General features: G+C 65.0%; 367 protein-coding genes, 4 tRNA genes, 1 other RNA gene, 8 pseudogenes and 1 riboswitch (2 of these 381 only partly in view). Of the genes and pseudogenes, 231 read left to right on the top strand and 149 right to left on the bottom strand.

Annotated features, from left to right (window positions below):
* Together JOE66_RS16385 and JOE66_RS16380 are read left to right on the top strand one after the other, a co-directional pair.
* Positions 1 to 757 carry the 3' portion of an LLM class flavin-dependent oxidoreductase gene (locus tag JOE66_RS16385; RefSeq protein ID WP_205111236.1) on the top strand. Its footprint begins 386 nt before the window's first position, so 757 of the gene's 1,143 nt are visible here — the last part of the coding sequence; its start codon lies off the left edge, out of view; it ends in the stop codon at positions 755 to 757.
* On the top strand, positions 754 to 1,614 hold the full coding sequence (locus JOE66_RS16380; protein WP_239518344.1) for an alpha/beta fold hydrolase: 861 nt from the start codon (positions 754 to 756) through the stop codon (positions 1,612 to 1,614). Before JOE66_RS16385 ends, JOE66_RS16380 begins: the two co-directional genes overlap by 4 nt.
* A gap of 18 nt (positions 1,615 to 1,632) precedes the next feature.
* On the opposite strand, the gene JOE66_RS16375 is transcribed toward JOE66_RS16380, so the two are convergent.
* From JOE66_RS16375 to JOE66_RS16335, 9 genes are all read right to left on the bottom strand, one after another.
* Entirely contained in the window at positions 1,633 to 2,268 is a 636-nt protein-coding gene (locus JOE66_RS16375; RefSeq protein ID WP_205111234.1) for a 3-oxoacid CoA-transferase subunit B, read from the bottom strand.
* Complete coding sequence (locus JOE66_RS16370; RefSeq protein ID WP_205112148.1) at positions 2,265 to 3,005, bottom strand: 3-oxoacid CoA-transferase subunit A; 741 nt, start codon at positions 3,003 to 3,005, stop codon at positions 2,265 to 2,267. The genes JOE66_RS16375 and JOE66_RS16370 overlap by 4 nt, the downstream gene beginning before the upstream one ends.
* A 7-nt stretch (positions 3,006 to 3,012) precedes the next feature.
* Complete coding sequence (locus tag JOE66_RS16365; RefSeq protein WP_205111232.1) at positions 3,013 to 4,005, bottom strand: VOC family protein; 993 nt, start codon at positions 4,003 to 4,005, stop codon at positions 3,013 to 3,015.
* On the bottom strand, positions 4,002 to 5,123 hold the full coding sequence (locus tag JOE66_RS16360) for an LLM class flavin-dependent oxidoreductase (RefSeq protein WP_205111230.1): 1,122 nt from the start codon (positions 5,121 to 5,123) through the stop codon (positions 4,002 to 4,004). Before JOE66_RS16360 ends, JOE66_RS16365 begins: the two co-directional genes overlap by 4 nt.
* Positions 5,124 to 5,245: 122 nt before the next feature.
* Positions 5,246 to 7,021 carry an FAD-dependent monooxygenase gene (locus tag JOE66_RS16355; RefSeq protein WP_205111228.1) on the bottom strand — a complete coding sequence of 592 codons (1,776 nt, stop codon included), beginning with the start codon at positions 7,019 to 7,021 and terminating at the stop codon, positions 5,246 to 5,248.
* 190 nt (positions 7,022 to 7,211) lie between these two features.
* Positions 7,212 to 8,084: a 3-hydroxyacyl-CoA dehydrogenase family protein gene (locus JOE66_RS16350; RefSeq protein WP_205111226.1), complete on the bottom strand. Its 873-nt coding sequence runs from the start codon at positions 8,082 to 8,084 to the stop codon at positions 7,212 to 7,214.
* On the bottom strand, positions 8,081 to 8,941 hold the full coding sequence (locus JOE66_RS16345) for an enoyl-CoA hydratase/isomerase family protein (RefSeq protein WP_205111224.1): 861 nt from the start codon (positions 8,939 to 8,941) through the stop codon (positions 8,081 to 8,083). Before JOE66_RS16345 ends, JOE66_RS16350 begins: the two co-directional genes overlap by 4 nt.
* Positions 8,941 to 10,155: a thiolase family protein gene (locus JOE66_RS16340; RefSeq protein WP_205111222.1), complete on the bottom strand. Its 1,215-nt coding sequence runs from the start codon at positions 10,153 to 10,155 to the stop codon at positions 8,941 to 8,943. Before JOE66_RS16340 ends, JOE66_RS16345 begins: the two co-directional genes overlap by 1 nt.
* 140 nt (positions 10,156 to 10,295) lie before the next feature.
* Entirely contained in the window at positions 10,296 to 11,198 is a 903-nt protein-coding gene (locus JOE66_RS16335; protein WP_239518343.1) for a LysR family transcriptional regulator, read from the bottom strand.
* 95 nt (positions 11,199 to 11,293) lie between these two features.
* Between JOE66_RS16335 and JOE66_RS16330 the strand changes: the two genes are divergently transcribed.
* Entirely contained in the window at positions 11,294 to 12,526 is a 1,233-nt protein-coding gene (locus JOE66_RS16330; protein WP_239518342.1) for an acyl-CoA dehydrogenase family protein, read from the top strand.
* On the opposite strand, the gene dmpG is transcribed toward JOE66_RS16330, so the two are convergent.
* The 3 genes from dmpG to JOE66_RS16315 are packed head-to-tail and all read right to left on the bottom strand — an operon-like array spanning position 12,504 to position 15,264.
* A complete protein-coding gene (gene dmpG / locus JOE66_RS16325; RefSeq protein ID WP_205111220.1) occupies positions 12,504 to 13,520 on the bottom strand; it encodes a 4-hydroxy-2-oxovalerate aldolase in 1,017 nt (338 codons plus the stop codon). The genes JOE66_RS16330 and dmpG overlap by 23 nt on opposite strands.
* Entirely contained in the window at positions 13,517 to 14,464 is a 948-nt protein-coding gene (locus JOE66_RS16320; protein WP_205111218.1) for an acetaldehyde dehydrogenase (acetylating), read from the bottom strand. The genes dmpG and JOE66_RS16320 overlap by 4 nt, the downstream gene beginning before the upstream one ends.
* Before the next feature lie 11 nt (positions 14,465 to 14,475).
* Positions 14,476 to 15,264 carry a 2-keto-4-pentenoate hydratase gene (locus JOE66_RS16315; protein WP_239518341.1) on the bottom strand — a complete coding sequence of 263 codons (789 nt, stop codon included), beginning with the start codon at positions 15,262 to 15,264 and terminating at the stop codon, positions 14,476 to 14,478.
* A 66-nt stretch (positions 15,265 to 15,330) separates the two neighbouring features.
* On the opposite strand from JOE66_RS16315, the gene JOE66_RS16310 reads away from it, so the two are divergent.
* From JOE66_RS16310 to JOE66_RS17400, 3 genes and pseudogenes are all read left to right on the top strand, one after another.
* On the top strand, positions 15,331 to 16,107 hold the full coding sequence (locus JOE66_RS16310) for an IclR family transcriptional regulator (RefSeq protein ID WP_205111216.1): 777 nt from the start codon (positions 15,331 to 15,333) through the stop codon (positions 16,105 to 16,107).
* A pseudogene (locus JOE66_RS17875) lies at positions 16,101 to 16,454 on the top strand (SDR family NAD(P)-dependent oxidoreductase); the annotation flags it as partial. The gene JOE66_RS16310 and the pseudogene JOE66_RS17875, both read left to right, overlap by 7 nt.
* Before the next feature lie 13 nt (positions 16,455 to 16,467).
* Entirely contained in the window at positions 16,468 to 16,614 is a 147-nt protein-coding gene (locus tag JOE66_RS17400; RefSeq protein WP_275576825.1) for an SDR family oxidoreductase, read from the top strand.
* Between the two features lie 61 nt (positions 16,615 to 16,675).
* Here the strand turns inward: JOE66_RS17400 and JOE66_RS16300 are convergent, their stop codons facing one another.
* Positions 16,676 to 17,071: a helix-turn-helix domain-containing protein gene (locus JOE66_RS16300; protein WP_205111214.1), complete on the bottom strand. Its 396-nt coding sequence runs from the start codon at positions 17,069 to 17,071 to the stop codon at positions 16,676 to 16,678.
* Positions 17,072 to 17,278: 207 nt separating this feature from the next.
* On the opposite strand from JOE66_RS16300, the gene JOE66_RS16295 reads away from it, so the two are divergent.
* Positions 17,279 to 18,520 (top strand): MFS transporter, encoded by a 1,242-nt coding sequence (locus JOE66_RS16295; protein ID WP_239518339.1) that lies wholly within the window; start codon positions 17,279 to 17,281, stop codon positions 18,518 to 18,520.
* Between the two features lie 46 nt (positions 18,521 to 18,566).
* Here JOE66_RS16295 and JOE66_RS16290 read toward each other — a convergent pair whose 3' ends face one another.
* Positions 18,567 to 19,562 carry a LysR family transcriptional regulator gene (locus JOE66_RS16290; protein WP_205111212.1) on the bottom strand — a complete coding sequence of 332 codons (996 nt, stop codon included), beginning with the start codon at positions 19,560 to 19,562 and terminating at the stop codon, positions 18,567 to 18,569.
* A 92-nt stretch (positions 19,563 to 19,654) separates the two neighbouring features.
* Here JOE66_RS16290 and JOE66_RS16285 point away from each other — a divergent pair, with 92 nt between their 5' ends.
* From JOE66_RS16285 to JOE66_RS16260, 6 genes are all read left to right on the top strand, one after another.
* Positions 19,655 to 20,674: a VOC family protein gene (locus JOE66_RS16285; RefSeq protein ID WP_205111210.1), complete on the top strand. Its 1,020-nt coding sequence runs from the start codon at positions 19,655 to 19,657 to the stop codon at positions 20,672 to 20,674.
* A gap of 3 nt (positions 20,675 to 20,677) precedes the next feature.
* Positions 20,678 to 21,652 (top strand): fumarylacetoacetate hydrolase family protein, encoded by a 975-nt coding sequence (locus JOE66_RS16280; RefSeq protein WP_205111208.1) that lies wholly within the window; start codon positions 20,678 to 20,680, stop codon positions 21,650 to 21,652.
* Positions 21,649 to 22,647 (top strand): cyclase family protein, encoded by a 999-nt coding sequence (locus JOE66_RS16275; protein WP_205111206.1) that lies wholly within the window; start codon positions 21,649 to 21,651, stop codon positions 22,645 to 22,647. The genes JOE66_RS16280 and JOE66_RS16275 overlap by 4 nt, the downstream gene beginning before the upstream one ends.
* A 79-nt stretch (positions 22,648 to 22,726) precedes the next feature.
* Positions 22,727 to 23,866 carry an FAD-dependent monooxygenase gene (locus tag JOE66_RS16270; RefSeq protein WP_205111204.1) on the top strand — a complete coding sequence of 380 codons (1,140 nt, stop codon included), beginning with the start codon at positions 22,727 to 22,729 and terminating at the stop codon, positions 23,864 to 23,866.
* Positions 23,863 to 24,894, top strand: coding sequence for an amidohydrolase family protein (locus JOE66_RS16265; RefSeq protein WP_205111202.1), 1,032 nt, complete (start codon positions 23,863 to 23,865; stop codon positions 24,892 to 24,894). The genes JOE66_RS16270 and JOE66_RS16265 overlap by 4 nt, the downstream gene beginning before the upstream one ends.
* Positions 24,891 to 25,901: a fumarylacetoacetate hydrolase family protein gene (locus JOE66_RS16260; protein WP_372435498.1), complete on the top strand. Its 1,011-nt coding sequence runs from the start codon at positions 24,891 to 24,893 to the stop codon at positions 25,899 to 25,901. Before JOE66_RS16265 ends, JOE66_RS16260 begins: the two co-directional genes overlap by 4 nt.
* A gap of 105 nt (positions 25,902 to 26,006) precedes the next feature.
* Here the strand turns inward: JOE66_RS16260 and JOE66_RS16255 are convergent, their stop codons facing one another.
* A complete protein-coding gene (locus JOE66_RS16255; protein WP_205111201.1) occupies positions 26,007 to 27,029 on the bottom strand; it encodes a PDDEXK nuclease domain-containing protein in 1,023 nt (340 codons plus the stop codon).
* Between the two features lie 267 nt (positions 27,030 to 27,296).
* Between JOE66_RS16255 and JOE66_RS16250 the strand changes: the two genes are divergently transcribed.
* Positions 27,297 to 27,370, top strand: a tRNA-Gly gene (locus tag JOE66_RS16250).
* Positions 27,371 to 27,393: 23 nt separating this feature from the next.
* Here the strand turns inward: JOE66_RS16250 and JOE66_RS16245 are convergent.
* Positions 27,394 to 28,137, bottom strand: a complete 744-nt coding sequence (locus tag JOE66_RS16245; RefSeq protein WP_205111200.1) for a FadR/GntR family transcriptional regulator — start codon at positions 28,135 to 28,137, stop codon at positions 27,394 to 27,396.
* A gap of 157 nt (positions 28,138 to 28,294) precedes the next feature.
* On the opposite strand from JOE66_RS16245, the gene JOE66_RS16240 reads away from it, so the two are divergent.
* From JOE66_RS16240 to JOE66_RS16215, 6 genes are all read left to right on the top strand, one after another.
* Positions 28,295 to 30,040 carry a dihydroxyacetone kinase family protein gene (locus tag JOE66_RS16240; RefSeq protein ID WP_205111199.1) on the top strand — a complete coding sequence of 582 codons (1,746 nt, stop codon included), beginning with the start codon at positions 28,295 to 28,297 and terminating at the stop codon, positions 30,038 to 30,040.
* Positions 30,033 to 30,503 (top strand): ribose-5-phosphate isomerase, encoded by a 471-nt coding sequence (locus tag JOE66_RS16235; RefSeq protein ID WP_205111198.1) that lies wholly within the window; start codon positions 30,033 to 30,035, stop codon positions 30,501 to 30,503. Before JOE66_RS16240 ends, JOE66_RS16235 begins: the two co-directional genes overlap by 8 nt.
* A 49-nt stretch (positions 30,504 to 30,552) precedes the next feature.
* A complete protein-coding gene (locus JOE66_RS16230) occupies positions 30,553 to 31,344 on the top strand; it encodes a sugar phosphate isomerase/epimerase family protein (protein ID WP_307827254.1) in 792 nt (263 codons plus the stop codon).
* A 2-nt stretch (positions 31,345 to 31,346) separates the two neighbouring features.
* Positions 31,347 to 32,210, top strand: coding sequence for a phosphogluconate dehydrogenase C-terminal domain-containing protein (locus tag JOE66_RS16225; protein WP_205111197.1), 864 nt, complete (start codon positions 31,347 to 31,349; stop codon positions 32,208 to 32,210).
* A 257-nt stretch (positions 32,211 to 32,467) separates the two neighbouring features.
* Positions 32,468 to 33,856, top strand: coding sequence for an MFS transporter (locus tag JOE66_RS16220; protein WP_307827253.1), 1,389 nt, complete (start codon positions 32,468 to 32,470; stop codon positions 33,854 to 33,856).
* Positions 33,857 to 33,892: 36 nt separating this feature from the next.
* Positions 33,893 to 34,660, top strand: coding sequence for a triose-phosphate isomerase family protein (locus JOE66_RS16215; RefSeq protein ID WP_205111195.1), 768 nt, complete (start codon positions 33,893 to 33,895; stop codon positions 34,658 to 34,660).
* On the opposite strand, the gene JOE66_RS16210 is transcribed toward JOE66_RS16215, so the two are convergent.
* Positions 34,657 to 35,079, bottom strand: a complete 423-nt coding sequence (locus JOE66_RS16210) for a PPOX class F420-dependent oxidoreductase (protein WP_205111193.1) — start codon at positions 35,077 to 35,079, stop codon at positions 34,657 to 34,659. The two genes, JOE66_RS16215 and JOE66_RS16210, sit on opposite strands and share 4 nt — an antisense overlap.
* Before the next feature lie 49 nt (positions 35,080 to 35,128).
* On the opposite strand from JOE66_RS16210, the gene JOE66_RS16205 reads away from it, so the two are divergent.
* The 5 genes from JOE66_RS16205 (at position 35,129) to JOE66_RS16185 (ending at position 40,458) form a co-directional block, all read left to right on the top strand.
* On the top strand, positions 35,129 to 36,694 hold the full coding sequence (locus tag JOE66_RS16205; protein WP_205111191.1) for an FAD-binding oxidoreductase: 1,566 nt from the start codon (positions 35,129 to 35,131) through the stop codon (positions 36,692 to 36,694).
* Between the two features lie 266 nt (positions 36,695 to 36,960).
* Positions 36,961 to 37,551: a dCTP deaminase gene (dcd, locus tag JOE66_RS16200; RefSeq protein ID WP_205111189.1), complete on the top strand. Its 591-nt coding sequence runs from the start codon at positions 36,961 to 36,963 to the stop codon at positions 37,549 to 37,551.
* A gap of 43 nt (positions 37,552 to 37,594) precedes the next feature.
* The gene (locus tag JOE66_RS16195) at positions 37,595 to 38,500 is read left to right on the top strand and encodes a hypothetical protein (RefSeq protein WP_205111187.1); all 906 of its coding nucleotides are present in this window, start codon (positions 37,595 to 37,597) and stop codon (positions 38,498 to 38,500) included.
* A gap of 162 nt (positions 38,501 to 38,662) precedes the next feature.
* Positions 38,663 to 39,355 carry an HAD-IA family hydrolase gene (locus JOE66_RS16190; protein ID WP_307827251.1) on the top strand — a complete coding sequence of 231 codons (693 nt, stop codon included), beginning with the start codon at positions 38,663 to 38,665 and terminating at the stop codon, positions 39,353 to 39,355.
* 158 nt (positions 39,356 to 39,513) lie between these two features.
* Positions 39,514 to 40,458 (top strand): endonuclease domain-containing protein, encoded by a 945-nt coding sequence (locus tag JOE66_RS16185; RefSeq protein WP_205111185.1) that lies wholly within the window; start codon positions 39,514 to 39,516, stop codon positions 40,456 to 40,458.
* Positions 40,459 to 40,768: 310 nt separating this feature from the next.
* On the opposite strand, the gene idi is transcribed toward JOE66_RS16185, so the two are convergent.
* Positions 40,769 to 41,320, bottom strand: coding sequence for an isopentenyl-diphosphate Delta-isomerase (gene idi, locus JOE66_RS16180; RefSeq protein WP_205111183.1), 552 nt, complete (start codon positions 41,318 to 41,320; stop codon positions 40,769 to 40,771).
* A 37-nt stretch (positions 41,321 to 41,357) separates the two neighbouring features.
* Between idi and JOE66_RS16175 the strand changes: the two genes are divergently transcribed.
* From JOE66_RS16175 to JOE66_RS16150, 6 genes are read left to right on the top strand one after another with little or no spacing between them, the layout of a single operon-like run.
* Positions 41,358 to 42,428, top strand: coding sequence for a polyprenyl synthetase family protein (locus tag JOE66_RS16175; RefSeq protein WP_307827248.1), 1,071 nt, complete (start codon positions 41,358 to 41,360; stop codon positions 42,426 to 42,428).
* 2 nt (positions 42,429 to 42,430) lie between these two features.
* Positions 42,431 to 43,432, top strand: a complete 1,002-nt coding sequence (locus JOE66_RS16170) for a phytoene/squalene synthase family protein (protein WP_205111179.1) — start codon at positions 42,431 to 42,433, stop codon at positions 43,430 to 43,432.
* Complete coding sequence (crtI, locus tag JOE66_RS17395) at positions 43,429 to 45,309, top strand: phytoene desaturase family protein (protein ID WP_307827246.1); 1,881 nt, start codon at positions 43,429 to 43,431, stop codon at positions 45,307 to 45,309. The genes JOE66_RS16170 and crtI overlap by 4 nt, the downstream gene beginning before the upstream one ends.
* Before the next feature lie 2 nt (positions 45,310 to 45,311).
* On the top strand, positions 45,312 to 45,692 hold the full coding sequence (locus JOE66_RS16160; RefSeq protein WP_205111177.1) for a lycopene cyclase domain-containing protein: 381 nt from the start codon (positions 45,312 to 45,314) through the stop codon (positions 45,690 to 45,692).
* Positions 45,689 to 46,069: a lycopene cyclase domain-containing protein gene (locus tag JOE66_RS16155; protein ID WP_205111175.1), complete on the top strand. Its 381-nt coding sequence runs from the start codon at positions 45,689 to 45,691 to the stop codon at positions 46,067 to 46,069. The genes JOE66_RS16160 and JOE66_RS16155 overlap by 4 nt, the downstream gene beginning before the upstream one ends.
* Entirely contained in the window at positions 46,066 to 46,941 is an 876-nt protein-coding gene (locus JOE66_RS16150) for a prenyltransferase (RefSeq protein WP_205111173.1), read from the top strand. The genes JOE66_RS16155 and JOE66_RS16150 overlap by 4 nt, the downstream gene beginning before the upstream one ends.
* A 98-nt stretch (positions 46,942 to 47,039) precedes the next feature.
* Here the strand turns inward: JOE66_RS16150 and JOE66_RS16145 are convergent, their stop codons facing one another.
* Entirely contained in the window at positions 47,040 to 48,341 is a 1,302-nt protein-coding gene (locus JOE66_RS16145; protein WP_205111171.1) for an MFS transporter, read from the bottom strand.
* A gap of 189 nt (positions 48,342 to 48,530) precedes the next feature.
* Between JOE66_RS16145 and dnaK the strand changes: the two genes are divergently transcribed.
* The 5 genes from dnaK (at position 48,531) to JOE66_RS16120 (ending at position 53,542) form a co-directional block, all read left to right on the top strand.
* Complete coding sequence (gene dnaK / locus JOE66_RS16140; protein ID WP_205111169.1) at positions 48,531 to 50,402, top strand: molecular chaperone DnaK; 1,872 nt, start codon at positions 48,531 to 48,533, stop codon at positions 50,400 to 50,402.
* Between the two features lie 2 nt (positions 50,403 to 50,404).
* Positions 50,405 to 51,142 carry a nucleotide exchange factor GrpE gene (locus tag JOE66_RS16135; RefSeq protein ID WP_205111167.1) on the top strand — a complete coding sequence of 246 codons (738 nt, stop codon included), beginning with the start codon at positions 50,405 to 50,407 and terminating at the stop codon, positions 51,140 to 51,142.
* Complete coding sequence (locus JOE66_RS16130; protein ID WP_205111165.1) at positions 51,135 to 52,136, top strand: DnaJ C-terminal domain-containing protein; 1,002 nt, start codon at positions 51,135 to 51,137, stop codon at positions 52,134 to 52,136. Before JOE66_RS16135 ends, JOE66_RS16130 begins: the two co-directional genes overlap by 8 nt.
* Before the next feature lie 64 nt (positions 52,137 to 52,200).
* Positions 52,201 to 52,617, top strand: coding sequence for a heat shock protein transcriptional repressor HspR (locus JOE66_RS16125; protein WP_205111163.1), 417 nt, complete (start codon positions 52,201 to 52,203; stop codon positions 52,615 to 52,617).
* Positions 52,618 to 52,663: 46 nt separating this feature from the next.
* Entirely contained in the window at positions 52,664 to 53,542 is an 879-nt protein-coding gene (locus JOE66_RS16120; protein ID WP_205111161.1) for a Cof-type HAD-IIB family hydrolase, read from the top strand.
* 23 nt (positions 53,543 to 53,565) lie between these two features.
* On the opposite strand, the gene mptB is transcribed toward JOE66_RS16120, so the two are convergent.
* Entirely contained in the window at positions 53,566 to 55,140 is a 1,575-nt protein-coding gene (gene mptB / locus JOE66_RS16115) for a polyprenol phosphomannose-dependent alpha 1,6 mannosyltransferase MptB (RefSeq protein WP_205111159.1), read from the bottom strand.
* 140 nt (positions 55,141 to 55,280) lie between these two features.
* Here mptB and JOE66_RS16110 point away from each other — a divergent pair, with 140 nt between their 5' ends.
* Positions 55,281 to 57,470, top strand: a complete 2,190-nt coding sequence (locus JOE66_RS16110; RefSeq protein WP_205111157.1) for an ATP-dependent Clp protease ATP-binding subunit — start codon at positions 55,281 to 55,283, stop codon at positions 57,468 to 57,470.
* A 199-nt stretch (positions 57,471 to 57,669) separates the two neighbouring features.
* Here JOE66_RS16110 and acs (JOE66_RS16105) read toward each other — a convergent pair whose 3' ends face one another.
* From acs (JOE66_RS16105) to JOE66_RS16085, 5 genes are all read right to left on the bottom strand, one after another.
* Positions 57,670 to 59,808, bottom strand: coding sequence for an acetate--CoA ligase (gene acs / locus JOE66_RS16105; protein ID WP_205111155.1), 2,139 nt, complete (start codon positions 59,806 to 59,808; stop codon positions 57,670 to 57,672).
* 184 nt (positions 59,809 to 59,992) lie between these two features.
* On the bottom strand, positions 59,993 to 60,589 hold the full coding sequence (locus JOE66_RS16100; RefSeq protein WP_205111153.1) for a nitroreductase family protein: 597 nt from the start codon (positions 60,587 to 60,589) through the stop codon (positions 59,993 to 59,995).
* A gap of 216 nt (positions 60,590 to 60,805) precedes the next feature.
* Positions 60,806 to 61,846, bottom strand: coding sequence for a threonine aldolase family protein (locus JOE66_RS16095; protein ID WP_205112129.1), 1,041 nt, complete (start codon positions 61,844 to 61,846; stop codon positions 60,806 to 60,808).
* Between the two features lie 458 nt (positions 61,847 to 62,304).
* Entirely contained in the window at positions 62,305 to 63,831 is a 1,527-nt protein-coding gene (locus JOE66_RS16090; RefSeq protein ID WP_372435497.1) for a DUF6421 family protein, read from the bottom strand.
* Between the two features lie 183 nt (positions 63,832 to 64,014).
* On the bottom strand, positions 64,015 to 64,461 hold the full coding sequence (locus JOE66_RS16085) for a YdeI/OmpD-associated family protein (RefSeq protein WP_205111151.1): 447 nt from the start codon (positions 64,459 to 64,461) through the stop codon (positions 64,015 to 64,017).
* A 128-nt stretch (positions 64,462 to 64,589) separates the two neighbouring features.
* Here JOE66_RS16085 and JOE66_RS16080 point away from each other — a divergent pair, with 128 nt between their 5' ends.
* Together JOE66_RS16080 and JOE66_RS16075 are read left to right on the top strand one after the other, a co-directional pair.
* Complete coding sequence (locus tag JOE66_RS16080) at positions 64,590 to 66,950, top strand: acyltransferase family protein (protein WP_205111149.1); 2,361 nt, start codon at positions 64,590 to 64,592, stop codon at positions 66,948 to 66,950.
* A 158-nt stretch (positions 66,951 to 67,108) separates the two neighbouring features.
* Positions 67,109 to 68,035, top strand: a complete 927-nt coding sequence (locus JOE66_RS16075; protein ID WP_205111147.1) for an AEC family transporter — start codon at positions 67,109 to 67,111, stop codon at positions 68,033 to 68,035.
* A gap of 42 nt (positions 68,036 to 68,077) precedes the next feature.
* Here JOE66_RS16075 and JOE66_RS16070 read toward each other — a convergent pair whose 3' ends face one another.
* Complete coding sequence (locus JOE66_RS16070) at positions 68,078 to 68,914, bottom strand: exodeoxyribonuclease III (protein ID WP_205111145.1); 837 nt, start codon at positions 68,912 to 68,914, stop codon at positions 68,078 to 68,080.
* A gap of 143 nt (positions 68,915 to 69,057) precedes the next feature.
* On the opposite strand from JOE66_RS16070, the gene pyrE reads away from it, so the two are divergent.
* From pyrE to JOE66_RS16045, 5 genes are all read left to right on the top strand, one after another.
* Positions 69,058 to 69,606, top strand: coding sequence for an orotate phosphoribosyltransferase (gene pyrE, locus JOE66_RS16065; protein WP_205111143.1), 549 nt, complete (start codon positions 69,058 to 69,060; stop codon positions 69,604 to 69,606).
* Between the two features lie 213 nt (positions 69,607 to 69,819).
* The gene (locus JOE66_RS16060; RefSeq protein ID WP_205111141.1) at positions 69,820 to 70,419 is read left to right on the top strand and encodes a septum formation family protein; all 600 of its coding nucleotides are present in this window, start codon (positions 69,820 to 69,822) and stop codon (positions 70,417 to 70,419) included.
* A 39-nt stretch (positions 70,420 to 70,458) separates the two neighbouring features.
* Positions 70,459 to 72,399 (top strand): DUF2207 domain-containing protein, encoded by a 1,941-nt coding sequence (locus JOE66_RS16055; protein ID WP_205111139.1) that lies wholly within the window; start codon positions 70,459 to 70,461, stop codon positions 72,397 to 72,399.
* A gap of 47 nt (positions 72,400 to 72,446) precedes the next feature.
* Entirely contained in the window at positions 72,447 to 72,932 is a 486-nt protein-coding gene (locus tag JOE66_RS16050; RefSeq protein WP_205111137.1) for a nucleotidyltransferase family protein, read from the top strand.
* Positions 72,929 to 73,240, top strand: coding sequence for a HepT-like ribonuclease domain-containing protein (locus tag JOE66_RS16045; protein ID WP_205111135.1), 312 nt, complete (start codon positions 72,929 to 72,931; stop codon positions 73,238 to 73,240). Before JOE66_RS16050 ends, JOE66_RS16045 begins: the two co-directional genes overlap by 4 nt.
* A gap of 13 nt (positions 73,241 to 73,253) precedes the next feature.
* Here JOE66_RS16045 and JOE66_RS16040 read toward each other — a convergent pair whose 3' ends face one another.
* From JOE66_RS16040 to JOE66_RS16030, 3 genes are all read right to left on the bottom strand, one after another.
* Positions 73,254 to 74,054, bottom strand: a complete 801-nt coding sequence (locus JOE66_RS16040; protein ID WP_205111133.1) for an HAD-IIA family hydrolase — start codon at positions 74,052 to 74,054, stop codon at positions 73,254 to 73,256.
* A gap of 187 nt (positions 74,055 to 74,241) precedes the next feature.
* Positions 74,242 to 75,132, bottom strand: a complete 891-nt coding sequence (gene ypfJ / locus JOE66_RS16035; protein WP_205111131.1) for a KPN_02809 family neutral zinc metallopeptidase — start codon at positions 75,130 to 75,132, stop codon at positions 74,242 to 74,244.
* Between the two features lie 121 nt (positions 75,133 to 75,253).
* Positions 75,254 to 75,589: a hypothetical protein gene (locus JOE66_RS16030; protein ID WP_205111129.1), complete on the bottom strand. Its 336-nt coding sequence runs from the start codon at positions 75,587 to 75,589 to the stop codon at positions 75,254 to 75,256.
* A gap of 111 nt (positions 75,590 to 75,700) precedes the next feature.
* On the opposite strand from JOE66_RS16030, the gene JOE66_RS16025 reads away from it, so the two are divergent.
* Positions 75,701 to 76,435, top strand: a complete 735-nt coding sequence (locus JOE66_RS16025; protein WP_205111127.1) for a metal-dependent transcriptional regulator — start codon at positions 75,701 to 75,703, stop codon at positions 76,433 to 76,435.
* A gap of 37 nt (positions 76,436 to 76,472) precedes the next feature.
* Here JOE66_RS16025 and JOE66_RS16020 read toward each other — a convergent pair whose 3' ends face one another.
* The gene (locus tag JOE66_RS16020) at positions 76,473 to 77,813 is read right to left on the bottom strand and encodes an Nramp family divalent metal transporter (RefSeq protein ID WP_205111125.1); all 1,341 of its coding nucleotides are present in this window, start codon (positions 77,811 to 77,813) and stop codon (positions 76,473 to 76,475) included.
* A 245-nt stretch (positions 77,814 to 78,058) separates the two neighbouring features.
* Between JOE66_RS16020 and JOE66_RS16015 the strand changes: the two genes are divergently transcribed.
* Genes JOE66_RS16015 through JOE66_RS16005 form a run of 3 tightly spaced genes read left to right on the top strand, consistent with a single transcriptional unit; the run spans position 78,059 to position 80,574 of the window.
* Entirely contained in the window at positions 78,059 to 78,697 is a 639-nt protein-coding gene (locus JOE66_RS16015) for a TrmH family RNA methyltransferase (protein WP_307827245.1), read from the top strand.
* 30 nt (positions 78,698 to 78,727) lie between these two features.
* The gene (locus tag JOE66_RS16010; RefSeq protein ID WP_205111121.1) at positions 78,728 to 79,066 is read left to right on the top strand and encodes a DMT family transporter; all 339 of its coding nucleotides are present in this window, start codon (positions 78,728 to 78,730) and stop codon (positions 79,064 to 79,066) included.
* Complete coding sequence (locus JOE66_RS16005; RefSeq protein ID WP_205111119.1) at positions 79,066 to 80,574, top strand: MFS transporter; 1,509 nt, start codon at positions 79,066 to 79,068, stop codon at positions 80,572 to 80,574. Before JOE66_RS16010 ends, JOE66_RS16005 begins: the two co-directional genes overlap by 1 nt.
* 88 nt (positions 80,575 to 80,662) lie before the next feature.
* Here JOE66_RS16005 and JOE66_RS16000 read toward each other — a convergent pair whose 3' ends face one another.
* Entirely contained in the window at positions 80,663 to 81,955 is a 1,293-nt protein-coding gene (locus tag JOE66_RS16000) for a type II toxin-antitoxin system HipA family toxin (protein ID WP_205111117.1), read from the bottom strand.
* The gene (locus JOE66_RS15995; RefSeq protein WP_205111115.1) at positions 81,936 to 82,208 is read right to left on the bottom strand and encodes a helix-turn-helix domain-containing protein; all 273 of its coding nucleotides are present in this window, start codon (positions 82,206 to 82,208) and stop codon (positions 81,936 to 81,938) included. Before JOE66_RS15995 ends, JOE66_RS16000 begins: the two co-directional genes overlap by 20 nt.
* Before the next feature lie 143 nt (positions 82,209 to 82,351).
* On the opposite strand from JOE66_RS15995, the gene JOE66_RS15990 reads away from it, so the two are divergent.
* The 4 genes from JOE66_RS15990 to JOE66_RS15975 all read left to right on the top strand — a co-directional run bounded on the left by JOE66_RS15990 (position 82,352) and on the right by JOE66_RS15975 (position 87,055).
* Entirely contained in the window at positions 82,352 to 83,299 is a 948-nt protein-coding gene (locus JOE66_RS15990; RefSeq protein ID WP_205112125.1) for an ABC transporter ATP-binding protein, read from the top strand.
* Positions 83,296 to 84,084: an ABC transporter permease gene (locus JOE66_RS15985; protein ID WP_205111113.1), complete on the top strand. Its 789-nt coding sequence runs from the start codon at positions 83,296 to 83,298 to the stop codon at positions 84,082 to 84,084. Before JOE66_RS15990 ends, JOE66_RS15985 begins: the two co-directional genes overlap by 4 nt.
* 133 nt (positions 84,085 to 84,217) lie before the next feature.
* Entirely contained in the window at positions 84,218 to 85,333 is a 1,116-nt protein-coding gene (locus tag JOE66_RS15980) for an ABC transporter substrate-binding protein (RefSeq protein WP_205111112.1), read from the top strand.
* 54 nt (positions 85,334 to 85,387) lie between these two features.
* Positions 85,388 to 87,055 (top strand): molybdopterin-dependent oxidoreductase, encoded by a 1,668-nt coding sequence (locus JOE66_RS15975; RefSeq protein WP_205111111.1) that lies wholly within the window; start codon positions 85,388 to 85,390, stop codon positions 87,053 to 87,055.
* Between the two features lie 112 nt (positions 87,056 to 87,167).
* Here JOE66_RS15975 and JOE66_RS15970 read toward each other — a convergent pair.
* A pseudogene (locus tag JOE66_RS15970) lies at positions 87,168 to 87,407 on the bottom strand (YhgE/Pip domain-containing protein); the annotation flags it as partial.
* 170 nt (positions 87,408 to 87,577) lie between these two features.
* Between JOE66_RS15970 and JOE66_RS15965 the strand changes: the two are divergent.
* Positions 87,578 to 88,741, top strand: a complete 1,164-nt coding sequence (locus JOE66_RS15965; protein WP_205111109.1) for a hypothetical protein — start codon at positions 87,578 to 87,580, stop codon at positions 88,739 to 88,741.
* 50 nt (positions 88,742 to 88,791) lie between these two features.
* Here JOE66_RS15965 and JOE66_RS15960 read toward each other — a convergent pair whose 3' ends face one another.
* The 3 genes from JOE66_RS15960 to JOE66_RS15950 are packed head-to-tail and all read right to left on the bottom strand — an operon-like array spanning position 88,792 to position 92,317.
* Positions 88,792 to 90,933 carry a YhgE/Pip domain-containing protein gene (locus JOE66_RS15960; RefSeq protein ID WP_205111108.1) on the bottom strand — a complete coding sequence of 714 codons (2,142 nt, stop codon included), beginning with the start codon at positions 90,931 to 90,933 and terminating at the stop codon, positions 88,792 to 88,794.
* Positions 90,930 to 91,670 carry a hypothetical protein gene (locus tag JOE66_RS15955; RefSeq protein WP_205111107.1) on the bottom strand — a complete coding sequence of 247 codons (741 nt, stop codon included), beginning with the start codon at positions 91,668 to 91,670 and terminating at the stop codon, positions 90,930 to 90,932. The genes JOE66_RS15960 and JOE66_RS15955 overlap by 4 nt, the downstream gene beginning before the upstream one ends.
* A complete protein-coding gene (locus JOE66_RS15950) occupies positions 91,667 to 92,317 on the bottom strand; it encodes a TetR/AcrR family transcriptional regulator (protein ID WP_205111106.1) in 651 nt (216 codons plus the stop codon). The genes JOE66_RS15955 and JOE66_RS15950 overlap by 4 nt, the downstream gene beginning before the upstream one ends.
* 171 nt (positions 92,318 to 92,488) lie before the next feature.
* On the opposite strand from JOE66_RS15950, the pseudogene JOE66_RS15945 reads away from it, so the two are divergent.
* The 6 genes and pseudogenes from JOE66_RS15945 to JOE66_RS15920 form a co-directional block, all read left to right on the top strand.
* A pseudogene (locus tag JOE66_RS15945) lies at positions 92,489 to 92,917 on the top strand (DUF3151 domain-containing protein); the annotation flags it as partial.
* Between the two features lie 119 nt (positions 92,918 to 93,036).
* Complete coding sequence (locus tag JOE66_RS15940; RefSeq protein WP_205111104.1) at positions 93,037 to 94,326, top strand: adenylosuccinate synthase; 1,290 nt, start codon at positions 93,037 to 93,039, stop codon at positions 94,324 to 94,326.
* 119 nt (positions 94,327 to 94,445) lie between these two features.
* Complete coding sequence (locus JOE66_RS15935; RefSeq protein ID WP_205111102.1) at positions 94,446 to 95,636, top strand: DUF8462 domain-containing protein; 1,191 nt, start codon at positions 94,446 to 94,448, stop codon at positions 95,634 to 95,636.
* Between the two features lie 18 nt (positions 95,637 to 95,654).
* Positions 95,655 to 96,596: a linear amide C-N hydrolase gene (locus JOE66_RS15930; protein ID WP_205111100.1), complete on the top strand. Its 942-nt coding sequence runs from the start codon at positions 95,655 to 95,657 to the stop codon at positions 96,594 to 96,596.
* A 63-nt stretch (positions 96,597 to 96,659) separates the two neighbouring features.
* A complete protein-coding gene (locus tag JOE66_RS15925) occupies positions 96,660 to 97,223 on the top strand; it encodes a hypothetical protein (RefSeq protein WP_205111098.1) in 564 nt (187 codons plus the stop codon).
* A gap of 107 nt (positions 97,224 to 97,330) precedes the next feature.
* Positions 97,331 to 98,866, top strand: coding sequence for an alkaline phosphatase (locus JOE66_RS15920; RefSeq protein WP_307827243.1), 1,536 nt, complete (start codon positions 97,331 to 97,333; stop codon positions 98,864 to 98,866).
* On the opposite strand, the gene JOE66_RS15915 is transcribed toward JOE66_RS15920, so the two are convergent.
* Both JOE66_RS15915 and JOE66_RS15910 read right to left on the bottom strand, forming a co-directional pair.
* Positions 98,832 to 99,428, bottom strand: a complete 597-nt coding sequence (locus tag JOE66_RS15915; RefSeq protein WP_205111094.1) for a hypothetical protein — start codon at positions 99,426 to 99,428, stop codon at positions 98,832 to 98,834. The genes JOE66_RS15920 and JOE66_RS15915 overlap by 35 nt on opposite strands.
* A 30-nt stretch (positions 99,429 to 99,458) precedes the next feature.
* The gene (locus JOE66_RS15910; protein WP_205111091.1) at positions 99,459 to 100,067 is read right to left on the bottom strand and encodes a maleylpyruvate isomerase N-terminal domain-containing protein; all 609 of its coding nucleotides are present in this window, start codon (positions 100,065 to 100,067) and stop codon (positions 99,459 to 99,461) included.
* Positions 100,068 to 100,152: 85 nt separating this feature from the next.
* Here JOE66_RS15910 and JOE66_RS15905 point away from each other — a divergent pair, with 85 nt between their 5' ends.
* The 3 genes from JOE66_RS15905 (at position 100,153) to JOE66_RS15895 (ending at position 102,004) form a co-directional block, all read left to right on the top strand.
* Complete coding sequence (locus JOE66_RS15905; protein WP_205112123.1) at positions 100,153 to 100,572, top strand: organic hydroperoxide resistance protein; 420 nt, start codon at positions 100,153 to 100,155, stop codon at positions 100,570 to 100,572.
* A 22-nt stretch (positions 100,573 to 100,594) separates the two neighbouring features.
* Positions 100,595 to 101,563, top strand: coding sequence for a DMT family transporter (locus JOE66_RS15900; RefSeq protein WP_307827242.1), 969 nt, complete (start codon positions 100,595 to 100,597; stop codon positions 101,561 to 101,563).
* 102 nt (positions 101,564 to 101,665) lie between these two features.
* Positions 101,666 to 102,004 (top strand): chorismate mutase, encoded by a 339-nt coding sequence (locus tag JOE66_RS15895; protein ID WP_205111089.1) that lies wholly within the window; start codon positions 101,666 to 101,668, stop codon positions 102,002 to 102,004.
* Positions 102,005 to 102,124: 120 nt separating this feature from the next.
* On the opposite strand, the gene purL is transcribed toward JOE66_RS15895, so the two are convergent.
* The gene (gene purL, locus JOE66_RS15890; protein WP_307827304.1) at positions 102,125 to 104,404 is read right to left on the bottom strand and encodes a phosphoribosylformylglycinamidine synthase subunit PurL; all 2,280 of its coding nucleotides are present in this window, start codon (positions 104,402 to 104,404) and stop codon (positions 102,125 to 102,127) included.
* A 474-nt stretch (positions 104,405 to 104,878) separates the two neighbouring features.
* Between purL and JOE66_RS15885 the strand changes: the two genes are divergently transcribed.
* Positions 104,879 to 105,499: a hypothetical protein gene (locus JOE66_RS15885; RefSeq protein ID WP_307827241.1), complete on the top strand. Its 621-nt coding sequence runs from the start codon at positions 104,879 to 104,881 to the stop codon at positions 105,497 to 105,499.
* Positions 105,500 to 105,567: 68 nt separating this feature from the next.
* Here JOE66_RS15885 and JOE66_RS15880 read toward each other — a convergent pair whose 3' ends face one another.
* From JOE66_RS15880 to purS, 3 genes and pseudogenes are all read right to left on the bottom strand, one after another.
* On the bottom strand, positions 105,568 to 106,161 hold the full coding sequence (locus tag JOE66_RS15880) for a DUF559 domain-containing protein (RefSeq protein ID WP_205111087.1): 594 nt from the start codon (positions 106,159 to 106,161) through the stop codon (positions 105,568 to 105,570).
* Positions 106,162 to 106,330: 169 nt separating this feature from the next.
* Complete coding sequence (purQ, locus tag JOE66_RS15875; protein ID WP_205111085.1) at positions 106,331 to 107,098, bottom strand: phosphoribosylformylglycinamidine synthase subunit PurQ; 768 nt, start codon at positions 107,096 to 107,098, stop codon at positions 106,331 to 106,333.
* 134 nt (positions 107,099 to 107,232) lie between these two features.
* Positions 107,233 to 107,466: pseudogene (purS, locus tag JOE66_RS17390) on the bottom strand (phosphoribosylformylglycinamidine synthase subunit PurS); the annotation flags it as partial.
* A gap of 110 nt (positions 107,467 to 107,576) precedes the next feature.
* Between purS and JOE66_RS15865 the strand changes: the two are divergent.
* The 3 genes from JOE66_RS15865 to JOE66_RS15855 all read left to right on the top strand — a co-directional run bounded on the left by JOE66_RS15865 (position 107,577) and on the right by JOE66_RS15855 (position 111,253).
* Positions 107,577 to 108,029 (top strand): Fur family transcriptional regulator, encoded by a 453-nt coding sequence (locus JOE66_RS15865; RefSeq protein ID WP_205111081.1) that lies wholly within the window; start codon positions 107,577 to 107,579, stop codon positions 108,027 to 108,029.
* 90 nt (positions 108,030 to 108,119) lie between these two features.
* Complete coding sequence (locus JOE66_RS15860) at positions 108,120 to 109,694, top strand: catalase (RefSeq protein WP_205111079.1); 1,575 nt, start codon at positions 108,120 to 108,122, stop codon at positions 109,692 to 109,694.
* 284 nt (positions 109,695 to 109,978) lie between these two features.
* Positions 109,979 to 111,253 (top strand): mechanosensitive ion channel family protein, encoded by a 1,275-nt coding sequence (locus tag JOE66_RS15855; RefSeq protein ID WP_205111077.1) that lies wholly within the window; start codon positions 109,979 to 109,981, stop codon positions 111,251 to 111,253.
* Positions 111,254 to 111,366: 113 nt separating this feature from the next.
* Here the strand turns inward: JOE66_RS15855 and JOE66_RS15850 are convergent, their stop codons facing one another.
* Positions 111,367 to 112,275, bottom strand: a complete 909-nt coding sequence (locus JOE66_RS15850; RefSeq protein ID WP_239518338.1) for a VOC family protein — start codon at positions 112,273 to 112,275, stop codon at positions 111,367 to 111,369.
* Positions 112,276 to 112,401: 126 nt separating this feature from the next.
* On the opposite strand from JOE66_RS15850, the gene JOE66_RS15845 reads away from it, so the two are divergent.
* On the top strand, positions 112,402 to 113,445 hold the full coding sequence (locus tag JOE66_RS15845; RefSeq protein WP_205111075.1) for an LLM class flavin-dependent oxidoreductase: 1,044 nt from the start codon (positions 112,402 to 112,404) through the stop codon (positions 113,443 to 113,445).
* A 160-nt stretch (positions 113,446 to 113,605) separates the two neighbouring features.
* Here the strand turns inward: JOE66_RS15845 and purF are convergent, their stop codons facing one another.
* Positions 113,606 to 115,063: an amidophosphoribosyltransferase gene (gene purF, locus JOE66_RS15840; protein WP_205111073.1), complete on the bottom strand. Its 1,458-nt coding sequence runs from the start codon at positions 115,061 to 115,063 to the stop codon at positions 113,606 to 113,608.
* Positions 115,064 to 115,268: 205 nt separating this feature from the next.
* Between purF and purM the strand changes: the two genes are divergently transcribed.
* Positions 115,269 to 116,417, top strand: a complete 1,149-nt coding sequence (purM, locus tag JOE66_RS15835; protein WP_205111071.1) for a phosphoribosylformylglycinamidine cyclo-ligase — start codon at positions 115,269 to 115,271, stop codon at positions 116,415 to 116,417.
* An 86-nt stretch (positions 116,418 to 116,503) separates the two neighbouring features.
* On the opposite strand, the gene purD is transcribed toward purM, so the two are convergent.
* Positions 116,504 to 118,867, bottom strand: a complete 2,364-nt coding sequence (gene purD, locus JOE66_RS15830) for a phosphoribosylamine--glycine ligase (RefSeq protein ID WP_205111069.1) — start codon at positions 118,865 to 118,867, stop codon at positions 116,504 to 116,506.
* A 557-nt stretch (positions 118,868 to 119,424) separates the two neighbouring features.
* Between purD and JOE66_RS15825 the strand changes: the two genes are divergently transcribed.
* A complete protein-coding gene (locus JOE66_RS15825; RefSeq protein ID WP_205112113.1) occupies positions 119,425 to 119,787 on the top strand; it encodes a sterol carrier family protein in 363 nt (120 codons plus the stop codon).
* Positions 119,788 to 119,843: 56 nt separating this feature from the next.
* On the top strand, positions 119,844 to 120,158 hold the full coding sequence (locus JOE66_RS15820; protein WP_239518336.1) for a hypothetical protein: 315 nt from the start codon (positions 119,844 to 119,846) through the stop codon (positions 120,156 to 120,158).
* A gap of 306 nt (positions 120,159 to 120,464) precedes the next feature.
* Here the strand turns inward: JOE66_RS15820 and JOE66_RS17385 are convergent.
* The 4 genes and pseudogenes from JOE66_RS17385 to JOE66_RS15800 all read right to left on the bottom strand — a co-directional run.
* Positions 120,465 to 120,632, bottom strand: a pseudogene (locus JOE66_RS17385) (DUF3073 domain-containing protein); the annotation flags it as partial.
* 111 nt (positions 120,633 to 120,743) lie between these two features.
* A complete protein-coding gene (locus tag JOE66_RS15810; protein ID WP_205111065.1) occupies positions 120,744 to 122,777 on the bottom strand; it encodes an APC family permease in 2,034 nt (677 codons plus the stop codon).
* Positions 122,778 to 122,819: 42 nt separating this feature from the next.
* Entirely contained in the window at positions 122,820 to 124,025 is a 1,206-nt protein-coding gene (locus JOE66_RS15805; RefSeq protein ID WP_205111063.1) for a hypothetical protein, read from the bottom strand.
* 110 nt (positions 124,026 to 124,135) lie between these two features.
* A complete protein-coding gene (locus JOE66_RS15800) occupies positions 124,136 to 127,564 on the bottom strand; it encodes an efflux RND transporter permease subunit (protein ID WP_205111061.1) in 3,429 nt (1,142 codons plus the stop codon).
* A 248-nt stretch (positions 127,565 to 127,812) separates the two neighbouring features.
* Between JOE66_RS15800 and JOE66_RS15795 the strand changes: the two genes are divergently transcribed.
* Complete coding sequence (locus JOE66_RS15795; RefSeq protein ID WP_205111059.1) at positions 127,813 to 128,763, top strand: aldo/keto reductase; 951 nt, start codon at positions 127,813 to 127,815, stop codon at positions 128,761 to 128,763.
* 119 nt (positions 128,764 to 128,882) lie between these two features.
* Here the strand turns inward: JOE66_RS15795 and JOE66_RS15790 are convergent, their stop codons facing one another.
* Positions 128,883 to 129,860 (bottom strand): sugar-binding transcriptional regulator, encoded by a 978-nt coding sequence (locus JOE66_RS15790; RefSeq protein WP_205111057.1) that lies wholly within the window; start codon positions 129,858 to 129,860, stop codon positions 128,883 to 128,885.
* A gap of 231 nt (positions 129,861 to 130,091) precedes the next feature.
* Here JOE66_RS15790 and JOE66_RS15785 point away from each other — a divergent pair, with 231 nt between their 5' ends.
* From JOE66_RS15785 to glpK, 3 genes are all read left to right on the top strand, one after another.
* The gene (locus JOE66_RS15785; protein ID WP_205111054.1) at positions 130,092 to 131,873 is read left to right on the top strand and encodes a glycerol-3-phosphate dehydrogenase/oxidase; all 1,782 of its coding nucleotides are present in this window, start codon (positions 130,092 to 130,094) and stop codon (positions 131,871 to 131,873) included.
* A 159-nt stretch (positions 131,874 to 132,032) separates the two neighbouring features.
* Complete coding sequence (locus JOE66_RS15780) at positions 132,033 to 132,803, top strand: MIP/aquaporin family protein (protein ID WP_205111052.1); 771 nt, start codon at positions 132,033 to 132,035, stop codon at positions 132,801 to 132,803.
* A gap of 67 nt (positions 132,804 to 132,870) precedes the next feature.
* Positions 132,871 to 134,388, top strand: coding sequence for a glycerol kinase GlpK (gene glpK, locus JOE66_RS15775; protein WP_205111050.1), 1,518 nt, complete (start codon positions 132,871 to 132,873; stop codon positions 134,386 to 134,388).
* Between the two features lie 966 nt (positions 134,389 to 135,354).
* Here glpK and JOE66_RS15770 read toward each other — a convergent pair.
* On the bottom strand, positions 135,355 to 135,852 hold the full coding sequence (locus tag JOE66_RS15770) for a hypothetical protein (protein WP_205111048.1): 498 nt from the start codon (positions 135,850 to 135,852) through the stop codon (positions 135,355 to 135,357).
* A 31-nt stretch (positions 135,853 to 135,883) separates the two neighbouring features.
* On the bottom strand, positions 135,884 to 136,297 hold the full coding sequence (locus JOE66_RS15765; protein ID WP_205111046.1) for a hypothetical protein: 414 nt from the start codon (positions 136,295 to 136,297) through the stop codon (positions 135,884 to 135,886).
* Positions 136,298 to 136,397: 100 nt separating this feature from the next.
* On the opposite strand from JOE66_RS15765, the gene JOE66_RS15760 reads away from it, so the two are divergent.
* The 7 genes from JOE66_RS15760 (at position 136,398) to JOE66_RS15730 (ending at position 152,241) form a co-directional block, all read left to right on the top strand.
* The gene (locus tag JOE66_RS15760) at positions 136,398 to 140,465 is read left to right on the top strand and encodes an SGNH/GDSL hydrolase family protein (RefSeq protein WP_205111044.1); all 4,068 of its coding nucleotides are present in this window, start codon (positions 136,398 to 136,400) and stop codon (positions 140,463 to 140,465) included.
* A gap of 186 nt (positions 140,466 to 140,651) precedes the next feature.
* On the top strand, positions 140,652 to 141,185 hold the full coding sequence (locus JOE66_RS15755; RefSeq protein WP_205111042.1) for a hypothetical protein: 534 nt from the start codon (positions 140,652 to 140,654) through the stop codon (positions 141,183 to 141,185).
* Between the two features lie 35 nt (positions 141,186 to 141,220).
* Complete coding sequence (locus tag JOE66_RS15750; protein WP_205111040.1) at positions 141,221 to 143,620, top strand: transglycosylase domain-containing protein; 2,400 nt, start codon at positions 141,221 to 141,223, stop codon at positions 143,618 to 143,620.
* Positions 143,621 to 143,702: 82 nt separating this feature from the next.
* Positions 143,703 to 144,299: a TetR/AcrR family transcriptional regulator gene (locus JOE66_RS15745; protein WP_205111039.1), complete on the top strand. Its 597-nt coding sequence runs from the start codon at positions 143,703 to 143,705 to the stop codon at positions 144,297 to 144,299.
* 11 nt (positions 144,300 to 144,310) lie between these two features.
* Entirely contained in the window at positions 144,311 to 147,430 is a 3,120-nt protein-coding gene (locus JOE66_RS15740; RefSeq protein ID WP_205111038.1) for an MMPL family transporter, read from the top strand.
* Positions 147,427 to 149,496 carry a YhgE/Pip family protein gene (locus tag JOE66_RS15735; RefSeq protein WP_205111037.1) on the top strand — a complete coding sequence of 690 codons (2,070 nt, stop codon included), beginning with the start codon at positions 147,427 to 147,429 and terminating at the stop codon, positions 149,494 to 149,496. Before JOE66_RS15740 ends, JOE66_RS15735 begins: the two co-directional genes overlap by 4 nt.
* 312 nt (positions 149,497 to 149,808) lie before the next feature.
* Positions 149,809 to 152,241: a DEAD/DEAH box helicase gene (locus JOE66_RS15730; RefSeq protein WP_205111036.1), complete on the top strand. Its 2,433-nt coding sequence runs from the start codon at positions 149,809 to 149,811 to the stop codon at positions 152,239 to 152,241.
* 221 nt (positions 152,242 to 152,462) lie between these two features.
* Here JOE66_RS15730 and JOE66_RS15725 read toward each other — a convergent pair whose 3' ends face one another.
* The gene (locus JOE66_RS15725) at positions 152,463 to 153,116 is read right to left on the bottom strand and encodes a TMEM175 family protein (RefSeq protein ID WP_205111035.1); all 654 of its coding nucleotides are present in this window, start codon (positions 153,114 to 153,116) and stop codon (positions 152,463 to 152,465) included.
* A 42-nt stretch (positions 153,117 to 153,158) separates the two neighbouring features.
* Positions 153,159 to 154,439, bottom strand: coding sequence for an MFS transporter (locus JOE66_RS15720; protein ID WP_205111034.1), 1,281 nt, complete (start codon positions 154,437 to 154,439; stop codon positions 153,159 to 153,161).
* 92 nt (positions 154,440 to 154,531) lie between these two features.
* Between JOE66_RS15720 and JOE66_RS15715 the strand changes: the two genes are divergently transcribed.
* From JOE66_RS15715 to nrdF, 7 genes are all read left to right on the top strand, one after another.
* The gene (locus JOE66_RS15715; protein WP_205111033.1) at positions 154,532 to 155,446 is read left to right on the top strand and encodes a LysR family transcriptional regulator; all 915 of its coding nucleotides are present in this window, start codon (positions 154,532 to 154,534) and stop codon (positions 155,444 to 155,446) included.
* A gap of 132 nt (positions 155,447 to 155,578) precedes the next feature.
* Positions 155,579 to 156,307 carry a cyclase family protein gene (locus JOE66_RS15710; protein ID WP_205111031.1) on the top strand — a complete coding sequence of 243 codons (729 nt, stop codon included), beginning with the start codon at positions 155,579 to 155,581 and terminating at the stop codon, positions 156,305 to 156,307.
* 207 nt (positions 156,308 to 156,514) lie between these two features.
* The gene (locus JOE66_RS15705; RefSeq protein ID WP_307827240.1) at positions 156,515 to 157,846 is read left to right on the top strand and encodes an MFS transporter; all 1,332 of its coding nucleotides are present in this window, start codon (positions 156,515 to 156,517) and stop codon (positions 157,844 to 157,846) included.
* A 306-nt stretch (positions 157,847 to 158,152) separates the two neighbouring features.
* Positions 158,153 to 158,386 carry a glutaredoxin-like protein NrdH gene (nrdH, locus tag JOE66_RS15700; protein WP_188672494.1) on the top strand — a complete coding sequence of 78 codons (234 nt, stop codon included), beginning with the start codon at positions 158,153 to 158,155 and terminating at the stop codon, positions 158,384 to 158,386.
* A 70-nt stretch (positions 158,387 to 158,456) separates the two neighbouring features.
* Positions 158,457 to 158,858 (top strand): class Ib ribonucleoside-diphosphate reductase assembly flavoprotein NrdI, encoded by a 402-nt coding sequence (gene nrdI / locus JOE66_RS15695; RefSeq protein WP_205112107.1) that lies wholly within the window; start codon positions 158,457 to 158,459, stop codon positions 158,856 to 158,858.
* Entirely contained in the window at positions 158,843 to 160,990 is a 2,148-nt protein-coding gene (gene nrdE / locus JOE66_RS15690) for a class 1b ribonucleoside-diphosphate reductase subunit alpha (protein WP_275576824.1), read from the top strand. The genes nrdI and nrdE overlap by 16 nt, the downstream gene beginning before the upstream one ends.
* 134 nt (positions 160,991 to 161,124) lie before the next feature.
* On the top strand, positions 161,125 to 162,099 hold the full coding sequence (gene nrdF / locus JOE66_RS15685; RefSeq protein WP_205111029.1) for a class 1b ribonucleoside-diphosphate reductase subunit beta: 975 nt from the start codon (positions 161,125 to 161,127) through the stop codon (positions 162,097 to 162,099).
* 202 nt (positions 162,100 to 162,301) lie between these two features.
* Here the strand turns inward: nrdF and JOE66_RS15680 are convergent, their stop codons facing one another.
* Positions 162,302 to 163,468: a M73 family metallopeptidase gene (locus JOE66_RS15680; protein ID WP_205111027.1), complete on the bottom strand. Its 1,167-nt coding sequence runs from the start codon at positions 163,466 to 163,468 to the stop codon at positions 162,302 to 162,304.
* 151 nt (positions 163,469 to 163,619) lie between these two features.
* Here JOE66_RS15680 and JOE66_RS15675 point away from each other — a divergent pair, with 151 nt between their 5' ends.
* From JOE66_RS15675 to JOE66_RS15640, 8 genes are all read left to right on the top strand, one after another.
* Positions 163,620 to 164,783, top strand: coding sequence for a glycerate kinase (locus JOE66_RS15675; protein WP_205111025.1), 1,164 nt, complete (start codon positions 163,620 to 163,622; stop codon positions 164,781 to 164,783).
* Between the two features lie 10 nt (positions 164,784 to 164,793).
* Positions 164,794 to 165,885, top strand: a complete 1,092-nt coding sequence (locus JOE66_RS15670; protein ID WP_205111023.1) for a ketopantoate reductase family protein — start codon at positions 164,794 to 164,796, stop codon at positions 165,883 to 165,885.
* 242 nt (positions 165,886 to 166,127) lie between these two features.
* Positions 166,128 to 167,141, top strand: coding sequence for a LacI family DNA-binding transcriptional regulator (locus JOE66_RS15665; RefSeq protein WP_205112103.1), 1,014 nt, complete (start codon positions 166,128 to 166,130; stop codon positions 167,139 to 167,141).
* A 351-nt stretch (positions 167,142 to 167,492) separates the two neighbouring features.
* Positions 167,493 to 168,200: an L-ribulose-5-phosphate 4-epimerase gene (locus JOE66_RS15660; RefSeq protein WP_205111021.1), complete on the top strand. Its 708-nt coding sequence runs from the start codon at positions 167,493 to 167,495 to the stop codon at positions 168,198 to 168,200.
* A 271-nt stretch (positions 168,201 to 168,471) separates the two neighbouring features.
* Positions 168,472 to 169,563, top strand: a complete 1,092-nt coding sequence (gene chvE, locus JOE66_RS15655) for a multiple monosaccharide ABC transporter substrate-binding protein (RefSeq protein ID WP_205112101.1) — start codon at positions 168,472 to 168,474, stop codon at positions 169,561 to 169,563.
* A 176-nt stretch (positions 169,564 to 169,739) separates the two neighbouring features.
* Entirely contained in the window at positions 169,740 to 171,251 is a 1,512-nt protein-coding gene (gene mmsA, locus JOE66_RS15650; protein WP_239518335.1) for a multiple monosaccharide ABC transporter ATP-binding protein, read from the top strand.
* Positions 171,251 to 172,492, top strand: a complete 1,242-nt coding sequence (gene mmsB, locus JOE66_RS15645) for a multiple monosaccharide ABC transporter permease (protein WP_205111017.1) — start codon at positions 171,251 to 171,253, stop codon at positions 172,490 to 172,492. The genes mmsA and mmsB overlap by 1 nt, the downstream gene beginning before the upstream one ends.
* 101 nt (positions 172,493 to 172,593) lie before the next feature.
* Entirely contained in the window at positions 172,594 to 174,246 is a 1,653-nt protein-coding gene (locus JOE66_RS15640; RefSeq protein WP_205111015.1) for an ATP-binding cassette domain-containing protein, read from the top strand.
* A 162-nt stretch (positions 174,247 to 174,408) separates the two neighbouring features.
* Here the strand turns inward: JOE66_RS15640 and JOE66_RS15635 are convergent, their stop codons facing one another.
* The 4 genes from JOE66_RS15635 to xylA all read right to left on the bottom strand — a co-directional run bounded on the left by JOE66_RS15635 (position 174,409) and on the right by xylA (position 180,050).
* On the bottom strand, positions 174,409 to 174,786 hold the full coding sequence (locus tag JOE66_RS15635; protein WP_205111013.1) for a VOC family protein: 378 nt from the start codon (positions 174,784 to 174,786) through the stop codon (positions 174,409 to 174,411).
* Between the two features lie 177 nt (positions 174,787 to 174,963).
* Positions 174,964 to 176,931 carry a hypothetical protein gene (locus tag JOE66_RS15630; protein ID WP_205111011.1) on the bottom strand — a complete coding sequence of 656 codons (1,968 nt, stop codon included), beginning with the start codon at positions 176,929 to 176,931 and terminating at the stop codon, positions 174,964 to 174,966.
* A gap of 79 nt (positions 176,932 to 177,010) precedes the next feature.
* Positions 177,011 to 178,687, bottom strand: a complete 1,677-nt coding sequence (locus JOE66_RS15625; RefSeq protein ID WP_205111009.1) for an FGGY family carbohydrate kinase — start codon at positions 178,685 to 178,687, stop codon at positions 177,011 to 177,013.
* 172 nt (positions 178,688 to 178,859) lie between these two features.
* Positions 178,860 to 180,050: a xylose isomerase gene (gene xylA, locus JOE66_RS15620; RefSeq protein ID WP_205111007.1), complete on the bottom strand. Its 1,191-nt coding sequence runs from the start codon at positions 180,048 to 180,050 to the stop codon at positions 178,860 to 178,862.
* A 237-nt stretch (positions 180,051 to 180,287) separates the two neighbouring features.
* Here xylA and JOE66_RS15615 point away from each other — a divergent pair, with 237 nt between their 5' ends.
* Positions 180,288 to 181,499 carry an ROK family protein gene (locus tag JOE66_RS15615; RefSeq protein ID WP_307827239.1) on the top strand — a complete coding sequence of 404 codons (1,212 nt, stop codon included), beginning with the start codon at positions 180,288 to 180,290 and terminating at the stop codon, positions 181,497 to 181,499.
* Between the two features lie 116 nt (positions 181,500 to 181,615).
* A complete protein-coding gene (locus tag JOE66_RS15610) occupies positions 181,616 to 182,890 on the top strand; it encodes a saccharopine dehydrogenase family protein (protein WP_205111005.1) in 1,275 nt (424 codons plus the stop codon).
* A 146-nt stretch (positions 182,891 to 183,036) separates the two neighbouring features.
* Here JOE66_RS15610 and JOE66_RS15605 read toward each other — a convergent pair whose 3' ends face one another.
* Positions 183,037 to 183,666: a hypothetical protein gene (locus tag JOE66_RS15605; RefSeq protein ID WP_205111003.1), complete on the bottom strand. Its 630-nt coding sequence runs from the start codon at positions 183,664 to 183,666 to the stop codon at positions 183,037 to 183,039.
* A 194-nt stretch (positions 183,667 to 183,860) separates the two neighbouring features.
* The gene (locus JOE66_RS15600; RefSeq protein WP_205111001.1) at positions 183,861 to 184,595 is read right to left on the bottom strand and encodes a potassium channel family protein; all 735 of its coding nucleotides are present in this window, start codon (positions 184,593 to 184,595) and stop codon (positions 183,861 to 183,863) included.
* A gap of 320 nt (positions 184,596 to 184,915) precedes the next feature.
* Here JOE66_RS15600 and JOE66_RS15595 point away from each other — a divergent pair, with 320 nt between their 5' ends.
* The gene (locus tag JOE66_RS15595) at positions 184,916 to 185,125 is read left to right on the top strand and encodes a hypothetical protein (protein ID WP_205110999.1); all 210 of its coding nucleotides are present in this window, start codon (positions 184,916 to 184,918) and stop codon (positions 185,123 to 185,125) included.
* 165 nt (positions 185,126 to 185,290) lie between these two features.
* Here JOE66_RS15595 and JOE66_RS15590 read toward each other — a convergent pair whose 3' ends face one another.
* The 3 genes from JOE66_RS15590 to JOE66_RS15580 form a co-directional block, all read right to left on the bottom strand.
* The gene (locus JOE66_RS15590) at positions 185,291 to 185,851 is read right to left on the bottom strand and encodes a flavin reductase family protein (RefSeq protein WP_205110997.1); all 561 of its coding nucleotides are present in this window, start codon (positions 185,849 to 185,851) and stop codon (positions 185,291 to 185,293) included.
* A 29-nt stretch (positions 185,852 to 185,880) separates the two neighbouring features.
* Positions 185,881 to 186,423: an NADPH-dependent FMN reductase gene (locus tag JOE66_RS15585; protein ID WP_205110995.1), complete on the bottom strand. Its 543-nt coding sequence runs from the start codon at positions 186,421 to 186,423 to the stop codon at positions 185,881 to 185,883.
* Between the two features lie 240 nt (positions 186,424 to 186,663).
* Complete coding sequence (locus JOE66_RS15580) at positions 186,664 to 187,989, bottom strand: LLM class flavin-dependent oxidoreductase (RefSeq protein WP_205110993.1); 1,326 nt, start codon at positions 187,987 to 187,989, stop codon at positions 186,664 to 186,666.
* A 99-nt stretch (positions 187,990 to 188,088) separates the two neighbouring features.
* Between JOE66_RS15580 and JOE66_RS15575 the strand changes: the two genes are divergently transcribed.
* Positions 188,089 to 189,474, top strand: coding sequence for an O-acetylhomoserine aminocarboxypropyltransferase/cysteine synthase family protein (locus JOE66_RS15575; RefSeq protein ID WP_205110991.1), 1,386 nt, complete (start codon positions 188,089 to 188,091; stop codon positions 189,472 to 189,474).
* A gap of 107 nt (positions 189,475 to 189,581) precedes the next feature.
* Here JOE66_RS15575 and JOE66_RS15570 read toward each other — a convergent pair whose 3' ends face one another.
* The 4 genes from JOE66_RS15570 to JOE66_RS15555 are packed head-to-tail and all read right to left on the bottom strand — an operon-like array spanning position 189,582 to position 193,657.
* Positions 189,582 to 190,190: a UbiX family flavin prenyltransferase gene (locus tag JOE66_RS15570; RefSeq protein ID WP_205110989.1), complete on the bottom strand. Its 609-nt coding sequence runs from the start codon at positions 190,188 to 190,190 to the stop codon at positions 189,582 to 189,584.
* Positions 190,187 to 191,443, bottom strand: coding sequence for a M20 family metallo-hydrolase (locus tag JOE66_RS15565; RefSeq protein WP_307827238.1), 1,257 nt, complete (start codon positions 191,441 to 191,443; stop codon positions 190,187 to 190,189). The genes JOE66_RS15570 and JOE66_RS15565 overlap by 4 nt, the downstream gene beginning before the upstream one ends.
* Positions 191,444 to 191,447: 4 nt before the next feature.
* Positions 191,448 to 192,269 (bottom strand): IclR family transcriptional regulator, encoded by an 822-nt coding sequence (locus JOE66_RS15560; protein ID WP_205110987.1) that lies wholly within the window; start codon positions 192,267 to 192,269, stop codon positions 191,448 to 191,450.
* The gene (locus JOE66_RS15555) at positions 192,266 to 193,657 is read right to left on the bottom strand and encodes a UbiD family decarboxylase (RefSeq protein WP_205110985.1); all 1,392 of its coding nucleotides are present in this window, start codon (positions 193,655 to 193,657) and stop codon (positions 192,266 to 192,268) included. Before JOE66_RS15555 ends, JOE66_RS15560 begins: the two co-directional genes overlap by 4 nt.
* Positions 193,658 to 194,043: 386 nt before the next feature.
* Here JOE66_RS15555 and JOE66_RS15550 point away from each other — a divergent pair, with 386 nt between their 5' ends.
* The 9 genes from JOE66_RS15550 to JOE66_RS15510 all read left to right on the top strand — a co-directional run bounded on the left by JOE66_RS15550 (position 194,044) and on the right by JOE66_RS15510 (position 206,659).
* Entirely contained in the window at positions 194,044 to 195,351 is a 1,308-nt protein-coding gene (locus JOE66_RS15550; protein WP_205110983.1) for an NtaA/DmoA family FMN-dependent monooxygenase, read from the top strand.
* Positions 195,352 to 195,424: 73 nt separating this feature from the next.
* Positions 195,425 to 197,071, top strand: a complete 1,647-nt coding sequence (locus JOE66_RS15545; RefSeq protein ID WP_205110981.1) for an aromatic amino acid ammonia-lyase — start codon at positions 195,425 to 195,427, stop codon at positions 197,069 to 197,071.
* Positions 197,043 to 198,638 (top strand): ABC transporter substrate-binding protein, encoded by a 1,596-nt coding sequence (locus JOE66_RS15540; RefSeq protein WP_205110979.1) that lies wholly within the window; start codon positions 197,043 to 197,045, stop codon positions 198,636 to 198,638. Before JOE66_RS15545 ends, JOE66_RS15540 begins: the two co-directional genes overlap by 29 nt.
* A gap of 1 nt (position 198,639) precedes the next feature.
* Positions 198,640 to 199,605, top strand: coding sequence for an ABC transporter permease (locus JOE66_RS15535; RefSeq protein ID WP_205110977.1), 966 nt, complete (start codon positions 198,640 to 198,642; stop codon positions 199,603 to 199,605).
* Entirely contained in the window at positions 199,602 to 200,489 is an 888-nt protein-coding gene (locus JOE66_RS15530; RefSeq protein WP_205110975.1) for an ABC transporter permease, read from the top strand. Before JOE66_RS15535 ends, JOE66_RS15530 begins: the two co-directional genes overlap by 4 nt.
* Entirely contained in the window at positions 200,486 to 202,195 is a 1,710-nt protein-coding gene (locus JOE66_RS15525; RefSeq protein ID WP_205110973.1) for a dipeptide ABC transporter ATP-binding protein, read from the top strand. Before JOE66_RS15530 ends, JOE66_RS15525 begins: the two co-directional genes overlap by 4 nt.
* Before the next feature lie 183 nt (positions 202,196 to 202,378).
* Complete coding sequence (locus JOE66_RS15520) at positions 202,379 to 204,232, top strand: ABC transporter permease (protein WP_205110971.1); 1,854 nt, start codon at positions 202,379 to 202,381, stop codon at positions 204,230 to 204,232.
* 17 nt (positions 204,233 to 204,249) lie between these two features.
* A complete protein-coding gene (locus JOE66_RS15515) occupies positions 204,250 to 205,371 on the top strand; it encodes an ABC transporter ATP-binding protein (protein WP_205110969.1) in 1,122 nt (373 codons plus the stop codon).
* A gap of 175 nt (positions 205,372 to 205,546) precedes the next feature.
* Positions 205,547 to 206,659: an ABC transporter substrate-binding protein gene (locus tag JOE66_RS15510; RefSeq protein WP_205110967.1), complete on the top strand. Its 1,113-nt coding sequence runs from the start codon at positions 205,547 to 205,549 to the stop codon at positions 206,657 to 206,659.
* 102 nt (positions 206,660 to 206,761) lie between these two features.
* Here the strand turns inward: JOE66_RS15510 and JOE66_RS15505 are convergent, their stop codons facing one another.
* Entirely contained in the window at positions 206,762 to 207,184 is a 423-nt protein-coding gene (locus JOE66_RS15505; RefSeq protein WP_205110965.1) for a rhodanese-like domain-containing protein, read from the bottom strand.
* A gap of 106 nt (positions 207,185 to 207,290) precedes the next feature.
* Complete coding sequence (locus tag JOE66_RS15500; protein WP_205110963.1) at positions 207,291 to 208,688, bottom strand: MFS transporter; 1,398 nt, start codon at positions 208,686 to 208,688, stop codon at positions 207,291 to 207,293.
* A 302-nt stretch (positions 208,689 to 208,990) separates the two neighbouring features.
* On the opposite strand from JOE66_RS15500, the gene JOE66_RS15495 reads away from it, so the two are divergent.
* Entirely contained in the window at positions 208,991 to 210,394 is a 1,404-nt protein-coding gene (locus tag JOE66_RS15495) for a dihydroorotase (RefSeq protein ID WP_205110961.1), read from the top strand.
* Positions 210,395 to 210,490: 96 nt separating this feature from the next.
* On the opposite strand, the gene JOE66_RS15490 is transcribed toward JOE66_RS15495, so the two are convergent.
* Positions 210,491 to 210,578: transfer RNA gene (locus JOE66_RS15490), tRNA-Ser, on the bottom strand.
* A 204-nt stretch (positions 210,579 to 210,782) separates the two neighbouring features.
* Positions 210,783 to 211,436 carry an SDR family oxidoreductase gene (locus tag JOE66_RS15485; RefSeq protein ID WP_205110959.1) on the bottom strand — a complete coding sequence of 218 codons (654 nt, stop codon included), beginning with the start codon at positions 211,434 to 211,436 and terminating at the stop codon, positions 210,783 to 210,785.
* 132 nt (positions 211,437 to 211,568) lie between these two features.
* Here JOE66_RS15485 and ffs point away from each other — a divergent pair.
* The 3 genes from ffs to JOE66_RS15470 all read left to right on the top strand — a co-directional run bounded on the left by ffs (position 211,569) and on the right by JOE66_RS15470 (position 215,358).
* Positions 211,569 to 211,665: signal recognition particle sRNA small type (ffs, locus tag JOE66_RS15480), an RNA gene on the top strand.
* Between the two features lie 262 nt (positions 211,666 to 211,927).
* A complete protein-coding gene (pta, locus tag JOE66_RS15475) occupies positions 211,928 to 214,177 on the top strand; it encodes a phosphate acetyltransferase (RefSeq protein WP_205110957.1) in 2,250 nt (749 codons plus the stop codon).
* Positions 214,174 to 215,358: an acetate/propionate family kinase gene (locus tag JOE66_RS15470; RefSeq protein ID WP_205110955.1), complete on the top strand. Its 1,185-nt coding sequence runs from the start codon at positions 214,174 to 214,176 to the stop codon at positions 215,356 to 215,358. Before pta ends, JOE66_RS15470 begins: the two co-directional genes overlap by 4 nt.
* On the opposite strand, the gene JOE66_RS15465 is transcribed toward JOE66_RS15470, so the two are convergent.
* Together JOE66_RS15465 and JOE66_RS15460 are read right to left on the bottom strand one after the other, a co-directional pair.
* Positions 215,337 to 215,603: a hypothetical protein gene (locus JOE66_RS15465; protein ID WP_205110953.1), complete on the bottom strand. Its 267-nt coding sequence runs from the start codon at positions 215,601 to 215,603 to the stop codon at positions 215,337 to 215,339. The genes JOE66_RS15470 and JOE66_RS15465 overlap by 22 nt on opposite strands.
* A gap of 97 nt (positions 215,604 to 215,700) precedes the next feature.
* A complete protein-coding gene (locus JOE66_RS15460; RefSeq protein WP_205110951.1) occupies positions 215,701 to 216,159 on the bottom strand; it encodes an Lrp/AsnC family transcriptional regulator in 459 nt (152 codons plus the stop codon).
* A 102-nt stretch (positions 216,160 to 216,261) separates the two neighbouring features.
* Here JOE66_RS15460 and JOE66_RS15455 point away from each other — a divergent pair, with 102 nt between their 5' ends.
* The 5 genes from JOE66_RS15455 (at position 216,262) to JOE66_RS15435 (ending at position 226,009) form a co-directional block, all read left to right on the top strand.
* Complete coding sequence (locus tag JOE66_RS15455) at positions 216,262 to 218,196, top strand: alpha-keto acid decarboxylase family protein (RefSeq protein WP_205110949.1); 1,935 nt, start codon at positions 216,262 to 216,264, stop codon at positions 218,194 to 218,196.
* Positions 218,197 to 218,669: 473 nt separating this feature from the next.
* Positions 218,670 to 221,597 (top strand): DNA polymerase III subunit gamma and tau, encoded by a 2,928-nt coding sequence (locus JOE66_RS15450; protein WP_205110947.1) that lies wholly within the window; start codon positions 218,670 to 218,672, stop codon positions 221,595 to 221,597.
* A gap of 12 nt (positions 221,598 to 221,609) precedes the next feature.
* Positions 221,610 to 222,209, top strand: coding sequence for a recombination mediator RecR (gene recR / locus JOE66_RS15445; RefSeq protein WP_205110945.1), 600 nt, complete (start codon positions 221,610 to 221,612; stop codon positions 222,207 to 222,209).
* Positions 222,210 to 222,236: 27 nt separating this feature from the next.
* Positions 222,237 to 224,165 (top strand): AtzH-like domain-containing protein, encoded by a 1,929-nt coding sequence (locus JOE66_RS15440; protein ID WP_205110943.1) that lies wholly within the window; start codon positions 222,237 to 222,239, stop codon positions 224,163 to 224,165.
* A 488-nt stretch (positions 224,166 to 224,653) separates the two neighbouring features.
* Positions 224,654 to 226,009 (top strand): aspartate kinase, encoded by a 1,356-nt coding sequence (locus tag JOE66_RS15435; protein WP_205110941.1) that lies wholly within the window; start codon positions 224,654 to 224,656, stop codon positions 226,007 to 226,009.
* Positions 226,010 to 226,019: 10 nt separating this feature from the next.
* Here the strand turns inward: JOE66_RS15435 and JOE66_RS15430 are convergent, their stop codons facing one another.
* Positions 226,020 to 227,012, bottom strand: a complete 993-nt coding sequence (locus JOE66_RS15430; protein ID WP_205110939.1) for a putative endonuclease domain-containing protein — start codon at positions 227,010 to 227,012, stop codon at positions 226,020 to 226,022.
* 209 nt (positions 227,013 to 227,221) lie between these two features.
* On the opposite strand from JOE66_RS15430, the gene JOE66_RS15425 reads away from it, so the two are divergent.
* The 4 genes from JOE66_RS15425 to JOE66_RS15410 all read left to right on the top strand — a co-directional run bounded on the left by JOE66_RS15425 (position 227,222) and on the right by JOE66_RS15410 (position 232,467).
* Positions 227,222 to 228,382: an aspartate-semialdehyde dehydrogenase gene (locus JOE66_RS15425; protein ID WP_372435496.1), complete on the top strand. Its 1,161-nt coding sequence runs from the start codon at positions 227,222 to 227,224 to the stop codon at positions 228,380 to 228,382.
* A gap of 69 nt (positions 228,383 to 228,451) precedes the next feature.
* On the top strand, positions 228,452 to 228,841 hold the full coding sequence (locus JOE66_RS15420) for a hypothetical protein (RefSeq protein ID WP_205110937.1): 390 nt from the start codon (positions 228,452 to 228,454) through the stop codon (positions 228,839 to 228,841).
* A gap of 57 nt (positions 228,842 to 228,898) precedes the next feature.
* A complete protein-coding gene (locus JOE66_RS15415) occupies positions 228,899 to 231,598 on the top strand; it encodes an EAL domain-containing protein (protein ID WP_205110935.1) in 2,700 nt (899 codons plus the stop codon).
* Positions 231,599 to 231,708: 110 nt separating this feature from the next.
* Positions 231,709 to 232,467 (top strand): DNA-binding response regulator, encoded by a 759-nt coding sequence (locus tag JOE66_RS15410; protein WP_205110933.1) that lies wholly within the window; start codon positions 231,709 to 231,711, stop codon positions 232,465 to 232,467.
* Positions 232,468 to 232,502: 35 nt separating this feature from the next.
* Here the strand turns inward: JOE66_RS15410 and JOE66_RS15405 are convergent, their stop codons facing one another.
* A complete protein-coding gene (locus JOE66_RS15405) occupies positions 232,503 to 233,228 on the bottom strand; it encodes a hypothetical protein (RefSeq protein ID WP_205110932.1) in 726 nt (241 codons plus the stop codon).
* A gap of 262 nt (positions 233,229 to 233,490) precedes the next feature.
* Complete coding sequence (locus JOE66_RS15400) at positions 233,491 to 234,594, bottom strand: NosD domain-containing protein (RefSeq protein ID WP_205110931.1); 1,104 nt, start codon at positions 234,592 to 234,594, stop codon at positions 233,491 to 233,493.
* Between the two features lie 198 nt (positions 234,595 to 234,792).
* Between JOE66_RS15400 and JOE66_RS15395 the strand changes: the two genes are divergently transcribed.
* From JOE66_RS15395 to JOE66_RS17725, 4 genes are all read left to right on the top strand, one after another.
* A complete protein-coding gene (locus JOE66_RS15395) occupies positions 234,793 to 236,190 on the top strand; it encodes a glycosyltransferase (RefSeq protein WP_239518871.1) in 1,398 nt (465 codons plus the stop codon).
* Complete coding sequence (locus tag JOE66_RS15390; protein ID WP_205110930.1) at positions 236,190 to 239,363, top strand: right-handed parallel beta-helix repeat-containing protein; 3,174 nt, start codon at positions 236,190 to 236,192, stop codon at positions 239,361 to 239,363. Before JOE66_RS15395 ends, JOE66_RS15390 begins: the two co-directional genes overlap by 1 nt.
* Positions 239,364 to 239,582: 219 nt before the next feature.
* Entirely contained in the window at positions 239,583 to 240,560 is a 978-nt protein-coding gene (locus tag JOE66_RS15385; protein ID WP_205110929.1) for a glycoside hydrolase family 6 protein, read from the top strand.
* The gene (locus JOE66_RS17725; RefSeq protein ID WP_307827237.1) at positions 240,512 to 242,443 is read left to right on the top strand and encodes a response regulator transcription factor; all 1,932 of its coding nucleotides are present in this window, start codon (positions 240,512 to 240,514) and stop codon (positions 242,441 to 242,443) included. The genes JOE66_RS15385 and JOE66_RS17725 overlap by 49 nt, the downstream gene beginning before the upstream one ends.
* Before the next feature lie 241 nt (positions 242,444 to 242,684).
* Here JOE66_RS17725 and JOE66_RS15375 read toward each other — a convergent pair whose 3' ends face one another.
* Both JOE66_RS15375 and JOE66_RS15370 read right to left on the bottom strand, forming a co-directional pair.
* Complete coding sequence (locus JOE66_RS15375; protein ID WP_205110926.1) at positions 242,685 to 243,056, bottom strand: hypothetical protein; 372 nt, start codon at positions 243,054 to 243,056, stop codon at positions 242,685 to 242,687.
* A gap of 64 nt (positions 243,057 to 243,120) precedes the next feature.
* Positions 243,121 to 244,488, bottom strand: a complete 1,368-nt coding sequence (locus tag JOE66_RS15370; RefSeq protein ID WP_372435520.1) for a glycosyltransferase family 2 protein — start codon at positions 244,486 to 244,488, stop codon at positions 243,121 to 243,123.
* A 272-nt stretch (positions 244,489 to 244,760) separates the two neighbouring features.
* Here JOE66_RS15370 and JOE66_RS15365 point away from each other — a divergent pair, with 272 nt between their 5' ends.
* Positions 244,761 to 245,381 carry a hypothetical protein gene (locus tag JOE66_RS15365; RefSeq protein ID WP_205110921.1) on the top strand — a complete coding sequence of 207 codons (621 nt, stop codon included), beginning with the start codon at positions 244,761 to 244,763 and terminating at the stop codon, positions 245,379 to 245,381.
* Between the two features lie 82 nt (positions 245,382 to 245,463).
* On the opposite strand, the gene JOE66_RS15360 is transcribed toward JOE66_RS15365, so the two are convergent.
* The 3 genes from JOE66_RS15360 to JOE66_RS15350 all read right to left on the bottom strand — a co-directional run bounded on the left by JOE66_RS15360 (position 245,464) and on the right by JOE66_RS15350 (position 249,917).
* Positions 245,464 to 246,636 carry a GGDEF domain-containing protein gene (locus JOE66_RS15360; RefSeq protein WP_205110918.1) on the bottom strand — a complete coding sequence of 391 codons (1,173 nt, stop codon included), beginning with the start codon at positions 246,634 to 246,636 and terminating at the stop codon, positions 245,464 to 245,466.
* An 89-nt stretch (positions 246,637 to 246,725) separates the two neighbouring features.
* Complete coding sequence (locus JOE66_RS15355) at positions 246,726 to 248,567, bottom strand: sensor histidine kinase (protein WP_205110915.1); 1,842 nt, start codon at positions 248,565 to 248,567, stop codon at positions 246,726 to 246,728.
* Between the two features lie 429 nt (positions 248,568 to 248,996).
* Complete coding sequence (locus JOE66_RS15350; protein ID WP_205110912.1) at positions 248,997 to 249,917, bottom strand: universal stress protein; 921 nt, start codon at positions 249,915 to 249,917, stop codon at positions 248,997 to 248,999.
* A 392-nt stretch (positions 249,918 to 250,309) separates the two neighbouring features.
* On the opposite strand from JOE66_RS15350, the gene JOE66_RS15345 reads away from it, so the two are divergent.
* From JOE66_RS15345 to JOE66_RS15300, 10 genes are all read left to right on the top strand, one after another.
* Positions 250,310 to 251,512, top strand: coding sequence for a sensor histidine kinase (locus JOE66_RS15345; protein ID WP_205110910.1), 1,203 nt, complete (start codon positions 250,310 to 250,312; stop codon positions 251,510 to 251,512).
* The gene (locus JOE66_RS15340; RefSeq protein ID WP_205110908.1) at positions 251,509 to 252,606 is read left to right on the top strand and encodes a hypothetical protein; all 1,098 of its coding nucleotides are present in this window, start codon (positions 251,509 to 251,511) and stop codon (positions 252,604 to 252,606) included. The genes JOE66_RS15345 and JOE66_RS15340 overlap by 4 nt, the downstream gene beginning before the upstream one ends.
* A gap of 121 nt (positions 252,607 to 252,727) precedes the next feature.
* Entirely contained in the window at positions 252,728 to 253,285 is a 558-nt protein-coding gene (locus JOE66_RS15335; RefSeq protein WP_205110906.1) for a transposase, read from the top strand.
* Between the two features lie 223 nt (positions 253,286 to 253,508).
* Positions 253,509 to 254,942 (top strand): tyrosine-protein kinase domain-containing protein, encoded by a 1,434-nt coding sequence (locus tag JOE66_RS15330; RefSeq protein WP_205110904.1) that lies wholly within the window; start codon positions 253,509 to 253,511, stop codon positions 254,940 to 254,942.
* A 36-nt stretch (positions 254,943 to 254,978) separates the two neighbouring features.
* A complete protein-coding gene (locus tag JOE66_RS15325) occupies positions 254,979 to 256,058 on the top strand; it encodes a glycosyltransferase (protein WP_205110902.1) in 1,080 nt (359 codons plus the stop codon).
* A gap of 62 nt (positions 256,059 to 256,120) precedes the next feature.
* On the top strand, positions 256,121 to 257,128 hold the full coding sequence (locus tag JOE66_RS15320) for a glycosyltransferase family 2 protein (RefSeq protein ID WP_205110900.1): 1,008 nt from the start codon (positions 256,121 to 256,123) through the stop codon (positions 257,126 to 257,128).
* The gene (locus JOE66_RS15315; protein WP_205110898.1) at positions 257,121 to 258,455 is read left to right on the top strand and encodes an oligosaccharide flippase family protein; all 1,335 of its coding nucleotides are present in this window, start codon (positions 257,121 to 257,123) and stop codon (positions 258,453 to 258,455) included. The genes JOE66_RS15320 and JOE66_RS15315 overlap by 8 nt, the downstream gene beginning before the upstream one ends.
* A 37-nt stretch (positions 258,456 to 258,492) precedes the next feature.
* On the top strand, positions 258,493 to 259,371 hold the full coding sequence (locus tag JOE66_RS15310) for a glycosyltransferase family 2 protein (protein WP_205110896.1): 879 nt from the start codon (positions 258,493 to 258,495) through the stop codon (positions 259,369 to 259,371).
* Positions 259,372 to 259,409: 38 nt separating this feature from the next.
* A complete protein-coding gene (locus JOE66_RS15305) occupies positions 259,410 to 260,708 on the top strand; it encodes a hypothetical protein (RefSeq protein WP_205110894.1) in 1,299 nt (432 codons plus the stop codon).
* A 192-nt stretch (positions 260,709 to 260,900) separates the two neighbouring features.
* A complete protein-coding gene (locus JOE66_RS15300; RefSeq protein ID WP_205110892.1) occupies positions 260,901 to 263,033 on the top strand; it encodes an acyltransferase family protein in 2,133 nt (710 codons plus the stop codon).
* Between the two features lie 196 nt (positions 263,034 to 263,229).
* On the opposite strand, the gene JOE66_RS17915 is transcribed toward JOE66_RS15300, so the two are convergent.
* Positions 263,230 to 269,088: a CBM96 family carbohydrate-binding protein gene (locus tag JOE66_RS17915; protein ID WP_504739133.1), complete on the bottom strand. Its 5,859-nt coding sequence runs from the start codon at positions 269,086 to 269,088 to the stop codon at positions 263,230 to 263,232.
* Positions 269,089 to 270,781: 1,693 nt separating this feature from the next.
* On the opposite strand from JOE66_RS17915, the gene JOE66_RS15290 reads away from it, so the two are divergent.
* Both JOE66_RS15290 and JOE66_RS15285 read left to right on the top strand, forming a co-directional pair.
* Entirely contained in the window at positions 270,782 to 271,174 is a 393-nt protein-coding gene (locus JOE66_RS15290; protein ID WP_205110888.1) for an IS110 family transposase, read from the top strand.
* Positions 271,175 to 271,262: 88 nt separating this feature from the next.
* The gene (locus JOE66_RS15285; RefSeq protein WP_205110887.1) at positions 271,263 to 271,649 is read left to right on the top strand and encodes a hypothetical protein; all 387 of its coding nucleotides are present in this window, start codon (positions 271,263 to 271,265) and stop codon (positions 271,647 to 271,649) included.
* 490 nt (positions 271,650 to 272,139) lie between these two features.
* Here the strand turns inward: JOE66_RS15285 and JOE66_RS15280 are convergent, their stop codons facing one another.
* Positions 272,140 to 273,060 carry an NAD-dependent epimerase/dehydratase family protein gene (locus JOE66_RS15280; RefSeq protein WP_205110885.1) on the bottom strand — a complete coding sequence of 307 codons (921 nt, stop codon included), beginning with the start codon at positions 273,058 to 273,060 and terminating at the stop codon, positions 272,140 to 272,142.
* The gene (locus JOE66_RS15275; protein WP_205110883.1) at positions 273,060 to 274,229 is read right to left on the bottom strand and encodes a glycosyltransferase; all 1,170 of its coding nucleotides are present in this window, start codon (positions 274,227 to 274,229) and stop codon (positions 273,060 to 273,062) included. The genes JOE66_RS15280 and JOE66_RS15275 overlap by 1 nt, the downstream gene beginning before the upstream one ends.
* Positions 274,230 to 274,543: 314 nt before the next feature.
* Here JOE66_RS15275 and JOE66_RS15270 point away from each other — a divergent pair, with 314 nt between their 5' ends.
* Positions 274,544 to 275,857, top strand: coding sequence for a UDP-glucose dehydrogenase family protein (locus tag JOE66_RS15270; RefSeq protein ID WP_205112088.1), 1,314 nt, complete (start codon positions 274,544 to 274,546; stop codon positions 275,855 to 275,857).
* Between the two features lie 101 nt (positions 275,858 to 275,958).
* Positions 275,959 to 277,446, top strand: a complete 1,488-nt coding sequence (locus JOE66_RS15265; RefSeq protein ID WP_205110880.1) for a malate:quinone oxidoreductase — start codon at positions 275,959 to 275,961, stop codon at positions 277,444 to 277,446.
* Here the strand turns inward: JOE66_RS15265 and JOE66_RS15260 are convergent, their stop codons facing one another.
* Positions 277,447 to 277,860, bottom strand: coding sequence for a hypothetical protein (locus tag JOE66_RS15260; RefSeq protein WP_205110878.1), 414 nt, complete (start codon positions 277,858 to 277,860; stop codon positions 277,447 to 277,449).
* A gap of 575 nt (positions 277,861 to 278,435) precedes the next feature.
* Here JOE66_RS15260 and rfbA point away from each other — a divergent pair.
* From rfbA to JOE66_RS15230, 6 genes are all read left to right on the top strand, one after another.
* Positions 278,436 to 279,305, top strand: a complete 870-nt coding sequence (gene rfbA, locus JOE66_RS15255; protein WP_205110875.1) for a glucose-1-phosphate thymidylyltransferase RfbA — start codon at positions 278,436 to 278,438, stop codon at positions 279,303 to 279,305.
* A gap of 4 nt (positions 279,306 to 279,309) precedes the next feature.
* On the top strand, positions 279,310 to 280,308 hold the full coding sequence (gene rfbB / locus JOE66_RS15250) for a dTDP-glucose 4,6-dehydratase (RefSeq protein WP_205110873.1): 999 nt from the start codon (positions 279,310 to 279,312) through the stop codon (positions 280,306 to 280,308).
* Between the two features lie 2 nt (positions 280,309 to 280,310).
* Complete coding sequence (locus tag JOE66_RS15245; protein ID WP_205110871.1) at positions 280,311 to 281,705, top strand: sugar nucleotide-binding protein; 1,395 nt, start codon at positions 280,311 to 280,313, stop codon at positions 281,703 to 281,705.
* 202 nt (positions 281,706 to 281,907) lie between these two features.
* Positions 281,908 to 283,380 carry a sugar transferase gene (locus JOE66_RS15240; protein ID WP_307827235.1) on the top strand — a complete coding sequence of 491 codons (1,473 nt, stop codon included), beginning with the start codon at positions 281,908 to 281,910 and terminating at the stop codon, positions 283,378 to 283,380.
* 295 nt (positions 283,381 to 283,675) lie between these two features.
* Positions 283,676 to 284,284 (top strand): class I SAM-dependent methyltransferase, encoded by a 609-nt coding sequence (locus tag JOE66_RS15235; protein ID WP_307827234.1) that lies wholly within the window; start codon positions 283,676 to 283,678, stop codon positions 284,282 to 284,284.
* Between the two features lie 106 nt (positions 284,285 to 284,390).
* A complete protein-coding gene (locus JOE66_RS15230) occupies positions 284,391 to 284,837 on the top strand; it encodes a GNAT family N-acetyltransferase (RefSeq protein ID WP_205112084.1) in 447 nt (148 codons plus the stop codon).
* 25 nt (positions 284,838 to 284,862) lie between these two features.
* On the opposite strand, the gene JOE66_RS15225 is transcribed toward JOE66_RS15230, so the two are convergent.
* The 3 genes from JOE66_RS15225 to istA all read right to left on the bottom strand — a co-directional run bounded on the left by JOE66_RS15225 (position 284,863) and on the right by istA (position 287,787).
* A complete protein-coding gene (locus JOE66_RS15225; RefSeq protein ID WP_205110866.1) occupies positions 284,863 to 285,192 on the bottom strand; it encodes a pyrophosphohydrolase domain-containing protein in 330 nt (109 codons plus the stop codon).
* Between the two features lie 115 nt (positions 285,193 to 285,307).
* Complete coding sequence (istB, locus tag JOE66_RS15220; protein WP_205110864.1) at positions 285,308 to 286,117, bottom strand: IS21-like element helper ATPase IstB; 810 nt, start codon at positions 286,115 to 286,117, stop codon at positions 285,308 to 285,310.
* A complete protein-coding gene (istA, locus tag JOE66_RS15215) occupies positions 286,114 to 287,787 on the bottom strand; it encodes an IS21 family transposase (protein ID WP_205110861.1) in 1,674 nt (557 codons plus the stop codon). Before istA ends, istB begins: the two co-directional genes overlap by 4 nt.
* Positions 287,788 to 287,949: 162 nt before the next feature.
* Between istA and JOE66_RS17865 the strand changes: the two genes are divergently transcribed.
* Positions 287,950 to 288,129, top strand: coding sequence for a transposase (locus JOE66_RS17865; RefSeq protein WP_205110859.1), 180 nt, complete (start codon positions 287,950 to 287,952; stop codon positions 288,127 to 288,129).
* Positions 288,130 to 288,157: 28 nt separating this feature from the next.
* Positions 288,158 to 288,589, top strand: coding sequence for a transposase (locus JOE66_RS15205; RefSeq protein WP_205110856.1), 432 nt, complete (start codon positions 288,158 to 288,160; stop codon positions 288,587 to 288,589).
* Positions 288,590 to 288,821: 232 nt separating this feature from the next.
* Here the strand turns inward: JOE66_RS15205 and JOE66_RS15200 are convergent, their stop codons facing one another.
* Positions 288,822 to 290,246 (bottom strand): tyrosine-protein kinase domain-containing protein, encoded by a 1,425-nt coding sequence (locus JOE66_RS15200; protein ID WP_205110853.1) that lies wholly within the window; start codon positions 290,244 to 290,246, stop codon positions 288,822 to 288,824.
* Positions 290,247 to 290,476: 230 nt separating this feature from the next.
* On the opposite strand from JOE66_RS15200, the gene JOE66_RS15195 reads away from it, so the two are divergent.
* Positions 290,477 to 291,583 carry a hypothetical protein gene (locus JOE66_RS15195; RefSeq protein ID WP_205110845.1) on the top strand — a complete coding sequence of 369 codons (1,107 nt, stop codon included), beginning with the start codon at positions 290,477 to 290,479 and terminating at the stop codon, positions 291,581 to 291,583.
* 48 nt (positions 291,584 to 291,631) lie between these two features.
* Here JOE66_RS15195 and JOE66_RS17720 read toward each other — a convergent pair whose 3' ends face one another.
* A complete protein-coding gene (locus JOE66_RS17720) occupies positions 291,632 to 295,180 on the bottom strand; it encodes a peptidoglycan DD-metalloendopeptidase family protein (RefSeq protein ID WP_205110841.1) in 3,549 nt (1,182 codons plus the stop codon).
* A 289-nt stretch (positions 295,181 to 295,469) separates the two neighbouring features.
* Here JOE66_RS17720 and JOE66_RS15185 point away from each other — a divergent pair, with 289 nt between their 5' ends.
* From JOE66_RS15185 to JOE66_RS15175, 3 genes are all read left to right on the top strand, one after another.
* Positions 295,470 to 297,086 carry an HNH endonuclease signature motif containing protein gene (locus JOE66_RS15185; protein WP_205110839.1) on the top strand — a complete coding sequence of 539 codons (1,617 nt, stop codon included), beginning with the start codon at positions 295,470 to 295,472 and terminating at the stop codon, positions 297,084 to 297,086.
* 126 nt (positions 297,087 to 297,212) lie between these two features.
* A complete protein-coding gene (locus JOE66_RS15180; protein WP_205110837.1) occupies positions 297,213 to 297,806 on the top strand; it encodes an arsenate reductase/protein-tyrosine-phosphatase family protein in 594 nt (197 codons plus the stop codon).
* Positions 297,807 to 297,954: 148 nt separating this feature from the next.
* Positions 297,955 to 299,097 (top strand): glycoside hydrolase family 26 protein, encoded by a 1,143-nt coding sequence (locus JOE66_RS15175; RefSeq protein ID WP_307827301.1) that lies wholly within the window; start codon positions 297,955 to 297,957, stop codon positions 299,095 to 299,097.
* Positions 299,098 to 299,398: 301 nt separating this feature from the next.
* Here the strand turns inward: JOE66_RS15175 and JOE66_RS15170 are convergent, their stop codons facing one another.
* Together JOE66_RS15170 and JOE66_RS17500 are read right to left on the bottom strand one after the other, a co-directional pair.
* Positions 299,399 to 299,554 (bottom strand): hypothetical protein, encoded by a 156-nt coding sequence (locus JOE66_RS15170; protein WP_205110831.1) that lies wholly within the window; start codon positions 299,552 to 299,554, stop codon positions 299,399 to 299,401.
* A gap of 263 nt (positions 299,555 to 299,817) precedes the next feature.
* Complete coding sequence (locus JOE66_RS17500; RefSeq protein ID WP_275576823.1) at positions 299,818 to 299,952, bottom strand: hypothetical protein; 135 nt, start codon at positions 299,950 to 299,952, stop codon at positions 299,818 to 299,820.
* Positions 299,953 to 300,920: 968 nt separating this feature from the next.
* Here JOE66_RS17500 and JOE66_RS15165 point away from each other — a divergent pair.
* Together JOE66_RS15165 and JOE66_RS15160 are read left to right on the top strand one after the other, a co-directional pair.
* Positions 300,921 to 302,078 (top strand): DUF4214 domain-containing protein, encoded by a 1,158-nt coding sequence (locus JOE66_RS15165; protein WP_205110828.1) that lies wholly within the window; start codon positions 300,921 to 300,923, stop codon positions 302,076 to 302,078.
* A 97-nt stretch (positions 302,079 to 302,175) separates the two neighbouring features.
* Positions 302,176 to 303,759: a hypothetical protein gene (locus JOE66_RS15160; RefSeq protein ID WP_205110825.1), complete on the top strand. Its 1,584-nt coding sequence runs from the start codon at positions 302,176 to 302,178 to the stop codon at positions 303,757 to 303,759.
* Positions 303,760 to 303,812: 53 nt separating this feature from the next.
* Here JOE66_RS15160 and JOE66_RS15155 read toward each other — a convergent pair whose 3' ends face one another.
* Both JOE66_RS15155 and JOE66_RS15150 read right to left on the bottom strand, forming a co-directional pair.
* Positions 303,813 to 304,286, bottom strand: a complete 474-nt coding sequence (locus JOE66_RS15155; protein WP_205110823.1) for a helix-turn-helix domain-containing protein — start codon at positions 304,284 to 304,286, stop codon at positions 303,813 to 303,815.
* Positions 304,283 to 304,978: a hypothetical protein gene (locus tag JOE66_RS15150; protein ID WP_205110820.1), complete on the bottom strand. Its 696-nt coding sequence runs from the start codon at positions 304,976 to 304,978 to the stop codon at positions 304,283 to 304,285. Before JOE66_RS15150 ends, JOE66_RS15155 begins: the two co-directional genes overlap by 4 nt.
* 166 nt (positions 304,979 to 305,144) lie before the next feature.
* Between JOE66_RS15150 and lepB the strand changes: the two genes are divergently transcribed.
* The gene (gene lepB, locus JOE66_RS15145) at positions 305,145 to 306,020 is read left to right on the top strand and encodes a signal peptidase I (protein ID WP_205110817.1); all 876 of its coding nucleotides are present in this window, start codon (positions 305,145 to 305,147) and stop codon (positions 306,018 to 306,020) included.
* A 44-nt stretch (positions 306,021 to 306,064) separates the two neighbouring features.
* On the opposite strand, the gene JOE66_RS15140 is transcribed toward lepB, so the two are convergent.
* Positions 306,065 to 306,343: a hypothetical protein gene (locus JOE66_RS15140; protein ID WP_205110814.1), complete on the bottom strand. Its 279-nt coding sequence runs from the start codon at positions 306,341 to 306,343 to the stop codon at positions 306,065 to 306,067.
* Between the two features lie 355 nt (positions 306,344 to 306,698).
* Between JOE66_RS15140 and JOE66_RS17715 the strand changes: the two genes are divergently transcribed.
* Positions 306,699 to 308,030: an alpha/beta hydrolase-fold protein gene (locus JOE66_RS17715; RefSeq protein ID WP_205110813.1), complete on the top strand. Its 1,332-nt coding sequence runs from the start codon at positions 306,699 to 306,701 to the stop codon at positions 308,028 to 308,030.
* A gap of 5 nt (positions 308,031 to 308,035) precedes the next feature.
* Here the strand turns inward: JOE66_RS17715 and JOE66_RS15130 are convergent, their stop codons facing one another.
* Together JOE66_RS15130 and JOE66_RS15125 are read right to left on the bottom strand one after the other, a co-directional pair.
* Positions 308,036 to 309,130, bottom strand: coding sequence for a glycosyltransferase (locus tag JOE66_RS15130; RefSeq protein ID WP_205110812.1), 1,095 nt, complete (start codon positions 309,128 to 309,130; stop codon positions 308,036 to 308,038).
* Positions 309,131 to 309,275: 145 nt separating this feature from the next.
* Positions 309,276 to 310,211, bottom strand: a complete 936-nt coding sequence (locus JOE66_RS15125; RefSeq protein WP_205110811.1) for an AraC-like ligand-binding domain-containing protein — start codon at positions 310,209 to 310,211, stop codon at positions 309,276 to 309,278.
* 363 nt (positions 310,212 to 310,574) lie between these two features.
* On the opposite strand from JOE66_RS15125, the gene JOE66_RS15120 reads away from it, so the two are divergent.
* Complete coding sequence (locus tag JOE66_RS15120; protein WP_205110810.1) at positions 310,575 to 311,519, top strand: AraC-like ligand-binding domain-containing protein; 945 nt, start codon at positions 310,575 to 310,577, stop codon at positions 311,517 to 311,519.
* Between the two features lie 43 nt (positions 311,520 to 311,562).
* Here JOE66_RS15120 and JOE66_RS15115 read toward each other — a convergent pair whose 3' ends face one another.
* Positions 311,563 to 312,750, bottom strand: coding sequence for a helix-turn-helix domain-containing protein (locus JOE66_RS15115; protein WP_205110808.1), 1,188 nt, complete (start codon positions 312,748 to 312,750; stop codon positions 311,563 to 311,565).
* 258 nt (positions 312,751 to 313,008) lie between these two features.
* Between JOE66_RS15115 and JOE66_RS15110 the strand changes: the two genes are divergently transcribed.
* The 10 genes from JOE66_RS15110 (at position 313,009) to JOE66_RS15065 (ending at position 325,443) form a co-directional block, all read left to right on the top strand.
* A complete protein-coding gene (locus JOE66_RS15110) occupies positions 313,009 to 314,256 on the top strand; it encodes a helix-turn-helix domain-containing protein (RefSeq protein ID WP_205110805.1) in 1,248 nt (415 codons plus the stop codon).
* Positions 314,257 to 314,365: 109 nt separating this feature from the next.
* Positions 314,366 to 314,755 carry a YveK family protein gene (locus JOE66_RS15105; protein ID WP_205110802.1) on the top strand — a complete coding sequence of 130 codons (390 nt, stop codon included), beginning with the start codon at positions 314,366 to 314,368 and terminating at the stop codon, positions 314,753 to 314,755.
* Between the two features lie 16 nt (positions 314,756 to 314,771).
* Entirely contained in the window at positions 314,772 to 316,037 is a 1,266-nt protein-coding gene (locus JOE66_RS15100) for a polysaccharide biosynthesis tyrosine autokinase (RefSeq protein WP_205110799.1), read from the top strand.
* Positions 316,038 to 316,098: 61 nt separating this feature from the next.
* A complete protein-coding gene (locus JOE66_RS15095; RefSeq protein ID WP_205110788.1) occupies positions 316,099 to 317,352 on the top strand; it encodes an ice-binding family protein in 1,254 nt (417 codons plus the stop codon).
* Between the two features lie 232 nt (positions 317,353 to 317,584).
* Positions 317,585 to 319,108, top strand: coding sequence for a glycoside hydrolase family 5 protein (locus JOE66_RS15090; RefSeq protein ID WP_307827233.1), 1,524 nt, complete (start codon positions 317,585 to 317,587; stop codon positions 319,106 to 319,108).
* A 73-nt stretch (positions 319,109 to 319,181) separates the two neighbouring features.
* A complete protein-coding gene (locus JOE66_RS15085; protein ID WP_239518331.1) occupies positions 319,182 to 319,880 on the top strand; it encodes a copper resistance CopC family protein in 699 nt (232 codons plus the stop codon).
* Positions 319,881 to 320,290: 410 nt separating this feature from the next.
* Complete coding sequence (locus JOE66_RS15080) at positions 320,291 to 320,701, top strand: hypothetical protein (protein WP_205110785.1); 411 nt, start codon at positions 320,291 to 320,293, stop codon at positions 320,699 to 320,701.
* A 140-nt stretch (positions 320,702 to 320,841) separates the two neighbouring features.
* On the top strand, positions 320,842 to 322,014 hold the full coding sequence (locus JOE66_RS15075) for an Rv2578c family radical SAM protein (RefSeq protein ID WP_205112078.1): 1,173 nt from the start codon (positions 320,842 to 320,844) through the stop codon (positions 322,012 to 322,014).
* A gap of 168 nt (positions 322,015 to 322,182) precedes the next feature.
* Positions 322,183 to 322,863 (top strand): thymidine kinase, encoded by a 681-nt coding sequence (locus JOE66_RS15070; RefSeq protein WP_205110782.1) that lies wholly within the window; start codon positions 322,183 to 322,185, stop codon positions 322,861 to 322,863.
* A 228-nt stretch (positions 322,864 to 323,091) separates the two neighbouring features.
* Positions 323,092 to 325,443 carry a transglycosylase domain-containing protein gene (locus JOE66_RS15065; protein WP_205110779.1) on the top strand — a complete coding sequence of 784 codons (2,352 nt, stop codon included), beginning with the start codon at positions 323,092 to 323,094 and terminating at the stop codon, positions 325,441 to 325,443.
* 598 nt (positions 325,444 to 326,041) lie between these two features.
* Here the strand turns inward: JOE66_RS15065 and JOE66_RS15060 are convergent.
* From JOE66_RS15060 to JOE66_RS15050, 3 genes are all read right to left on the bottom strand, one after another.
* Positions 326,042 to 326,115 (bottom strand) — tRNA-Pro (locus JOE66_RS15060).
* A gap of 141 nt (positions 326,116 to 326,256) precedes the next feature.
* Positions 326,257 to 327,222 (bottom strand): metallophosphoesterase, encoded by a 966-nt coding sequence (locus tag JOE66_RS15055; RefSeq protein WP_205110777.1) that lies wholly within the window; start codon positions 327,220 to 327,222, stop codon positions 326,257 to 326,259.
* A gap of 13 nt (positions 327,223 to 327,235) precedes the next feature.
* Positions 327,236 to 329,695, bottom strand: a complete 2,460-nt coding sequence (locus JOE66_RS15050; RefSeq protein WP_205110774.1) for a transglycosylase domain-containing protein — start codon at positions 329,693 to 329,695, stop codon at positions 327,236 to 327,238.
* Positions 329,696 to 329,798: 103 nt separating this feature from the next.
* Between JOE66_RS15050 and sp36 the strand changes: the two genes are divergently transcribed.
* Complete coding sequence (gene sp36, locus JOE66_RS15045; protein WP_205110763.1) at positions 329,799 to 330,038, top strand: Sp36 family protein; 240 nt, start codon at positions 329,799 to 329,801, stop codon at positions 330,036 to 330,038.
* Between the two features lie 14 nt (positions 330,039 to 330,052).
* Entirely contained in the window at positions 330,053 to 330,553 is a 501-nt protein-coding gene (locus JOE66_RS15040) for a RidA family protein (RefSeq protein ID WP_205112076.1), read from the top strand.
* Between the two features lie 46 nt (positions 330,554 to 330,599).
* On the opposite strand, the gene acs (JOE66_RS15035) is transcribed toward JOE66_RS15040, so the two are convergent.
* Positions 330,600 to 332,615: an acetate--CoA ligase gene (gene acs / locus JOE66_RS15035; RefSeq protein ID WP_205110761.1), complete on the bottom strand. Its 2,016-nt coding sequence runs from the start codon at positions 332,613 to 332,615 to the stop codon at positions 330,600 to 330,602.
* Positions 332,616 to 333,554: 939 nt separating this feature from the next.
* On the opposite strand from acs (JOE66_RS15035), the gene JOE66_RS15030 reads away from it, so the two are divergent.
* The 6 genes and pseudogenes from JOE66_RS15030 to JOE66_RS17860 all read left to right on the top strand — a co-directional run.
* Positions 333,555 to 334,688, top strand: a complete 1,134-nt coding sequence (locus tag JOE66_RS15030) for a TadA family conjugal transfer-associated ATPase (RefSeq protein WP_205110750.1) — start codon at positions 333,555 to 333,557, stop codon at positions 334,686 to 334,688.
* 32 nt (positions 334,689 to 334,720) lie between these two features.
* A complete protein-coding gene (locus JOE66_RS15025; RefSeq protein ID WP_205110746.1) occupies positions 334,721 to 334,891 on the top strand; it encodes a hypothetical protein in 171 nt (56 codons plus the stop codon).
* Between the two features lie 14 nt (positions 334,892 to 334,905).
* On the top strand, positions 334,906 to 335,799 hold the full coding sequence (locus tag JOE66_RS15020) for a pilus assembly protein TadB (RefSeq protein ID WP_205110744.1): 894 nt from the start codon (positions 334,906 to 334,908) through the stop codon (positions 335,797 to 335,799).
* Positions 335,800 to 336,028: 229 nt separating this feature from the next.
* Positions 336,029 to 336,196 (top strand): DUF4244 domain-containing protein, encoded by a 168-nt coding sequence (locus JOE66_RS15015; protein ID WP_239518853.1) that lies wholly within the window; start codon positions 336,029 to 336,031, stop codon positions 336,194 to 336,196.
* Positions 336,197 to 336,233: 37 nt separating this feature from the next.
* Complete coding sequence (locus JOE66_RS15010; protein WP_205110740.1) at positions 336,234 to 336,593, top strand: TadE family type IV pilus minor pilin; 360 nt, start codon at positions 336,234 to 336,236, stop codon at positions 336,591 to 336,593.
* Positions 336,590 to 336,907, top strand: a pseudogene (locus tag JOE66_RS17860) (Rv3654c family TadE-like protein); the annotation flags it as partial. The gene JOE66_RS15010 and the pseudogene JOE66_RS17860, both read left to right, overlap by 4 nt.
* 247 nt (positions 336,908 to 337,154) lie before the next feature.
* Here the strand turns inward: JOE66_RS17860 and JOE66_RS15000 are convergent.
* Entirely contained in the window at positions 337,155 to 337,400 is a 246-nt protein-coding gene (locus JOE66_RS15000) for a hypothetical protein (protein WP_205110738.1), read from the bottom strand.
* Positions 337,401 to 337,600: 200 nt separating this feature from the next.
* Between JOE66_RS15000 and topA the strand changes: the two genes are divergently transcribed.
* The 12 genes and pseudogenes from topA (at position 337,601) to folD (ending at position 351,755) form a co-directional block, all read left to right on the top strand.
* Positions 337,601 to 340,582 carry a type I DNA topoisomerase gene (topA, locus tag JOE66_RS14995; RefSeq protein ID WP_205110736.1) on the top strand — a complete coding sequence of 994 codons (2,982 nt, stop codon included), beginning with the start codon at positions 337,601 to 337,603 and terminating at the stop codon, positions 340,580 to 340,582.
* A gap of 11 nt (positions 340,583 to 340,593) precedes the next feature.
* Positions 340,594 to 341,265 carry a dTMP kinase gene (tmk, locus tag JOE66_RS14990; RefSeq protein ID WP_205112074.1) on the top strand — a complete coding sequence of 224 codons (672 nt, stop codon included), beginning with the start codon at positions 340,594 to 340,596 and terminating at the stop codon, positions 341,263 to 341,265.
* A gap of 72 nt (positions 341,266 to 341,337) precedes the next feature.
* A complete protein-coding gene (locus JOE66_RS14985) occupies positions 341,338 to 342,666 on the top strand; it encodes a DNA polymerase III subunit delta' (protein ID WP_205110733.1) in 1,329 nt (442 codons plus the stop codon).
* Positions 342,663 to 344,252 (top strand): alpha/beta hydrolase, encoded by a 1,590-nt coding sequence (locus JOE66_RS14980; RefSeq protein WP_307827232.1) that lies wholly within the window; start codon positions 342,663 to 342,665, stop codon positions 344,250 to 344,252. The genes JOE66_RS14985 and JOE66_RS14980 overlap by 4 nt, the downstream gene beginning before the upstream one ends.
* 192 nt (positions 344,253 to 344,444) lie before the next feature.
* Complete coding sequence (locus tag JOE66_RS14975) at positions 344,445 to 345,164, top strand: TetR family transcriptional regulator (protein ID WP_205112070.1); 720 nt, start codon at positions 344,445 to 344,447, stop codon at positions 345,162 to 345,164.
* Between the two features lie 36 nt (positions 345,165 to 345,200).
* Positions 345,201 to 345,276 (top strand) — tRNA-Thr (locus JOE66_RS14970).
* Positions 345,277 to 345,363: 87 nt separating this feature from the next.
* Positions 345,364 to 346,347, top strand: coding sequence for a Gfo/Idh/MocA family protein (locus JOE66_RS14965; RefSeq protein WP_205110731.1), 984 nt, complete (start codon positions 345,364 to 345,366; stop codon positions 346,345 to 346,347).
* Between the two features lie 106 nt (positions 346,348 to 346,453).
* Positions 346,454 to 347,893 (top strand): D-alanyl-D-alanine carboxypeptidase/D-alanyl-D-alanine endopeptidase, encoded by a 1,440-nt coding sequence (gene dacB, locus JOE66_RS14960; protein ID WP_205110729.1) that lies wholly within the window; start codon positions 346,454 to 346,456, stop codon positions 347,891 to 347,893.
* Positions 347,894 to 348,000: 107 nt separating this feature from the next.
* A pseudogene (locus JOE66_RS14955) lies at positions 348,001 to 348,570 on the top strand (isochorismatase family protein); the annotation flags it as partial.
* Positions 348,571 to 348,783: 213 nt separating this feature from the next.
* Positions 348,784 to 349,611, top strand: a complete 828-nt coding sequence (locus tag JOE66_RS14950) for a TrmH family RNA methyltransferase (RefSeq protein ID WP_205112068.1) — start codon at positions 348,784 to 348,786, stop codon at positions 349,609 to 349,611.
* A 230-nt stretch (positions 349,612 to 349,841) separates the two neighbouring features.
* Entirely contained in the window at positions 349,842 to 350,810 is a 969-nt protein-coding gene (purU, locus tag JOE66_RS14945; RefSeq protein WP_239518330.1) for a formyltetrahydrofolate deformylase, read from the top strand.
* Positions 350,811 to 350,879: 69 nt separating this feature from the next.
* On the top strand, positions 350,880 to 351,755 hold the full coding sequence (folD, locus tag JOE66_RS14940; RefSeq protein ID WP_205110725.1) for a bifunctional methylenetetrahydrofolate dehydrogenase/methenyltetrahydrofolate cyclohydrolase FolD: 876 nt from the start codon (positions 350,880 to 350,882) through the stop codon (positions 351,753 to 351,755).
* Positions 351,756 to 351,919: 164 nt separating this feature from the next.
* Here folD and JOE66_RS14935 read toward each other — a convergent pair whose 3' ends face one another.
* The 7 genes from JOE66_RS14935 to JOE66_RS14905 all read right to left on the bottom strand — a co-directional run bounded on the left by JOE66_RS14935 (position 351,920) and on the right by JOE66_RS14905 (position 361,246).
* Positions 351,920 to 354,145, bottom strand: coding sequence for an ABC transporter ATP-binding protein (locus tag JOE66_RS14935; RefSeq protein ID WP_205110723.1), 2,226 nt, complete (start codon positions 354,143 to 354,145; stop codon positions 351,920 to 351,922).
* A gap of 164 nt (positions 354,146 to 354,309) precedes the next feature.
* Positions 354,310 to 355,695, bottom strand: a complete 1,386-nt coding sequence (locus JOE66_RS14930; protein ID WP_205110721.1) for an MFS transporter — start codon at positions 355,693 to 355,695, stop codon at positions 354,310 to 354,312.
* A 256-nt stretch (positions 355,696 to 355,951) separates the two neighbouring features.
* Positions 355,952 to 356,434 carry a 6,7-dimethyl-8-ribityllumazine synthase gene (gene ribH, locus JOE66_RS14925; RefSeq protein WP_205110719.1) on the bottom strand — a complete coding sequence of 161 codons (483 nt, stop codon included), beginning with the start codon at positions 356,432 to 356,434 and terminating at the stop codon, positions 355,952 to 355,954.
* 86 nt (positions 356,435 to 356,520) lie between these two features.
* Positions 356,521 to 357,963 carry a GTP cyclohydrolase II gene (gene ribA, locus JOE66_RS17365; protein ID WP_239518329.1) on the bottom strand — a complete coding sequence of 481 codons (1,443 nt, stop codon included), beginning with the start codon at positions 357,961 to 357,963 and terminating at the stop codon, positions 356,521 to 356,523.
* A gap of 10 nt (positions 357,964 to 357,973) precedes the next feature.
* Complete coding sequence (locus JOE66_RS14915) at positions 357,974 to 358,678, bottom strand: riboflavin synthase (RefSeq protein ID WP_205110708.1); 705 nt, start codon at positions 358,676 to 358,678, stop codon at positions 357,974 to 357,976.
* Positions 358,659 to 359,828, bottom strand: a complete 1,170-nt coding sequence (gene ribD / locus JOE66_RS14910; protein ID WP_205112062.1) for a bifunctional diaminohydroxyphosphoribosylaminopyrimidine deaminase/5-amino-6-(5-phosphoribosylamino)uracil reductase RibD — start codon at positions 359,826 to 359,828, stop codon at positions 358,659 to 358,661. The genes JOE66_RS14915 and ribD overlap by 20 nt, the downstream gene beginning before the upstream one ends.
* Before the next feature lie 189 nt (positions 359,829 to 360,017).
* Positions 360,018 to 360,188, bottom strand: a riboswitch (FMN riboswitch).
* A gap of 314 nt (positions 360,189 to 360,502) precedes the next feature.
* Complete coding sequence (locus JOE66_RS14905; protein WP_205110706.1) at positions 360,503 to 361,246, bottom strand: polyprenol monophosphomannose synthase; 744 nt, start codon at positions 361,244 to 361,246, stop codon at positions 360,503 to 360,505.
* A gap of 173 nt (positions 361,247 to 361,419) precedes the next feature.
* Here JOE66_RS14905 and JOE66_RS14900 point away from each other — a divergent pair, with 173 nt between their 5' ends.
* Positions 361,420 to 362,631 (top strand): FUSC family protein, encoded by a 1,212-nt coding sequence (locus JOE66_RS14900; protein WP_307827230.1) that lies wholly within the window; start codon positions 361,420 to 361,422, stop codon positions 362,629 to 362,631.
* Positions 362,632 to 362,659: 28 nt separating this feature from the next.
* Here the strand turns inward: JOE66_RS14900 and JOE66_RS14895 are convergent, their stop codons facing one another.
* The 9 genes from JOE66_RS14895 to JOE66_RS14855 all read right to left on the bottom strand — a co-directional run bounded on the left by JOE66_RS14895 (position 362,660) and on the right by JOE66_RS14855 (position 372,498).
* A complete protein-coding gene (locus JOE66_RS14895) occupies positions 362,660 to 363,475 on the bottom strand; it encodes a cytochrome c oxidase assembly protein (RefSeq protein WP_205110704.1) in 816 nt (271 codons plus the stop codon).
* 512 nt (positions 363,476 to 363,987) lie between these two features.
* Entirely contained in the window at positions 363,988 to 365,013 is a 1,026-nt protein-coding gene (trpS, locus tag JOE66_RS14890; RefSeq protein WP_205110702.1) for a tryptophan--tRNA ligase, read from the bottom strand.
* A 319-nt stretch (positions 365,014 to 365,332) separates the two neighbouring features.
* Positions 365,333 to 366,187, bottom strand: a complete 855-nt coding sequence (locus tag JOE66_RS14885) for an exodeoxyribonuclease III (protein WP_205110700.1) — start codon at positions 366,185 to 366,187, stop codon at positions 365,333 to 365,335.
* 9 nt (positions 366,188 to 366,196) lie between these two features.
* Positions 366,197 to 367,411, bottom strand: a complete 1,215-nt coding sequence (locus JOE66_RS14880) for a YihY/virulence factor BrkB family protein (protein WP_205110698.1) — start codon at positions 367,409 to 367,411, stop codon at positions 366,197 to 366,199.
* A 207-nt stretch (positions 367,412 to 367,618) separates the two neighbouring features.
* A complete protein-coding gene (locus JOE66_RS14875) occupies positions 367,619 to 368,377 on the bottom strand; it encodes a succinate dehydrogenase iron-sulfur subunit (RefSeq protein ID WP_205110696.1) in 759 nt (252 codons plus the stop codon).
* A gap of 6 nt (positions 368,378 to 368,383) precedes the next feature.
* The gene (sdhA, locus tag JOE66_RS14870; protein ID WP_205110694.1) at positions 368,384 to 370,183 is read right to left on the bottom strand and encodes a succinate dehydrogenase flavoprotein subunit; all 1,800 of its coding nucleotides are present in this window, start codon (positions 370,181 to 370,183) and stop codon (positions 368,384 to 368,386) included.
* Positions 370,184 to 370,262: 79 nt separating this feature from the next.
* Positions 370,263 to 370,712, bottom strand: coding sequence for a succinate dehydrogenase hydrophobic membrane anchor subunit (locus JOE66_RS14865; protein WP_205110692.1), 450 nt, complete (start codon positions 370,710 to 370,712; stop codon positions 370,263 to 370,265).
* Positions 370,712 to 371,137, bottom strand: coding sequence for a succinate dehydrogenase, cytochrome b556 subunit (gene sdhC / locus JOE66_RS14860; RefSeq protein WP_256438729.1), 426 nt, complete (start codon positions 371,135 to 371,137; stop codon positions 370,712 to 370,714). Before sdhC ends, JOE66_RS14865 begins: the two co-directional genes overlap by 1 nt.
* A 170-nt stretch (positions 371,138 to 371,307) precedes the next feature.
* A complete protein-coding gene (locus JOE66_RS14855) occupies positions 371,308 to 372,498 on the bottom strand; it encodes a glycosyltransferase family 4 protein (RefSeq protein ID WP_205110690.1) in 1,191 nt (396 codons plus the stop codon).
* 106 nt (positions 372,499 to 372,604) lie between these two features.
* Here JOE66_RS14855 and JOE66_RS14850 point away from each other — a divergent pair, with 106 nt between their 5' ends.
* From JOE66_RS14850 to JOE66_RS14815, 8 genes are all read left to right on the top strand, one after another.
* Positions 372,605 to 373,726 carry a mannose-1-phosphate guanylyltransferase gene (locus JOE66_RS14850; protein WP_205110688.1) on the top strand — a complete coding sequence of 374 codons (1,122 nt, stop codon included), beginning with the start codon at positions 372,605 to 372,607 and terminating at the stop codon, positions 373,724 to 373,726.
* 127 nt (positions 373,727 to 373,853) lie between these two features.
* Positions 373,854 to 374,918 carry a BMP family lipoprotein gene (locus tag JOE66_RS14845; protein ID WP_205110686.1) on the top strand — a complete coding sequence of 355 codons (1,065 nt, stop codon included), beginning with the start codon at positions 373,854 to 373,856 and terminating at the stop codon, positions 374,916 to 374,918.
* 188 nt (positions 374,919 to 375,106) lie between these two features.
* Positions 375,107 to 376,216, top strand: coding sequence for a BMP family lipoprotein (locus JOE66_RS14840; protein WP_205110684.1), 1,110 nt, complete (start codon positions 375,107 to 375,109; stop codon positions 376,214 to 376,216).
* Positions 376,217 to 376,397: 181 nt separating this feature from the next.
* Entirely contained in the window at positions 376,398 to 377,939 is a 1,542-nt protein-coding gene (locus JOE66_RS14835) for an ABC transporter ATP-binding protein (protein WP_205110682.1), read from the top strand.
* The gene (locus JOE66_RS14830; protein WP_307827229.1) at positions 377,936 to 379,288 is read left to right on the top strand and encodes an ABC transporter permease; all 1,353 of its coding nucleotides are present in this window, start codon (positions 377,936 to 377,938) and stop codon (positions 379,286 to 379,288) included. Before JOE66_RS14835 ends, JOE66_RS14830 begins: the two co-directional genes overlap by 4 nt.
* Positions 379,285 to 380,688, top strand: a complete 1,404-nt coding sequence (locus JOE66_RS14825; protein WP_205110680.1) for an ABC transporter permease — start codon at positions 379,285 to 379,287, stop codon at positions 380,686 to 380,688. Before JOE66_RS14830 ends, JOE66_RS14825 begins: the two co-directional genes overlap by 4 nt.
* A gap of 60 nt (positions 380,689 to 380,748) precedes the next feature.
* Positions 380,749 to 381,321: a cytidine deaminase gene (locus JOE66_RS14820; RefSeq protein ID WP_307827228.1), complete on the top strand. Its 573-nt coding sequence runs from the start codon at positions 380,749 to 380,751 to the stop codon at positions 381,319 to 381,321.
* Positions 381,322 to 381,423: 102 nt separating this feature from the next.
* Positions 381,424 to 382,716 carry a thymidine phosphorylase gene (locus tag JOE66_RS14815; RefSeq protein ID WP_205110678.1) on the top strand — a complete coding sequence of 431 codons (1,293 nt, stop codon included), beginning with the start codon at positions 381,424 to 381,426 and terminating at the stop codon, positions 382,714 to 382,716.
* A gap of 214 nt (positions 382,717 to 382,930) precedes the next feature.
* Here JOE66_RS14815 and uriH read toward each other — a convergent pair whose 3' ends face one another.
* Positions 382,931 to 383,926: a uridine-preferring nucleoside hydrolase UriH gene (uriH, locus tag JOE66_RS14810; protein WP_205110677.1), complete on the bottom strand. Its 996-nt coding sequence runs from the start codon at positions 383,924 to 383,926 to the stop codon at positions 382,931 to 382,933.
* A gap of 115 nt (positions 383,927 to 384,041) precedes the next feature.
* Here uriH and JOE66_RS14805 point away from each other — a divergent pair, with 115 nt between their 5' ends.
* The 3 genes from JOE66_RS14805 to JOE66_RS14795 all read left to right on the top strand — a co-directional run bounded on the left by JOE66_RS14805 (position 384,042) and on the right by JOE66_RS14795 (position 385,981).
* Entirely contained in the window at positions 384,042 to 385,163 is a 1,122-nt protein-coding gene (locus tag JOE66_RS14805; protein ID WP_205110675.1) for an adenosine deaminase, read from the top strand.
* A gap of 28 nt (positions 385,164 to 385,191) precedes the next feature.
* Positions 385,192 to 385,632 (top strand): PTS sugar transporter subunit IIA, encoded by a 441-nt coding sequence (locus tag JOE66_RS14800; protein WP_205110673.1) that lies wholly within the window; start codon positions 385,192 to 385,194, stop codon positions 385,630 to 385,632.
* Between the two features lie 76 nt (positions 385,633 to 385,708).
* Entirely contained in the window at positions 385,709 to 385,981 is a 273-nt protein-coding gene (locus JOE66_RS14795; RefSeq protein ID WP_205110671.1) for a PTS sugar transporter subunit IIB, read from the top strand.
* Positions 385,982 to 386,041: 60 nt separating this feature from the next.
* On the opposite strand, the gene JOE66_RS14790 is transcribed toward JOE66_RS14795, so the two are convergent.
* From JOE66_RS14790 to JOE66_RS14780, 3 genes are read right to left on the bottom strand one after another with little or no spacing between them, the layout of a single operon-like run.
* Positions 386,042 to 386,860, bottom strand: coding sequence for an IclR family transcriptional regulator domain-containing protein (locus JOE66_RS14790; RefSeq protein WP_307827227.1), 819 nt, complete (start codon positions 386,858 to 386,860; stop codon positions 386,042 to 386,044).
* 31 nt (positions 386,861 to 386,891) lie between these two features.
* On the bottom strand, positions 386,892 to 388,712 hold the full coding sequence (locus JOE66_RS14785; RefSeq protein WP_205110669.1) for a phospho-sugar mutase: 1,821 nt from the start codon (positions 388,710 to 388,712) through the stop codon (positions 386,892 to 386,894).
* Positions 388,709 to 389,557, bottom strand: a complete 849-nt coding sequence (locus JOE66_RS14780) for a purine-nucleoside phosphorylase (protein WP_205110667.1) — start codon at positions 389,555 to 389,557, stop codon at positions 388,709 to 388,711. Before JOE66_RS14780 ends, JOE66_RS14785 begins: the two co-directional genes overlap by 4 nt.
* Before the next feature lie 96 nt (positions 389,558 to 389,653).
* On the opposite strand from JOE66_RS14780, the gene JOE66_RS14775 reads away from it, so the two are divergent.
* Both JOE66_RS14775 and JOE66_RS14770 read left to right on the top strand, forming a co-directional pair.
* Complete coding sequence (locus JOE66_RS14775; protein WP_205110665.1) at positions 389,654 to 391,090, top strand: NAD(P)H-quinone dehydrogenase; 1,437 nt, start codon at positions 389,654 to 389,656, stop codon at positions 391,088 to 391,090.
* A gap of 318 nt (positions 391,091 to 391,408) precedes the next feature.
* Positions 391,409 to 392,737, top strand: coding sequence for a putative Ig domain-containing protein (locus JOE66_RS14770; RefSeq protein WP_205110663.1), 1,329 nt, complete (start codon positions 391,409 to 391,411; stop codon positions 392,735 to 392,737).
* 222 nt (positions 392,738 to 392,959) lie between these two features.
* On the opposite strand, the gene JOE66_RS14765 is transcribed toward JOE66_RS14770, so the two are convergent.
* The 3 genes from JOE66_RS14765 to JOE66_RS14755 all read right to left on the bottom strand — a co-directional run bounded on the left by JOE66_RS14765 (position 392,960) and on the right by JOE66_RS14755 (position 400,024).
* The gene (locus JOE66_RS14765) at positions 392,960 to 397,036 is read right to left on the bottom strand and encodes a DEAD/DEAH box helicase (protein WP_205110660.1); all 4,077 of its coding nucleotides are present in this window, start codon (positions 397,034 to 397,036) and stop codon (positions 392,960 to 392,962) included.
* A 339-nt stretch (positions 397,037 to 397,375) separates the two neighbouring features.
* Positions 397,376 to 399,175 (bottom strand): ATP-binding protein, encoded by a 1,800-nt coding sequence (locus tag JOE66_RS14760; protein WP_205110658.1) that lies wholly within the window; start codon positions 399,173 to 399,175, stop codon positions 397,376 to 397,378.
* Positions 399,176 to 399,367: 192 nt separating this feature from the next.
* Positions 399,368 to 400,024 carry a Maf family protein gene (locus JOE66_RS14755; protein WP_205110655.1) on the bottom strand — a complete coding sequence of 219 codons (657 nt, stop codon included), beginning with the start codon at positions 400,022 to 400,024 and terminating at the stop codon, positions 399,368 to 399,370.
* 294 nt (positions 400,025 to 400,318) lie between these two features.
* On the opposite strand from JOE66_RS14755, the gene JOE66_RS14750 reads away from it, so the two are divergent.
* From JOE66_RS14750 to JOE66_RS14735, 4 genes are all read left to right on the top strand, one after another.
* The gene (locus tag JOE66_RS14750) at positions 400,319 to 401,857 is read left to right on the top strand and encodes a class I SAM-dependent RNA methyltransferase (RefSeq protein WP_239518327.1); all 1,539 of its coding nucleotides are present in this window, start codon (positions 400,319 to 400,321) and stop codon (positions 401,855 to 401,857) included.
* 231 nt (positions 401,858 to 402,088) lie between these two features.
* The gene (locus JOE66_RS14745) at positions 402,089 to 402,760 is read left to right on the top strand and encodes a response regulator (protein ID WP_307827226.1); all 672 of its coding nucleotides are present in this window, start codon (positions 402,089 to 402,091) and stop codon (positions 402,758 to 402,760) included.
* A 136-nt stretch (positions 402,761 to 402,896) separates the two neighbouring features.
* Positions 402,897 to 404,099: a sensor histidine kinase gene (locus JOE66_RS17710; RefSeq protein ID WP_205110653.1), complete on the top strand. Its 1,203-nt coding sequence runs from the start codon at positions 402,897 to 402,899 to the stop codon at positions 404,097 to 404,099.
* A complete protein-coding gene (locus JOE66_RS14735) occupies positions 404,096 to 405,121 on the top strand; it encodes a DUF8320 family protein (protein ID WP_205110651.1) in 1,026 nt (341 codons plus the stop codon). The genes JOE66_RS17710 and JOE66_RS14735 overlap by 4 nt, the downstream gene beginning before the upstream one ends.
* Positions 405,122 to 405,611: 490 nt before the next feature.
* Here the strand turns inward: JOE66_RS14735 and JOE66_RS14730 are convergent, their stop codons facing one another.
* Both JOE66_RS14730 and JOE66_RS14725 read right to left on the bottom strand, forming a co-directional pair.
* Positions 405,612 to 405,848 carry an acyl-CoA carboxylase subunit epsilon gene (locus tag JOE66_RS14730; protein ID WP_205110649.1) on the bottom strand — a complete coding sequence of 79 codons (237 nt, stop codon included), beginning with the start codon at positions 405,846 to 405,848 and terminating at the stop codon, positions 405,612 to 405,614.
* A 94-nt stretch (positions 405,849 to 405,942) separates the two neighbouring features.
* Positions 405,943 to 407,514 carry an acyl-CoA carboxylase subunit beta gene (locus JOE66_RS14725; protein ID WP_205112047.1) on the bottom strand — a complete coding sequence of 524 codons (1,572 nt, stop codon included), beginning with the start codon at positions 407,512 to 407,514 and terminating at the stop codon, positions 405,943 to 405,945.
* Positions 407,515 to 407,653: 139 nt separating this feature from the next.
* On the opposite strand from JOE66_RS14725, the gene JOE66_RS14720 reads away from it, so the two are divergent.
* Entirely contained in the window at positions 407,654 to 408,490 is an 837-nt protein-coding gene (locus JOE66_RS14720; protein ID WP_205110647.1) for a biotin--[acetyl-CoA-carboxylase] ligase, read from the top strand.
* A 6-nt stretch (positions 408,491 to 408,496) separates the two neighbouring features.
* A complete protein-coding gene (locus tag JOE66_RS14715) occupies positions 408,497 to 409,003 on the top strand; it encodes a PH domain-containing protein (protein WP_205110645.1) in 507 nt (168 codons plus the stop codon).
* 88 nt (positions 409,004 to 409,091) lie between these two features.
* Here JOE66_RS14715 and JOE66_RS14710 read toward each other — a convergent pair whose 3' ends face one another.
* Positions 409,092 to 409,613, bottom strand: a complete 522-nt coding sequence (locus JOE66_RS14710; protein ID WP_239518326.1) for a GtrA family protein — start codon at positions 409,611 to 409,613, stop codon at positions 409,092 to 409,094.
* Between the two features lie 151 nt (positions 409,614 to 409,764).
* On the opposite strand from JOE66_RS14710, the gene JOE66_RS14705 reads away from it, so the two are divergent.
* The gene (locus JOE66_RS14705; protein WP_205110643.1) at positions 409,765 to 410,919 is read left to right on the top strand and encodes a 5-(carboxyamino)imidazole ribonucleotide synthase; all 1,155 of its coding nucleotides are present in this window, start codon (positions 409,765 to 409,767) and stop codon (positions 410,917 to 410,919) included.
* Positions 410,916 to 411,416 (top strand): 5-(carboxyamino)imidazole ribonucleotide mutase, encoded by a 501-nt coding sequence (gene purE / locus JOE66_RS14700; protein ID WP_205110641.1) that lies wholly within the window; start codon positions 410,916 to 410,918, stop codon positions 411,414 to 411,416. The genes JOE66_RS14705 and purE overlap by 4 nt, the downstream gene beginning before the upstream one ends.
* Before the next feature lie 4 nt (positions 411,417 to 411,420).
* On the opposite strand, the gene JOE66_RS14695 is transcribed toward purE, so the two are convergent.
* The gene (locus tag JOE66_RS14695) at positions 411,421 to 412,560 is read right to left on the bottom strand and encodes a glycosyltransferase family 4 protein (protein WP_205110640.1); all 1,140 of its coding nucleotides are present in this window, start codon (positions 412,558 to 412,560) and stop codon (positions 411,421 to 411,423) included.
* A 275-nt stretch (positions 412,561 to 412,835) separates the two neighbouring features.
* Between JOE66_RS14695 and JOE66_RS14690 the strand changes: the two genes are divergently transcribed.
* Entirely contained in the window at positions 412,836 to 413,345 is a 510-nt protein-coding gene (locus JOE66_RS14690; RefSeq protein WP_205110638.1) for a phosphatase PAP2 family protein, read from the top strand.
* A gap of 34 nt (positions 413,346 to 413,379) precedes the next feature.
* Here the strand turns inward: JOE66_RS14690 and JOE66_RS14685 are convergent, their stop codons facing one another.
* From JOE66_RS14685 to JOE66_RS14675, 3 genes are read right to left on the bottom strand one after another with little or no spacing between them, the layout of a single operon-like run.
* Entirely contained in the window at positions 413,380 to 414,099 is a 720-nt protein-coding gene (locus JOE66_RS14685; RefSeq protein ID WP_205110636.1) for a glycosyltransferase family 2 protein, read from the bottom strand.
* Positions 414,096 to 415,037 carry an NAD-dependent epimerase/dehydratase family protein gene (locus tag JOE66_RS14680; protein ID WP_205110634.1) on the bottom strand — a complete coding sequence of 314 codons (942 nt, stop codon included), beginning with the start codon at positions 415,035 to 415,037 and terminating at the stop codon, positions 414,096 to 414,098. Before JOE66_RS14680 ends, JOE66_RS14685 begins: the two co-directional genes overlap by 4 nt.
* A 17-nt stretch (positions 415,038 to 415,054) precedes the next feature.
* Positions 415,055 to 415,930 carry a decaprenyl-phosphate phosphoribosyltransferase gene (locus tag JOE66_RS14675; RefSeq protein ID WP_307827225.1) on the bottom strand — a complete coding sequence of 292 codons (876 nt, stop codon included), beginning with the start codon at positions 415,928 to 415,930 and terminating at the stop codon, positions 415,055 to 415,057.
* An 88-nt stretch (positions 415,931 to 416,018) separates the two neighbouring features.
* Here JOE66_RS14675 and JOE66_RS14670 point away from each other — a divergent pair, with 88 nt between their 5' ends.
* From JOE66_RS14670 to JOE66_RS17705, 5 genes are all read left to right on the top strand, one after another.
* Entirely contained in the window at positions 416,019 to 417,281 is a 1,263-nt protein-coding gene (locus JOE66_RS14670) for a lipopolysaccharide biosynthesis protein (protein ID WP_205110632.1), read from the top strand.
* 43 nt (positions 417,282 to 417,324) lie between these two features.
* The gene (locus tag JOE66_RS14665; RefSeq protein WP_205110630.1) at positions 417,325 to 419,496 is read left to right on the top strand and encodes a hypothetical protein; all 2,172 of its coding nucleotides are present in this window, start codon (positions 417,325 to 417,327) and stop codon (positions 419,494 to 419,496) included.
* Positions 419,489 to 420,622, top strand: coding sequence for a glycosyltransferase family 4 protein (locus JOE66_RS14660; RefSeq protein WP_205110628.1), 1,134 nt, complete (start codon positions 419,489 to 419,491; stop codon positions 420,620 to 420,622). Before JOE66_RS14665 ends, JOE66_RS14660 begins: the two co-directional genes overlap by 8 nt.
* A gap of 83 nt (positions 420,623 to 420,705) precedes the next feature.
* On the top strand, positions 420,706 to 421,251 hold the full coding sequence (locus tag JOE66_RS14655) for a hypothetical protein (protein WP_205110626.1): 546 nt from the start codon (positions 420,706 to 420,708) through the stop codon (positions 421,249 to 421,251).
* A complete protein-coding gene (locus tag JOE66_RS17705; RefSeq protein ID WP_205110624.1) occupies positions 421,248 to 423,395 on the top strand; it encodes a carbohydrate binding domain-containing protein in 2,148 nt (715 codons plus the stop codon). Before JOE66_RS14655 ends, JOE66_RS17705 begins: the two co-directional genes overlap by 4 nt.
* Before the next feature lie 88 nt (positions 423,396 to 423,483).
* On the opposite strand, the gene JOE66_RS14645 is transcribed toward JOE66_RS17705, so the two are convergent.
* The 7 genes from JOE66_RS14645 to JOE66_RS14615 form a co-directional block, all read right to left on the bottom strand.
* Positions 423,484 to 424,944 carry a glycosyltransferase family 4 protein gene (locus JOE66_RS14645; RefSeq protein ID WP_205110622.1) on the bottom strand — a complete coding sequence of 487 codons (1,461 nt, stop codon included), beginning with the start codon at positions 424,942 to 424,944 and terminating at the stop codon, positions 423,484 to 423,486.
* The gene (locus tag JOE66_RS14640) at positions 424,941 to 426,674 is read right to left on the bottom strand and encodes a glycosyltransferase (RefSeq protein ID WP_205110620.1); all 1,734 of its coding nucleotides are present in this window, start codon (positions 426,672 to 426,674) and stop codon (positions 424,941 to 424,943) included. Before JOE66_RS14640 ends, JOE66_RS14645 begins: the two co-directional genes overlap by 4 nt.
* Positions 426,675 to 426,769: 95 nt before the next feature.
* A complete protein-coding gene (locus JOE66_RS14635) occupies positions 426,770 to 428,314 on the bottom strand; it encodes an ArnT family glycosyltransferase (protein WP_205110618.1) in 1,545 nt (514 codons plus the stop codon).
* A complete protein-coding gene (locus JOE66_RS14630) occupies positions 428,307 to 429,191 on the bottom strand; it encodes a glycosyltransferase family 2 protein (protein ID WP_205110616.1) in 885 nt (294 codons plus the stop codon). The genes JOE66_RS14635 and JOE66_RS14630 overlap by 8 nt, the downstream gene beginning before the upstream one ends.
* Positions 429,188 to 430,435 carry a glycosyltransferase family 4 protein gene (locus JOE66_RS14625; protein ID WP_239518325.1) on the bottom strand — a complete coding sequence of 416 codons (1,248 nt, stop codon included), beginning with the start codon at positions 430,433 to 430,435 and terminating at the stop codon, positions 429,188 to 429,190. Before JOE66_RS14625 ends, JOE66_RS14630 begins: the two co-directional genes overlap by 4 nt.
* The gene (locus JOE66_RS14620; protein ID WP_205110614.1) at positions 430,413 to 431,375 is read right to left on the bottom strand and encodes a GDP-mannose 4,6-dehydratase; all 963 of its coding nucleotides are present in this window, start codon (positions 431,373 to 431,375) and stop codon (positions 430,413 to 430,415) included. The genes JOE66_RS14625 and JOE66_RS14620 overlap by 23 nt, the downstream gene beginning before the upstream one ends.
* 76 nt (positions 431,376 to 431,451) lie before the next feature.
* Positions 431,452 to 432,438, bottom strand: a complete 987-nt coding sequence (locus tag JOE66_RS14615; protein WP_205110612.1) for a GDP-mannose 4,6-dehydratase — start codon at positions 432,436 to 432,438, stop codon at positions 431,452 to 431,454.
* A 127-nt stretch (positions 432,439 to 432,565) separates the two neighbouring features.
* On the opposite strand from JOE66_RS14615, the gene JOE66_RS17700 reads away from it, so the two are divergent.
* The 8 genes and pseudogenes from JOE66_RS17700 to JOE66_RS14575 form a co-directional block, all read left to right on the top strand.
* A complete protein-coding gene (locus JOE66_RS17700) occupies positions 432,566 to 434,503 on the top strand; it encodes a glycosyltransferase (RefSeq protein WP_205110610.1) in 1,938 nt (645 codons plus the stop codon).
* 210 nt (positions 434,504 to 434,713) lie between these two features.
* A complete protein-coding gene (locus tag JOE66_RS17695) occupies positions 434,714 to 436,609 on the top strand; it encodes a DUF4012 domain-containing protein (RefSeq protein WP_205110608.1) in 1,896 nt (631 codons plus the stop codon).
* Positions 436,606 to 437,193 (top strand): GtrA family protein, encoded by a 588-nt coding sequence (locus JOE66_RS14600; RefSeq protein WP_307827224.1) that lies wholly within the window; start codon positions 436,606 to 436,608, stop codon positions 437,191 to 437,193. Before JOE66_RS17695 ends, JOE66_RS14600 begins: the two co-directional genes overlap by 4 nt.
* A gap of 7 nt (positions 437,194 to 437,200) precedes the next feature.
* Entirely contained in the window at positions 437,201 to 437,461 is a 261-nt protein-coding gene (locus JOE66_RS14595) for a hypothetical protein (RefSeq protein WP_205110606.1), read from the top strand.
* Positions 437,458 to 439,029 (top strand): glycosyltransferase, encoded by a 1,572-nt coding sequence (locus tag JOE66_RS17690; RefSeq protein ID WP_205110604.1) that lies wholly within the window; start codon positions 437,458 to 437,460, stop codon positions 439,027 to 439,029. The genes JOE66_RS14595 and JOE66_RS17690 overlap by 4 nt, the downstream gene beginning before the upstream one ends.
* Positions 439,022 to 440,500 (top strand): glycosyltransferase, encoded by a 1,479-nt coding sequence (locus JOE66_RS14585; RefSeq protein ID WP_205110602.1) that lies wholly within the window; start codon positions 439,022 to 439,024, stop codon positions 440,498 to 440,500. The genes JOE66_RS17690 and JOE66_RS14585 overlap by 8 nt, the downstream gene beginning before the upstream one ends.
* Positions 440,501 to 440,580: 80 nt before the next feature.
* The gene (locus tag JOE66_RS14580) at positions 440,581 to 441,525 is read left to right on the top strand and encodes an ABC transporter permease (protein WP_205110600.1); all 945 of its coding nucleotides are present in this window, start codon (positions 440,581 to 440,583) and stop codon (positions 441,523 to 441,525) included.
* Positions 441,525 to 442,274 (top strand): annotated as a pseudogene (locus tag JOE66_RS14575) (ABC transporter ATP-binding protein); the annotation flags it as partial. The gene JOE66_RS14580 and the pseudogene JOE66_RS14575, both read left to right, overlap by 1 nt.
* Positions 442,275 to 442,364: 90 nt before the next feature.
* On the opposite strand, the gene JOE66_RS14570 reads toward JOE66_RS14575, so the two are convergent.
* The 3 genes from JOE66_RS14570 to JOE66_RS14560 form a co-directional block, all read right to left on the bottom strand.
* Positions 442,365 to 443,312: an FkbM family methyltransferase gene (locus JOE66_RS14570; protein ID WP_205110598.1), complete on the bottom strand. Its 948-nt coding sequence runs from the start codon at positions 443,310 to 443,312 to the stop codon at positions 442,365 to 442,367.
* A gap of 46 nt (positions 443,313 to 443,358) precedes the next feature.
* Entirely contained in the window at positions 443,359 to 444,750 is a 1,392-nt protein-coding gene (locus JOE66_RS14565) for an O-antigen ligase family protein (RefSeq protein ID WP_205110596.1), read from the bottom strand.
* 216 nt (positions 444,751 to 444,966) lie between these two features.
* Complete coding sequence (locus JOE66_RS14560) at positions 444,967 to 446,145, bottom strand: acyl-CoA dehydrogenase family protein (protein ID WP_205110594.1); 1,179 nt, start codon at positions 446,143 to 446,145, stop codon at positions 444,967 to 444,969.
* A gap of 148 nt (positions 446,146 to 446,293) precedes the next feature.
* On the opposite strand from JOE66_RS14560, the gene manA reads away from it, so the two are divergent.
* From manA to JOE66_RS14535, 5 genes are all read left to right on the top strand, one after another.
* The gene (gene manA, locus JOE66_RS14555) at positions 446,294 to 447,538 is read left to right on the top strand and encodes a mannose-6-phosphate isomerase, class I (RefSeq protein ID WP_205110592.1); all 1,245 of its coding nucleotides are present in this window, start codon (positions 446,294 to 446,296) and stop codon (positions 447,536 to 447,538) included.
* 73 nt (positions 447,539 to 447,611) lie between these two features.
* Entirely contained in the window at positions 447,612 to 449,723 is a 2,112-nt protein-coding gene (locus JOE66_RS14550; protein WP_205110590.1) for an acyltransferase family protein, read from the top strand.
* Positions 449,724 to 449,920: 197 nt separating this feature from the next.
* Complete coding sequence (locus tag JOE66_RS14545; RefSeq protein ID WP_205110588.1) at positions 449,921 to 450,238, top strand: WhiB family transcriptional regulator; 318 nt, start codon at positions 449,921 to 449,923, stop codon at positions 450,236 to 450,238.
* A gap of 122 nt (positions 450,239 to 450,360) precedes the next feature.
* On the top strand, positions 450,361 to 453,471 hold the full coding sequence (locus JOE66_RS14540) for a glycosyltransferase family 2 protein (RefSeq protein ID WP_205110586.1): 3,111 nt from the start codon (positions 450,361 to 450,363) through the stop codon (positions 453,469 to 453,471).
* Entirely contained in the window at positions 453,461 to 454,900 is a 1,440-nt protein-coding gene (locus JOE66_RS14535) for a DUF5719 family protein (protein WP_205110584.1), read from the top strand. The genes JOE66_RS14540 and JOE66_RS14535 overlap by 11 nt, the downstream gene beginning before the upstream one ends.
* Positions 454,901 to 455,026: 126 nt before the next feature.
* Here JOE66_RS14535 and JOE66_RS14530 read toward each other — a convergent pair whose 3' ends face one another.
* Positions 455,027 to 455,467 (bottom strand): metallopeptidase family protein, encoded by a 441-nt coding sequence (locus JOE66_RS14530; RefSeq protein WP_205110582.1) that lies wholly within the window; start codon positions 455,465 to 455,467, stop codon positions 455,027 to 455,029.
* 61 nt (positions 455,468 to 455,528) lie between these two features.
* Here JOE66_RS14530 and JOE66_RS14525 point away from each other — a divergent pair, with 61 nt between their 5' ends.
* Positions 455,529 to 455,741 (top strand): DUF3499 family protein, encoded by a 213-nt coding sequence (locus tag JOE66_RS14525; protein WP_205110580.1) that lies wholly within the window; start codon positions 455,529 to 455,531, stop codon positions 455,739 to 455,741.
* A 312-nt stretch (positions 455,742 to 456,053) separates the two neighbouring features.
* Here the strand turns inward: JOE66_RS14525 and JOE66_RS14520 are convergent, their stop codons facing one another.
* Entirely contained in the window at positions 456,054 to 457,550 is a 1,497-nt protein-coding gene (locus JOE66_RS14520) for a putative Ig domain-containing protein (RefSeq protein WP_205110578.1), read from the bottom strand.
* A 248-nt stretch (positions 457,551 to 457,798) separates the two neighbouring features.
* Positions 457,799 to 458,662, bottom strand: a complete 864-nt coding sequence (locus tag JOE66_RS14515) for an RDD family protein (RefSeq protein WP_205110576.1) — start codon at positions 458,660 to 458,662, stop codon at positions 457,799 to 457,801.
* A gap of 17 nt (positions 458,663 to 458,679) precedes the next feature.
* Between JOE66_RS14515 and JOE66_RS14510 the strand changes: the two genes are divergently transcribed.
* The gene (locus tag JOE66_RS14510; protein ID WP_205110574.1) at positions 458,680 to 459,675 is read left to right on the top strand and encodes a stage II sporulation protein M; all 996 of its coding nucleotides are present in this window, start codon (positions 458,680 to 458,682) and stop codon (positions 459,673 to 459,675) included.
* Between the two features lie 80 nt (positions 459,676 to 459,755).
* Here JOE66_RS14510 and JOE66_RS14505 read toward each other — a convergent pair whose 3' ends face one another.
* Positions 459,756 to 461,063, bottom strand: coding sequence for a DUF58 domain-containing protein (locus JOE66_RS14505; RefSeq protein WP_205110572.1), 1,308 nt, complete (start codon positions 461,061 to 461,063; stop codon positions 459,756 to 459,758).
* 84 nt (positions 461,064 to 461,147) lie between these two features.
* Positions 461,148 to 461,373, bottom strand: the 3' portion of a protein-coding gene (locus JOE66_RS14500) for an AAA family ATPase (RefSeq protein ID WP_239518831.1). Its footprint extends 776 nt past the window's final position; the window shows 226 of its 1,002 coding nt (coding positions 777-1,002); its start codon lies beyond the right edge, outside the window; the stop codon is at positions 461,148 to 461,150.

Below are 461,373 nucleotides of genomic sequence, written 5' to 3'. Positions count from 1 at the left end.
AGACCACCGTCGTATGGCGAGCGAGGGACTCGAGATCATGCGGAAGTACTGGACCGAGGAAGGCCCGTGGCGTTTCGAGGGAGAATTCTGGACGTGCAGCAAGGTCGCTTCGGATTCATTTCCGGCGGTACCCGGCACGCTCGGAGACCACCTCAAGCCCTACCAGCACCCGCACCCGCCGTTGGCCTCTGCCGGTCTGAGCGCTAACTCAGCGACGCTCAAATGGGCCGGTGAAGAGGGATTGCTGCCCATTTCACTGGCGATGAATACGCGTTTCATGGCCGGCCAGTGGGACACCTATGCTGCGGCGGCCGAGAGCCGAGGGCGCGTGCCGAACCGCAGCGACTGGAGGATCGCTCGCGAGGTGGTGGTGGCCGACACCGACGAGGAAGCCCTTGATCTCGCGCGCAGCGGGTACTTTGGGCAGTTCAACAATGGATTCCTTCTTCCTATCTTCAAGTTCCTAGGGTATGGAGAGAACTGGAAGCACGATGCATCGGTGCAGGATGCAGATCTCGACCTGGAGTACTTGCTCGAACACCAGTTCCTTGTCGGATCGGTCGAGACCGTCACCGAGAAGTTGATCGACATGCAGACGCAGACCGGGGGATTCGGCACGCTGCTGATGGAAGGAGTCGACTACGAGAGCCAAAAGGATGAGTGGTTCCACTCCATGCAGCTGATGGCCGAAGAGGTTGTTCCTGCGGTCAACGCGGCGCTCGGCGAACGGGTGCCCGCCTCGGCTGTCTCGGCATGATCGGGATGATCGGCACCTCTGAAACCGAGAGCGAACGTCTGATCTCCGTATCCTCGGGCAACATCCACTATCACGATGTCGGCAGTGGCCCCGCTGTCGTGCTTCTGCACGGCAGCGGGCCCGGGGCGACTGCCTGGAGCAACTTCGGAGCCAACATCGCCGCGCTCTCCGCTCGATTCCGCGTCGTGGCGATCGACATGCCGGGCTGGGGCCAATCCCACCCCGCTCGAGTGCGAGAACGCGATCACGTCGCGACCCTGATTGAAGTGCTCGACGCTCTGGAGATCGAGAGAACGGCAGTCGTCGGCAATTCGATGGGGGCAGTGACGTCCCTGGCATTTGCGGCACGCCATCCCGATCGGGTCACCCACGTGGTGACGATGGGTGCCGCCATGGTCGGTCAGCGCATGATGTTCAGTGCCGGAGACGGTCCATCAGAGGGTCTGAAGGTGCTCTTCGCGGCCTACCGTGACCCGTCGCCCGAGAACATGAAGCGCCTCGTCGACGTGATGACCTTCGATTCGAGCGGCGCGTCGGACGAGGTGGCCCGCGAGCGATCGAGGAACGCGCTGAGGTTTGCAACCCATCGGGAGAATTTCGTCGCCGACCTGGCTGAAGGCCTGCCCATCGTCAGTAAGCCGGCATCGTATGAAGAAATAGCGTCGATATCGGTGCCGGTCCTGCTCATTCACGGCAGAGACGATCGTGTGCTCAGCATGGAGAATTCGTTGCGCCTCGTGTCGGTCATCCAGGATTCTCGACTCGTCGTCATCAACAGGTGCGGTCACTGGGCCCAGCTTGAACATGCGGCAGAGTTCAACCGAATCGTCACATCCTTCATCGCGCACGACGAATAAGGAGTAGAACAGAACGACTCAGTCGAGGAGCTGGAGGCCGATCAGGGCCTCCAGCTCCTTCGTCGTGGCACCGAAGGTCTGCCGTACCCGGAGACCGCCATCAGTGACATCGAAGACCCCGTAGTCGGTGTACACCCTGCTCACGCACGCAGCGGCTGTCAGTGGATAGGAACATGCCGAGACCAGCTTCGACGCCCCCGTCTTGGTGAAGAGATCGGTCAGAACATAGACGCGCTTGGCGCCGCGGGCGAGGTCCATGGCTCCTCCGACGGCAGGAACGCTGTCAACTTCACCCGTCGACCAGTTCGCAAGGTCGCCGTGCTCGGAGACTTGGAAGGCACCAAGAACGCACAGATCGATGTGGCCGCCTCGCATCATCGCGAATGAATCGGCGTGGTGGAAAAACGAGGAACCGGGGCGTTCGGTCACCGGTTGTTTGCCCGCGTTCACCAGGTCCGGATCGATGCGATCAGGTGTGGGAGCTGGCCCCATGCCGAGGAGACCGTTCTCTGTGTGCAGAATGATCTCGAGGTCGGCGGGGATGTAGTCGGCGACGAGCGTCGGGGCTCCAATGCCGAGATTCACTACCGAACCCTCAGGGATGTCTCTCGCGATCAGTGCGGCAAGCTGCTCGCGGCTGGCGGGCCCCTTCATCGCCGGACCGAATCGTCGAGCGGGCGACCGGTGGCGTCGCTGCCGCCAACAAATACTCCGGCAGCCAACCATGCGCGTTCGCCCACCGGTACGACGTGATCGACATAGATTCCCGGTGTCACCACGGCCTCAGGATCGAGATCGCCCAGATCGAGGCAGGAGTCGACCTGGGCGATCGTCGTCGTCGCGGCGGTGGCCATGATCGGCCCGAAGTTGCGGCCAGTCTTGCGGTAGACCAGATTGCCGTGCCGGTCGCCGTGCAAGGCGCTGATGAGCGCTGCGTCGGCATGGATGGAGAACTCGAGAACATGTTCGCGGCCGTCGATGGTGCGGTGCTCTTTGCCCACCGCCAGAGCCGTGCCCACACCTGTGGGAGTGAAGAAGGCGCCGATCCCAGCGCCGGCGGCGCGAATTCTCTCGGCCAGGTTGCCTTGCGGAACGAGCTCGAGCTCGATTTTCCCCGCGCAGTAGAGCCTGTCGAAGACCCACGAGTCGCTCTGGCGCGGAAACGAACAGACCACCTTGCGCACCCTCCCGGCAGCGAGAAGAGCGGCGATCCCCGTGTCGCCGCTCCCCGCATTGTTACTGACGATGGTGAGCTCGCCGGCCCCATGCGCGACAAGGGCATCGATGAGTTCGACCGGTTGGCCCGCACGGCCGAAGCCGCTGATCATCACTGTCGCGCCATCGCCAATTCCTGCGACAGCCTCTCGGATGTCGCAGGTCACTTTCGAGATCACGGCATCAGACGGCGACTCGATCGCTGAACAGGGTGAACTCGCGATTCAGTGGCGAGCCGTACCAGATCAGGGACTTGTCGACATCTTTCTCCGTCCAGGTGAGCGGCTTCCAGGCTGGATCGAAGATCAGGTAACCCACATCGCCGAAGAGCTCAACGCGGTTTCCACCCGGCTCGAACACGTAGAGGAACTGAGCCTGGGTAGCACCGTGCTTGCCAGGTCCGATATCGATAGTGAGGCCGTAGTCAGTGAACATGTCTGCGGCGTCGAGCAGGTGCTGGGGAAATCCGTACCAGAAGGCGAGGTGGTGCAGCCCACCATTCCCGCCTGCCGACCGACCCGTGCGGTCGGCGAGGTTGGCGATTTCGTGCACGAGCGGGCTCACGCTCATCCATGCAGCGGCCTCGCGCTGCTGCACGACGATGTTCTCGCGCAGCCTGAACCCGAGGTTGTCCTGAAGGAATTCGCGGTTCGCTGTGACATCGTCGACGAGATGGTTGACGTGGTCGAGCCGACGAACCGGAACGCCTTTGAGCGGTCGTTTCTGGGGGCGACTGAGCAGGCGTGAACGCTCCGACTCGGGAGCCTCGTAGTAGTCGACCTCCCAGAGCATGGAGTGAGTGTGCCCCGACGGCGAAACGAAGTCCGCTGCGGGCCCCTGCCCCAGATCTCCGTCACGCCACGACACGGCTACCCCGTTGGCTTCCAGCGCCGAGCTCCGGCGCCCGAGGGCCTGAGGCGAGCTCGTGCGCCAGGTTGTGCGCCCGATGCCCGGCTCGTTGCGATAGGTGACCTTGAGGGAGTGGTGGTAGTAATCCTCGTACGCGCGCAGGTACACCGAATCACCGTCTCGACCTGACTCAGACATCCCCAAGAGCTCGGTGAAGAACCAGAGCGTCTCGTCGACTTTCGGCGAGAAGATCTCGACGCTGGCGAGCTGGGCGACATCGAAATTCGGTTCGACATAGGTCTCGTCGATCGGGAAAGGAACACTCATCGGTTCTCCGTCTCTGCGTTGACAGCAGGAAGAACCTCGTTCGCGAGAAGCTCGAGAGAGTGGAACCAGGCATCTTTGCGATCTTCGTAATCCATTGCCTCCACAAGCAGGGTGCCGAAGCCACCGGACTCCTTCTGCATCTGGATCAGCTTCCTGGTCACCGTCTCGACGGAGCCGACGACGAAGAGGTTCTCGATGAGGTACTCCAGCGTCAGGTCGTCATCGGTGACGGAGTCGTCGTGCTTCCAGTTGTTCGCGAACCCACCGAGGTTCTTGAACACAGGCAGTAGCTGCTCTGCGTAGAAGCGGCCATAGAAGCCGTTCCGCACGTTCTCGAGGGCCTCCTCATCGGTATCGGCCACGAAGACTTCGCGCGCGATGCGCCAGTCGTTACGATTCGCGGTCCGGCCCGTCTTCGCGGCGCCTCTCTCCACCGTCTCCCAGTGCCCAGCCATGAACCGGTTGTTCATGTTCAACGAGATCGGGATGAATCCCATCTCGCCCGCCCATTCGAGTGACGGGGAATTGGGGCTGAGGCCCGAGACCGCTATCGGCGGATGCGGACTCTGGTACGGGCGGAGGTGGTCGCCCAGCGTGCCGGGCACGATGGGGAAGGCATCGGCGGCGACCTTCTCGCACGTCCAGTACTTTCCTTCGTGGCGCCACGGGCCCGGCTCTGTCCAGTACTTGAGAATGACCTCGACCGCTTCGCGGTTCATGTCGCGGTGTTCGCCCGCCGCCATGTCGATATTGAACATCGTGAGGTCAGAGGGAACCGATCCTGCGCCGAAACCAACCAGGTAACGACCTTCGAGCAGCTGGTCCTGATACGAGATGCGCGCTGCGAGCTCAGCGGGGTGATGGAACGGCGGAAGGAAGGTGCCGGCACCGAGTTTGATGTTCTTGGTCTCGCGTGCGGCGGTCTGAAGAACCAGATCCGGCGACGGAACGGGCTCCCATTTGTGGGTGTAATGCTCGCCGTACCAGATCTCCTCGAACCCGAGTTCGTCGGCGTGCTTGATGACCGAGATGTCCCAGTCGAACATCCGCTTGTATCCGCCGATTTCTTGTGTTCGCTCCGGCGGGTGGGCCGGGGCGAAGAACATGCCGATTTTCACGTAATCTCCTTTGATTGGCACGCCATGACGGCGTGTGGATCGTGCGTCGAGCGCGCAATAATGCTCGCAGCGGCGCCTCAGCCCGACTAGTGGTCGAGTGGGTATCGCCCGATACGGATTGCCTATCTGCCGGCGGGCACGGGCTCGGTGACAGCCATGCAGAGAACGTCGTTCAGTGCTCGGGTCAGCACGTCAGCGGCATCGTCCGCGAAGTTTCCGGCACGCCATCCGACATGACGGTCGGGGCGTACCAGGACGCAACCGGTATCGGCGATCTCGCGTCGGTCGGCCCATTCGCCATAGAGGTCTTGCAGCCCGCCGGGTTCGCCGATCACATGGACATCGATGCCCACGCCTGTCGCCGCGGATACGGCCGCCGCGGCCGCTCGCCAACCCTCGCCACCCAGCCCCGTGATGAGAGCAAAACGCGCTCCGTCAACCAGGTCGAGGGTGGACAGTTCGCTTGTGCCGAGCCCCACGCGGGCATGCGGTAGGCGCGCACCGGGGCGTGTGGTTGGCCGGTAGTAGAGCACAGTGTCGTAGTCGGGATGTGGCTCTTCAGGAACGTCGTCGACGAGGGCGCCGACCGAGTAGCGATATCCCAATTCGATACCGTGCGCGTTGAATTGATGGTTCGTGCGACGCACCGCCGCACGGAGAAGATCCCGACGGTGTTCACCCGCCGCTCCCGGGGTGCTCAACTCGTCGAGCAACCGTCGGCCCTCCTCCGTGGATTGCCCTGGCTCGTAGCCGAGCGCGTCTGCCACTGCGGCAAACTCGCCACGGCTCGCGAGAGCCCGCGCCACACCTGCTGCTCCGATGGGTTGGCGTTCTGTGGAATAGCTCTCCAAAAGCTCGGGGCCCGCCTGGTCTTTGACGACGAGGGCCAGCTTCCAGGCCAGGTTGAATGCGTCCGCGACGGACATGTTGAGTCCGAGACCGTTCGCCGGCGGGTGACGATGTACGGCGTCTCCCATGCAGAAGACGCGGCCCGCGGAGTAGTGCGGAGCAACCAGGGCGTTGACGACCCAGGGCGATGTGCCCAGAATCTCGATGTCGACGCCGTCCTCCCCGATGACCGCGCGGATGCGTCTCTTGAGTTCGTCGTCATCGAACGAAGTGGGGTCTTCGTTCTCGGGATCGTAGTTGATGACGAGCACAAATTCCGTGAAGGGGCGGTGGCAGATCAGCGTGCCCAGACGCCCCGTAGGCAGCGGCCCGGGCGCGAGGTTCCAGGCGAGCACACCCGGGCGGTGCGCCAGGTACGGGGCGAGGTCGGCTCGGAACCAGATATTGAAAGCGTTCGCAATCGCGGTCTTTCCCTCAACCACCAGGCCAGCCAGAGGAAGTACGCGACCTGCTGCGCCGTCGGCCCCGACTACGAATTGGGAGCGCACCAGCAGCGACTCACCCGTGTCCCTGTCGATCACCGTACTGGTCACACCTGTGTCGTCCTGTTCGAACGATACGAGTTCGTGGCGCATCCTCACATCGCAACCAGTCTCCAGCAGCGCATCCAGGAGCAGGGGCTCGAAGACGGTCTGCGGGCAGTTCACCATCTGGCTCGGGCTTGCGGCGGCATAGTCACCCGACCGTTCGATTCCCGTTCCCCAGGCTTCGAGGCGAGCCACTTCGGGGTCAGCCAATGTCGTGATCCAGAGGTTGTTGCGCATGAGCTCAGAGGGAGTGGCAACCTCGCGGAGGCCTTCCTCGAGTCCGAGGTGTCGCATGATTTCAACGGTGCGCTGGTTGACGATGTGTGCTCGAGGCGTGTGTGCTGTTCCGCCGTACTTCTCGACGAGGAGGCACTCGACTCCGTATTGGCGCAGCGACAGTGCGGTCGTCAGGCCCGCCGGCCCAGCGCCGACGATCAGTACAGGGACATCGATCTGTTGCATGAACTTGCTCCTTGACGTCTTTGCGCCGTGATTCGGCGCCGGCTTTCGTGGCCGAACGGTGTCGGTGTGCCCACGATGCCGACCTCACCGTTCATGCCATCGCAAGCAAGGCTCCCACAGCGGATTTTGGCTCGGTAGTGAGCAAATCCGAATCACGACTGCACGCTCCTCGGGATCACCGACAAGAATCTCAGCTCGGGCTGCTCCAGTCGTAAAAGCCCTTGCCGGCCTTCCGACCGAGCTCACCCGCTGCAACCTTGTCCCGCAGTATCCGAGGTGGGGCGAAACGCTCACCGAGTGTCTGCTCGAGGTATTCCGCTATGCCCAGTCGAACGTCGAGCCCGACGATGTCGGTTGTCTTGAGCGGTCCAGAGGGGTGCTTGTAGCCGAGCTGCATGGCAAGGTCTATATCTTCAGCCGAGGCGACTCCGTCCTCGAGCATCCGCATCGCTTCGAGAGCAATCGCCACTCCGAGGCGACTCGAGGCGAAGCCCGGTGTGTCGCTGACGACAACGGGCGTCTTGTCGAGGCGGCGCACCCATTCCGCCGATGCCGTACGCAGAGGTCTACTCGTCTTCGGTGCAACGACGATCTCGACGAGCGCAGATGCAGGGACCGGATTGAAGAAGTGAAGTCCGATGAAACGATCCGGATGATCGAGACAAGAGGCCAGTGCGGTGATGCTCAGCGACGATGTATTGGTCGCGAGAGCCGCCCGCCGGTCGATGACGCTCTCGACTCGGCGGAGCGCATCCGTCTTCAGGTCGAACTGCTCCGGCACGGCTTCGACGACAAGCTGGCGATCGGTGAAAGCGCCGATATCGGTGGAGACCTGCACCTGGCCGCAGGTCTCCCACACGTCGACGGTCGACGGTGCACGCGTGGCCGATGACAGCACCATGGCGCGAACCCGTTCGAGAGCGGCCGTCGCGGTCTCGTCGTCGCGCTCGATGACCACGACGTCGCAGCCATGCAGGAGGAACGCATGCGCGATTCCGGCGCCCATGCGCCCTCCGCCGAGTACTCCTACACGGGCTGGGAGAGTGCTGGAGATGTCGATCATGGACCTTCCTTCGGTGGCACAGCATTGGTGTGGGTCGTCGGTTGTCGCTCGCCTCGCTCGCCGGTTGGATTCGGGGTGCTGGATCGCCGGGTGAGGAAAGCCTGCATCCGATCGAATTTGGCCGGCGACTCGAACAGGATCGCCTGAGCGAGTTCGTCGACAAGAGGGTGGGCGCTTCTCGGGGCGTGGAACGCGGCTTTCGTCAGCCGCACGGCGAGCGGATCGCTTCGTCCGATTCGGTCGGCGAGTTCGTGGGCCGCAGGCAGTAGAGCATCGGAAGCATGAATCGAGGTGACAAGGCCGGCGGCCTTCGCCTCTGTGGCATCGAGGACCCTTCCGGCCAGGAGGATCTCCTTCGCAAGAGGTTCTCCGACAAGTTCCCGGAGTCGCCAGGTCGCGCCGGCACCGGCGACGATACCGAGCGCGGGCTCCGGATTGCCGATTCTGAGGCTGGTGGCAGCGAGGCGGAAATCGGCAGCATAGGCGAGCTCCGCCCCGCCGCCGAGTGCGTATCCCTCCACCGCGGCGATGACCGGCATCGGTAGCCTGGCGATACGCTCGAACAGGGTGATGTTGATTCCCCGCAGTGCGTCGTCTCGACCACGTTGCCGCAGTTGAGCGATATCAGCACCCGACGCGAAGAGTCCATTCGCCCCGGCCAAGATCAGGATTCGCGGTTCGCTCTCGAGGACCGAGCAAACGGCATGCAACTCGGCGACCATCGTTTCGTCGATCGCGTTCCTGCTGAGCGCATTGTCCAGGGTGACGACAATGCGGTCGTCGGCCGCATCCTCGACGCGCAGCCTATTACAGTCCGATCTTCCGTCTGGCTGCGGGAGTCGAGCACCAGTTTTCATCAAGCTCGCTCCAGGACTAGAGACATACCCTGACCGACCCCGACGCACATGGTCGCCAGACCTCGATTCACCCCCTCGCGCTCCATTCGACCGAGCAATGTGATGAGGATTCGAGAGCCAGACGAGCCAAGGGGGTGTCCGAGTGCGATGGCTCCGCCGTCGCTGTTGACGATCGACGGGTCCATATCGAGCTGCCTGATCACGGCAAGCGATTGGGTGGCGAAGGCCTCATTGAGTTCGACCGCCCCGATGTCGGCCAGCCTCCACCCGGCCTTGTCGAGCACGCGACGAGTCGCAGGTACTGGCCCGATTCCCATGACCTCGGGCGCAACCCCGGCAGAGGCGCTTGCGACGACACGGGCGCGAGGCACGAGTCCGAATTCGTTCACCGCGCGCTCAGAAGCGACCACCACAGCCGAAGCGCCGTCGTTCAGGGTAGACGAATTTCCAGCCGTCACGACCCCACCCGCTCTGACTACCGGTCTCAATCCGGCCAGGACTTGGGCGGTGGTGCCGGCCCGCGGCCCTTCGTCGATGTCGACGATGGTCTGAGCGCCACGCCGATCGACGACCGGCACGGCCACGATCTCGGGTACGAATCGCCCGGCGTCGATCGCCGCGAGTGCACGCGAGTGGGATTCGACTGCGAACCTATCGGCGTCGTCTCTCGAGATTCCGAATCGATCGGCGACCTCCTCTGCCGTCTCGGGCATGGAATACGTCATCTTGCCTTCGCGCCCAAGATCGCCGGAAACGAATCTCGGATTGGAGAATCGCCAGCCGATGGACGAGTCGACGATTTCTCCCGGCTTGGCCCATGCTGTCGAAGGCTTGGCCATCACCCAGGGGGCACGGCTCATGGATTCGACGCCGCCCGCGACCACGATGTCCGCATCGCCGCTGCGCACCATGCTCGTCGCCAGGGCAACTGCAGACATGCCGGATGCGCACAGGCGGTTGACCGTGATGCCGGGGACGCCTTCGGGAAACCCGGCGAGGAGCCACGCCATGCGAGCTACGTTGCGGTTCTCCTCTCCGGCACCATTGGCATTGCCCAGGATGACTTCGTCCACACGTTCTGCCGGAACGCCGGCCCGGGCAACGGCCTCCCGCACGACGATGGCGGCGAGATCATCCGGACGCACCTGCGCGAGAGCGCCGCCATATCGCCCCACCGCCGTTCGCGCCCCGCCGATCAGAAATGCTTCGGGCATTCAGTGACTCCTTCGTTCGGTGCTCGACGCGATGGAGCCTAGCCAACGGCCGAGAGATCAGGACACCCGGACGGCCGCCTTGGTGAGACCGGCCTGCTATCAGCGGTGATCGATGCTGCGCGTGTGCACGTTCGCCTCTTTCACGATTGGGCAAGCTGGTCGATGAGGGCAACCACCGTCTGGGTCGCGGAATCCCGGGCATCCCCCCGCCACGCCATTCTGAGCTCGACGGGAGGAACAACGTTGAGCAGGCGCACCGACCTCACCTGCGGATCGGTGATTGTTTCGGCCACGGTCGACACCGTCAGCGAGCATCCGACTCCCGCGGACACGAGCGATATCGCGGTCCACGAATCCGGGGCGAGGTGAATGACAGCGATCTCGAATCCGCCGGAACGCTCCATCCGGCGCAACCGGTCGTCGAGCACAGCACCGGGATGTGGCGCCAACAGCACGAACGGGTCGGGCGCGAAGTCGCTCATTTGTGCGGAGCCGACGGTTGCTAGAACGTGTGAGCTCGGCACAATCACGATGAGCTCCTCCTGCGCAATCACGTGGCTGCTGATCGAGTTCGGAATCTCGTCCCAACGACCGATTGCAATGTCGACGTCATGCTGAAGGAGGAGTTCCAACGCTGGCTCGGCGAAACTCCGACCCGAGAATTCAATCTGGATGCCCGGCTCGAGTCGATTGATCGAACACGCGAGCCGCCCGATGAGACGCTGGGTCGATGCGCCGGAGTACGCAATGCGCACGGGGCGCTCCCTGTTTCGGGCAGCATCGCGAACGAGGGCACTCGCCTGCTTCGCGGAGGCGATGATCTCGCCCGCTGGCTTCACCAAGGCGTGCCCGGCCGTCGTGAGTCGAACTTCGCGCGAGGTACGTTCGAACAACGTCGCACCCAGGTCGCGCTCGAGCCGGCGCACTGCCCGGCTGACCGGCGGTTGTGCCATGTGCAGCCGTGCGGCGGCACGACCGAAATGCAATTCCTCTGCGACGGCGAGGAACACCCGCATCTGCTGAATGTCTATCGAATCGATCATGTCACTGGGCGCATCGAACGGATCGAAACGGGTATTGGACGTTTGATGCACAGAGTGCGAGGCTCGTCGACAGCCATCGAACCTGGAGTGACCTCATGCCGATCAACACGCAATCCGCTGCACACTCGACGACCTCCCCGGCCATGCCTCGGGCGGTCGATACCGACTTCTACGTTCTCGACGACTATCTCAACGATGCCGATCGGGCGATCGTCTCGACGGTGCGGGGTTTCGTCGATGCTCGGGTGACGCCCCTGATCAACGAGTACTGGGAACGGGCCGATTTCCCCTATGAGATTCTTCCTGACCTCGCTGCCACGGGTGGCGTCGGCACCGCCATCGAAGGCTACGGATGCCCGGGCCTGACCCGTCTCCAGACCGGGCTTGTGGCGATGGAACTTTCGCGCGGTGACGGGAGCGTCAATACTCTGAACGCCGTACAGTCCGGATTGGCTATGGGAACCATCAGCCTTCTCGGGAGCGAGGCTCAGAAGAAGCGGTGGCTTCCCGCGATGGCTCGGTTCGAGAAGTTGGGGGCCTTCGCCCTGACGGAACCCGAGCACGGCTCTGACTCCGTCAGGCTCGAGACCACCGCGAGCCGGGACGGAGAAAACTATGTCCTCAACGGGGAGAAACGCTGGATCGGTCTCGGCCACGTCGCCGACATCGTCGTTCTCTGGGCGCGGGACACGGCTGACGGAAAGGTCAAGGCGTTCGTGATCGAGAAGAATCTGGATGGAGCGTATCCCGAGGGCTATTCGGCGGTGGCGATCACCGGCAAGATCGCCAAGCGGGCCATCCAGCAGGCCCAGATCTCGATCTCGGGCCTGAGGGTGCCGGTTTCGAACCTGCTCGAAAAGTCGACGTCGTTCCGCGACGTCTCTGCTGTTCTCAACCGCACCCGCAGCACCGTTGCGTGGGAGGCCCTCGGCCACGCGGTCGCCGCCTACGAGATCGCCGTGCGCTACTCTCTGGAACGATCGCAGTTCGGCAGGCAGATCGCGGCGACTCAGCTCGTGCAGAACAAGCTCGCGAACATGCTCGCCGATCTCACGGCGATGCAGCTCCTGTGTTTCCGCACGGCGGCGCTGCAAGACCAGGGACGACTGACCAACGAACAGGCGTCGTTGGCGAAGCTCTTCACCTGTCAGAAGTCCCGTGCACTCTGCCGCGAGGCACGTGACATGCTCGGCGGGAATGGACTCCTGCTGGAGAATCATGTGGCACGGCATCTCACCGATATGGAGGTGGTCCATACGTACGAGGGAACCGATTCCATCCAGTCGCTCATCGTCGGGCGCGAGATCACTGGTCTCGCTGCCTTCTGAGGTCGAGGGCCACGTCGGCGATCACGTCTTCCTGCCCACCGATGAGTTTGCGTGCTCCGACCTCTACGAGAATGGCCCGAGTGTCGATTCCATACGTTTCGCTGGCTCGTTCTGCATGCCTGAGGAAGCTCGAATACACGCCGGCGTAGCCCAGCGTGAGTGTTTCACGGTCGACTTGCACCGGGCGGTCATGGAGGGGACGCACGAGGTCATCGGCCGCATCCTGCAGCGCGAAGACATCGGCAGCCACCTCCCAACCATTCAGTTTCGCGACAGCGACGAAGGGTTCGATGGGTGTGTTGCCGGCACCGGCGCCATGACCAGCAAGTGACGCATCGACACGCCAGGCGCCTGACTCGACGGCCACCACGGAGTTCGCAACGGCCAGCGAGAGATTCTGGTGGGCGTGGATGCCGATCTGGGTCTCTGGCTTCAATGCTGCCCGATAGGCGCGAACACGATCACGCACGCCGTCCATGGTGAGTCGGCCCGCCGAGTCGGTCACATAGACGCAATCGGCACCGTATGATTCCATGAGTTTCGCCTGCTCCGCGAGGGCGGTCGGCTCGCTGAGATGCGACATCATCAGAAAACCCGACACATCCATGCCCCATGTCTTCGCTGTTTCGATGTGCTGTCTGGCGACATCCGCCTCGGTGCAGTGCGTGGCGATCCGAACGGACCGTACGCCGAGATCGTAGGCAGCCTTCAGATCGTGCAGCGTGCCGATGCCGGGCAGCAACAGCGTCGTCAGCACCGCATTGTCGACGACCGCGGCGACGGCTTCGATCCACTGGCGGTTCGAGTGTGATCCTGCCCCGTACGTGAGCGAGCTGCCCGCGAGCCCATCACCGTGTGCGACTTCGATGGCGTCGACACCGGCTTCATCGAGGGCGCGTGCGATCTTCGCGGCCATCGCCGGGTCGAGGCGGTGTCGTAGAGCGTGCATCCCGTCACGCAGAGTGACATCCTGCAGGTAGATCCTGGTGTTCATACTGTTGCTCCCTTCCTCGCCGCGACGAGGTGTTCCGCTGTGCGCAGCGCGGCCGAGGTCATGATGTCGAGATTGCCCGCATAGGCGGGCAGGTACATGGCGGCTCCTTCGACCTCCAGGAAGACCGTCACGCGTGTGTAGAGGCCCGTCTTCCTGTCGTCGGGGAGGAGGAGGTCGAGTTCTGAACCCTCGTCCGAGAACTGGATGTCCTGCTTCAGTCGGTAGCCGGCAACGTACTCATTGACGGCACTGGCTTGGGCTTTCACCGCCGTGACGATGTCGTCACGTTGAGCAGTTGTGAGCCGGTCGGTCACGACCAGTACGGTGTCGCGCATGATCATCGGCGGTTCGGCCGGATTCAGGATGATGATGGCCTTGCCCGCTGCGGCGCCGCCGACCTCGGTGATCGCTGCTGTCGTCGTTTCTGTGAATTCGTCGATGTTGGCCCGGGTCCCAGGGCCCGCCGATTTCGAGGCGATCGACGCCACAATCTCCGCGTAGTGCACGGGCACCACCGCACTGATCGCGGCCACGATGGGAATGGTCGCCTGCCCCCCGCAGGTGACGAGATTGACGTTTGTCGCCTTCTCGTGCCGTTCGAGGTTCACGACGGGAATGACATACGGACCGATCGCGGCGGGGGTGAGATCGATAACGAGTTTGCCGTGCTGCTGCAGCTTTTCATTGTTCGCGATGTGGGCGCCGGCGCTCGTTGCGTCGAAGACCACGTCGATCTCGTCGAAGACGCTGCTCGCGATGAGGCCGTCGACACCCTCGGCGGTTGTGGCGATTCCGAGCCTCTTCGCACGCGCGAGCCCGTCAGACGTGGGGTCGATGCCCACCATCATGCCCATCTCGAGAGTCTCACTGAGGCGCATCACCTTGAACATGAGATCGGTGCCGATGTTGCCCGATCCGATGATCGCGGCCTTCGTTTTCTCCATGCGTTCTTCCTTCACGATGAGAATGAGAGTGAAACGGAACCGAGTGGCCCGAAATCTGCTGTGATGGTGTCGCCCGCGCCGACAGGGACCGCAGCGCACACGCTGCCGGGGATCACGACCGAGCCCGCCTTGAGCGTTACGCCGTAAGTTCCCAGCGTGTTCGCGAGCCAGACCAGGGCGTTCAGGGGCGACCCGAGCACTGCGGCACCAGTTCCGGAGCCCGCGTGCTCTCCGTTCTTGGCGAGGGTCACGGCCAATGCCTCGATGTCGAGGGATTCAAGCGGCAGGGCGGTATGTCCCACGACGACTCCCGCGGAGCTCGCATTGTCAGCAATCGTGTCGATGAGCGAGATTCGCCAGTCGACGATGCGGGAGTCGATCAGCTCGAGCGCCCCCACCACTGAGCTGACCGCCCGTCGTGCCTCCTCGACGGTCACACCCGGTCCGCTCAGATCTGCACCGAGCACGAACGCGATCTCGGGTTCGATCCTGGGTGCAATGAACGAGCCGATGCTCACGACCGACCCGGGCTGGTGGTACATGCCGTCGACCAGATAACCGAAATCGGGTTGATCGACTCCGAGTTGACGCTGCATTGCGAGCGACGTCAGGCCGACTTTGTATCCCCGCACATGCCGTCCCGACGTCGCCCAGTCACGAATCTGGGCCGCCTGGATTGCGTAGGCGTCGTCAATAGTCAACCCCGGGTCGGTTTCGCTGAGGGGGTCGATGGGTTTTCCTGAGACATACGCCTCGGCAAGCTGATCCGCATACATTCGGATCATTGTCTGTTCGGTCATCCTTGACCTTTCGTGAAAGTGACGCGGTTGGTCGACAGTAGAGGCATCAGTTCGCATACTGGATGCATGCGTTCCACTCAACAGAACGAGTCCGGTTCGGTGATCGGACGAGTCTCGGCCATTCTGGACTGTTTCGCGGGAATCGATACCGTTCTGAGCGTCAGTGAGCTGTCGAGACGCAGCGGCATTTCGAAGACGACGACCTGGCGCATCACAGGCGAGCTCGTCGAACGCGGCTTCCTTGAACAACAGCCCGGCGGCCTGGTGCTGGGCCTGCGCTTCTTCGAACTCGGGGAGTCGGCCATGCGCCCGCGCACTTTGCGAAGGCTGGCCCTGGCACGAATGGAAGTTCTGCGGCACGTCTCGGGCAACACCGTCCATCTTGCGGTCATCACAGAAGCCGACGTGGTCTACATCGAAATCCTGCCTGTACGCTCATCGCCGAGAATGCCGAGCCGAGTCGGTGGTCGGGTGCCGGCTCATGCCACGGCAGTCGGCAAAGCGCTTCTGGCGTTCTCGCCGGTCGAGCTCGTCGACGCAGTGATTGCGCGCGGTCTCGACGCGGTCGGTCCGCGAACGATAACCGATGCCGGCGACTTCCGTGACGAGCTGGATCGGGTGCGTGGCAATGGTGTCGCCCAGGAGACCGAGGAGTCAGCGCCGGGGGTCAGTTGCGTCGCTGTGCCCGTGTTCTTCGACGATGGGCCTGTGGCCGCGGCACTTTCGATCTCGGGGCCGAGCCAGACTTTGCGGGTAGATGAAGTGACGATTCTCCTGAGGGATGCTGCTGCTGCGCTCCAGCGGGATGCTCAGCGGCTGCCGAAGCTGGGCCGCCAATTCTGACCAACTCAGCTCGAGTTGTCTTCGGGGACGTTCTCGACGAAGCAGGGAAGGAACTGGCGGCAGAACTTGGCGATTCGGTAATGTTCGTCCGACAAGACGTCACCAGAGCAGAAGACTGGACTCTGCTGATTCGAACCGCCGAAGACCGATTCGGGCATGTGAATGTCCTAGTCAACAACGCGGGGATCGCGCCGTCCGGCTCGTTCGAAGAAACCAGCGAAGAAGTATTTCGTCGCGCACTCGACATCAACCTCGTCGGCTCCTGGCTCGGAATCAAATCGGTCATAGCGTCGATGACCGCGGGCGGAGGGTCGATCATAAACATTTCGTCTGCCGCCGGCCGACACCCCAGCCGAGCTGTTGGAGCGGGTGATCGAGGGCATGCCGCTCAACAGAATAGGCCAACCAGAAGAAGTTTCGAATCTCGTGCTATTCCTGGCCTCAGACGAGTCGAGCTACTCGACGGGCTCAGAATTTATCATCGACGCGGGCGTCACGGCGATCTAGCCGCCTCGAAGGATCGACGGGGGGGCGTTGAACCCGCGTCGATCCTTCGCGTCGCTGCCGGTCAGCCCGCACCCAACCCGAGAATGTAGTCGATGAGGTCGTACAAGACCACTGCCACGTCGCCCTCCTCGGCCGACCAGTAGGTGATCGGCCCGCTTCCGCGGGGGTGGGTGCGGCGTTCTGCGCTGACCAGGCCGTTCCGTTGCAACAACCGCAGATGATCCAGTGCGCCATTGCGCGTAATCGCGAACTGGGTCATGATCTCCGCTGTGGACGAGCTCGCGTTCGTGAGCACGAACGTGAGGATCTCGACCCGGAGGGCAGAAGCACCCAGTGCGAGGTACGCACGTTCAGGGTCCAGGCCGATGCGTTGTCTGGCGACGGATGATGATGACCACACCCCCGGCGTCCCTTCACTTGTCTCGCTTGTTCCTGAGCCGCGAGGTGAGACGACCATAACGCAGACACTCTGCGGCACCCCAGGTCCTGGTTCGCTCAGTGGAACGACGTTGGTTTTCGCGGTCCCGTTCTCGCGCCGCATAGACCGCGTCGATAGGCACTATTACGCATTCCCGCTTCCTCAACGTCGTGGCGTCCGGGATTCTTGGCTGAAGAATCGGCCGTGAACCGAAGCCCGCTCAATGAAGAGAAACTGGAATTCGCTATGACGAAAGCCCCTGCCGTCACTATCCCGACAGAAGTCGATGACGCCAGACCAATGGTCAACGGCAAGCTCGCGGGAGCGCCCCAGGGCGTGATCCTGCTTGCCGGCAGCTGTATGCCGGTGCTCGCTGCCACGCTCATCACCCCGGTGCTGCCATCGATGAGCGATTTCTTCGCGAGCACACCCGGGGCCGCCGCTCTGGTTCCGCTGCTCATTGGAATTCCGGCACTCGTGGTCGCAATACTGGCTCCGTTCGCCGGGGGCATCGTCGATCGTTTTAATCGCCGTACGATTCTGCTGCTCGGCCTGGTGCTCTACGCACTCGTCGGCACCATGCCGCTCTATCTTGACTCCCTCTACGCGATCGCGGCAAGCCGTCTGGCAGTCGGTGTCGCCGAGGCGGCGATCATCACCTGCTGTACCACGCTTCTGGGCGACTACTTCGCAGGTCAACGTCGAAACCGGTACTTCGGATTACAAGCCGTAGTCACCGCCCTCGCAGCCACGGTGTTCTTCGCACTCGGTGGTGCGCTGGGGGCTACCGGCTGGCGCACGCCATTCTGGGTCTATGCCGGTTCTTTGATCATCTTCGCCTTCATGATCCCGCTGATCTCGCAGCCCGTCGGCAACGGCCGCTCGAGGAGCGAGCGCGCGAAGCTGCCTCCGATTCCCTGGGCACGCATCGCTGGCCCCTGCATCGTGGCCATCTTCGGTGGAATCGTGTTCTACGCCGTCATCGTTCAGCTCTCGTATGTCTTGACCGGCATCGGAGTCTCGGCCACCGCGATCATCGGGCTGGCCAGCGCGGTCGCCTCGCTGGCCACGGCTGCGGGTGCCATTTCGTTCAAGCGACTTGCGCGGTTGCAGGCGAAACTCCTCCTCCCTCTCGGATTCACCCTCGCCGCCGTCGGCCTCATGGTGATCTGGGCCGCAGGCAGTTCCTTCGCGCTGGTTCTTGTCGGTGCCGTGATCGCCAGTGCCGGAACGGGCATCCTGCTGCCGACGATGCTCACCTGGGCGGTGGCCGGGCTGAGTTTCGAAGAGCGCGGCCGCGGCACCGGGCTGTGGACGTCGGCCTTCTTCCTCGGGCAGTTCCTCTCGCCGCTCGCCGTCATCGCGCTGACCGGCATCGCGGGTGCGCTCCAGCCGGCGCTGGGTCTCCTGGGCATCGTCAGCCTCGTGATCGCTGCCATCATCTTCACGGTTCTGCGAAACCGGTCGACGACCGATTTCCTGAAGTAGCACGGTTCGTCAAGCAACGCTGACGATCGACACCGGAGAGGGCGTCTCACCCCGAGTGGTGGGCGCCCTCTTCGACGATTCGGCCGGCCTCGGCGAAGAGGGAACGCATCCAGGCGTGCTCGGGGTCGTGATTGTGCGATGGATGCCACCACAGTGCATTCACCAGGGGTGTGGGCTCGAACGGCAGTGCTACGACTCGTACGCCTCCCGCTTTCAATGCAAGGGGAGCGAGAGCTGCTTGGATCAACCCGACACGGTCGGTGCCGGCGATGAAGTGGGGCATCGAGAGAAAGCTCTCGACGACAACGACGGTTCGGGGTTCGATGCCGAGTTGCTGCACCTGTCGCGCGGCCGAAGTGTACGCCGACCGGGTCTGGAAGTTCATCACCCACGGCGAGGCCGCCATGTTCTCGAGCGAGAGCGTGGCACCCACCTCATCGTTGGACTCCGCGACAAGGGCGACCCAGTCGTCGCGCCAGAGGTCTGCGAACGGCAGCTCGGTGACGTGGCCGTGCGGAATGACCATGCCGTCGACGGATCGCAGGCGATTCGCTGCGTCTTCGACGATGGTGGGGTTGTGCAGCATGAAGCTGAAGCGAACGCCGGGTGCGCGCTCGGCGGCGAGCTCGGAGACGACCTTGCCGACCGTGACGAACCCGTAGTCCGAGCCGTAGATCGAAAATTCCCGAACGGATTCGGTCGGCGCCCAGGTCGCCTGGCTCTCGAATACTCTGCGCGCCGACGCGAGGGCCGTGGAGGTGTTCTCGATGAGGCGAAACGCCAGCGGCGTGAGCTCGTAGGCATTGCCACGACGAGCCAGGATCGGGTCATTGAAGTGCGTACGCAGCCGGGAGAGCGATGCGCTGAGGGCAGGCTGGCTCAGATGGAGGCGTTCGGCAGCGCGGGTCACGCTGCGTTCGGTGAGTAGCGCGTCGAGCGCCACCAACAGGTTCAGGTCGAGCCGGGAGAGGGGGGCGGGTTCGGGCACGTCGTCGTGGTCCTTCGCAGGGGTGAGGGCATCATTGTCAGTGATATGAAGCATAGGCGATATGTGGTTCCCTGATACAGATCTGCCTTCGAGACTGGTATCACTGCCCGCACGCCGGCCCATCGGGGCCCCGGAAAGGATCAAAGATGATCACGCTTCTCTCGCACCTCTCCTATGTTGCGATCACAACTCCCGACGTTGAGGCGTCGGTCGACTTCTACGTCAACAGGGTGGGTCTCACCGTTGTCGATCGAATCGACGGCGCCGTCTACCTCCGTTGCTGGGGTGACTACTACGCCTACAGTGTCGTCGTCGTGCCCGGCGACGAGCCCGCACTCGACACGATGGCGTGGCGCACCTCGAGTGCCGAGGCGCTCGAGGGGGCGGCGAAGCGCATCGAGGCCGCCGGCGCAGCAGGCGAATGGGTCGAGGTGCCCCACATCGGGCGGGCCTACCGGTTCACGGGCCCCTGGGGTCACAGCATGACGCTGCACTGGGACGTGACGCGTCACCACGACAGCGCGAACGACGTGGCCTCGATCTACCCCGACCGCCCCTCGCGCCGCAGCCCGATTGCGGGGGCCCCGCGCCAGCTCGACCACGTGACGGTCGCCACCAGCGACGTCGACGCCTTCGCCGCTTGGTACAACGACGTTCTCGGCTTTCGCATCATGGCCCGTACTGTGCTCGACGAGGCGCCCATCTCGGTTTTCTCGGTGCTCACCACGAACGAGAAGTCCCACGACCTCGGTGTCGTGCTCGACGGCTCGAGCCGAGCCGGCCGCATCAACCACTACGCCTTCTGGGTCGACACCCGCGAAGAGGTGCTGATCGCCGCCGACGTGCTGATGGAGAACGGCGTTCCCATCGAGTACGGCCCGTCGATCCACGGCATCGGCGAACAAGTGTTCCTCTACTACCGTGAGCCGTCGAGCCTGCGCATCGAGCTCAACACCGGCGGCTACCGCAACTACGTGCCCGACTGGACTCCGAACACCTGGAAGCCGTCGCTCGGCTCGAACAACTTCTACCGAAACGGCGCTATGCCGATGTCGATGACCGAGTCGTTCCCGGCTGCCGACGGGCCCAGCGCGACCGAGGAGGGTGTGCCAGAGGAGATCCGCGCGGCGCTGCTCAACCCGTACGCCGAACAGGGCCGGGGCTAGGCCGTGACGGCACAGACCAACCGTTTCACCGCGCCCTTCGCCCTCGCACGATACCGCGACGGCGATGCAGTACAGCTCGGGCTGGTCGCCGGCGAGCGCATTCGACCGCTCGGCCCGTCTGACCTCGGTGCGCCAGACCTCAACACCTTTCTCGGCGCACCCGACTGGAACCGGCTGGCCGCCCTGGCGGCGGCTGAAGGCGATGAGTGGATGCCCGTGGGCGAGGTTGTTCTCACCGCCCCCGTCGAGCCCCGCCAGGTGCTGCAAGCCGGCGCCAACTACCGCGAACACGTCATCCAGCTCGTTGCGGCTGGCCTGACGCAGGACGGATCGCGCACCCCGGAGGAGGCTCGCGAGTTCGCGGCCGAGATGATGGACAAGCGCGCCGCCCACGGCGACCCGTACTTCTTCATCGGACTTCCGGCCTGTGTCGTGGGTGATGACGAACCGCTCGTGCTGCCTGCCTACAGTGAGGTGCACGACTGGGAGCTCGAGCTCGCCGTCGTGATCGGTTCGCGGGCTTTTCACGTGAGCCGCGCGGAGGCACTTCAGCACGTCGCCGGCTACACGATCGTGAACGACGTCACCACCCGTGACCTGGTCTTTCGCAAAGACATGAAGGAGATCGGCACTGACTGGTACCGCGCGAAGAATGCCCCCGGCTTTCTGCCGACGGGACCGTTCCTGGTGCCTGCCCAGTTCGTCGACACCAGCGACACAAACCTGCGCCTCGACCTGAACGGAGAGACGAAGCAAGATGGCTCGACCAGCGATCTGCTGTTCGACGTCGCCGCCCTCGTATCGGGTGCCTCTCAGACGATGCCGCTGCTGCCCGGCGACCTGCTGCTGACGGGCAGCCCGGCCGGTAACGGCCAGCATTGGAAGCGGTTCCTGCGTGACGGCGACGTCATGACGGGGTCGATCGAGGGCCTCGGTACCCAGGTGGTGCGGTGTGTGGCTGAGGGGGATGCGTCGTGACGACTCCTGCCGAGCATCCGGCCGGTCTTGACCGCAACAACCCCGAGGCGGAGATCGTCGCGCGGGCAGAGGCGTACCGCAACTGGGGGCGCTGGGGCGCGGATGACGTTCTCGGAACGCTGAACTTCATCGATGCGGCGAAGCGCAAACAGGCTGCCGCCCTCGTCACCGAGGGTACAGTGCTGTCGTTGACCCAGCCGTTCGACATGAACGGGCCGCAGAAGGGCTGGCGTCGGCGCACGAACCCGGTGCACACCATGCTCGACACGGGAACCGATGCCGAGCGCGGGTCGCAGGGCTTTCCGCACGGCATCGGCGGGGCAGACGACGTCATCGCCATGCCGCTGCAGTGTTCCACGCAGTGGGATGGACTCGGGCACATCTTCGACCACGGTTTCGCCTGGAACGGGCGCCGGGCCGGCGATGTCGTGACGAGCGAAGGCGATCTGGTGACCGGCATCGAGCACGCGGCGGCGTCGGGTGTCTCGCGCGGGGTCCTGCTCGACCTCGGGCGCTTTCTGCGGCCCGACACCGGTGAGCTCGACGACGGCTACGCCATCACCGCCGACGATCTCAACGCGTGCATCTCGGCGCAGGGAGCGACGAGTGTGGTCGGCACCGGCGACATGCTGCTCGTGCGCACGGGTCAGCTGACTCGCGCTCGCCGCACTGGCTGGGGCGACTATGCGGGCGGCCCGGCACCCGGGCTGTCTCTCACCACGGCCGGCTGGATCCACCGCAGCGAGATCGCCGCGATCGCCACCGACACGTGGGGGTTCGAGGTGCGACCCAACGAGTTCGATGTGCCGGCCTTCCAGCCGCTGCACCAGGTGGCGATACCGAACATCGGGCTCACGATCGGTGAGCTGTGGGACCTGGATGCCCTCGCCGAAGCCTGCATCGAACGCGGGCGCTTCGAGTTCCTGCTCGTCGCGTCGCCGCTGGCCATCACCGGGGCCGTCGGGTCGCCGATCAACCCCGTCGCCGTCTTCTGACACGCACGCCACCAGACGCACACGCCAGCAGACACACCACAGACCAGAATGAAGAACAACAGAACAGAGAGGTTCTGAGATGACAGCAGTCAGTAATGTCGCCATCGCCGGCGGCGGAGTCGCGGCGCTCGCGACGGCGATCCAGCTCGCCAAGGCGGGGGTAACGGTCGACGTGTTCGAGCAGAAACCCGAGCTCAGCGCAATCGGATCGGGGATCACGCTGCAGGGAAACGCGCTGCGGGTGTTCGATGCGCTCGGGGTGTGGCCGAGCATCCGTGACGCCGGGTACGTCTTCGAGGGACTGACGCTGCGTGCGCCGGGGCCCGATGCCCCGATCATCGCTGAACTGCCGGAGGTGAAGAGTGGCGGCCCGGACTACCCGGCGGCGATGGGCATGTATCGGCCTGACCTCAACAGGATCCTGCTGGAACGAGCCGAAGAACTCGGAGTGCGGGTGCACTTCGGTGCACCGGTGACCGGGCTGGAGGCGATCGGCGGCGACACGGTCGAGGTGTGGGTCGGCGGCGAGTCGGTCGGCCCATACGACCTGGTGGTCGGGGCCGACGGGGTGCACTCTGCGGTTCGCGAGCTGATCGGCATCGAGACGACGCCGCAGTCGACGGGGATGGGCATCTGGCGGGCGTTCGTCTCGCGCCCCGACGAAGTGGAGCACACCGAGCTCTACTACGGCGGCCCGGCGTACATCGCCGGGTATACGCCGACCGGCGACGATTCGATGTACGTCTATATCGTCGAGGCCGCCCAGGACCGAGCCGGGGTGTCGCCCGAAGACGGCGCACGCATCATGATCGAGCAGTCGCGCGCGTACAGCGGTCCGTGGCAGTCGATTCGTGACGACCTGGCCCGCGGCGATGCCCGGGTCAACTACACCTGGTTCACCTCCCACGTCGTACCGGAGGCGTGGAATCGAGGCCGCGTGGTCGTCATCGGCGACGCCGCCCACAGTTGCCCCCCGACGATTGCGCAGGGTGGTGCGCAAGCACTCGAAGATGCGTATGTGCTGACCGAGCTGCTGGTCGCCGCCGACACGGTGGATGAGGCTCTCTGGAGTGCCTTTGCCGCCCGGCGCCTTCCGCGAGCTCAAGCCGTCGTCGATGCGTCGGTGCAGCTCGGGCAGTGGCAGCTCGAAGGCAATCGCGACGCCGATGCCCCCGGTCTCATCTTCGGAATCGCACAGAGAATGGCCCAGCCCGCATGAGCACCGAAAGTATGATCGACCACGCCACCACCGACGTGCACGCGCACGTTCTTCTGCCCTCGCTGCAGGGTGCGGTGCAGAACCGCGCGCCCGAGGCTTTCGCCGAAGCCCAGGCGCTGGATGCCCGCCGCAACGGTCCCGAGAGCCTCGCCGCCTCGGGGGTGATGATCCGCGAGCGTTTCGCGCGGCTCACCGACCTCGGGGCACGGTTGGCGGCGATGGATGCCCAGGGCGTCGACAGGCAATGGGTGAGTGCCTCGCCCAGTCACTTCTACCCCTGGGCCGAAGAGGGCCTCGCCGTCTGGATCGCCCTTGAGACCAATCGCCTCGTCGCGGAACACGTCGCCGGTAACCCCGAACGGCTCACCGGTCTCGGTGTGGTGCCGCTGCAGCATCCATCGCGCCTTGTCGAGTGCCTCGACGATGCCGTTCTCGGCCGAGGGCTGGCGGGCGTCGAGATCTCGTCGTTCGCCGGTGATGTCGAGCTGTCAGACGAGCGGCTCGAACCGTTCTGGGCGCGGGCAGTGGAGCTGGGAGCCATCGTCTTTCTGCACCCGTTCGGCTGCAGTCTCGACGAGCGACTCGATCGCTACTACCTCTCGAACACGGTGGGCCAGCCGACCGAGAATGCGGTCGCGCTCTCGCACCTCATCTTCTCGGGGGTGTTCGACAGGCATCCGGCCCTGAAACTGCTCGCCGCGCACGGCGGCGGCTACCTGCCCACGGCGATCGGCCGCTCGGACCACGCCTGGCGGGTGCGGCCAGAGGCCCGCGGCTGTGCGCACGAACCGTCGAGCTACCTGCGCTCGATCTGGTTCGACACGGTGGTGCACGATGCGCGGGCACTGCGGTACCTCGTCGAGGTGGCCGGTGCCTCGCAGGTGCTGATGGGCAGCGACTTCCCGTTCGACATGGGGCCAGAAGACCCGGTGTCGTTCGTGAAGGGTGCCGGGCTGGGCGGTGGCGAGGTGGCGCGCATCCTGGCGGGCAACGCTGAGGCGCTGCTTGCGGTGCGGGTGGCGCGGTGAAGATCGCGAGGTGGGTCGTCGTGGTCGGTGAGGGCGCCGCCAGTACAGGTCTGTCTGTCGAGCCTGACGGATCTGCCGTCGGCGAAGGCTTCGTCATCGGCGACCGGGTTGTCGACTTCGCAGCTGGCCTCACTGTCGCCGAGGTTCTCGCTCGCGGCCTCGACGCTGCGTCAGGGCTGTACGAAACCGCTCGCCACGAGACGGGTCGGGCGCTCGCCGAGGTGCAGCTTCTGGCGCCGCTGGTGCCGGCGAGCATCCGTGATTTCGTCGCCTTCGAAGAGCACGTCGAAGGCGTGAGCGCCTCGGTCGACGGCAGGAGCGAGGTGGTGCCCGAATGGTACCAGGCGCCGACCTTCTATTTCACCAACCCGCACACCGTTCTCGGCCCGGGCGACGCGGTGAGCCCGCCAGAGACCGAGCGCCTCGACTTCGAATTGGAGGTGGCGGCGGTCATCGGCGGGCCGGGCGGGGCGAACCTGACCGCCGACGAGAGCCAGGCCGCCATCTTCGGCTACACGATCATGAACGACTGGTCGGCACGCGACCTGCAGTCTCGTGAGATGAAAGTGCGCCTCGGCCCGGCCAAGGGCAAGGATTTCGGTACCAGCCTGGGCCCGTGGATCGTCACCGCTGATGAACTGCAGCACTTCGCAGACGACGAGGGGTTTCTCGCGGTGCGGGCCGAGGTTCGCGTCAACGGCCGACTCATCGGCGAAGACCTGGTGTCGAACATGGGCTGGCCGTTCGGTGAACTGGTGGCCTATGCCTCGCGCAACTCGCGGGTTGTGGCGGGCGACGTTCTCGGCTCTGGAACGGTCGGCAACGGCGGGTGTCTCGCTGAACTGTGGGGTCGTCGTGGCGGTCTTGATCCCGCGCCGCTTCGCGAAGGTGACGAGGTGCGGATGATCGTCGAAGGCATCGGCGAGCTGGTTGGCCTTGTGGGTGCAGCGGTCGCCGCGCCACCCGTCCCTGTCGCGCGGAGCCGGAGCCACGCCCGCGTGCGGTAAGCGCCGCAGTCGATCGCAGCCGCAGATCACAGCCGTCGGGCTGACCGCGGGCGGGAATGCGGATTGCTGAGATCGGGGGTCGTGAGAGGCGTTATGGACGTACCTCTACGCGTCGAGTGCGGCGGCGATTGCGTCTGCGTCGGGGAGCGCCGATTTCTCGTTTGGTGGCAGCGACTCATACGTGTACGTCGAGACGGCCATCGGTGAGTCGGTGCGGCCGAGGGAGTACCGCACGGTGTGGTCGTTGCGGCTGCCACAGACGAGGATTCCCACGGTCGGTGCATGAGCTTCGAGGCGGAGTCTGTCGTCGACGAGTGCGGTGTAGAAGCCGAGTTGGCCAGCGTACCCGGGTTCGAATTTGCCGGTCTTGAGTTCGATGACGACGTAGCGGGCCTGTTCGATGTGGAAGAAGAGCAGGTCGAGGTAGAAGTCGTCTCCTCCGACGTCGAAGTGGACCTGCCTGCCGACGAACGCGAAACCTTGGCCGAGTTCGTGGAGTGTTTCGGAGATTCTTCCGGTGAGTGCTCTCTCGAGTTCGCGTTCTGCGGCTTCACCTCTTAGGTCGAGGAAGTCGAAGACGTATGGATCCTTGGCGATCTGCTGGGCCAGCTCGGAATCCGCTCGATCTAGGCTGCTTTCGAAGTTGCTGGGGGCGGCGCCGGATCGTTCGAGGGTCTTGTTCTTGATCTGGTTCAAGAGCATGTTGCGCGACCAGCCGCGGGTGACGGCTTCGGCCGCGTACCAGTTGCGGGAAGGCTGATCTTCGAGCTTGTCGATCAGGATCATGATGTGGCCCCATGGCAATTTTCCAGCAGCTTGCTGGAAAATTGAATCTCCTTCTGGCCAGCTTGCAGCCATGGCTCGCATGTAGTTCAGGCTGCTGCGTGAGATGCCCGTCATTCCGGGGAATTCCTTCTGGAGATCAGCCGCGAGACGAGCGACGACTCCGGAGCCCCAGCCGTCGCGTTCCTGTTGGATGAGGATCGTGTTGCCTATGGACCAGTACAGCCGGATCAGTCCGGTGTTCACTGCTCGCTGCGCCTGGAACTGTGCGTTCCGAATCTGAAACTTCAGCGACTGGAGGAGCTCAGGGTAGTTCTCCGGGAGGACGAGATTTGGTGGAACCATTCGATATTCGCTTTCGCTCGCGGCTGTAGAGAAACGTGGCCCGAACAGCATGGCGAGTGATGCGGGGCCTTGTTCCGACGGAGAAAAGGCCCATCAACCATTCGACGAGATGCTGAAGTCACGTCGATAGATATTATCCGAGCATTACTCAAAAGAGGCATGTGACGGGGTGTTTCGGCCGAGCATCATGAACAGGGGGTCGATTCAGCCGGTAACATTGGAGACCTTGCACACAAGAACCGGGTGAAAATGCGGATCGCAGGCCACGCGAGTGTAGTTCAATGGTAGAACTTCAGCTTCCCAAGCTGATAGCGCGGGTTCGATTCCCGTCACTCGCTCCAGTCCGCCGATGTGGCCGCTGCCCCTAATGCCCACCGTCGAGCGTACGCGTCAGTCGCTCGCCCGCCGTGTGCATGTGTTCGGCCATCGCCGCTGCCGCTGCCGCTGGGTCCCCGGCCTTCAGCGCCTGGTAGATGCGGTCGTGCTCCTCATAGGCGGCCGCGGCATCGGTGTCGCTCTGCAGCCCTCGTTCGACCCAGATGCGCAGAAGCGAGCGGATGCTCTGCAGCAGGTCGATCAGCACCTTGTTGTCTGCGCTCTTCGCGATCTCCAGGTGGAACTTCAGATCGGCCTCGATGAACCGGGTTCGGTTGTCTCCCGCCTCCGCCTGCGCGACGAGGTGCTGGCCGATTCGCTGGAGCGAGTCTGCGCTGATGTTCTCGGCGGCGAGCTGGGCCGCGAAGATCTCCAATTGCCCGCGGATCGCGATGAGGTCGCGGGTGCGCGGTTCGCCGAGCATCAGCCCCCAGCTCAGCGTCTCGGGCAACAACTCTGAGGTGGTGCCCCGCAGGTAGGTGCCACTGCCGGGCCGCACGTCGACGACGCCGAGAATCTCGAGGGCAGCGAGTGCTTCGCGCACGGCTGATCGCCCGATCTGCAGTCTCGCGGCCAGTTCCCGCTCAGGGGGGAGCCGGGTGCCGACCTCGATGTCGCCACTTGTGAAGAGGTCGAGAAGCCGCTTCGCGACGGCAGACACGGCACTTCCGGTCGCGATCGAGCTGAGGGCCGAGCTGATCTGGTCAGTGGGTTGAGCGGGATACGCCGGCATAGTGCTCAGGTTACCAACCGGCGAGCTGCGATTCGCGCGAGAGACACGATCACCAAACCGGTTGACCAAATACTTGCCAATTGGTCAACCGGTTGAGCTATAGTGGACGACAGCCGCACCGTCGCCCCTTATCTGCACCGCTGGAGATACCCCGCTCATGACTCGCCTGTACAACGACCCGGTCGATTTCGCCGATGAGATGATCGACGGGTTCGTCGCCGCCAACCAGAACCAGGTTCGCCGAGTCAACGGAGGCGTCGTGCGGAGCACGCACACTCCGGAGAACACAGTGGCCGTCGTGGTCGGCGGCGGCTCGGGCCACTACCCGGCCTTCGGCGGCATCGTCGGCCAGGGTCTCGCCCACGGCGCCGCCATGGGCAACCTCTTCGCTTCCCCCTCTGCGCACCAGGTCGAAACCGTCGCCAAGGCAGCCGACCGGGGCGGCGGCGTCCTCCTCAGCTACGGCAACTACGCCGGCGACGTGCTGCACTTCACCCAGGCGCAGGATGCACTGAATGCCGCGGGCATCCCGACCCGAACGGTGGCCGTCACCGACGACATCTCGAGCGCCTCGCCGGCAGAGAAGAACAAGCGCCGCGGAATCGCCGGCGACCTCACCGTCTTCAAGTCGGCCGCAGCAGCAGCCGAAGAGGGCTATTCGCTCGACGAGGTCGTTCGCGTTGCAACCCTGGCGAACGAACGCACTCGCTCATTCGGTGTCGCCTTCACCGGATGCACGCTCCCCGGTGCCCCGGAACCGCTCTTCAGCGTGCCAGAGGGTCGCATGGCCGTGGGAATGGGAATCCACGGTGAGCCGGGGATCGGCGAGACCGATGTTCCCACCGCCGACGACCTCGCCCGCCAGTTCGTGGAGGCGCTGCTCGCCGAGCTGCCCGAGGGAATCGAGCAGGCCGAGGGCCAGCGGGTCGGACTGATTCTGAACGGGCTCGGCTCGGTGAAGTACGAAGAGTTGTTCGTGGTCTACCGCAGCGTCTCGCAGCTGCTCGATGCTGCGGGAGTCACGATCGTCGACCCCGAGGTGGGCGAACTGGTCACGAGCTTCGACATGGCCGGCGTCTCGCTCACCCTCTTCTGGCTCGACGACGAACTCGAGCGCTTCTGGCGAGCGCCCGCAGATACCCCTGCGTACCGCAAGGGCTCCGTGCGGGCCACAGAGCAGCTCGATGCAACAGAACTCGACGTCGACGTCGAGGAGATCATCCCCGAGTCGTCCATCGAATCGCAGAAGGCAGCCCGAACCGCGTACCTGGCTCTCGAAGCCCTGCTCGAGGTCGTCAATGAGAACGTCGAGGAGCTCGGGCGCATCGACGCCGTCGCCGGCGACGGCGACCACGGAATCGGCATGCAGCGCGGAGCCCGCGCGGCATCGGCGGCTGCTCTCGAAGCCCTCTCGGCCGGTGCGGGCGCCGAGACTCTGCTCCATCGCGCCGCCGATGCGTGGGCCGACCGCGCCGGCGGAACGTCGGGCGCCCTGTGGGGCGTTGCGTTGAAGGCGCTCGGCTCCGAGCTCGGTGACACCGACAAGCCCACGGCCGCCGCAGTCGGCGCCGGCGTGCAGGCGGCCACGAACGGGATTCTCACGTTCGGTGCCGAACTGGGTGACAAGACGATGGTCGATGCGCTGGTTCCCTTCAGCGATGTTCTCAGCCGCGAGATCGATGGCGGGGCAACCCTCGCCGACGCCTGGAACACCGCGGCCCTCGTCGCGAGCGACTCCGCTGCGGCGACCGCGTCACTCCTCCCTCGCGTGGGCCGTGCCCGCCCCCACGCCGAGAAGAGCCTCGGTACGCCCGACGCCGGCGCCCATTCACTCGGCCTCATCGTGACGGCGATCGCCGCCGTGCTGCGAGACGCCACAGCCAAGGAGACACACAATGACTGACCAGCTTCGCATCGTGATCGGTTCAGACGACGCCGGGTTCGACTACAAGGAGATCCTCAAGCGCGACCTGGAGGCGAACCCGTTGGTCGCCTCCGTCGAAGACGTGGGGGTGGACGCGAGTGGCCACACCGCCTACCCGAAGGTCGCCATCGCGGCCGCCGAACTGGTTGCCGCCGGCAAGGCCGACCGTGCCCTGCTGTTCTGCGGCACCGGGCTCGGTGTCGCCATTGCGGCAAACAAGGTTGCGGGCATCCGTGCCGTGACCGCTCACGACAGCTTCTCTGTCGAGCGTGCCGTGCTGAGCAACAACGCCCAGGTTCTCACCATGGGCCAGCGCGTGGTGGGCATCGAACTCGCCCGCCGACTCGTTCGCGAATGGCTCACCTACCGCTTCGACGAGACCAGCGCCAGTGCCGAGAAGGTCGCCGTGCTGTCGGAGTACGAGACGACGGGGTCCTGCTGATGACCGGATTCGTCACCGCGGGCATTCGCCGCAGACGGTGCCGGCTCTCGTGATCGGCCTCAGCACCTACGCCTACTTCTGGCAGCACTCCGAGCTGGCACCCGCCAGGCTCGACCTTCACGCCATGCTGCGCGACACGGCTGCTCGCGGGGTCGAGGTCTTTCAGATCTGCGACTACGCGCCGCTGGCCGAGATGACGCCGGATGCCCTGCAGGCCGTCGCCCGCACCGCCGGAGACCTCGGGGTGACCCTCGAGCTCGGCACTAAGGGGGTCTCACCGGAACATCTTCGGAGCTTCCTGCAGATCGCCGATCACCTCGGTGCAAAGCTCGTGCGCAGCATGCTGTTCTCCCCGACGGAGCGACCCACGGCGGCTGAGGCCGAAACGAGCCTGCGCGAAGTTCTCCCTGCCTACGACGAGGCCGGTGTGACGCTCGCCCTCGAGACCTATGAACAGGTCGCCTCGACAGATCTTGTGTCGCTGGTGGAGGCTGTCGGGCATCCGCGCCTCGGCATCTGCCTCGACCCGGCGAACAGCGTCGCGGCGCTCGAGAACCCGCGCGACGTGATCGACCGCACGCAGCCCTACGTCGTCAACCTGCACGTCAAAGACTTCGCATTCACCCGGCGTGGTGGATGGGTGGGTTTCACGCTCGAGGGCGCCCCCCTCGGAACCGGCCTGCTCGACTACGACTACCTCGTTGAGAAGGTGCGCCCCGATGAGCGCGGCATCAATCAGATCATCGAACACTGGCTTCCCCTGGGCGAATCGATCGACGAGACGATCGCGCAGGAGAACACCTGGAACACCCACAACCTGAACTACCTGAGGAGCAGATGACCATGACGACCACCACTACGACCCTGACCATCGCCGTTGTCGGCGCTGGCGGAAAAATGGGAACGCGGGTGTCTAACAACCTCGTGAAGACGGATCACACGGTGTTCTACAGTGAGAATTCGCCGGCGGGCCAGCAGCGCGTCACCGACGCTGGCCGAAGCATCACCGAGACCGACGCAGCCGTTCGCGACGTTGATGTCGTGGTGCTCGCCGTGCCAGACCTCGCGCTCGCCGCGGTATCGGCGGCCGTGGTACCGCTGCTGAAGCCGGGCACCGTGCTGCTCACGCTCGACCCGGCTGCCGCCTACGCGGGACTGCTCGCCAAGCGGGAGGACATCGTCTTCGCCGTGGCGCACCCCTGCCACCCCTCGGTCTTCCTCGAGCGCCACACGCCGGAGGAGTATGCCGACACCTTCGGCGGAATCGCAGCGCCGCAGGATGTGGTCGCGGCCATCGAGTCCGACGACGAGAGCAAGCGCCAGATCGCCGAAGAGGCCATCCGAGTCATCTATGCACCGGTGATCGACGTGCACTGGGTCACTGTCAAGCAGCTCGCCCAGCTTGAGCCGACCCTCGTCGAGACCATTGCGTGCATGATCGGCCAGCTCCTCAAGGAGTCGCTCGACGAGGCCGTCAACACCATGGGCGTTCCGTATCCTGCAGCGCGGGCGATTCTGCTCGGCCACACGCAGGTCGCGCTCGCGAACACGCTGAAGGGTGACAACCCGTTCTCCGACGCGTGCCTGATCGCCATGGACTACGGCCGCGAGTCGATCGTCAAAGACGACTGGAAGAAGATCTTCCGCGACGACGAGCTCGACCTCGTGCTCTCGCGCATGCTCCACCTCGACACGATCGAGCGGTAGGCAGCACACCGAGTTCCGGAACGCGCGGTGGGGTACCCGATACCCGCGCGTTCCGGGCAGCTCTGCCCCGGGCATCCAGAACCACTCGGCAGAGCGGCAACACCGGCGCCGCTCGCGCCACACCCCGCACCACCAGCATGACCGCCACACCGCGCACGACCTGCAGCACCCGCACTGCCTCACCACCCCGCCTCACCTGCACCACCCGCACCTCTGAACACCGCCGTTTACGAAATACTTATTGCAAAGGAGTCACTGTGGACACCACCGCCACGCAACGCCCGCCCCAGTCAGCCGTCGAGAAGTCGACGGTGCGAAAGGTCGCCTTCAGGGTCGTTCCCTTCGTCGCCCTGATGTTCTTCATCAACTATCTCGACCGCACCGCCGTGGGCTTCGCTGCCCCGAATGGCATGAACGCCGACCTCGGGCTGACCGCTGCCCAGTTCGGCTTCGCGTCGGGCGTGTTCTTCATCGGCTACATCCTGCTGGAGGTGCCCTCGAATGTCGCTCTCGTGCGGTTCGGCGCTCGCCGCTGGCTCTCGCGCATCATGGTCTCGTGGGGTATTGTCGCGGCCCTGTTCACCTGGGTGCAGAACTTCGAACAGCTCGCGATTCTGCGATTCCTGCTCGGTGTGGCCGAAGCCGGCTTCTTTCCTGGTGCGATTCTCTTTCTGAGCCTCTGGGTGCCTTCGCAGCACCGCAGCAAGATCCTCGCGCTGTTCTACCTGGCGCAGCCCCTGACCACGGTCATCGGTGCTCCGCTCGCGGGGCTGCTACTTCAGTCGAATGGCGTGTTCGGCCTCGAGGGCTGGCGATTCATGTACCTGGTCGTCGCCATCCCCGCGATCGTCGTCGGTATCATCGCCTGGTTCTACCTCACGAGCCCCAAAGACGCGAAGTGGCTCACTGAACCTGAGCGCACCTGGTTACTCACGAGCCTCGACGACGAGAATGCAGCGAAGATCAAGGCCGAGGCCAAGAAGGCCAAGGCCGGCGCCAAGAAGGCCAGCACTTTCAGCGCCCTCAAGATGGGCAGGGTGTGGATGCTCGCCTTCATCTACTTCGGGTTCATCTACGGTCTCTATGCCCTCGCCTTCTTCCTCCCGACCATCATCGACGGCTTCCAGACGACTGCCGGGGTGAAATTCGACTTCGTGCAGAAGGGCCTCATCACGGCGATCCCGTATGTTCCCGCCGCGGTCGTGCTCTACCTCTGGTCTCGGGATGCCACCCGCCGAGGCCTGAAGACCTGGCACATCGTGATCCCGGCGCTCGTCGGTGGGGTGAGCATCCCCCTGGCCCTGCTCGCCGGTTCGCCTGCCGCCACGATCGCCATCATCACCGTCACTGCGTGTGCGATCTTCGCCGCCCTGCCGAACTTCTGGACGGTTCCGACCCAGTTCCTCACTGGTGTTGCAGCAGCAGCGGGCATCGCGTTGATCAACACCATCGGCAACCTGGCCGGATTCTCGGCACCGTTCATCACGGGATGGGTGCACGACTGGACGGGCGGCTACATCGTGCCCATGTTCGTGGTCGGCGGGTTCATGCTGATCTCCGCGCTGCTCATGACGATTCTCGCCAGCCGCGGTAAGGCGGTCGACGCAGATGCCGAGCAGACCGACGTCACCGCTCTCGTCCACTGACGGGCGGCACAACCGCTCACCACAGAAAGTCGTTCCATGACGAAGACCAGGCCCGTATTCACCATCGGTGTCAGCACCAAGATGTACTTCTCCTACGAGAAGACTCTCGGCTATGCCCGTGCTGTGGCGGGCCTGGCCTCGTCGAACCCGCTCGTCGCCGGCGGCTTGGTCGAACTCTTCGTGATCCCGGGGTACCCGGCCATTCCCGCTGTCGTGGAGATTCTCGCCCCGAGTGGGGTCAGGGTCGGGGCGCAGGACGTGTCGACCGACGACTCCGGCGCCCTGACCGGCGAGGTCAGCGCACCCATGCTGGGCGAGATCGGCTGCACGCTCGTCGAGGTCGGGCATGCAGAACGCCGCAGGCTCTTCGGCGAGACCGAAGAGGTGGTGCAACGGAAGACCGCCGCCGCACTGCGCAACGGCCTCACTCCGGTTCTCTGCGTGGGGGAGGCGGCCCGGGGGTCAGCGGCCGTTGCCGCTGACGAGGTCATTCGGCAGCTCCGCTCGGCGCTCGCCGATGCCCCGGCCGGCAGCAGCGTCATCGTCGCGTACGAACCGCAGTGGGCGATCGGTGCTCCTGAGCCTGCTCCGGCCGAACACATCATCCCGGTGTGTACGGCCGTTCGCGAAGCTCTGGAGAGCGACCGGCGCCTGGCCGATCTGCGCGTGATCTACGGCGGCAGCGCGGGGCCAGGCCTGCTGACCGTGCTCGCGGGCGCGGTCGACGGCCTCTTTCTCGGCCGGTTCGCCCACGACCCTGCCGCACTCGGGTCGATTCTCGACGAGGCTGCGGCGCTTCTCTAGTGCGCCTGGTCGGGTGCCGCGATCCGCAGCATCACGCGAGGCTTGCGCCCCGCCTTGCCGAGCCGTTCGATCAGCATGAAGATGCGGTACTCCAGCCGGTACGTGCGGGCGAACACCGCCGAGATCCGCTCGACGGAGTCGGCATCATCCAGAATCTCGGCCACGCCCTCGACCGCCCGGGCGCCCGGCTTCACCTTGCCCATGCGGTCACAGGGCCGCAGCTCGACCTGCGCGTTATTGCGCAACCGTTTGACCTTGCCGCTCTCGGCCGGCGTCGTCACCACCAGGTAGTTGCCGTAGCGGGCGATCCACACCGGGGTCGAAACGGGCGCGCCCGTCTTCCTGAAGGTTGTGAGGGAGACGAATGATTCGTCGCCCAGCGCGAGCAGCGCAGCCTGTGCCCCGGTGTCGGTTGTCATGAGTGAAACAGTAGCGCGAGCATCCTCTGAGTGCCTCTAAGCTGACCGGATGACAGCTCTTTCGCGTCGACAGTTTCTGCTGACAGCGGGCAGTTCGGTCGCGGCCGCATCTGTGCTGGCGGCCTGCTCGAGCCCCGCACCTGTGCCGCCGGCGAGCCCCACAGCTACGGTCACGCCGACGCCGGTGGGGCCTCCGGTCTGGGCCGAGCTCTCGCAGTCGGTGAAAGGCGCCGTGCTGCTGCCGGCCGATGCGAGTTACGGCACGGCGAAGCTCACCGAGAACCCGCGATTCGATGACGCGGCCCCGCTCGCCATTCTCGAGGCGTCGTCGGCTGCTGATGTGGCTGCCGGGCTCGCGTTCGCGACGAAGTACGGAGTTCCGGTGGCGCTGCGCTCGGGAGGCCACAACTATGTCGGGTGGTCGGCGGGTGGGGCATCCGGGTCTGGCGTGCCGCCCTCGCTCGTGCTTAGTACTGCTGCGCTGACCGGCGTGACGCTGTCGGCCGACGGCTCGACTGTAGAGGTCGGGGCCGGTGCGTCGCTGGCCGAGGTCTACAACACCGTCGGCATGGCCGGCCGGGCGATCGCCGGGGGCTCGTGCGCCACGGTCGGGGTCACTGGGCTCACGCTGGGCGGTGGCGTCGGGGTGCTCGTGCGCGCGTTCGGGCTGGCCTGCGACCAGCTCACCGGCGTCGAGATCGTCACCGCCGACGGCGTTGTGCACCAGGCCAGCGCGTCGAACGACGCAGACCTGTTCTGGGCGTCGCAGGGCGGCGGCGGTGGGATGCTCGGGGTCGTCACCGGCCTCACCTTCGCCACGCGCGACGCGCCCGACGTGACCACGTGGTACGTCGAATGGCCCTGGTCGGCCGCCGCAGACGTCATCGCCGCATGGCAGGGCTGGGCTCCCTCGGCTGACAACGGCCTCTGGTCCACGCTCAAACTGTTGGGCGGCGATTCGCACCCCGGCCAACCGAGCGTGTCGGTCTCCGGCACCTGGATCGGCAGCGGCCCACTCTCGCAGCAGATCGCCCCGCTGCTGAACGGCGTGAACGCGTCGCCCACCACGAACCAGTCGTTCCACCACAGCTACGTCGAGGCGATGATGATCGAGGCAGGCTGCCAGGACACCCCCGTCGCCGAGTGCAACACCGGCCCAGGCGGGGCACTCACCCGTGAACCGTCGTCGGGAACATCCAATATCGGGTACACCGCCCTCGACGCCTCGGGCATCGCCGACCTCATCGCCCAGGTGAATGCCGCGCAGAACGTCTCGGGCATGACCGAGGGCGGCATCTCGATGGATGCCCTGGGCGGCGTCGTCGCGAACATCGACCCCGCTGCGACCGCCTTCGTGCACCGCAAGGCGCTGATGACCGTGCAGTACACGGCGACCTTCGCCGTCGGCGCCGACCCTGCGGCGTACGACGAGTATGTTCGCGGGTTCCGCACCACCATGACGAACCACTGGCAGAACTGGGCCTACGTGAACTACTGCGATGCGACGGTTCCGGATGCCCAGACCGCCTACTTCGGAGCGAACCTGCCGCGCCTCACGGCGCTGAAGGCCCAGTACGACCCCCGCGGCCTCTTCACGCAGCCGCAGTCGTACTGAACTGCCGCTGCCGCTGCCGCTGCCGCTGCCGCTGCCGCTGCCGCTGCGCGTCGTCCGGGCTACAGCTGCCTCCCGGCCCGCCCGGCTACCATCCCCGCCCTGCCTCCGCTCCACCCATCCGGGCTGGCCGCTCCCGCCTCCTTTCACTCGTGAGGCCGCCACGACGAAATGAGGTTGTGATTCCGGCCTCCTTTCGTCGGAGATGCCTCAGCTGGCCCCTGCAAACGCGACTGCGTTCCGCGCCGCCCAAAAGGTAAGCTGGCCGCGTGCTTCTCTCAGACCGCGACATTCGGGCCGAACTCGACAGCGGGCGTGTCGGGCTCGAGCCCTACGAGCCCTCGATGGTGCAGCCCTCGAGCGTGGATGTTCGGCTCGACCGCTTCTTCCGGCTCTTCGACAACCACAAGTACCCCTTCATCGACCCGGCCGCCGACCAGCCCGAGCTGACACGCCTCATCGAGGCCGTCGCCGATGAGCCGTTCATCCTGCACCCCGGTGAGTTCGTCCTCGGCTCGACCTACGAGCAGGTCACCCTGCCCGACGACATCGCGGCACGGCTCGAGGGCAAGAGTTCGCTCGGGCGGCTGGGTCTGCTCACCCATTCCACGGCCGGCTTCATCGACCCGGGCTTCAGTGGGCACGTGACGCTTGAGCTGAGCAACGTCGCCACTCTTCCGATCAAACTGTGGCCCGGCATGAAGATCGGGCAGCTGTGCTTCTTTCAGCTGTCGTCTGCCGCCGAGCATCCATACGGTTCAGCGCAGTACAGCTCGCGCTACCAGGGCCAGCGCGGGCCCACCGCGAGCCGATCGCACCTGAACTTTCACCGCACCGACGTCTCGGGTGGGCAGCTCTAGCCCCGCCGGCTGGGTGCCTCGCCGACTACAGATAGCCGAATGGATGCTCGCAGACGAGCCCAGCGCAGGTCACAGCTCTGACAACAATTCGTCGCCGGGCCGGGTTGGCGTGAGCGGCGCCGGCCTGGGCCGCATTGCCGGGTCAGCGACGGGGATCGTCGGTGAGCCGTCGCCGGGCGGCCCGCGATCGGAAGCTCGCCCTGACGAAGAGGCGCAGCGGGCCGAGCTACGCCGGGCGGTCTTCAGGCCGGGTACGCCCGATGACCTGCGGGAGCAGAAGGCTGCCGAGCTCGCCGCCCTCGAGCAGGCGATCGACGACGAGCGATACGCGGCAGGGCTACGTGAGTCGACGGCGTCGGCCGAGGCCGCCCGCCGGCGCGATCACACGCGATCACTGAGGCGCAAGTGGGTGCTCCTCTCGCTGGGCATCGTCGTGGCCGTGCTCGCTGTCGTCGCTGTCACTTCGATGCTGTTCGCGGGCCGAACACAACCCAGAACGCTGGCCGCATCCGATGTATCCGCAAGCGATGCGGCAGCGAGCACGTTCCCTGCACTGTCGCCGGCCGAGGCCGAGGCCCAGTCGCCGGCCCAGATCTTCGCAAGGCCGCAGACCTCAGCCGACATGCCGACCCAGGGCTTCCCGGTCGGGCTGGTGATCAGTTCGTTCCGCCTGCTTCGTACTTCGCAGTTCACTCCGACCACAGCATTCGTGGCCCTGGGGCCCGACGGCGACACGTGCCTCACCGTCTACGGAACCGGCACAGATTTCGAATCGAAGTGCACCTTGGCCGAGACTGCCCTGCGCGGCGGCATCACCGTCGTCTTCTCGACGGTGCAGAACATGAACCCCCGCACGGGCTCGACCGCCGTCTCATCGGTGACCTTCACCGCAGAATGGATGCCTGACGGCCAGTACACCGTGTCGTCAGCCATCACCGTGGCGCACTGAGGCGCACTAACCCCAGCGACGCGCACTGACTCGCACTGACGCGCCGTGTCCGGCTCCCGACCCTTCTCGCGACGCTCCTGGGCTCCCCACCAGGGGTGCCGATGCGCGTGGGTGCGCCCAGACGTCCCGAAGGGATCTGATGGCACACCGTAGCCTTGGTGGGTGACTTCAGCCTCTGCCGCGCCCGAATCCGGCCCCTCCGACACCCGCCCGATCGACCGAGTCTTCAGGGCGGCACTGTTCGACATGGACGGCACACTCATCGACTCGACCCCCGCCGTCGACCGGTCGTGGATCCGTTGGGGGCAGGAGTGGGGCATCCATGACTCGTTTCGCGAGGGCATGCATGGCAGGCCTGCGCGATCGCTCATCGCCGAACTCGTTGCCCCTGCGCAGGTCGAAGCAGCACTCGCCCGCGTTCAGCAGCTCGAACTTGCCGACGTCGACGGCATCACCGTACTCGAGGGTGCAGCAGAGTTGATCTCAAGCCTTCCGGATGATCGGCGAGCCATCGTCACGTCATGCAACCGTGATCTGGCCCCGGTGCGGCTTCGTGCAGCCGACTTTCCGGCGCCGAGCGTCGTCGTGACGATCGACGACACGCCCCGGGGAAAGCCGAACCCGGACCCATTCCTCGAAGGCGCTCGCCGCCTCGGCTTCGATGCCGCGGACTGCGTGGTGTTCGAGGATGCTCCCGCCGGCCTGGCCGCGGGCCGCGCCGCCGGCTGCTTCACCGTGGGTATCGCGGGCACCCACCCCGCACACGAGCTCGACGCCGACCTCGTCGTCCGGAGCCTCACCCAGGTCTCCGTGCGCCTCGTCGACGGCGGATTCACCCTCGTAGTCGCGCCCTGAATCGGCCTGGCGCTCTGTGCCCCAGTGGCCGGCCACGAGCTGACGCGACACGCCCTCAAGTGCGGCTCTACGGGGCGTGTCGCGTCATCTCGCACGGCTGACGTAGATCGCCTGTGGATAACTCGTGACGGCCCCGAGTGGGGCGGCACTATGGTTCGATGTCGAAATTCAAGCCCGTGCCGAGGCAACTCGGCACGCATCCATTCACCGTTGCCGAAGGTCGCGCCGTCGGGCTGAGCGTCAAACGACTCCGGGGCAGGGATCTCCGGATACCGTTCCGCGGTGTGCGAGTGGTTGCAGCGCAGCCGATTGGCGAATATTCGACGTGGAGCGCTTATGCGCGGCAGATGCGCCCGGGTTCGTTCTTCAGTCACCTGACGGCCGCGAAAATCTGGGGAGTCCCTTTGGCGCACCGCTTCGAAGAGCAGCCTGGGCTGCACGCGTCGATATTCGCACCACGCCGTGCTCCGCGAACCTCGGGAGTCATCGGGCACCAGAGTTCGCTCGAAGGTCTGCAGGTCATTCACCGATACGGGCTGCCGGTCTCAGACCCGACTTCGACGTGGATCGGTTTGGCGAGCATCCTGCCGCTCGACGAATTGGTTGTCGCGGGAGACCATTTCGTCGTCGAACCCAGAGTGACGAACACCGCGGATGCCCGGCCATACGTCGATCTCACAACGCTCGCGACCCGGTGTTCGTCGTACTCGGGCCGAGGAGCGCAATTGGTTCGAACCGCATTGGAGCTGGTGCGCGAGGGTGCGGAATCCCGGCAGGAGACTCGGCTTCGCCTTGCGTTGCTGCGAGCTGGACTGCCGGAGCCGGAACTCAGCGCCGAGATGGTCGACTCGAGTGGGAGTCGGATCGGCTATGCAGACATGGCCTACCGCAACGAGCGCGTGCTGGTCGAATATGACGGGTCCCAGCACCGGGAGAACGAGGAGCAGTACGAGCACGACCTCGACCGAGATGAGCGTCTTGTTCGGGCAGGCTTCGTCGTCGTGCACATTCGAAAGCGGCACATGGCGTCTTCGGCAGTCGAAGCTGTCGAGCGTGTTCGACGAGCTCTCGCAGAATCGGCCTGGCGGGGTGGCGCGAAATGACGTGACACGCCCTCCTGCCCACGGATGGAGGGCGTGTCGAGTCATTTCGTGGGCTGGGGGCTGCTCGCACACATGGTGATTCGGCGATGTGGGCGGGTTCGTTCTGGACGGTGGCTTCGGCGGGGAGGAGAGTGCCGTGTGATCGAGCTGACGCGAGATGCCCTTGGGTGCCCGAATGGAGGGCGTGTGGCGTCAGCTCGGGCGGCCGAAGCCCAAGCCAGGTGCAGAGCGGGAGCAGGAAGCGTGACGGGTGACGCGTGACGGCTGACGGGTGACGGGCGACGGGCGACGGGCGACGCGGGGGGTGAGCTCAGCGGGACTGCGTGCGCAGGAGGGGACGAGCGAGGGCGAGTTGCGGCAACTGCAGGGTGAGCCACGGGCTGAAGGCCCAGGGGGTCGCAGCGATAGCGGTGAGCAGGGCATCCGGATCGACCCACTGCGATTCACAGACTTCGTCGGGATTGGGCTGCAGGGCATCCGTCACCACAGCCGTGTAGACCGGGCAGATCTCGTTCTCGACAACGCCGGCCGCGTCGACGGCCCGGTAGCGGAAGTCGGGCAGCGCGACCTCGAAGGAATCGAGGGTGACACCGAGCTCGGCATCGGCGCGGCGCAGGACGGCGTCGTCCATCGCCTCACCCGGCGCGGGATGGCCGCAGAACGAGTTGGTCCAGACCCCCGGCCAGGTGCGTTTGGCCAGGGAACGCCTGGTCACGAGCAGGCGCCCCGCCTGGTCGAAAACGTGGCAGGAGAAGGCGAGATGAAGCTGGGTATCTGCCGTATGCACGGTGGCTTTGTCGGCCACGCCGATGGGCAATCCGGCGTCAGACAGCAGTACGACCTGTTCTTGGACGACTGTCATCACACTCTCATTTCTGTCTGTGGACTACGCTCGAAACGTGGACCCACAGGATCTCGTGGTCGCAGGCACCAGGCGGCAGAAACATGTCGACGAAGTGCTCGATCGTTTCTTCAGCCTAGCCAAGAACCGCGCGTCTGCAATCGGCCCGCGGTACCTCACGTTGTGGCAGACGCTGGAAAAGAATACCTCGGGCGGCAAGCGCTTTCGCCCGTCGATGGTGATGGGCGCCTACGAGTCGCTGGGCGGCACAGATCTCGAGGCTGCGGCGCACGTCGGGGCGGCTTTCGAACTGCTGCACACGGCACTCATCGTGCACGACGACGTGATCGACCGGGACTTCATCCGCCGGGGCGGCGTCAACGTCTCGGGGGTCTACCGAGACTTCGCCCAGACCGCCGGAATCCCGATACCCGCAGCCGAACACCGCGGGCTCTCGGTCGCAGTCATCGCCGGTGACCTCGCCCTCTTCTATGCATTCAGACTGCTCGACCGCAGTGGCATCGATGGCGAGGTTCGCGCACGCCTGCATGACATCTTCGACGAGGCGCTGTTCGCCTCAGCGGCTGGTGAACTCTTCGACGTCGATTTCTCGCAGCACCGGTCGATGCCCTCGGTCGACGAGGTCGTCGACATGGAGCGCCTCAAGACGGCCGTCTACTCCTTCGAATCGCCTGTCGAGGCCGGCGCCGTCCTGGCGGGGGCGAGCGACGAAGCCGTGCGTGCGCTCGCATCGTTTGGCCGCAACATCGGCATCGCTTACCAGATAGTGGATGATCTGCTCGGCGTCTTCGGAGACGAGACGGCCACGGGCAAGACCACGATCGGCGACCTGCGCGAAGGCAAGCGCACGGTGTTGATCGCGTACGCCTCGGAACGCCCTGAGTGGCTCGAGATCTCACGCTGGCTCGGGCTGCCCGACCTCACCTGGGAGCAGGCCGCCGTCGTGAGGCGCGCGCTCGAGGATTGTGGAGCACGTGCCTACGCCGAAGATCTTGCCCGCGAGTTCGCCAACCGTGCGGCAGACGAGCTCGACTCGTCTGCCCTGCCCGACGCAGTGCGCGACGAGTTCAGGCCCATCATCGAGACCGTACTCGGGCGGGTGCGCTGACCGTGGCCACAGCAGATCGACGAGCCCCTGTGGCCCAGACCGAAGTGAAGCAAGCGCGTTCTCTCTATGATGCCGTCGCGCACGAGACGGCTCGCATCGTCATCCACCGCTATTCGACCTCGTTCGGCCTGGCGTCACGGCTTCTCGGCGCCGGGGTGCGTGGGCACGTGGAGAACATCTACGCACTCGTGCGTCTCGCCGACGAGGTCGTCGACGGGGTGGCGGCTTCGGCCAACCTGAGTGCCGAGCAGATCTCCGTGCTCCTCGACACCCTCGAACGGGACACGCTCGAGGCGATGAGGGTGGGTTACAGCACCAACCTGGTGGTACACGCGTTCGCGCTGACGGCCCGCGAGGTCGAATTCGGCCCGGAGCTCGTCGAGCCGTTCTTCGCGTCGATGCGCGCCGACATCTCTGCGACGGAGCACACCCCAGAGAGCTTCGACGTGTACGTGTACGGCTCAGCCGAAGTCGTCGGGCTGATGTGCCTCGCTGCATTCCTCCAGGGGCATACCTTCAGCGACTCGGAGCGTGCGGCGCTGGTCGACGGCGCCCGGCACCTGGGGGCAGCGTTCCAGAAGATCAACTTTCTGCGCGATCTGTCTGCCGACTTCGCGGGTCTCGGCCGCAGCTACTTTCCCGGCGTGACCGTCACGTCGTTCGGCGAGGGGTCGAAGGCGGAGATCATCGCCGACATCGAGAACGACCTGCACATCGCCCGAGGTGTTCTGCCCCTCCTTCCGAAGTCGAGCCGCCGGGCCGTGGCGCTCGCGCAGGGCTTGTTCGGTGAGCTCACCAGGCGCCTTCGCGAGACACCGGCGGCAGTCCTGGCCGAGACCCGTATCAGGGTGCCGAATCCCATCAAGCTGCGGATTGCGGCAGAAGTCGCAGCAGGACGACTACCCACAGCGGGGAGAGCAAGCCCCGCAGCAGCTATATCGAACAAGGGCAAACCGAACACAGGCCACCCACGAGCAGGCCGAACCACCAAGGAGCAGAAGTGACGTCCCCCGAAGCCAGCCCGTCGAGTGACCCGATCGACAGCGCGAGTGACCGCCCGCAGCGCGCCGTAGTGATCGGTGCGGGCATCAGTGGCCTCGCCACCGCTTCGTTGTTGGCTCGCGAAGGGTACGACGTGACCGTCGTCGAGAAGCAGCCGGCCGTCGGCGGGCGCGCGGGTCTATGGGAGAAGGACGGGTTCCGTTTCGACACCGGCCCGTCGTGGTACCTGATGCCCGAGGTCTTCGACCACTTCTACAAACTCATGGGCACGAATGCCGCTGAGCAGCTCGACCTGTCCAAGCTCGACCCCGGCTACCGCGTGCTCTTCCAAGACGAATTCAAACCGATCGACATCGCGGCCTCACGAGATGAGAACCTCGACCTGTTCGAGTCGATCGAGCCAGGGTCGGGCGTGCGGATGGCGGGCTACCTCGATTCTGCTGCCGAGACCTACGAGCTGGCCAAGAAGTACTTCCTGTACTCGACGTTCGAGGACTTCCGTCCGCTGCTCAAGCAGCCCGTGCTCAAGCGGTCTCCCCGCCTGGTGCGCCTCCTGCTCGAGTCGCTCAACAGCTTTGCCGGGCGCACGGTTCGCGACCCGCGCCTGCAGCAGATTCTCGGCTACCCCGCGGTATTCCTCGGCTCCTCGCCATATTCCACTCCGAGCATGTATCACCTGATGAGTCACCTCGATCTCGACGATGGGGTGTTGTACCCCCAGGGTGGATTTGCGCGGGTGATCGAGAGTATCGAACACATCGCCATCGCCGCCGGAGTCACCATCATCACGGGTGCGAGCGTGACGACGATCACAACCATCGACGACCAGGCAGAGGCCGCCGCTGCTGTCGAGCTCGAGCCAGCAGGCCCGTACGACTACGACACCCAGGAGTTCGACACCAACGTGATCGACCGTGCCGAACTGAAGCGCGTGCTCGAGGGTGAAGTCGACTACGACCCGGCACGACACGGGGGCCTCCAGCCTGCGGGCTCGGCTGCCGGCACCGTTGTCGAGCCACGGGATGCAACGAGCGAACCCGCCGGAGACCCGCCTGTCGCAGCATCGACGAAGCGAAAGCCGAAGGTCTCGGGCATCCACTACCTCGACGCCGCAGGCACGGCCCACTCGCTCGACGCTGACGTGGTCGTTGCTGCCACAGACCTCGAACACGTCGAGACCACCATGCTTCTACCCGAGCTGCAGACGTTCCCTGACTCCTACTGGAAGAAGAAGACCGCGGGCCCCAGTGCGGTGCTCATCTACCTCGGCGTCTCAGGTCCCCTGCCCGAGCTCGCCCACCACACGCTCTTCTTCACTAAGAGTTGGAAGGACGACTTCGGCGAGATCTTCGGCAAGGCCGGCTTCGGCAGGCGCAAACCCACTTCGGTGCCGAGCCCCGCCTCGATCTACGTGTGCCGGCCGAGCGCGACAGATGATTCGGTCGCTCCGGAGGGCTTCGAGAACATCTTCGTTCTCGTGCCCATCCCCGCCGACCCCTCGATCGGGCACGGCGGCGAAGACGGCAAGGGCTCAGCCCAGGTCGAGGCCATCGCCGACGAGGCGATCGCGCAGATCGGCAGTTGGGCCGGCATCGACGACTTCGCTTCGCGCATCACGGTTCGCCGCACGGTCGGCCCCGGCGACTTCAAAGACGACCTCAACACCTGGAACGGAACGGCGCTGGGACCTGCCCACACCCTCGGCCAGAGTGCGTTCTTCCGCGCCGGCAACGTGAGCAAGAAGGTCGACGGCCTGCTCTACGCCGGCGGCTCGACGATCCCGGGCATCGGCCTGCCGATGTGCCTGATCAGCGCCGAGCTCGTCATCAAGCGCCTGCGCGGCGACACCTCGACCACCGCCCTGCCCGAGCCGCTCTGAGCATGGCCGTTCTCTACCTGCTCGGGCTGCTCGTCGCGCTGACGGGAATGGTGATGCTCGACCGGCGGTTCCGGCTGTTCTTCTGGGCCGACGCTCGCCGGGCATCCATCGTTCTCCCGGTTGGGGTTCTGTTCTTTCTGCTCTGGGATGTCGCCGGCATCGGCCTCGGCATCTTCTTTCGCGGCGAGACGGCGTTCATGACCGGAATCGTGATCGCGCGCGAGCTGCCGCTGGAAGAAGTCTTCTTTCTCACGCTGCTCTGCTACCTCACGATGAACGTGTTCGCTGCGGTATCGCGGATGATCGGCAGAGGCGAGCGCGACGTGCACGCTGTTCGTGTCCAGAGCGGCCTCGACAGCCGTCGTCCGGGGCGCCCATCGTGACGTACTGGGCCCTGAACGCCTTCTTTCTCGCGGTGGCGGTGGTGCTGTTCGCCGTGGCGAGGATCGTTCGCCGCAAACCGGCCGTCGTGCCGGTGCTCGTCACCCTGGCGGTGCTGCTCGTCATCACGGCTGTGTTCGACAACGTCATGATCGGTATCGGGCTGGTCGGCTACAACCAGGCGCTGATCTCCGGCGCCTTCATCGGCATCGCCCCCCTCGAGGACTTCGCCTACGCGATCGGCGCAGCCGTGCTGCTGCCCGCGCTCTGGATGCTAATGCCCGCTCGTGCGGCAGCTCGACCGCCGCTCACTGCTGCTGCAGGCCAGAGAAGCGCACACAGCCACCCACACCAGACCCACCCCGAGGAGCACTCGTGAGCAAGCTCGGCCAGGTGCTGCTCTCGTCGCGCCCGCTGTCATGGATCAACACCGCGTTCCCGTTCGCGGCCGCCTACCTGCTGACCACCCGCCAGGTCGACCTGACTTTCGTGCTCGGCACCCTGTACTTTCTCGTGCCCTACAACCTGGCGATGTACGGCATCAACGATGTGTTCGACTACGAATCCGACCTGCGAAACCCTCGCAAGGGCGGTGTCGAGGGGGCGGTGCTCGGGCGCTCGCTGCACAAGCTGACCCTGTGGAGCGCGGCGGTCACGAACATCCCGTTTCTCGTGTATCTCGTGTTCGTGGGCTCGCCCCTTTCGTGGCTGGTTCTTGCCATCAGTGTCTTCGCGGTGATCGCGTACAGCGCGCCGAAACTGCGGTTCAAAGAACGCCCGTTCGTCGACTCATTGACCTCGAGCACACACTTCGCGAGCCCGGCCGTCTACGGCCTGGTGCTCGCCGGCGCGGTCTTCACTCCGCAACTGTGGGCGATTCTCGCGGCGTTCTTTCTCTGGGGCATCGCCAGTCACGCGTTCGGCGCGGTGCAGGACATCGTGGCCGACCGGGAAGGCGGCATCGCCTCGATCGCCACCGTCATCGGTGGCCGCCAGACGGTGTGCTTCGCGTTCTTCGCCTACGTGCTCGGCGGCGTGCTCATGCTGTTGACGAGCTGGCCCGGGCCTCTCGCGGCCGTGCTGGCCCTGCCGTATGCCCTGAGTGTGCTGCCGTACTGGTCGATCACCGACACGGATGCTGAGCTCGCCAACGCCGGCTGGCGACGTTTTCTCTACCTGAACTTCGCCACAGGGTTCTTCGTGACCATGCTGCTCATCTGGTACTGGGCCCTCACGCCGCTCGTTGGGTAGCGCCTGGGAGACACGCCCTAGTAATCCTGGGATCGGAGCGTGCCTGCGAGGGGTTTCGATACGCTCCGCTACTCAACCAGCGGTCTGAAGGGCAGTGCTCAGCTGAGCTCGGGCTGCTTCGCCGACACGGGGATGAGCACAGCGAGACCCACAGCGAGCACGAGCACGATGCCCAGGATGCCCCAGTACTGTGCGCCGCCGATCGTCACGAAGATGGCGAAGGCGGTCGGTGCGAGGAAGGTCGCCGCCTTGCCGGTAGTCGCGTAGAGGCCGAAGACCTCACCCTCGCGGCCCGCAGGAATCACCCGTGCGAGGAACGACCGGCTGGCCGACTGGGCAGGGCCGACGAACAGGCAGAGCGCCAGGCCGAACACCCAGAAGGCCGTCTGGCCGGCGTCGTGCAGAAAGAACACGGCGAGCCCGCAGATGACCAGCCCCACCAGGGCGCCCACGATCACCGGCTTCGGGCCGATCCGGTCGTCGAGACGGCCTATCACCACGGTCGAGACGCCCGCCGTCACGTTGGCTGCGATCGCGAAGATGATGACCTCACCCGCCGAGAACCCGAAGGTGCCGGCTGCCAGGATGCCGCCGAAGGTGAAGACCCCGGTCAGCCCGTCGCGGAACACGGCGCTGGCGATCAGGAAGTAGACGGTGTGCCGGCTCGTGCGCCACAGCCGCGCGATGTCGTGCCCGAGGCGCACGTAGGATCCGAAGAAGCTGACTTTCTCGCGGCGGCTCGCTGCAGGAGCGGTGTACTCGGGCACGGCGATCAGCACGGGCAGCGCAAAGAGGCCGAGCCACGCCGCTGCGATCAGCATCGAGAGGCGCACGGCCAAACCGTTGTCGCCGTCGGGTGCAGGGTGGATGAGGCCGAAGTACACGATGAGCAACAGCACGATTCCGCCGAAGTACCCCATCGACCATCCGAACCCGCTGACCTTGCCGATGGTCGCCCGCGTCGAGACGCTGGTGAGCATCGCGTTGTAGTTCACCGAGGCGAACTCGAAGAACACCGTGCCGACGGCCAGCAGCAGCAGGCCCAGCCACAGGTAGCTGGGCGATGGTTCGACGAAGAACATCAGCGCGGTGACTACGACGACGATGTAGGTGTTGACCGCGAGCCAGAACTTGCGCCGGCCCGAGACATCGGAGCGCTGCCCCGTGATCGGCGCCAGGAGAGCCACCAGGATGCCGGCGACCCCCAGGGTCCAGCCGAGCTGGGCTGAGACGAAGGCCTCCCCGCCGAATGACTTACCCGTGAGGTAGACGGTGAAGACGAAGGTGGTGACCACGGCGTTGAAGGCAGCTCCGCCCCAGTCCCACAGTCCCCAGGCCAGAACTCGCGTGCGAGGGATGATCGTGGTGGGGCCAGTCGGGCCTGCCGCCGTTGCTGTCATGAGCACACAGTACAGTTTCTGGGTAAACCGAAGGTGTATTGAAAGTTGAGTCACATCTACTCAAGTTTCTGCACTTCGAACTTGACACCTGATCGCTTGTGAGTAAACTTGAGCGTATAGGACTCAAGTATACGTATCTGGGTCTGGAGCATCTTTAGCCGGCCGACAGGCCAAGAAGGAGTAAAGCACATGGCTCGTGCAGTAGGAATCGACCTCGGTACCACCAACTCGGTCGTCGCCGTCCTCGAAGGTGGAGAACCCACCGTCATCGCCAACGCAGAAGGCTTTCGCACGACCCCCTCGGTTGTCGCCTTCACCAAAGACGGAGAGGTGCTGGTCGGCGAGACCGCCAAGCGCCAGGCCGTCACCAACGTCGACCGCACCATCGCCAGTGTCAAGCGCCACATCGGGACCGACTGGACGGTCAAGGTCGACGACAAGAAGTACACCCCGCAGGAGATCTCCGCGCGAATCCTCGCGAAGCTGAAGCGCGACGCTGAGTCCTACCTCGGTGACAAGGTCACCGACGCTGTCATCACCGTTCCCGCGTACTTCAACGACGCTGAGCGCCAGGCCACGAAGGAGGCCGGCGAGATCTCGGGGCTGAACGTTCTGCGCATCATCAACGAGCCCACCGCTGCGGCACTCGCGTACGGCCTCGACAAAGGTAAAGAAGACGAACTCATCCTCGTCTTCGACCTCGGTGGCGGTACCTTCGACGTCTCGCTGCTCGAAGTGGGCAAGGATGACGACTTCTCGACCATCCAGGTGCGTTCGACCGCCGGCGACAACCGCCTCGGCGGCGACGACTGGGACCAGCGTGTCGTCGACTACCTGATCAAGCGCTTCAAGGACTCGACCGGTGTCGACGTCTCCGGCGACAAGATCGCCAAGCAGCGCCTGAAGGAGGCCGCTGAGCAGGCCAAGAAGGAGCTGTCGGGATCGCTTTCCACGACCATCCAGCTTCCCTACCTCTCGCTCACCGAGAACGGCCCTGCCAACCTCGACGAGACCCTCAGCCGCGCGAAGTTCGAAGAGCTGACCGCAGACCTGCTGGCCCGCACCGAGAAGCCGTTCCACGACGTCATCAAGGAGGCCGGTGTCTCGATCGCCGACATCGCTCACGTCGTACTCGTCGGTGGATCGACCCGTATGCCTGCCGTCGTGTCGCTGGTCAAGAAGCTGACCGGTGGGCGTGAGCCCAACAAGGGCGTCAACCCCGACGAGGTCGTGGCTGTCGGTGCCGCACTCCAGGCCGGCGTGCTGAAGGGCGAGCGCAAAGACGTTCTGCTCATCGACGTCACCCCGCTCTCTCTCGGTATCGAGACCAAGGGCGGAATGATGACCAAGCTCATCGAGCGCAACACGGCCATTCCGACCAAGCGTAGCGAGACCTTCACCACCGCAGACGACAACCAGCCGTCTGTGGCCATCCAGGTCTTCCAGGGTGAGCGTGAATTCACCCGCGACAACAAGAACCTCGGAACGTTCGAGCTGACCGGCATCGCGCCGGCTCCGCGCGGCATTCCGCAGGTCGAGGTCACCTTCGACATCGACGCCAACGGCATCGTGCACGTGTCTGCCAAAGACAAGGGCACCGGCAAGGAACAGTCGATGACGATCACCGGTGGTTCGAGCCTGTCGAAGGACGACATCGCCCGCATGGTTCGTGAGGGTGAAGAGCACGCCGCAGAAGACAAGAAGCGCCGCGAGGCTGCTGAGACGCGCAACACGAGCGAGCAGCTCGCCTACTCGATCGACAAGCTGATCAAAGAGAACGAAGACAAACTGCCCGAAGAGGTCAAGACCGAGGTGCAGGCCGATGTCGACGCTCTGAAGAGCGCCCTCGCCGGTGACGACGACGAAGCGGTGAAGACCGCATTCGACAAGCTCAATGAGAGCCAGTCGAAGCTCGGCCAGGCCATCTACGCCAACTCGCAGGCCGAGGAAGCCGCAGCAGCCGCTGCGGCCGACCAGCCTGCCGAAGAGACGGCGAGCAGCGACGAAGATATCGTTGACGCAGAAGTTGTCGACGACGAAGAATCGAAAGAGCAGAAGTAATCATGGGCAAGAAAGACAAGTCAGGCCGCGGCAGTGACGAGTCTTCTGGCCCGTTCGATCCGACAGGTACGCCTGCCGGGTCCAGCGCCCCTACCGGGTCTGCCGCAGATGCGACAGACCCGGTGACGGGCGAACCCGTCGAAGACGCCGCCTTCATCGAGGCCGAAGGACCCGATGTCGAAACGCACACCGATGCCGGTGAGGGCGAGAACGCAGAAGCAACAGGAGAAGAGGAGACCGTGGGAGATGACCAGTTCAACGACGACGATCTGAGTTTTCTGGATGCTGTGAGCGCCGGAGAGGCTGAGGCGACTGCCGCGGTAGACCTGGCGGCCGAACGTCTCGCCGACCTGCAGCGGGTGACCGCTGAGTACGCCAACTATCGCAAGCGCACCGAAGCCAACCGTGAGGTCGAGCGTGAACGAACGGTCGGCGACGTGGTGAAGGTTCTGCTGCCGGTTCTCGACGACTTCGACCGTGCTGAGAAGCACGGCGACCTCGCCGAGGGGCCATTCGCCTCCATTGCGGCGAAACTCCGCACCGGAGTCGAGCGTTTCGGCCTCAAGCCCTTCGGTGCTGCCGGCGAGGCCTTCGATCCCCAGCTGCACGAGGCGATCTTCCAGCAGCCGAGCGCAGACGTGCAGGTCGAGACCATCTCTGATGTCGTCGAGACCGGTTACTACCTCGGTTCGACGCTGCTCCGCGCGGCGAAGGTTGTCGTAGCGGTGCCGAATGGCTAGCCAGGATTGGTTCGACAAGGACTTCTACAAAGTCCTCGAGGTGTCGAAAGATGTCACGCCTGCCGACCTGAAGAAGCAGTATCGCAAGCTCGCGCGGCAGTTCCACCCCGACTCCAACCCGGGTGACGCTGCCGCCGAGGCGAAGTTCAAGGAGATCAGCGAAGCCCACTCGGTTCTCGCCGACCCCGAACAGCGCAAGGAGTACGACCAGATTCGCGCGATGGGTTCTGGCGCCCGCTTCACGGCGGGTGGCCAGGGCCAGGGCGGCGGCTTCGAAGACGTCTTCGGTGGCATGTTCGGTGGAGGTCGTGGCGGTGGTGGAGCGAACACGAGCTACTCCTACCAGCAGGGCGGTTTCGACGACCTTCTCGGCGGCATGTTCGGTGGCAGCCAGCCCGGATTCGGCCAGCCCAGCGGCGGGTTCCGCGGCTACGGCGGGCCGACCCGCGGGCGTGATGTCGCCGCACGAACCACGGTGGACTTCCTCACCGCGACCAAGGGCGACACCATCAAGCTGCAGACGTCAGAGGGCAAGACCATCACGGTCAAGATCCCTGCCGGCGTCTCTGACGGGCAGAAGATCAAACTGCGTGGCAAGGGCGAAGCCAGCCCTGACGGCGGCGAGGCCGGCGACATCGTTCTGACGATTGCTGTGCGGAAGCATCCGATCTTCGAACGCGACGGGCTGAACCTCCGGGTCAACGTGCCCGTCACCTTCGTCGAGGCGACCCTCGGGGCGACAATCGAGGTGCCGACCCTGGGCGGCGAGCCCGTGAAACTGCGGGTCGGTGCCGGTACACCCAGCGGCCGTGTGCTGCGGGTCAAGGGCCGCGGGGTCGACACGCCGAAGGGCACGGGCGACCTGCTCGCTGTCGTTCAGGTGGCGGTTCCGTCGCACCTTTCGCCGGAGGCACGCGATGCACTCGAGGCGTTCCACGCGCTGGAGCCCCAGGAGAACCCGCGTGCCGAACTCCTGGCCAAGGCGCACGAGTAGAAGAACGGCGCCAGCCCACCAGCCCAGTGCCCGCGAATCCAACAGAACGGTGAGGTGACCTGCGATGACAATGCCAGTAGACGAGAACGCTCCACTGTTTGCCATCGCGGTCGCCGCCGAACTCGCGGAGATGCACCCGCAGACCCTGCGCCAGTACGATCGGCTGGGGCTGGTCAGCCCCAGCCGCACGGCTGGCAAGTCGAGGCGGTACTCGCTTCGTGATGTCATGCAGTTGCGAGAGATAGCCCGGCTGGGTGCCGAGGGCATCTCACTCGAGGGCATCAGGCGCATCCTCGAGCTGGAGAACGTCAATCAGCAGCTGGCCAGGCGTGTGCGCGAGCTCGAGACCGCCCTCGCCGATGAACTTCTCAACCGCCCGGGCCGGCGTGTGTTTGCCGCAGGCCTCGAGGGTGATGTTGTCAGCCTCAAGAGTGGGGTTCGCGCCCAGCGCCGCACCGAAGTGGTGGTCTGGCGCCCCTAAGCCCCGCTACTCAACCGGCGTGTGACGGGGATGGGAGAATGGGGGCATGACGACCCCCGCACTCGGCCTTCTTCTCGACATCGACGGGCCCATCGCCTCACCTGTCACGCGGTCAGTCGTGCTGCCGAGCATCCTCACCGACCTCGTCACCCTGACGGCGGGCGGCGTGCCGATTGCGTTCATCACGGGCCGGTCAGCCGACTTCGTCAAGGAGCAGGTCATCGCGCCGCTGCTGGCCAGGGGGCTCGGCGCAGCCCTGGCGAACGGGGGGCGCATGTTCGTGGTCGCCGAGAAGGGTGCTGTCTGGTTCACGGTCGGACCGGAGGGTGCTGGTGAGACGCAGGTCGACGAGACGGTGGCGTTGCCGGCCGAGTTCGCCGCGGGCATCCGTGCCGTCGTTCGCGAGCAGTTCAGCGAGCTGATGTTCTTCGACGAGACCAAGCTCGCCATGGTGTCTGTCGAGCAGTTGACGACGGTCGATGCCGAGACGTACCAGCGTGCCCAATTGCGGTACAACGAGGTCGCCTTCGACGCCCTGGTGGAGCGTGGACTGGGTGCGCGCTACGGCGACCGCGAGGTCAGGAATGCGGCGGGGCACATCCCGTTCCGCATCGACCCGACGATCATCTCGACCGACGTCGAATCGGTGACGCTCGACAAAGACCGCGGCGCCGAGCGCGCGCTGTCGCACTTCATCGAAGAGGGCGACCTGCCGCCGCTCTGGCGAACCGTCGGCGACTCGCGCAGCGACTACAAGATGGCCGACTACCTGCACGCGGCGGGGTACGAGGTCGCCCACGTGGATGTTCGGCCCTCCGACGGCATACTCGAGAAGCCGTACCCGGTCATCGTCGAGGGCGACCTGATCCACGACGAGGCGGGCGCTGCGTTCCTCAGCCACTGGGTCGACAAGCTCGGCCTCTGACGCGCCCGAGGGAGCGTTGCCCGTCAGGGCTTGGTGAGGGTCTTCGCCGGGTGGGATGCAGGACGCCCGGACGCACGTCGCGAGGTGCCGGTCGATGCGCGTGAAACGGCCCAGCGCTGCCTGGCCTCGCGGATTCGTTGGCGAAGCAGTGCGATCGACAGGTCTTCGTGGATGCAGTAGGCGGCGATCAGCGCGATGGCCCCGCCGGAGATGATCACGGTTCGCAGGATTGCCGCGCCGACGTCACCCTGCACGGCGTCGGAGATGTCCATGCCTTCGGCGATGCTCACGCAGGCGAAGAAGATCGAGGCCGAGACGATGAGGTGCGTCTGGAGACCGGCGCGCACGCCGGAGACGGCGAAGAGCACAATGACCCACGCGGCGTACCACGGGTGGATGACCGCTGAGGAGAGAACCAGCGCAGCGAACGCGAAGCTGAGGCGCATCATGGGGTCGATGTTGCGCTTGGTGAGCATCAGCCACACAACGATCACCGCCATGAGTGCCATCGCTGTGTACTTGATGATGTTCGCGCCGATCTCGCCGTCGAGGCCGACGGCCCCGAACGCCCCGCCGAGCCCGATCGCGAGGATGTTGATCGGCGCATACCAGTGGGCCACGGCCCCCGGGGTCGCGAGGGTGAAGATCCAGCCGAACCCGACATTCATGGCGTAACCGAGCACACCCAGAATGGCGAATGAGATCGCGGCCGTGGCGACCCAGTACTTGATTGTGCTGCGGACGGTGCGGTTCTGGCCCGCCCAGATGATGCCGATGACAGGCAGGGCGATCAGGGCGATGGGTTTCACCCCGATCGCGAGCGTCACGAGGATGGTGCCGATGATCGGCCGTTTGATCATGGCGTAGTACATGCCGGCGATCAGGAAGGCGAGCATCAAGGCGTCGTTGTGGCCACCCACGATGAAGTTGAACATGATGATCGGGCTCCCGAGAACGAGCCACAGCACCTGCGAGGGGTCGAGCCCGCGCAGCCGTGCGATGCGGTACGCGTAGAAGGCGATGCCCGCCACGCCCAGCACGGCGATGAGCCGGAAGATGGCAACGGCGGTGATGGGCGAGGTGCCGACCGACCCGACGACCACCTGCTCGATCCAGAGGTAGACGGGCCCATACGGCGTCTTCGCGCTCGCCCAGAGCGGGTCGACCCCGATGTTGAACCAGCCCTGGATCGCTGAGATGCCGTCGAGGTAGGGGTTGAAGCCGCCCACCATGAGCCTGCCCTGGCCGACGTAGGCGAAGAGGTCGCGCGAATACAGGGGAACCGCGACGATGAGGGGAACCGCCCAGACGCCTGCGGCGACGATGACGCGCCGCAGGGCATCCGCCGGGTTCGATCGCAATTGCACGCCGAGTTTGAGCCAGGCGATCACCAGCAGCAGGCTGGCCGCGATGACCACGATGGTGGCGGCGTGCACGAGAAAGACGTTCGAACGCAGCGCGTCGATGAAAGCCCAGCTGCGAACATTCGAGCCGGGGCCGAGCCAGCCGACGGCGAGGGAGCCGAGCGCGATGAAGAGAGACCCCACCAGGCCAAGGATGAGCGGGGACCCCAGTTCACGCCTCAAAATACTCTTCACTGTGAACACTTTATGTTGAACCGGCTGATAACGGGGTGATGATCACTCAAACACTGGAAATCTAGCGGACGAAAGCGTAAAGTTGAGTGCAAAGGACTCAACTTTCTAGACCCGAGTTCATGGAACACAGGAGAAATCACATGCCGCAAGGCGGTCAGCAGGGTGGCCAGAACGGTGGCCAGCAGGGCGACGAGGAGCAGAGCGCGCTGCAGAAATACGGCGTCAACCTCACCGAGATCGCGGCAAGCGGAAAACTCGACCCGGTGATCGGCCGCGATGCCGAGATCCGTCGGGTCAGCCAGGTTCTGACGCGCCGCACCAAGAACAACCCGGTCCTCATCGGTGAGCCCGGCGTCGGAAAGACCGCCGTGGTGGAAGGGCTCGCCCAGCGCATCGTTGCCGGAGACGTCGCCGACTCGCTGAAGGGCAAACAGCTCGTCTCGCTCGACCTCGCGGCTCTCGTCGCCGGCGCGAAGTACCGCGGGGAGTTCGAAGAGCGACTCAAGGCTGTGCTGAAGGAGATCAATGACGCCGACGGCGAGATCATCACCTTCGTCGACGAGCTCCACACGCTGATGGGGGCGGGCGGGGGCGAAGGCTCCGTCGCAGCGTCGAACATGCTGAAGCCCATGCTCGCGCGCGGCGAACTGCGGCTCATCGGGGCGACCACGCTCGACGAATACCGCGAATTCATCGAGAAGGACGCGGCCCTCGAACGGCGGTTCCAGCAGGTGTTCGTGGGTGAGCCGAGCGTCGAAGACACCATCGCCATTCTGCGCGGGCTCAAGGAGCGCTACGAGGCGCACCACAAGGTGTCTATCGCCGACGCCGCGCTCGTTGCGGCGGCCTCGCTCTCGAACCGGTACATCACCGGTCGCCAGCTTCCCGACAAGGCGATCGACCTGATCGACGAAGCTGCCTCACGCCTGCGCATGGAGATCGACTCGGCACCGGTCGAGATCGACGAGCTGCGGCGCAGTGTCGACCGGTTGAAACTCGAAGAGCTGGCGCTCAAAAAGGAGAAAGACGAGGCGAGCAAGCAGCGCCTCGAGAAACTTCGCCTCGACCTCGGCACGCGCCAGGCCGAACTGACGGTGCTGCAGGAGCGCTGGGACAAGGAGCGCGCGGTACTGAACCGGGTCGGCGAGCTGAAGACCCAGCTCGATGCCGCGAGGGTGGCAGCCGAACGGGCGCAGCGCGAGGGCAACCTCGAACGGGCATCCCGGCTCCTGTACGGAGACATCCCCGTCATGGAGCGGCAGTTGCGCGAGGCTGAGAACGCCGAACAGAACCCCGATACTCCGCGGATGGTGAGCGACCAGGTCACCGAGGCCGAGATCGCTTCGGTCATCGCGGCCTGGACGGGCATTCCCGTCGACAAGCTCACCCAGGGCGAGACCGAGAAGCTGCTGAACCTCGAGGCAGAACTCGGTAAGCGGCTCATCGGGCAGAAGCCCGCCGTGCGCGCGGTCGCCGACGCCGTGCGGCGCACTCGCGCCGGCATCTCCGACCCGAACCGGCCGACCGGGTCGTTCCTGTTCCTCGGGCCGACCGGCGTGGGCAAGACCGAGCTGGCGAAGGCGCTCGCCGAATTCCTGTTCGACGACGAACGCGCCATGATCCGAATCGACATGAGCGAGTACGGCGAGAAGCACTCTGTCGCGAGGCTCCTCGGTGCGCCTCCCGGCTACATCGGGTACGAGCAGGGCGGGCAGCTCACCGAGGCGGTGCGACGGCGTCCGTACTCTGTGGTGCTGATGGACGAGGTCGAGAAGGCCCACCCCGAGGTCTTCGACGTGTTGCTGCAGGTGCTCGACGACGGCCGGCTCACCGACGGGCAGGGTCGTACGGTCGACTTTCGCAACACCATCCTGATTCTCACCTCGAACCTCGGTTCGCAGTATCTCGTCGACCAGTCGCTGTCAGATGCCACGAAGGAGGAGCTCGTGCTCGGCGTTGTTCGCCAGGCGTTCAAACCCGAGTTCATCAACCGGCTCGACGACATTGTGGTGTTCTCGGCTCTCACTCACGACGACCTGGCCCAGATCGTGTCGCTGTATGTCGATCGCCTCGCGCAGCGGGTCTCCGAGCGCGGGCTGTCGCTGGCTGTGACTCCGGATGCCCGGGCCTGGCTTGCTGAGCGCGGCTACGATCCCGTGTACGGTGCCCGGCCGTTGCGCCGGCTCATGCAGCACGAGATCGACGACCGGCTCTCGATGCAGCTGCTCTCCGGAGCCGTACGTGACGGGCAGACGGTGTACGTGGGGTTGGCCGGCGACGGCAGTGGGCTGACCGTTGCGCCGGCCGAGGAGGTCGTGCCGCTCGACTGAAAACGCAATCGTCGGCCCTGAGCCGAACCGACGCGAATAGCGTGTCGGTTTGAACGAGGGCCGACGATTGCGTTCTTGCCTGGCCGGGGTGCGGTGAGGTGGATCGCAATCGCGTTGTCCCGACAGAGCGTAGCTCTGTCGGCGCTGGCGTCGCGGCGAGCATCCACTGGATGCTCGCTTATAGCTCCAGCGCGCAGGGTCAGGGTCTGGATGCAAGAATGGCGGCGATGCGGTGAGGCACGGTTTCGTCTTGCAGCGACGTCGTGTCGCCGAGGGGGCGGCCATCCACCAGATCGCCGAGCAGGCGCCGCATGATCTTGCCCGAACGTGTCTTCGGCAGGTCCGGCACGACGATGAGGTCACGAGGCTTGGCGATGGCGCCGATCTCGCGGGTCACATGCGCGCGCAGAACGGCGGCCAGCTCGGCCTCGAGGGTCGCCCAGAAGGCGGGGTCTGCAGCGTCCTGAGCCGAGATGTCGCGGGAGGGGATCACGAACGCGGCGATCGCCTCGCCCGTCGTCGCGTCGGTGACCCCGACCACGCCTGCTTCGCCGACGTGCGCGTGCGAAACCAGCGCCGACTCGATCTCGATGGTCGAGAGGCGGTGCCCCGACACGTTGATCACGTCGTCGACGCGCCCAAGCAGCCAGATGTAGCCCTCGTGGTCGTACTTGGCGCCGTCGCCGGCAAAGAAGAAGCCCTGTGCCGCGTACTTCCGCCAGTACGAGTCGCGGTATCGCTCGGGGTTGCCCCAGACGGTTCGGGCCATCGACGGCCACGTACCGTCGAGAACGAGGTAGCCCCCTGATCCGAACGGCACCTGTTCGCCCTGCTCGTCGACGATGCGCGCGGTGAGTCCGGGCAGCGCGAACGTTGCTGAGCCGGGCTTCAGCGTGGTGACGCCGGGCAACGGCGCAATGACGGCCGAGCCCGTCTCTGACTGCCACCAGGTGTCGACGATCGGCGCCCGCCCGCCGCCGACCTGCTCGTGGAACCACACCCAGGCCTCGGGGTTGATCGCCTCACCGACGGTACCGAGCAGCCGGATGCTCGACAGGTCGAACTCGCCCGGCAAACGGTCGGGGAACCACGTCATGAACGTGCGGATCAGCGTTGGTGCCGTGTAGTACGTGGTGACGCCGTACCGTTCGATGATCTCGAAGTGCCGGCCAGAGTGCGGGGTGTTCGGCGTGCCCTCGTAGATGACGCTCGTCGCACCGTTCGAAAACGGGCCGTAGAGAACGTAGGTGTGTGCGGTGACCCAGGCGAGGTCGGCGGTGCACCAGTAGACGTCGGTGGGCTTTGCGTCGAAGGCGGCCCAGTGGCTCCAGCTGGCCTGCGTCAGGTAGCCCCCGCTGGTGTGCACGAGGCCCTTGGGTTTACCGGTCGTGCCGCTGGTGTAGATGATGAACAGTGGATGCTCGGAGTCGAAGTACTCTGCCTCGTGTGTGTCTGGCTGCGTGTCGACCACGTCGTGCCACCACACGTCGCGCCCGGGGGTCCACGGCAGCTCGGGTGTGAGGTCTCCGGTGCGACGGATGACCAGCACATGCTCGACGGTGTTCACGCCGTTCTCGGGGCCGGCCACGGCCTCGTCGGCGTTCGCCTTGACCGGCACAGCCTTGCCCCGCCGGAACTGCCCGTCGCTGGTGACCAGCAGCTTGGCGCCCGTGTCTTCGACCCGGAACTTCAGCGCCTCGGCCGAGAACCCACCGAACACGAGCGAGTGGATTGCCCCGATACGCGCGATCGCCAACGTGACGACGATCGTCTCGGGGATGACGGGCAGGTACACGACGACACGGTCGCCGGCCACGATACCGAGAGCAGTGAGCGCGTTCGCGGCCTTCGCCACGCGGCGCTGAAGCTCGGAGTAGGTGATCTGCTCGCGGTCGCCCGGCTCGCCCTCGAAGTTGATTGCGACCACGTCGCCTCGACCCGCACCCACGTGCCGGTCGACACAGTTGACGGCGACGTTCAGTTTTCCGCCGACGAACCACTGGGCGCTCGGGATGCTCAGCAGGGGTTCGCCGTCGACATCCAGTCCGGTGAAGTCTGCGGGTGCCATGCCGATGGCGCTCGGATCGCTTTCGACGCTGCCGTTGCCAAACGCCGTCCACGCGTCTCCGCGGGAGAGCGGGGTGGCGGGCTGCCAGGTGTGCGCCGTGTGCCAGCGCTCGTGCCAGTCGAGGCGATCTGCCTGCTGTTCCCAGTGGGCGACGGGATCGGCGGCTGCACGTTCATATTCACCGGCGTCGACGTTCGCGGCGGAGGAGAACGCCTCGCTCGGCGGATAGAGGCGATTCTCGCTGAGGAGGTTCTCGATGGTGGCTGACACTCGTTCGACGCTACCTCGTCGCGGCAGGCTTCGGCCGCACCCGCGTCACGCGATGTAACAGCCCGCCCCTTGGCCGTCGGTTGAGTAGCCCCACCTGTGGGGCGTATCGAAACCAGTTTCGTGTGGGGGTTTCGATACGCCGGGCTATGCCCGCCGCGCTCGCCTCCCTCAACCGGCGTTGAGGTCAGAGACCGACGACGATCTCGGCGAGGGGCTTGCGCACGCGCGGCGCAACCTCACGGGCGCGCGTCGCCTCGTCAGGAAGGTCGGCAGCGGGGGCGACCACGCCGAGTGCGGTGACGGTCAGGGGCTCCCACCGCTCGTCGAGGCCGAACGCAGTGCGAAGTCCTTCAGCCTGGATGCCGCCCATCTGGTGCACATGCAGCCCGTCGGCGTGAGCCTGGATCGCGAGGCTCGCGGCAGCCTGCCCGAGGTCGTACAAGGCCCAGCGCTGCGGCTTGCCGCTCTCGTCGATGACCTCGGCGACGTTGACGATCAGCACTGCCGCGTTCGGCGTCCAGACCTGGTTGAAGCCCATCAGGTTCTCGTTGATCAGGTCGAACGTCGGGGTGCCGCGGCGGGCGACGATGAACTTCCACGGCTGCGTGTTGGCCGCTGATGCCGACCAGCGGGCTGCTTCGAGGGCTGCGGTGAGGTCTGCTTCGGTGACATCTGCAGTGGGGTCGAAGGACCGCGGGCTCCAGCGCTCTGCCAGAACGTCGAGAATGGGGGTGCTGGTTTCAGCGGTGCGAGTGGGCGCAGTGGTGTCGATGAGTGTCATGGTTGTGGCTCCTTGGGATTCTCTGCCAGTGATGGTGAGGCGCCGTTGCCACGTTCTGTACAACATGTGTTCTCGCACAATATTCCATGCGAGCGTATCGTTCCTCGGTCCCGTCCTACCGCCCCGCACTTGGGTGTACCAACTTCTGCTGCTATTCCTCGTCCGATGCCGCAGAAGTTGGTACAGCCAACGGTTTGGATGGAGGGGGGGAGGGGGTTAGGCGGGGAGGAGAGTGCCGAGGGCAGCCGTGAAGGCATCGACGTCGTGCTCGGTCGTGTCGAATGAGCACATCCAGCGCACCTCACCGGTGGCGTTGTTCCAGTCGTAGAAGCGGAACACCTCACGAAGCGCGTCGGCGACCCCGGGCGGCACGATGGCGAACACCGCGTTCGACTGGGTCGGCTGGGTCAGCGTGACCCCGGGCATCCGCTCGACTGCTGCTCGCAGCCGCTGGGCCATGGCGTTCGAGTGTGAAGCCGATCGCAGCCACAGGTCGCCTTCGAGCAGGGCGATCAGCTGGGCCGAAACGAAGCGCATCTTCGACGCGAGCTGCATGTTCATCTTGCGGAGGTAGCTGAGGCCGTCGGATGCCGCGGGGTCGAGCACGACGACGGCCTCGCCGTAGAGCAGGCCGTTCTTGGTCCCGCCGTACGAGAGCACGTCGACGCCGGCGTCGGTGGTGAACTCGCGGAGCGGCACACCGAGTGAGGCTGCGGCGTTCGACAGGCGGGCGCCGTCGAGGTGCAGGCGCATGCCGCGATCGTGCACGTGGTCGGCGATCGCACGGATCTCCTGCGGCGTGTAGAGAGTGCCGAGCTCGGTGCTCTGCGTGATCGACACGGCGAGGGGCTGCGCGCGGTGCTCGTCGCCCCAACCCCAGGCCTCGCGGTCGATGAGTTCGGGGGTGAGCTTGCCCTCTGGCGCTTCGACGGTCAGCAGCTTGAGACCGCCCACGCGTTCGGGGGCCGCGTTCTCGTCGGTGTTGATGTGCGCCGTGCTCGCGCAGACCACGGCGCCCCAGCGCGGCAGCATCGACTGCAGGCTGAGCACGTTGGCGCCCGTGCCGTTGAACACGGGGAAGGCGGTAGCCTGTTCGCCGAAGTGACCCTGCATCACCTGCTGCAGCCGGGCGGTGTAGACGTCTTCGCCGTACGCGATCTGGTGGCCCTCGTTGGCCGCGGCGAGGGCGGCCAGAATCTCTGGATGCACGCCCGCATAGTTGTCCGACGCGAAGCCCCGGAGCGCGGGGTCGTGCAGGCGCTGCCCGGGTTCGAAGGAGAGCGCGCCTGCTGCCGCGGTGGCTGACTTTGGCGCGGTGTCGGGTGTGCCTGGTGGAAGTGCCGCGGTGGTCGGTTGAGTGGAGGGAGTTGTGGGGGCTGCGTCGGTCACAGCATCCAGTCTCTCTCACGACAGGTGCACGTCTCTTGCATTTGGCGCAGCAAACGCCCGGATGTGACACTGTCGGCGCGCGAGCTGTGTGCACGCGAGACTGAGTGTGGATGAACGGGTGGACGATTCGTGGGCGAGAGACCCCGAATCGGTGGCCCGGCACGGGGTTCACGCCAGGGCGCCCGTCCACGGAATAGTCCACACGCGGTGTCGCGTGCAGCGTGCACGCGCGATTCAGCGTGGACTATTCCGTGGCGGAACCGGTCTCGGCCGCGCGCGCCCGCGCAGGGTTCGCCCACACAGCGCGCGGGCGTCGTCGGTGCGCGTCAGCGCGCGTCGAGCGCGGTGATTCCGGCCGTCGACTCGATGACGCCTGACATCTTCTTGTTCAGTGCCTCGTAGAACATCGACAGCGGGAACTCGTCGGGCAACACGGCGTCGGTGAGACCTCGTGGTGCGCCGTCGAGCGGCAGGGCATCCGGGCCCTTCGCCCAGACCGAGGAGGGACTCGGGGTGACGGTCGCCGAGACCAGTTCATAGGCGGCGAGCCAGTGGGCGACCTTCGGGCGGTCAATCGAACGCCAGTACAGCTCGTCGATCGCCGCGCCGAGGGCGATAACGACGTCGGCGACCTCGGGCCAGTCGATGGTGAGGCGGGTGTCTGTCCAGTGCAGTACGCGGTGCTGGTGCAGCCAGGCAAAGAGCAGTTGGCCGCCGAGGCCGTCGTAGTTGCGAACGCGGCTGCCGGTCAGGGCGAATCGGAAGATGCGGTCGAAGATGATCGCGTACTGCACTCGGTGCGCGGTTTCGAGGGTGTGGGCGGGCAGGGCCGCTTCGCGCTCGATGCGAACGGCCTCACGAAAGGCGGTCAGGTCGCAGCGCAGCTCCTCGAGCGTGTAGAGGAAGTACGGCATGCGCTGCTTGATCATGAACGGGTCGAAGGGTAGGTCCCCGCGCATGTGCGTGCGGTCGTGGATGAGGTCCCACATGACGAAGGTCTCTTCGGCCAATTCCTGGTCGTCGAGCGGCTCCTGTGCCGCGGCCGGGAGCTCGAGCCTGGTGATCTCCGCGGCTTCGCGCACCACGAGCCGGAACCGGGCTGCTTCGCGGTCGGCGAAGATCGCACCCCAGGTGAAGGCAGGGATCGCGCGCATCGCGACGGTTTCGGGGAAGAGCACCGCCGAGTTGGTGTCGTACCCATCGGTGAAGTCCAGAAAGCGGATGGGCACGAAGAGCGCATTCGAGTAGTCGCCGGCTTCGAGCTCGGCCACGAACTCCGGCCAGATGACCTCGACCGCAACAGCCTCGAAGAGTCGTTGGGTACTGCCGTTCTGCGTGAACATCGGAAAGACGACGACGTGTCTAAGCCCATCGACCCGGTGATGCTCGGGGTGGAACGCGGTGAGCGAGTCGAGAAAGTCGGGAACGGCATAGCCCTCGGAGGCCCAGCGCTCGAAATCGACTGCACTCGCCTCGAGATAGAGGGCATCGTGGGCGAACTCGAACGCCAGTTCTCGCAGGCTCGCTGCGATCCTTGAAACAACGTCGTCGAGAAGCGCGCGGTCGACCACTGCTTCTGGGTCTGCGCGTGGGTCTGCGTCTACGCTCGGTGTTTCAGCGCCCGACTTGGTGTCGGGCCTGAGACGCACGGAGCCGTCCGGCTCTTGGAAGGCGCGAAGCAGCGTGACAGCAGATTTCAGCGAGCGCCATGCAGGCGACATGGATGCTCGGCCCGAGTGGCCGGAGGCCTCATCTTCGACCACCTCCGGTTCGCCAGCGATTGCGCTTGTGGTGAATTGGTCAGCGGTGAGTCGGTCTGGGGAAGAGCGACGCGCAGTGATTCGAGTTGACATGAGAACCTCCCATCGAGAAATGACAGAGGTGCGCCACACGGGTTGGCGGGCATCCTCTGACTCTCGACCCTAGGCAAGATCCCGCCGCAGTTTCGTGATGATCTGGAGGTTTTGTTGCGCGAACGCGCTGCTTTGAGCGACTAAAGTGCGTCTGCAGCCCGTGAGACGCTTCGGGCGTGAACGCTAGAGGGATCCCGTGGCGAGAGTGGCCACGGACTTCTCGATGCGCCGCCGGCGGGTCTCGGGTGTCTTGGCATCGTCGATCGAGACGGTGAGTCGGCGTTTGTTGCTGTACGAGAGCGAGTCGAAGAAGGTGCGGGCGGCAGGCTCGGCGTCGAGGGCAGCGGCGAAATCGTCAGGAACGGTCACTTCGCGAGGCTGGTCGTCGAGCACGAGGTCGACGTCGATCTCGTCGCCGGCCGCGATTCCTGCCCCCGAGCGCACCTCAGCGCTGACCGGCAGCATGATCTCGCCGCGATAGGGCGTCACCGTGCTGCGGTAGGAATACCCGTTGATCGTGACGTTCACGGCGTGACGCTTGGCGGTGCCGAGCGACTCGTAGACGTCTGTCGGTACATGGATTCCCGTGGCCGTCTTGCCACTGGCCCGCAGGGTCGTGCGAAATTTCATAGTCACAGGATAGGCCTCCGACTGTTCGAGCAGAACAGCTCCTCCACAACCGAGGGGAGCCGGTCGAATTGTGCACCGACGCCGGGTCGGAGGATACGTCAGGATGCGCCGAAGTACCATGGGGCGATATGAAAACCTCGAGCAGGCACGGCAGGTCCGGTGTGGGCACCGCCCTCGGCACACCCGGCACCACCTCCGCTCCCTCGCATTTCATGCCGCACATCCAGGGGTTGCGCGCGATCGCGGTACTCCTGGTCGTCATCTACCACTTCGAGCCGGGGCGCCTGACCGGCGGGTACATCGGTGTCGATGTCTTCTTCGTGATCTCCGGTTTTCTCATCACGCAGCAGCTCTCACGGGAGCTCGAGCGCACCGACCGCATCAGACTGCCGAACTTCTGGGCAAAGCGTGTGAGGCGGCTTCTGCCGGCATCGCTGCTCGTGCTCGTGTTCAGTGCGATCGCCCTGCTCGTCGTGATGCCGCTGAGCGCCCTCACCGAGAACGTACGCGAGATCATCGCGAGCACGTTCTATGTGGAGAACTGGGCGCTCGCAGCGAACTCGGTCGACTACCTGGCCGCGTCGAACGACGCGTCTCTCGTTCAGCACTACTGGTCGCTCTCGCTCGAAGAGCAGTTCTACCTGGTCTGGCCGATCCTGCTCCTGGGCGCCTCGGCGTTCGGGGTGAACCGGCTGCGCAAGTCCCGCACCGGTGCGCCCGCTTCAAGCGCTCCCGGTACCAGCCCGGGTCTGGGTTCAGCCCTCGGAGCGAGATTCGCGGCCAACGGCCGGTGGAACGCCATGATCACGCTGGTGGCGGCGGCGAGCATCCTGTCGTTCGTCCTGTCTGTGGTGTACACGAAGAACGACCCCGCTTCGGCCTACTTCGTCACCTACACCCGGGTGTGGGAGTTCGGGGTCGGGGCACTGTTGGCCCTACTGCCCCGGTTGCGGCCGACCCGCGGCTGGCTCAGCAACGCGCTGGGGTATGCGGGCATCGTCGCACTCTTGTATGCGGGGTTCACCTTCGACCGCAACACGCCGTTCCCCGGTTACGCCGCCCTGCTGCCGGTGCTGGGAACCGCTGCGATCATCGTTGCCCACCGCTCCACGCGGTGGTACGACAGTGGCCGGGTGTTGAGCATGCGGGTGCCGCGGTTCATCGGCGACATTTCGTATTCGCTCTACCTCTGGCACTGGCCGCTGATTGTGATCGCGCCGTTCGTTCCGGGTTGGGGGCTGTCGATCTACAACCGGGTAGCCCTGTTCGCGCTCGCCTTCGTGCTGGCGTGGCTGACGAAGAAGTTCGTCGAAGACCCCGCGCGGCGCTGGCAGTTCTGGGCTTCCCCTGCGCGCAGGCCCCGCCGCACCTTCGGCATGATGGTGGCCGGCATGGGCGTCATGACCCTGGTGATCGGCGGTGTGTGGGCGGTGCAGCAGCCCAAGTACGACGCGGCCGCGAGCGAACTGGCGGCCACCGTCGCGAGCCCGCCCGAGTGCTTCGGTGCCGCATCCGGGCCCGGCGCTGTCGTGAGCGGGTTCGGTGCGAGCGCTGCCGTGGCTGCGGCCGCGGCAGACGGCACCGTGATCATCGACAGTGCTGCTGGTCTCCCAGAGACGTCACAGCTGCCCGCGCCCGCGCCGACCACGCCTGGCTGCGTGAACCCGGCGCTGGCCGACACGATCATCCCGTCGCCCGGCTTCGGCAACGCCGATCGCCCGAGTCACCCGGAGTGCCTCGTCACACTGAACGACTCTGCGCTGTTCGCCTGCCATTTCGGTTCGAGCGACCCGGCGGCGAAGCGTGTGGCGTTGATCGGCGACAGTCACGCCTTCGCGCTGCTTCAGCCGTTCATCCAGCTCGCAAACGACAACGGCTGGGCGTTGACCACCTACATCAAGGGCGGATGCCCGTGGAGCACTGACCCGCTGCCCGGCAACGATGCCTTCTCGGCGTCGTGCGCCACCTGGCGTGCACACCTGTCGACCGAGCTCGCCGCCGTGCAGCCGTTCGACGTCGTCTTCACGGCTGCGCTCGCCGATGCGACGTCGCCCGGAGGTTCGCGTGACGGGACGGCTCTCGCCATCGGATTCAGTGGCGCGTGGGCCGAAGTGACGGCGAAGGGCACCCCGGTCGTGACCATGGTGGACAACCCTGTCTGGGCCGATGATCCGAACAAGTGCCTTCGCACCACGACGCCGGCAGCAGCGTCCGTCGACTGCGTCGAACCCAGGGCAGATGCTCTCGTCGCAGACCCGCCGGTTGCGATGGCAGTTGCATCGTCAGCTGCGGCCGGTGACAAGGTGATGCTGCTCGACTTCAGCAGCACGTTCTGCAGTGCGACAGACTGTTTCGCGGTGATCGGCGGGGCGAACGTCTACCGCGACCAGGATCACCTCACGAACACCTTCGCGACGACACTGGCACCGTATCTGAAGTCAGCACTGACTGCGGCCATGGGCGTGGAGCCCGGGTCGGGGTCGAAGTAGTGACCGCATCGCGAGCAGCGTCGCCTATGCCTACGCCTATGCCTATGCCGATGCCGTCGCCGGGCGTATCAGCTGTGTGCGATTCCGCTGGTTCAGACTCGGCTACTTCGGCCACCGCGATGCCGGATCCTGCAGCCTCTGCTGCGGCGAACTAGCGCATGGGCGGCGTGCTGACGGGCTTTGCGATCATCGGTTTCGTGATCGTGGTGGGGTACGTCATCCAGCGCATCAGGATCCTGCCCTCCGATGCCCCGGTAGTGCTGAATCGATTCGTCTTCTTCATCGCCAGCCCGGCTCTGCTCTTCAGTGTGCTGGCGAAAGCCGACCTGAGAGTGATCTTCTCATCGTTCCTGGTGGTGTCGATCGGTGCCGTGGCCGCGTCGTCGCTCGCCTACGTCGTGCTTTCGCGCATCTTCTTCCGCCGGGGCATAGCCGACACGACGATCGGCGCGGCTGCCTCCTCGTACGCCAACGCGAACAACATCGGCCTGCCGGTCTCGGTCTACGTTCTCGGCAGTGCCCAGTTCGTGGCGCCCCTGCTGATGTTCCAGGTCATCGTCATGGCGCCGATCCTGCTCGCCCTGCTCGACGTGTCGACCCGGGGCCAACTGTCGGTGAAGTCGATCCTGCTGCAACCCGTGCGGAATCCGATCATTCTCGGTTCGCTTGCAGGCTTCATCGTTGCCGCGAGCGGGTGGCAGATTCCGGATGCCCTGCTGCAGCCCTTCATCCTGGTCGGTGGTGCGGCGGTACCCCTCGTGCTCGTCACCTTCGGAATGTCGCTGGCCGGGCAGCGCCCCCTCCGGGCAGGCGCGGGGCGCACAGAGATCGTCACCGCCGCACTGCTCAAGAGCGTGCTGATGCCGGTCGTGGCATTGCTCCTGGCGCGTTACGTCTTTCAGCTCGACGGTGTGCACCTGTTCGCGGTCGTTGTTCTGGCGGCACTGCCCACGGCCCAGAACATCTTCAACTATGCGTTCCGCTACGACGTGGGTGTCGTTCTCGCGCGCGATACCGTGCTGGTCACCACGATCGCGTCGCTCCCCGTGCTGCTGGTGATCTCGGCACTGCTGGCACCAGCCTGAGCAGTTGGAGGTCGTGAGAGCACGAGCAGCGGTATCCGCGGGTCAGAAGACCATCGGCCGGTCATCGTCGTCTTCGGTGTCGACATCGAGGTCGACGACGACGGGCACGTGGTCGCTCGGTGCATCACCTTTGCGTTCGTTACGGTCGATGCGGGCATCGGTCACCAGGGAGGCGAACGGCGCCGAACCCATGATGAAGTCGATTCGCATGCCCTCGTTGCGGGGAAAGCGCAGCTGCTTGTAGTCCCAGTAGGTGTACCCGGTCGGCACGAGGGGGCGAACCACATCGCTCAGCCCGAGCGCCTCGAATTCGGCAAAGGCAGCACGCTCGGGCGCTGAAGTGTGGGTGCTGCCCTCGAAGACCGAGATGTCCCAGACGTCGGTGTCGAGGGGGGCGATGTTCCAGTCGCCCATCAGCGCCAACGGCTGTTCCGGATGATCGGCGATCCACCCGCGGGTCTCCGCAGCGAGCTGCTTCAACCAGGCCAGCTTGTAGTCGTAGTGCGGGTCGCCGAGCTCGCGGCCGTTCGGAACGTAGAGGCTCCACAACCGCACCCCGCTCACGGTGACACCGAGCGCACGCGCCTCGGAGGGGAGGGCCCCATCGCTGTCGGGCTTGCCGAAACCGGGTACACCCTCGAAGCCGACCGTGAGGTCCTCCATCGGGAGGCGGCTCGCGAAGGCGACGCCGTTCCACTGGTTGAGGCCGTGGAGTTCAACCTCGTAGCCGGCTTCGGTGAACGGCTCGTAGGGAAACTGCGTCTCCCGGCACTTGATCTCCTGCATGGCGAGCACGTCGATGTCTTCGCGCACCAGCCAATCGGCGACGCGGCCCACGCGGGCACGGATCGAGTTCACATTCCAGGTCGCAACACGCATGCCGCCAGCCTATAAGTTCTTTCCGCGCGCTCTCGTGAGGCCGCTGCGCCGAATCGAGCCGCGCGCACCGCGCGCACCTCGGCGCATCAGCCTCACGACACCCGCGACACGTGGGGTCGCAGTCATTCGCCTAAAATGGGGGCGTGACCCTCGCGCGCGAACAACTCATCACGTACATCTCCGACGAAGCGGTGTTCCACGGCGACTTCACCCTCACCAGCGGCAAGAAGGCGACGTACTACGTCGACCTGCGCAAGGTGAGCCTCGACCACCGGGTCGCTCCGCTGATCGGGCAGGTCATGCTCGACCTGATCGCCGACATCCCCGATGTCTTCGCCGTCGGCGGGCTCACGATGGGCGCCGACCCCGTGGCCGCCGCCATCCTGCACCAGGGCGCAGCACGCGGAGCGACGTACGATGCGTTCGTCGTGCGCAAGGAGCCGAAAGACCACGGCCGCGGCAAGCAGGTCGAGGGCCCTGACCTCGAAGGCAAGCGAGTCATCGTGCTCGAAGACACTTCCACCACGGGCGGCTCGCCGCTGAAGGCGATCGAGGCGCTCGAGAAGGTCGGTGCGATCGTCGTCGGTGTCGCTGTGGTCGTCGACCGCAACACCGAGGCCCGCGAACGAATCGAGTCGGCCGGGTACCCCTACTACTACGCGATCGGGCTCGACGACCTTGGTTTGAGCTGAGTCGGACGGGTCCACGATTGCCTCAGCTGCGGAGATCCGTGTCGACGGATTCATCTCCTGCCGACGGTCGCCGAGGCGACGCACGCAGCGCGGGAACGAGCACAGGTGACAGTGCCACCAAGACGTCTCGCGGCACGTGCGCACTGAGCCAGGCGCAAGGTGAGTGAGGCGCCGCGCCGAAGACGCCGCCAGGGGCCGGGGCGAGCCTGGCTGATGCCCACCGGAGTGGCTGCCGTCGCGGTGCTCGTGCTGGGCGGGCTGTTCTTTCTCGGCACACGGCTGCCGGGCATCCTGTCGCCGGTCGCAGCGCCAAGCGGTACACCGACGGTCGTTGAGACCCCCACGCCGAGCCCGACGCCCACGCCGACCTCGACTGCCGGCCCGCAGCTGGCCGGGAGCTACGTGTGGAACGAGCTCCGCGGTGGCGAATGCATCAGCCCCTTCACCTCGGCGTGGCAGCAGAAGTTCACCGTCGTCGACTGTGCCGCGGCTCATTCTGCCCAGGTCACCAGTCGAGGGTCTCTCGGCGACGATCCGGCGGCCGCGTTTCCAGGTCAAGCCGGTGTCGCCGCGCAGCTGAACCTGCTGTGCCAGCAGTCGGGTGCATTCGACCCGGCGCTGCTGGCGGCGTATCCCGACGTCGTCTGGCAGGCCGCCTACCCCGTCACCGACGCACAATGGAAGGCCGGTATGCGCGACTACTACTGCTTCGTGAGCCGCACCTCGAGCGGGCCGATCACGGGGAACTTCGCCGCCCCCGGGTTCGCTGTGCCCGCTGTGCCCGCTGTGCCCGCCACGCCGTCCAGCGAGTAGAGTCGAAAGCTGACAACTGCTCGCGAGAAGGGTGTGCCGATGAGGGTTCCACGAGGCATGCGGGGCCTGCGGGCAGCGGTTTCGACGATCGGTGTAGTCGCACTGATCATTCTTCTTGGCGCGCCTGCAGCTGCGACGGCTTCGGTGCCGGCGACCGTGGCCCACGCATCGGCGTCTGCCGCGAACACCGCGACCGACCGCCCTGCCGTGAGTGCCGTGCGGGGTGACGTCAACGACTTCACGTTCAACAGCTTCGCCGGCGACTACACGCTCGGCCGCGACTCCGCTGGGCGTGCCACGCTGACGACCGTCGAGACTCTGGATGCCCAGTTCCCCACTTCGAACCAGAACCACGGCATTCTGCGCGCCATCCCGCTCAAGTACGACGGGCACCCCACCGATGTGAGCGTTGTGTCGGTGACCGATGGGTCGGGAACCGCTCGCTCGTATTCGACCGACACGCAAGACGGCCTGCTGCTCCTCACCATCGCGGCACCGGACTATGTTCACGGCTCGCAGGTCTACGTGATCACGTACACCCAGAACAACGTCGTGCAGTACTTCTCCGACACGAATGACCAGGAGTTCTACTGGGACACCAACGGCACAGCGTGGAAGCAGTCGTTCGGCAGCGTCACGGCGAGCGTGCATGTCGCGGCTGACCTCGCCGGCGCGTTGAACGGCATGACCTCGTGCTACGTTGGCGCGCAGGGCTCGTCGCAGACCTGTGACATCAGCGCAGCGGCCGATTCGACACCGGACGAAGCGGTCGACGGCACCGTGTTCCAGACCTCGGCCAACAACCTGGGCGCCGGCGAGAACCTGACCGTCGCGATCGGGTTCGCCCCGACCACGTTCACCCTGCGTGACAACTCGTTCTTCGCCTCGGGCGCGGCCATCGCCGAACTCGTGTTCGCGCTACTGGCTGTGCTGGTGGCGGTCGGGGCGATCATCCTGCGCCTGACCCTGCTTCGGGATGCACCGGGTCGCCCCACTACCATCGCCGAGTACACCGTGCCGAAGGGCGTCAACCTGCCAATGGCCTCTGTCGTCAGCAAGACGACGAAGCGGGCACCAGCTGCGTCGTTCGTCAGCCTTGCCGTGCTGCACAACATCCAGATCGTCGAGCAGGAGAAGGAGAGTTCCGGTTTGTTCGGCGGCGGCGGCAAAACGTACTGGCTGCGCCTGGCAAGTGTGGAGGGGCTCGACGCCACCGAACTCGACCTGGCGAGGTTGCTGTTCGGCGCTGAGCTGCAGGTCGGCGCCTGGAAGCAGATCGAGAAGCAGGATACGGCTCTGAGCAAGGGCATCTATGGGCTCATGCAGTCGACCCGCAAGGCAGCGATCACCGAGGGGTACATTCGCGGCGGCACCAACCTCATCAGTTCGCTGTTCGCTCTGGCGGTCATCCTGTTCGGGGTTCTGGCGTTCTTCACGGGCACGGCGGCGATGAACGACGACTTCGGCGGAGCCATTCCCTTCGCGCTGCTCGTCGCCTGCGGACTGTCGCTGGTGGTCGTCTTCACCGCGGCGTTCAAGAAACCGCTCACTGCCAAGGGGTCAGAGCTTCGCGACTACATCAAGGGTGTCGAGCTGTACATCCGGTTGGCGGAGAAAGACCGTTTCGCCATGCTGCAGACGCCCGAGGGGGCGCTCAAGACGCAGGTGAATGCGCCCGACTGGGGCCAGGTTGTGAAGATCTACGAGAAGCTGCTGCCGTACGCGGTGCTGCTGGGTCTCGAAGACGAGTGGGCGAAGGTGCTCGGCACCTATTACGAGAGCCTGGGCTCGCAACCCGACTGGTACTCGGGCAATTCCGGGGTGTTCAACGCGGTGCTCTTCGCCTCGGCGATCAACTCGTGGTCGAGTGTCGTCGACTCGAGCCTCGCCGCCAGCACGTCGAGCAGCTCGAGCGGCGGCTCCGGGGGAGGCGGCTTCTCGGGTGGTGGCGGTGGCGGCGGCGGAGGCGGCGGCGTCTAGTCCTGAAGTCCGCTCCCGTATCCGCTGTATCTGATAGCATTTGCTATATGAGTGAAGAAGCGGTGATCGAGCGGTTGCGAGCGGATGCCCGGCAGTCCCTCGAGCTCCACGAGCGGTCACGCAGCCTTCTCGTGGGTGCCGTTCGCGCCGGCGTCTCGGCGGGGCTCTCGCAACGAGATATCGCTGCTGCAATCGGCCGCAGTCAGCCTGAAGTTTCTCGACTCCTCCGCTTTCACGGTACATCGGTGCTCGGCCGACGCTTGAGTGAGAATCGCAAGAAGATTCTTGAAATCACCGCAGTTCACGGGGTTCGCAATGTACGCATCTTCGGCAGTGTGGCGCGCGGAACAGATACTGCCGCGTCAGATGTCGATCTCCTCGTAGACATACCAGACGGTATCGGCCTGTTCACCCTTGCGCGCATGGAAGATGACATCTCCCGGATCGTTGGAGCAGGTGTCGATCTCATTCCGGCGCGGAGTCTCCGAAGGAACCTCGCCGGTCAGGTGCTCAGCGAAGCGATACCGCTGTGAGCAGATCAGACGCAGAGTTGATCAGTGACGCTCTCGACCACATCGAGGCGCTCAAGCGGCACGTTGCCCGATCTGATATCGAAGACGACATCGTGGCCGATGCTGTCAGTCTGCGCTTGGCAGCGGCGATTGAGTCAATTTCTCAGACGAGCGCAACATTTCGTGAAGAGACCTTCGGCGATGATTGGAAAGTCATCTGGGCGACTCGAAACCGCATCGCCCACGGTTATGCCTTTATCGACATCCGACTCATCCTCGACACAGTGGCGAACGATGTCCCAGAATTCGAGCGCAAACTGAGAGGTTGACTCCGCGCTTCGGTCAGATCTCGTCGGACTCGACGGGGTCGGGGGAGAGCAACTCGAAGACGCCCTGCAGGATCTCGTCGGGGCGGAACGGGTACTTGTCGATCTCGGCCTGGTCGCTGATGCCGGTGAGAACCAGGATGGTGTGCAGCCCCGCCTCGATGCCGGCAACGACGTCGGTGTCCATGCGGTCGCCGATCATCCCGGTGTTCTCGGAGTGGGCGCCGATCTTGTTGAGCGCTGAGCGGAACATCATGGGGTTGGGCTTGCCGACGACGTAGGGCTCTTTGCCGCAGGCCTTGGTGATCAGCGCGGCGACCGCCCCGGTTGCGGGCAGCGGGCCTTCGGTGCTCGGCCCGGTCGCGTCGGGGTTGGTCACGATGAAGCGCGCGCCCGCCGAGATGAGGCGGATGGCGCGGGTGATCGCTTCGAAAGAGTAGTTGCGGGTCTCGCCGACGACCACGTAGTCGGGGTTCGTGTCGGTGAGGATGAAGCCAGCCTCATGCAGGGCGGTCGTGATGCCGGCCTCGCCGATCACGAAGGCCGAACCGCCGGGCTTCTGGGACTTGAGGAAGGCGGCCGTGGCGAGCGCCGAGGTCCAGATCGACTCTTCGGGCACTTCGAGCCCCGACGCGAGCAGCCTGGCGCTCAGGTCGCGAGGCGTGAACATCGAATTGTTCGTGAGAACGAGGTAGGGCTTTCCCTCGTCGCGCCACTGCTGCAGAAGGGCGGCGGCACCGGGGAGGGCCTGGTTCTCGTGGACGAGCACGCCGTCCATGTCGGTCAGCCAGCATTCGATTTCGTCACGACGAGACATGGCGCTCCTTTTAGATGCTCTCAAGCACGTGATCGCGAGACCGGCAGGTCGCGCACCGTTGCTCACCTCCCAAGGGTACTGCGAGTCACCTGGGCGTTGTTGTGGCACGGCAGTGCATGCGCCATGAGCCCGCGGCCCGTCGGAGGCTGGTCTCAGCGATGCAACCCACCGTTGATGCCTGCTACGTTCAGAGCTGCGAGGCGTCGACCCCGAAGGTGTCACAGGCCGCCGCGCCGGAGGTGAATCCCGTCTGGAACCACCGCTGGCGTGACTCACTCGACCCGTGCGTCCATGTCTCGGGGTTCACCGAGCCACCAGACTGCTGCTGGATCCGGTCGTCTCCGATCGCCGAGGCGGCGTTCAGTGCGTCGGCGATCTGCTGGCTGGTGAGCGGTTCGATGAACGACACTCCCGACGCATCGGTGGTGGTGGATGCTGCGGCCGCCCACGCCCCGCCGTAACAGTCTGCCTGCAGCTCCGTGCGCACAGAGTCCGAGCTCGCGCCGGTTGCGGTACGGTCGGTGCCGTCGAAGGTTCCCGCGCGCTGCTGGATGTGGTGGCCCCACTCGTGAGCAACGACGTACATCTCGCTGAGGGTGCCGCCCGAGGCGCCGAACTGGCTTCGAAGCTCGTCGAAGAAGGTCGTGTCGACGTAGATCGTCTGGTCGACCGGGCAGTAGAACGGGCCGGTCGCACTCGACGCCTGGCCGCATCCCGTGCTCGTGCCGCCCTCGAAGAGCACAAAGTCGGCCGGGCTCTGGTAGCTGACCCCGAGTTTCGGCGCCTCGACTGCCCAATACGCATCGAGCGAATTGGAGGCTCCCACCATGAGGCAGTCGACCCGAGCGTTCGCATCGGCACCGGTCTGGCAGTCAAGAGCCTGCTCGGCTCCCTGTGAGGTTGAGCCGGAGCCCTGCTGGATGCCGCCCGCCAGCCCGGTCAGATCGACTCCGAGAAGTTGTGACAGCAGGAACAGGCCGATCGCAACGACCGCCCCGCCACCGCCGACGGCAATCCCCGTTCGGCCGCGTTTGGAGACTCGGCTCGAGTCGAGTTTGGAGTTGTCGTTGAACGTCATACGAAGAACGCTAGAGGCAGCACGCGAGCGCTCGCATCCACTTGTGCCTGACGCACGCGTGGGTTATGACAGCCAGGTACGGCTGCCGGAGCGCCACCCGGAGAGGGCAATCGCCGGGTGGCTACGTCAGACGGAGGGTGGCCCCTCCGCCGATTTCGATGGGAACGACGGCAACGTCGGTCGTGGGCGTGATGAGCAGCAGCTCTACTCCGCGGCTGTGCAGGAGGGGCACGAGTTCGGACTCGCCGCGGTCGACGATCCTCTGCGCGCGCCTGCGGAAGATCTCCGTCATCACGGCGGTGGCCAGGTAGTCGTTGCCGTTGAGATGGATGGTGTGGGTGGGGACGTCAGTCGCGCTCGCGGGAGTGGGCACGTCGGAGGCCTGTGGTGAGAGCTGAGCGGGAGTGGGAGAGGGCCGCGTGGCCCGGACGGGATGAACGGTGCGAGGTGATGCCATGATCGAAAGTTTATTTTTGCTAACTATCTGGCGGCAGGGATTGAGATTTCAGCTCGGGTGTGCCGGGTGATCTCCGATTCTTCGCCGGGTGACTCTCATTAGACTTGCCGCATGCCGCTTTCCGACCTCACGAATGCTGCACAGGACTACCTGAAAGTGATCTGGGCGGCGTCTGAATGGCCAGGCGACGACGCAGCATCTCGAATCACGGTCAAGCACCTCGCTGAGCGCACGGGTGTCAGTACAGCGACGGTCTCCGATGGCATCCGCAAGCTCGCCGGGCTCGGCATGGTCGTCCACGAGCCCTACGGCAGCATCGAGCTCACCGATGATGGCCGCGCGGTGGCCGTCGAGATGGTTCGCCGCCACCGGCTCGTCGAGACGTTTCTCGTCGAGGTTCTCGACTATGCCTGGGACGAGGTGCACGACGAGGCCGAGGTGCTCGAACACGCCGTGTCGAACACCATGATCGCCCGCATGGACAGGGCGCTCGGGTATCCGTTGCGCGACCCGCACGGCGACCCGATCCCCTCGGCCGAGGGAGCCTCGCGCCCGGCCGAAGCTGTTCGGCTCGACACCCTGCGGCAGAGTGCATTTCGGCTGGGCGACGCCGTGCCCGGGCATCCACTCGTCGTTCTGCGCATCTCTGACGCCGACCCGATTGTGCTTCGATCGCTCGGCGAGGCCGGCCTGGTTCTGGATGCCCGGCTCAGCGTCTGCGAACCCCGACCCGAACGCGAACCCGAGTCCGAATCCGGCGAGGTGTGCGTGCGATTGGAGTCCACCGAGGCGTGCGTCAGGCTGAGTCGAGGCGGCGTCGAGGCGGTCTGGGTTACGACGGGCTGAGTTACGACGGGTTTAGTTACGACGGGTTGAGGCGGCCCTAGCCGCCCGTGCCCCCGGCGCCGCTGATCGTCAGCACGATGAGGGCGACATTCAGCGCGACGATGAGTGCGGCCACGACCCAGCAGGCGATGCGCAGGGGGAGCCGATCGGCGAAGGGGCCCATGAGCATCCGGTCGCCGGTCAGGCGCACCAACGGAATCAGTGCGAACGGAATGCCGAGGCTCAGGAAGACCTGCGAGAGCACGAGCGCCCACGTCGGGTTGACCCCGAGGCCGAGGATGAGCAGCGCAGGGATGAGAGTGATGACGCGGCGCACCAGGAGCGGCACGCGGAATTTCAGGAGGCCCGCCATGATCGTGGCGCCCGCGTAGGAGCCGACCGAGGTGGAGGCGAGGCCGGAGGCCAGGAGCCCGACCGCGAAGATCACGCCGATGACCGGGCCGAGGGCGGCGACGATGGCTGCGTGGGCGCCGGCGATGGTGTCGGTGCCCGAGACACCGCCGAGGTTCGCTGCCGCGGTGAGGAGCATGGCGATGTTGACGGCGCCGGCGAGCAGCAGCGCTGCCGCGACGTCCCAGCGCGTCACGACGAGAAGGCGGCGGATGGCCGAGAATTCGCCCGTCGAAGGGGTGAACGGCTTCGGAGTGAAGGCTTGGGGCGTGAACTTCTTCGAGCGGGCACGGTAGGCGTCGAGCGAGGGTCCGTGCCGGTCGCGGGCGAGAGAGGAGTGCAGGTAGATCGCGTGCGGCATCACGGTTGCCCCGAGCATCCCTGCCGCGAGCAGAACGGTGTCGGGCCCCGCGAAGTGCGGCACGAGGCCTGCGGCGGCCTGGCCCCAGTGCACGGGGCTGACGAACAGGCCGGCGAGGAAGCCGAAAGCGATGATGGCCAGCAGAGTGATGATGACGGTCTCGAAAGGGCGCTGCCCCTGGCGGGACTGCACAGCGAGGATCGTCATCGAGATGACGCCGACGATGAGGCCGCCGAGCAGCAGCGGCAGGCCGAAGAGCAACTGCAGGGCGATGGCCCCGCCGATGACCTCGGCCAGGTCGGTCGCCGCCGCCACGAGTTCGGCCTGCACCCAGAAGGCACGCCTGCCGCCGGTACGCATGCGGCGCCCGAGAATCTCGGGCAGGCTCTCGCCGGTGACGATGCCGAGTTTGGCCGACTGGTACTGAATGAGCATGGCCATGCCGTTCGCCGCCGCCAGCACCCAGACGAGAAGGTAGCCGTAGCGGGCACCCGCCGTGAGGTTCGCCGCCACATTGCCCGGGTCGACATAGGCGATGGCGGCAACGAACGCCGGGCCGAGCAGGAAGATGATGCGCGTCGGGCGCACAGAAGCGGGTCGATCGCGCTCCGTGGTCGCCTGGGCCATGCTTCATCGTAGCAATCTTCGGGAGAAATGTTAGACGCGTCTAACATTTCGACACCATGGCCGCTGGCTGCGCTCGGGGGGCCCGCGGGATCGATCTGACGCGACACGCCGTTTCACCCGCACGGACGGGGCGTGTCGGGTCAGGTCGATCGATGTGGCAGTCGCACCGACCTATGGTGGGGTGAGCCGGGCGATGGATGACCGGCAATTGTGGGCCCGCAAGCGACACCGGCTATCGTGGTTGGGTGCCAGATGCCAAAACGAATCCCTCGGTCGAGCTCACGACCAACGGGGTCGGCCCCTGGCAGGGCGAGCATCCGGTCGACGCGCACTACGACCCCGAGCTGCTCGAACGCGGGGACTCGCGAAACGTCATCGACCGGTACCGCTACTGGTCGATGGCCGCGATCGTCGCCGATCTCGACGAGCACCGGCATCCCTTCCACGTCGCCATCGAGAACTGGCAGCACGACATGAACATCGGGTCCATCGTGCGCAGCGCCAACGCGTTCGGCGCCGACACCGTGCACGTGATCGGCCGCAAGCGCTGGAACCGGCGCGGTGCGATGGTGACCGACCGCTACCAGCACATCCTGCACCACGAAACCGTTGCCGACTTCGTGGCGTGGGCGGCGAAGGATGATCTGCAGATCATCGCGATCGACAACGTTCCGGGCAGCGTGATCATCGAGACCTTCGCATTCCCTGAGCGCTGCGTCCTTCTGTTCGGCCAGGAGGGCCCCGGCCTGTCGGAGGCCGCGATTGCGTCGGCCAGCTCCATCGTCGAGATCAGCCAGTTCGGGTCGACCCGGTCGATGAACGCCTCGGCCGCTGCGGCCGTTGCCATGCACGCCTGGGTGCTGCAGCACGTCTCGTTCGGCTGAGCCGAGCGCGGAGAAAGGGGGCGATGAACGGTGGGGTACGTCTTTCTCGCGCTGGCGATCGCCTCTGAAGTCGTCGCCACGACCTTCCTGAAGTTCACCTCCGGCGAAGGCGTCACGCTCGCAAACCGCTGGTGGGCCTACGCCATCGTGGTGGTCGGCTATATCGCTTCGTTCGTGCTGCTGAGCCTCACCCTCTCGCGCGGAGTGCCGCTCGGCATCGCCTACGCCGTGTGGGCCGGCGCCGGCGTGGTCGTCGTGACCATCGTGAGCTGGCTCGTCTTCAAGGAGTTCCTCAGCTGGGTGCAGATCGCCGGCATCGTTCTCGTCATCGGCGGCGTGCTGCTCCTGGAGCTGGGAGCCAAACGCTGATGGCTGCCGCGGGCGAAGACCCCGGGCATCCGAATCGCCAGCGCTCTGTCGCCCTGCTGGTGGCCGGCACCTTCTTCATGGAGAACCTCGACGGCACCATTCTCACCACCGCCGCCCCGAGCATCGGGGTGTCACTCGGTGTGCCCTCGCTCGCGGTCGGCGTCACGATCACGGCCTACCTGCTGACCCTCGCCGTGCTGATTCCGCTGAGCGGCTGGGTGACGCAGCGCTTCGGCGGCCGCCCGGTGTTCATCACCGCGATCGCCGTCTTCACCGTCGCCTCCGTGCTCTGTGCGCTCAGCCAGAACCTCGTCGAACTGACCGTCTTCCGGGTGCTGCAGGGCGCGGGCGGGGCGATGATGGTGCCCGTCGGCAGGCTCGCAGTGCTCCGGATGACCGACAAACGTGACCTGGTCAGAACCATTGCCCTGCTCACCTGGCCGGCGCTCGCGGCTCCGGTGATTGCGCCGCTCGTCGGCGGAGTGCTCACAACCTACGCCTCGTGGCACTGGATCTTCCTGATCAACGTGCCGCTCGGCCTGGTTGCGTTCATCGTGGCGCTGCGCATCCTGCCGAACGAACAGCGGGCGAGGCCGCCGGCACTCGACTGGGTGGGGCTCGCTCTCACGAGTATCGGGCTCGGGGTGCTCGTCTACCTCGGTTCGGTGTTGGCTGGCGCCGGCCCGGGCGGCTCGGCTTCGGGAGAAGCGGGCTCTTCTGTCGTGGAGCTGCTGGCGCTCGCGATTCTCGGCATCGGCCTGCTGGCCGCTGCGGTCTGGCACCTGAGGCGCACGGCCCATCCGCTGCTCGAGCTCGCCGCCCTCCGCATCGAGACCTTCCGGCTGGCACACGCCGGCGGATCGGTCTTTCGCGTGACCGTCAACGCGGTGCCTTTCCTGCTGCCGCTGATGTTCCAGGATTCCTTCGGCTATTCACCGATACTCGCCGGAACCCTGGTGCTGTTCGTCTTTGTCGGCAACATTGCCATCAAGCCTGCGACCACCCCGCTGCTGCGCCGGTTCGGGTTTCGCACGGTGATCATCGCGGCAACGATCGGTGCCGCGCTCAGCATGGTTCTCAGCGCGTTTCTCACAGCGCAGACGCCGTTCGCCCTGGTGATCGCGTTGATGATCTTCAGCGGGATCATGCGGTCGACGGGCTTCACCGCGTACAACACCATCGCCTTCGCCGACATCGCCGGGCCGGGCATGCCGGCGGCGAATACGCTCGCGTCGACGACCCAGCAGGTCGCTGCCGGATTCGGCGTCGCCATCGCCGCCGTCGCACTGCGCGTCGGCGAGGCGGTCGTGAATTCGGGGGCGGCTGCGTCCTCCGCGGTCGGCAGCGCGGCCGGCCCCGCGTCTGGCGTGACGAGCCTGGTGCCGCTCGGTGCGTTCCAGTTCAGCTTTCTCGTGATCGGCCTGCTCACGCTGCTCTCGACCGTCGAAGCGCTTAGGCTCACGCGCTCGGCGGGTGAGGGCATCCGCCCGGTGCGCCTCCCCGCCTGAGCCGGCCTGCCAGGCCAGATGCCGCGCGAAGAATCTCTCCGGCCCGCGAAGCTGTGTATTTCGCGCCGCGGAATGTGCTGTAGCAAGGTCAGTCAGAGCTGCCAAGCTTGCGCATCAGGATGGGCGGAATGGGAGTGTCCAGCCGCGCGGGTCGACCGGCCGCCAGATTGCGAGCTTGCCCGCGAATATAGCCGGGAACGTGGGCAGCGATGCTGTCGTGTGCTTCGATCACCTGCGTGCCATCGATGATTCGACTCAGGGTCTCTTCGATGACCTCGCGGGCCCGGCGGGGTTCGAGTCCCCAACTCTGTGCTTCGTCGGTCAGGTGGTCGACGGTGATCTTCGTGACGAACCTCTCTCCCCCGATCGTCATAGCGAGGTCGAGCGGTGCTTCGAAGCCGAGGGCAAGAGGTGAAGCGTCGTAGAAGGGCGCGAGTGTGGCTGCTCCATGTGCGGGCCTCAGCATCGAGAAGTTCTTGGCGTGGGCGTCGGTATTGCCTGCTGCGACGTTCAGAACGGTGTATTTCAGCAGCTTTTCGCGGTCGGGCTCACCCTCATCGAAGATCGTCCGGTCCCGGTCGAGAACAGCAGCGATTGCTCTCAGGTTGGCTCCAGCATTGTTCCGCTCGAACTTGTCGTCGCCACCCCACGGCAATCCCAGTGCCTGGGAGAGATCCTCCTGATGGATGCGCTCAATACCGGCCGAAGTTCGCTTCCGGTCGTAACGCTCGATGACGAGCACCGGTGTCGAACCGATCATCTCGGTCCACGATTCGAAGTTCAGGAGGCCCAACGACCGTGCCAGAGTCAGAACATAGTTCTCGCCCTCGATCAGGTCACGGTTGTCCTCGGCGACGGGCTTGATGATGTGGCTGGATGCGATCGCACCATTCCCATTGACCCAGTGGCCGTCCAAGCGGGTCAGCGTCAGTTTGCGCTGGAAACCAGCGAGCGCAGAACCGCCGCCGCCCAGCATGAAGCCAGCGGCCCGAGCGAGGAGTTGCTGCATCTCGTCTGTGCCTACCCGCATCGGCTCGAGCGTTTCCCGTGCACTCCCGACAACCAGGGCACCGGCGAGATCGGCGCCGACTTCACTCAGTAGACCGACGATGTCGTTGCTCGCTACGTGGAGTGCATTCGACAGCTGGTCGAGCCACCGCCCCTCTGGCAACAGTGCTCCGAAGAATGACTCTGTTGCGTGAGAGCTTGTCGTACCGACCGGAAGTGAATGGGAAAGGGGTGTGGCGCGCAGCTTCCACCGTGCTTCCCCTTCGCGGCTCCATTCGAAGGAGGCTTTGCCCGACGGACCCCGGGTCAGTTCGCCGATGGGGGTGCCGTACAGGGTTACGTCGAGGGTCAGATCAGCGGGCACTGGATACATCACCGGCCTTGGAGGGCCTCTCGGGGGCCGGGTTCGCTTCCGCGGCCTCTGCGGTAAGCCCGATGCCCAGCTTCGCGAGAAAGTCGAAGTAATTGTCATCGGCGCGCTTGGGTTTGCCCGCCTCCAACTCGGAGACATACCGTTGCGAGCTGCCCAAGGCGCGGGCGAGCTCCCCCTGGGTGAGATTGTTCTGCAGGCGAATGCGGCGCACGAAGGCTCCGAGGTCTGCGGCCGACCGAATCGAGGCGTGCATCGTCGTTCCCTTCCTATTCCCCTGGGGTAATAAGTATATTCAGATTACCGATCGGGAATGACATTCTCCTTATTACCCGTTCGTAATGAACAGGACGCATGAACCACGCGCAGCTCGACACTCCCGCGAACTCTTATAGTCGAATGGTGCGCGAATCTGCTTCTGGCGACCTCGGTGCGGCTGAAACCGCCGAGTTGGTCGTCGAGGGTGCCTCGAAGAGTTACGGGCGCGCAGAGTCGAGCCGGCGCGGGGCATCCGAGCGCCGGGTCGCACTGGGCGCCGTCGATCTGCGGGTGCAACGCGGTCGGTTCGTGAGCGTGATCGGCCCGAGTGGGTGCGGAAAATCGACGTTGCTGCGCATGATCGCCGGCCTCGAGCATCCGGACGCCGGCTCGGTGAGCATCTTCGGCAGCACGCCGGCCGAAGCATCTGAGGCGAAGAGAATCGCGTTCATGCCGCAGGTGCCGGCGCTGCTGCCCTGGCTGTCGGTGCTCGACAATGTGAAGATCGTCGACCGGGTCAACCGGCGGGCGAACAGGCGAAGGGATGCCCTGCGGCGCGGCCCCGAATCTGCGGGTTTTGCGGCTGGCGCGGGTGCCGCATCCGGCGCGCGAACCGGTCTTGCGCTCGCCCCCGAAGCGGACCCGGTCGCGCTGCTCACGGAACTCGGCCTCGGCGATTCGCTGAAACTCCTGCCGGGTGAGCTCTCGGGTGGCATGCAGCAGCGGGTGGCGATCGCGCGGGCCTTCGCGACGCAGGGTGACGTGCTGCTGATGGACGAGCCGTTCTCGGCGCTCGACGAGTTCACTCGCGAATCCACCCAGGACCAGCTGCTGAAGCTGTGGGAGGAGTGGCGCACCACGGTCGTGTTCGTGACGCACTCGGTGACCGAGGCCGTGGTGCTCTCGGATGAGGTCGTCGTGATGGCTGGCGGGCGGGGCGAACCCGGGCGGATCGCGGCGATCGTGCCGATCGAGCTGCCTCGCCCTCGCCGCCGTGGGTTGCTCGAAGCGGCGGCCGTGCACGAGTACGAAGACCGCATCCGTGCGGAGCTGCAGACGGCTCGGCGCCCGCCCGGGAGCGCCGAGTGAGCCGCCGCCGCGCGCGCTCGCGGTGGTCGCCCGGCTTCTGGCTGCCGACAGTCGTTGCCGTCGGTATCGCGGGAGTGCTCTGGGAGCTGATCGCAATCGGCAACCCGTACCTACTGCCTCGGCTGGGCCTCGTCGGCCAGCAGCTCATCACCAACACCGGGTACTACCTCGACAATGCCTGGGTGACGCTCTCCGAAGCCCTCGTCGGTCTCGCCATCGGGTTCGCTGCCGCCCTGCTCGTGGCGGTGCTGGTGACCGAGTCGGGCATCCTGCGCCGGGCGATCATGCCGCTCGCCGTGATCCTCAACGTCACCCCCGTGGTCGCGATCGCACCGGCGCTGGTCGTGGCTTTCGGATTCGGCCCCGCGCCGAAGCTCATCGTCACCGCGTTGATCACGTTCTTTCCGATGCTGATGAACCTCATCACCGGTCTCAATTCGGTATCACCCCCGATTCTCCAGGTCTTCTCCACCCTGCATGCCTCGCGGCTCGAGGTGCTCGGGCGCCTGCGGTTGCCCGGCAGTCTTCCCTACGTCTTTGCTGGGCTCAGGGTCGTGTTTCCCCTCTCACTCGTTGGTGCGGTCGTCGCCGAATTCATTGCCCCTGGCGCTTCGAAGGGCCTCGGAACCGTGATCAGTGTCGCTTCAGCCAATTCGAAACTCGCCGTCGTCTACGCGGCCATCGTCTGTCTTGCGATAATGGGAGCCCTGCTGCTTCTCGGGGTCACCCTTCTCGAGAAGCGCGTGCTGCGGTGGCACGAGTCCCAGCAACCGCGACCGAACTGACCCGCGCCACACCCGGCATCAGCGAGCAGCGTCAGCACTCTCTCACAGCCAGACCCCACGCATCACGACTGAACGCGCTCTTCACTCCCGCATTCTGTCTTCCCCACCCGCGCTACCCGAGCCCGAGGACCCGATGAATCACCGACTCTCTTCCCCCCGACTGCGCACCCGCATGCTCGCCGTCTCTGCACTCGTGGCCTCGGCTGCGCTGGCACTGAGTGGATGCTCGGGGTCGGCCTCGGCGCCAGCAACCCCCGCCGCGTCCGCCGGCAGTGCCATCTCGGCCGAACGGTGTGCAGCGAACAAGGCCGCCGGCCCCATCACGTACATCACCGGGTACCAGTACCAAGCTTCGGCGAGCATCCTCGACGTTCTCGCTGCGAAGCAGCTCGGGTACTACGACGCACTGTGCCTCGACGTCACGATCCAGCCCGGCACCGGCGACACGGCCGGCAATGCCCAGCTGGTCGCGGCCGGAACCGCGACGTTCACCGACCTGGGCGGCGACGCTGACCTCCTTCGCGCCCGCGAGAACGGCGTCGACGTGACGGGCATCGCGACCTACGGGCAGGTACCCATCGCGACGCTGATGACGATGCCGACTGTGACCGACCTGAAGCAACTCAACGGCACGACCCTCGGGCAGAAGGGGCAGTTGCCGCCCGAGATCCAGACGATGCTGGTGGATGCTGGCGCCGACCTCGCGAGCATCACGCAGGTGGTCGTGGGCTATGACCCGAGCATCCTGCCCCGGGGCCATGTGCAGTCGCTGACCGGGTACAAGTCGAACGAACCGCTCACCTTGAAGGCCCAGGGCACCGAGGTGAAGACGTGGAACCCCGAGGACTACGGGATTCCGGGAACCTTCGGCACGGTGGCGGCCAACCCGGCATTCATCAAGGCCAACGCGGGCACGACGGAGGACTTCCTGCGGGCGTCGTTCCATGCCTACGACTACTGCCTGACGAACGCGGCGGAGTGCGTCGGCTTCGCGGCGGCGCTCTCGGGCGCCGGGTACGACACCGACCACAATGTGCAGGTCTGGAACACCGAGACGGCGCTCGTTTCGGGCGCGCAGCCCAGTGGCACGCCGCTCGGTTCGCTGAACGCCGACCTTCTGGCTGCGGAGAGCGCGTTCCTCGTGAAGGGCGGGGTGCTCACCTCGGCGCCCGACCTCTCGGCGGCAACCGACCCGTCGTTCCTCGCGGCGATCTACACCGGTACAAATCTGATCTGGCCCGCGCCGTAGAACGATTCGCCAGCACACAGCGGGAGCCAAGCCCCGCGCGCTTAGGGTGAGAACATGCGACGAAGACTCTGGGCGGCCCTGACCGGTGTCGCCGCGGCCGCTGCCGTGCTCGCAACGGCCGAAGCGGTCGCCGTGGTCGTGGGTCCAGGTGGCAGCCCACTGTTTGCCGTGGGCTCGCTCGTCATCGACTTTGCGCCCCCGGGAGTCAAGGAGCTGATGATCTCGCTCTTCGGCACCGGCGACAAAGCTGCGCTGCTCGTCATCCTCGCTCTCGTCATTCTCGCCGGCGCGATCCTCGCCGGCCTGCTCGAAGACCGGCGACCCCCGTGGGGCATCGTCGTTCTCGCAGTGTTCTCGGCGATCGCCGTTGTGGCGATCACGACCCGCTCCGGTGCGTCGGCCTTCTACGCCATCCCCACGGTGATCGGGATGATCGTGGGCGTCGTCATCCTCCGAACGCTCCAGCAGCGGCTCGCCCGCTGGGCGTCCCGGCTCGCCAGTGCTGCTCGAGTTCGCGGTGCAGCCAACACCGTCGTCGCCGGCACGAGCGGCGCATCCGAATCCTCCGGTACAGCTGGGCCAGACGCCTCCGGGTCGAGCATCGCGCCCTCGACGGCACTCGGCGCCGCACGCGTTGTTCCCGTTGCGGCGCTCGAGCGACGACAGTTCCTGATGTTCCTGGGAGTGACCGCCGTTGCTTCTGCGGTCGTGGGGTTCGGTGCCCGCATGATGAACGCGGGGGCCGCGGCCGTGACTGCTGCCCGCAGCGCCCTGGTGCTCCCCGCCGCGGCAGTCGCTGCGCCGGCTGTGCCCACGGGGGCCGAACTCGGCATCACCGGCCTCAGCCCGGTGATCACTCCCGCCGCGAACTTCTATCGCATCGACACGGCCCTGCAGATTCCCCAGCTCGACCCCGACGCGTGGCGACTGCGGGTGGTCGGCATGGTCGAGAACGAGGTCGAGATCTCCTTCGCCGATCTTCTCGCTCTTCCCCTCGTCGAGAACGCCACGACCCTCACCTGCGTGTCGAACGAGGTCGGCGGCGACCTGATCGGCACCGCGATGTGGCTCGGCTACCCGATCCGCGACCTGCTTGCGAGGGCGAAGCCGACGGCCGGGGCCGACATGGTGCTCTCCCGCAGCTCAGACGGGTTCACCGCCGGCACCCCGCTCGAGGTGCTTCAGGATGCGAGCCGGCAATCGCTGCTGGCTGTCGGGATGAACGGCTCACCCTTGCCCGTCGAACACGGTTTTCCCGTGCGCATGGTCGTGCCCGGGCTCTACGGGTACGTCTCTGCGACCAAGTGGGTCGTCGAGCTGAAGGTGACGACTTTCGCGCAAGACATGGGCTACTGGACTCCGCGGGGCTGGTCGGCGCTCGGCCCGATCAAGACCGCTTCACGAATCGACACTCCACGGTCGAACGCCGGATTGGCCGCCGGAACGATCCCGATTGCGGGTGTCGCCTGGGCTCAGCACACCGGCGTCGCAAAGGTCGAGGTGCAGATCGACAACGGCTCGTGGCAGGAGGCGACCCTCGCTGATGCGATCTCGGCCGACACCTGGCGCCAGTGGGTGCTGCAGTGGAATGCAACGGCAGGCGACCACGTGATCTCGGTGCGGGCCACAGACTCCTCCGGGTACACCCAGACCTCCGACCAGGCCCCGCCCGCGCCAGACGGCTCCTCGGGTTACCACACCATCCGCGTGACGATCCAGTAGCTGGTCGCTGGTTGAGTAGCCCGCGCCGGAGGCGCAGGCGAATCGAAACCTCGTTTGCTCATGGTGGGTTTCGATACGACCTGCTGCGCGCGTCTACTCAACCAGCGGGGTCTCAGCCGATCAGCGAGGGACGCAGGTCTCGCAGCGTGCGCGACCGCGTGGCCTTGCCGGCGAGGTAGTACGTGAAGGCCAGTGCCCCGAGCATCCATGCCAGCAGCACGCCGGCGTCGTTCAACGCGAGCATCAGGTCGCCGCCGTACATGAGTTGCCTGATGCCGTCGACCGCATAGCTCATCGGCAGCGCGTGGTGCAGCGCCGCAAGCGGGCCGGGCAGGGTCTGCCAGGGGAATGTATGGCGCGCCTGGTGTGGCTCTGAGATCGGATCGAAGTGTGCCAGACTGCCGTCCGACGGTCCTGCATGGGAGGTTGATTGAGATGGATGCGCTGCGGCCAGTGATGCTGGGGGATCGAACCGTTTTCGTTGATTCGATGAGACCGGTGGCAGTCATCCGGGATGAACGAATGAGCATCAAGCTGGTCACCTGGCCAGATGCGCCGCTTCCGCCACTCGCAGCGACGGCACGCATTCTTTGCGAGCCGACTGGCCTGTGGGTGATCTATACCGAGATGGATACACTATGGTCATCCAGTGAGCCGCGTTCGACGGCAGTACACATCAGCCAAGACTTGACTGTCTCGACAATCGATGTGGGCATGCTGACGCCAATCGGTGCTGACAGCACGGGCCTTTGGTGCACCGCCGAGCCGTACCCAGTCGTCGAGCGGAGCGGTGGCTCGCGGGCCTTTGACCCGGCCCTCGTCCAGATCGAAGAGGATGCTCCTGTTGAAGACCGCGAAGATTTGGTTCGGAGCTCAGGTGCGTGGAGCCGGGTAGACAACTCGCCCACTGAGATCCACCGTCTGCCAACACCTCCTCCCGCGGTTGCTACCTCACCAGTCACGTTGAGTCGGTATCGGCCGGGCGGGAACATCGACTTCCTCACTGTTGACCGACTTGTTTCGGGTGTCGACGTTGTTCGAGGCAAATTGCGATTGACCTATCATCCGACCGGCCCTGTACAGAGGTTGGATCCCGGGGGAACGAGCATCAGCTTCAGCTATCCGATCGAGGTGATCGACCTGGATCTGTCGGATGCGCGGATGTCAGAAGTGTTTGTTGCCGACTATGACTCGACCCCTGGCGCCCGGGGCTTTCCTGAGGAATGGCTGAACACCTCTATCCCCGAACAAGATTTGGACGTAGACACGGACGAGATGGTCGCTGCAATCGACCTGTCAGCCTATGACGACTGTTCTTGGACACTACCCGCCGAAGACTCGGCAGAGGTGAGAATCCACGTGGACACGGTGCTCGAGCATCTCGCGAACCTAGACACACCGAACCTCATGTGGTCTAACGGAGATGACCGATGGCACAGGATACGCAGCGACTATCGCGATCTGGTCGTCAAGGTTCGCGAAGAGTGGCCCTTGACCGAGGTCGTCGCTGAATTCACCTATGCGCCACGAGGAACTCAACGATTTCGGTGGCGCGTTCCTGTCTTCGACAACGCGGGCCGACCTCGAGTGCCCCGATACCTGACCGTGTACCTGATGGAGGATCTCGACACCGGACATTACGGCGAGCCCGATCCCGAGACAGGCGTTATCCACTTGCGGCACTAGTTCAGCTCAGTACGGTTTCGGTGGCGCAGAACCGCCACAACGAGACCGACTCAGCCGATCAGCGAGGGCCGCAGATCTCGAAGCGTGCGCGACCGCGTGGCCTTGCCGGCGAGGTAGTACGTGAAGGCCAGTGCCCCGAGCATCCATGCCAGCAGCACGCCGGCGTCGTTCAACGCGAGCATCAGGTCGCCGCCGTACATGAGTTGCCTGATGCCGTCGACCGCGTAGCTCATCGGCAGCGCGTGGTGCAGCGCCGCAAGCGGGCCGGGCAGGGTCTGCCAGGGGAACGTGCCGCCCGCCGTGACGAGCTGCAGCACCATCAGCACGAGCCCGATGAACTGCCCCACGCTGCCGAGCCACACATTCAGGGCCAGGATGATCGCCACGAACGTCACCGAAGCAAGCACCATGAACAACAGCATCAGTGCCGGGTTGACCACGGTGAACCCGAGCAGCACGGTGACGACGAAGAACACGGCGGCCATCTGGAGTGCGCCGAGGGCGGCCGGGGCAAGCCAACCGGCCAGGGTGACCCGAAGAGGAGCCTTGATCGCGGTGAGGGCACGTTTGGAGAGCGGCTTGATGATGAGGAACAGCGCGTAGATGCCGATCCAGGCCGCGAGGCTGATGAAGAACGGTGCCATTCCGGCGCCGTAGGTTGTCGCCTTGGTCACGGTGTCGGTGTCGACCCGCGCGGGGGTCGCGATGGTTGCAGCGGCCTGCTGGCGTTCGTCGGCGCTGTAGTTCGGAATCTGCGCCAGGCCACTGACGAGCCCGTCGTGAAGCTGGGTTGCTCCGGAGTTGAGGGATGCCGTCCCGGTGGCAAGGGTGGCGCTGCCGTCGGCGAGTTGTTGCGTGCCGTCCTTCAGCGTCGCGGCTCCGTCAGCGAGTTGCTGCGTGCCGTCGGCGAGTGACGAGGCGCCGTCTGCGACCTGCTGGGTGCCCGAGGCCAGGGTTGCGCTGCCGTCGGCGAGTTGTTGCGTGCCGCCTGCGACCTGCGTGGCACCGTTCGACGCGGAGGAGATGCCTGCTGCGAGTGCCGGCGCTGCATCTGCCAGTTTCTTCGTTCCCGCGGCGACCTGCGACGCAGCCCCCGACAGTTGGGAGACCTGGCCCGCGGCCGCCTGCACCGAGGAATTCCCGTCGGCCACGACGCTACCGAGCGCGTCGAGCCGGGCGAGAATGGCAGCCTGCTGCTCGGCCGGGAGACCGTTCGTGAGTTCGACGACCTGTGCACGCACCACGGGCACCTGGTCCGCCGCGCCTTGCGATGCGGTCGACGCCTGACCGGCGAGGGTTGCGAGTTGCGCGTTGCCTGCGGCCACCTTCTGGGCGCCGTCGTTCAGGGCTGCGGTCTGGGCAGGCAGAGACGAAGCCTGGCTGTTCAGGGTGTCGAGCCCGCTCGCGAGAGCCTGGGCGCCGACGTTTGTCTTCGCCGCGCCCGCTGCCAGATTCTGGGCGCCGGCGTTGGTCTGGGCTGCACCGTCCGACAGGGTCGAGGCGCCAGACGCAGCCGTTGCCGCACCAGAGGCGAGGTCGGCCGCCCCCGAGTTCACCTGCGCCGCGCCGCTGGCGAGAGTGGATGCTCCGGCCTGCGTCTGTGCGGTTCCATCGACCAGTTTCGCCGAGCCGTCGACGGCCGTGGCGAGGTTGTCGTGGATCGTGGCGAACCCGTCGAGGAACTGCAGCGCGGCGGCCTCACCGACCTGCTCGGAGATACTGAGCCGCACCTTCTCGGCGACGGTGGCCGCGATCGAGCTGGCCAAGAAGCTGTTGGTGTCATTCGTGGTGAGTTGTACGACAGCCTGTTGGGGAGTAGCCGTGCCCGCGGAGACCAGCATGGTGGAGAAGTCCGGCCCGAGGGTCAGAACGAAGTCGTAGGTGCCGTCTTTGACACCGGATGCTGCCTGCTCTGCACTCGCATCGATCCAGTCGACGCCGCCGTCCCTGATGAGCTGGTCGTGCACCTGTTGGCCGTAATTGACCGACTTGTCGTTCAACGTGGCGCCCGTGTCTTCGATCACCAGTGCGACGGGAATGTTCTTGATGCTGCCGTAGGGGTCGCTGTTGGCCCAGAGGTAGAGGCCGGCGTAGATGACCGGAACGAGCATGAGGGCGACCAGCGCCAGGCGGGCGAGCCCGGATGCAGTGAGTCTTCGGAACTCGGTCTTCGCGAGGGTGAGGATCTTCATGCGCGTTCTTTCGGGTCTGCCAGGGGTGCAAGCGGCGGCTGTGTGGCGGTGTCGCGGGTGGACTCTGTGACCGCTTCGAGTTCGGCCGCTTCGAGCTCAGCCGCCTCCCGTCGAGCGATCTCGGCTTGCCTGTCGACCTCGAATCGGGCGCTCACCTCGCCCAGCACGTCGGCTGAAGCCTGGTTCACGATCACGAGAATGGCAAGGTCGCGCTGGGCGAGGTCGACGGCGACCGCCCACCAGTCGAACGGGTCGCCGCCGTGGCGGTCGGGCGAGGTGAGCACCAGGCCGCGAATGCCCGGGCGCGAGGCGGCGAGTTCCGCGAGTACGCGCAGCCGCACGACGACCGGCACGTTCTGCAGCTGCCAGCCCGCATACTCCTTTGCGTCGAGGGCAGCCAGCGCGTCGAGAGCGGCTCGGCGCCCCGTGGGGAGCGAGGCGAACATCAACTCCTCCTCCACAACGCTCGCCAAGCTCAGGTCGTGCACGTGCTCGCTCACGTCGGGGGCGTCCACGACCGCAGTGATCGCACGCAGGGTGGCAGGGTGTGGCTTGCCATCGAGGTCGACAGTGCCAGCATCCGGTGCCATGCGGCCGGCAGCCAGCAGCGACAACACGGTCGGTCGCTGGTAGGTCTCGACGACGGCGAGCGTGATGCCCCCCGACTCGTAACTGAGCGATGTTGTGCCGAGATTCTGGCCCTCGCCCATCGAGACGTCGTTCAGGATGACCTTCATGACGTGTGCTCCAGAAGTAGTAGTTCGGGGTTGCCAGCGATCACCGCTGCTGCCTCGTGCGCTGAGAGCCCGGCGACGCCGAGGCCGGTGAGCATGACCAGTCGGTGGCCCTCGCTCGTGGACAGGTCGCTGCGAACCGCTTCGTCGAGCACCGAGAGGGCTGCACCTTCGATCAGGCGGGCGAGGGTGTCGGGCTCGATGTCTGCCCGCAGTTCACCAGACGCGATGCCTCGCTCGACGATCTCGCGAAGACGCTGGCGCACGGGTTCGAGGGTGGCGGCGAATGCCATGCGCTGCGGGCCGCGAACCGCGAGCTGGGCCAGCACGCGCACGCTCTCGACCTCTGACCACAGCCTCGCACCGATGAGGGCGATGGCGACCCGGGAATCGGGGTGAGAGATGTGGGCGAGGGCGTCAGTCACGCGCTGGCTGCCGCGGGCCTGCAGTTCGGCGATGAGCTCGTCTCGGGTGGCGAAGTGGCCGTAGACGGCGCGCCTGGAGAGCCCGGCACCGGCTGCGATCGCTTCGAGCGAGGTGTCGAGGTCAGTGTTGAGCAGCGCCCGCGCGGAGTCGAGGAGTGCGGCACGGTTCTCGGCCGCGTCACGCCGGGGAGCGCGGGCCCGAGTCACGGGCGAGAAGGTGGTCATGGTTCGATTGTAATAACTTGCACAAGCCTGTGCAAGTTATTACTGACCGCGGACGCGCCGGTCGTCCATTGGTTCGGCACCGTACGGGAACTCGCCCGCCAGCGCGGAGCAGCCGGCCGTGCTCAGAGTCGGCCTTGGCCATCGGGCGCAGGGCCCACGATAGGATTGAGTGTGACCGGCGAAAATCTTCTTGGCGTGCCCCCGACCCTGTTGAACCCCGAAGACGGAGTGGCCGAAGCGCTTTCGGTCGATCCTGACAAGATGCTTCCCAGCCGGGAGGAGCTCGAAGCGCACGTGAGGCGTTTCCCGACGTCGTCGTTGCTCTGGGCGCTTCTGGCGGAGCGCGCGTTCGATGAGGGGCAGGTCATTCCGTCGTACGCCTTTGCGCGGGTGGGTTATCACCGGGGCCTCGATGCTCTTCGCAAGGGTGGCTGGCGCGGGCAGGGGCCGATTCCGTGGTCGCATGAACCGAACCGGGGTGTGCTGCGTTCGTTGTACGCGCTTCGCCGGGCGGCAGAGGCGATCGACGAAATCGACGAGGTGACGCGCCTCACAGACTTTCTGACGAACTCCGACCCCACAGCGATCGAGGCCATCGAAACGGCTCAGTTCCACGCCTCGCAGCGCGCCGCCGCGGCCGAATCGGCGTCGCCTGAAGTAGACGCGCCTGAATCCAGCACAGCCAGTACGCCTGAAACCAGTACAGAAGGACTCTGAGTATGCCCGCAATCGTCTTGATCGGTGCCCAGTGGGGCGACGAAGGTAAAGGCAAGGCGACCGACCTGCTCGGCAGCCGGGTCGACTACGTCGTGAAGTTCAACGGCGGCAACAACGCCGGGCACACGGTGGTGATCGGCGACCAGAAGTACGCGCTGCACCTGCTGCCCTCCGGCATCCTGACGCCGAACGTCACGCCGGTGATCTCGAACGGTGTCGTCGTCGACATCGAAGTGCTCTTCCACGAGCTCGAGGCGCTCAGCTCCCGCGGTGTCGACGTGTCGCGACTGCTGATCAGCGCCAACGCACACGTCATCACGGCCTACCACCGCACGCTCGACAAGGTCACTGAGCGGTTCCTGGGCAAACGGCAGATCGGTACGACCGGCCGCGGCATCGGCCCGGCCTACGCCGACAAGATCAACCGCCTCGGCATCCGCATCCAGGACATCTTCGACGAGAACATCCTCCGACAGAAGGTCGAAGGCGCGCTCGAACAGAAGAACCACCTCCTGGTGAAGGTCTACAACCGCCGGGCGATTGTGATCGACGAGATCGTCAATGACCTGCTGTCGTACGCCGAGCGCCTGCGCCCGATGGTGGCCGACACCTCGCTCGTCCTGAACCAGGCGCTCGACGCGGGCAAGACGGTGTTGTTCGAGGGTGGCCAGGCCACGATGCTCGATGTCGACCACGGCACGTACCCGTTCGTGACCTCGTCGAACGCAACGTCGGGTGGAGCATCCACTGGTTCTGGTGTTGCACCGAACCGCATCGACCGGGTCATCGGCATCGTGAAGGCGTACACGACGCGCGTCGGTTCAGGGCCGTTCCCGACCGAACTCTTCGACGAGTCGGGCGAGTTCCTGCGGGCCAACGGCTTCGAGTTCGGCACGACCACGGGTCGCCCCCGCCGCTGCGGCTGGTATGACGCGCCCATCGCGCGCTATTCCGCCCGCATCAACGGCGTGACCGACTTCGTGCTCACCAAGCTCGACGTGCTGACGGGCCTTGCGACGATCCCGGTGTGCGTGGCGTACGACGTCGACGGCGTACGAGTCGATGAGGTACCGGTGTCGCAGAGCGACTTCCACCACGCCGTTCCGATCTACGAGGAATTTCCCGGCTGGACTGAGGACATCACGGGCTGCCGCACCTTCGACGACCTGCCGGCGAACGCCCAGGCCTACGTGCTCGCCGTCGAGGCGATCAGCGGCTCGCGCATCTCGGCGATCGGCGTCGGCCCCGGCCGCGACGCGATCGTCGTACGCCACGACCTGCTCGAGGGCTGACCCGCAACATCCAGGGCACACCCACCTGCTGAGTCCGCGCGCATGAGGGTCGAAGGCCGATCTATGTGTTCTTATACTTGATTATATGGAAATCGGTATATTTGCATATAATTTTCTATATGCGTCCTGAGATCAATCCGTACTCACCCGGATCTGGGCTGAACCCACCTGATCTCGTTGGCAGACAAGCTGAAATCGACGCCTTCGATCTCGTGGTTGCACGATCGCGCGGACGACGCGCCAGCCGGGGCATCGTCCTTCACGGTCTCCGTGGCGTCGGTAAGACCGTGCTTCTGAATCGGTTCCTTCTTCAGGCGGAGAATGCGGATTGGTTCACGGTGGAGATCGAAGGAAGTGCGACCGACAGTGGGCGTGAGGTTGCTCGCCACAAGCTCGGGCGAGCACTTCTCCTTGCCGTGCGCCGACTTCAGCGGAGTAAGCACTTCACCGAAGAGCTGAAATCTGCACTCGGCACGGTCAAGTCCTTCAGTCTCTCGCTTGGGGTCGCGTCGGTCGACTTCGGGTTCGACCAGACCAAGGGGCGTGCGGATTCCGGGAAGATCGAGATCGACTTCGAGGAAGTCATCGAAGACCTGGCGCCTGCACTTCAGAAGGCTTCCAGCGCATTCGGCCTCTTCATCGACGAGATGCAGGACATCGACGATGAACTGCTCTCTGCTCTTCTGACAGCCCAACACAAAGCTGGCCAGAAGGGTTGGCCGTTCTACATCTTTGGGGCTGGTCTACCATCGTTGCCCTCTGTGCTGAGCGCTTCTCGTTCATACGCTGAACGACTCTTCACCTACAGGCAGATCGGTGCACTGGATTTCTCTGCCTCTCGAGAGGCCTTGCTCATTCCAGCTGGGCGTCTGGGGGTCGAATACGACGTCGATGCCATGTCCGAGATATTAGATGCATCGGGCGGATACCCGTATTTCTTGCAGACGTATGGGCAGGCGGCATGGGACATCGCTGACGAGAAGATCATCCACCTGAGTGATGCGCGATCGGCCATTGCTGAAGGAAATGCGGCTCTCGACATGGGCTTCTTCCCGGCGAGGTGGGACAGGGCGACCCCGACCGAGCGAAACTATCTTCGCGCAATGTCGGCAGATGAAGAGAGCGGTTCCCGCACAGCGGTCATCGCTGAGAGACTGCGGGTTCCCACTTCGGCGCTCAGTACAGCTCGCCAGAGCTTGCTCGAAAAGGGTGTGGTCTATTCACCAGAGCGGGGTCGTATCGCTTTCACCGTTCCTGGAATGGCCGCGTTCATCAGGCGACAGCACGCCGATACCGACGGGCTGGAGTAACGCGCTAGCGTTGCCACCATGTGCACTCGAATCTTCTGGAACACGAACGACGTCGCAAAGACGGTCAGCCGCTGCATGGACTGGGCCGTCAGCGACGAGCCCGACCTCTGGTTCATTCCGCGCGGCACCCCCCGCGACGGCGGCGGCACCGGTAGCACGCACAGCTGGGTCTCCACCTACTCCAGTGTCGTGGTGAGCATGTGGCGACAGGGCACCGTCGACGGCATCAACGAGCGTGGTCTCGGCGCGCACGCGCTGTACCTCGACCCCGAGCCCACGATGTTCGCCGCGGTCGACGGCCGAGCATCCGTGGCCAACACGCTCTGGGTGCAGTACCTGCTCGACACCTTCGCCACGGTTGCCGAGGCCATCGCTGCGGTCGACGAGGTGCGCATCTCGTCGAAGCTCATCCGCGGGCAGGAGATGGGCGTGCACATCGCTCTCGAAGACGCTTCGGGCGATTCGGCCATCATCGAGCCGATCGACGGCAGGCTCGTGGTGCACCATGGTGCCGAGTACACCGTGATGTCGAACTCACCGACGATGGATGCCCAGCTCGCCAACCGCGCCAGGTACGCGCCATTCGGGGGCGAGTTGCCTCCGCCCGGCGACATCTCCTCGCCCGACCGCTTCGTGCGTGCGAGCTACTTCCTGCACTACCTGCCCGAGCCACAGACGGTGAGCCAGGCGGTCGCCGGAGTGTTCCACCTGATTCAGAACGTGGCCGTGCCGCCCGGTGCGCCGTACCAGGACGGCGGGGTCTACCCCACGTGGTGGGAGGCCGGCGCAGACCTGACGAACGGCGACTACTACTTCATGTCGACCATGAGCCCGAGCCTGTTCTGGGTATCGATGACCGCACTGAAAGACGGCCGCGAGGTGTTGTCGCTGAACCCTCGTGATGAGTCGCTCGTCGGTGACGCGGCCTCGCGCTTCGCCCCGGCCGAACTCGTCTACTAGTGTGAGGCGTTCGAAAGTCGCCCGACCCACTGGAGCACGCAGACATCGAGGGGACACTCCATAGTGGCCAAACGACCGCCGACCTTCGGCCACCGGGGAACAACTCATCTCACCGACGACGTGCTGCGCGAGTACCGGGCCCGCAGTCTCGTGGGCGCAGTGTCAGCCACGCTCTGCCTGCTGCTCATCGCGACCATGCCGATCGCCCTCGCTGCCACCTTCGCCCATCGTGAGGTCACCGAGTACTTCGGTGATGGGGTCTTCGTGGCACTGTGGTCGCTTGTGGCCCTCTCGTTGCTCCTCTTCGCCCGGGAGCTTCTCGAGTTGCGACGCTATCGCACTGTGGCCAGTTATCGCGGGCCACGATTCGAATTCTCCTCCGTGGCCGTCACGGTGCTGAAGGAGATCGAAATCGTGCTGCTGCGCGGGCTGTTGCCGGCCCTCACCGCAGCAAGCCTCTTCGTGACGGTGCTGCGCCTTGCCTCGGCAGACCAGGCGTTCGAGCAGGCCGGGTTGTTCGGCTACTACGTCTTCGCTTATTTCGCGCTCTTCGCGATGGTGTTCGTAGCGCTCACCGTTCGGCACCTCTACGTCGACCAAGAGGCGCGCAACTCCCTGGCGAAATAGGGTTTCGCGAGGGCGATCGGGCTATCTCCATCAGCGCACCCGCGTGAAAGTCGTCGCGTAGCCTCTCGCCCGTCGACAGCCGTTTACCCCCCGTTCAGGTGTCACGTGTGGGCGGCACGAAGACGTACGACAACGCCATCTCTGTCGACATCGATGGAGCGCCTCATGACACTCTGATCGAGATCGCCAAGGCGAACGGTCTGAAGACGGGCAACATCAGCACAGCCGAGATCGAAGATGCGACTCCCGCTGTGCAGGCGGCTCACGTCGCTGCCCGCAGTTGCTTCGGCCCCGATGACCTTGCGAAGTGTGGCACGGATGCCATCGCTGAGGGTGGCCTCGGCTCGATCGCCGAACAGATCATCGACACTCGCGCTGACCTGACTCTCGGTGGGGGCTCACGGAGCTTCGCTGAGACAGCGAACGCGGGGCAGTTCGACGGCTCGACGCTGTTCGAGCAGGCGAGCGATCGCGGCTATCAGCTTGCTGCGACGGGGCCAGAGCTCGCCGCGATCTCCACTGCGAACCAGACCGAGCCCGTGCTCGGCCTGTTCAGCGAGGGAAACTTTCCGACGCGGTATGCGGCCACTGCAGCGACGGTGGGTGGCGCAGATCTCGCCCCCGCGACGTGCACTGCCAACCCCGAGCGGCTTCCCTCCGATCTCTCGTTGAAGTCGTTGACAGACAAGGGAATCTCGCTTCTGAACAAGGACAACGAGTCGGGATTCTTCCTTCAGGTCGAAGGCGCGAGCATCGACAAGCAGGATCACGCTGCCAACGCCTGCGGCCAGATCGGTGAAACCATCGACCTCGATGAGGCTGTGCAGTCTGCCCTAGCCTTCGCGAAGGCAGACGGCAACACCCTCGTCATCGTGACTGCGGACCACGCGCACAGCAGCCAGATCGTGGACACCACTCCGCCCACGTCACTCAGCACGGCGCTGCTGACGCACGACGGCACCACGATGAAGGTGTCGTACGGCACCGCAGGCCTCGGAGGCTCGCAACAGCACACCGGCTCACAGCTCCGTATCGCGGCCTACGGCCCCGGGGCAGCGAACGTCGTCGGGCTCACCGACCAGACCGACAACTTCTTCACCATGTCTCGCGCGCTCGAGCTGAACCTCGACACCGCGAGCCTGAGCGAGGGGGCAACTGTCGCCGTGTCGAACTCGACAGTGAAACCGGGCGCGGCTCTGACAGTGTCAGCTTCAGGATTCGCCGGTGACCGCCAGGTCAGCGGAACGGTTGCTTCGGAGCCTGTCGCACTCGACGAGACCGATGTGATTGACAGCTCGGCACGCTTCGCGATCACCGCGCCAGACGAAGTCGGTACGCACACGGTCACCGTCACCGGGAGCCAGAGCGGCGTCTCCGCCCAGGTCACCTTCACGGTCGACCCGAATGCTGCCACCCCGACGAGTACTCCGAGTGCTTCGCCCAGTGCGTCGCCAAGCAGCTCTCCGAGCACCGCCGCAGCATCCGGTTCCGGCTCAGGTCCCGGCTCGACCGGTGGCTTCACGGGCATCAACCTGGCCTCCACCGGAGCCGTCGTGGTGCCGGTTCTGCTGGTGGGAGGCGCGCTCCTGTCGGTGGGCGCGGTGCTGATCATCCGCCGTCGCCGTGCGCAGCACGAGGTGTAGCGCTGGCTAGAAAGTGGGTTCGCCGGTTCAGGTGAATGCTGCGCTCGGCCTCTGATTCGGAGTTCGTTGCCCTGAGCTCAGCAAAATACTCACCCGCACCGAGAGTGAACTCAGCCTCCGCTTCTCTCGCAAGAGAGACGGTCGCTGGGTTCACTCCCGACACGGCAACACGAACGAAGCCGCGGCTGGTGTCAGCTGGCCAGCGAGCGACCACGGCCACCTGGTGCGGTCTTCCGGTTGGTGCCGCCTCGGCGCGGCCGTGGGCGCGGGGGTCGCCGAGAGCTTCGTCACGAGGTGTATCGGATGGCTCACTCAGCGAGAACTCACCCCCCAGCGCACGCAGGCCGACCCGCACCGTGATCGGTACGGCGATGCTGATACGCAAGCGGAACGCCGTCGCATCGGCCAGCGCGACGGCGGTGAGTGAACCGACGCCGACTCCCCGGGTCCCCTCTCGGAGCGCCCCGCCGGATTGCCCGAAGACCTCTGCGCCGTCGCCGGTGAGAAAACGGAGTTCGACCACTTCGGCGACGCGCGACAGGTGTTCATTCCCAGAATCCACAGTCAACCAGGCCTCTCAGTGACCCTGGACTCACAACACCGAGAAGCCCGGCGGGAGCGGTGCTCGGCCCGTAAGCGCGAGCAGGATCTCGTCGCCGGAGCCGGCCCGGGCGCCGATGCGTGCGGCCAGGGAGGCCGCCTCGACCACACAGCTGAGCGGCTGCCCGTGTGGCTGCCCCACCGCCCGTCCGATGTCGATCGAGTGCACGACGAGTTCGAAGACCCGCGTGCGAAGGTATTCACTGAGCGTGATTCCGTGGCCTGCGATGGCCACGACCCGGCCGGTCGGCGCCTCGGCGATGCTCGATTCTGCCCTGGCCAGGGCATCCGAGATCTTCTGCACCGGATGCTCGCCCAGCCACAGCCCCGCCTCGACGCCCCGTGCTTCGACCGCTGCGGGCTCGGTGAAGTCTGTGTAGATCACGCTGAAGTACTCCTCGGCCGTGGCGAGGCCGATGCGGCCCGGATCATCGTGCCCGAGATACGTCTCGACAGTGAGGATGGCCCTGGTCGTGTGCCCGACGAGTGAGCGCACCGACCACGACCCGAGGCCGGGCAGTTCCCATTGCGAGTCGTCGATACGCGAGACGAGGTCGACGAACGCGGCCGCAGACTGATGGAACCTCGCGACATTGACCATGGCAACCATCGTGGCACAAACGGGCAGCACTGGACACCGCCGATTGGTGGCTCCCGCGCTCGAAAATCTGTGATTGGCTGAATTCATGGAAGCCCTCTACACAGCAATTGCCCACGCTTCAGGCGGAGGCCGCGACGGCCACGTTCGAAGCGAAGACGACCGTCTCGATTTCGACACCCGCCCGCCGGTCGAGATGGGTGGCAGCGGGGAGGGCACGAACCCCGAACAGCTCTTCGCTGCGGGCTACGCTGCTTGCTTCCTGAGCGCCCTGCACGTGGTCGGCAAGCGCCTCGGCGTCGACACGACCGACTCCGGCGTCTCGGCGAGCGTGAGCATCGGTAGTGACGGCAACGGCGGCTTCGGGCTGGCCGTCGAGCTCGACGTCTACATTCCCGGCGCGACGCCAGAAGAGGCGAAGGCGGTGGCGGATGCTGCACACGACGTCTGCCCGTACTCCAACGCCACGCGGGGCAACATCGACGTGGTGATCACCATCGTCGAGTAGCGGTGGCGGGTAGTGTCTTGGAGTGACTGAAACTGCTCCACCCGCGCCTGGCCCATCTCCGCAACTCGCAGCAGGGAAACCCCGGCGCGGGGCCTCAGTACTGGTTCAGTTCATCGCAATGGGCCTGGTGTGGGGTGGCAGCTTTCTCTTCATGAAGGTCGCCCTCACCGGGGTGGGTTTCGGGCAGGTCGCCTGGGCGCGCCTGGTCTTCGGCGCGGTGACACTGGGGCTCATCGTGCTCATCGGCCGATACCGGTTGCCCCGCGAGCCCGTCGTGTGGCTGCATTTCTTCGTGATCGGCACGGTGGGGTCGGCCATCCCGTTCCTGCTCTTCGCCTGGGCCGAGCAGTACGTGTCGTCGAGCCTTGCGAGTATCTACAACGCCGTGACACCGATCACCACGGCGCTGATGGCAACCCTCGCCTTCCGGGTCGAACGCTTGAACCGGGGTCAGGTTCTGGGAGTGATCATCGGAATCATCGGCACTGTGGTGATCATCGGGCCGTGGGGGTACGCCACGCTCTCGGGCGACCTCGTCGGGCAGCTCGCCTGCCTCGGAGCCGCGCTCTGTTACGGATTCTCGCTGAGCTACACCCGGCGATTCCTGAGTGGCCGGTCGATAGCGGGGGTACCGTTCGCGTTCATGCAGGTGGGAATGGGCGCGCTGGTGCTGCTTGCCCTCACGCCCGTTGTGGCTCTGTCGCCGGTGATCCTCTCGGTACCGATCGTGCTGTCGCTGGTGGCTCTCGGTGCGCTCGGCACCGGCCTGGTCTACGTCTGGAACATCAATGTGCTCCGCGCCTGGGGCCCGACCTCGGCGTCGACCGTCACGTACATCACGCCCGTTGTCGGTGTGATCCTCGGCATTCTGGTTCTGAGTGAGACGTTCACCGTGAACGAACCGATCGGGGCGGCTCTGGTGCTGCTGGGCATCCTGCTCACCCAGAAGCGCATCAGACTCTGGGCTGGCCCCAATGCACGCCTGGGTTGAGAGGCCGGGCATCGCTGACGTCCACTCCACACGCCGGTGGAGCACTGCCGCCACCTCCTGGCGCGCAACCGCTGGGTGCCGAAACGCAATACAGTTTTGACTATGGATGAGCACGGCCACGCGCCACACGACGAAACGACTGCGGGCACTGTCGATGCGCTCGAACGGCTGCAGAGCATCCGGGAGAGCATCGACAACGTCGACGCGGCGCTGATCCACCTGCTGGCCGAGCGGTTCAAGTTCACTCAGGACGTGGGCAGGCTGAAGGCGGCGCACGGCTTGCCGCCAGCCGATCTCGAACGCGAGGCGCGCCAGATCAAGCGATTGCGCGGACTCGCTGAAGAAGCGCACCTCGACCCCGAGTTCGCCGAGAAGTTCCTCAACTTCATCGTTGCGGAGGTCATCCACCACCACGAGTCGATCCGCGCGCTGGAGCTATAAGCGAGCATCCAGTGGATGCTCGCCGCGACGCCAGCGCCGAAAGGGCTATGCCCTTTCGGGACCACACGATTGCGGACCGCGCCTTCTCCGCGACGCCAGCGCCAGCGCTAGCGAAGGGCTTTAGGACACAGCCAACGACGACGCGAACCGCGCCGGCAGGGTGCCGCGGTGCGTCTCGCGCAGCTCATCGATGCCGACCGAGAAATACCCCTGAACGTCGAGGGCCGCATCGAGCTTGTCAGTGACGCCGATGCGCAGCACAGGGTAGCCGCGGCCGTCGCAGAGTCCCATGAACTTGACGTCGTCTTCACGGGGAACCGACACAATCACCCGGCCCGTCGACTCGCTGAAGAGCGCCGTGGTGATGTCGACGGCGTCGCGCAGCATGAGCTCCTCGAGCCAGACACGGGCACCGACCCCGAAACGAAGCACAGCTTCTGCCAGCGCCTGCACGAGGCCGCCGTCGCTGAGGTCGTGGGCCGACGCGAGCAGGCTCTGCATGGCACCGGCGTGGAGCAGGCCTGCCAGGTTCGCTTCTTTCGCCAGGTCGACGACGGGCGGGCGACCGCCGAGGTGTTCATGGATGCTGCCGGCCCACGCTGAGCCGTCGAGCTCGGTCTTCGTGACACCGAGCAGGTAGATGTTGTTGCCCTCATCCTGCCAACCGCTCGGCACACGCCGGGCGACGTCGTCGATCACACCGAGCACACCGACGACCGGTGTCGGGTGGATGGGCGCACCGCCGGTCTGGTTGTAGAACGAGACATTGCCGCCCGTCACGGGAATCTCGAGCGCGAGGCACCCGTCGCTGAGGCCGGCGACGGCCTGCGAGAACTGCCACATGACCTCGGGGTTCTCCGGGCTGCCGAAATTGAGGCAGTCGGTCACCGCCGCCGGCACGGCGCCGGTGACGGCAACGTTGCGGTAGGCCTCTGCGAGGGCGAGCTGCGCGCCGTGGTACGGATCGAGCTGGCAGTACCGGCCGTTGGCGTCAGTCGCGATCGCGAACCCGAGTCCGGACTCCTCGTCGACACGGATCATGCCGCCATCGTCGGGGAACGACAGCGCCGTGTTGCCCATCACGTAGCGGTCGTACTGGTCGGTGATCCAGCTCTTCGACGCGAGGTTGGCGCTGCCGAGCAGCGTCAGCGTCTGGGCTCGGAGGGTCTCAGCATCCGTCGCCCTCGGCAGTACTGCTGCCGTGTCGGCCTGCAGCTTGTCGATCCAGGTGGGGTAGGCGACAGGTCGGTCGTAGACAGGGCCGTCGACCGCGACGGTTCGCGGCTCGACGTTGACGATCTGCTCGCCGCGCCAGTCGATGATGAGGCGGCCGGTGTCGGTGACCTCGCCCAGAACGCTGGTCTCGACATCCCATTTCGCGACGACTGACAGGAAGGCGTCGAGCTTCTCTGGCCGGACGACAGCCATCATGCGCTCCTGGCTCTCGCTCATCAGGATCTCTTCGGCGTTGAGCGAAGGGTCGCGCAGCAGCACCTTGTCGAGTTCGATGTACATGCCGCCGTCGCCGTTGCTGGCGAGTTCGCTGGTCGCGCACGAGATGCCGGCTGCGCCGAGGTCCTGGATGCCCTCCACCAGCTTCTCCCTGAACAACTCCAGGCAGCACTCGATGAGCACCTTCTCGGCGAACGGGTCGCCGACCTGCACCGCCGGCCGCTTGGTCGGGCCCTTCGCGTCGAAGGTGTCGCTCGCGAGGATGGACGCTCCGCCGATGCCGTCACCGCCGGTTCGCGCGCCGAACAGCACGACCTTGTTGCCCGCACCTGACGCATTCGCGAGGTGGATGTCTTCGTGCCGCAGTACGCCCACGGCCAGCGCGTTCACGAGCGGGTTGCCCTGGTAGACGCTGTCGAAGTACGTCTCGCCGCCGATGTTCGGCAGCCCCAGGCAGTTCGCATAGAAGCTGATGCCGCCGACGACCCCGTGCACCACGCGGGCGGTGTCTTCGTTGTCGATGTCGCCGAAGCGCAGCTGGTCCATCACGGCCACGGGCCGTGCGCCCATCGAGATGATGTCGCGCACGATGCCGCCGACGCCCGTTGCGGCACCCTGGAACGGCTCGATGTAGCTCGGGTGGTTGTGCGATTCGACCTTGAACGTGACGGCCCAGCCCTCGCCCACATCGACCACTCCGGCGTTCTCGCCGATGCCCACCATCAGGTTCGTGCGCATCTTCTCGGTCGTCTTCGACCCGAACTGCTTCAGGTAGATCTTGCTCGACTTGTACGAGCAGTGCTCGCTCCACATGACCGAGTACATCGCCAGCTCGCCGCTCGTGGGGCGCCGACCGAGGATCTGCTTGATCTGCTCGTACTCGTCTTTCTTGAGGCCGAGTGCGGCGTACGGCTGCACCTTGTCGGGGGTGGCGACGGCCACACTCACGCTGTCGACCGGTGGATGCCCGGCTGAGCCCCCCGCACGGCGATCGTCGTTCGTGCGGGCGTCGGTCACGGGGCTGTCAGACACGCGGGTGTGCTCCTTCAGGGGCGGCAGTACGGGCGGCACCAATTCTACCGGGGCTCCTCCTCGCGCCGCGCGGCATCGGAACCATCGGGCCGGGTGCACCACACGCGCGCGTGCGCGCAAGCGTCCCCAAGGGTGGCCGTTTGGGGACGTCTCCGCGCACCCGGCGCGGGTGGAACGAGCGGGCCGGGCGCACCACACCCGCGTGTGCGCGCAAGCGTCCCCAAGGTTGGCCGTTTGGGGACGTCTCCGCGCACCTGGCGCGGGTGGACGAGTGGGCCGGGTCGGGGCTGGCGAGCGAGGGGCCCGGGTTTCGAGTGGGCGGGGCATCCAGGGGGGCCGGGCGTCGACGATGGCCGGGCATCCATTCGTCGCGGTGGTAGCGTGAGCGGCGTGAGCGAGTCAGCTGGCGAGCAACCGCGTGGTGGGGCGGACGCACGGGGCAAGACTCCGGGTAGGTCGCCGCGGGTGCCGTTGCCTTACCAGCAGCTGGGCGTGATCGTCGTGGGTGTGAGTCTCGCCGTCTGGTGGCCGGCGTTCACGCTGGGGGCGTGGGGCGAGATCTTCTTCGACAACCTGCTCACGGTGTGGGCCGCCACCACCGCAGCCTTCATCGTGGTGGTTCTGGTGCCGGGGGCTCGCAAGCGCATCGGCTGGCGGCTGTTCACGCTTCTCCTGCCCTCGCTCTGGTTGGTGATCAATATCGCCGTGCCGGCAGACGGAGGCAATCTCGCGCTCGCGCTGGTGGCCCTGCTGGGCATCGGCGTGATCCTGCTGGGCATCCCTTTCACCATGTGGGTACTCGCGCGCGTGGTCTGGCCCGATTTGGGCGAGACGGTGCCGACGCGGGGCAAGATGCTTGTGCTGTTCACCGTTCTGCTCATCGCCGCGGGATCGTTCGCGCTCGGGGCGAACGAGTCGAGCTTCATGACGTGCGAGGACTTCATCGTCAGCGGCAACTCCGAACCGCCGGGCTGTGTGCACGCCGATGCGCCCGCCACGCTCGCGCCCTGACGTTCGGGCATCCTGCGGGCAAAAAAACACCCAAAACTCGAATTTTCGGTGTATTTCTGCCCGCAACATCAGACCTTGAGCGCGTGCGTGATTTCGGCGACCGTGCGCTCGGGGTGGGTGACGTAGCCAGACTGCCGCACGCGGATGCACTCGACGCCGATCGCCCGGAGGTTCGCGAGGCGCGTCTGGTCTCTCTCGTACATCTTGGTGTCGGTGCGGTGCTGGTCGCCGTCGTATTCGACGAGGACGCGTTGCTCGGGGAAATACAGGTCGCCGCAGGCAACGAAGTCGCCCCTGCCGTCGAGGATGTCGACGTTCAGTTGCGGTTCGGGCAAGCCGGCGCGCACGATGAGCAGCCTCAGGCGAGTCTCCATCGGCGAGGCGCACCCCAAGCGGATGAGTTGCAGTGCGTCGAGCAGCCTTCGCCGCCCCGCCCCCCCCGGTATGCGCGAACACGGGCGCAGGCGCGGGCTGTATGAACGGCACTTCTCTTCGGCATCGGCTTCGGCATCGGCGATCGTCTCGACCGCGCGCACCCCGTGAAACGGCCGAGCCAGATCGGGGCCGTTCAGCCTCTGCCTTCCGACGCCCGACTGCCGGGCATCCGTCACCGAAAAGTACCGGCGCGAATACTCGGGCGGCAATGGGACACGTTTGGGCATGCCCAACTATCGCTGAGTCGATTGCCTGCGCCGCGGAGTTATCCACAGCCCCTCTGCCGTCAGGCCGCCCCGATCATCCTGCGGGCGAAAAAGCACGCAAAACTCGGATTTTGGGTGTTTTTTTGCCCGCACCCGAAGATGAGAGGGGGGTGGAGGGAGCGGGACGGGGTCAGGCGCGGGAGAGCAGGCTTGTGAGGGCGCTCGCGAAGAGCAGCAGGCCGTCGGTGCCGCTGCGCATGGCGTCGGCGGTGTCAGGGCCGAACCCCTCCTCGACCGCGTGCTCTGGGTGCGGCATGAGGCCGACCACATTGCCACGCACGTTGGTGATGCCCGCGATGTCGTTCATCGACCCGTTCGGGTTGACGTCGAGGTACCGGAATGCGACCAGGCCCTCGCCCTCGATCTCATCGATCGAGTCGGCCGAGGCGATGTAACCGCCTTCGCCGTTCTTCAGAGGGATGGTGATCTCGGCACCCGCGGCGAACTGGTTGGTCCACGCCGTCGACGTATTCTCGACGCGCAGGCGCTGGTCGCGGCAGATGAAGGTGCCGTGGTCGTTGCGAATGAGCCCGCCGGGCAGCAGGTGCGCCTCAGTGAGCATCTGGAAGCCGTTGCAGATTCCGAGCACAGGTGTTCCTCGCCGGGCTGCGTCGATGATCTCCGACATGATCGGCGAAAGGCTGGCGATCGCGCCGGCCCTCAGGTAGTCGCCGTAGCTGAAGCCACCGGGCAGGATGATCGCATCAACGCCTTCGAGGTCGTGGCTGCCATGCCACAGCGGCACGGCCTCGGCCCCGACCATGCGCACCGCGCGGGCAGCATCCCGATCGTCGAGCGACCCTGGAAAGGTGACGACCCCGACGCGTACGCCCGATTCTGCGCCAGGCGCGCCGATGAGCTCGCCGTCGACGACGGGCCCCGCGTGGGCTCCGGCCATCACGCGAGTCCTTCGCTGATCTCGGCTCGGCCTTCGGGGGTCGATGCCTCGTCGAACGAGGTGTCGGTGGTCACATTGCCCGTCTCGAAATCGTGCTCGGCATCAAAGCCGAACCCGTCCGCGCCGGCGAAGTGCACGCTGATCACGTCTTCGATCACGAGGTTGGCCAGAATCTCGTCGGCCAGGGTGGCGACCTCGGCCAGGATCGCGTCATCGGCCGGGCCGGTGACCTCGATCTCGAAGCGCTTGCCGACGCGCACGCCGGTGATCTGCGAGCGACCCTGGCGGGCCAGTGCGCCAGCCACAGCCTTGCCCTGGGGGTCGAGCAACTCGGCCTTGGGCATTACTTCAACGACGATTGTGGGCACCAGGGACTCCAGAACTCAGACGGGGCGAATGGTCACATTCTACGCGCAAGGGTGCGTGACGTGAGTGTTCCTTATTATGAATTGCTCGTAATAAGTGCTTGACTGGATGCGTGACCACGGCACTCGAAGACAGCATCCGCGCCGCAGGTCTGCGTGTCACGACCCAGCGCCTGGCCGCCCTCGAGGTGCTCGAGCGTGTGCCCCACGCCGATACAGAGGCAGTTCACCGGCTCATCCGTGAGACGCACCCCGAGATCACGCTGCAGTCGGTCTACGTCGTGCTTGCCGCTCTCACCGGCGCCGGGCTCCTCCGCCGCATCGAGCCCGCAGGCTCTCCTGCGCTCTACGAACGCCGCATCGGCGACAACCATCACCACGCCATCTGCAGCGCGTGCGGTGCGGTTCAGGACATCGACTGCGTCGTCGGCCACGCCCCCTGCCTCACCCCGGCCGATGCAGGCGGTTTCGCCGTCGCCTCAGCCGACGTCACGTTCTGGGGTCTCTGCCCAGCGTGCCAGCGGGCGAATGCGGCGACGGATGCTGTGACCGCCGTTTCGCCCTGAATCGACGTGTGCCGATCATCCATGCCCGACACCTCACGCCGACCCACCACGAACCAACCGAAACCGCATACGAAACCAATGAGGTGCATCATGACTGATACGACGACCGCAGCCGCGAACAGCGGAGCGAACTACACCACGACGAATTCGGGCGCCCCCGTCGCGAGCGACGAGCACTCGCAGAGCGTCGGTGCAGACGGCGTCATCCCCCTGCACGACCACTACCTGCTCGAGAAGCTCGCCCAGTTCAATCGCGAGAAGGTGCCGGAGCGCATCGTGCACGCGAAGGGCGGCGGCGCGTTCGGCGTTCTCGAGGTCACGCACGACGTTTCGGCCTACACCCGTGCCGCTCTCTTCCAGCCCGGCATCACCACCGAGGCGCTCGCCCGCTTCTCGACCGTCGCCGGCGAGCAGGGCAGCCCCGACACGTGGCGAGACCCGCGCGGTTTCGCGCTGAAGTTCTACACCACAGAGGGCAACTACGACCTCGTCGGCAACAACACGCCCGTCTTCTTCATTCGCGACGGCATCAAGTTCCCCGACTTCATCCACTCGCAGAAGCGCCTCCCAGGAACGCACCTGCGGAACAACGACATGCAGTGGGACTTCTGGTCGTTGAGCCCCGAGAGCGCGCATCAGGTCACCTGGCTGATGGGCGACCGCGGCCTGCCCTCGTCCTGGCGCCACATGGACGGCTTCGGCTCGCACACCTACCAGTGGATCAACGCTGCAGGCGAACGTTTCTGGGTGAAGTACCACTTCAAGACCAACCAGGGCATCGAGATCCTGAGCCAGGAGCAGGCGAACCAGATCGCCGGTGAAGACGCCGACTTCCACATCCGTGACCTCGGCGAGGCAATCGACCGCGAAGAGTTCCCAAGCTGGACCCTCTCGGTGCAGATCATGCCCTACGCCGATGCCGCGACGTATCGCTTCAACCCCTTCGACCTCACGAAGGTCTGGTCGCACGCAGACTACCCCCTGCACGAAGTCGGCCAGCTCACGCTGAACCGCAACCCGCAGAACTACTTCGCCGAAATCGAGCAGGCCACCTTCGCCCCCTCGAACTTCGTTCCCGGCATCGCGGCGAGCCCCGACAAGATGCTGCTCGCCCGCATCTTCAGCTACGCGGATGCTCACCGCTACCGTGTCGGAACGAACCACGCCCAGCTGCCGGTCAACGCCCCGCACGCGGCCGAGGTCCACTCGTACAGCAAAGACGGTGCGGCCCGCTATGCCTACAACGCGCCGGCCGTTCCCGTTTACGCGCCGAACTCCGTCGGCGGCCCTGCGGCGTCTCCGGATGCCGCTGGCGACTCCGCCGGCTGGCAGAACGACGGTGAGCTCCAGCGCACCGCGGCGACACTCCACGCGGAGGATGACGACTTCGGCCAGGCCGGAACCCTCGTCCGCGAGGTGCTCGACGACGCCGCACGCGAGCGTCTGGTGAACAACATCGCCGGCCACGTCGGCCAGGTGACCGTTCCCGACATCAAGGCCCGCGCCATCCAGTACTGGAAGAACGTCGACCAGACCCTGGGTGAACGGGTCGAAGCGGCTCTCGCTGCTGCAGACGGCGCCGATGAGATCAGCCCAGAGGTCGCCCCGCCGAACGCGGCCGCCCTGAACGCCGAAGATGCGGCCGACGTCGCACTGAAGGTCTGACCTCCTTCTCGCCGGGTCTGGCTCCCGAGTTCTGATTCCTTCGCTCAGACCTCGGGAGCTTTCCCGACGGCATGGTCCGTGTCTGCACGACATCCCTCGAAGTGACGCGAAACGCCCCTGATCGCGGGCGCAGGGCGGCGTTCCGCGTCGCTTCGATGCAGCGAGTCGACTCGCTGACTTCGCGTGGTCGAGCTGTGTGACGGCAACCCCGCACGGTGAGTATTCGCGCAGAATGCGGCAATGGACCCCGGTGAGGGGCGTCGACGGCCGGTAAAATCGACTGGATGCCCGAGATCCTCTCCGCTCTGACCTCCCAGCCCTGGCTGCAGACCCTCGGCGCGTTCGCAATCGCCGTGATCGCCGCCGTCGTCCTGACCGCCCTGACCGCTTTCATCGTGCGCCGCATCAGCCGCCGCAAGGAGTGGGCCTCCCGGCTCATCCGGCGCGTGCGCATCCCGTTCCGCGTCTTCCTGCTCGTGATCGCGCTGTGGATCGCGGTGCAAGTGAGCGTGTTCGACCCGTGGTGGCAGGAGTTCCTGGCCCACACTGCCCTCGTAGCGACCATCGCGGCCGGCTCGTGGCTGGTCTGCGCACTGGCGATCTTCCTCGAAGACCTGGGGTTGGCGCGGTACCGCACCGACGTGCCCGACAACCGGCACGCCCGTCGCCTGCGCACACAGGTGCTGATCATCCGGCGCATCACGGTCGTCGCCACGGTGCTGGTGGGCCTCGGGGCGATCCTGCTCACGTTCCCCGGGGTCTCGGCGGCGGGGGCCAGCCTGCTCGCCTCGGCTGGGCTCATCTCGATCGTGGCCGGTCTCGCTGCCCAGTCGACCCTCGCCAACGTGTTCGCCGGCGTGCAGCTCGCCTTCAGCGATGCCATCCGCGTCGACGACGTGGTGATCGTCGAAACCGAGTGGGGGCGCATCGAGGAGATCACCCTCACCTATGTCGTCGTGCACCTGTGGGACGACCGCCGCATGGTGCTGCCCTCGACCTATTTCACAACGACCCCGTTCCAGAACTGGACCCGCAAGAACTCCGAGCTCATGGGCTCCGTCGAGTTCGACCTCGACTGGCGTGTCAAGCCCGACGACATGCGCGACGAGCTTCACCGCATCATGCCGAAGACCGACCTCTGGGACGGCCGCGTCGCCATCCTGCAGGTCACGGATGCCCTGCAGGGCTATGTGCGCATCCGCATCCTCGTCACGGCCGTCGATGCGCCAACGCTGTTCGACCTCCGGTGTTACGTACGCGAGCAGCTGGTGAAGTGGGTGCAGCAGGTGAGCCCGCTGACCGTTCCCCGCAGCCGGGTGGAGATCTCGGAGACACCCCTCGAGTCGGACGCGCCGCGAAAGAAGGCCGTGCCCTCTGCGACGCCGCCCGACGCCCTGTTCAGCGGCGACGCGAGTGCCGAGTTGCGGGGCAGCCAGTTCACCGGACCGCTCGAGGTGCAGCGGCCGGCTACGCCGACCGCGCCCCTGCCGGTCGTGCGGCCCGACAATGGTGGCCGACCCCCGACCGTGCGGCCCGACGCCAGCGCCGACAAGGCATAGCCTTGTCGGCGCTGGCGTCGCGGCGAGCATCCACTGGATGCTCGCTCAAAGCTCCAGCGCGCGCTCAAGGTGCAGCGGCCGTCGGTTGAGTACGCGGCGCTACGCTCCGCTACTCAACCAGCGAGAGTGGCCGGAGTGACGCGAATCTGCGAACCCCACGGGTCGGCGATCGTCACACTCTGGCCGTCATTGCCAAAAGGAGTGCCGTAGTGCGTGAGCCGTTCCTCGAGTGAACCCAGATCATCCATGCCGGGGACGACGATGTCGACCTCGCCGAGGCCGAGCGCCAGCGTGCGTCTCCCGGCACCCTTGCTCTCCCAGGTGTTCATCGCCATGTGGTGGTGGTAGCCGCCGGCCGAGATGAACAGGGCGCTACCCGGCACCTCGAACGTGGTCTCGAACCCGAGGCGCTTCACGTAGAACTCCTTGGCCGAGGCGACGTCGCCCACCGAGAGGTGCACGTGGCCGACGGATGCCCCGCCGACGCGCGGGTTCTCCACCGTCTCTGGCGTGAGGTACTCCTGGAGGAACGCGTTGGGGTCGACGTAGAGCGTGGCCATCTCGATCTGGCCGTGAATCCAGCTCCACGCGGTGCGGTCGCGGTCCCAGTACATCTCGACCCCATTGCCCTCGGGGTCGGTGAAGTAGAAGGCGATGCTGACCTTGTGGTCGGCGCTGCCGGTGAACGTGTTGGGGAACTTCGTCGCGAGCGAGTAGATCGCGGCGGCCAGCGCTTCGCGACTCTCGAACAGGATGGCCGTGTGGTACAGCCCAGCCGACCGCGGTTCGGGGCTCTTCAACTCGGGGGAGTACTCGAGGATGACGACGGGCGTCGTGCCTCGGCCGAGCACGGCGAAGTGCCCGTCCTGGCTGAGCAGGTCGAGCGTGACGGCGTCGCGATAGTAGGCGATCATCGCATCGAGGTCACCCACGCGCAGAGTCACGGCACCCATGCCGGTGTCGGGGGCGAGGAGCTCTGCTGAGGTCGGGGCCGCAGTGCGCCCACCATCGAAGTTGTTCATTGTAGCTACAACTATATTGCGAGCTGCGGTATTCCGTCTAGAGCGCACGATCGCAGATCATCCGCCATTTGTATGCATATGCATCTACCTGGGAATTTCTGGGGCCGCTCCAACGCTGACACTGCCATGAAGAAGCGCATCGGTTTCCTGTCGTTCGGTCACTACCAACCCGTGCAGGGCTCGCTGGCCCGCACCGCGAAAGACGCCCTCATCCAGAGCATCGAACTGGCCGAGGCCGCCGAAGAGCTCGGTATCGATGGCGCGTACGTTCGCGTGCACCACTTCGCCCGACAGCTCGCGTCGCCCTTCCCGCTGCTCGCCGCGATGGGAGCCCGCACCTCACGCATCGAACTCGGCACCGCCGTCATAGACATGCGCTATGAGAACCCCCTCTACATGGCCGAAGATGCAGCCGCCGCCGACCTCATCAGCGGGGAGCGCCTGCAGCTCGGCATGAGCCGCGGGTCACCCGAGACGGCGCTGCGCGGCTCCGAATCGTTCGGCTACGTACCGTCAGACGGCGAGACGGATGCTGACCTCGCGCGCACGCACACCGAGATCTTTCGCGCCGCCATCGCGGGTGCCGGCGTCGCCCGCCCGAACCCGCAGATGTCGCGTTCGACTGCCCCTCTGTCGATCGAACCCCAGTCGCCGACCCTCGCGGACCGCATCTGGTGGGGCTCCGGCACCCGCGCGACCGCCGTCTGGGCCGCCGAGCAGGGCATGAACCTGCAGAGTTCGACCCTCCTCACCGAAGACACCGGCGTGCCGTTCGACGAGCTGCAGGCCGAGCAGATCCAGGTGTATCGCGACGCCTGGGCGGCCGCGGGCTGGAAGCGTGAACCCCGCGTCTCGGTGTCGCGCAGTGTGATCCCGATCACCACTGACCTCGACCGTCGGTACTTCGGTGGCGAGCGTGACTCCGAAGACCAGGTCGGCTACCTCGACGGCGGCCTGGCCCGATTCGGCAAGAGCTACACCGGCGAGCCCGACGTGATCGCGGCGCAGCTGGCTGCGGATGCTGCAGTGCAGTCGGCCGACACCGTGCTGCTGACCATCCCGAACCAGCTGGGCGTGGCGTACAACGCGCACCTGCTCGAGCAGATCGCCCTGCACGTCGCCCCCGCCTGGGGTTGGGAATCGAACGCCCCCGTCCCCGCCCGAGCCTGACACCGCGAACTTCACTCCGCGAACTTCACCCCGCGAACCTGACCCGCACAGGCCTGGGTGCGGGCAGAAATGCACCCAAACCTCGATCCTTGGGTGCTTTTTTGCCCGCACGCATTGGCCCGCACGCATTGGCCGCACGGCAGAGGCCCGGGGGACGGGCTCAGGAGTTCTGCGTGCGCTCCACCCACGAGAGGTACTCGGGGCTGACGGTTCCGGTGACGTAGTTGCCGGTGAAGCAGCTCATCTCGAGGCCGGTGACGGCAGAGCCCTCGATGATCGCGGCCTCCATGTCGGCGACCTCCTGGTAGATCAAGTGGTCGGCTCCCATGTAGGCGGCGATCTCGGGAATCTTACGATTGTGGGCGACCAGCTCATCCCGTGACGGCATGTTGATGCCGTAGACGTGCGGAAACCGTACGGGCGGTGCCGCCGACGCGAACGTCACCTTGTTCGCACCCGCCTGCCGCGCCATGTCGACGATCTCCTTCGAGGTCGTTCCGCGCACGATCGAGTCGTCGACGATGAGCACGTTCTTGCCCTTGAACTCGGTCGACATTGCGTTGAGCTTCTGGCGCACCGACTTCTTGCGAACAGCCTGCCCGGGCATGATGAACGTTCGACCGACGTAGCGGTTCTTGTAGAACCCCTCTCGATACTCGATGCCGAGTTTCTGGGCGACCTGCATTGCCGCGGGCCGGGAGGAGTCGGGGATGGGCATGACCACGTCGATGTCGCCCGACGGGGTCCACTGTGCGACAGTGTCGGCGAGGCGGTTGCCGAGGCGCAGCCGAGCCTCGTACACCGAGATACCCGAGAGCACCGAGTCGGGGCGGGCCAGATAGACGAACTCGAACGAGCAGGGGATGAGCCGGGCATCCGGTGCGCACTGCTTCGAGTACATCTCGCCGTTCATCGTGATGAAGACGGCTTCGCCTGGCCGTACATCGCGCACGATCTCGTAGCCCAGGGACTCCATGACGAGGGATTCGGATGCCACGACCCATTCGTCGCGGCCCGATTCGAGCACGCGCTTGCCGAGGGTGAGCGGGCGGATGCCGAAAGGGTCGCGAAAGGCGAGCAGCCCGTGGCCGGCGATCATGGCGATGGTGGCGTACGACCCCTCGACACGCTCGTGCACGCGCTCGACGGCCGAGAACACATCGTCGGGCTCGAGGTCGAGCCCGGAGACCTGGCTCTGCAGTTCGTGGGCGAGGATGTTCAGCAGCAGTTCGGTGTCTGAATCGGTGTTGAGGTGCCGGCGGTCGATGTGGAACAGCTCTTGCGTCAGCTCACGGGTGTTGGTGAGGTTGCCGTTGTGCACGAGGATGATGCCGTAAGGGGCGTTCACGTAGAACGGTTGCGCCTCCTGCTCGCTCGACGCATTGCCCTTGGTGGCGTAGCGCACGTGCCCGAGGCCCATCGTGCCGAGCAGCGAGCGCATGTCGCGGGTACGGAAGGCTTCACGCACCTGGCCCTTGGCCTTGATGATGTGAAAGATGTCGCGCTCGGCCGTGGCGATCCCGGTCGAATCCTGCCCGCGGTGCTGCAGAAGCAACAGTGAGTCGTAGACGAGTTGATTGACGGGTTCAGACGAGACGATGCCAACGATGCCGCACATGCTGAGGCTGGGCTCCAGACGGTAGAGAAAACGGGCCGTTCCCCATTCTATCGGCGCTCGCTTCTGCGGCGGCCCCTTCGCTGGTTGAGTAGGCGCTCAGTGCCGTATCGAAACCCCCCTCTGGCGAACCCTTGTTTCCGGGTTTCGATACGCGGCTTCGCCGCTACTCAACCAGCGGTCGGCGAGAGTCTGGGAGAATGGGCGCATGACGAACAGCTACGCCGCGGCCGGCGTTGACACGGCAGCCGGTGACCTCGCGGTCGAACTGATGAAGGCGGCCGTCTCGCGCACGCACGGGCCCAACGTCTTCGGTGGCTTCGGTGGCTTCGCGGGCATGTTCGACGTCTCGCCGCTCAAGGCGTACACCCGCCCGCTGCTCGCGACCTCGACCGACGGCGTCGGCACGAAGGTCGCCATTGCCCAGGCCCTCGACAAGCACGACACGATCGGGCAGGACCTGGTGGGCATGGTCGTCGACGACATCGTCGTGGTCGGCGCGAAACCGCTCTTCATGACCGACTACATCGCGTGCGGCAAGGTTGTGCCCTCGCGCATCGCCGACATCGTCGCGGGTATCGCCCGGGCCTGCGCCGACACCGGCACAGCACTCATCGGCGGAGAGACGGCCGAGCATCCAGGGCTCCTGGGGCCCGACGACTACGACGTCGCGGGCGCTGCAACAGGCGTCGTCGAAGCGGATGCCCTGCTCGGCCCCGAGCGCGTCGCCGACGGCGACGTGGTTCTCGCGCTCGAGTCGTCGGGGCTGCACTCCAACGGATTCTCGCTGGTGCGGCACATTCTCGCCGGAGCCTCGGTGTCGTACACCTCCGTCTCGGCCGAACTCGGCGGCATCGTCGGTGAGGCCCTGCTCGAGCCGACCCGGCTCTACACGCTTCCGCTGCTGCGGTTGCTCGGCAGCGCCGGGCCCCAGGGCTTCGATGGCGCGCCGGGCCCCGCCGACCGGGGTGCAGCCGCAGCGGCAGCCATCCACTCGATCAGCCATGTCACCGGTGGCGGAATCGCCGCGAACCTCGCGCGCGTGCTGCCGCTCGGCTCCTGGGTGGAGGTGGACCGGTCGACGTGGTCGCCGCTGCCCGTCTTCCGCGTTCTGGGCGATCTCGCAGGCTCCACGCTCGAGAGCGCAGAGGGCACGTGGAACCTGGGCATCGGCATGATCCTGGTGGTCGACCCGGGTGCGGCCGCCGCGATAACCGCCGCCCTCGAGTGCGACGGCATCCACACCTGGCAGGTCGGAGTCGTGTCGACCGCAGCCCGCGACTTCACCGGCTTCGAGCAGGGTGCGAAGGGTGTCGACGGCGGTGCTGTGCGACTCGTGGGCGCCTACGCCGACTGATCGCGCTCGCCTGGGTGCGGTCAAACGGCCCGAAACTGCCGGACGTGGGGACGTTTTCGCGCACCCGACGGGCCCGCGAGCGTTGGCTACGCGACGGGGCCGGTCAGCCGCGCGATGAGTTCGCGGTAGCGCGCAGCGGTCTGCTCGACGATCGCGGCGGGCAGAGCGGGCGGGGTACCCGTCTTGTCCCAGTTCGCGGCGAGCCAGTTGCGCACGATCTGCTTGTCGAAGCTGGCCGTGCGCTCGCCTGAGCCGTAGGCCGCAGCATCCCAGAACCTGCTCGAGTCGCTGGTGAGCACCTCGTCGGCCAGGGTGATCTCGCCGGTGTCGCGGTCGGCGCCGAACTCGAACTTGGTGTCGGCGAGAATGATGCCGCGCGCTTCGGCGATACCGGATGCCCGGGCATAGACCTCGAGCGAGAGTCGCCGCAGCTCGGCGGCGACATCGCCTCCGACCAGCTCAACCGTGCGCTCGAACGTGATGTTCTCGTCGTGGTCGCCCAGTTCGGCTTTGAACGCCGGGGTGTAGATCGGGCTCGGCAGCCTGTCTCCGTCGCGAAGCCCGGCAGGCAGGGCGACCCCGCACACGCTCTGGGTCTTCTGGTACTCGGCCCAGCCGCTGCCGGCGAGGTACCCGCGCACCACGCACTCGATCGGGAACATGTCGAGGGGCTTCACCACCATCGATCGCGCGGCGAAGCGGGCGGGAACAGCGGGGGCGGCTCCGCCGGCGGGAGTCGACTGTGCGACGGACGAACCCTCGAGCACGTGGTTCGCGAACCCATCGAGCTGCCCGAACCACCAACGACTGAGCGTTGTGAGCAGCTCGCCCTTCTGTGGGATGCCCGGCTCCAGCACGAAGTCGAACGCGCTCACCCGGTCGCTCGCGACCACGAGTACCGCAGTCGCGTCGGCGAGCGATGTCGACGCGGCAGGCACGTACAGGTCGCGCACCTTGCCGGAGTACACGTGCCGCCAGCCGTCGATCTGTTCCGCGCTGCTCGGGATGCCCGGGTCGGCCCCCGCGACCGTTCCGCCTGCCGCAGCAGCGGCCGGTCCAGACGTCGCGATCCCAGAAGTTGGTGACTCCGAGTCGAGGGCCAGCCCCGAGCCGACAGCCGACGTGCCATCGGATGTGCTGCCGCCTGCGGCCTGCTCCTCGACGCGTGCCGCGATGTCGGTGCGGTAGTGCGATCCTTCGAGCCCGATCAGTCCGATGGCCGCATACGCCCGGCGGCGTGCCTCGGTGAAGGTGGAGCCGAGGGCCACCACGCTCAACACCCGGCCGCCGGTGGAGAGCAGCCGGTCATCCACCTGGCCTTCGGCACTCGCGCCGAAGGCCGTTGCTGCGTGCGTGACGTGCACGCCCTCAACCTCGGCTGCGGCGGCGAGCCCGGTGATCTCGCGGCCGACGACAGGCGGTTCCGGGTAGTTCTCGCTCGCGAGCACGACGGTGACGGCGCGGTCGGTGGAGAAGGTCGGCTGGGGAACTGCGCCGAGGGTTCCGGTCGCCGCCGCGAGCAGCAGCCCACTCAGCGAGCTGGTCAGCCGCGGCAGCACGACCTGGGTCTCGGGGTCGCCGAAGCGGGCGTTGAACTCGATCACCCGGATGCCCGAGCTGGTCAGGATCAGCCCGCAGTAGAGAAGCCCGACGAAGGGGGTGCCTTCGTGCGCAAGCTGCCGGATGGTCGGCAGCGCTATCGAGACCAGGACCTCCTGCACGAAGTCCTCTTCGCTCTCGAACTCGTCGTCTAGCCAGGGCAGCGGCGAGTAGGCGCCCATTCCGCCGGTGTTCGGGCCCTGGTCGCCGTTGAGCAGGCGCTTGTAGTCCTGGGCGGGCGAGAGCGGCACAACCGTGTGGCCATCGCTCACGAAGAACAGTGAGACCTCCTGGCCGTCGAGGAACTCCTCGAAGAGCACGTCGCCGTGGGCGAGCCAGGTCGAGGCGTGCTGCTGGGCTGCCGCGCGGTCTGACGTGACGAGCACTCCCTTGCCTGCGGCGAGCCCGTCGGCCTTGACGACGTAGGGTGCACCGAAGCTGTCGAGGGCCGATTCGACATCGGCAGAGGTCACCGCGCGCAGGGCGCGGCCCGTCGGTACACCCGCCGCATCCATGATGCGTTTGGCGAAGGTCTTGCTGCCTTCGAGAGCGGCGGCGGCCTGGCTCGGCCCGAAGACAGCGATGCCACGGGTTCGCAGGGCGTCGGCGACGCCGGCGACAAGGGGGGCCTCCGGGCCGATGACGACGAGTTGGATGCTGTGCTGATTGGCGAAGTTCGTCACCGCACCGGGGTCATTGGCGTCGAGAGGGGCAACCGTGACGTTCGTGCTGGCGCTGGCGATCCCGGCGTTGCCCGGCGCAACCATGATCTCGTGAATCTCGTCTTCGCCGAGCAGCGCACTGACGATGGCGTGCTCGCGGGCACCGGAACCAAGAACGAGAATCTTCACTCGATGATTCTAGGGCCGAGGCGTCCCAGGCGCGGGCTGGAGGGCGTGGGCGAAGGCGGTCGGGGTCGGGCATCGTGGGGGGCGCGAATCGTCGGAAAAGAAATTCGAAGAAGTTTGCGTAACCGCGTAATGAAAGCCGGGTGCACCACTCTCTTATCTGTGTGAGGCCGATTCTGACCTCACGGACTCAGTGCGGCGGGTGGTCGAGTTTCCCCCTAACCCGGCCACCTGCTGCACGAGTTACCCCACAATCTCGTGTGGCGGGCGTGACACCCCCCAAGACCCCGTCCGTCACACGAACCCCTTCGTGCAGTAGCCGGTAACCCCCCAGCCGGCTTCTGCACGAACACCTTTCGCGGGGCCGAGGAGTACCCCCCAGCTCCCGGCCTCGCGAAAACCCTTCGGCCGGTGCGTACCGCGTCGCCCGTTCGCCGCCTAGTCTGGTGACCGTGGCACGGGCGAAGATTCCAGAGGAAACAGGATTGAGCGCATTGGCCGCCGTTCGTGCGATCTCCGACCTCCCCTCGAGGTCGAACGATCCCGCTGGGCCGGATTCGATGCCCGCATCAGCATCAGCATCAGCATCAGCATCAGCAGCAGCATCAGCAGCCCGCTTGGCAGGGGTCAGCCGCGACACACTCGCCACCGCTGTCAGGTACTCGCTGCAGGTTCTCGCCGAACAGGCGAAGGGCAATACCGTCGAGGTGAGGGTGCCTCCCTTCGGTGCGATCCAGTGCATCGAGGGCCCGGGGCACACACGCGGAACCCCGCCCAACGTCGTCGAGACCGATGCGGAGACCTGGCTGTCGCTCGTCACGGGCCGGCTCGACTGGGCAGCGGGGGTGCAGTCGGGGCGGGTTCACGCCTCGGGGCAGCGAGCGGACCTCACGGGTTACGTGCCCATCACCGGGCTCCGCTGACCGGGGCAGACCGCCCCACAGCACAGACACCCAGACTCGTACGCCACAATGGTGAGGTGAGTGACATTCCCGAGTTCCCCGTCGAAACGGTTGCCGGCGACGACATCGTCACCATTCACCGCGCCCCGCGGTACTTCAGGTTCTTCGCTGTCGGTGCGATCGCCGGGGTCGTCGTCGCGATCATCCTGACGCTTGCCTTCTCAGGCTCCCAGGGTTTCAACCTGGCCCAGGTATTCGGTTTTCTGGCGCTCGTGTTCGTCGTCGTCGGAATCGGCGTGGGAGCAGTGGTGGCGCTGCTCATCGAGCGGTCGGCACGAAGGTCGGCCCGCACCATCACCGTCGAGCGGCTCGAAGGCGGCGACGAGGAGTAACGAGCTAGGGCGCGTCTCCCAACTCCGCGCCAGCTGCGCTGCGCGTCTCGAGGCGCCCTGCGGCGTACTCATCGTCGCCCGCACTTCCAGTGCGAACACCTCTTCGGCCTTGCAGGCCACCTCGAGACGTGCTGCTCGCTTCGGCCCGGAGTTGGGAGACACGCCCTACGCGCGGCGCTGCTCGTCGTTCGGCAGGTAACGGCTCTGGTATGGGTCGCTCAGGCTGCTGCCCAGCCGATTGCCGAGCTGGTCGTACCCGCCCGCGACATCGTCGGAATCGTCGTCTTCAAGGTCGTCGTCATCCAACTCGTCGTCGGAATCGTCGGTGTCGTACTTTGCAGCCAGTGCCGCGAAGTCGGGTTCGGAGTGAGTGCCCAACTCGCGCTCGAGTGCACTGTAGTTGGTGTCAGGGCTGAAATACTTCAGCTCGCGCGCAACTTTGGTGTGCTTTGCTTTTTGACGGCCGCGCCCCATGCGAGACCCCCTCACCTTTCGGGCCGGGGGAAGATGTGCAGCCACCCGGATGAGTTGAATACGTTGAAATCTATCTGCGAGTTTAGCACGCGGCCTGTGACGAACTTCTTGTCACGGGTTGGGTTGCCTCGAGTCTGGTAGGTCGCTGGGCGTGTGCGCGCGAAACACCGGCCGCATCGGGTCGCCGCGGCGCTCCTGGCCGGGAAGCGGCCGAGATCGCCGCCCGTAGATCAGCTCTGTCGAGTCGAGCAGCCAGGGCACGAGGGCGATGGTCACTCCGTGCACCAGCATGAGGCGGTTGCGCAGGCGCCGCGACTTGTGGTTGTGCAGCAGCGCCTCCCACCAGTGCCCGACGATGTACACCGGCGTGTAGACCGTCACGACCTCTGAGCCGTGCTTCTCGCGACGCTTCTTGATGTACGCCGTCAACGGTTCGGCGACATCGCGATACGGAGATTCGATGACCCGAAGCGGAATGGCGATGTTCTGGTCGACCCACGCCTTCTCGAGACTCAGTGTCTGTTCGTCGTCGATCGAGATGTGCACCGCCTCGAGCGAGTCGTGCCGAGCGGCGATCGCGTAGTCGAGGGCCTTCAGCACCGGTTTCTGCATGCGGCCGACCAGCACGATCGCGTGGTCGCCCTTGGCGCCGAAGGTCGTGATCGGGTCGACTTCGATCTCTTTGTCGACGTCGCGGTAGTACCGGTTGATGCCGAGCATGAACATGTAGAGCACGGGCATGATCACGAAGACCAGCCACGCACCATGGGTGAATTTCGTGATCGTCACAACGATCAGCACCACGCCGGTGAACAGCGCCCCGAATGAGTTGATGGTCAGGCTCCGGATGACCGCCCCACGATCGGGCGTACCGCTTCGCAGCAGCTTCACCCAGTGCACGATCATGCCGCTCTGGCCGAGGGTGAACGAGACGAACACCCCGATGATGTACAGCTGGATCAGGTTGGTGAGGCTCGCCTGGTACACCAGCAGGATTGCCGTGGCCGCGAGAGCCAGCAGGATCATGCCGTTGGAGAACACGAGGCGGTCGCCTCGGGTGAGCATGGCCTTCGGCGCATACGAGTCGCTTGCGAGCACGGAGCCGAGCAGGGGGAAACCGTTGAACGCCGTGTTGGCCGCAAGCAGCAGCACAGCAGCGGTGGCGGCTTGGATCACGAAGAACATGATCGAGTTGTTGCCGAAGACCGAGGAGGCCACCTGCGCCATCAGTGAACGCTGCGGCGTCGTGTCGCAGTTTGCGAACCCGATCAGCTCGCATCCGTTCTCGGCGTAGTGCACGCCCGAGATCAGCGCCAGCGCGGTGAGGCCGGCGAACAGGGTGATGGCGATGCCGCCCATGAGTACGAGCGTGCGCTGGGCGTTCTGGATCTTGGGCCGGCGGAAGGCGGGAACGCCATTGGCGATTGCTTCGACGCCGGTGAGCGCCGAGCATCCACTCGAGAATGCGCGCAGCAGCAGCAGAATGACGGCCACCTGGCCGAGACTCTCCGCCCGCACCCCGTAGTCGGCCGACTCTGCGACCGGGGGTGCGCCGAGGGCGGTGCGGCTGAGGCCCACGACGATCATCAGCAGAACACTACCGACGAATACGTAGGTGGGAATCGCGAAGGCCTTGCTCGATTCGCGAACCCCGCGCAGGTTGACCGCTGCGAGAACGATCACGAAGAAGATCGCCATCTCGACCCGGAACCCGTTGAGCTGCGGGATCGCCGAGATGATGTTGTCGACACCACTGGCGACCGAAACAGCGACCGTCAACACGTAGTCGACGAGCAGTGCAGACGCGACGACCAGCCCGGCCTTCTCGCCGAGGTTCTTGTGGGCGACTTCATAGTCGCCGCCGCCGGAGGGGTAGGCCTTCACGAGTTGGCGGTACGACGCCACAACGACGACGAGCAGCAGGATGACCGCCGCCGCGACCCACGGAGCGAATGAGAAGAACGCGAGCCCGCCGATGAGCAGGATCATCAGCAGTTCTTGCGGCGCATAGGCGACGCTTGAGAGCGGGTCGCTGGCGAAGATGGGCAGTGCCAGGCGTTTCGGCAGCAGCTGGCCCTCGAGTTTGTGGCTAGGCAGCGGGTCGCCGATGATCCAGCGTTTCGCCGACTTGGGTTCGTTAGTCACGTGTGATGACACTACACCGGAATAATTGTTCGTCAAATCCGCTTAACGCCCCCGCTGTGTGCCTGCTGAACCCTCCTCTGGGCGGCGAGCGTCTGCGTAGCCTGAACGCACGGCAAGTGCAGCACGGGCCTGGGCGATGAGCGGGTCGTAGAAGGCCGACCGGTAGGCAGCCCCGCTCGTTGCAGAGACCACGAAGTTCAGCGCCGATATCGAGCTCAGGATGATCGCGGTCTTCACCATCGCAACATCGAGTCCGAGCGGAATCCCGAGAAGAACAACCTCCTCCGGCGGTCGGCCGAGCCACGAAGAGAGGGTCGCCGCCGGCAGCGTCAGTTCGCCGAGGATGACGAGAAAGACGCCCACGAGTACGGCGACGACGATCATCTGGATGCCCTGTGCCAACACCATGATGGCGACGACGTTGAATCGTTCGAGGTGGCCGAGCGGTGGGCCCGGTGCCGTGTCTCGGTCTTCGATGCGACCCACGTTCGCCCGGCTGAGCAGCGCGGAGCGCTCATCCGCGTCGATCCGCTCGTCGAGACCGATCATCTCCGAGCGGATGATCGGCGTGATGAAGATCAGGCCCAGAACGCAGAAGAAGGCGACGATGCCGGCAACCCGGAGAAACGTGAGGGCGCCGGTGATCTCCCAGAGCGCCTTGGCGAAGAACGCGAAGACGACCACCAGCATCAGCAGGGGTACCGCCTTCGTCACGATCTGCCCGAGTGCCCCGAGTTGCTGGAACGAACTACGGATCACCCAGCTCAACACCGACCCGACGCCCGCCCAGGTGAGCAGTGCGGCAGACGAGACCACGAGAACACGCTCCGCCGTGCTCGCGGCGGAGTAGAGGTCGTCACCGCTCTGATGCGGTGACCACGGAGCGCCCGCGACATAACCCGCGATCAGCAGCCAGCCTGCGTGCCAGGTGCTGCGTGGAAAGCGTCGCATCAGAGCGGAGCCCAGGAGCCACACCGTCACCGGTGCTGCGGCTGTGACGAACAGGGCGACGGCAGTGCACAACACCACGAGGATGCCCGGCAGAGGTGTGTCCTCGCTCACCGTGGTCGCGCTGGTGTTCAGCAGCGCTGCACTCGCGTCCCAGCAGATCAGAAGGGAGACAAACGGGATGATCCGCGGCACCAGGAGCGAGCCCCGGCGCCGACCCGAAACGAAGTACGGAAGGCCGTTGTGTCTCAGCCAGATCTCTGTCGTGTGCGGTGAGTGACTGCGCGCATCGACTAACATGATAGTTACTCAGTTTAGTGACAATATCTACATGTCATCGAGCAACCAGCCATTGTCAGCCGAAACGCTGTCACGCTACGGTCAGCGGCCCGGAGAAACGCGGAACGATCTCACTCCGTGGTGGGAGCGGGCGCCTCTGCATCCGGGCCGGCGGTCGGGCCGGCGGGAAGGGCGAGCACAGGGCCGAGCCGGCGTGCGGGTGCGGCCGCGTCGGCCTGGGCATCTGCGAACCGCTTCTCGCGCCTGATGCCCCGGCGCTCTCGGCCGCCCTCGACGATGTTGTAGAGAACTGGCAGAACGATCAGCGTGAGGATCGTCGAGGAGATCAGTCCCCCGATCACCACGATCGCCAGCGGCTGCGAGATGAACCCGCCGTGCCCGGTGAGGCCGATGGCCATGGGTATGAGCGCGAAGATCGTGGCCAGCGCCGTCATCAGAATCGGTCGGAGCCTGCGCGAGGCACCCTGCACGAGCGCTTCACGTACGGGCAGCCCTCGCGTTCGGTACTGGTTGACGAGGTCGACGAGCACGATGGCGTTCGTCACGACGATACCGATGAGCATCAGCACACCGATGATCGACGGCACGCCGAGGGGAATGCCTGAGATCACCTGGAGGGCGATCGCGCCGGTGGCGGCGAACGGCACAGAGACGAGCAGCAACAGCGGCTGCAGAAGGCTCTTGAAGGTCGCGACCATCACGACGTAGACGATCAGGATGGCCACCAGCAGTGCGATTCCCAACTGGCTGAACGCGTCGCTCTGGCTGGAAGTCGCGCCGCCGAGGCTGGCTGCGGCTCCGGCGGGAAGTGCGGTGTCTGCGACAGCCTTCGACACCTCGGCGCTCGCCGAACCCAGGTTGTCGCTCGCCGGAGTCGCCGTTATGGTGGCGGTTCGCAGTCCCTTGCTGGTGGTGATGGTGTCTGGCCCGTTGGTCTGGGCAACCGTGGCAAGGGAGTCCAGGCGCACCGGGCCTGCCGTGGTCGTGATCTGCAAGGCGGCGAGCTCTGCCTGCGTCGTCGGCGTGGAGTCGCTCGCGATGTAGATCGTGTATTGGTGGTTCTCGATCACGATCGTGCCCACCGTCTGCGGCTGCATGGCATTCGAGACCAGCGTTCCGAGGGCGACCTCGCTGAGCCCGGCCTCGGTCGCCTTGGTCCGGTCGATGGCGATGGCGATGTAGGGCCTGGTTGCGGCGAGGTTGCTCGAACTCTGGGTGATGGCGCCGAGCTTCGAGACCGAAGCGAGCAGGGCATCCGAAGCAGTCTGCAGGTCAGCCTGGTTCGTTGCGGTGACGTCGACGGTGATGTCCGAGGAGGCTCCGAAGCCGCTCGACGCCGCCACAGAGATCTGGCCGACGTCGGGGATGGCTGTGACGTTCTCACGCACGGTGGCCTGGAGTTCGTCCTGGTTGGCGTTGGGGTCGGTGGTGATCGAGTAGGTGATCGAGTTCGCTCCACCGCCAGCGAAGGCGTCGCGCAGCGTGCTGCCGCTCGAGCCGATCGAGACCTGGATGGTCTGGATGCCCGCGACATCTTTGAGCGCAGCCTCGACCTTCTGGGCCGACGCGTCCTGGGTCGCAAGGCTCGACCCCACGGGTACGGTCTGCGTGATGGTCAGGGTGTTCTGGCCACTGGAGCCGAGGAAGTTGGTCTTCATGAACGGCAGGAGGGCGATGGTGCCGCCCAGGATGAGCACGGCGACGACAAGGGTTGCAACAGAGTGCTTGAGGGTCCACGCGATGATCGGCAGGTACCGGCGTTGCAGCGCCGTGGGCACTTCGTCTTCGATGACGTTCGACGCGCGGCGCGAGCGACGGCCCGGCAGGGCGGCACCAGCAACGGCGAGCGTCTCGCGAACCGGGCGACCAGCCACCGTGTCGACGGAGACCCCGGAGTCGGCAGGGGTCCCGAGCGTAGCCGCAGCACTGAGTTCGGCCTGCGTTGCCACCGAGCCGGCGGCCTCCGGGAGGGCCTTCTTCGCCTTGGCCTTCTTCGGTTTGCGGGAGCTGCCGAGGAACCAGTACGCGAGCACGGGCACGATCGTGAGGGCGACGAACAGGGAGGCGAGCAGCGCGATCGTCACGGTGAGGGCGAACGGGCGGAACAGCTCACCGGTCGTGCCTTGCACGAACGATATGGGCAGGAACACCGCAACCGTCGTGATGGTCGACGCAGTGATCGCTGTGGCGACCTCGCGAACAGCCTCGATGATGACGTCGCTGCGTCTGGCGCCGTTGATCGGCCCGGCCGATTCGGCCGATGTCAGGTGCCTCTTGATGTTCTCGATGACCACGATCGAGTCGTCGACCACACGCCCGATGGCGATGGTGAGAGCGCCGAGGGTCAGGATGTTCAGCGAGTAGTTGGCCGCCTGCAGGCCGATGAATGTGATGAGCACCGAGGTGGGAATCGAGATCGCCGTGACGATGGTCGACCGTACCGACATGAGGAAGATCAGAATGATCACGACGGCGAAGAACAGCCCGAGCAGGCCTTCAGTGGCCAGGGATTCGATGGACTGCTGGATGAATGGTGCCTGGTCGAACACCACAGTGAAGGTGGCCCCGGGGATGGCCGACTGCAACGTGGGCAGCAGGTTCCGCACGCCCTTGGAGACATCGACGGTGTTGGCGGCCGGGAGCTTCGTGACGGCGATGGTGAGCGCTGGCTCGCCGTTCACACGCGAGATCGAGGTGACAGGGTTCGACACGAGTTCGACGGTCGCGACGTCTCCGATGGTGACGACGGGTGCACCGGCCGCGGCGGCTGCAGCGCTCGCCGACCCAGCCGACCCGACGGTCGTCGCCGGAACGGGCAGGGCCTGGATGTCGGCGACGGTCGCGAGCTTCGAGCCCGCCTGAACAGACAGCGTCTTTCCGTCTTCGGTGAGCGAACCAGCGGGGATGAGCTGGCCGTTGGTACCGATGGCCGTCTTGATCGACGCCGTGGTGAGCCCGTTGGCGGCTAGCTTGGCCGCATCCGGGGTGATCGTGACTCGTTTGCCGACATCGCCGACCAGCTGTGCCGCACGCACACCCGCCACCTGCTCGATGTCGGTGAGGGTGCTGGCGTTGACCTGTGCGGCGAGCGTCTCGGTGTCGCCGCCGGTGACCGCAATCTGGATGACCGGCAGATCTCCGATGCTCCCGCTCAGAACCTGCGGGTCGAGGCCGTCGGGCAGCGTCGACTTGATGCGGCTGATCGCCTGGTTCATCTTCTGCTCGGCGCTGGCCAAGTTGGTGCCGTACACGAAGGTCGCATTGATGATGGAGAGGTTCGTGCTCGACGTGGCCGAGGTGGTGTCGATCCCCTCGACGCCCTGTACCGCTTTCTCGATGGGTGTGCTGACGTCGTCGTTGACGACTTCGGGCGAGGCGCCGGGATAGTTGGTGATGACGACCAGCTGGGGGAACTCGATCGAGGGGATGAGTTCCTGCTTGAGGCTGGTGAGTGCAAGGCCGCCGAACACCGCCACGACGATGGTGATGAGGGCGATGAGCGCCCTGTTCTTCATGCTCAAGACGGCGAGAAAATGCACGATGCTCTTTCGTGACGAGCAGCGTTCACGGCCACCGGGGCGACCGGTGGCCTGCTGGATGTGAGAGCCGCGGGGGGAATGCTGAAGGGCTTGCTTCGGTGCTGGGAAAAGCTGTTTACGAAAAGTGTCTCACCTTCGCGGTGCCACCCGCTGACAGGGGGCTGATGGTGCTCCAGCAGGCGTAGCGTTGAAAGCAGCTCCACCCTCCCCGGCCCACACGCCATTCCCCATTCTGTGAAAGGACGCCCATGACTGTCATCGGCACCAGTGATCTCGAAGTCTTCCCGCTCGCCCTCGGCGGCAACGTCTTCGGGTGGACGGCCGACACGGCCACTTCATTCGAGATCCTCGACGCCTTCGCTGCCGGAGGCGGCAACTTCCTCGACACCGCTGATTCCTACTCGGCCTGGGTCCCCGGCAATACGGGTGGCGAATCCGAGACGATCATCGGCGAGTGGATGACCGCCAGAGGCAACCGCGACCAGATCGTCGTCGCAACCAAGGTGAGCCAGCACCCCGACTTCTCGGGATTGAAGGCCGCGAACATCCGTGCCGCTGCCCACGCCTCGCTCGGGCGTCTCGGTGTCGACACGATCGATCTCTACTTCGCGCACTTCGACGACGCCGACACCCCCCTCGAGGAGTCGGCTGAGGCATTCGACGCACTGGTGAAGGAGGGCGTCGTGCGCTACATCGCCTTGTCGAACTACACCGCCGAGCGCGTGCAGGAATGGCTCGACATCGCAGACGCGAATGGTTTCGCCCGGCCGGTCGCCCTGCAGCCGCACTACAACCTCGTGCACCGCAACACCTTCGAAGACACGCTCGCGCCGCTGGCAGAAAGGGAGAGCCTCGGAGTCGTTCCTTATTACTCCCTGGCGAGTGGGTTCCTGACGGGAAAGTACCGTTCAGCCGCGGACACGAGCTCCGGTTCGAGCCCCCGGGCCAGCGGCGCCGCCGAATTCGCCGTGCCTGCGGGGCTCGCGATCATCGACGAACTCGAGAAGATCGGCAAGGCTCACGGTGCCAGTATCACCACGACGGCCCTGGCGTGGCTCGTCGCGAAGCCGACCATCGTCGCCCCGATCGCCAGTGCGAGCAAGCCCAGCCAGGTGCCCGACCTTCTGGCCGTGGCATCCGTCACCCTGACCCCCGACGAGGTCGCCTCCCTGGACGCCGTCTCGGCCTGGAAGCCCTGACCCGCCCCTTCCCCCGGACTCGAGGTACTTCGGGCGGAACTCCGGCGACATGCGGCCCCTACGTCGACATGTCCTCTGAACTCCGCCCGAAGTCACGAGCCCCCGCGCGGCGACCGCGGTCACTCCTCTAGGAGTGTGTGCACCGTAGCCTCGTCGACGATCAGGTCGGTAATGAGGTGGGCCGCCAGCGCGCCACGCAGGGCGGGCATCCGCGACTTGCCCGACACCACACAGACACGCCTCGACACCTTGGCCAGCTGGTCGAGGGGTGGCCCGCTCGAGCGCGCGTTCATCGGCACATCAGACGACGAACCGTCTGCCCGGTAGAACACTGTCGCCACGTCGCCGATCACGTGCGAGGCGCGCAGGCTCTGAAAGTCGCTCTCGTCGAGGTACCCGCTCGTGTAGACATGGCCCGGCACCTCGGAGTTCGGGGTTCCGAGGCCGAAGAGTGCAACATCCATGCGCTTCTGAATGTCGAGTACGCGACGGATGCTGCGCTCACGCCACAGCACCTGCTTGGTCGCGGGGTCGTCGAAGAACGCCGGCACGGGGAACTGCTGCACATAGGCGCCGTAGGCCGTACCGAACCGGCTCATGATCTCGCTGGCGTACACGATGCCCGTCGTGCGGGTGTTGGCCGCACCGTTCAGCTGCACGATCTGCGAGTTGTGGGTCACCTTGGGCTGAAGGTGCCGGCTGACGGCGCTCATCGTGCTGCCCCAGGCGATGCCCATCGTCATGTTCGAGTCGAAGAACTGGTTGAGAATACGTGCGGCCGACATAGCGACGCGTTCGAGGCGGTCGACTTCGTTCGCAGAGTCGGGCACCGGGACCACATGAACGGTCACGTGGTGTTTCTCCTGCACGCGCTGCAGGGCCGTCGAGACGCGCTCGGCCGGGGTCTTCACCTGGATCTCGACCAGGCCCGCTTCTCGGGCATAACTGATCAGACGCGAAACGGATGATCGTGAGGTGTGCAGCTCGCTGGCGATCGCCTCCATCGTCAGATCCTGCATGTAGTAGAGGTGCGCCGCGCGAAGCGCGTCTCGCATGCGCTCATTGGCGACCGGATGCTCGGCTACGGGTGCCTTCATAACACGGCCAGCCCTTCTTCATGAATCAGTTTGGTGGTGCCCGGCCCACGGGCCTCGGGAGACTTCGGTCGTGGGCGCATTCTGCGACGCAACGGTGCGCCTCGGCTATTGAACACACACTCTGCACGTATGTGCAAGTAACTTGACCAAACGTGTCGAAGTTCCCAGTATGGATTCAGTCACACGGATTGCACGGGTGCAACCTGGGACTTACACGAAGGCGAGTACACAGTGACTGACAACAACGCGAGTGACACCTCATCGGCACATTCCCCGGCCACTGCTCTACGCAGTGACGTCCAGGCGATCATCGATCGCCCCTCGGCGCAGGTGCTCATCATCGGCGGCGGCATCAACGGGGTGGGCACGTTCCGTGACCTGGCCCTGCAGGGCGTCGACGTCATCCTCATCGAACGGAGCGACTTCGTCTCTGGTGCGTCAGCGGCCTCGAGCCACATGATCCACGGCGGCGTGCGCTACCTCGAGAACGGTGAATTCCGCCTCGTGCGCGAATCAGTGCAGGAGCGCAACCGGCTCATGCGCCTCGCGCCCCACTACGTGAAGCCTCTTCCCACGACCATCCCGATCTTCTCGACGTTCTCGGGGATTCTGTCGGCGCCGCTGCGGTTGCTCACGCACAAGCAGGGTGGCAAGGCGAAGGAGCGCGGCGCGCTTCTGATCAAGGTCGGCCTGACCGGCTACGACTCGTTTTCGCGCGACGGAGGCTCCGTGCCGCGCCACGAGTTCAAGGGCCACAAGAAGTCCATGCAGAAGTTCCCGAAGCTGCGCGACTCGGTGAAGTACACGGCCCGATACTTCGACGCTGCCGTGGAGAACCCCGAGCGGCTCGCGCTCGACATCATCGGCGATGGTCGTGCCGCGGCAACGGGTGGCACCGCTCACGCCCGAAGCGTGAACTACGTCGAGGCGATCGGTGACTCTGAGGGCGGCGTGCTTCTTCGTGACACCGTCAGCGGCCGTGAATTCAGCGTCAAAGCTGACGTCATCGTGAACACTTCCGGCCCGTGGACCGACCTGACGAACAAGGCCCTGGGCAAGGCGACCTCCTATATGGGAGGAACCAAGGGATCGCACATCGTGCTCGACAACCCTGAGCTCTACACGGCATGCGCCGGCGGCGAGATCTTCTTCGAGAACAACGACGGCCGTATCGTGCTGATCTACCCTCTCAACGGCCGTGTTCTGGTCGGCACCACCGACATCGACGCGGACCCGAGCGAGCCGAGCGTGTGCACCGAAGAGGAGGTCGACTACTTCTTCGAACTGGTCTCGCACGTTTTCCCAACGATTCCGGTCGACCGTTCGCAGATCGTCTTCCGGTACTCGGGCATCCGCCCGCTGCCGAAGCACGACGACACCGCGCCCGGTTTCGTCTCTCGCGACTACCGTATTGAGCAGACTGTGTTCGCCGGCGACAAGAAGACCCCGGTGCTCAGTCTTGTCGGCGGAAAATGGACGACCTGGCGGGCACTCAGCGAACACCTCACCAACGAGGCCCTCGCATTGCTGAAGAAGTCACGCACCGTGAGCACCGAAGACCTACAGATCGGCGGAGGGGTCGGCTTCCCGGCGACGCCCGCGGCCACGAAGGCCTGGGTCGCAGAGCACTCCGCTGGTCTCAGCCCCGAACGCACGGCACAACTGCTCAAACGCTACGGAACCAAGGCCACGGCAGTGATCGCGCACATCGCGGAGCAGCCCGACGACACTCCGTTGACCTCCCTGCCGGAGTACAGCACGGCAGAGATCGACTACCTCGTGAAATCGGAGTATGTCGTTCACCTCACCGATGTGGTGCTGCGCAGAACCATCGTGGCGTTCGTCGGTGGTCTGACTCAGCCCGTGTTCGACGAGCTGAGCGCATTGATCGGCAAGCAGCTCGGATGGTCGGCAAACCAGTTGACCTCGGAGCGCTCGCTCGCAGTGGAGAACCTCGTGTTCTTCCACGGGCTCAGCCTGACGGCCCCGGCCGTCGCGCCTGCCCACTCGTAAGGGGTTCCGCAACCTGAAAGAAACCTGCACGGATGTGCACCAGAACGCCTTGTTGACGGGGCGCGAGCAGGACTAGGTTTCATTCTGGTTCCGCACGTGAAACGTGCAAACGAGGTTCATCAATAACCGCGGCATCGCTGCTGCAAAAGGAAGGTCAACGTGGACGGTTTAGGTATTGATTTCGTTTCGGAGCTGGTGGGCACAGCCCTGCTTGTGCTCCTTGGTACTGGAGTCGTGGCGAACGTAGCCCTGACGAAGAACAAGGGCTTCAACGGCGGCTTCCTCATGGTGAACATCGGCTGGGGCCTCGCGGTCTTTGCTGGTGTCATCGTCTCGTACGCCTCAGGTGCGCACCTGAACCCGGCCGTGACGCTTGGACTCTGGGCATCCGGTGCCAAGGAGTTCGGCCAGGGAGTCGCAGTCGACTTCCTGTCGATCATCACGTACATCGGGGCCCAGCTGCTCGGTGCCATCATCGGTGCCGTCTTCACCTGGCTTGCGTACAAGCAGCACTTCGACGAGGAGCCAGAACCGGCCAACAAGCTCGGCGTGTTCTCGACAGGCCCCGCGATCCGCTCCTACGGGTGGAACGTCATCACGGAGATCATCGGCACCTTCGTGCTGGTCTTTGTCGTGATCGGCTTCGGTCGCCAGCCCGCCGGTGGCGGACTCGCCGCACTCGGAGCTCTTCCCGTCGCCCTGCTGGTCATCGGTATCGGCGCCTCCCTCGGTGGCCCGACCGGGTATGCCATCAACCCTGCGCGTGACCTCGGCCCGCGTATCGCTCACGCCCTGCTGCCCATCAAGGGCAAGGGTGGTTCCGACTGGTCGTACTCCTGGGTGCCCGTCGTAGGCCCGATCATCGGTGGTGTGATCGCCGGTCTCGTCTCGAGCCCGTTGCTGCCGTTGCTTCCCGGCTTCCCGAAATAGCCGGCTTCAGTACTCGCCGGCCAACGCACTACAACGCTTCACGAACTGACAAAGGAGTTTCGAAACAATGAGCGAGCAATACGTCATCGCGATCGACCAGGGAACCACGAGTTCCAGGGCCATCATCTTCACCCACGAAGGCACGATCGTCAGCACAGGCCAGAAAGAGCATGAGCAGATCTTCCCGAAGGCGGGCTGGGTCGAGCACAACCCGATCGAGATCTGGGACAACGTCCGTGAGGTCATCGGCCAGGCACTCTCCAAGGCCAACCTGACCCGCCACGACATCGCGGCCATCGGTATCACCAACCAGCGCGAGACCGCTGTCGTCTGGAACAAGAAGACCGGCCTGCCGGTCTACAACGCGATCGTCTGGCAGGACACCCGCACGCAGCCGATCGTCGACCGCCTCGCGGCCGACGGTGGCGTTGAACGTTTCAAGAAGACGGTCGGCCTTCCGCTGGCGACCTACTTCTCGGGAACCAAGATCGTCTGGATCCTCGAGAACGTCGACGGAGCACGCGAAGCCGCAGACGCCGGCGACCTCCTCTTCGGCACCACTGACACCTGGGTGCTCTGGAACCTGACCGGCGGAGTCGACGGTGGCGTACACGCGACCGACGTCACCAACGCCTCGCGCACGCTCTTCATGGACCTCGAGACGCTGCAGTGGCGCGACGACATCCTCGAAGCGTTCAAAGTGCCGAAGTCGATGCTGCCCGAGATCAAGTCGTCTTCCGAGGTCTACGGGGTGGCCAGCGACAACAGCCTGCTTCGCGAGGTGCCTGTCTCGGGCATCCTCGGCGACCAGCAGGCGGCGACCTTCGGCCAGGCGGCGTTCGACGCCGGCGAGTCGAAGAACACCTACGGCACCGGTAACTTCCTCATCTTCAACACCGACACTGAGATCGTGCACTCCAAGAACGGTCTGCTCACCACGCTCGGCTACAAGCTCGGAGACGCACCGGCGCACTACGCGCTCGAAGGTTCGATCGCCGTCACCGGTTCGCTCATCCAGTGGCTGCGCGACAACCTGGGCATCATCTCCTCTGCCGCCGAGGTCGAAGACCTGGCCAAGACGGTCGACGACAACGGTGGCGCGTACTTCGTGCCCGCGTTCTCGGGCCTGTTCGCGCCGTACTGGCGATCGGATGCCCGTGGCGCGCTCGTGGGCCTGACCCGGTACGTCAACAAGGGTCACATCGCGCGTGCCGCACTCGAGGCGACCGCATTCCAGACCCGCGAAGTTCTCGACGCGGTCAACGCCGATTCTGGCGTGGACCTGACCGAGCTCAAGGTTGACGGCGGCATGATCGCCAACAACCTGCTCATGCAGTTCCAGGCCGACATTCTCGGTGTGCCGGTCGTTCGCCCGGTTGTCGCAGAGACTACCGCTCTGGGTGCTGCCTACGCTGCCGGCCTTGCGGTCGGCTACTGGGCCAACCTCGACGACCTACGCGCCAACTGGCAGGAAGACAGCCGCTGGACTCCGAACATGGATTCTGCCGAGCGCGACCGCCAGATGCGCAACTGGAAGAAGGCCGTCACGAAGACCCTCGACTGGGTTGACGCCGACACCGAATAAGTTCGCCATCAGCGCCAACCCCGTGGGGCTGTGCTGATAGTGAGCCGCGGAGGCGGCTCAGGTGCCGACATCGAATAAATTCGCCATCAGCGCCAACCCCGTGGGGCTGTGCTGATAGTGAGCCGCCGAGGCGGCTCAGGTGCCGACACCGAATGAATTCGGCACACCGGAGTAATCAGAGTGCAGACAAAGAGGCGGGCATCCATCCGGGTGCCCGCCTCTTTTCAATTCCAGATCCCGGTCGACGTATGCTTCACGGCGGTCCCGGGCAGGCGGTCATGACTGCCTCTTCGTGATCTGTTCCCATCGGGGCGTCGCCGAAACTCGGGTACCAGTCCTGGTCCGGCCACCTCTTGACGAAGTCTTCGCGTGACGGTGGAGGAGGATTGTCGAACCCGTTCGCCGTGTAGCACGGAGCAAGGAATCTCGTCAGGTAGTCGTAGAGGTAACCCAGCTGGTCTCTGGTTGGCGGAGCACTGGGTTGCGTGCGAAAACGACTCTCACAAGAGAATGCTGAGACTGCTTGGGCAGGGGTGATAGGGCTAGCGCCAAGTGCGACTTGATCGCCTGCCTTGTTTGTCGCGGTCTCGACGGGGACATCATTCGCGCGGTAGCACCGCTCGCGTTCATCCGAGGCAGCCTGGTCCGTCAGATAACTGTCGAATGAGTCCGGTGGACGCACCACGCTGGGATAAGTTTCGGCAACCCTTTGCCATGCCGCGTCCTGTTCCGCCTTCCGAATGGCCTCTATTTCATTGCTTGAGAGGGCGGCTGGGGCGGGAGACGGCCCAAAATCAGGCATGGGATACGACGTGGCTGACGCCATCGAAGTCGACGCAGCGCCTGATGAACGCTGATTTAGTGCCGGGCTCGAAGCGCTTTCGAAGGTGCAGCTGGCTAGGAACAGCAGGCCACTGGCCACGACCAGGATCGCAGCTGATCGAGAGAAACGACGGCCGACAATATTCACCGGCAATTGTGAAAATCTCGCGCGATACCCGCCGAGTCGCCCGCACGTGCTGGATCGAGAACATCGTGGTTCCAGCCGTGATCCGGATCGAGGAAGTGATCTGCGACCCAGGGGAGTGTGGGCCACTGACCGATCATAGAGAGCGCAACTTCTGATCGGGCTTTCTCGCCGGACTGTTGGGCCATCAGGTACTCGCCTTCCCATGAGCAGAGCCAACTCAGATTCGCCTCGTTCTCCGCAACGCCGGGCTCGGCGAACGCTTCGCCCAAGTCGGGGGCCTTCGACGGGTCGGAACCTGTTTCTGACGATGGAAACGCGAATGGCAAGCGGTCAAGAGCGGCAGCGTATTCGGCGTCGAACTCGCTCTGGCTTGTGACCAGATCGGGTTGCGTTCCCACTTGGCCGGCTTGTGCGGCAGTTGAGAGCCACGCGGAGGCCATAGCCAATGCAATGACTCCACCCGTAACGGCACCGACCTGGGTTCTGTTCTTCATTGTTCGATCTCCCTCAGTGAATTGTGTGGAACTAGTACGAGAACAGGCCGGACCAGGAGTTCTTGCCCGCGCACCCGCCTACCATTCGCGAGTCAACCCCGTAGTAACCGGATGCGATTGAGGTACTCCCGTTGAGGTTTGTGAAATTCTTGGTGACGCCCAGCCGACTCGCTAGTGTGCTGGTGACCTGACCCTGTGCGACAGAGTGAAAGAGCCCCAGCCTGATCTCGCCGCCAAGGCACAGCGGGTAACCGTCAAGCCTGAACGTGGATGTGCCGGCCGGGTGATAGCGCTGGATGTCGCCATAGACGAGCACGTTCGAATACTGGGTGCCACCGATTCCTGTCTGGGCCGCCTGGGCTGACGCTGCTGTCAGCCCGACGACCAACACTCCCAGCAGAACTCCCGCGCAGACCGTGGATGCCGCCGTTGACGTGATCTTCATTTCTCTTGCCTTTCGTCGAGACCGCAATTAATGAGCATGACTCAGTATAAGGTGGTGGAAGCACCTGGCCGAAGCACGGCGACGGTGCCGGGGAGGTGTCGTGAAACTACTGCGAGGGCTTGTCGGGCTATGCGTTGTGTCCCTTGTGCTCTCGGGCGCCTCGATTGCGCAGGCTGCTGGTGCAGTGCCTCAGGGCGAGGCACCAGCAGTTGGCGATCCTGCCTCAGGGGTGTCCGACGATGCTGCTCCTTCGCCCGACCCGAACACGTCGTTCGACGTGCCGCAAGGGCTGCGGGCTGAGACGCTTGGCGACGGGTGGGCGACGAGCGACGACGTGGCGACCGCCGCGGTCGGCGATGTCACGGGGTTCACGGTCTACGCCGCCGCTGCGAACGAAGGCTATGCGTGGCATCCGGTCGTCACGCTTGCTGTGCCGGGCATCGAGACCGATCGGTGGGTCGGCAACATGTGCCTGACGGCCGACCACAGCCACGCGGCGGTCGTGTACGCGCCGCGCAGCGCCACCAACGACGAGCAGTTGTTCTCGCGCGGTGCATTCGGGGCGATCGTCGACATGACCACCGGGCAGGTAGCCAATCTAGGGCAGGGCTACTCCCTCGCGTACTTCAACCCGGGCTGCGGTGACGGCAGCTCGGTCATCCTGTCGCAGTTCGAGAGCGATGGCTCCTCGAAGTTGCGCGTCATCGACACAGCCGCGGGCGCTCCAGAGGCGATGGTGGATGTCGCGACCCACGTGACGACTGCCATCCCCGTGGGCGACTCCATCGTCGCGGGCGTGGCCGGCGAGCTCGTCTCGATCGCCCGCGACGGGAATGTCGAGACGCTGGCGGCGACAGACGGGGTGCCGTACGACATCGTCGCGACGCCGAGCGGCGGCGTGGCATACCTCGACCACGGTGGCGAGACCGCTTCGGCGTGGGCCGTCAGCGATGTCTCGGCCAGTCACGCGGCGAAGCGTCCGCTGGCGAGTGGTACGCTAACCGACCTGGGCATCTCGACCGCCGGTTCGGGTGGGGTGTTCATCACCGGGTTGTCGCCGAAGGTGTCCACGAAGCTCCCGGCCGGGGTCAAGCAGGCTCAGGTGCCTGTGGATTCGCGCATCTCGAGTTCAGCTGAGCTGGCCGTCACCGAGACGCTGCCGTTCGCGCAGTCCATCGATGGGGCCGACCCGACGATGCCCGCTTCGGCGGTGTCGATTCACGCCCAGCAGCTCGTGACCGGGGCGAAGCTCGATTTCGTGACGGGTCCGGCTGGTGCTGACCCGGCGGTGTGGGCGAAGCCCACGGTCGATACGGAGGCGCTCGGGTCGGCGACAGACCCGGTGGAATCCGAGCGAACGTGCGCTGTCGCCAGGAACGATCCCGGCAGCCAGGCACTGCAGCCGAAGCCGCGGCAGGTGGAGTGGGCCGTGAACCAGGCCGTCGTGGGCAAGCTCGACGTTGCCCGGCCGGCCAACTATCTGAATGTGGGTACGGCATACACGCCGCAGGGGCTCTTCCCGCCGGTGGCGCTCGCCGGGGGTGGGCGTGTTCCGACGCAGGTGATGCTGGGCATCCTCGCGCAGGAGTCGAACCTCAGCCAGGCCTCGCGGTACACCACCCCCGGCGTGACCGGGAACCCGTTGGTCGGCAATTTCTATGGCATCAACACGTCGAGTGCCGACACCGGCTGGGCAGTCGACTTCGGCAAGGCCGACTGCGGGTACGGGGTCGCGCAGGTGACTGACAACATGCGGGTGGGGCAGATGTCGGTGCTCAAGCAGAGGGCGGTCGCGCTCGACTTCGCGGCCAACGTCGCTGCGGGCCTGCAGATACTCGAAGCGAAGTGGAACCAGACTCGTGCTGCGGGGCTTACGGTCAATGATGGTGACCCGCAGTATCTCGAGAACTGGTTCTTCGCCGTGTGGGCCTACAACACCGGCCTCCACGACAAGGGAGTTGCCGGTGCACCGTGGGGTGTCGGCTGGAGCAACAACCCGATCAACCCCGACTTCAAGACCAACAGGGCCTCGTTCCTCGACGGTCATGCGGCTGATGCCGCACATCCACAGGACTGGCCGTATCCCGAGAAGGTGATGGGGTTCGCGGCGAATTCGTACGATCTGCTCGAGAGCGTCGAGGGTGGCACGGCCAAATACGTTTCGGCGTTCCGCCCCGCCTGGTGGACGACGACGGGCAACCGCACCGCGGTCAGGCCGCCGCTGGACCTCTTCTGCACCGCCTCGAACAACTGTGACAAGACCAAGTCGGTCACGCCCACTGCGCCGGGGGTTTCGGGAGACAAGCCTGGCCCGTGCCTGCACAAGAACGGTGCAGGGCAGTATGACCTCCAGTGCTGGTTCCACGCGGCCGTCACGTGGAAGACGGATTGTGACCTGGACTGCGGCAATGAGACTCTGCGTTTCGACCCCGGGTGGGCCTACCAGGCCGATGCGACGAGCTTCCCTCCGAACTGCTCGACGGCTGCGACCGATCCCAGCGACCCCTTCTCCCGTGGTCTGCCACCGGGCGGCGGCATTCTGATCGTCGACGATGTAGCCGACGGAACGCAGCCTGCCGCTGACCCGGTGCCGAGCGGTACCTCCCCGCTTCGGGCCGCATGCACACCGAAGACATCGAGTGGCAGCTTTGCCCTGGACTTCGGTTCACGCGGCTCGACCTACCCGTCGAAGGTTGACTTCCACCAACTCGGCGCGGGGTTCAACGGGCACTTCTCCTTCGCCCACACCCGCAACCACGACAACGGTTCAGACGGCGGCGGGTCGCTTGCCGTGACGGGCACCTGGATGCTCGGCAAAGCACTTCACCAATGGACCCGCATTCTCGTACACCTGCCCGACCATGGCGCGTGGACGCAGCAGGCCCAGTACACGATCGATCTCGGTGACGGCACCGTCAAGACGCGATCGATATCGCAGCGAACCTTCCACAATTCGTGGATCAGCCTCGGTGTCTTCGACATCGAGGGCACTCCGCGCGTGAGTCTGTCGAACATCACCCACGACGGCGACGGTTACGACGACGTCGCGTGGGACGCGGTGGCGTTCCAGCCGCTGGCCGCGAAGCCCGCGGACTTCATCGTGGCGATGGGCGATTCGTATTCCTCGGGCGAGGGCGCCTCAGACAATCACGGCTCGAAGTACTACCGAGAGACCGACCACGACGGTGCCACGGTCGCCGACTACGGCACCGACCACTACAACAACGCCTATGACAATGACGACCTGAGGTTCAACCGGGACCGGAACGCCTGCCACCGTTCGTCGGAGGCCTGGGTGCGAAAGGCAATCGTGTCGACCAGCCCGCAGTCGATCGGGGCCAGGGCGGACGCGTACGCCAGCTCGCTGGACTTCCAGTTCCTGGCCTGCTCGGGCGCCCAGACAGAAAACATCCTGCCCTATTTCAGTGTTCCGAAGGCGGATCGCCCGAAGAACGGCTTCATGCACGACGGCCGCTTCGGAAAGTTTCGCGAGGATTCACAGATCGATCGCGGCTTCCTCGATGAGAACACCACGCTCGTGACGCTCACGATCGGAGGCAACGACACCCGATTCGCAGAGGTGATCAAGGCCTGTGTGGTCTATGCGAACTGTTCGCTCAGTGTGCTCACGGGACTGGGAGACACGGTCAAGTTGCCCGAGCGGGAGAATCAACTCATCGTTGGGCCGGTCGCCGACTCGATCTCGATGGTCCTCAAGCAGATCTCGCTGAAGGCCCCCAACGCCCAGATCCTGCTGCAGGGCTATCCCAAGCTGTTCGAAACCCAGTCCGCCTGCCTGACCGTGGCGTCAACGCAGCGAGCCTGGCTCAACGCCATGTCTGATCGTCTCAACAGTACGATCATCGCCGCCAAGGACCATTTCAACTCAACGGCCGGGCGAGAGGTTGTCATCTACGGAAACCCCGTTGCGACCTTCTCGAACCACGAGCTGTGCAGCGAACTGAATTCCACGCCAGAACCGAGCGCGATCAATGCCCTGCTCAACGAGGCGACACCCGGTGACAACTCCCTGTTCACGATTCCCTTCCCCGGCCCGGATGGCTCCTTGGTGTTGCCGTCGCAACAGGCTGTGCACCCGAACGTGCGGGGACAGGGGTATTACGCGGACTCGATGAACGCAGCGCTCTCAGGAAAGTATCCGGATTAGATGCCACGCCAGCGACGTGGAAATGCGAGACCTGGGCGAGGACGTGTCGCCAGGCCTCGACGACTCATCGGCACAACCGTCGTCATACTGCTTGCACTGACCGCCTGCCAGGCGCAGCAGGGGAATCTGACTCCCGACTATCATTCGAACGAATTCGAGAGTCAGCGCCTGGCTGTGACTACGCAAGTGACTGGTCTGCTCGCTGTTTCGGATGCATCACCATTGATTCCGGTCGATTCTCGAGCGATCGATCGCTGCGACACGTCAGGGCAGCAGAATCAGCTGAGTTTTGTGCGCGGACCGACCGTGCAGACATTTTGCCAGTTCACAATGGCCCGGCTCTATGTGCTTCAGGGTAGATCCGATTCTGGCGCTGCTGCATTGGTGGGCGATGCGTTCATGGCCGAGAGGCACCTTGCCACGGACGAATTGTTCGAAGACCAGACAGATATCCCTGATCTGATCGGCGGCAAGCCGATTGGCATCGGCGATCGGATGTCGCCAAACGTCAATCTCGCCATTCTGGGCGATGTGACTCACTTCACAGATCCAGTAGTCATCGAGAACATACCCATGACGTCGAAAGTGACAACCACTGTGACAATCAGCGACGTGGGCGACCTTTCCGCGGCGTCTGAACAGAAGGTCGCTGCGTCGGGAGCAACCTTCTTTCTACTCGTTCTGCTGACCCGGCAATATCATTTCGAACAACTCCAGTAGTGAAAAAACATCATCTATTGAGTTAGAATTACCTGATGAATTCTCACAGAGTCGCTGCGGGCATCCGCGCGATGCTCGGCGTCGTGTTCTTCAGCGTGGTGGCGGGCGTGTTGGTGACCTCGATGGTGGCACCCGTGATCGCCGTGGCAGGCCAGGGGGCCAACGCGACGATCTCGGTCTTCGAGAACCTGCCCGACTACATCAAGCCCGATGCGCTCTCGCAGACGTCGAGCATCTACGCCAAGAACAGCGACGGCTCCGACGTACTGCTCGCCTCGTTCTTCGAGCAGAACCGCCAGGTGGTGGGCTGGAACGACATCTCGCAGAACGTCAAAGACGCCGTCGTCTCCACAGAAGACCCACGGTTCTACGAGCACGGTGCGCTCGACCTGCAGTCGACGACACGGGCGCTGCTGGGCAACTTCTTCAAGAAGGGCATCTCGAGCGGGGCATCCACCATCTCTCAGCAGTACGTCAAGAACATCCTGACCCAGCGTGCAGAGGCGATCACAGACCCCGTCGAGCGGCAGAAGGCCTATGACGAGGCGACCGCCCAGACTCCGAACCGCAAGCTGAGGGAGGCGAAGCTCGCCATCGGCCTGGAGAAGACGTACTCGAAAGACGACATTCTGCTCGGTTACCTGAACATTGCGCTGTTCGGTGGTCGTATCTACGGGATCCAGGCGGCTTCGATGTACTACTTCGGTGTTGGTGCGGGAGCCCTGAGCGTGGCGCAGGCTGCCAGCCTGGTCGCAATCGTCAACGAACCCGAAGACCTCCGGCTCGACGTCGACGCAGAGCACACCGAGAACAACAGGCTGAGGCGAGACAGAGATGTGCTGCCGTCGATGCTGAAGGCGCACACCATCACCCAGCAGCAGTTCGATGATGCCGCCGCAACGCCGATCGAGACGCACATCACCCCTCCCTCGACCGGATGCCAGACCGCGGCAGACGGCGCCGGCTTCTTCTGCGACTACGTGAAGAAGATCATCGAACAAGACAAGGTCTTCGGAGATTCACCCGAAGCGAGGGCACACAAGCTGAAGACCGGCGGGTACAAGATCTACACGACACTCGACCTGGCCCTGCAGAGACAGGCTGATGCGACGACCAAGTACTTCATTCCCTACAGCGGCAACAGCCTCGATCTCGGCAGTTCTCTCGTCACCGTCGAGCCCGGAACCGGGCGGATCACGTCGATGGCGCAGAACAAGAACTTCAGCGAGGTACCCGATGCCGGCCCCGATTCGACGTCGATCAACTTCGCAACCGACGTCGATTTCGGCGGTTCCACAGGCTTCCCCGTGGGTTCGACCTACAAGCTGTTCACCCTGATCAACTGGCTGCAGTCGGGCCATTCGCTCGGTGACATCGTCAATGGGGCGAACAACCAGAACTTTCCGTTGTCGAAGTTCACGAACTCGTGCACGGGAGGGTACGGAGGCGGCACCTACAAAGTCGGGAACGACGCGGGCGAGGCCGGCGGGCGTGCGAGCGTCTTGACCCAGTTCGAAGAATCGGTGAACAACGCCTTCATCGCGATGGCCCAGCAACTCGACCAGTGCGAGACGCAGAAGATCGCCAAAGCGCTTGGTGTGCACCGGGCAGACGGGGCCGAACTCGGCATGAACATCGCCGACGTTCTGGGCTCCAATGAGATCGCTCCGCTCACCATGGCTGCGGCCTACGCCGGCGTCGTCAACAAGGGGGTCTACTGCAATCCCGTCGCCATAGCGAGCATCACCGATTCGGCGGGTGCACCGGTCGAGGTTCCGCAGTCCATCTGTTCCCAGGTCATCGACGCCAACGTCGCCGTCGCTGCGACGTACGCAATGAAGGGTGTCATCGACAATGGCACGGCGACCCGCGCCGACCCGGGTGACGGCACTCCGCACTTCGGCAAGACCGGAACGGCCACGAATGAGGAGCACGTCTGGCTCGTGGGCGGCACATCGAACCTGGTGACGTCGGCCTGGACCGGCAACATCGATGGCCACGTCTCGATCAGGCGCTCGACGATCGACGGCCCGGGGAGCGGGCCTGTCGGCAGCGGAATCTCGCGGTTGTTGATGTGGAGGCAGTTCTACGGAGACCTGGCCGACAGTTACGGAGGGGATCCCTTCCCAGCCCCGTCGCGGAATCTCACCTACGGTGCCACCTCGATCGTGCCGGAGGTCTCTGGGCTGTCGCCCGACGATGCGAGCCGCAGGCTCAGTGACGCTGGCTTCGAAACGGTCGACGGAGGCCAGGTCGATTCCGACAAGCCGGTGGGCCAGGTGGTGAGATCCGACCCACCCTCCGGTTCCGGGGTCACTCGTGGGTCGAACGTGAGCATCTTCACCAGCAATGGCCGGCTGATCGTCACCCCGAAGCCGAGCCCGCCGCCGACACCGGCGTCTCCAGCGCCGGTCTCTCCACCGCCGACAGGCTAGCGAGCCCCGAGAATGCTGGGAAGAAGCCGTCTTTCTGACCGATCGTGCAGAAGCTGACCGAGCGGTCAGCTAGCGTTGTCGGGTGACCAATTCCCCGACCCACCGAGGCGATCCTGCCGAGGAGTTGCGCGCGGTCGCGCTCCGTCTGTTTGTGGAGACGAGTTACTCCGGAGCGTCGCTCCAGCAGATCGCCGATGCGGCAGGCTACGCGAAGTCGAGCGTGCTGTATCACTTCGCCTCCAAGGAAGCTCTGCTCGAAGCCGTACTGAAACCGGCGGTCGAGAAGATTGGTATTCTGCTCGAGAGCTCACTGGGCAGAATCGCCGATGAGCAGCAACGCCAGGCCTTCGTCGAAGAATTCATCGACTATCTCCTCGAGTACCGGTTCGAGGCGCACATCATCATCAACCAGGGCCAGTCGCTCGCGGGCATCCCTGTCGTGGATGATGCTCGTCGTTACATCACGCGCCTCAGCGACGCGTTCATGTCGGAACTCCCCACCACTGCCCAGCGAGTGAGGCTCGGCGTCGCCCTGGCGGGTGCCGCCTACGTTCTCGCTACTTCCGCATCCGAGCGCGACGCTGTCTCGCTCGAACCGCTCGACGAGGTCAGAGAAGCCCTCATCGCCGTGGTCTCTGAATTGCTTGTCCCTCTCGCAAGCGACCTTTCCCTCACCTAGGAGCCACAGCAATGGCAACGCTTCTCTACGCCATCGGGCGTTTTTCGTACAGGCACTCGTGGCAGATCGTCGTCGGGTGGTTCCTCATCCTCGCGGCCGTGCTCGGCGGTGGCATCGCGCTCGGCGGTTCCACCTCGGAGACGTTCACGATTCCCGGCACCGAGTCCCAGCAGACGATCGACAAGCTCGCGGCAGTCTTTCCCGCAGCTGCGGGTGCAAGCGCTCAGGTCGTCTTCCAGGTACCAGAGGGCCAGAGTGTCACCGACGCGGCAGACCAGACGGCGATCACCGCGGTCACGGATGCGATCGCCACGATCCCGCACGTCACCTCGGTGATCACGCCGTATTCCGAATACGCGGCGAACGCCATCGCCCCTGACAAGACGATCGCCTACGCCACGGTGCAGTTCGACGGGCCCACCTCGTCGATCTCCGATGCCACGGTCAACGAGGTCATCGCGACGCGGAGCCTCGCGAGCGACGCCGGGGTGCGGGTGGAGTTCGGCGGCGACATCTTCCAACAGACAGGCGCCGCTGTCAGCCCCTCGGAAGGACTCGGGGTGCTCTTCGCAGCGATCGTGCTGTTCTTCACCTTTGGTTCACTTCTCGCCGCTGGCCTCCCGCTCCTGTCAGCGCTTCTCGGCGTGGGAATCTCCGTCGGCGCTGTCATCGCCGTGTCAGCATTCGCCACGGTCTCGAGCACAGCGCCGCTGCTGGCGGTGATGATCGGGCTTGCCGTCGGCATCGACTACGCCCTGTTCATCCTGTCGCGCCATCGAACACAGCTCGCCCAGGGAATGGAGGTCGAGGAATCGGCCGCGCAATCGGTGGCGACGGCGGGCAGCGCTGTCGTCTTCGCAGGAACCACGGTCATCATCGCCTTGCTCGGCCTTCTTGTTGTGGGCATCCCCTTCCTCAGTGTGATGGGTGTTGCCGCTGCGGTTGCCGTGTTTCTCTCCGTCTGCATCGCGGCCACCCTGCTCCCCGCCATCATGGGCATGGCTAAGCTCCGGTTGAAGCCGAAGAAGGGCTCGAGGGTCGAACGCCGGGCGATCGCCGCGCTCGAGCACGAAGACGACGGTCCTTCTGGGCGCGAGACAAACAGCGAGGGCAGCGCAGCGGCAGCGAAACCACCCGTCACCGCGCTCGCGTCGACCGGCGCGGAAGCAGCATCAGGCAGTGGCAGTGGCAGTGGCAGTCGCCAGGCTAAGCGTGATGCGAAGGCAACACGCAACAGTGCCAAGCCGGTCGGTCGGTCGATGGGCGCCCGCTGGGTCGGCATCGTGATGAAGGCGCCGATCGTCTTCATCATCGCCGTCGTGGGCCTCGTCGGAGTGGCCGCCATTCCCGCGTTCAGCCTCGACCTCAACCTGCCGAACTCCGGCCAGCAGGCCGCCGACACCACGAACCGCCAGGCATACGACCTGATTGCAGAGGGCTTCGGCTCGGGCTACAACGGCCCCCTCATCGTCGTCGCCGACATCACGCAGTCGACCGACATCAAGGGCGTGCTCACCAAGATCGGCGACGAGCTCAGAACGGCGAACGGTGTCGTCTACGTCAGCCAGGGCATTCCTGACAGCACCCTCGATACGGCGATCTTCCGGGTGATTCCAGACCAGGCCCCCGACTCGCCCGAAACGAAGGTCGTCGTCCAAGACATTCGCAACCTGAACTCCACCCTGCAGAAAGACCTGAACGTCTCCATAGCCGTGACCGGCCAGACCGCGGTCGCGATCGACATCTCGAACCTGCTCGCCGCGGCTCTGCTTCCGTTCGGAATTCTCGTCGTCGGTCTCTCGATCGTTCTGCTGGCGATGGTCTTCCGCTCGATCGCGGTTCCTCTCAGCGCCGCAGCAGGGTTCCTGCTCTCGGTCGGTGCGAGCTTCGGCGTGTCAGTTGCCGTCTTCCAGTGGGGATGGGGTGCCGAGCTCCTCAACGTGCACACCACGGGCCCGCTGCTCAGCTTCTTACCCATTCTCATGATGGCCATCCTGTTCGGCCTCGCCATGGACTACCAGGTGTTCCTGGTCTCCGGCATGCGCGAAGAGTACGTGAAGACGGGGGATGCCCGGCGATCCGTTCGCGTCGGATTTGTGCACGGCGCGCGCGTCGTGACCGCTGCCGCTCTAATCATGTTCTTCGTCTTCTTCGCCTTCGTTCCTGAAGGAACCGGGGCGATCAAGCAGATCGCGCTCGCGCTCGCCGTGGGTGTCTTCGTCGACGCCTTCCTGGTGCGCATGACTCTCGTACCTGCCGTGATGACCCTGCTCGGTGACTCGGCATGGAAGCTGCCGAAGGGCCTCGCGCGACTGTTGCCGAACGTGGATGTCGAGGGCGAAGGCCTGCGCGACCACATCGCCAGCCGGGAGTGGGCGTCGCCGCATGCCGCCGACGCCATCACGGCGGAGAACCTGCGCATCGACGGTGTCGAGCGGCCGATCACGGTCTCTGTGCCCCGCGGCAGCACGCTCGTCGTGCTGGGCGACACGACCTCACGCCGGCTCTTCGGTGCAACTCTGGCCGGGCGAATCAAACCGCTCTCTGGCGACGTGCAGGTTCAGGCCCGCACGCTGCCCTCCGAGGCAGGAGCCGTCAGTCGTCGGGTCTCCCTTGTCGACCTCTCATCGACCCGGCCCGACGCGGAGACGACAGTGAGTTCCGCACTCCGCGAAAGGCTCAGCATCGCCAGACCCTGGTACCGGCCATTCGTCTCAGTCGATGCGATCGACGACCGCATCGACTCGATCAACCGGGCCCTGCGTGCCGTCGGTTCGGAGCGCCAGATCGGTGGCTCCACAGCCCTCGGCGAGCTGACGCCGCTCGGGTCATCCCTCGTTCTCACCTCGCTCGGCCTGGCTGACGGCTCCGGAGTTCTCGTTGTCGACGCGGGTGACACCGGGTCACCCATCGACGACGCCCGCGAGTTCCTCGACGCACTCACGGCGCTCGTGCCAGAGGGGCAGACGCTCGTTCTCGGGCTGCCGACCGCTCTGGCCTCACCCGCGAGTGCGGCTCTCGAGCACCACGCCGAACACCCAGCTCACGCCGACCCGGCCGGCGCCGACGCGCGCCCCGTCGTTGTTCTTCACCTGTTACAACCTGCCCAGCAGGAAGGATCCCTGCGATGACGTCGCACTCGTCACCCACCGGAACGCCGAAAGCCCCCGCCGTCGGTACGCACCAGTCACCAGCTCGCCAGTATCGCCGCAGGCGCGCCTGGTGGTTCGCGATCGCGGCCCTGGCCGTGATCGCCATCCCGCTGGCGGCGAACGGGCTGTTCTCGAGTGCGTTCTCAAACGTGGCAGACAACCTGAGCAAGGTTCCCGCCGCCGTGGTCAACAATGACAAGCTCATCACCACGACGGCGGCCGACGGCACGCAGTCGACGGTCTACGCCGGCCGCGGGCTCGTCACCGAACTCACCGGCCCCTCGTCGACCGGCTTCGACTGGAATGTCACGAACTCGGCCGACGCCGCAAAGGGCCTGGCCGACGGCACCTACTTCGCCGTGCTGACCATCCCCGAGAACTTCTCGCAGCGGATCAGCACGCAGGGCACCCCGAACCCGGTCCAGGGCTCCATCGACATTGCCACCGACAACTCGCACGGCTATCTCGCCGGCGTGGTCGCGAGCACGGTCGCGTCCGCGATCAAAGCGGGCTTCGGCCAGACGATCACCACGCAGGTGATGAGCGGCGTGCTCAGCAGCTTCGGCACGATCGGCACCCAGCTCACCACCGCGGCCGACGGCGCAGGCACAATTGCGAGTGGACAGTCGAAGCTGACTGACGGCCTAAACCAGCTCGCCTCCGGCGCATCGAGTTCGGCCACAGGTGCTGCCACGCTCAGCTCGGGCGTCACGGCCTACACCGACGGTGTCGACTCGCTCGCCGGCGGTATCTCCTCGCTGAATTCGAGCGCAGGCGGGCTCTCCCAGCTCTCGGATGGCGTCGCGACGTACACCCAAGGGGTGAGCAGCCTCTCGACGGGGGCCGCCGGCCTCGAGCCGGGCATCCAGGCGCTTGTCGCAACGTCGACCCTGCCCGATGCGCAGAAGCAGAAGATCCTGTTGGGTTATCAGGGTCTTGCCGGCGGTCTCAGCCAGGCCTCAGCGGGTGGCACGACACTCTCGCAGAAGACGACGTCGGGTCTGGATGCCCTGCAATCCGGCATCGGCCAGCTCTCGTCGGGGGCGTCGAAGCTGTCTGCCGGCTCGGCAGGGTTGAGCTCGGGAACGTCGGCGCTGGCCGATGGGCTCGGGTCGCTCGCCACGGGCGTGCAGCAGTCTGCAGAAGGATCGGCGCAGCTCGTCACCGGCTCCACCCAGCTGCAGTCGGGGCTCCAGAGCGGTGCAGAGGCGCTGGCCAAGAACACGGCCGCTGACCCCGCCGCTGCTGCGGCCGTCGCGGCCGACCCGATCGCGGTGAACGTGAGCGTTCAGCACGGCGGTGGTGGCATCGCCTCGGTGATCGCCATTCTGATCATTCCGGCGGGGCTCTGGATGGGCGCACTTGCGGTGTTCCTCTTCCTGCGGCCGCTGAGTTCGGCTGTGCTCGCAAGTTCGGCGTCGACGGCGAGGCTCGTGTCGCGCATGTTCGGCCGGGCATCCGCTCTGGCCGTCGCACAGGTTGTGCTCGTGGTGGCGTACCTGCACCTCAGTCTGGGTGCGGGGTGGGGGTCGCTGCCGGCGACCTTCGGGTTCTCGCTTCTCGTCGCGCTGGCGTTCACGGCGTTCCACCAGTTGCTGACGACGGCATTCGGGCGGGTCGGGGCGATCATCTCGTTGATCCTGTTCGCCGTGCAGTTCGCCTCGACGGCCGGCGTCTACCCGGTGCAGATTCTGAGTGGGCCGTTCCAGTTCATCAGCACGATCTCACCGCTCAGTTACGCGGTCTCAGGAATCCAGGGGATTCTGACCGGTGGCCCTGCTGGGCCGATCTGGTCGAGTGTAGTTGTGCTCGCACTGATGCTGCTGGTCAGCCTGGTGCTGGCCGGCGCCGCGCTCGCGAGAAGGCGCAGCCCCGTTCGCACGGGCTGGTTGCTGGTCGGTGCCCGGGGTCGGAGGTCGAACCCGGGTGCGCGGGGTGACATCGACACGGGCGCGGGCACAGACATCGACGACGGCGGGGACGCCCCGGCGGCCGTCACGCATTCGCCGCGTGCTGGGTTGCCGAAGCCGGGCCTCGTGACCTGAGTCATTCCTGGAGAATCCGTGCGGGAAAATCCGTGCGGGAAATCTGTACAGGAAATTCGTGCAGGACTAGTGCACTTCTGCCCAGTCTCGTGTAACGTAGGCAAGTCGGCTCTTGACACCGCGCGTCGTGCGCGGATGGGTTTGTAAGTCAGGTGGGCCGGTTTCTCGTTTTCGTGTGAATGGACGCACGCGGAGGCTCGAACAATCACGTATGTGAAACGGCCCCGGCCAAAGACTGCCCGGGTTCAGCAAAAGTCAATCGCAAATGTATTGACCGCTTTGCCATGCAAATGAAAAAACCCGGAAAGAACCATGCCCGATTACTCAAAGAAGCCCGCCACCGGCGGCAACAAGTATTCCAAGAGCCCCGGCACAGGCGGCTCATCCGCTGGTGCACGCAGCGCCGGCCACAGAGGCTACAAGCCTGCCGAAGCAGGGGCCCCGAAGAAGGCCCGCTGGAACGCAGACGAGCGCGCTACACGCGGAGCAGCTCCCACCAACCGTGGTGAGCGCCCCAACTGGGAGCCGCGCGCAGCGACCCCCACTCGCGAAAGCAACTACAGCGACCGTGGCGCCCGTTCGGAGCGTCCGGCATACGGTGACCGCGGCGCATCCACCGGTCGTCCCTCGTACGGCGACCGCAATGCTTCGGGCGCAGGCCGCACCGAGCGTCCCTCCTACGGTGACCGCCCGGCTCGCAGCAATGACCGCCCGTCGTACGGCGACCGCAACTCGAGCTCCGACCGCGGAGCTTCGACGGGTCGCCCCTCCTACGGTGACCGCGGAGCTTCGACGGGTCGCCCCTCCTACGGTGACCGCAACTCGAGCTCCGACCGTGGAGCATCCACCGGTCGCCCCTCCTACGGTGACCGTGGAGCATCCACCGGCCGTCCCTCCTACGGCGACCGCAACGCTTCCGGCGCTAGCCGTTCCGAGCGCCCCTCCTATGGCGACCGTTCCTCCTCGTCGAGTGAGCGTCCCTCCTACGGTGACCGCCCGGCGCGCAGCAACGACCGCCCGTCGTACGGTGACCGCAACTCGAGCTCCGACCGTGGAGCTTCGACGGGTCGCCCCTCCTACGGTGACCGTGGAGCATCCAGCGGCCGTCCCTCCTACGGTGACCGCCCCGAGCGCACCTCGAGCGATCGCCCCTCGTACGGCGATCGTGGCGCAGCACGCACCGAGCGCCCGTCCTACGGTGACCGCCCCGCTCGTACCGAGCGCCCGTCTTATGGCGATCGCCCCGCTCGCACGGAGCGCCCCGCCTACGGTGACCGCCCCGAGCGCACTTCGAGTGAGCGCCCTTCGTACGGCGATCGCCCGGCCCGCACCGAGCGCCCCTCGTACGCTGACCGCCCGGCTCGCACCTCGAGCGACCGCCCCGCGCGTTCGTTCGACGACCGCCGCGACTCCAACACCGACCGCGCCAGCCGTGGCAGCGACTTCTACCCGAAGCGCGAGAACAACGGCTACAGCGACGGTGCAGGCACCGCAGCAGCAGCCCGGTTCGGTGCGCAGGATGATGTTGTCCTCGAGCGTCTCGAAGCAGAAGTGACCACCGCATCCGACGTCGTCGACAAGACGTTCGGCGACCTCGGCCTGGGTGACAACATCACCCGCCAGCTCGCTGCAATGGGTGCCCCGAGTCCCTTCCCGATCCAGGCCGCAACCATCCCCGACGTTCTCGCCGGCAAGGATGTCCTCGGTCGCGGAAAGACCGGCTCCGGCAAGACGATCGCCTTCGGCGCTCCGCTGGTCGAGCGCCTCATGGAGAACGAGGGAGCCAAGGGGCGCAAGCCCGGCCGCCTGCCTCGCGCCCTGATCCTCGCCCCGACGCGTGAGCTCGCGATGCAGATCGACCGCACCGTGCAGCCGATCGCCCGTTCGGTCGGCCTGTTCACCACTCCGATCTTCGGTGGTGTGCCGCAGTACAAGCAGGTCTCAGCCCTGCAGCGCGGAACCGACATCATCATCGCGACCCCCGGCCGCCTCGAAGACCTCGTCGAGCAGGGTCGCCTCGACCTCTCGCAGGTCAAGATCGTCGTTCTCGACGAGGCCGACCACATGTGCGACCTCGGGTTCCTCGAGCCCGTGCAGCGCATCCTGCGCCTGACCTCGCCGAAGAGCCAGAAGCTGCTCTTCTCCGCGACCCTCGACAAGGGTGTCGCCCAGCTCGTCAACGAGTTCCTCGTCGAGCCGGCCGTGCATGAGGTCGCCGGTGAAGACCAGGCCTCTTCGACGATCGACCACCGCGTGCTGCTCATCGAGCAGCGCGACAAGCGTGCGATCATCGAGCAGCTCGCTTCAGGTGAAGGCAAGACGCTGATCTTCGCCCGCACCCGTGCGTTCGCAGAAGAACTCGCCGACCAGCTCGACGGTGCCGGCATTCCGTCGACGTCGTTGCACGGTGACCTCAACCAGGCCCGCCGTACGCGCAACCTTCAGCTGCTCACGAGCGGCCGGGTCAACGTTCTCGTTGCGACCGACGTTGCGGCACGTGGCATCCATGTCGACGACATCAACCTGGTCATTCAGGCCGACGCCCCCGACGAGTACAAGACCTACCTGCACCGCTCGGGCCGTACGGGCCGCGCGGGCAAGCAGGGCACGGTCGTGACGCTCATCTCGAAGTCACGTCGTCGCCGCATGGACGAGCTGCTCGGCCGCGCCGACATCGAGGCCACCATGGTGCCCGCCGCTCCCGGCGACCGCCTCATCGACGACCTGCAGAGCGCCGGCGTCTAGCCCTAGCTGACCAACCGACCTGACGCGACACGCCCCTTGGGATTCATCCTGAGGGCGTGTCGCGTCATTTCGTGGGGCGTGCCGCCCGCCCGTCGCCGCATCGAACTGACGCGACACGCCCTCTCGATCCATAAAGTGGGCGTGTCGCGTCAGTTCGATGCGGGACTCCGACTGGCTGGGCCTGGCGAAGGGGGGGCGGATGCCCGGCAGAGCTCGGGGCGTCAGTTGGTTGACGGGTCGACGTCTGGCCCTGTGCCGTCGGGCCCGGCTGATTTCGCTCGGCGGCGTGTGATCCAGTTCTCGACGACGCCCGTGGGGACGAGCAACAGCAGGCCCCAGACGCCGACGCCCGGCACGGTGATGGCGAGCACGAACGCGATGACCATCGCAATTGACGGCACGATGGCACCGACCAGGCTCAGGGTGCCCCGCACACTCTCGAGCTGGAGTTCTGGTGTGCGGTAGATAAGCACCTGCTGCGCCAACCCCGACAGGCTCGTCACCAGCATCGTGCCGATGTAGAGGCCGGAGGTGAGCGGGTTGGTGGCTGCGTTCCGCTGGCCGAGCAGCTCGGTGGGGAACGGCAGGAACACGATGGTCAGCAGCCACAGGAAGTTCAGCCACACCAACGGGATCGTGTAACCATCGATCGACCGGTAGAGCTGGTGATGGATCAGCCAGAACCGCGCTATCACCGCGAAGCTCAACACGAACAGGAACAGCTGTTCCGAGTTCTCCTGCAGGAACTCCGCCGGCGTCGCTGAGCCGAGATTGCCGGCCGAGTCTGCGAGTGGCAGGATGAGCAGCGTCACCGCGATCGCAATGACGGCATCGCTCAGATTGACGAGCCGGTCGTATCCGCGTCTGATGACCATGCAGCCATTATCGTCGGTGCTGGGAAGGCAGCGTTCGGATGATCAGCGAACGGAATTCACGATCATCCGTCGCCCCGACCAGAGCACGAGCACCACGATGATGCCGGCGAAGGTCACGAGTACGGGCTGCATCGGCGCGAACGCCACGGCTATTCCGATGCCGAGCACAGGAACGGCGAGGCCTGCGTAGGCGACGAGGAACAATCCGGCGAGGACCTCGCCGCGATGTTCCGCCGGTGCAAGCCGGGCGGCGACGCCTACGGCCCCGCGGAAGAGGATGCCCACCCCGGCCCCGGCGATGATGCCACCGACAACGAACAGCGCGAAGCTGGGGGCCAGTACGCCTGCTGCGAGCACCACCAGGCCGGCGACCATCAGAATGACGGCGAGAATGAGCTGTCGCCGCGCACTGACTCTGGCAAACACGACCTGGGCTGTTGCCGCAGACGCGAACACCGAGAAGACGACGGCGCCGGCAGTGAGGTGGCCCGAAACATTCAGGATTCCGGAGACGAAAGCCGGAGCGAGGGAGGTGAAGAGGCCGAAGATCGAGAAGGCACCGAAGGCGGCCACCGCAGCAGCAGAGAAAACGGGCCGCGATTCCGCGGGAAGCGAGATGCGCTGGGGGCGGTAGGCAGGCCGCTCCGCGGCGATCACGACCGTCTCGGGCACCAGCACGACACCCAGTGCGGCGATCACCAACAGGATCAGGAAGACCACGTAGGGCACGACCAGAGGCGTCGCGACGAACTGCGCGATGGCGCCCGAGACCAGTGCGCCGAGCCCGATGCCGCCGATGTTCGCGATGCCGGCGACGGTCGGGGCCGACCCCGGAGTGCCATCGGCCCGTGCCGCCGAGCGGAGCTCTGAGAGGTGTGCGGTCGCTGTGGCTGTCAGAACCCCGACGCCGAGACCACTGATGAGCCGCGCGACGATCAGTCCTGCGACGTCTGACCAGAACAGGAAGAGCACCGCCGCGACGATCTGCAGCAGCACAGCGACCAGGATCACAGGCCGTCGACCCAGCCAGTCGCTGACGTGCCCGGCCAGGTACAGGCTCAACATGACGCCGATCGCGTAGGCGGCGAAGATCACGGTGATCAGGAACGTCGCAAAGCCGTCGCGTTGCTGGTAGAGCGAGTAGAGCGGGGTCGGCACGGTCGAGAAGGCCATCACCGTGAGGAAGGCGAAGGCGATGACCCAGAATCCGACGGAATGGCTGAGCCTCCGCCGGGTGCGAGGCGCTTGAGTGCTGCGTGCTGAACTGCGTGTGCTGGCTGTGCTTGATGTGCTGATGACGCCCGATGGGGTTCCTGTGCTCATACGACCAGAATCCTCCTTGAAATTCATCGTGTCCAACGAATGATTTGCCTTACAGCTATGTGAATACCCGATCAATCGCCACACTAGGGAGTATGGAATCGCGTCAACTCGAATACTTTCTCGCCGTCGCCGATGAACTCAACTTCACCCGCGCAGCGCAGGCCCTTTTCGCGGTGCAGTCGACCGTCTCTGCAGGGATCAAGGCCCTTGAACTCGAGCTCGGATGCACGCTGTTCGTCAGATCGACCAGAAACGTCGAGCTGACCCCCGTTGGTGAGTCGCTCGTGCCTGAGGCTCGCGCCGCGCTCGAGGCCATCGCCCGCGTGCGCACGACGGCCGGAGCCGTGGGGTCGGGGCTGCGGGGCCGATTGCGGGTCGGCATCTTTACCAATCTCGAAGTCATCGACTTTCCGCGCCTCCTGGCGGAGTTCCGAGCGGAACACCCCCTGGTCGAACTCTCTCTCACGGCATCGCCGGCAGGCTCCACCGGTCTCGCCGACGACGTGCGGTTCGGGCGGATCGACGTTGCGCTGATGGGGCTGCCAGCCTCTGAGCTTCGAGGGCTGACGCTCACCTCTCTTGTGAGGACGCGGTTCAGCGCAGTGGTTCCGCTCGGGCATCCCCTCGCTGGAGAACCCTCGGTGACCCTCGAACGACTGTCGCAGGAACTCTTCGTCGATACACCTCGAGGGTTCGGCAACCGAGTGATTCTCGACCGGGCGTTCGAAGCCCGGGGTTTGGTGCGCCGCGTCACCACCGAGGTCGGCGAGATCAGCGCCGTTGAGGGATTTGTCGCTGCCGGGCTCGGCATCGCCGTGCTGCCCGACGGGATCACCTCGCCGCGTGAAGGCACGGTGATCGTGCCACTCGCAGGAGAGCCCATCGAATGGGAACTGAGTCTCGCCCGGCGAGCCACTCCCCGGCCCAGTCCCGCGGTCGCAGCGTTCCTCGACCTCGCGACCAAGCGGCCCACCTACCGCCTCGACGAGGCGACAGGCAGGGACTGACGACGACGCCGCTGCGTGCGACGCCCCACCGCCCTGCCACCCCGCCGAGAAGCCGCCCGTGCATTGTTAGTGTTGCGTGAGCGGCGCACGTGGTCTCCCTGGCCGCCACCCGCAGAGAAAGCAGAGCCAGTCATGTCACGCCAGTTCGTCGACCTCAGCCACACCATCACCGAAGGGCTCGTGACCTACCCGGGCCTGCCCGTGCCGACGTTCGAGCCGCACCTCACCCGCGAAGACTCGCGTTCGCACTACGCTCCCGGCACCGAATTCCGCATGGACATCATCCGGATGATCGGCAACACCGGCACGTACCTCGACAGCCCGTTCCACCGCTACGAGGGTGGCGGAGACCTGTCGACGCTCGCACTCGAGACCCTCGCGGAGCTGCCCGCTGTCGTGTACCAGTTCCCGGGCGTCGCTGGCACCCCCACCGCCGGCCCGTCGCCCGAAGACCAGTCGGAGCCGGGCTTCGATGGCCGGGGCATCACCGCCGATGCGTTCGGCACCGAAGACCTGCGGGGCACCGCTGTGCTGCTCAGCACGGGGTGGGATGCCTACTTCGCCACGCCCGAGTATCTCCTGGGCGCCCCGTACCTCACCGAAGGCGGGGCCCGAGCGCTGGTCGAGCGCGGCGTCGCGCTCGTCGGCATCGATTCGCTCAACATCGACAACACCGAGGGTACGGGAGCGCGGCCAGCACATTCGCTGCTGCTGGATGCGGGCATCCATGTCGTCGAACACCTCACGAACCTCGGCGGGCTACCGTTCCGAGGCGCGCGTTTCACGGCGGTGCCGCCGAAGGTCGCCGGCTTCGGCACGTTCCCCGTGCGGGCATTCGCCACAGTGGATGGCCCGGCCTGAAGACCCGTCGGTTGAGCAGCGACTCAGTCGCGTATCGAAGCCCCCACGCGACCGGGTTTCGATACGCCGGGCTTTGCCCGGCTACTCAACCAGCGCGAGTGTGTTTCGCCGGTTGAGTAGCGCGTAGCGCGTATCGAAGCCCCCACACGATGGGGTTTCGACGCCGTGCTTCGCCCGGCTACTCAACCAGCGCGTAGGCTCGAACGTGTGACCCGCGACACCGAAGAAGCCGAGCAGGGAATCTTCGGGCGGCGCTTCCGCTGGGTGACCGTCGGCATGCTCACGCTCATCCTGCTCTCGGCGTTCGAGGCGCTCGCCGTGACCACGGTGATGCCGACGATCAGTGCCGAGCTCGACGGGGCCACGCTCTACGCCCTCGCCTTCTCCGGCCCGCTCGCAATCGGCGTGGTGGGCATGGTGGTGGCCGGCAACTGGTCTGACCGAGCAGGCCCCAAGCGGGCGCTCTACACCTCGGTTGCGTGCTTCGGCGGTGGGCTGGTGATCGCCGGTCTCGCGTACTCCATGCCGGTACTCGTCATCGGTCGCCTCATCTCTGGCTTGGGCGGAGGCGGGATGACGGTTGCGCTCTTCGTGCTTGTAGCCCGGGTGTTCCCGACGCGATTGCACCCGAAGGTGTTCGCCGCCTTCGCCGCGGCGTGGGTAGTGCCTTCTCTCGTCGGGCCGCTGATCGGTGGCATCGTTGCGCAGACCGTCGGTTGGCGGTGGGTCTTTCTCGGCGTCGTCGTGCTTGTCGTTCTGGCTGCCGCGATGGTCGTCCCCGTGATGGGGCAGTTCCCGACCGTCGTCACAGGCCAACCGTGGAAGGTCTCACGCATTCTCTGGTCGCTTGTGGCGGCCGCGGCCGTGCTCGCAGCGAGCCTTGCAGGCCAGGTGAGCGGGCCCCTGGTGTGGGTCGTCGCCGTGGGGGCCGTCGTGGTGGCGATCGTGGCATTGCGGCCGCTGCTGCCGCCCGGGGCACTCAGGGCTGCGGCCGGGCTCCCCACGATCATCGTTCTCCGCGGACTTGTCGCCGGCGCCTACTTCGCCACCGAGACGTACCTGCCGTACTTCTTCACGAGCCAGTATGGGCTCACGCCGGCCGTTGCGGGGCTCGCCCTGTCGGTTGCGGGGGTGTCGTGGGCTGGCGCCTCGTGGGCGCAGGGCAAGTACTCGGAGCGCATCAGCGACGTGGCGAGCATCCGGCTCGGAATCGGGTTGGTGCTGCTCGCCGTACTGGCAGTGCTCGGATGCTCGGTCTGGGGTCTGCCGCCGGCCATCGCCATTGTCGGCTGGCTCTTCGCCGGTGCGGGCATGGGGGCGATGTATCCGCGTCTGTCGGTGGCGATGCTGCGGCTCTCGACGCCGTCGAATCAGGGGTTCAACTCCTCGGCGCTCTCGATCTCGGACTCGACGGGGGCGGCGATCGCCCTCGCGCTGACGGCGGCCATCTTCGTGTCACTCGGATTCACCGGCTGCTTCGTGCTGTCGGCTGTGCTCGCCATGTTCGCCCTGAGTCTGGCCGGTCGCGCCAAGAGCTGACGCCAGCGCCGTGGCAGCTGTGCTGCCTCGGTTGGCTCGAATGCGACACGCCCAAGCGGTCGCAATGTCAGTGGCAAAAGTTATCCTCAGAGGAGCAGCTCGAGGTTATCCACAGGTGGCTTCAGTCGGGCGTGTTTCCGCGGAATTACCTGTGCGCAATGCTTGTTGAATAGATGTGGAAACTCTTCGATTCCTGTGGATAATTACACGCGTGTAACTACTTCATCTAGGGGTCTGTTCAGAAGCTGACAACTAGATGTAGTGTTGAACTCCCGTCACCGGATTTATGAGAAAGGCGCCGATTCCATGGCAATTACGGTCTACACGAAGCCCTCCTGCGTACAGTGCACCGCAACCTATCGCGCCCTCGAGAACAAGGGTCTCGAATTCGAGATCTTCGACGTCTCGGTTGACGAGAAGGCCCTCGCCGCCGTCAAGGAGCTGGGCTACCTCCAGGCTCCCGTCGTCATCACCGACGACGACCACTGGTCGGGCTTCCGCCCCGACAAGATCGCTGAACTGGCTGCTCGCGTAGCCTGAGTCCATAGAGCGCCTGCCCCCGTCAGGTGCTCCGGGCCTGTGCTGATCGGCATCGCAGAGAGGCTTAATGATGACGAACCTCGTCTATTTCTCGAGTGTCTCCGGCAACACACACCGGTTCATCGAGCGGCTGGGGAAACCCGCTCACCGAATCCCGATCTACGCCAAAGACCCGGCTCTGAGCGTCGATGAGCCCTACGTTCTTGTGCTGCCGACCTACGGCGGCGGATCAACCGGGGGAGCAGTACCCAAGCAGGTCATCCACTTTCTCAACGACGCCCACAACCGGTCGCTGATCAGAGGTGTGATCGCTGCAGGCAACACGAATTTCGGTGAGGCGTACGGCCTCGCAGGCGACATCGTTGCACAGAAGTGCAAGGTGCCCGCCCTCTATCGCTTTGAAGTATTCGGTACCCCAGACGACCTCGAGGCCGTCACCACAGGATTGGAAGAATTTTGGAAAGCACACTGATCGAGGCGCCGGCCGCAGTCTCGGCGCTCGACTATCACTCGCTGAACGCGATGCTGAATCTGTACGACGCCGACGGCAAGATCCAGTTCGACAAAGACAAAGAGGCGGCGAAGCAGTACTTCCTGCAGCACGTCAACCAGAACACCGTCTTCTTCCACAACCTGAAGGAGCGCCTCGACTACCTGGTCGAGAAGGAGTACTACGAGCAGGCAGTGCTCGACCAGTACACGTTCGAGTTCATCCAGAAGCTCAACGACCTCGCATACTCGAAGAAGTTCCGTTTCGAGACCTTCCTCGGGGCGTTCAAGTACTACACCTCGTACACGCTGAAGACGTTCGACGGCAAGCGTTACCTCGAGCGGTTCGAAGACCGTGTCGTCATGACGGCCCTCGGTCTGGCCGATGGCGATGAGACCCTCGCCGTCAATCTCGTCGAAGAGATCATTGGCGGCCGTTTCCAGCCGGCAACGCCGACCTTCCTCAACACGGGTAAGGCGCAGCGCGGCGAGCTCGTCTCCTGCTTCCTGCTGCGCATCGAAGACAACATGGAGTCGATCTCCCGGGCGATCAACTCCTCGCTGCAGTTGTCCAAGCGCGGCGGCGGTGTCGCCCTGCTGCTGTCGAACATCCGTGAAGCCGGTGCTCCGATCAAGCAGATCGAGAACCAGTCGTCGGGCATCATTCCTGTGATGAAGCTGCTCGAAGACTCCTTCAGCTACGCCAACCAGCTCGGTGCCCGCCAGGGTGCGGGTGCCGTCTACCTCTCGGCGCACCACCCCGACATTCTGCGCTTCCTCGACACCAAGCGTGAGAACGCCGATGAGAAGATCCGCATCAAGACGCTGTCGCTCGGCGTTGTCGTGCCCGACATCACCTTCGAGCTCGCGAAGAACGACGAAGACATGTACCTGTTCTCGCCGTACGACGTCGAGCGTGTCTACGGTGTGCCGTTCGGCGACATCTCGGTGACCGAGAAGTACCGCGAGATGGTCGACGACCCGCGCATCCGCAAGTCGAAGATCAAGGCGCGCGAGTTCTTCCAGACGCTGGCCGAGATCCAGTTCGAGTCGGGCTACCCGTACATCATGTACGAAGACACCGTCAACAAGGCGAACCCCATCAAGGGCCGCATCAACATGTCGAACCTGTGCTCGGAGATCCTGCAGGTCAACACCCCGACGAGCTACAACGAAGACCTGTCGTACGACCACATCGGCAAAGACATCTCGTGCAACCTCGGCTCGCTGAACATCGCGCGCACGATGGATTCGCCGGACTTCGGCCTCACCGTCGAGACGGCCATCCGCGGCCTCACCTCGGTGTCGAACCAGAGCCACATCTCGTCAGTGCGCTCGATCGAGTCGGGCAACGACCGCTCGCACGCCATCGGTCTCGGCCAGATGAACCTGCACGGGTACCTCGCTCGTGAGCGTGTGTTCTACGGCAGTGAAGAGGGCATCGACTTCACGAACATCTACTTCTACACCGTGCTGTTCCACGCGCTGCGTGCCTCGAACCGCATTGCGATCGAGCGTGGCGAGGTGTTCGACGGTTTCGCCGATTCGACGTACGCGTCGGGTGAGTTCTTCGACAAGTACACCTCTGCGGTCTGGGTACCGTCGACGGTGAAGGTCGCGTCGCTCTTCGACAACGCCTCGATCCACATCCCGACGCAGGCCGACTGGGAGGAGCTCAAGGCCTCTGTGCAGGCCCACGGTATCTACAACCAGAACCTGCAGGCCGTGCCCCCGACAGGCTCGATCTCCTACATCAACAACTCGACGGCCTCGATTCACCCGATCGCCTCGAAGATCGAGATCCGCAAAGAGGGCAAGATCGGTCGCGTGTACTACCCGGCCGCGTACCTGACGAACGACAACCTCGAGTACTACCAGGACGCGTACGAGATCGGCTACGAGAAGGTCATCGACACGTATGCGGCTGCGACCCAGCACGTCGACCAGGGCCTCTCCCTGACGCTGTTCTTCAAGGACACGGCGACGACCCGCGACATCAACCGCGCACAGATCTACGCGTGGAAGAAGGGCATCAAGACGATCTACTACATTCGTCTGCGCCAGATGGCTCTCGAGGGCACCGAGGTCGAGGGCTGCGTCAGCTGTGCTTTGTAGTACCAGCGCTGGTTGAGTAGCGACGAAGTCGCGTATCGAAATCACCGTACCCTTGCGCATCGATGCTGGTCTGGTACTCCCAGCTTCGCGCTACCCAGCAATTCACCGTGACGAGAAGAAGAGAAGAAGAGACCGTGGCTGAGAAGCTCAGACTTGCCAACAATGTGCAGGCCATCAACTGGAACAGAATCCAAGACGACAAAGACGTCGAGGTGTGGAACAGGCTCGTCAACAACTTCTGGTTGCCCGAGAAGGTGCCGCTCTCGAACGATGTCCAGTCGTGGAACACGCTGACTCCCGCCGAACAGCAGCTCACCATGCGCGTGTTCACAGGGCTGACGCTGCTCGACACCATCCAGGGCACTGTCGGTGCGGTCAGCCTCATTCCTGACGCGATCACGCCGCACGAAGAAGCGGTGTATACGAATATCGCCTTCATGGAGTCGGTGCACGCAAAGTCGTACTCGTCGATCTTCTCGACGCTGTCGAACACCAAAGACATCGACGAGGCGTTCCGCTGGTCGACCGAGAACCCGAACCTTCAGAAGAAGGCCGACATCGTTCTCGACGACTACCGCGGCAATGACCCGTTGAAGCGCAAGGTCGCCTCGACGTTGCTCGAGTCGTTCCTCTTCTACTCGGGGTTCTACCTGCCGATGTACTGGTCGTCCCGCGCGAAGCTGACGAACACGGCAGACCTGATCCGCCTCATCATTCGAGACGAAGCAGTCCACGGCTACTACATCGGCTACAAGTTCCAGCGTGGGCTCGAGCGGGTCGACCAGGCCAAGCGCGACGAGATCAAGGACTTCACGTTCTCGCTCGTCTACGACCTCTACGAGAATGAGGCGCAGTACACGCAGGATCTCTACGACGAGGTCGGCCTGACCGAAGACGTCAAGAAATTCCTGCACTACAACGCCAACAAGGCACTGATGAACCTCGGCTACGAGCCGATGTTCCCGAAGAGCGTGACCGATGTGAACCCGGCGATCCTCTCTGCCCTGTCGCCGAACGCTGACGAGAACCACGACTTCTTCTCCGGCAGTGGTTCGTCGTACGTCATCGGCAAGGCCGTCAACACCGAAGACGAGGACTGGGACTTCTAAGATCCACGTTGCCGACTCTCTGAGCCGACGCTCCCCACCTGCGAAAGACCGCGATTTCAGCCAGAAGTGACTGGAATCGCGGTCTTTCGTTCTTTCTGTGGGGATTCGAGTCCTCTGCGCCGAAGTGAGGCGCGTGCGCCGGCCTCATTTCGGCGCAGCGCCCTCACAAGACCAGCGCCGCGGCTCTCGAAACAGGTGAACGTCAGGAGCGCGAGGAACGACGTCGGGACAGGCCGACGGTGACGGCGGCCGAACCGAGAACGACCACGAGCGCACCGATGAGTAGTGCGACACCGGGGTTGAGCCCGGTGCTCGCGAGCTGGTGACCTGAAACCTTCGAGCTGGTGCCGGTTGTGCTGCCAGTGGTTCCCGATGACCCAGAGCCCCCGGTGCCTGGCGACGAGGTGGCCGTGGCGGTAGGCGTGGGTGTCGCGGTCGACGTCGGCGTGGGCGTCGGAGTGGGTACGGCTACCGTGGCGGTGCCGGTGAAGGGCACGTTCTCGATGGCGTTCGGCTGCTCTGGGTCGATGCTGATCTGGTGGCCGACGATGTGGACGTTTCCGCTGAACGAGCCGGCAGCAGTGGGTGCGAATGCCAGAGAGAACGTCGCAGTCTGCCCGGGTCTGTAGGTCGTGCCGACCCCGCCGAACGACGAACCGCTGAGGATGACGTTCGAGGACGGGTTGCCTGCCGAATCAGTCACAGTGATGTCATTATTGTCGAAGGCGATCGGGACTACACCGTCGATGAGCAGGCTGACGTTCTGCTCAGTTGACCCGCCAGCCGGCAGGCTCCCGAATTCGATGCTGCTGCCGCCCGCGTTCGTTCCGACGGTGAAGTGAACGGGATCCGTCGCGATCGACTTGCCCTGAAAGGTGATCGAGAGCGTCTTGGTCGAACCGTCGGTGCGGTCTGTCGCGATCAGATTTGCGGTAGAGGCCGAGTTCACACCCGCGGCAGGAGCGGTGTAGGCGACGCTGAAGCTGACGGTGCCGTTGTGGGGAACGACTGTCGCCGCAGTGAAATTGAGGCTGCCTACGGTGAAAGGTGTGGTCACTGCCGTCAGAGCGGCCGGGTTGATGGAGATGTCATTGTCTCCGGTGTTCAGGATCGTGAACGAACGGGTCAGAGTGGTGCCTTGCTTGCGAAACCCGAAATCGGGAATGCCGCCAGACAGTGCCAGATCGAACGGAGTCGCCGTCAGAAAGCGTGACTGTGTGACAGGGAAGGCATGAGGCGCCGAACCGTCGAGGGGAATGGCCGACGCCGAGAGGGCAGCCCCGCCGACCAGTGTCGCACCAAGTGCGAGAGAGGCGACCGCGATGCCGAAAGAACGGTGCGAACGGGAGCGTTGGTCGTGGCTGGGCATGGGTCCTGCTTTCGGAACGGCGGAAGGTGATCGGTGGCGGGCACCACAAATCATGAATATAGCTCACACTGGCAGTAACTGACAAATAGTCACCCCATTCTGAGAAACCCGCGCCGCAGTGTGCAGACTGCAGATGCGGCAGACTGAAGTTATGAGCCCCTCGCTGACGGTCGTCGTCGCCCCCGACTCCTTCAAGGGCAGCACCACCGCCGCGGAGGTTGCTGCGGCAATCGGCGGCGGCTGGAGCGAAGCGCGCCCCGATGACACGGTGGTGCTGCGACCGATGGCCGACGGCGGCGAAGGCACCATCGACGCCTTCGCACTAGCAGTCCCGGGCGCCCTGCGCATCCCGGTGACCGTTGCAGGCCCAGACAACCGGCCGGTCAGTGCGGAGTGGCTCTGGCTCCCTCCGGCCGACGCCGAACGCCACCCCGACGGCTCCGTAGGCGGCGGCACTGCCGTCGTCGAACTCGCGAACACCAGCGGCATCACGCTACTCGCCGAACTCCGGCCGATGGATGCCCACACCCGCGGTTTCGGCGAAGCCATCTGTGCCGCACTCGACCACGGCGTCGACGAACTCCTGCTCGCCATCGGTGGCAGCTCCTCCACAGACGGCGGAGTCGGCGCACTCACCGCACTCGGCGCTCGGTTCCTCGACGCGGCCGGCCAGCCCATCGCAGACGGAGCCACCGGCCTCCGGGACCTCCACTCCGTCGATCTGGCGGCCCTGCGACCGCTCCCGCAGGGCGGAGCAGAAGTCATCACCGACGTCACCAATCCGCTGCTCGGAGACCGTGGCGCGGCCGCCGTCTTCGGCCCGCAGAAGGGCGCAGACGCCGACACCGTCATAGACCTTGAAGACGCCCTCGTCATGCTGGAGCGCGTGCTCGGTGTTCCCGGCGCGCACACCCCTGGCGCGGGTGCGGCCGGAGGAACGGGCTTCGGGCTCGCGCTGTGGGGAGCGAGCATCCGGCCCGGTGCCGTCGCCGTCGGCGAAGCGATGGGCCTTCCCGCCGAGATCGCCCTCGCTGATGTGGTGATCACGGGCGAAGGCCGTTTCGACGGCCAGTCCGCCGACGGCAAAGTCCCGTCGTACGTACTCGGCCTGGCGCGCGCGGCCGATGCCTTCGCCCTGCTGGTGGCCGGCAGTGTGGATGCTGACCCCGACGACTTCGCAGCGTGGGTGTCGCTCACCGAACTCGCTGGCAGCACGGCCGCGGCCATCGAGAACGCGGTGCCGTTCCTCTGGGCCGCGGGCAGGGCCCTCGCAACAGGCGCCGCGAACCAGTCGACGTCGTCCACCGACCAGTAAGGATCTCACAGTGTCGACAGCCACGCCCGATGTGCCCGGAAGCAGAACGAGACGGTACATCATTGTGGGGGCGGGAGCGATCGGTGCGATCCTCGCCGCGCAGTTCGAGGGTGCGGGCATCCGGTCGGTGCTCGTGGCGCGGGGGGAGAACCTCGCAGTGATCAGAGAACACGGGCTCACGGTGCGGAGGCCGGCGTCGACAGACGTGGTGCCACTCGAGGTGGTCGGCTCCGCTGCCGAAGTGCGGCTCACCGCCGATGACGTGCTCGTGATCGCCACCAAGGCGCAGGATGCCGAAGCCGCTCTCGCCGAATGGGCGTGGCAGCCCGTCGAAGCAGCGATTCGAGACGTCAGCGAGTCGGCCTCCGGGCTGGGCGCCGACGCGACTGCCGGGTCGGCAGCCGGAGTACCCACCCAGACGCCGCAGGCGCACCGGATGCTCGGGGCAGACCTGCCCGTGTTGACCTTCCAGAACGGGCTGAGCACCGAAGACGCAGCCCTGCGGCGCTTCTCGAAGGTCTACGGTGTGTCGATCGGCATTGCGGCGAGCCACCTGTCGCCGGGAATCGTGGTCTCACCGTCGTTTCCCGTGGTGGGTTCCATCTGGCTGGGGCGGTACCCGGACCAGCGCGACGAAGTGCAGGACGAGTTCGTGGCCGACCTGGTGGGCGCTGGGTACGACGCACAGAGCGTTTCGAATGTGTCGGAGTGGAAGGCGCGAAAGCTTCTGGTGAACGCGGCCAATGGGCTCGATGTTCTCGCGGGTGACGACGAGGATCGCCGGGTCGCACGCAAGCGTCTTATCGCTGAGACGCGTGCGGTCTTCGAGGCCGCTGGTGTCGCTGTCGTTCAGGATGCCCCGCGGTTCTCTCTCGCTGTGCAGGAGGTTCCCGGCCACACCTCCGGGCGACTCTCGACGTGGCAGAGTTTCGCCAGGGGAGCGTCGAGCGAGGTCGATTATCTGAATGGTGAGATTGTTCTCATTGCGCGGAAGGCCGGTATCGACGCTCCCCTGAACGAGCGGCTGCAGCGGCTGCTGGGCTCGCAGGCGGCCCTCTCAGAGGCTCCGGGTACGCACACACTGTCGGAATTGCTGGCGTAGCGGGGGCGTTGTCTGCTGCCGGGGGCGGTGCAGGGGCAGTGCGGGGCCGGTGTGTGGGGCACCCATGTGACTGTCACATGCCTGACATGGAATGTTACTGTCACATTTCAGCTCACAGGCGATCCGCAGAATCTACGCCATAATTGTGCTCACACAGCGATGTGACCGTAAACATCGTCGTGACGAACCAGTCATTCCCCAGCAACATCCCCAGCGGCCCGGTACCCAGAGAACGGCAGAGCGTGGCTTCAGACCCGCAGCGCGATCGTGCGCCGAGCATCCGCGATGTCGCGAGACTCGCTGGCGTCTCGCACCAGACGGTCTCGCGTGTGCTGAACAATCACCCGAGCATCCGGCCGGAGACAAAAGCCCGGGTGCAGCAGATCATCGACGACCTGCAGTACCGCCCGAACCGGGCGGCGCGTGTGCTGGTCACCAGCCGGTCGCAGACGCTCGGGATCATTGCTGCCGACAGTTCGCAGTATGGCCCGGCATCGGGAATCCAGGCGATCGAGCGCGCGGCTCGCGCCGAGGGATACTTCGTCAACTCGGTGAGTCTCGACTCGACAGACCGCGAATCGATCGAGCTGGGCCTGAATCATCTTCTCGACCAGGCCATCGAGGGTCTCGTTGTGATCGCTCCGCAGGTGAGAGTGCTCGAAACGTTCAACAACATGAACCTGACGATCCCGTTCGTGACACTGCAGAGCGCAGGCTCGGCCGACCACGCGCTCTCGGTGGACCAGATCAGCGGCGCGCGGCTGGCCACGCGGCACCTGCTGGACCTTGGCCATCGCAACATCTACCACCTGGCCGGCCCGCAGGACTGGGTCGAGGCCGAAGCGCGGATGCATGGCTTTCTGACCGAGATGTCCGAGCGCGATGTGCCGGCAACCGCACCCATCCTCGGCGACTGGACTGCAGAGTTCGGCTACCGCGCCGGGCGGGAGCTGTTGCGGGTGAGGGACTTCACCGCGATCTTCTCGGCCAACGACCAGATGGCCCTCGGACTCATCCATGCGATTCGCGAGGCGGGACTGAACGTGCCGGGCGACATCAGCATCGTGGGATTCGACGACATTCCCGAAGCCGCGCACTTCTGGCCGCCGCTGACCACCGTGCGCCAGGACTTCGGCGAACTCGGTCGCCGCAGTGTCGAACTGCTTCTCGGCAAGATCGACCCGGAGCTCGGGTATGGGCAGACTCTGGTGCCCGAGCTCATCGTGCGCGCGAGCACCGCACCGCCCGCGCGCTGAATACCCGCGCCCACCGCGAACCCCTCCACCCAGGTCGGCCGGACAGGTTCGGCTGGCCTGCCCGCTCAGGAGTCGCGCTCGTGCCTCCGGCCCCGCGTGTCGCGGTTCTCCCGGTGTCGGAGTGCAGTTACCGAACCGTGACCATCGCGACTTGACACGTCATGGACCGATATGACTAACATGAGGGCATCCAATGTGACCGTTCACATTTCGATCGCCGAACACACTCATGCGAAGCGACAGATTCGCTATCGCATGCCCTGACCAGACAAAGGAGTCGTCCCACGTGAAAATGCCGCTCGATTCCCGCCGCACATCTGCCGCAGAATGCACTCTGACGGGTGGTGACAAGTGAACTACGGCCCCGAGATCGAAGTAGCGATCGCCCGCGCACGTGCAGATGTCTCGAACCTGCATGCGGAGCTGGTGCGTTATGGCCTCGTGATCTGGACGGGTGGCAATATCTCTGCCCGTGTTCCCGGTGCAGAACTGTTCGTGATCAAGCCCAGTGGCGTGAGCTATGACGAGCTCCGCCCGGAGAACATGATCCTCTGCGATCTCGATGGCGAAGTGATTGCTGACACCCCCGGATGTGAACGGTCGCCCTCGAGCGACACCGCAGCGCACGCCTACGTCTACCGGAACATGCCCGCCGTCGGTGGCGTGGTGCACACCCACTCCACCTATGCCACCGCATGGGCGGCGCGCGGCGAAGCGGTTCCCTGCGTCATCACCGCAATGGCAGACGAATTCGGCGGCGAGATCCCGGTCGGTCCCTTCGCGATCATCGGTGACGACTCGATCGGCGTCGGCATCGTGGAGACACTCACAGGTCACCGTTCCCGGGCAGTGCTCATGCAGAACCATGGCGTCTTCACCATCGGCAAAGACGCGAAAGACGCCGTCAAGGCGGCAGTCATGACTGAGGACGTCGCCCGAACGGTGCACATCTCGCGTCAGCTCGGCGAACCTCTGCCTCTGCCGCAGTCGGCTATCGACTCGCTCTTCGACCGCTACCAGAACGTCTACGGCCAGGCTCCCAAGGGGGCCATGAAGTGACGCCCGCGCAAGCCCGCACTACCACCCACGAATTTCTCGCCATCGGCGAGAGCACAGACCTCCGGGATTCCCAGTCAGGTATCCGGCGGAACCAGGTCCACTACCGACTCGCGCACGGCCTGTAATCACAGCAACACCCGCATCACCCCGCATCACCCCACCACCGCATTACCTTCACACAGCACCTGCTGACAACGAAGTCCACATGCACAAATTGAAAGGAAATACAGTGAAGAAGAAGGTTGTTCTTTCTCTCCTGGCCGCAAGCGCCATGGTGATTTCACTCGCCGCCTGCTCCTCGAGCGGTTCATCGTCAGGTTCCTCCACCGGCGGCGCAGCCGCCAGTGCGGGTGGCCTCATCGGCGTTGCAATGCCGACCAAGTCGTCTGAGCGGTGGATCGCCGACGGAAACAACATCAAGACGCAGCTCGAAGCAGCCGGTTACACCGTCGACCTCGAGTACGCAGAAGACGACATCCCCACCCAGGTCAGCCAGCTCGAGAACATGATCACCAAGGGTGCGAAAGCACTGATCATCGCCTCGATCGACGGCACCACGCTCACCAACACGCTGCAGAACGCCGCCGACAACAAGATCCCGGTCATCGCCTATGACCGCCTGATCCGTGACTCGGCCAACGTCGACTACTACGCGACCTTCGACAACTACAAGGTCGGTGTCGAGCAGGGCACGTCACTGCTGACTGGTCTCGGCGTTCTCGACGCAAGCGGAGCGAAGACCGGCGCCAAGGGCCCGTTCAACATCGAGCTGTTCGCCGGTAGCCCCGACGACAACAACGCGACGTTCTTCTTCAACGGCGCGATGGACACCCTGAAGCCGTACATCGCTGACGGAACGCTCGTCGTCAAGAGCGGCCAGACCGACTTCAACACCGTGGCAACGCTGCGTTGGGACCCGGCCACCGCCCAGTCGCGCATGGAGAACATCCTCACGTCGACCTACTCCGACGGCACCACGAAGGTCAACGGCATCCTGTCGCCCTACGACGGCATCTCACGTGGTCTGATCTCGGCTGTCACCTCGGCGGGCTACACCGTCGGCGCCGGCTTCCCCATCATCACCGGCCAGGACGCTGAGCTCGACTCGGTCAAGGCGATCATTGCCGGCGAGCAGTACTCGACCATCTACAAGGACACTCGCGAACTCGCGAAGGTTGCTGTCAAGATGGCAAGTGCCGTTCTCTCGGGCCAGACTCCTGAGACCAACGACACGAAGACCTACGACAACGGCAAGAAGGTCGTTCCGGCCTACCTGCTGCAGCCGGTCGTCGTCACGAAGGACAACATCAAGAGCGTTCTGATCGACGGTGGCTACTACACCGACGCTCAGGTCAACGGCTAACACCACGCACCACCGGTTTCGATACGGCCCTTCGGGCCTACTCAACCAGCGTCTTTCGCCGGTTGAGTAGGCCCATTGTGGGCCGTATCGAAGCAACACCCCAGACATCCATCCACCAACCATCGACGTTCAGCAAGCCTGAGGGAGGGACTATTGTGACCACCAATATCCTGGAAATGCGGCATATCACAAAGACATTCCCCGGCGTCAAGGCGCTGCAGGATGTCACGCTCGACGTCAGCCGCGGCGAGGTCCACGCCATCTGTGGCGAGAACGGTGCCGGCAAGTCCACGCTCATGAAGGTCCTGAGCGGTGTATACCCCCACGGAACCTACGAGGGCGACATCGTCTTCGAGAACGAGACCGTCGAGTTCCGTGACATCAGTGACAGCGAGGCCAAGGGCATCGTCATCATTCACCAGGAGCTTGCGCTCAGCCCCTTTCTCTCGATCGCCGAGAACATCTTCCTCAACAACGAGATCACAGGCGCCTTCGGCCTGATCGACTGGAACAAGACCAACATCGAGGCCTCGAAACTCCTTGCCCGTGTCGGCCTGCGCGAGAACCCGACCACGAAGGTTCGTGACCTCGGCGTCGGCAAGCAGCAGCTCGTCGAGATCGCCAAGGCACTCTCGAAGCGAGTGAAGCTCCTCATCCTCGATGAACCGACCGCTGCCCTCAATGACGAAGACAGCGATCACCTGCTCGACCTGATCCTCTCGCTCAAGGGCCAGAACATCACGTCGATCATCATCAGTCACAAGCTCAATGAGATCAAGAAGATCTCCGACACCGTCACCGTCATCCGCGACGGCAAGGCCATCGAGACGATCGCCAAGAGCGACGTCACCGAAGAGCGCATCATCAAAGACATGGTCGGCCGTGACCTCGAGCACCGCTACCCCGATCACACGCCGCACATCGGCGAGGAGATCCTGCGCGTCGAGAACTGGACGGCCTACCACCCGCAGGACCCGACCCGCATCATGGTCGACAATGTGAACCTCAACGTCAAGCGTGGCGAGATCGTCGGAATCGCTGGCCTCATGGGAGCGGGGCGCACCGAGTTCGCCATGAGCCTCTTCGGGCGTTCCTACGGAACACGCATCTCGGGCCAGGTCTTCAAGAACGGCGTCGAGATCAAGACCCGCACGGTGTCTGAGGCGATCGAGAACGGTCTCGCGTACGCCACGGAAGACCGTAAGTTCTATGGCCTCAACCTGATCGAAGACATCAAGCGCAACATCTCGATGGCTGCGCTGAAGAAGCTCGAGAAGGGCGGACTTGTCGACGACAACAAGGAATACGAGGTCGCCGACGGCTACCGCAAGTCGATGAACATCAAGGCACCGTCGGTGCTGTCGAAGGTCGGCAAGCTGAGTGGTGGTAACCAGCAGAAGGTCGTTCTGAGCAAGTGGATCTATTCCGACCCTGACGTGCTCATCCTCGATGAGCCGACCCGCGGGATCGACGTGGGTGCGAAGTACGAGATCTACACGATCATCAACCGCCTCGCCGCAGAGGGCAAGGGCGTCATCGTCATCTCGAGCGAGCTGCCAGAACTCATCGGAATCTGCGACCGCATCTATGCCATCGCCGAAGGCCGCATCACCGGCGAAGTACCCATCGAGAATGCAACACCCGAAACGCTGATCAAGTACATGACCATGGAAAAGGAACGAATCTGATGTCCGATCTCGAGACGAAGCCGGCTGACGACACTGCCGCCGGTGGCCGGGTCAACCCGGTCGACAACAAGTTCACGTCAGCGCTCAGCCACGTGCTCAGTGACATCGGCAAGAACGGCATCTTCCTCGCCCTGATCCTTGTGGTCGTGGTGTTCGAGATTCTCACGAACGGCGTGCTCCTACGACCGCAGAACGTGTCGAACCTGATCGTGCAGAACGGCTACATCCTGATCCTCGCGATCGGTATGGTCATGGTGATCGTCGCCGGCCACATCGACCTGTCGGTCGGGTCGGTCGCGGCCTTCATCGGCGCGATCTCGGGTGTCTTCGCGGTGAACATGGGCCTGCCGTGGTGGGTCTCGATCATCCTGTCGCTCGCCATCGCCGCCCTGGTCGGTGCCTGGCAGGGGTTCTGGATCGCCTACGTCGGCATTCCCGCCTTCATCGTGACCCTGGCCGGCATGCTCATCTTCCGCGGGCTCACGCTTGTGGTGCTGGGCAACGCGAACATCGGGTCGTTCCCCGACCTGTACCGCTCGCTCGGCAACGGCTTTCTCACGAACCTCTTCGGCGAATACGACGTCGACCCGCTGACCATCGGTGTCGCGGTCATTGCGATCGTTCTGTTCATCGTCCAGTCGATCCGCACCCGCCGCGGCCGCCAGAGCTACGGCCAGGCCGTTGAGCCCCTCGGCTGGTTCATCGTCAAGATGGTGCTGGTCTCTGCCGTTGTGGCACTGTTCGCCTACGCACTCGCCACATTCAAGGGCATCCCCGTCACGCTGATCGTGCTGGCCGTGCTCATCCTGATCTACGGCGTGGTCATGACCCGCTCGGTGTTCGGTCGCCACATCTACGCGATCGGTGGCAACCTGCACGCTGCCGAGCTCTCGGGTATCAAGACCCGCAACGTCACCTTCTGGTTGTTCGTCAACATGGGCTTCCTCGCCGGTCTCGCCGGCCTGGTGTTCACCGCCCGACTCAACCTCGCTGGCCCGAAGGCCGGTGACGGCTTCGAGCTCGAGGCCATCTCGGCAGCCTTCATCGGTGGTGCGGCGGTGACCGGTGGTGTCGGCACGATCGGTGGCGCCATCGTCGGTGGTCTGATCATCGGTGTGCTGAACAACGGTATGTCGATCATGGGTATCGGCATCGAGTGGCAGCAGGCCGTCAAGGGCCTCGTGCTGCTGCTGGCCGTTGCCTTCGACGTCTACAACAAGCGCCGCTCCGGCGGTCGTTGATCTGCTCTGACTCCAGCTGGTCTGGTTCGCTGCTGGTCTGGTTCGTCGCCGTACTGGTTCCCATCTGTACCGTTCCGTCTCCGTTCTGACAGCATGAATGGATGCCCGTGCCCACCCCGATGCTCCGCCTGAGATCTGTCTCGGCGAGATCTTCGGCGGGCACGGGCATTCGTGCTGTGTCGTTCGAGGTGCGCCGGGGCAGCGTGCATGGCATTCTCGGCGAGAACCTCTCGGGATCATCCGAACTCCTGGCAGCCCTTTCGGGGTACCTGTCGGTGACCGAGGGAGTTCTCGAGCTCGACGGGGTGCCGACAGTCTTCGCCGGTCATGCTGAGGCTGAGGCGGCCGGTGTGGCCGTGGTGCGGGGTCGGCCGAGCGTCGTTCCGCATCTTACGGTGGCCGAGAACGTGTTTCTCGGCCGTGAGCGCGCTGTTCGCGGGTTTGTGAAGTTCGATCGCCTGCACTCGGAGACGACGGCGATCCTCGCCCAGCTCGGCGCAGGGGCCACGGTCAAGGCTGCTCGCCCGGCCGGTGATCTGACGCCGGCCGAACGCTGGGTGGTCGAACTCGCGAGGGCGATCGTCGCCGAACGCCGTGTGCTGCTGCTCGACGAGCCGTTCAGCGGCCTCGATGCTCCCGGTCTGGCGCTCGTCGGGGTCGCGATCTCGCGGGCGGCCGCCGACGGCATGACGATCATCGTTGCGACCCACCGGATCGATCAGCTTCGGCGGATCGCCGAAAGCGTGACGGTGCTCTCGCGTGGCATCGCGGTTGAGACGCTCGAACGGGATAGTGCACAAGGGCAGCGTTCGGGTCACGACGGTGGTGCAGGCGAAGGTGCGAGCGGTAGCTGGGGCGACGTGACGACGCAGCGGCTCATCGGCTACATGACGGCCAACGTTCGGGTGACACGGCGGGTTCTGCACGAGTCGATCGAGCCCGGTCCGGTGGTTCTGGCGGTAAAGGACTGGTCGGCCTTCGACCCGATCGAGGCGACCCACGCCGTGGTGCGACACGCTTCGCTCAGCGTTCGCCGCGGCGAGATCGTCGGGCTGGCCGGGCTCGAGGGCTCCGGCATCGCTGAACTCGCCCTCAGCCTCTTCGGGCGGTCGTGGGGGTCGTCGTCAAGCGGCGCGATCGAGGTGAACGGTCGCCCCCTCGCGGCAAAGAACCCGCAGGAGTCGATCGCCGGTGGCCTCAGCCTGTCGACCGACGCGAACGTGAAGTATGACCTGCAGTTGCTCGGCGGCATTCCCTCGCGTATCTCGGCGTCGATGTTGGCTCGACTCGCACGCCTAGGCTTCGTTGACAGGGGGCGCGACTACGAGACCGCGGCGCCGGCTTTCGGGCTCGGCGGCATCTCAGAGCTGGTCGGCGGCCGGGGCGGCAAGGGTGCAGGGCCCGGGGCTGGTGCTGCCGGGGCTCCGGGTGGCAGAGTGAGTGCCGGCGAACAGCGACACCGCGAGGCACTCGAGCTGTGGCTGGGGCAGCCAGAGGGGGTTCGGCCGGCCGTGGTGATTCTCGATCATCCGACTCGCGGTGCCAACGCCCTGGGCGTGCAGCAGCTTCGTGACCTCATCGTTGAGTTGGCGGCCTCGGGAACCGGCGTGTTGCTCGCCTCTGCCGACCTCGACGAGCTGCTCGTCATGACCACCCGGGTGTACACGCTGTTCGAGGGTCGCGTGACAGCCGAGATCGACACGCGCACGGCCACCCCACAGAGCCTGCTGGCGCGGATGATCGGGCCGGCCTGACCCGCCCGGCACCCCGAATCGCCTGACACCCTGAATCGCCTGACACCCTGAATCGGAGACCGTCCGCACTCGCCACGAATCACTCAACCGTCGGCCCTCGTTCAAGCCGACGCACTATTTCGCGCGGCTTGACCCAGGGCCGACGATTGAGTTATCCGTTATTCAATCGGAGGTCAGTGCCGTCGCCTGAAGCACGATTCCGTTGCCGTCGGGGTCGTCGAACTGCACGAACGAACCCCACGGCGCGTGCTCGATCTCCCCGATGCTCACGCCGAGACCGCGAAGGCGCTCGACCTCGCCGCCGAGGTCATCGGTCTCGAGCACGAGACCTTTCAGCGAACCCGCGGGCATCGTGCCGAACCAGGTCACGAGCGTGAGCGCCGTCTGGGCGCCGGGCGGCGAGACGAGCATCCACCGCATGTCCGGCCCCATCTGCACGTCGTTCACGAGGTCGAACCCCAGCGTGTCGACGTAGAAGTCACGCGCACGATCCTGGTCGCTCACCGGAACCGAGAACAGCTGCACGTTGGTGATAGTCATGCCCACATCATCCACACCCGCTGTTTGCGCGTCAAGCGTGGTCGCCGGCCGTCGTGCCGCAACCGGGCCCGGGGATCGACTTTCGACGGAGATTCGTGGTGCTGCGGCGAATGTGGGCGCAGTACCGCGAATCTCCGACGATTGTCGGGTGGTTTCGCCGGGCGAGGTGGCCGGGCACTACTTCGCCGCGACGGCAGCGGTCGGGATGCTCGTCTTCACGACCGCGAGGAACGCCGTCTTGCTCCCCGTGACGGAGACCGTCAGTGTCTTGCCGAGATCTGCGGCGACCGGAGTGTAGGTGGCGGTGGTTGCGCCCGGGATGGCGACTCCCGCACGGCTCCACTGGAACGCGAGCGTCACTGGTGCGGGGCCCCAGGTTCCGGTGGAGGCCGTCAGGACCTTGCCGATGGCTGGCGTACCCGCGATCGTCGGCACTGGAGTCGCGGTGAGGGCGGAGAGAACGGCGCTGGTGGCAGCGCTGGTCGTGGTGACTGTGCCGTAACCGGCTTTCGATCCGGTGACGCTCACCGTGATGACCTTCGCTGCGTCGACCGCGGTCAGCGTGTAGCTGGCGGACGTCGCGCCGGTGATGGCGACGCCGGAGCGCTTCCACTGGTACGTGAGCGTGACGGGCGCGGGTGACCAGGTGCCAGCCGTTGCGGTCAGGGTCTTGCCGACGGCCGGCGTGCCCGCGATCGTCGGCACCGGAGTCGCGGTGAGGGCAGCGAGCACGGTAGTAGTCGAGGCGCTGGTCGTCGTTGCGGTCGCGAAACCCGCTTCTGAGCCGGTGACGCTGACCGAGATGGTCTTCGATACGTCTGCGGCCGTGAGGGAGTAGCCGGGCGCGGTGGCCCCGGCGATGGCGACGCCGGCACGCTTCCACTGGTAGGCGAAAGTGACGGCCCCGGGCATCCATGCACCCGGGTTCGCCGTCAGCGTCTTACCGGCGACGAGCGTACCCGTGATGGTCGGCGTCGCAGTCGTGAGAGTGCCCTGGGCGATCGCGGCAGTCGGAAGGCTCGTTTTCGTCGTGGTGATGAATCCGGTTGCCGTACCGGTCGCCGAAACCGTGATCGTCTTCCCGACATCGGTGCCTGTGAGAGTGTACTTCGCGGCGGTGGCGCCGGGGATGGCGACTCCGGCCCGCGCCCACTGCAGCGCGACGCTCACCGGTGCGGGGGCCCAGGCACCGGCCGTGGCCGTCAGAACGCTGCCGGCCTTGGCAGTGCCGGCGATGGTGGGAACAGGAGCCTGGGTGAACGGGCCGAGAACGGTCGACGTCGGGTTGCTCACCACGGCGGCGGTCTCGAACCCGGGGCGGGTGCCGGTCACCGACACCGACATGGCGAAGTGCTGGTCGCTCGCAGCGAGCGTGTACGTCGAGGCGGTCGCCCCGATGATCGGGGTGTCGCCGTGGTACCACTGGTACGCGAGTTTGACCGTGCCGGGGCCCCAGGCGCCGGGTACGGCCGTCAGCAGCGAGTCGACCGAGGTGGTGCCGGTGATGGCGGGTTTCACAGAGATCAGCGCCGGGGTGATGGCGGGAACAGCGGCCGTCCACGTGCCGGTGCCGGCTGTGACGTGGATCGTCGTGTACCAGACGCCGGCCGAGGCGAACTGCACGTTGTTGCTCTTCAGACAGGCGAAGCCGAGGCTGTAGTCACCGCCCTTCGTGCGCACGTTCGACGCCATGCCGAGAATCTGGGCGCTCAGGTTCGCCGGCGACTCGAGCACGTATTTCGTGCCGAAGTAGAAGGCGCCGTCTGCGTAGGCCGACCAGGCGCTTCGAACGCGCTCCTGGCCCACCGGGGCGATGAAGGTCTGAACCGAGGTGGCATCGGCGGGACAGGAGAAGAGGAGCCGGGCATCCCTGCTGCTCGGGGAGCCCACGAGGTCGTCGGTCCAGGCGTAGACCTGGGTGGCGGGGAATCGGGTCTCCGTGCCGGAGTCGAAGAGGTAGTACGCGCCGTCCGAACCGTTGGGCTGCACGAGGGCCTGGGCTGCGGTGCCTGAGCCGGCCACCAGGAGGGCGGCGGTCGCGAGAGTCGCCGCTGCGGCGAGGGCACGGCGAAGAACGAGGGAGGTCATCGGGGTGCCCATTCGGTCGGCAGGGTCGCGGGCATCCGGTGTGCCAGCAGGCGCCACTGTCGCAGGCCGCGGTTACCAGCGAATGAACAGCGCGTGATCGAGCGGGGCCAGCCGGCGCCTGATGGCACGCGGATGCTCAGCGGCGCGGCACCGAACCGAGCAGCTGGGCGGCGCGGTACTGGGCCACGATGACCGCCCTGGTGTCGACCGGCAGTTCGGCGACGAACGTCACGGGCCACACCGGCCGGCTGCCCAGCAGCGTCCACGCGGCCTGGCGGGCAGCGCCGTCGGCCACGTACTCACCGGGGGTCGGCACCGAGACCGGTACGTCGAACACCTGGGCGGCAACGGCCTGCACGGCCGGGTTCTGGGCGGCGCCGCCGATCAGCATCACCCGCTGGGTCTCGACGCCCAGCGCACGGATCGCACCAATGCCGTCGGCGAGCCCACAGAGCATGCCTTCGATCGCGGCCCGGGCGACGTTCTCGCGGCTCGTCGACGCGATGGTCAGCCCGGCGAAGGTGGCGGTGGCATCGGGCCGGTTGGGTGTGCGTTCGCCCTCGAAGTAGGGAACCAGAACGGCACCGCCCGAGCCAGGCTGGGCTGCCAGCGCCAGTTCGGCGAACTCGTCGTAACCGACGCTGAGCAACCCGCTGATCGACGCCAGAATGCGGGCCGCGTTCAGCGTGACGACGATGGGCAGGAAGCCGCCGGCCGCGTCGGCGAAGCCCGCCACCGTTCCGCTGAGATCGGCGACCGGATGATCGGTGACAGCGAACGCGGTGCCCGACGTTCCGATGCTGATCACCACGTCTCCCGCCTGCGCGTCGAGCCCGAGTGCCGCTCCTGCGTTGTCGCCGGCCCCCGCCCCCACGATGATGCCGGCCGGGATCACGCCAGACGCGTCGGCGGGGTTCTCCACATCGTTCGCGTCGAACCGCAGGTCGCCGCCGTGCGCCACGGTCACGCCGGCGACCTCGCCCGTCTGCACCACGCGCGGCAGGATGACCGCCGGAAGCCCCTCGGGTTCGCTGACCCAGCGCGGAAGAGACCCGCTTCCCGCCGCGCCTTCGCCCGCCGAGTCGAGGAGGTCCTCTTCGAGTTCTTCCTCCAGCTCGTCGACGAGTTCGAACTCGAGTTCGGCCTCGGCCACTCCGACGGCTTCGACGCCGGGCCGGCCGAGGGCCCGCTCGAAGAGATCGAAGTCGTAGGCGTTGGCCGCCGGGCTCCAGTACGAGGTGCCACTCGCGTCGGAGCGGTCGGTGGTGAGGGCATCCAGAACCGGGCCCAAGGGGCTCTCGTCGGCGGGGCCGTAGCCGAGCAGGCGCCAGGTGAGCCAGTCATGGGGGAGTGCGACGGCGGCGACGCGTGCGACGTTCTCGGGCTCGGCGTCCCGCAACCAGCGGAGTTTTGTCGCGGTGAAGGAGGCAACAGGCAGGGCACCAGCCCGTGCGGCGTAACCGGTGGGGCCGGCCGCGCCGACCTCGGCGAGCAGGGCGGCGGCAGCCGGGGCGCTGCGGGTGTCGTTCCAGAGCAGGGCGTCGCGGATGACCCGGCCGTCGGCGTCGAGCACGACCATGCCGTGCTGCTGGCCACCGATCGAGATGGCAGCGACGTCATCGAGCCCGCCCGCGTCGGTGATCGCGGCGAGCAGCGCGACCCACCAGGCGTCGGGTGCGACCTCGGTGCCCTCGGGGTGGGATGCCCGGCCGCTGCGCACGAGGGCGCCCGTCTGGGCATCCCGGATCACGATCTTGCAGCTCTGCGTACTCGAATCAACGCCGGCGACGAGGCTCACGGGGTCTTCTTTCATTTATTCAGGAGGATGCGCAATCGAGTTTCCCCACGATGTCGGTGTCGGGGTCCAACACGCACAGTTCGAGGAAACTCGATCGTCGCGACAATCGCAGCGGAGGTGACCGACGAAGCACAGCTTCGTCGGCGCTCGCTGCGCAGCGAGCATCCACCGGATGCTCGCATTCAACTCAGCGAGCGCCCGTGAGGTGCTCGAGGGCGAGCTGCTGCAGGCGCACGAAGCCGAAACCCTTGCCGTTGTAGTACGGGGTCGGGTCGAAGTCTTCGTAGGCCGAGCGGTCGGCGAGCAGCTCGGTGTATGACTCACCGGCGGCCAGCGTGGGCTCGGCGAGCTCTGTCACCTTCGAGAACGCCAGCGCCTCCTGCACCTCGGGGTCCGCGCGGAACGACGCCGCGCGCTCCTTGAGCAACAGGTAGGTGCGCATGTTGGCGGCGGCCGAATCCCAGACGCCCGTGATGTCTTCGGTGCGGCTCGGCTTGTAGTCGAAGTGGCGCGGCCCGTCGTAGACCGGCCCACCTTCCGGCGAACCGTTCTCGAGGAGGTCGACGAGCGCGAACGCGTTGTAGAGGTCGCCGTGGCCGAACACGAGGTCCTGGTCGTACTTGATGCCGCGCTGGCCGTTGAGGTCGATGTGATAGAGCTTGCCCTGGTAGAGCGCCTGCGCGATGCCCGCGGCGAAGTTCAGCCCGGCCATCTGCTCGTGCCCGACCTCGGGGTTCACCCCGACGAGTTCGGGGCGTTCGAGCGTCTCGATGAAGGCCATCGCGTGCCCGACCGTCGGCAGCAGAATGTCACCACGCGGTTCGTTCGGTTTCGGCTCGATCGCAAAGCGGATGTCGTAGCCCTTGTCGGTGACGTAGTCGCCCAGCATGTTCACGGCTTCGCGGTAGCGCTCGAGAGCCGAACGGATGTCTTTGGCCGCGTCGTACTCCGCACCCTCACGCCCGCCCCACATGACGAAGGTCTTCGCCCCGAGCTCTGCGGCGAGGTCGATGTTGCGCAGCACCTTGCGCAGCGCGAAACGGCGCACGGCACGGTCGTTCGAGGTGAAGCCGCCGTCTTTGAAGACGGGGGCCGAGAACAGGTTGGTGGTGATCATCGGGATGATCAGCCCGGTGTCGGCGAGGGCGCCCTTCAGGCGGTCGATCTGGTTCTGACGTTCGGCGTCGGTCGAGCCGAATGCGAAGAGGTCATCGTCGTGGAACGTCAGGCCGTAGGCGCCGAGCTCGCTGAGACGGGTGACGGCCTCGACCACATCGAGGGGGGCGCGGGTCGGCCCGCCGAACGGGTCTGCGCCGTTGTAGCCGATCGTCCAGAGTCCGAAAGAGAATTTGTCAGCGCGGGTGGGTGTCAGAGACATTCCGTTGTGCTCCAGTCAGCATCGTTGGCGAGAAAAAGTTACCACGCCCAACATATTCCCCCTTCGGCCTCGATGTCAAAAGATATTTGCTCCCCTGGCGTACTCCAGCGCCGCCGCGAGTTTGGATCGCGACTGCTGACCAGTATATGTTTGTAGAATCAACAAAGTGACAAGTGGATCGATACCCGCTTCCACCCGTTGGCCCCGCACGTACCGTTCGCGAAGGGATTCCACGCCGTGACACTCTCCGGTTCGTTGCGCCCCATCTCCGCCGGCGTCGGCAACAGCAACGACCAGACGCGGCGCCACAATCTCTCGACCATCCTGACCATGCTTCATCACGGCGGAGCCCAGACCCGCGCCCAGCTCACTCGGCTCTCCGGGCTCAACCGCTCCACCATTGCCGCCCTGGTGGCCGAGCTCGCCGAACTCGGCCTCGCCTATGAGACGGAGCCGAGCGACTCCGGATTGGTCGGCCGCCCCAGCCCGATCGTGCACGCGAATGAGAAGATCGCGGCGATCACGATCAACCCCGACGTCGACGCCATCACCATCGGCCTGGTCGGGCTCGGCGGTGAACTGCACAAGCGCATCCGCTTCGAAACGGCCTCGGTGCCGAGCGTGCGCGAGACGATCAACGTGGTGACCGCGGTGATCGCGGGAATGCGGGCCGAACTCGACACCCAGTACCGCGTCGTCGGTGTGGGCATGGCGATCCCCGGCCTCGTGAACGGGCGTGACGGCACCGTCAGGCTCGCGCCGCACCTCGGTTGGCAAGACGTTCAGGTTGCCGAGCCGTTCTCCGCCGCGCTCGGCTATCCCGTGCGCATCGCGAACGACGCCGGCCTCGCGACACTCGCCGAGAGCCTGTTCGGCGCCGGCCGGGGTGTTCAGGATCTCGTCTACCTCAACGGCAGTGCCAGCGGCATCGGCGGTGGAGTGCTGGTCGGCGGGTCGATGTTGCGCGGTGCGCAGGGGTACGCCGCCGAACTGGGTCACACGCTGGTGAACAGTGCGGGCATCCGGTGCCACTGCGGAAAGATCGGCTGCCTCGAGACTGAGGTGAACCTCGGCCGGCTGCTGGCCGTTCTCGGGCGTGAGGGTCTCGGTCCCGATGAGCTCGACGCGGTGCTGGCTGGGGCTCTCGCACCGGATGCCCGGGCCGAGGTCGATCGCCAGCTCGACGTGCTCGCGCTGGCCATCGGGAACTTCATCAGCGTCTTCAACCCGCAGGTCTTCATTCTGGGCGGATCGCTCGGGGCGCTGTATGAGGCGAACCCGGAGCGGTTACGTGCGGCGGTCGCGGCCAACGCCGTCGGCACGCTGGGTGAAGACGTGCGCATCGAGCGGGCGCAGTTGCGCTCGCGGCTGCTCACCGTCGGCGCGGCAGAGATCGTGTTCGCGGGGTTGCTCGGGGATCCGGCTGCTGCCAGCCCGCTGGTTGAGTAGGCCCGCTGGGCGGGCCGTGTCGCAACCTGGTTTACGCAGTGAAGGTTTCGATACGGCGGGGCCGCCTACTCAACCGGCGTTGTACGCTGCTCCAGCGCGAGCTGTAGTCTCTGCGCATGAAGATTCTTCTTGTGGGCGCCGGCGGAGTCGGCGATTCGATCGCCAAGATCGCCGCCAGGCGCGCGTTCTACGACACCGTCGTCGTCACCGACTACGACCTCGCGCGGGCCGAGCGCACTGTCGCGTGGATCACTGCACGTCACGGCGCAGAGATCGGCGGGAAGTTCCTCGCCGACCGCATCGATGCCTCCAACGCCGACAGCGTCGCCGAGGTCGCCCGCCGGCACGGGGTGACCCATGTGATGAACGCCGTCGAGCCGAAGTTCGTGCCCACCATCTTCGCCGGTGCGCTCGCCGCAGGGGCCAACTACCTCGACATGGCGATGAGCCTCTCTGAGCCGCACCCCACCGATCCGCACAGCGAAACCGGCATCAAGCTCGGCGACGACCAGTTCGCCCAGGCCGCCGACTGGGAGAAGGCGGGCATCCTCGCGCTCGTCGGCATGGGCGTCGAGCCCGGCCTCTCCGATGTCTTCGCACGCTACGCCGCCGACCACCTGTTCAGCGAGATCGACGAGCTCGGCACCCGCGACGGCGCGAACCTCGTCGTTCGCGATGACGACGGCAACGAGATCTTCGCCCCGAGCTTCAGCATCTGGACGACGATCGAAGAGTGCCTGAACCCTCCCGTCATCTGGGAGAAGGATCGCGGCTGGTTCACCACCCCGCCGTTCAGCGAGCCCGAGATCTTCGACTTTCCAGATGGCATTGGTCCCGTCGAGTGTGTCAACGTCGAACACGAAGAAGTGCTGCTCATGCCCCGCTGGGTCGACGCCAAGCGCGTCACCTTCAAATACGGCCTCGGTAACGAGTTCATCGGCATTCTGAAGACGCTGCACCAACTCGGTCTCGACAAGACGGCCCCCGTGCGCGTGCGTTCGGCGAACGGCCCCGTCGAGGTCGCCCCGCGAGATGTCGTCGCGGCCGGCCTGCCTGACCCGGCGACCCTGGGCCCACGGATGACCGGCAAGACCTGCGCCGGGCTCTGGGTCACGGGCACCGGCGTCGACGGCTACCCGCGCGACGTGTACCTGTACCACGTGGCCGACAACGAGTGGACGATGGCGGAGTACGAGTCCCAGTGCGTCGTCTGGCAGACCGCGTTGAATCCGGTGATCGCGCTCGAACTCCTGGCGCTCGGCCTCTGGACGGGCACCGGCGTGCTCGGCCCCGAGGCGTTCGACGCCCTGCCGTTCCTCGAACTCATGGCGATGCCCATCGACGAGGGCGGCTACGGCCAGGAGTGGGGCCTGGAAGACAGAGCCGTCTGACCCCTCGCTGGTTGAGTAGGCCCGCGCAGCGCGCCGTATCGAAACCCGCCTTGTTCGGTGGGTCGCTCGGTGTGGGGTCTCGATACTCCCCACCGGAAGCATCCGGCGTGGGCCCACCGTGCGGGCTACTCAACCGGCGAGAGGGCTCAGCCGGCGACGGCGACGAGCCCGTCCACAGACATGAACGCAATCAGCACGAGTGACAGAGCAGCGATGGCCCCGACAAGGCAGAGCGCCTTCAGCCATGGCCATTTCTCGAACCAGAAGATCACGTCGGCGTAGTTCTCGCGCAACTCGGCGCGGCTGATGGGCTCGGATGCCCGGCGAACCGGCACCCCGTAGGCCCCCGCCACCGCACCGATGTTCTCGTCGCTCCAGTATTGGCCGCGCATCCGGAGCAGCAGTTCGCCCGTGGCATCGAGGATGAAGAGCTGCTGGGCGGTGTCGAGGGACTGGCCGCGGTAGACCCGCACGATGACGACGCTCGCGATGCGCTTGGCCGAGATTCTGCGCTGGTGCACGAAGAAACCGTTCTCGGTGATGCCGTCACGATCGAGCACGATTCGCACGCGGGAGAGCAGGTAGATCGCCGTGAGGTAGGCCGCCGCGACGACGACGATCGCGACCAGCACGCGGGGCCAGGTACCGCGCGGGATCGCAAACCACAGCATTGCAGCGAAGACCGGCAGGGCGCTCGCGGCGGCGACGGTTCTCGATTGGATGAACAGCTGGGCGCTCGGCCGGAGCGTACGTGAATGTACGAGCTGCGACGTCATGAGCACTGTTCACCGCCGGTCGGTCGAGGGCATGGCACGAAGATGTGTGGTCTCCAGCATCCAGTACCGGCGCACTGCTGTATAGGCGGCATTAAGGGGGACACGGCGGCGGATGATCGGACCAGGGCGCGGCCAGGGCCCAGGACCGGGCGCCGGTGCTCAGGCGGCCAGGGTTCAGGCCTGAGGCCTAGGCCTCAGGCCTCGCGGTCGGTGATCGCCTTCTCGAGCGACGCGATCTGCGCGCTCAGCTCGGAGACCTGCCGGGCCGTCGCCGCGTGCGACTCCTTGTCGGTGGCGCGGGTGCGCTCGGCCAGATAGGAGGCGAGGGTACCCGTGATCGTGCCGATCACCCCGACGCCGGTGAGCATGAGGCCCGCCGCGACGATTCGCCCGCGAACGGTGATCGGCACAAAATCGCCGTAGCCCACCGTTGTCACCGTGACGATCGCCCACCAGATGGCGTCACCCATCGACACGATGGTTGCTCCGGGGGCGTTCTGTTCAGCATCCAGAACCATCAGGGCCCCGACGTACAGGATCATCACGAGCGTCGACGAGACGTACAGGCCCACCCGGCCCCGCAGCGCAGAGCCCTTCGTGCCGCCCGAGAAGTTCGCCATGTTCACGAGCCGCAACAGCCGCAGCGGGTTGAGCGCCGGAATGGCCGTGATGACCAGCTGATACCAGTTCTTGAGGAACCACCTCTTTCGGTGCGGGCCGGCCAGCACGAGGTTCGCGACATAGTTCACCGTGAAGGCGAGCCAGGCCACGCCCATCAGCAGCAGCAGCACCGATTCTGCGGTGCCCTGCACGTTCGCGATCACCTTCACGCTGAACGCCACGAGAAAGAGGATCGCCGCCGCGTTCAGCGGCCAGGTGGCGAGCCGGTTCCAACGCGCCTGCGGCTCGGTGTCGGGTAGCTTCGCCATGCCGCGATTCTAGGGCGTGTCTCCCAACTCCGGGTCGAAGCGAGCAGCACGTCTCGAGGTGGCCTGCAAGGCCGAAGAGGAGTTCGCACTGGAAGTGCGGGCGACGATGAGTACGCCGCAGGGCGCCCCGGGACGCGCAGCGCAGCCGGCGCGGAGTTGGGAGACACGCCCTAGGGCTGCAGGGTCGGGTGTCATGGATGCCCGCGCCGCGGCGGCCCGCACCGACAGGTGTGCGTGCACCCCCGCGGGTGCGACGGCCGGACCGATCTCGGGGCCACAGCCAGTACCCAAGCCGCACCCGGACTGCGTATCGTTGCCTCATGACGTCAAACACCCCGAAAGAGTCGGAACAGATCTGGATCGGCGACGTGCACGTTGCCAACATCCGAGAGGAGCACGGCCACGGAGAACGTCCCTTCCTGGTGGAGAGTGTCAACGGCAAGCTGCTGAAGCAACTTCCCGACCGTCACGCGGCAGAACTGTGGATCTCGGTGCACTCCGACGACATCACGGAGCGCGAGCTCGGCTGAGCTGCGCCTGACCTGCGCGGGGCTGGGCCCGATCATCCGGTGCAGAGGCAGATCGAGACGGGCACCTTTTGACACGCCCTCCTGCTCGGCATCGAACTGACGCGACACGCCTTTCCGGGACAGCGTGAAGGGCGTGTCGCGTCAGCTCGAAGAACGCGCTGCGGCTCAGCTGGCGGCGACGTCGATCTCGCGCAGGTGCCGGTACTGGCCCTTGAAGTACAGCAGCGGCTGGCCGGTGTGCCAGTCGACCGAGCTCATCTCGTTGACCTTGCCGATCACGATGTAGTGGTCGCCCGCCTCGTACTCGGCGTAGATGTCGCAGTCGAGCCACATGAGCGTGTCGATGATCACCGGGTTGCCCCCGCGGGTCGGCAGCCAGTCGATGCCGGCCCACTTGTCTGTGCCCTTTCGCGCAAACTGGTTCGAGATCTCGTGCTGTTCGTGTGAGAGCACGTTCACGCTGAACTTGCCCGTCGCGCGAATGCGCGGGTACGTGGTCGAGTTCAGCATCACGCTGAACGACACCAGCGGCGGCTCGGTCGAGACGCTGTAGAACGACTGGCAGGTGAACCCGACAGGTTCGGTGCTGGCCGGTCGATCATCCGTTGCATCTACGGCTTCGAGGCCGCCGATGATCGTGATACCCGAGGCATAGTGCCCGAGGGTGTTGCGAAAGGCTCGCGCGTCGATCTCGTCGCCGATCGCGGTACCGATGTTCTGGTTCATGGTGTCTCCCTTAGTGATGTGGGTCAACGTCAGGTACGTGGATGATCGATGGGCTGCAGGCTCGAAGCAATGCCGGCCAGTCGCCTCAGGTTCGAGGCGTACTCGTCGGCCGCACCCTGCACGATCTGATCGAGGTGATCCATCTGGCCGGCGACGAAGTAGAAACCGCGGCCGGGAACGATGGCACCCAGTTCGACGAGCAGGGGAGCGAGGTTGACCGTCGGGCCCATCGAGTGGGTCAGGTCGGCCCCGGTGAGAACCGGGATCGCCGTCACCCCCGCGAGACCGTTGGCCGGGTATCGGTCGAGGAACGCCTTCAACAGGCCGGTGTACGTCGCCTTGTACGTGGGCGACGCGAACACCGCGAGATCGCTGGAGGCGACACCGGCATTCAGGGCCGCCATCTTCTCACTCGGCCAGGCGAAGATCTCGTCGGTGTGGTCGGCCAGATCGATCACGGTGGTCTCGTAGCTGCCGGGTTCGAGAAGCTTCTCTACAAGCGTCTCGGCAACCTTGAGGGTGCGCGATTTCGGTTTGGGGTTTCCGACAATGATCGAAACTTTGAGCGTCATCTTTACTCACTTATCTGGTGTTGACAGAATTCGAGACGACGGTGGAGAGATGCAACGGAGCTGACGCGAAGAGCGGCGAGCTGTGCGTGCAAACACCAACGTGTCTCACACACCACCGAGATTTTGTGGCCCGGTGGGCCCGCAACGGCTTACGTTGCCCTATCAGTATGCCGTGCGAATGTTTCGGCTGTATTGCGCCGTGCATCGTCTTCTCTGTGAACGCAGTTCGGCCGGGCGGCATCAGAAGTCCCGCAGGTTCGCGCGCAGGCCCCCGCCACCGAACGAGGTACGCAGGATGCCCCGGCGGCGTAGTTCGGGCACCGTCTCATCGAGCATCCGGTGCAGGGTCACGGGGTGCAGGTCGCCGTTGATGATGAAGCCGTCGTTGTCGGCCGATTCGCCCAGGCCCTCGACGAAGTCGGCGAACTGGGACGCCGTGCCGACGAGACCCGAGCCGTCGGCGAGGCGGCCTTTTCGCGCCTTGCGGGTAGCAATCTGGCGCAGGGTGTCGGTCTCGATGTCTCCCGCGGCGCCCACGAGGTTGTTGATCGTGCCCTGCGAAACGTGCTGGGCGAACACGCCGGGCCCGATCGGCCGGTCGAGATCGAGAACGGTGAGGTCAGTCTCGAGGTCACTCGATTGGGCGGCCAGTACCGCGATGAGCACGTCGTCAGTTGGATGCTCGGAGGCCCGCACCACGCGATCGACCTCGTCGTCGCTGCTCACGATCTCGGGCTTGATCACGAAGAGAACGCTGATGTCGCGGGGGTCGCGGCCCTGCCCCAGCGCTTCCTGGTGGATCTTCTCCCGGTAGGCCCGAACGCGTGCCGGGTCGAGGGGTGCGAGGGCGAGCTGCACGTCGCTCTGGCGGCCGGCGAAGGCGAGGCCGCGGTCCGAACCGCCGGGCGAGACGACGACGGGGTCGCCGGAGCCGTCGTCGAACGGTAGCGCGTTGAGTGGGCCGTCGAGGTCGAAGTATTCACCGCGATGCTCGAACGCGTCGAGCTGCGAGGCATCGGCGAAGCGGCCGCTCTCCACATCGTGCAGATAGGTGCCCTCGCCCCAGCTGTGCCACAGCCGTCGAATCACGCCGAGCCACTCCTCGGCGCGGTCGTAGGCGGCATCGTGCGAGAGCTCGGGCAGGCCGAAGTGCCGGGCGCTCTTCACATCGGTGACGACGTTGATGCCGAACCGGTTGCTGCTGAGGTGCTGCAGCGTCGCGAACTGACGGGCGGCGAGGTACGGCGGGTAGGCGCCAGCGTTGACCGTCGGCGTGATGCCGAGGTGTGTCGTTGCGGCGAACAGGTAGGGGGCAAGCAGCAGCGGGTCGTGCTTCGGGCCTCCGTAGGCCGAATCCACGCGCAGGCCCAGTGTCTGCGGCGAGCCGAGGGAGAGGGCATCTTCGGCGATCAGCAGGTCGAAGCCGGCCTGTTCCAGCTCGCGCGCCGATTGCTGGTAGACGTCGGGGCGCTGCCAGGCGTAGTTCCAGCGGTAGTCGGGCCGCCCCCAGCCCTGCGGGCCGAACCCGCGGCCGAAGAACCACCCGAAGTGTTGCAGTCGTGACATGGCTCCAGTCTGTTCGAGGTTCGTTGCCCGGTGCCCGAATGTGTCGTTGTATGAATCGGCGACTGGCCGCCGAAGGCGCGGGGACCGTACCTTTGCCCCATGACCACTACCCAGCAGCCGTACGGCGAAGACAACTTCGGCTTCAGCACCGAGCAGGTGCACGCAGGGGAGATCATCGACGGCGATTTCGGCGCGCGCATCACGCCGATCTACCTCACGGCCGGGTTCGTCTTCGACTCCTTCGACCACGCCCAGGCGCGCTTCGCCGGTGAAGACGGCGGGCTGGTCTATACGCGGTATGCGAACCCGACGAACACTGCCGTCGAGGCGAAACTCACCGCTCTCGAGCGCGGCGCCGACTCCCTGCTCGTCAGCAGCGGGCAGGCAGCGATCACCGTCGCGCTGCTCGGGATTCTGCAGTCGGGCGACCACTTCCTCTCCACCCCGAGCCTCTACGAAGGTTCGAAGACGCTGTTTCGCGAGAACTTCGCCCGGCTCGGCATCGAGGTCGAGTTCGTCGACGACCCCCACGATCTCGCCGAGTGGCGGCGCAGGGTTCGGCCGAACACGCGGGCCATCTACGGCGAGACCATTCCCAACCCCAAGAACGACCTGATCGACATCGAGCTCATCGGCCGGTTCGCCCGCGAAGAGGGCCTGCCGTTCGTGATCGACAGCACAGCATCCACCCCGTACCTGATCAGGCCGATCGAGCACGGTGCCCACATCGTGGTGCACTCGGCCAGCAAGTTCCTGAGCGGGCACGGCGCGTCACTGGCCGGTGTGGTCGTCGATGGAGGCACGTTCGACTGGTCGCTGTACCCTGCGAAGTTCCCGCAGTTCTCCACGCCCATCGGCGGGCCGGGAAGCCCCACGTTGGTCGAGAAGTTCGGCAGAACCGCGTACCTCGAGTACACCCGCACGAACATCGCGGGGCGTTTCGGCCCGGTGCTCTCGCCGCTCAACGCATTCCTGCTGCAGCAGGGCCTCGAGACCCTCTCGCTGCGGGTTGAGCGGCACTGCCGCAACGCCCTCGCCGTGGCATCCTGGCTCGAGGCACAACCCGAGGTGTCGAGCGTCGACTACCCGGGCCTTTCGTCGAACCCGTCGCACGCGCTCGCGGTGCGGTACTACCCGCGCGGTACCGGTTCCGTGTTCGGTTTCACGCTGCGCGGCGGTGTGGATGCTGCGCGAATCCTCATCGACTCCGTTGAGTTGTTCAGCCGCATGTCGCACATGGGTGACGTACGGTCGCTCATTCTGCACCCGGCGAGCACCTCGCACGCGCACCTGACGGCCGAGCAGCGGGATGCGCTGGGCATCGGGCCGGGGCTGGTACGGCTGTCGATCGGTATCGAAGACGAGGTCGACCTGCTCGCTGACCTCGAGGCCGCGTTCGCGGCGCTGCGGCTGTCGCAGCAGGCATTCGCTGTCGGCGCGTGGAGCCCTTGTGCGGTCGGCGTGCTGGGCGAACTGCGCGTCTGACGCACCTCGTGTCGGCCTCGAGATGACGCGACACGTCCCCACGAATCCGACGGCGTCGGGGCTGCATCGGTCACGCTTCAGCCGCCCCAATAGGCAGAGACGGGGGTTCACCCCCAGCGCGACGCGCCAGGCATCTCGAGCCCGAGCAGGTCGAGGGTTCGGCCGACCGTGTGCATCACGATGTCTTCGACTGTCGCAGGCCGCGTGTAGAAGGCAGGGACGGGGGGCATGATGAGAGCCCCTGCCTCGGCGGCCTCTGACATGATGCGCAGGTGACCACGGTGCAGGGGAGTCTCCCTCAGTAGTGCGACGACGGTGCGGCGTTCCTTCAGGCAGACGTCTGCCGCTCGCACGATGAGGGTCTCGTCGTAACTGTTGGCTATGCCCGAGAGCGTCTTCATGCTGCACGGTGCGACGATCATCCCCGCTGTGCGGAACGAGCCGCTGGCGATCGCGGCGGTCATGTCGGCATTGTCGTAGACGACGTCTGCCAGCTCAGTCACCTGGCGCACGGAGTAATCGGTCTCGGAGGTGATCGTGGCGCGACCAGAACGACTGACCACAAGATGGGATTCCGCCAGCCCGTGTTCTCGCATCGCCTCGAGAAGACGGATGCCGTAGATGGCTCCAGAGGCGCCGGAGATGGCGACGATGATCTTGGGAAGGGCGTCCGGAAGCGCGGCCGGCAGGGCAGTACCGTTCGGGGGCGGGTTCATCGGGCGTCGAGTTCGAGCAGTGTTGCGGCGAGGGCGTGCACCCCGATGCCGATGTCGGCGAGTTCGGTGAATTCCTCCGGGCAGTGGCTGCGCCCGCCACGCGAGGGTACGAAGATCATGCCCGTCGGTGTCACGGTGGCGATGTGTGCAGCGTCGTGGCCGGCGCCGCTCGGCATGGCACGCCAGCTGTAGCCGAGGGAGTCGCTGGTGCCGGCGATGAGGTCCTGCACAGTCTGGGCGGTGTGTACGGGATCCTGGTCGTTCAGCCACTCCAGATCGACCTGGATGCCGCGGCGATCCGCCAGATCGGTGAACTCGGAGAGGAGGCGCCGCCGTGCCGTGCCGAGCCACTCGGCAGAGGGACTGCGCAGCTCCGTCCAGAGCCGCGAGAGTGACGGAACGACATTCAGGGCGCCGGGCTCGACATCGATCGACCCGACGGTCGCGACTGAGTGTTCCCCCGAGCATCCGATCTGCTCGACCATCAGGATCGCCTCTGCGGCAGCGACCAGGGCGTCTTTGCGGTCGGCCATGGCTGCAGTGCCGGCGTGGTCTGGGCGACCGAGGAATGTTGCGAGAACTCGTTCGATACCGGCGATGGTCGTCACGACACCCAGCTGCGTGCCGGAACGCTCGAGTACGGGGCCCTGCTCGATGTGCAGTTCGACAAAGCCGGCCAGGCGCCCGGTGGGCCAGGCGGCGTCGAGCATGGCGGCCGGTGAGAACCCGAGGCGTTCGAACTCCTGCCCGAGAGACACGCCCTCTGCGCTGGACTTGTCGAAGAACTCCGGGGTGACCGCCCCGGTGATGACGCGACTTCCGACGCAGCTGACGCCGTAGTCGTTCGGCTCCTCGCCAAGGAAGTCGATGACGTAGAAGTCGTGGTCGAGTCGGGTACCTGTCTCCTGGAACCGCCGGGCCGTCTCGATCGCCCCCATCACTCCGACCACGCCGTCGTAGCGTCCGCCGCTGGCCACGGTGTCTGTGTGCGACCCCGAAGCGATGGCGGAGCCGTGGGTGCGCCCCTCGAGGATCCCGATCGTGTTGCCGGCCGCGTCGGTATGCACCTCGAGACCGGCCTCGACCATCGTCTGCCTCACGAACGCGCGCGACGCGAGATACGGGTCGCTCAGCACCCGGCGGGTCCATCCGTCGTGGCCGGGCTCGGTGAACGCCGAAATGGCTTCGAGGTCGTGCCCGAGGCGCTCGAGGTCTGGTTTGAGGTCATCGTGCTTCACTCTTTTCGCATGCACGCTGTCAGCTCACTTTCTCGATCGTCATCGTGGGGCTGTCGTCTCCGGCGCCGGATTCGGCATCGGGCTCAGCGTCTGTTTCGAAGTTTCGGACGTCATCTGGAGTGGTGTCGCGCAGCAGCTCGGTGATTCTGGCGCCGGCCTCTCTCACGTGCCCGACCGCGTCGCGGATCCGGCGGTCGGCGAGCCTGTTGCTCGGGCCGACCAGGCTGACGCAGGCCGCGATCCTGCCGTCCCAGAACACGGGCACGCCGATTCCGAGTGCGCCCGAGTCGAGTTCGGAGACGGTGATGGCGACGCCCTTCGAACGCACGTCAGCGAGTTCCTGCCAGGTCGCCTCCGGATCCTGGCCTTCTTCCCACCCCACCCTGCTGTCGAGATAGCGGTGGATGAACGCGGAATCCATGAACGCGAGAAGCGGTTTCGACGAGGCTCCCTTGTGCAAGGAGAGCGATACACCTCGGCGAAAGGAGAACCTGATGGCTCGGCGCGGCTCGGCGATCTCGATGCAGGTGGCACTCCAGCCGTCCCTCACCGTGAGAAGCGCCGTCTCGTCGGTCTTCGCGACCAGATCGAACATCACCGGGCTCGCGATTGCCGCCAGGCAGCGTTGTAACGCTTCGGGGCGCAACATGCGAAGCGTTCGCAGCCCCAGGTCGAAGTGACCCTCGTAATCTGCGATGTAGCCCTTGTTGCGAAGGGTCGTGATGTACCGGTAGGTGGTGCTGAGGGGCAGCCCGGCGTCGGCCGCAATCGATTCGGGCGTGGTCGGGCCGTTCAGCGCGATGTGTGAGAGGATCTCGAGGCCGCGGTCCAGTGACGTCATTCGGTGACTCCTTCATCGGCTGACCGTGTCTGCCGGGCATTCGGCAGCCCGAAGAGCTTCTCGCGCACGGCCGTCGTGACCGCGGCAGGGGGCGTCGCCCGCTCGAAGCCCTCCACCCGATCGGATTCGTTGACGAGGGCATCGAACCCGATCTTTGTGACCGTGCCCCCTGACTCGAGCGGTTCGGACCGGTCGGTCCGGGCATCCTGGATCGTCACCAGATCGCGTTCGATCCTGCACCGGGCGATTCGGGCCCACTCCACCGCGATCGGGTCCCAGACGTCGATGTCGTCGTTCACCACCGTGACCTGTTTCAGCATGCTGAGCGACCCCCAGCAGGCCATCATCGCCTGCTTGCCCTGCCCGGGTCTCGGGTCATGAAGCTGCACGACTGCGACGAGGCGGCCGCCGCCGGATTCGGTGATCGAGACTTCGCCCACGTTGGGAATCGAGCGCTCCACCGCTGCGCGCAACCCCGCAGCGATGGGAATGGCGCCGAGGTACAGGTGTTCGCGATGAAGCCCCGGCAGCACAGCCTGGTAGATCGGGTCTGCGCGCGAGGTTATCGCTGAGAACTCTGCCGTCGCTGCGGCACCGTAGCGCTCGTACATGCCGTGGTACTCCGACACATCGCCTTCGTCGAACGTGTTTCGCACGTCGAGGACTCCCTCGAGCACGATTTCGGCGTCGGCCGGTACGAGAAGGTCGACAGTGCGCGCCTGCACGACCCGCAGTGGTTCTCCGAGCATCGACTCGACGTGCAGCAGTTCGTCATCGCCCAGCCCGAGGTACAGGCATGCGGCAAGCTGGACCGAGGGGTGCGCGCCGATCACGACAGCGATCTCGAGGCGGCCGTCTGGAGCCCGCTCTGCCATCTTGTTGAGGTGATGGTTCGGCGCGATCCCGATCATCGCCCGGTTGCCGCCGAGCGGCCGCACTCGCGCAAAGGAGGCGTTGCCGAGCCCGGTCACCGGGTCGCGGGCGATGATGACGCCGGCCGTGATGTATGGCCCGCCCTCGCGTTCGAAGAACGTCGGTATGGGCAGGGCCGAGAGATCGGTGCCGAGTATCTTCTGTTGCACCGGAGCCACGTCGACGAGCTCGAGGCGCCCTGTCGAGCCGACAGCCTCGGTGATGGCACTCTGGATGCCCGACACATCGGTGCCGAGGGCATCGGCAATGCGTTCCAGGCTGCCCAGCACGTTCGCAACGACGGGCATTGTGGAACCGGCGACGGAATCGAAGGTGACGACGGGGCCGGGGTCGAGTTCCGCCAGGTAGGCCGCGATCTCGAACTCGGGCGACACGGTGTCGAAGACGCGCTTGAGCAGGCCGCGGTCGTCACAGCGCTTCAGGAAGCTGCGCAGCGACTGGTCGATCGGGGCCATGGTTCTCCCTCGGGGTTGGCTGGATTGGCCGGGTAGACGGTTGGCTATTTCTAGCACGGTTCTCTAAATCTGAGAGTGAACGCGATTCCATTCTGGGCGTCTGTGGCAGCCGAATTCATTGTCTTGCGCCCGATTTCGAAACATGTCGTACACAATCGGACCGCAAACTGGGTGAGAAGGCCTATTTGAGGGCGCCCCGCGGAAGACGATTCTCATCCAGTGAGAGCGACGTTACGGCGTTGCAAAAGGTGACTACAGGAGCCGGTGGGTACGTCTCTCTCAGTGTTGTATGAGGCTGTGGCCCCGCTGGTTTTCGGCGATGACGACCACCCCCGAACAGATCCCCCCTCAGCTTCTCCCCGATCGACGAAAGGCAATCCTCCCCCATGAGTCAATTTCACCTGGGCTGGTTCAACGGCGCTGGATTCAGCCTCAACGGCTGGGGAACTCCTTCCTTCGGCACTGGCTACAAGCCCTGGGAACCCGACATGTTCCAGGATGGCATCCGCATTCTCGAACGGGGCGGATTCGATTTCATGATCCTCGAGGACTCCTCGATGGTGCCCGAGACGTTCGGCGGCAGCCCCGAGTTCTACCTCAACCACGGCATCATGGCTCCCAAGCTCGATCCGGTGCCGCTGGTTCCGTATCTCGCGATGGCCACCAAGCACATCGGCATCGTGCCGACGCTGACAACGGGTTTCTACCAGCCCTGGATGCTCGCCCGTCTCATGACGACGCTCGACCACCTCACCAAGGGCCGAATCGGGTGGAACATCGTGACGGCGACCACACAACTCGCCTGGTCGAACTACGGGCTCACCCAGCCCGAACACGATGAGCGCTACAACCTGGCCGACGAATTCGTCGAAGTGACGAAGCAGTTGTGGAACTCGTTCCCCGCAAGCGCGGCCGTGCTCGACCCGGAGACCGGCATCGCCTACTCCGCAGCCGATGTCAAGCCGATCGACTTCGAAGGCAAGTACTTCTCCTCTCGCGGCCCGTTGAATGCGCCGGCCGGCCCTCAGGGCTCGCCGGTTCTCTTCCAGGCCGGCGGTTCACCGGCCGGCCGCCGGTTCGCGGCGAAGAACGCCGAGGTCATCATCGCGAGCTGCACCTCCGTCGAGGATATGAAGGCGTACTACACCGATGTGAAGAGCCACGCCGTGTCGATCGGCCGCGACCCGGAGACGGTGAAGGTCATGTTCACCACCGGAGTGATCATCGGCGACACCGATGCTGAGGCAGCCGCTCACGCCGACCGCCGGCGTGAGGCGTTCAAGAAGAACTACTCCATGCAGATGGCCGGCATCTCGAACATCACCGGAATCGACTTCTCGAAACTCGACCTCGATGCGCCGATGCCCGAGCTCACGACCAATGGCTCGCAGTCATCGCTCAAGGAATTCCTGAGCACTGCTGCGCCGGGTGCAACCCTCCGGGAGGTCCTGGAGTCGAAGTCGAACGTCGGGGTGATGGGCTTCCCCTTCATCGGCACGGCCGATTCGATCGCCGGGCAGATGCAGGACGTCATGGCGGAGGTCGGTGGCGACGGATTCCTGTTCGGCGCGAGCATCGCCCCCGAGTACATGACGGCGGTCGTCGACCGTGTCGTACCCGCCCTCCGCAAGCGCGGGCTCGTGCGCACGGGGTACGAGCACGCAACATTCCGCGAGAACGTCATGGAGTTCTGAGCGACGTGCCAGCCGCACGGCTCACCGACACTCGCACTCGACCGCCGTACACAATCGAAGGACCCCCCAGCCCATGAAGACCGTCTCCCTCTCGTTCTCCTCACCGCTCACCCTCGACGAGGTGCAGTCGATCGCCTTGGACGCAGCCGAGGTGACGCTCGCCCCTGATGCCCGGGAACGGATCGCCCTCGGCCGGGCGGTCCTGACCGATGCTCTGGAGAAGGGTACCCGCGTCTACGGGCTCAACACCGGGTTGGGGCACACTCGCGACGTGGAGATCTCCCGCGATGTACTCGACCAGTACCAGGTCGACATCGTGGTCAGTCACGCTTTCGGAATCGGCCCTTCACTGCCTGAGCCGGAGGTGCGGGCAATCATGCTCGCGCGCCTTGCGGGAGCTGTGCGTGGGTACAGCGGCCTGAGCCTCCCGGTCGCGGAGTTCTACTCACAGATGCTCAATGCCGGGGTTGTGCCGAATGTGCCCAGAGAGGGCTCGATCGGCGCCTCCGACCTCGGGACTCTCGCAGCCATCGCTGCGACGATGATCGGGCGCGGAACAGCATTCCTCAACGGAACGAAGTTGTCGTCAGCACAGGCGCTGCAACAGGCGGGGCTCCAACCGATCACGCTCGGGCTCAAAGAGGGGCTCGCGGTCGTCTCCGAGAACTCCTATTCGATCGGAATCGGCGCCCTGGCCCTGGGTGAGGTCGCCCGGACGCTGCGCCTGGCAGATGTCGCGGCGGCACTCACCATGGAGGCAGCACGGTCGAGTCTCACTCCGTTCGACCCCGAGGTCGCTGTGGCGAGGTCGTCTCGCAGCCAGGCAGACGTTGCGGCGAACATCCTTTCTCTGCTCGAAGGCAGCTACCTGACGGATCCGCTGCAGGCGATCTCCCTCCAGGACCCACTCTCGATCCGTACCGTGGCCCAGGTGCACGGTGCCGCTCGGGCGGTCTTCGACAATCTCGCGTTCACGGTCGAGACCGAGCTCAACGCGAGCGATGACAACCCGATGACGAGCCCCGACACCGGGCGAGCGCTGTCCACAGGCAACTTCCACCCAATGGAGATCGCTCTGGGATTCGAGTCGATCCGGGTCGCACTCGCACACCTTGCACTGATCTGCGAGAGGCGAGTCGGCGTGATCGGGATGGAGTTCTGGTCCTCACGGGCATCGACAGACGTCGCCTCCCTCCCCGGAGGGGCAATTCTCACGCCCGGCCTCGGCGGGTACGCCCACGCCGCGATCAGTGCTCGGATCAGGACCCTCGCGAACCCCGTCACCCTGAACATCCCCTCCCTCGACCATGGCCAGGAGGACCACGCCACCGCGGCCCCGCTCGCCGTCGACTTCACGAGGGAACTCACCGCGAAGCTGAACGACATGCTCGCTGGCGAGATCATCATCGCGTCCGCATTGCTCTCCTGGCGCGCCGACGTCACGCTCGGCGCCGGCACGCGACCCTACTTCGACGTCGTCGTCCAGGCGGCGAAGGAGGGAGCCGCCGACGAACTGGGAGGTGAGCTCGTCGCCAGGGCGACTCCGAGGCTCGTCGAGATGACCTCTCGCGGCGTGCACCTCTCCCGCGGCGCGGATTCCGCCCCCGATGTCCACCCATCCACCGGGGGAGCCGACCTGGGCTCCTTCGCACCGACACCCCTCTACCGTTCTCGAAAGAAGGCATTGACCGATGAACTCCACAACGCAGCCGCTGGCTGAAGCCCCGCCCACAGAGGCCAAACGACGCTGGTCCAGAGTCGTGGCGACTCTCACAGCCCTGGCCGTCGTGCCCGTGCTCCTCGCCGCGTGCGCCGGCGGTGCTCCGTCTGCTTCGAACTCCACGGGCGCACCGAAGGCCGGAGGCACCATGAAAGTGGGTTCGCCGAGCCCCAACGCCGCGCCAGACCCTGTGACCATGTACGACCCGGGATCGATCAACGTCGTGCAGCAGGTCGCCGAGTACCTGGTGTGGTCTGAGAACGACGGAACGCTGAGCCCCATGCTGGCCACCAGTTGGGACTCCTCGGCCGATGCGGCCACCTGGACGGTGACCCTGCGAGACGGAGTCACCTTCAACAACGGGTCGCCGCTCACCGCCACCGACGTCGTCGCCTCCATCGACCGGCTGATCGCGCCGGACTCCGTGTCGTCTGCGGCGTCGTCGTTCGCAGGCATCCTGACGGTGGGCCACACGGTCGCGACAGACGCCAAGACCGTCACCTTCACTCTCGACCGGCCCTTCGCGGACTTCCCTTACCTGATCTCCTCGGCCAACTACAACACGGTCATCCTCCCCGCCGACTACGATGGCGACTTCCTTCACAACCCTGTGGGAACCGGGCCGTTCACGCTCACCAGCTACGACCCGAACACCGGCGCCGTCTATGCGAAGAACCCCAGCTACTGGGATGCTTCGAAGGTCTACCTCGATGGCGTCACCATGACGTTCTTCACCGACTACACCGCTCTGTCGAGCGCTCTGCTGTCGCGGTCGATCGACGTGGCCGCGCTGGTCAGCTACTCCGCGAACCAGCCCCTCTACAGCAGCGACCAGGTGGTTCTCCAGAGCACCAATGCTGTCGGTGGCACCTTCCTCGCCATGCGTACAGACACGGCCCCGTGGGACGATGTGCGTGTGCGGCAGGCACTTGCCCTCACCATCGACCGTGAAGCGCTGAAGCAGGCTCTCCAGGGTGGGCAGGGGGTCATCGCAAACGACCACATCTTCGCCGACCTCTACGGCCAGAACGTGACCGTGCCCCAGCGGGACAAGAACATCGACGAGGCGAAGTCACTGCTTGCGGCCGCCGGCCACGCCGGAGGGCTGACGGCAACACTGTCAGCGCCTCAATCCGCTGCCGCCATGGCCCAGCTGATCCAGCAGATGGCGGCAGAAGCGGGCTTCACTCTCACGCTCGATCTGCAGGATGACGCGACGTACTACAACGCACCCTGGCTCGAAGTCCCCCTGGGGCTCACCGGCTGGGCCTCCCGCCCGACGGCATCGCAGTTCCTCTCACTGGCATTCACCTCCGACGCGATCTGGAACACCGCCCACTGGTCTAACGCCGAGTTCGACGGCCTGGTGGCCCAGTACGAGGCGACCGTCGACAAGACGGCCCGCGCCGCCCTCGCGCAGCAGATCGCGACCCTCATGCACGACCAGGTTCCGCAGATCATCGCGACCTGGCCGGAGAACGCCATCGCGACACTCCCCGATGTGCATGGCGTTCCCGTGAGTGCGTCTGCCTACACCGAGCTCGCGCACGCCTGGCTGGATCGCTGACATGAACAGCCGGCTGGCGGGGAGGATGATCCTGTACCGGGTGCTCTTCACCGTGTTGACACTCTTCGTGGTGTCGATCGGGATCTTCCTCCTCGCCCAGGTGCTGCCGGGTGACATCGGCCGCACGATTCTGGGCAGCTATGCCACACCCGAGCAGGTCGCGGCACTGAATGATCAGCTCGGTGTGAACCGACCGGTGATCGTGCGGTACTTCGAGTGGCTCGGTGGTTTCGTGACCGGCAACTGGGGGTCGTCACCGGTTCTCGGCTCTGGCATCGGCCCGGTGCTCACTGCTGCGCTCGGCAGAACGGTGCTGCTGGCCGCCGTCGCGTTTGCCATCTCGGCACCCATCTCCTACTTTCTGGGCAGCTACGCAGGTCGTCACCCGGGAAGCAGAGCAGATCGGGTGATCAACCTGGGCAGCGTCGGCGCCAGTGGCACCCCCGACATCGTCAGCGGGGTGTTGCTGATCGCCATCTTCGCGGTGGTGCTTCGGGTCTTTCCCTCCACCGCGCAGACCAGCGACCCGAGCATCCTGACGCAGATCTACTACCTCATTCTGCCGAGCCTCGCGGTCGCCCCGACCATCGTCGGGTACCTCGCCCGGATCGTGCGGGCGAACACCCGCGAGGTTGTGGAATCGGACTACGTGCGCACAGCGGTGCTGAAGGGCGTGCCACGGAGCTGGGTCCGGCGCCGTCACATCGGCAGGAATGCCGTCGTGCCGGGCCTCGCCGTGTTCAGCGCGCAGCTCGTCTACCTGCTCACCGGCCTCGTCGCGATCGAGCGACTGTTCAACTACCCAGGGCTGGGCTCGGTGCTGCTGAAGGCGACGCAGACGAGCGATGTGGTGTTGCTCGCCACCGGCACCCTCCTGGCGGCCGTGCTCCTCATCTCTGTGAACCTCGTTGCCGACATCACGATGGTCCTGCTCAATCCGAGACTCCGAACGGCGGCGACCGCATGACGATCACCATTCCAGACCCGGCGATCGAGGGCGAGAAGCCCGGCGCCCTGGTCCCCACCCGCGTCGTCAGTCTGCGTGCGCTCGCTCCGGGGCTGCGTACGCCGTCAGGGATGATCGGCACGACGATCATCGTCATCTGGGTCGTCGTCGCGCTGAGCTGGTCGCTCTGGGCCCAGGATCCGTTTGCGACGAATGCACTCGCCACCTTCAGAGCCCCGAGCCCCAGTCATCTCTTCGGAACCGACTCCCTGGGCCGCGACGTCTTCGCCCGGGTCATGGCCGGCTCATCGACCTCACTCATCATCGGGCCGTCAGCGACCCTGATTGCGATGGCCGGGGGCATCCTGTTCGGCGGTCTGGCCGGGTATCTCGGCGGCATGGCTGACGAGATCATCATGCGGATCGCAGACGTGTTGCTCGCGTTCCCGGCGATGATCATTGCGATCATCCTGCTCGGCCTGCTGCAGTCCGACGTCGGAAGCCTCATCCTGTTGCTCGCCCTCTTCTTCATGCCCCTGGTCGCCCGCACGGTTCGCGGCGCGGTGATCAATGTGAAGAACCAGGAGTACGTCGAGGCTGCGCGCCTCCGCGGCGAGAGCACTCCGTACATCCTGTTCGCGGAGATCCTCCCCAACATCTCGGGGGTGCTCGTGGTCGAGGCGACGGTGCGGCTCTCGTCGGCGATCGTGACCTCTGCTTCTTTATCGTTCATCGGGCTGGGTGTGCAGCCGCCCTCACCGGACTGGGGTCTCGCCATCGCGACCGAGGCGCCCTACCTGACGATCGCGTGGTGGGCAGCTCTCTTCCCCTCACTCGCCCTGGCATCGCTTGTCGTCGGAGTGGCACTGCTGGCCGAGGGACTGCGCGAAGGGAGCGAACGATGAACACGGCTCAGGCCACTGAACAGAATCTGGCTCACACCCAGGGGCAGGCACCGGCCGCAAGGCGGAGCGAGGGGGCAACACTCGACATCCAGGGCCTGACGGTCTCGTACAGCAAGGGTGGCCGTCTCACCCGCGTGCTCGACGATGTCTCGTTCTGTATCCGCCCCGGTGAGGCCTACGGCCTCGTGGGTGAATCCGGCAGCGGCAAGTCGACGCTCGCCTTCGGCACGGTGCGCTATCTCGCTCCGAACGCGGTCGTCGAGAGCGGGCGCATCCTGTTTCGGGGAGTCGATGTGCTGACCAAGTCAGACAGCGAACTGCGTGTGCTCCGCGGCTCGGAGATCGCCATGGTCTATCAGGATCCCTCTTCTTCGCTCAACCCGTCGATGAAGGTGGGAGACCAGATCGCCGAGGTCTACCGCGCCCACGACGGCTGCACCCGTGCCGAAGCGACCTCGCGCGCGCACGCCGTTCTCGAGAAGGTCGCGTTCCCCGACCCCGCGGCGATCTACCCGCGGTACCCGCACCAGCTCTCCGGCGGCCAGCAGCAGCGGGTGGTGATCGCCATGGCACTGGCCGGCGAGCCGAGCCTTCTCGTGCTCGACGAGCCGACGACCGGGCTCGACCTGAGCGTTCAGGCCGAAGTGCTGACGCTCGTGCGTCATCTGCATCGCACCAACGGCATCGCCATGCTTTTCATCAGCCACGACCTCGCGACAGTGCGAAAGCTGTGCGATCGAATCGGGGTCATGCGACACGGCCGGCTCCTGGAGGAAGGAGAGGCAGAGCAGGTCTTCACCGCGCCGCGCCATCCCTACACGCGCGGGCTCATCGACTGCCTCCCGAGGGAGGGCATGCACAAGAACGGCGTGCGATTGCGGCCGATAGAAGACGACGACACCCCCCTCCTGCCTGAAGCGGCGGCAGTCAGAGCGCCCGTCGAAATCGACCGGAGCGGTCCTCCTGTGCTCGAAGTCACCGGCCTCACGAAGTCATTCGGTGGCGTGCGCGCTGCTCGTGACATCTCCCTGACGATCCATCGGGGCGAGGTCGTCGGTCTCGTCGGCGAATCGGGGAGCGGCAAGTCCACGCTGGGACGCTTGATCGTGGGCCTCGAGTCCGCCGACTCCGGCCGGATCCTTCTGGGTGGCCGGGCACTGGCTGGCACCGTCGAGCGCCGCAGCCGAGCTGAGAAGCGCTCGGTGCAGATGGTCTTCCAGCGCCCCGACACCACACTGAACCCCAGGCGCACTGTGCGAGCCACGCTCCGGCGGGCCATCTCGAAGCTCGATGGCTCGTCAACGGTGGCCGAGCTGGCCGCCCGGGTCAGACTCGGCGAGGTGCAGCTTGCAACCGTGCCTCGTCGCCTGTCGGGGGGTATGAAGCAAAGGGTGGCCATCGCCCGGGCTTTCGCCGGGGATCCGGATGTCGTGGTGTGCGACGAACCGACCTCGGCGCTCGACCCCTCGATCCAGGCATCGATCCTCAACGAGCTGGCCGACATCGCAGCGTCGCGAGGCACAGCCTATCTCTTCATCTCGCACGACCTCGAGGCGGTGCGGTACATCGCAGATCGGGTCGTCGTGCTCTACCTCGGCGAGATCGTCGAACAGGGGCCCGTCGACGAGGTCATGTCGAACCCGCAGCACCCGTACACGAAGAAGCTCCTGGCCGCCTCTGCGTCACGGTTCTCGACCGAACAGTGACGCAGAGGCGGGTGTGTCGTCGCCCGATTCCCAGCGTCTGGGAACCACGTAAAACCCCCGAGACAAAGGCTTGCGCGGGCAACGGCAGCAGTGAGACCGCAGGTAGATTCGCACCAGTACCACCCCGCCTGACTCCAGCCCTGACCCGAACCACCAGAGCAATTCCGAGCAATCGAGGACGTGATGACGACCGTTGGCCGCACTGCAGTGAAGGGCTCCTTCTCTGCCGGCTCGAAGTCCGCCAGGGTGCTCCCGTGGGTGCTCCTGGCCATCGTGATCATCTGCGCCTTCGTCGTTCCGCTGGTGATGCTCGTCGTGATGGCGTTCCGCACCGACATCCCCGGCCTGCCGGGGGAGTGGTCGACGCAGGGCTTCGTTCAGGCGTTCACCGACCCGAGCATCCTCAAGCCGCTCGGCGACTCTCTGATCTTCGCTGTGTGCAGTTCGTTCTTCGGCACGCTGTTCGCGCTGTTCTTCGTGTTTGTCTCGACGCGCACGACGGCCAGGCTCCGTCGGTTCGTGACACCGATGATGATCATCATCCTCGCGACGCCGGTGTTGTTCTTCGCGCTGAGCTGGGGGATGCTCGGGGCAGACCACGTCGGGCTGATCAACAAGCTCTACACGATGCTGACCGGTTCGAATGTGTCGATCTTCACCATCAACAGCTGGCCCGGCCTGATCTTCGTGATGAGCATCAAGCTGAGTGCGTTCTCGTACTTCCTTCTCCTCGGCCCGTCGCTGAAGATGAACAGGTCGCTCGAGGAGGCGGCCGAGGTCTCGGGTTCGGGGCGTGCGGGTACCTTCTTCAGGGTCTACCTGCCTTTGCTCAGCCCGGCGATCTTCGGCTCGCTTCTGGTCGGGTTCATCGGCAGTCTTCAGGCCTTCGACACGCCCCAGATCATCGGCACCCAGGCCGGAATCCGGGTGCTCTCCACCGAGATCTACCGGTTCGTGGCGCAGTACCCCGCGAACTACGCCGGGGCCGCGAGCATCTCGATCGGCCTGGTCGCCCTGCTCATTCTGCTCGTCGTGCTGCAGATGCGGCTGCTTCGAGGCAGGGACTACACAACAGTCGGCGGTAAGAGCACGTTCAACGCGGCGTTGAGCTTCCCCAGGACCGGATGGCTGCTGAATGTCGCCATCGTGGTCTTCGCCACTCTCGCCTTCGTCCTGCCGACACTGCAACTGGTTCTGAGTTCTTTCAACACGGTCTTCGGGCGGTATGACGGGTTCTCGCTGCGCAACTACCAGACGATCTTCAAGAACCCGGCGGCCCTCTCCGCCGTGTGGAACACCGTCGAGTTCATGGTCGTCGGTGGGTTCGTGACCGTGCTGATCGGGACGATCATGACGTATGCCCTGCGGGCGCGACCGAACAAGTGGAAACGCGCACTCGAACTGCCGACATGGATTCCGTGGGCGATGCCCGGTCTAGTCGGAGTCCTGGCCATCCTCGGGACCATCCTCACGATCCCCTTTCTGCACCCGATCTACGGTTCGTCGGCGGCGCTGTTCATCGCCCTGGTGATCGTCTCCCTTCCGATTGCCATGCGATTCACCGAGAACGCTGTGCTGCAGATCGACCGGCAACTGGTTGACGCCGCCAGGATCAGCGGCGCCTCCGGCATGACCAGCTTCCGCACGATCCTGTTGCCTCTCATCGGGCCGAGCTTCATCTCAGGTTGGTTCGTCACCGGCCTGGCCATCGCCGGGAACCTCGAAGTGCCGCTTCTTCTCGGTTCGGTCAAGACCACCACCATCGCCGGGCTCGCCTACAAGTACTACTCAGACAGCGCCAGCCCGCTGGCGGCAGCGATCTTCTGCATACTCCTGGTGACGGTGCTGGTGCTCTTCGGAATCACCTCGCTGATCAGGTTCGTGCTGGCCGCTGGCCTGCGCCGCGGCGTCGAGAGAAAATCCGCCGACCTCGAACGGCGTGCGGCAGACCGGGCCGGATCCCTGCTTGGTGCCACCCGGGCGGCCGCAGTCCCGGCCGTGGTCAGTCATGCACCAGAACCCGCCCGACAGAACTGACCGGAGAGAAGCTGCCCATGTCCAGTATCACGCTCACCAAGCTGTCGAAGAGCTACGGATCGTCGACAGTCATCGACGATCTGTCGCTCTCGATTCCCGAAGGCGAATTCCTCACCCTCTTGGGGCCGAGCGGGTGCGGCAAGACGACGACGCTGCGGTCGATAGCCGGGCTGGAGACTCCGGATGCAGGCCAGATCACCATCGGTGAGAAGGTCGTCACGTGCATGGAGCAGGGCACGGTTCTTCCGCCGAACCGGCGCGGCGTCGGAATGGTCTTCCAGAGTTACGCGATTTGGCCGCACCTCTCGGTGTTCGACAACGTCGCCTACCCTCTCCGACGCCAGCGAGTTTCGTCGAAGGAGATCCAGCATCGTGTCATGGCGACGCTCGAGAATGTGGGACTCGACCATGCGGCTCATCGCTCAGCGACCCTTCTCTCGGGCGGCCAGCAACAGCGAGTTGCGCTGGCCAGGGCGATCGTCTCCAAGCCCGACGTTCTGCTCTTCGACGAGCCGTTGTCGAACCTCGATGCCCAGCTCCGGATCTCGATGCGCGATGAGATCCAGCGTGTCAGATCCCAGGGCAACACCACCTCGGTCTACGTGACCCACGATCAATCCGAGGCCTTCTCCCTCTCAGACCGGGTCGCCATCATGCTCGGGGGCAAGATCGTGCAGCTCGACACTCCTGAAGCGGTCATGGCCAGGCCGGCCAACCTGATGGTTGCGCGCTTCCTGGGCGTCGAGAACCTGCTGCAGGGAGTTGTGCTCCGCCGCGATGCAGGGAGTGCGCTGCTCGACGTCCCCGATCTCGGAGCGACGCTGACGGTGAAGTGCCGTCCAGGAGATGCGAACCCAGGCGACCGGGTGACGCTGGGAATCCGGTCGGCCTCCATCACAGTGCAGAGCGAGAACGCTGAGCCCGCAGATGAATCACAGTACCCAGACGAACCACGGAACACGGTGTCGGGAACAGTGGTGCAGACGACGTTCCTCGGCGAAGGCGCCCAATACCGGGTCGCCGTCGGGGCGAGCCATGTCCTTGCCAGGGTCTGGTCCAACGACTCCGCTCCTCTGCCGCCGAACACGCGGGTCCGCCTTTCGCTCCCGTCCCATCGGATCACCGTGTTCGACCGGTAGGCCCACCCGGCCACGAACCCGACGTCACACGTGACGGCCCCCTGACCGGCGGCCCGGCACGTGGTCGTTCACCATGCCCGCTGACCGCACCATCGCACCATCGCACCATCGCACCGACTGCTCCACCCGCTCCATCCGACCCGCACATCCCCCTCACCCAAGGAGTACGCAGCACATGAAGAAGAAATTAGCAGTGGTGGCCGTGATCTCGGCCGCCCTACTGGGCCTGTCCGCCTGCAGCTCGGATTCTCCCGCAGCCAGCATGGACATGTCCACCGGTTCGAGCATGGATGCCGCCACCGTCACCGCCCTCGGCGGCGAAGAGAGCGTCGCCTACCTCGACGACCTGTACAAGCAGGCCGTCGCAGCGGGCCAGAACACGATCAACGTCTATGGGGTGACCGCGACCTCGTCCGCATCGCTCTATACGGCGTTCTCGGCCCGGTATCCGGAGATCACGGTGAATCACGTCACCGTCTTCGGAGCTGAACTGCAGTCGCGTATTGCGAGCGAACAGGCGACGAAGCAGTACATCGCCGACAACGTCAGCGTGAGTGGGGCAGACGCCATCTATGTCTCCTCGAAGGGGTACCTCGCCGACCAGAGCATCCCCCTGGCATCGAGCCTGGCGGCGGTGAACAAGCCGGCCGGCGAGCAGCTCTACGGGGGCAACGAGTATCTCTACACCCTGGCCTACAACAGCGACCAGGTCGCCGACGCTGACGCCCCGACGTCGTTCGCCGATCTGCTCGACCCCAAGTACAAAGGAAAGATCGGCATGTACGACCCCATGGTCGGCAACACCGGATTTGTTTCTGCGGCGATCGCCGCTGGCAAGATCGACGAGACGTGGCTGACGAAGTTCAGGGCCAACGACCCGGTCATCTTCCCCTCCGAGCGTGACCTCTTCACTGCAGTCTCCACGGGCCAGGTGTCGATGGGGCTCGGCGACTACATTCGCGGCGATGCCTTCCTCAAGACCGACAGCCTGCCAGTGAAGTTCGTGGCCAAGTGGAAGGACGGCGTCTCCAGCGGCACCTTCTACCGTGGCACCGTCAAGGACGCACCCAACGCCCTGGCTTCCAATCTCCTCGTCGCCTGGTGGCTGACCCCCGAGGCGCAGGAACTGATCGCCGAGCAGGGCCAGCCCGGACTGATGCCCGATGCGCCTGCCGTTCCCGGCCAGCCCGCGCTGAGCGAGATCACGGTCAATCCTGAGCCCACCTTCGCGGAATACGGCACCTTCACCGATTCCATGAATGCCCTGTTCAAGAAGGCCTTCAGCTAGTCCAGAGCAGACGAGAACAGCCCCGGAGCATTCAAGCTCCGGGGCTGTTCTCGTTGTGCTGATGGCGCGTTCCGAGGCGCGCCGGATGATCGGACCAAGCGATCAGACCGAGCAGGTTGCGCCGTCGCCGTCTCCCGATTGCGGGGTGCCCGCGGCCTCGTGCCACGAGGCGACGCCGCCTTCGACGTGAACGACATTCGTGAATCCCTGTGCGATCAGTTCCCGTGCAACCGGGCCGGAACCGCGGACGCTTCCGCAGACCACGACGATGGGGGTGTCGTGGTCGACGACGGCTGGGTGTCGATTGGGTGAATCGAGGCCGAACTCCGCCTCCAGGTTGTACCGGTCCACTGGGATGGCACCGTCGACAGCGCCATCCCGGGCGATGTTCTCCGCCCCCCGCACATCGATGAGCACGGCGCCGGACTTCACGCGGGCGAGAGCAACACCGGCGTGCTCGAGGGGGGCAAGCGCGCCTGCCTCGTCCAGTGTGAGGTCGGCCGCCGGAGCAGTGGACTGGGTCATGGTGTTCTCCTTATTTCGTAGGTGCGAAGGTGCGGGTCGATGGGAGTCGGGTCGGTGCACGTGCGAGTCGGCGGCATGGCGCATCTGCGGGCCTGCCGGGCCCTGGTCACGAGCGCGGCAGCCAGGCCGCTCGCGGAAGCACGAGTGCGGTCGCGAGCACGATCGCCGCGAGGATGATCACTCCGATCGCCAGGCCGCTGAAACCGATGAGCACGAAGACCGGGCCGGAACACAAGGCGGCCAGTGCGGCCACTGCATTCATCACGGCGTCGACGACGCCCTGCGATGTGGTGCGGATCTCGGTGGGAACACTCGAGGAGAGCAGGATCGAGCCCGGAACAGTGCCGCACGACCATCCGAGACCCAGAAGAAAGAGACTCGGAGTGAGCATGGTCGACTCGGGCCCGATGACGATGGCTGCGATCGCACTACCGAGGAAGATGACCTGACCGATGACGATCACGGCCGGTGCCCCGAGTCTGTCGCTGGCCCAGCCGACGAGGGGAGCGAAGGCGAACATGCCGAGAACGTGCACGGAGATGGTGATGCCGACCAGCGTGACGGTAGCGCCGTTCATCTCCATGAAGACCGGTGTCATCGTCATCAGGCTCACCATCGAGACGTGCGAGACGACCACCGCGATCAGGGCGAACCGGGCAGTGGGAATGGACCAGATCGCGGGAAGCACCGTGCGGAATGCTCCCCTCTTCTTTGAGGGCACCGTCGTGGCCGGCACCGGGTTTGCACCGGCAGCCACGCGCGCAGCGGCGGCATGGTGCGATTGAGCGACCTTGAGGGGGTCCGGCCGCAGGAAGACGAGCGTGAGCACCGCAGCAACGGCCAGGAGGAGCGCGGCAAGCACGAAGGCCCCGGCCAGCAGGGGCAAGCCGAGCCAGCGCGCGACGTATTCTCCGGGAAAGCCGAGATTGGGCCCGAGCACCGAGCCGAACAGACCGAACCAGACCACATACGAGAGGGTGCGGCCGCGCTTCTTCGGTAAGGCCATGTCGGTAGCTGAGAATCGCGTCTGCAGTCCCGTCGCGGTGCCGGCGCCGAAGAGCAGCATTCCGGCGATGAGAAGAACGGCACTCGACAGGATGGCCGCCAGCACCAGCACGAGGGCGCCCACGGCGCCCAGTGCCCACCCGGAACTCAGGGAGAAACGCCGTCCGCGTCGGGTTGCAAGGATTGCGAGCGGAATACCGAAGACGGCGGCACCGAGCGTCAGAGACGTGCGAGCGACACCGGCGAGTGCCTCGCTGTCTATGACACTCTGCGCGAGCAGGATCGCCACCGACGCGCTGGCCCCCATTCCGAAGGAGCCGAAGATCTGGGCAGCGATGAGCACCTTGACCGACCGGGCCTGGCTCGAGACGATCTCGGGCAGAGCCTGCCATTCGGGAGCATTCCCACTTTCTTCGGCCAGCTCGGTCGTTTCGTCAAGCAGACTGGGAGCCACGAAATTCGGGTCGAGACCCTCTGTCTCCACGATGTCTGAGGCCACGGTCACCACTCTGCTTTCTCGATGCTGCACCGCGGAAGGCCGGTGACGAAGGTTCATCTCCATGCAAACAGGTACCCCGGGCATCCGCTGCGACAGCCCTGAGTCGTAGCACGGGATTTACACACTTATCGATTGATGAGAACGAGCCCGCACACCGTTCCCATTGCGTGGGAATGGTGTGAAACCTGCGTTTCGATCGAACCGATCCGGTGGCTGAGGCTCTTCCTTGGTCCTTGAATGAATCCGCGCCCATTCATTGCGACACGCGTGACCGCGTGGCGCCTGCACCGCGAAGGAACCACATGACCCTCGACACCACCCTCGCCCCTGCCGTCGTCGACGCGGAGGTCGGTTCGTCGCGCATCGACCTTGCGGTGCGGGGCCTGTTGCCGCAGCCGGATGGAAGCTGGGCGGTCGGGGAGGTTCTGGTTCGTGACGGCGTCATCGTCGCAGTCACCGCGCCGCACACGGTGCCGGCGACCCGCACCATCGATGCAGGGAGCAGTTATCTCGTTCCGGGCATGGTGGATGCTCACGTGCACAGCCTCAGCCACGACGGCGAGGGCATCGCGGCGGCGACCCGTGCGGCGGCGGCCGGAGGGGTCACGACCATCGTCGAGATGCCCTTCGATCTGGCCGGGCCGATCTCGACCGTCGACAGGTTCTCCCGCAAGGCGGAACTCGCCGAGCGGGAGGCACACATCGATGTCGCACTGCTCGGCACCGCGCTGCCGGGCGGTGGCTGGCGCAACATCGAGGCATTGGCCGCGGTAGGTGCTGCGGGCTTCAAAGTCTCGACCTTCCACACCGATACACAGCGATTCCCTCGCGTCCACGATGGGGAACTGCTCGACGTGTTCAGCGCAGCGGCTGACAACGGCATGCCGGTGTGCGTCCATGCCGAGAACAACGACATCATCAAACACCTCATCGAACGGTATCGCCCAGAGGGTGACGACCCCCTGGCGCACATCCGAAGCCGACCAGAGGTGTCTGAGACCCTCGGCGTGCTGACCGTTCTCGAGATCGGCAGGGCCGCTGGGGCGAAGATCCACATGTGCCACACCAGTCTGCCGCGCTCAGTCAGCCTGGTGCGCTCGTGGGCCGAAGACGGCATGGACGTCACGATGGAGACGTGCCCCCACTACCTCCTTCTCGATGAGAGCGACATGAAGGAGCAGGGCACCAGACTGAAGATCAACCCGCCTCTTCGCACTGCGTCGGCGCGGGAGGGTCTCTGGGCCCAGATCGAGAACGGTATGGTCGACGTGATCAGTTCCGATCACGCCCCCTGGCCCGTGGAGTTCAAGAACCACAGGAATGTGTTCGACAACCACTCCGGGGCTCCCGGAGTGCAGACCATCTACCCCCTGGTGCTCGCTGAGGCGCTCCGCCGGTCGCCGAAGACCTTCAGGGCCGCCATCGAAGCGATGACGATCAATCCCGCGAGGCGCTACGGACTCGACAAGCGCAAGGGCGCGATCGCGCCCGGCTACGACGCCGACATCGTCGCTTTCGACGGCAATGCCGTGTGGAAGGTCGACCTGGCCGACCTCCAGTCGAATGCTGGCTGGTCGCCCTACGAAGGCTTCGAAGTTCCCGGCCGCGTCACGCTGACCCTCTCACGAGGCCGTGTGGTCTTCGACGGCGAGCTGAGATCCGAGCCCGGTTCGGGTTCGGTGCTGGCACCCGCGCACACCTCCTGAACGGACTATGCAACGCCTCGACGCGACGAAATGGTCCGGCGCTCGATGGGCACAGACGACGAAAGCGCCCACCCCGGGGGTTGAGCGCTTCAGACGTGGCGGAGAATGCGGGATTCGAACCCGCGAGAGCTTTCACTCAACACGCTTTCCAAGCGTGCGCCATAGGCCACTAGGCGAATTCTCCTGTCGGCCGCATCGTGAAACACAGAAACGGCCAAAGAGAATCCTACCGGCAATCCTTTCGTTGTGCTGCCAGGTGCCTGCGGTCGCTCGTCATGAGGACTGAAGGCTTTGGCCCGCTTGCCGTCGGTGCGGGGCTCTGGATCAGCGAATCGTGACACTCAGAACGGATCCAGAGCGTGCCTGTGTGGCAGTGTCGCCGGCAATCTCAGTAGAGCACTGCCTCCAGAGCCTCGGCCACGGGCGTGTCGCCAGCGATCGCTTCGAACTGGGCGCCGATGCCCGTGCCGTCGAGAAGCGTTGCGACGATGATGGCGGCAACATCGTCGCGCGGGATCCCGCCCCGCCCCGTACTCCCCGCGAGTGTGACCTGCCCGGTTCCGGCCTCATCGGTCAGCCCACCGGGCCGGATGATCGTGTAGTCCAGATCGCGCGACCGCACCGCTTCATCGGCCTCGCCCTTGGCGCGCAGGTACACCTGGAAGACGTCGTCAGAGTCGGGCAGCGAAGCATCGGCCCCCATCGACGAGACCAGTACGAAGCGACGGATGCCCGCCAGCTCCGCCGCGTCAGCCAGAAGTACCGCGCCGTCACGATCGACGGTCAACTTGCGCTCGGCGCTCGAGCCCGGCCCGGCGCCGGCCGCGAAGACGACGGCGTCGACACCCTGCAGGTCGCGAGCGAGGGTCTGGGCATCCACTGCCTCGAGGTCGATGACCACCGGAATGCCGCCGGCGACGAGCACGTCTGCCGCGTGATCGGGGTTTCGGATGATCGCCACCGCCTCGTGGCCGGCCTCTGCGAGGCGTTTCTCGGTGAGCAGTGCGATGGCGCCGTGACCTCCGGCTATAGCGATTCTCATGCCTCCATACAACTCTTGTGCGGCTGGGAATGCAGCGTGAAGTCGACCTATCGGTCGCCAGGGCGGCTGTGCAGGAGGAGCTGCGGACTGTTGCGGGGTTCGACGCGTGCGGGTGGAGTTGCTAAACTCGGTGTCGGCTCCCCGCGTGGCGCCATCCAGGCCAACTCCCCCAGGGCGGAAACGCAGCAAGGGTAACCGGGCTCTGGCGGGTGCGCGGGGGGTCATTTCTCGTCTGGGCCCCTCGATCGTTGTGCCGAACAGGGCTATAGGCCAGACCACGTGGGTCCGTCGCCGACGCGATCGGGCCGTTCTCCAGGCGCACTTTCTGTAGCGGGGTCGTCCTCCACAGGTCGCAGAGTGTTCATGATCAGTGCACAGGCAGTGCGTTCCCAGCCGGTACTCCCTAGTCTGGAACAGGCATGGCAGAACGGATGCCGACCGGTCGATCGCGCGGTGGTTTGCGCGGGAGGTCTTCTCGTCTAAGGAGCAGCGTGGCGCGCAGTATCTACATCACCTCTGCCGAGGGTCATTCGGGCAAGTCGACCATTGCGGTGGGCGTGCTCGAAATCCTCGGGCGCTCCGCCGGCCGGGTCGGTGTCTTTCGCCCGATCGCCAGGTCGGTGACCGAGCGAGACTATGTTCTCGAGATGATGCTCGCGCATCACGGCTCGGGGCTCAGCTACGAGCAGACCATCGGGGTCACCTACGACGACGTGCACACTGACCCAGAGGCGGCGCTCTCGCGCATCGTGGAGCGCTACAAAGACGTCGAACGGTTGTGCGATTCCGTGGTCATCCTCGGCTCGGACTACACCGATGTCGGCAGCCCTTCGGAGCTCTCGTTCAACGCCCGTATCGCGGCCAACCTGGGGGCTCCTGTTCTTCTGGTGCTCGGTGGGCGCGCCGGGCAGGGGTCGTCAGAGATGCTCGGGCACTCCGAGCCCCGCACGCCCGACGACATGCGGCAGATCGCCGAACTCGCCCTCGTCGAGCTGAAGGCCGCCCATGCCACGCTGGTCGCCGTCGTCGCCAACCGCGCCGACCCCGAGAACCTCGAGAAGATCCGCGACGCGATAGCCCGCGTCATGGGCGACACGTACTTCGGCGCGACCGACAGCCGCGTGCCCATCTGGTCGATTCCCGAAGACCGCATCCTGGTGGCCCCGAGCATGACGAATGTGCTCGAGTCGATCGGCGGCACCATGATCAAGGGTGACTCGCGACTGCTCGGCCGCGAAGCGCTCGGTGTGGTGGTCGCCGGCATGTCGATGGTGAATGTGCTCCCGCGCCTCAGCGAAGGGGCGGTCATCGTGATCGCTGCAGACCGCACCGAGGTTCTGCTGGCCGCGCTGATGGCAAACGCCTCGGCGACGTTCCCCAGCCTCTCCGGCATCATCCTCAACGGCGGGTTCGAGTTGCCAGAGCCGATCCAGCGGCTGATCGACGGGCTGGCGCCCACCATTCCGATCATCACGACCCCGCTCGGCACCTACGACACGGCGGTGCGCATCACCGGCACGCGCGGTCGACTGGCCGCCGACTCCCAGCGCAAGTACGACGGCGCACTCGCTCTCTTCGAAGGGTATGTCGACGGCAACAGGCTCCTCGAACTGCTTGATGTGAGTACGTCGACCGTCATCACCCCGCTGATGTTCGAATACGGCCTCATCGACCGGGCCCGTGCGGCAAAGCGGCACATCGTTCTCCCCGAGGGCACGGATGACCGGGTCCTCCGTGCGGCGGGCACTGTTCTCACCCGGGGCATCGCCCGGCTCACCATCCTCGGCGACGAGGAGGAGATCCGCGGGCGCGCCACGAGCCTCGGGGTGAACCTCGACGCGGCGGTCATCGTCAGCCCGTTCGACCCCGTGCTGCGGGAGCGTTTCGCAGAGGAGTACGCGAGCATCCGGTCGCACCGCGGCATCACGCTCGACATGGCGCGTGACACCGTGAGCGATGTGTCGTACTTCGGCACGATGATGGTGCACCTGGGCATGGCCGACGGCATGGTGTCTGGAGCAGCGCACACGACAGCGCACACCATTCGGCCGGCCTTCGAGATCATCAAGACACGGCCCGGTGTCTCTGTGGTGTCGAGCGTGTTCCTGATGGCGCTCGCCGACCGGGTGCTTGTCTACGGCGACTGCGCCGTCATTCCCGACCCGACCGCCGAGCAGCTCGCCGACATCGCCATCTCGTCGTCTGAGACGGCGGCCCAGTTCGGCATCGAGCCGCGGGTCGCGATGCTCTCGTACTCGACGGGCGCCTCGGGCATGGGGGCCGACGTCGAGAAGGTGCGAACGGCGACCGAGTTGGTGAGGGCCAGGCGCCCCGACCTGCTTGTGGAGGGGCCGATCCAGTACGACGCGGCAGCCGACGCCGCCGTCGCCGCGGCGAAGATGCCGGAATCGTCGGTGGCCGGGCGCGCGACAGTGTTCATTTTTCCCGACCTCAACACGGGCAACAACACCTACAAGGCGGTGCAGCGGAGTGCGGGGGCCGTGGCCGTAGGTCCGGTACTCCAGGGCCTCAACAAACCGATCAATGACCTGTCGCGGGGGGCGCTGGTCGCCGACATCGTCAACACGATCGCCATCACGGCGATCCAGGCAGCAACCGGCGAAGTGACGACACTCGACCGGCAGTCATCACCGGAGACGCTCGCCGCCGTCGAGCAGTCGAGCCCGGTTCGCTCACCGGGAGCCGCACAACAGACCGCCGAACAGGAGCACACCGTATGAGTGCCGTACTCGTCATCAACAGCGGCTCCTCGTCGCTCAAATACCAGCTCATCGAGATGACGACCGAGACCGTGCTCGCCAGCGGGCTGGTCGAGCGCATCGGGGAGAAACTCGCGTCGACGAAACACGAGGTTTCGGGTGAAGCTCACAAGCGCGAGCTGCCTGTCGCGACCATGACGGAGGCCTTCACCGTGATGGTGGCGGCCTTCGACGAGCACGGGCCGTCACTCGCCGAGTTTCCGCCGGTCGTCGTCGGGCACCGGGTGGTGCACGGGGGCAAGCGGTTCTTCAGTGCCACGATCGTCAACGACCTCGTGAAGATCAACATCGACGACCTGTCCGAGCTTGCGCCGCTGCACAACCCGGCCAACCTGCAGGGCATCGACGCGGCAGAACTGGCCTTCCCCGGTGTTCCGCAGGTAGCAGTGTTCGACACTGCATTCCACGCCACGTTGCCTGCCGCCGCATACACGTACGCGATCGATGCCGAGATCGCCGAGAAGAACCGGGTGCGCAAGTACGGGTTCCACGGCACCTCGCACAAGTTCGTCTCCGAAGCCGCCGCGGAGTTCCTCGGGCGCCCTCTGGCAGAGCTCAAGACCATTGTGCTGCACCTCGGCAACGGAGCGTCGGCCTGTGCGGTCGACGGCGGCATCTCCGTCGACACGTCGATGGGGCTCACTCCCCTCGAGGGCCTCGTCATGGGAACACGCTCCGGCGACCTCGACCCGGCCGTGCTCATCTACCTCAACCGCAAGGCTGGCCTCGGTTTCGCCGAACTCGACACCCTCCTGAACCGATCGAGCGGCCTCCTCGGCATGACGGGCAGGGGCGACATGCGCGACGTCGTCGCCGCAACCGATGCGGGTGACGAGGCCGCGATTGTCGGCCTCTCGGTGTATATCCACCGGCTCAAACACTACGTTGGTGCCTACCTTGCCGGCCTCGGTGGGGCAGACGCGATCGTCTTCACCGCCGGCGTGGGCGAGAACAGCCCCGTCGTTCGTGCCGGCGCGCTCGAGGGCCTCGAGTTCCTCGGAATCCGCCTCGACCCCGAGCGCAACATCTCGCCCGAGCGCGGACCGCGCCTCATCTCGGCTGAAGACTCGGCCGTTGCCGTGCTCGTCATCCCGACCAACGAAGAGCTGGAGATCGCCCGTCAGGCGCTCGCCGCGGTCTGAGCTCGCGCTCTCGACAGCACGCTGACCTCGGCGCATACCTGCACCACAATGGGGAGATGAAGACGTCGGGCGCAAAGACGATCATCCAACGCCACCGAATCGTCGAGGGTATCGAAAAGTTCGCGATTTGACGACGCATCAATGCCTGCGCGAAGCCCGCTTCCACCGGTGAAAACAGGGAACGAAACACGTCCGCTGCCCAAAGTGGCCGATCGGAGTTCGCGGTCATTCATATCGTTCGTCATGCGTGTGAGTTTATCTCAGTAAATTGCCTGGGTCGACATAGTGCTGGCGCTCTGGCCATGCATCGATTCTGGCATTGGCCCCCGTTCGCTCCGCGCGTCAGTCGACGAGCAGCTGCGCCATGCGGTGCGGCATGAGCTGACGGAGCACGATCGAGGTGGCGGTGCGACGGATGCCCGGGCAACGGAGGATCGCCTGCCCCACTTCGTACAGATCATCCGGGTCGCGGGCGACGACCTGGCAGATGATGTCGTCGGCTCCAGCGATGGCCGAACATTCGATGACCTCGCGGATGCCCGCCAGGGCGTGAATCGTCTGGTCGAAGGTATCCTGCTCGACTTCCGCCGTCACGAACGCGCGGATGGGGAGCCCGAGGCCAGCCGGCTCCACCCGCACGCTGTGCGCGAGCAGTGAGTTGGAGCGCGTCAGGCGGTCGAGCCGGGCCTGGATCGTACCCCTCGCCAGGCCCAGGCGCTGGGCGAGCAGCAGGACGGGCGCTCGCGGGTCGTCGTCGAGCGCTCGCAGGATGCGCCGGTCGGTGGCGTCGATGTCGGGCATAGTGCGAACCTCCTGCGCATGGACCATCAGAATACTGGTCAATCTGATCAAGCGGAATACAGCCGATTGCGCAAATCGCCCAGTGCGTCTCTACTTGTCGGTATGACCAGTGACTTCGCCCAGACGGCGCCCAACAGCCCTGCTCCCGCTCGCGTCACGGTCGGTGCCTACCTCGCGACCCGTCTCGTGCAGCTCGGGGCCCCGCATCTCTTCGGCCTGCCCGGAGACTTCAACCTCAGCCTGCTCGACGAGATGCTCGCTGTCGACGGCACAGAGTGGGTCGGCGCGACCAACGAGCTCAACGCGTCCTACGCCGCCGACGGGTATGCGCGCATCCGCCGCGGCATCGGCGCCGTCGTCACGACCTTCGGTGTCGGCGAGCTCTCCGCGATCAACGGCGTGGCCGGCAGTTTCGCCGAAGACGTGCCCGTCGTGCAGATCACCGGCATGCCCCAGACCTCCGCCCAGATGGCCGGCGCACTGTTGCACCACACCCTCGCCGACGGTGATTTCGAACACTTCGTGCGTGCCTACGACCAGGTCACGGCGGCCTCCGTCGTCGTCAAGACAGCAACCGCGCCCGCCGACATCGACCGCATTCTGCTCACCGCCCTCAATGAGTCGAAGCCCGTGTACATCGGCGTTCCGGCCGACGTCGCCGTCGCCACCGTCTCGGCCGCGAACCTGCGCGAGCCACTCGCTCCCTTCGGCAGCAACGACCGGCAGCTCGAACGTTTCGCGGCAGCTCTTCGCGGGGCCGTGTTCTCGGCCCGTAGCGTGAGCCTGTTGGTGGGGCCACGGGTTCACCGGCGGCACCTGGAGCCGGTCATCCGGTGCATTGCCGACGCGCCCGGCGTCTACATCGCGACCCAGAGCGGCTCGAAGGCGATTCTCGACGAGTCGCACCCCGCCAGCATCGGAACCTACATCGGCGCCCACACCCGCGTCGACGAAGCCCGCCGCGCCATCGACGACGCGCCCCTGCTCGTGCTCGCCGGAACGATCATGAGCGACCTGCTGACCGGCTTCTTCACCCACCGCTTCGACCCCGAACAGGCTGTCGAGTTGGCAATGAGCTGGGCGCGGGTCGGCGAATCGACTTTCTTCGGCGTGCAGCTCGAAGACTCGCTGCGAGTGCTCAACGAAGTGCTGCAGGATGCCCGGCTCGACCAGGTGCCGCCCATCGACGTCGCCCGTGGTGCTGCCCGCGACGACGAAAGTGACGTCGCCGCTGCTACCGGGACGCCGGCGGGGGGTTCCCCGAGTGATGCGGTTGGGGCGGCGCCGAGTGTCGCGCCGACGCGTGAAGGGGGAGAGCCGCACTCTGCAGCAGACGCTGGTGTTGCCGGGACAGATGCCGCAGGCGCAGCGGCCCAGGTCGGCAGCAGTGTCCAGGCCGCCGTCGCACCCGATGTTCCGGGTGACGACGCCCTCACGCACGCGAGTTTCTGGCCGCAGATCCAGGGCTTCCTCACGCCGAACACCACTGTTATCGCTGAAGCCGGCACGGCGTTCTTCGGCGCGGTCGACCTTACGCTGCCCGACAACTGCGACCTGCTGGGCCAACCGGTCTGGTCGTCGATCGGATTCACGTTGCCTGCGACCCTCGGCGCCTGCCTTGCGGCACCGGAGAAGCGCGCCGTGCTGCTGATCGGGGACGGGTCGGCGCAGCTGACGGTGCAGGAATTGGCGAGCATCCTGCACCGCGGGCTCACGCCCGTGATCGTCGTGCTGAACAATGCGGGGTACACGATCGAGCGGGCAATTCAGAGCCCGAACGCGATCTACCAGGACGTGACGCCGTGGAACTGGACGGCCCTGCCCGCCGCGTTCGGTGCCGCTGACCGCGCGGTGACCGCTTTGGCGACCACGGCAGCCGAGCTGGCGGATGCCCTGGCCCTCGCCGCGCGCACGCCCGACAAGCTCGTGCTCATCGAGGCCGTGTTGCCGCAGCTCGATGCGCCGCGCCTGCTGAAGCTTCTCGGGGCCGGGCTGGCCGAGGCGAACGCGCCGGTCGCCGCTGTTGCGCTCGTCTGACGTCGCGGCCGCGCTCGCCTGATTCGCGACTCACGCCCGTCCCTGCGCCCGACGCCCTGCGCAGGCGCCGAGCTGGCGGGAGCGGCCCTTCACGCGAGGATCAGGGGGCGTGCCACGCCAGGTCGGTGCGGAGAAGCCGTCCAGCAGGGCGGAAGGCCGCCGCCGAGGTGGATCCGGGCACAAACGGACGAACCTGGGCGGGTCCGACGCGTATAGCGCGCCGGTTGGGCTGAGGTTCGTTGGATTGTTCGCGCAGGGTGAGTCAGGCATCCGTCGTGCGCGAACGGTGTGAGCCGGGCATCCGGCAACCCGGACTTTCGTAACGCAGCCGGCGAATCGACCAACCGTCGGCCCTGAGCCCGATCTCGCCACATAGTGCCGAGGTTTGACTCAGGGCCGACGATTGGTGGAACGCCTTCACAGCTTCAGCGGGACGGGCCCGCGTGTCGGCGGTGGCGGATACGATTGGTGCCATGGTCACAGCCCTCTACCGCCGCTACAGACCTGAGACGTTCGGCGAAATGATCGGCCAGTCACAGGTCACAGAGCCGCTGATGACCGCGCTGCGGACCAACCGGGTGAACCACGCGTACCTCTTCTCAGGGCCGCGCGGCTGCGGCAAGACGACCTCTGCCCGCATCCTGGCGCGTTGCCTGAATTGCGCTGAGGGCCCCACCGACACCCCGTGCGGTGTCTGCCCGAGTTGTGTGGAGCTCAGCCGCGACGGCTCGGGTTCGCTCGACGTCGTCGAGATCGACGCGGCGAGCCACAACGGGGTGGATGATGCACGAGACCTGCGCGAACGTGCCGTCTTTGCTCCCGCCCGCGACCGCTACAAGATCTTCATCCTCGACGAAGCGCACATGGTCACCCCGCAGGGCTTCAACGCGCTGCTGAAGATCGTCGAAGAGCCGCCGGAGCACATCAAGTTCATCTTCGCGACCACCGAGCCCGACAAGGTGATCGGTACCATCCGGTCGCGCACACACCACTATCCGTTCCGGCTCATCCCGCCCGCCCAGCTGCTCGAGTACGTGCAGGCCCTGTGCGAGATCGAGGGAGTCACGGCGGCACCAGGGGTGCTGCCCCTCGTGGTGCGTGCCGGTGGCGGCTCCGCTCGCGACACGCTTTCTCTGCTCGACCAGCTCATCGCGGGCTCCGAGAGTAACCGCATCGAGTACGAGCGGGCCGTGGCGCTGCTCGGGTACACGCACTCGTCACTGCTCGGCGAAGTGGTCGACGCGCTGGGCGCGCACGATTCTGCGGCGGCGTTCGGGGCAGTTGATCGGGTCATCCAGACCGGGCAGGACCCCCGCCGCTTCGTCGAAGACCTGCTCGAGCGGCTGCGTGACGTGATCATCGTGGCGGCGACGGCCGAGAACGCCTCTGCGGTGCTGCGCGGAATGCCGCAAGACGACCTGCTGCAGATGCAGCAGCAGGCGACGCTGTTCGGCGCGGCTGAACTCTCCCGTACCGCCGACATCGTCAACGCGGCTCTCACCGAGATGACCGGGGCGACGTCTCCGCGACTGCACCTCGAGCTCATGATCGCGCGGGTGCTGGTTCCGGCGAGCGACGACACGGCTCGCGGGGCGCTTGCCCGTGTCGAGCGTCTCGAGCGGCGCGTGGGCGTCGACGGCGCCCCCCTCGCTGTTGCGCCGTCAGCTGGTGCAGCTTCGGCTGCAACAGCGGCAGGTGGAGCAGCAGATCCTGCTACAGCTGTTCGTGATGCGGGCGCGCAGGCACCGGGCGGGGACGCGCAGGCACCCCAGATCCAGGCGGCGGGTTCGACTGCCGGTTCAGCATCCGGGGGCGCTCCTCGAGGCGCAGGGGCACCGGAATCGGCGAAAGACGAGGCCCTCGCGGCCGCCCTCGCCGATCATCACGCACCCGCGCCCGTCGCAGCGGCCGTTCCCGGCGAGGTCACGCTCGAACAGTTGCGTGACGCCTGGCCCGAAGTACTCGAAGCGGTGCAGAGGGCAAAACGCACGGCATGGATGGTCGTCTACACCGCCTCGGTCCGCGCCCTCGCGGGCGATGTTCTCACGCTGAGCTTTCCGAGCGAGAACGATGTCGCGAGCTTCAAAGAGCAGCAGGCGCCCGGCCAGGGGGTCAGCGAGTACCTCCGCCAGGCGATCCTCGAGATCATCGGTCTGCGGGTGAAGTTCATCGCGAGGGTCGACGTCGCAGGTGGAGGAGTCGGGGGAGGCGCAGCCGCAGCCGCCTCGCAGGCACCGACACATCCGCCGACTCCCAGCGCGTCGGTGACTACTGGTTCAGTGACTCCTGGTTCAGCGCCGACTGGTGCTGTGCCGAGTGCGTCCGTGCCGGTTGCGTCGCCTCGAGCTTCCTCTACTCCAGGTTCGTCAACCCCGGTAGCGTCGACTCAGCCTGCCTCGGGGCAGCCTTCTGCGGGGCCCGCCGTTCGGGCGCAGGGGGGCACAGGGCCGCAGGTCCCGGCACCCGGGAGTGCAACGCCGCCAGCGTCGCCTGCCCGCCCGGCGTCGACTGGTTCGGCACCGACTCGCCCTGCCTCCACCGGCTCGGCCACAACCGGCAGACCATCTTCCGGCGCACCAACTCGCACGGCAACAGCCGGCGGCGCGGGCCGCGCATCGTGGCCGACCGTCGCCATCCCCACCTCTGCGCCCGAGCCGGGTGACGAACCCCTGCGTGCGGGGGCGATTCCCATGAGCATCCCGAACCCGAACCAGGCGCCGGCCCAGAGCCCGTCGCCGCTCCGGCACCGGGATGCTGAGCCGAGCCTCTCGCCAGACCAGAGCCCGTCAGCGCGAGTGTCTTCGCAGCGGCCCGCTCAGAGCCCGGTGCAGAAGGCCGCCGGTCGCCCGAACGGTACCCTGCGCCCAGGCTCCAGCTCGACCGACCCCACGGCAGGCATCCCGGACTTCGTTCCCGACGACCTTCCTGACGACATCCCCGAAGGGGACATTCCCGACTACGACGAATCCAGCGTTGCTGCTGCGTGGGCCGACCCGTCCAGCGAGATTCCGATCGACGCTGGGCCGACCGACTGGGATCCGAGCGACTCGGCGCCGCGTGCCAAGCCGGTCACGAATGCGACTGCGAATGCGGCGCGACCCGGTGCTGCGCCAGCAACCGGCCCGAGGACATCGACCCCCGACGCACCTTCGACGCAAGCTCCCCGCGGCACGACTCCGGCATCACCCCGGCCAGGCACAACGCCGCCCGCGGCACCCCGTTCGGGCGGATCGACGGGGTCACGGGCTGCGGCGGAGCCCCGATCATCCGGCCCCCGCTTCGGCGAGAAGGAGCGGTACGGCGAGGCGGTCGTGCGTGAGATTCTCGGGGCCAGTTTCATCGAGGAGCGGCCCGTCGCTCCGCGAAGCAACCCTGGCATGGCGCCCGGCAGAGACAGCTAGGCGGCAGAGCACATGTATGAGGGAATCATCCAGGAACTGATCGACGAGCTCGGTCGGCTGCCCGGTATCGGGCCCAAGTCTGCCCAGCGCATCGCCTTTCACATTCTGCAGACCGAGAGTTTCGACGTCACCCGGCTTGCCGAAGTGTTGATCGAAGTGCGCGACAAGGTGCATTTCTGCTCGATCTGCGGCAACGTCTCTGAACAGGACACCTGCTCGATCTGCCGCGACCCGCGGCGTTCACAGAACGTGATCTGCGTGGTCGAAGAGGCCAAAGATGTCGTCGCCATCGAGCGGACCCGAGAGTTTCGCGGGCTGTACCACGTGCTCGGCGGCGCCATCAGCCCGATCGACGGGATCGGGCCCGACAACCTTCGCATTCGTGAGCTGATGCAGCGACTCGCCGACGCGACCGTCGAAGAAGTCATCATCGCGACAGACCCGAACCTCGAGGGCGAGGCGACGGCCACCTATCTGTCGCGGTTGCTGACGACCCTCGAGATCCGCGTGACGCGCCTCGCCTCAGGCCTGCCCGTGGGGGGCGACCTCGAATATGCCGACGAGGTGACCCTCGGGCGAGCGTTCGAGGGCCGGCGCCTCGTCGAGAAGTAGAGGTCTGCCGTGCGATGGCGCCCTCCCATGCCCGGTCGGCCGATCCTGCCAAGGGGTACGGATGCGGCACAGGCCGCGACCACACCGGCCGCGGGGGCCGGGTCTGGGTCACCTGCCGAGGCCGGGCCGGATCCGGTCATCCGACCCCCTGACTCACCGGCATCAGCCACTCCCTCCGAGCCCGAACCAGAAGAGAGCCCGATGACCACCGACTTCCCGCTGGGTGACCCCACACTCCTCGCCGCTTTCTGGCGCTACGAACGGGCACTGATGACGAATGACGTGGCAGAGCTCGACGCTCTCTTCGCGGATTCGCTCGAAACCGTGCGCAGCGATGGGGGAGCTGCGCTGGTCGGCCATGACGCCATTGCCGCATTCAGGGCTGCCCGGCCAGCCGTTCCACAGCGATACCTCCGGCGTGTGCACGTGCGGCCGATCGACGAGAATTCAGCGGTCATCGTCGCTGAGACGGTGCGCGACGACTCCGGCACCGGCACTCAGACCCAGCTGTGGCAGCGCGCCGACGCGGATTCTCCGTGGGCCGTCGCTGTCGCGCACGTCTCTACAGCCCCGGGAGTTGCGCTGGGCGCCGCATCCGCGGCGTCGAAGATGACGCTGACCGACGCGGAGGAGCGCGCCATCTGGGCGACCCCCGAGCAGCGACGCCCCCTGCGAACCCCCGCAACGAGTTCCGAGATGACCCCACCCGGCACGGCCGCTGGTGCAGCATTGGCCGGCGCGGGCGCACTGCAGGGCATCCGGGTCGCCGTCAAAGACCTGTTCGCCGTCGAAGGCGAGATCATCGGTGCCGGCAACCCCACCTTTGCTGCTGGCCGCACGCCCGAAGCAACGACCGCACCCGCCGTGCAGGCGCTCATCGACGCCGGCGCCGAGATCACGGGCCTCGCCCAGACCGACGAACTGGCGTTCTCGATCGCCGGCACCAATGTGCACTTCGGCACGCCCCCCAACCCCGCTGCACCCGGCCACATCTCGGGCGGGTCGACGAGCGGGCCGGCCTCTGCCGTCGCACTCGGCCTCGCCGACCTCGGGCTCGGCACAGACACGGCCGGCTCGATCCGGGTGCCCGGCTCCTACACCGGGCTCTACGGCCTCCGAACGACGCACGGTGCCGTCTCGCGCGAGCGGCTCGTCCCGCTGGCGCCGAGTTTCGACACCGTCGGCGTGCTCGCCCGCGACCTTGCGACCCTCGAGGCCGGCGCGGTTGCGATCCTCGCCACAGGCGGAGGTGCTTCCGAGGCAACCCCACCCGCCCCGGCCGGCCAGTCATCGTCAACCGCGGCCGCGTCGCCCGCTGTCGCCGAGCCCGTCGTGTCGCCCGCCCCCATCGCGCGCATCATCGTCGACCAGACGCTCGTCGCCCTCGCCGACGCACCCACGCAGTTGACGTTTGAAGCCGCCTTGCGCGCTCTCTCTCTCAACTCCGGCGCACCGATTGTCTCCTCCGGCGCTGCAGGGCAGAACTTCTCGCTCTCTCCTGACGTGCTCGACTCGTGGTTCACCGCTTTCCGCGTCGTGCAGCAGTACGAAGCCTGGCAGGCCGATGCCGAATTCGTCACCGCCAACCCCGACGCCCTCGACCCGGCGATCGCCGAGCGCTTCCGCGTAGCGAGCACCATCACCGACAACGAGGCAGCGGATGCCAGGGCCACACTCGCCAGCGCCACCCACACGCTCGAGGCCGCCATCCCCCCGGGGTCTGCCCTCGCGCTGCCCTCGACGTCGAGCGGCGCCCCCCGCATCACCGCCGACCCAGCCGAGATCGACCGCGTGCGTGCGGCGACCCTCCGCCTCACCTGCCTCGCATCGCTCTCCGGACTCCCCGCCCTCACCCTGCCCTACGGCCGCTCGGGCACCCTCCCGGTCGGTCTCTGCCTCATCGGCGCCCGTGGAGCCGACCTCGCCCTCATCGCTCTGGCCACACCCCGCGCCTGAGCTGAAACCGCCCGGTACTCCCTCGCCCGGGCACTCCCCGTCCCGGCAGGGCATCCTCGCCGGGTTCACCGCCAGCCCGGTGGGGCCGCATCGTGCCGGCCGATCGGCCCGTGCATCCATTCCGACGCAGCGCTGCGGGTCGGCGCGCCCACTCCGAACCGTGCGCATGGTTGGCGTCGGCCATGCCCGACCCGCCTGGCCGGTGGCGGGCTGCAACTACGCCACTCGCCAGTGGCGGCTGATTTCGGTCATGCCCCGCTCGGCCGGGCGGCTGGCTGTTGCCAGACCCCGTCTCGCACACGCACCCCGCTTCGCGGCCCCACCGCGGACACTGCCTCATCGCAGCCGACCCGCGCATGCAGAATCCAGCCACCCCGGCACAACTACACTTGATAATCGCGTGTCCGTACCGCAGGCGCGGCACCGAGGGCTTCCCAGCTCCCACCGCCCCGCACCCCCCCTCCGCACCACACCCCAGGAGCCACCGAGTGAGTTTGATCGTGCAAAAGTACGGCGGATCATCCGTCGCCGATGCCGAGAGCATCAAACGGGTCGCCAAGCGCATCGTCGAGACCCGCAAGGCCGGCAACGAGGTCGTCGTCGCCGTGAGCGCCATGGGCGACTCCACCGACGAACTGCTCGACCTCGCTCACCAGGTGACGCCAATACCGGCCCCCCGCGAGCTCGACATGCTGCTCACCGCCGGCGAACGCATCTCGATGGCTCTCCTCGCCATGGCGATCAAGAGCATGGGCCACGATGCCCGCTCGTTCACCGGCAGCCAGGCCGGCATGATCACGGATGCCCGGCACGGCCAGGCTCGCATCGTCGACGTGACACCGGGCCGCGTCCGCGACGCGCTCGACGAAGGCGCCATCGCCATCGTCGCCGGCTTCCAGGGATTCAACCGGGGTACCGGTGACATCACCACCCTCGGCCGCGGCGGGTCAGACACGACCGCTGTTGCCCTCGCGGCCGCCCTCGACGCCGATGTGTGCGAGATCTACACCGACGTCGACGGCATCTACACGGCAGACCCTCGCGTCGTGCCCCGAGCGCACAAGATCGACCGCATCTCGAGCGAAGAGATGCTCGAACTCGCCGCAAACGGGGCCAAGGTCCTCTATATTCGCGCAGTGGAATATGCCCGCCGTCACGGGGTTACTCTGCACGTGCGCTCCTCGTTCAACAACAACGAAGGCACGATCGTCTACAACGAGAGTGCCACCGAAGAGACGATCGCCGCGGCCGTGCGCACGAGCACGGGCACGATCCCCGTCCAGAGTTCAGACCCCTCCAACCCCACACAGAAGAGCGAGACCACCGTGGAAGAGCCACTCATCGCCGGCGTTGCCACCGACCTCAGCGAGGCCAAGATCACCGTCGTCGGCGTGCCCGACATCCCGGGCAAGGCGGCGCAGATCTTCAACATCGTCGCCAAGACCGGCGCGAACATCGACATGATCGTGCAGAACGTCAGTGCAGCATCCACCGGCCTCACCGACATCTCGTTCACACTGCCGAAGTCTGACGGCCAGACCGTGCTCACCACCCTGACGGCCGAGCAGTCCGAAGTCGGGTTCGCGAGCCTGCAGTACGACGACCAGATCGGCAAGCTCGCCCTCGTCGGTGCTGGCATGCGCACCAACGCCGGGGTCTCCGCCAAGCTCTTCACCGCGCTCTACGAGGCCGGAATCAACATCGAGATGATCTCGACCAGCGAGATCCGCATCTCGGTCGTCACCCGGGCCGACACCGTGAACGACGCCCTCCGCGTGGTGCACACCGCTTTCGGCCTCGACGGCGACGAAGAGGCCGTCGTCCACGCCGGCACCGGCCGCTAACCCCTCTCACTTAGGAGTACCAACTTCGGCTGTTCTGGCGGCCCAGTGCCAGCAGAAGTTGGTACTTCTTACGTTGGACCTCGTCGGGGCCGCGCCAGCCGCGCTCGCGCAGGACGTGCGCGAGCTGCGTGACGAGCAGGCTGAACTGGTCCGCCGAATCTGCCCCGGTCGCCCGAAAGACACGCCACCCGAGGGCTTCGAGGCGCCTGGTGCGTGTGACATCATGCCGCCATTGTGACTGCGACACCCGGTGTCCGTCCCCCTCGTATTCGACGCAGACCCTGAACTTCTCAAATCGAAGGTCTGGGCGCGCGACGAATACCCCCTTCTCGTCAAACACGTTCTCATTCACTTCGGGCGCGGGGAACCCGGCACAGGCAAAAGCCACCCGCAGCTTTGATTCCTGAGGCGATTCCGACCGGTCGCTGATCAAGTCGAGCGCGGCGCGAACCATCTCCGCCCCGCGGAGTCGCTTAAAGCTGTCGAAAGTCCGTCTGAGGTCGACGACCGAACAGAGTCGAGCTCGACGCGCCACTAAGTAGTCGCCCGCCGCAACCAACTCCTCGAGTGAGAGTTCGCTCGCGAGTTGGCACCACAGCCGTGCCGGTGTCACTATGCGGTGGCCTCGGAGAAGACGGATTTCTGACGTGCCCACGTTCAGGCGGTGGCTGATGATCTTCTGCGCGCGGACTGGTGCGTCTCCGGCGCTTACTCCGAGATGCAGGGGAAGCTGAGCGGAAAGCCGAAGGGGAAGGGGGCACCCCAGGAGCTGGGCAGCAGTCTGGTGACAGAAGAACGCTCGTTCGGGCATCCGGTGCGAATACGCCTCGCAGAGCGAGTCGATCGTGGATGGGTTCGATGAACTCCGAATACCCCAGAACGGCGTGTGGAGGTCTGGGCTGCGCAGGCGGCCCCCGGTGACTCCGAGCCCGAGACCTTCCGATACACGAAAGCTGTCGCGACCGACGGTCAGTTCGCGGGGCAGTCTGCTGGGAACTCGCATCTGTCGAGCATTCCTCGCCCGACTGACCCCCACGCGTCTTCGCGCGCATTCGGTGGACAACTCTCCCACTCCCTGCCTGTGTACTTCCACCACCCGTCACGTGGGTGTCACCACTTCTGTTGTTCTGGCCCGGTCATGACTGGGGAAGTTGGTACACCAGAAGGTAAAGTGGGACGTTCGAGCAGACCACCCGAGCAGATGGAACAGCAGTGAGCGAATCAGTTCAGACCCCCGCAGCGGCCACCGTGACAACCGGCACCGCACCCAGCCTCAACGTCGGCGTCGTCGGCGCCACCGGCCAGGTCGGCAAGGTCATGCGCCAGCTGCTGGATGATCGCCAATTCCCCATCGCGAGCATCCGGTTCTTCGCCAGCGCTCGTTCCGCAGGCTCGACCCTCACCTTCCGCGGCGAAGAGATCGTCGTCGAAGACGCCTCCACCGCCGACCCGTCCGGGCTCGACATCGCCCTCTTCTCCGCCGGCGCCACCGGCTCGCGTGCCCTCGCCCCGAAGTTCGCCGCGGCCGGCGTCACCGTTATCGACAACTCCAGCGCGTGGCGCATGGACCCCGACGTTCCCCTCGTCGTCAGCGAGGTCAACCCACACGCGATCGACGAAGCCCGCAAGGGCATCATCGCGAACCCCAACTGCACCACCATGGCCGCCATGCCCGTGCTGAGAGTGCTGCACGCCGAGGCCGGCCTCGAACGCCTCATCGTCAGCACCTACCAGGCCGTCTCGGGCAGCGGTCTTGCCGGCGCCGAAGAGCTCGCCACCCAGGCCGCCGCGGCCATCGCCCAGGGCAACGTGCTCGACCTCGTGCACGACGGGGCCGCCGTCACGTTCCCCGCACCCGTGAAGTACGTGCGCCCCATCGCCTTCGACGTCATCCCGTTCGCCGGCAACCTCGTCGACGACGGCCTGAACGAGACCGACGAAGAGAAGAAGCTGCGCAACGAGAGCCGCAAGATCCTCGAACTGCCCGAGCTCCTCGTCAGCGGAACCTGCGTTCGTGTGCCCGTCTTCACCGGCCACTCGCTCTCTATCAATGCCGAATTCGCCCGCCCGCTCAGCCCCGAGCGCGCCCTCGAGCTCCTGTCTTCCGCACCGGGCGTGCAGGTGACGGATGTCCCGACCCCCCTCGAGGCGGCCGGTACCGACCCCAGCTATGTCGGTCGCATCCGCACCGACGAGGGTGTGCCGAATGGCCGTGGCCTCGCGCTGTTCATCAGTAACGACAACCTGCGGAAGGGTGCCGCGCTCAACGCGGTGCAGATCGCCGAGATCTTCGCCGCACGCGCCGCCGCCGCAGCCTCGGGAGCGACGAGCGTAGTGGCCCCAGCGGCTGTGGAGCCCGCACTCTCCGCGTAGCCCTCCGGGCGCGCGCCTCTCCCAGGCGCGCGCTTATACTGAGGTTTAATCAGCTATGCTGTTCGGGTCATGGATGATCAGACCCTCCACTCGCTGGCCGACACCGCAGCCCTCCTCGCCTTCTGCGGCGTCCTCGCGATCGCGGCCTGGCTCGTGCTGGCCCTCGCGTTGGCCCTGTTCGTCGGCCGGGGTATCGCGCTCTGTTCGGCGCGCGATGAGATCCGACAGCGTTCGTCACGGCCGCCTGCCCGGGTTGTGGGGCGGGTGACCACGCGGCCCACCGCGCGCTTCGCGACACTGGCTCCTCCACAGATCGGCGACGCTCACCACCAAGCCTGCATCCCCGACCTGTCAAACGATCCGGCGGGCGAGCCTCAGGCGGTACATTGTTACCGTGAGTTCACAGCCCCCGATGCCGTCACACCCTCACGCTCTCGCGCGGGTACTGACAGCTCGTGAACTGTCCGATGCTCGTGCACGGCGCCGCACCTCCTGCACTCTCTCGTATCGAACCCCATGCCGGGCCGTCGAGTAGGCGAAGACTCCGTCTCCGACATCGGTGACGAGAGCTATGTTCGGGACCCGGATCCTCTGAAGCGCTCAACCGGCCAGAGCGACCCCGGCCAGAGCGATCTCGGCCGGGGCGAGCTCAGCCCGGGGCACCCCGGCCCGAGCGAGTCCGGCGTGCCAACCCTCAACGATCCAACCCTCAACGATCCAAACGCGGACGATCCCGACGCCGACGATCCCGACGCAGACGATCCAACCGTCGACGATCTCCCCGATCACGACCCGCCGGTGCTCCCCGAACCCGTGCACTCCGCCTGGTCCGAGATCCGCGTCGCCGGAGTGCTGGTTTCCCTGCAGATCGGCCGGTCATACTTCTGGCCCATCTCCGCAGCGGCCGTCGCCGTGCTGGTGCTGGGCGCGCTCAATGCCGCAAAACTCATCTTCTCGGGCCTCCCGAGCGACATCGCAGCTCCAGCCGACCTCGCGTACTTCGTGGCCCTCTTCATCAGCACCCTCCTGGTCACCGACTTCAGGCTGAGCGTCGGCCGCCTCGCCTCCCTTCCGTCTGTCAGCCTTGCGGTCTCCCTGCTCGTGACAGCCGATTTCGCCAACCAGTTCTTCCTCTCCATCGCGGTCTGGACCCTGGGCTTCTTCTGTGGCCTGCTGCTGAACTCGCGCAATCCCAGCCTCTCCCTGTATGGCAGTGGCCTGGCCGCCCTCGGTGCCACGGCCTGGGTCGCCGTGGTCAAGGCGCTCGCCGATGCTGGGGTCTGGCCCGTCGCCTACATTCTGGTTGCGACGGCCGTCTATCTGAGCGTGATCCTCGGAATCGAGTTCGCTCGGCAGAAGGGTCGGTGGAGCATCCAGCACACCTTCGGAATCTCTGGATTCAGTGCGAGGCGCCTGCTCGGTGTGTACTTCGCGATCAGTGCACTCGCTCTGGCGATCGGCTACATCTATTCGTCGCTCTATTTCTTGCTCGTCGAAGTGAACCAGACTCATCGCGCCGCGGGGATCATCCTGCTCGCCGGCGCGATTCTCTTTCTCGCGTCGAAGTGGCGACAGCAGCGTGCGCTCCGCCGTCGCCTGAAGGGGCTGACCGACGCGGCGCTGCGACTGCCGTGGGACACCAGCCGCGGGCTGGAGGCGATCGCGGTCGAGATGGTGAACAACACCATCGTCGCCGACCGCGTCGACGTGCGTGCAACAAAACCGGGCCACAACGAGATCGGCTATTCCGTACGACTGGCCCCAGACCAGCACGCCTACCTCGTCGCCTCGCGCGAGGTGAGCGCTGTGCCCTTCGCTCGCGACGATGAGCGCGCTCTCGAAGCCCTTGCGCACCTCGCCACTGAGGCCGCTCGCGTCACCGAAGACATGGCCGATCTCGTTCTTCGGGCCAACAGCGACTCGCTCACCGGGCTGCCTAACTACAGCGCTTTTCGCACCGCCCTCGCGAAAGCGAACGAAGAGCGCTCGTATTCCGGTGCCATCGCCGTTCTCTTCATCGACCTCGACAGCTTCAAACAGCTCAACGACCGGCGCGGTCATCACGTCGGCGACGTCATGCTCATCGCCATCGCCGATCGACTTCGCGAGGCCGCCCGCCCCGGCGACGTCGTCGCCCGCGTCGGCGGCGACGAGTTCGTCGTTGTACTCACCGAGCTCCGCACGTTGCTCGAGGCGAAGGAGCTCGCCGAGCAAATCACCGCGGCCGCCGGCATGCCGATCTTCTACGAAGACACCGAGCTCCGTCCCATTCTCAGCGTGGGCCTCGCCTTCTCCGCCCACCGCGAGACCGACCCGAACCAGCTGGTCATCGACGCCGACAGCAGCATGCTCGCCGTGAAGAAGTCGCGCCGCCAGGGCGGCCCCAGCTCCGAGAGCACCATCAACATCTCGCCCCACCGCTCGGCCCGCATCAACGACATCGTCGCCGACGCCATCGACAACGAGAAGCTCACCGTCGTCTTCCAGCCGATCGTCAATATGATCGAGAACCGCATCTGGGGGTACGAGGCTCTCGTGCGCCTCACCGATCCCGACCTCGGCGCCATCTCGCCGGGCGCGCTCGTCGAGCGGGCGAAGAGCTTCGGGCGCATGGATGAGCTCACCCGTCAGGTCATGTCGAAAGCGATGACCGCGGCCAGGGCCATCCAGCTCATCGAACCCTCCATCGCGACCATGACGGTCAACCTCGAGGTCGGGCAGATCACGGATGATCACCTCGGCCTCTTCGCGAAGAACCTCGCCGACCGCTACCCCTCCATCTCGCTGTGTCTCGAACTCAATGAGCGATCGCTGCGGTACGTCACCGACGATCTGCGCAGGCAGTCCCAGGCGCTCAGGGACCACGGCATCCTCATCGCGATCGACGACTACGGCTCGGAGAACTCCTCCGTCGGTTCCCTCGTGCGCATCCCGATGGACATCATCAAGCTCGATCGCAGCCTGATCGACGACCTCGACGACTATCGCCAGCGTGAGGTCGTCAAAGCACTGCAGAGTTTCAGCGACTCCACCGACTACCTCACCATCGTCGAGGGCATCGAGTCGAAGGAGACGGCAGAGATCCTCCGCCGCGTCGGCGTTCGCAACGCCCAGGGCTACTACTACGGTGTGCCTGCAACCTACGAACAGGTCGTCGACCGGTTGAACCGGCACGGCACGGTCGCCCTGGTGCCGCCTGCGCCCAAGGCTCGCTGAGCATCAACGGAGGTCGGCCACGGGAGCGTTCGAGAACGGCGGCCGGGCATCCATCGGCCGTGAGATCGGTCGCGATAACGCATAAGCTACTGGCAACATGACGTGGGAACATGACTGAGAAGCGCAAGCGCCTGGCGATCATCGACGACCACACCCTGGTTCTCGACGGCCTGTCGACCTGGTTCGCCGCCAACGCACCCGATTTCGACCTCGTCATCTCGGTTTCGGTGTGGTCGGAGCTCATTCGCCACCCCGCCTTCCCGCCTGACGTTGTGCTCATGGATTTTCAGCTGGTCGAACCGCTCACCATCGAGTCCCGGGTCGGCCTCTGCAAGGCAGCCGGCGCGGCCGTCGTGGTGATGAGCGCCGTCACCAGCACGGCCGAGATCGGCCGCATCCTGAACGCAGGGGCATCGCGTTTCGTGCCGAAGTCGCAGCCGGCGGCAGAGCTCCTCGCCGCCGTTCGGGCCGCGGTCGCTCCGCCACCTGCCTGGGAGTACACGCCGGCCTGGGGTTCGAAGCCGGCGTCAGGTACCCAGGGCGAGGTCCCCGCCGGTCTGGCGGGGGTCAACGCCGGGCCGCAGTCGCAGATACAACTTCCGTCTGGGTTGCAGTCTCCCGCCGGGTTACCTCCCTCCCAGCCCACGGTGCCACGCCGACCGCGTTTCAGCGACAAAGACATTGCGATTCTCAACCTCTACGCCAACGGCCACAACCCGGTGGAGGTGGCGATGATGCAGAACATCCGGGCGGGGGCCGTCCGCAAGGCCCTCGAGCGAATGCGTGCCGCCTACGAGAAGGTGGGCAGGCCGGCGGATGATCGGGAGACCCTCATTCGCAGAGCCGCCGAAGACGGCTTCCTGAGCTGACTCGCACGCGCCCGACGCTGGTCGGGGGTGAAGACCTACTGGACTTTGCCCTCGATGGTGGTCGGCGCGGGCGGCTGGAAGATCGCCACGCGGATCGGCTGGTGCACGACCGAGCGGGTCCCTGCGGCACTGCCGCCGACACCGCCGATGGCGTCGACCGTGATCGTCATGGAGAAGTCGAGTACGAGGCCGTAGGTGTCATCGGTCAGAACACCGATGGTGTTGCTCTCGAGCTGGAATCCGCCCTTGGGCGAGGTGATGAGGAGCCCGGCGTCAGACCGCAGAGCTTCTGGATCGAGCGTGGTCGTCACCGGGTCGAGGTTCAATACGAACGGTGTCGCTGAGGTTCCGCCCGTCGTGCTCGTGGTCGCAGTCACCGTGACGTTCGACATGTAGACCGGGCGCTTCTGAGCGAACGGCGCGTCAGCAGCAACGGCGCGATCGAACACACTGATGACGAAGGAGAACTTCTTGTTCGCCGTGGTGTACCACTCGTGAGTTTTCTGCTCTGTCCAGACGTCCAGCTGCAGCTCGAGGTTGTCTCCGATGGGTACGACGGGGTGCACTGAGCCGAAGTCGGTGAAGACCGAGTCGAAGGCGAGCGTGGTCGACGGCGTGGGAGTCGGCGCAGTGGTCGCCGCAGCGTTGGCTGCGCCAGGGGCTGCGCCGAGAATTCCACCGAAGGTGGAGCATCCGGTGCTCACGACGGCCATGCCGCTGATCACGATCGCGGCGAGGAGGCGGGACTTCCATTTACGCATGGGCAGACTTTCGTACGGGTTGTGCTGGCAGGGAGGGGTTCGGCACGCGTCATGCTGGGTGACGCGTGCCGGTGTGGTGCGTTTGCTGTGCTGTGAGGCGGAGCTGTGTGTGCGGGTCTGTGAATGTCGGCCGGGTCGCATCGAGCCCGGTGCAGAAAAATGTGCTGCGCACGTGGGTATGGCGTGCGAGCACGTCAGTTTTGCATGTGTGGGCTGGTCGCCGCCGGGCGAACGGGCCCATCCTGCCAAAACTGGGGGATTCTTAGGGCGTTCTTTGGCATTTCTTGTTGCTAAGCCGCGGATCGACGCCGTCGGCATATGCCGTTGTGGGCATAGATGCGCCCTCCACCACGACCACGTTGTCGCAGAGCACGACGGTGCCCGCATCTCTCGCCGCACCGACGACGTTCACCGCGAATCCGTTGGGCGCTGCGGCGAAGGAGTTCGCGGCGAAGGTGTTGCCCGAGCCCCACGGCGGCACGATGACGTGCACCTGGGCTCCGTCGACGGGGGAGTTCCGGCCGGTGTTCGAGCCGATCATCCAGCCGTTGCCTTTCACGTCGATGAGTGAATCGACCTCGGTCGAGGCACTGCCGTCGAACGAGTTGCCGGTGACCTGACCACCGGTGGTGCCCTCTTTGATGTCGATGTTCTCGGCGGTGGTGCCAGAGATCCTATTGCCCACCAGTAGGTTGCGGTCGCTCTGGTCGGGGTTGCACGCAGAGATCGTGCACCAGTTCGACTGGGCCGTTCCCACGTAGATGCCCTCGCCGAACTTCGCCTCGGCGAGCCCGGTCTGGCCGATCGTGTTGTTCTCGACGAGGTTGTCGCTGCTGCCGGCGCGCAAGTGCACAGCCTCGTCGCCGACCGAGGTGACCGACAGATTCGAGAGGGTGTTGTTCGATGAGGTGTCGAGCAGGATGCCCTTCTGGGCTCCGGTCACAGAGAAGCCGCTCAGTCTCCAGTACTGGGCGCCGTCGAGGTGCAAAGCGTAGCCCGAGCCGAGTGCGCCGCCGTCGATCACCGCGCTCCGGTCGCCGCAGAGCGTGATCGGGGCCGCAGCTGTGGCCACAGCCGTGGCCGTGAAGTGCCCACTGTAGGTGCCGGGCGCGAGAAGCAGAATGGTCCCGGGTGTCACTGAGGCGAGGGCCGAGCTCAGTTCGTCAGCTGAGGAGACGAGTACGCCTGCCGGGCATCCGTCGACGGCCGTCGTCGTAGCTCGTGGTGCCGACGAGGGTGTCACGCTGGCCGAGCACCCGCTGAGCATCACAATGCTTGCGAGACCGAGCACCAGCCAGCCGGATGCCCGCCAGCGGTCTGCTCGCAGCGACCGTGCCCGCCGGCCCTCCGGCCACAGACCCCGCACTCTCGCGCCTAGTGCACCGCTGATGTCGTCCCCACCACTACAGTTTATAGAAATCCCGCGATCCCGATCGTCGCGGGCAGTTCAAGCCGTGGGTTCGAGATACCGCAGCAGTGTGGGCGCGCATTCGTGCCAGCGCGAACGCGTGCCGATTCTCACGGCGCCGGAACCGGTCGAAGTGTGGGGGTGGGGCAAGCCGTGATGGTCTCTGCACTGGTCCTCTCGAGCGTCGCCCTCTCCAGCCATATGCTCCTCCTCCCCAATGCGATCTGGGGCACGCAGCACACGTTCTGGTGGTTGCTTCCGTTCGGCGTCTTCGGCATCATCTCGTGGAGCCTCTGGCTGCTGCGCAAGATCCTCTCCTCCACAACACGACCAGTCGTGAACGACTATCGGTCGTCGACGACCGTCGTCGTGCCGTCGTTCCACGAGGATCCGAACGTGCTCCTGCGCTGCCTCGAGACCTGGCGGCGCCAGGGCCCGTCCCGCATCATCATCGTTCTCGACGTGGCCGACCTCGAGGCTGAAGAGCGCATCAACGCACTCGGCCACCACAACGTCGACGTCATCATGTTCAAACACCGGGGCAAACGCTCGGCGTTGGGTGAGGGCATCCGGGCCGTGCAGACCGAGCTGGTCATTCTGGTCGACTCCGACACGGCGTGGGAAGACGGCATGCACGACGCCATCCAGATGCCGTTCATCGACGCCGCCGTCGGCGCGGTGAGCACCCGCCAGAACGTCTACCAGCCGAAATCGAGTGTCTGGCGCCGCGTCGCCGACTGGATCATCGACCTCCGGTACTACGACTACGCCCCCGCGATGGGCAGGTACGGCGGCATCGTCTGCGCCTCAGGTCGCACCAGCGCGTATCGTCTGGCGATCATCCTGCCCAGGCTTCCCGAGCTCGAGCACGAGATCTTCATGGGCCGCGAGTGTGTTGCCGGTGACGACGGCCGGCTCACCTGGCTCGTGCTGTCGCAGGGGTATCGCGTCACCCACCAAGACAGTGCCAGGGCGCTCTCGATGTTCCCCGACACCTTTCGCGCCTTCGTTAAACAGCGCGTGCGCTGGAGCCGCAACTCCTACCGCTGCTACTTCACGGCCATTCGCACGGGCTGGATCTGGCGTGTGCCCCTCATCTCCCAGCTCACCATCATGCAGATCATCTTCACCCCCGTGAGCATGGCCGTCGCCGTGGTCTACGTGATCGCGGCGGCGTGGTCTTCCAACCCCGTGCCCGCAGTGGTCTTCGCGCTGCTCTGGGTGTTCATCGGGCGCGGCATTCGCGGCATCTCGCACCTCTGGCGTCGCCCCGAAGACATCTGGCTCCTGCCGCTGGTCACAATCATCACCGCCTTCATCGCCCTGCCCATCAAGACCTATGCCCTCTTCACCATGAACACCCAGGGCTGGCTCACCCGCTCGGCCGACACGATCGGCGGCGAGGGCCAGACCGAGGCGAGCCTCGCCCCGCGCGACAAGGCTGTGAGGGACGAGGGCGCACGTGACAAGTCCGTCAGTGTCGATGGGGCGAGTGACCAGCCTCTGCGCAAACGGCTTCCCGAAGACTCCGCGGCCGAGAAGGCAGCACGCTGATGGCCGACGACGAGCTGGGCTCGCAGCCATCCGAGAGTGACGACTCGGAATCCGCGTCGAAGTCCGCCGCAAAGTCCACCTCGAAACCGGGGTCGAAGAGCCGCTCGAAGGGTGCCTTCACCGACGAAGAGCGCGGTGACACCGTCGGTCGCCCCACCCGGGTGGTCGTTCGGATGATCGTGGTCGCCGTACTCGTGCTCGGTCTCGTCGGCGTGGCCCTCATCCGCGCCGGAGCCTTCGCGGGCACGTTCGCGAGCGTCTCGCAGGTCGCCGATGCTGCGGCCGCCGCGGCCTCAGCGGCAGCCGCTTCGGCCACACCCGATCCCTCCTCCACAGACCCGGTCTCCTCCTCCACAGACCCAGCGGTTTCGGCCGCGGCCGCCGTCCCTGCAGCAACCGCCGCCGCCACGACGCCCGTCACCGCAGGCGCGGCCGCACTCACCACCGCACCCACCGCAGTCCCAACCGCAGACTCGACGTCCCAGGCCCCCGGCGAACTCAGCCCCCTCGAAAAGATGTATCAGGCCCAGGCAGCACTCGTCGCGGCCGAAGACGCGAGAATCAGCTCTCTCGCGCTGACAGGCGCCGTTCCAAACTATCCGGCCGAACCGATCCTCACCCCCGATGACAGGGCCAACCAGGCGGCCGAACCGACTCCGCCGCCCTCGCTCCTGCTCGAAGCGCAGCCGAAGGCACTCCTCACGATCTACACGCTCGACGACCTCATCGCCCGCGGCGCTGCGACTCGCGTCGACGCCACGACGGTCTCGCTCACCTCGAGCGTCTTCCTCCAGCGCGGTGTGCTGCTCACCATCACCGCCCCCGGCCAGACGCTCCGCATGCTGAGCACGCCCACCGGATTCACCAGCATCGTCTCCTGGGGCGGCGCTCTCTCGCTCGCCGGCGACGCCACTGCGCCCCTGACGATCACGTCGTGGAATCCCGCGGCAACCGACCCCGCAGCTCCAGCACCGGGTTCCGACCCGACGGCAGCCGCTCCCGCGCCAGACCCCGCCGCCGGCGCACCAGACTCAACCGAGACCGACGGTCGGGCCTACATCCGCGTCAACGATGGTTCGCTCACCACGAACTACCTCTCTCTCGACAGCCTCGGCTTCTACAGCGGGCGAACCGGCGGCCTGGCTACAACCGGCACGGCGACGGCACCGACTCTCGCGAACATCCACCACACCACCATCACGAACCAGCACACCGGGCTCTTTCTCTCTTCCGTCGCCGCCGCGACCATCTCCGACTCGTCGATCAGCACCTCCACCGAGACCGGAATCGAGATCACGAACTCCTCCGACGCGGTCTCGGTCATCCGCACCACGGTCGACGGCTCCGGCGGCTCCGGCATCGAAGCGCAGGCCGGCAGCTCGAACGTGATGCTCAACATCGCGACCGTCACCAACAATGGCCAATACGGGTTCACCTTCGATGGCAAGGCCCGGGCATCCGGACCCAACCCGGGCGGGTACCCGGTCTCCGACTCTGCGGGCCCACTCGTCATCGGCAGCACGGTCACCGGCAACCGCGCCGGCGGCATCGCCGTCTACTCCTCCACAGGCGTCAAAATTCTCACCTCGACGATCTCCCAGCGCGGCGATGCCTTGCTCGTGCGCGACTCGACCGCCGTCGTCCAGCACAACACGATCGCCGTCACCAACGGCAACGGTAACGGCATCGTGCTCGAGGGCCCCATCGTCTCGGGCTGGGTGCAGCACAACACCATCTCCGGCGGCGGCCCGAACGCCATCGCCGAGGGCGAGGGCAATGGCGCGATCGTGGTCGACAACAACGACACGAGTGGATGGTCGGAGAAAGCCCAGATCGTGACCTGGGCCGAAGACCATCCACTCGCCCTGCTCTGGGGGCTGTTGCTCATCATCCCCGCCATCGGCGTCTTCTTCCTGGTCGCCCGGGCCCGCCGGCTGCGCAAGATCCGCGAACTCGTCGAATCGACGACCCTCGCCATCGCCAAGGCCGAGAAAGCGGAATACGAGTCGAAGCTCCTGGCCGAACGCACGGGCGACGGGTCGCTCGAGGCTGAGCTTGTGGGAGCAGGCGCGGCTGGTGCAGGCCTGGCCGGTGTCGGGATGATCGGCAGCACCTCGCGCGACAGCACAGCGGGCGCAGGGTCCGCCGACGCAGCGCACTCTCGTGGCGATTCCGATGCGGCGGACGACCAGGATTCCTCCCGGCACGATGTGAAGCCGAGAATCGTCACGGCGAACCTCCCAGCTGAGAGGGCGCCGGCAGCGCCCCTTCCGCGGAGGTCCTCCCTCGAGATGCCCGAGGTCTGGGTCCCGCCGGGCCAGCAGCCCGTACGTCAGGAGCCCGCAGCACAGCAGCCCACGTGGTCAGCTCCGGATGGCGCTGACCAGAACCCGAATGGCACCTCGGTTCCCCCTTCGACCCCGCCCCGTGCCCCGCAGCCTCAGTCTCTGCCGTCCCAGTCGCCTCCTCCACAGGCGTACCCACTGCAGGCCTTCCCGCCACAGGCGTACCAACCACAGTCCGCTCCGCAGCAGTCGCCTCCTCCACAGGGTCGTCCGCCGCACGCGGTACCTCCGCGGTCGCCTCTCCCGCAGCTCGCGCCTCCGCAGGCCTATCCGGGGCAACCATTCCCTCCTCAGGCAGCCCCACCGACTGCCCCGTCAGGAGCGCCGACGGTTGGCCGGCCCCCAGCGGCTCGCCCCCCTGTCGGTCGGCCTGCCGCTGCACTTCCACCCGCAGGATCTCAAACGGGCCAGCCGGCTGCACCCCAGCCGGCTGCATCCCAGCCGGGAGCACCCCGACCGGGCGCACCTCGCCCCGGATCCCCCCGACCCCCGGCCCCTCGCGCAGGTTCGCGGCTTCCCGTCGGCCGCCCCTACCCCGCAGGCCGCCCAGCCCCCGCGTCGTCAGCCGCACGTGCTGCCGGAGGCGCATCCTCCAGCGCTGCGGAGGCCGCCAGCACGCCGCCTCCCAACAACCCGCAGCTACCCGTCGCGAAGACATCAGCTGCGACGGGCGAAGCTCTCGGGCGGTTCCGCACGGTTGAAGAACTGGCCGTCTCGGCTGTTCTCGACGGCGGCAAGCCCATCACCACGGTCGCGAAGACCCTGCGGGTCACGACCTCCATGGTGGCCAGCTGGGTGGCGAAGGCACAGCGCGTCGACCGACATTGACCGCCCCTGAGCGCCACCACCGCGCACTCGCCGCCGAAGCACCGCGGCCGGCCATCGCCTCACACCAGCGAAACTGCAGCAGGTTGCGCCCGCAAACCAGACAGAACGCCGCAGACAGTTTCGTAGTTTAGGCTGAATCGAAGGGTTCACATCGGGGGAGAGGCCACGACCATCAGCGCATCTGAGAGACAGTCCAGTGAGACGAAGTCGCGGGTCGGGTTGGCTGCGGCCATCGTTGCGCTGTTCATCCCGATCGTCGCCATGGGTGTGATCCTCTCGGTTGTCGCCAACCTCGCCTCGCCGACTTCTGGCGCCTCAACGGCCTCCGGCGCCCTGCAGGGCAAGACCTTCTATGTCGACCCCGAGGCGAAAGCCGCGGTTGCCGCCGCCGCAGCCGCGTCAAAGGGCAACTCCGTCGACGCCGCGACGTTCGGCCGCATTGCTGACCAACCCACCGCGATCTGGCTCACGCCCGAGAAGCACCCGACCGCCGAGATCACCGCCTACGTCTCGGCGATCGAGACGGCTGCCACCGCCGCGAACCAGACGCCCGTCTTCACGGTCTACGGCGTTCCGAACCGCGACTGCGGCAATCACTCCGCCGGCGGGCTCTCCGCCACCGAATACCCGCTCTGGGTGAAGGCGATCGCGGCCGGCATCACGCACCAGAATGCGGTGATCATCCTCGAGCCTGATGCCCTGGCACTCGCAACGCAATGCAACAACGTGAGCGAGCGGGTGAAGGAGATCAGCAGCGATCTCGACATCTTTGCGCCCGTCGGCGCAACGGTCTACATCGACGCGGGTCACTCGCAGTGGGGACCCGCAGCCGACATGGCAGAACTCCTCAACAAGGCCGGCGTGACAAAAGCTCGCGGATTCGCCACAAATGTCTCGAACTACAACGACACAGCGGCCGAGCAGACGTACGCTGAGACCATCAGTTCCCTCACAGAAGGCGCACACTTCGTGATCGACACCTCACGCAACGGCCGCGGATCGAACGGCGAGTGGTGCAACCCCTCCGGTCGCGCCCTCGGTGCTGCTCCCTCGAAGCAGGGTGTCGCCACCAACCAAGACGCGAACCTCTGGATCAAGCCCCCGGGCGAGAGCGACGGAACCTGCAATGGCGGCCCAACAGCTGGTGAATGGTGGGATCAAAGCGCGCGAGAGCTGGCGTCGAACGCCGGCTGGTAACCTCCCCGCTCGGTGACCTCCCCGGAGGCACGCTCGGTGGCCTGGCTCTCGGCCTGGTCATCGTTGTCGCGAGCGGTCTTGCGGTCACCTGGCTGATCCGCACGCGGCGCAGCGCGCAAGGCGACCGGATGCCCGGCTCAGCCCCCACGCCCGACTCAGCGTCTTCGCTCGAGCCTGACGCGACTGATGCTGTTGCTGAAACGAGTCTCCCGACGGATGTCGCTGCTGAGACGCACAGCGATCCGGACGCTGCGGCACACGCGTCTGAGCCCAAAACTGAAGTAACCCCCGAGGCGGCCCCCGAGGATGAAGTAGCCCCCGAAGCAGAAGCTGCGCCTGAATCAGACGCCGAGGCAGGAGCCGAGGCAGAGGTAAACGCCGATGCGGACGCCGAGCCAGAGGCAGAAGAAGTCACGGAGGCCGAAACCGAGCCAGACGCTGACGCCGAACCTGCAGAGTCCACCATGCCCGCCAAAGCCGCGAAGGCGACGGAGCCGGTGGAACCCGCAGGCCCGCTCCGTTCACTCGTGGTACCCGAACCCTGGTACCCCGCAGGCGCGCGCCCTAAGATCGTTCCCGTGGCTCCGCCCGCGCCACACATCGTTCCCCCGAGGGCGCCCCAGCAATCCCTCCAGGCGCAACGGCCGATGCAGCGCCAGCCCCAGCCAGCGACGCAACTCCCCACACAGCCGCCCACGCAATCCCCGGCATCACCTCCGCCGCCACCCCGCGAATGGGTCACGGGCGCGCCGATCGTGCCCGTAACAGTAGCCGCCACTGGGTTTGGTAGCATGACCCCAATGGATACTTCGGGGGAGCGCAGAGTAGCTGTCATTATCGAAGATGATGCCGACATCAGGCATCTTCTCGAGACAGTCCTCACGCAGGCTGGTTTTGAGACTGTCGCTACAGGCAACGGTCTCGACGGGGTGCAAGCGGTGCGGGCCTATTCCCCCATCATCACCACGCTCGACGTCAGCATGCCCGGCATCGACGGGTTCGAGGCCGCGAAGCGCATCCGTGCCTTCAGCAACACCTACCTGATCATGCTCACCGCCCGCGACGACGAGATCGACACCTTGCAGGGTCTCGAGGCCGGCGCCGACGACTACCTCACGAAGCCGTTCCGCCCGCGCGAACTGCGTGCCCGCATCGAAGCGATGCAGCGCCGCCCCCGCGCCATGGTGGGCGACGAGGCGTCGCAGGCCGCCGCCCAGGCAGCCCCGCCCGTCGGTGCGCCGCAGACGTTCGCTCCGGCACCGAACCTCACACAGCCCTCGCAACCGGTCTACGCCCCTGCAGCGGAGTCACCGGCCCCGAACTACGGCCAGCCGCCGGCCCAGACCCCCCCGGCATATGCGCAGCCCACCCAGGCGCCGCAACCCGACTACGGCCAACAGCCACCCGCCGCTGCCCCCTACTACGAGCAGCAGGCGCCCGCCGAGCAGCAGTACGGCCAGCAGCAGCAATACGTCCAGCCGTACGGCCAACAGCCGGCACCCTCGGCCGACCCCGACGGAGCCGCGCACACCAGCTACCCCTCCGACGACGGCTGGGTCGAGTACAACGGCCTCTACGTCAACGAAGAGATGCGTCTCGCCGAGAAAGACGGTGCGGTCGTCGAGCTCACCCGCAGTGAGTTCGACCTGCTGAACGCCCTGATGAGCAGCCAGCGACGCGTGCGAAGCAAGGCCGACCTCGCCCTTCTCCTGCGCGGTGAATCGTATGTCACCGCCCACTTCGTGAGCGAGAGCGACAAGCGCGCCATCGAGGTGCACATGGCGAACCTCCGCCGCAAGCTCTCCGACAGCCTCACCAACCCGCGCTTCATCGAAACGGTGCGCGGCATCGGCTACCGCCTGGCGGCCTCCGAGAACGACTAGCTAGCGGCTAACCCCGTCGCCGACCGTCGGGACTTCCGGCGGAGCCCAGCGCGCATCCCCGCGCATAGGCCTCAGTTCGGCTCTGCTCCGCCCGCAGCGCCAGGGGCGCTTGCGTTAGCTCCGCCCTCGGGCGTGCCCGCTGTGGGGCGTATGCACGTGGCTCCTTCCGACGAGGCATAGCTTCGTCGGCGCTGGCGTCGCGGCGAGCATCCACTGGATGCTCGCTTAGAGCTCCAGCGCGCTACTCGCCCTCGATCATCAGCGACAGCTCACGGCACGTCGCGTCGCCCACCTCGTGCAGCCGCGCCAGATGCGCCATGCTGCCCGGCAGGTCGTGCCGCTTCACCGCGGCGTGCACCATGCCCGCGATGGCCTCGAGTGTCGACGCCCCCAGCATGGTTCCACTGCTCCGGATGCTCAGCAGCACCACATCGGCATCGTCGAAGTCGCCCTTACCCAACGCCCGCATCAAGCGGTAGGAGCGTGTCTCCCACATGTTGATGAAGTCGTTGACGAACTGGGCACGACGACCAGCACCGGTGCCGTCTGCGGTCCCGAATTGGTCGAGAAGCGCGTTCAGCACCGGTCGGTCGATCATGGAGCTCTGGGTCAAACCGTGTTCCTCTTATATCTGGTAGTCGTGTGTCTGGAGTTCTGGTTGTACACCGAACGAAGCCTTAGACCTTGTATCCGCGGTGCCGGCGAAGAAGCTTGCCGAGCATGCCCACTGTCTGAAGAATAGTGATGATTCCGAGGATGGGCCAACCGATCCAGAGCAGGGTCGACTGGGCGACGATCGGCAGCTGGAACCAGAGGACGACGAGCACTGCAACGGTGATCACGAAGGCCAGCAGCGGCACCAGGTACGAGTTGCCTCGGCCCTTCTCGGCCTTGGCCTGCGCGGCCCAGTTGTCGACCTGCTTGCGGCTGAGGAACTTGGTCCATGCCCGAACGAAGTGCCCCATTCGCACCCACATGTAGATCTCCGCGGGGAAGAGCGCCGCGGCGAAGAAGATGTCCCGCCCGTTGCGGTTCTTCATCGACAGCGCGGTGCGGAGGTTCAGCAGAATGGCCGCGAGCGGCGGGATGAGCCAGAACGGGCTGAACACGAACGCATTGATCGACAGCGAGAAGAACAGCAGCGTCACGAACATGAGCCGCGTCACGATGTTGGTCAGCATCGAAAAGTTCTCGAACCAGCGCAGGCGAAGGTTGGGGTGGAAGGGCTGGCCTTTCGTGTCTCCGCGCTGGCCGGGCCACATGAGCTCGATGGCGCCGAAGTTCCACTTCACCTGCTGGGCGTCGAGGCCGCGGAGCGTTGTCATGCCACCCACGTCGGCCCGCGCCTGGGCGCTGATCTTCGTGAGGTACCCGGCGCTCTTGATCTGCAGCGAGAGAAGCGAGTCCTCCACCTCGCTGTCTTTCACCCAGGGGCTCGTCTGGTGGTTCTCGACCATGGCCTGGCGAAGCGCCTGCATCGAGAAGATCGAGAACTGCCCACCGAGCACGGCCATGTTCCGGCCACGAAGCATGTTCTGCATGTTGAAGGCCGCGAACTGCGCGCGCTGGCCGGTGACCAGGAACGCCCCGATGCCCTTCATCTCGCGGTCGTCGATCGAGTAGATGGCCGAGATGCCGCCGATGCGCGAGTCAGACATGATCTCAGCGCCGAGCTGCTCGACGGCGTCGTTCGACGCGGTCGTGTCACCGTCGACCCCGAGAAAGAAGTCGCAGCCCTCAACGAGCTGGAACCCGTAGTTCAGGGCGCCGACCTTCTTGTCCTGGTTCTTGCCTATGTCATGAACGTAGACCTCGGTGAACTGCTCGATGCCATCGATCTCGATCATGTGCGGGCCGGCGAACTTCGCGGCCTCGGCAACGGTCTTGTCGGTCGTGTTGTTCACGACGACGTGGATCACGTCAGGCACGCGCGTCTGCTCGAGCAGCGACTTCAGCACGTGCGCAATCGACTCCTCCTCGTTGTAGGCCGGAATGACGCACCCGATCGTAGGCCGGTAGCTGGGCAGAGAGTCGACCGACTCGATGAACTCGTTGGCGAGCGCTTCGTTCTCTGTACGATCCGTGATGTAGGGGTTTGACACGACCGGGGGCCCTTCTGAGGTTCAGTGGTCTTGAAGTGAAAGTGTGTGGTCTGGCTGAGCGTTCGTGGGCCGGATGATCGGCCGATGTCTCCAGTGTGCTACACGCTCCGCAGCTTCCCCCCGCCAACTCCCAAAGGTCGCCTCAGCTTCACCTCAGGATTTGCTCAAGACGAGTCGGCAACGGATTGCAGCGGATTTCCCAGTATTCTGGGCAGATGCCACGTATGAGACGCACCGCCATCGCTGTTGCGGTGGCTCTGTCCGCTTCCGCGCTCCTCAGCTCGTGCGGCACAGCGCCGTGGCAACTCAACGCGTCGACCTCGGCCACTCCAACGCCGAAGATCTCCACCGTGGCACCCACCATCACCCCGATTGTGAACGACCTCGCGACCGGCAGTACCCAGCGCATCCTGAAGGCCGGTGACATCACTGTCACCATCAACTACTTCTCGACCCTGTCGATGGACAAGTGGACGGCCAATGCGAACAAGCCGATCAGCTTCAACATGTCGGCCACGCTCGGCACCGACGACGGCCAGCACATCTATCTCTCGCGGGTCACGCTGAACCCGGCCGTTCTCGGCAAAGACGGGGTGACGCTGCCGGCTCCGGCCCCGCTCACCGACCAGGCCACGGTGTCGCCCGGGTACTTCATCAAGGCGCCGTACAGCTACAGCGAGACGTTCGTGCTGCCCGCGGTCGACCCGGCCGCCACCGAGGTGGTGCTGAGCTTCACCTACGAGCTGTTGCTGCAGACCACGCCCACGTCGAACGACTTCGCCAAGCAGACGGCGGCTGACACGGTAACCGTTGCCATAGCTCCCGCCGCTGGTTGAGTAGCTCCGCAGGAGCGTATCGAAACCTGTTTGCCGCGGGGGTTTCGATACGGCCTTCGGCCTACTCAACCGGCGAGCAACGTCAGGCGGCGATTGAGGGGAGCCGGCCCACCACGATGTGGTTGCCGCCTGAAGAGCGCGCGCTGAGCGTCGCCTCGTCGAGAGCGTCGCGCAGCGTCAGCATGTCGTAGCCGAACACATCGGTGTCGACCACGCCGAAGCTTGCCGTGGCTCGCAGCCCCTGCGTCTCATCGATCGGCTTGTCGACCAGCGCATCGCGCACGCGTGACGCGATCTTCTGTGCCTCGCGGTCGTTCGACACCACCATCACGATCACGAAGCGCCCCGCGCCCGGGTGCCCGATCAGCGAGCTCGTCGGCGCATGTTCCCGCACGATGTGGGCGACCGACGTGATCGCCCCGTCACCGAAATTGCGCCCCAGCGCCGTGTTCATCTCCGGCAGGCTGTCGATGTCGACCGCCACCATCTCGAGCCGGTCGCCGTGGAACGAGGCGCGTTCAAGCCAGTCCTGCCACTGCTGCGCGAACGACGCCGCAGACAGCAGCCCGACTACCGACAGAGCGCCCACGGTCACATCGCCCAGCGCCTGCGTGCCCGCGCGTTCCACCTGCAGGATCGACAGCGAGATCGTGCCCAGAATGACAAACGCGGTCAGCAGCAGTGTCGTCTGCTGCGGGCCGAGGTAGGTGGTGAAGAATTCCCCACGGTACCCGCCGATGGCGAACGCAATGGTACGCAGCGCATAGTAGAACCCGACCACCCACAACGCAGCAGCGAGAATGCGCGCGTTCACGTTGCGCAGCAACCGGCCGCGCAGCGACTCCACGGCCGCCAGCCCCGAGAACAGCGACACCGCGGGGAACAGAGCGAGCGCGCCCTGCCACGCGCCCTGGCTGTCGGCGGTGACCACGCTGGTGACGGCCACGATCAGCGCCCCGGCCCCCACGAGAACCACACTGGGCTTCCGCCCGTTGTACACGCGGCACCCGGCCCAGATCATGCCCGTCACGAGTGTGTACGCGGTGTTGCCGATCACGAGAATCCAGCTCGACTGAAGGCCCCCGCCCCAGATCGCGTAGCAGATCACCGCGAGCATCCCGCCGATGAATGACACGCTCCACAACCGGCCGGCAGCATCGTTCCGCCGCATCGCCGTGTTCACCACGAACGAGAAACCGCACAGAACGACGACGACGCCGTTGACGATGAGCAGTGTCTGAAGGTCGAGTATCACTTCACCATCTCCGCCCCCGGTTGACGTGTTTCTGCGAGAGCCGACGACAGCAGGTTCCTGACAGGAATCTGTGAGTTCAGATCGTTGACTTACGCTAACTCTAACTGTTCCAGAGGCAGCCGCACCACGAACTCCGACCCGACGCCGATTGTGCTGCTGACCGTGAGATCCCCGCCGTGGCGCCGCACGATGTCGCGGCTGATGCTCATGCCGAGCCCAGAACCATGGATGCTCGACTGCCGAACCGACTCGGCCCGGAAGTACCGCTCGAAGAGTCGCGACTGTTCCATCTCGGTGAGCCCGATCCCGGTGTCGCTCACCGTGATCGTGACCTCGTTCGGCCGGGACTGCACGTCGATGCGAACGAGCCCGTTGTCCTTGTTGTACTTGATCGCGTTCGTGAGCAGGTTGTCGACCACCTGCCGCAGCCGAAAGCCGTCAGCGATGAGCAACGCAGGCCCCGAAGCGGTGGCAGAGAGGCTGATCCCGCGCTGCTGGGCGAGCAGCTGCTGCGCCTGGATCGACTGCGTCACGATCTCGTTCACGTCGCACTCGTCGAACGACATCACCAGCAGGTGGTCCGAGTCGGAGACGGCCACGAACAGGTCCGAGATGAGCGCCAGCAGCCGGTCGGCGTTCGCCGAGGCGACCTTGAGGTTCGAGGAGGTCATCGGGCTCAGCGTCTCGTCGTCGAGGGCCAGGTCGAGGTACCCGAGAATCGAGGTCAGCGGGGTGCGCAGCTCGTGCGACACCGAGGCAACCAGGTCGTCGCGGGCTTGGATGGCGTTGACCTCGCTGGTCACGTCGCGCGTCACCATGACACCGCCGTCGTTGCGGCCGTCGCTGCCGATCACCTGGCGGGCCGAGATCGAGAGCGCCTTGCGGTGGCCACCGGGCTCACCGATCCACACGATGAAGTCCTGGTAGGTATTGCCGAGCACGGCCTGCCGGTAGGGCCGCAGGTCGTCGGGCACCAGCGACACCCGGTCGGCCTGGTACATGCGCGGCGGCTCGGGGCTCTTTGCCGACTGCCCGAACTCCTTGATCAGGTTCTGGTGCGCGCGGTTGACCAGCGTCTCGCGGCCTTCACGGTCGAACGCGACAACGCCGAACTCGACAGAGTTGAGTACAGCATCCAGTGTCTGCTCCTGGCGCCTCGCCCGGCGGTGCGCCCCTTCGAGCAGACTCGCCTGTTGGCGCAGCAACGCCAGCTGGGCGGCCGACCGCTTGCTGCGCAGAAACGTGACCGCCGCGATGAACGCCAGTGTCACCGGCAGAACCAGCAGGCCCGGGATGTTCGCCGCCGTCACCGTCGAACCGTCGAGTATCGCCCCGCCCCAGATGAGCGCGGCCGAACCCGCAGCGCTGTAGGTGGTTCCCGCGGCCCCGAAGTACGTCGAAAGCCAGATCACCGGAAAGGCGAAGAGTGCCGACGCGGCAAGGTCGGTGGTGCCGTGGGCCAGCACCGCCACCGCCAGCATGTCGGCGATCGGCAGCACCATCACCCAGCGCCGGTCGTATCTACCCCAGGGCACAACGGCCGCGATGGCCGTGATCACGAAGATCGCTGTGCCACCCCCGAAGAAGAACGGGTCGGTGAGCGTGGTCGGCTGAAAGAAGAACTCGGCGCACACCAACAGCAGTGCCACGGCCGCGAACGGAAGCTGTGACTGGAACACGGCCCGCTCGAGCCCAGCACGCCCCACACTCGCCGCACGGGAGTCGGCCGCTGCGGCGCGCTGGCCCATGCTCGGCGTGCTGCCCGGGTCGGGTGTGGAGCTGTGCCGCGCGCTGGTGGACGGCGCTCCCGCCGGTGCCCCTGAGCGTGTCTCGGCGCCAGGCTCTGCAGGAGCTTCGTCAGTCAACGGCTCGCGCACCAGTGCCGCGCCCGCCGACATCTCGCCCGCCGACGCTGCGCCCGCCGGGGTCATCCCTGTAGACGCCGCACCCGACGTCGCGACTGCTGCCGCTCCTGCCGCGGACTCGGCGGCTGCCTCAGCTGCCGCCGCTGCGAGCGAAGCCGCGTGGGCCGCAGATGCCGCGACTGAGTCGGCGTCGGCGACGGTTCTGGTTGCCGCGCCCGCGCCTTCGCTGGTATTCGGTGTCTCAGTCAGAGTGCTCTACCTACAGTTACTTTTCGCGTACGTTCGTTCGCCTGTACAACGTGCCGAGCTGAGCATCTTAGGGCTGTCATGCCGCTGACCACTCTTCATAAACCTTAGAGGATACCCCCGATCGCGTGCGGGAGGGGAGTGCCCCCCTTTCTGGGCTGTAAACGCCCGCCGGTTGAGTAGCGCCGCGCAGCGTCGCGTATCGAAACCCCCACGACACAGTGATCGCTTTCAGCTCCAGCGCGCGACTCAGACCAGCGATTCAGCCGGCACCACGAGAACCGGTGACCGCAGCCCCACGATCACCGCGTGGCTCACCGACCCGATGAAGAACCGCTCGAGGGGCCGAAGGCTGTGGTTGCCCACCACGAGCATCCGTGCCGTCGTAGACGCCTGTAGCAGCGCATTCGCCGGCGTCGCCTCAACGATGGCCAGCTCGAAACTCACGTCGGCGAAGTCGTCGGAGACCTGCGCGATCGCCTCCTGCACAACAGAGCGGTGCATCGCCTCCAGCGAATCGAGATCCGACCCGTCGGGTACATACGCCACCTGGTACACCGCCGGTTCGACCCAAGCGTGCACAACCTTCACCGTCTGCCCCGTGCGGCGACCCTCCGAGGCCGCGAAGAACAGCGCCTTGTCAGACGACGACGACCCGTCGACCCCCACCACGATGCCCGAGCGCTGCCGCAACTCGACGTCGGGGATGATCGCCAGCGGCCCGCGAATTCTCGCCGCCACGCGCGCCCCGACCGACCAGCGGCGCGACGTCTTCTGCTCGGCGCGGTTGCGTGACCCCAGCACCAGCGTGTTCTCGGCAGTGCTGCACCGCACCAGCTCGGTCACCGTGTCGCCGTGCACCAGCACACCGGTCACTGTGACTGCGGGATGCCCGGCTCGCGCCGCCGCGACCACACCCTCGAGCTGCAATCGCGCCAGCTCCACGGCAGCCCCCGACTCGGGGTACTTTTTGCCGTGCTCGTCTTTGTCGAGAACCCCGAGCAGCGTCACCGTGAGCCCGGCTCGCGTCTCGGTCGACCCGGCCCCGGTCGCTCCATCCCCGGCCCACCCTGCCCCCGCACCTCCGGCCTCGTCGTGGCCCAGCGCCCAGTCGAGCGCCCCCTGAGCCTTGGTGTCGTTGTTCCAGCCGACGATGAAATGGGTGGTCATGATTCCTTCTTCCGTTTCTCCACGCTATCCGCGTGACTGACGCGCGATCAGGGTCTTTGGTCCCCTCCTTCCGCCGGTTGAGTAGCGCGCTGGAGCTGAAAGCGGGTATCCGGTGGATGCCCACCGCGACGCGAGCGCCGGAGAGGCTACGCCTCGCCGGTATACCGCAGCGTGCCGTATCGAAACCCCCACGCCCTCACGCCCCCACGCCCGCGCACCCGGGTTTCGATACGGCGCTGCACGCCTACTCAGCCAGCGTTCGCAACATCACCGCTCTGCAACACTTCCCCACAACCGCAACAACCCACTCCCACTGCGCACCTATCACGAAAGTGCGACGCGCCAGCCCTATTCGGGGGTAGTGTGGCTGGGCAGTCGCGAAAGGTGCCGGAATGTCTCTAGTCCTGCCCATTGATGTCGAGGGGTATACCACCAGCCGCGCCCTCGGCAAGGCCTCCATCTGGGTGAGCACAGTCTTGCTCGCCGCCACGCTGATCCTCGTCATCGCGTTCAACCTTGTGCTTCCCCAGGCCGACATCGCCATCTCCTTCGCAGGCCTCGGCCTGGTCGCGATCGGCGTCTGGCTGAGCCTCCGCGCCACGAGCGCCCTTCTCATCGCCCTGTTCCTGCTCACTGCTGCCGTCGGCCTCTTCCTCTATACCTTCGAGATCGCCAGCGAACTTGTCGGCGGCTACAAATCGGATGCCCTGCTCTTCACCTTCCCGAAGATCGCCGTCACCGTGGTCGGCGTTGCCGGCCGCACCCTCGGCGGGGCGATCGGGCGTTGCACCGTCGGTTTCGTGCTCGCCTCCGTCGCAGTAGTCGTCGCGGCCACCACCGCAGGTCTCCCCTTCGCCTTCGACTTCACTGCGATCGGTATGTATGTCGCTCTGCTGCTGCTCCTGGCCGCACTCTGGCTTGGCCGCCGCGAAGCCCAGCGCGGCTCGTCGACCATGAAGGCCGCCGGTGAAGCGGAGGAGCGCCTGGTCGAGCGCAGCCGAATCTCCTCCCGGGCATCCGCCGCCCTGCACGACACCGTTCTGAACGACCTGCACGCTCTCACCCTCACCGCCCCCGGTGGCCTCGAAGAAGCGCACCGAGCGTTTCTCGCCCGGGACATCGCGGCCCTGGCCCACCCCGGGCTGCTCGTCGACGAAGCCATGCTCAAGGTGCGGGCGGGCGGCGACGCGCTGGTCAGCTCGGGCATGGCTCCGATCATCCATGCGGCCAAAGTGCGCGGGCTCACCGTGACGCTCAGTGGCGACCCCGAGATCCTCGTCGGTCTCGACTCCGACACCCTCATCGAGATCACCCGTGCCGTCGACCAGGCGCTGATCAATGTGAGCAAGCATGCCCAGGTCGACTCGGCCGAGGTCGCCTTCGTGGCCGGCACCGACTCGGTCAACGTGGTCGTCACCGACGCGGGAACGGGCTTCGACCCGGCCCAGGTCGACGCCCAGCGGCTCGGCCTCGCCGTCTCGATCCGCCAGCGCATCGAGACCATCGGCGGTTCGGTTCGTGTCTGGTCGACCCCCGGCTCCGGCACTGCCGTGCTCATGTCGGTTCCCTTCGCCGGTTCGGGTGCCCTACGGTGAGCGAGACCGCGCAGGAGATCGACCCTCTCGGCGGCATCACGGCCCGCATCTTCGTACGCTTCGTCGCCATCATCAGCGTCGGCACCGCCGTCACCATGGCCCTGCTCAACGGCCGGGAGATCTCCTCGCTCCCTCTCGAGCTCACGGCGATCGCCCTGCTCATCGCCGGGTACGCCTACTTCATCTGGGCCGCCGACCCCTACCGCCGCCGGGTCTCCTCCCGCGACTACGCCATCGTGCTCAGCTGCCTCCTGCTCGCAGCGGTCGCCGAATCGTTCGCCCAGCTCGGCTCCGACCTCCTCGTGCGAAACGACTGGGCGCCACTGTGCCTGGGCCTCGTGCTCATGCTCGGCGGCCCCTACCGCACACCCCTCTTTCTCGTCGCCTGCACGGTGGTGGCGCTCGCGGTGGTCGCCGTGACCACTTGGCTGAACACGCCGACCCTGGGCATCCAGTCGCCTCTCATCGCCCTCACCGTCACCGGAACCCCCGTGCTCGCGCTCGGCGGGGGAGCAGCCCTCTACTCCGGCTACCTCATCGCCGGCCTCAAACGAGCCCGCATCGAAGCCACCGAAGCGCGCGAGGCCCGTGAGCTCGCCGACCGCCGCGAGGTCATCGAAGAGTTTCTCGGCCACAACATCGCCAACCTGCGCCGAGACGTGCTCCCCTTCTTCAGGCACATCAAGGCACAGGATGCCCTGACTCCCGCAGACATCGACCAAGCCGCCGAGCTCTCTGAACGCCTGCGTGCCTCCCTTGCAGCCAACGCCCTCGTCGAACCCCTCGCCGAACTCGTGGGCGTCTATCGCGACCCGCTGACCCTCGCGCACCGGCTCACCCAGCAGCAGCGCGCCGCCATCCGTACCCTGCTCCTCTTTCTCAGCGACCAGCCCGAGATCACCCGCGAGCGCATCGAGCTCTCGCTTGCCCTCTCGGGCGCAGACGTCGTCGGTGTGCTCGAAGCGCACCTCGCCAACCCCGACCGCACCGCCGCTTCGCAGCTCGCCCCCTTCATCGGGCTCATGCAACTCGCTTTCGCGACGGCCGAAGAAGACATCTCCGCCGACCGTGTCGCTGTGCGCTTCACGATCTGACGCGTCTCTCACTGCATCGGTGCCCAGGCGTCTTGACGTCCCGAAGAGACTGGCTAAGTATCAACTCGCTGGGCTGTGCAGAAGGGCCGAAACCACGCCATTTGGCCTCTGAATCGATGCCATGTGCCACTTTCTGCCTGACGAGCTGCCGAAACAGCAGCCGGATGCTCGCGCCCACCCTGATCGGAATCACGCGTCTACGCTCGAACGACTGATCGCTGTCGGGTGGACGTTCACGCAGACGAAGGTCTACTCGGCCAACTCCTCCGGCCAACGCACCCGCTACCGCCTTTCACGTGGCGGGAACAGGCAAGCTAACAATGCCCTGTACCGGATCGTGGTGTTACGGATGAGGCACCGAGAACCTCGCACGATGGCCTACTTCACCGGGCGTCGCGCTGAAGGACTCACTGACCGCGACATCATCAGATGCCTGAAACGACACGTCGCGAACGAAATTTACGCCGCCCTCCTCAATCCCTCCACAGACGCACCCGTCGGCCACCAACTACGAATCGACCGTCAACACGCCGGCATACCCATCACCGTCCTCGCTGCAACACTCGGCGTGCCCTACCAACGACTGAGGCGACTCGAAATCGGCACCCGAGCGGACCCCGAACTCGAACATCGAGCGACCCTAGCACTCGTCCAAATCACCCCAAGATTAACCGCTTGACAAGAATAGGAGCATCCACCACCGGGGACTGGACCCGGACGTTTTCGAATTCATGCGACAGCTGCTTTCGGATGAGATGGTCGAAGTCGTCCTGTAGATTCTCGAATGCGCATCTACCGAACGCGTGACGGTGCGGTGGGTAACGCAGCGACAACGCGAAATGCACCCGTAACCTGATTGCGATTGAATGTGTCCGACATGGCTATTATCGAAAGGCAGTCACTTGGAAGTCAGAGATTACGTAAAAGTCGCTCGAAAAGGCTGGGTCTTCATCGTCTCACTCACGCTTCTCGGTGTCGCTGTCGCGTCTGCCATATCGATAGTTCAAGCCCCGATGTACCAGGCGACCAGCAGGGTCTTCGTATCTCTCCAATCTGCTGGAACAGTCACCGAGCTCAATCAGGGAAGTACGTTCGCCCAGGACCAGGTCAAGTCGTACGCAGATGTGATTACGACGCCAGCGGTCTTGGATCCTGTAATCGCCGAACTCGGCCTCAGTGTTTCTGCCTCTGAGCTTGCCAGACAGGTCACCGCGTCGACAGCTGTCGGTACCGTAGTCGTTGATATCCAAGTTGCCGACGAATCGCCCGACCGCGCCGCAAAAATTGCGAACGGAATCGCTGACAGCTTTCAAAAGACTGTGGCAAATCTGGTCCCGGCCAATACCGCAGGCACCTCGCCCGTGAAGATTACGGTCTTGCAGACTGCTCTTGTTCCGGACGTTCCGTTCGCGCCAAACCCGAAGCTCAACATTCTGATTGGCGCCCTGCTCGGGCTCGTCGCCGGGGTTGGTGCTGCGATATTGCGATTCACGGTCGACACGCGCATTCGGAATGAGCACGACGTTGAGCAGATCACCGATGCTCCGATACTCGGCGGAATCGCATTTGACGCACGGGCGACTCAAAACCCGCTGGTTGTGCACGATAATCCTCGTAGCCCTCGTGCGGAGTCCTTTCGGACATTGCGCACAAATCTCCAATATCTTGTGGACTCGGATTCCCCGAAAAGTTACGTGATCACGTCATCTGTGCCAGGCGAGGGAAAAAGCACATCAGCGGCGAATCTCGCAATTGTGACCGCATCGGCCGGAACACGCGTCGTGATCGTGGATGCGGATATGAGGAAACCCAAGTTAGCGGAGTATCTCGGGCTTGAGGGCGGCGCGGGGCTCACGGACGTACTTATCGGCCGAGCGGAGCTTAACGACGTCTTGCAAAAGTGGGGCCCGCACGAGCTCTACGTTCTTCCCGCGGGCCGTATCCCACCTAACCCGAGTGAGTTGCTCGTGTCACGAGCGATGGTTCGCCTGATTTCCCTTCTGGAGGAGAAATTCGACCTTGTGATCTTCGATGCTCCGCCCCTACTCCCAGTGACCGACGGAGCCATTCTGGCAAAGTACACCGGAGGCGCATTGCTAATCGTGGCGTCAGGCAAGGTGCATCGCGGTCAGTTGAAGGGGTCGATTGGAGCACTTCAGAACGTGGGATCGCGCATCGCCGGAATTGTTCTGACTATGGTTCCGACTAGAGGCCCCGACTCCTACGGTTACGGAAGATACGGGTACGGGTACGGGTACGGGTACGTAGAAGACGAACCTAAGGTGAAACCCGGCAAGTCAAAGACCAAGCGAACGCCGAGTGTGGTCACCCACTGAGGTCGGCTGCAAGGCTTCGGATCAGGGGAGACCAGCATGAAGATAATTCATCTAACTGAGGCGATGGGTGGTGGCATCGTAACCTTCACGGATAGTATTTCCCGACGCCAGGTTGAGGAGGGTGTGGAAGTTGAAGTCTGGTATTTGGTTAGACCGGACACTCCTAGCGAAGAATCGTTGAGAAATCGTTTTGACAACCGAGTCAAGCTGGTGCGGTTGGGTGCCGCAAACCAATTGGGATTATTCTTCCGCACGGTGCGCAAGGCTTACCGGGACAACCGAGCAGACGTTTTTCATCTTCATGCGGCCAAGGGTGGCGCGGTTGGGCGCCTGGCTCTGGTTGGTGTTCGCACACATTCGCGCGTGTTCTATTCGCCCCACGGATTTCCTTTTCTTCGCGCGAACTCATCTTTGTTCGTAAGAAATGCTTATCAAATCGTTGAGAAATCACTGTCGGGGATCGGGACTGGACTAATCCTCACGTCCGAGTCCGAGCGCCGACTTGCTCAGAAACTGCTGCGCGGGAAAACGAACCATCTGCTTAAATCTGGAGTTCCGAGCGAGTCAATTCGGAGTGACGCCCGTGAGCCCCGGAGTGATCGGCCCGTAGTGGTAGGCACCGCAAGCCGCATAATTTTCCAGAAGGCTCCATGGCGGTTCGCCGCGGTGGCCAGTGCAATTGGGCAGAGCCCAGGCGTGGAATTCCTGTGGATCGGTGACGGCGATGCCGAATTGAGAGAAAAGTGGATCGACGGGGCACCAGTGAGCGTGACGGGTTGGGTCAGCCATGTCGAGTTTGAAACCCTCATGGAGTCGATCGACGTTTTTCTGTTCCCGTCCCTGTGGGAGGGGATGGCGCTGTCTCTCATACATGCTCAGGCTCGGGGTATTCCCGCAGTCGTGTCCAACGCCGTTGGCAACGTAGATTCGGTTTTAGACGGAGAAACGGGATTCATATGTTCCAACGACACAGAGCTGATTGATGCCACTCGACGCCTGACCGACGACCGTAACCTTCGGCGCAGCATGTCAGCGAGGGCGCTCCTGTGGGCCCGGGAAGGGCTCACAGATGACGAAATCGGTCGCGATTCTATCAAGCTCTATCAATCAGAATGACGGGTGCTTTGCATTGCAGACGCAACCAACTGTGTTCATCTTGAAAATCAGCGGGGGCCGAATTGTCGATTGAATTGAAATATCAAAAGAGCGACTTGCAATATGATCCGACAGTTACGATCTGCATCCCTACGTATCAGCCAGAGATCGACTATTTCGAAAAACTGATCAAGAGCATAGCCATCCAGGAGTATCGAGACATCGAGATCGTCGTCTCAGACGACCGGAGCTCGAACTTCGCCAATATTGTCGAAGTACTTGACCAGGTAGAGGTTCCGTCGAGGGCCTTCCGGTCTGACGAACCGTTGGGGATGGCTAAGAACTGGAACGAAAGCGTGGCTCATGCTCGAGGCGCTTTTGTGATCGTGCCAGGGCAGGATGACCTCTTCAACGCGGACGGGCTTTCCCTGCTGGTCAAAGCCGCAGAAGCTACCAAGGCGACGCTTGTCTTCGGGGCTCAGTATTTTGTCGATCAGAACGATGCACCGCTTGCAAATCCTAGTAAGTCTGCCCCCCGGCATGCTCTCTTCCCAGAAGGCCTCGTGACTCTCAATTCGCAAACAGTGGTAAGTGCAGCGCTACTCTACGGCAACGTACTCGGTGATCCCTGCAACACACTCATTTCGAGGAACCGTTTTACTGCCGTCGGAGGATTCTCCACGACTTACGAACACGCAGTCGATCTCGAACTATGGCTGCGCCTCGCTACAAATCGCGAAACTGTGGCCCGAATTTCAAGCCCGGTGGCTGCACATCGAACTCACCAGCAGGCAGCTACAGGAGCTCACGTCCGGCAAGGCGCCGCTCAGCGCGATAGGCGCCGGCTGATGGAAGACTACGGCTCGGCGCTGGTGGCAAACGGGGAGTGGAATCGTGCGGTGTCACGCCTGAACACGCATCGGTGGTACGACCGTCTGGTTCACTCGACGCATTTTGAAACTCAGCCACTCAAGATGCGAGGCGGATTGCATGAGCGTATTCCAGCCATCGCCTGTGAACTCTCGGAGTTAGCTCGGCTGAAAAAGCCCCGACTGGTCACCGGTCCGACTCGAGTATCTGACAATGACTAATGTCGTTGGTGGCGCAGCCCGGAACATAGCCGTTACCGCTATCGGCAATCTCGGAGCACCCCTCGCCGCTTTCGTCAGCGCTCCAATTCTCGCGCGTGTACTTGGCGTTGATGGTAGAGGAGAAGTCGCAGCGATAACCGCACCGTTCTTGCTTGCAGTGAGTGCGCTAACCCTAGGGCTGCCAGAGGCGCTAACCTTTTTTGTGGCGAAGCGAGTCTCTCAGCCCGGGCGGGTACTTGCACGTGGCGTTGCCTTACTGTTCCTGATTGGGGCGATTGGGACTGCCGGAATCATTGGTCTAGTCCCGGTTCTATTCACAGGGAGTAGCGCAGAGATAGCAATTCTTGTTGCGTTCGCCTTGGTCCCAAGCCTCATCGTGGGTGGGATTCGAGGGTATGCGGCCGGACGAGGCTTATGGAAGTTGATATCCGTCGAACGCACGGTCAGCGCATTTGCCCGGCTTGGCGCCGTTGGAGTACTGGCCGCAATCGGCAATCTAACTGTCGAGACTGCGTCTATCTCTATCGCCGTGACCACATTCGTGGGTGGCATCGCATATCTCCCGCTGGTCGGTCAGCGTAATGCGTCATCGCCTCAGGACCCGAACATAACTGGAAGCTCAGGGCGGTTGTTGTCATTCGGTGCTCGATTGTGGTTTGGAACACTTGCGGGCGTTATGCTCTCGCGTCTTGACCAAACGCTCATGATCCCGTTGTCGGATTCCTTTCAGCTTGGCATCTATGCTGTGGCAGTCAGCGTCAGCGAAGTCACTCTTGTGTTCAACAGCGCGGTTCGAGACGTGATTTTCTCCGAGGAGGCGTCGGGCGGCGACCCGCAGCGCCTTGCCCTTGCCTCACGAATATCCACCTTGATGACCCTCGTTCTGGCAATAGCTGTTGGGATATCGACCATCTGGCTGCTACCTCTCGTATTCGGGTCTGACTTTTCTCCCGCAATCGTCGTCGTCGAAGTACTACTGTTCGGAATTGTTGTCGGGAATCCGGGGTCGGTGGCCGGCGCAGGCCTCTCCGCGAGGGGTCGGCCGGAGTTACGAAGCTATGCACTGGTCATTGCGTGCATTGTCAACGTTGTGGCTGTTATCGTCCTCGTCCCGACCCTCGGGGCACTTGGTGCCGCGATCGCAACAGTAATTGGAAACGCTGTAGCGGGAAATTTGAACGTGTTGTGGATGAAGCTGTGCTTTAACGTCCCGGTGTCTGATTTTCTCGTGATCCGAATGTCGGACGTTCGAGAGTCGATACGTTTGGTGAGGAAGTTGGCACGGGCACGACGAATAAACGACGCGGAAGGAAAGCCGAATGAGTAGTCCTGGGAATCGCAGAGTAGATCAGGGTGTCACCGTAGTGATTCCAACTATCGGGCGGTCTGAGCTGAGACGTGCCGTCGACACGGCTTTGGCTCAGAGTATTCCGCCTTTTCAGGTCATTGTGGTTGCCGACACTGCAGATCAGATCGATGTGCCGGAATCGCCTTCAGTGCGCGTGCTTCGTGTCGGACCCAGAGCTGGTGGAAACGTGGCGCGCCAGCAAGGCATCTATGCCGCGGAAACGGCGTATGTCGCCCTTCTTGACGACGACGACGAATGGCTCCCAAACCACCTCGCCAATTTCGCCGAACTAGTTCGATCCAGCGGCCACTCCGAAGACTCGGACTGGATCTTCAGCAGCCCCGTGATTGCCCGCTATTCAGACGGTGCATCCGACGAGGTTTGGCCCTCGGAAGCAATATCGCGCGCAGAATCGATAGCCCAGTATCTGTTTCGAAAGCACAAAGTTCGAGGGGGGATTGGATTTGCGCAAGCTTCGACACTTGTATTTCCCCGGAGTCTTGGAATCGAAATACCATTCAACCCGGGATTCAAGTTTCATCAAGATGTGGGATGGTTGAATCAGATTTCAAAAGACATGCCGGAGGTGGAGCTGCTCCAGCCAGCGGAGCCAGCCGTGATACACCACATTAGCGCCGGAGGCGTGTCGAAGTCGATCACGGCACCCAAATCAATTGCCTGGGCGGTTGAGAATTTGGATCCGGAGGACAAGCGCACAATCGGAGATTTTATCTCGGTCCACTCGATGCAGGCAGCCAAGAACCAGGCCTCCCTTAACGAGATGTTCCGTACGCTTCGCACAGCGCACAAACTTGGAAAGCCTGGAATTCCTTCGACCATCTATTCTGTCGCTTTGACCGGGAGAGTCGCTCTAGGGAAGATAGGACGTCACTAAGTGAATTTCGACCTCAACCTCAAGGATCGGCACGAGTTGTGACTCTCTCCATAACCATCGCGGCGGTGGGTTTAGTTGTCGTTCTGTTGTGCCCGGCGAGGCTCTCCGGTTTCTTTGGTGCGCTGACCGCCGTCTTTCTCGCGGGGCTCATTCCGTCAAACACGCCACCTCGAGATGTAATCCTCTACGCGCTCCTCGGGGCAGTGATCGTGATGTTCCTCGGTCTATTGCGATCTGCGCGATATGTCGAGATTCGGCGCACAAACCCCTGGATTATCGCGTTCGTAGTGGTTGTAACGCTTCGTCAGTTGGTCGAGGTGCAATGGCCTTACAGCTTACGAGTGGGTGTGACTGGGGCGGGAATTATTCTCGTTTCCGTTCTGGCAAGCCAAGAATGGACGGACAAACGAGGGCGTGAACGCGATTTGCTTGTTTGGTCCCTGCCCGTCCTGGTCATAGTTGAGTTTTGCCTCGCTTGGTCGGAGGAATTCGGTGGTGCAAAGGCACTCTGGCCGTTGAGTAATGGGACCGACGTGATCGGGAGCCGATACAACACAGTTCTTTCATCCCTCCCTGGGCGCGCACTAGGCTCGACGGGTCAGCCCATTCCCCTCGGGGCGCTGGCTTGCGCTGGGCTCGTAGTTTGCATATGGCTCCTCATAGAGAGACGTCGATATGGGTATATAGCTATTGCCGGTCTTGCCGTTGCGACGTTGATCTTCGCTGGCTCGCGGACCGCGATCATTGCAGCGATGGTCGCAACTCTTTACCTGCTACTCACCCGATCAAGATTGTCGAGCATTCCGTTATACCTCGCTGGCGGTGGGCTACTTCTTATCGGATTGTTTAATTCCAGCATTCTTGATCTGCTGGGGTTCTCCGACTTTTCCGACTCGACCTCGTACTCACACCGAGTAGGTGTTCTCGGATACGTGCCGGAACTGCTCAATCGAGGCTCTCTCGAGTTTCTATTCGGGAGTGGTTACACAACAATCGCCAATGCGCTGCAAAACAGTTCCGCTGGCTCAGACGGCATCACGGTCTTTGACCAAGAATACGTGCGAACTGCTTGGGGGTCTGGCCTTCTTGGGTTAGTTCTATTGGCAGGTGTCCTAATTTCGGGCTGGAGGAGGTCTGACAAACTGGGCCGGATGCTTCTCATTGTCATGGCGATTCTCTTTGCATCATGGGATGCGCTTGGCTGGAACATGGCCTTCACCATTTTTGCGATTGCCGCATCGAGATATACGACCCGGCGCGAAGTGACCACGGACAAAGAGGAGTTGTCACCCAATTCGACCGTATCGCGCGCCCCCACGAGTCGCACTTCAAGGTGAGGGGTACAACATTTCTGGATTGCGCGAAAGCCGAAGATTCAGCAGTGAGGAACCAATTTCAACCCAGCCGTACTCTGCCTACTCTGTTGATCGGCCCGACTCGTTGCGCATTCGCCGATGCCAGTAACCTCATGTTTTCCTCCCTGAAACGCCAGGCTGATAGTTTCGAAAGCGTGAGAACAAGGTGGGGTAATGGCGGAGTTTAGTTCAAGGTGGAAGCGGTATCTCAAGCCTGTGGGTGGTTCGGTCAGGCCCGAGATACAAGCGCTCCGAGCATTGGCTGTGTCGCTGGTAGTGGTCTACCACTTGTGGCCCTCAGGTCTTTCGGGCGGGTACGTGGGCGTCGACGTATTCTTTGTCATCTCAGGCTTCTTGATTACTTCGCACATTGTGAAAGAGATTGATCGCGGCCAATTTTCGTTGGTTTCGTTTTACTCGCGTCGCGCGCGTCGCCTGCTTCCCGCTTCTCTGCTTGTACTGTCGGCGACGCTGACCGCAACTTTCGTTTTTGTGCCGAAGAATCTCTGGGAGGAGTTCGGGCATCAGATTACTGCAAGCGCTCTATACGTCGAGAATTGGGCACTAGCCTCAAACGCGGTCGACTATTCGGCACTCGCTTCCGACGCGAGTCCGGTTCAGCACTTTTGGTCACTCTCCGTGGAGGAGCAGTTCTACCTCTTTTGGCCGCTCCTGCTGGTAACTGCGGCGGTTCTAGCGAGAAGATTCAGTTCGAATAGACGCCACCTCGTGATCGTCATTGCGGCAGTTTCGGTTGCGTCCCTGGCCTATTCAATTGTTGAGACTAGAAATGATCCGTCGGCCGCCTACTTCGTTACTCCGACGAGAGTTTGGGAGCTTGGAATCGGCGGCCTGCTTGCTTTTGCAGTGGACAGGTGGAAACTACCAGAGTTCACTCGGGTGCCGGCATCTTGGGTCGGAATCGCCGCAATAGTCTATGCGTCGTATTTCTACTCATCTTCAACCCCGTTTCCTGGGTGGCAAGCACTCATTCCGGTCGGCGGGGCATGCGTAGTCATTTGGGCAGGTACCACGCACCGCAGGTACGGTACTTCCGCCCTATTCGCGCTTCGACCCATTCAAGCGGTGGGTGACGTTTCTTATTCGTTGTATCTGTGGCATTGGCCTCTAATCGTGATTCTCCCGTTTGCTCTCGGTGCCGAATTGAATCAGCCGATGCGCATTGGAATCGTTCTCGTCTCCCTCGTCTTGGCGTTTGTGACCCGTGTGTACGTGGAATTGGCGTTTATACGCCCCCATGGTGCGGACTTAGAAGGTCGTGGACGAATCAGGCTAAAGGGGGTGAGAGTGTTGGTGGCCGTGCTTGCGGTGATGGCCGTTGTGGCCGTTCCGGCAGCCGGTATGTCCGCATACGCATCAACCCAGATAGCTTCCGCAGAGACGAGGATGGCCGACATTCTGGCCAATCCTCCAGCATGTTTCGGCGCTGCAGCCTTGGTTGTCGGCTCCGTCTGCTCACCTACTAAAGATTCAGAAATCGTGCCAAGTCCGATTCTCGCCGAAACTGACGACTTTGCGCAGAAGGGCCCGGGTCTGGGGTGTCAAATAAGTGGCGCTCAGACTTCGGCGAGGCAATGCGTTTTCGGAGACGTCAATAGCAAGGTGAGGATCGCGCTCGTTGGAGACTCACACGCTGCCCAGTGGCAGCCGGCTCTGGCTGAGATTGCGGTCGAGAACAAATGGAGCCTCACCACACTAGTTCGTTCATCGTGCCCATACTCGAGTGTTCTTCCAACAAATGCAAACGATAATTCCGGGGCCTGCGTCACCTGGAATAGGAATGTGGGTGTCGCTCTGGCTGAAGGAGGGTTCAGTCTCGTCATCGTTTCGACGCTCTCGGACACGCACTTTCAGCGGCAGGGAGATGAGACGAATTTCGAAGCTGCGACGCGGGGCTTTTCTGAAGCATGGGGCAAGCTCATCGAGTCTGGTACACCCGTGGTGGCAATTAGGGACAACCCGTTACCCACGAGTGCAGGGATTCACGATGAACCGAGCTGCGTCGCTTCGCATTCCGATCCGACTCAGTGCGATGTTAGCGAGGCTAAGGCGCTTGTGGCGGACCCGCAGGTGCCAGCTGTGATTGACACACCAGGGTCCAGGCTGATTGACCTGACAGGTGCATTTTGCATTTCGAAAGTTTGTCCTGCGGTTATCGGAGACGTTCTTGTGTATAGAAATAAGCAGCACATTACTGCAACTTACATGTCGACCCTTGCGCCGATCTTGGAGCAGAAGCTCCGGGTGGCCGCACCCCAGCTCTGGGCGGTGTCTGTGGCAGGTTGAAGTTCCCAAATGCGTCCGCCTTCGGACCAAAAAGAGAGGGCATTAGCGCTTTTGGGGCGTGCACCAGTCGCATTGTCTGGCACGTCCCGAGAGAATTTATGCTTCTTCAGGGGAAGCGCTGCAATACGACGATGGTCAGCGTTGCGCCGTAGACGTAATACTCCATTCACTGCACGGATCGTCTAAGGCATAGGTCCTATAGCGGTGACAGCACGAGGTCGATGTAGGGGGTGGAGGAGGATTCGCGGGTCATGATGTATGTGCCGACTGCGCCCCATTGGGTGTATCCGGTGTCTTCGGAGAGGGCGAGGGTCATTGTGGGGGTGGTGCCTTGGGATTGGACGTAGGTGGTGATGTCGGCGCTTCGGTAGGTGAGGGTGCCGTCGAGCATGGTGCTGCCGACGGTCGCGCCCATGGTGGGTTTGTTGTTGTAGTTGATGCCTGTTTCGGTCCAGGCTCCGGTCGCGGCGTGGGCGTCGAGTTTGACGGAGGAGCCGGGAGTTTCGGTGACTTGGCCGCGGAGGGAGAGCACGGCGGACTCGACTTGCATTCCGGTGAGTCCGGAGAGATCGAAGCTGAGGTAGCCGTATCGTGTGGTTGCTGGGTCGGAGGTGGCTTTCACGACGAGGCTGGATGCTGTGCCGAAGTTGTTTGCTGCGGCTGAGCCGCCTTGGACGTAGGTATCGGCGGTGGCGTAGAGACGTACCCGGGTGGGGTCGGTGATCGTGACGTTGAGGGGTGTGGCGTTTATTGTTACGCCGGCTGAGGTGACGCTGACGCTGATTGTTGTGGTTCCGATTGCGATCGCGGTGACGTTCCCGTTGGCATCGACGGTCGCGATGGCGTTGTTGCCTGAGGTGTAGACCGCGGTCATTCCGGTGGCGCTCATTGTGGTGCCGGTGGTGTCTTTCGGGGTGTAGGAAACGGTCGCGGTTTGACCAATGGTCATGCCTGTGGGCACACCAGTGGAGCTCACCGACCCCAGTCGTGTTCCCAAGGGTGGGGGAAGTGTTTGGCCGGGGGTGGTGGTGTCGTAGCTATAGAAGCGGACTTCTTTGATCGTGGTGGTTTTGTCGGTTGTTTCGTTTCCGTGGACGAGGAACCGGAGGTATTTTCCTGCGGGTGCGTTGGTTGTGACGATGGTTTGCCAGCCGTCGGGGCCGTCGTAGGAGCCGTTGTACTGGGTGGTCCAGGTGATGCTGTCGGTGGAGGTTTGGAACTCGTACTTGGTGTGCTGGGTGGAGTTCGCTTTCCAATTGACCATGAACGTCTTCACCGGTTGAGCGGAGGCCAATACCCAGTTGATGGTTTGATCCCCGGTCGCTGTCCACATCGTCGCGTCAGACCCATCAGTGGTTAACGCCGGAGTACCCGTGCTCGCCGACGACGATGAAATAGCTAATGGCAAAGGGTTGAGCACGAGGTCGATGTAGGGGGTGGAGGAGGATTCGCGGGTCATGATGTATGTGCCGACTGCGCCCCATTGGGTGTATCCGGTGTCTTCGGAGAGGGCGAGGGTCATTGTGGGGGTGGTGCCTTGGGATTGGACGTAGGTGGTGATGTCGGCGCTTCGGTAGGTGAGGGTGCCGTCGAGCATGGTGCTGCCGACGGTCGCGCCCATGGTGGGTTTGTTGTTGTAGTTGATGCCTGTTTCGGTCCAGGCTCCGGTCGCGGCGTGGGCGTCGAGTTTGACGGAGGAGCCGGGAGTTTCGGTGACTTGGCCGCGGAGGGAGAGCACGGCGGACTCGACTTGCATTCCGGTGAGTCCGGAGAGATCGAAGCTGAGGTAGCCGTATCGTGTGGTTGCTGGGTCGGAGGTGGCTTTCACGACGAGGCTGGATGCTGTGCCGAAGTTGTTTGCTGCGGCTGAGCCGCCTTGGACGTAGGTATCGGCGGTGGCGTAGAGACGTACCCGGGTGGGGTCGGTGATCGTGACGTTGAGGGGTGTGGCGTTTATTGTTACGCCGGCTGAGGTGACGCTGACGCTGATTGTTGTGGTTCCGATTGCGATCGCGGTGACGTTCCCGTTGGCATCGACGGTCGCGATGGCGTTGTTGCCTGAGGTGTAGACCGCGGTCATTCCGGTGGCGCTCATTGTGGTGCCGGTGGTGTCTTTCGGGGTGTAGGAAACGGTCGCGGTTTGACCAATGGTCATGCCTGTGGGCACACCAGTGGAGCTCACCGACCCCAGTCGTGTTCCCAAGGGTGGGGGAAGTGTTTGGCCGGGGGTGGTGGTGTCGTAGCTATAGAAGCGGACTTCTTTGATCGTGGTGGTTTTGTCGGTTGTTTCGTTTCCGTGGACGAGGAACCGGAGGTATTTTCCTGCGGGTGCGTTGGTTGTGACGATGGTTTGCCAGCCGTCGGGGCCGTCGTAGGAGCCGTTGTACTGGGTGGTCCAGGTGATGCTGTCGGTGGAGGTTTGGAACTCGTACTTGGTGTGCTGGGTGGAGTTCGCTTTCCAATTGACCATGAACGTCTTCACCGGTTGAGCGGAGGCCAATACCCAGTTGATGGTTTGATCCCCGGTCGCTGTCCACATCGTCGCGTCAGACCCATCAGTGGTTAACGCCGGAGTACCCGTGCTCGCCGACGACGATGAAATAGCTAATGGCAAAGGGTTGAGCACGAGGTCGATGTAGGGGGTGGAGGAGGATTCGCGGGTCATGATGTATGTGCCGACTGCGCCCCATTGGGTGTATCCGGTGTCTTCGGAGAGGGCGAGGGTCATTGTGGGGGTGGTGCCTTGGGATTGGACGTAGGTGGTGATGTCGGCGCTTCGGTAGGTGAGGGTGCCGTCGAGCATGGTGCTGCCGACGGTCGCGCCCATGGTGGGTTTGTTGTTGTAGTTGATGCCTGTTTCGGTCCAGGCTCCGGTCGCGGCGTGGGCGTCGAGTTTGACGGAGGAGCCGGGAGTTTCGGTGACTTGGCCGCGGAGGGAGAGCACGGCGGACTCGACTTGCATTCCGGTGAGTCCGGAGAGATCGAAGCTGAGGTAGCCGTATCGTGTGGTTGCTGGGTCGGAGGTGGCTTTCACGACGAGGCTGGATGCTGTGCCGAAGTTGTTTGCTGCGGCTGAGCCGCCTTGGACGTAGGTATCGGCGGTGGCGTAGAGACGTACCCGGGTGGGGTCGGTGATCGTGACGTTGAGGGGTGTGGCGTTTATTGTTACGCCGGCTGAGGTGACGCTGACGCTGATTGTTGTGGTTCCGATTGCGATCGCGGTGACGTTCCCGTTGGCATCGACGGTCGCGATGGCGTTGTTGCCTGAGGTGTAGACCGCGGTCATTCCGGTGGCGCTCATTGTGGTGCCGGTGGTGTCTTTCGGGGTGTAGGAAACGGTCGCGGTTTGACCAATGGTCATGCCTGTGGGCACACCAGTGGAGCTCACCGACCCCAAGTAATGCGGTGGAACAATTTGAGGCTGGGTGGTGGTGTCGTAGCTATAGAAGCGGACTTCTTTGATCGTGGTGGTTTTGTCGGTTGTTTCGTTTCCGTGGACGAGGAACCGGAGGTATTTTCCTGCGGGTGCGTTGGTTGTGACGATGGTTTGCCAGCCGTCGGGGCCGTCGTAGGAGCCGTTGTACTGGGTGGTCCAGGTGATGCTGTCGGTGGAGGTTTGGAACTCGTACTTGGTGTGCTGGGTGGAGTTCGCTTTCCAATTGACCATGAACGTCTTCACCGGTTGAGCGGAGGCCAATACCCAGTTGATGGTTTGATCCCCGGTCGCTGTCCACATCGTCGCGTCAGACCCATCAAAGGTCACAGCGGGCGTCCCGCTGCTCGCAGATGCGGACGACACAGCCACCGGAGCCGGTCGCACGGCAACCTCGATAAATGGGCGCGAGCTCGACTCTCTGCTCGTCACATAGGATCCGAGACCGGTCCCAGAATCTTGGGTAAGTCCAAGTGAAATGGATGACGGAGCGCCCACAGACTTGACGAAGGCGGAAATGTCCCCCTGCCTATACGTCAGAGTCCTGTTGATAACGACGCTAGACACAGTTGAGCCGAGGGCAGGCTTGTTCGTGTAGTTAGTCGTCCCCTCCGACCACGCATTCGTGGTTGTATGCGCGTCCAGTCGAACAGAGGAGCCCGATCCATCGCTCAGCACCCCGTTCAGGTTCAGAACTGCAGACGTCACCACCGAATTGTTGAGGGCCGAGAGATCGAAGTTGAAGAAGGCTATGCGATCGAAAGCCGGGTCTTTGCTTGGGCGCACGACGAGGTCTGTGGCAGTTCCAAAAGAAGTAGTCGAGGTTGCACCACCCTGGACGTAGGTGTCTGCGGAGGCGTAAATGCGGAATCTCGTGAGATTCTGGACCGAAACAGGACTCGATCCAAAGGCAGTGACACCGTCTTTGGAAGTCACGATCGCTACAATTCGTGTGCTCCCATCTCCCGTTGCTGTGACCAGCCCATTGGAGTCGACAGTCGCGACAGACGGATCAGCTGTCGTGTAAGCGGTGGAAAGTGTGGCCCGATCCATGACGGAACCCGTCGTTGAGGTTGCGGAGTAGGAGAGATTTGCGGTCTGCCCTACCACCATTGATGCAGGCACACCTGAAGTTGACACGGCATTCGGTCTTGGGGTTGACGGGGCGCCCGAATCACCCCGGATGTTGAAATTGTAGAATTTGACATCTTTAATGCCGGTGACCCCGTGGACGACAAACCTCACGTACTTTACCCATGGCGCTGTAGACGGCACCACGGTCTGCCAGCCATCCAGTCCCGAGTATGACCCGTCGTACCTGGTGGACCACGTTACGTTATCTAACGAGGTTTGGAACTCATACTTGGTGTATTTCGCAAGGTTGGCCTTCCAGTTCACCTGATAAGAAGGAAGCATCTGCGGGTCGCGAAGCGTCCAGCTAATTGTCTGATCGCCGATTCCCGACCAATAGGTTGTCCGAGAGCGATCGATGCTCATCTGCGGTGTCGTTGCAGAGGCACTCGATGTCGAGCTGACCGCAGAAATCGGCACCGGGCCAATGTCGATGTACACACTGTAGGTCCTGGGAGTCTTCCCACTCTCAGAAATTCGCGCGGTTGCGATTCCCGGTACGACCGTGGCCTGTGTCAGCGTGACTGTGCCGGAGGCGGAAGTGGCGGAAAGGAGAAGGTTTGCGCCACCCCGTGGAACGGTCACTCGATAGGCGCCGATGTCAGGGGAAAAGCCGTCAACAGGGCTTCCGCCGATGGTGAGCCCGGTTGCGCGTGAACTCCCTGAATCGCGCAGCGTCCAGTCTGAGAGCGGCTTCACCGGGTCGATTTGGGCACTTGAAGCGGCGTTCGTCGCGAGCGGCGTGAACTGCACAGCCAATGTTGTAGTTCCGCTACCGCCCGAAATGCTCACAGCGAGCTTTCGCAGGCCGTTGACCTGCTCCTGGGTCGCGGGGTTGGGAGAGGTTGGCAACGGAGCTGCCGGAATGTCTGAGAATCTGAAATTGTCTGCCGAGGTAATTCGCGCGAGCATCCTTTGGCCATTGCTCGAGAGGACCGCGGATCTACCGTCGCTTGAGATCGATATAGATGCGGCCGTGTGCATCCCCCACAGGGCATCGAACGGTTTTGTGGATGAGACCTCATCTTGGACGACGATCTGTTGTCGGTCGTCGAACGTTTGGATTCCCCGCTTCCACGATGTGACATCTTGGGGGTAGAGGCTAGACAGATCGGCGATTGCGATAGTAGATGAGTCGTTCGACTGTATGACGGGTTCCATCGGCCCGGCACGATGATCCAGAGAGTCTGCCGAGTAGGGGTCTATCACCAAGGTGTTCTGGCCTTCTGCGCGGTTGCGGTAGTAGTCCCACCTCTGCCCGTCGGGATTCAGGTCGTAGAATCCCGGTTGCGAGTCATCCTTGTCTCTTCCTAGTTCAGCGGCCCAGGTCTGCCCGAGTGAATCGAGACTAAACGTGCCAGCGTCCTGATGCTGATGGGCAACGTTGTAGAAGCTGCGAGTTCGGAGGGTTACAAAGGTCGCGTCGGGGTCGGTCCATGACGACCGAAATGCTGCCAGGCCTGCACCGCTGAAATACTTGTCTCGCGGCATTGCGGCTTCGCTCGGCGTGGAAACCTTCGCACTGGGCTCGAACCAAAGCAATCGCTGAACGATGTTTCCCGTCAGATCACCAACACTGCCAAGGTAACGAAAAGATGGGTTGTCGAAAATCTTCCCCAGACCGAGCAGAGATGAGCTCTGGTAAGAAGACCCAATGGCGTCTCCAAAATTTACCGGGTTACCTGTCGGGCCTGTGATGTATTGGGGGAAATATCCGATCTGGGAGACGCCGTTCAGGCCAGCGATACCGTAATCTCCGCCTGTCGCCGACCGGAGCGCAAGGATGGCGGTCGTCAGGTAGTCAGTCGAGTACTGCCAGTATGCGGGGCCCTCCGGGTATCCGCCGGACGAACCGAACTCCGAAATCCCGTTTGGCAAACTTGAGAGCGCGAGAGACATCACCTGACTGGAGAGCGTCGAATTGTCATAAGCAACAGCGAGTGCGCCCATGAGCATTCCCGAATTCGAGACGATGTTCCAGTTACTGCTTGCCTTTGCCCAATTGCCGCCGACCTTGTAGGGGCCAGCAACCGATGTCGACGCGTAAACCGGGAGGGATGCTTTCAACCCCATTTCGATAATTGCCGTTTGTAGTTGAGCGCGTTGACCTGGGGACCAGTAGTCGTAAAGCCAGTCGTACCCGATTGCAAACGCGTGTGTCATTTCCGCGGTATCCAAGAAGACGTCCGGGTGCCAATCCGGGAAGTTCGAAGCTGCGTCCAATTCAACCCAGAGTCGGTCTGCATATAGCGAATTTCCCGTTATTTGCCACATAAAGCCAAGTGCGTACGTTCGGTCGACAACCAACTTGCTTGTGGTCAACAGACTTTGACTGCCGTTGTTTAGGTCGTAGGTGACAGGCGTGGCGGCGATCGCCTTATCCGCTGCCGCCTTCACGTCGGCGTACCAGGCTTTTGCCGTGGCGTCCGTTGCCACCTCGATTCGTAGCGCAGCAAAGTCGTCTGCGGATGCCAACAGTCTTGGATGCGCGGTCGTTACTTGGTTCGAGGATGCTATGAGTCGTGCGCTCTCACTGGACGGGGTAGACATTGCGCCCAATTCACTTGCTGTGGAGATAGCAGGCTGCTGAGTAACCAAGAACCCCGTTGTCAGACTGAAGATTACGACAGCGTAAATGGCTAGCTTTGTCCCTTGAAAATGCATTCGAAGACCCCCAGCGAAGCAAACGACATACCCCCATAAATGGGGTAGTTGTCCTGAGTATGTCAGAGCATTGTGTCCACAGTGAAAGAATTTTTTTCGGCATCTGTCAAGAGCCTTACGCTGGGGGCGCGGCACCTACCACGACGATCTGCGTTGACAGAGCTACGGAGGTAGCCAATTCACGTCAATTCGCTACGGCGAACGATTAGCTGAGATCGGCGCGACACCCTCAATCGGAACCGTCGGGGATTCCTATGACTGTCAGTCTGTTCGGGTCGGAGCCATGATGGTTTCGGAAGTCCTGGCCGTGACGGCTTGACCCTTGCTTACGATTGGCCCTTCGGGTGCCTTGGCGTTGATCTGTCAGCTGTCCGGCCGGGCGCCGTAACAAAACACTGCGCCGGACGGGCGTGACCTAATAGGAGCCTGGAGCAACCTTTCGAGAGCGTCCCCGTGACAGTCCTGTCCACCCGCCGGCGTCAGTGCCACACCAGACTAACCCCGACAGAACAGGATCACCATGGCAGCTCCGGCACCCCTCAATTTGACCCGCTCCGGCCACATCGTCGTCGGCGTCGATACCCACAAACACGTCCATGTCGCCGCGGTCATGGACTCTATCGGAGGGATCCTCGCGTCGCTGACGATCGCGACCGACAACGGCGGCTACCAGCAGCTGCTCGACTGGGCGAACGGGTTCGGGCAAGTCATCGCGTTCGGTATCGAAGGCACCGGCTCGTACGGTGCGGGCCTCACCTCGTTCATCCGCCGCAACGGGCGTCGCGTCGTCGAGGTCAACCGGCCCGACCGTCGCATGCGACGACTCGCCGGCAAATCCGACACCCTCGACGCGGAGAACGCTGCCCGTGCGGTGATGGCCGGCTACGCGACGGCGGAACCAAAAAACTGCTGATGGGGCGGTGGAAATGATTAGGCAGTTGAAAGTCGCCCACGATACAGCCGTGAAGGACCGCACCTCAGCCATGATCACGCTGTAGGCCATGCTCATTCACGGTTCCGACCAGCTCCGTCAGGACACCGCCGGGAAGACCCAGATCATGCTCGCCCGCTTCCTCGGCGCGCTGCGCCCAACCCGGTTGGAGACGCCCGATGACAGCATCCGCCACACGCTGCGTTTCCTCGCGCGGCGTTGGCTTACCCTCGACGCCGAGATCACGGAACTCGAGACCATGATCGAGGGACTCGTTCTTCGAACCGCACCGCAGCTCGTTGAACCATTCGGCATCGGCATCGATACCGCCGCCGAGATACTCATCGTCGTCGGCGAAAACCCCGAGCGCATCCGCTCATCATCGTGCACCGCCCCCCGGGGTAGTACTAGAATGGCCCCCGAGAGTGCAAATACACAGCCCGGATGCGACACATAAATGACTGCGGCAAACACGACGCTGTCTCCGCGCATGCCCGCTAGGAGAGAAAGCTAGGTGTGATCGCGGCGAGCTGAGCGGCAAGGATCAGTGCGTAGCGATGCCCTCGACGACTCGACGTCGATACGCGCGTCGACCTGAAACTCGAATGACACGTCACGTTAGCGCCCGACTGAATTACGCCCCGGGCACCGTTTGACAAGTATGAGCAGCTAATGACGTGGCTTAGATGTTCGTTTCCGTCGTGTTACGGTACGGCTGCCAAATGCTATTTGCTGCCAAAATTGTTGAATGACCGAACGAGACGCTCTGCAGGTGGCAGTTGACATCGCACTCCGAGCGGCGATGGAGTTGCATCGCGAAGGAGATGGCCACGGCGCTTCGATGATTGCGCAGGTTGCCCTAGGCTTATCGATAGGCGACAGTTGTTCCTTGTCGAGTGAGCCTTCGTAACTGGGGGCGCCACACGCGAGCCCCGATCTTCTTCGAGTCAAGAGAGACGGATATCGCTCCAGACAGCGGCCACACCTTGGTCAAGCGTCGTGATTGACGGGTAACCGAACTCGTCTGTGAATCTAGACGTATCTAACACGACTGTGTCGACGAACGTGGCGGGTTTTGGTAAGTCCCTCGTGCTGAAATTCACTTCGGTGATTCGGCGGATGGAGTCGAAAACCTCGTTGACCGTCGTTCCGTGCCCACTGCCCAGATTGTAGGTGTCGTGCTTCGGTTCGCTTGCAACGAGAGCCAGGATCATTTCTATCAAGTCATTCACATAGACATAGTCTCGGACCATTGAGCCATTGCCCAGGCGAGAAATTTCTGCCCCAGTGTGGACCTGATGAAGGACGATGGGAATCAATCCTTGGCGTTTTTCGACGCTCTGTCCTGTGCCATACGGATTGGAAATTCTTAGTGCGTAGGATTGCAAACCGTGCTTTACACGAAAGTACCGAAGATAGTTTTCAATCGTCAATTTACCGATTCCGTATGGAGAAACCGGCAGAACTCTGTCATCCTCGCGGAAGAAATCAATGTCTTGAGTTCCATATATCGCGCCTCCGCTTGACGCGTAGTAAAACCGACTGATCCCCGCCTCGACGCACAACTCGAGCAAGTCAACAGACTGACTAACGTTAGTCCGCAGGTCGAGGGAAGGTTCATTTTCAGCGGTCATCGGTGTCGTCGTTGACAGAAAGTGAAAGACATACTCCTGGCCTACTAAGGCTGAAGCAAGATCGAACCTGCTAAGAAAATCGCCGATGTGAGCCTTCACTCCAGGCACCTGAATTGCTTGGATGCCGCGACTGAATCTGTCGAAGGCGACTACTTCATGCCCAGCCCTGGCCAGGGCATTCGAGAGGTGTGCTCCCAAGAAGCCGTTTCCACCAATTACGAGACAATTGGCCATCAGCGCCCCAACTCAGTGCGGTACATTCGGCCACGATTACCTTCGGACTCCTGAGACCTAGCTCGGTCGTAGATCGATTCAAGTTTCGCCGCGCAAATTCTAATGTCGAATTCATCGGAAATGAATCGCTTTCCCGCGGCGCCGAGTTCGGCGGCGAAGTCGGGATCGCTAAGGAGCCTCGACAAGGCGGCTGCTAGTAGATCCGGCTGGCCTTCTGGGACCAGGAGTCCAGTGATTTCGTTCTTGACAGCCTCGGGAATGCCCGAATGCGTCGTAGCGACAATTGGTAGCCCCTCATTGGCCGCTTCGAGAATTATTGTAGGTAGACCTTCAGAATCACCGTCTGCTGCTGTCTTCGAGGGCACGGCCAACAGCAATGCGTTGGTCATAAGCGATTTGATGGTGGCAGGCGGCAGAGACCCGACGAATTCTGCGTTTACACCCAGCCGTTGGGCCTGGGCCTCGAGGTCGAAGCGAAGCGGGCCATCTCCGACAATGATCAATTTGGTGTTCTCGAAGCCGGCATTAAGTGTCGACACCGCTGAGATCAGATCGGATACGCCCTTCTTTTCTACCAACCTCCCCACAAACAGGATTCCGGCCCTCTGCCTCGGAGTTTGTTGAACATTTGGGTCGGTGACTATACCAAGGTGAACGACGTGTAACTTCTCGGGATCGGCACCGCGGCCGATTGCGCTTTCGGCCATGAACTGCGAGTTTGCAATAATCGCGCTCGAGTAATCAAATGCTTCTCGAAGTCGCTTCGAATCGCGTCGCCCCTTGGCGGTTTCAGGCAGCTTCTTTGACACGTCGAACCCATAAACGCTCACAACGAGCGGGATGTGAGCCTTTCGCAAGGTGGGCACTATCAATGCAGCATCCGTACCAAAGTGTGCATGAACCAACGCGGGCTTCAGACTCTCCAGCGATTTGCGAAGATTCGGCGAATAGCGGGTCATTCTGAACCAGCGGAGGGCGATAGCCGCGACGTATCGATTTGGGTGCACGATCACGTCGTCTGTTCTGGACAGTGCGGACTCAAACCTTTTGAAACCCAGCGTGCTCACTGACCATCTTGAAATTGCGTCAGACTGAGTGCGGATGAAGGTCTCGGTGCCCTGAAGGACGATCACTCTCCAAAAGGTAACCCGGTTTATTGCGCCGTTCATCGCAGATCCTTCCAATTCGGGTGCGTGGAGGCGGTGCTCAATTCTCAAATTCCAGTTCAACCCTAGCTGGAGTCGAATGCGTGCATGACCGCATCAATTTTGCAGTCGACGCGCAATCCCGCCGAGTATCTATCGCAATCAGCAGGGTCAGCAGATTCTTAACGGCCGAGAAGCTGATCGGAGGCTGGACGAGTGTGTGAAGTCTGTTACAACGAAGGGCCGTGTCAGTGACGCATAAATGAAACACGGAACTGGTATGAATGAACCGTAAGCACAGCGCCGTGAGGTTCACCAGATCAAATGGGATAGCGAATATGAGAGTTTCAGTCATCGGCTGCGGCTACCTGGGTGCGGTGCATGCTGCCGCTATGGCGGAACTTGGTCATGAAGTGGTTGGCGTAGATGTCGACCCCAACAAGATCGCGATGCTGTCATTGGGCAAGGCGCCGTTCTTCGAGCCAGGTCTTCCTGAGATCCTGGCGACTGGAATGGCTTCTGGAAGACTTTCCTTCACCTCGGACATCTCGCAGGTGCGGGGTGCTCAGATTCATTTTGTAGCAGTTGGCACCCCACAAAAGAAAGGGGAGAACGCAGCAGATCTGACGTACGTGAACGCAGCTATCGAGGCGTTGCTGCCTCATCTTGGCGATGGTGAACTTGTTGCCGGGAAGTCGACTGTACCTGTCGGCACAGCGCAGCGGCTAGCGGGGAGAATTGCCGACGCCGGATCCGGAGCCATGCTGGCATGGAATCCGGAGTTTCTGCGCGAAGGCTTCGCAGTACAAGACACAATAAGCCCTGATCGACTGGTCTACGGGGTTGCGCTGGGCGAAAGTGGGGCGGCGGCAAAGGCTCTACTCGACGAGGTGTACGCCACGGCCTTATCCAAAGACACTCCGCTCGTCGTGACGGACTACGCAACTGCTGAATTGGTGAAAGTCTCGGCGAACGCCTTTCTTGCAACGAAGATCTCTTTCATCAATGCAATGGCTGAAATCGCTGAGAGTACTGGCGCTGACGTCACTCAGCTTGCTGATGCCATCGGGTTTGACGCACGCATTGGGCGCCGCTTCTTGAACGCTGGGGTCGGGTTCGGCGGAGGCTGCTTGCCAAAGGACATTCGGGCTTTCACGGCTCGAGCCGAAGAACTTGGCCGGGGCGAGTCAGTCGCATTCCTCAAGGAAGTCGACTCGATCAACCTGCGACGCCGCCAGAAGGTCGTCGATCTAGTTGTGGAATCCTTCGGGGGCAGCGTGTTCGGCAAGCGAGTGGCCGTACTCGGCCTGGCGTTCAAGCCCGACTCGGATGACATTCGAGACTCGCCTGCTCTGGATGTAGCTGTGCAGCTAAAGGGTCTCGGTGCAGAGGTGCTCGCGATCGACCCCGAGGCGAACTCGAACGCTGCACGGACTCACCCGCAGCTGAACTATGTCTCCGACGTCGACGACGCACTGACCGGAGCAGAGGCCGTGGTGGTCGTGACGGAGTGGAAGCAGTTCAGAGAGCTGGATCCTGTTCGAGTTGCGGGACTCGTCTCCCGGCCCTTCGTGATCGACGGGCGCAACTGTCTCGACCCGGTGGCCTGGCGTGCAGCAGGTTGGACCTACAAGGGTCTTGGTCGCCCTTAGCGAGTATAGGGGAGTGTCGGATGCGGCCAAATGGAAAGATCGACGTTTCTTGCTTTCCTCAACCGCCTTGTTGCTCGGAAACGGCGCCGTAGAATTGACGGGTGAGCACAGCATCTAAACCCGTCGACGTCGTTTTGATCGGTGGTGGCATCATGAGTGCCACCCTTGGCGCATTGATCAAGCTACTTCAGCCCGACTGGAGCATCCAGATCTTTGAGAAGCTCGACGCAGTCGCGCTCGAGAGCTCCAACCCGTGGAACAACGCCGGTACCGGGCACGCTGCACTGTGTGAACTGAACTACATGCCACAGGCTGCTGACGGCAGCGTCGAAAGCTCCAAGGCCGTAGCCATCAATGAGCAGTTCCAGGTGAGCCGGCAGCTGTGGTCGTACCTGATTGAAAAAGGACTGCTCGGCGCACCCGAGACTTTCATCAACCAGACTCCGCACATGACTTTCGTTTCGGGGGAGTCGAATGTCGAGTACCTGAAGAAGCGGTACGACGTTCTGAAAAATGAACCGTTGTTCGAAGGAATCGAGTATTCCGACGACCCCCGAGTGATCTATGGGTGGGCTCCGTTGTTGATGCGCGATCGTCGCAAAGGTGAACCCGTGGCTGCTACTCGCGTGCCGGCCGGGACCGACGTCGATTTCGGGGCACTGACGCATCAACTTTTCGACTATCTCCGTGACAACGGCGCAGAGCTGCACACCGGGCGCAGCGTGAACAGCCTGAAGAAGCAGAGTGACGGCACGTGGAATGTCGGGTTCCGTCATCTCGTGGGGGGTACCCCGGCAAAGGTGAACGCCCGATTCGTATTCGTTGGTGCCGGCGGCGGTGCTCTGCACCTTCTCCAGAAGTCGGGCATTCCCGAGATCAAGGGGTTTGGTGGGTTCCCGATCAGCGGTGAATTCCTCCGTACCGACAATCCTGCAGTTGTGCGTGAGCACCAGGCGAAGGTCTATGGCAAGGCGGCCGTGGGTGCGCCGCCCATGTCTGTACCTCACCTCGACAAGCGTGTCGTCGACGGGGAAGCTTCGCTTCTCTTCGGGCCGTACGCAGGCTTCAGCCCGAAGTTTCTCAAGTCGGGCTCATGGTTGGATCTCCCTCTGTCGATCAAGCCGGGCAACATCGGCCCCATGCTGGCCGTAGCCCGAGACAATTTCGATCTGCTCAAGTACTTGATCAGCGAGGTATTCGCCAGTCGTGCCAAGAAGCTGAAGGCACTTCAGGAGTTCATGCCCACTGCGCGTGCGGAGGATTGGTACCTGATCGCCGCCGGCCAACGCGTGCAGGTCATGAAGAAGGATGCGAAAAAGGGTGGCGTACTACAGTTCGGCACCGAGGTCGTCACTTCTGCAGACGGGTCGATTGCTGGACTGTTGGGCGCCTCGCCGGGCGCATCGACAGCGGTGCCGATCATGCTCGAGCTGATCGAACGATGCTTCTCGTCGCAGTATGCAGGTTGGGTGCCTGCGCTGAAGAAGATGATTCCTTCTCTCGGCACAAAATTGAATGAGTCACCGTCGAAGGCGAAGAAGACGCTCGCTGAGACTGCGAAGGTGCTCGATCTCGTGGTCGAGGTTTAGCTAGACCTTCTTCCACGTGGCGGCGTTGTCCGCGGACGTGTATAGGTCATTGTTGGCCCAGAGCCAGAGTTCGTTTCCTGACACCGCCAGTGCGAGCGCAGTCGGACTCGTGACGTCTGCAAGGCAGCCGAGATCGGCAGCACCCGCAGCGGACAAAGCGGTGGGCAGATATTTGAACTTCACCCCTGAGCATCCTGTGTCTCCGAACACGGCGATGTCGACACCTGAGTCTTTCTGGGCGATGGCGTAGATGCCAGGAATCTGGATGCTCGACGGCAGCGTGGCCGCAGACAGATTTGACGTGCGGTCTGGATAGGCCTGCCAGAACTCGCCTTGGGTGAACGTACTAACGGCGGTCGGGGTGCAGCTCGGCTCAACCCGCGCCAGCAGATTCACCTGGGAATCGGTTACCACCGTGAGGGCGTCGATTTGCCGGAGTGTTACGTCGGTCGGCGTGACTGAGGACCACGTTGCACCGCCGTCAGTGGTGCGCTCAACTGTTGGTGGTGGGCCATCGCACGCCCCGCGGGTGGCTCGGAACCCGATGCCCTGGCTCGTGAACCCGAGGTAGCGCAGATCTGAGCCCTCGCTGACGAGTGGGATGTTCGGCGCCCTAGAAGCTACAAGGGGGGCCGTTGGGGCAGAAGTCGATACAGTTGGCGACGGCATCGGCACGGCACCTGAAGTGGTCTCAACCGCCGGAGGGCGCAGCGCGAAGATGACAAGAACGATATCGGCAGCGAGAAACACTGTCGCGGCAATCGCCAACAACCGAAACCGCCGATTCTCCCTCATCGAGGAATTACCGATGCTCGGTCAGAGTAAGAATTCACAGCCATTCCTCCGGTGCTCGTTGCGGACCGGCGTCATTGACGGGTGGGGCGATAAGTAGGGACTGACTCTCAAGAATACGACGAAAATGCGTTGCTCGGGTTCTATCCGCCAGTGTCGATTTGTTCCTAAAGCGATCGATCCCCCATCATGGTGACATGAGGGGAATTATTCTTGCAGGCGGGTCTGGTACGAGGCTTCATCCAATCACGCTCGGCATTTCGAAACAGTTGGTGCCGATCTACGACAAACCGATGATCTATTATCCGCTCTCGACACTCATCAACGCCGGCATCAGGGAGATCTTGATCATCACCACTCCCCATGACGCCGATCAATTCAAGCGTTTGCTCGGGGATGGTTCTCAATTCGGCATCTCACTTACCTTCGCTGTACAGCCGGAGCCGAATGGATTGGCACAGGCGTTCGTAATTGGCGCTTCCTTTATCGGCGATGAAAGTGTGGCTCTCGTCCTGGGTGACAACATCTTTTACGGGCCGGGTCTTGGGTCCAAGCTATCGCGATTCAGCAATATCGAAGGTGGCGCAATATTCGCATACTGGGTTGCCGAGCCCTCGGCCTACGGAGTTGTCGATTTCGACGAAAACGGTATTGCGTTGTCACTCGAGGAGAAGCCTGCTAAGCCGAAGAGCAATTATGCCGTGCCCGGACTTTACTTCTACGACAACGATGTGGTCGAGATCGCCGCAGGTCTTAGCCCTTCCCCGCGAGGCGAATATGAGATCACCGATGTCAACTCCGCCTACTTGGAGCAGGGCAGGTTGAAGGTTGAAGTGCTTCCACGGGGAACCGCTTGGCTGGACACGGGCACATTCGATTCGATGACTGATGCAAGTGAGTATGTACGCACAATCGAACGGCGCCAAGGACTAAAGATCGGTTCGCCCGAGGAAGTCGCTTGGCGTCAAGGATTTCTCACGGACGACGAGCTTCGCGAACGAGCTAGTAAGCTGGTGAAATCGGGCTACGGCGCCTACTTGATTGAAGCTATCGAGCGGGGTAAATAGGTAAATGGGCGCAATTCTTGTCACTGGCGGAGCCGGATTTATCGGTTCGAATTTCGTGCATTACGTCCTCGAAAATACGGATCATTCTGTTACTGTCCTGGATTCGCTCACATACGCGGGGAATCGCGCATCGCTACTGGGATTGCCCGAAGATCGTTTTCAGTTTGTGCACGGAGACATTCGAGATGCTGAACTTGTCCACGAACTGTTTGAGCGACATGATTCAGTCGTGCACTACGCGGCAGAATCGCACAATGACAATTCGCTCCATGACCCGAGACCGTTCCTCGAGACCAACATCATCGGGACATACACGCTACTGGAGGCAGCGAGGCGGCACGGAACTCGGTTTCACCACATTTCCACGGACGAAGTATACGGAGATCTCGAGCTCGACGACCCTGCTCGGTTCACCGAAGACACTCCGTACAATCCCTCTAGCCCATACTCATCCACCAAGGCGGGTTCGGACTTGCTGGTGCGTGCGTGGGTGCGGTCATTCGGGGTGAAAGCGACGATCAGCAATTGTTCAAACAACTACGGACCATACCAGCACGTAGAGAAATTCATTCCCCGTCAGATAACCAACGTGTTGACCGGAAACCGACCGAAGCTCTATGGAGCGGGAGAGAATGTGCGTGACTGGATTCATGCTAACGATCACTCTTCGGCGGTGCTTGCCATTCTCGACATTGGGGTAATTGGCGAAACGTACCTCATCGGTGCCGACGGCGAGAAGAACAATAAGGATGTGGTCGAACTTATTCTCAAGCTTTTGGGCCAAGAACCAGACGCCTACGACCACGTTATCGACCGCCCAGGGCACGACATGCGTTATGCGATTGACTCGTCGAAGCTTCGGACGGAGCTTGGATGGGTGCCAAAGTTCTCGGACTTCGAGAGTGGGTTAGCCGAGACCATTGAATGGTATCGAGCTCATGATTCGTGGTGGATTCCCCAAAAGGCTGAGGCTGAGGCGCGTTACAAGCAACAGGGGCAGTAGTCATGGCGAGCACTCCGGGATTGACCTCAACATTGACACCGATCCCGGGGCTCGTCTTGCTAGATCTGCCGGTCCATGGGGACAACCGTGGCTGGTTCAAGGAAAACTGGCAAAGAGAGAAAATGGTGGCCGTGGGTCTGCCGGACTTCGGCCCGGTGCAAAACAACATCTCGTTTAACGGTGTTGCGGGTACGACGAGAGGAATTCACGCCGAACCGTGGGACAAATTCGTGTCGGTTGCGTCGGGGAAGATATTTGGCGCCTGGGTCGACTTACGCGACGGGCCGACCTTTGGCGCTGTTTTCACCGCCGAACTTGGCCCCTCACGAGCAGTCTTCGTTCCCTACGGAGTCGGGAATTCTTATCAGACTCTCGAGAACGAAACTGCATATTCATACCTGGTGAATGACCACTGGAGCGCCAATGCTTCATACACCTTTCTCAACCTCGCAGATGAGACTGTTGGAATAAATTGGCCAATTCCGCTTTCCGAAGCGGAGTTGAGCGAGAAGGATCGTGCTCATCCCAGGCTTTCACGCGTAACGCCGATGCAGGGCCGTAAGACTCTGGTCATCGGTTCCGGGGGCCAGCTTGGAAAAGCACTCCGGCATGTGATGCCGAACGCTGAATTCGTAAGTCGGGCTGAATTCGATGTTTCTAACCCCAAGAGTTATTCAGGCCGTCACTGGCGTGATTACGAAGTAATCGTCAATGCTTCGGCTTATACGAAGGTCGACGCCGCGGAGACTGAAAGCGGGCGCCGCGATGCTTGGGGGTCGAACGTTATCGGGACCTCTCTCCTTGCTGCCGTGGCCAGCCGAAATGGCATCACGCTCGTGCACGTTTCCAGCGACTACGTGTTCGACGGGGCACTCGATGCACACTCCGAAGACGAGGCGTTCAGCCCGTTGGGTGTTTATGGCCAGACAAAGGCTGCGGCTGACGCGATCGTTGCAACCGTTCCTCGCCACTACATTGTTCGAACTAGTTGGGTGATCGGCGAGGGAACAAATTTCGTCCGTACGATGGCTTCGCTGGCCGCGCGCGGGATCGCTCCGAGTGTAGTGAACGACCAGATTGGTCGTTTGACGTTTACCGATGACATCGCCTTGGGCATCGTTCACCTTCTCAATGTTAAGCCGTCTTTCGGCACCTACAACCTCACAAACGACGGGGAGTCGCGATCGTGGGCCCAATTAGCGTCGCGGGTGTACGAGATTCTTGGTCACGATCCGATGAACGTAACCGGTGTTTCTACACAGACATATTTCGAAGGCAAGGACTCCGCGCCTCGGCCCTTGAATAGCACATTGACGCTGGACAAGATCAAAGCAACCGGCTTCACGCCGAGAAATGCAGATGATGCGCTCCTCGACTACCTAATTGCGAATCAATAAGAAATCCGAGGGGCGGGTAGTCTTGTACATCAAATGGGTGTTTGGTTTACGTGTTCAATAGATGTCGGGTACGTAAAATCTCTCGCACTCCTGATCTGGGAACCGATGCGAACTGTAGGGTTTGATCGTACTTTTCGTGTTTCAAGTCGGCGAATGTGCATAGGGGTGGGCATTGATAACAGACGAAAGACAGCAGACCAGGGTGGCTACTAAGAATCTGGAAGATTACGACTGGAGACGCTCCTACGCCCGACGACTTGTTCTGACTGACTTCATCGTTATTTCGCTGACTGTTGCTCTTACCCAATTAGTTTGGTTCGGTTTCGGATTCCAGAGTGCATTTTCTACTGGGGCCGATGTGAGTGACCCATTCAGCAATTTCACTGGGCTATATACGGTCATCTCAATCTCGGTGGTTGCCCTCTGGATGCTGACTCTGAGCGTTTACGGATCGCGTGGAGACCGCATTGTTGGTACCGGGAATACCGAATATCGCGTGATATTCGACGTGAGCTGGCGTCTCTTCGGCCTTCTGGCGATTGTCGCCTTTTTATTCCGTATCGATTTCAGTCGGGGCTTCTTCTTGATCTCCTTGCCGCTGGGGGTCGTCGCTCTAGTATTGAGCAGGGTCCTGTGGCGACGGTGGCTGAAGGCAAAGCGCCAGAATGGCGCTTACAGTGCGCAGGTGCTTCTAGTCGGGTCTATGGATTCGGTGCTACACATCGCCCGCGAACTTGGCCGATTTCCCGAAGCGGGCTATCACGTGGTTGGCGCGTGCACGGCCAGCGGTATGGTGGCGGACTACCTCCCAGGCACAAACATTCCGATTGCCGGCAACGTCGAACTCATCGGCCCGGCGATACTGGCCACTGGGGCAGACACGATCGTTATCACCAGCTCTGACGAATTGTCGGCCGACAAAATTCGCGAGTTGAGTTGGTCGCTTGAGCCTGGTCGACAGCACCTGGTTGTGGCACCCAGCCTTACCGACATTGGTGGCCCGCGCATCCACACCCGACCGGTGGCCGGATTGCCGCTGATTCACGTCGAGACACCACGCTACGAGGGTTTTAAGCGGTACCAGAAGAGGATTTTCGACGTAGTGTCGTCTGGTCTTTTACTGCTCGTATTGAGCCCGGTATTGATCGGTATCGCAATGGTCGTGCGGCTCAGTACTCCCGGGCCAGTTCTGTTCAAACAGGAACGAATCGGTCTCGATGGATCACGCTTCTTCATGCTGAAGTTTCGTTCGATGGTTCCCAACGCCGAGGATCTGTTGAAGGAATTGGTCGGGGATGAGCAAGACGCAGGAAACGCGATGTTGTTCAAGATGAAGGACGACCCAAGAATCACACCGATAGGCAAGGTACTTAGGCGGTACAGCCTGGACGAACTCCCACAGTTAATCAACGTGTTTCGTGGGGACATGTCGTTGATCGGGCCGCGCCCGCCATTGCAGCGTGAAGTCGATCAATACGAGAGCCATGTGCATCGCCGGTTCTTGATGAAGCCAGGCATAACTGGTCTTTGGCAGGTCAGCGGACGCTCAGATTTGTCATGGGAAGACTCAGTTCGCCTCGATCTCTACTACGTCGAAAACTGGTCGATGGTGGGCGATTTCGTTATTCTGCTGAAGACGGCTCGCGCCGTACTCGGGAGCGACGGCGCGTACTAGGGCGTGTCTCTTAACCTCGTCGTGTTGGGTTTGAGATGATCTGGTGTGTCGCGAACTAAGTCTTTGTCGGATCCCCAGTGGGCGTTGATCGCGCCGTTAATGCCCAGCCCGACAGCGAAGGGTGGGCGGCCGTTCAATGACTGGCTGTGTCAACTTGAAGTAGGACCACCGTGACGGCTTGATCAAGGCCCGCCCAGACTCGATATCTGGGACCGCGGTCATCCCATGGCAGCTCCAAGCGCGCTGGTCGACCGTCTTACGGGCTACTTGATTCAGACTGCTTAGACTTGAGCGCGTGCCCAACGAAACGAGTCGCGCCGCCTACTCCGGCAGAGCGGCCGAGTACGTCGATCTGTTGGGCTCGATGAGTTCCGTTCATCCGTCGGATGTGCAGATCGTGTCTACGTGGGCAAGCGATGTTCATGGCGACATCATCGATGCGGGGTGTGGCCCGGGTCATTGGACGAACTTTCTGGCCCAGCAGGGCGTGACAGCTCGGGGAATCGATCAAGTGCCTGAGTTCATTGCCCATGCCGCGAACGCTTATCCCGCCGTGGATTTCGCAGTCGAAGGTCTCGATGCCATGGAGGCTCGCACCGGTTCGGTCGGTGGGGTGCTGTCGTGGTATTCGCTCATTCACTACGAGCCCGACGAGATCCAGGTTCCCTTGCGGGAGTTCGGTCGCGTGATCAAGCCCGGCGGCGCACTGCTTGTCGGGTTCTTCGAGGGCCCTGTGGTCGAGAAGTTCGCGCACGCGGTCACACCGGCGTACCGATGGCCCGTGGACTCGATCAGCTCGGAGCTGGGCCGTGCAGGCTTCGACTTTCTCGAATCGCATGTGCGGAGGACAGCAGGCCAGCGGCCGCAAGCGGCAGTCAGCGCTCGACGCCAGGAGGCTCGCTGAGGGATGCGTCAAGAGCATCCCTTGGCGGCGTGCTCAGAGGGAACCCGCTTGGTACGCGACGATCAATTGATGAGTCTTCAGACCGCGCACGTAATCACTCGAGCCGATTTCGCCGTCACTTGCTCGTCGGATCGTTATACGAGACGAGCGTCCAGGCGACAACTGGCACCCCGAGTATCCATTTGCCGACGAACTCGACCCACTCCGATCACTGGGTGCCATGACCGACCCAGATCCTTTCTTCACCATGTACGTGATCCGACGCATTTCCGATCATCATGCTGTCGGCGGTTTCGGCTTTTTTGGGCCGCCCGCCACGACTGGGCGCGTTGAATTCGGATACGGACTGGTGCCGAGTGCTCGCGGCGAAGGTCTGGCGACCGAGGCTGTCATTCTTGCCCTCAATAACGCGAGAATTCACGGTGCGGCCGTTGCGGCCGCAGACACCGATCAGGACAATGGTGCTTCGCAGCGCGGGCTTCTGAAAAGCGGCCTGATAGAGGTGGCACGCCGTGATTCGCTCATCTTCTACGAACGCGATTTGACCGCCTGACGACAAACCGATCGTTGCGGACGGCCTAGGGGGCCGATGTAACGGCCGAAGAGTCCGCCCACCGAAGCCACTTATCCTCGATCGCGGCTTCTAAGTTGACACCCTCGTTGCGGGCTAGCAAAAGCACGTGTGCGACTACGTCGGCGCATTCGTGAGCGAACGCGGTGCGCTTGTCGGCGTCCGTCTGTCCTCGATCCTTGCTCATGCCCTTAAGGTTCACGAACGCTTGCGTCAACTCCCCGAGTTCTTCTTGCAGCTTGAGCAGGAACCAGACGTCGGTGCGGTCGATACCAAATTTGGCGGCGTAGATCTGAGATACCGATTCAACGGCCGCGCCAGTTTCTTCGAGATTCATGGTCTGACGATAACGACAATCTCCGCCGCCCAGTCACGTTCGCTGAGCGAATATTTAGAGCTTCGAATTCTCGACTCGACCCTGGGTGCCACGGCCACTAGGCTACCCCGACCTTTCAGCTCGCGGCATGGTGTTGCGTGTGTGCCAGGCGGTAGGAGTCGGTGCCGGTTTCGATGATGTTGCCGCCGAACGTAAGCCGGTCGACGATTGCTGCGCAGAGCCGTGGGTCGGTGAAGGTTTTGCCCCAGCCGGAGAAGGATTCGTTCGATGCGATGCCGACGCTGTTTTTCTCTTCGCGTTCGGTGAGGACTTGGAAGAGCAGTTCGGCACCGCGGCGGTCGAGTTCCATGTAGCCGAGCTCGTCGATGAGGAGCAAGTCGACACGGCCGTAGCGGGCGATGGTGCGAGCGAGGGTTTTCTCGTCAGCGGCCTCGACAAGTTCGTTAACGAGCCTGGTCGCCAGCGTGTACTTCACCCGGTAGCCTTTCTCTGCTGCGGCAGTACCGAGCCCGATAAGCAGGTGGGATTTCCCGGTGCCGGAGTCGCCGATCAGGCAGAGTGGTTGGCCTTTGCGTACCCAGTCGCCGGTCGCGAGGGTGTTGATTGTGGCGGGGTTGATGTTCGGGTTCGCGTCGTAGTCGAAGTCCCCTAACCATTTATCGCGCGGGAACCCGGCAGCTTTGACCCGCCGCACGGAAGAGCGGCGGTCGCGATCGTCGCATTCGGCCAGCAGGAGTTCGGCAAGGAACCCGTGGTAGCTGAGCTGTTCCTGCTCGGCCGCTTTCGTTGCTTCTTCGATGACGGCGCGGATCGTGGGTAACCGTAGCCGCCGGCAGGCTTGATCGATCGCCGCGGTCGCGGCTTGCTCGGTCATCCCGCGTCGGCGTCTGAGGGTTGTGGTGATCGTTGTGGCTGTCGGGCTCATGAGCCAGTTCCTTCTTCCAGTATCTGCACAGCTGGTGCGTTACGTTTGGGCAGCTTCAGGAGCTCGTCATACCTGGCCACAGAGGGAAGCGGTCGTGTGTCAGGTGGGAGACCAGCAATGACGGCGGCAGGGTCCGCGAGACGCCGCTGGGTAAGACTGACAACGTTTCGCTCGGGCTCACGCTCATGTTCAACGCGGTGACGGCCAGACGCAGGCCCAGCAGTCGATGCGTGACGGCGCGCCTCGACGGCGACAACATCCGCCGTCACCGCGCCGACCTGAAGCGCAGCCCGGATGCCGGCAGTCACGTCGTCGGCGCTCATCGAGCGATGCAGCAGGAGAACGTCAATGAGCTGTCTGGTCCCGACAGCGTCACCATCCGTTTTTCGTGCTGCAGCCCAGAATGCTTCGTGTGCGGCGGTGAATGTTCCTGCGGCCCGCGCCCGAGCGAGCACTGTCGAGCCGGGCAGCGCACCTGGTTTGTATTGCAAGACCTCGAGGTAGTGGTCAAGGTCGACGCTTTGGCCGCCGTTGGTCACGATCCGCGGGTGTCGGGCGATTTCGGTGCGCCCGTCGAACACGACCAGCTCTGACGCTCGAAGCGAGACCCGCACCGGCCGGCCGATCATCCGGGCCGGCACGGAGTACTTCGCCATCCGCACAGTGATCAGGCTCGACCGGTCAACCCTGGGGTGCAGGGTCAGACCGGGATCGAAACGTTCAAACGGCAGCGGCGCCAGCAGGCCTCGTTCGTTGTCGAAGTCTTGACGAACGGTTCGGATCCGGTCAGCGATTCGGCGCCGGTCGTCGGCCTCATCCCAACGCTGGATCCTCTCGTTCAATTCGGCCAGCGAATCAATGACCGGCATTGGTGAGAGATGGTTGCGGCGGAACCGGCCAACTTCGCCCTCGATGCCGCCTTTCTCGTGCGCGCCGTCGATACCTGGCTGACAGTAAAACGCGTCGAACCCGTAATGCGAGCGGAACAACACCCATCGTTCGTTTTCTGTCCGCCGACGGCCGGTTCCGTAGATCACTGTGGTCACCGCGGCAGTCAAGTTGTCGTAGCGGATGTGCCGAGTGGGGATCCCTCCGATGCATTCGAAGGCAGCGATATGGCCCTCGAGAAACGCTTCCTGGCCCTGTGTCGAGTACACCCGATGGACCGCTTTGCCGGAGTGTGAGAGCCGGAACGCGAACATGTGACACTTCGTTTTCACACCGGCGAGCATGACCCATACCTCGCCGAAGTCGACTTCCGCTTCCGCGCCGGGTGCGTGCTCCTGGGGCACGAAACCCTCCCGGGCGCGGCCGGCCTCCGCATCGATGACAGGCCGACGGTCGTGAACGTAATCGCGAACCGTTGAATACGACAAATCCGTCGCGGCGTGCTCCTCCGCGAGCCTGGCCAGAATGCGACGGGCCGTGTGGCGTTGCTTACGCGGCGCAGTCAGGTCCTCGATCAGCATCGCGTCGATCGCCGGTTTGAACGGCTCCAACCGAGGCGAGACCCGAACCGGTGTTTTCCGCGGCGGCGGCTGAGCCTGCGACAACGCCATCCGAACCGTCGCCCGAGCGACACCATGCCGGCGCGCGAGCTCCCGAATCGAGAGCCCCTCCACCCGGGCATCCCGCCGGATCCGTGCGAACAACTCCACCCGTAACCCCATCACTGACCTCCACACCCTTGCATCCGGAAAACACGATGCTCAAGCGTCAAGGTGGACCTCGATCAAGCCGTCACAATCACCCGGCGAGTCGAAAGGTGGGCACGAATCGAACCGTCCAAGTGGTCTTCAATCAAGGTGCCATAAACAAATGACCACAGGCTGATGGTCGAGGGCATCATTTACCGGTATCGGACGGGAACTCCGTGGCGGGATCTGCCAGAGAGTTTCGGGTCTTGGAAGACGGTCTGGAAGCGACATCGCCGGTTCAGTGGTGATGGCACTTGGGACAAGATCCTGACGGAGTTGTTGACCCATGCCGATGAGGTCGGGCTGATCGAGTGAGAGGTGTCGGTGGACTCGACGGTGAATCGTGCCCACCAGCACGGCACCAACCTCGGTCGGGCCACGGGGGGATCTGTCGAATTACACGAATCTGCTGATCGAGCCTCCTGACCATGCGGTTGGCCGTTCTCGCGGGGGTTTGACGACAAAGATCCACGCGTTATGCGACGCGAAGATGCGCCCGTTGGTCATGCTGCTCGGCACAGGTCAGGGCGGCGATTCGCCGATGTTCCCCGAGGTGATGGCGAGCTTGCGGGTCCCGCGTCGAGGCAAAGGTCGTCCCCGGACGAAGCCCGATCGGACGATGGCCGACAAGGCGTACGCGTCGAAAGCGAACCGGAAGCTGCTCCGTGATCGCGGCATCGAAGCGGTCATCCCGGAGAAATCGGACCATATCGCCAACCGGAAACGACTCGGCCAGAAAGGCGGCCGGCCACCCACGTTCGACACCGAGGCCTAGAAGCGACGCAACGTCATCGAACGCTGTTTCAACACCTTCAAAGACTGGCGCGGCATCGCGCCACCCGCTACGACAAACTCGCCCTCACGTACCGCGGCGGAGTCGTCCTCCGAGCCATCACCATCTGGCTCAAACTGTTAGGAGACACGCCCTAGCGACGGGAGTTCGGCCGGCGGAAGATGGTTGCACGTGAGTTGTGGCATATCTAGAGCCATCCACTGTTGCAGCTAGCCTACTTGCGGCCCCGTCGTTTGCGAATCGGCGCGTCAGATGGCGAAACTTCAGTCTCGGGGCCTGCTCCGTAATAGCCGTAGCGCTCGGCGTTGTACGCGTCTGGGCCCTTGGAGGGGAGCATGGTCAGCACGACGCCCACGACGTTGCTCTTGATTCCCGTCAGTGAATTGAGGGCGCGCGCCAGTTCGGTGCGCTTGACCTTGCCTGAACCGGCTATGACGATCGCGCCGGCCGTCATGCTGCTGATGATCGCGGCGTCAGTCACCGGGAGCAACGGCGGTGCATCGATGATCACGTAGTCGACCTGGTCGTTGAGAGCGGTGATCAGGTCTTGCATCGCTTGCGAACCGAGCAGTTCGCTGGGGTTCGGGGGGATTCGACCCGCCGGGAGGACGTAGAGCTCGCCGGTGCCCCAGCGCTGGAGGACATCGGCCAAGGGAACCGTGCCAATAAGAACGTCAGTGAGCCCGACCGCTCCTTCGATTGCCATGTACTCAGCAAGTCTCGGTTTTCTCAGATCGCCGTCGATCAAGACCGTTCGTGCGCCGGTCTCGGCCAGCGCCAGGGCGAGGTTTGCTGAGGTGGTGCTCTTGCCTTCGGCGCCAATCGACGAAGTGATGACGAAGCAATGGTTGCTCGAACCGGCGTTGACGAACCTCAGATTGGTTCGCAGAGATCTGAAGGCTTCGGCGCGTGGGTTCCGCGGGTCGCTGTGGACGATCAGGGGGTGCTTGGCCGACTCCGGATCAAAGCTGATGCCGCCGAGGAGAGGCGCATCCGTCACGTTTTCGACGTCGTGGACACCATGGACCCGGGTGTCAAGAGCGGATCGCAGGAAGGCGGCGCCCATCCCGAATATGAGCCCAACGATTGCGCCTAGGGCGATGTTAAGACTGAGCTGGGGACTGAACGGCGCCGCCGCGGGCAAAGCCGGGTCAATGACCTGAACTCGAACGAGGCTATTGCCTCCGCCAGTCGGTTTCTCCAATTGTTGAACCACGACCGAGCTAAACGCGTTCGCTGTGGCGTTCGCGAGGTTTGCCGCCATCTGCGGGTCTGAATCCGTCGCATCCAACTGGATGATGACGGTTCCGACTGGTGATGTCGCCGAAAGTTGACTGCCCAATTGCTTAGAGGTGCTGGTCAAATTGAGGTTTTTGATCACCTTGTCTAGGACGGACGCGCTGGTCAAAATATCAAGGTAGGACTTAACCTTCGCCTGCGCGTATGTATTACCCGACGTTAGTTCGCCAGCCGTCGGCGACTCTGAGGCTTGGACCGAGACGTACATTGTTGCGGTCGAGCGGTATTGTGGCGTCGCGGTGGCGGCGATTGCAGCCCCGGCCCCGGCCCCCGCAAGAACGAACAGAACAATGAAAAGCCATCCCTTGCGAATGACCCGCATGTAATCTTGTAAATTCATGGCGTCTGGTCCCTTTGGTGTCGGTTGGCTCGCTGTGCCAGTGGCAGAAAGATTCTTCTGAGAGTTATGGCTTCGAAGCGCGACAGGAGGTCTGGGTCGCAAAAGAAAATGCAAGGTTGACGATTGCAACCTTGCATTTGAAACTATCTCGCATGTCAAACTATACAGAACGACCAACTTAGTGCCATTTGGCACGCGGACGAACCCCAATCCCTGACGAAGGAGCTGACGTGCCACGACGCAAGCGGACCGCCAAGCACTCGCTCATCGTTGTGGGCGCCATCGGGGCTTCGGCATTCGCAATATTCACCAGTTCTGCGGCTGCGGCTGCCCCTGGGCATGCGAGCGGGGAGAGCCGATCATCCATTGTTCTGGTCGCCGACCCGGTGCCGACCGATGTGCCGGTGACGCCCGTGCCGACGGTTGATCCGACGCCAGACCCGGTGCCGACGCCGCCGGTGGTGGACCCGAGTCCGACCGTGGCGCCGACCCCGGAGCCGACTGTCACCGACCCGGCCGTTGTGCCCGTGACGCCTGACCCGGTGACACCGGAACCGGTTGTGACGCCGGAGCCTGTGGTGACCAGCGAGGTTGTTGTGCCGGCTGACGGTGGGTTTATCGAGCAGAGTACGCCTACCGCGACGCCGACGGTTGAGCCGGCGCCGGCGCCAGCGCCTGTTGTGACGGCCACTGCGGCGCCTCTGCCCGCGATCGAGTTGCCGTTCTATCCGCCGCCATCGGCGGGAGTGGCGCGCGATGCCTTTCCGTTTCTGCTGGCCGGGATAGCCGGTGGGCTCGTGTTGATCGTGGGGTTCGGTGCGTACCTGTTCGCGCGGTGGCGTGTGCGGCGGCTGCGGTTCAGGCCCGCGTTCGGGTCGAGTTTGGGCCAGCGGGCTGGGTTGGGCGTTTTCGGGGTTGCCGGAGCGCAGGGTGCCGCGGCGAATGCAGGGTTTTTCAGCGTGGTGGGTGTTGTAACGCCTGTTGTTGGTGGTGTCGCGGCGGGTTCGGCCTTGAGCGATTCTGTCGCCGGGCGCGGGATGTTCGAGGCTGGATTGAGCGAGCGGGAGGCGCCGGCTGAAGCGGGATTGGGCGAGGCGTTCGAGTTGTCGCTCGCGCCGATCCATCGACCCAGTGCTGTGAGCTCTGCCTCGGCGTTTCTGCTGGGGCTGGTGCCGCGTCGAGCCGCTTCTGCCGAGGTGCGGATTGCAGACTTCGGGGTGTTTGAGCCGGTTGCGGTGCAGCCGGTCAGCCGGCCTTCGTCTGATTTGGGATTGCCGCCATTGCGAGGGCCACGGGCGAGTGCGCTGAATTTCGATCTGGGGTTGTCTGCGCCGTAGGGTTGCTGGCTTGCTTGCTGGCTGGTTCGTTCGTTCGACCGGCGCGCGCTACCCGTTCTGGCTCGTGGCGATGGAGCCTGCAGGGTAGCTGGTGCCGTTCTCCACGGTGTTCGGGGTCTCCCGGCTGATGCCGGTGTTGCAGTAGACGATGTTCCAGTGCAGGTGGGGGCCCGTCGAGATTCCCGTGTTGCCTGAGTCGCCGATCCATTGGCCTTGGGCGACCTGCTGCCCTCGGTTGATGACGGTGCGATTGAGGTGTACGTACTGAGTGCAGAGGTTGTCACCGTGATCGATGCGGATCTCGATGGCGCCGGTACTGTCGTAGCCCTCGGAGTAAACGGTGCCTGCTGCGGACGCGACAACTCTCGAGCCGACGGGCATGCCGAAGTCGGTGGCGTTCTTGTTGTAGGCAGGGTAGAGACCGGCCGCGTGTTCGGCGGGGCCCTGGGTGATGCGGTAGCTGGCTCCTGCGGGGAAGGGGAGCTTGAAGCGTGCGCCGCCACCGCCACCTTGTGTTGTACCGCTCGACCAGAAGTATCCCCCGTCGCCGTAGAGTACGAGGTTGCCGTCGTCTTGCATGACGAGCTCGCGAGCCGGCTTTCCGTTGGTGAAGGTCGACCAGACAGCCCGGCCGTCGGTGCGGTAGAGAACAATGTTGCCGTCATCCTGGAATGCGAGCGGATTCACGGAGTTACCGTCGCTGTGGCTGCCCCAGATGGGGCCGCCCGGCCCGACGATCACGGCGTTTCCGTCGCTCTGAAGCACGAAGCGATACTGACCGTTTGGTGAGGTGAGAAAGGAGTCGACGAGCATTACTTCGCCGCGTCTCAACCTGTCACCGATGCCCATGCTGATACTGAGCTGGCCGGAGGTCTGGGAGGCCGAGATGTAGCCCGGTTTCGACCCGGTGACGGTGACGGTGACGGATGTGCCCGCGGCCCAGGTCGGGACGACGAAGGTCGACCCGGTTGCTCCGCCGACCGGGCCGCCATTGACGAACCATTGGTAACCGAGTTGCACGGGTGCGGGGCCCCAGGCGCCGGCGTCTGCCGAGAGTGTTGACCCCGCTGATCCGTTGCCGGAGATCGACGGCACTGAGCTCGACAGGGTGGTCGGTTCGACCGTCAGCGCTGCGCTCGTGGTTGCCACGCTGGTGTAGCCGAGTTTCGAACCGTTGACTCTGACGGTGATGCTGGCGGTTGCATCTGCGTCGGTGAGAACGTAGGTGGTGGAGGTTGCTCCGGCGATCGCCGCGGCGTTGCGGTACCACTGGCACTTGAGTGTCACAGGGGCAGGCGCCCACGTGCCCGGGACCGCTGTGAGGGAGGAGGCGACTCTGGGTGTACCGGTGATGGTCGGTTTGGGTGTCGAGGTGAGCGCCTTCTGTGCGTCGACGGCCGGGCTGGTGAAGGCGACCGTGGTGTAGCCGGGCTTCGAACCGGTCACCGTTACGGTGATCTTCGCACCGGCGTCGGCCGCGACGACCTTGTAGGTGCTCACAGTCGCGCTGGAGATGGCTGAACCGTTGCGCAGCCACTGGTAGGTGAATGTCACTGGCGCAGGCCCCCAGACGCCAGGGAGTGCTGTGAGGGTCTGGCCGACCGTTGGGGAACCGGTGATGCGGGGGGTCGCGGTGGGGGAGAGGATGTTCTCCACTGACTTCGCAAGACTTGTAGCAAGGGCGGTGGTGTAGCCGACCTTGCTGCCGCTGACTGAGAGGGTGATGGACTTGCCGGCATCGGCGGTCGTCAGTGTGTAGCTCGAGGTGGTGGCACCGGCGATGGGTGCGCCGGCCCGGAGCCACTGGTAGCTGAGCGTCACGGGGGCGGGAGCCCAGGCGCCGGGGATGGCGGTGAGCGTCGACCCGACCCTGGCGGTGCCCGTGATCGTCGGGGTGGGCGTCGCGGTCAACTGGCGCTTGACGGCGAGCGAGGCGCTCACCTTCGAGGTTGTTGTGTAACCCGGCTTCGCGCCGGTTACTTGTACGCTGACGTTCTTGTCAGCATCCATTGCCGTCAGTTTGTAGGTGGTGGCGGTGGCGCCGGTGATGACGGTGCCGCCCCGCAACCACTGGTAGCTGAGGGTCACGGGAGCGGGGCCCCACGAGCCGGGGACTGCTGTGACGGTCTGCCCGACTGTCGGTGTGCCGGAGATCGTGGGCACGGGTATGGGCGATAAGAGCTTTTCGATGGTCGCCGGTGCGCTGGTCTTTGTCGTTGGTGCGTAGCCTGGTTTGCTGCCGATGATGCGTACGGTTATGGCCTGACCGGCGTCTGCGTTGACCAGGGTGTAGGTGGCTGAGGTTGCGCCGGCTATCGCTGTGCTGCCGCGCATCCATTGGTAGGCCAGGGTGACGGGTGCGGGTGCCCAGGCGCCAGCGGTTGCGGTCAGCGTGGCGCCGACTCGTGGGGTGCCGGCGATGGTGGGCACGGGTGTCGAGGTGAGTGGGCGGGCGATGGTGACGGGAGTGCTCGATCTGGATGATGCGCTGTAGCCGGTCTTGGTGCCGACGACCTTCACCGAAAGTTGTTTGCCGGCGTCTGCCGAGGTCAGGAGGTACGCCGCGGCGGTTGACCCGGGCACGGGGATGCCGTCGCGCATCCATGTATAGGTGAAGGCGACGGGGGCGGGCTGCCAGGAGCCGGGGTTGGCGGTGACGGTCTGGCCGACGGTGGGCGAGCCTGTCAGTGTGGGGAGGGCACTCGCGAGTGTGCCGGGGGAGACGGTGATGGGCTGGGTTGAGGTGGTCGAGGTTGTGTTGCGGCCGTCGCTCGAGCCGGTGATGGTGACGGAGAGAGTTTTGCCGAAGGTTTCTGGAGGGAGAAGCCAGGACTGGCTCGTGGCGCCCGCTGTTGCTTGGCCGTTGATGTTCCACTGGAAACTGAATTGCGCTGCGGGGCTCCACTGGCCGGGGTCAGCGGTGACGGTGCTGCCAACGGTGGTCGCGCCGGTCACTGTGGGGGTGCTCGTGGTGTCGAAGGGCACGGGGCACTGGCCGGTGATGGGGTTGCTGCTGCCGGTCTCGATGTCGACGTCGGCGACGAAGTAGCCATCGGACACGCGGTACCAGACGTCATCCCAGCCGCCGGGGAAGCTGGAGCTGAAGTAGCCCTTGACGGCCTGGCCGTGCTTGAAGCAATCGAGGCCGAGAACCTGGCCGCGCTCGTACCAGCCGTTCTGGCCCGAAGTGAGGGAGGCGTCGTTCATGCGCTGGGTGCGGATCATCGCGGTGGCCGTGGGGATGCCGGCTTCAGCCGTTTCGGCTGGTGAGGCTGCGATGGTGGCGAGGCTCAGCGTGGAGGTGGCGAGGATGACGCCGAGGAGCATTGCGATGAGGCGTTTGGGGTGTTTGCGGTTTTTGGGGTGTTTGCGGTGCGGCGGGCGCTGCGGGCTTGAGGGGGCCGCGGGGCTCGCGGGGCTTGCCGGGCTTGCCGGGCTTGCCGGGTGGGTAGCGCGGTGTTTGCGGGCGGCGTTTCTCGTGCGGTCTGCGCGGTTTTCGCTGCTGCTGCTGCTGCTGCTGCTGCTGTTGCTGTGGTTGGTGCTGTTGGTGCTTTGGCCGCGATTGCCGTCGCTTGAAGAGCTTGAATTATTGGTCACTGCAACACTTCCCCCGAGTGGCCAGCTGGCCCCATTGGCGCGGCACCCAGCAGGGTGAGGCCAACTCACAAGTTACTGGGTGCGGGGATTGGCGGCGATCCCCCCTTTCGGGGAGAGATCTGAGTGACATGCACGTGTATGACATGGTTGCGCGCTTTTGCGCGGTCTCGCGCGGGCTTTGGTTGGCGACTTGTCCTCCACATTGGGGTGGGGAAATGGTTCTCCACTGATGTTGATGGCGGCCCTCGTTTAGTGAGGGATTGTCAGTGGCTGGTGTTTGAATGGGGGTATGAACACACCAGCTGCCGGGTTGCCCGGGTCGTCGCCTGAGGGCTTGGATGACCCTCGGGCTTCTGCGCTGCGTGCGGCGGTGGAGGCTGTAATGTCGTCTGGTGGATTTGGGGCTGCCGCGCCCTGCGGGCTTGCCGACGAGGAGTTACTGGCCTGGGCGGTGGCTGGTGAGGCGTTGCTGCGATGTGCGGAGGGGATCGTTGTCGAGGCGGCCGGGGAGCTTGCCGAACGATCCAAACATGAGCACGGTGATGACAGGTTGACGGTGAAGCACGGGTGCGCAGATGTCGTGTCGCTGATCAGTAGCTTGACGGGAGTGTCGAAGAAGACCGCGGCAGGCCGGGTGCGACTCGGTACGGCGGTTAGGTCCTCGATGTCTGCGGTGGGGTTGCCGAATGAGAGTAGTTTCCCTTCCGTTCAGGAGGCTCTGCGTTCTGGCCGGCTCGGCGTTGACAGTGCCCACGTCATCACTCGCATGCTCGGGGAGTCGGCAAAACGGGTGGGGTTCGGGGCGGATCTGCATGAGTGTGAACGGATGGTGGTGCTCGCCGCTGACCCTGCGACCGATGTGGGTCTCGGGTTGTCGGCGGATCAGGTCGCCATCATGGTGGCGCAGTGGCAGGGGCATCTGGATCCTGATGGTGCCGAACCGACCGCGAAGGAGTTGGAGGACAAGCGCGGCTTGTGGTTACGGCAGCAGGCTGACGGGAGTTTCAAGGTCGGTGGTCTGTTGACGGCGGTGCAGGGTGCGAAGTGGCAGGCCATCGCCCAAACCATCCTCAGCCCCCGGCTTCCCCGATTCGCAGACAACGGCGAGGCCCCGGGCGCCAGTGATGGCTCTCATTCTGGTGATGCTCCTGATGGTTCTGGTGCTTCTGGTGCTTCTGGTGCTTCTGAGGGTTCGGGCGGCGGCGAGGTCGAAGATGGTTCTTCGATGCCCAGCGGTGATGGTGGCCGCGGCAGAAACGGTAGCGGCCCACGTTTCTTCGCCGACGATGACGGCGAGGAGGAGGTCAGCCCGGTGTTGGCTGACACTCGTACGCGTGAGCAGTTGCTCGCTGATGGGTTCACAGCGTACATCGACCGGGTCGCGGGATTGCCGGGTATGCCGGCACTGTGTGGGGCGCGTCCGACGGTCAACGTGCACGTCACCCTCGAAGACATCGTCGAGGGCAGGGGTGTGGGCTGGGTTGACGGTGTTGACCAGCCCGTGCCGGTGACGAGTGTTGAGCAGCTGCTGTGTCACGGGGAGGTCATTTCGACGCTGATGCGTGAGGGGCGGGTGTTGCAGCACGGGAAGACGAAACGGTTGTTCACGGCGGCGCAGAACCGGGCCCTCGCGGCCCGGGACGGCGGGTGTGTGTGGCCGGGCTGCGGGAGACCGCCGTCGTGGTGTGAAACCCATCATGTTCTCGACTGGCGTGACGAGGGATACTTACCGGGCCGGACCGATACTGACAACGGGGTTTTGTTGTGTCATTTTCATCATTCGAATGTGCATAGGAGCCGATGGAAACTCGTCATGCGTCAGGGCGCACCGCACATCATCCCGCCGCCCGAGATCGACTGGACACAAACACCCAGACCCTGCACCGGGCGACGAACCAGACAATAGCTGCGTGCGCGGCAAAGTGGAAGTGCTCGCAGACAGGGCGCACCTGGGTGTGGTGAAATCCATCTACGCTTGAATAACTTCTCCCTCACTTGCCCGATGCCCCGCTAGTTGTGAAAAGGCCGCACTGTGACTCTTTCGATTCTGACCGTCTGCACGGGCAATATCTGCCGTTCGCCGTTCGCGGCGTTGTATCTGCAATCGAAGCTGGCTGGGGTGACGGGGGTCACCGTGAGCAGCGCAGGAACGATGGCGCGCGATGGTGATTCGATGACGGATGAGATGGGGGCTTTGGCGGAGAGGTTCGGGCTCAAGCCGACCACGCATGCTGCCCGCTATCTGGTGGAGCCGTACATCGAGAAGGCAGATTTGATTCTTCCACTCACGCGGGGGCATCGAAGCGAGGTCGTTCAGATGGTTCCGCGCAAGCTGCTGGTGACGTTCACGGTGCGCGAGTTCGCGCGGCTGGGGAGCCTGGTGAGCGATGACGAGGTTACGGCTGCTGCTGCTGCCGGGGGGACTGACGCTGAGAAGGTCAAGGCCGTTTGCCGGCTGCTGGCTTCGCGTCGGTCGCAAGGGGACCCGGCTGCGGACCCGACTCTTGACGACGTGGTCGACCCGTATCGGCGCGAGGATGAGGTCTACGAGCTCTCCGTTGCGCAGATGGTTCCTGCGTTGGATGAGATCGCTCGCGTTCTGACACTGACACTCAAGGCAGCCTGAGCGTGAGCGGCGGGCGCCCGTCGGGCGGGGCTCACGCGAACCTTCGCGCGCCATCGGTCAAAAACACGACTGAAGAGACGGTCCTTGGGGCCGAGTCGATTACGCTGATTTTGTGCCCTGGCGACGACGACTTACTCAATTGAGCATCGTGCTGACCGCGGTGGCCGTTTTGACTACCGGATGCACGACCAAGGGCACGGCGCGTGCCGAGTGCGTGGTGCGTCCAGCTGCGGATGTCGTGCCGAAGGCCGGCGTGCTATTCGGTGTCAACCTCGACTGGGGGCATGAGACGCTCAGCGATTACGCCGTGAACCTCGGGAGGCATCCAGCGGTCACTGTAGCCTTCGCGGAAGTGCCCTTGAACGTTGATGCCCGCGCAAATCTCGCGGCAGCCGTTAACCAAGTGCGTGCCAACGGAGGTTCGCTGCTTCTCACGCTCGAGCCTGCGGCGGGGCTGGCTGTGGTGACGGACGAGGTGGCCGCCGACGTGGCTGACCTAACCAACTCGATCAACAGAGAAGGTGTGCCGGTCATTCTTCGCTTTGCCCACGAGATGAACGGTTCGTGGTATGCGTGGGGGCAACAGCCTGCCGAATATATATCAACGTTTCGCCGGGTTGCGCACGCAATCCATGAGCGGGCCCCAGGGACTGGGATGATGTGGGCCCCGAACAACGCCGACGGGTACCCGTTCACCGGGGGCGCATCGAGCGCGGCGCCCGGGTCACCGGATTTCAAGCTTCTAGACACGAATGGCGACGGCACCATAACGCTAGCCGACCACCCCTACGCTCCCTACTATCCCGGGGACGATGCAGTCGATTGGGTTGGGATGTCCCTCTACCACTGGGGCTCCGCGTACCCCTGGGGCGAGAACGAGATGCCTGAGGAGGGGAAATTCGTCGCCCAGCTGACCGGAACCTACATCGGTGCGCAGGGCGACGAGAGGGCCGCGCCCGATTTCTACCAGGTGTATGGGGTCGATCATGCAAAGCCCGTGGCGATACCGGAAACCGGAGCATTCGTGATTCATCGCGGTGACGACGCAGGCGAGCTCGCGATAAAGCAAGCCTGGTGGCGGCAGGTCTTCTCCGCTGACATCGCGGTCAGGTTCCCGAACCTGAAGATGATCAACTGGTTTGAGTGGGACAAGCTCGAAGCAGAAGTCCATCAGCGAGTTGACTGGACGGTCGTCAACGATGCCCCCACTCGGCACGCCTTCACTGCAGATTTGCCGGCATGGCTCGACTTTTCCGACGGAGAAGTCGCCTGCCCCGTCCCCACAAACTAACGAGCAATGCGGTTCAGATAGCGTAGTCCCTGAATCGCCCTGGGATTGGTCCAACCCGACCTCGACACCAAGACGCGACTGGCTGCAACGGTGGCAACAATTCTCGGCACCGTAGATCGTGGCTCAGCGACTCTGCGACTTTCGTCTGAGGCGCCTGGCACCATCAGGTTGTCAGCCGTTGTCGAGTTTGACGGCGAGCTGCACCATTCGGCTCACGTTCTCCGAACAGACGTGGGCTGACAGGCTTTCGATCCTGTCGCCGGAGGAACAGGGTGGCTGGGCGAGCGATCCCGCCGTAGGGCTACTGAGTGAAAGCTACGACTACCAGAGCGACTGTGCCGCCGACCAGCACGACTCCGACGGTGATCTGGGCGACGAGGTTGTGCGAGATCTTGTGCCACGTCGACGTGAGTTCTGGCCGCTCGAAAGGCTTGTCGGCTCGTTTTGTGGGGCTCATTGGGGCTTTCGGTTCTGCGCCGGAATTTCGGCTCTGTGCGATTGGCGCGGTAAACAATAAACGATACGCGAGCATCAATCATTAAGCACCCCCCAGTGATGTGTGTACGAAGGGCACGTTGCGTTTCTCATCAGCTTGTAGGGCATTCGGTACAGCTTCTTTTCGGAGCCGTGAGTCGACCGGATTGGTATCAGGCACCGATCAGGGCAGCGTAAATCAGTGCCACGATAATCAGGGCCACGCTGACATTATGGGGCTGCCGATCAGGGGCGCTGTGTCAGAGCCACACCCACGAGGGCGGCTGTGATGAGGCCGGCCGGGATGAGGACCGAGAGTTTCACGATCATCCCGACCCGTGAGGTGTGGTTGTCGTTCAGCTCTGAACTGTGCTGTGCCATGGGACTGCTCGTTTCTCGGCCTGCGAAACCGATGAAGATGAAACGCTTTTCTGCGTAGGCCGCACCCCCGATGGTGGGGCCGTTCCGAAGGTATCGCATGGGGCACGGCGGCGGGGGTGCTCTGGCGGATCGGGTGACCCCCAAACCGAGGGGCGGATGCGGGCGTGTTTCGGACATCAAGGCAATAAGAGGGGTAGGCGTCGATCCGATACGCTGAAGCCGATAGGCCAGCGGAGGCGTGTCGGACAGTACGGACATTGGGTAGTAGGGGCGGGGGCGCCGTGGGTCGGTCGTTTGTTCGTGTTTCGGCAGTGGTGGTTTCGTTGAGTCTGGCGGCGGTGTTCGTACCGGGTGCGTCTGCCGAGGGGATCGTGCCGACGCCGACGCCGGCGCCGACGCCGACACTGACCGCTTCTCCGACGCCTGGATCGGTTACGACGCCGACCAGCACACCCACGCCCATACCAATTCCGACGCCGACGCCGACAGCAGGGACTCCGTCAGCCACGACGACTGCTGCCCCGCTTTCCGCAAACAGTGGGTTCACGGTGAGTGGGCACGTGGATCTGGGTTCGTCCGGGCATCCTGCAGGAGTTGGCGATATGGCGATCTGGTACTGGTATTACGATGCGGGGGCGTGGACGCCGCTTGATTACGATGCAAAGATCACCACGGATGCCGCGGGGAATTTCGTTCTGCCGGTGGGGGATCAAGACACTGTCGCGATCGAGTACCACTATCTCGGCGCTGGTAACTTCGTCTCGAAGCCTTACGTGGACGATTGGGTAATAAAGCCTACAGACAGTCGTGTCCTCCATCTCACCCAGAGTGTGACGGCCACGACTGTTGTGCTTGCGGTCGGGGGCCGGATTTCGGGGATGGCGCGGGGCACCGGGGGGCAGCCACTTGGAGGTCTCTTGGTGGAGGCCGTACCGAAGAAGGACGACCCCGGTAATTACGATTCACACGTGACCACGACCAAGGCCGATGGTTCGTATTCGTTCATGGGCCTTCAGGCTGACCGCTATTCGGTCATCTTCTCGGGCGGGGGAGACGCAGATGAATGGTACTTTTCCCAGATGCCGGGTTCCGATGCCTTCAATCGGGAAGGCGCGGGGCCGGTGAAGGTGGCTGTGGGTGAGAGCAAGGCCGGCTTGGATGCCACTCTCACGGCGGGCGCTATCGTGAACGCGCCCGTGAGCTGTCTCACCTGCCTTAGTTCGGGGACGGTTCGCGTCTCTCTCGATATTCTGAATCCCTCCACGAAACTCTGGGTGCGCGCTTCGGGCGATTTGTTCACAGCAGACTTCGCGAGGTTCACCGATCTGTACCCCGGTACCTACCGAGCGACGTTCCACTATGAAGGGCCAGAGGCATACGACGATGTGACCGTCGCTCCGTTCGCGCTGACGGAGGGCCAAACTTACGACCTGCCCTATGTGAACCTGACGCAGAAACCGGTTGCTGCAGTTGGCGTTTCTGCTCCCGTTCGGGCATTCATCACGGCCTTGTACTTCGACTATCTCGCGCGCCGGCCGTCGACCGATGAGGTCGCATTCTGGGGCGCGCAGCTGGCGCACGGCTCGGGGTCGGGCGTGATCGCAAGCGCGTTCGCCCAGAGCGATGAATATCGACTGGACTGCATCGATGCGGCGTACAAGAAGGTACTCGGCCGGGCCCCAGACCCAGGAGGGCGTCAGTTCTGGCTCGACCGGATGCACAAGGGGCTCTCAACGACCGACGACATCCTCAAGTCGTTCTACGCATCCGAGGAGCTCGCTCATCGTCGAGGGACCTGGAGCTGGGTGTCGGCTCTGTACCAGTTCATCCTGGGGCGGTACTCAACATCAGGCGACGATACGAACTGGATAGCTGCGGGGCGGGCATATGCACAGGCGCACGGCGAAGCTGGAAACAGTTATGCCGATGGCGCGGATGCATATTGGGTGGTCGACCAGATCTACGAATCCCGGGAGGCCGCAACTGACAGGGTTCGGGACATGTATGACCAGTATCTCGGTCGTCATTGGCCCGGAGACTCGGAGCTGGCGTTCTGGGCGCCGCTCGACCAGCGGTACGGCGACTCGATTGTGCGCGGAGGCTTCACGGGGAGCGCGGAGTACTAAGGGCGAGCGTCGTTGAGGTTCGCGGGGAAGTAGGGTGCTGCTTTCGCCCGGGCGCTTGAGCGTATCTGTGGTGCGAACGTACCTGTAGTTTGAACGCATGGGGTCGGTTGTTTCTCTCGTCGTGCTGGGTGTGCGGTTCGCTGTGGAGCTTGAAGGTGTGAGTGCCGGCGAACTGGGGCAGTTCGTGGAGTCGTGGGAGTGGTGCGGGGCTGCACTGAGCGCGTTGCCTGAGGTCGAGGGGATGTCTGCAGGTGAGGGGACGCCTGTCGGTGAGGGTGCGCCTCGAGGGGTGGCGATCATCCGGGCGCGTGTGGGTTCTGGGGGCGAATCGTCTCGAGTGGGTGAGGGCGGTGACGAGCTCGCGAGCCAACCACAGCCGGACGTGACGGCGACGAACTTTCGGGCGCTCGCTGACAACCTTTCGGGGCGCATTACGCGCGATGCGATCGATGCGCGCAAGGGCGACCTGCTGATGCTGCATGCGGGCGGGGTTGTCGACCGGGCTACGGGCAATGTGATCGCGTTCATCGGGCCGTCGGGGCGCGGAAAGACGACGGCGTCTATCGCGCTGGGGCGGGTGTTCGGGTATGTGACCGACGAGACGTTGGCGATCATGGATGATCTGACGGTGTTGCCCTACGGCAAGCCGCTCTCGGTGAAGCTTCCGCCGCCTGAGTTGTGGAAGGACCAGGTGTCGCCGAGCGAGCTTGGGCTGAACCGGCCGCCGGATGGGGTGGCGCTGCGGCTGGTGGGCGTGGTGATGCTCGACCGGGTGGAGGGTGACGCGGGCGCGGGCGCGGGCGCGGGCGCGGGTGCGGGTGTGGCGGCGGGTACGGGCGAGGGCGCTGGTGCTCCCGAAGGCGCGGGCGCGGGCGCTGGCCGGGGCCAGGGCACTGACGGTGCTGTTGACGCGGGGGAGTTGCCGAGCATCCGGAGCGTGGGGCTGGCCGAGTCGATCGGGGAGTTGGTTCCGCAGATCAGTTACCTGCCGGAGCGGGAGCGGCCGTTGCGGCGGTTGGCCGAGGTTTTTGAGGCGTGCGGCGGGCTGAAGCAGGTTCGGTATCGGGAGGCGACGACGCTGGTGCCGCTGTTCGCGAGGTTGTTCGCTGAGGCTGCGGCTGCGGCTGCGGCTGCGGCTGAGGCTGAGCCTGCGGCGCGGTCAGTTGCCGTGTTGCCGGACGGAGTGTTGCCGGACACCGTGTTGCCTAATGACGTGAAGCCTGTTGCTGTGAAGCCTGATGCTGTGAAGCCTGATGCTGTGCTGCCGCAGGATGCGCGGACCAGTGTGGTGGGGTCGGGTGCGGCAGGCTCGGGTGCGAGGGCTGTTGCCGACGTCGTTGTGGGTTGCGGAGACGATGCCGACAGCAGCGATGGGTACGACGGGCATCGCGGCGATGACGGGCGTGGCATGGAGTCAGCGCCGAGGTACCGCACGGTGGCTCTGGACGTGCTGCGAGATGGGGATTCGCTGGTCGTGCTGAGCGGTACGACTGTGCGGGTGCTGGCGGGAATCGCTCCGGTGATCGTCGAGGCTGCGGAGGTGTCTCGCACGGAGGCGGAGCTCGTCGCGGCGGTGGTCGCCGTGCACGGGATGCCATCGGGCGAAGAGGGTGCTGCGGAATCCCTGATGCGTGCTGCCGTTGCGGAACTGGTCGATGCGGGCGTGCTCGCGGTAGCTTGAACGCGGTAGTTTGAGGCCGCGCAGAGTGCGTCCGGAGCTTGAGGACGCCGCGTCTAACTGGAACCCGATTCTTGCTGCATTGCGCTGCTCGGCAGCACAAAGCTCCGTGGCCGTCTGGCGAGTACGTTGGCTCGCTCCATGAACACGGCGGAAGGAGCGACGATGGCATTTTCGTAGGTCGAGAGCCGCGAACGTGAGGTGCCGAGTGCTTCTGCGAATTCTGCGCGGGTGAGCCCGGACTCACGGATTCGCTGTCCAAGCGTGTGGGCCACCCGTTGGGCCGGAGTCCAGCGGGCTCTCGTGAGATGCGATCGCATGATGCCCTTGGCCCCGTGATCTTCTGCGAGGGTGAGGGCGACTTCGAGTTCGGTTGCCACGGCCCCCCATGGGTCGCGGTCGAGCGCTGACCGGATGCGGCCCCAGTCGCGCATGTCGCCGCGATCGATTGCAGCAAGCAATCCTTCGACTCCCCACAGTTCGACGGGGTCGTCGGGCGTGACGTCGATATTTCTGAAGCGCAGGGTCACTGTTGACTTCCTCCTGTTTCGTCGATCTCTTCGGCCAGATCCCGACAAGCGTTGACGACATAGTCCCACTTTTGCCACTGCTGGGATATGCCTTTGTAGGTGGACAGCGTGGACGTCGAATGGGAATCTTTGGGCCGGGGGTCTTCAAGCTGGCGCGTCAGCTGAGAAGCGACGCTCACGTCGCCTCGCTTCTGATCAGCGTAAAAGTCGTCTATTCGAGCTAAGACGTGAGCAGACGGCTGGATTCCATAAAAATCAGCCAGGGCGACAACGTCGAGATAATCGCGCACCTGATTTCTCTTGATGATCAGGAATGCCTTCACTCGAAGCGTCTCTTGGACTGTCGGTACGCGAAGCGTCAGCCCGGACCGTAACTTCACGATCTGGGTCTCGAGGGGAGTGGTTCGGATGAGCTGGCGAACTCCCGCTTCGATTCCACCGATCTCGCCGAGGATGATCTTTCCGGGTGTGACTCGATTTGTCACCCAGTCGCCCTCTCGCTCAAGGGCATCGAGTACAACGTCGAACCTGTTTCGCAGATCGACGACGATGTGGTTACCGTCGAGAGAGTATCGGTGGCGTGCGTAGAACGCTACGGCGGAGCCGCCGACAAGAACGGCGTCTGGCACGAGCTGCTGAAGGCGCGCCGCAGAGTCCAAGACGGACTCGAGGGGGTCGACATATTCGGTCACCCCGCAACCTTATCGGATCTGATAAGACTCGGACAAGCGATTGACACGGTGTCGTCGCACTACCATCGACGGTGCGCAGGTTGCTGACGCTGCGAGTGGTTGCGGACCGGTAGTTTGAACGCATGAATCCGACACCGGCATCGGCCGCGACGAGAAGGCGGTTGTGATGACGGGCATCGGTGAGGAGTCGGGCAGGGACTCAGTGGTGGGGGCGCCAAAGGTGGGCAATCTGGCTGGTGATGCTGGTGGAGTCGCCGCGGGAGCGGGCGCTGCTGGTGGCGGGAGTTCTGCCAGCGGAGGGCGGGGTGCGCGGGGGAAGCGGACGGGCATCCGGCGCATTACGGGAAGCTTCTGGTTCAACGTGGTGGCGGCGTTCGTGGTGCTGGCACTGGTGCAGGCGTTCGTGGTGAAACTGTATTACGTGCCTTCGGGGTCGATGCAGCAGACGCTGGCGATCGGTGACCGGATTCTGGTGGACCGAGTGAGCCTGGATTTCGGTGACCCGCACGCGGGTGATGTGGTGGTGTTCACGGCGTCTGACCTGTGGGGAGAGAAGGCTCCAGCGCCGTCGAATCCGCTGGTGTACGCGGTGAAGTGGCTGGGCGGGGTGTTCGGGGTGGGGCAGAGCCTGGACCACACGCTGGTGAAGCGGGTGATAGCCGGGCCGGGGCAGACGGTGTCGTGTTGCGACAAACAGGGGCATCTACTGGTGGATGGGCAGCCGATCGACGAGCCGTATGTGTTCCAGGACTTCGAATTTCAGGCCGGGTCGCTGGACTGTTCGACGGTGCCGGCGTCGCAGCGATGCTTCGGCGGGGTGACGGTGCCTGGGGGGGAGTACTTCGTGCTCGGGGACCACCGCTCGAACTCGAACGACTCGATCGCGGGGTGCCGGGGGCGGGACCCGGCGGTGCCTGTGACGGTGTCTGGTGCTGCTCCTGGGGCTGCGGAAGACTCGTGTCTCAAGATGGTCGGGCGTGCCGACGTCGTGGGCCGCGCGTTCGTGGTGGTGCTGCCGCCGGGGCACTGGGGCGGGCTCTAGGTGTGTGGGCTCCAGTCCCGGCTCGGTGCTGTGCGCCGCCTGGTCTAGCGGGAGTGCATCAGCGCGACGGCGGCGAGGGCGACGGCAGCGGCCGCGACCACGATCAGGATCGCGATGGTGAGGATGCGGCGGCGACGGGCGCGAACGAACTGGCGGCGGTTGCGGTCGGTGAGGTGCGACTTGGGCAGAACCTGGGTGCGCTCTGTCGGTGAGCCTGCCGCGGTTTCGATGCCGGAGGTGAGGGCGGCTGAGCTGTGCGGGTCTGGGATATGGGCGTCAATCGTGCTTGCCGATTGCGGTTCAGCGATGGTGTTTTCTGTCATGGTGATGGTGCCCTATCCCCCAATAATCGACGACGCGACTATTTTCCGAGCGCCGAAGGCGCTGCGAGAGTCATGATCCCCGACCCTCACGATCATGACGCTATCGTGTGGATCGACACGAAGATCGCAAGAATTCGTCGACGTATGCCCCCATTTCGGGGTACATATTGCGGGTTTGCGGCGTGTCTGTACAAATCCTCATGAATCTGAGTCAAAACCGTGAACTCGATGGCACAGATAGTCGCGCGCGGGTTCGCTCTGTAGGGTGTTGTCGCGCGGTGGAAGCGCACTGGCAGTAAGCGGTGGAAGCGCGCACTGGTGCCGCGCAAAGCTGGAGAGAAGGGCGACGAGAGCCGTGACCGACCTCATTCTCTCGATCAACATCGTCGATGGCCCGGCTGTGGTGGTGCTTGTGGTGCTGAGCCTGGGGCTTGCGGGATTTCTGCTGGCCCGGCGGCCCACGCTGGTGTGGGTTCTGACCGCACTGGTCGGTGTGTTGGCTGGCGCGGCGATCGCTCTGGTGACGGTATTTCTCACTGAGAAGGTCTTCAACCTGTTCGGCGTCGGGTTCTCGCCGACCACGATCACGTGGATCGTGCTCACGTTTGCGGGAATCGGCTTGGCGATCGTCAACCTGTGGCTGTCGCGGTGGTGGCGCAAAGTGATTGCGGGCGTGGCGATCGTGGTGTTCGCGCTCACGGGCACGGTCGGGGTGAACTCGAGCATCGGGCTGACGAAGACGGTGGGTGCACTGCTCGGCATCGGCACCGAGAAGCCGCTGGTGGTGCCGACGGGGCTCCCCACCACTCCGCACCCGACCGGCACGTCCTCACCCAGCACGCCGCCGTCGACAGTGCCGCTCTACCAGTCGTGGACGCCGCCGGCCGACATGCCGAGCGTGGGCACGGTGGGCACGATCGACATTCCGAACACGAACTCGGGGTTCGTGGCACGCAAGGCGCTGGCGTACCTGCCACCGGCGGCACTGGTTCAGGGTGCGCCGGCACTGCCGGTGATCATCCAGTTGAATGGCTCGCCCGGCAGCCCGGGGCTGGATGATCCGAAGAGCATCCTCGACCAGATGGCGTCGGCCAACAAAGGCCTGGCTCCGATTGTGATCAACCCCGACCAGCTCGGCGACCCGTCGAAAGACCCGCTCTGCCTTGACGCGACGAGCGACAAGGTCGAGACGTACATCATGGACGACGTTGTGCCGTATGTGCGCACGCACTTCAACGTGTTGCAGGACCCGAAGAGCTGGGCGTTCGTGGGGTTCTCGAACGGCGGCGAGTGTGCGGCGTATTTCGGGGCGAAGTACCCGGAGGTGTTCGGAAACGTGGTCGACATCTCGGGCGACCAGTACCAGGCGATCGGGGACAACGGGGCGGCGAAGAAGTACTTCGGCGGCGATTCGGCGGCATACAGGGCGGCGTGGCCGGAGAACATTCTGGCGTCGGGAGCGCACGCCTACCCTGACACGCTGGGGGTGTTCACGGCCGGGTCTGACGACCAGGAGATCAACGCGGGGGTGCGAACGGTGTTTGCGGCGGCGAAGGCGGCCGGATGGAAGGCGTCGTTCACCGAGATTCCGAACGCGGGGCATGACGGGCCGGCGCTCGACATCGGGCTGCAGACGGGGTACAACGCGCTGTACCCGCGATGGGGGTTGGCTGCCTCCACGGGCTGAGGGTGTCAGGCCACGCTGGCGTAGATCTCGCCGAGCAGGGCGCACTGTCTGTCGATGTTGAAGTCGCGTTCGATGCGACGGCGGGCGTTCGCTCCGAGGGCTCTGTCCTGCCCTGCTTGGCCCGCAAGCTTCCACACGGCGTGGCTCAGGTTGCGCGAGGTGGCCTCGCTGACGAGATAGCCAGTGTCGTCGTCTGCGACCACGCTGCGGATCTCTGCGTAGTCGAACGAAGCAGCCGGCACAGCGACGCTCGCTGCGGCGAAGATGCTGGCCGGTACTCCGCTGGTGTCCGCGTGCCCCAGGGTCCGGGCGGTGTTCACGAGAACGCGCGCCCCGGCCAGGGTGGCTGGCAGCTCGGCGTAACTCACCGCTCCGACGAAGTTGGCCGTGTGACCGCGCTCTTCGGCGAGCCCCTGGGCCCGGTGCCGGGCGGCACCATCACCCACGGCGAGCAGCGTGAGCCTTCGACCGGCCGGCAGGCCCTCGATCACCCGGAGCATCCTGGCGAACGATTCGAGGCTGTCGAACTCGTCCACGAAGGCGACATCCGCAGCGCCCCTCGCGGCCGTGACCGGGCCGGGGACGACGACGCCCGGTGCGTGAACGACCAGCCGGTCGGGATTGGCTGCCGAGGAGAGAAGCGCCCTCTTCACCGAGTCAGTGGTGGCGATGAGCACGGAGACGTAGTCGAAGAGATCCTGGGTGCGGTGGCCGATCATCCCTGTGCAGTGCACCAGTGGATCGAAGCTGTGCGCGGTGACGATGAGCGGCACCCGTGCCCGGCGGGCGATGGGTTCGATGAGAATGCCGTCGGCGATCGAGTGCGCATGGATGATCGCGGGCCTGCGCCGGCGGACCATCGCCTCGAGCCGCCCGAACGTGCGCGTGGCGGTGAACAGGCGAATCGCGAGGTCGCCGAACTGGCCGGCGGGGTAGAGAATCTGCGCTGGATTCTCTGGTGTGGTCAGCGGCGCGGCGCGTAGTCCGACGCCACGGACATTCCACTGGCCGCCGACGGACTCGAGGGAAGTCACGCCGTGCATCTGCGCCCGGATGTACGATTCGTCGTCGGGCAGCCAGATCGACCGGAAGACCAGCACATCGAAGGGATCGCGCCCTCGCCGTGCTGCGGCTGGTCTGGGTGCGGCTGGTTTGGGTGCGGTCGTTCTGGGTGAAGCTGGTCTGGGTGCAGCTGTTCTGGGTGCAGCTGTCCTGGGTGGGCCCGTTCCGGGCCACGAGAAGGTTCTATCGGGCATCCATCACCCCGGTTCTGGCGCGGGCGACGTAGGCCGACATGGTCATCGCGAAATGCGACTTGAAGGCGCGGGCTGCCACGTCGAACGAGCCGAAACCGTATTCGAGGGCAAGTTTCTCGAACGATCTGTTGCCGCCAGGTGCGTCGAGCCGCGCGGCGATGAGGGTGAGCCGGGTGGTTCTGATGTGGTCGGTGATGCTGAGCTTCTGGCCGTTGAAGACGCGGTAGACGTTCCGAACGCTCACGCCGAGCTCTCTTGCAACGGTCTCGACGCTGAGGTCTGGCGAGCGGATGCGGTCGCGAACGATGAGCATGGCGCTGTCGAACAGCTGGTTCGACACTTTCGACGGGGTGGAATCATCGGCGGCGGCGCCGACGATGCACGAATTCACGAGCGAGAGCAGCATGGATTCATACACCTCGGTCGCCGGTGTCTCTGAGTTTGCCGATGCATCAAGCCGGGGTTTCACGAATGCGAGGGTGGTTTCGACCAGGAGCGGGCGGTTGAGCGCCACGGCGGTGACCGAACGAAGGTTACGGAGGGCTGCAACGGGCAGGAGCGCGCTCGGAACCGTGAGCTGGAGGATCTCGCTCTTGTCGCTGAGGGCGTAGTCGTAGGTGGCGCTGGTACGCAGAACCGTGATGCTGCCAGCGGGGCTCAGACCGGTGCGACCGTCTTGCCTTGCTCGCATTGCGCCGGCGACGATCAGGATGACCTGCACCAGGTCGACCGGATGGAACGCGAGTCGGGCCAGGGTGCGATGAGCGCTGTAGGCATCAGTCTTCAGGTGCTGGAGCTCGACCCGACCGATCGTGACGCCGGCGAGGCGCGCGCTGTATGTCGCGGGCGTTCGGGCAACACGCGTGGCTTCGGGCGAGAGCTCTTGCGCACCGTCGGTGCCCTGCAATAGCCGGATGTACGGCATGGCGCTCCTTCGCGGTGATCGGTTGTTCGGGTGGTCGGTTGCTCGATTGCTAACGTTCGAGCACAGCTTGTGGGCGATTGGCAGGGAATGCCTGTTTCCCCTGCGCGCGCTGTCGTGTGAGGCGCAGTTCGTCGGGTCATGTACCTACTTCTGGGGGTCTTGCAGGTGCGGAAGATAGCGTTGAGGCTCAACAGCCGCGAAGGTTGGCGAGATTTCGCTGGTGGAGTAGCCGCCTGGCGGCGTATCGAATCCGGTCGCGCGAGGTTTCGATACGCGGTTGCACCGCTACTCAACCAGCGGCACGAACCGACTGGCACGAACCGACTGGCACGAACCGACGAACGAAGCGAGGTGAACGAAGACATGGCACTCGCAAACCGTTCTGACGAATGGCAGGTGCGTCTGCCTGCGACCAACGTGGGTTCCTCGAAGAGATTCACCATGACGGTCGACGTCAAACCACGCGATGAGCAGACCTTCGCGGCAGAATTCATCTGGTCCCGTGTCGGGGTGATCGAAGTGATGACGCTCACTGCCCCGACGCACCGAGGGGCGCGCACCGCGAAGTTGATCGAGGCCGACCCTCGCGACTTCATCAGTCTCGTGTACATCAGCGAGGGGTCGATGAGTGTCTATCAAGACGGTCGATCTGCGCTCCTGCAGCCCGGAACGCTCTTCTTTCTGCGCTCGCAGTCGACCTACCGGTATGCGGTCACGGGCCGCACAGAGATCGTCGCTGTAGCTCTGCCGTCTTCGTTGCTGCCCTTCGTGGTCTCGAAGGACATGCGCAACATCACGGCGATCGCCTTGCCTGATTCGATGCTGAACTCCTCGGCGATGGGCCTGGTCGATGCCTTGGTCCGCACGCGGCGCACGCCGAGCATCGATGAATTGCTGCAGCTCGAACGCGAACTCCTGCTGCTGTTGGTGGGGCTCATCTCCGAGAACTTCGGGGAAGTGACGATCAGCGGTTCCAGCGATCGGGCCCTCTTCTCGCGTGCGGCCGTCATCATTGCCGCAAATGCTTTCGCCCCCGGCTACGGCCCGGTCGATGTGGCCGCCGAGCTCGGCATCGAGGTTCGGCGGCTCTACCGCATCTTCAGAACTGAGAGCGTGAGTATTGCCGAGTTGATTCGGGACACCCGTCTGCAACGCGTCGCGCTGGTGCTCTCAGACCCGTTGAATCGTGACCTGCTCGCCGATATCGCCGTGAAGTTCGGGTTTCTCGGGGCAGACCAGTGCGCGCGAGCCTTCCGTCGCAAATACGGCCAGAGCATGCGGGCATATCGGGTGCTGAGCCGGCCCTAGTCGGCGTCAGGCTTTACCCGGGGTCTGTACGGGCTGCATTAGGTCAGGCTGCGGTGTCTGTCGGATGCTCGGCGAGCCAGAATTCGCCGAGTGAGACTCCGAACCGAGCTTTGAAGGCGCGCGAGCACACGTCGACAGAACTGAACCCGGCGTCGGTCGCCAACCTCTCGAACAACGGCCGTGCTCCTGGTTCGCGGAGCTGGGTAGCGATCTTGTCGAGTCGGAGGGCCCTGATCTGCTCGGCGATACCGGTCTGGGAGAGCTCGAAGTGACGATAGAGACTGCGCGCACTCACCCCGAGTTGCTTCGCGACGAAGGCGGCATCCAGCCCGGGTCGGCCGAGGTTCCTGCGGATGACCTCACGTGTGTGCCCAGCAAGCTCAGTGTCACCGCTCTCGGCCGGGTGAGCTTCGGCGGGGTCGTTTTCTGCGGGGTCGTTTTCGGCGGGGTCGCTTTCGGCCGTGCCGCTCTCTTCTGCTTCTGCCGGCCGTGAAAGCGGTGATGCCGGAGTCAGCGGCAGGGGTGTATCAGCGAGTCCGGGGTGCTTCTCTTCGCGCCCTGAGGAGTGCGAGTCGATGGAGTGCGAGTCGATGGAGTGCGAGTCCATGGAGTGCGAGTCCATGAAGAGAGAGTCGATGAGCCAGAGAAGCATCCTCTGTTCTGCATCCGTGGGCCGCGGTGACTCGGTGGACACCTCGAGAAACGGAAGTGCGAAACCGACGATCGTATCGGCGAGCACACTCGGCTCGATGGGCGACGCTGTCGATCGCGGTAGGGCACCGAGGGCATTCAGGGGCAGCTGTTCGCTCGGAATGGTGATGATCAGGAGATCTGCGCCTTGACTCAGGGCGCCGACCCAGGGGGTGTCTGATCGCAGGACGGTCGCGCCGAGGGCAGGCGTGATGCTGTCTCGGCCATCCTGCCTGCAGCGCAGGGCCCCGGCGATCACGAAGACAAAGTGGACGCGGTCGGCAGGGTTGGCCTGGTGCTGGCCGGCCTGGTGCTCTCCGGCCTGCTGCTGGCCGGCCTGCTGCGCTCCGGCCCGGTGTTCGCCGGCAGGGTTCTTTGCGACACACGCTGCGGTGCGGATGCGAGCGAGACCAAGGTCGCCGATCAGCGTGCTGACGACGGAAGCATGGAAACTGTCCGGTGTGCGCGCCGTAACGATCGCCTCTGAAGACATCTCGCTGGCGCCACGTGCTCCGGCGTAGTGGCGCTGTGTGGAGATCATGATGTGGAGATCATGATGTGGCCCTCATGATGTGGCACTCATGATGTGGCGATAATGATGCAGCACCCATGGCGCGGCGATCATGACTCTACGATCGGCTCTTCGCTCGGCTTCACCAAACACCCGCGCTGGAGAAATCCCCGCAGAAAACAGCTCATTCGGTTTGATGCCACCGTTCCACTGTACGCTCGAAAGAACGGATCAGGGCCAATCCACAGATCAGTGGAATTCTTGCCTCTGGGCGGGGGGCATGCGCCGATGAGCACCACGACTGGCTCAACCTCAGACCCTGCGCCAAGCCCCAAACCAGGCACCAGGACACAGCTTCTGATTTCGGGCGCCGAAGGCCTCTCGAGCTTCGGAGGCACGGTCGAGGTCGATTCCCCGAGCCCCCGCGCCTTCCGTTCGTTGGTGAGCACGACCGTGCTCGGCGACAGCGTGGTGACGTGCTACGACGCCCCGCCCCATCGGGTCGTGCGAACGCAAGCCGTTGTCGACGCCGATACGGCCGGCCCGAACGATACTCACCGCGTGAACGATACTCACCGCGTGAACGACACTCACCGTGTGAACGACACACGCAGCCTGAACAACCCCGATACTCCGACTGACGCGCGAGACACCGTCAGCCTGGCGTTCGCCCGCACGGGATCGTTCAGGGTGGCGCAAGACGGTCGTTATTCGATCATCCGGCCGCACACCCTCGTGTTGGTGCGGTCACGGGCGCCGTTCTCGTACACCGCAGCGCAGAGGCTGAAGATGGTATGCGTGAGCGTGAGAAGGCGCTCGCTGCCGGCTCACACGCAACGGGCTCTTGTTTCGGTGACCGCGACAGCGCTTGAAGACTCGTCCCTGGCGCGCTCGACGATGGCCTTCATCGAGGTGATCGCGTCAGCCGACACGCTGCCTGGCGACGGCGAAGGCCATGCGCTCGAATCGACGCTTGCCATGATGGTCGAGGCCCTGGTCGCCCAGGCCGCCGACAACCGCAGGGGCGTGATCGCCAGCGCGATTGCGAGCGCAGGCACGGGCGGCGACGCAGGTAGAACCAGCGGTGCCAGCAGCAGCGGCAACACCAGGGGCAACACCAGGGGCAACACCAGCGGCAACAACGGCGGCGCCATCGCCCGCACTTCCGCCCCCGAGTCGGAGGGCGACGATTGTGCTGCTCCGGATGACCGCCTGCTGCGCCTCGAAGCGAACAAGCTCATCGCGGCCAACTCCGACACGGCGGGTTTCGGCCCTGTCGATGTCGCCTCCGAGCTCGGAATCGGGTTGCGACGCCTGCACCGCTTGTTCGAGGCCGAGCCGTTCAGTGTCGCCGACGGTATCCGAAGCACCCGCCTGCAGCACGTCGCGTTGGCGCTGTCGGACCCGCTGAACGTCGACAGCCTGGCCGCGGTGGCTGAGGAGTGCGGGTTCGGCGGGGTCGACCAGTGCGCGCGCGCCTTCAAACACCGGTACGGGCACAGCATGCGAGCGCATCGGCTGCTGCGGCGGGTATGAGGTCATTCTCCCGACGACTTGTGCCAGAACCGGCGACCCCGACCAGGATGAGCTAAAGTTCGTGACTCGTCTGCCCGAGTTTGAAGAGAGCTGACTTACACTCGGCGCGGTGACCCTTCAAGACTACGTTCGAATCCTCCGCGTGCACTGGCTCGCCATCGTGGTGCTCGTCGTGGTGGGCAGTGGGTGCGCGTACGGCTGGTCTCTTCTGCAGCCCCGGGTGTACCAGGCGAACTCGAGCGGAATCGTCAGTCTGATCTCCGACAACACCATGGGTGCGACGATCGCGTCAGACGCGCTCGCGAAGTCGAAGGCGACCACTTTTGTCGGTGTCGGTGAGTCGCGGGCGGTCGCGCAGCAGGTGATCACGGCCCTCGGGTTGGCGACGACGCCCGAGGCGCTGGTGAACCAGATCACGATCACCCAATACGAAGGACACCCCGACCCTGAACGTCACAGCCCGGGCGTCAACCGGGCAGGCGGCCAAAGATCTCGCTGATGCGTGGATCGCCGGGATGACCAAGCAGATCGGCATCATCGAGGCGCAATCGCTCGGCACGTCGTCTGGCACATCCAGCGCTGCTGAGACACCGCTGACGTTCCTCGTGCCGGTGGAGTCGGCCATCGTCTCACCGCAGCCGGTTTCGCCGAACGTGCGGCTCGCGGTCGCACTTGGCGCTCTCATCGGGTTGATCCTCGGGCTGGTCTACGCCGTTGTTCGCAATGTCTTCGACCGCCGCATCCGTTCGGCCGCCTCGATCGAGAAGCAGTTCTCGGTGCCGGTGATCGGCACGCTGCCCACCGACAAGCGCCTGACCGACCTGCTGCGGATCATCCCGGCCTCTGATGACCAGGCGGATTCGGCGGGCAGTCGCCACGACTACGCGATCGGGGAGGCCTTCCGAACCTTGCGTACAAACCTGCGGTACATGCACGTCGACAATCCGCCGCGGGTGATCGTGGTGACGAGCCCGTTGCCCGGGGATGGGAAGTCGACGGTCACCGCGAACCTTGCCATCGCTCTTGCGGCCTCGGGGCAGCCCGTCGTTGTGGTCGATGGCGACCTGCGAAAGCCATCAGTCGCTTCGGTTTTCGGTGTTGTGCTCGGCGTCGGAGTGACTGACCTGCTCATCGGAAGCGCGGAGATCGCCGATCTCCTGCAACCTTGGGGGCGTACCGGCATCCTTCGGGTGCTCGGGGCCGGTGCGATTCCGCCCAATCCCAGTGAGTTGCTCGGAACCCAGGGCATGCAGACGCTGGTCAGCGAGCTCTCGCGGGAAGCAATCGTTCTGATCGATGCCCCGCCACTGCTGCCCGTGACGGATGCGGCAATTCTCGCGACCATCGCCGACGGCGCGATCGTCGTCGTCTCGGCAGGGAAGACGACGACGGACGAGCTCGAAATCGCGCTCGCGAACGTGGCAAAGACGAACGGCCAGGTGCTCGGTGTGATTCTCAACCGGGTGCCGACCACCACGCTCGCAGGGCGAGGATACGGTTACTATTCAGGGTCGTACGTTGCTGACGCGAAGACGCTGAGTGCGGATGCTGAGTCCTCTGTGCTGGCCGGCCAGAGGCCGCGTTTCAACCCGCCATTTCATGCGCCCGGCGCCACTGATACTGGTGCTCATCCCGAAGTTCGTCCCGCAGCAACACTCGCCCCGGCCCTTTCTTCGCCGGTTTCGGCTGGCTACCCCCAGAGCGGGGCACAAGTGCGGGTTTCAGCTGGTTCGGGGGCCCGCATCGCCGGGAAACCGGGAGTGCGTCGTCGCGCAAATTGACCGGGCATGACAGTGTCGCTGCTGCACCAGCCACCCGAGGCGGTGTTTTCAGGGAGACACCATGTCCGCCGAATCATCTGCTGCTGCGCCTGCCGAGAGCGCTGCGCCTGCTGAAAGTGCTGAGCCTGCCGAAAATGCTGCGCCCGCCGAAAATGCTGCGACTGCAGAAAGCGCTGCAGCTGCAGGTTTCGCCGAAACGGCTGCACCCCGAGCATCCAGCACACTTCGGGTGAGCCGTCGCTCCATGCTGACCGTTGGGGCATGGAGCGTCCCGGTGATTGCTCTCGCTGTCGCAGCGCCGGCTGCGGCGGCCAGCGGTGCAGCATCCACGATGCGGGTGGCGGCTACGGCGCCGGGGCTGCCAAGCATCCCGACTCTTGGTGGATCGTCGTCGTTCACGTTGCAGCTCAGCAATTCGGGCTCGCAGGCGTCGGGGCCGCAGACGGTGTGGGTCTCCCGCCTCACCGGGTTCGCCGGGCTGACGGACTCGATGGGCCCGGCCGACCTCGACGGCTGGTCGGTCAGCGAGACCGCGGACCATTTTGTATTCGTATACGGCGCGGCCATCGCACCCGGCGCTTCGTCGACGCTGTGGAGCGGTACCTGGGGTGTCGCAAAGACGACGCCAGCGGCGTACTCGGGCATTTCGACGGTGACGATGAGCCCGTCGAGCTCGGGTGCGAACGTTGTCTCGCTGCCGTTCGCGACGACGTCGAATGCGATCGCACTGGGTGAGGCGGGCAACTACCTGATTCTGGCCAACATGGCGATCACCGTGGTCGGGGGTGCTTCGCACCTCACCGGCGGGCTCGTCGGCGGCAACGTGGGTGCGGCGATGACGAACATTCCGGGTGACGTGGTGCTCGGCACGCCGGCGCAGAACCTCCAGGCGCGGTCGGATGCGATTGCTGCCTACAATGCGGCCACTGCTGCCGGGCCGGCGACGCTTGTTGCGGCCGAGCTCGGGGGGCAGACGCTGGCGCCGGGGGTCTACCACCAGACGGCGGCTCTGGGGCTGACCGGCGTACTCACGCTCGACGGTGGTGGAGACGCGAATGCGGTGTGGATCATCCAGAGCGGTGGGGCGCTGACCACGGCAGCGGCCAGTTCGGTGAAGCTCGTCGGCGGGGCGCAGGCCTCGAATGTCTTCTGGGTGACGGTGGGGGCGGTGACGATCGGTGGGGTTGCGGGCTTTGTGGGAACAGCGCTGAGCGGTGCGGCGATCACGGTGGGCGAGGGTGCGAACGTTGTCGGCCGGTTGCTGACGACGACCGCCGACGTGACGATCAGCAACGTCACGCAGTCGGCACCGTAGGGCGAGTCGCAGGGGGGCTGCACCGGGGGCTGCAGGGGAGCTACAGGGGAGCTACAGGGGGGCTGCAGGCGAGCTGCATGCGGACGGCCCGAACCTCTGGTTTTACTCAGGTTTGGCGAATCTTCGGCTGAGGTCTCGTGACCTGCCTGCGGTCTTCTCATACTCTCGAATGAGCGGCAGTCTTCTTCTGAGTTGAGCCGCAATTCGAGAAGAAGAGTGAGGGTAGGTCCGCGTGGTGAAGAAGTCCGGGGCAGGGTGGCGCGTCATCGCCGTTGCTGTCTCCGCTTCTCTCGCGGTCACCGGGGCCCTTGCCCTGTCGGGCGTGCTCGCGGCACCAGCTGCCAGCGCCGCCACTGTGTCGTCAGGTGCATCGTCAGCTGCATCGCAGGCCGTGACGCCGAAGCCCACCGTCACGCCCACGCCTTCCCCGGTCATCCCCCCGATCACCGGGTGGCTGCACACCGACGGCGCGACGATCAAGAATGCCAGCAATCAGGTGGTCACGATCAAGGCGGCCGCGTGGTTCGGTATGGAGACCACCACCTGCGCCCCGCAGGGCCTGTGGTCGACCAGCCTCGACTCCGGCCTCGCGAAGATCACGTCAATGGGTTTCAACACCATTCGCCTGCCGTTCTCGAATGAGTGCCTGGCGTCGAAAACCCTCGGGTCGATCAACTACTGGGTGAACCCCACGCTGCAGGGCAAGACCCCGCTGCAGGTGATGGATGCGGTGGTCGCCCGCGCGAAGGTCTACGGCCTCAACGTCATCCTCGACCAGCACCGGCCGGACTCCGCCGCACAGTCTGCCCTCTGGTACACGTCTGCGTACCCCGAGACGAAGTGGCTCTCCGACTGGGCGATGCTCGCCAAGCGTTATGCCGCCGAGCCCACCGTCATCGGTGTCGACCTCCACAATGAGCCCCACGGCACGGCGTGCTGGGGCTGCGGCGTGGCGGCGACCGACTGGCAGGCGGCAGCGACCCGCGGCGGCAACGTGGTGCTGGCGGCGAACCCGAACCTGCTCGTGCTCGTCGAGGGCATCGACAAGCAGGCCGACGGCAGCGCGACCTGGTGGGGTGGCGGGCTCAGCGGAGTCGCCACGAAACCGGTGAAGCTCACCGTAGGCAACCGCGTCGTCTACTCGCCGCACGACTACCCCTCCACAGTCCAGGCGCAGACGTGGTTCTCAGCGGCCAACTACCCCGCGAACCTGCCGGCGCTGTGGGAGAAGAACTGGGGCTACATCGCCACCCAGAAGATCGCGCCTGTGCTGCTCGGCGAGTTCGGCACGAAGCTCGTGACCGACAGCGACAAGGCATGGATGAGTTCGATCGTCAGCTACCTGGCAGCCAGGGGCACGAGTTTCGCGTACTGGTCGTTCAACCCGAACAGCGTCGACACCGGCGGACTGGTCGCCGACGACTGGATGACGCCGCAAGCGGCGAAGTTGCTCGCCCTCAAACCGCTCATCGGTGCAGGGATCGTGGTGCCGGTTCAGCCGACGCCCACACCCACACCCACACCCACACCCACACCCACGCCGACGCCGACGCCGACGGTGACGCCCACTGCGAAACCCACGATCACGCCGACACCGACCGGCACGCCGACGCCGACTCCCAAGCCGACCGTCTCGCCGACGCCGACTGCTACGCCGTCTCCGAAACCCACCGTCACCCCGGCACCCACTCCCTCACCGTCGTCGACACCGAAGTCGACGGTCACCCCGACGCCGACCTCGACTCCCAAGCCGTAGCCGTAGCCGTAGCCGACTGTCGCGCCCCGGCCACACCCAGCATGCGAGGTTCTACGGTTCGTAGAATGGGTGGATGGCTCTGATATTCCGGTCCCGCGTGAGCAGAGCGTTGATGTTCGCACTTCCTGCTGCGGGGTTCATTGCGGTGGCGATGGCGATCGCGCCCGCTGGAACAGCCAGCGCACACGACTATGTGGTGAGCAGTTCGCCGACCGCAGACTTGACCGTCACGCAGCTGGTCAGCTCGGTGAGCGTCACCTTCAACGATCTTGTGCTCGACCTCTCGGGCGACGGCTCCAGTTCGGTGGTGGAGGTGACCGGGCCAGACGGGGGATCCACTCACTTCGAGACGGGGTGTGCGAGCATCCTGGGCCGGGTGGTGAGCGCGCCGGTGGCGTTGGGGGCGGCGGGAGCGTACCAAGTGAGTTGGCAGGTGGTGTCGAGTGACGGGCATCCGGTGTCGGGGTCATTCGGGTTCAGCTACAACCCGACGGAGAGCAGTACTCCCTCGGCGGGGAGTGCCACGGCGCCGGCGTGCGGGTCGGCGGGCGGTTCCTCTGGTGCTCCGGTGACGGCGCTGCCGACAGCGGGCGTGGGCGGGGCGTCGTCTGCAGGCGGACTGAGTATCGACCCGTGGGTCATTCTCGTCATCGCGGGTGCGATCGTGCTGCTCGCTGTGGGCGGGGTCGTGGTGATCCTGGTTGTCTCGCGGAGATCGGCGCGCGACTCCGCCGACGACTCCCGCGGCAATACCGCCGGCGATGACGCGTAATCGGTGAGTGCACGCAATCCGATCGGCCACGCGCTCCGAACAGAGATTGGCGCGGGTCGTCGGGGTCTCCAACTGCGATGGATTCTCCAGCGGCTCGCGTTGCATTCACCAGGCGTTCTCTGCAGTTGACACCCCTCACCGCCGAGAACGCCTGGTTTCACCCTGGTTTCACCCTGGTTTCACTGGCCGCCCTCAATAGTGCATTTCGCGACAGTGGAGCATCACATATGCGCCAAGCCTGAGAGTTATCCAACTCAGTAGGCTCGCCACGCCGCTCACACTGAAAGTATGCAAAGAAAGCCGTGACCTCCGCTTTCGAGTCGGCTACGGTGGGCTGCAGCAGGGTTGCTTTCGGCATCGCAGCCCTCTCGAGCATCCCTCAACCGATTTCACAAGTGGGGGTGCGTGGCATGGCGAACAAGAGACGTCGAAAGCTCGTGGAGTTGCCGGAGCTGGTCGAGCGGGGGCCGATCCTGGTGAAGACCGTCGATGACATCGACGGGGTGAAACGCATCGCCGAATTGCAGCAGACGTTCGGCGACAACATCCGCGCGCGTATCGTGCCGGGGGTGATCGGCGGTCGCAAGGTGCTGCACGTGGTGCTGCGCTACACCTCGTATCGGGCGGTCGCCGGCGAACTGGATGATCGGCTCACCAAAGACATCGGCCGCCGAGTGCGCTGGCTGGCCCTCTGGAATCGCGTGCCCAGCTGTGACGCCCTCATCGACACTGACCCTGATTCGCCGAACCACCTGAATGTGTGGCTGAACCCGGCCCGCGAGGGCAATGTTCGCCATCCGAGCGAGGCTGTGAACAACTGACGTGGGTCGGGTGACGAGGGGTTGGTGACGGGTGTCGGGGGCCCGGTGACGGGGCCCGGTGACGCTCGCAGGTGCCGGTCGCAGCTTACAGCTTGTGAGTTTCGGCTTGCGCGGGATTCGAAGATATGTTCGAATGGGGTATGCGTTGGAGCGGGCAGGAACTGGGGGCGACAGATGATTCCGCGCTGCCCGGGCTCGCTCGGCTGAACAATCTGGTCCGAAGCGTGCAGACGCCGGAGTTCGCGGGCATGACGTTTCATGAGGTTCTCGCGAAGTCCGCCATCAACAAGGTGCCTGGGCAGAGCCAGATGCCCTTCGGCTACACGATCAATCCGTACCGGGGGTGCAGCCACGCGTGCACCTACTGTTTTGCCCGGCCGACGCACACGTATCTCGACCTCGATGGGGGCACCGATTTCGACAGCCAGATCATCGTGAAGGTGAACGTGGCCGAAGTGCTCACGCGTGAGCTCCAAAAGCCGTCGTGGGGCAGGCACCCGATCGCCCTGGGCACGAACACCGACCCGTACCAGAGGGCAGAGGGGCGGTATTCGCTGATGCCGGGTATCATCTCGGCGCTCGCGGAGTCGGGCACTCCGTTCTCGATTCTCACCAAGGGCACACTGTTGCGCCGCGACCTGGCGCTGCTGGCGGCGGCCGCCGAGGTCGTGCCGGTCGACATCGCCATGTCGATCGCGGTGTTCGACGAAGAACTGCAGCAGTCGGTCGAGCCGGGCACGCCGACGACGAAGGCGCGGCTGGCGACCGTCACAGCTGTTCGTGAGGCCGGGTTGAACTGCTCGGTGTTCATGATGCCGATCCTGCCGCACCTCACCGACACCACGACGCACCTCGATGCGGCGCTGGCTGCCATCACCGAGGCCGGGGCGACAAACGTGATCTACTCGGCGCTGCACCTCAGGCCGGGGGTGAAACCGTGGTTCATGCAGTGGCTGGGGCGCGAGCATCCGGAGCTCGTGGACTCGTATCGGTCGATGTACTTCGGCGCCGCATCGTACGCGCCGAAGGAGTACCGAAAGTGGCTGGCCGCGCGGATTCGGCCACTGATGGCTCGTCACCGCATTTCGGTGGGGGAGGAAGACGAGGTCACCGGTGGCGTGCGGTCGTCAGCGCTGAGTCCGGCGCTCGACCCAGCACTGGCGCGAGGGCCAGCGATGGCGAGGAGCAACGAGTCAATTCGGGAACAGGGGCAGACGGGCGATCGCCAGGTGACCAGCAGCCCGACAGCCACGTCACGACCGGCCCCCGGAGCCCGTGGGGTGCACGCCGACACTGCGCCCGCCCTCTTCTGAGCTGTCGCAGGTCAAGGAAGGGAGGCTTATGCTGGCCGCTGTGTGAGGCAGCAGTTCGACAGGCGTATTCGGCAGGCGTATTCGACAGGCGTATTCGACAGCCGGACTCGACGGCCGGACTCGACGGCCGTCGGCAGCCGCATTCGCCAGAGGCCGTAGGGTTTATCCGTGGCAAAACTCTATTTTCGGTACGGCGCGATGAACAGCGGCAAGAGCACGGCCCTGCTGCAGGCCGCGTTCAACTACGAAGAGCGTGGGCACCGAGTGCTCATCGCCAAGCCGGCGACCGACACGAAGGGTGACCGGCAGGTCGTCTCGCGGCTCGGCGTGACACGTGACGTCGATTTTCTCGTTGCTCCAGACGATTCGCTCTTCGAGGCGTTCCAGTTGCATCGGGACGAGCGTCGCGTCGAGCGTGGTGAGGAGCGTGGTGCGAAGGGGACCAGCGGCATCATCAGCGACGAACCCGCAGCAGTCCGCAGCGACGTGAGCTGCCTTCTCATCGACGAGGCGCAGTTCCTCACGCGAGACCAGGTGGATGATGCACTCCGCATCGCCCTGATCGAGAGCGTGCCCGTGCTGGCCTACGGCATCCGCACCGATTTTCTCACCAGCGCGTTCCCCGGCAGCGCACGCCTGCTCGAGGTCGCTCACAGTCTCGAAGAGCTGAAGACGATCTGCCGCTGCGGGCGCAAGGCGATCTTCAACCCGCGACTGGTTAATGGCCGGTTTGTCTTCGACGGCGACCAGGTTGCGATCGACGGCGATTCTGTCACCTACGAATCCCTCTGCGGGGTCTGCTACCTCGAGGAGAGCAACGGCCTGCTGGGTGCGGCCCACCGCGACTGAGCTCCCCTGACCGCGACTGAGCTCCGCTGACCGCGACTGAGCTCCCCTGACCGGGGCTGGCTCCCCCCGCTGCCGCCTGCCTCCCTGACCGTACCCTGAGACATTCTCCGGGTTCTCTGCGGTGGCGCTCAGGTGCGCAACGTAGCGTCGGGCGGGGTCGCGGAGACAAACCCACTCTCCGGCAGAGGCCATCCAGACTGACCCGCCCGCGTACCAGAGAACGGTTTTATGCCCGAAAGAAGACTGCCCGAAGGTAACCGCCCCAGGAGAAACAGGCGAAACAGCTCCGAAAGCAAGCACAAATCGCCCGGCAAGCTCGGGGCTATCGCGGGCTTCATCGGCGTCAGCGTCATAGCCGGAGTCCTCGTGACGGCGATCGTGACACCGGCCGTCGCCGTCACCGGGGTCGCAGTCGACAGCACCCTGGGTCTCTTCGAGAACCTGCCGAGTTACATCAAGCCCGACACGCTGTCGCAGACCTCGAGCATCTACTCGCAGAATGCCGATGGCTCGCAGACCCTGCTCGCCTCCTTCTACGACCAGGATCGCCAGGAGGTCGGCTGGAACGACATTTCGCAGACCTTCAAAGACGCCATCGTCTCGACCGAAGACCCTCGCTTCTATGTGCACGGGGGCATGGATGTGCAGTCCACGACCAGGGCGCTCTTCGCGAATCTGCTGTCGGGAGGCATAACGTCGGGCGCATCCACCATCTCTCAGCAGTATGTGAAGAACATCCTGGTGCAGCGCGCCGAGGCGATCAGCGACCCCACGCAAGAGGCCGCCGCCTACGCTGACGCGACGGCGACCACGCCCGATCGCAAGCTCAAAGAGATGAAACTCGCTGTGGGTCTCGAGAAGGAATACAGCAAGAACGACATTCTGCTCGGGTATATGAATATTGCCTTGTTCGGTGGTCGGGTGTACGGCATCCAGGCCGCTTCGCAGTACTACTTCGGAGTGAACGCGAACGCACTGACCATTCCGCAGGCCGCCAGCCTTGCCGCGATGGTGAATGAGCCAGAGGGGTTGCGCATCGACGTGCCGGCCAACATCGACGCGAACAAGGCCCGACGCGACAAAGACGTTCTGGCTTCGATGCTCAAGGAGCACGCCATCACCCAGGCACAGTTCGACGACGCGGTGGCCACACCCGTGACGCCGAACATCACCGAACCGTCGACCGGGTGCCAGACGGCGACGAACGGCGCCGGTTTCTTCTGCGACTACGTGAAAGACATCATTCTGAATGACCCGACCTTCGGTTTGACGGCGGATGATCGATCCAACGCTTTGAACCGAGGTGGCTACAAGATCGTCACCACCCTCGACCCCACGCTGCAGGCGGCGGCCAACCAGTCGGTGAGCGACTACGTGCCCTCGTCGATGTCGAGTGTGGACATCGGCGGGGCGTTCGTGACCGTTCAGCCCGGCACGGGCAAGGTGCTCGCGATGGCGCAGAACAAGACGTACAGCCAGGATCCGTCGGCCGACCCCGCCACGAACACGGCGATCAACTACAGCACGGATGCCGCCTACGGCGGTTCGACCGGCTTCCAGAACGGGTCGACCAGCAAGTTGTTCGTGTTGCTCGACTGGTTGAAGACCGGGCACTCGCTCGGTGACCTGGTCAATGGCTCGAACAATCAGAAGTTCACTGCCGCCAACATCACCAACAGTTGCGGCGATTCGGTGACCGGCACGTACACTGCCGGCAACGACGCAGGGGAGGCGGGAGGCACGGCCTCCGTGCTCACGCAGTTCGAGGACTCCGTCAACAACGCCTTCCTCGCCATGGCGACGAAGCTCGACCTGTGTGACATCAACTCCATTGCCAAGGGGTTCGGGATGCAGCGTGCCGACGGCGCGGCGATGGAAACCGGGCTCTATGCCACCGTTCTGGGCGGCAATGAGGTGTCGCCGCTGACGATGGCGGCGGCGTACGCAGGCGTCGCGAACAACGGCGCCTACTGCACACCCGTCGCGATCTCGAGCATCACGGATTCGAACGGGGCCGCTGTCGCGGTGCCACAGACATCGTGCACCCAGGTGGTCGAGCCGAAGATCGCCCAGGCGGCGCTCTATGCAATGCAGGGAGTCATCCAGAACGGTACTGCAACGCCCGCGAACCCGGCAGATGGAACTGCTCACTTCGGCAAGACGGGCACCACCGACGTAGAGAAGGACGTGTGGCTGGTCGGCGGCACGTCGAAGGTCGTTTCGGCATCGTGGGTGGGGAATGTCACCGGCAACGTGTCGATACGGAAGACGACGGTGACGGGCGGGAATGGCGTCAAGGTCGGCAGCGGTCTCTCGAGGCTGTACGTGTGGAAGGAGTTCTACAAGGGAACGGCCGATGCACAGGGCGGCAGCAGCTTCCCTGCCCCGGACTCGAGCCTGACGCGCAACACCGGGGCTGCGCCCGCACCAGCGGCGACTCCGACGCCGTCGCCGACACCATCGCCGTCGGGCGATTCATCGGGCGGGACAGCGACTCCGGCTCCCGTTGACACGTCGACACCAGCACCCACGCCGTCACCTGGGGTGACTCTGCCCGGTGTGGTGCCGCCCGCCGGCTAGTTCGTCTTGCCTGGTGGTCCAGCTCGGCGAGTGAGTCAGGCCGCCGTGATTCGGCTCTTGAGCCCGCTGCGCCGAAGTGCGGTCGGTACGCCCGACTCATCGCGGCGCATGGATCTCACTTGGCGCGGTGGGTGCGGCGTCAGCGGCGGAGTCGACGGGGTGCGCGTGGTGGCGCGGGCCGTGTTGCACGCGGCCGGCCGGCACCCGTCAGCCGCTTGCGCCGAAGTGAGTTCGCTACGCCGGCCTCATCACGTCGTAGCCGCCTCACCTCCTCGCGCAGGGGGTAGCCGGGGTAACAGGATCTGACTCCCCACCGACCCCTCCACCCGCGACTTCGTCTCGGTCGGAGCCTCTGGCCGGCGTGGGCCCACGAGCAGCTTCGCGTTCGGATACCTCGGGAAATGCAGAATGGGCCACCCTTACGGGCGACCCTTTTTCAATTTGTCGGGGTAACAGGATTTGACTCCCCACCGCTTCTCCAGACGCCGCAGGCGGCGCCCGGAGCCTCTCGCGGCGTGGGCCCACGAGCAGCTTCGCGTCCGGATACCTCGGGAAATGCAGAATGGGCCACCCTTACGGGCGACCCATTCTGCATTTGTCGGGGTAACAGGATTTGAACCTGCGACCTCGTCGTCCCGAACGACGCGCGCTACCAAGCTGCGCCATACCCCGATCGGTGCCCTGGTTGGCCGGGGCCACCCTGAACAACCTATTCAGAATAGCCGACTTTCGCCGGGCATCCGTTCATCTGGCTGGATTCGCCCACATTGCAGGTGAGCACACAGCCGGGTGAGCACACAGCCGAGGTGATGCTCAGGGTTTGGCCGTGAGAGTCAGCAGGGTCGCTTCGGGGAGGCAGGCGAAGCGCACGGGCGCGTAGATGGAGGTGCCGAGGCCCGCAGAGACGTTCAGGAAGGCGCTGCGACGGCCACGCGACCAGGTGCTCAGGCCTTTGACCTGCTTGCGGGGGATGTCGCAGTTGGTGACGAGGGCGCCGAAGCCGGGAACGCAGACCTGGCCGCCGTGGGTGTGCCCGGCGAACATGACCTCAGCGCCGTGGACGAGGAACGCGTTCAGAACCCGCTGGTACGGGGCGTGGGCGACGCCGATGACAAGAGTGTTGCGGTCTTCGAGAGCTTCTTCGTCGGGGGCGTTCTCTGCCTCTGTCTCGCGCAGCGAATCGAGGGCACCCGAGACGGATTCGAGCTTGTCGTAGCGGCGGTGCGGGTCGTCGACGCCGAAGAACTCGATGTGCGTGCCGTTGATGTCGATCGCAGCTGCGGCGTTGTTCAGGTCTTTCCAGCCGAGGGCAGCGAAGATCGCGTGTTCACGCTCGAGGTCGAGGGCGACCGGTGCGGTGTTCGTCTTCGAGGGGCCGAGAAAGTACTTCAGTGGGTTCTTGAAGCCGGGAGCCCAGTAGTCGTTCGATCCGTTGACGAAGACGCCGGGGATTCCCCGGAGGGGTTCGAGCGTGTGCTCGAGTGCCCGGTAGGCATCGATGTGGCCGAGATTGTCGCCGGTGTCGACGATGAGATCGGGCTTCAGCGCGGCGAGCGAGCGCACCCACTCCTGCTTGCCCGCCTGCCAGGGAGCCAGGTGCAGGTCGGAGAGGTGCAGCACGCGAATGGGCTTCGAGCCGGATGCGAGCACGGGCGCCGAGACCCGTCGCAGGGTGAAGAGCTGGCGTTCGACCAGTGTGCCCCAGGCGAACGCGGCTACCCCGGCGGCCACCCCGACTGCGAGGGTCGTTGCGGCCGCACGGCCGAAGTGGAGTGTCACGCGCGGTGGAGCCCTACTTCTTCGGGCAGACGACGAGGGTAACCGTGGTCGACGACTTGTTCACGAGCCCGGCGCCGGGTGTCTGACTCACCACGGTGTCTGGGGTGCACTTCGGGTCGGTCGACGCCGTGCTCGTCACGTTCCAGCCGTTCAGAGCTGATGTAGCCGCTCCGATCGATTGGCCCGTTGTATCGGGCAGTGAGCTCAGCTTGCCATTGCTGGTGTACATCGTCACGTTCGAGCCCTTGGTGATGCTGGTGCCAGCTGGTGGGTCGGTTCTGGCGATCTGGCCCGCGGGCTTGTCAGAGTCGACCTGGCCGCCGTCTGAGGTCACGAATCCGGCGTTGGTGAGTCGTGTGTCTGCCGCGTCGACGGAGAGGCCCGAGACATCGGGCACGGTGACAGAGACGCCGGTTGTGAGGTTGCGATCGGGGGTCGGGAAGCTGTCTCCGCCATACGCGTCGGCGGTGTTCTTGTAGAAGTCGCGCCACATGAGCAGCCTCGACTGGCCGCTGTTCACGCCGCCGCTGCCTGGGCCGTTGATTGTGGTGTGCCTGATCGATACGTGACCGCTCACGTTCGCCGTCATCGACGCGGTGACCAGCTTCGTGGTGCCACCCACAAGCCAGATGCTCTCTTCGTTGTCGGTGGTTCCGGTCTTGCCAGCGTGGGAGACGCCGTCACGCGGGTTCGCCGGTGTTGCCGTTCCGCTCTGGATGACACCCTGCATCGCGTAGTTCGCTGCGGTGGCGATCTTGGGATCGACCGCCTGGGTGCATGTGGTCTGCGGAACCGCGACCGGGGCGCCGTTGGCGTCAGTGATGCTGTCGATGGCGACCGGGGTGCAGAACATTCCCTGGTTGATGACGCCGGCGTAGGCCGCGGCCATCGTGAGTGGAGCGATCTCATTGGTACCCAGTACCGCGGTGATGTTGGTCTGCAGCGGAGTGTTGTCTGCGCGGTGCACGCCGAGAGAGGTGGCAACGTCGCGAATGGCGCAGGCATCAAGCTGCTGCGACATGGCGATGAAGGCATTGTTGACCGACTCCTCGAACTGGGTCAGCACACTTGCGCGGCCACCGGCCTCGCCGGCGTCATTCTGGGGGCTGTAGGTTCCGCCGCCGGTGCCTTCACAGTTCTTGAAACTCGCCATGTTGAACTTCTGGCCGTTTGCACCGTTGACGATGTCACCGAGCGAGTGCCCGGCCTGGAGCCAGGCGATGAGCGTGAACAGCTTGTACGTCGACCCGACCTGGAACCCGGTCGAACCGCCGTACGCGTAGTCGGTGGAGTAGTTCACCGAGGTGGCGTCGGCGGGAGCATCCGGAGCTTCGGAGAAGTTCTTGTTCTGCGCCATGGAGGTGACGCGACCCGTGCCGGGCTGAACGGTGACGAGCGAACTGCCCAGGTCGAGCGAATTGCCGCTGTAGGGAATGTAGTACTTCGTGGTGTCGTCTGCAGCCTTCTGCAGGTTCATGTCGAGGGTTGTGTAGATCTTGTAGCCGCCGGTGGTGAGGTTCTTCTCACGGATGTCTGCCGAGGCGCCGAAGATCGGGTCTTGCTCGATGATCTTCTTGACGTAGTCGCAGAAGAATCCGGCGCCGCTGATGGCCGTCTGGCAGCCAGTTGAGGGCTCGGTGATGTGGGGCTCAACGGGCGTGGCGACGGCGTCGTCGAACTGCTGCTGGGTGATGGTGTGCTCTTTGAGCATGGAGGCGAGAACGTCTTTGTCGCGCCGGGCCTTGTTGAAGTCGATGTTCTCGGGGATGTCGATGCGCAGGGCTTCTGGCTCGTTCACCGTGGCGATGAGGCTGGCGGCCTGGGGGAGGGTGAGCTGGTTGGCCCCGACGCCGAAGTAGTACTCCGACGCTGCCTGGATGCCGTAGACGCGCCCGCCGAACAGCGAGATGTTCAGGTAGCCGAGCAGAATGTCGTCTTTGCTGTATTCCTTCTCGAGCCCGATCGCGAGCTTCATCTCTTTGAGCTTGCGGTCGAAGGTTGTGGCCGTGGCTTCGGCGTAGGCGGCCTTCTCCTGGTCGGGGTCACTGATCGCCTCGGCGCGCTGAACGAGGATGTTCTTGACGTACTGCTGCGAGATCGTCGAAGCGCCACTCTGGATGCCGCCCGAGATGAAGTTGCCGACGAGCGCGCGGGTGGTCGACTGCACATCGATGCCGCCGTGCACGTAGAAGCGCGGGTCTTCGGTGGAGACGAGGGCGTCTTTCACGTACTGCGAAATGTCGTTCCAGCCGACCGTCTGGCGGTTCTGCACGTAGAACGACGCGAGCAGTACGTTCGAGCCGTCCTGGTTCTTGCCGTAGAGGCTGGAGGTCTGCGAAAGAGCGTCGGGCTTGATGTAGCTTGGCAGGTTCTCGAACACGCTGATGGTGCTGTTGGCGGCGAGGCCGGTGACGGCGAGGGCGGGCGTGACCATGGCCGTGATGAGAACGCCAGCGATTGCACTGATACCCACGACACCCAGGAGAGCTCCGACCGCGCCACTAACCTTACGTTTCGGGGCAGACATAAGATCGAGCTTAAGTGACAAACCTGATAAAGAGCCAAAGGAGCACCGCGTGACTACGTGGGAGTACGTGACCACACCGCTGATGATTCACAACACCGCTGCGATTCTGAACAATTGGGGGTCAGACGGCTGGGAGCTCGTGCAGATCGTCACCAACGAACAGGGTGGAATCGTCGCGTACATGAAGCGCCCGCTGCAGGGGTCTGAGCCAGCCGCTGCTGCCGCTTCTGCTGCTGCTGCGGCGGGGTCGTGGAACAGCGAACCTGGTGCCGAGGGGGCTGCGCAGTGAGCGAACCGCTCGGGATGATCGAGAAACGCCTCGCCGAACTGGGCGTCGCCCTTCCCACCGTCTCCGCTCCCGCCGGTGCCTATGTTCCCGCGGTGATCTCGGGCAACCTGGTGTTCACTGCCGGGCAGCTGCCCTTCGTCGGCGGATTGCTCAGCCAGACCGGCAAGGTGGGCGAACCCGCCACCGTCGATGAGGCGGGTGACGGCGGTGGGGCATCCGGTCTCGTGTCGCCGTCTGACGCGAAGGCCTTCGCGCAGCTCAGCGCCCTGAACGCGTTGGCTGCGGTGAAGAGCGTGCTCGGCTCGCTCGACCGCGTGACTCAGGTCGTCAAGGTGACCGGGTTCGTTGCCAGCGACCCGTCGTTCTATGGGCAGCCGGGCGTCATCAACGGTGCGTCGGAGTTTCTGGTCGACGTGTTCGGCCAGGCCGGAGTGCACGCGCGTTCGGCAGTCGGGGTGGCCGTGCTGCCTCTCGATTCGCCGGTCGAAGTGGAGATCATCGTCTCGTTCGAGTAGGTGGGGGGCGGGCGCTCGAAACGGGCGCCCGCCGCCCCGCGCCGCGCTAGCCGACCGTACCGCTGATGATCTTCATCACCTGGGTGTCGGCGAGCGTGGTGGTGTCGCCGATCTCCCGGCCCTCCGCCACGTCGCGCAGCAGGCGGCGCATGATCTTGCCCGATCGGGTCTTGGGCAGCTCAGCCACGATGAAGACCTGCTTGGGCCGGGCGATCGCGCCGATCTGCGTGGCGACGTGGGCGCGCAGCTCTGCAGCGAGGCTCTCGACAGTTTCGGCGACCACCTCGTCGAGAATCTCGTCGGCCAGGGCCTTCGCTGCGCCCGGCTCGTCGTCATCTTCGATGACGCGCACGATCACGAACGCAACGACGGCCTGGCCGGTGGTCTCGTCTGTCGCGCCGACCACTGCGGCCTCCGCCACCCGCGGGTGCGACACCAGCGACGATTCGATCTCGGCGGTCGACAGGCGGTGGCCCGACACGTTCATCACGTCGTCGACACGACCGAGCAGCCAGATGTCGCCGTCGCGGTCGAGCCTGGCGCCGTCGCCGGCGAAGTACTTGCCGGGGAACGTGCTCCAGTACGTCTCGACGAAGCGGTCGGGGTCGCCCCAGATCCCTCGCAGCATCGCCGGCCACGGTTCGGAGACGACGAGCAGGCCGCCGGAGTTCTTCGGCACAGGGGTGCCCTGATCATCCAGAACCTCGATGTGGATGCCCGGCACGGCCACCTGCGCAGACCCCGGTTTGAGCGTGGTCACGCCGGGCAGTGCTGAAACCATGATCGCGCCCGTCTCGGTCTGCCACCAGGTGTCGACCACAGGGGTTGTGCCGCCGCCGATCACGTCGCGGTACCAGACCCACGCCTCGGGGTTGATCGGCTCACCGACCGAACCGAGCAGGCGAAGGCTGGTGAGGTCGAACTGGGCAGGAATGTGGTGCCCGAGCTTCATGAAGGTGCGGATGGCGGTGGGGGCGGTGTACAGAATGGTGACGCCATACTTCTGGATGATCTCCCACCACCGGCCCGGGTGGGGAGCGTCTGGCGTGCCCTCATAGATCACCTGGGTCGCGCCGTTGGCGAGGGGGCCGTAGACGACATAGCTGTGCCCGGTGATCCAGCCGACGTCGGCTGTCGACCAGTAGACATCGGTTTCGGGGTGCAGGTCGAAGATGTTCTTGTGGGTGAAGGCGACCTGGGTGAGGTAGCCGCCGGTGGTGTGGAGGATTCCTTTCGGTTTGCCGGTCGTGCCGCTGGTGTAGAGGATGAACAGCGGGTTCTCTGCCGGGAAGGGCTGGGCTTCGTGCTCGGGGTTCGCGGCGTCGATCTGGTCGTGCCACCAGAGGTCTCTGCCGTGTACCCACGCTACGTCGTTGTTGCCGCGCTTCACCACGAGCACATGCTCGACTGTGGAGGGATTCTCGGGCCCGCCGATTGTGAGGGAGGCGTCGACGGCAGGCTTGAGCGCTGAAACCTTGCCCTTGCGCCAGCCGCCGTCTGCTGTGATGACCAGTTTGGCGCTGGCGTCGTCGATGCGGGCGCGGAGGCTCTCGGCGCTGAACCCGCCGAAGATGACCGAGTGCACGGCACCGAGGCGAGCAACGGCGAGCATCGAGATGACGGCTTCGGGGATCATCGGCAGGTAGATCGCGACGCGGTCGCCCTGGCCGATGCCGAGACCGGCAAGGACGTTGGCCGCCTTCTTCACCTCGGCCGTGAGCTCCGCGTACGTGAAGGTCTTGCTGTCGCCGGGCTCGCCCTCCCAGTTCAGCGCGACGCGGTCGCCGTTGCCCGCTTCGACGTGGCGGTCGAGGCAGTTGTAGGCGACGTTGAGCTGGCCATCGTCGAACCATTTTGCGAACGGCGGGTTGCTCCAATCGAGGGTTCGGGTGAAAGGCGTGTGCCAGTGCAGGAGCTCGCGCGCCTGCTCTCCCCAGAATGCGGGGCGGTCACTGGATGCCCGGTCGTAGAGGTCTGCTCCTGCCACAGCATTGGCCCGAAACTCCTCCGAGGGCGTGAACCTCCGTGTCTCGTGAAGAAGATTGTCGATGCTGTTGCTCATGGTGCTCCTTTGCTCCGTGGTGTCTGCGCTGCTCTGGCCCCCTGGCGCGTCATCGTTCCCGGGAGAGCGCCCTTTCAATTGTGGGACCTTGGGCGTTGCAGCGCGCTGCAGTGAGTTGCAGTGTCGTTCGAGATGTCGATCGGGTGTGGAACGAGGTGTGGGTCCCCCTGCGTCGTTCGTTGCAGCCGTGATTGCTGCAACGTTCACTGAATTGGCCGTTGCAATGGTCATTACAACGAGTACCTCGGGGGTCACTGCGAGGGTTGCGGTGTCGGCCATCTGGCTGGTGGCCCTGTTCTGCCCAGAAGGATGCTTGCCGTCTGTCGGCCGGACGAATCGGGCGTGGAAAAGAGAATTCTTGCTGAGAATTTCCCGATACGGTTTGCGCTCGTGTTTCCGGTAGGTAAACTCTTTTCTACCAAGTCGATTCTGATTTGGATGCAACGCAATACTGATTCCCCCCAATCATGCGTTGCTACGGCGGCACCTTTTCCCCCAAATGGTGCCGCCCCCTTCATTTAACGGCCAGGCGGTCATCTGCGCGGCCAGGTCTGGTTTAACCACCGGCAGGTCGGCTCTGGCGGCGGGTTTCAGACAGGCATCTGTGCAGGGTTTGGGCGTCTCATCTCCTCCCCAGCCCGGCGCCTGGCTCGGTTGACCACAGAGCAACGTTGCCTGGCCTGCTGCTCGGCAGTCATTTCCTATGCTCCCGGTATGAACAAGTCCTTGGATGCCGTTCCACCGTTCCCTCTCGTCGGAGGGCGACCCGACCTTCCTACTGGGAGATACGTGGCCCGGCGGCGGCTGAGCAGCGGCGAGTCAACGGCGGTGCGATCGATCCCAGAGTCTGTGACCGCCCGCGGCCAGCTGCCTCGGTCGAGGCCTGAAGAGATCCGGGGAGGAGAGACGACTAGCGAGAGCACCGAATCCCCACCACGTATGGGATCAGCCGACTTCGGCCCACTCGCGCGCTTTCTCGACGACGCGTCTGTGACCGACATCTTCATCAACGGGCCGAACGACCTCTGGATCGATCGTGGCTCTGGTCTCAGTAGGGACGAGTCGTGGTCGTGCCCGGGTGAAGCGGAGCTCCGCCAGCTGGCCGTGCGGTTGATTGCGTTGGGAGGTCGCCACATCGACGAGTCGACACCCTGCGTCGATACCCGACTGCATGACGGCATCCGTGTGCACGCGGTCCTGCCCCCGGTGGCACCACAGGGAACCGTCATCTCTGTGAGGATCCCCTCCGCCGCCCGGCTCCGGATTTCGGACCTGTCGTTCTCGGGCTTCTTCGATCCGGCCGAGGAGGAGCACGACTGCCCGCCGTCATCAGCGCTTTTGTCGAGGACCTCATCAGCACAGTTGAGGCAGTTCGTCGAGGAGTGCGTGCGCACGCGTTCGAACATCCTTATCTCCGGTGCGGGAGGCTCGGGCAAGACCACCTTCCTGGCGGCGCTTCTAGCTGAGGCGCCGTCGGACGAACGAATCGTGGCGATCGAAGACGTCGCAGAACTGCGAGTCGAGCATGATCATTTCGTTGCACTCGAGGCCAGGCAGAGCAATGTCGAGGGGGCCGGTGGGATCGGTCTTGACCGCCTCCTCCGCGAGGCTCTGAGAATGCGCCCGGATCGCCTGGTGCTCGGTGAATGCCGGGGTGCAGAGGTTCGCGAATTGTTCTCGGCTCTCAACACCGGTCACGATGGAGGGGCGGGAACCCTGCATGCCAATTCCCTCAGCGACGTGCCCGCCCGGCTCGAGGCGCTCGGCTCACTCGCCGGTCTGACTCCGGAGGCCCTCGCGCGCCAAGCGATGAGCGCCATTCAGGTCGTCTTCCATCTGCAGCGGTCGAACGGCCGTCGTCGACTCGCTGAAGTCGGTCACTTCGAACTCGATGCGCACGATCGCCTGGCAATCGTGCGGGCGCAACTCGACTCGACCACTTCGTCGCCGCCCGGCCTCGGGCGCGAGCGAAGAATCAATCCGCTCCGGACCGACCACGAGGCTGTCAGTCGGGGGCGTGGGCGGGCCGGGAATCAGGAGCAGGGCACAGTGAAGGCAGGCCGACATGCGTGACCTCATGCCCTACCGCCGGAGTGGCCCGATCCGTGACCACCTTGCTGAAGGGGTGGGTGACGGGGTGCGCGGCTCGCGTGGTCGTCGGCTCCGAACTCGGGCAACTCCTGGAAGGCGCCCGCCTCCTCCGCCTTCACCACGCAATCATCGAAGCTGGCGAACAGCTCGGCGCGGCACGCACGTCGATGAGGTCGCCGTTATAACGCAGCGTCTTGCCGTGCTGGTGGAGGCCGGAGTTTCGCCGGTCGGCGCCTGGTCCTACCTTGCGGGGACCGCGGTCGGTACCGAGCGCACGCGCAGCTCCGAAGCGGTCATTGCAACGGTGGCGGGCGCGCTCGAGAGGGGCGCTCCTCTCGACCTCGCGATTGCTGCTGCGGCGCGAGCATGCGATCCGCGAACACGCCAAGCGTGGTCAGCGGTCGCAGCAGCGTGGTCCGTGGCCACGGTCAGCGGGGCCCCGGTGAGTGTGTGTCTCCGGCACTTCGCTGCCGCACTGGTCGAACTCGGTGACATCCAACGCTCGATCGATGTCGCGCTCTCCGCTCCCGTGTTGAGCGCACGACTCATGTCGGCGCTGCCCGTGCTCGGGCTGGCACTCGGCACTGTCCTCGGCTTCGATACGGTGTCCACCCTCGTTTCCACTCTGCCCGGCCTTGTCTGTCTCGGTAGTGGTGCGGGGCTTCTCCTGGCCTCCCGCTGGTGGAACTCGGTTCTCGTGGCCTCGGCCATGCCCTCCCTCTCGCTCCCGGGAATCACCCTCGAACTCACGGCCGTCGCCCTCAGCGGGGGAGTGTCACTGGATCGCGCAGGCCGAGTAGTGGCCGAAGCGCTGGCCTCGAATCGCCTCGAAGACCTGGGTGCCCAGGGCCGACTGGATGCTGTTCTCGACCTCTCGCGTCGAGCTGGCGTGCCGGCGGCAGAACTCCTCCGCGCCGAGGGTGCTCAGGCCCGTCGCGCAGCACTGGCGGTGAGCCAGGCCCGGGCGGCGACGCTCGGAGTCCGGCTGACGGTGCCGATGGGGGTCTGCGTGCTGCCGGCGTTCATGTTGCTGGGCGTCGCTCCGCTCCTGCTCGGCGTCATCGCCACAACTCTGGGGAGCCCAGGCAACTGAAGACGCCGCCGCGATTCCAGCGATGGTCTCCTCCACAAGCGCGATCTCGCTCCCGTTTCCACAGATCATGAGACATCCGCTCTGTCGCCGGATTCTGAGACCGACGATGGGGAAACGAACAACACATTTCACATTCGACCCCACATCACAGACCGGAGATCCGCGCATGACTCGACTCAGAACCAGGACCATTCACTTGCTCAACGCCGCCCGGGCCCGCATCGACGCCATGAAGTCGGCCTTCGCTGACGAGACCGGCTCCGTCACGGCCGAATACGCCATAGCGACGATGGCGGCGGTGGGCTTCGCCGGCCTCCTTGTCGTCATTCTGAGGGGTGACGAGGTGCGCGGCATGCTCACAGAGATGATCCATCATGCGCTCACCGTCGCTGGTTGACCCGTCGCAGCCGGCTCGGCGAACGGTGCCTTCATCGATGTGCAGGAGTCTCCAGGCGGCCCTCGGCCGAGACGAGGGAACGGTGACGGCAGAGTTCGCCCTGACCCTTCCGGCCGCGATCCTGGTGCTCGCGCTCGCGCTCGGTGCACTCCAGGCGGGGAGTCTCCGCCTTCGGCTTGTCGATGCCGCATCGATTGCCGCACGGAGCCTCGGCAGGGACGAGTCGCCGGCCGCCGCTGAAGCCAGAGTGACGGAATTGGTCGGCGCGCATTCCCTGCTGACGAATACCGAAGGGGACTTCATCTGCGCCACCGTTTCTGCGCCCGTGGTTCTGGGCGAAACAGAACTCGGCTTTGAGGTCGGTGCACGGTCCTGCGCGATGAGTGGCGGTAGATGATGACCGGTCACTGTCGCGAATGGTGCCGCCCGGCGGGGCTCTGGTCGTTCCTGCGCGATGATCGTGGATCGGGCTCCGTGATCACCCTCGCCGTCATCGCTGTACTGATGGCGGTTGTCGTCTTGGTGCTCGCCGTGTCGACCGCGCTCAGCGAGAAAGGGCAACTCCGTGCCGACGCCGAATCCGCCGCGCTCGCTGCAGCAGACACGGCGTCGGGTGCGGTGGCGGGATTTCCCTGTGAGAATGCGGCCACAGCGTCGGGACTCGGTGGTAGCGAAGTGACGGCGTGCACGGTCGAGGGCCTCATCGCGAAAGTTACGGTGACCAGAACGATCTGGGGAGTGACGGTCACGGTGCACGCCAGGGCCGGCCCTTCACCTGAGGCGAGTCCGATGGCGGAGACAGACCCGACAGCGCCAGGCGTTCTACGAAAGGAAACGGCCGGGCTGCCCGAAAGTCGGGAGCCCGGCCGGCGTGGTGCTGTCGGTCGTCAGGCGGTCAGATCAGCAGACGGTCAGATCAGCAGACGGTCAGATCAGCAGACGGTCAGATCAGCAGCGGTCAGTGGAAGACCGCCTGCACGAATCGATAGTCCACGGCACTCGGCTGGCGGCTGTGTGAGTCGTCGGCTCCGAACTCGATGCTGCCTCCGCGGATATAGAGGTATTCCTTCGCCTCTGAATTCGTGGGGATCGTCAATCTGGGCTGCGGATCGCCTTCCACGGTGAAGTCCGTGCGGATGGTCTTGCCCTCTAGTGGCCCGTCGGTGAGCTTCGCGGTATAGGTCGAAGCGTTGGTTGTTGACACGTCAGTCAACTCCTCTCCATTGAGTTACGACCCTCATCATCCTCCTCATTCCTGTATGGGCAAGGGCGAAAACACCGTCGGCGACCCGATCCCCGCTGCCACGTGATTAGGCATTGCACCGGAGGGGGTGTGTATGGTGTGGCTGACGGACCAGCACGCGAGGTGCAGGCCCGCAAACCCATGAAACGTCAGGGAGCACAGTGTCAGGCCCGAGAAAGCTCGTCATCGTCGAGTCACCAACCAAGGTGAAATCCATCGCGCAGTACCTGGGCGACGGATACGAGGTCCAGGCCTCGGTCGGCCACATTCGCGACCTTGTCGAGCCGAAAAACCTCCCGCCGGAGCTCAAGAAAGGCTCATTGGGCAAGTTCTCCGTCGACGTCGAGAATGGATTCGCTCCGTACTACGTCGTGTCGCCGGAGAAGAGGAAGACGGTTGCCGAGCTGAAGAAGGCGCTGGCCAACGCCGACGAACTCTATCTTGCAACTGATGAGGACCGCGAAGGTGAAGCCATCGCTTGGCACCTGCTCGAAGTACTGAAGCCCAAGGTTCCGGTGCGGCGCATGGTCTTCCATGAGATCACCAAAGAGGCGATCGAGCACGCCAGGGACAACACTCGTGATATCGACGAAGCGCTGGTCGATGCGCAGGAGACCCGCCGCATTCTCGACCGCCTCTACGGCTACGAGATCTCGCCCGTGCTGTGGCGGAAGGTCGGGCCTGGTCTTTCGGCAGGGCGCGTGCAGTCCGCAGCCACCCGCCTTGTCGTGGAACGTGAACGCGAACGCCTGGCGTTCACCGCAGCCAGTTACTGGGATCTCAACGCAGTGCTCGCAGATGCTGCCAGCATCGGAAGAGCCGATGCACTCCCGTTCGGTGCTCGACTCGTGCGCGTGAACGGCGAACGGATCGCGACCGGTCGCGACTTCGACGAGCAGGGCCAGCTCAAGAGCAAGGCCACCATGCTGAGCGAGACGCAGGCGCAGGCACTGGCTGGTGCCCTCGAAGACCCCGGCGTGAGCATCCGTGTCTCGAACGTCGAATCGAAGCCCTACACGCGGCGACCGGCTGCGCCGTTCACTACATCCACCCTTCAGCAGGAGGCGGCGCGCAAGCTCCGGTTCTCTGCCCGGCAGACGATGAGTGTTGCCCAGTCGCTCTACGAGAACGGGTACATCACCTATATGCGAACCGACTCGCCGTCGCTTTCGCAGCAGGCCCTGAACGCAGCCAGGTCACAGGCGACCCAGCTCTACGGCGCAGAGACGGTGCCCGACAAACCTCGCCTCTACTCAGGCAAGGGCAAGAACGCGCAGGAGGCCCACGAGGCGATCCGCCCCGCCGGTGAGACATTCCGCACTCCCGCGCAGCTCGCATCGGCACTCCGCGGCAACGACTTCAAGCTCTATGAACTCATCTGGAAGCGCACTGTGGCATCGCAGATGGCTGACGCGAAGGGTTCGACGGCTTCGGTCACCATCGAGGCGGGCCCAACTTCGGTCGAAGGCCTGACGAAGACCACCCTGGCGGAATTCTCGGCGAGCGGCACGGTCATCACGTTCCGCGGTTTCATGCTCGCGTATGAAGAGAGCGTCGACGAAGAGCGCAACGCCTCGAATGAGCCGACGGAATCCAAGCTGCCTCCGCTCGTCACGGGCCAGGCGCTCGCCGCGGTGTCTGTCGACGCAGCGGGCCACGAGACCAGCCCGCCCCCGCGCTACACCGAGGCGAGCCTGGTGAAGACCCTCGACGAGCTGGGAATCGGGCGCCCGTCGACGTACGCCTCGATCATCTCGACGATCATCGACCGCGGGTACGTCACCCCGCGAGGCCAGGCGCTCGTGCCGAACTGGATCGCGTTCTCGGTCGTGCGACTGCTCGAGGAGTACTTCGCCGAGCTCGTGAACTACGAGTTCACCGCCGAACTCGAATCCGACCTCGACAAGATCGCCGGTGGTGAAGAAGACCGCGTCGACTGGCTCAACGGCTTCTACTTCGGCAACGAGGGTCACAAGGGCCTTCGCGACGTCATCGACAACCTCGGCGACATCGATGCGCGCGCGATCAACTCGATTGCGCTGTCTGACGAGATCACCCTGCGAATCGGTAAGTACGGCCCCTATCTCGAGGTCGCGGATGATCTGGACACCTCGACCGGGGAGATCACACCCCCGCGACGGGTCAACATCCCGCCGGAGCTCGCCCCCGACGAACTCACGCTCGCCAAGGCACAGGAGCTCATCGACGCACCCGTCGTGACCGACCGCGTGATCGGCGTGAACCCCGAGAACGGCAAGAACATCGTGGCGAAGGACGGCCGATTCGGCCCCTACGTCACCGAGCTCGAGCCGGAACCGGTCGTCGACATGGAGGCCACAGTCGCCCTGGCTGAAGCTGCGGCTGCACTTCTTGCCGAACCTGTCGCTGAGCCGACGTCCGCTGCTGCGGCGTCCACGACCAGCGCAACGAAGGCGCCGGTCAAGAAGGCTCCGGTCAAGAAGGCTCCGGTCAAGAAGGCCGCGAAGGCTGCGGCTGCCGTCAAACCGCGGACCGCTTCGCTCTTCAAGACGATGGATCTCGCCGCTATCGACCTCGAAACCGCGCTGAAACTGCTCTCCCTGCCGCGAACGGTCGGCGACGACCCCGAATTGGGCGAGTCGATCACTGCCCAGAACGGCAAGTTCGGCCCGTACCTCAAGCGCGGAACAGACACGAGGTCGCTCGACAGCGAAGACCTGATCTTCGAAATCGACCTGCCGGGCGCGCTGGAACTGTTCGCGGCTCCGAAATATGGCGCACGTCGGGCATCCAGTGCATTGAAGGAATTCGAGGCCCCCGACCCCGAGAGCGGCAAGGCGATCAAGATCAAAGACGGTCGCTTCGGCGCCTACGTCACCGACGGTGTGACCAATGCCACGATTCCCAAGGCCGAGATGATCGAAGACATCGACTTCGACCGTGCCGTGCAGCTCCTCGCCGACAAGCGGGCGAAGGGCCCGGCCAAACCCCGCACAACCACGGCGAGGGCGACGACGGCGCGGAAGACGCCGGCGAAGAAGGCTCCAGCGAAGACTGCTACCGCGAAGACTGCTACCGCGAAGACCGCAACCGCGAAGACTGCTACCGCGAAAGCCGCTCCTGCGAGGGCTGCTGCGGCGAAGAAGGCTGCCCCCAAGAAGTGAGTCCGGACGTGATGGGCCTGGGTGAAGTGGGCCCGGAAGATGTGGTCCCGGAGCCTGCGCGCTCGGCGCGCGGGCTGTTCGTCACGATCGAAGGTGGTGACGGGTCGGGCAAGTCGACCCAGGCGGCGCTGCTCGAAAGCTGGCTCGCGGGGCAGGGGCGCACGATCATCCATACCCGGGAGCCGGGCGGAACCGACTTCGGGCTCGAGGTGCGCGAGATCGTGCTGCACAGCCGGGGCCACATCACCCCGCGGGCGGAGGCGTTGCTGTACGCCGCAGACCGCGCACAGCACATTGCGACGAAGGTGCGGCCGGCCCTCGCGCGCGGCGACGTCGTCATCCAGGACAGGTACATCGACTCGTCGGTCGCCTACCAGGGCTCCGGGCGGGTTCTCGACGGCGCGGAAGTGCGGAAGATCTCGGAGTGGGCGACAGAAGGCCTGCGGCCCGATCTCACCATTCTGCTCGACCTCGATGAAGACGAAGCCCGCGCGCGCCTCGACAACGCCCAGAAGCGATTTGACAGGCTCGAGGCCGAGAAGAGCGATTTTCATCGTCGTGTGCGCGAGTCATTCCTGGCGATTGCTGCGGCTGACCCGGTGCGATTCGTCGTGATCGACGCGACGAAGCCGCCCGAGGTCATCGCGCAGCTGATCCGCGATCGCATCAGCACGCTGCTCTGAGTGCTGAGTGCTGAGTGCTGAGTGCTGGCGCGCGGTCGCCGGGCTGTCGGCGCCGCCGGGTAGGTTGTCTGTATGAGCGTGTGGGATGAGCTGACCGGCCAGAGTGAGGCCATCGAGGTCTTCCGCGCGGCCGCGGCCAGTGCTGCCCCGGCCAGTGCTGCCCCGGCGAGTGCTGCCCCGGACATTGCTGGGCCGGCCAGTGCTGGTCCAGCCGCTACCGCACTGACCACTGCCGCCTCTGCAACAGCTACCCCGGTGTCGGCAGGTCCGATAGGTGAAGTGCCTGTCGGCGCGAATCACTCTGCCTCGAGCCACGGCGCCATGACACACTCGTGGCTCATCACCGGCCCGCCCGGTTCGGGGCGTTCGAACCTCGCCTACGCCTTCGCCTCTGCGCTGCTGTGCCGCAATGGCGGCTGCGGGGTGTGCGCTGACTGCCGCCAGGTCGCCGCACGCACGCACCCCGACCTTGCCGTGCTCAGTACCGACCGGGTGATCATCTCCATCGAGGAGGTCCGCACCCTCGTTGCGAGCTCGCAGTTCTCGCCCTCCGTCTCGCGCTACCGGGTGATGGTCATCGAAGACGCCGACCGTATGGCGGAGCGCACCTCGAACGTGCTGCTGAAGGCGCTCGAAGAGCCGCCGGAGCGCACGGTCTGGATCCTCTGCGCGCCCAGCGAGGCAGACCTGCTGCCCACGATCCGTTCGCGTGTGCGGTCGGTGCGCCTCCGCATTCCGAGCACGAAAGACGTCGCCCGCCTGCTCGAACGCCGTGACGGGGTCGATACGGCGACGGCCGAACGCGCGGCCCGCGAGGCGCAGAGCCACATCGGCATGGCCCACAGGCTCGCCACCAACCACGAGGCCCGCGCGCGGCGTGATGAGACGCTGAAGGTTGCCCTGGGCATCCGGAGCGTTCCCGGTGCCGTGCTCGCCGCGGCGCGCCTGCTCGAGCTCGCGAAAGCCGATGCCGAAGCCATCACCGAGGAGCGCGACGCCGAAGAGCGCGAGAGCACACTTCGAAGCCTGGGGGTCGAGCCGGGCCAGGCCGTGCCGATGGGGCTGCGCTCGCAGGTGAAGACGCTCGAAGAAGACCAGAAGCGCCGCGCGACCCGAAGCCTGAGAGACGGCATCGACCGAATTCTCGTCGACCTGCTGTCGCTCTACCGCGACATTCTGCTGCTGCAGCTCGAATCGACGCTCGAGCCGATCAACCTCGCGATTCACAGCGAAATCGAGGCCGCCGCACGCGATACTGAACCGGCACAGACGTTGGCGATCATGGATTCGATCGCCGTCGCGCGCACCCGAATCTCGCGAAACGTCACCCCCACGCTCTCGCTGGAGGCCATGCTCATCACCGTGGCGCTTCCATCCGCACCACGAAAGGCCCAACTGTGAGGTCACCGTCACCCGCACGCACACGCCCGCGCGCCCGCAACCGGATGCTCGGCCTCGCCGCCGCGGCAACCGCACTTGCCCTGGTGCTCTCCGGCTGCTCGACGTGGTTCGGGGCAACCGGAGGCACCTCCTCCACAGGCCAGCCCGCCGGCAGCTCGACGCCCACAGGCGAGAAAGTCGACGCGGCACTGCAGCCGTTCTACGGCCAGACCCTAGCCTGGGCCGACTGCGGAGGGGGATTCCAGTGCGCGAAGGCCGTGGTGCCCCTCGACTGGAGCGAACCCACCGGCGACACGGTCTCACTCGCGCTGATCAAGCAGCCAGCCAAGGGCAGTAACCGGCTCGGCAGCCTGTTCGTCAACCCGGGTGGCCCCGGGGTCTCGGCCGTGGACTTCGTGAAAGACAGCGTTGACTTCGCGGTCGACCCCGAGCTGCAGCAGCAGTACGACATCGTCGCGTTTGACCCGCGGGGCGTCGGCGCCTCTACGGAGGTCAGCTGCGTGACCCCCTCCCAGATGGACTCCTACCTCTACGACGTCATCCCCGGCGCGCACGGTTCTGCCCAGTGGCAGGCGGCAGCCAAGGCGAGTGCCACGGCATTCGGCGCGGGGTGCCTGAGTAAGACGGGTGCCCTTCTCGGCCACGTCGACACCGAGAGCACCGTGCGGGACTTCGATGCCCTGCGGGCGGCCATCGGAGACACCGGGCTCAACTATCTCGGCTACTCGTACGGCACCTTCATCGGTGCGGTGTACGCCGACATGTTCCCGACCAAGGTGAACCGTCTTGTGCTCGACGGCGTGGTCGACCCGACCTCCACCGGGTTCGCCTCAACTCTCGGCCAGGCCAAGGGCTTCGAGGGCGCGATGCGTGCCTACCTCAAGGACTGCCTCGCCAGCTCCGGATGCCCGTTCTCCGGTACCGTCGACAACGCATCGAAACAGGTCCAGACGCTTCTGAATGCTGTCGATGCGAGCCCCATCCGCGCCAGTGACGGGCGGGAGCTCGGTTCTGCCTCGCTGCTCACGGCGATCTTCTACCCGCTCTACCGCCAGGACAGCTGGCCGTACCTGACGCAGATGGTGACGCAGGTCAAGCAGGGTAAGGCCGACCTGGCGTTCCAGCTCGCCGATGCGTACAACGGCCGAAACGCCGACGGCACGTACCAGAACAACCAGACCGAGGCCTTCACGGCCATCAACTGCCTCGACTATCCCGCCGTCACCGATCCCGCGACGATCGCGCAGCAGAACACCGAACTGATCGCAGCCTCGCCTACGTTCGGGCCGTGGTGGACGTACGGCGACATCGGCTGTGCCGCCTGGCCGGTGCCGGCAACCCGCACTCCCGGGCCGGTGAGTGCTGTCGGCGCAAAGCCGATCCTCGTGGTCGGAACGACCGACGATCCCGCCACCCCGTACGAAGACGCCCAGTCTGTGGCCAAGCAGCTCACCAGCGCCCAGCTCATCACCTACGTCGGCGAGGGCCACACGGCGTACAACACCTCGACGTGTGTCAAGAAGATCGTGAACGAGTACTTCCTGACGGGTACGGTGCCGGCGAGCGACCCGAAGTGCACGAACTGAGGGTCGCCGACTCCGGCGAAAGAACCCGGTGCGGCGCCGGCCAGATCGGGCGGTGCTGACGTTGAACTGTGGTCGTGTGGGGGTTTCGATACGACCTTCGGCCTACTCAACCGGCGCAGGTATGGATTTCAGGCAAACGCGCAGGCGTGAAGTGGGTGCAAAATTGCGGAGTCTGCAATAATTGACACCGTGATGAACTCGACCGCGACCGCAACGCAGCTCGCCGGTGCTCCCGGAGCCCCCGTGCCCGAGACGGCGGTGCCCGAGACGGCCGTGCCCGAGACGGCAGTGCCCGGGCTACGCGAGCGAAAACGAATCGCGACCAGCCGCAGCATCCAGTTCGCTGTTCTCGAGCTCAGTCGAGACAGGGGCCTCGACAACGTCACCGTCGACGAGATCAGTCGCCATGCCGACATCTCCCCGCGAACGTTCTTCAACTACTTCCCGTCGAAGGAGGCCGCTGTTCTCGGCGAGACCCCGTTCGACATCACGCCCGAAGTCGCCGCACGATTCCTCGGCGCCGGGCCTGACGAGCCCATCCTCGATGGCCTCCTCGTGTTGCTGAGTTCGATGTCTGACGCAGAAACCGAAGATTTTGAGATGCACACGCTTCGCAAGATCGTGATTCGCGACTATCCCCAGTTGTTGGTGCAGCGAATCAGCAGCTTTCGCGAGTTCGAAGTCGAACTGACCGAACTGGTTGAGCAGCGGTTGACGACGGGTGCCCGGAGCCCAGCAGGCGAGCGTGAAACCCCCGATCATCCTGCCATTCACGAACGGTCTCGCCTCTATGCCCTGGTCGCGATTGCCGGGATGCGGCACGCCTGGGGCTGCTGGGCCGAACGGGCGGACACGCCGCCGATGCCTGTGCTCCTGGCCAACTCGTTTCGCGAGCTCCATACACTCCTATAAGCTTGCTTGCTGTGCCGGTGCGAACCATCGGCCATTGCCGCCTTAGCTCAGTCGGTAGAGCGATTCACTCGTAATGAATAGGTCATCAGTTCGATTCTGATAGGCGGCCCCATCGAAGCCCCAGTCTCCCGCAAGGGTCGCTGGGGCTTCATGGTTTGGCTGCGCTCACGTGCGCGCCACGACGAGAGGTTGGCAACGGATGGCACACACGATTCGCTGGGGAATTCTGGGCACGGGTGGTATTGCCACTGCCTTTGCCACCGACCTTCTGGCAAATGGTCTCATTCTGAGTGCGGTTGGCTCGCGTTCTGCCGGCGGTGCTGAGAGGTTCGCCGCGGAATTCGGGAACCCGACCGCGCATAGCAGTTATGAAGAACTCGTAGCCGACCCTGACGTCGATGCGATCTATGTGGCAACCCCGCACCCGATGCATGTCGCCAACACCCTGCTGGCGTTGCGAGCCGGAAAGCACGTTCTGGTGGAGAAGCCCTTCACCCTCAACGCCCTCGAAGCGCAGCTCATCGCCGACGAAGCCGAACGAAGCAAGCTGGTGGTGCTCGAGGCCATGTGGACGCGTTTCTTGCCACACATGGTGCGCATCCGCGAGATCATCGCGACCGGAACCCTCGGCGAGGTGCACACCGTGCTCGCCGACCACGACCAGAAGTTGCCTTCTGACCCATCCCACCGACTCAATGACCCCGCTCTGGGTGGAGGAGCACTGCTGGACCTCGGCATCTACCCGGTGTCGTTCGCCGTCGATGTGCTGGGACTGCCGACGCGGATTCTCGCCTCGGCCACGAAGACGTCCACCGGCGTCGACCGGCAGACGGCGATCATCTTCGAGCACGGAGAGACCGGGCGCTCGGTGCTGCACTGCGCTCTCGACACGCTGGGCCCGAATGCGGCGACCGTCATCGGCACGGATGCCCGAATCGAGATCGACGACACCTGGTACAAGCCGACGACGTTCCGCGTGATCGACGCGGAGGGAACCGTGATCGAGAGCTTCGATCATCCGGTTGTCTCACGAGGCATGCAGTACCAGGCGGCCGAACTGGAACGCCTCGTGAACGCGGGCCTCAGAGAAAGTGAACTGCTGCCGGTCAGCGAGAGTGTCGCGATCATGGGCGTGCTCGACGAAGTGCGCCGCCAGATCGGTCTGGTCTACCCGGGCGAGTAGCGTCTGGGGCCCCGCGAGGGTGACGGCCGGGCACGTCGTGGCCGCGGCATCACCGACACCCTTCGTTCTCAGGTGACCGGACAGGCACGGCTGGTAAATTGAACGGATGCCCGGCCACCGCACCTCCACGAACGCTCGTCGTCGTGGGCTCCTCGTGGTCGGCGCGTGGGTGGCCTTTGCGGCGCTGGCGGCCGGGTCGTTCGCCACGGGAGCGCTGGTGGCGAACGCCCAGCCCCCGGCCGTGGCCGATGCTCTCGCGATCAGCTCGCCCGCCCCGTCCACGCCGGTCTCGACCGTTCCGGTGCCGACCAGGCGGCCGCAGCCGACCGCCGCCGCCGCGCCAGAGGCCGTGCGAACCTGCTCGGTCGGCTCGCTGGCGGCCGCCTCGGGGATGGGGACGTTCCAGGGCACCGTGCGCAAGGCCGACACGGGCGAGATTCTCTTCGACCGCAATGGGTCGACCTATTCACGCACGGCGAGCGTCATGAAGGTGCTGACGTCGGCGGCGGCGCTCGCAGTGCTCGGGCCCGACTATCGGGTGCAGACGTCTGTGGTTGCCGGTGACACTCCCGGCACGGTTGTCCTGGTGGGTGGCGGCGATGTGACGCTGGCGAGTGGCTCGTCGAACATCTACCACGAAGCCTCGACCATGGGGCAGCTCGCCGACCAGGTGAAGGCGGCCTGGGCGGCAGACCCGGCGCACGCGGGGGTGCCGATCTCGACGATCGTGCTCGACAGCTCGCTGTTCGGCGGTGACCCGTGGCAGTCGTCATGGGACAGGGTCGAGCAAACCGACGGTTCGACCGCCGAAATCACCGCACTGATGGTCGACGGCGACAGGGCGAACCCGTCTGCCGACACCTCGCCGCGGAGCGCAGACCCGGTCAGCCGGGCTGGCCAGGCGTTCCAGAGCGCCCTGGGTTCGATCGCATCGGGGGCGAAACTGGTCGGTGGCGTCGCTTCGCCTGGGGCCGTATCTCTCGGGGCGGTGCGGTCAGCGCCGGTCTCGACCATGGTGCAGGAGGCACTGCTCCGCTCCGACAACACCGAGGCGGAGATGCTCGCCAGGCTCACCGCGATCAAGCTGGGCGCGGGCAACACCTTCGCCTCCCTGCAGGCCGCGATCCCGAAGGCACTCGCTTCGTCGTACGGGCTCGACACCAGCAACCTCGTCATCGTCGACGGCTCCGGGCTGAGCAACGACGACGCCGTCTCCGCGCTCTTCCTGACCGCACTGTTCGACAAGATCAACGCCAGGGAGGCCAACCTCGGCGTCATCCTCGACGGTCTGCCAGTCGCCGACCAGACCGGCACCCTGTCGTACCGCTTCACCGGAGCGAACTCCGTCGTGAACGGCAAGGTGCAGGCGAAGACCGGGTCGATCGACACGGCCAACACTCTCGCCGGGGTCGTGCACGCGGCCGACGGGAGCACGCTGACCTTCGCATTCTTCTCACTCGACAGCTCGATCGACGGGGGCAGGGCGGCCCTGGACGCGTTGACGGTCGGCATCTACACGTGCGGTGATGCACTCTCGAATGGATGATCGGGCGAATGGATCACATCACCCATTTCAGCGACCTGCGTAGACTTGAAACGCAGGAGTGAGGCCTCACCGGCCTGCTCCGGCACAGATCGTGTGAGGAGCTGACCATGCACAGAGCCCTGTTCATCATCGACGTGCAGAACGATTTCACCGAAGGTGGGGCGCTGGGCGTCGAGGGGGGAAACGCCGTGGCGGCGGGGATCGCGCGACTTCTCGCCGGGCATCCGGAAGCCTATGACCTGGTGATCGCCTCACGTGATTGGCACGACGCCGACAACGACAACGGCGGGCACTTTGCAGGGGTAGAGGGGCCGGATTTCGTCGACACCTGGCCCGTTCACTGCGTGGCAGGCACGCCCGGAGCGGCCTACCACGACGACCTGGCTGGTGTGCGGATCGACTTCCACGTGCACAAAGGGCAGGGCGAGCCGGCCTACTCGATCTACGAAGGAACGACGGAGGAGGGCGCGACGGTGCATGATCTTCTCGACCAGCACGCGGTGACGGAGATCGACATCGTGGGGCTGGCGACCGACTACTGTGTCCGGGCGTCGGCGCTCGATGCGATCGAACACGGCCGCAGGGTTCGCGTGCTCACCGACCTGATCGCCGGCGTGGCTGCTGAGTCGAGTGCGGCCGCGCTCGCTGAGCTGGCCCATGCCGGGGCGGAATTGGTCTTGTCTGAATCGGCTGGCGATTCTGCGGGTGATGGCGATGCGGCGCATGATGTCGATGCTGGGGGTACGCGGGGTGTTGAGGGTACCGGCGCTGCTGAGGGTACCGGCGCTGCTGAGGGTACTAGCACTGCTGAGGCGCGCGCATGATCGTGAACGCACGTGTCGACCGCGCCAACTCCGGCATCGGGAGAGCACGCGAGTGAGCCGGCGCCAATGGTGAACGTCGTCGAAGTCACCGAGCTCAGCGACCCGCGGCTGGCCGACTATTCGCATCTGACCGATGTCGCTCTTCGCAAGGCCCGCAGCAGCGAATTCGGGCTGTACTTGGCCGAATCCGCCCTCGTACTCGAGCGCGCGGTGGGTGCGGGGCACGTACCGCGCTCTGTTCTCGCACTCGGCGGTTCTCTCGACGAAGTAGTCGCCGCACTGGGGCAGTGGGCCGAGACCGTGCCGATCTTCGTCGGCCCCGGTGAGCTCCTCGCCGAGCTGACGGGCTACATTCTGCACCGCGGAATCATCGCCTCGATGAACCGCCCGCTCCTCCAGCCGGTCGGCGAGGTGCTGCAGGATGCCCGGCTCGTCGTGGTGCTCGAGAACGTCGCCGACCCCACCAACGTCGGGGCGATCTTCCGTTCTGTGGGAGCTGTCGGGGCCGACGCTGTGCTCGTCACGCCCCGCTGCTCCGACCCGTTCTACCGCCGGGCGATCCGCGTGAGCATGGGCACGGTTCTGCAGGTGCCGTGGACACGGTCTGGTGACTGGGACACCCTGGAACCGCAGCTGAGAACGGCCGGATTCCACATCGCTGCGCTTGCCCTCTCGCCTGACGCGGTGTCGCTTCGGGATTTTGCGCGTGACTTCTCAGACACAGATGGCCGGCCCGATAAGCTGGCGCTGGTGCTCGGTGCAGAGGGAGACGGGCTGACCGACAGCGCCCTGGCTGCGGCAGACACGATCGTGAGCATCCCGATGGCGCACGGCATCGACTCTCTGAACGTGGCAGCCGCGAGTGCAGTGGCGCTCTGGGCCGTCTCCGGCTGAGGCCTGCAGCGAGACGCCGTCGCGCGCGCTCACCCGGCGAGGGCGCTGGCAGGTGGGGGTGGCGCTGGTGGGGGTGGCGCTGGTGGGGGTGGCGCAGGTGGAGGCGGCGCAGGTAGCGGCGGCGCAGGGTGGCTGCGGCAGCGCCCCCGCGCAGGCAGCGGCGGCGCTGAGTGCCCCTGCGAACCCGGTACCGTTAGAAGTGAAACTGTTCCGAAGGAGTGCGTCTACCGATGATGCCCGAAGAGTCGCCCGCTGGCGGCGCAGTACACGATGCCCCGAACTCGACGGGCGCGTTTGCCACCACGGCGACCGCGACCGTGACGGGCGCGGGGTCGACGGCGGCCAACAAGGACATCGGGCGCCTCACGATCCAGTGCGCTGACCAGCCCGGTATCGTCGCTGCCGTCGCCGGCTTCCTGGCCGAACACGGCGCGAACATCGTGGAACTCGGGCAGTTCTCCACCGACTCGGAGAACGGCGAATTCTTCCAGCGCACCGTCTTCCACCGCGAGGGTCTCGCTGAAGCCCTGCCCGGGCTCACCGCCGCGTTCGCAGACCAGGTCGGCGAGCGCTTCGGTATGACGTTCGCCCTCACCGATGCTGCGACACCCAAGCGCGTCGCGATCATGGTCTCGAAGTACGACCACTGCCTGCTCGAGTTGCTGTGGCGCAACAGGCGCAACGAGCTCGACATGAACGTGACCATGGTCATCTCGAACCACCCCGACCTCGCCGCCGATGTGGCCAGCTTCGGCATCGACTTCGTGCACATTCCGATCAGCCGCGCGACCAAGGTCGAGTCAGAAGCTCGTGCACTCGAGCTTCTGACGGGCAAGGTGGATCTCGTGGTTATGGCCCGCTACATGCAGATCCTCTCCGCGGACTTCCTCGACAATGTCGGCTGCCCAGTGATCAACATCCACCATTCCTTCCTTCCGGCTTTCGCCGGTGCCGGGCCGTACCTGAAGGCCAAGGAGCGCGGAGTCAAGCTGATCGGCGCGACCGCACACTACGCGACGGCGACCCTCGACGAGGGCCCCATCATCGAGCAGGACGTGGTTCGGGTCTCGCACCGCGACAGCGTGGGGGAGCTCGAGCGTCGGGGCGCCGAGGTGGAGCGCAGCGTTCTCGCTCGGGCCGTGCAGTGGCATTGTGAAGACCGTGTGATGACATACCGGAATTCGACCACGATTCTGTGATCGGCGGGCTGTCACTGTGCCATCAGGCGCATGTGACGTGCTCGAAGGCTTTTGTGAGGGAGTAGACAGGTGACCGCAGGTCTCATTGACGGCAAGGCTGTCGCTGCGCGCGTCCGCGCAGCGCTGAAAGATGATGTCTCGGCATTCATCGCCAGAACCGGCGTGCAGCCGGGGCTCGCCACGGTACTCGTCGGCGGTGACCCGGCGTCCGAGGTGTACGTCGCCAACAAGCGCAAGTCCACGGTCGCTTCTGGAATGGCAGACCTGCACCAGCACCTGCCGGAAGACGCGAGCCAGGCGGAGGTCGAGTCGCTGCTACGTCGTCTGGCCGCCGACCCGCAGGTATCGGGCATCCTGTTGCAGCTGCCGGTACCCGCGCAGCTGAACGCTGCGCCGCTGATCGACCTCATCCCCTTCGAGAAGGACGTGGACGGCCTGACGACGCTGAGCGTCGGTCGGCTGGCGCAGCAGAAGCCCGGGCTGCGCCCCTGCACTCCGGCGGGCGTCATCGAGCTTCTCGACGCGTACGACGTGCCGATCGAGGGCGCGAACGTCGTGGTCATCGGTCGCTCTGAGCTCGTCGGCCGACCGGTCGCCCAGTTGCTCGTGAATCGGAATGCGACCGTGACGATTGCCCATTCTCGCACGCGCAACCTGGCGGAGGTGTGTCGCGCGGCCGATATCGTCGTGGCGGCAGTCGGGGTGAAAGGCTTGATCACAGCCGAGCACATCAAGCCCGGCGCGACCGTGATCGACGTAGGCATCCACCGCGGGCCCGAGGGCCTGTCGGGCGACGTCGACTTCGGCCCAGCGGCCGAGGTGGCGGGGCTCATCACGCCCGTTCCCGGCGGCGTCGGGCCGATGACGATCGCGATGTTGCTGGTGAACACCCTGCGCGCGGCAGAACTGCAGTACGAGCTGGCTGGCGCCGCTGCCACGGCCTGACTCGGGTTCGCCAGCCCTCTTGCATGCATAGTCACCGGTGGCACGCGGATCGCGCGTGCACACCGGTGTGTGAAATCGTCGGAGAAACCGCGCCAGTACCGCCGTGTTCGCCGAGGCGGCTGGGATTCTCCGACGGTTCCGCAGCCGCGCTCCGGCCCGCCGCGCTAGACCAGCAGCTGGCGCTTTGCGAGCTCGCGGTACAGCGGCGTCGAGACGACGAGCTCCGAGTGCGTGCCGACACCGACCACGGAGCCGTGGTCGAGAACGATGATCACGTCGGAGTCGACGACAGTCGACAGCCGATGTGCGATCACGATCAGCGTGCGGTTCTCGGCGACCGCATCGATCGCCTCGCGCAGCATCTGCTCGTTGAGTCCGTCGAGGCTCGAGGTCGACTCATCGAGCAACAGGATCGGCGGGGCAGCCAGAAGCGCACGGGCGATGGCCAGGCGCTGGCGTTCGCCGCCTGAGAGCATCACGCCCTCTTCGCCGACCGCAGCATCCAGACCCTCTGGCGACCGCTCGAGCACCTCGAGCAGGTTGACCGCCGTCAGCACGGCCACGCACTCCTCGTCGGTTGCTGCGGGCGACGCCAGGAGCAGGTTCGAGCGGATGCTGCCGGCCAGCACCGGGGCGTCCTGTTCGACGTAGCCGATCTGCGCGCGCAGGGCCTCGCGGTCGAGCTGGCGGATGTCGGTGCCTCCGACACGAATCACGCCGGAGGTCGGGTCGTAGAACCGTTCGATGAGCGCAAGAATCGTGCTCTTGCCCGCACCAGAGGGCCCGACCAGGGCCACACGCTGGCCCCGCGGCACGCTGAAGCTCACGCCGCGCAGAACGGTGGTGTTCCGGATGCCCGGATCAGCTGTGCCCGGACTGCCGACGCCCGCCCCGGTGCCGCCGCGCGCACCGGAGTCGGCGAGGTAGCTCGCGGCCGAGGCGGGCTCGGGGGAGGCGTCGCCGGAAATCTCATTGGGAATGTCGCCAGGCATGTCGCCAGAGACTATGCCCGGGAATCCGCCCGGGTACTCCCCGCGGACAGGGCCGGGTACTTCGCCGCGAGCTCCGGTGGCGGTACTCGTTGCGCCCGTATCGACCTCACCAGCGGCCATGACAACCGGCCCGTGCGCGGCGAGCAGCGCGGTGCCAGGCCCTGACAATACACCCTGCGCATCCGGAGCACCGTCACCCGGCGTGGCACTTTCGGCGTACGCGAACTCGACGCCGTCGAACTCGACGGCGATCGGCGTGCTGGCGGCGGCACGGGCGAATGCGGCGGCACTCACTTCGGCGTTGCTGGCGAGCGGGGCGAGCTTGCGGTCGAATTCACCCTCACTCGGCAGCGTGATGATCTCCTGGATGCGGCCCAGCGCACCGAGGGCGGAGTTCACCGAGGTGAACGCCCCGAACGCCTGGCCCAGCGGCATGATCATCATGAACAGGAACAGGATGAACGACACCAGAGACGCGATGGTGATCGCCCCACTGGCAACTCGGTATCCGCCGACACCGATCACGGTGAGGAAGGCGACCTGCATGGCGATCCCGGCGACCGGGACCACGAGGGCCGAGATCTTCGCAACCTTGATGCCCATGGCCCAGGCGCCCTCGGCGTCTTTCTCAACCGCCTTGATCTCGCGCTCGGTGGCGTTTGCCGCGCGTACCGTGCGAACGGCGCTGATGGCCCGCTCGACGCTCGCTGCGAGGTCGCCGACCATCTCCTGCGCCTGACGGCTGGCCACACGGATGCGCGCAGAGAGCAACACCACGACCACGATCGAGACGCCGACGACGAGAACGGTGAGCCCGAGCAGCACGGGGTCGATGATCAGCATCGCGATGAGCGCGCCGACGAAGACCAGCGACCCTCCGAGTGCATCGACAAGTCCCTGCGTGAGCACGGCGCGGAGCAGGGTGGTGTCGGAGCCGACCCGCGAGACCAGGTCGCCCGTGCGGCGGGTGTCGAATTCGCGGATGGGGAGGTTGAGCATCCGGCGCACCAGCTGCTTGCGGCTCGACAGCACGACGCCCTCGCCGGTGCGCTGCAGCAGGTAGTGCTGAAAGCCGCTGATGAGGCCGGACAGAACGACGAGAATCACCAGCAGCCAGACGAGCCCGTTCAGTGGGTTGCCGGCCGTGACCTGGGTGATGACCTGGCTCACGAGCAGGGGCTGGGCGAGGCTGGCTGCGGCACCGAGGATGCTCAGGCCGATCACGAGCGCAAGGACCTTCTTGTGCTCGAGCAGGTAGGGCAGCAGGTCTGTGAACTTCGCGCGCGGGCCGTTGTCTTTGTCGCGTCGGCCTCGCCCGCTGCCCCTGCTGCGACCCCGTGGGCTGGCTGCGCTCGCGCGGCTTGCACCTGCGGTGGCCCGTGAATCTGCTGTGCTCATGAGTACTTTCTATCGTTCCCGACTGACGGTGTGATGGATGCCCGGGCCTACCCCGCGCGCTGGTTCACTTTGCGCGGGGTGAGCCGGGCATCCACTTGCCCGTTTGTGCAACGAAATGCCGCAGAAGCTGCACCATCGGGAAAGTCGACGGCGCAGTTCACGCGTCAGGACAGGTTGGAGTCGTAGTCGACGTCTCGGGTCTCTTTGCTGATGATGAGTGCGATCAGCGTGATCACGGCCATCGCGCTGAGGTACACGCCCACCCAGACAGGGCTGCCGCCGGCAGCCTGCCAGAGTGCGACCGCGATGAACGGGGCCACGGCCGCACCGAGGATCGACGCGAAGTTGTAGCTGATTGCCGAGCCGGTGTACCGCACGTTCGCGGGGAAGAGTTCGGGCAGCACGGCGCCCATCGGGCCGAAGGTGAGGCCCATGAGGGTGAAGCCGATGATGAGCAGGGCCATCGTTCCGACGGTTCCGGCCCCGAACAGCGGCACGAACAGCAGGCCGAACACCAGGATGCCGATCGTTGTGACGATGAGCGTCTTGCGACGCCCGAAGCGCTCGGCGAGCGGGCCAGACACCAGGGTGAAGATGCCGAAGAACACGACGCTGATGATGAGCATGATCAAGAAGTCGTTGCGGTTGAAACCGAGACCGGGTGTGAAGGTGGCCGGATTGAAGGTCGTGCCTGCCTTGTCGGCCGCAGCCTTGGCCGCAGTGGCAGACGAGAACGCGGTGCCGAACGTCAGCGTGAACGTTGTCATCAGGTAGAACAGCGTGTACGTGGCGAGCATGATGAACGTGCCCAGGATGAGCGGGCGCCAGCTGGTCTTGAACACCCGTGCCACGGGTACGGCCGCGACCTCGCCCGCGTCGATGACCTTCTGGAAGGCCGGCGTCTCGACCAGCTTGAAGCGCACGTACAGCCCGATTACGACGAGCACGGCGCTCGCGATGAACGGCACACGCCAGCCCCAGCTCGCGAAGTCGGCTGCAGACATGCCGAGGTTCAGCCAGAGGAACACGCCGTTGGCGATGATGAAGCCGATCGGAGCACCGAGTTGCGGGAAGGTGCCGTAGATCGCTCGCTTGCCGGCCGGGGCGTTCTCGGTGGCGAGCAGCGCGGCGCCGCTCCATTCGCCGCCGAGGCCGAGGCCCTGGGCGAAGCGCATGACGGTCAGCAGAATGGGCGCCCAGAGGCCGATCGAGGCGTACGTCGGCAGAAATCCGATGAGCACGGTCGCGATGCCCATGGTGAGAAGCGACGCGACGAGGGTCTTCTTGCGGCCGATCCGGTCACCGAAGTGCCCGAAGATGATCGAGCCGATGGGCCGCGCAACGAACGCCACCCCGAAGACCGCGAACGAGGTCAGCAGGCCTACGTTGGGGTCGGTGGTCGGGAAGAACAGCTTCGGGAACACCAGCACGGCGGCAGTGGCGTAGACGTAGAAGTCGTAGAACTCGATCGAGGTGCCGATGAGACTGGCGAGAACGACTCTCGAGCGGGTGTTGACGGCGGCGGGCGGGGCGAACGTGGGCGAAGACATAACGGCTTTCAGCAGGAGAACGGTCAAACACAACCGGGAAGAACGCGTCGATCGGGCGCGAAGAGTCGACCACGGCGTGACGGTGAGGCGGCTGGTGGCCGCCCATCTACAATACGCGCCATCCAACCCGCTCCGCCCCCCGCCCCAAAGCTCCCGCCCCCCCCGCGTCCTCCCAGTGAGTGTCCCAACTTCTGCTGGGATTCGGGCGCCAGAGCAGCAGAAGTTGGGACACTCACTGGGAGGAAGGGAGGGGGGGTTATGGATGCTCGGGGAGGAGGGCGCGCAGGGTGAGGGCCGTGGCGACCGCAGCTTCGGCGGCCTCGCGGCCCTTGTCCTCCTTGGAACCTGGGAGTCCGGCGCGGTCGAGGCCCTGGGCCTCGTCGTCGAGAGTGAGCACGCCGAACCCGACCGGCTTGCCCGTGAGGATGCTCACCTGCGAGAGGCCGGAGGTCGCAGCGTCGGAGACATACTCGAAGTGCGGGGTTCCACCGCGGATGATGACGCCGAGGGCGACGACGGCGTCTGCGCCCGCCTCGAGCGCGGCGCGGCTGACGACCGGAAGCTCGAAGCTCCCGGCGACGCGGATCTCCGTGATCTCGACGTTCGCCTCCTCGAGAGCGCGATGGGCCCCGGCGAGCAGCCCGTTGCTGATCACGTCGTGCCAGCGGCCGGCGACGATCGTCACCTTGAGCCCGGTGCCGTCGAGAGTGGTGGAGGTGGGGATTCCGGTGCCGGCCATGCGCGGGCATCCTTTCGGGTTGGGGTTCGGGTTGGGAGTGCGGTGAAATGCGCGGTTGTGGGGGACGGGCTGGATGCCCGGGGGCCTTACTCGACGAGGGTCGGGAGGGGCAGCAGGTGACCCATGCGGTCGCGCTTGGCATCCAGGTACGACGAGTTCGCCGAGCCACGGCCGACGATCAGCGGCACCCGTTCGACGACGGTGATGCCGCGCTCTTCGAGCTGGCGCACCTTTTCGGGGTTGTTCGTCAGCAGCCGTACATGGGTGAGCCCCAGGTCCTCGAGGATTGCGACAGCTGCGCCGTAGTCGCGCACATCGCCGGGGAGCCCGAGGGCGAGGTTCGCGTCGAGGGTATCGAGCCCGTCTTCCTGCAATTGGTACGCACGCAGCTTGTTGATGAGCCCGATTCCCCGACCTTCGTGGCCGCGCAGGTAGATCACCACACCGCCGAGCTCGGCGATGAGGTCGAGTGACGCAGTGAGCTGAGGGCCACACTCGCACTTCAGCGAACCGAAGGCCTCGCCGGTGAGGCATTCAGAGTGGATCCGCACGACGGAGCTCGGGTCTGACGGGTCACCGGCGATCACGGCAAGGTGATCTGCGCCGGAGACCAGATCGTGGTAGGCGCGAAACCGGAATGTGCCGTGGATGGTCGGCACCAGGGTCTCGACTGCGAACTCGACGCGGTCTACGAGATCGACGGGCACGTGGTCCATGCGCGACCCGAGCGTCGGTCGCTGGTCGTCTCGACTGGTCGAGCCACTACTGGTCGAGCCAGCACTAGCCGAGCCACTACTGCTCGAGACAGTGTTGCTCGAGCCGTGGCTGTCCGCGTCAGAAAGGGCGGTGTCAGCCCCGACGACGGGGGCGTCCTCGTTGCCGTCCACGGCGAGAGCCGTTCCGGCCTCTGCCCGCGCATCGGCTTCGTTCAGCCAGACGATGAGCGCCTCGATGGTCGTCACGGGCAGACCCTCGCGGGCTGCGATCTCGAGGAGTTCGGGCATCCGTGCCATGGAGCCGTCGGTGCTCACGATCTCGCCGATCACGCCGACCGGCGAGAGCCCAGCCAACTGCATCAGTTCGACAGACGCCTCCGTGTGGCCCGGGCGCTCGCGAACACCGCCGGCGACGGCGACGACCGGCAAGACATGACCGGGACGGATGAAGCTGGCCGGCGTCGAGGCGCCGTCTGCCAGCGCGCGCAGGGTGAAGGCGCGATCGGCGGCGCTGATGCCCGTGGTGACGATCGGTGACGACGCATCGACGGTGATTGTGTAGGCGGTGCGGCGGGAGTCTTCGTTGCGCTCCACCATCGGAGGCAGCTCAAGGGCGGCGGCGCGCTCGACGGTCATCGGGGCGCAGAGGAAGCCGGAGGTGTTGCGCACCATCCAGGCGATCCACTCGGGGGTCGCGAGCTCGGCCGCGAGGATCGCGTCGCCCTCGTTCTCACGGTCTTCGTCATCGGCGACGATCACGGGCTTGCCTGCGCGCAGAGCTGCCAGGACTTCGGGCATGGGTGTGAGTGACATCGGTGGCTCCTCAGCGCTGGGTGGTCGTGGGCTTGGTGGTGGGATCGGTGGTTGTTCGAAGCGAGAGCAGTCGCTCGACGTGCCGGGCGAGAATGTCAGTCTCGATGTTGACGACGTCACCGACGGCAAGCGCGCCCAGGGTGGTCGCAGAGAGGGTCTCGGGGATGAGCGATACCTCGAACCAGTGCGCGGAAGCGGTGTGGGCATCGCCGGCGTCGGCGCCCTCGGTGGGTGGCGTGGCACCCGGATGCCCGTGGCCCCCATCGACGTTCGACACCGTCAGTGACACCCCCGCGACGGCGATCGACCCTTTGTCGACCACGAGCGGGGCGAGCTCGGGGCTGAGACTGAAGCGAAGCACGCTCCAGGCCTCGCCGGGGGTGACTGCGAGCACGGTGCTGGTGCCGTCGATGTGGCCCTGCACGATGTGGCCGCCGAGCCGGTCGCCGACCAGAGCTGCACGCTCGAGGTTGACCGCGTCACCAGGCTTCAGCGAGCCGACTGTGCTCATGTCGATGGTCTGCTGCATCACGTCGGCGGTGAAGGAATCCACGGTCTGGTCGACCACGGTCAGGCAGACGCCGCTCACCGAGATCGAATCGCCGTGGCGAGCTCCCGACACGGCGAGGGGAGCGCGGAGCGTCAGGCGAACAACATCGGCGCGCGGCTCGATTGCCAGGACTTCGCCTTTTTCTTCAATGATTCCGGTGAACAAGGTGGTGCTCCTTCGGGTCGGAGGTGGAGGGGGTGACGGAGGTGACGGAGATGACGGATGTCGGGGAGGTGCTTGCTGTGGAGGAGGAGGTGCCTGCTGTGGAGGAGACCGGAGAATCGAGGAAGACGGCCGAGCTTTCGCCGCGAACCGGTTCTGCGACGATGCGAAGGTCGGGGCCGAGCAGGTCGAGCGAGACGATCGTGAGTGGCAGGGCATCCGCGATGCCGTCGACGCCGATGTCGCCGAGGGCGAGGAGCGGGCCCCCGAGCAGTACCGGTGCCAGGTAGGCGACGATCTCGTCGGCCAATCCGACCCTGATGAACGCGCTCGCCAGGGTCGGGCCGCCCTCGACGAACACCGAGCGCACGCCGCGGTCGAAGAGGTCGGCGAGAACACCGTGGAGGTTGCGCGACTGGTACTCGATGACTGGCAGCGGGTGGTCGAACACCCGCGCAGTGCGGTCGATGCGGCGCTCGCCGATCATAACGGGCTGGGGCTGGTGCGCATACAGGGTGGGCTCGGTTTCGCCGGTCGAGACGGGCATCCGTGCGGTGAGCGACGGGTCGTCCGCGAGCAGCGTTCCCGTGCCGACCGCAATGGCGTCGGCTCGGCTGCGGCGCAGGTGAACGTCGGTGCGGGCATCCGGGCCTGTGATCCACTGGCTGGTGCCATCAGCTGCTGCCGCACGGCCGTCGAGGCTCGACGCCCATTTCACGGTGACGAACGGGCGCCCGTTTCGCATCGCGGTCAACCACGGGTGGATGCTGCGCTCGACCTCTGCGGCGAGAACACCGCCGTGCACGCGCACCCCGGCGGCCGACAGTGTGCCGGCTCCGCCCCCGGACCGCAGCCCGGGGTCGCCGGCCCCGAAGTACACCGTGCTGATCCCGGCGGCGACGAGTGCCTCGCTGCACGGGCCAGTGCGTCCGGTGTGGTTGCAGGGCTCGAGGGTGACGACGGCGGTGGCGCCGATGGCGTCGGATGCTGCGCTCAGCTTGGTCAGGGCATCCACTTCGGCGTGGGGAGTGCCCGCCCCGCGGTGCCAGCCTTCGGCGAGAACGACTCCGTCGGGGCTGAGGATGACGCAGCCGACCTGCGGGTTGACGCCCCACGCGGGGCCGTTCGCAGCGAGCTCGATGGCGCGGCGCATGGCGGCCTCGATGGAGGGTGCGGCGGCAGGCGCAGAGGCGGCAGGCGCAGAGGCGGCAGGCGCAGAGACAGCAGGCGCAGAGGCGCCCTTGCCGTCGTGTTCTGTCGAACGCATCTCAACCCTCGTCTGTCAAGAGACTCCGGGGTAGCGTCAACGGCTCATGGGTGCCAACAGGGTCGTGGGCACACACGCGTGCACCTCTCATCCGGACTTCTGAGGGAACACAAGCAAACCCTCATGACCGTCGGTCTCGGAATTTCACCGAATCAACCTTGGCGCTGGCCGACATTGCTGTCGGGAGCGCCGCAGTTCGCGGACTATAACCGCCGGTTCGGATTCTCACCGACCCCGGAGCACGGTCCTAGTGTAGTGCGCCGCCGCCCCTTCGGCGCACTACAGCGGAATGTTACGGGGTTCCCTTGTTGATCCGCGGAAACGTGGGGCGCGACGTACACGCCGCCGCGCCCCACCGACTTCGCTCCGCGTGAGCGCCCTTGCGACACCGACACCACTGTGCCGACCTCGCTAACGCGCCGCCACCCCGGAGGCTGGGTGCGCGAAAAAGTCCCCAAGAAGACGAGACAAGGGACGTTTGTGCGCACGCATCACTGTGGTGGGGCGAATGGCCGGGCAGCGGGCTGTGGGCGAGGTACGGTGGCGGCCGCCGCCGCGGTTCAGCGGGTGGCGAGCGACTGCGACTTGGGGATGCGGCCCAGGCGGGACGCGATGCCCCAGGTGGTCACCTTCGAGAGTGCCTCCACCACGATGCCGGTCGTCATCTTCGACTGGCCTTCCAGTCGCTCGACGAACGTGATCGGGAACTCCCGCACGACTCCGCCCGAGCGCTCGACGAGCCACGCCAGTTCGATCTGGAACACGTAGCCGGCCGAGTCGAGCTGCGAGAGGTCGAGCGCGCGCAAGGTGTCGGCGCTGAACCCGCGGTACCCCGAGGTGATGTCGTGCAGCTTGGACTTCAGCATGATGCGAGCGTACGTGGTGCCCGAGCGGGAGATGAGCTTTCGGTACCAGGGCCAGTTCTCGGTCCTGCCGCCGGGGATCCAGCGGGCGCCGATGCCCAGGTTCGCGCCGGCGTCGAGGAGCTTGAGCAGCCGGGGCAACTCCTCCGGCTGGTGTGAGCCGTCAGCATCCATCTCGATGATGTAGTCGTAGCCCTTGTCGAGCGCCCAGCCGAACCCCGCGACGTACGCGGTGCCGAGGCCGTTCTTCTCTGTACGGTGCATGATGTTCACGCGGTCGTCGGTGGCAGCGATGGCGTCGACGATCTGCCCGGTGCCGTCGGGGCTGTTGTCGTCGACGACGAGAACGTGCACGTCAGCAGACTTCAGCACGCGCTCGATGATCGCGGCGATGGTCTCTTTTTCGCGATACGTGGGGATGACGACGACAGCTCCAGGCAATGGGCTACCTTTCTAACGGTCTTCGCACAGCGGCGCAGCGCGGTCATGTGACGGTTTGCGTGCCGTGACGCGCAGCCAGAACAGCCTTCAGGAGGCAGTGCGACGGTTCTCGCGGCGGCGCGCAAAAATCGGCGACCGGTCCAATATACGGCACAGCCTCCTAGTGTTGATGTGTGAACGCCACCAACTCCATGCCTGAACGCGGCTCACAGTCGTCTCCCAGCGCATCCCCGGCCGCATCGACCAGGCGATCGGCCACCCCTTCCACGATCTCTCGTTCAAGCTCCACGTCGTGGTTCACGGGGCGCAGGATGAACGTCGCCGCCCTGTCTCCCGACCGGTACGCGAAGCTCATCCTCTCGACCACTCGCGTGCCTTTCCTGCAGGTCGTGAAGACCTCGGTCGCGGCCATCCTCGCCTGGGTCGCGTGCACGCTCCTCTTGCAGGGTGCGCCGCCCCTGTTCGGCGTGATCGCGGCGATCCTGGTGGTGCAGCCGAGCGTCAACCAGTCGTTCGGTAAAGCCCTCGAGCGGTGCGTCGGAGTCATCATCGGCGTCGTGCTCGCCTACTTCATCGGGGTGCTCTTCGGGCAGGCCTCGTGGGTCATCCTGCTGTCGGTGATCGTGGCCCTGCTGATGGGGTGGGCGCTGCGGCTCGGGCCGACCTCGTCGGTGCAGATCCCCATCAGCGCGATGCTCGTGCTCTCGCTCGGGGCTTCGACCCCGGGGTATGCCATCGACCGCATTCTCGAGACGATCATCGGCGCGCTGCTGGGCGTGGCCGTGAATCTGCTCATCGTTCCGCCGGTGGCACTGCAGCCCGTACACGAGGCCGTCGCGCGGCTGGGCAACGAGGTGGCGGGCATCCTCGACTCGCTCGCTCGGATTCTCAGCGAACCGAGTACCGCGCCCGAACGCACGGGCATGCTGGTCGAGGCGCGACTGCTCACGCCGATGCGGGCGAAGGCGGCGGCTGCGCTCTCGGCGGGCGAGGAGAGCCTCAAGTACAACCCGCGACGCTCGGTGCACCGCGACCTACTCGAGAGTGACGGGCAGCTGCTGGCGATGCTGTCGGTGCTGGTGACGCGCGTGACAGGCATGGCGCGCGGGGTATACGACCACTACGACGACGAGCTGCTGGGCGAACCGATCGTGGGTGAGATCGTCGCAGAGATGGGCCGGGCGTCGCACGACCTGCGCCTGGTGATCGCGAACGCCGAGCTTCCGGGAACCGAGCCTGAGGCAGCGGTGGATGATCAGCCGGCCCTCACCGCACCGCTGGCCATTGCCGTGCCCCGCAGCGAACACTGGGTGCTGCTGGGGTTCCTCCTGGAGGATCTTCGCCGAATCCACGAAGAACTCGTCGAGGCCACCGAGCAGCACTGAGCGCGGCGATCTGCGGCTGGAACGCGGGTCAGTCGCGGCCGGGGCCGAAGGATTTGAGATGAGCCTGGGTGAGGGCATCCATCTCGTCGTCTGAGAGTTCGTCGACCTGCTTGGCTTCTTTTCGGTCGTGCTTCGACCAGCGGATGAACAGCAGGATCAGAATCGGAATGTCGGCGATCTCTGCGATGAACCAGAGCAGGTCGCCCGAGAGCTGCTGGTCGCGGAGGGGGCTCGGGAACCAGCCGGGAACCGCGGTGGTGATGGGCCCGGCGTGGTCGAGAATGGTCTCGTTGAGCCGCAGCAGAATGCCGGGGATCGCGTCGAGCACCAGCTCCACGAACGCGAGCATGAACTCGGCGGCGATGAACAGGGTGGTGCGCGCGACGACCAGCTCGGTGAGCGGCAGCACCATGATGAGCCCGACCATGGGCACGACGATCGCGATCGCGTCTTGCGCGAAGGGAGACTCACGGAGCGTGCCTGCGACCGGCGTCAGGAAGATTGAGAAGGCGACGAGCGCGAACACCGGACCGAAGACGGCGTTGCCCATGATGCCGACCACGCGGGAGTTCAGTACGGCCTCGAGTGCCCGGAGCGGTGCGCCTGTCAGCGCGGCGCGGGCCAGCGAAACCGGTTTGCCCGTGGCGAGCAGGGCGGGCACGGCGAACAGCAGCAGCGCGATGCGCGTGGTGAACGCGAACCGGAGTTCTTCGCTGTAGACGCCCAGAAAGCCGAACTCGACGACGGCGAACGACCCGAGCCCGAGCAGGTAGAAGCCGAGGCTCGGGGCGATCCGCCAGTGCTCGCCGCGGCGAGCGAGGGCCAGGATGCCCGCGAGATACATCAGCCCGGCGACACCGATCGCGGTGACACCGACGGTGTTGAGCTGCCACGTCGTGAGAAACGTGAGAATGTCAGGCGTGGTGGTGCTCCTCGGGTGTCGGTGAGTCCATTATCCGCCCGGTGGCGGCCCGAGTCGGCGCCCTCCGACTCGGTCGGGGCCCGGGTCGGGCGCTGGGTGCGCGGAATCGTCCCGAAAGTGGGCGGTAGGGGGACGTTTGCGCGCACCGTGCGGGGTGCGGGCGGTGGGGTCGGGCGTTGGGTGCGCGGAATCGTCCCGAAAGTGGGCGGTTTGGGGACGTTTGCGCGCACCGTGGGGGTGCGGGCGGTGGGGTCGGGCGTTGGGTGCGCGGAATCGTCCCGAAGGTGGGCGGTTTGGGGACGTTTGCCAGCGCTCAGGGGGGGTGCGTGCCGGCGCCAGTCGGTCGAGACGGAGGGTCGGGCGAGACGGAGGGCCAGACGAGACGGAGGACCAGACGAGACGGGTCGCGCTGACCCCGAGCAAACGAGCTCGAGTCAGACTAAGCGGTACGTGACTCGACGGAGGAGGCCGATGCGGTCGTAGACCGTGTCGAGCGTCGCCTGGGCGACCTCGTTCGCGCGATCGGCGGCGGCGTTGAGAATGCGGTCGAGCTCGGCAGGGTCTGCCAACAGTTCGAGCGCACGCTCGCGCATCGGGGCCAGCGTGCCGATGACCACCTCGGCGAGGGCCTTCTTGAAGTCGCCGTACCCGCGGCCGGCGAACTCGGCCTCGATCGACGCGATCGACTGCCCAGAGAGCACCGAGTAGATCGTGAGCAGGTTGGACACCCCCGCCTTCGTCGCCGGGTCGTAGACCACGCCGCCCTCGGCATCGGTCACCGCGCGCATGATCTTCTTCTGGGTGACGCTTGGTTCGTCGAGCATCCAGATGATGCCCGCGGTCGACTCGGCCGACTTCGACATCTTCGAGGCCGGGTTCTGCAGGTCGTAGATCTTGGCTGTCGCCTTCAGGATGTACGGCTCAGGTACCACGAAGGTGTCGCCGAAGCGGCTGTTGAACCGCGTCGCCAGGTCGCGCGTGAGCTCGATGTGCTGGCGCTGGTCTTCGCCGACCGGGACCTCGACAGCGTTGTAGAGCAGGATGTCGCCGGCCTGCAGGATGGGGTACGTGAAGAGCCCGACAGAGGTGGAGTCGGACCCCTGCTTGGCAGACTTGTCTTTGAACTGGGTCATGCGGCCGGCCTCGCCGAAGCCGGTGATGGTGTTCAGCACCCAGGCGAGCTCGGCGTGGGCGGGCACGTGGGACTGCACGAAGAGCGTCGACTTGCTCGGCTCGATGCCGGCCGCAATGTACTGAGCCACGGTGCGGCGAGTGTTCTCGCGGAGTGCAGCCGGCTCCTGCGGAACCGTGATGGCGTGCAGGTCAGCGAGCATGTAGAACGCTTCGTGCGTCTCCTGCAGCTCTTTCCAGCTCAGCAGCGCGCCGATGTAGTTGCCGAGGTGGAGGGAGTCGGCTGACGGCTGCATGCCCGACATCAGGCGCGGTTTCGTGCTGTTCATGGGGTGAGTCCTCAAAGAATGGTTGTCTCAAGTAAATCAGGTTCGCCCCCGCCCCGAGTTCTGTCGGAACGCGGCAGGGTCTCGCTCAACGGCAATGATGCTTCTGTCGTGAATTCGATATGGTTCCGGTCGAATCGAAGCGAGCTCGGTGGAAAGCGGCGGCGTGTACGTTGCTTTCCACGGCCTGTGGGCCATCAACGTCAGTTTCGCAAAGCTCTCCCGGCAGTGCGCCGTTCCCACCGGCCTCTCCACCCGCCGCGAGCGGCGCGCGAAGCCTCTGGCTAGCGTGCGCCGCAGAGGCGGCGGCGCACAAATGTAATCAGATCTGGTAGTCGACGACGACGGGGGTGTGATCCGACCATCGCTCGGCGTGCGAGGCTGCGCGGTCGACCTCGTAGCTCACGGCTCGTTCGGCCAGTGCCGGTGTCGCCATCTGGTAGTCGAGTCGCCAGCCCGTGTCGGTGTCGAAGGCGTGACCACGCTGCGACCACCACGTGTACGGCCCGTCGACCTCGCCGGCAAACCTCCGGCCGATGTCGACCCAGCCGAGCCCGGGGCCCTTGCTGCCATCGACGCCCTCGACCACGGTGCCCGCCTCGCCGAAGAACCGGTCGAAGTAGGCGCGCTCCTTGGTCAGGAACCCGGCACGCTTGACGTTGCCCTTCCAGTTCTTGATGTCGAGGGTCTTGTGCCCGACGTTTAGGTCACCCACAACCACCACAAGCTCGCTGTGCGCCGCCAGTTCGGGCAGCCGCGCGGTCATGCCGTCGAGGAACTTGTACTTCTCGACCTGTTTCGGCGTATCGGCCTCGCCCGAGTGCACGTAGGCACTCACGACCGTCACGATCTGTCCGTTGACCTCGTAGTCGGCCTCGAGCCAGCGCCCGGCGCTGTCGAACTCCTCATCGCCGATGCTCACGCGGTGGATGCTCGCCTTACTGCGCGACGCCAGCGCCACCCCTGCCCGGCCCTTCGCCGTCGCGGCATCGTGCAGGATGCTCCACTCAGGCCCGAGCAGCCCCTCGAGGTCTTCGGTGGCCGCACGAACCTCCTGGATCGCGAGAATGTCGACGCCCCGGGCATCCAGCCACGCCCCCATGCCTTTGCGGTAGGCGGCGCGCACGCCATTGGTGTTGATCGAGGCGACGCGCAGGCGTGTGGAACCAGAACTCATGCACCAAGCCTACCGAGAGCCCCCGACACCCTGCGCGCTTGCTGGGTCGATTGCCGGGGCCTCGCTCTCAGCCTCCAATTCGACATCGAGTCGTTTGACTGTGCGCCGGAGGCGAGAGCGGCGGAGCCCCCGCGCATCCTCGAGTTCAGCAGCCGCCGTGGCGCGCTGGGCAGTGAGAACTTGTCGGTGCGCGTCGGCCTCGGCCTGGAGAGCCTGCGCTTCGAGCTGCTCGGGAGTGAGCATCCGCGGGTCGATGTGCGCATCGTTCATACTGACCTCGATCCATGACGCGAAGACCAGCAGCACCTGGCAGATCAGGTTGAACCAGATGAGAATACCGATGATCACGGCGAAAGAGGCCAGGAGCGGGTTGGAAGTCGCACCGCCGAGCAGAGACGAGCCCAGAATCTTCAGCACGCCCATGACTGCGGCTGCGAATGCCGATCCGGGAATAAGCTGCTGCCAGGGAATCGGCACTCCTGAAAGCACACGATAGATTCCGGCGACGACCACGGTGTCGAAGACGAACACCACCAGGAGTCCTACGACGCGGGCGAGAATCTCGCCGGCGATCGATTTCTGGTCCCAGCCGAAGAGATCGAAAACGAATCCGATCGCAGACACCGAGAGGATCGACATGCCGGCGGAGATGAGGAGCAGCACCGCGAAGGCGAGGGCGAGGCCGAAATCCTTGAGCTTCAGCAGCACCGGGTTCGTCTTGGGGCCAGGCAGATTGAAGATCAGGCGGATTGCGCTGCGGGTGGATCCGAGAAAGCCGACAGCCGTGAAGATGAGGCCTGCGACAGCGATGATCCCGGTCCAGCCGAGTGCGGGTGTGGCGCTCGTCAAGGCATCCGGCTTGATGGCCCCGTCTGGGCCGATCAGGCCGGGCACGCTCGTGTTGAGCTGGGCGATGATCGCATCCTGCAGCTGCGGGTTCGCCGCCAGGGCCAATCCGAAGATCGAGAACGTCGCCGCCAGGGCCGCGAAGATCGCGAACACGGCCTGGTAGCTCATTCCGGCGGCCAGCAGCGGTCCGCCGTTCGCCCCGTAGTTCTGGAAGACCCTCACGATCTTGAGCTTCATCACCCACGCGATCAGCGCAGCGATCCCGGTCGTTTTCGCCGCACCGTCGTCGGCGGCAGCGGTTGCCTTCTCGACAACCTCACTCGGTTTCGGATCTTTGGCGCGCTTGGCACCCCGGGTGGCGTCTGATGTGCTCACACGCCCAGCCTAGATTGCGGCGCGCACAAAGAAGAGTCGCTCCCCGCGCCTTGCGCTGAGAGCGACTCTTGTCTATGGGGCGCGCAGTGATACGCGTGCGGGTTCACCGGTGGTTGAGTAGCCGCGGAGCGGCGTATCGAAACCCGGTGTCAGGCGCGGGGGCTTCGATACGCGGCGATGCCGCTACCCAACCGGCGATGCAGCGGGCTAACGCTTGCCGAACATGATGGCCTGCTTGACCTCGGCGATGGCCTGGGTGACCTGGATGCCACGGGGGCACGCGTCGGTGCAGTTGAAGGTGGTGCGGCAGCGCCACACGCCCTCCTTGTCGTTCAGGATGTCGAGGCGAACGCTCGAAGCCTCATCGCGCGAGTCGAAGATGAAGCGGTGCGCGTTGACGATCGCGGCCGGGCCGAAGTACTGCCCGTCGGTCCAGAAGACGGGGCACGACGAGGTGCACGCGGCGCACAGGATGCACTTGGTGGTGTCGTCGAAGCGTGCACGGTCGGCGGCCGACTGCAGGCGCTCCTTCTCCGGCTTCGAGTTGGCGAACAGGAACGGCTGCACCTCGCGGTACGACGCGAAGAACGGCTCCATGTCGACGACGAGGTCCTTCTCCAGCGGCAGGCCCTTGATGGCCTCGACGTACACGGGCTTCGTGATGTCGAGGTCCTTCATGAGGGTCTTGCAGGCGAGGCGGTTGCGGCCGTTGATGCGCATCGCATCGGAGCCGCAGACCCCGTGTGCGCAGGAGCGGCGGAAGGTGAGCGAGCCGTCTTGCTCCCACTTGATCTTGTGCAGGGCATCCAGCACACGGTCTGTCGGGTAGAGCTCGACGTCGAAGTCCTCCCAGCGCGGCTCTTCGTCGACCTCGGGGTTGAACCGGCGCACCATCATGGTGACGGTGAAGGTGGGGATGGGGGCTTCGGCAGCGGGTGCCGGGGAATCAAGCGTCGATGTTGCCATAGGGATCTAGTACTTCCTCTCCATGGGCTGGTAGCGAGTGACCACTACCGGCTTGGTTTCCAGTTTGATGTGGTCGCCTGCATCGGCGGAGTGCGCGTCACCTGTGAGGTACGCCATGGTGTGCACCATGTAGTTCTCGTCGTCGCGGTTCGGGTAGTCCTCGCGGAAATGGCCGCCGCGGCTCTCCTTGCGGTAGAGCGCGGAGTACACGGTCACTTCGGCCAGGTCGAGCAGGAAGCCGAGTTCGATCGCTTCGAGAAGGTCGGTGTTGAACCGCTTGCCCTTGTCTTGGACCATGACGTTCTTGTACCGCTCGCGCAGCCCCTCGATCACGTGCGTGACCTCGGTCAGCGACTCCTCGGTGCGGAACACCTGGGCGTTGCGGTCCATCGACACCTGGAGCTCTTTACGCAGGTCGCTCATGCGCTCGGTGCCCTGGGTGGTACGGAGCATCTCCACGAGCTCGCGGATCGGCTTCGCCGGGTCGTCGGGCAGCTCGATGAAGTCAGCGGTGAGCGCGTACTCGACCGCGTTGTTGCCGGCGCGCTTGCCGAAGACGTTGATGTCGAGAAGCGAGTTCGTGCCGAGGCGGTTCGAGCCGTGCACCGAGACGCAGGCGCACTCTCCGGCCGCGTAGAGCCCGGGCACGATGGTGTCGTTGTCGCTCAACACCTCCGCCTTGACGTTGGTGGGGATGCCGCCCATCGCGTAGTGCGCGGTCGGCAGCACGGGCACCGGCTCGGTGTACGGCTCGACGCCGAGGTAGGTGCGCGCGAACTCGGTGATGTCGGGAAGTTTCGCGTCGATCACGGCCGGTTCGAGGTGGGTGATGTCGAGGTAGACCCAGTCCTTGTTCGGGCCGCCGCCGCGACCTTCGCGGATCTCGGTCGCCATGCAGCGCGCGACGATGTCACGCGGGGCCAGGTCCTTGATGGTGGGTGCGTAGCGTTCCATGAAGCGCTCGCCCTCGCTGTTGCGGAGAATGGCGCCTTCACCGCGGGCGGCCTCAGAGAGCAGGATGCCCAGCCCCGCAAGTCCCGTCGGGTGGAACTGGTAGAACTCCATGTCTTCCAGCGGAAGACCCTTGCGCCAGATGATGCCGACGCCGTCACCGGTGAGGGTATGCGCGTTCGAGGTCGTCTTGAAGATCTTTCCGAAACCGCCGGTGGCGAAGACGACCGACTTGCCCTGGAAGACGTGCAGGTCGCCGGTCGCGAGCTCGTAGGCCACGACGCCCGCTGGTCGCTTGACTCCGTCGACCTCGACCATGACGAGGTCGAGCACGTAGTACTCGTTGAAGAAGTTGATGCCGTGCTTGACGCAGTTCTGGTACAGGGTCTGCAGGATCATGTGGCCGGTGCGGTCGGCGGCGTAACAGGCCCGGCGAACGGGCGCCTTGCCGTGGTCGCGGGTGTGGCCGCCGAAGCGGCGCTGGTCGATCTTGCCCTCAGGCGTGCGGTTGAACGGCAGGCCCATGTTCTCGAGGTCGATGACCGCGTCGATGGCTTCGCGCGCCAGGATCTCTGCGGCATCCTGGTCGACGAGGTAGTCACCTCCCTTGACAGTGTCGAAGGTGTGCCACTCCCAGTTGTCTTCCTCGACGTTCGCGAGCGCTGCTGCCATGCCACCCTGCGCCGCGCCGGTGTGTGAGCGGGTGGGGTAGAGCTTGGAGATCACCGCGGTGTTGGCCTTGGGGCCGGCTTCGATCGCCGCGCGCATCCCGGCACCACCGGCGCCGACGATGATGACGTCGTGCTGGTGGTAGGTCACGCCGTCTACGACGGCGCCGTCTGCATATTCAGTCACTGCTGTGCCTTCTGAGAATCGGGGAGCTGAAAACCGGGAGGAGCTTGAATCCGGAGAGGGGGGTTACGTGGGCCGGGGGTTACGGGACCGGGCAGAACGAGAGCGCCTGGTCGGCGGGGATGAGCGTGCTGCACGGGTCGAAGGTGAAGACGACGAGCGTGCCGAGAACGATGAGCACCACGCAGGCGACGAAGATCGCCGCGAGCAGAATGCGGCGCACCGTGCGGTTGTTCGCGTAGTCGTTCACGATCGTGCGCATGCCGTTGGAACCGTGGATCATGGCCAGCCACAGCATGACGACGTCCCAGACCTGCCAGAACGGGCTCGCGTACTTACCCGCGACGAAGGCGAAGTCGATTCCCTTGATGCCCTCGCCGAGTACCAGGTTCACGAAGAGGTGCCCGAAGATCAGGATGAGGAGCAGCACGCCGGAGGCCCGCATGTAGAGCCAGCCCCACTTCTCCCAGTTGACGCCGCCCTTGCGGCTGCGGGTCTGCGGGCTTCGTGGTGACTGGATGATCGCTGACATCACTGGCCTTCCGTGAAGACGTTGTGGAGGTGGATGGGGGCGAACCCGGCGGTGCCGATCACCCAGAGAGCGATGACGATCCAGAACATGACGCGCTGGTATTTCGCGCCCTTGCTCCAGAAGTCGATCAGGATGATCCGGATGCCGTTGAACGCATGGAACATGATCGCGATGACCAGCGCGGTCTCACCGAGACCCATCAACGGGTTCTTGTACGTGCTCATCACCGAGTCGTACGCCTCGGGGCTCACGCGGATCATCGCCGTGTCGAGCACGTGTACGAGGAGAAAGAAGTAGATGGCCACACCGGTGATGCGGTGCAGAACCCACGACCACATTCCGGTATTGCCGCGGTACAGCGTTCCTGCAGGTCGTTTCGACGAGCTGCGGGCAACGGTGAGCGTGCTTGCCTCTTCATTGGGCACGAGCAACCCCCTTTGGTTCGGGATGGTTCACCGAGGCTGGTGCACTGTGTTCAAACAGGCCCAGCAAACGGGCCCAGCGCGCTTATTTCGGCGAAATCTTCTTCAGCATAGTGTTCGCATCGTGAAATGTCATGTAAGGCATACCTAACAAAATAGAGGCAGATTTATCGCTACAACCGTGCCCGATGCGCACCGGCTGTGCCCAGTGTAGGCACGTCGACAACCGATTTGTAATGCCCCATCAGTTCGTCGCAGACGCGTTCCCAGGTGCGGCCGAGCACAGCACGCCTGCCCGCCTCGCCCATGCGCCGACGAAGAAGCGGGCTGACCAGCAGATCTTCGACGAGGTCGCGGAGTTCGTGTGCACTCTCGGGGTCGAAGAGGTACCCGGTCCTGCCGTCGTCGACGAGGTCGATCGGTCCGCCGGCTCGGGGCGCAACCACCGGTAACCCCGCGGCGTGGGCCTCCTGCAGGGTCTGGCCGAACGTCTCCTCAGTACCTGTGTGCACGAAGATGTCGAAGCTCGCATACGCGGCAGAGAGCTCCGCACCCTGGAGTCGTCCGAGGAACGTGACCGGCATGCCTCTGGTGAGCGTCTCGATCTGGCCACGCGCAGGGCCGTCGCCCACGATGACGATCCGGATGCCCGGCAGCCCCCTGCGCCCGTCGGCGTTCTCGTGGCGAGGCTTCGCCAGCGGCGCAAGTTGCACGAGGCGCTCGAGTTGTTTCTCCGGCGCGATGCGGCCGACGTAGCCCACCACGATCTCGCCCTCGGGGCTGAGGCGCTCGCGGAGGGCCGCGGCATCGGGGCGCAGGCGATTGTTCGGGTGGAACGCCTGCAGGTCGACGCCGCGTGCCCAGCGCTCGAGTCGTTTCACGCCGAGGCTCTGCAGATCATCCATCGACGCCGTCGACGGAACGAGCGTGAGGCTCGCACCATCGTGGATCCACTTGACGAAACGCCAGGCCAGTTTCGTGGCGGGCCCGAGGTGGTTGCGCTGGGCGTACCCGGCGACGTCGGTCTGGAAGATCGCCACCGAAGGCACCCGGAGCCGATTCGCCGCGGCGATCGCCTGCGCGCCCAATAAGAAGGGAGAGGCTGCGTGCACCACGTCGGGGGTGAAATTGGCAAGAATGCGCTGCACCTGCAGGCTCGGCATGCCCACCGGGAACTCGCGGTAGGCGATCGCAGGTACCTGATAGACCGGGAAGCCGGCGTACTGCGAGGGCGCGTGGGCGGCGGGGCAGATGACGATGGCGTCGTGGCCGTGCGCGCGCAGGTAGTCGAGCACCTTGCAGACGCTGTTCGTGACTCCGTTGACGGTGGGCAGAAAACTTTCGGTGACGATCGCAACCCGCATGCTGCAAGTTTTCGCCCCACACCTTGACTGGGTATGGCGCGAGGCTTGACCGCACGTTAACATCGGGCATCCTTTGCCGTAATGCGTTTTGAGTAAGGTGGGGCGTATGGCTGCATCTGACGACTTGCTCGACCGTTTCTACAGTGTGATTCCTGCGGGGGGCATCGGCTCCCGGTTGTGGCCGCTGTCGCGGGCCGACGCGCCGAAGTTCCTGCACGACCTGAGCGGGTCGGGGCAGAGCCTGCTGCGCGACACCTGGGACAGGCTGGTGCCCCTCTCTGGCGAGCACCGCATCATGGTCGTCACCGGGCGGGCGCACCGTGCCGCAGTCGAGAAGCAGCTTCCCGGTCTCGCCGATGCGAACGTGGTGCTCGAGAGCGAGCCGCGTGAATCGACGGCGGCCATCGGGCTGGCTGCGGCCATCCTCGAGCGGCGGGAGCCCGGCGTGATCATCGGCTCGTTCGCGGCCGACCACGTGATCAGCCAGCCGGAGCGTTTTCGTGAGGTCGTCAAGCAGGCGCTGGTGACCGCTGATGCGGGCTACATCACCACCATCGGCATCACGCCGACCGAGCCGTCGATCGGGTTCGGGTACATCCACGCCACGAAGCCGCTGGTCGTCGAGGGCGCACCCGACGCGAAGATCGTCGACAGCTTCGTCGAGAAGCCCGACCTCGCCACTGCCAAGAAGTACGTCAAGAGCGGTTCGTACCTCTGGAACGCGGGCATGTTCATCGCCCGCGCCGACACGCTGCTCGAGCAGATCGGCCACTCACGGCCAGAACTGCTGGAGGGCATCCTGAAGCTCGCCGAGGCCTGGGACACCCCTCGTCGCGGTGCCGTCGTCGATCAGGTCTGGCCCGAGCTCGAGAAGATCGCCATCGACTACACGGTCGCCGAGCCGTCGGCGCTCGAGGGCAAGCTCGCTGTCGTTCCCGGCAACTTCACCTGGGACGACGTGGGGGACTTCGCCTCGATCGCGAAGCTGCACTCCGGCGGCCGCAAGTCGGAACTCGCCATCCTCGGCAAGAACGCCCGCGTGCTCTCGGACTCGTCGAGCGGCGTCGTCGTCTCGCACAGCAACCGGGTGATCAGCCTGATCGGTGTCGAAGACATCGTCGTGGTCGACACCCCGGATGCCCTGCTCGTGACCACGAGCGCCCACGCCCAGCGGGTGAAGGCCGTCGTCGACGCGCTGCGCCTCTCGGGTTCTGGCGACGTTCTCTGAGGCGTGGGGGTTTCGATACGCGCTTCGCGCTACTCAACCGGCGCGGCGGGCGCTGAGCGCTGGTTGAGTAGGCGGGTGACGACGTCGCCCGCGTATCGAAACCCCCACGTCGACTACCGTTGAAGGTATGAAGAGCCGCCTGAGAACCGTCAGCCTGTTGTCGATCGTGGCTGCGGCCGCCCTGGTGCTTGCCGGATGCTCGCCGGCACCTGCACCAGCGACTTCGTCTGCAAGCGCCTACTGCGCCCGCATGGTGACCAACTCGGGTGGAATCGACGACCGTTCGTTCAACCAGTCGAGCTGGGCCGGGCTCCAGGCCGCCGAGAAGAATGCCGGTATCTCGGCCGAGGTGCTGGTCTCGACGAACGAGACCGACCTGGCACCCAACGTGGAGCAGGCGGTGGGCAGTGGTTGCCAATTCGTTCTGACGGTGGGCTACGAGCTGACAGCGGCGACGACCGAACAGGCGGCCGGGCATCCTGACACGCATTTCGCCATTGTGGACGACCAGATCACGGCGCCGAACGTCAAGTCGATTCTGTTCGACACCGCGCAGGCCTCGTTCCTGGCGGGGTACCTGGCGGCCGGGGTGACGCAGACCGGTAAGGTCGCGACCTTCGGGGGCGGAAACCAGCCGCCCGTGACGCTGTTCATGGACGGCTTCGTGGACGGGGTGGCGAAGTACAACGCCGTGCACGGCACATCGGTGCAGGCGCTCGGCTGGGACAAGGCGGCACAGGACGGCGTGTTCACGGGTGACTTCGAAGACGTCAACAAGGGCAAGACCGTCACCCAGGCCTTCATCGACCAGGGCGCCGATGTGATTCTGCCTGTCGCGGGGCAGGTGGGCGAGGGTGCTGCCGCTGCCGCGCTCGAATCGGGTCGCACCAGGCTCATCTGGGTCGACAACGATGGGTACGAAACGTTGTCGGCCGAGTACAAGCCGATTCTGCTCACAAGTGTGATGAAGAAGACGGGGGATGCGGTCGAGAAGATCGTCACCGACGACTCGAAGGGCACATTCGAGAGTTCTCCGTACATCGGAACGCTGGCCAACGGCGGCGTCGACATTGCGCCGTTCCACGACTTGGCCAGCAGCGTTCCGGCGGAGTTGTCGACCGAACTCGACGGGCTGCGGGCAGACATCGTGGCGGGATCCCTCGTCGTTTCGTCGCCCAGCCAGCCGAAATAGCGCTTGAATCGTGCGCCTTACGCACGATTTCGTCGTAGACATTTCATCGAGATTACGGAGCCATCCCGTCTTTGTAACGCTTGCGCGGCAATAGCTGTCGGGGATGCAAGTCGTGGCGTCACATTCGGTAACGTGAGTCTTCACAGTGCCTGCCCTCACGGCGGCGGGCCAGCCTTTTGGAGGACATCTTGAGCATGACCAAACGTCGCATCGCCCTCGGCGGCCTGGCAACGATCGCCAGCGTGGCACTTCTCGCGGGGTGCGCTTCGGCACCGGCCACCTCGACCAGCACCCCGACCGCCAGCGCGATTGCCGGGTTCAAGCCCTGCATGGTCTCCGACCTCGGCGGGTTCGACGACAAGTCGTTCAACCAGCTGGGCTACGAAGGCCTCACCGAGGCGGCGGCCGCGCTCGGTGTCAAGCCGATCACCGTGCAGTCGAACGCAGAGACCGACTACGCGCCGAACATCGACAGCCTCGTCTCCCAGAACTGCACCCTGATCGTGACCGTCGGCTTCGCGCTGTCTGCCGCAACGGTGACCGCGGCGCTGGCGAACCCGACCGTCGATTTCGCCATCATCGATGACGCCGCCGACAACGACTTCAACGGAAAGACCGATGCTCCGAACATCAAGCCGATCCTGTTCGACACGGCGCAGGCCGCCTTCCTCGCAGGCTACGCTTCGGCGAGTTACAGCAAGGCCGGCAAGGTCGCGACGTACGGTGGCATGAACTTCCCGACCGTCACGATCTTCATGGACGGCTTCGCGCAGGGTGTCAGCTACTTCAACAGCCAGAAGGGCAAGTCGGTCGCTGTTCTGGGCTATGACCCGGCCAACCCCGACGCTGCCACCTTCACCGGTGGCTTCGAGGCGAACGACACCGCCAAGACCACGGCCCAGAACTTCATCGACCAGGGTGCAGACGTTCTGCTTCCCGTCGGTGGCCCCATCTTCCAGAGTGCCGGTGCCGCGATCACCGACTCCAAGAAGGATGTCGCGCTTCTGGGTGCTGACGCCGACGTGTTCAACACCTTCCCGACCTACGCCGACCTGTACCTCACCTCGGTGCTCAAGGGCATCAAACAGGCCACCGGTGACGTCGTCAACCAGGCCGCCACGGCGAGCACGTTCGACGTCACGCCGTACATCGGCAACCTGAAGAACGACGGCGTCGGCATTGCGCCGTTCCACAACTTCGCCAGCAAGGTCGACCCGGCTCTCCAGAGCGAGCTCGACACGATCAAGGCCGGGATCATCTCGGGCACGATCCCGGTGAAGTCCTACCTCAGCAAGTAGCACCCGCCCGGCCCTGCTGGGCCGCGGATGCGAGGGTGTGGGGAGCCAGGTGAACATCTGGCTCCCCACACCTGTTAACTCTGTCTTCTGCTTACCCCTCTACTCCTCCACAGCGCGTGTCTGCGTCAAGCCCGCTGTGCAGAACCATCACCGATCAACAGCCCCTGTGTAGATTGAATCCATGAAGCTCGAACTCCGCGGCATCACCAAACGTTTCGGCTCACTCGTAGCGAATGACCACATCGACCTGGTTGTGCAACCGGGTGAGATCCATGCGCTTCTCGGTGAGAACGGCGCCGGCAAATCCACCCTCATGAATGTGCTGTACGGCCTGTACCAGGCCGACGGAGGCGAGATCCTCCTCGACGACGAGGTGCAGCATTTCGCAGGCCCGGGCGACGCGATGAACGCCGGCATCGGAATGGTGCACCAGCACTTCATGCTCATCCCCGTGTTCACGGTCGCCGAGAACGTCATGCTCGGCCACGAGCAGACGAAGGGCCTCGGTCGGCTCGACCTCGCCGCGGCCCGGGCCCGCGTGCGCGAGATCAGCGCCCGGTTCGGGTTCGATGTCGATCCCGACGCCCTGGTCGACGACCTGCCCGTCGGGGTACAGCAGCGTGTCGAGATCATCAAGGCGCTCTCGCGCGAGGCGAAGGTGCTCGTGTTCGACGAACCCACGGCTGTGCTCACTCCCCAGGAGACCGACGAGCTGATGCTCATCATGGGCCAGTTGCGAGACGCTGGTACTTCGATCGTGTTCATCACCCACAAGCTGCGCGAAGTGCGTGAGATCGCTGACCGCATCACGATCATCCGGTTGGGCAGGGTCGTGGGCGAGGCAGAGCCCACCGCGACGAACGCCGAACTGGCCTCCATGATGGTGGGCCGCGCTGTCGAGCTCACCGTGCACAAGGAGGTCGCAAAGCCGGGCGAAGCGGCCCTCGTCGTGAAAGACCTGTCCGTGGTCGATGCGGTGGGCCAGCTCGTCGTGAACTCGGTCAGTTTCGAGGTGCACCGAGGTGAGATCCTGGCGATCGCGGGGGTGCAGGGCAATGGGCAGACCGAACTCACCGAGGCGATCATGGGGCTGCAGGAGCGTGTTCTGGGTTCTGTGACGCTCGACGGGCGGTCGCTGGTGGGTCTGTCGGTGCGCAAAGTACTGAACGCCGGGGTGGGGTTCGTCCCCGAAGACCGCAACGAAGACGGGCTCGTCGGGGAGTTCACGATCGCAGAGAACCTGATGCTCGACCGCAGCGATTCGAAGCCGTTCGTCAAGCGGGGCAGCCTGCAGCTGGGTTTCCTGCAGGGGTTCGCCGAGGAGAAGGCCAGCGAATTCGATGTACGTTCGCAGGGCATCCAGACCCCGGTGGGTCGGCTCTCTGGCGGTAACCAGCAGAAGGTCGTGCTCGCCAGGGAACTGAGCCGTGACCTGCGGTTGTTTGTCGCTGCCCAGCCGACCCGCGGTATCGACGTCGGCTCGATCGAATTCGTGCACAAACGGATCGTCGCGACACGGGATTCGGGGGTGCCCGTGATCGTGGTCTCGACCGAGCTCGACGAGGTGACGGCGCTTGCCGACCGCATCGCGGTGATGTACCGCGGCAGCATCGTCGGTATTGTGCCCGGCAACACTTCGCGTGACGTACTCGGCCTCATGATGACCGGTGAAGTGCCCGACGTCATCACCACGACAAACACCGTCGAAGGAGCACTCCTGTGAGCGACACCACGATCGCCTCTGCTGGGTCAGGGTCGTCAGGCGCATCGGGCACGTCAGGTGCTGCGGGCGGCGCGGCCGGCGGTTCGGGCGCAACATCGGGTGCCGTACCTCCTGCGCCGAAGTCGAACCAGATCCTGCGCGACATTATGGGTGGCAGCGTCGTCATCTCGATTCTCGCCGTGGTTCTCGCCCTCGTCGCCGGTGGCATCCTGATCGCGTTGACCGACGAGAACGTGCAGGCTGCCTCTGGGTACTACTTCTCCCGGCCGGGTGACACCTTCTCCGCCGTCTGGACGGCAGTCTCCGGTGCCTACGGCGCGCTGTTCCAGGGGTCGGTCTACAACTTCGGTGCAGCCGGGTTCGCCAAGGGCATCAAGCCGCTCACCGACACGCTCACCTTTGCGACTCCGCTCATCGCGGCCGGCCTCGGTGTCGGTCTCGCCTTCCGGGCCGGAATGTTCAACATCGGTGGCCAGGGGCAGATGATCATCGCCGCGGCCTGCGCCGGCTGGGTCGGTTTCTCGTTCCCGCTGCCATACGGTATCCACTTGGCTCTCGCGATTGTCGCCGGTGTCATCGGCGGGGCCGTGTGGGGCGGCATCGTCGGGTTGCTCAAGGCGCGAACGGGCGCGCACGAGGTCATCGTGACGATCATGATGAACTACATCGCGGTGTACCTCCTGCTCTTCCTGCTACGCACTCCCGGTGCACTGCAGGCGCCGGGGTCGAACAACCCCAAGACCCCGCCGATGCTCCCGACCGCCATCTACCCCGACCTGCTCGGTTCGAGTTACAACCTGCACGCCGGGCTGCTGGTCTCCATCGCCGCCACGGTGTTCGTGTGGTGGCTGCTGTCTCGCTCGAGTCTCGGGTTCCGTTTTCGGGCCGTGGGAATCAACCCGAACGCCGCCCGGGTAGCCGGCATCAACGTCAAGCGCACGTACATCTACGTCATGCTGCTCTCCGGTGGGCTGGTCGGCCTCGCCGGGGTCGCCCAGGTGCTCGGTACCGTGACCTCGGGCTTCAGCTCGGGCATCGACGCCGGTATCGGCTTCGACGCGATCACCGTGGCCCTGCTGGGGCGCTCGAAGCCGTGGGGCATCTTCGTCGCCGGGATTCTCTTCGGTGCATTCAAGGCCGGCGGTTTCGCCATGCAGGCCGGCGAAGGCATCCCGGTCGACATCGTGCTCGTCGTGCAGTCGCTGATCGTGCTGTTCATCGCGGCGCCTCCTCTGGTGAGGGCGGTGTTCCGGCTGCCGACACCGGGAGTGTCGAAGAAGCCGACGACCAAGCCCCCTGCGAAATCCTCGAAACAGGCCCAGACGGCGAACACGGCGGTGGCGAAATGAGTGATTCGCGTTTGACCACCGGGGGCGGCACTGGCAGCGGGGCGTCAGGAGACCCCTCGGGGCTCGGTGTTCCCAGCGTGAGCACCGGAGTCATCGAGCCTGGTCTCGTCTCGACGGCGACCCAGCATGAACACCCGGATTCGACCCGGGGGCTCGAGAAGACTGTCGTCAAGTCGTGGAAGGCGCCAATCGGATTCGCGATCTTCACCGCGATCGCCCTGGTGCTCTTCGTCATCCTCGGGAGCGACGGCAACTCCACCTTCACGCTCTCGGGCAGTGACGACCTCATCCAGTTGCCCAACGTCGTCGTCAATGCCCGCGTCACGGGGATCATGGCGACCCTCATCCTGGCTGGCATCACCGTGGTCGCCTACCTGCGGGTCCGCGCTGACAGGCACGTCCCTCTCTGGCTGACCAGCATTCTCGGTGTGGTCTTCCTGTTCGCGTTCCTCGCCTGGGTCGCTGCTGGGGCGTCACTGCCCGTGCAGGTACCCGGTCTGCTGGTGGGCACGGTGTCGCTGTCGGTTCCGCTCATCTTCGGCGCCCTGGGCGGGGTCATCTCCGAGCGTGTCGGGGTGGTCAATGTGGCCATCGAAGGCCAGCTGCTCGCTGGTGCCTTCGTCTCCGCTGTCGTCGCGTCGATCACGCACCAGCCCCTGCTCGGGCTCGCTGTTGCTGCGGTCGCCGGCGCGCTCGTCGCGTTCGTGCTCGCGGCATTCGCCATCAAGTACCTGGTCGACCAGGTCATCGTCGGTGTCGTGCTCAACGTGCTCGTGGTGGGGCTGACGAACTTCCTCTACTCGCAGGTGTTGTCGAAGAATGCCGAGCTGCTCAACTCGCCGCCGCGATTCGACCGCATCAACATTCCGCTCCTGAGCGAGATCCCGATCATCGGCCCCACGCTGTTCCGCCAGACGATCATCGTGTACCTCATGTACATCGCGGTTGTGGCCGTGTACTTCGCGTTGTTCCACACGAAGTGGGGGCTTCGGGTGCGGGCGGTGGGCGAGCATCCACAGGCCGCCGACACCGTGGGCATCAACGTGAACTCGACGAGGTTCTGGAACGTGCTCCTCGCCGGCGGGATCACCGGACTGGGTGGGGCATACTTCACGCTCGGCTCGGTCGGTGCCTTCAACAAGGAGATGACGGCCGGTGCCGGTTATATCGCGCTGGCGGCGGTGATCTTCGGGCAGTGGGATCCGATCAGGGCGACGCTGGCAGCGCTGCTCTTCGGGTTCGCGACGAACCTGCAGAACGCGCTGGGCATCATCGGCTCACCCGTGCCGAGCGAGTTCATGCTCATGCTCCCGTACGTGCTGACCATCTTCGCTGTCGCGGGGCTGGTGGGCAGATCGCGGGGCCCCGCAGCGTCGGGGCGGCCGTACATCAAGTCATGATCCCCGCGCGAAGATCCCGTCGCGCGTCGGCTCGCGTTCCCGAGTGCACTGTGACTCCCGGTGCCACCCACGCTTCCCCGTCGATTCCTGCCGTGGATCGCACCCGCACTGACGTGGCCGGGTCACGGGAGTCGGTTCGTGCAGCCAGGTGATCGCCTGCATCACGAGACCTCATCGCCGCGGTTTCGTGCCCGGCCGAATTCATCTGAACCTCGAGAAAGCGAGCACCACATGCCTGACATCGACTGGGATGCCCTGAGGGCCGTCGCGCTCGAAGCGATGACGCACGCCTACGTGCCGTACTCGAACTTCCCTGTCGGAGTTGCTGCGATCGTGGACGACGGGCGTGTCATCTCCGGCTGCAACGTCGAGAATGCCTCCTACGGTCTGACCCTCTGTGCCGAGTGCGCGCTGGTGTCGTCACTGCACATGACCGGCGGCGGCAGGCTGGTGGCGTTCACCTGCGTTGACGGCAAGGGCAGTGCGCTCATGCCGTGCGGACGCTGTCGGCAGCTCCTCTACGAGCACTCCGCAGAGGGCATGCTGCTCGAGACCGTTTCCGGAATCCGCACCATCGACGACGTGCTTCCCGACGCGTTCGGCCCCCGCACCCTCGAGGCCTACGCCGAATAACCCCATCGAGTTGCCCGAAGGTGCAAGGAATCCGCGGAATTGTTGCGCATTCGGGAAAGTCGACCCGTAGCAGGTCGACACTGAAGACAGAGAGCAGAGTGCATGAGCAGCGAAGCGCACGACATCATCGACCTGATCCGCACGAAGCGCGACCACGGCACCCTCACCACGTCGCAGATCGACTGGATGATCGACGCCTACACCCGCGGGTACGTCGAAGATTCACAGATGGCAGCCATGGCGATGGCCATTCTGCTGAACGGCATGGGTCGACCCGAGATCCGCGACCTCACGCTCGCCATGATCGCGAGCGGCGAGACGATGAACTTCGACGCGCTCGGTAAGACAACCGTCGACAAGCACTCCACCGGTGGCGTGGGCGACAAGATCACGCTCCCGCTGATGCCGCTCGTCGCGTCGTTCGGCGTTGCCGTGCCGCAGCTGTCGGGGCGGGGGCTGGGTCACACCGGCGGCACTCTCGACAAGCTCGAGAGCATCCCGGGCTGGCGTGCCTCGCTCACGAACGAGGAGATGTTCGCGCAACTGCGTGACGTCGGCGGGGTCATCTGCGCTGCCGGCAGCGGGCTCGCGCCGGCAGACAAGAAGCTCTACGCGCTGCGCGACATCACGGGTACCGTCGAGGCGATTCCGCTGATCGCCTCGTCGATCATGAGCAAGAAGATCGCCGAAGGAACCCAGGCACTCGTGCTCGACGTGAAATTCGGTTCTGGCGCGTTCATGCAGGACATCGCGAAATCGCGGGAGCTCGCGCAGACCATGGTCGACCTGGGCAACGACGCCGGCGTGCGTACATCGGCCCTGCTCACCGACATGCACCGGCCTCTCGGGCTGGCGATCGGCAACGCCAACGAGGTGCGCGAATCCATCGAGGTGCTCGCGGGCGGTGGGCCAGCCGACGTCGTCGAACTGACGATCGCCCTCGCGCGCGAGATGCTCACCCTGGCGGGCATCCCTGACGCCGACGTCGAGGGTGCGCTCGCCTCCGGGCAGGCCATGGACACCTGGCGAAAAGTCATTCGGGCACAGGGCGGCGACCCGGATGCTGCGCTCCCCGTGGCGCGCGAGACCCACGTCGTCCACGCCGAACGATCGGGGGTTCTGCTCGAGCAGCTCGCGTTGCCGTTCGGTATCGCGGCCTGGCGGCTCGGGGCTGGTCGTGCACGGGCATCGGACCCTGTTCAGCACGCCGCCGGAATCGACCTGCACGCCAAGGCGGGCGACGCCGTCGTGGCGGGCCAGCCGTTGTTCACGCTGAGTGCCGACGAACCGAGCCGGTTCGCGCGGGCGCTGGAGGCGTTGGAGGGTGCCTACGCGATCGGGGACGCGTCGGAGTATGTTTCGCGCGGGCCGCTGGTGGCGGAGCGCATCTCGTAGCGCCGCCGATCCGTCGGAGATTTTGGGGGAGCGGCGCCGTACGTGTCATGCGTGTGCGGATTCTCCGACGAAACCATGCCTCAGCCGGCCGTGTCGGTGGGGGTTTCGATACGCCTGGCTTCGCCGGGCTACTCAACCGGCGGTCACGGTCGCTGGTTGAGTAGCGCCGTCGGCGCGTATCGAAACCTGCTGTGCGTGGGGAGGGTCGCGACGCCTACAGCTCCACCGCGCCGATACGCTCCAGGGCGTCGACCACGAGCGCCCAGAAACGCGCGTGGTCGAGGCTCACTGCGACCTGGGTGGTGCAGTCGGCCGGGGCCGGTGCGCGAAAGTCTGCCACGGTCATCCCGAGCGTGAGCGTGCCGGTGAGTTCGACGTCGAGCGGGGCCTTGCGCACCGTCATCACGGTGGGGTCGATGACGTAGGCGACGGCGCAGGGGTCGTGAACCGGCGGTGAGTCGAACCCCTGGTGGTCGCGGTAGGTCTCGCCGAAGAACTCGAGAAGCTCGCCCACGAAGCGTGCCGGGCCTGTTCCGATCGCCTCGATCGTGGCAGCGACCTCGGGCGTTGCCAGTGCCTGGTGCGTGACGTCGAGCCCGACCATCGTGAGCGGCCACTCCTCGTTGAACACGATGTGCGCGGCCTCGGGGTCGATGATGATGTTGAACTCGCTCGTGGCACTCCAGTTGCCGCCGCCCCACGCCCCGCCCATCAGCACGACTTCGCGCACCCTCGCCGCGATTCGCGGTTCCTTGCGCACGGCCATCGCGATGTTCGTCAGGCCGCCCGTGGGCACCAGCGTGATCTCGCCCGGTTCGGCCTCCATGATCGTGTCGATGATGAGGTCGATGGCGTGCCGGGGGTCGAGCTCGATCTCGGGCTCCGGCAGCACCGGGCCGTCGAGCCCCGAGTCGCCGTGAATGGCGTCGGCGATCTCGATGCTCCGTACCAGAGGCCTGCTGGCCCCCGCGGCGAAGGGCACACCGGTGATTCCGGCGACGCGGGCCACCGACAGCGCGTTCCGAGTGACCTTCTCGAGCGTCTGGTTGCCCACCACGGTGGTCACCGCCACGAGTTCGATGTCGGGGTTGCCGTGCGCGAGCAGCATCGCAATGGCGTCGTCGTGCCCGGGGTCGCAGTCGAGAATGATCTTTCGAGGCACGGTTGTGGTGGCACCTTTCGGGTTGCGAGACAGGTTCTGGATGATCATCCCAGCGTATGCGCTCGGCGGTCCGATAGATTGTGAAGGGCAACCGCGAGACCCTTGACGGTCGACGCTGGTTGCGGTGGGGCGCCCGGCCTCGCTCCACAGGAGGAGAGAACCGATGTCTGCACGGGACGAAGAATACTTTCTCGCGGGGAGCGACATCCAGATCAACGCTCTTCCCAAGATCTCCCTGCACGACCACCTCGACGGCGCGCTGCGTGCGGAGACGATCATCGAGCTGGCCGACGCGATCGGGCTCGCTCTGCCCGCCGCCGGTACCGATGGCCTGGGTGACTGGTTCGAGAACAGTGCCGACTCGGGCTCGCTCGTCTCCTACCTCCAGACCTTCGAGATCACGACGGCCGTCATGCAGACACCGGAGAGTCTCAGCCGAGTTGCACGCGAGTTCGTCAGCGACCTGGCCGCAGACGGGGTCGTCTACGGAGAAGTGCGCTGGGCGCCGGAGCAGCACCTGGCGGCCGGCCTCAGCCTCGACGAGGTCGTCGAGGCCGTTCAGGCGGGCATCGACGCAGGGGTCGACGACGCGCTCGCGGCAGGACGCGGAATTCGCGTAGGGCAGCTGCTGACGGCGATGCGCCACGCCGACCGCTCGCTCGAGGTGGCCCAGCTGGCCGTTCGCCACCGGGAACGGGGAGTCGTCGGTTTCGACATCGCGGGTGCTGAGCTCGGATTCCCCGCCTCGAACCACCGTGACGCGTTCGACTACCTCGCCGCCCACTACTTTCCGGTCACCGTTCATGCGGGCGAGGCCGACGGTCTGCCGAGCATACGGAGTGCGCTCTTCGATGGCCGGGCGCTGCGACTCGGCCACGGCGTGAGGCTCGCCGAAGACATCACCGTGGAGCGGCAGGACGACGAGAGCACCTACGTCACCCTCGGCCCGTTGTCGCAATGGGTCAAAGACCGCGAGATCGCGCTGGAGCTCTCGCCGTCGTCGAACCTGCAGACGGGGGCGATTTCGGCCTGGGGCGACGAGCTGGGCGATCATCCATTCGACCTGCTGTACCAGCTGGGCTTCAGGGTGACCGTGAACCCCGACAACAGACTGATGAGCAATACGACGATCAGCCGTGAGCTCGCCCTACTGTCAGACGCCTTCGGCTATGACCTCGACGACCTCGAAACCTTCCAACTGAATGCCGTTGCTGCAACATTCCTTCCGCTCGAGGACCGCGAGGAGTTGGCTGACGTCATCTCCGAGGGTTTCTACGAAGCCTAGAGCCACCGAGAACTGCGACGGGCACCGGATGCTCCCCCTTCCTGAATCGGCGATACTCCTCGGCCAGCAAGCTGCCGACTGGCGCGCTGCTGTGCTGCTCGCAGGCTCGGCGCTCGAGGCTTCAGGTGCGACCACCGGCGAGTACGGCCCGCGCATGGTCGCCATGGTCGAGGAGTTCGGCGCGTACATCGTGATTGCGCCGGGCCTCGCTCTGGCGCACGCCAGGCCTGGCCCCGACGTTCTGGCGGAAGGGCTGGCTGTGGTGACGCTCGCGAACCCGGTGGTCTTCGGGCATGCGCACAACGACCCCGTCAGCGTGGTGCTGGGCCTCGCGGTCCAGTCGGTCGACGAGCACGTGACGGGCATCGCCGAACTGGCCAACGTCTTCAACGATGAAAGCGTCATCCCACGGCTGGCTGGCGCTCGCTCGGCGGCCGACGTTCAGCAACTGTTGGACCCGCAGCGCTAGGCTTTTCTGCGAGGTACATCGAACACGGTCGCGTTCGACGTGAAGTCGTGTTCGCCTCTACGAGATGGAGCTCATTGTGAAGATCGTCGCCATCTGTGGCGCGGGCATCGGCACCTCCGGCATTCTCAAGGTGAACGCCGAACGCGCCCTCGCGCGGCTCGATCTCGAGGCCGAGGTCACGGCGAGCGATCTGGCCAGCGTTGCCACTGCAGCCGCCGACGCGCAGGTGATTCTCACCTCGCCGGAGTTCGTCGAGGCGATTGGCAAGACCAACGCCGACGTCATCGTGGTGCAGAACTACTTCGACGTCGACGAGCTGACGGCGAAGCTCGAGGCGGCACTCGGCTGACGCTGTGCGCCAGCGCCCGGGGTTCGCCGGTACTGAGGGTGCGTGGGTGCTGGGAGTGCGTCAGTGCGTTCGCAGCGACGTCGCGAGGTCTGACTCGATCCTCGCCGCCGTGGCGAGCAGAGGTGCCAGGTATGCCTCGCGGACGGAGTCGCTCGTGCCAGACGATGCGGCCGTCGACACGTTGACGGCCGCGACAACGGTGCCCGCAGCATCCCGGATCGGAGCAGCGATCGAGCGGAGCCCCTGTTCGAGCTCCTGGTCGACCACCACCCAGCCCTGCTCGCGAACGTGGTCGAGTTCGGCGATCAGCGCGCTCTCAGAGACGACCGTGCGCTCCGTGAGGGCCTGCAGTTTCACCTCGTGGAGGTAGTCCGAGAGCTCGGCTTCTGACAGCCCGGCCAGCAGCACGCGGCCCATCGATGTGGCGTACGCGGGCAGACGGGTTCCGAGGTTGATGCCCACCGACATGATCCGGTGGGTTCGCACACGCACGATGTAGACGATGTCTGAACCGTCGAGGATCGCCGCCGACGTCGACTGGCCGATCGCGTGCGAGAGATCTTCGAGATGCGGTTGCGCGATCTCGGGCAGGGTGAGCCCCGACAGGTAGCTGAAGCCGAGCTCCAGGACCTTGGCTGTGAGGGCGAAGGTCTTGCCGTCGCTGCGAACGTAGCCGAGCTCGATGAGCGTCATCAGGAACCGACGGCTGGTCGCTCGGCTGAGGCCGGTGCCACGCGCGATGTCGCTCAGCGTGAGTACGGGGTTGTCGCCGTCGAAGACCCGGATGACCGACAGCCCCCGCGCGAGAGACTGCACAAACCCGCTGCTGGGCCCCGGCAGCTCGGTGTCTGCGGCCAGATTCACGCGTGGCTCACTCACAGCGAACGGCGCTCTGTTCGAAGCTGCGCAGTCACGACACCAGCTCGCGCATTCCGGTTTCGAGCGCTGCGAGCCGGGCGGCGACCGAGGCCTTTCGCTCCTGCAGTGTGCCCGAGTCGCTCGAGACGTCGATGTACACCTTCAGTTTCGGCTCTGTGCCGCTCGGTCGGACCATGATGCGCGATCCGTCGATGGTGCGGATCCGCAGGATGTCACTCGGCGGCAGCTCGGCAGAACCGTGGGAGAGATCTTCGATGCTTGCGACGGCAATGCCACCGATCTCGTTCGGTGGTGTGGTGCGCAAGTGCTGCATGAGTGCCCCGATTCGACTCAGCTCGGTCACCCTCAACGAGACCTGGGCAGAACCGAAGTGCCCGAACCTCTCGCTGAAGTTGTCGAGCTGGTCGGCGATGGTGAAGCCGTCGACGGCGAGGTCGCTGGCGAGCGACAGGAACGCCACGGCAGCAGAGATGCCGTCTTTGTCGCGAACGGTCTCGGGATTCACCAGGTACCCGAGTGCCTCTTCGTAACCGAAGATCAGGCCGGGCACTCGAGAGACCCACTTGAAGCCGGTGAGCGTTTCACGGAACCGGAGCCCGTAGGCGGCTGCAACGGCGGCCAGGGCGGGGGAGGAGACGACGGAGCAGGCGAGGGTGGCCGGGGCCGCCACTTCGGTGGCGGCAGTCGGCGGCCCAGCAAGTTCGACGGCAGCAGCGTCTCCAGCAGCGTCTCCAGCCGCGACTCCAGACGCGCTCGCTGTGTAGAGTTCTGCGGCGCGCCAGCCGAGCAGTGCGCCGACTTCGTTGCCGGTGAGGCGACGGTAGCCCTCGGCGTTGCCAGCATCGGGGATGGCGATACCCAGCCTGTCGGCATCGGGGTCATTCGCGATGATGAGGTGCGCGCCCTCCGTGCGGGCCGTGGCATAGGCCAGATCGAGGGCTCCGGGCTCCTCCGGGTTAGGGAAGGCGACCGTGGGAAAGACAGGATCGGGGTGGATCTGGGCCTCGACGACGTCGGGTTCGATGAACCCCGCACGCCCGAGCACTGCGGCGAACGTCTGCCAGCCGACTCCGTGCATCGCGGTGTACACAACGCGGGGCTGCGCACCGATCTCCGAAGGGGGCAGCCATCCGACGGCGGCCGTCTTCGCGATATAGGCGTCGATCAGGGATTCTGGTGCGGTCTCGTACTCGCTCGAGCGCGCAAGCTCCGGCACGGTCATCTCGCGGGCCACGCGGAGGATGTGAGCCGAGATCTCCTCGTCGGACGGCGAGACGATCTGCGACCCTTCATCAGCGCCGCCGAGGTAGACCTTGTAGCCGTTGTCGAGCGGTGGGTTGTGAGAAGCGGTGACCATCACTCCCGCGCTCAGCCCGAGCTCGCGCACAGCGAAGGCGACGAGCGGTGTCGGCAGCATACGCGGCATGAGCACGGCCCGTATGCCCGCACCGGCGAAGATCTCAGCGGAGTCGGTTGCGAAGACCCAAGAATTCTTGCGACCGTCGTAACCGATGACGACGGACGGGACCTCACCGTCGCCGGCCTTTTCGAGAAGGTGGGCAGCAATACCCGCGGCGGCCTGGCTCACCAACACGCGGTTCATTCGGTTCGAACCGGCGGCGATGGCTCCCCGGAGGCCTGCCGTTCCGAACGCGAGTCGCGTATCGAAGCGATCATGCAGCTCGGCGATCGAGGTTTCGCCACCGGCGGCCGCCTCGGCGATCAGCCCACTCAGTTCTGCCCTGGTCTCCCCGTCGGGATCCTGGGCGAGCCACGCCGAGGCGCGGCCCAGGAGCTCGAGGACGACAGGGTCGGGCGAAACCGGTGCGCCGCGCCCTGCGGCCTCAGTCACAGTGCCGCCACGATTCGCGCCAGGAGTGCGCTGATCACGGTCTCGGCCTGCTGGCCCGCCTCGATGACTTCGGCGTGCGAGAGCGGCGTCGGCGAGATTCCGGCCGCCAGGTTCGTGATGAGCGACATTCCGAGCACCTCCATACCGGCCTCGCGTGCCGCGATCGCCTCGAGGGCCGTCGACATGCCGACGATGTGCCCGCCGATTGCTTTCGCCATCTGCACTTCGGCCGGGGTCTCATAGTGCGGCCCGCGGAACTGCGTGTAGACGCCCTCGTCGAGTGAATCATCCACCGACCGGGCCAGGTCGCGCAGGCGCCGGGAGTACAGATCGGTGAGGTCGATGAAGGTCGCGCCTTCGAGGGGAGAGTCGGCAGTGAGGTTGATGTGGTCGCTGATGAGCACAGGGGTGCCCGGGCTCCAGCTCTCGCGGATGCCCCCCGCGCCGTTGGTCAGGATCATGACCGACGCGCCCGCCGCGGCCGCTGTTCGCACACTGTGCACCACGCGGCGCACACCGTGGCCCTCGTAGTAGTGCGTGCGAGCACCGATCACGAGCGCGTGTTTGCCATTCGGCAGGCGAACGGACCGGATCGAGCCGACGTGCCCGACGACCGCGGGAGCGCCGAACCCCACGATCTCGGTGGCGGGGATGGTGGCGATGGTCTCACCGATCAGGTCGGCGGCCTTCGACCACCCGCTGCCCAGCGTCAGGGCGATGTCGTGCCGGTCGACACCGGTGCGCTCGGCGATCTGGCCGGCGGCCTCGCGGGCGATCTCGAACGGGCTGAGCTCAGGATTGTCGAGGGGGTTACCGGCTGCGATGTGTGATGCTTCAGATGACATCCCCCTACTTTAGAACCCGCGGCTGCGGCTGCGGGGAGAAGCGCTGCACCCTGTGCAGTTTGGCCGGGCACCCCGTGCTGGGGAAGAATAGCCACCATGGCCTATGAATTCGAGCGCAAGCAGAGAATCACCGTTCTGGGGGGCGGCCCAGGAGGCTATGAAGCGGCTATCGCCGGCGCCCAGCTCGGTGCAGAAGTAACCCTCGTCGAACGCGTCGGGGTGGGCGGTGCGGCCGTGCTCACCGATGTGGTTCCCTCGAAGACGCTCATTGCGACCGCCGAGGCCGCCAGCGCCATCGGTGAAGCGGCCGACCTCGGGGTGCAGTTCTTCAGTCGCACCGACGCGGGCCGCCCTGTGCGCCCCGACGTGGCCGTGAACATCGCCGCCGTGAACAAGAGGCTGCTCGGGCTGGCGCGCCAGCAGTCCGAAGACATGAAGTCCACGCTGATCCGGTCCGGCGTGCGCATCGTTCAGGGCGAAGGGCGAATGGATGGCCGCGACGCGGTCATCGTCTCGACGAATAAAGGCCCCGACGGCATCGATTTCGACCGCATCGAAGGCGACACCATCGTGGTGTCGGTGGGGGCGAGCCCGAGGCTCCTCACCAGCGCGATGCCCGACGGCGAGCGCATCTTCACCTGGACGCAGTTGTACTCGCTGCAGTCGATTCCTGAGCACCTGATCGTCGTCGGGTCGGGTGTCACAGGGGCGGAGTTCGCCTCCGCCTACACCGCCCTCGGCGCGAAGGTCACGCTGATCTCGAGCCGCGACCAGGTGCTGCCCGGTGAAGACGCTGACGCGGCTGCCGTCATCGAGAACGTCTTCCGGCGCAACGGCATGACTGTGCTCTCAAAATCCCGGGCCGACTCGGTGGTTCGCACCGAGACCGGTGTCGTGGCGACGCTCAGCGACGGCCGTACGGTCGAAGGCAGTCACTGCCTGATGGCCGTCGGGGCGATTCCCAACACGGCAGACATCGGGCTCGAAGAAGCGGGCGTGCAGCTCACAGAGTCTGGTCACATCCGCGTCAACCGAGTCGCGCGTACCAGCGTGCCGAACGTCTACGCGGCCGGGGACTGCACGACCTTCCTGCCGCTGGCATCCGTCGCCTCGATGCAGGGGCGCACAGCGGTGTTCCACGCCATGGGCGATGCGGTCAACCCGACCGAGATCCGCAATGTCGCCTCCAACATCTTCACCCAGCCCGAGATCGCCACCGTCGGCTGGACCCAGCGGCAGATCGAAGAGGGGCTCGCGCAGGGCGACATCTACAAGCTGCCGCTGAGCGAGAACCCCCGGGCGAAGATGATGGGCATCAAAGACGGTTTCGTGAAGCTGTTCGCCCGCACCGGTTCGGGTACCGTGATCGGCGGTGTCGTGGTGGCTCCGAAGGCGAGCGAGCTGATCTTCCCGATCGCGCTGGCCGTCGAACACCGCTTGACGGTCGACCAGGTCTCGCGTGCATTCACGGTCTACCCCTCGCTCACCGGGTCGATCACCGACGCGGCGCGAGCCATGCACATCGTTCTCTGACCTGCTCGCAGGCTGATGATTCGTTCACGGGTCTCGTCCACTGGTCTCTGACCCGCTTGAGGTTATCCACAGGCGCGGAGGCAACCGCACTATCTGAGTTATTCTCTCTTTCAGTCACTGAACCCCAGCCAGGCGGTTCGTTCCGAACGAGAGGTTCCCACGATGTCGAGTACAGTGCCACGCCCCCGCGGGGTCACGACCGGAATGGCCGGCCGACGGCGAACCCGGCGTCAATCGGGGTTGCCCACGCGGTGGCCAAGCCTGTGGCCAAGCCGACGGCCCGGTCGCTCGTCGCCAATCTCCTCGGTAATCTCCGCCGTGGCCTCGGTGGTTGCCTCGCTCGCGGCAGTCGGCGTCATCGTGGGCAGTGTTCTTGTCGGCGGAGCGACAGCCGCGCAGGCGGCTCCCGTGGTCACCAGCACCTTCGCGAGTCTCGCGGCGGGCTCCCGACCGGCAGCCATCGCCCTGGGTGACGACGGCAGCGTTTTCACGGCAGACAGCGGCCACGACGCTGTCACGAAGATCACTCCGGCGGGCGTCATCGACCCCGTCTTTCACGGGTGGCTCCCATTGGGTGCCCTGCCGACCACGCTGGTCTACTCGAAGGGAGCGCTGTTTGTCACGAGCCCTCTGCTCGACAAGCTCTGGATGATCGACGCCACCACCGGCGCCATCAACACCTCGTTCGACGCCTCTCTGGGCCTCACCTTCGACAGCCGTCACCCGTCCGCGGTCGCGGCCGACGCCAGCGGCACCATCTACGTGCTCGCCGCCGACGACCAAAGAGTAGTCGCGGTCTCGAGGGCAGGGGTCGTACTCGCCGAATATGCGCTCGACCCTGCGGCTGGCACCCAGGCATTGGCGTTCGGGGATGACGGGTCACTGTTCGCCGCCAACTCCGGGGACGGCACCGTCTCGCGAATCGTCTTCGACCATGCTGGCCACGGCGTGGTGGAGCCGGCGTGGGCAACGGCCGGGCCGGGGGTGCGGCCGCAGGCGCTCGCCTTCGACCATCATGGCTTTCTCTATTCCGTGAGTTCGGCCCACGAGACGGTGTCGAAGTTCGACACGCGACTCCCGTCAGGCCTGAATCTCGCCACAGAGTTCGACCTGTCGGGCTCATACCCCCTCGGAATCACCAGCGATGCGCTGGGCAACGTGTACACGAGCAATGTCGGAGACGACACCATCTCGCTCTTCGAGGTCGACGGGAGCCCGGCAGCGACCGTGGCGACGCTTCCCGGTTTCCCCGATGCGGAATCCGTTGTCGCTGACTCCCACGGTTCAGTCTTCACCGCGAACTTCTCGGCAGACAGCATCAGCCGTGTCGAACTCACGCCGAGACTGACATCATCGCCGCCACCCGGCACCGGCCAGGTAGGAATACCGTATGCATCAGCAGTGCCCTCAACGTCGGGCCTCGATCCGATTGGCTTCACGGTCGTCGGCACGCTGCCCTTCGGGTTGCGCCTCGACCCTGTCACCGGGGTGATCTCCGGGACTCCGACCACGGCGTCGACCTTCGAATTCGATCTCGTCGCGACGAACTCCGTCGGCCGCTCGGAGCCCCAGCACGTAACTCTGACCATCGCCCCGCCCACGGGAAGTACCGGCTGCTGGTACTCGCCACTCCCCTGCGGCCTCTGATGCTCGGGTCGAGGAAGGAAGATGTCGACGAGCCTCAGGGTGGGTCGCCAACTGCCGCAGAATTGATCACATCGAGACTATATTTGCCGGTCGTCAACAAATCGCAGCTCGTCGGCGACATCGACGAGGTCGACGAGGTCGACGATTGTCGGTTGAGAGCCCTGAATACAATTCGCGATTTCGAGAATAGCGAATCATCGAATGAAGGGTAGCCGACACCGACTAGGCGTCGAGCAGGCCGCGGATGTCGTCAGCGGTGAGGGCCGAGCTGAAGACGGCGTCGTCGTCCATCACGGCATCGAAGAGCTTGGCCTTCTGCTCCTTGAGGGCCATGACCTTCTCTTCGATGGTTCCGCCGGCGACCAGGCGATAGACGTTCACGCTCTTGGACTGCCCGATGCGGTGGGTGCGGTCGATCGCCTGCGACTCTGTCGCGGGGTTCCACCACGGGTCGAGCAGGAACACGTAGTCGGCCTCGGTGAGATTCAGGCCGAAGCCACCGGCCTTGAGGCTGATGAGAAAGACCGGGGCCGTTCCGTTCTTGAACCGGGCGATGACGTCAGCGCGCTTCGTGGTCGAGCCATCGAGGTACTCGTAGGCGATTCCCGCGGCTGCCATTCTCGTCGCGGCCTTACCGAGGAACGAAGTGAACTGGCTGAAGATGAGCGCCCGGTGACCCTCGCCGATCACGTCGTCGAGCTGCTCGAAGAGCGCGTCGAGCTTGCTCGACGGAATGTGACTGTACTTCTCATCGATCAGCGACGCGTCGAGGCTGAGCATGCGCAGCAGGGTCAGCGATCGGAAGACGATGAAACGATTTCGGTCCAGGTCCTCGACAAGGCCGAGCAGCTTCTGCCGCTCCCGCTGGAAGAACGTGTCGTACAGTGCGCGATGGGCGGGGGCAAGCGCAATCTGAAGCACCTGCTCCTGCTTGGCCGGCAGCTCGGGAGCCACGAGTTCCTTCGTGCGGCGCAGGAGCAACGGCCTGATTCGTCGGCGCAGTTTCGGCAGCAGCTCGTCCCCCTGGGCGCGCTCGATCGGGCGCACATAGCTTTCGGTGAACTTCTGCGCAGAGGGGAAGAGCCCCGGTGCAACCACGGCGAAGAGCGACCACAGTTCCATCAGGTTGTTCTCGAGCGGAGTGCCGGTGATCGCCAGTTTGAATGGGGCGTCGAAGTCGGTCGCGCAGCGGTGGATCTTCGAAGTGTGGTTCTTGATGAACTGCGCCTCGTCGAGAATGAGCCCCGACCACTCCAGCGCTTGGTAGACCTCGAAGTCCAGGCGAAAGAGGGCGTAGCTCGTCACCACGATGTCGGCGCCTGCCACGAGATCGGCCAGCGGCAGGCGTCCTTTCGACTGCGTCGTGGTCACGCCACGAACCGCGAGCCCGGGGGTGAAACGTGCTGCCTCGGCGACCCAGTTCGACACGACAGACGTCGGTGCGACGACGAGGAAGGGCGGCCGGGCATCCGGAGCTGTGGGCAGGGCCGAAGCGGCCGACGGCGACGCGTCAGCCATCGGCACAGACGCAGGCATGGGCAGTGACGCTTGCATGGGCAGAGATGCTCGCATGGGCACAGGCAGGGGCGCAGATACCGGCTCGACCGCCCCGCTCGATTCGAGCGCGGGCAGCGTCGCCATTCGGGCATGCGCGATGAGCGCGAGGGTCTGCAGGGTCTTGCCGAGCCCCATGTCGTCGGCCAGCACGCCGCCGAGTCCGTGCTCGTGCAGAAAGGCGAGCCACTGGAACCCCTCCTGCTGGTACGGCCGCAGCGTTGCCTGCACCGCCGGCGGCACGGGCACTGGCCGGATGCTCGTAACCTCGTTGAGCCCCGATACCGCCTCCCGCCAGGCCACGGCCTGAACGGTCTCGTCGGCAAGCTCCTCGAGATCGGCCCAGAGGCTCGCCTGGTACCGGCTGATGCGCGCGCCGGTCTGCCATTCGTCGAGCGAGTTCGCCTCGGCGAGCAGCTCGCGCAACCGGTCGAACGCGGGGTGGTCGAGCGAGAAATAGGTCTTGTCGACCATGAGCAGCTTCTTCTCGCCGCGCGAGAGCGCCTTGAACAGTGGCCCGAACGGGATCTGGTAACCGCCCATATTGACGATGATGCCCAGATCGAACCAGTCGCGCTTGTCGCTCTCGACGGTGGTGATCGTCATTTCGGGCTCGCCGGTGAGCTCGCGGTAGTCGGGGCGCTTGCCCACGATGTCGACCCGAACACCGTCGACAGCCTCGATCGCCGGCAGCGTCTTCTCGGTGAAGACGGCGGCTTCGTAGCCCTGCAGAACCAGGCTCGGGTTCAGTGGTGCGGCAGGGTCGAAGAACTCCTCCGGGTCGGCTTCAGCGGTGAAGACGCCGGCCACGCGGGCGAGAATTGTCTGCTCGACGCTGGTGTCGCGAGGCTCGGAGCCGTGCCCGGCGCCCGCATCGTCGGCCTTACCATCCGCGGAATGAAGCGGGAGCCGCGTCGGCTTGCGATCGCCGCCGTACTGCCAGGCCCAGTCGAGAGCGAGCACATTCTTCGGCCTGAATCTCGCTGTCAGCACGAGCAGAGGGGGCTCGATCTCAGGCAGCACGAGCTCAGCGTCGGTGCTCGCCACGTCGACCGCGCGCCTCAGCGTCGGGTAGAAGTCGTCGAGGAACTCGGGCACCTCCGCGGCCGGCACGACGATGTCGGATGCCCGGCTCAGCATGGCGCGAACCTCGTCGCTCAGCGCGCCTCCATGCCCAACAGGCACCCCGCCCGCCGACGTGCCCGCGAGCGGGGCGAGTCTCACCGTCGCCTGCGGTGCGAGTTCGAAGACATAGAGCCCGTGGTCGCCGATCGAACCGACGCCTGTGCTGCCGGGTGAGCTGACACTTCCGACTCCGGTCGAGGTGCCAGATGTACCCAGGCCTGTGCTTCCGCGTGAACCGATTCTTGCGGTCGTTGCAGAGCGCCCGCCTGCAGTAACGGCCGCATCCGCTCGCTCACCGGGCACCGTGCTTGCCGCCGCTCCCGCCGCGACGCCGTTGGTACCGGAAGGTCGTGCTTCGTCGAAGACGACGGCCGGCGTCAGTTGCAGGTCACCCGACGGCAGGGTCGCGGCATCGAGGCGCACCGAAGCACCGGGCGAGACCGTGATGGAGGCGTGCTTGCGGGTGCCGAGCATCCGGATGCCCAGCCGATCGGCCTCGAGCAGAAGTTGCCACAGCAGGGGGCTCTCGAAGTCGTCGAGGTACACCCAGTCGGTGTCGTGGCCCGTGAAGAGCTCCCGGGTGGCGCGGTGCACTGCAGCAAACTGGCTGAACCAACGGTGGTGGGCGGGCTCCAGGCCGAGCCGGTTGATCTGGTGCGAGAAAGAGGTCCAGGTGACATTGGCTTTGATGTAACTGCCCGTCGGCGTCTGCACCACCGGGCGCACGCCGAGCCGCCGCCGGGGGAGGGCGCGGGCGTCATCGCCGGATGCCGGCGCTTTGGCCGTGCGCGAGACGGGCCCGCGCCACTGCTCGGTCGTGCGCGGAACGATCTCGCGAATCTCGAACTGCAGCCCCATGCGGGTCGGCTGTGCGGGGCGACCCTTGTGCGACCGACCGGAGCGTGCGTTCTTCGTCTGCTCGGGCGCATCGGGTACAGTCTGCACTCCGGTGATCCGCCCCACCACAGATCGCCAGTCGGTGGGTTCTGCCTCGCGGGCAGGTACCGAGGACAGGCTCGGAGCGCTTGGATACCACTGCTCCATGGCTGAGCCCGATGCTGAGCCTGATGCAGAGCCAGACGCTGACCCGGAACCTGAGCCGTAGGGTGACCCGTACCTCGGCCCGGATCCGTCGAACAAACCACTGTTGTCGAACGAATCCTCGTCGTCAAACGGGCCGGAACCGGGAATACGGCTGCCCTGCGGTGGCTGGCCGGCAACGCGGTCGATGGGCAGAAAGGCCTCATTCTCAGCGCTGGGGCCGGAGCGGTCATCCGGTGCACCGAAGTCGCCTGCGGCAGCGCGCTCGCGCAGGTGTTCCGCATTGCTTGCCAGCAGCACCGCCGCAACGTGCTTGCAGTCGTATTGCACCGGGCACGTGCAGGTTCCGTCGCGGGCGGTGAAGCGGCCGCTGGCTGTTGCAGTCAGGGCCACCCTGCTGCGGTACGGCACGACGTGGGTTCCCCGCACTCGGGCAGACAGGTTGCCCGTGGCCACGTCCCAGGCGAGATCCGTCAGCGCGGGTGCTCGCCAATACGCCCGCGCCCGGTCGAACGACATGCGGCCGACGAGACGAACAATGTCTGCGACATCGACGAACGGATGCTCGGCCTCAGACATACGTCAATGATCGCAGGCCGTAGCCGATGTAGGTCTCGCCGCCGGGCCACCTCATCTTCGCGAACGGTGTTCCATGCCGCTCCGTTTCGCGCCAGGTGACGCTAAACGCCCACGGCGGCCTCGGCGAAGGGCGTGTCGCGTCAGTTCGGTGCGGGATCCCACCACTCGGCACCTCGGAGTCGCTCTGAAATCCAGCGTGGGCCGGTGCGTTCCAGTCGTGGTTGACGTGGAGTGATGTGTGCGTGGCACTCTTCCACGCCGTCGAGGTGACGCGAAACGCCCACGGCGGCTTCGGCGACGGGCGTGTCGCGTCAGTTCGGTGCGGCAGGTGGACAGGGCTCAGGCCGCGTGGTCGGCGATCTCGAGCAGTCGGTGACCCGACGAAACCGTTGTGCCCACTGTGGCATCGATCGAGCCGATGACACCGTCTTTGTGCGCCTGGATGGGCTGCTCCATCTTCATGGCCTCGAGCACGACGATCAGGTCGCCCTTGACGACCTTGTCGCCCTCTGAAACCGCGATCTTCACAATGGTTGCCTGCATGGGCGCCTTCACTGCGTTGCCTGTTGCAGAGTGCCGACCCGCCGAACCGCCAGCGCGTCGTCGGGGTGCCGGGCCGAGGGTGGGTCCGAAACCGGCACCCGCGCCGCCGCCGGCCGCTGCGTTCAGCAGTCGGTCGGGGAGCACGACCTCGATGCGCTTGCCGTCGACCTCGACGACAACCGTGCTGCGGGTCGGGGCGGGTGTGTCGCGCTCGAGCGAGCCGCTCCACGGTTCGATGGTGTTGTCGAAGTCGGTCTCGATCCAGCGGGTGTAGATGCTGAAGGGTTGGCCAGCATCCGGAGCGAATGCCGGGTCGAGCACGATTGCCCGGTGGAAGGGCAGCACGGTCGGGAGCCCGGCGACCTCGAATTCGTCGAGAGCGCGGCGCGAGCGCTCGAGGGCCTCTTCTCGGGTGGCGCCGGTGACGATGAGTTTGGCGAGGAGGGAGTCGAACGACCCGGAGATGATGTCGCCGGCCTGCACGCCGGAGTCGACACGCACGCCGGGGCCGCCGGGCGCCTTGAAGACGTGAATGGGTCCGGGGCTCGGCAGAAAGCCGCGCCCGGCGTCTTCGCCGTTGATGCGGAATTCGAAGGAGTGCCCGCGTGGCGCCGGGTCGTCGTAGCCGAGGATGCCGCCCTCGGCGAGGCGGAACTGCTCGCGAACCAGGTCGATACCCGTGATCTCTTCAGACACCGGATGCTCGACCTGAAGCCGCGTGTTCACCTCGAGGAACGACACTGTTCCGTCGACGGCGACAAGGAACTCGCAGGTGCCGGCGCCGACATAGCCGACCTCCTTCAGGATCGCCTTCGAGGCGCGGTACAACTCGGCGTTCTGCGCATCGCTGAGGAACGGCGCGGGAGCTTCTTCGACGAGCTTCTGGTGGCGACGCTGCAGCGAGCAGTCGCGGGTCGAGACGACGACCACGTTGCCGTGCGCGTCGGCCAGACACTGGGTTTCGACGTGCCGGGGGCGGTCGAGGTACTTCTCGACGAAACACTCGCCACGGCCGAAGGCGGCGATCGCCTCGCGGGTCGCCGACTCGAACAGCTCGGGGATCTCTTCGACGGTGCGGGCGACCTTCAGCCCGCGGCCGCCGCCGCCGAACGCCGCCTTGATGGCGACCGGCAGGCCGTGCAGGGCGACGAAATCGAGCACTTCGTCGGCGCCGGAGACGGGGTCGAGGGTTCCGGGGGCCAGTGGGGCGCCCACACGCTCGGCGATGTGGCGCGCCGAGACCTTGTCGCCAAGCAGTTCGATGGCATCGGGGGAGGGGCCAATCCAGATCAGGCCCGCGTCGATGACGGCCTGGGCGAAGCTCGCGTTCTCGGCCAGGAAGCCGTAACCCGGGTGTACGGCGTCGGCGCCGCTCCTCTTGGCGATCGACAGGATCTTCTCGATGACAAGGTAGGTCTCGGCGCTCGTCGAGCCGTCGAGCGCGTAGGCCTCGTCGGCCAGCTGCACGTGCAACGCGTCGCGATCCTGGTCGGCGTAGACAGCGACAGAGGCGATCGACGAGTCGCGCGCTGCCCTGATCACCCGCACTGCGATCTCGCCGCGGTTCGCAATCACAACTTTAGAAATTCGGGGCATAGTCCCTTAGCCTATTCGCGAACCTGCCCATCGCTTTGGCATGTGCCCACAAAGTTGGATGCCCGGCGGGTGCGAGACCCTACAAATCCTCGGCCCATTCCGACGTCTGCCTCGAGCGCAGCACGGGGTGCGCGAAAACGTCCCCTCCAACGCGAGTTTGGGGACCGTTGCGCGCACCCAGGGGGGCGGGGGTCAGGCGGTCGCCCAGAAGTCGGTCCAGCTCACGCCGAGCTCGGCGAGGAGGTCGCGGAGCGTGGGTAGCGACATGCCGATCACCGTGGAGGGTGCCCCTGAGATGTGCGTGATGAAGGGTGCAGCCAGCCCGTCGATGGTGAAGGCGCCGGCCACGGTCAGCGGCTCGCCGGTTGCCACGTAGGCGTCGATCTCGGCCTCGCTGATGTCGGAGGCGAACTCGACGGTGGCCGAGGTGACGGCGCCGGCGGCGGGGAAGGGCTCAGAGGCGGTGGCGGGCGGCAGGCGGTGGTCGATCATCCAGAGCCCGCTGTGCAGCACACCGCTTCGGCCGCGGTGCCTCAGCCAGCGCTCGCGGGCGACGTGGGGGAGGTGCGGCTTGCCGTAGATCACGCCGTCGAACTCGAAGGCCGAGTCGCCGCCGAGAATGAATCCGTCGATCGGTTCGCCGTCGGGCAGGGCGTTCTGCACGGCTTCGGCCTTCAGGCGGGCGAGCAGAATGACGAGTGCTCCGGCCGAGAGCGGGCCCGATTCGGCTTCGACCGCGGCGACCGCGGCGTCTTCGTCGACGTTCGAGGGTACGACGACCGGTTCGATGCCGGCCTGGCGGAGCAGGGTCAGGCGGGCGGGGGAGGTCGAAGCAAGATAGAGCCGCATGACGAGCAATCCTACGACGTGACCGGCGCCGGGTTGGAGGGGCGTGGGGTGGCCGCGGTTGCAGACGGCGCCCGCAGTGGGAGCTCGCAGGGGACTTCGGGCGGAGCTGGGGTGACGTGTGGCCTGTGGCGCGGGGATGTGCGCTGTGCTCCGCCCCAAGTCCGATGCCGAGAGTGACGCCGCGGGATGATGCGGTACCCAGCGGCCGCGAGCCGCAGCACCTGCCGCAACCGCCGCTACAGGAGCCGCGCTCGCAGCGGCCACCGCGGCAGGCGTGTGTGCGAAGCTGGAGCCATGAGCGAACTGGTGGGCACGAACGTCGAACTCGAGGTCACCAACGTGGCGCACGGCGGGGTGGCGGTCGCGCGGCTCGACGGCCGCGTGGTGTTCGTCGCCGATTCGCTGCCCGGCGAGACGGTGTTGGCGCGCATCTCTTCAGCCGACCACAAGTCGTTCTGGCGTGCAGAGGCGATCGAGGTGATTGAGCCCTCAGCGCACCGGCGGCCGCACGTCTGGGAGTCCGCGTCGATCGATCGTGACCCCGACCGCCGCGCAGGGGGCGCCGAATTCGGCCACATCGAGCTGGGCTGGCAGCGCGAACTCAAACGGCAGGTTCTCGTCGATTCCCTGCAGCGATTCGCCAAGCTCGACACCCCGCTGGCGGCCGAGGTGATCGTCGAAGCGGTGGAGGGTGATGACGCGGCCAACGGACTCGGCTGGCGCACGCGCGTGAGCCTGCACGTGGATGATCAGGGCATCGTCGGCCCGTACGCCGCCCGCTCGCACCGGGTGGTGGCCGTGCCCGACCTGCCGCTTGCCACCCAGCCGGTGGAATACGCCGCCCCGCTCGACGAACGGGTCTTCGGGGCCGACAGGATCGACGTCATCTCAGACGGGAAGCGCGGGGCGCGGGTGGTGCTCCACCGGCCGGAGGCGGTCGACCACGCGGGTGAGTCAGCCGCGGGCCGTGGTGGGCGTGGGCCGGGCAAGGGCAGAGAGGGTGGCAGGGGCGGGGCAGCGATCAGCCCCGGGGCAGCGAGCAGCCGCGGGTCGGGCAGGTCGGCGAAATCCGGCGGCAACGCAGCGCGTTCAAACGGCGCGGATTCCGACGGCTACTTCTCGGACGACAACGCACCGCGGAAGGCCGCATCGGGCGGCTATCCACCGAATGGCCCGGCGCAGTCACGCGCCTCGATCCCCTCGTACACTCCGGCACCCCCGAAACCCGGCAAACAGATCGTCGAACGCGTGGGCGAGCGCGAGTTCCGCCTCGAGGAGCTCGGCTTCTGGCAGGTGCACCACGGGGCAGCACGCACGCTCACGGCCGCACTGCAGCAGCAACTGCTGCCGGAACTCTTCGACCCGGCCGCGGCCAACCTCGACCTCTACGGCGGCGTCGGCCTGCTGGCCGGCGCGCTGGCCGACCGGTTCGGCACCAAGCTCCGCATCGAATCCGTCGAGAGCGACTGGCGTGCCACCGCCAATGCGGAATTCAACCTGCGCGACGTCACCGGTGCGACGGCAGTCACTGCCCGCGTCGACAGGTACCTCGCCGACCGGGTGAGGGGCGTCACGGCGGCTGAGCGGGCGGCGCTCGCCCGGGCATCCGTGATTCTTGACCCCCCGCGGGCCGGAGCCGGCAAGCAGGTCGTCGGCCAGCTGCTCGACCTCGCACCCGCCCAGATCGCCTACGTAGCGTGCGACCCCGTCGCCTTCGCCCGCGACCTGGCGCTCTTTCGCGAGGGTGGCTACGAGCTGCGGAACCTGCGGGCGTTCGACCTCTTCCCTCACACGCACCACGTTGAGGCGCTCGGGGTTCTGACGCGCGGGTGACGTGGACGCGAGTTCACAAGGTCGGTGGTTTCGATACGCCTGCCCCTTCGGGCCGGGCTACTCAACCGTCGGTCTTCGTGTGCGCCGGTTGAGCAGCGCCGGAGGGCGGCGCGTTTCGAAACCCAGAGCCCAGACGTTCGCCTGTGCCACCGCTGTGCCTCGGATGGGGGAAATGGAGAGCGCTACGATGAAGTGACGCCGTATCGCGTGCTGAACAAAGGGGAGTGTCCCGTGACGAACGCGCCGGAGCCGGTTCGTGTGGCCATCGTCGACGATCACGAGTCGGTGCTGCTGGGCATCCGTGCCGCCTGCCGCGAAGCCGGGTACGAGGTGGTCGCTGTCGCTGCGACAGTGGATGCCCTGCTGCCCCTTCTCGAGGGCGAGCCTGTCGGCGTCGTGGTCATGGACCTGAGCCTCGGGGACGGCTCGAGCGTGACCGACAACGTTCTGCGCGCCAGGGCGACGGGGGCATCCGTTCTGATCCACAGCATCGCCGATCGCACCTCGAGTATTCGGGAAGCCCTCGCGGCCGGAGCCGCCGGGGTGATTCCCAAGGCGAGCTCGACGCGCATCGTCATGGCTGCGATAGCCACGGTGGCGGCTGGCGAGGTTCTGAACAACCTGGAGTGGGCGAGCGCGATCGATGCCGACAAGGAGTTCGCCAAGGCGCAACTGGGCCGGCGTGAGCAGGATGTTCTGCACCTGTACGCCTCTGGGCTCCCGTTGAAGGCGGTGGCCGCCCAGCTCGGAATCGCCCCGTCGACGGCCAGGGAGTACCTCGACCGTGTGCGGGCGAAGTATGTGGAGGTCGGGCGGCCGGCACCCACCAAGGTCGATCTGCTGCGGCGTGCGGTCGAAGACGGAATCCTGGCGATCGACGATGTCAGCACCTCACCGCGCTGACGACGTCCCAGCCCCGGATTCGCCGAAGTCGCTGGAACCGCCGAAGTCATCGGAACCGCCGAAGTCGTCGAAGCCGGAACGGCCGGGTTCAGGACCCCCTGGCGCCCCGCTGCACGGCGACGCTTCCCAAACGCCCGTGAACCGGCTCCGCGGTGCCATCAGCCGATCGAGTGTCGATCTCATCATGGTGCGTGCGGCCGCACTCTTCGCGCTGATCTTCGCGGCGCAGTCGATCGCGGCTGCGGTGCAGTCGGCGAGCTATCTCTACCCCGTCTGGGCCGTGGGTGTTCCGTCGGTTCTCTTTGCACTACTGCTGCTCGTGGTCGTCGCCTCTGCGATCAACCGCGGGGTCACTCTGCTCATGACCGCGTTCGCACTCGTCTATCTCGTCGCCCTCGCCTTGGTGCCGCTGAGCGTCGAGAACCTCGGGGCAGCACACTTCTCGCAGCCGTGGCTCTGGTACCTGGTCACTCTCGGAATCGCCTTCACAGCCCTGGTCTGGCCCACCCGGTGGGCCATCACCTTCGCCGCCTTCGTGACGGCCGAGTACATGGTCATCCGAACGTTGCCCGCCGGCGGCGGAGTCGCCCCAGAGCTGGCAATTCTCGACGGCCTCTACATTCTCCTCATCGGTGCATTCATGATCATGCTCATCACCACGTTGCGCGTTGCGGCCGACCGGGTGGATGCCGCCCAGCTCACCGCGACCCAGCAGGTCGCGCGGGCCGCGCACCACCAGGCGGTCGAACTCGAGAGGGCGAAAGTCGACGCTCTCGTGCACGACACCGTGCTCGCGACCCTGATCGCCGCGGCGAAGGCCGTCACACCTTCCGAGCGTGAGCGGGCCGCTCGAATGGCGCAGTCTTCGCTGCAGACGTTGCAGCACGCCCCGGTCGCCTTCGATCCCGACTCCGAGGTCAGTCTTCGGGAGTTCTCCGATCGGTTGGCCGCGGCCATCGTCCTGTTGAGTCCGCGCATCACCTTCACCGTGGGCCAGCTCGAACATCGGGCGATGCCGGGCCGCGTGGCTGACGCCCTCTTCTCCGCTGCGATCCAGGCTCTCATCAACAGCCTGCAGCACGCAGGGCCGGGCACGGGTGAGCCCGATCGGATAGCCAGGTCGGTCTCGCTTCAGTCTGCCGCCCGGGGCGAGATCACGGTACGCGTGACCGACACCGGAATCGGGTTCGAGCCGTCAGCCGTGCCGTCTGAGCGCCTGGGACTCAGGGTGTCGATCCGAGAGCGTGTCGAGGCCGTCGGCGGCAGCGTCAGCATCGAATCGGCGCCGGGTCGCGGGGCATCCGTCATCATCGAGTGGAAGGACTACCAGCGCTCATGATCTCACTGCCCCGTGCTTTCGCGATCGCCCTGGCGGCCATCTTCTCCGCCTACCACCTGGTGCTCGCCACCTACTCGATCGGTACCGCGCGCTCGCCGTGGCCGGTGCTGCTCGCCATGGCGATCTACGCGGGGCTGACGGTCATGAGCCTCTGGCCGACGAGCCCGCTGCAGATGCCCAACTGGATGGGCGCACTGGTGTTCGGCGGGTCGATCGTGATTTCGATCCTGGTGCTCTCGCAACTCGACGGTTCGCAGCCCAATGGGTATGCAACCTGGTCGGTCGCTGCTGTGGGTACGCTGCTGACGATCATCACCGTTCGCCAGCAGGCCGCCTTTGCCTGGCTCGGTATCGCGGCGCTCGCCGTGATCGTCGTGATCTGGGCGAACCCGCTTGCCCTCACCACAACGGGTGTGATCGGCAGCGCGATCTGGGTGGCGGTGGCCCACGCGTTGACGAGAGCCCTGGCGCGGGCTGCCCGAGACACGAGCTTCTACGCCCGGGCCGAACTCGAAGCGGCAGCATGGCACGCGACGCATGAGGTGCAGCTCACTGAAGGTCGGCACCGCCTCGACTACATCAACCGTGTCGCTGGCCCCATGCTTCACCTGATCGTCGACACCGGTGGTGAACTGAGCGCAGAAGACCAGCGCGAATGCCTGCACGTCGAAGGAGCGATCCGTGACGAGATCCGCGGCCGGCTGCTGCTGAACGAAGACGTGCGAGCCGAGGTATTCGCAGCCAGGCGTCGGGGCATCGATGTCTCGCTGCTCGATGACGGCGGTCTGGATGATGTGACCGACGCCACCCGAACCAGGATCCAGTCCCAGCTCGCCACCGAGATCTCCCGCTCGCAGGCCGACCGCCTGATCGTGCGCACCGGCGCCGACGACGGCGCTGCGGCAGTCACGGTCGTCGGGCTCCGGGTCGGCGACGACGGGAGCGCGGTGGCGCTGGGCGCGGAGGGCGACGGCGACGAGGTCGCGCAGTGGACGGAGATCCCGCGCGCGCTGGAGCTTTAAGTGAGCACCCGGTTGACTAGGCCGCAGGCCCCCGCCCGCTGGTTGAGTAGGCCGCAGGCCGCATCGAAACCATTGCCCGCGAGTCACCGGGTTTCGATACGGCGCTGCGCGCCTACTCAACCAGCGCACCCGCCAGCTGTGTCCCCAGCTGTGTCCCCCGCTGTGCCCATTGCTTTGGGGGACATTTCATGTCCCCCGCTGTGCCCATTGCTTTGGGGGACATTTCATGTCCCCCAAAGTGCCGACTACCCCCACTACGGGGGAAGGTGCATTATTGGTTGTGCTAGGTGTCTCTCTTTGAGTTACACCGCCAAACATTCGCTGTCTAGGGTAAGTGAGCGAGTGCTTGGGGGCGAGGCAAGGAGCTATTCGGGTTAGCGAATTGCCTCGAAAAAACAGCTGGGGGTTGGCGCTTGCGCCGGCCCCCAGTTTTTTCGTGCCAGCCCCACGGGCCAGACGTGCCCCACGCGACACCTCGACAGAAGTGCGGTCAGCCGTTCCAGCGCCCAGGGCCCGGGGTCACGGTGCCGCGCAGGTCGCGCTGGCTGCGCTGCCAGGCCGACTGCCCCCGAACATTCTCGGCGCGCAGCGAATCGCCCTCTTCTTCGAGCATGCCCCTGACAACGGCCGACACAGCGGCGAGCTCGACCGCACTCACATTCTTCGACCTCACGATCACCGGCTCACCCTCAGCAGGTACGCTCTCATCGCGTGCAGGTTCCGTCATCGTTTTCGACCCTTCGCATCACCGAATCGCAGCAGCCCCGCTTTTTCGCGTCGCGGCCCGATCCCGTCGGAGCCTCGACGTCGCAGCCCGATTTTCACAGGGGAATGTTGCCGTGCTTCTTCGCGGGCAGTGACGCTCGCTTGGTGCGCAGTGCGCGCAGGCCTTTCACGATGGCAATCCGCGTCGCCGCCGGCTCGATCACGCCATCGAGTTCACCGCGTTCTGCCGCCAGGAACGGGCTCGCCACGTTGTAGGTGTACTCGTTCGCGAGTTTCGTGCGCACTGCGGCCACGTCTTCGCCTGCCGCCTCGGCACGCTTGATCTCCCCGCGATACAGGATGTTCACCGCACCCTGCCCGCCCATCACCGCGATCTCGGCCGTGGGCCACGCCAGGTTGAGGTCGGCGCCCAGCTGCTTCGAGCCCATGACGATGTACGCGCCGCCATAGGCCTTACGCGTGATGATGGTGATCAGTGGCACGGTCGCCTCCGCGTACGCGTAGAGCAGCTTCGCACCGCGCCTGATCACGCCTGTCCACTCCTGGTCGGTACCGGGGAGGTACCCGGGAACATCGACCAGCGTGAGGATCGGGAGGGAGAACGCATCGCAGAACCGTACGAAGCGAGCAGCCTTCTCGCCCGCCTCGATGTTCAGTGTTCCCGCCATGGCATTCGGCTGGTTGGCGACGATGCCCACCGAGCGGCCCTCGATGCGGGCGAACCCGACGACGATGTTCGGCGCGTACAGCGGCTGCGTCTCGAGAAAGTCACCGTGGTCGACGAGGTGCTCGATGATGGTGTGTACGTCGTACGGCTGGTTCGGGCTGTCGGGGATGATCGTGTTGAGCTTGCGGTCGGCATCGGTGATCTCGAGTTCTGGCTTGCTCTCGTACACCGGCAGCTCTGCCATGTTGTTGTCAGGCAGAAAACCGAGCAGCGTGCGCACGTAGTCGAGTGCATCATCCTCATCGCTGGCAAGGTAGTGCGAGACGCCAGAGACCGTGTTGTGCGTGAGGGCGCCACCGAGCTCCTCCATGCCGACGTCTTCGCCGGTGACGGTCTTGATCACGTCGGGCCCGGTGACGAACATCTGGCTGGTCTTGTCGACCATGATCACGAAGTCGGTGAGGGCGGGGGAGTAGACCGCGCCGCCCGCGGCCGGGCCCATGATGATCGAGATCTGGGGGATGACACCGGAGGCCTGTGTGTTGCGACGGAAGATCTCGCCGTACTTGCCGAGGGCCACGACACCCTCCTGGATGCGCGCACCGCCGGAGTCGAGCATCCCGATGATCGGCACACCGGTCTTCAACGCGAGATCCATCACCTTGATGATCTTCTCGCCAGCGACCTCACCGAGCGAGCCGCCGAAGATCGTGAAGTCCTGGGCATAGACCGCGACCTGGCGGCCGTGGATGGTGCCGGTACCGGTGACGACGGCGTCACCGTAGGGGCGGTTCTTCTCCATGCCGAAGGCGTGGGTGCGGTGCCGCACGAATTCGTCGAGTTCGACGAACGACCCCTGGTCGAGCAGCTGCTCGATGCGCTCGCGGGCGGTCTTCTTGCCCTTGGCGTGCTGCTTGGCGATCGCCGCTTCGCCGCTCTGGGTGACCGCTTCGTGGTAGCGGTTCTTCAGGTCGATCAATTTGCCGGCCGTGGTGTACATGTCAGGGCCCGGCGTCGTTTCTTCGCTCACGGGAGTTCACTCTACCGGCCAACCCCCTGAGCAACCCTTTGACGTTAACCTCCAAGTACTCGCGGTGTTGCCGGAGGTTCTGGCCGTACCGAGGCGGTACCGTCGAGGTATGCACCTTCCAGCCAGCCGATCTGCCGTACCACGGCTCGAGTGGCTTGGCGCTTCGCCGTCGACCAACTCCGCGCTCGTCGAACTGGCCTCTGGCGACGACACGGGCAGCTGGCCCGACCTCTCGGTCGTCGTCACCGACAACCAGACGGCGGGCCGCGGGCGCCTCGGGCGTGAGTGGGTTGCACCGGCTGGGCGCACCCTGGCCATCTCGGTTCTGCTGCGACCGGGTTCCGGTGCTGCAGCGCTCCCCTTCGACAGCTATGGATGGATACCCCTGTTCGCCGGGGTGGCGATGGCAAGGGCCCTCCGCCCGTTCGTGGATACCGATCGCCTCACCACCGTGAAGTGGCCGAACGACGTGCAGGTCGATGGACTGAAGATCTCGGGCATCCTCTCGGAGCTGGTGCCCGGCACGCGCGACGTGGTCGTCGGAGCTGGCGTGAACCTGTATTTCGCCGCCGATGAGCTGCCGGTAGCGACGGCGACATCGTTGTCATTGGTCGCCGGCAGCGAATTCACGGTCGATGAGGTGCTCTCTGGCTACCTGCGCGAGCTGACCGGGTTGTACCGGGCGTTCGTGAGCCACGGCGGAGACGCGGTCGCCAGCGGCATCGCCTCGGCCGTCACTGCCGAGTGCGGCACTCTGGGGCGCTCGGTGCGTGTGGAGCTTCCCGATTCCGCTGTTGTGACGGGCATTGCGACCGGGCTCGACTCCCTGGGCCGGCTCGTGGTCGCGCCAGACGCACACGCAGGAGCGCACCCAGGAACAGGTGCACCGTCAACCGCAGCCCCGCTCGTCGTCTCCGCGGGCGATGTCACGCACCTGAGGCATTGACGGCCTGTGACGAATGACATCACTACGACTGTTCGGGGGCCCGAGGCTCCCGAGCTCGTGATCGCGCGCTATCGTTCGCACGGAAGACGCCTGTTCTGGCCCGTGCTGGTTCTGATGGCCGTGGCTGCAGCGAGCGGCTACTACCTCGGCCGGTTGCCTGAAGAGTGGCAGAACCTCACCGCGCTGGGTGCGGCGATCGCGCTGACGGTGCTGCTCGGGTTACTGCCGACGATCGCGTGGCTGGCGCGCCGCTATACAGTGACGAACCGCAGGGTCATCGCCGTGCACGGGGTTTTCGTTCGGGAACGGCAGGAGGTGTCGCTCCGACGCGGTTTCGACGTGACGGTGCGGCGACGCGGGCTGCAGGCGGTGTTCCGCAGCGGTGATGTGACGATCCACTCGGGAACCGGGCATCCACTCGTCTTGAAGGACGTGCCGGATGCGGGCCTCATCGTGCGCGCACTCACCGACCTCGGCGACGACGGTTTCGTTCGCACGCCTACCGCAGGCTGAGGATCGAGCAGCGCGTACCGAAAGCCTCACGCGTGCCGGTTTCGATACGCCCTCTCCTGGGAAGTGGGCTACTCAACCAGCGGGTGGGTCAGACCAGCGACTCTTCGCGTTCGACCGCGAGGGCAGCGGCCTGGATGTTGTGCAGCCCGTCGCTGCGGTGGGTGCCGTAGACCCAGTAGCGGTAGAGCACGAAGCGGAAGGCCGTGCCGAGAGCGAGGCCGACGACGTTCGCGGCGATGTTCGTTGCGAGCAGGCTCGTCTGGCCGAGTACGTGGTGCGTGAACCAGATGCAGCCCTCGGCGATGGCGAGGCCGCCGACCGAGACGAGGGCGTACTCGACGAGTTCGAGGCCGACGTTCTTTCGGCGGTTCTCGCGGAACGTCCAATAGCGGTTGCCGACCCAGTTGAAGACGATGGCGATCGAGGTGCTGACGAGCTTGGCACCGATCGCTGTGGCGAAGAAGTGGTCGGTGCCGAAGACGCCGAGAAGGAGCAGGTTGAAGATACCCACATCGAGCACCATGCCGAGCAGGCCGACCACGCCGAACTTCAGGGCGTATGTCAGGAACCCGTCCCAGAGGCGCTGCGTCAGGCGTTTGATCGTCTTCAAAGTGAAAGTGCTTTCTCGAAGCCCCTGCAGACACGATGGTCGATGCTTCGCTCATGACAACTGTTCTGTCGACTATAGGGTACCGACCTCGGGATTTCTGGGAACAGGGGTACCCCTGACGCGAGGGCGCCCACCCGGGTAAAGTGGGGAGGTGAGCTTGCGCGTAGGAGTAATTGGTGGTGGCCAGCTGGCCAGGATGATGGTTCCGGCGGCGGTGAACCTGGGCATCGATCTGCGTGTTCTCGCCGAAGCAGAGGGGTCGCCCGCCCAACTGGCCGCCACAGCGGTCGGCGATTACCGCGATCTGGCCACCGTGCTGGAGTTCGCGAAGACAGTCGATGTGATCACGTTCGACCATGAGCATGTGCCTGAAGAAATTCTCAGGGAACTGGTCTCCGCAGGGCACTCGGTGCACCCCGGGCCAGACGCCCTGCGCTTCGCGCAGGACAAACTCGCCATGCGCCGCCGGCTCTCTGAGCTCGGTGTCCCCGTGCCCGACTGGGCAGAAGTCCGCTCCGAAGACGAACTTGCCGCCTTTCTCGAGGATCACGACGGGCACGCGGTTCTGAAGACCGCCCGCGGTGGTTACGACGGCAAGGGCGTGCGCCTCATCCGCGATGTCGGCGAGTCGACAGACTGGTTCCGCATTCTCGACGAAGACGGTCGCGGGGGCTCTCTCCTGGTGGAGGAGCTTGTCGACTTCCGCCGGGAGCTCGCCCAGCTGGTGGCCCGCCGCCCCTCCGGCGAGACCAGGCTCTGGCCCGTCGTCGAGACCGTGCAGCGCCACGGCGTGTGCAGCGAAGTGTTCGCACCTGCACCCGGCACCACCAGCCGTCTGGTCGACCTCGCAGCCTCGATCGCCGTCACCATCGCCGAGAGTCTCGATGTGACCGGCGTGCTCGCGGTTGAACTCTTCGAGACGACGGATGACCGGCTGCTGGTCAACGAACTCGCGATGCGCCCCCACAACAGCGGTCACTGGAGCATCGAGGGCAGCGTGACCAGCCAGTTCGAGCAGCACCTGCGTGCCGTGCTCGACCTGCCCCTCGGCGACACCGCAACCAGGGCGCCCTGGACGGTCATGGTGAACGTGCTCGGCGGCCCCTCCGCCGGCGACCTCACCGATGCGTACCCGAAGGCCCTCGCAGACCAGCCGAACGTCAAAGTCCACAACTACGGCAAAGAGCCGCGGCCCGGCCGAAAGATCGGGCACGTCACGGCAACGGGCGACGAGCTTGACGAAGCAGCTTTCGAAGCACGCTCCGTCGCAGCCCTGCTGGGTTCAGACATTAGCATTGCCCCATGAGTACTGAATCCCCTCTGATCGGTGTCGTCATGGGCAGCGACTCTGATTTCTCAGTGATGAGCGATGCCGTCAACGTTCTCGTCGACTTCGGTGTCGCCCACGAGGTCGAGGTGGTCTCGGCGCACCGCACTCCCGAGAAGATGATCCGGTACGGCAGAACAGCCCGCGAGCGTGGCCTCAAGGTCATCATCGCCGGTGCCGGAGGCGCTGCCCACCTGCCCGGAATGCTGGCAGCCGTCACAACTCTGCCGGTGGTCGGTGTGCCCGTGCCCCTCGCCCGCCTCGACGGACTCGACTCCCTGCTCTCGATCGTGCAGATGCCGTCGGGCATCCCGGTGGCCACGGTGTCGATCGGCGGCGCGACCAATGCCGCGCTCCTCGCCGTCGCGATGCTCGCCATCTCAGACGCTGCCCTCGCCGACAAGCTGGCCGTCTATCGCGAGCAGCTCACCGCCTCGGTCGAGCACAAGAACGAGGCGCTGCAGCTCAAGCTGTAGTGAGCTACAGGTCGGCGTGCAGTTGCCAGACCTTCTCGGCCGAGTCGCGCCAGCTGAATCCGCGTGCGCGGTCGAAGCCGGCGATCCGCAGTCGTGCGGCGAGCTCGGAGTGCGTCACCAGCTGGGTCATCGCGTGCGCGAGGCGTTCCGGCAGCCCTTCGGCGTCTTCTCGCGCGACGACGATGCTCGCGTCGTCGGCGACCTCCATCAATGCGGGCACATCGGTGTGGATGACCGGGGTGCCGAAGTGCAGGGCCTCGATGACGGGCAGGCCGAACCCTTCGGCCATGCTCGGGTAGACGAACACGTCAGCCCGTGAGATGACGAGCGCGAGGTCTTCGTCGCTGACGAACCCGAGCACGTGGACGCGCCCGGCAGCCAGTCCGGCCTCGGTCGCGACCGACTCCACGTCGAGGTCGCCCCAGCCCTTCGGCCCCGCGATCACCAGCGGAAGCTCGGGTGCGTCGGGTCTGGCGAGCGCCTGGATGAGCGCTGCGAGACCTTTGCGCGGTTCAAGGGTGCCGACGGCGAGCACGTATGACGGGGGCAGGCCGAGGGCCTCTGCCCGGGCATCCGCATCGACCGGAACGACCAGTTTCGAACTCACGGCCCCGCCGATGACCCGAACTCGCTCGCCGAAGTTCACGTAGTGCGCGAGTTCTTCGGCGACGGCGTGGGTCGGAACCACGATCGCGTCGGCGTACTTGCGGGCGCGCTTGGCCATCGCCTTGTGCCAGGCCACGCCGTGGGGAGTCAGGGTCTCGGGGTGCGTCCACGGCACCACGTCATGGATGGTCACGGCGATCTGCTCGCCCGGCTGGTGCAGCTGGTCGTGCTTCGACAGCGGTGCCATGAGCGAGGTGGCGTGAACCATGCCGTCGTTGGAGCCGGTGAAGAGGCCGTGTTGCCAGGCCGCCGCGAGTTCGCGCCGCCCGAGCGTGGTCTTCGTGATCTCTGCGAGCCCCGGCAGGCGGGTCTTCAGCTCGGCGAGTTTCTCATGGGGCTGTGCCGACACGATCCCTTCGACGAAACAGTCCCGTGGTGCCGTCTGGATCAGCGCGGCGGTGAGCTCTTCTGTGTATCGCCCGATGCCGCCCGGAACCGGTGCCACCATCTGGTCAACGATCACGCGAAGCGTTGCCATGTATCTCCAAAACTCCCGAGTGCGCTGCGTCGTGGACCTCTCGCAGCAGTACCGCGCCTGAAGTCAGTGCCTCGCTCGGGACCGTCGTACATTCGCGGGGCGATGCCCGGAATGCGTGGCGGACGAGGCGAACAGGGGGCGCGCTGCCGATGGCACCGACTCTATCAGCATGCGTAGGCACCCCTCCTGTGAGGGTCATGAACGACGGAAGGACCCGGTCAGACGCTCGTGGAGGAGGGCCCGGGCGACCGTACCCAGCCGCTAGTCTGGTCCCGATGAGTACATTGCGCGAACGGGAATCCGCAGGTCTTGCCCGCCTGCAGCAGAGCCGGTTCGGCGAGGCACTGATTCCTCCCGCGAAACTCCTGAGCCTGTTCGGCGAGCACGCCGCGGGCTGGATACTGCTGGGCATACTCGGAGCCGCCATCGACTGGACGCATGCACTGCTCTGGCTCTGGAGCGTATTCGCAGTCGTCGTGGCACACGGATTGTCGATCGTCATCAAGCGCGTCATCCGCCGGCCGCGGCCATCAGGCAATGGTGTCGTCGTTCATTCGACGGCTCCGAGCAAGTTGAGCTTCCCGAGTTCGCACGCTTCGTCGACGATGGCGGCAGCAGTGGTCTACGCCGCGTTCTTCCCGTGGCTGTGGCCGGTGGCGGTCATCGTGGTGCTCGCCATGGGCTTCAGCAGACTGCTGCTCGGCATGCACTTCCCGACGGATATCCTCGCCGGATTCGCCATCGGACTGATCGTCGGGATCCCGACCATACTGCTCCTGCACTGAGCGAAGAACGTCCGGCCCTACTCCCGTCGAACAGTTATTTCGATACGGGGGGCTGTCGCCGTGAGCCTTCTCGCAGGCGGATCTTCAACAGGATCCAGAGCGCCTCGACGCCGTCCCAGGCCGTGATCTTCTTGCCCTCTGCACGGGTGCGGGCCTTGTAGGAGATCGGGATCTCGTACGGACGGTACCCCCTCGCCAGGAGCTTGCCCGTGATCTCGGCCTCCATGCCGAAGCCGTTCGACGTGATTCTGAGCGACCGGTACAAGGAGATCGGCATCAGTTTGTAACAGGTTTCGACGTCAGAGACATAGGCGTTGAAGATGATGTTGGTGAAGAGGTTGATTCCACGGTTGCCTATCACGTACCAATACGAGTACGAGGTATGGCTGCCGAACGTACGGGTGCCATAGACGATCGTCGCCTCGTCGTCGAGAATCGGCTGCACCAGGCCCGGAATCTCGGCCGGCCGGTATTCTTCGTCGGCATCGCAGATGATCAGATAGTCGCCCGTTGCGAGGGCGACGGCCTTGCGGATGGCAGCACCCTTGCCCTGGTTGGTCGGTTGGTGAAACACCGTGACCCGGTCGTCGGCAATCGAATCGAGGATCGCCGCCGTCTCATCGGTGCTTCCGTCGTTCACAATCACGAATTCGACGCCGAGCTCGGGCTGCCAGGCAATCGCCAGCACTTTGTCGAGCACCTTCTGCAGTGTCGCCTGCTCGTTGTAGACAGGTATCAGGACAGAGAGTTTCACTTGGACCTTTCGTTTCTGAACCAGTCGATCGTTGTGTTCAGTCCGTCTTCGACATTCACCAGTGGTGACCAGCCCAACAACAGCTGGGCAAGGGTGATATCGGGCTGGCGGCGTTCGGGGTCGTCGACGGGGCGCGGGTGAAGCTCCACGGTCGAGGTACTCCCCGATAGCCGGATGATCGCCTCAGCGATCTCGAGCAGGCTCTGTTCGTGCGGGTTTCCGATGTTGACGGGCCCTGGTTCGTGGCTGCCTGCCATGGCCACGATTCCGCGCACCTGGTCATCGATGAAGCAGAGGGAACGAGTCTGGCTCCCATCGCCGTGCAAGGGAATCGGGTTGCCTGCGAGGGCAGCTTTGACAAAGGCGGGAACAGCACGGCCATCGTCAGGGTCCATGCGGGGCCCGTAGGTATTGAAGAGCCTGATGACCCCGGTGTCGACCCCGAAGCTGCGCCGGTATGCAAATGAGAGAGCTTCGGCGTACCGCTTCGCTTCGTCGTAGACGCTTCGAGGGCCTGTCGAACTCACGTTTCCCCAGTACGTCTCACTCTGGGGGTGAACCGACGGGTCACCGTATACCTCAGATGTCGAAGCCAGCACGAAGCGCGCCCCGTCGCGCTGGGCGACGTTCAGCAATGCCTCGGTGACGCTCGAACCGGCGTGCAGCGTCTCTATGGGGTGCGCGAGATACCGCGGAGGCGATGCAGGCGATGCGAAGTGCAGTACAAGGTCGAACGCGCCGGGAAGCGACTCGGAGTTCGTGGCATCGTCTTCGATGAAGGTGAACCGTGGTTCATGTGCGAGGTGGGCGATGTTCGTCTTGAAGCCGGTGATCAGATTGTCGACGACGACGACCTCGCTGCCGGCTTCAAGAAAGTGATCGGCGAGATGCGAGCCGACAAAACCGGCCCCGCCGGCCAGGAGCACACGGGAATGCATGGGCTTCGTGATTCCTCTCAATTGTGCACGCGGAAGATCACCGAGAGGGTGAACGTCACCAGCCACAGAACAGCGAAGAGCAGGAGCTGCTTGTCTTGGAGAACGATGTCTTCGGGAGCGCCAGCGACACCCTTGTCGACGTTGTACGCGTAACGCAATATTGCCATGCTGAAGGGAACGATCGAGACCGCAGGCCAGATGTTGGTGGCCATGTCGCCGAGGTCGAACGCCCAGAGAGAATACGAAATGGTGGCGAGTCCTGCCGCGAGCATCCAGACGAACCTCAGGTATGACGACGAATAGTTCTCGAGCGATTTGCGGGTCGACAGACCGGAATGCTCGAATTCGACTTTCTCTGAGTACCGCTTGCCGGCAACCATCAGCAGCGAGCCGGCGAACGAGACGAGCAGGAACCACTGGGACACGGGTATCGACAGGGCGACGGCACCGGCGATGGCCCTGATCAGGAAGCCGCTCGACACGATGACCAGGTCGACAACCGCGGTGTGCTTGAACCAGACGCAGTATGCGAGCTGCAGGGCCTCATACAGGGCGATCACGAGAGCGAGGTTGAGAGAAACCGCTATCGCAAGCAGGGGAGCGGCGACAAGCAGGGCGATACCGACGATGAGGGCGAGCCGGATGCCCAGCGCGCCAGATGCGATCGGCCGGTTCTTCTTCTTCGGGTGTTCGCGATCGGCTTCGACGTCGAGGATGTCGTTGATCAGGTAGACGCCCGACGAGGCTGCGCAGAAAAGGACAAACGTGGCTATGACCGCAAGCCACACTCCGGGCTGAAAGAGCACGCCAGCCGCGAGCGGGGCCGCCACGACGAGAACGTTCTTCAGCCACTGGTGCGGTCTCAGACCGCGGATCAGGGGCGACAGCTTCACCTTGGGGTTCTCTCCTCGCAGACAAATGGCGGTAGGGTGCTACGGTTGCCGCCAACCACACCTAGAGGACTCTACCGTGCCCCTTCAAATGCCACGCGCTGCGGCACTGCGAACGCTGGTCGTGGGGCTTGCGGCGGTGATCGCGGGGTTCGGCAGTTACGTGCTGCTCATCTTCGTTTCGCAGGGCACCTCGACCGCAGACTATGCGGACTTCGCGGTGTTCTGGTCGTTGACAGTGACCGTGGGCCTCGGCTTCTTCTATCCGGTCGAGCAGGAGACTGCCCGATCGATCGCCGGCGTCTCCGACGGGCGCGGGGGTCTCGTTCGCTTCGTCTTCCTCTGTGCTTTCGTAATCGCCGTGGCTACCGGGCTCGTCGCCCTGCTCCTGCTCACTCCCGCAGCGGGTGGCTACCTCGGCTCTGGCGGGCTCGTCCTCGCGTTGGTGCTCTCGTTCTTCGGGTACGCGGTGCAGTTCCCCGTGAGAGGAATGATGTCGGGCAGTAGGCGAACCACGAGCTATTCGGCCATCATTGCGCTCGAAGGCGCGCTGCGCGTGGTTCTCCCGGCGATCATCCTCGCTGCCGGGATCGCGGGTTCGTTCTCGTTCGCGCTCGTTGTTCCGGTAGCTGCGGCAGTCTCTGTGCTGCCCGCGGTTCTGTCTCGAGACCGATCGTGGCTTGCCTTCGATCGAATCCGTACAGGACTGTACGCCGGCCGGCTTGCGCGCCTGATTGTTGCGGCGCTGTCGATCCAGCTGATTTTGAACAGCGGCACTCTTATCGCCCGATTCGTCGGTGGCGAAAGCGGGGCCGCCCTCACCGGGCAGATTCTCGTGTGCATCACGATCGCGCGGATTCCAGTCTTCGGCTACCAGGTTCTGCAGATCTTGTACCTTCCCCGACTGGCCAGGGAATGGCAGCTCCACCAACTCTCTGCGGCCAGACGCACGGTGCTCGTTGCTGTCGGGGTGTCGGTAGCCGCAGGAGTCGCCATCGTCGTCGGGATGGTTCTTCTCGGACCCTGGGTCATTGGATTGCTGTTCGGGGCGGACCGGGTGCTCTCTGAGGGGGGCATCGCCCTCGTGAGCCTCGGGGTTGCCGTGTTCCTGATTGCCCTGATCATGTCTGATGGCACCCTCGCCATGGGCAGGCATACGGTCGTCATCCGGTCATGGGTGATTGCCGCCGCCGCAGCCGTGGCGCCTGTGCTGGTGATCGCCGACCCGCTTCTGCGTGTTACCAGCCCGCTTATCGTAGGATCGAGCGTTGCTTTGATCCAGCTCGGTGCCAGCATGGTGCAGGCTATGAAATCCGAGCGCGACGTGACCAGCCGAGACGCCGTCACAAGCTGAGCCACCATAACCCGCTGAGAGAGGAACCGCTGCCATCGTTGCCGTGATCGCCACCGTGGTTCTGGGGTTCGCCCTTCTCTCGCTGTTCGGCCTCGCGGTCGTCTCAGTCGTCGAACCCTCACGTCGCGCATTCCTCTTCCCAGCCCTCCCGCTGATCGGAGCGGCCTTCCTCGTGGTCGTGCTGCACATCACGGGGCTGTTCCTCCCGGTGTCGATCGGGGTCTGGATCGCGGCAGCGCTCGCGGTCGCAGCGCTCGCCATCGCGATCGGGAGACAGCGCTCGCTGCGGTTCGTACCCATCCGGGCAGTGGTCGAGTACGGTGTCGCGGTCGCCGTGGGTGTCCCCGGGGCTGTTCTGGGGTTGCTTCCGTCACTCCTGGCCCGCTCCCCGCTCGCGATTCAGCCGAATGCGAGCAACGACGCGAACTACTATGTCTCGGTGATCGACTGGCTGATCGGGCACCCGTTCACCCGCGTACCCGACATCGGTACCAACCCAGTGACCGGCGCCGACTCGCCCGCGTTCGGGTCGGCGCAGAACAGCATCATCTCCGGGCTCCGTCTGGGGCAGGAGCTCGTGCAGGCCGCCCTGGATTCAGTGACAGGTCTGCATTCCGTTGCCACTTTCTCCCCCTGGCTGGGGTTGTGGGTTCTTCTTGTGCCTGGCGCGATCTGGGTGCTGGGCGCTGCCTTTGCGCTGAAGCCGGTCTGGCGGGCGGGTATCGGACTTGTCGCCGTGACCTCTTTCTCGCTGGTCAACCAGGTTCTTACCCAGAACGCCGACTCGCTGCTGGGGATTGCGTTGCTCCCCCTTGTGATCGCCGTGATCATCGTGGTGATCGAAAGCACGCGGGCCGAACGCAGGGCACCGCTCTGGCTTGCCGCGCTCCTGCTCGCAGCGCTGGTCGGGACCTATACCGAGTACCTCCCGTTCCTTGCAATCGTGCTCGTGCTGATCGTGCTGGTGCGCCCGCCGAGACAGATCTGGCCGGCAATGCTTCGAGCTGTCACGGTACTGGGCCTGTCCATGGTGATGGGCGCCGTCATCTGGTACCGGGCAGTTCAGAACCTTCTGCTCGTCGCGGGTGTCGCGTCAACCGGCGCCCCGGTTCCCGTTTCTGCTGGCCGTGCACTCGCCCGCTTGCTGGGTCCGTACGAGCCCGTGCTGGTGCCGGGGCCCGGGCCGGCGCATCCTCTGCTCGAACGAATCGAACTGGGACTGATCATCGCGGGCGTGACGCTCGGAATCCTTGCGGCTATCGTGGGCAAGCGATCACGAGGGCTGGCGATCGGCACGATCGTGTCAGCGGTGGTCGTCGCGTACATCGCTTATCGCGGCAACGATTACTCTGCTGGCCGGGGAGCCGGGCTTGTCACGCCGCTGGCGATAGCTGTCGCGGGAATCGGTTGGGCGGGCATCCACAGCTGGCTGAAGAAACGCTCGAAGCCCACAACCGCATTGACCTTCAGCGTCGTTGCGGCTGGCCTGGCCGTGCTGTGCGCCTTCTTCGGTGTGAAAGTCACCAATTCGTTCACCGTCGACGAGCAGTCCAACGACCAGATCGTCACAAATGACTATGCCGAAGCGGCCGCGTGGGTCTCTGGGCTCGGTTCGGGTGACGGCAGTTCGGTGGCGGTCGCGACCAACAGTCTCTTTCAGCAGTTGTGGGTGGCTCAGGCTCTGCGCGATGTTCCCGATGTCAGCTACGTCAGCCTTAGAGGTGACCTGGGGTACCGTTCGAGTCTCTCCCAGCTGAGCTATTGGAACCAGACTCCCGAACGGTTCGTGCTCGTAGGCAGCGGGGCCTACGCCGACTACGACCCTTCGGCGGTGACCGAACAGAATTCCACGTTCACCCTGATTGACCTCTCGAAATCGGCGGTTGTGGCCGTGCCTGTGGTCGTGCAGCCCAGTTGGTCGTACATTCCTGACGCAGCGGGAGCAACATTCAGCCAGGCAACCGGGGCCGTGCAGTTGTTCAGCGGTGTGCCTGACCTCGCCCGATACTCTCTCGAGGTGACAGGCCTGAACCCGGGCGAAGTCATCGAGGTCAGGCAGAATGGCACAGTCATCAGTTCGACGACGGCCATCAGCGGAGAAGTCGATGCGCCTCTTGCCGGAACGGGGCTGACAGACTCGCTGGCACGGGTGACTGTCTCTGTCAACACCACAACAGGCGGCCCCTTTGCTCTCGGAGGCATACATCATGACTGAGTCGTACGACATCGTTTTCGCCGTCAACTACTACGCCCCGTACGTCAGCGGACTGACCGAGGTCGTCCGGATCGTCGCGGAGGAGTCGGCGAAGGCGGGCAGGAGGGTTCTGGTCATTGCCGGGAGACACGATTCCTCGCTTCCGCGAACCGAGATGCTGAACGGGGTCGATGTCATCCGTACCCCTGTCGTGGCGACGATCGGCAAGGGCCTCGTCAGTCCGACGTTCATCACCACGGTCATCCGGTACGGCCGTAACGCCGGTGTCGTCAACCTGCACATGCCCATGATCGAGAGCGGGGCCATCGCTCTCGGCCTCGGCAGCGTTCCCCTGGTGTGCACGTACCAGTGCGATATCGCGTTGCCCGCCGGTGCATTCAACCGGCTGCAGACGGCAGTGATGGACGTCTCGAATCGCACGGCGATGTCGCGAAGCGCGGTGATCGTACCGTCTTCGCTCGACTACGCCCACGAATCGCGGCTGCGTCGATGGATGCCCGATGCCAAACTCGTCGCCATTGCGCCGCCGACGCACGCCTTCCCCCGCGTCGAAGCGACCTTTAGGGAGACCACGGGGCTGCATGTGGGCTTTCTCGGTCGTCTGGTCGAGGAGAAAGGCCTGGAATCGCTGGTAGCGGGTTTCCGGCAGCTCCCCGATGCCGACGCCCGCCTGCTCATCGGCGGGGACTACCTGAAGATCGCCGGCGGCAGTGTTGTCGAGCGTGTACGCGAACAGATGGGCGATGACCCCCGGATTCGCCTTCTCGGGTTCCTGCCCGATGCGCAACTTCCGAACTTCTATTCGTCGCTCGACGTCTTCGCGCTGCCGTCCGTCAACTCGTTCGAGGCGTTCGGTATCGTGCAGGTTGAGGCGATGAAGGCGGGGGTGCCCTCATTGGCGTCAGACCTGCCCGGGGTCAGGACTCCTGTCGAGGTCACCGGATTCGGGCGCATCGTTCCTCGGAACAACCCCGGTGCCATCGCCGCCGCACTTCGTGACCTCCAGAACTCTCCTCCCGACCGGGTCGCCGGCGCGGCGGCCAGCAACGCCATGTATTCGCTGGAGAAGACGATTGGCGAGTATCTCGGTGCATTCGATTCGGTGAGTCGCAGACGACGGGGATGAGCATCGCCGGGTAGCCTCGACAGGTACCTGCAACACCGACTGTCTGTGGGGTGCGACGACAGTGAAAGGCCGAGCTGCGACCAATGGAGACCAACGCACGATCACGCTGGTGGATCTGGGCGATCATCGGAGTAGTCCTGGTTGCCGCCCTCGTAGTGGCCTTCGTTCTGGTGTTGCCGCGGTCGGCATCGGCCCCCGCTCCCACTGCATCAGCGTCGGCGGGCTCGACCTCGCCCCCCACCTCTGCGGTGCCGACGGTCAAGCCGACGAGCACCGTCACCCCAACGGTGACGCCGACGACCACCGTGACGCCGACGCGCCCCCCGGTGAGTGCCGTCACCCCTTTCATCGCTTCGGCGGGGTGGGACGCCGGGTCTGCAGCGATCTCCGTCAGTGCCTTTGTGCCGCAGATCGTCGAGTCCGACGGGTCATGCACGATCACGGCGACGTCGGGCAGCGTCACCGTTCGTGACGCGTTCCCCGCCACAGCTTCCGCGACGACCACCGACTGCGGGTCGAATTCGCTGGCATCTCCGAACTTCACGTCGGGCACCTGGCAGGTGGTCGTGTCGTATTCGTCATCGACGTCGTCCGGAGACTCCGCCCCGACCGAGGTCGTCATCCCGTGAGATCGAGAACGGGTTTCGTGCGTCTGGCAGGCGGGCTTGTCATCGCCGCCCTGCTCGCGTCGGTGCTGGCGGTGGTCAGCCCACTCGCCTCCACGCCGGCAGAGGCACTGAGCGGTTCGTCGTTCGACCCGGGCAACATCATCAGCGACTCGGTCTTCTTCGACTCCAGCACCATGACCGAGGGCCAGGTGCAGACCTTCCTGAGTTCCCACGGTGCGAACTGCTCAGGCACGGCGGCGCTGCCCTGCCTCAAGGACTTCTCGCAGAGCACGGTGAGCCGGGCATCCAGCGCCTATTGCTCTGCCTATACCGGTCAGTCCTCAGAAACAGCTGCGCAGATCGTGGTGCGCGTCGGAGTGGCCTGCGGCATCAACCCGCAGGTGCTGCTGGTCATGTTGCAGAAGGAGCAGGGCCTGGTCGACGCCTACTCCACAACGGCGTACATGTACCGTTCGGCCCTCGGTTACGGCTGCCCCGATACGGCTGCCTGCGATTCGACGTACTACGGGTTCTTCAACCAGGTGTATTCGGCAGCGAGCCAGTTCCAGCGATACTCGAAGAACAGCTCGTCGTGGAGCTATCAGCCGGGGCGAAACAACAACATCCTCTACAACCCGAATACGGCGTGCGGCTCATCCCCGGTGTTCATTCAGAACCAGGCAACCGCGAACCTCTACATCTATACGCCGTACCAGCCGAATGCTGCAGCCCTGGCGAACCTCTCCGGTTCGGGTGACGGATGCTCGGCCTACGGCAATCGCAACTTCTGGGTGTACTTCAACAACTGGTTCGGTGACCCGACAGGCGGGGGCCTGCGCAACGGTTCTTTCGAGACGAACACCTCCGACTGGGTTCCGACCAACGGTTTCATCAACCGTGCGGGGTACAACAACCCGTCGATCGCGAAGGCGGGGTCGTGGTTCTTCGCCGCGAACACCCCCGTGGCAGGTCGATCGATTGCGCAGAATGTGCAGAGAACGGTGGCCATCGGTGACCAGGTCACGGCGACGATCTGGCTGAGGTCTGCGTCAGCTGCTCCGTTCTCCGGTGGCGTTGCGCTCTGGGGTCTGGGCGGTGTGACCGAGGGGGCCGTCACGCCGTATACGGTGACCGACACCTGGCAGCAGATCACCGTCTCCCTCCCGGTCAGGCAGACGGCGCATTCGGTGGTCAGGCTCGAGATCTACATGGATTCCACTGACGGCACGGTGTTTCTCGACAACGCCGCGCTCGTCTTCGGCCAGGGTGCGCCGGTGAAGAACCTTCTGAGCAGCCCTGGATTCGAAGGCTACTTCGGCGGCTGGGTTCCCGGGAACGGGTTCGTGAACCAGGCGATCTACCAGGACCCGGGCCTTGCCCACTCCGGCTCGTGGTTCGCAGCCACCAACACCGCGGTGGCGGGCCGGTCGCTTGCGCAGCAGGTCGCCACGAGGACGAGCGTGGGAGACAGATATTCCTTCTCGATCTGGGTCAGAGCCGCCGACCCCGGCTCGCCGGTCACCGGCAGACTGGCGTTGTGGGGTCTCGGCGGTGCGTCGCCGTTCTCGGGGGGCACCGACTTCGTCGCCGGGCCCAACTGGAGCAGAGTGACGGTTACGACGGACATCTCCCAGACCGGTGTCACCACGATGAAACCCGAGATCTACATGTCGTCCACAGGCAGAACGCTCTTCGTCGATGACGGACTGCTGAGCAAGAACCTCCTGACGGCCGGCTCGTTCGAGAACAATTCCTTCCAGAACTGGGGCCCGGGCAAGGGAACGATAAATCAGGTCGTGTATCTCGGTACCTCTGCCGGGGTGGTACCTCAGAACGGCCAGTACTTTGCTGCGACGAACACGGCGGTCCCGGGTAACTCGCTTGCGCAGACCATTCCCCGCGTCACGTACACCGGAGACCGGTACACGGCCGAGGTCTGGCTGAGGGCGTCCGACCAGGGTAAGACCTTCAGCGGCACACTCGCCCTCTGGGGGCTCGGAGGGGTTGCAGAGGTCGGGGCCGTCGACTTCACAGTTGGCACGGAATGGACTCGAGTCACCGTCGACCTTCCGATCACCCAGGAAGGCCACACCTCGCTCAAGTTCGAGGTCTATGAGAAGTCGACAGACAACACGCTGTTTGTCGACGGGGCACAGGTCTACTGACCCCCGTCCGGCCCGACTCCGCCACGCGGCCGAGCGAGCCGTGTCATGTACCGTGGCGCCTGCGGCTCACGGACCGGGCCGCGCTGGCTTACGCCTCTGTGAAGTACGCCCACAGTTCGTCGGCGTAGTCGTCCCACGAAACATAGCTGTTGGCGGCCAGGTCGCGTCGCTTCTTGTCGAGGACAGCCGGATCGTGCAGTGCTGCCAGAAGAGCCCCCTCCAGCTCGTTGTCGGAGTGGGGGTCGACGCTGATCACCCCGCCGTAGTGGTGGGAGATCTCGAGCATGCTGCCCACGTTCGAGGCGATGACCGGAGTACCTGCCCTCAACGACTCGACGATCGGAAGTCCGAAGCCCTCGTGGAATGAGGTGAACACCGACACTCTCGCCAAGCGGTAGCTCGAGGCCAGAACGGCATCGGAGGCATTCGACAACACGACCAGCGGGCGTCCGTTCTCCTTCAATACGGTGGCGAGCGCGTCGAACGCTCCAGACCCCCATGAGGAGCTCCCGATGAGCACCAGGCGGAACTTCTCGCCCCGCTCCCAGAGGATGCGCGCGGCCTGTAGAAGTGCCAGGTGGTTCTTACGCGGTTCGTGACTGCCCACGGCCAAGATCATAGGTTCATGGTCGCTGACCTTCAGGAGAGCCTTCGTTTCGGCGAGCTCCTTCGCGGTCGGCTCACTGGTGTCGCCACCGAGGAACACCGTGCGCACGTCGGGCCCGACCCGTCCCGACGAAGGGAGCATCTTCTTCCAGCTGCGGAACTCGAGCGCCGTCGACTCGGAAATGGTCGCGACTCTCGTGCCGTACGACACGGCATCCAGATAGAGGGGAAAGTTGGCGGCGATCGGAGCGTCCGTTGTCTCACCCGAGGTGAGAGGCACACAGTCGTAGCCGATGTAGACGACGCGCATCGCCGAGAATCGTCCCATGGCCAGCAGTCGTTCGGCGACGCCGGCGTCGGTGGCGAGCTCGGGCACGATCATGAGGCCCGTCAGAGGTATCACGATCTTCGCGGTTGCCGGAGCGATTGTGACGCTGGCGTCGGGGTCCCCGCCGCGCATGCGGGCTTCTTCTCGAACGGTCAGGCGGCGAAGAGCCTTCTCATCATCTGTCCAGGAGACGAAGACGACGTCGTGGGCGTGACCCCACCGAAGGGCGGCTTCCCTGACGACTCTCTGCACACCAGACCGCATGATCGTGCTGCTGGTGTGGTGGACGTCGACCAGGACCACGTTGCTGGCAATCTCGACCTCCGTCGAGAGACCGAACATGCTTGCGCCTGCGCGTCCGCCCAGATCGGAGATTGCCCGAGCCGCGCCGTTGAGGCCTGCGTTCCGGCGGAACCTGATCAGTTCGCTCTCGGTGGGAAGCTCGCCCTTCAGAATCGACCAGGTGGCCCAGAGTTGGCTGTCGGTGAGGCCGGCGTCGCAGACCGTCGCGAGCTGGGCGAGCAGCAGGTCGGGGTTGTCCGTGGCTTCAGGCTCTGCTCCCAGATGGCCGATCAGAGTACGGAGCCCGCCGGCCCACCCCAGAACGTCAGTCATTTGCTGCCTTTCGAAGCCGTCATCGTGTCCCACAAGACGGTTGCATAGTCTCCCCAAGTCGAATCCACGCGGGTGCTGATCTCTGTCTTCAGCCTGCTGATCGTCTCATCGCTGGTCAGGAGCTCACGCATCGCCGCGGCGATCGCCAGGTCGTCGCGCGGGTCGACGGTCACGCACCCGCCTCCTGCGGCGATCTCCGCGGTGCTCCCGTAGTCGGTCGTGATGGCAGGGGTGCCGACGGCGAGTGACTCGGCAATCGGAAGCCCGTATCCCTCCTGGAGGGAGACGAAGATGCTGAACCTCGCCCGGCGATACGCCTCGGCAAGGCCCGCTTCGTCGACGTCTCGTCGCAATTCGACGGTTCTTCCCTTGGCTCGAAGCGCGGCGACGGCATCGGGAACGTCGGTGAAGAGCCGGTCACCCCTGCCACCGAGAAGCACCAGGTTGAACTTCAGCCCTTCGCGCCAGAGCAGTTCGCTGGCGTAGACCACACTGAGCTGGTTCTTTCTCGGTTCGTTGCTGCTGACCGAGAGAACCGTGGGGAGACTGCTCTCCGCGGGTTCGTCGATCGAACGGTCTGAAGGGATCGGTTCGAGCGGGAGTACGACAGTACTCACCCGGGGCCCCGTCAGACCTTGCGCGACGAGGGCCTCGTTGAAGCCGATGAACTCGTCTGCAGTCGCCTGGGAGATACAGACGACTTCGTCGAAGTACTTGATCATCGACAGGTACGACACGAAGATCAGCGTCAGGCCGCGGTGCACGAAGTGGCCACCCGAAACGGGAATCGTGTCGTACCCGATTGCCACCGTGCGGTTCGGGGAGAACCGGGCCATCGCGATCAACGCGTTCGTGCCATGGCCCAGAGGTGCCTCAGGCACGAAGACGGTGGTGTTCCAGGGCACAACGAGCACACTCGTCGAGTGATCGATGGTGTCGTCGATGTCGTCGCGGTTCGCGTCGTCGTCTCCCGACCAATCCAGTACGCGGGTGGTTTCTTCCTCGTCGAGTGTGCGTAGCGACGTGCCGTCTGAAGTGACCGCGGCGAGACGGAAGTCGCCCAGTGTTCGCCAGAACGAGAGGGTCTGTCGTGTCACCCGCTGAATACCGGAGTTGAAGCCGAAGCGGGCGGTGAAGTCGCAGAATGCCAGCGGAACGTCGGTGACCATCTCAATCGTTCGCAGGTGTGACTGGTAGCGACTCGTCCACACACCGCAGTGATGAAGGATGCGGGCAACCGCAGATGGCCCATCGACTCCGTGGATGTCACGTGCCATGCCCAGGATCTGGGCCTGGTCGGGAAAGCACCCACTGATGGCAATCGTGAGCAGCCAGAGTCGGGCGTGGTCATCAGTGGTGTGTACAGTCTCGATGAGAGCGCCAAGAAGGTGCTCGAGAGAGAGCTCGTCGATCTGCCGGCTGTTCTGAGCGGTGAGAAGATGAGGTGCGACCGCCTTCAGCCGCTGCAGCAGCGCCTGTCTGGCCAGAGCGAGGGCATTCGTGTTGTTCTGCGTCTGTGGCAGCCTGAGTGTGCCCGATCGAAGAGCGCGGAGTCGTTCACGCGCCCGCAGGGACCGGAGTGGTTCCGTCACGCGCCAACTCATACTGAGGCGCATCTCTTCTGCGCTGGGGCTGTCGCCCCCGATTCCCAGGCCGAAGGCACCGAACCACGAGTCGATCTGGCTTGATTTGAGAACGGCGGGATTCGAGTGCAATTGTAGAGTGGCCATCGGCAGACCATCCTAATACACGCCTGCGCTACAAAACCGTGAGTGCGCGCGCCTGGAGATTCACCCGCGCAGACAGCAGGCTCGGCCGCTCAGGATCAGAAGAGTGCCCACGAGAAGTCGAAGACGTTGACAGGCTGCGCGAACCGATAGATTGCGTAGCCCGCGACCTCGGTGCGTGTGGTGCCGGGAGCCGTTGCGATCGGGTCGGCCTGCAGCATCCTGTCGTTGTCGTTCCCCTGCAGCACGATCACCACGACCGGGTCCTGCGCAGCAGCGGCGTCGGCATAGGGCTCATACCGGAGTTCGCCGGAGAGGGCGGCGACCTGGGCTCGCTCATCTGTCTCGGCAGAGACGGAATACGAGACCCAGTAGTCGCCGAAGGCATGGGTGATGTTCTCTTGCTCGAGGTAGTCGCCGAGGCCGCGGATGTCGCCGACGATGTACTGCGAACTGGTGTTGACGCCGAGGTCTCCGAAGAGCTGTCTCACCTGGCCGAATGTCAGCAGGGCGGCCAGGATCATGGCCGCGATCCCCAGAAAGCGCACCCGTGTGACGATCCAGGCCAGTGCGATCGTCAGCGTCGGGAGCACGAAGACCGCGTACCGTACGTCGTCCCTCGAGAGCACAACCCCCGCCCCGACAGTGACAACAACCACGACCAACACCGAACCGGCGACCAGGCAGGCCAGCCAGGCGTTCCTGCGCCGGATGGCGAGATAGGTCACTAGGGCGAGGAGACCGAGGCAGGTGGCGGCGACCATGAGCTTCGTGAGACCGCGGTCCGCACTGACGATGGTGGGCATGAGTTCGGTGAAGAAGGTGACGAGGCTGCGGGGGTTGGGGCGGCCCTTGGGCTTCACCGCAGACAAGGTCGTGGCGAACTGGATGATCCACGGCAGTGCGCCGATGACCACAGCTGCGCCACCGACCAGCAGGTGGCGCCATGAACGCTGCCGGATGATCAGGATCACGAGTGCGGGTGCGGCGAGCATCGCACCCATTGGCGACTGCCAGAATGCCAGCCCCGCGAGCAGGCCCACGACCGCCCACTGGAGATACGTGCGCCGTACGCCGGTTCGCAGCGCGACCGCAACGGTCGCGAGCCCCAGCACGAGGCTCGGCCCATAGAAACCCGACTCGCTGATCGAGATCTTGAGGGTGTAGTAGCCCGAGAACCAGAAGAGGATGGCGGCGACGGTACCGGTGAGGCGGTCGAACGCGCGGGTGCCGATGTATCGCACCAGGAAGACGGCGACGACGAAGAAGAGGGTGCTGACGATGGAGAGCACCTGGATGTGCGCCCCGAAGACGAGTATTGCTGCCCCGGCGACGAACTGGAGGAGGGTGCCGCCGTAACTCTGCCCCCAGAAGAACCAGCTGAATTCGCCTTCGGAGATGTGTTTGGCCTGCAGGTAGACGACCGCATTGTCGGAGTCGACGATGAAGGCCGGTGTGTAGAACAGGTAGATGCGAAAGGCCAGGCCGGCGGCGAGCAGCACGTAGAAGACGATCGTGGTCAGCCGGGCATCCAGCCGGTACAGGCGGCTACGCGGGGCAGTCGCGGGCTGCAGACCACCCGGCGTGGCGCCCCCTGCCGTGCGCTCGTCGGATTCTGCTTCGCGGGGTGCCGTCTCAGCCATGATTTCTCACTGTACCCACGAGTGCCCTGAGAAACAGCCCCAGACGAAGCGCTAGGCGAACCGGCAGCAGGTACCACTGGTGGTAGCGCTTCGCGAGGTACCGGTAGGCGCTCCGGTGGTGCGCTCTGGTCATCGCGGCCGAGTGGGCTGCGGTGGAGGTACCACCTGCGTGACCGACTGTGGCGGTGGGCACGTAGAGCACCTTCCAGCCGGCGTTGCCGATCCGTTCGCCGAGGTCGACGTCTTCGAAGTACATGAAGAAGCGGTCGTCGAACCCGCCAACCTGCTCGAAGGCGGCCCGGCGCACGAGCATGCAGGCGCCGGAGAGCCATCCCGACTGCACCGGCTCGGTCTGTGCCGAGTGGGATTTGTCTGCCCGGAGGTACCTCTTCGACCAGGGGTTTCCCGGCCAGATACGGTGCAGCACGGCGTGCCCGGCACCGACGGTGAGCGAGGGCAGGTCGCGGGCCGAGGGGTAGATCGACCCGTCGTCGTTCGTGATGCGGGGGCCGACCATCCCGATTCGGTCGTCGGCTTCGGCAACCGCGAGTAGAGCGTCGATGCTACCGGGAGTGAACGTGACGTCGGGGTTGGTGACGAGGATCCACTCGATCTCGGGTGCCAGCCGCGCCGCCGCGAAGTTGACTGCGCCGCCGTAGCCGAGGTTGGCTTTCGGTTCGAGCAGCGTGAGGTCGCCAGTGCGAGAGTCGGGCCCTTCGAATTGCTCGAGAGTGGGCCGCAGGTCATCCGCCGCGGCATTGTTCACGACAATGATGTCCAGGTGCCGGATGCTGGCCTCCGGCACCGAGTTCAGGCAGGTGACGACGTCGTCTCCCGAGAAGTAACTCACGGTCACGAGGGAGATGGTGCTGCTCATGTCGCCTCCGCTCGAGGTGCTGCGCTGTCGGGTGCGGCACTGCTGGATGCAACACCGCGGGGCGCCAGGCCGGTGAGCGCTGCTGAATACGCACGCCGGTGCTCCACCGCACAGGCGTGCCACGAGAACTGTGTCGCACGCTTCAGGCCTGCTTCGGCCAGTTGACGCCGTTCCACCGGATTCGTCAGCAGCCCAGCGAGTGCTTCGGCGATACTGGCCTCATCCACATCGCAGTACGCCACAGCGTCGCCGCCCACTTCGGGAAGGGAGAGCCGGCGCGTGGTGAGCACGGCTGAGCCGCTGGCCATGGCTTCGAGCACCGGCAGGCCGAAGCCTTCGCCGAGACTCGGGTAGGCGGTCACGACCGCGCCGCCGAGAAGCGACCGGAGGTGCCCGATCGGCAGGTAGCCGAGGGTGCGCACGTCGCGGCCGGCGGCGTGTGCCTCTGCGACCGCGTCGGCGACCGAGGTGTCCCAGCCGGCGCCGCCGGCGAGCAGCAGCGCCGGTCGATCAAGGCCAACGGATGCTGTTGCCGAGACGAAGGCGCGCACGAGTGCCGGCACGTTCTTGCGGGGCTCGAGGGTGCCGAGGAACGCGACCCACTCGCGCGGCGAGGGGTCGAGTGACGCGCGGAACTCCGCCAGTTCATCGGTACTCGGCTGATGGAAGACCGCAGTGTCGTAGCCCAGTTGCGCGGCGAAGACGCGCGAGTCACGCGCCCCGGTGACGCGGCGGAACTCGTCGGCGGTCGCCCCGCTCGGGGTCACCACCGTCACGCGCAGGGCTTTCGCGAGCCGGATCCAGCTGCGGAAGAACACGCCCTTGAGTCGCGAGTGCAGCTCGGGGTCGCTGAAGAACGTGAGGTCGTGGATGGTCACCACGCGTGCCCGCCGCGTGAAGAGCGGGAAGGTGTAGTGCGGTGAGTGGATGACCGTGGCCCCGACTGCGCGGGCAAGAGAGGGCAGTCTCAGCTGTTCCCAGACGAACCTGCCGGGGGCGCGGGAACCCCAGGTTGGCATCACAACGACCTGCTGCACGCCCGCTGACTCGAAGGTCTCGCGGTCTCGGGGTTGGCACACGACGACAAGGGCGACGCCGAGCTTCACCAGCTCAGGGACCAGGTTCTCGACGTAGCGGCCGACGCCGCCGCGGTTGGCAGGGATCGATGTGGCATCGAGAAGCACGGTCAGCGGCCGGCTGAAGCCTTTCGGGCTACGGGTGTCACGCAAGGAGTTCGAGGTCATTGTCGACCATGCGTTCGACGATGGTGGTGAAGCCGGTGGTGGGGGTCCAGCCGAGCTCGTCGCGGGCTTTCGTGGCGTCGCCGCGCTGCTCGGCGGGGTCGACAGGGCGCACGAATTCGGGGTTCTGGGTGACGAGGCCCGACCAGTCGGTGATGCCCACGCGAGCGAAGGCTGCGTCGAGGAAGTCGTGGATGGTGTGCGAGACGCCGGTCGCGACGATGTAGTCGCCGCCGCGGGGCGCGGTGACGGCACGGCGCATCGCGTCGACATAGTCCGGGGCCCAGCCCCAGTCGCGGCGGGCGTCGAGGTTGCCGAGTTCGATACCGTCCTGCAGGCCCCTGCTGATGCGGGCGACACTCGCCGTGATCTTGCGGGTGACGAAGTTCTCTGGCCTTCGCGGTGATTCGTGGTTGTAGAGAATGCAGTTCGAGGCGTGCACACCCCGCCCGCGGAACACCCCGACGGAGAGATGGGCGTAGGCCTTCGATGCGCCGTAGGGCGAAGACGGCCTGATGGGGGTGTTCTCGGTCTGCGGTGACACCTCGGTCTGGCCGAAGACCTCCGCGCTCGAGGCGTGCAGCACCCGCACGTCGTGCCCGGTCTCGTGCAGGCGGAACGCGCTGTCGAGCAACCGCACGACCACCTGCCCGTTGATCTCGCCGGTCTGCACGGGGCTCCGCCACGACTCGAAGACACTGCTCACCGCGGCGAGGCTGTAGAGCTCGTTCGGCTTCACATCAGCGACGAGGTCTTCCAGTGCACCGGGAGCCAGTAGGTCCGTTCGATGCAGAGTGAGCCTGGAGCTCTCGCCGATCGCGGCGAGGTTCTCCTCTGCGGGCTTCCGAACGATGCCGTGCACCTCGTAGCCGTCGGCGAGCAGCGACTGGGCGAGGTACGAGCCGTCCTGGCCCGAGATTCCGGTGATCAGAGCGACTGGCACGGGGTGTCGATCATCCTTCGTTGTCGGTGGTTCAGAACGGGAGGGAGCCTGCGCCAGCAGGCCTCCTGAGATTAGTTCAGAGCCCGGCGAGGGCCTTCTGCTCGGCGATGTCGTTCGTGACCATCATCGTGACGAGTTCTTCGAAACCGACCTTGGGTTTCCAGCCGAGGGCCTTCTCGGCCTTCGCGCTGGAGCCGATGAGGAGGTCGACCTCGGCGGGGCGCATGAACTCGGGGTTCTGCTCCACGTACTGCTGCCATTCGGTGATGCCCGCTGCGGCGAACGCCTTCTCGAGGAGTTCGTGGATGGAGTGCGTCTCGCCGGTGGAGATGACGTAGTCGTCGGCGACATCCTGCTGAAGCATGAGCCACATCGCTTCGACGTAGTCGCCGGCGAAGCCCCAGTCGCGGCGGGCGTCGAGGTTGCCGAGCACGATCTTGTCCTGCAGGCCGAGCGAGATGCGGGCGACGGCCTGCGACACCTTGCGCGTGACGAACTCCGGGCCCCGGCGCGGTGACTCGTGGTTGAAGAGCACACCGGAGGAGGCGTGCATGCCGTATGACTCGCGGTAGTTGATGGTCATGTAGTGACCGAAGACCTTCGCGACACCGTAGGGGGAGCGCGGCCAGAGCAGGGTGTCCTCGTTCTGGGGCACCTGCTGCACCTTGCCGAACATCTCCGAGCTCGAGGCCTGGTAGAACCGCACCTTCGCGGGCTCGTCGCCGGAGTACAGGCGAACAGCTTCGAGAGCGTTCAGCACACCCTTCGCGGTGACCTCGGTGGTGAGCGAGGCGTTCTCCCACGAGTACGCGACGAAGGAGATGGCGCCGAGGTTGTAGAACTCGTCGGGCTTGGCCGCCTCGAGGGCGCGGATGAGGCTCGACAGGTCGGTGAGGTCACCGGTGAGCAGGTGGATGCCCGGCAGTGTCGCTTCGACGAGGGCCCTCTTCGGGTTGTTCTGGCCACGGATCAGACCGTAGACCTCGTACCCCTTGGAGAGCAGCAGCTCGCCGAGGTAGAGGCCGTCCTGGCCAGTGATACCGGTAATGAGAGCGCGGGGCATAATTCCTCGTTTATCTGTGAATCTGAGCGCGGAGGTGAATCTGCGACGTGTCGTGTGCGACAGCCCATGTTACTGGGGCCAGTCGATCAACTAGTATTCCATGATGCGTGATCCGGGAAGGGGTGCCGTGTCCGACAGCTCAGGATCAGCCGACGCCACAGGCCCGCTGGTCAGTGCAGCATCCCGGACTGCGGGGTCTCCGCACGTCGGCTCGCTCGCGAGTCGCCTGCGGGCCATCGCACCTCACGTGACCGGCTCCGTGGACCCGAACATCGCGCAGAGCAACGACCTGGATCCAGGCATCCAGGCTATGGAGATTCTGCGCGTTGTCTCAGGTTCGGCCCCCGGATCTTCGCTGGATCGTGATGTGTGGTTGCTCATTGTCGGGTTCACGGCGGTCTACCCCACCCTCGATGAACACCGATCGGTGCGGCGTGCGCTGCGCCTCGCAGCACCTGGCGAGGAGCTCGGCGACGTTCTCGCGGCGCTCGAGCCGATCATCCTGCGCTCCTATCATCTGGATGACCGTATAGAAGTGGTCCCGGGTGCGGTGATTCTCGATGCCGACTTCAGTGCCCGGTTCGACCACAACACCGGTGTGCAGCGGGTGCTCCGCGAGACGGCTTCGAGATGGCACGTCGCGCGCGACATCACGCTGGTGTGCTGGAACGACGACAACTCCGGGCTGCGCCGACTCGTCGCGACGGAGGTCACCCGCACCACGGATTGGGCGCGTCACTCCGCGCGGCCGAAGAGCGAGGGAGCCACCGCTGCAACAGGTGGGGGCGGCGCAGCGTCACGCGTCACGATCGTGCCTGTGGACAGCGTCGTGGTCGAGATCGAGGTGGCCCAGCACGCTGTTGCCGAACCTCTGTCTGCGGTGGCCGCGGTGTCGGGCAATCTGGTCGTGATGGTGGGTCACGACATGATTCCGATCGTGAGTTCTGACAGCCAGGAGACGGCCGAGATCGAACGCTTCGCCCGCTATCTGACCGTCGTGAAGCACTCCCGTCGACTTGCCGGCGTGAGTATCTCTGCCGCTGACGAGTTCTCCGGCTTCGCCTCGGCGTTGAGCGCCCAGGGGATGGCGGGGCCCCAGGTGACCCCGGTTCCGCTGGCCATGAACGCCCCGACTCAGACATCCCCGTCGCCCGCGTCAGTGACGCCGGCCCCCTCGGCTGACCAGAGCCCACTCGTCCTCGTGGTCGGCAGCCAGGAGCCACGCAAGAACCATGCTGCGATTCTGTTCGCCGCCCAGCAGCTCTGGGCAGAGGGCGTGCGCTTCCGTCTCCGGTTCATCGGTGGGGGGAGTTCCGCCAGCGTGCACCGCTTCGACGCCGAGCTCCGTCGGCTGCGGGCGGGCGGTCGCGAGGTCGAGGTGCTCCGGGGAGCTAGTGATGCAGTTCTCCTCGACTCATACCGTGAGGCCCGATTCTGCGTCTTCCCTTCGCTTCACGAGGGTTTCGGCCTTCCCGTCGCTGAGTCTCTTGCGCTTGGCACGCCGGTCATCACGGCCGACCATGGCAGCCTCCGCGAGGCTGCGGCGGGCGGTGGATGCGTGGCCGTCGACGCACGGGATGACGAAGCGCTCCGGGTTGCGATGAAGTCGTTGCTGCTCGATGACACGCTCTACGCACGGTTGCGCAAGGAAGCCGCGGAGAGATCGTTCCGCACCTGGGACGAGTATGCAGCCGAGCTGTGGTCGACGCTGGTTGAGCCGTCGCTCCGAGAGCTGGCCGACGATCACGATCGGCGAAGTCACGGTGGCCTGCCGGATGCCCGTTCTGCCGTCGGCTCTGTGGCCAGCCTTGCCCACTCTGGCCGTGCATCCATCTCGAACTCCGCACTGGTGGCGGGCTCGACCGTGCACCAGCTCGAATCATGGTTCACGGGGGTCACCGAAACGCATCGCGTGCAGGAGGCCCGACGCAATTCCCTGGTCAACAAGGTGTCCAAGCTCGGGCCGTTGGCGGTGTTCTTCGTCGCCCGCTCGCGCGAAATGGGCGTAGTGCCGGCGTCGAAGGCGGCGCTGCGCATCGTGCGGAAGCGGGTCGGCCGGGTCTAGACGTACTACTCAGGGACGCTGACCGTGTTCGGCGACGGGCAGAAGGTGAAGGAGCGCTGCGGTCGTCGGGTGCGGATTGCGCTTCCGCTCTGCTGAATCTCAGGGTCAGAATGGCGGCGCTTGCTAAAGTGGTGTCACCCGTGGGGGAGAGTGCTGGGCGAGCCAGGCAGAGCGCGGGCCCCGACATTCCCGTAATTCGCTTCCCAAGGAGTGCCGAGCATCGAATCTGCAGACACCGACTCTGTTGCTCCCGAACCGACACAACCCGAGTTGAGCCGACGGGAGCAGCGGCGCGCGGCGAGTGATCCGGCTGGCCACCCGGAACGCCGCCACACGAAACGCCGCCGTCGAGTGATCGTCTGGTCGTCGATCGCTGTCGTCGTCATCGGCTTGGGGTGTGCCATCGGCTGGGTCGCGTTCCAGGCGTTGCAGGCGAAGTCCGCATTGGAGTCCGCGCAGGGTTCCGTGTCGAAGATCCAGACCCAGCTCGCGTCACTTGACACAACCGGGCTCGCGGCATCGGCGAAAGAGTTTGCCGACGCCGCGCACGATGCGCGAGTGCACACGGATGATCCCCTGTACGGCTTCGCCGAGGGGGTGCCCATTGTCGGGCCCAACCTGACGGCCGTGCGGGAACTCTCGACGGCTCTCGACAACTTGGGCAGCCAGGCGCTGATGCCCGTGGTTGACTTCTCGGCTGGGCTCACGCCTGATTCAATCAGACCGTCGAACGGAAAGTTCAACACGGCGTTGCTGACAACGGGAGACGCGACGCTGGCGAGTGCCGACGCGGCGATCGTCGCCCAACAGGCTGCCGTGGCATCCATCGACACCGCGAACACGGTCGGGCAGATCGGTTCGGCCCAGAAGCTGATGACGAGCGCTCTGACGAAGGCGCACGACCAGATCGGCAAGGTTCGCACCACGCTCGCCACCGCTGAGAACGTGCTCGGCATGAACGGTACGCGGCACTACGTGCTCGCCTTCCTCAACAACGCCGAAACGACAGCCCTGGGCGGTGGCCCTGCCTCGCTCTCCTTGCTGACCGTCGACAACGGAGCGTTCGGCATCACCGACCAGGGGTCGAGCCAGAACTTCCCGACCAACGACGGGCCGGTCAGGGAGATGGACCAGAACCTGATCAACATCTTCAGCACCGGTATCAACTCCACGCTGAACTGGTCCACAGCGCGGCCGGACTTCCCCACGGCAGGAGAGAGCATCAAGGCGTGGTGGGAGAAGTACAAGAGCGAGAAGGTCGACGGGGTCATCTCGATCGACCCGATCGCCCTGGGGTACATCCTCGACGCGACCGGCCCGGTCACCCTCGCTTCGGGGGAGCAGATCACCGGGCAGAATGCCGTGCCGCTGCTGTTGCACGACATCTACCTGAGATACCCCGAGAGCGAAATCCAGGCGCAGACCGACATCTTCTTCGCTGACGCGGCGAAGTCCATCTTCTCGGGACTCACGTCGACATCGGCCGACCCGCAGACCCTGCTCACGGCTGTGAACAAAGCCATCGACACGGGCAACATCATGGCGTGGAGCCCCGTGGCCGAGGAGCAGAAACTGATGGACGGGTCGAAGCTCCAGGGGGTGCTCCCGACCGACAACTCGAAATCGACGGTGGTCGGCACGTACTTTCGCGACGTAAGCGTGTCGAAGACCGATTATTGGCTGGCGACGGCGACTGATTTCACGACCGACGTGTGCCAGAACCCCCAGAATCCCACGTTCACCATGACGGCGACCCTGCACTCCACCATCACGCCGGAGGAAGCGGCGACACTCGCCCCGTTCGTCACGGGGGCGAAATTCAAGGGAGCCAAGTTCAGCACCCAGGTTTTCGTCTACGGGCCGGTCGGGGCCGCAGTCACAGCCACCTCGGCGGGTGACACCAGCGTGTCGGCAACCGTTCTGAGTAGTGCGAGCGATCTGGGTCGGCCTGTCGCACGATTCCAAGTCGACCTCGCCCCTGGCGAGACCAACACCGTGACGGCGACATTCCAGGGTGCAGCTGGCACCTACGGCCCACCCATCCTGCAGTCCACGCCGATGATGAACCCGACGGTCGCGACGGCCACCGCAGCGGGGTGCAAGTGATCGCGTTCGTCTCGAGGGTCTATGACCAACTCCTGCGCTATCTCTTCAAGTTCGGGGTGGTCGGTGCAATCGGGTTCGTTGTCGATTTCGCCGTCTTCAACTGGCTCCTGATAAACGGCATCGGCAACGATCACTTTCTGTCGGGCCCGCTCTGGGCCAAGGTCGTCGCCGTCGCTGTGGCCACGGTCGTCACCTGGTTCGGCAACAGGTACTGGACTTTTCGCGAACATCGCCGAGCGAACTACCTCCGTGAGCTGCTCGAGTTCTCCGTCGTCGCTGTCTCCGGCCTGCTGATCAACCTGTTGTGCCTGTGGGTCAGCCATTATGTGCTCGGCTTTCAGTCCCTTCTGGCCGACAACATTTCGTCGCAGCTCATTGGAACGGTCCTCGCAACGATCTTCCGCTTCGCCCTCTACCGCTACTGGGTCTTTGCTCACCACCGCACGGCACCCGCCGATTCCGACGCTGAACGTGACAGCGATCACCTCGATGCCGAGCAGAAGGCCGAGGTCGGCGCAGCGGCGCTCTTCGAAGACGACGCGGCCGCACAGGCAGAGGCCGCGCGCAAGAGGCGCCATCTATAATTGGCCAGTGCCAGAACACCGTGTCGAACCCACTCCTGACCCGCTCAGCGAACGTGTGGTCGAGCTCGAGAACGAGCGCGATGCGCTCCAGGCCGAGCTCGACGCCATCGCGAACCGGGCCGTCGGCCAATGGCTGACCGCCGAACATTTCGGGTCCCTGGCGGTGTCGGCGATGGAGCAGACGCTCTCCTGGAAGGTCACCAAACCACTTCGCACGGTGCGTTCGGCGCAGCTGCGTCGCGGCAACTCGCAGAAGCCCACTTCGTGAAACCCCTCTACGAACAGGATCCCTCCTCGTTCGTGGAGGAGGCAGAGACAGCACTTCTGCAGCGGCTGCGAGCGACAGCCGCAGTGATCCTCCCGCAATCGCACGACGAAGACGCTCTGGCGCTCCGTGGTCCCGGGGTGCTCGCCGACCACCTCGCCCGGCAGGTCAGGGCAAGCGCGAAGGTCGACGAACTGTGGCTTCTGCTCACCGCTCTCGCCGCCTCGTTCCCCGATGCTGAACTCGTCAACCGTGCGCGTCGGGACCTGTCACTTGCCGACCCTGCCCTTTCCCTGATCACACTGCTCGACTGCATCTCGAGATCGGGCAGGCGTCTGCGAGCCCTGACACAGCAACTCGACATCGTTCAGCAGCAGGCGGTTGTCGACGTTGACTTCTGCGCGCGCTACGACCACAACACGGGCATCCAGCGCGTCGTGCGCGAAACCGTCTCCCTGTGGAGCTCATCGCACGACATCGTTCTCGCACGCTGGACCGAGAACGACGAGATCTTCTGCGCAACCGATGAGGTCGAACGCCGGAGGGTGCTTGAATGGAACAGGCGGGATCGCGTGGTGCCGAAGCGAGGATCGATTCACGGAGCGGCCACCGACGAGGCCACCCGGCTCATCGTTCCGTTTCGAACCAGTGTCATTCTCCCCGAGGTGGCTCGGGAGGGCGTTTCAGGCCGGCTCGCCGCGCTCGCCGAGTTCTCGGGCAACCGTGTCGTGATGATCGGGTACGACGCCATCCCTTTCGTGACGGCAGACCTCATCCAGAAGGTCGAGATCGAGAAGTTCGCGCGGTACTCCACCGTGGTCAAGAACTCGACACGAGTTGCCGCGATCAGTGAGTCCGCCGCAGAGGAGTTCCGGGGATTCGTTCAGGCAGTGAACGCCCAGGGTGTTACCGGCCCGACGGTCAGTGCAGTGATCCTGCCAGCCCAGGTGCCGGGGGCGCAGACGCTCAGCACGCCCAGTGCGGGACCCAGCGACGAGCGGTCCGATACCGGCGAGAGAATGGTGCTCATCGTGGGCAACCAGGAACCCCGCAAGAACCTGCTCGCCGTGCTCTTCGCAGCGGAGACGCTGTGGCGGCAAGGGCTTTCCTTCAGGCTCCGGATGATCGGCGGGGCTCGCCCGGACTACAAGCGCCTCGTCGACCGAGAAGTGGCCCGGCTCAACCGTGCGGGGTACAGCGTCGAACTCTTGAGGGGGGTGAGCGACGACGTGCTCACAGATTCTTACCGGGCCGCGTGGTTCACCATCTTCCCGTCTCTTCACGAAGGGTACGGTTTGCCGGTTGCCGAGTCCCTGGCGTTCGGTATCCCTTCGATTACGTCCGACTTCGGCAGTACCGCTGAGATCGCACAGGGCGGCGGCTGCCTTGTCGTCGACCCTCGCGACGATTCGCAGATCGCAGACGCGATGCGTCTGCTGCTCACCGACGACGAGGCACACCGCAGACTCGTCGATCAAGCCCGCGGCCGTGAGCCCCGACGCTGGAGCGACTATGCGGACGAACTGTGGCACGAACTGATGGAGCCGCTGGAGGCTGGTAGTCATGACTGATTCCGTACTCGATTCACGGCTCGCCGCCCTCGAGGGCGCCCTGGGCGTCGATGTCTCCTCCGGGCCCTCCGACCGCGATCGTTCCGTCTCGGATCGCCTCGACGTGATCGCGCCGGCTATCGGCACCGACACATCGCGGCTCTGGCTCGCGCTGGCGGCGATCTCCGCGCAATTCCCGTTCGCTCTGGATTTCGAACGTTTCCGCCGTGGCGCCACACTCACTGGCACGCGCAGTGCACTCGACGAGGTTGTGCGGCGCAGCCGCCGACTCCGGGCGCCGAACCGCCTGGTCGCGGTGCGAATCGTCACAGACGCCGTCATTGTCGACGTACACCACACTTCGCGCACCGGGCTGGCCACGGGCATCCAGCGCGTCGTGCGCCAGACGATCGTCGAGTGGAAGGATCGCGCCGGCGTCGAACTGGTGGGGTGGGACCCGCGGTTCTCCGGCCTTCGCCACCTCTCGGAACCTGAACGCCAGAACGCGCTCTACGGCTCGGTACCGCACGTGCCGCGGCCCAGGACCTGGCAACTGACCATTCCGTACCGAAGTACCTACATTCTGCCGGAGCTGGCAATCGAGGGCGACAGAACAGCGAGACTGAAGAGCTTTGCCGAATTCTCGGGCAACCGTACAGGCGTCATCGGCTTCGACTGCGTTCCACTGACCTCATCTGAAACGGTCGGCGAAGGCATGTCGGCCGCGTTCTCGAAGAATCTCGCTGCCCTCGCGCACTTCGACCGGGTTTCGACAATCTCGGCAGCGGCCGCGACAGAATACCGCGGCTGGAAGCGGATGCTCGGCGGCGCGGGTCTCACCGGCCCCGAGATCGAACCACTGCTGTTGCCCAGCGTGGCAGCAGAGGTCGCTCCTGCCGAATTCGCTGCGGCTCGCGAGAAGCTGGTTCGGGGAGACAGCCCGCTTGTCGTCTGTGTCGGCAGCCATGAACCCCGCAAGAACCACCTTGCTGTTCTCTATGCTGCCGAGCGGCTCTGGCGTGAAGGCGTGCAGTTCCAGCTGGTCTTCATTGGCGGCAATGGCTGGCACGGCGAGGAGTTCCGTGCGCAGCTGGACCACCTCGCGGAGGCAGGAAGGGCCGTCCGGGCCATCTCTGCTGTGTCGGACTCCCTGCTCTGGAGCGCCTATCGCCTGGCCAGGGTGAGCATCTTCCCGTCACTCAACGAGGGTTTCGGGCTCCCTGTGGGGGAGTCTCTCTCTGCGGGCACCCCAGTCATCACGTCGAACTTCGGCAGTATGAAGGAGATCGCTGTGTCGGGGGGCGCCATCTTCGTCGATCCTCGAGACGATGATGATGTCTATCGCGGCCTGAAACAGGGGCTGCTCGACGACGAACTCCACGCGCGGCTGGTAGCGGAGGCGGCGAATCTGTCGCAGCGGGACTGGTCGGACTATGCTCGCGAGCTCTGGGACTATTTCGCTCCGCGTCCTGCCTCATCGACGTCGGCCTAGCCGAACAAATCCAACGCTCAGGTGTGAACGCGTAGTATCTATCGGTGGGATGTGCCTGACATCCCCGGGAAAGAGCACGAATGGCAAGCGTTGCCGAGGTACGAGCTGCACGATTGGCCGAACTGCCGTTCGAGGTTTCGGTCAGCGCGGGCCCCAAGGCCGTCGGGGGCTTCATTGCCTCGATCAGAGAAATCGTCTCACATCGCCAGCTTCTCGATCTCCTCATCCGTCGTGAGCTGAAATCCCGCTACAAAGACAGCAGCCTCGGCTTCGTCTGGTCGCTGATCAAGCCGCTCACACAGCTCCTGATCTACTACGTGTTCATCGGCACAGTTCTCGGTGCCTCACGCGGTGTTCCCGACTTCGCCATCTTCGTCTTCGCGGGTCTCACGCTGTGGGGCCTCTACTCCGAGATCATCGCTTCAGGCACCTCGTCGATCGTCATCAACGCCGGCTTGATCAAGAAGGTGTACCTGCCTCGCGAGATCTTCCCCCTGGCCGCGACAGGGTCTGCGATCTTCAACTTCCTGATCCAGTTCGGCATCCTTGTCCTGGCCACGATCGTGCTGGGCCAGTTCCCCGTATCTCTCAATCTGCTCTATGTACCTGCAGCAGTGGCCATCGTGCTCATCTGGGGAGTGGCATTCGCCATCCTGCTCTCGGCCCTCAACGTGTACCTCCGCGACATCCAATACCTGGTCGAGGTCGCGATGCTCCTGCTGTTCTGGGCGTCGCCGATCGTCTATTCGTGGACGCTCGTGGTCAACGCTGCCAAGAATCACAGCTGGCTGCTCGAGGTCTACCTCCTCAACCCAATCTCCTTGGCGATCCTCGCCTTTCAGAGAGGAATCTGGCAGGCAGGCAGCCAGACGCGGGTCATCGAAGGCACAACCATTCCGCCGCAGGCGTGGCCAGCCGGCATGGATGTCCGGCTCATCATCTGCGCCATCGTCGGTCTGGTCGTGCTCTTCTTCGCCCAGAGAATCTTCTCGCGCCTTCAAGGCAACTTCGCACAGGAGATCTGATGCCTTCCCCTCTCATCGCCAACGCCCCGATCGTGGTCAAGGCTTCCAACGTCTCGAAACGTTTCGTCATTCGCAAGGACAAGTCCCTCAAAGAACGAATCGTCAACTTCGGTCGCTCGAACAAGCACAAAGACGATTTCTGGGCGCTCCGAGATGTGTCGTTCGATATCACGGCCGGGTCGACCATCGGCCTGGTCGGTGCGAACGGTTCAGGTAAGAGCACGCTCCTCAAGGTGCTCGGCGGCATCATCGAACCCAACGAGGGCTCGGTGCAGCGCCGTGGGCGCCTGGCCGCGCTGCTCGAACTGGGTGCAGGGTTTCACCCTGACCTGACGGGCCGAGAGAATGTCTACCTGAACAGCTCCATCCTCGGGCTCAGCCGCGCCCAGACCGACGAGTACTTCGATTCGATCGTGGCGTTCTCTGAAATCGAAGCGTTCATCGATACACAGGTGAAGTTCTACTCTTCTGGAATGTACGTTCGGCTTGCCTTCGCTATCGCCGTGCACGTCGACCCCGACATCCTGTTGGTCGACGAGGTACTTGCCGTGGGCGATGAGCCCTTCCAGGAGAAGTGCATGAACAAGATCCGGGAGTTCCAGCAGGAGGGGCGAACGATCATCCTGGTCAGCCACTCCGCCTCCCAGGTCGAAGACCTCTGCGACCGCGTCGTCGTACTTTCGCACGGCAACGTCGTGTTCGACGGCGCGGCTGCCGAGGGCATCCTCGCCTTGAGAGAGTCGTTCGAACACTGACCAGTGGGCGCGCGCGCAACGCGGCCACCTGAGCCGATATTCCCCTGAGCGGTGTTCTGCCTCTCGCTGCCCAGTCCCGCTGTTCTAGCGCTTCCGGATGATTCGACGGGCGGCACGAAGGGGTGTTGTGATGCGCCACGACAGTGTGCCCTGGAGATCAGCGACGAGTCTTCCGAGACGGGCGGCCTCCTTCTCGGCCGACTCTGCGCGCCGGGCCAGTTCACGCGCGCGAAGCGACTCCTCTTCGAGTCGGGCAGTGAGTTCGGCCACACGCTGCGTTGCCTCGTCGCGGGCGTCGCTCACCGATTTCAGCTCCGCCTCGAGGGTGACCTGGCCCACTTCGACGTAGTCATCGAGGATGCCCGCAGAGTAGGTCACTGTGCCGCCCAGCTGGTCGAGCCGCTCGTTCGCCACGTAGAAGCGGGAAAGCCCATCGAAGAACTGGAAGGTGTAGCCCGCGTCTTCGACCCGGGACTCCCAAGTCGAATGCACCTGGCGGGTCGACAGCGGCGCCGTGGCCTCGATGATGAGTATCCACGGCCTGTACCGCGTGAAATCGAGGGAGGCGATCACCTGATCTTCGGCACCCTCGGTATCGATCGACAGAAAATGGATGTCACTCTCGCTGAGCCCTGCTTCTTCGATCGCGGAGTTGAGGCTGATCACCGGCACAGTAATGTCGCGCACCACCCAGCCCGCCTCGGCGTGCTCTGTGCTGATGTCGTCGACGAGCGTCGAGAGACCTGTTCCCTCAATCAGGTGGAAGTCCACCGTCGGTGCGTCGATGTTGCTGGCGACGGCTTGGTAGACGATGTCTCGGGGCCGCTCGTTTCGAAAGGCGGAGGCATATTCGGGGTTCGGTTCAATGGCGATGCCGTGCCAGCCGGCGTCGTAGAACTTGCGGGTTACCGACATGATGGTCGGGTCATTCGCTCCGACATCGAGGTATACGCCGTTGGTGATGTCCTTTAATGCCCGCCACAGCACGATGTCTTCGCCGTTCTGGGCAAAGGAGATGTTTCGATCGCGCACGTGAAATCCTTTCCGGCGGCATCGCCGAACTTCGGGTCTCCTAACGCTAGCCCACCACCGCGCGAGGTGGCGGCCCGAGCGGCAGCGGGTCGAGCTTCACCTTCGTGGCGAGGAGCACGAGCAGCAGGAAATTGCCCTCGACGAGGAGCCGCGACTCAGTGAGGCTCTGGATCACGAGCGCAGCGAGCAGCAACAGGGGTAACAGGGCGATGGCCTGGTACGGCGCCGGTCTGCCGCCGACGGTGGCGCTCGGAGTGGGGTCGACGGCCATCCACCAGCAGCGCACGGTGGTGGCGGCGATCAGGCACCCGAAGACGAACACGCCCACGAACCCCAGCTGCAGAAAGAGGTCGACCCAGGCGTTGTGCGCCTGCAGGTATTCGGTACCGTCGATGACGATCAGGCCCTTGAACGGTTCGACCCACGGCGCCCAGTAGCTCACCCAGCCCCAGCCGAAGACCGGATGCTGCCAGGCCAGGTTCAGCACCGTGTTCCAGATGTCGACGCGCCCGGTGAGGTCGTCGCCACGCCCGAGCAGCGGGAAGAGTTGGTCGGAGAGGGTGATCGTGGCGTAGGCGACGCCTGCGAGCCCCAGAATGCCGAACGGGTAGATCACGAGTCTCTTGTGCACCGGCACCCGGCGAATGAGCAGCGCAATCAGCAAGACGAAGGCGACGCCGACGGTGGCCATCAGCACGGTCGCCGAGCGGGTGAGGGAGTGGGCCAGAAGCGCGACCGCGAGCCAGAAGATGCTGTTGACAGCACCCCTGGTGCGCTCCACCCCCTCGATCGCGAACACGATCAGCGCGAGGAGCGCGAGAAAGGCCAGCAGGTTGCGGTTGCCCACGATGCCCTGGATCGGCCCACCGTTCAGCAGCTCCGCCGAACTCCACTCATACTCCGGCGGCACGCCCTGGCCGCCTGAGAAGAGCCACAGGGCATGCAGTGGTTGCCGGATGATCGTGCCGACGTATACCTCGAACAGCAAAGACAGCCCCAACAGCCAGCGCAGCGCCACACCGAGCGCCCGGAGGATCTCGAGCCACGTGAGCGTGACGGCCAGGGTCACGCCGGCGATGGCGGCGAGCCACTGCGCGGTGACTCCCAGGGCCGTCGCGCCGGTGTACTGTGACCAGAGCAGCGACCCCGTGCAGAGTACGAGGAAGGCGGCGAGAGGCTTGGAGCACCGCGTCCAGCGAACCGGGCTGAGCCGGTGGCTCCGCACCAGCACGACTGCGCAGGCGATCGTGAGCCCGACCACCAGCGCGATGAAGGCCGGCCAGCCCAGCAGGCTCTGCCAGGCATCGCCCCCGAGCGCCGTGAACAGCACGAACCCTGCGAACCGCACGCGCGCTCGTGCGCCCGATGGGGGTTCGGCAGCGGCAACGAAGGCCGGCCTGTACAGCAGCGGTTCGTCAGAGCGCACAGAGGATTTCATCAGTCCTCAAGGCTACCCAGCCAACCCCTGACGTAGCTTGCCCAGTGACACTCAGAGACAAATCGTTACGGGATAGGAAAGCAGCGACTGGGCCCCTGCAGGCCGGAGGCTCCGCGCGCCGCTCGCGGCGGGTGGAGTGGCCCGCAGGGAGGGCCCACGCCGGCCTGAGAGGCTCCATGCGCCGTTGGCGGCGTATGGAGAGGCCGGTGGGGAGGATTATACGAACGCAGCGAAACCCGTGATCGTGCGGCCCACGATGAGCGTGTTCATCTCGCGTGTGCCCTCGTAGGAGTAGAGCGCCTCGGCGTCGGCGAAGTGACGGGCCACGTCGTATTCCAGAACGATTCCGTTGCCGCCGAGGGCCTCGCGGCACCAGGCGACAGTCTCGCGCATGCGGGCGGTGGCGAAGGCCTTGGCCAGCGCCGAGTGCTCGTCACGCTGCACGCCTTCGTCGAGCATCCGTGACACCTGGACGACCATGCCGAGGCTCGAGGTGATGTTGCCTAGGCTCTTCACCAGCAGGTCTTGCACGAGCTGGTGCGAGGCGATCGGCTTGCCGAACTGCACGCGCTGTTTGGTGTACCTGAGCGCTGCTTCGTAGGCGCCGATCGAGTTGCCGACCGCGGCCCACGCCACCTCGGCACGGGTGAGGCGCAAGACAGAGGCGGTGTCTCGAAAACTGTTCGCGTTCTGCAGGCGCATCGACTCGGGTACGCGCACGTTCTCGAGGGTGATGTCGGCGTTCTGCACGATGCGGAGGCTCTGCTTGCCTTCGATCTTGGTGGCGGTGTACCCGGGGGTGTCGGTCTTCACGATGAAGCCCTTGACCTGGCCGTCTTCGGCCGACTTCGCCCAGATGATGGTGATGTCGCTGAAGGTGGCATTGCCGATCCAGCGCTTGGAGCCGTTGAGGATCCAGTCGTCGCCGTCGCGCGTGGCCACGGTGCGAAGCCCCTGGGCCGAGTCGGAGCCCGAGTCGGGTTCGGTGAGGCCGAACGCGCCGACGATCTCGCCGCTCGCCATCTTCGGCAGCCACTCGGCGCGCTGTTCGTCTGAACCGGCCACGTTGACAGATCCCATGGCGAGCCCGTTGTGCACGCCGACATGGGTGGCGACGGAGGCGTCGATGCGCGCGAGCTCGAGGGCGACGAACCCGCGGAAGACGGCCGAGTTCTCGAACGGCTTGGTCGACTCCCACCCGAAGCGGTACACGTCGAGCTCGGCGAGCTTCTTCACGATCTGGTGCGGGAACTCCGCGCGCTCCCACAGGCCGTTCACGAGCGGCTTGACCTCGGTCTCCAGGTAGCTGCGCAGAGCCATGATCGACTCCTTCTCCTGGTCGCTCAGCTGAGCTGAGTATCCGAAGAAGTCGCTGGCGAGGGGTTCGAAAGTCATGGGGTTCATCCGTTCGGTTCTGTGTCACTGTGGTCTGTGTCACTGTGGCCGCACATCGCTGTCACGGCCGCATCAGCCTAGGGGCGGTGCCAGAGCCCTCAAACCCAGTTGGTAGTTTGGTCTAAAACAACGGAGGGGTTTCTTCAGAATGTTCGTACAGATCACCAACACGCCCCGGGATTACGCGTGGGGCTCCGAGCGTGCGATCACCGACCTGCTGGGCCAGCCCGCCTCCACCACACCCCAGGCTGAGCTCTGGCTGGGCGCTCACCCGGGTTCGCCCAGCGTGATCGTCGACCCCTCACAGACTGGCGGCGCCCGCACGCTCACGGAGTGGATCGCGAACGACCCGGAACGGGCATCCGGCAGCCATGGCCACCTGCCGTACCTCCTGAAGATCCTCAGCGCCGAGCATCCACTCTCGCTGCAGGCGCACCCGACACTGAGCGCTGCCCGGGCCGGCTTCGAACGGGAGAACGCCGAAGGGCTCGCGCCCGACGCGCCGAACCGCAACTACAAAGACCCCCTGCACAAGCCGGAAGTCATCTTCGCGCTGAGCGAGAAATTCGAGGCGCTCTGCGGGTTCCGGCCTGTTTCAGAGATCCACGCCATCATCGCCCTGCTGAAGGCGGCGGATGCCCGGGCCGCCGTGCCCGAACCCGAACTTCTGGCTGCCCTCGAGTCGCAGTTGCGCGGAGACACCCACGAGGCGCTGCGCACGGCAGTCGAGTGGCTGCTCTCCGGCGGCGAACAGGTGCTCGCGCTGGTGCGCCAGGTGACCTCGCTCGTCGGCGGCGAGGGGTCGGGGGACGAAGGCGCGGCCGAGGGGCTGCTCGAGGGTGAGTTCGGTGCCGCGCTCGCGACGGTGCGTGACCTCGCGGCCGAGTACCCCGGCGACCCCGGCATCGTGATCTCCCTGCTGCTCAACCGGGTGACGCTGAACCGGGGTGAGGCGCTCTTTCTGCCGGCCGGCAACATCCACGCCTATCTGAAGGGGCTCGGGGTGGAACTCATGGCCGCCTCCGACAACGTGCTGCGCGGCGGGCTCACACCCAAGTACATCGACGTGCCGGAGCTGCTGAGTGTGCTGGTGTTCGACTCGTTGCCGGTGCCGTACCTGAACCCCGGGCATCCGTCTGCCGGCATCGAGGTGTACCAGCCCGACGTGATCGATTTCGAACTCGTTCGCGTGACGCCAGGGCTGGTGGATGCCCGGTACCTGCCTCTCGGGCCGGCCATCGTCATCTGCACCTCGGGTGCGGTGACGGTCTCGTCGGCGACGGGTTCGGCGCTGGTCGCGCACGGCGCCTCGTATTTCGTGACGCCGGACGAGGGCGAGCTCACGTTCTCGGGCGAGGGCGAGCTCTTCCTGGCTGGCCCGGGGGCTGCATAGGCACGGTGAGGTCGCCCCGGCTTCGGAGGCAGACCCGCTTCGGCGCCGTTGATACGGTTGACGCATCGTGACAATGACCAGACGCCAGATCCGCGAGAATGCCGCCATCCAGGGAGGGGGCATCCGACCCGAGATCCAGGCTCTCCGCGCGATCGCTGTTCTCTCGGTCGTGGTCTATCATCTCTGGCCCGTGAGGCTGCCGGGCGGTTTTGTCGGTGTCGACATCTTCTTCGTCATCTCCGGCTTTCTCATCGTCGCGCACCTCATGCGGGAGATCGACCGCACGGGGAGCGTGCAACTGCTGGTCTTCTGGGCACGGCGGGCACGCCGCCTCCTTCCTGCCAGCCTCCTCGTGCTCGCCGTCACGGGGCTCGCAGTAGTCGTGGCGGTGCCCACCGTGCAGTGGCAGCAGTTCTACTCGGAGATCGGCGCCTCTGCGCTCTACGTGCAGAACTGGCTGCTGGCCTACAACGCCGTCGACTACCTGGCCGCGGTGAATGCTCCCTCGCCGGTGGAGCACTTCTGGTCGCTGTCGGTCGAGGAGCAGTTCTACCTCGCGTGGCCGATCGTCATCGTTCTTCTCCTGGCCGTCGGCAGACTCCGGCGAGCCCTTTCGCGGCGAGCCATCGTCGTCGGCGTGCTGGTGGTGGTGACAGCAGCCAGCTTCTTCTACTCGGTCTATGCGGTCGACGTCACCCCGTCGGCTGCGTACTTCGTCACGACCGCTCGAGCCTGGGAGTTCGGCGCCGGGGGGCTGCTTGCCCTGCTCTCGCACGGGTCTTTGGGTTTTCGCCCCCTGCGTGGTGCCCTGGTGAGCTGGCTCGGGCTCGCCATCATCGCGATCACAGTGTTTTTCTACTCTGCGGCGACCCCCTTTCCCGGCATCGGTGCCATTCCGCCCGTGGTGGGCACCCTCCTGATGATCTGGGCGGGCTCTCCGACAGGGCGGTGGTCGCCCGGCGCGCTCCTCGGCCTCAGACCGGCGCAGTGGGTGGGCGGTGTGTCGTACTCGCTGTATCTCTGGCACTGGCCCTTGATCGTTTTGGTCCCGTTTGTGACGGCACAGCCGCTGGACGGGCAGGCGCGAGTGCTCATCCTGGTCTCCGCCGTCGTGCTCGCGTACATCACCAAGCGCTTCGTGGAAGAGCCGTTCCGGGTTCGCACGACACTGACCCGGCGAACAGCGGGGAGGGCGCTCTTCGTCACTCTGGGCTGCACGGTGATCGTGGCGCTCGGAGCAACACTCGGCTATTGCCAGCCCTTCATCGCGAGCTACCAGATCTCTGCAGCGGCCGCCGCTGCCATCCGGGACAACCCGAGATGCGCGGGTGCGCCGGCAGCTCTGCCCGAGAACCAGTGCTCCCAGCCGTACGCGGTCACGACCCTGACGACTCCTGCCTACGCCGAGACCGACATCGGCCGCGGTGTCCAGTCGGTCGACGAGTGCAAGCAGACCTTCGATGCAACAGCCGTCATGACCTGCGACATCGGTGACCTGGCGACGGCGACGTCAACTGTCGCGCTGGTCGGCGATTCGCACGCTGGGCAGTACCTCACGGCCCTGGATGAGTACGGGCGGGCCAATCACGTCCATTTCATCACCTATCTGAAGTCCTGGTGTGCGGGTACCGGTGCGCCAGATGTGGCGAGCTTCGGCTATGACGTGCCAGAGCGCATGCAGTCATGCACCGATTGGGGGCGGAGTGTGCTGGCGTCGGTGTCGCAGAACACAGCGATCGATGCGGTGTTGTTCACCGACTACACCCGCAGTTACGTCGAGGCGCCGCCGAGCCTCGGAGGGCGCCCGATCACGGCAGGCGACTTCGAGACGGCGTGGCAACCGCTTCTGGACGCGGGCAAACGGGTGATCGTGATCCGCGATCTCCCGAACGCCGACAAGGAGGACATTCCCGCCTGTGTCGCCACCCACCTCGCCCAGTACGACCCCTGTTCGCAGCCGCGCGCAAGTGCCACTCTCGACCTGGGGCAGGACCCGCTCTCGATGGCGGCAGCCCAGATGCCGTCGGTCTCGTTCATCGATCTGACAGACGATCTCTGCGATGCCACCACCTGTCATGTCGTGATCGGTGGATTCATCGTGTACTTCGGAAGCAATCACCTGACCCAGACGTTCTCGCGCACTCTCGAGTCGATCGTCGGCCCCCAGATACGATCTGCCCTCTGAAATACGGGTGCCCTCTGAAATACCGTCCGCAGACGGGCTATATTGCCGGAAATTCCGGCCTGTCGCAAACCTTAGATGACGAGTTGAGGGTTTACGATCTGCGACTTGACGAGAGCGAACTACATCGGTGTAATTAGTTATAGGGGTTTTTCGAAAAGACTCGGCACGTCGAAGTCTTGAAGAATGGAGGGCATGATATGTCACCAGTAGCAGGCCTCCATTCGGGGGCACCAGACGACTGGTTCGTCGACCCGGTCATCCTCGGTGTTCCGGGGGTACGCCAGACTGAAGACAATCCACTCGCCTGGCAGACGGATTCGCTCTGCGCCCAGACCGACCCCGAGGCATTCTTTCCTGAAAAGGGCGGTTCGACTCGCGATGCGAAGCGCATCTGCCAGACCTGCGAGGTCAAGGCGCAGTGCCTCGAGTACGCGTTGCAGAACGACGAGCGGTTCGGCATCTGGGGCGGGCTCTCCGAGCGTGAGCGTCGCAAACTCCGCAAGCAGGCCAGCTAGCGATTGCTGAGCACCTCTGTGGTTGTGCCGGCACCCAACCGTCGCCCAGCCAAGTCCAGCACTCAGGGGGCGCGCCGGGGAGCATCGACGTTTCACGGGGGCTCGCGTCTAGAGTCGAATGAATGCAAGCCCGAGTAACTGCCGTACTGGTCGCCCACAATGGCGCGGAGCGTCTTCCGCGTACGTTGGCGGCCATCGAGGCCCAGACCCGGCGACCCGATGCTCTCGTCGTCGTCGATGCTGCGTCGACCGATACGACGGCCAAACTCCTCTCTGAGGTGCAACCCACCGGGTTCCTTTCGGCTTCGAGTCGTCTCTCCTTCGGCGTCGCGGTGTCGCACGCCCTCGGCGTTGTCGCACCTCCCTCCTCCGATGCCGAGTGGCTCTGGCTCCTCGCGCATGACAGCGCGCCGGAACCCGGTGCGCTCGCGGCCCTGTTGGCAGCAGTCGAGGTGAACCCGTCAGTTGCGGTCGCAGGCCCCAAGCAGATGGAGTGGAACAACGGCGACTACATCGCCGGGTTCGGCGAATCCATCACGCGCTTCGGGGCCAGTGTTCCGCTCGTGGAGCGTGAGCTCGACCAGGCGCAGCACGACCGCATGAGTGACGTTCTCGGCGTCGGTGCGGCGGGCATGCTTGTTCGCCACACCGTGTGGAACCAGCTGGGCGGATTCGACGACGCACTGCACACCGCCGACAACGGCCTCGACTTCTCGATCAGGGCGAGGCTCGCCGGGCACCGGGTCATGGCCGTGCCCGACGCGAAGGTCGCCACCGCAGGTGACGGGCTCTCCGGCCCGGGCAATTCGGCCAAGGGGTCTCAGCGACGCAGGCGCCAATCGGCGCGGCGCGCGGCCCAGCTGCACCGACGCCTGGTGTACGCCCCCGCGTTCGCAGTGGTCTTCCACTGGTTGTCGTTGGTGCCTCTCGCTGTCGCCAGAACCCTCTTCCAGGTTCTTCGCAAGCAGCCCGGCGCCGTCACGGGTGAATTCGCCGCAGCTTTCAGAACGGCCTTCAGCGGTCGGGTCGGTGCCGCGCGGCGCTCCATCCGCATGACGAGGGCTGCGAGCTGGGGCGCGATTGCGCCGCTGCGTGTGCCTGGCGGCGAGGTGCGCCGACGCAATGCGCTGGTGCGCGAACTTGCGCTGTCCCGTGCTCGAGGCTCGCGAGAGGAGCTGTTCTTCTTCTCCGGCGGAGGTGCGGCCATCGTTATCGCGGCCGCGGTACTCGGGCTCGCCCTGTTCTTCCCGTTGCTCGGCGCGGCTGCACTCACCGGCGGATCGTTCCTCCCGCTGGGAGACGTCGGGGGCCTGTGGGCACAGGTCGGCTACGGCTGGCGTGACCTGGGGCTCGGGTTCGTGGGCGCAGCAGACCCGTTCGCCTACATTCTGGCGGTGTTCGGCTCGATCACGTTCTGGTCGCCGTCGGTTGCGCTGGTGGTGCTATACCTCGCTGCCTTCCCGCTTGCGGCCCTGGCCGCGTGGTTCTGCGCTGCAAAGCTCACCTCGAGGCAGGGTCTGCGGGTCTTCGCGGCCGTGTTGTGGGTGATCGCCCCGCCGTTCCTCAGCTCGATGGATGCCGGCCAGGTCGGTGCCATCATCGCGCACCTCCTGCTGCCCTGGTTGGTTCTCGCGGCGCTTTCTGCTGCGCGTTCGTGGCCTGCCTCCGCGCTCGCGTCTCTCCTCTTCGCCGGCGTGCTCGCCGCAGCCCCTTCGCTCTGGCCGGCGCTGATCGTGCTGTGGTTCGGCGCGGTCGTCTTCTCGCGTCGGGCCATCGCCCGGTACATCGGAATTCCGATACCGGCGCTGGCGCTCTTCCTGCCGCTTGCATACGACCAGCTCCAGCGAGGCAACCTGCTTGGCCTGCTCGCCGACCCCGGGCTGCCGAACGCGCACGGACCGGTGAGTCTCATCGACCTGCTTCTCGGCCAGCCACAGAGCGGACTCGGCGGCTGGTCGGGCATCGGCACTGCCGTCGGGCTCGATTCGGCAACCGTGCAGCTCATCGCTGTACTGCTCGTGGTGCCCCTGGCGCTCATCGCCCTCGTGGCTCTCTTCCTGCCGCGCTCCTATGCCGCCGCACTCGCCGCTCTCGTTGCTGTGCTCGGCTTCGCCACGGCCGTCGCGGCCACGACGATCTCGGTCTCCTCGACCGGCGCGCTAGAGATCTCGATCTGGCCGGGCGCCGGGCTCAGCCTGTTCTGGCTCGGCCTGGTCGGTGCGGCGACAGTCGGCCTCTCGACGTTCACCCGTCTCGCGGCTCTCCCCGCGCTGGTGGCGGCGGTGGCCATCGCTGTGTTGGCGGTGCCCGTGGCGACGTCCACCCTCGTCGGCACGAGCGCAATTCGGTCTGGCACCGGCCAGTCCCTTCCCGCTTTCGTCACGGCAGAGGCCACGTCCAATCCCCGGGTGGGCACCCTGGTGCTCACGCCGCAGTCGAATGGTGGCCTCGCGGCCTCCGTCGTCCACGGCGCAGGTGCCACCCTCGACACGCAGTCCACGCTCGCCGCGACCGTCGTCGGCCTCACCCCCGCCGAGCAGAACCTGGCGAACCTGGTGGGCAACCTCGCCTCCCGCAGTGGTACAGACCCCACGGTCGAACTGGCCCAGCTCGGCATCGAGTTCGTCGTGCTTGCGCCGCCCGCCGCTTCTGCCTCGTCGACGGATGCCCAGGCCGTCGCTGCCCGCGCCACCAGCTCGTTCGACAGCAACGCCTCGCTGACCTCCATCGGGCAGACCTTCGCCGGCAGGCTCTGGCAGGTCACCGGCACACCGGGGTTCTCTGCTTTGCCGGCGCCGTCACCCACGAACACCGGCACGCCGACGGGTGCGCTCATTCTGATCATCCAGGCCATCATCTTCGGCTTGGCACTCCTGCTGGCGCTGCCGGCGGGCAGGCTGGAGGCCCACGGGCTGCGCGCGGCCACGGCGCTCGACGAAGCGGCGGAGCTCGAGGAAGAGGGTGCGGCTGGTGCCGGGGTGGCACCCAGCGGCGATCCCGGCGGCGTCGAACCCGTTTCCGCGGCTGAGACCGATACCGGAACGACTGCTGTTGACGAAGACGGTGCCGCCTCCAACCCGGGTTCCGCTGGGACCGTCGGCGTGAGTGCCCGTGCAGATGCCGACGAAGCTCTGATCGCAGAATCTCGCGCAGAATCCAGCGTAGGTGCGAGTGCCGAAACCACGGCTGAAACGTCTGCCGAGCCGACAGAGGAGGCGAACCGTGGCGAGTAGATCATCCGTCGCCCGCACCAGCGTGCGGCTCGTGACCAGCGTGGTGGTGCTCGCGCTCGGGGTGGCGACGGTCGCCTCGGCCGCGTTCCTCGACTTGCCACAGTACGCTGCGGGAGTGCCGAGTGTGACGGTGACGCCGGAGGCCTCCGACCAGACGCGGGTCTGCCCTGGCCCCGCGGTGCAGATCGACGGCAGCGCCACTGCGGACCGCGCCCAGGGTTCCCCCTCGCTCGTCTCCGTTGGCGCCCCGGTACTGCAGGCCGGCGCAGACCCGAGCTCGACCGGCATCACCACGTCTGAGCTCGAGACGCCCGATTCACGCCCCGGGGGAGCTCTGCCCACAAGCCTCACTGCGACGGGCGCCGACGGCACCCTGTTGGCGGGCAGCCAGTCGGTGCAGGTCTCCGAGAACGACCTCGTTGGACTGGCGAGCACGGAGTGCGCCGAAGCAGCTCCCGACAGCTGGCTGGTGGCCGGCGCGACAACAACCGGGCGCACGAGCTTCGTCCTGCTGAGCAATCCGAGCGATGTGCTGGCGACTGTCACCCTCGGCATCTTCGGCGAGACCGGGCTGGTGAGTGCGCCGGGTACGAGCGGCATCATCGTGCAGCCGCACTCGCAGCGGGCTCTGTCGCTTGCAGGGTTTGCTCCGAATCTGGTTTCGCCGGTCATCCATGTCACCAGCGCCGGGGGCAGCGTGCTCGCGTCTCTGCAATCGAGCGTTGTACGGTTGCTGACTCCCGGCGGTATCGATGTGGTCGGCCCCACCTCTGGTCCAGCGCTGACCCAGACGATCTCCGGTGTCCAGGTGGTGAGCACGAGCGCCATCGCCGAACGGGCGACCGACCCGGCCTCGAGTGACCTGCCGGCCACGCTTCGGGTCTACGTACCCGGTGCGGAATCGGCGACGCTCACTGTCACCCTCAGGAGTGAGACGCTCGGCGTCGCGGACGCCACCGTGAACTACAGCGCGACCGGCGGCATCGTGACGGAGTTCCCGTTCCCCTCGCTCACCGACGACACCTACGCCGTCACAGTGAGCTCTGACCAGCCCATCGTCGCGGGAGCCCGCTCGGCCGTCGTCAGCGGCGGCGTCGACTATGCCTGGTACCAGTCGAGCCCTCTGCTCGCCGGTTCGTTCGTCTTCACCACGGCCGAAGGCCCGAATCCGAAGCTCCAACTCGTGAACACCGGTGGCACGGATGGTGCGGTCACCGTCACCCCGAACGCCGGCGGTGCACCGCAGACCCTGACGGTCGCGGCAGGCAGTGCCACGGGCGTGCCGCTGTCGAACGCGACGACGTATACCGTCGCCACGTCCGCACCGCTCACGGCGTCGGTGGGATACCTCGGAGATGGACTCATCTCGGCGTTCGCCGTCAGCCCTGCAAGCCCCCTGGCGTCGCCGATCACGCTCTACCGCGGGTAGGGCGCCCGTCGCCGGTTGAGTAGGCCGCGAAGCGGCCGTATCGAAACCCGCTCTCCCACCCCACCTGCTCGACCCGCGCTTGCGACTCAGACGGCAGCTCTCGCCGAGATGAGCCGCGCCCGGGGCTCAGAAGTGCCGGTACCGGTCCGGTGCCAGGTCCCAGGGGTCTTTGCCGAGATACTCGGCCACGCCGCGGAACACGCAGCTCTCGATCACCATGCGTTTGTGCAGCTCGTCGTCGCGGTGCAGCTTGGTGAGCCGTTGGATCGGCAGCCGAAACAGAATGATGCGATTGCCGATCACCTTCCACCGCTCCACTGGGGCGCCCTCAGCAGGCATCCCCAGGGGCACGGCGCCGATCTCGAAGATCACGTCGGCGAGCTCTTCTGGCCAGACGCCCTTGAGGTAGTCGGCGGTTGACGCCACGGTCATCTCGAAGAGGTCGATCCGCGTGCGAAGCGGCGGCAGATGCGGCCCCGTGACCGACGACCGCAGAGTGCGGCCGTGGCGGTTGCGGTATCGGTAGCGCGAAGTTTTGGCTCCGGTGTTCCGCCGTGAACGTGGCATAGAGCAAGCTTACGGCGCGCCCAGTCGAGCCGTTCACCCTCTCATGCATAGTCTGTGATGGATGACCACCAGAACCTGCTCGCGCATCACCTGCCAGGGCGAAGCCGTCTCGACGTTCACCTACGTCTACGCCGACTCCATCGCGGTTCTCGGCCCCCTCAGCTTCCAGCACGAACCGCACAGTTACGACCTGTGCGCGAAGCACACCGAGAAGCTCTCGGCCCCCCAGGGCTGGCAGATCGTGCGCTACACCACGGTCGGCACCGACTTCTAGCCCGAGTCGCCCCCGGGGGAGAGCTCGAGCCCCCGGGCATCCCGCGATCGAGTTGCCCGAAGGTGCAAGAAATTCGCCGAAACCCTGCGCAAACGGGAAAGTCGACGCTATCGAGATGACGCCATCCGCCCAATCGGGAGCGCGCGAGGGGCGTTTCGTGGCGTCTCGCGTCGTCGACACGCTTCCGGCTCCAGGACATCGAGTTTCCCGAATCTGTCGGTGTTTCGGGCGAAGACCGACAGAGCCGGGAGTCGATGCAGCCGCGAGCGTGGGGTCGAGCGATACTCGTCGACAACCGCCCCTAGGCGAAAGTCAGCGGCGTGCGCCGGGGGTTCCCGTTGTGCGTCGACGACGCGTGACGAGCAGCGCGCTGGCAGCTCCGGCAGCGAGAAGCCCGAGCGCACTCGCTGCCAGCACTCCGCGGAGCGGTTCGTCAGCGCCGGTGTGGGCGAGCTGGGCCTTTCCGCCCGGCAGGCTGCCGCCGGCGGTCACGCTGGTCGGTGTAGCAGTGGCGGTGCTGGTGGGCGAGGGTATCGGCGTCGGCGTCGGGAGATTCGCTGTGAGAATGTAATGGATGCTGTCCGTTGTGCCCGCCAAGCTGCTCGCCGATACAGCAATCGTGTAGGAGCCGGCGGCAGTCGGTGTGCCGGAGAGGACGTCGGTTACCGAATCGAAGGCGAGGCCGGGTGGAATTGTTCCCGTCACGCTGATGGTGGGAACGGGCCTGCCGGTCGCGGTGAAAGTGAATGAGTAGGGTGCGCCCACTGTTGCAGCGGGTGGGTTGCCTGACGTGATCGAGGGTGCCTGCGGAGTGACAGCTCCGAGTCGAGCGACGGCTGTGCCCTTACTGAGCGCCGCGTAGATCGTGCTCGTGCTGCTGTCGACGGCTAGTCCGAGCGGACCTGATCCACCGACTGCTTCAGTGGTCACCTTCGGCGTGCCGGTCGCCCCCGCGTCGAAGTGCGAGACGCTGTCTTCATCGAGGTTTGAGACGTAGACGGTACCGCTCGCCTCATCGACGGATATTCCCTGCGGGTGCAGTCCCACAGCCACCGTTGTTGGCGTGGGATTCGGAATCGAGTCGTCGAATCGATACACGGCGGAGCCGCCGGTGTTCGAGACGAACACCGAATGAGACGGGCTGTCGACCGCAACCGCACCGACACCGGGACCGACCGGGATTGTCGATCGAGTGACAAGTCCATCGAGGCTGGTGAACGTTGTGACTGAGTCGCCGTTCGTGTTGGACACGAAGACGGTGTGGCTCACTGTGTCGATACCAATCCCCAATGGAACCGCCCCCACGCCGATGGTCGAGACTGTGGGAGTGGTCGTTGTTCCATCGAATCGCGAAACATTCGCTGAAGCGCTGTTGGCGACGAAGACGAGGTGCGTGGACGGGTCGATCGCTATACCGGTCGGAAAGGACCCGACGGCTACGTCGCGGATCAGTGCAGGCGTCGCCGCAGCCGTATCGATCACGGCCACCTTGTTCTGGTTCGGAAGAGTCACAAAGGCCAGATGCGCGGCCGAGTCGACGGCGATACCGCTCTGTGGGGCACCAACCATCACGTTCACGGCGGTCGGCGTCGCACTATTCCCGTCTAAGAACGACACCGAGTTGGTGCTGTTCGTCACGAACACCCGGTGATTGACGGAGTCGATCCCCACCGCAACGGGCTTGTTGCCGACCGCCACCGGCCCGGTGAAGGCCTGCGCCGTCTGTGGCGATACCAACGCCAGGCACGCGACCATGCCTGTTACGGCTGCAGCGAAGCAGAGGCGGCGGGGGATTCGAGACTTCGTCATGAAAATGAAACTAGCTCACAACTGTAAAAAGAGCAAACCTCACCTATTTTTTGCGTATCGCTACGGCATCTTGTTGCCCGACGGCGCAACGGATTCGGCGAAACCCTGCGCAAATGAGAAAGTCGCTGTAGTGAGCGGAGTAGCGCGTTGGCGCACGCGCTGTCGAGATGACGCCAACCGCCCAATCGGGGGCGAGCGAGGGGCGTTTCGCGTCAGTTCGCGTCGCCCACCAGCTGCCGGGGAGCATGCTAGCGGCGGGGGTAGCCGTGGGGGAGGCCCGTGAGCAGCGGCGACAGGCGTGCCAGGCGCGCCGACTCGAGGTGCAGGGCAGCGGTCTCCCTGTCGCGACGGAGAGCCGCGATGCCGAGCAACAGCAGCTCGGGCGGCACCGGAGGCACGGGCGACACGTACGGCGCCGCTTCGAACATCAGGGCTGCGGCGTGGCGCTGCCGGGCATCCGGAGTCATGTGGTTCGCCTCGGCGAGGAACTGCGCGATACGCCGCGAAAGCCGGTCGGGCAGTTTCGCCACATCGGCCACGTGCGCCCAGCCGTAGAGCGGCGGTGGCATCGGCGCGGCCTGCGAGACCACCTTCGGCACCCGCTCGTGCTGGCTGTACGTGCCCGCCAGCAGGTCACCGAGGCGCTTCGACCGGGGGTTCAACAGCCCGACGATCACGGCGAGGCCGCCCAGGGTGAAGTAGATCTCGAGCACTCCCGTGAGCGCCCTGATGAAAGCGTGGCGAAAGGATGCTGCGCCACCGTCATCGCGCACGATCCGCGCCCCCACAGCGAGCCTGCCGAGCGAACGGCCCTTCATCAGCGTCTCGACCACCGTCGGCACGACCACGATGCAGAATACCAGGCTGGTCACGATGGCGGCCTGGGTGATGGCATCGTCGGCGCCGGTCGAGGCCTGCCAGAAGCTGACGAGGAACACGGCCCCGATGAACAGGCCGACGGAAAACACGACGTCGATCATGGTGCCGGCCGCACGCAGGATGAAGCTGGTGGGTCGCACGTCGAGCGCCACGGCCTCGCCCGTGACGAGGAGCGCATCGTTGTGCTCGAGGGAGTGTGTCGCTCCGATGGGGGCGAGAAGTGGCTCAGCCATGGCTATCATCTAAGCAGATGGATCTTGACGCATACTCAGCAGCGCATCGGGGCGAATGGAATCGCCTCGATGAACTCGGCCGACTCCGGAACCCGAGCGGTGCCGAGGCAGACGAGCTGATCGAGCGCTACCAGGCCGGGGCTTCGCAGCTCTCGGCCCTCACCACCTCGGCGGGTTCGACGGCTGTCGGCGACCGGCTGTCGGTGTCGCTCTCGCGTGCCCGGCTGCGGTTCACCGGGGCCAGCCCGAACGTGCTCGCCCAGGTGCCGGCGTTCTTCGCCCTGCAGTTGCCGGCCGCGCTCTATCGCATCCGCTGGCTCGTGCTCGTGGTGGCGCTGGCGACGCTCGCCGTGAGCACGCTCTACGCGGTGTGGGCGCTGAACGACCCGCAGGTGCTCGCCAACTTCGGTACGGATGACCAGCTCCGCAAGGTCGCAGAGCAGGACTTCGTCAACTACTACTCCGACAACCCGGCGGCCTCCTTCACCGGCCAGGTCTGGACGAACAATGCCTGGATCACCGCGCAGTGTGTCGCGTTCGGCATCGTGGGCGTCTACGTGCCGTACCTGTTGCTGCAGAACGCGATCAACCTCGGCGTGAACGCCGCTGTCCTGTTCCACTACGGGCACGCCGACGTGTTCTTCCAGTACATCCTTCCGCACGGGATGCTCGAACTCACGGCGATCTTCGTGGGGGCCGCCGCCGGGCTCCGCATCTTCTGGGCGTGGATCGCTCCTGGCCCTCGCACCCGGGGTCAGGCGCTCGCCGAAGACGGGCGCGCCCTGTTCACGGTGGCGATCGGGCTCGTGTTCGTGCTGCTGGTCTCCGGCGTGATCGAGGGGTTCGTCACCCCGCAGCCCTGGCCGTGGCCGGTGAAGATCGGCATCGGGGCCGTTGCACTCGCCGCGTTCCTGTTCTACATGCTGTTCGTCGGCGGCCGGGCCGTCCGCGCGGGCGCAACGGGCGACCTCGCCGACTTCGATGCCGGGGCCAAGCGTCTCGTGGCCGCCTAGCTTCGAAATCGACTTTCCCCGTTCCGTCGGTGACCGCCGCACAGACAGAAACTTTGGGGCAAGTCGATTGGGCCCGGGGGTTAGAGGCGGCCGGCGGCTTTGAGGGCGAGGTAGCGGTCTGCAACGGCGGGGGGCAGGTCGGCGGGGGAGCCCGTGACGACGTCGGCACCCTGCTGCCGGAGCGCGGCCGAGACGCGGGCGACGTCAAGCAGCGCACGCTCGGCCGCCGCCGCTGTGTACACCTCGTCGCGCGAGCCGAGCCGGGCGGTGCGCGCGAATGTCTCCGGGTCGGAGACCGACGCTACGAGAACCGTGTGCCGCTGGGTCAGCTGCGGCAGCACGGCAAGCAGCCCCTGCGACGACCCGGGCGTCTCGGCCGAGGTCAGCAGTACCACCAGCGCCCTCTGGTTCGTGATCTCGCGCACGCGGGCCGGGATCGCGCTCCAGTCCATCTCGAGAAGTTCGGGGTCGACCGTGGCGAGAGCGTCGACCATACGCGACAACAGTTCGGGTCCGACGGCGCCCTGCACGCGCGCGCGCGTCCGCCGGTCGTAGGCGAGAACATCCACCCGGTCGCCCGCCCTCGTAGCGAGGGCCGCCAGCAGCAGCGCCGACTCGAACGCGGTGTCGAGACGCGGCTCGTTGTCGATTCGCGCAGCGCTGGTGCGACCCGTGTCGATCACGATCACGACGCGCCGGTCACGCTCCGGCCGCCAGGTTCGAACGACGACCTCGTCACGCCGAGCCGTCGCGCGCCAGTCAATCGACCGCACGTCGTCGCCCCGCACATATTCGCGCAGGCTGTCGAACTCCGTACCCTGCCCCCGGATCATCAGGCTCGTTCGTCCATCGAGTTCACGCAGCCGCGCCAGCCTCGATGGCAGATGCTTGCGCGAGGTGAACGGCGGCAGTACCCGGATGCGCCCCGGCACACGCAGCGTCGCCTGGCGCGCCCACAGACCCAGGGGCCCGAATGACCGGATGCTCGTGAACTCCACCCGGCGTTCCCCCCGCCTGAACGGCCTGAGCTCGATGCTCACGAGACGCCGTTCACCCCGCGGAATGACGAGGGCCGAGCGTGTGGTGGCGGCGCCGGCCGAGGGCTGCCACGCGTCGCGCACGGTGCCGCGGAGCATTCGGCGACCCGTGTTCGTGAGGTACAGCTCGCCCGTGACACTCTCGCCGAGACGGACCCGCTGCGGCAGAAGGCGTTCGGCCGTGAGCTGCCGCGGAGAGCCGGCGAGAGCGAGGTCGACGACGCCGAGCAGCGTCGTCAGCAGCAACCAGCCGACCAGCCCTTCGGCGGCGAGCCCGTAGGCCTGCCCGAGCACCACGATCGGCAGAACGCCGAGCGCCAGCAGCAGCACGAAACGCCCTGATATCGCCATGGTGTTCTTCCTTCCTGGTGTGGGTCGTCTCGGTGGGTGTGGGTCGTCTCGGTGGGTGTGGGTCGTCTCGGTGGAATTGAGAGCCTAGATCGGCACCTGCACCTGCGACAGCACTCCGCGCAGGATCGAGTCGACAGACACGCCCTCGAGCTCGGCCTCGGGCCGCAGCTGGATACGGTGCCGGAACACCGGCAGCACCATCGCCTGCACGTGGTCGGGCGTGATCCGCTCGAATCCGTTGAGCCACGCCCACGCCTTCGCCGCCGCGAGAAGAGCCGTGCTTCCGCGCGGGCTCACGCCGAGCTTCACC

It is taken from the genome of Subtercola frigoramans (genome assembly GCF_016907385.1).
In the GTDB taxonomy this organism is placed as follows: domain Bacteria; phylum Actinomycetota; class Actinomycetes; order Actinomycetales; family Microbacteriaceae; genus Subtercola; species Subtercola frigoramans.
The sequence above is the reverse complement of the archived record's forward strand: the minus strand, read 5'-3'. Positions and strand labels throughout refer to the sequence as shown.

Coding starts and splice junctions, on each gene's coding strand:
- JOE66_RS14550 (WP_205110590.1), top strand. CDS start 447,612: ATGACCAGACGCCAGATCCGCGAGAATGCCGCCATCCAGGGAGGGGGC.
- JOE66_RS15120 (WP_205110810.1), top strand. CDS start 310,575: ATGGCACTCGCAAACCGTTCTGACGAATGGCAGGTGCGTCTGCCTGCG.
- JOE66_RS15805 (WP_205111063.1), bottom strand. CDS start 124,025: ATGTTAGTCGATGCGCGCAGTCACTCACCGCACACGACAGAGATCTGG.
- JOE66_RS16240 (WP_205111199.1), top strand. CDS start 28,295: ATGACTCGCCTGTACAACGACCCGGTCGATTTCGCCGATGAGATGATC.
- JOE66_RS14630 (WP_205110616.1), bottom strand. CDS start 429,191: ATGAGCAGCACCATCTCCCTCGTGACCGTGAGTTACTTCTCGGGAGAC.
- JOE66_RS14565 (WP_205110596.1), bottom strand. CDS start 444,750: ATGAAATCCTCTGTGCGCTCTGACGAACCGCTGCTGTACAGGCCGGCC.
- JOE66_RS14515 (WP_205110576.1), bottom strand. CDS start 458,662: ATGGCTGAGCCACTTCTCGCCCCCATCGGAGCGACACACTCCCTCGAG.
- JOE66_RS16315 (WP_239518341.1), bottom strand. CDS start 15,264: ATGACCGAACAGACAATGATCCGAATGTATGCGGATCAGCTTGCCGAG.
- JOE66_RS16365 (WP_205111232.1), bottom strand. CDS start 4,005: ATGAGTGTTCCTTTCCCGATCGACGAGACCTATGTCGAACCGAATTTC.
- JOE66_RS15560 (WP_205110987.1), bottom strand. CDS start 192,269: ATGACGTCACTGGACCGCGGCCTCGAGATCCTCTCACACATCGCGCTG.
- JOE66_RS16145 (WP_205111171.1), bottom strand. CDS start 48,341: ATGACAGCAACGGCGGCAGGCCCGACTGGCCCCACCACGATCATCCCT.
- JOE66_RS15990 (WP_205112125.1), top strand. CDS start 82,352: ATGGTGCGCGAATCTGCTTCTGGCGACCTCGGTGCGGCTGAAACCGCC.
- JOE66_RS15680 (WP_205111027.1), bottom strand. CDS start 163,468: ATGCCCAGCCACGACCAACGCTCCCGTTCGCACCGTTCTTTCGGCATC.
- JOE66_RS16235 (WP_205111198.1), top strand. CDS start 30,033: ATGACTGACCAGCTTCGCATCGTGATCGGTTCAGACGACGCCGGGTTC.
- JOE66_RS15910 (WP_205111091.1), bottom strand. CDS start 100,067: ATGGTCAATGTCGCGAGGTTCCATCAGTCTGCGGCCGCGTTCGTCGAC.
- JOE66_RS15725 (WP_205111035.1), bottom strand. CDS start 153,116: ATGGTCATCAGACGCGGATACGACCGGCTCGTCAATCTGAGCGATGCC.
- JOE66_RS15580 (WP_205110993.1), bottom strand. CDS start 187,989: ATGTCACGACTGCAACACTTCGGGTGGTTCTTCGGCCGCGGGTTCGGC.
- JOE66_RS15795 (WP_205111059.1), top strand. CDS start 127,813: ATGACTGTCATCGGCACCAGTGATCTCGAAGTCTTCCCGCTCGCCCTC.
- JOE66_RS15960 (WP_205111108.1), bottom strand. CDS start 90,933: ATGAAGATCCTCACCCTCGCGAAGACCGAGTTCCGAAGACTCACTGCA.
- chvE (WP_205112101.1), top strand. CDS start 168,472: ATGGTGATTTCACTCGCCGCCTGCTCCTCGAGCGGTTCATCGTCAGGT.
- JOE66_RS15740 (WP_205111038.1), top strand. CDS start 144,311: ATGGCAACGCTTCTCTACGCCATCGGGCGTTTTTCGTACAGGCACTCG.
- JOE66_RS15075 (WP_205112078.1), top strand. CDS start 320,842: ATGCGTTGGAGCGGGCAGGAACTGGGGGCGACAGATGATTCCGCGCTG.
- istB (WP_205110864.1), bottom strand. CDS start 286,117: ATGAGCCCGACAGCCACAACGATCACCACAACCCTCAGACGCCGACGC.
- JOE66_RS15030 (WP_205110750.1), top strand. CDS start 333,555: ATGGGATCAGCCGACTTCGGCCCACTCGCGCGCTTTCTCGACGACGCG.
- JOE66_RS16030 (WP_205111129.1), bottom strand. CDS start 75,589: ATGGCATCACCTCGCACCGTTCATCCCGTCCGGGCCACGCGGCCCTCT.
- JOE66_RS15520 (WP_205110971.1), top strand. CDS start 202,379: ATGACGACCGTTGGCCGCACTGCAGTGAAGGGCTCCTTCTCTGCCGGC.
- JOE66_RS15995 (WP_205111115.1), bottom strand. CDS start 82,208: ATGCACGCCTCGATTCGGTCGGCCGCAGACCTCGGAGCCTTCGTGCGC.
- JOE66_RS14695 (WP_205110640.1), bottom strand. CDS start 412,560: ATGGCAACGCTTCGCGTGATCGTTGACCAGATGGTGGCACCGGTTCCG.
- JOE66_RS15430 (WP_205110939.1), bottom strand. CDS start 227,012: ATGCGAGTTCCCAGCAGACTGCCCCGCGAACTGACCGTCGGTCGCGAC.
- JOE66_RS15450 (WP_205110947.1), top strand. CDS start 218,670: ATGGTCACAGCCCTCTACCGCCGCTACAGACCTGAGACGTTCGGCGAA.
- JOE66_RS17500 (WP_275576823.1), bottom strand. CDS start 299,952: ATGGCACAGCACAGTTCAGAGCTGAACGACAACCACACCTCACGGGTC.
- JOE66_RS15245 (WP_205110871.1), top strand. CDS start 280,311: ATGGCGAGCACTCCGGGATTGACCTCAACATTGACACCGATCCCGGGG.
- JOE66_RS16120 (WP_205111161.1), top strand. CDS start 52,664: ATGACGACCCCCGCACTCGGCCTTCTTCTCGACATCGACGGGCCCATC.
- JOE66_RS15515 (WP_205110969.1), top strand. CDS start 204,250: ATGTCCAGTATCACGCTCACCAAGCTGTCGAAGAGCTACGGATCGTCG.
- JOE66_RS15955 (WP_205111107.1), bottom strand. CDS start 91,670: ATGAAGGTCATCCTGAACGACGTCTCGATGGGCGAGGGCCAGAATCTC.
- JOE66_RS15940 (WP_205111104.1), top strand. CDS start 93,037: ATGCCCGCAATCGTCTTGATCGGTGCCCAGTGGGGCGACGAAGGTAAA.
- purF (WP_205111073.1), bottom strand. CDS start 115,063: ATGTGCGGCATCGTTGGCATCGTCTCGTCTGAACCCGTCAATCAACTC.
- JOE66_RS16355 (WP_205111228.1), bottom strand. CDS start 7,021: ATGCAACAGATCGATGTCCCTGTACTGATCGTCGGCGCTGGGCCGGCG.
- JOE66_RS15590 (WP_205110997.1), bottom strand. CDS start 185,851: ATGAACCAGAACATCGGTACCGCGATCGGCGACGAGATCGACGCGCGA.
- xylA (WP_205111007.1), bottom strand. CDS start 180,050: ATGTCTCTGACACCCACCCGCGCTGACAAATTCTCTTTCGGACTCTGG.
- JOE66_RS14625 (WP_239518325.1), bottom strand. CDS start 430,435: ATGACCTCGAACTCCTTGCGTGACACCCGTAGCCCGAAAGGCTTCAGC.
- JOE66_RS17915 (WP_504739133.1), bottom strand. CDS start 269,088: ATGCCGCGAGACAAGTATTTCAGCGGTGCAGGCCTGGCAGCATTTCGG.
- JOE66_RS17865 (WP_205110859.1), top strand. CDS start 287,950: ATGGTCGAGGGCATCATTTACCGGTATCGGACGGGAACTCCGTGGCGG.
- JOE66_RS15935 (WP_205111102.1), top strand. CDS start 94,446: ATGCGTCCTGAGATCAATCCGTACTCACCCGGATCTGGGCTGAACCCA.
- JOE66_RS14585 (WP_205110602.1), top strand. CDS start 439,022: ATGACTGATTCCGTACTCGATTCACGGCTCGCCGCCCTCGAGGGCGCC.
- JOE66_RS14545 (WP_205110588.1), top strand. CDS start 449,921: ATGTCACCAGTAGCAGGCCTCCATTCGGGGGCACCAGACGACTGGTTC.
- purM (WP_205111071.1), top strand. CDS start 115,269: ATGACGAACAGCTACGCCGCGGCCGGCGTTGACACGGCAGCCGGTGAC.
- JOE66_RS16025 (WP_205111127.1), top strand. CDS start 75,701: ATGCCGCTTTCCGACCTCACGAATGCTGCACAGGACTACCTGAAAGTG.
- JOE66_RS15510 (WP_205110967.1), top strand. CDS start 205,547: ATGAAGAAGAAATTAGCAGTGGTGGCCGTGATCTCGGCCGCCCTACTG.
- JOE66_RS15610 (WP_205111005.1), top strand. CDS start 181,616: ATGAAGATTCTTCTTGTGGGCGCCGGCGGAGTCGGCGATTCGATCGCC.
- JOE66_RS15860 (WP_205111079.1), top strand. CDS start 108,120: ATGACTGATACGACGACCGCAGCCGCGAACAGCGGAGCGAACTACACC.
- JOE66_RS15765 (WP_205111046.1), bottom strand. CDS start 136,297: ATGAAGATCACGTCAACGGCGGCATCCACGGTCTGCGCGGGAGTTCTG.
- JOE66_RS14755 (WP_205110655.1), bottom strand. CDS start 400,024: ATGCGGCTCTATCTTGCTTCGACCTCCCCCGCCCGCCTGACCCTGCTC.
- JOE66_RS16255 (WP_205111201.1), bottom strand. CDS start 27,029: ATGGTTCCACCAAATCTCGTCCTCCCGGAGAACTACCCTGAGCTCCTC.
- mmsA (WP_239518335.1), top strand. CDS start 169,740: ATGCGGCATATCACAAAGACATTCCCCGGCGTCAAGGCGCTGCAGGAT.
- JOE66_RS14645 (WP_205110622.1), bottom strand. CDS start 424,944: ATGACTGACGTTCTGGGGTGGGCCGGCGGGCTCCGTACTCTGATCGGC.
- JOE66_RS15335 (WP_205110906.1), top strand. CDS start 252,728: ATGTGCCACTTTCTGCCTGACGAGCTGCCGAAACAGCAGCCGGATGCT.
- JOE66_RS15855 (WP_205111077.1), top strand. CDS start 109,979: ATGCCCGAGATCCTCTCCGCTCTGACCTCCCAGCCCTGGCTGCAGACC.
- JOE66_RS15605 (WP_205111003.1), bottom strand. CDS start 183,666: ATGACGTCGCAGCTCGTACATTCACGTACGCTCCGGCCGAGCGCCCAG.
- JOE66_RS15225 (WP_205110866.1), bottom strand. CDS start 285,192: ATGAATCTCGAAGAAACTGGCGCGGCCGTTGAATCGGTATCTCAGATC.
- JOE66_RS14660 (WP_205110628.1), top strand. CDS start 419,489: ATGACTGAGTCGTACGACATCGTTTTCGCCGTCAACTACTACGCCCCG.
- JOE66_RS15440 (WP_205110943.1), top strand. CDS start 222,237: ATGCCCGGTCGGCCGATCCTGCCAAGGGGTACGGATGCGGCACAGGCC.
- JOE66_RS15015 (WP_239518853.1), top strand. CDS start 336,029: ATGAAGTCGGCCTTCGCTGACGAGACCGGCTCCGTCACGGCCGAATAC.
- JOE66_RS15530 (WP_205110975.1), top strand. CDS start 199,602: ATGACGATCACCATTCCAGACCCGGCGATCGAGGGCGAGAAGCCCGGC.
- JOE66_RS16310 (WP_205111216.1), top strand. CDS start 15,331: ATGCGTTCCACTCAACAGAACGAGTCCGGTTCGGTGATCGGACGAGTC.
- trpS (WP_205110702.1), bottom strand. CDS start 365,013: ATGAACAGCACGAAACCGCGCCTGATGTCGGGCATGCAGCCGTCAGCC.
- JOE66_RS14935 (WP_205110723.1), bottom strand. CDS start 354,145: ATGAGCACAGCAGATTCACGGGCCACCGCAGGTGCAAGCCGCGCGAGC.
- JOE66_RS14615 (WP_205110612.1), bottom strand. CDS start 432,438: ATGCCCCGCGCTCTCATTACCGGTATCACTGGCCAGGACGGCCTCTAC.
- JOE66_RS15095 (WP_205110788.1), top strand. CDS start 316,099: ATGTCCGCCGAATCATCTGCTGCTGCGCCTGCCGAGAGCGCTGCGCCT.
- JOE66_RS15550 (WP_205110983.1), top strand. CDS start 194,044: ATGAGTCAATTTCACCTGGGCTGGTTCAACGGCGCTGGATTCAGCCTC.
- recR (WP_205110945.1), top strand. CDS start 221,610: ATGTATGAGGGAATCATCCAGGAACTGATCGACGAGCTCGGTCGGCTG.
- JOE66_RS15415 (WP_205110935.1), top strand. CDS start 228,899: ATGCCGGGCCGTCGAGTAGGCGAAGACTCCGTCTCCGACATCGGTGAC.
- JOE66_RS15365 (WP_205110921.1), top strand. CDS start 244,761: ATGCCACGTATGAGACGCACCGCCATCGCTGTTGCGGTGGCTCTGTCC.
- JOE66_RS14510 (WP_205110574.1), top strand. CDS start 458,680: ATGGATCTTGACGCATACTCAGCAGCGCATCGGGGCGAATGGAATCGC.
- JOE66_RS16130 (WP_205111165.1), top strand. CDS start 51,135: ATGGCTAGCCAGGATTGGTTCGACAAGGACTTCTACAAAGTCCTCGAG.
- JOE66_RS15170 (WP_205110831.1), bottom strand. CDS start 299,554: ATGAGCCCCACAAAACGAGCCGACAAGCCTTTCGAGCGGCCAGAACTC.
- JOE66_RS15845 (WP_205111075.1), top strand. CDS start 112,402: ATGAAGAAGCGCATCGGTTTCCTGTCGTTCGGTCACTACCAACCCGTG.
- JOE66_RS15825 (WP_205112113.1), top strand. CDS start 119,425: ATGCCCGCATCAGCATCAGCATCAGCATCAGCATCAGCAGCAGCATCA.
- JOE66_RS16020 (WP_205111125.1), bottom strand. CDS start 77,813: ATGGCCCAGGCGACCACGGAGCGCGATCGACCCGCTTCTGTGCGCCCG.
- JOE66_RS16205 (WP_205111191.1), top strand. CDS start 35,129: ATGACAGCTCTTTCGCGTCGACAGTTTCTGCTGACAGCGGGCAGTTCG.
- JOE66_RS15555 (WP_205110985.1), bottom strand. CDS start 193,657: ATGGCCCCGATCGACCAGTCGCTGCGCAGCTTCCTGAAGCGCTGTGAC.
- JOE66_RS14520 (WP_205110578.1), bottom strand. CDS start 457,550: ATGACGAAGTCTCGAATCCCCCGCCGCCTCTGCTTCGCTGCAGCCGTA.
- JOE66_RS15790 (WP_205111057.1), bottom strand. CDS start 129,860: ATGAAGGCACCCGTAGCCGAGCATCCGGTCGCCAATGAGCGCATGCGA.
- glpK (WP_205111050.1), top strand. CDS start 132,871: ATGAGCGAGCAATACGTCATCGCGATCGACCAGGGAACCACGAGTTCC.
- JOE66_RS14640 (WP_205110620.1), bottom strand. CDS start 426,674: ATGGCCACTCTACAATTGCACTCGAATCCCGCCGTTCTCAAATCAAGC.
- JOE66_RS15140 (WP_205110814.1), bottom strand. CDS start 306,343: ATGACAGAAAACACCATCGCTGAACCGCAATCGGCAAGCACGATTGAC.
- dacB (WP_205110729.1), top strand. CDS start 346,454: ATGCCCGGCCACCGCACCTCCACGAACGCTCGTCGTCGTGGGCTCCTC.
- dmpG (WP_205111220.1), bottom strand. CDS start 13,520: ATGAACACCAGGATCTACCTGCAGGATGTCACTCTGCGTGACGGGATG.
- JOE66_RS16005 (WP_205111119.1), top strand. CDS start 79,066: ATGGCTGCCGCGGGCGAAGACCCCGGGCATCCGAATCGCCAGCGCTCT.
- JOE66_RS15770 (WP_205111048.1), bottom strand. CDS start 135,852: ATGAAGAACAGAACCCAGGTCGGTGCCGTTACGGGTGGAGTCATTGCA.
- JOE66_RS15185 (WP_205110839.1), top strand. CDS start 295,470: ATGAACACACCAGCTGCCGGGTTGCCCGGGTCGTCGCCTGAGGGCTTG.
- JOE66_RS15010 (WP_205110740.1), top strand. CDS start 336,234: ATGTGCAGGAGTCTCCAGGCGGCCCTCGGCCGAGACGAGGGAACGGTG.
- JOE66_RS15290 (WP_205110888.1), top strand. CDS start 270,782: ATGGCAGCTCCGGCACCCCTCAATTTGACCCGCTCCGGCCACATCGTC.
- JOE66_RS16285 (WP_205111210.1), top strand. CDS start 19,655: ATGATCACGCTTCTCTCGCACCTCTCCTATGTTGCGATCACAACTCCC.
- JOE66_RS15270 (WP_205112088.1), top strand. CDS start 274,544: ATGAGAGTTTCAGTCATCGGCTGCGGCTACCTGGGTGCGGTGCATGCT.
- JOE66_RS16330 (WP_239518342.1), top strand. CDS start 11,294: ATGCCGATCAACACGCAATCCGCTGCACACTCGACGACCTCCCCGGCC.
- JOE66_RS15485 (WP_205110959.1), bottom strand. CDS start 211,436: ATGAGAATCGCTATAGCCGGAGGTCACGGCGCCATCGCACTGCTCACC.
- JOE66_RS15355 (WP_205110915.1), bottom strand. CDS start 248,567: ATGACCCCGGCGGGCGCAGCGTCGGCGGGCGAGATGTCGGCGGGCGCG.
- ypfJ (WP_205111131.1), bottom strand. CDS start 75,132: ATGACGTTCAACGACAACTCCAAACTCGACTCGAGCCGAGTCTCCAAA.
- JOE66_RS16085 (WP_205111151.1), bottom strand. CDS start 64,461: ATGAAATTTCGCACGACCCTGCGGGCCAGTGGCAAGACGGCCACGGGA.
- JOE66_RS15065 (WP_205110779.1), top strand. CDS start 323,092: ATGCCCGAAAGAAGACTGCCCGAAGGTAACCGCCCCAGGAGAAACAGG.
- JOE66_RS14725 (WP_205112047.1), bottom strand. CDS start 407,514: ATGTACACCACGGCCGGCAAATTGATCGACCTGAAGAACCGCTACCAC.
- JOE66_RS15980 (WP_205111112.1), top strand. CDS start 84,218: ATGAATCACCGACTCTCTTCCCCCCGACTGCGCACCCGCATGCTCGCC.
- dnaK (WP_205111169.1), top strand. CDS start 48,531: ATGGCTCGTGCAGTAGGAATCGACCTCGGTACCACCAACTCGGTCGTC.
- JOE66_RS16340 (WP_205111222.1), bottom strand. CDS start 10,155: ATGCCCGAAGCATTTCTGATCGGCGGGGCGCGAACGGCGGTGGGGCGA.
- JOE66_RS17725 (WP_307827237.1), top strand. CDS start 240,512: ATGGTGGGATCAAAGCGCGCGAGAGCTGGCGTCGAACGCCGGCTGGTA.
- JOE66_RS15720 (WP_205111034.1), bottom strand. CDS start 154,439: ATGAGCACAGGAACCCCATCGGGCGTCATCAGCACATCAAGCACAGCC.
- JOE66_RS15585 (WP_205110995.1), bottom strand. CDS start 186,423: ATGACGCTCAAAGTTTCGATCATTGTCGGAAACCCCAAACCGAAATCG.
- JOE66_RS14655 (WP_205110626.1), top strand. CDS start 420,706: ATGGAGACCAACGCACGATCACGCTGGTGGATCTGGGCGATCATCGGA.
- JOE66_RS15930 (WP_205111100.1), top strand. CDS start 95,655: ATGTGCACTCGAATCTTCTGGAACACGAACGACGTCGCAAAGACGGTC.
- JOE66_RS14965 (WP_205110731.1), top strand. CDS start 345,364: ATGGCACACACGATTCGCTGGGGAATTCTGGGCACGGGTGGTATTGCC.
- ribD (WP_205112062.1), bottom strand. CDS start 359,828: ATGCGCCGCGCCATCGAGCTCGCTGCGAACGGCCCCGCGTGGGGCGTC.
- JOE66_RS14540 (WP_205110586.1), top strand. CDS start 450,361: ATGCAAGCCCGAGTAACTGCCGTACTGGTCGCCCACAATGGCGCGGAG.
- JOE66_RS15950 (WP_205111106.1), bottom strand. CDS start 92,317: ATGACCACCTTCTCGCCCGTGACTCGGGCCCGCGCTCCCCGGCGTGAC.
- JOE66_RS14845 (WP_205110686.1), top strand. CDS start 373,854: ATGAAGAGCCGCCTGAGAACCGTCAGCCTGTTGTCGATCGTGGCTGCG.
- purU (WP_239518330.1), top strand. CDS start 349,842: ATGATGCCCGAAGAGTCGCCCGCTGGCGGCGCAGTACACGATGCCCCG.
- JOE66_RS14825 (WP_205110680.1), top strand. CDS start 379,285: ATGAGTGATTCGCGTTTGACCACCGGGGGCGGCACTGGCAGCGGGGCG.
- JOE66_RS15395 (WP_239518871.1), top strand. CDS start 234,793: ATGGTCTCTGCACTGGTCCTCTCGAGCGTCGCCCTCTCCAGCCATATG.
- JOE66_RS15850 (WP_239518338.1), bottom strand. CDS start 112,275: ATGAACAACTTCGATGGTGGGCGCACTGCGGCCCCGACCTCAGCAGAG.
- JOE66_RS16300 (WP_205111214.1), bottom strand. CDS start 17,071: ATGGTCGTCTCACCTCGCGGCTCAGGAACAAGCGAGACAAGTGAAGGG.
- JOE66_RS15975 (WP_205111111.1), top strand. CDS start 85,388: ATGCGACGAAGACTCTGGGCGGCCCTGACCGGTGTCGCCGCGGCCGCT.
- JOE66_RS16245 (WP_205111200.1), bottom strand. CDS start 28,137: ATGCCGGCGTATCCCGCTCAACCCACTGACCAGATCAGCTCGGCCCTC.
- JOE66_RS15040 (WP_205112076.1), top strand. CDS start 330,053: ATGATCGAGAAACGCCTCGCCGAACTGGGCGTCGCCCTTCCCACCGTC.
- JOE66_RS16185 (WP_205111185.1), top strand. CDS start 39,514: ATGTCGAAATTCAAGCCCGTGCCGAGGCAACTCGGCACGCATCCATTC.
- JOE66_RS14505 (WP_205110572.1), bottom strand. CDS start 461,063: ATGGCGATATCAGGGCGTTTCGTGCTGCTGCTGGCGCTCGGCGTTCTG.
- JOE66_RS16380 (WP_239518344.1), top strand. CDS start 754: ATGATCGGGATGATCGGCACCTCTGAAACCGAGAGCGAACGTCTGATC.
- JOE66_RS14690 (WP_205110638.1), top strand. CDS start 412,836: ATGAGTACATTGCGCGAACGGGAATCCGCAGGTCTTGCCCGCCTGCAG.
- JOE66_RS15110 (WP_205110805.1), top strand. CDS start 313,009: ATGAGCACCACGACTGGCTCAACCTCAGACCCTGCGCCAAGCCCCAAA.
- lepB (WP_205110817.1), top strand. CDS start 305,145: ATGACGGGCATCGGTGAGGAGTCGGGCAGGGACTCAGTGGTGGGGGCG.
- JOE66_RS15390 (WP_205110930.1), top strand. CDS start 236,190: ATGGCCGACGACGAGCTGGGCTCGCAGCCATCCGAGAGTGACGACTCG.
- nrdI (WP_205112107.1), top strand. CDS start 158,457: ATGACGAACCTCGTCTATTTCTCGAGTGTCTCCGGCAACACACACCGG.
- JOE66_RS15675 (WP_205111025.1), top strand. CDS start 163,620: ATGAGCCCCTCGCTGACGGTCGTCGTCGCCCCCGACTCCTTCAAGGGC.
- idi (WP_205111183.1), bottom strand. CDS start 41,320: ATGACAGTCGTCCAAGAACAGGTCGTACTGCTGTCTGACGCCGGATTG.
- JOE66_RS14730 (WP_205110649.1), bottom strand. CDS start 405,848: ATGACGGAACCTGCACGCGATGAGAGCGTACCTGCTGAGGGTGAGCCG.
- JOE66_RS15730 (WP_205111036.1), top strand. CDS start 149,809: ATGCCCGATTACTCAAAGAAGCCCGCCACCGGCGGCAACAAGTATTCC.
- JOE66_RS16265 (WP_205111202.1), top strand. CDS start 23,863: ATGAGCACCGAAAGTATGATCGACCACGCCACCACCGACGTGCACGCG.
- JOE66_RS16295 (WP_239518339.1), top strand. CDS start 17,279: ATGACGAAAGCCCCTGCCGTCACTATCCCGACAGAAGTCGATGACGCC.
- JOE66_RS16100 (WP_205111153.1), bottom strand. CDS start 60,589: ATGACACTCATCGACACCACTGCGCCCACTCGCACCGCTGAAACCAGC.
- JOE66_RS14975 (WP_205112070.1), top strand. CDS start 344,445: ATGAACTCGACCGCGACCGCAACGCAGCTCGCCGGTGCTCCCGGAGCC.
- JOE66_RS14775 (WP_205110665.1), top strand. CDS start 389,654: ATGGCCTATGAATTCGAGCGCAAGCAGAGAATCACCGTTCTGGGGGGC.
- JOE66_RS15735 (WP_205111037.1), top strand. CDS start 147,427: ATGACGTCGCACTCGTCACCCACCGGAACGCCGAAAGCCCCCGCCGTC.
- JOE66_RS15465 (WP_205110953.1), bottom strand. CDS start 215,603: ATGACGAACGATATGAATGACCGCGAACTCCGATCGGCCACTTTGGGC.
- nrdH (WP_188672494.1), top strand. CDS start 158,153: ATGGCAATTACGGTCTACACGAAGCCCTCCTGCGTACAGTGCACCGCA.
- JOE66_RS15345 (WP_205110910.1), top strand. CDS start 250,310: ATGTCTCTAGTCCTGCCCATTGATGTCGAGGGGTATACCACCAGCCGC.
- JOE66_RS14530 (WP_205110582.1), bottom strand. CDS start 455,467: ATGCCACGTTCACGGCGGAACACCGGAGCCAAAACTTCGCGCTACCGA.
- JOE66_RS14805 (WP_205110675.1), top strand. CDS start 384,042: ATGTCTGCACGGGACGAAGAATACTTTCTCGCGGGGAGCGACATCCAG.
- JOE66_RS15275 (WP_205110883.1), bottom strand. CDS start 274,229: ATGAACGGCGCAATAAACCGGGTTACCTTTTGGAGAGTGATCGTCCTT.
- JOE66_RS14670 (WP_205110632.1), top strand. CDS start 416,019: ATGCCACGCGCTGCGGCACTGCGAACGCTGGTCGTGGGGCTTGCGGCG.
- JOE66_RS16270 (WP_205111204.1), top strand. CDS start 22,727: ATGACAGCAGTCAGTAATGTCGCCATCGCCGGCGGCGGAGTCGCGGCG.
- JOE66_RS16050 (WP_205111137.1), top strand. CDS start 72,447: ATGAGTGAAGAAGCGGTGATCGAGCGGTTGCGAGCGGATGCCCGGCAG.
- JOE66_RS14680 (WP_205110634.1), bottom strand. CDS start 415,037: ATGCATTCCCGTGTGCTCCTGGCCGGCGGGGCCGGTTTTGTCGGCTCG.
- JOE66_RS16060 (WP_205111141.1), top strand. CDS start 69,820: ATGCCCACCGGAGTGGCTGCCGTCGCGGTGCTCGTGCTGGGCGGGCTG.
- JOE66_RS16320 (WP_205111218.1), bottom strand. CDS start 14,464: ATGGAGAAAACGAAGGCCGCGATCATCGGATCGGGCAACATCGGCACC.
- JOE66_RS16090 (WP_372435497.1), bottom strand. CDS start 63,831: ATGTCAACTCGAATCACTGCGCGTCGCTCTTCCCCAGACCGACTCACC.
- JOE66_RS16345 (WP_205111224.1), bottom strand. CDS start 8,941: ATGAAAACTGGTGCTCGACTCCCGCAGCCAGACGGAAGATCGGACTGT.
- JOE66_RS15160 (WP_205110825.1), top strand. CDS start 302,176: ATGGGGTCGGTTGTTTCTCTCGTCGTGCTGGGTGTGCGGTTCGCTGTG.
- JOE66_RS15405 (WP_205110932.1), bottom strand. CDS start 233,228: ATGCGTAAATGGAAGTCCCGCCTCCTCGCCGCGATCGTGATCAGCGGC.
- JOE66_RS16210 (WP_205111193.1), bottom strand. CDS start 35,079: ATGACAACCGACACCGGGGCACAGGCTGCGCTGCTCGCGCTGGGCGAC.
- purE (WP_205110641.1), top strand. CDS start 410,916: ATGAGTACTGAATCCCCTCTGATCGGTGTCGTCATGGGCAGCGACTCT.
- JOE66_RS15115 (WP_205110808.1), bottom strand. CDS start 312,750: ATGATCTCCACACAGCGCCACTACGCCGGAGCACGTGGCGCCAGCGAG.
- JOE66_RS15100 (WP_205110799.1), top strand. CDS start 314,772: ATGACCAAGCAGATCGGCATCATCGAGGCGCAATCGCTCGGCACGTCG.
- JOE66_RS15505 (WP_205110965.1), bottom strand. CDS start 207,184: ATGACCCAGTCCACTGCTCCGGCGGCCGACCTCACACTGGACGAGGCA.
- JOE66_RS16080 (WP_205111149.1), top strand. CDS start 64,590: ATGAAAACCTCGAGCAGGCACGGCAGGTCCGGTGTGGGCACCGCCCTC.
- mmsB (WP_205111017.1), top strand. CDS start 171,251: ATGTCCGATCTCGAGACGAAGCCGGCTGACGACACTGCCGCCGGTGGC.
- JOE66_RS16040 (WP_205111133.1), bottom strand. CDS start 74,054: ATGTCTCGTCGTGACGAAATCGAATGCTGGCTGACCGACATGGACGGC.
- JOE66_RS16055 (WP_205111139.1), top strand. CDS start 70,459: ATGAGGGTTCCACGAGGCATGCGGGGCCTGCGGGCAGCGGTTTCGACG.
- JOE66_RS14525 (WP_205110580.1), top strand. CDS start 455,529: ATGACCACCAGAACCTGCTCGCGCATCACCTGCCAGGGCGAAGCCGTC.
- JOE66_RS15525 (WP_205110973.1), top strand. CDS start 200,486: ATGAACACGGCTCAGGCCACTGAACAGAATCTGGCTCACACCCAGGGG.
- JOE66_RS15455 (WP_205110949.1), top strand. CDS start 216,262: ATGACCAGTGACTTCGCCCAGACGGCGCCCAACAGCCCTGCTCCCGCT.
- JOE66_RS15410 (WP_205110933.1), top strand. CDS start 231,709: ATGACTGAGAAGCGCAAGCGCCTGGCGATCATCGACGACCACACCCTG.
- rfbB (WP_205110873.1), top strand. CDS start 279,310: ATGGGCGCAATTCTTGTCACTGGCGGAGCCGGATTTATCGGTTCGAAT.
- JOE66_RS14815 (WP_205110678.1), top strand. CDS start 381,424: ATGAGCAGCGAAGCGCACGACATCATCGACCTGATCCGCACGAAGCGC.
- JOE66_RS14875 (WP_205110696.1), bottom strand. CDS start 368,377: ATGGCAACATCGACGCTTGATTCCCCGGCACCCGCTGCCGAAGCCCCC.
- JOE66_RS15495 (WP_205110961.1), top strand. CDS start 208,991: ATGACCCTCGACACCACCCTCGCCCCTGCCGTCGTCGACGCGGAGGTC.
- JOE66_RS14760 (WP_205110658.1), bottom strand. CDS start 399,175: ATGCCCCGAATTTCTAAAGTTGTGATTGCGAACCGCGGCGAGATCGCA.
- JOE66_RS16000 (WP_205111117.1), bottom strand. CDS start 81,955: ATGTATCCAGTGCCCGCTGATCTGACCCTCGACGTAACCCTGTACGGC.
- JOE66_RS16110 (WP_205111157.1), top strand. CDS start 55,281: ATGCCGCAAGGCGGTCAGCAGGGTGGCCAGAACGGTGGCCAGCAGGGC.
- JOE66_RS14765 (WP_205110660.1), bottom strand. CDS start 397,036: ATGTCTGAGGCCGAGCATCCGTTCGTCGATGTCGCAGACATTGTTCGT.
- JOE66_RS14780 (WP_205110667.1), bottom strand. CDS start 389,557: ATGTCATCTGAAGCATCACACATCGCAGCCGGTAACCCCCTCGACAAT.
- ribH (WP_205110719.1), bottom strand. CDS start 356,434: ATGGCCGGCACCGGAATCCCCACCTCCACCACTCTCGACGGCACCGGG.
- JOE66_RS14720 (WP_205110647.1), top strand. CDS start 407,654: ATGCACCTTCCAGCCAGCCGATCTGCCGTACCACGGCTCGAGTGGCTT.
- JOE66_RS16195 (WP_205111187.1), top strand. CDS start 37,595: ATGCTCGCAGACGAGCCCAGCGCAGGTCACAGCTCTGACAACAATTCG.
- JOE66_RS14735 (WP_205110651.1), top strand. CDS start 404,096: ATGATCTCACTGCCCCGTGCTTTCGCGATCGCCCTGGCGGCCATCTTC.
- JOE66_RS14885 (WP_205110700.1), bottom strand. CDS start 366,187: ATGAGTTCTGGTTCCACACGCCTGCGCGTCGCCTCGATCAACACCAAT.
- JOE66_RS15750 (WP_205111040.1), top strand. CDS start 141,221: ATGAATTCTCACAGAGTCGCTGCGGGCATCCGCGCGATGCTCGGCGTC.
- JOE66_RS15600 (WP_205111001.1), bottom strand. CDS start 184,595: ATGGCGAAGCTACCCGACACCGAGCCGCAGGCGCGTTGGAACCGGCTC.
- uriH (WP_205110677.1), bottom strand. CDS start 383,926: ATGATCATCCAGAACCTGTCTCGCAACCCGAAAGGTGCCACCACAACC.
- JOE66_RS16375 (WP_205111234.1), bottom strand. CDS start 2,268: ATGAAGGGGCCCGCCAGCCGCGAGCAGCTTGCCGCACTGATCGCGAGA.
- JOE66_RS15325 (WP_205110902.1), top strand. CDS start 254,979: ATGAAGATAATTCATCTAACTGAGGCGATGGGTGGTGGCATCGTAACC.
- JOE66_RS16225 (WP_205111197.1), top strand. CDS start 31,347: ATGACGACCACCACTACGACCCTGACCATCGCCGTTGTCGGCGCTGGC.
- JOE66_RS16070 (WP_205111145.1), bottom strand. CDS start 68,914: ATGCGTGTTGCGACCTGGAATGTGAACTCGATCCGTGCCCGCGTGGGC.
- JOE66_RS16135 (WP_205111167.1), top strand. CDS start 50,405: ATGGGCAAGAAAGACAAGTCAGGCCGCGGCAGTGACGAGTCTTCTGGC.
- JOE66_RS16160 (WP_205111177.1), top strand. CDS start 45,312: ATGGCCGTTCTCTACCTGCTCGGGCTGCTCGTCGCGCTGACGGGAATG.
- JOE66_RS14580 (WP_205110600.1), top strand. CDS start 440,581: ATGGCAAGCGTTGCCGAGGTACGAGCTGCACGATTGGCCGAACTGCCG.
- purQ (WP_205111085.1), bottom strand. CDS start 107,098: ATGGCCGGAGCCCACGCGGGGCCCGTCGTCGACGGCGAGCTCATCGGC.
- JOE66_RS15200 (WP_205110853.1), bottom strand. CDS start 290,246: ATGAATTTACAAGATTACATGCGGGTCATTCGCAAGGGATGGCTTTTC.
- JOE66_RS14930 (WP_205110721.1), bottom strand. CDS start 355,695: ATGTCTTCGCCCACGTTCGCCCCGCCCGCCGCCGTCAACACCCGCTCG.
- JOE66_RS15895 (WP_205111089.1), top strand. CDS start 101,666: ATGGATGAGCACGGCCACGCGCCACACGACGAAACGACTGCGGGCACT.
- JOE66_RS15640 (WP_205111015.1), top strand. CDS start 172,594: ATGCCCGTGCCCACCCCGATGCTCCGCCTGAGATCTGTCTCGGCGAGA.
- JOE66_RS14855 (WP_205110690.1), bottom strand. CDS start 372,498: ATGCGGGTTGCGATCGTCACCGAAAGTTTTCTGCCCACCGTCAACGGA.
- tmk (WP_205112074.1), top strand. CDS start 340,594: ATGGGCCTGGGTGAAGTGGGCCCGGAAGATGTGGTCCCGGAGCCTGCG.
- JOE66_RS14865 (WP_205110692.1), bottom strand. CDS start 370,712: ATGTCAGCGATCATCCAGTCACCACGAAGCCCGCAGACCCGCAGCCGC.
- JOE66_RS14800 (WP_205110673.1), top strand. CDS start 385,192: ATGCTCCCCCTTCCTGAATCGGCGATACTCCTCGGCCAGCAAGCTGCC.
- JOE66_RS14750 (WP_239518327.1), top strand. CDS start 400,319: ATGAGCGAACTGGTGGGCACGAACGTCGAACTCGAGGTCACCAACGTG.
- JOE66_RS14895 (WP_205110704.1), bottom strand. CDS start 363,475: ATGTATCTCGCGGGCATCCTGGCCCTCGCTCGCCGCGGCGAGCACTGG.
- JOE66_RS15965 (WP_205111109.1), top strand. CDS start 87,578: ATGAGCATCAAGCTGGTCACCTGGCCAGATGCGCCGCTTCCGCCACTC.
- JOE66_RS16125 (WP_205111163.1), top strand. CDS start 52,201: ATGACAATGCCAGTAGACGAGAACGCTCCACTGTTTGCCATCGCGGTC.
- JOE66_RS16215 (WP_205111195.1), top strand. CDS start 33,893: ATGACGAAGACCAGGCCCGTATTCACCATCGGTGTCAGCACCAAGATG.
- JOE66_RS15535 (WP_205110977.1), top strand. CDS start 198,640: ATGAACAGCCGGCTGGCGGGGAGGATGATCCTGTACCGGGTGCTCTTC.
- JOE66_RS15125 (WP_205110811.1), bottom strand. CDS start 310,211: ATGCCGTACATCCGGCTATTGCAGGGCACCGACGGTGCGCAAGAGCTC.
- JOE66_RS15080 (WP_205110785.1), top strand. CDS start 320,291: ATGGCGAACAAGAGACGTCGAAAGCTCGTGGAGTTGCCGGAGCTGGTC.
- JOE66_RS15460 (WP_205110951.1), bottom strand. CDS start 216,159: ATGCCCGACATCGACGCCACCGACCGGCGCATCCTGCGAGCGCTCGAC.
- JOE66_RS16350 (WP_205111226.1), bottom strand. CDS start 8,084: ATGATCGACATCTCCAGCACTCTCCCAGCCCGTGTAGGAGTACTCGGC.
- JOE66_RS15880 (WP_205111087.1), bottom strand. CDS start 106,161: ATGCCCAAACGTGTCCCATTGCCGCCCGAGTATTCGCGCCGGTACTTT.
- JOE66_RS15570 (WP_205110989.1), bottom strand. CDS start 190,190: ATGAACCCGCCCCCGAACGGTACTGCCCTGCCGGCCGCGCTTCCGGAC.
- JOE66_RS15420 (WP_205110937.1), top strand. CDS start 228,452: ATGGATGATCAGACCCTCCACTCGCTGGCCGACACCGCAGCCCTCCTC.
- JOE66_RS15315 (WP_205110898.1), top strand. CDS start 257,121: ATGACTAATGTCGTTGGTGGCGCAGCCCGGAACATAGCCGTTACCGCT.
- istA (WP_205110861.1), bottom strand. CDS start 287,787: ATGGGGTTACGGGTGGAGTTGTTCGCACGGATCCGGCGGGATGCCCGG.
- JOE66_RS16075 (WP_205111147.1), top strand. CDS start 67,109: ATGGGCGGCGTGCTGACGGGCTTTGCGATCATCGGTTTCGTGATCGTG.
- rfbA (WP_205110875.1), top strand. CDS start 278,436: ATGAGGGGAATTATTCTTGCAGGCGGGTCTGGTACGAGGCTTCATCCA.
- JOE66_RS16290 (WP_205111212.1), bottom strand. CDS start 19,562: ATGCTTCATATCACTGACAATGATGCCCTCACCCCTGCGAAGGACCAC.
- JOE66_RS16335 (WP_239518343.1), bottom strand. CDS start 11,198: ATGATCGATTCGATAGACATTCAGCAGATGCGGGTGTTCCTCGCCGTC.
- acs (WP_205110761.1), bottom strand. CDS start 332,615: ATGAGCAACAGCATCGACAATCTTCTTCACGAGACACGGAGGTTCACG.
- JOE66_RS15710 (WP_205111031.1), top strand. CDS start 155,579: ATGTCACGCCAGTTCGTCGACCTCAGCCACACCATCACCGAAGGGCTC.
- JOE66_RS15575 (WP_205110991.1), top strand. CDS start 188,089: ATGACCACTACCCAGCAGCCGTACGGCGAAGACAACTTCGGCTTCAGC.
- JOE66_RS15285 (WP_205110887.1), top strand. CDS start 271,263: ATGCTCATTCACGGTTCCGACCAGCTCCGTCAGGACACCGCCGGGAAG.
- JOE66_RS15350 (WP_205110912.1), bottom strand. CDS start 249,917: ATGACCACCCATTTCATCGTCGGCTGGAACAACGACACCAAGGCTCAG.
- JOE66_RS15540 (WP_205110979.1), top strand. CDS start 197,043: ATGAACTCCACAACGCAGCCGCTGGCTGAAGCCCCGCCCACAGAGGCC.
- JOE66_RS15545 (WP_205110981.1), top strand. CDS start 195,425: ATGAAGACCGTCTCCCTCTCGTTCTCCTCACCGCTCACCCTCGACGAG.
- JOE66_RS15625 (WP_205111009.1), bottom strand. CDS start 178,687: ATGAAAGAAGACCCCGTGAGCCTCGTCGCCGGCGTTGATTCGAGTACG.
- JOE66_RS14850 (WP_205110688.1), top strand. CDS start 372,605: ATGGCTGCATCTGACGACTTGCTCGACCGTTTCTACAGTGTGATTCCT.
- JOE66_RS14635 (WP_205110618.1), bottom strand. CDS start 428,314: ATGGCTGAGACGGCACCCCGCGAAGCAGAATCCGACGAGCGCACGGCA.
- JOE66_RS14950 (WP_205112068.1), top strand. CDS start 348,784: ATGGTGAACGTCGTCGAAGTCACCGAGCTCAGCGACCCGCGGCTGGCC.
- JOE66_RS15280 (WP_205110885.1), bottom strand. CDS start 273,060: ATGGCCAATTGTCTCGTAATTGGTGGAAACGGCTTCTTGGGAGCACAC.
- manA (WP_205110592.1), top strand. CDS start 446,294: ATGTTCGTACAGATCACCAACACGCCCCGGGATTACGCGTGGGGCTCC.
- JOE66_RS14985 (WP_205110733.1), top strand. CDS start 341,338: ATGAGCGTGTGGGATGAGCTGACCGGCCAGAGTGAGGCCATCGAGGTC.
- JOE66_RS15595 (WP_205110999.1), top strand. CDS start 184,916: ATGACGTCAAACACCCCGAAAGAGTCGGAACAGATCTGGATCGGCGAC.
- JOE66_RS15085 (WP_239518331.1), top strand. CDS start 319,182: ATGGCTCTGATATTCCGGTCCCGCGTGAGCAGAGCGTTGATGTTCGCA.
- JOE66_RS14560 (WP_205110594.1), bottom strand. CDS start 446,145: ATGACTTTCGAACCCCTCGCCAGCGACTTCTTCGGATACTCAGCTCAG.
- JOE66_RS15300 (WP_205110892.1), top strand. CDS start 260,901: ATGGCGGAGTTTAGTTCAAGGTGGAAGCGGTATCTCAAGCCTGTGGGT.
- JOE66_RS15715 (WP_205111033.1), top strand. CDS start 154,532: ATGGAATCGCGTCAACTCGAATACTTTCTCGCCGTCGCCGATGAACTC.
- JOE66_RS15635 (WP_205111013.1), bottom strand. CDS start 174,786: ATGACTATCACCAACGTGCAGCTGTTCTCGGTTCCGGTGAGCGACCAG.
- JOE66_RS15470 (WP_205110955.1), top strand. CDS start 214,174: ATGAGTGCCGTACTCGTCATCAACAGCGGCTCCTCGTCGCTCAAATAC.
- JOE66_RS14835 (WP_205110682.1), top strand. CDS start 376,398: ATGAAGCTCGAACTCCGCGGCATCACCAAACGTTTCGGCTCACTCGTA.
- ribA (WP_239518329.1), bottom strand. CDS start 357,963: ATGTCACTCACACCCATGCCCGAAGTCCTGGCAGCTCTGCGCGCAGGC.
- JOE66_RS15905 (WP_205112123.1), top strand. CDS start 100,153: ATGGAAGCCCTCTACACAGCAATTGCCCACGCTTCAGGCGGAGGCCGC.